This window comes from Thalassospira sp. ABD4_177 (genome assembly GCF_056160125.1).
On sequence record NZ_JBSWWO010000001.1, the window covers coordinates 1,182,778 to 1,644,150 of the forward strand.

Genomic DNA, 461,373 nt, shown 5'->3' on the forward strand with positions numbered 1-461,373 from the left:
CATCAAGCGCCTTTTGGATGTTGGCATAGCTGTTGGGAGCCTCGAGGCCTGCTGCATCAAACAGATCCTTGCGGTACAGAACCATCTGCGTCCAGCCATCTGACGGCACAGCAGCCACTTCGCCGTCAAAGTCGGCCATCGAAAGAGCTGCCGGTGCAAAGGTATCCTTGCCCAAATCCATAACAACTTCGTTGTTGGCTTCGGTATCAAGGATGCCTGCTTCGGACCAGGGCAGAACATATTGCAGGGTCAAATAGATGACGTCTGGCAAATCACCAGCGGCATAGGCGGCCGTGGCGCGCGTGCCCAATTCTGACTCTGTGACCGGGATGACTTCAACGGCGGTGCCTGTTTTGGCTTCGAACTGCTTGGCCATTTCTTCTTGTTTGGCCAGGCGTTCGGGTTGTTCTTCGGTGGTCCAGAAACGCAGTTGCGCACTGGCGATGCTGGTGGAAATCAGCAGTCCCGCGGCAGCAAGCGTTAAAGCATGCGTAAACCTTGTTTTCATGAGGTGCCTCCCTTGGCATTGGCGGCCAGCTTTAATGCTGGCGGGTTGGCTGACCCACGGACGGTCAGCGATGCTTCCCACAGAATTTGGGAAAATTCGGATGCAGGCGCGTTGGCCTGCGAAACAACGATCCGGCCTACTTCGCGGCCGATCTCATAGCTGGCCTGTGCCATTGTGGTCAGACCAGGGTGAATGGCCTCACCCATTGGCAAGCCATCAAAACCAATGACGGAAATATCACGCCCGACCGTGATCCCGGCATGGGCAAGTGCATGAATGGCACCAATTGCGACAGCGTCGGTGACACATAAAAGGGCCGTCGGGCGGTCGGGGTGTTTGAGAAGTTCGGTCACCGCATCGCGTGCGGCCATTTCATTGGTGATGCCGTCATGAAGGTAGCCTGGCAAAACAGGGCAGTCGTGTTTTCGGGCCGCAGCCAGATATGCCGCGCGGCGTTGCCAGGCATAGTTCAGTTCCGGATCGCCCCCAAGATAGGCAATCTTGCGATGCCCCAGACCAGCCAGATGATCCATCGCATCGGCAAATGCCTTTTCATTATCGATATCAAGCCAGGCGTAATCGTCGCAGTTTTCGGTGCGCCCCTGTACGACAAAGGGCAGGTTGGCTGATCTGAGGAAATCGACCCTTGGGTCCTTGCGCTTGGTGCGTGCGATCACGAAACCACCGACCTTTCCCGATCGGATCAATCTGTCCATGACTTCGACTTCGTCATGGCCTTCGGGAACGGCTGCGACCAGCAAATCCCAGTCAGAAAGCGCAAGTTCGGTCGCCAGACCATCAAGAATTTCAGCCAGAAACGGATCAATCTGATGGCCATCGCGGGCCGGTAAAACAAAACCGACGGTCTCGACGACACCGCGTGCCAAACGACGTGCTGTCGTAGACGGGCGATAGCCCAATTCATCCGCGGCCTTGCGGACCCGTTCGATGGTTTTCCGGGCAATGTCGGGATAATTGTTCAGGGCGCGTGAAACGGTTCCCTCTGACAAGCCAAGATGCTTTGCCAGTTTGGCAATAGACACAACCTCACGGCGTTGCTTAACCCGCGACACGGAACCTCCCTTATGCTTTTTCATCATCTTGTTGATGATGTTGGCTGTTTCCGAAACCGCTTTCGGAAACGTTCGAAACGCTATACGAAACCGCTTTCGGTTGTCAAATTGTTGATTTTGAATGATTTAATTTTGCACCGCGAGATGGGCCGGACGCCATTCCTAGGGATGGGATTATTCCAAGGGAAATCTTGATTGTTGCGCGGGTTAAGGGCGGTTATCAACCAAACGCATAGGCGATATTTGCTGTTTCCTGTTGCGACGCACACCTTCAACGAACAGGTGCCCAAAAGGCACGTTCTTGACCAGCAGGTCAGGACTCGGCACAAAAAATGGCGGGCCAAACTATGTATGGCCCGCCATTTTACGTATTATATCAGGATATACGCCGCTTAGCTGAAATCGAGTGCGTGGTCGCCATTTGCATCTTTGATGCGGGTCGGAAGGCCCATGCCGTTGAGCAAGTTCAGGAACGGTTTGGATGGCAGGTCTTCGACGTTTGCCATCTTTTTCACATCCCATTCGCCCGTGGCGATCAGCATGGCCGCCGCAACTGGCGGCACACCGGCGGTGTAGGAAATGCCCTGGCTGCCGACTTCGGTGTAGGCGTCTTTGTGGTCGGCCACGTTATAGATCAGGACTTCGGTTTCCTTGCCGTCCTTCGTACCCTTGACCAGATCACCGATGCAGGTCTTGCCGGTATAATCCGGTGCCAAGGAGCTTGGGTCCGGCAGGCAGGCCTTAACAACCTTAAGCGGCACGACTTCCTGACCTTCGGCGGTGGTGACCGGCTTTTCGGACAGCAGGCCGATATTGTTTAGGACCGTGAAGACATTGACGTAGTGATCGCCAAAGCCCATCCAGAAACGGACATTTGGTACGTCAAGGTTCTGGGACAGGGAATGGACTTCGTCATGGCCGGTCATGAAGGTCTGGCTTTCGCCGACAACCGGCATGTCCCAGATCTTTTTGATCTCGAACATCTTGTTGGCCTGCCACTTGCTGTCCTGCCAGGAATAAACCGTGCCGGTGAATTCGCGGAAGTTGATTTCCGGATCGAAGTTGGTCGCGAAGTATTTGCCGTGGCTGCCGGCATTGATGTCGATGATGTCAATCGAGTCAATCTTGTCGAAATAGTCTTCGACGGCCAGCTTGGCATAGGCGTTCACAACGCCCGGATCGAAACCGACGCCAAGGATCGCGGTCGTGCCAGCGGCTTCGCATTCTTCGCGGCGCTTCCATTCATAGTTGGCATACCATGGCGGATTTTCGCAGATTTTGTCCTGCTCTTCATGGATGGCGGTATCAAGATACGCCACACCGGTTTTGATGCAGGCCGACATGACCGGCATGTTGATGAAGGCCGACCCGACATTGATGACGATCTCGACGCCGGTTTTTTTGATCAGGGCGACGGTTGCGTCGATATCGGTGGCATCCAGTTCGTGACCTTCAAGAACGCCGGGGTTTTTGAGGTTTTTCTTTTTATGGATGCTGTCGATGATGGACTGGCACTTTGACGCTGTGCGTGATGCGATATGAATATCGCCAAGCACGTCGTTATGTTGTGCGCATTTATGTGCAACGACCTGGGCGACGCCACCTGCGCCGATAATCAGAACATTCTTTTTCATGTCGGGCCAAAAACTCCCCTGTTTTGAGAGGTGGAGCACGTCGTGCTCCGGTTCGCTATGAAAACTGCGCTTTCGTGTTTTTACGAAAGGCTCGAAACGTAGTCGTCAAAGGTGAACTCACGCACAACGCGCTCTGTTCCGTCGAGTTCCCGGATCACGATGGACGGCATGCCGACCCCGTTAAACCAGTTCTTTTTGACCATGGTGTAGCCAGCCGCATCTTCAATCGAGATACGGTCGCCCACCTTGATCTCGTTTTCGAAATCAAATTCGCCAAACACGTCACCGGCAAGGCAGGACTTGCCACAGATCATATAGGGGTGATCGCCGGTATTGGGCAGCACCTTGGCATTTTCGCGATAGATCAGAAGATCAAGCATGTGCGCTTCGATCGAGCTATCAACGATGGCAAGGTTCTTGCCGTTAAACAGGGTATCAAGCACGGTGACCTCAAGGGTCGTGCTTTTCGTGATCGATGCTTCGCCGGGCTCAAGATAAACCTGCACGCCGAATTTCTCGGAAAATGCCTTGAGCCGCGCGCAGAATTTATCAAGCGGGTAGTCATCGCCGGTGAAGTGAATGCCGCCGCCGAGGCTGACCCATTCAACGCGTGCGATCAGCGATCCGAACTTCTCTTCGATGTCGGTCAGCATGCGATCAAACAGATCGAAGTCTTCGTTTTCACAGTTATTGTGGATCATGAAGCCGGAGATTTGATCCATCACCGCTTCGACCTTGGCGACATCCCATTCACCGAGACGCGAGAAGGGCCGCGCCGGATCGGCGAGATCAAAGCTTGAAGTCGAGACCTGCGGGTTCAGGCGCAAACCGCGCACAATGCCGGATGCCTGATCGGCAAATCGGGTCAGCTGGCCGATCGAGTTGAAGATGATCTTGTCGGCATTGTCGATGACTTCGGAAATCTCGTCATCGGAATAGGCGACACTATAGGCGTGCGTTTCCTTGCCGAACTTTTTCCGGCCGAGTTTGACCTCATAGAGCGACGAGGAGGTCGTGCCATCCATGTAGTCCGACATGAAGTCGAATACCGACCAAGTCGCAAAGCATTTCAGCGCCAAAAGTGCTTTTGCGCCAGAATGTTGGCGCACATATGCGATCTTTTCCATGTTGCGCAGCAGCTTGGACTTGTCGATCAGGTAATAGGGCGTTGCGGGCATGGGCGGCTCTCTACAACTATGTCACGGGGAATGCGGATGAACTCGGAAAGCGCGATCAGGCTGTCATATTCCGGGTTTTGGCAAAATCACCATCAAGGTGGACGGCAAGCGGCTTCTAGTGATCCGCCTGACGGTGCGTCATCCAATAGACGGAGACAGATAAACTGTATTCATTCATCAGATGCCTCCATCTTTTAAGGTGTTGCCAAACTGTGCCTTGCCATCAACCGGCATGGGGCACAGGGATATATCTATTTGCCGCGTCCCAATAGCAGCGCGGGTGGGGGCGGTCAATACTCAATGTCCCCCAAGCATGTTGTGGTTTCATGACGCATTGATCAAGGGGGTAATCGCATTGATTTTGGGGTGCGATTATCCCATCTTTTGATCATGGGCAGCGGGCAATGTTTTGATGTCCTGCCCGAAAACATGAGCCGGATCGCGTAGTGTTTGGGGGCGCGTACGAAGCTGCCAAACCGTGCAGACATTGTTCCGGCGATCGGATGTTAAGGATCAAACCTGACGGAGGAGCCCCATGTCACCTGCACCTGTAAGTGTCGATCATCTTGCTTTTCCGACCCGCGACCTTGAGGCCACCGATCACTTTTATTCCAAGGTGGTCGGCGCAACACTGGTTCACGCGGAAAGTGGTTACAGCCCGTCTTGGAAAAGTGATTATTTGCTGATTACCTTTGCGCTGCCCGACGGGACGCGTTTGTCATTCTTTGACTGGCCTGCTGATACCGGTCCGTACCCAAATGATCCGGAAATGCCCGATGATGTGTTTCATATCGGATTACGGTGCGAGACGGCGCGCGATGTCATTGCGTGGCAGAACCACTTTTTCCAGCACAAGATCGTTTACCATAGCGAGGATGACGGCAAATCCCGGCGTTTGTTCGTGCGTGATCCCAACGGCATCCGGTTCGAGATCTTTGCATCCGAACAGGCCCGTTCGAGTGAAGATCACGAAGAAAAGGCACGTGAAGTCATGGGCGAATGGCAGAGGTGACGGGCCGCAAACACTGCGAACTCCGCCGCGATCATGTCACAAAGATCGTGCATTCAGCAAATGGTTGAATTACCAGAGATACACACCTTTCGCTGACAGGAGACCCCATGCCCAACTTCAAAAAAATAAACCGCCGCCTTCGTCTGGGTATGGTTGGCGGTGGGCAGGGGGCCTTCATTGGCGCTGTGCACCGGATCGCCGCCCGGTTGGATGATCGTTATGAGCTGGTGGCTGGTGCGCTGTCGTCAAAGCCCGATGTCGCTGCGGCATCCGCCGCCGAGCTGTTTATTGCCCCGGACCGCAGCTATGACAGCTTTGAAGACATGGCCAAACAGGAAGCCGCGCGCGAAGACGGCATTGATGTTTGTGCGATTGTCACCCCCAATCACCTGCATTTTCCGGCCGCAATGGCGATGCTTGATGCCGGTATTCATGTGATTTGCGACAAGCCGCTGTGCCTGACGGTAGAAGAGGCCGAACAGATCGAAGCCAAGATTTCTGAGACCGGTCTTCTGTTTGCGCTGACCCATAACTATACGGCCTATCCCATGGTACGCGAAGCGCGCCAGATGGTGGCGGACGGAAAACTTGGCAATATTCGCCTGGTTCAGGTCGAATATGCCCAAGGCTGGATGGCCACAAGGGTCGAGGACACCGATAACAAACAGGCCAGCTGGCGCGCCGATCCGGCAAAGGCCGGCATGGGTGGGGCGCTGGGCGATATCGGCACCCATGCCCATAACCTGGCGAATTTTGTCTCCGGGCTTGAGATCAGCGAGCTGTGTGCCGACGTCGATGCCATCGTCCCGGGCCGCAAACTTGATGACAATGTCCAAATCCTGTTGCGCTATGCCAATGGGGCTCGCGGGATGCTGTGGGCCAGCCAGGTTGCGGTTGGCCATGAAAATGGTCTGCGTCTGCGGATCTATGGCGATAAGGGCAGCATTGAATGGGGGCAGGAGCATCCCAACCAGCTGCTTTTCCGCAAGCTCGACGCGCGCCCGGAATTGATCACGCGCGGTGGACCGGGCAACGGTGCGGATGGACAGCGCAATATCCGCGTTCCGTCCGGACACCCGGAAGGCTACCTTGAAGGCTTCGCCAGCCTGTATACAGATTTTGCCGATCAACTGGTTGCGCATCTGAGTGGGGCAAAAATCGACCCGGCCAGCTGTCTTGTCCCGGGTGTCAAAGAGGGGCTCGATGGCATGAAATTCGTCGAGGCCGTCGTGCGATCCGGTCAGGATGGGGCGGTCTGGGTTAAAATGTGAGGGTTCCTCACAATCCCTGATGCGGATCATTCCGCCTTCTTGGGATTCAGGCAGGTTTTGAAATTCAATTTGGTTTTTGGCGTGGCCGCTGTCTTTTGATGGCGGCCATTTTGCTTTTCTGACGGGCCCGTCAAATCGCGGTTTTATGAATTAAAATCAATATACTAACAAACCAAATGCGCGTGTGATGGTGTTCACGTTTAATCATTGGTTTTCCACGAAGTGAAAAAGACTTGCGGCGTGGTTGATCGCCTATTGCTGGATTTTCCGTATAGGTGTTTCCTTAGGGTCAGTACCCATTACTTTGATTTGAATGGCAGACGTTATATTTGTGAAATCCAAGGAAAAGCTCGCAGGGCGGGCTGGGGCCCGGCCAAGGGGTTTGACGCCGAAGTTTGCAAATATAACGTCTGTCCTTCGGATTAACCGGATTTGCACGGGCTACTTTGTCGTAAAACCTTGAAAGATGCATATCTTCCTGCGGTTTTGCTCCGCGTATCCGCACAAATCCGGTCAACCGTTCAAACCAAAGTAATGGGTACTGACCCTAGACCATAAAAAATAAGACTACTTTCAGGGAATTTACCGGGAGCGTCCGCATGCCCGAGAAGCCAAAGCTTCTGATAACGCGACGATTGCGTGATGCCGTTCAGGCGCGCGCCGCGCGGGACTATCAGGTCTTGACCAATGACGAGGACCGCGTTTTTTCAAGCGCGGAACTGATCGAAAAATGTCAGCAGGTCGATGCTGTCCTGCCATGCCATTCCGAGCATTTCTCGGCCGATGTCATCGCGGAACTGCCCAAAAGTCTCAAGATCATTGCCAATCATTCGGTTGGAGTCGATCACGTTGACCTGGCTGCGGCCAAGGATGCCGGGATTGTCGTGACCAATACGCCCGATGTGCTGTCCGATGCCACGGCCGAAATCGCCATGCTGTGCATGCTGGGTGCTGCCCGGCGCGGGGCCGAGGGCGATGCGATGGTACGGGCTGGAAAGTGGGATTTCTGGTCACCGGCCTTCATGGTCGGTCGGCAGGTCTCTGGCAAAAGGTTTGGCGTTTTGGGCATGGGCCGTGTTGGTCAGGTTGCCGCCGAACGGGCGCGCGGATTTGGCATGGAAGTGCATTACCACAATCGCAAGCCATTGCCCGATCATCTCGCCAAGGGGGCGATTTTCCACGACACCATCGAAGATCTGTTTGCGCATTCTGACGTGTTGTCGCTGCATTGCCCGTCGACCCCGGAAACCAAGGGGATCATCAATGCCAAGACCATCGCAATGCTGCCCGACCGGGCCATTCTTGTGAATACGGCGCGCGGTAATCTGGTGGATGAAGATGCGCTGGTGGCGGCACTTGCAAGCGGAAAACTGTTTGCCGCAGGCCTTGATGTGTTTTGCACCGAACCGGGCGGAAATCCGCGCATCAGTGCCTTGGATAACGTCTTTTTGCTGCCCCATATCGGGTCTGCAACAGAAGAAACGCGCGATGCGATGGGCTTTCGCGCCCTCGATAACCTTGATGCATATTTTCAGGGAAAAGAACCCGGTGACCGGGTGGCATAACAGGCGGAAAACCGCCGGAATTCAGTTCGTTCAAGTCTTTAACAATAACAAAATGCGTGCCGTTTTTTGGGGTCCCGGAACGGGGCAAGCGCATCAAAAATGGTCTTGAAGATCAAGATCAGGGGCTTTTGAAGGCTGACAGTTACCGCGTGTTTACAGGCAATGGGTGTCTGCAGATTGCGGTAAATCTGGGAGGAAATATGGATATGAAAACCAAGTCTGAAGACGTGAAGTCCACGGAAGTATCCCGTCGTTCGTTCCTGACCAAAGGGGCGACAGGGGTGGTCGCAGGCGGTGCTGCGGCAGCAGGCGTTTTTGCGGCACCGGCTGTTCATGCACAACCGGCACCGATGGTGCTGAAAATGCAGACGTCCTGGTCATCATCCGACATCTGGATGACCTTTGCCCAGCAGTATGTTGATCGTGTTGAAGCGATGTCCGGTGGTCGTCTTAAAATCGACCTTCTGCCGGCAGGCGCAGTTGTTGCGGCATTCCAGGTTCTGGATGCGGTCAATGATGGCCTGATCGATATTGCCCATTCCGTGCCGGTTTACTGGTACGGCAAAAACAAGGCCGCATCGCTGTTTGGCACCGGTCCGGTGTTTGGCGGTTCTGCAACCACCATGCTGAGTTGGTTCTATGCCGGCGGCGGTGAAGAGTTCTACCGCGAACTGACCCAGGACGTGATGGGCCTTGATGTTGTTGGTCTTCTTGGCTTCCCGATGCCAGCACAGCCGTTTGGCTGGTTCAAGGGCCAGGTCAACACCGTTGCCGATATCGAAGGCTTCAAGTACCGCACCGTTGGTCTGGCAGCAGACCTTCTGCAGTCGATGGGCATGTCGGTCGCACAGCTTCCGGGCGGTGAGATCGTACCGGCCATGGAACGTGGCGTGATTGACGCGTTTGAATTCAACAACCCGTCTTCTGACATGCGCTTTGGCGCACAGGATGTTGCGAAGAACTACTATCTGTCTTCGTACCATCAGGCATCTGAAAGCTTCGAATTCCTGTTCAGCAGATCGATGCTTGAAGATCTTGAGCCGGACCTGCAGGCGATCCTGCGTCACGGTGTCGAGGCAGCGTCGACCTCGAACACGGCACTCGCCATGGATAACTATTCTGCCGACTTGCAGAAACTGCAGTCCGAAGGTGTTGAAGTCCACCGGACCTCGAAAGACATCCTCGCCGGTCAGCTTGATGCCTGGGACAAACTGATCCCGACCCTTGAGGAAGATCCGTTCATGAAGCGTGTTCTCGATAGCCAGCGCGCCTGGGTCGAGCGTGTGACCTATTATGAACTGATGAACTCGCCTGATTACGTGCTCGCATATGATCACTACTTCCCGGGCAAACTGAAACTCTGATCACCCGACCGGGTTTAGAGTTTTGATGATCCTGACTGCTCCGTTGGTTCACGCTTTTGGACTGGCGGAGCAGTCAATACGCGAACGGACAGGATTTCATGATCGGATTTATTGAATTCGCGGACAAACTGTCAGCCTGGTTTGGCAAGGCCTTTGGCTGGCTGATCATTCTTATGACGCTTGGCATGAGCTATGAGGTGATCTCGCGATACCTATTTAACGCACCAACCACCTGGTCACTTGATGTGTCCTTTATCATGTATGGCACGCTGTTCATGATGGGTGGGGCCTATACCCTGTCACGTGGCGGGCATGTTCGCGGCGATTTTCTTTATCGCCTGTGGAAGCCGACGACCCAGGCCAAGGTCGACCTGGTTTTATATATCTTCTTCTTCTTCCCCGGTGTGACCGCACTGATCCTGGCAGGCTGGAAATATGCCGCCCGGTCGTTTGGTTACGAGGAAGTCAGTGTGAACAGCCCGGCGGGTGTTCCGATCTTTCAATTCAAGGCGGTGATTGTCGCGGCCGGTATTCTTCTTTTCATCCAGGGCATCGCACAGGTGATGCGCTGCATTCTGTGTATCCGCGAAGGGTACTGGCGCAATGCGGATGACGATGTTGAAGAAACCGAAGAGCTGCTGATGAAGCAGCGCGTGACCACGGAAGACTGATCTTATGACAGTTCCTGGTACATACGCGAAACACGCCCCCGAACGGAGCAGCCAAAGTGATTGACGCACATGTCGCCCTGATGATGCTGGGCATCTTTATTTTACTGGTATTTCTCGGTTTCCCGGTTGCCTTTACCCTGATGGCGCTGGGGATCGGGTTTGGCTATTACGCCTATTTCGATGCAGGCCGCATGTGGCGGGCCTTTAACCGACTGGCTGAGGACAGCGATACTTTGACCTCGGCCTTAACCTGGTTCGAGGGGGCGTTTAACAACCGAATATTCGATCTGTTTATCAACCAGACATACACGGTGATGTCCAACGAGGTCCTGACAGCAGTGCCGCTGTTTCTGTTCATGGGCTATATCGTTGAACGTGCCAACATCGTGAACCGTCTGTTTTCGACCCTGAACATTGCTGCACGCAATATCCCCGGGTCGCTTGGTGTGGCTGCTCTGATTACCTGTGCGCTGTTTGCAACCGCGACCGGGATTGTCGGCGCGGTTGTGACCCTGATGGGGATGCTGGCGCTGCCCGCGATGTTGAAGGCACGCTATGACAAAAGCTTTGCGTCGGGCATCATTTGCGCCGGTGGTACGCTTGGTATTCTGATCCCGCCATCGATCATGCTGATCGTTTATGCGGCGGCATCGGGTGTTTCGATCGTGCGTCTTTATGCCGGTGCGCTTCTGCCGGGTCTGACGCTGGTCGGGTTGTATCTTCTTTATGTTATGGGCCGTGCGATGCTGCAGCCCAAAGCAGCCCCGCGCCCGACCGAGGACGAAGTACCGGAAGTACCGCTGCCCAAGGTTTTGTTGATGCTGGCGACTTCGTTCTTCCCGCTGGCCTTCCTGATCTTGGCAGTGCTGGGATCGATCCTGTTTGGTCTGGCCACCCCGACCGAGGCGGCATCAATCGGCGCGTTGGGCGGTATGATTCTGGCGGCTGCCTATCGGGCGCTGACCTTTGATCGCCTGCGGGAATCGGTTTATCTGACGGTGCGGACATCGGCGATGGTGTGCTGGCTGTTTGTCGGCTCTTATACCTTCTCGTCAGTGTTCTCCTATCTTGGGGGGGAGCATGTGATTGCCGAGTTTGTCGGTGGTCTTGACCTGACGCCACTTCAGTTCCTGTTGCTGGCACAGCTGATCATCTTCCTGCTGGGCTGGCCGCTGGAATGGTCGGAAATCATCATTATCTTTGTTCCGATCTTCCTGCCGCTTTTGCCGCTGTTTGATATTGATCCGCTGTTCTTTGGCATTCTGGTGGCATTGAACCTTCAGACGTCGTTCCTGACTCCGCCCATGGCCATGTCGGCCTATTACCTTAAGGGGGTGGCGCCAAACGGGATATTGTTGACCGATATCTTCAAGGGGATCATGCCGTTCCTGTTCATGGTGATTGTCAGCATGGTTTTGATGTACGCTTTCCCACAGATCGTGTTCCATCTGCCGGATCTGTTCTACGGCGCACGCTAAGGGGATTGCCTGAATGAGTACCATCAACCCGTTACTGACACTTGATGTCGTCGAATTGCGTGACCGCCTTGCAAGCGGGGCGGTGCGCGCGGTCGAATATGTCGAGGCCTGTCTGGAACGTATTGCCGAAGTCGAACCACAGGTTCAGGCATGGGCGTGGCTTGACAGCGATCATGCCATTGCCCAGGCCCGCGCCCTTGATGCAAGGCGTCAGGCCGGGGCACCGATTGGCCCGCTGCATGGCTTGCCGGTTGGTCTTAAAGACGTGATTGATACGGCCAATATTCCAACCGCCAATGGCACCGTTCTGGACGAGGGCCGGGTGCCAAGCGAAGACGCGGTGCTTGTGTCGCGTCTGAAGACGTCCGGTGCGATCATCATGGGCAAGACGGTTTCGACCGAGCTTGCCTTCATGCATCCGTCCAAAACACGCAATCCGCACAATCCGGATCATACGCCCGGTGGATCATCTGCCGGATCGGCCGCCGCCGTTGCCGCGGCCATGATCCCGCTTGCGGTCGGGACCCAGACCGGTGGGTCGGTGATCCGGCCCGCCTCGTTCTGTGGGGTGGTCGGTTTCAAGCCAAGCTTTGGCGCGATTGCCCGTACCGGTGTTCTTAGCCAAAGCCCGACCCTTGATACCATTGGCGTGTTCGCCAATTCGGTCGATGGGGCGGCGATGGTGGCCGAAAGCCTGTTTGGCTATGACGCAGGGGACCCGGCAACCACGCCAAGCCCGATGCCAAGGTTGCTTGATACCGCCAAGGCAACCCCGCGCGTCACGCCAACCTTGGCCTTTGTTCGCCCGCCGCAGTTTGATGAACTTGCCGACGAAGAAACCGTGATGGCATTTCGCGAGATCACCGACATGCTGGGCGATCAATGCTTTGAGGCGCCGTTGCCAAACGCGTTTGACGACGCGGCCGCATTGCGGGCCCGGATCAACTTTGCGGAAATGGCCAAGGATTACTATGGCTATGAAAAGCGCGGGCGGGATCAGTTGTCGCCTGAAATTTGTGAAGCCCTTGATAAGGGCAATGACGTCAAGGCGCGTGACTATCTGGCGGCTCTTGATTGGCGCAAGGTGCTTAATGCCGGACTGGAAGAGGTGTTCAAACGCTGTGATGCGATCATCACACCGGCGGCACCGGGGCCCGCACCGGCCAATCTTCAGACCACCGGTAATGCGATTTTTAATGGTCTTTGGACTTTCTGCGGTACGCCGGCGGTGACCATTCCGATGTTGTGGTCACAGGGCGGTATGCCGATGGGCATTCAGCTTGTCGGGCGGGTTGGCGATGATGCGCGGCTGATGCGCACGGCCAACTGGCTTAAAACATATCTTGGTAATCAGGAGGACGCGTGATGGAAAACGTTCTTTTAAATCGTGCGATGGCCTTGCTGGCCTTTGTCGTCCTCGCGGCATCTGTCGTAACGCTTGTGGTTTATGTCCCGCGTTGGGATCTGGCGATCATGGTGGGGTTCACCCTGCTTCTGGCAGGCTGGGACATGTGGCATGTCGCCATGGGCCACAAGGAAGACACACACTGATCCAACGAAGGGACCAACCCTTTGGGGATGCAAGCCGAACTTCGGGGCAGGAAGCGCTTCCTGCCCCGTTTTTTGTGCTTCATTTGCGTTCGGGCGGCGCCACAAGGTTTTCGATCGGCGGGATCGGTGTGGTTTTGACCTTTTTGGTGACGATATAGGTGAAATACCGATCGATGCCGATATTGGACACCAAAAGGCCGTCAATCATGCGCTGATAGGCGTCAACGTCATGACATAGCACCTTGATCATGTAATCCACCCCGCCGCCAAGCGCATAGCATTCGACGATTTCCGGGATGTCCTGAACGGCACGTTCGAAAATCTGGAAATCGTCATGCTGGTGATGACGCAGGGTAATTTCGGTCAGAACCAGGGTTGGTTTGACCAGCTTTTCCAGATTGAGATGGGCGTGATAGCCCGAGATGACGCCAAGGTCTTCGAGGCGTTTGAGTCGTTCCCAACACGGGCTTGGCGAAAGGTTCACCGCCTCGGCCAGTTTGACCTTGGTGATGCGCCCTTCGCGTTGCAGGGTTTTGAGGATTTTCAGATCCAGCTCGTCAAGCCTGATCATGATCAGAGCACCTCGGCAATCACAATCAGACAGTCGCCCGTTTTGATCAGGCCCTGGAAGTGGCGGCACGACACAATGCCCGCGCGTGGGGCATAATATTCACGCGGCGGGGTGCCGGTGCGCTCCACATCATAGATGCGCGCGATCAGATCGCCTTCCTTGACCATATCGCCCAGATCAACGCAGGGCTCATACAGGCCACTGGCTTCTGATGCGACAAAGCACCGGTCATCTGGCATATCGAGCATGGTCGTGCCGGTCGGGGACGGTTCAATTTCGCCCTTGAGAATGCCGGCATGAACAAGGATGTTGCGCACACCGCGATCGGCAATCGCCACACGTTCGGCGGTGGTCGATCCACCACCCCCCAGTTCGGTGGTGACAAAGGTTTTGCCAGCTTCCTCGACCACGGTGTCAAACATGCCAACCGCATCAAGTTCGAGCATCATCATCGAATAGGGCGCGCCAAATGCCTTCATGGCCGCAACACAGCGGGCTTCCTGTTCCTTGTCAGGCAGAACGTGGGCGGCCGAGAACGGAATGAAATCAAGCGTCTTGCCGCCGGAATGGATATCGAGGACGATATCGGCTTCTGGCACGAGATGGCGGAAAACGTAATCGGCGATCTTTTGCGTGACCGTGCCATCGGGCTTGCCCGGGAAGGAGCGGTTCATGTTGCCCGCATCAATCGGGGATGTCCGCGACGCATTGCGAAATGCCGGATAGTTCATGGCGGGCAGAATGATCACACGACCATTGATTTCACCAGCCGAGAGCGATTCAGCCAGTTTGAACAGCGACACCAGACCTTCATATTCATCGCCGTGGTTGCCGCCCGTCATAAGGGCGGTCGGGCCAATGCCATTGCGGATCACGGTGATCGGGATCATCACAGCGCCCCACGCGGAATCATCACGCGAATAGGGCAGCTTCAAAAAGCCGTGGTGAATGCCATCCTGGTCAAGCGGGATCGTCGGGCTGATGGGTGATGGTTTTGTCATGGTCGTATCCTTAAAAAGCCTGACTTCGCGACCGTCGTCGTCAGGCTGTGGCATCTGGTGCCGCACACCAGACCCGCGCAAAAGGCGCGATGTCATGGCGTGCGGTACGGTTTTTCGGGTCCGAACTCAGTTTTTGACAAACAGCTGTCGCGGATAGCTGGTCAGGGTTTTCGACCCGCTTTCGGTGATCATCATGCTTTCGGTGATCTCGATCCCCCAGTCATCGAACCACAGGCCCGGCATGAAGTGGAAGGTCATGCCCGGTTCGAGAACCGTGCGATCGCCCGGACGCAGGCTCATGGTGCGCTCGCCCCAGTCCGGCGGATAGGAAAGCCCGATCGGATAGCCGCAGCGGCTGTCTTTTTCGATGCCGTATTTCTGCAGAACACCAAAGAAGGCATTGGCGATGTCTTCGCATACATTGCCCGGTTTGGCCGCATCCAGACCCGCCTGAAGACCTTCGATCAGGGCACTTTCAGCATCGAGGAAACGCTGATCGGGATCACCAAGATAGATCGTGCGCGACAGCGGTGCGTGGTAACGACGGAAACAGCCAGCAATTTCAAAGAAAGTCCCGGCATCACCCGGAATGGGTTTTTCATCCCAGGTCAGATGCGGTGCGCTGGCGTCCTGGCCTGATGGCAGAAGCGGCACAATGGCCGGGTAATCGCCGCCAATCCCGTCGACACCTGCGATCCCGGTACGGAAGATTTCCGCAACCAGTTCGTTCTTTTTCATGCCCGGCTCGACGATTTCAAAAATGCGTTCATGCATGTTTTCGACGATGCGGGCCGCCTGACGCATATAGAAAATCTCGGTCTCGGATTTGACCGCGCGCTGCCAGTTCACAAGGGCGGTGGCATCGGAAAACTTGGCGTTGGGCAGATGTGTCTGAAGCTGCAGGAAGGCCTTGGCAGAGAAATAGTAGTTATCCATTTCCACGCCAATGCGCCGCGATGCCCAACCGCGATGTTCAATCACCTCGGCAAGGTAGTCCATCGGGTGATGCGTGGTCGATTGCACATAGTAGTCCGCATACGGGATGATGCGGTCATGGGGCATATAGACCGTACGTTTGGCGCCGTTGGCATCCTGCGAACGCCCGAACCAGATCGGGTCGTCTTCTATCGGTACCAGCACACATTGATGGACATAGAACGACCAGCCGTCATAGCCGGTCAGCCAGGCCATGTTTGACGGATCGGTCACGATCAAAAGATCAATGCCCTTTTCCACCATGGCTTTTTTGGTTTTCTCCAGGCGTTCGGCGTATTCCTCACGCGTGAAATTCAATTCTACCTGGCTCATCGCAGGCCTCCAGATAAAGGTGGGTCCAGACCCTGTTTCCCTTTGTTGTTAAGAAGTAATCTCGACCCCTGCACCGGCTGCGTCGCAGCGGTGACGGGCGAGGGTGGCGATAGCGGTGTCCTGAACACCGGTTCCGGTCAAATCACAGACCGTAATCTGACCCGCAGATGTTCTGCCGGTCAAGGATTTGGCGATGATCTGGCCGAGTTCGGGCAATGTCGCATCAGATGGGACAATCCCGGCATCGATGGCGTGATGAAGTTCGCCAAGAATGCGGGTTTGTGCCTGGCTGTCGCTGACATAGAGATCAGCCTGCCCGATCAGGGCAGGATCAATTTCGTTTTTGTGTTCGGCGTCCGATCCCATGGCGGTAACATGGGTGCCCGGTTTGACCCAATCGGTCTTCAGGACCGGTTCGCGTGCTGGCGTCGTGGTGACGATGATATCGGCCGTTGCGGCGGCGTCCTTGCCATCGGCGGTGGCCGTTACCGGAATGCCCAGTTCTAGCGATGCCTTTTTCGCGCACGCCTCGGCCTTGGCAACATCGCGCGCCCAGATGGTGGCCGAGGTGATATCACGCACCAGTGTCAGCGCCTTGAGCTGCAGGCGTGCCTGCACACCGGCACCATAGATCGCGGCGTGTTTGGCATCCGCGCGCGCCAGATGTTTGGCGGCAACGCCGCCGGCGGCGGCGGTGCGCACATCGGTCAGATAGCCATTATCAAGCAAGACGGCCTCAAGCAGGCCGGTCTTGGATGAAAACAGGTTCATCAAGCCATTAACCGACGGCAGGCCGAGCTTTGGGTTGTCAAAGAAGCCCGGGCTGATTTTGATTGCGAAGCTGTCGATGCCTGGCACATAGGCGGTTTTGACATCGACCTCGCCATTATACTCATCAATATCCAGACGCAGGATCGGCGGCATACGGACATCCTGGGTTGCCAGCGCCTTGAACGCGCCTTCGACGCAGTCAATGGCATCCATGTCCAGATCAATAACCTTGCGCAGGTCGGTTTCGGTCAGAATTCTGATCGTGGGCATGTGCTTTACTCCGCCATCAGGTCGACGTCTTCGCCGCCGACAATGCGTTTATGCAGATCCATGTCGATATTGCATCCGGTCGTCAGCACAACCGTGCGCCCCGGATTGTCGACCAGACCGGCGCGAAGGGCGGCAATGCCAACCGCGCCGGATCCTTCGATCACCTGTTGATCATCAAGATAGGCCGCCCGGATGCCATCGGCGATCTGGGCTTCGTTGACGAGTACGAAATCATCGGTTAGGTCACCGCACATATCAAAGGTGTACTGGTTGTTTTCACCAATGCCGCCGCCCAGACTGTCTGCCAGGGTGGGCAGTTCCTTGACGGCGGTCGGTTTGCCTTCCTGTAGGCTTGTGATCATGGCACAGCCGCGTTCCATGGTGATGCCGACCACCCGGATCATCGGATTGACCGATTTGGCCACCAGCGCCACACCGGCCAGCAAACCACCCCCGGATAACGGCACCAACAGGGTGTCGACATCGGGAAGGGCATCTATGATTTCAAGACCAAGCGTGCCTTGCCCGGCAATCACATCGGCATGATCAAAAGGCGGCAGCATGATCATGCCTTGCTCCTTCACGAGCCGGTCGACTTCATGCTGGGCTTCGTCCTGGGACTGGCCGATGATGCGGACTTCTGCCCCTTGGGCGCGGATGCCGTCCACCTTGTTCTGCGGCACCAGTTCCGACATGCAAATGACCGATCGGACACCGGCATTGCGCGCCGCATAGGCAAGTGCCCTGCCATAATTGCCCGTGGATACACCGACGACACCCTTGGCCTTGTCGGCGTCGCTCAGGCGCAGCACAGCATTGGCGGCACCGCGCAGCTTGAAGCTGCCGGTATATTGTTGCTGTTCGCATTTAAGCCAGACCGGGCTGCCAACACGGTCCGAGAGTGCGGCAGACGGGCGAAGCGGTGTGTGGATGATATGATCCGCAATGTTTTTACGGGCAGAAAGAACATCAGCAAATGTGATGGGGTCTTTCATGGGACCTCGACTTCGTTCGTTGGTTGCGGGGCCTGATCAAACAGGGTGCCAAACCCCGTGATCGGTTTTTTGTACTCAATCAGGTTCAAGGCATGCCAGACCAGTGCCTGATTGCTGGTGATGACAGGCTTCTTAAGCTGGCGTTCGGCCGCAGCGATGATTTCGGCAGACCGGATGGCGGTGCAGGAAATAAACACCGCATCGGCGTCCTCTGTATCGACCTTAAGCGCGCCTTCTAGAATGGCTTCGGGCGGCAAAGCGGTCATGTCAAAATCATTATCCAGACCAAAGCCCATGATATGGGTGGCTTCAAAGCCCTTGTCTGTGAAACCAGCGGCAACGGATTGGGTCACAGCCGGAAGATACGGGGTCAGGATGGCAATTTTTTGCGCACCAACCGCACGCAGCGCCAATTCACTGGCCAGAAGCGGGTTGGTGACCTTGGTGCCCGGCATGCCCTGATTGATCAGCTCGGCGATTTTGTCCGACCCGGTCACAGCCGTTCCCGATGTGCAGCCAAAAATGGCGACATCGACGCCATAGCCCGGCAGCAGGGTTTTGGCCGCGCGCGGCAGGTCGGCCGCCATTGATTGCAGGTTTTCAACCGTCACCGGATTGGCATTTTCGATCCGTGTGGTGAACAGACGCAGGTCACCTGGCAGGATGGTGCGCAGATCATCCTCGCTATTGAAATCGGTTGCCAGTGTGATGAGGCCGATCCGCCCTGCCGGTCCGACAGGGGCAGGCGAATACGGCACATCTACCGGCTCTGGCGTGACCGCACGGGATACGGACATGTCCTGAACTCCAGAGGCGGATCGTCCTGATAACCCTCAGGACGATCCCGTTTTTTTATTTTCAAATGTGCTTCCGGGCGAACCCGGAAATTGCGGGCCAGGACTTGCTTAGCGGAAGGCAAGCTCTGGCAGGAACAGGGCGATCTGCGGAACGAAGATCAAAATCACGGCTGCCAGCAGCAGCATGAAGATGAAGGGCGGTGTTCCACGGATGACCTCGGCATAGGGTCGCCTGAAGATTGCTATGGCCGTAAAGATGTCACACCCGAATGGGGGCGTGGCAGAGCCAATGGCAACCTGAAGCGTGACCAGCGTCCCGACAAGAACCGGGTCCAGACCGGCCGAATTGACGAGCGGCATGAAGATCGGCGTCAGTACCAGAATGACCACAATCGGGTCAACGAACATGCAGCCGACAAAGAAGGCAATGCAGATCGCAGCCAGAATGATGTACGGGTTCGCCCCTTCAAGCCCCAGCGCGCCAATCACATGTTGCGGGATCTGGGCAAAGGAAATCACGAACGAGAATGTCGTGCCGGCCCCCACCAGAATGAACACAACAGCCGTGATCAGGCCGGTCGAACGGGCAATCGACAGCAACTCAGACCATTTGACCGACTTGAAGACCAGAACTTCAAGAATGACGGCATAGACAACCGCAACTGCCGCGACCTCGGTCGGGCTGACCCAACCCAGATAGATGCCGCCCACGATCAGGACCGGGAACATGATGGCTGGGCCGGCATTGATCACGGCCTTGCCACGCTCCGCCCAGGTCATGCGCGGGATGGTCGGGATGTCGTTCTTTTTGGCGTAGTACATGCAATAGAGCGAGAACATCACCAAAATCAGGATGCCAGGACCGATCCCGGCCAGGAACAGTTCACCGATCGACACCTTGCCGACCACGCCAAACACGATCATGCCGATCGATGGCGGGATCAAAAACGCGATGTCGCTGGCATTGATGATCAGTGCCATGGCGAATTTGTCTTCATACCCCGCCTTGAGCATCTTGGGGCGCAGCGGGCCGCCCATGGCAACCACGGTGGCCTGTGTCGAGCCCGATACAGCGCCAAACATGGTGCAACCAAGGGCCGTGGTGACGGCAAGGCCGCCGCGCACATGGCCGACAAAGGTCATGGCAAGGTCAATCAGCCGGTTGGCCGTATGCCCCTTTGTCACGATATCGGCGGCAAAGATAAACATCGGCACCGCGATAAGCGCCACCGGTGAAATGCCCGTAACCATCTGCTGAATCAGGATGCGTTCGGGAATGGGCATATAAAACATGAAGGCAACGACGCTGGCCGTTGCAAGCGGCACCATCATGGGGAAGCCAAGGACCAGAAGGACCAGCATCACCAGAAGGATTGAAGTACCTAAATCCATTTTTCCATTCCCCCTTACAGATGATGCTCGTCGGCGTCGTCAAACGTATCCTCAACCTGATAGGACAGGTGCGTCCCGGGCTTGAGGATATTGGTCAGTGCGGCCAGAACAAACTGGATGCCGGTGACACACAGACCAAACGGCACGATCAGAACGGTCAGGTAATAAGGGATGCGCAAGGCCGGGGTCAGCCGGTTCGATGCGATCAGGGAGGACACATAATCAAGCGAATACCACGCCAGAAGGAACAGCAGGCTGGCGGTGCCGAGCGTGATGATGATCATCATGATCTTGCTGGCACGTGGGCCCAGCATATCGGTAAAGGCGGACATGCGGATGTGGCGGCCCATGCGGGCGGCCTCGCTGATGCCGACAAAGGTCACAAGAATGATCAGAAACTGATTGAGTTCTTCGGAAAAGAAGATGCTCGAATTGAAGCCCAGACGCATGATCACGTTGGCAACGGTATTCACCGCCATGATCACAATGCTCCATCCAAGAAGCTGTCGCTCGACAACGGACAAGCCGTGATCAAGTTTTCTCAGAATACCCAACGCCCCGCCACTCGGAGCGGGGGCCTCCCCGTTTGAACCTGACATAGAACCTCCTTGATGCGCGTGCGAGACATTATTGTGGAACGTTGTGTGTGGATGTTTGGTTCCCTCCCACACGGGCTGTCTTCCGCTTCACGCCGGTCCTGTCAGAATAAAAACGCTTTGTGGTGGTTCAATCAGATTTTTGTCATGACACAAAATCAATACATCACGTCGAAGGCATGAACGCCCGGCATCTGATCCATGGTGTGGCGAATTTGGATCAGCGCATGATGTGCGGTCGGTGTATCGGGCGCACCGCCAAGGCAGATGCGCATGGCATTCGGGCGCGGGACCTTGACCGTCATGAACGGATCGGAAATTGTCACCGCAACCCCGTTTTTCCGCAGTTCAGAGGCAAACCATTCTTCCTGCCAGTGCGTTGGAATACGCACCCAGGCACTGAGCGACGTCGGGTGATGGCGGACAACCGCATCGCCAAGAATATCGGCCACGAGTGCCTGACGTTCACGCATCAGGGCGCGCTGGACAGTCACGGCCTGATCGACCGATCCATCGGCAATCCAGCGTGCGCCGATCTCGGCCATCAGGGGTGTTCCCATCCAGCCGGTGACGCGTAAAACGCTGCTGGCGCGAATCGACAAGTGGGCGGGAACTGTCAAAAAGCCGGTGCGAAGCCCGGGCATAACCACCTTGGTCAGGCTTGATACATGGAAGCCAAGTTTGGGCAGGAAGCTTGTGATCGGTGGCAGGTTTTCTTCGAGAAGCGGGCGATAAACATCATCCTCGATGACGTAAACGCCATAATGTTCAGCGATTTCGGCGATGCGTTTGCGCCGTTCAAGCCCCATCAGGCAATTGGTCGGGTTGGTAAAGATCGGGGTGACGACAAGGGCGCGGACCTGACGGGTGCGGCATTCGCGCTCAAATGCATCGGGCAGGATGCCTTCGTCATCTGTGGGAAGGGCGCCGAGCTTGAAGCGCAGAATGCTGGCGGAGCCGATCACGCCATGATCGGTCAGGCTTTCGGTCAGGACGACATCGTCGGGCTGAATGACGGTGGACAGGGCGGTGAAGACGCCTTGTGCCGCGCCATTGGTAATCAGCAGGTTGGGCAGTTCAACATCAACCCCCATGCCCGCAAGCCAGGTGCGGCCGATTTCGCGGTGGTATTCGAACCCGGCCACGGGCCGGCAGCTTTCCATCCAGCTGTGATGGGGTTCTTCGGCCAGTTTGGCATGCATCTGACGCGACAGGTCATTGTGAAAATCGGTATAGGCCGCGCGCACGATCGAAAGGTCAATCAGATCGGGCTGGCGACTGTCGAGAATGAAGGACGATGCCCGGTCGGTCAGGCGGGCCTGCACAAAGGTGCCACGGCGGCGTTCGGATCTGAGATAGCCCTGTCGTTCGACTTCCTTGTAGGCCGCACTGACTGTTTGCACGCTGACCTTAAGGCGATAGGCCAGTTCACGGTGTGTTGGCATCCTGACACCATGTCGAAGTCTGCCTGCTTCGATATCGGTAATGATTGCTTCGACGAGTGCCTTGTATTTCGGACCTGTTTCGCCACTTAGGTCGATTTCAGGTAACCACATTTTTCTATTTCCACCCCTGATATTTTTGGCAGCCTAACATGAGGGGTGGGGTTCTGTGTAGGTCTCGATGTTAATTTGTCATGAGACAAAACTAGCATTGACCTGATGCAGGAACATTTCAACACTTTGCGCGTTCATGACAGTGATGTTCCAACCAAACGCCCCCGATTTCAGGCTGCATAGCCGGTCGTTGCGCGTGAAAACACGGGAGACTTCGATATGAGTTTGAACAAACTCCTTAAGGCGACCCTATCGGCTGCTGCGCTGTTTGCAGTTGCCGGGACCGCTGCCCACGCCGAGGAATGGAAATTCGCCCACGAAGAAAGCCCGGGTGATGTTCAGGACCTGTATGCGCAGGAATTCAAGCGCCTGGTTGAAGAAAAGACCGATGGCGATGTGAACGTGACCATCTACACCTATGGCCAGCTGGGCACCGAGAATGACATTACCGAGCTGACCGCAGCCGGTGCTGTTCAGTTCTCGAACGCATCCCCTGGTCACCTTGGGACCTTTGTTCCGGAAATTCAGGTCTTTGGCGTTCCCTACCTGCTGTCGCAGGATAACGAGGTGAACAAGAAGGTTCTTTCCTCCAGCCCGACGATTTACGACGGTCTGTCGAAGGATTTCGAGTCCAAGGGGCTCAAGCTTTATACCATGTACCCGGAAGGCGAAATGGTCTGGACCACCAAGAAACCGGTCGAAAAGCCGGCTGATTTCGATGGTGTGAAGTTCCGCGTGATGACCTCGCCGATCCTGATCGAGACCTATGAATCGTTCGGTTCCGATCCGGTGGCCCTGCCGTGGGGTGAAGTTTATTCCGGTCTTCAGACCAGCGTGATTGACGCACAGGTCAACCCGATCTTCTTCGTTGAAAGTGCAAAATTCTACGAAGTGACCGACTATCTGATCTATGCCGGTCAGCAGCAATACACCACCACCGTGGTGTCGAACGCGGCGTTCTATGACGGTCTGTCTGACGAGCGTAAAGAGATGCTGGCAGAGGTGAAGGCCGAACTGGACGACTTCATCTATGAAGCCCAGACCAAGGCCAATGAAGAAGCCCTGGCACGCATCAAGGAAGCCAAGCCGGAAATCGAAGTCATCCGTCTGAACGAAGAACAGCGTTCGGTGTTCAAGGAAGCTTCCAAAGGCATTGGCGCAAGCCTTGTTGACGAAGTTGGCGGCGACACCGAAGAAGTGCTGAAATCGCTTCGTGAAGAATTCGGTACCGCGATGTAATCGGAATTTCCCGACTAACACGGGAATTCACAAAACCCCCGCAGGCGATGCTTGCGGGGGTTTTTGTTTGTCCTGAAAGCTATGCACCCGGATCGTGGTGATACTCACAACATCAGGTTTTCCGCGTCTCATACCTGCCCTGTCCGAGGATCGGACTGTGGTGTTGAAACTGACGTGAAAGGATCTGGCTGTGAATATGTTCAACCTGCTTCAGGGGCTGCGCGACGCCCTTTTCCCGGCAATCATGTTTGCTTTGCTGTTGCTCGGCTCTGTTGTGACTTCGCCAAAAGCGGAAGTTTATCAGGGGGACGGGCGTGCCCCATCATCTTTGCTCAAGCAAACGGCTTCTGACGGCAAGGTCACCGTCATTGACGTGCTGAAAGGATCGGCAGATCAGGACGTGGTTAAAGGTGCAACGAACCCAGGAGGAGAGCAGGGCAACAGCTATGATCTTGTCCTTGCCAATGGCGACGCGTGGCAAAAAGACAGTGATGGTGAGTTTGTCGTCGTGCAGGTTAAGTATATGGGATCCGTACAGAAAACATGTTCTGTCTATGCCGTTAAGGACGGTAGTGCCTATAAAACGAAGTGTCAGTAAGCCTTGCTGTATTGGGGTGCAATGCAGCCGGGTGACACAATAAAACAGGGGCCGGCATGGGTCCGGCCCCTGTGGGCCGCCGCGTCGGGAAGAAGGTATGACGCGGCGGTTATTAGTGATGTTTGATTGGCTTATTTGCCAGCAGCGACTTCGTCGGCAACTGCATCAACAGCCTGTTTGGCGATGTCGATGACCTTGTCGACTTCGGCTTTGGTGATGCAAAGCGGCGGTGCGAAGCCAAGGATGTCACCGTGCGGCATGGCACGTGCAATCATGCCACGCTCAAGGCAGGCTGCCGAAACGCGCGGACCGATTTTCGCATTCGGATCGAAGCGTTCCTTCTTGGTTTTGTCTGCGACAAACTCAAGAGCTGCCATCAGGCCAACACCACGGGCTTCGCCAACCAGCGGATGGTTGTCAAAGGTTTCATGCATCCGCTGCTGGAAGTAGCCACCGGTCTCTGCTGAGTTACCGGTCAGGTTTTCACCATCAACGATATCGAGGTTGGCGTTGGCTGCTGCGGCGCAAACCGGGTGCGCGGAATAGGTCCAGCCATGGCCGATCGGGCCCATCTGATCGGAACCCTGTTCGAGAACTTTCCAGACGCGTTCGCCGATGATGACACCCGAAAGCGGCAGGTAGCCCGACGAGACGCCCTTGGCGATCGTGATCAGGTCCGGCTTGATGCCGTAGTGCTGGGAGCCGAAATAGGAGCCGGTACGGCCAAAGGCGGTCACGACTTCATCGGCAACCAGAAGAACATCATATTTGTTCAGAACGGCCTGGATGGCTTCCCAGTAGCCTTCTGGCGGGGTGATGATGCCGCCCGTGCCCATGACCGGCTCGCCAATAAAGGCAGCAACGGTTTCCGGACCTTCGCGCAGGATCATTTTTTCCAGATCATCCGCACAGCGTTTGGCGAATTCTGCTTCGGTTTCACCGGCCTCGGCATTCCAGTAGTGGTGCGGGCAGGTGGTGTGCAGAACCGGGCTGCGCGGCAGATCAAATGCGTTGTGGAAGGCAGCAAGGCCGGTCAGGCTACCGGTCATGATGCCCGAGCCGTGATAACCACGCCAACGCGAGATGATTTTCTTTTTCTGAGGCAGGCCGCGGATGTTGTTGTAGTACCAGATCAGCTTGATGTTGGTTTCGTTCGCATCCGAACCGGACATGCCATAATAGACGCGCTGCATGCCTTCGGGCGCGCTTTTGACGATACGATCCGACAGGCGAATGATCGCTTCGTTACTGTGACCAACATAGGTGTGGTAATAGGCCAGTTCCTTTGCCTGCGCATAGATCGCATCGGCAATTTCGGTGCGGCCATAGCCGATGTTTACACAGTACAGGCCTGCAAATGCATCGAGGCTTTCCTTGCCTTCGGTGTCATGGATATAGATGCCCTTGCCGCCATTGATGATGCGGTTCGGAGTTTCGCCGGCCGCGTGCTGACGCATATGGGTCGATGGGTGCATGAAATGCGCCCGGTCCATTTCCTGCAGGTCTGCAGTGGTGTTTTTGATGACATTCATTTTAATTCTCCCATGTGAATGCGGTTGATGCCTTTGCGCGCATTACGCTTTGTAAGCAGCGCAGACGTATTTCAGTTCGGTAAATTCTTCGAGGCCATGGCGCGATCCTTCGCGGCCGAGACCCGATTGTTTGACGCCGCCAAACGGGATCGGCGCGCCGGTGATTTTCACGCAGTTCAGTGCAACCATGCCGTATTCAAGCGCGTTCGAAACACGTGCGGCACGGTCGTAATCCTTGGTCATCAGATAGGCAGCCAGGCCATATTCGCTGTCATTGGCTTTGGCGACGACTTCGTCTTCGCTATCAAATGCCATGACCGGGGCAACCGGGCCGAAGGTTTCTTCGCGATAGATCTGCATGTCATCGGTGACATCAGCCAGCAGGGTCGGGGCATAGAACAGCCCGCCCATTTTCTTGCCGCCGGTCAGGACACGGGCACCCTTTGCGCGCGCGTCTGCGACATGGTCTTCGCATTTGGCAACCGCACGGTCATGCATCAGCGGACCGATTTCGACATATTCCTCGATGCCGTTGCCGACCCGCAATTCTGCGATGGCCTTGGCATATTTATCAAGGAAGTCGTCATAAATACCGCGCTGAACGAAGATGCGGTTGGCTGCCAGGCAATCCTGACCGCTGGTCGCGAACTTGGCGTTTACCGCGTGGGCAACGGCTTCGTCGAGATCGACATCATCAAAGACGATGAACGGTGCATGACCGCCCAGTTCCATCGCCATTTTCTTGATCGTCTGTGCGCCTTGCGACAGCAGAAGACGGCCAACTTCGGTTGAGCCGGTAAAGGAAAGTGCGCGGACTTCGGTGTTACCGCAAAGCTCGCCCACCACCGGGTTCGGATCACCGGTTACGATATTAAACACACCGGCCGGGATACCGGCACGTTCGGCCAGTTCGGCCAGTGCTGTGGCCGAGAACGGCGTTTCGGTGGCCGGGCGGACAATCATGGAGCAACCGGCTGCCAGTGCGGCGGCGGCCTTGCGCGTGATCATCGCGCACGGGAAGTTCCATGGTGTTACCGCGGCGGTGATGCCAATCGGTTCACGTTTGACCGTCATGTTGCGACCGGGCAGGTGGGAGGTGATGTTTTCAACATTCACCCGTTTGGCTTCTTCGGCGTAGAAGTCGATGAAGCTTGCGGCATAATCGATTTCACCGCGGGCTTCGTTGATCGGTTTGCCCTGTTCAAGGGTCATCAGAAGGGCCAGGTCTTCCTTGTTTTCGATCAGAAGATCATGCCAGCGGCGCAGTGCTGCACCACGTTCCTGCGGCAGAAGGGCCGCCCAGGCCGGGAAGGCTTCCTTGGCACTTGCGATCGCCTTGCGGGTTTCGGAGACACCCATGTTGGGCACCGTGCCGATGAAGCTGCCATCAAACGGGTTGGTGACTTCGATCACCTGAAGATTATCAGCCGAGCACCAGCGACCATCAATATAGGCATGTTCGCGCAGCAGACGCAGATCGGAAAGCTGGCTGAGCGATACGCAGCGTTGTTCCTTTGATTGTGCCGTCATGGGGACCTCCTTCCTTAAGCGCAGTGTGCGCGAAGCGTGTCATTGAACTGACAGGAAGGTAGCAACGCTTGGTCAGAGGAGGTGTCCGAACTCCGTGCCATTTAATGCGTTTTTTTTGGCGAGGAGCGGCAAAAAACGAATGTTTTTTCTGCCAGCGGCCAAAAAGCGCAGAAATTCAGTCTTCTGCGCGATCAAGATATTTTCGCATTTCACGTTTCTGACGGCGTTTTTCGATCACGGTGCGGATAATGATGACGGTAAAAAACAGCACCACGACGCTGGTGGTCATCGGAAAGGCGACCGGAATGCCAACCACAAAGACCAGCGCACCGACGATGCTGCCGCCCACCAGGGCAATAAAGCCGCCCAGCATGACAATGGCAAGCAGTCCGGCAAGCAGGATGGAGGCGATTTTGTTCATCGGGCGCAGTTCATAAAGTCAGTTCAAACACGGCGGGAATGACAAAGCGCGAAGCTTCGTCATTCTTTGTCATTATTGCGGTTGGTCAGCTGTTTGGTGGTTTGATCAAGGCGTTCGGCCAGAACACGGATCAGCTGGTTGGAGACCGCCTGGTCCTGTCGGACAAGACCAAGGAATTCGGCCTTGTCGAGTTTAAGGACTGTCATGTCCTCGACCGCGCGGATGGTGGCCGAACGCGGTGCATCGACCAGAAGGGCGATTTCACCAATGACTTCCTTGGGATGAACATCGCGCAGTTTCAGGGTCTGATGCTCATCGGTGGTCAGCCAGATTTCACCGCGCCCGGAAATGACGATAAAGGCCGCATCGCCCGGGTCGCCCTGTTTCACCAGAACCTCACCATGTTTGAAGGTCAGGCGCGGGCTGGTAAAGGCCAGCAGCTTGACAACACTGGGATCAAGCCCGGCAAAGAGCGGGATGGTGCGCAGCAACCGGACTTCCTGATCAATGTCGCCATTTGCCAGTGCGGCGGCATCGTCTTCGCCGTCATCGGTTGTTGTTTCGCTGTCATCGGCCATGCTGCGACGTTTGACCAGCTTGCCGTTCGACATGTGCAGCAGGGTGTCGAACTTCTCGCCGGCATGGTCATCATCATCGACCCAGACCAAACTGGTGTGGTCCGTTTCCCCGGTCAGGTAGTTGATGATGCTTTCGCGGGTTTCGCGATCAAGGGCTGACAGGCCTTCGTCAACAACCAGAAGGTCCGGGTTCTTGATCAGGGCGCGGACGAGGGCGATTTTTTGGCGCAAGGTCTGGGACATGCGACTGCCACCAACGCCGACCTGACTTTCAAGGCCCAGCGCAACCAACCCTTCATACAGGCCGCCTTCATGGGCGATTTCAAACAGGACTTCGCCCACGCGTTCCTCTGAATTTGCGCGGCCATAGGCAAAACGACCAAACAGCAGGTTATCAAGGATCGGGGCGGCCGGTGCGTAGCCATCGGCCTCGAAGAAGTCGATATATTTAGCCAGTTCTTCGGGCAGATTGGCGCGGACCTTGGGGCGGGCCTGCAAGACAAGTTCGCGGAACCCGTCATCAATCACACGCAAACGGTGACGGGCCGGGGTCAGATGCATGGCAACATCGAGAAGACGCAGCTGGTCTTCCTTGCGCATGTCATCAACGGCGACACCTTCGGTCCGGCGCAGGATGTTTTTGACCTCGGGAATTTCATCGGCCGAGACAAAGCTGTAACGGTCAAAGAATTCATGCCCGGGGGGCAGGCCAGTAAACAATTCGATCATCAGATCAAGCGTTTCACGCCCCATCTTGACCATCTTGTCGTACAGGCCGTTTTCACGCAGGCTTTTCTGAATATAGGGGTGCGACAGGAAGTCGAAACGTTTGAATTCCGTGCGCGACGGTGTGCCGAACATGATGTTCACACCGACCGGTGCGTTATCATTGTACTTTTCAAAGTCATAAGGTTCGACAAGGTCGGACAGTTGGCGTTCGGCCAGAATTTCCTTGAGCCGCGGGCGGACGGTCAGAACCGATTCAACAAGATCCGGGCGTTCTTCCGGACTGATCCGGCGCAACAGACCGATACGATAAATATCGCGATCCAGACCGACGACCTCAAGCAGGCGCATCAATTCCTTTTGCAGGTCTTCGCGCGATGAAAAGCCCGGACCGACATAGTCAATCCATTCGGCAGACGGATCATAGGGGATATTGCCCGACATATTGATCTCGTCATACATCTCGCGCGTGAGCTTCCACGGCAATTCGGTGGGATCAGACAGCTCGATCACATCGACGAATTTCGGATCCGGGAAGGGCTTTGCCTTTTCAGATGCGGCGTTGCTGGTGACAATAGCGGTTCCTGATGTGTCTTCTTTTGGATCGGGGTTGTCGTTGCCCTGTTCGAGAAGGACCGGTCGGTGTTTCAGGCCATAAAACAGGTTGTCCGAGATGCTGCCATTAAACAGATAGGCATCCGCCCCGACATAGGCCAAGCGTTGCCCGACCACGGCGGCCGGCAGTTTTGATGCATCAAGATCGGCAAATTGAATGCGCCCGCCACTGGGATCAAGAATACGCGCCAGAAGCCTTGCGAGTTGCGACTTGCCACTGTCGGATGATCCGGTCAGAAGCGCCTTGCCCGGAAGCGGCATGTTAAAGGACACGTTTTCGACCACGCGCGTGCCGTCATCATCGGTCCATGACAGCGCGCTGACATCCAGCGGACCGGTAAGTGGCTTGGATGTCTGGGCTTCAAGTTGATGTTCAGGACCAAGGTCGCTCAGCTCGAACTGTTCATGAAGCTGTTCGTATTTGATGCGGGCATCGGCAAGGCGCTGATAGTAGGCCAGCAACTCTTTCCACGGTGCGGACATGTCCTTATAGGCGGCAAGGGCCGCGACAAGCGCACCGAAGCTCAGATCACCGGTGATGACCAGATAGCCGCCGATCGAATAGAAGAAGAACGGCGTGATCTGGGCGATGAAGTTATTCAGGAACTTGATAAAGAACTTTCGATAATAGATTTCCTTGCGGATATCGAAAATCCGGCCCAGACGCTGGGTGAAATGGGTGAGTTCAAAACCTTGGGTCTCGTTGGCACGAATATCAGTCGCTCCGCCAACGGTTTCCCCGATATGTTCGGACATGCGTCGCACGTTCTGCACGCGTTGCTTGCCCAGCAGATTGACGCGTTTTTGCAGTTTGGGGATCAGATAGCCCTGCAGCGGATAAAACGCGATGGCCGCCAGCCCCATCAGGGGATCCTGGATAAAGATAAAGGCCGAAATCGTAATCAGGATACCGCCCTGATAGAGCGGCAATGAGATCGCCTCGCCAAAGAAACCGCCAAGCGGTTCGGCCTCGGCGGTGATCATGGAGACGATTTCGCCCTGACTGGTCTTGCGGAAATGCGGAACCGGGAAGCGCAAGACACGGTCAAACAACAGATAGCGCAGGCGCCGCAATAGCCGTTCGGCCATCACCCCGCGATAAACGTTGATGAAATATTTGAACCCGCCATTGACGAAAACGAGGGCCAGAAAAATACCTGAAAGTGCGAACAGATATTCGATCTGGGTCAGGTCAAAGCCCATGATGTCATAAGGCGCACCGGCACCACCGATGGCTTCGTTGACGATCTGTTTGGGCAGATCAAGCGAGTAATACAGGAACGGGAAAGAAGCCAGCGTGATCACCGTCAGAATGATCTGCTGCAGGCGGCTATGACGCCATATATAGGCAAAAACCGATTTTGGCATTCGCACGTCCCGTTTTGTGGATCTGGAACATTTTTGTTCCGTTTGCTCGTTTTATTGTTTGGGTAGTGTGCAGATTATGCGCCGAATGTCTGATCAACCAAGATCAAAACTTTGTTCCGGCTCAATGAATCCACAAAATCCGTCGGCCACGGCGTCGGGCTTGTCATATGCCTGATAGTGATACAGCCACATCTTTGCCTTTACGTCGTCGGGCAGGGTCACAAGTTGGTCGTAATGGGCATGTACCCCGGAATGGCGGGGGCCAAGTTCACAATCCTGAAAGATGATATCCGCCTTTTTATAGAACGGCATATGGTCTTCTGGATTGAAAATCGCATCTGTTGTCAGGAAAAAGGTTTTGTCCTTGCCATGCCCGAACAGGGCGTAGGAATACATCGTATTTTCCGGTGTCACGACATGGGCGACCGGGATGACATCGAAATGCATACCCTGCCAGTCAAAGCCGTCCTTGGTGGTCAGCGGCGCAACATCGAAATAGGATGACAGATTGGCGTTGCCATGGTCGCTGGTTTCAAGCCCGCCGCGCAGGGAGTGCTCCCACAGTGGGTCGAGCAGTTCCTTGACCGCGAACAGTTCCGTACGGTGCCCGTCAAAGACGAAGTAGTTGGCCAGCGCCATCCATTCCAGACCACCGATATGGTCCGAATGCAGATGGCTGATATAAACGCCATGAAAATCGTTTGGCATATAACCAAGATTGCGCAGCGAATGGCGCGCGTCTGAACCACAGTCAATCAGCAGACGTTGTGGCTGGTCATCGCCCGACGGGGTCGTTTCCAGAACCATGTTGCTCTGAAAATTGTCGGCGGCCATACAAAAGGCCGAGCCTGTCCCCGCAAACGTAAGTTTCATTCCCCGATCTCCCGATACTTTGTCGAAAGATTAGACGAGGTTCGGGGCGTTTAACCACCCCCTTTTATAAGGAAAGTTCCAATTTTTGCAGGCAAACCAATCCTGACAGGCGGGTCAGGGTGTTTGCGACGGTGTGTTTTGCTCGGGCGCAGTGTTCTTGGGCGGTTCGTTTTGCGCGTTGCTGAGTTTGCTCATTTCTGCCCGTAAGGCGCGCAATTCGGTCATGATTTCCTGATGATCAAGCTCGATCACACCCCGTGTCTGGGTTTCTTCAACATCGACATGGGTCGACATCGCATCGACCACAATGGCGATAAACAGGTTGAGCACGGCAAAGGTCGTGATCAGGATGAATGGCACGAAGAATAGCCATGCCAGTGGATAAGACTCCATGACGGGTCGCACAATGCCCATCGACCAGCTTTCCAGCGTCATGATCTGGAACAGGGAATAAAGCGACGCGCCAATTGTGCCAAACCAGTCGGGGAAACCCTGCCCGAACAGCTTGGTCGCCATCACGGCGGAAACATAAAATACCAGCGACAGCAGGGTCAGAACCGAAATCATGCCCGGAATGGCACGCATCAGGGCTTCGACCACCTTGCGCATCGAAGGCACGGTCGAAATCAGGCGGAAGGCACGCAGGATACGCAGTGCACGCAAGACCGAAACGCCCTGACCGGCGGGCATCAGGGTGATGGCAACAATGGTGAAATCAAAGATGTTCCAGGCGCGCTTAAAGAAGGCCAGCCGATAAACGGCAAGTTTCATCAGAAGTTCGACAACAAAGATCGCAACGGCCAACTGATCGAGCACATGCAGGACAGTGCCCGCGGCATTCATCACGGTCGGGGATGTTTCAAGCCCGAGAATGACGGCATTCAGCGCGATAACGGCGGTGATGAAATTCTGAAAACGGCTGGATTCAACAATCCGGCGAAGAACGTTCATGATGCCTCCCGACCAGGTCGGAAAAGGGCGCTTCATTGTGCCGGATGTCACCGACGGACAGACTGCGCCGGAAAATAACAAAAGGGCGCAGCATCACACGCGATGATCTGCGCCCTGAATGGAAAATCAGTTCAGGCCTTTGCGGCCCATTTCAAGGAACTTGTCGCGACGGCGGGCTTTGAGAACGCCACCTTCGACATCGTCCATGCTTTCAAGCGACTTGATGATGGCATTGCCAACCCGTTTGCAGGCTTCCTTGGCATCGCGCTGCGCACCGCCAAGCGGTTCGGGCACGATTTCATCAATGACGCCAAGCTGCAAAAGATCCTGTGCGGTCAGACGCAGCGCCTCGGCAGCCGTTTTGGCTTCTTCGCCAGAACGCCAAAGGATCGATGCGCAACCCTCAGGCGAAATCACCGAGTAAATCGAGTTTTCAAGCATCAGCACCGAGTTTGCGACGGCCAAGGCAATCGCGCCACCCGATCCGCCTTCACCGATGATCACGGAAACCAACGGCACTTTGATATCAAGGCAGGCTTCGATCGAACGCGCGATGGCTTCGGACTGGCCACGTGCTTCGGCATCGGCACCCGGGAAGGCACCGGCGGTATCAACAAGGGTGACAACCGGAATGTTGAACCGTTCAGCCATACGCATGAGGCGGATCGCCTTGCGATAACCTTCTGGACGGGCGGAGCCGAAATTGTGCTTTACACGGGTTTCGGTATCGCGGCCTTTTTCATGGCCGATGACCATCACCGTGCGGCCCTGCAAACGACCAAAGCCGCCGATGATTGCGGCGTCTTCGCCAAACTGGCGGTCACCGGACAGCGGGGTAAAATCGTCAAACAGGTTGGCGATATAGTCGGTGAAATGCGGACGATCCGGATGGCGCGCCACCTGGGTTTTCTGCCAGGGGGTCAGCTTGCCATAGGTGCCCTGCAAAAGCTTGGTCAGCTTTTCCTGCAGGCGCGACACCTCGTCTGCGATGTTGACTTCGTCATTGCCCGTCAGGTGACGGAGCTCTTCGATCTTGCCTTCAAGTTCGGCGATCGGCTTTTCAAAATCGAGGAAGTTATGCATCAGTGCATCATATCCGACTGGGAAACAATGGGGCGGAACATAGTATATCGACCCGCTACGTCAAGGGCGGAGCTAAGAGCAGTCCATATTTTCCGTTTACGTAAGGATTATGGCGTAGTGTTCACACATCACACCCGACAGTTTGCACGTGGAACCCCATGACGTCCAGTATCGAGATCACACTCATCGAAACCCCCGATGAAGTTTCGTTTGAGAGGCTTGTTGAAATCCTGCTTGCCGCTTTTGCCTTTCAGGACGGCATCGTTGATCCGCCAAGCTCGGCCAAATCGGTTTCGGTTTCCGAACTGCAATGGCGTTTCGCCCGCGACACGCTGTTTGTCGCCCGCGATGGCATGGGCAATGTCATCGGACAAATCTGGATCGAGGATGTCGGCAAGGATGCCTATCTTTACAAACTTTCGGTCGATCCGGGGCTCAAGGGATCGGGTGCGGGCAAGGCATTGGTCGAGGCAGCCTGCGCCTTTGCCCGAGATCGCGGCAAACAGAATATGCGCCTTCACGTGCGGGTTGAGCTTGAAGACAATATCGCGTTCTTTAAATCGCGCGGCTTTGAGATTGCCGGCGAAGGTGTTCATGAGGGATATGACAGAACGACTTTCTGGAAGATGGCGCGCGATCTTAGCGTAAGCTGATTATGTTGTTTCACTGTCAGGCATAGGGTGTTTGGACAGTGAATAATAAGGAACGTGGGTTTCGCCCCAATCCTTTAAGGCCAAAATGATGGCCCGTAGCGTTTCACCCTTCGGTGTAAGGCTGTATTCAACGCGCGGCGGAACCTCTGCGTAAACTTCACGATGGACAAGACCATCCGCCTCAAGTTCGCGGAGCTGACGGGTCAGCATGCGCTGGGTAACGCCAGGCATCAATCGGCGTAGTTCGTTAAAGCGTTTTTTGCCATCAAGCAGATGAAACATCACAACGCCTTTCCACTTGCCACCAATCAGATCAAGGGCGCCCTCAACCGGGCAGCCGGGGCTTCTGTTGGGTGGGCAGATATCCATCAGGTGTCTCCTTTGACGGCGTCGATATCGACGGGGAAGGCGCGATGCTGGTTCTTCTTTCGCAGAAAATCACATTAGTATACAAATTAATACTATATGCATAAATTGTGCGTACTTATCACAATCGTGATTATGGTCTATTTGTTTCACATTCACAATTCAAACCTTTGATGAAAAGGATGCAGAAATGAAAGCCATTGGTGTTTACACATCCGCGCCGGTCGAAACCCCGGACCTGTTCACCCAGATCGAAACAGATATTCCGGTGGCGGAGGGCCATGACATCCTCGTACGGGTAAAAGGTGTCGCGGTTAATCCGGTCGATTTCAAAGTCCGCCAGGGCAAGCAGGATGATGGTGAGTTCAAGGTGCTTGGCTGGGACGCAGCCGGTATCGTCGAGGCTGTTGGCGAAAATGTGACCCTGTTCAGTGCGGGTGATGAAGTTTGGTATGCTGGCGATGTGACCCGGTCGGGGTCAAACGCGCAGTTCCAACTGGTTGATGAGCGCATTGTGGCATCGAAACCAAAGTCGCTTGATTTTGCGGCCGCCGCAGCCCTGCCGTTGACGAGCATCACGGCATGGGAAGCAATGTTTGATCGTCTTCTGGTTGACCGCACCGCAATTGATGTCAACGCATCGAAATCGATCCTGATCATCGGTGGTGCCGGTGGCGTGGGGTCAATCGCCATTCAGTTGGCCAAGCTTGCGGGCCTTAAGGTGATTACGACCGCATCGCGGCCGGAAACCATTGACTGGGTTAAAAAGCTTGGTGCGGATATCGTCATCAACCATCGCAATCCGCTGGATGAAGAATTGGCAGCAATTGATATTGCCAATGTCGATTACATTTTCTGCACCTCGGAAACCGATCAGTATTTTGATGTGATGGCCGAAATCATCGCCCCGCAGGGCCGGATCGTGACAATTACCGAGGCCACGGAAAACCACAATGTGGATCTCTTGAAAGCCAAGTCTGCGAGCTTCTCGTATGAGTTCATGTTTACCCGTTCGATGTTCCAGACGGCTGACATGATTGAACAGCACAAGCTTCTGGCGACTGTGGCCCATTTGGTTGATGATGGAACGATCACCAACACCGCCAATGAAAGCTTTGGCCCGCTGTCACCGGAAAGTCTGCAAAAGGCGCATGCGTTGCTTGAAAGTGGCAAGGCAATCGGCAAAATCACCTTTGACGGTATTGCAGATTAAGTCAGCTTCTTTGTTGTTGGCGTACGGGAAAAGGGCCGGGGATGAAACCGCCGGCCCTTTCTGATTTGGTTCTCGTTGCGGACTTAGCCCGCGTCGCGTGCGGAAATGGCTTCGGCCTGACGAACCATGACTTCGGCCTGTTTGATCGAGGCAATGTCAATCAGGCGGCCATCAAGGGCGACGGCACCGGCCCCTTCGGCCTGGGCCTTTTCCATGGCTTCGAGGATGCGTTTGGCCTTGGTGACTTCTTCTTCCGACGGTGAATAAACCTCGTTCGATAGCGCGATCTGGCTTGGGTGGATGGCCCATTTGCCTTCGCAACCCAGTACCATGGCGCGGGCCGCTTGTGCGCGGTAACCATCGGGGTCGGAAAAATCACCGAATGGACCGTCAATCGGGCGCAGACCATTGGCACGTGCCGCGACCACCATCCGGGCAATGGCGTAATGCCACATATCGCCCCAGTGATAGTCACGCGGATTGTCGCCATCCTTGTCGGTCAGAACGCCGTAATGCGGGTTCGGACCGCCAATGCCGGTCGTCATCGCCTTGGTCGAGGCGGCGTAATCCGCAACACCGAAATGCAGGCTTTCATTGCGCGGCGAACCGGCGGCGATTTCGTGGATGTTTTGCATGCCAAGGGCGGTTTCAATGATCAGCTCGAACCCGATGCGTTTCTTGCGGCCCTTGGCCGTTTCGATCTGGGTTGCCATCATATCAAGGGCGTAAACATCCGCCGCGGTCCCGACCTTGGGGATCATGATCAGATCCAGTCGATCGCCGGCCTGTTCGAGAACGTCGACGACATCGCGATACATATAATGGGTATCAAGACCGTTGATACGAACCGACAGAATCTTGTCGCCCCAGTCGATATCATTGATGGCCGCTATGATGTTTTTGCGTGCCTGTTCTTTGTCGCTGGGCGCAACGGCGTCTTCCAGATCAAGGAAAATGGCATCGGCCTTGGATTTGGCGGCCTTTTCAAACAGTTCGATCCGGCTGCCGGGAACGGCAAGTTCGGACCGGTTCAGACGTGCCGGGGCCGGGGTCGGTGTGGTGAAGCTCATGGTAACGTTTCTCCAGAACCTGTCATTTCAATCAGTGCGTCGCAGGCGACGGATCAACAAGGGATCATCGCGCGAAGCATGTGGCGTATTCTTGCGTCCCGTTTTCGGGATCGTACCGTGGCCGCCGTGACAGTTATGTGGCCTGCGATCATTGTGCGTCGCAGTAATCCTGTGGTTAATCTATGGTGCGGATGCGAATGCTGGCAAGACCAAATACGCTTATCCTTCTAGTGCTTTCGACGCACAGGGTCGGTACTTCAGAAAAACTCGAGATAAGCCCGATAAAGCAATAGCCCCTTAACAAGACTGTCGTTAGATTACCGACAATATCGGGTTTGTGGCCAAAGGCGCGCCCGAAAGTCCCTATCAGCAGGTAGTATCAAACGACCCATGCGTCGCGCTTATTCCATCGTTGTTTCTGCCGGTCTGGCGCCTGCGCTTATTATGGGGGCGTGCCTTGTGCTGGCCGTATCCCCGGCGCTGGTGCCCGCAGAACTTGCCGGGCTTGTGCGATACGGGCCATTCTTGCTGGCGGTGCTGGGCGGGGCGATTGGCTGGTGGTTTAACCGCGGGCGTGCGGTTTTCGTCATGCTGTTGCTGCTGATTTGCTATTGGCTTCCGGTTGGCAACGGGGCGGGCATTTCGGCCGAGGGATTGGCGTTTCTTAGGGTTGCGACGCTTTATCTGATCCCGGTCAATCTGCTTTTGCTGGGCTTTACCGCAGAGCGCGGTGTTTTAAATCCGCGCGGCATTGCCCGAATGCTGATTTTGGGTTTGCAGATTTTTGTCATGCTGATGCTGGCCGGCCAACCCGATGTTGGATCGGCACTTCACCGTGTGCTTGATACGCGCTTTTTTGTCAGTAGCGGCATTCTGGGTGCCATGCCCCATCCGGCGATGATCATTTCAGTCATCGCAGTGGTGTTGCTTTTAATCCGCCACAAGCCACTTGAAACCAGCTTTGCGAGCGCAATCATTGCCATAGATGTTGCCACCGTGATGGGGGCAGGCGTTATTCAATATGGGTATCTGGCGGCAACCGGTGTCGTGCTGGCAGGATTGGCGCAAGAAGCCTGGCGAATGGCGTTTGTTGATGATCTGACCGGTTTGCCGGGGCGGCGTGCCCTTGGGCATGCGATGGCCGAACTTGGCAATCAATATGCGATTGCGATGCTCGATGTTGATCACTTCAAGAAGTTCAACGACACATATGGCCATGATGTTGGCGATATCGTCCTTAAAAAGGTCGCGCGTGAACTGGCCCGTGTTGGCGGCGGGGGCAAGGCATACCGTTATGGCGGCGAAGAATTTGCCGTCCTGTTCGCCGGACGCACAGCAGAACGCGCCGAAGAACCGCTTGATGCCCTGCGCCAACGTATTGCGGAGAACAAGATCACCCCGCCGGACAAAAACAAATCCGTTTCGGTCACCATTTCAGTTGGTGTGTGCGAACGTGACGAAGACACCACCGATCCGTGGGCGGTACTAAAAAGTGCCGACCAGAAGCTTTATCAGGCAAAGCAATCAGGCCGGAACCGGGTGGTGATCTGATTAAAGCTCGTCAAACTTGAAGACAAGGCGCATCGAGCCTGCCGTATTGGCAAGGGTTGCCAGGCAATTGGCCGAACGTTCCGGCGGAATGGCAACCGCAAAGCGCAGGGTATAGATCCGGGCATCCTTCTCGTCGGTGGCAGATGCGGCCAGGCGCACGATGTTGGCGTTGTATTCGATAAAGATTTCCGACAGGCGCGCGATCAGGCCCGGCTGATCAATCCCTGAACATTCAATAAGATGGGTGGCGCCCGGTGCGGTTGTCAGTTCCGGGGCAGCCGCGATGGCCTCAACCGTGATATCGGCATTTTCAAGTGCGAGTTCACGCAGGCCGGTTTCACATTCACTGATCGGGCAGTCTTCGGGCAGTTCGCAGCTGGTTTCGAACTTTGCCGTCGCGCCTTCTAGCGCAAACGAGGTCGGTCCAAGGTTGGCGCCGATATCAAAAAGCCGTCCGGTGATGTCAGACACCAGTCCAACGCGGTCATTGCAGGACACTGAGATGCGGGTATTGGCTTTCATCGCGGCACTCCTTGTATTTTCTCGGTGTTTCCTCGTGAGGCAGTTCTGGCAAACCTTATCATCCCGGTTTCGATGTTCCCATTTCTTTTGAGGGCACGGGACGGCAAGTCTTTTGTGTGGGGAGGGGGCTTAAATGCACAAAGGCCCGACGCGGTGACGTCGGGCCTTTGACTGGCGCGCCCGGGAAGATTCGAACTCCCGGCCTTCTGATTCGTAGTCAGATGCTCTATCCAGCTGAGCTACGGGCGCTTTTTGGCTTGTATAAAAGGCAAAGGCTCGACGCGCTAACGTCGAGCCTTTCAATGGCGCGCCCGGGAAGATTCGAACTCCCGGCCTTTTGATTCGTAGTCAAATGCTCTATCCAGCTGAGCTACGGGCGCTTTGCCTTGTTTTCCGGCGGTTTGCAAAGGACTGCTCCTCGTCGGCGGAGCGGAACTTATGCAAACGAGCTGGTCATTGCAAGTAGTAAATTTGAAATTTTGCCATTTTTTCGTAAGGCGCGGTTTGCCTGACTGCTACGGCCCTGTTTTGCCCGGCTTTGTCCGGTTTAAAGTGAATAAGGACAAGACTCGGCAAAAAAGGGGCAAATGCGTCTTGTTCCATAAGTGGTCGTAGACTAAGATGCTTTCAATCCCGGGGGAGCAGGGGCTTGTTTCACCTAGATAAAAAGGCAAGCCCAGGGAGATTCGCATATTTCTACTTAGGTAATAGATCGAAATGGCCGTTCGTAAAACCTACCTCGCCGTAATCGGCACCGCCCTGATGCTGGGGGGATGTTCTTTTTCTTCTGAGGCCCTTTGGCCGACACTTGCCGGAGAAGAGGAAACGACGCAGGAAAACGTCGTTGCTTCTCAGCCGGCTGGTGCTGACGCCACCACCACCAGCTATACCGCTGCTGCAAGCACGGAACCGCTGACCGGTGTGTCTCAGACCGGAACCTTTGTCGGTTCCAAAGTCGAGAACATGCAGCAGGAGCTCAACCGTCTGAAGGCGGCTCTGAACCAGCATAACAACGAATTGCAGCAGCTTCGTGCACAGACTGTATCGCATTCGCAGGCCTATCATGGCACTGTGGCTGCGATCAGCGCACGTCTGCAAGTCGGCACCACGCCGGGTAACCCGGTTCTGGTGCAGCAGTGGAACACTGCGCAGGGCGAACTTGATCGTGTAAACGACGATATCGCCGCGCTGAACTCGCTGGCCAACAAGGTTGCTGCCGACAGCACGCTGTCGACCTTCCTGCTTGAGTCGGTCCGTTCGGCCTATCAGGTTTCCGGTGCGATTGACGAAGACCACCGTCAGTTGGCGCTGCTTGAAGACGAAACTAACCGCACCACGGTGCTGATTGACCGTCTTCTTAATGAAATCAGCGAAAGCCTTGCCCGTCAGACGTCTTATGTAAGTACCGAGCGCGCAAACCTTAATGCGCTGGCTCTGGCTGTCAAAAACGGCGAAATCTTCGGGGATTCCCTTTCCAAGCGTGTTTTCCAGTCGCAGGCCGCACCGGCATCAAGCGGTCAGCGCATGGCATCCACGCCAAGTGACCGCCCGCTGGTTGTCATTCGCTTTGACACGGCAAGCGTGAAATACGAACAGGCGCTTTATAACGCGGTCAACCGCGTTCTGGAACGCCGCCCGCAGGCAAGCTTTGATGTGGTTGCGGTCACGCCGAATCGTGGTACCCCGGCGCAGGTTGCGCTGAACGCCAACAAATCCAAGCGCAACGCGCAGGCTGTTCTTCGGTCCCTGACCGATATGGGCATGCCGAGCTCGCGTGTGCGTGCTTCCGATGCGACCAGCGCATCTGTCTCGGCCAATGAGGTGCACGTCTTCGTGCGCTAAGTCCTGCCGGACACCAACGGATTTTAAGAACGGCTAACGGGTGCTTCGCGAAATCGAAGCACCCGTTTTTTATTTGCGGCTTTGCCCTGTTGGCAGGCTGAAACCCGGAAAGTGATATGGGCGATCTCGTCAATCTGCGTCAGGTGCGCAAACAAAAACAGCGTGATGAAAAGTCCCGCAAGGCCGATCAGAACCGGGCTTTGCATGGCCGAACCCGTGACGAGCGCAGTTTGACCGAGCAGGAACGCAAGAGTGCGGATAAAAAGCATGACGGGCACAAGCGTGTCCATGCTGGCAAGGATGAGCCTTTGCTTGAAACGTCTACAGGCGAGGACGCAGCGCCCACCGAAGATGCAGCGTTCACTGAGGGGGTTGAAAACAATGTTGTCTCGATCTTTTCCCCGGATCGTTCTTCTGACTGAGACCTGACCTCAGCGCTTTTCACGAACCATTATTAAGCCACACGGGGTCGCCATCGCATGCGTTGCGCTGCGCTGCGGACGTGCAGATGCGGTGATGGGGCCTTCGGCGGATTTTTCAGGAAATTGCGATCAGGGGGCAAAAAGCCGCTGCCCTTGTTTGGTGCGCAGTGACAATGGCGTGTTGCCATCGTTGCGGGTCAAACGGGCAGGCATGGGCCGTTACACAGGGCGGCACGGCAGTACCGGCATGGCCGGGTCTTCAAATCACAGCACCGATAAATCACGTTTGCGGTGCCGGTCGCATATCTTTGCTCGCATTGCCACTTCGATAATGGGCAGTGCAGAGATCAGTTCACCAGCGTTTCCGCTTCGCGTTTGGCCTGATCAAGCGCCTCGTCCCAGCCCATCAACCAGTCTTCAAAGTCACGGGAATCAGACGGATAGGGGTTTTCAGTCAGGCGGTGGGCATCGATACCTGCCGAGAAGCCCGAACCATAGGCCGAGTTCGGCAGATGGCGTTCCTGAACCACGGGGGCGTGGGTTTCATAGATGCTGTTGCGGAATGCCGGCAGGGAGCAGAGCACACCATCATCAATGCCCATCGGGTAGGCCATCATCATGGCAGAGCCAAGCGAGGTGATCGAAAGTTCGTCACCAGCCGTCATGCGGATCAGTCCAGCCAGTTTGAGGTGGGCAATGGCACTGTCGATACGGCGCTGCAGGTCAGGGCCGTCTTCGATGGCAACCTGATTGCCGTCATCATCAGTGCAAAAAAGGGATAAGACACGGCGTAGCAGCATGCTGCGATCAAGATTTGCCTCGGCGCTGCGAAGTACGGTCAGCATCAAGGCGGGATCGCCGGGCGCGAAATCCATAGAACTGGACATTCATGGGCCTCCGTTCGGGTCTAAACGAATTCCCTCCCAAGTCGGCAGCGTTTTTCTCTCTCGTGGGTTTATAAACCCGACCGCCTTATTGTTATTATAGTTTGCAGATATGTTTCCAACTTGTGAAGACAAGATTTCGCTTATGCGGAATTTTTTGTTCTTCGCAGTGAACAAAAACACTTTTCCCGGCTAATAAATTGAAATCCCCCACAGATTAAGGGTGCTGCGCTGCAGCGACAGTTGGTGAAAAATTTTCGCGATCTGCGTTCAGCTGCGGTCTGTGTGGAGGGTGGTGCGCCGATCAGGTCGCATCCTTGCCCGTTTTTGACGCCGTAGAGGCCGTCTTGCCATCCGGATTGCGCCAGACGCGCACGCGATTGCGCCCGCCTTCCTTGGCCGCATAAAGGGCCTTGTCGGCCTTTTCGATGATTTGCTCGGTCGTGCGGCTTTTGGTCATCGGGGCGGCCCCGATCGAGGCGGTGACGGGGAGAACCGTCTCATCGCTGATGGTGACCGGTGATGCCTCGATCACACGGCGCAGGCGTTCAAGCACACGTGCACATTGCTTCATATCGGCATTGGGCAGGCAGATCAGGAATTCCTCCCCGCCATAACGATAGACCTTATCGAACGGGCGGACATGCGATTGCAGGATGCCCGCCACCGATTGTAGGACAATGTCGCCTGCCTGGTGGCCATAGGTGTCATTGACCGATTTGAAGTGATCGAGATCGACCAATGCAATGGCGGTGGGGACTTGGGTCCGGATCGCGCGTTCCCGTTCGGAATTCAGATCACCCATCATGGTTTGCCGGTTATAGGTGCCCGTGAGAGGGTCAACATCCGAACGTGCGGTTCTGAAAGCGCGTTCAAGGCGACGTAACTGGGCAAAGAACGATTCTGCACGCAGTGCCATCATGTCGAATTCGGCCGAATCAACTTCGCCGTCAACTTCGCGCGCCGATAAAAGCCGCTTGGCCGAATCGTGCAATTGTTGATGGGTTGCCGCCAGCGCATGCATGGCGGGTTGGTCAATCAGCCGGTTATGGCGATTAAGCGCATACCAGGCCCCGAAATCGCAATCATGATCGTCATCGTCCGTATCGGCATCGGGACCGGTGGGCGAATCCGGCAGGGCGAGTTTGCGGTTCCAGCGCAGCAAAAGGGCCACATGTTCACCAAGCGCCTTGTCGAGTTCGGCCAGAATGTCGCGTTCGGCATCGGCCATCCCGCCATCAGCAACGCTTTCGGGCATCTTGTGGCCCCTGGACTTGCCGGTGGTTGGCTTTGCCTGGGCAGGGTCAGCCTTGGCCGGTTGCGACGTGTCACTCATACGAATGGCCCCGGATCCGTTTCAGGGATCGTGTTTACGAAAAGATTTCATCAAAGGTTTGTTTTAACAGGCGATCGAGCTGCGCCATAGGGATATCGACGCCAAGGTCCTTCAGGCTGGTGACACCATGATCGGAAATGCCACAGGGGACGATCCCACCAAAATGTGACAGGTCGGGGGCGACATTGATTGCAATGCCGTGGAAGGTCACCCAGCGGCGCACACGCACGCCAATGGCGGCGATCTTGTCTTCGCGACCATCATCGCGCACGACCCAGATACCGACACGGCCATCCCGACGTTCACCCGTGATGCCAAGCAGGGCCAGGGTGCGAATCACCCATTCTTCAAGGTTATGGACATAGGCGCGGACATCGCGTCCGCGATTCTTGAGGTCGAGCATCAGGTAAACCGTGCGCTGACCCGGTCCGTGATAGGTATATTGCCCACCACGGCCTGCATCATAGACCGGAAAGCGATCCGGGTCGACAAGGTCTTCGACATGTGCGCTGGTGCCCGCTGTATAAAGCGGGGGATGTTCAAGAAACCAAACAAGTTCATGGGCTTCGCCGGCATTTATCGCTTCGGCGCGGGCTTCCATTTCGGCAAGGGCTTCGGGGTAGGAAACCAACCCGGAGGTGGTGCGCCACTCGGGGTTTTGCGCGGTTGGGGCGTTGCTTTGCATTTTTCCTGTCAAATAAGTGAAATGAGCCCTTGATCAGGGGATACCAATTTGCTATCTCCCTTTCCGCGCCAAGGCAAGCCCGCTTCAATACCTCATGGGACTTGCTGACAAACATATGCGGTCGTGGCGGAATTGGTAGACGCGCAGCGTTGAGGTCGCTGTGGGCTAACCCCCGTGGAAGTTCGAGTCTTCTCGACCGCACCAAAAAGGCCTTTCCTTATTTTTAAGGGAGGGCCTTTTTGATTCCGGCATACATTTGCATCGCGTAAACTCAAACAGCACAAACTTTGTTTGTATTACTTATGGTTGTGGGTATTGTTGGAGATGTATTGGTGTACAACCGGTACTAAAGGAAGTCCCATACCCTTTCAGTCGGTGTCACCTAGCCACTTGCGGTTGCCCACGATAAGGCCATCGGGACAGCGAGGGCGATACGATGTCTATCAGAATAAAACTTGCCGAAACCGAACAAGAGCTTAGCGATGTTTATCGGTTGCGGTATCAGGTCTATTCCGAGTTGGGGCGGTTTGCCGAAGAATATGATGATGCAATCGTCGATATATTCGACGCTATACCTTCGGTTGCCAACATTATTGCCTATAACGATGGCGTTCCAATTGCGACGATCCGGGTCAATCTGGATACCGCACTTAAGCTGCCATCAGATCACACCTTTGATTTCACACCCTACCGGGAACGCATCGTCGCAGAGGAACAGGCTGCTGGCCGTGGCCGGCCGGTCTTTGCCAGTGCCGGGATGCTTGCGATTGCAGCAGAGTGGCGCAATCGTCGCAATGTGTTTGCGGGGCTTCTGCGGATGGCTGTTGATATCGGTCATAACTTGAGGGTTACCCATATCATTGCAACGGTGAACGATGAGACAGCGGGCATCTATGAACGATTGGGGTGGGAAAGGTTGTCCTCGCCGATGCCGATGGGGAACTTTGGGGTTAATATATCGCCCTTTGCAACGTCGATGGCGTCAATGTATCGCTGGGCATTTGGCATGTTCCGAGAGAAAAAAGACCTGCTGGAACAGTTCAGCGGGTGCTTTACCTGGTATTTGGTCGACAAGGGGAGCAAAATTTTTTCCCAGGGGGAGCCGGGCGATGAAGCCTATCTGATCACCACGGGCGGCGTTGATATTACCTGCTTTCATGAATCCGCGGACAAGACGCTCTATCTGGCGCGGCTGGGGTCAGGCGATATGTTCGGCGAGCTTTCACTGATTGACAGTTCCGAAAGATCTGCAACCGCTGTTGCAAGCCGTAATACCGAATTAGTTGTAATCAATCGCGATGTGTTCTGGGAAAAAAGCTACGAGGATCCAACGCGGCTAAAAGATCTGATGCAGGTTCTGTCTGCGCGTCTTCGGGACGCAAACAACCTGAGCATGATCTATGCCTACGCCTCTTTGGACGAGCGTTTGAGCTATTTCGTCGAAATGCTGCGCAGAACGGCGGTCGAAGATGTTCGGAACCCCGATATTTTGCGATCCAAAATGACCGTGCAGGAATTTGCCGATATGTCGCGCGCCTCATTGGAAGAGGCAGAGCGTTTCCTTGATAAGCTTCAGGCGGAAAACAAGCTGGAATATTCCAAACATCAGATCACCTTTTTTGAAGGCAGGGACTCTTGAAGGAAAACACCGCAAGCTCGACAGCCTATACGGTTTTGCAGGGGCTGATCTATATCGCGAAATGCACCGAACACCGGTATCTGGTGCCAGATGAAATGTATCGCCTGGGCGAACAGGTTCTGCTGGCGTCCGACGAAGGCCGCAAACGGTTGGCAGAGTTGGACAAGCCTGCAATCAGGATCAAAACAGCCATTCGCGAGTTCATCTTTCTGCCGGGCATCACGCTGCATTACATTTTGCGCAAGCGGTGCATCGAAGAAAAAACACGCGAAGCAATTGCCGCTGGGGTGACGCAGGTGATCAGCCTTGGTGCGGGATTTGACAGTCTGGCATATCGGTTGTCGCGCGAGTTTGCCGATGTGAATTTCATCGAAATCGACCATCCCGATACCCAGAAGTTCAAAGAAAATGCCTTTGATCAGGCGGATGCTGTTTCCACTGATCAGGCAAAACTGTCTTATCTGAGTGTCGATTTTACGCACCAGAACATCGAAAGCCGATTACAAGGTTTTGCCGCGTTTGACAGCAGCCGTCCGACCCTTTTCATCAGTGAGGGGGTGACCATGTATCTGACTGAGGACGAGATAACGCATATGTTTCAGTCCATACGCAATCTTACTGGTGTGGGGACCCAGTTTCTGTTTACGGCACTTGAGCCGCGTGAAAGCCCGCGCAACAATACGCGGCTTGCGTTGTTCCTGTATCTTAAACTGATTGGTGAGCCTATCAAATGGTCGATGGAGGCACCGCGCTTGGGGGCGTTTCTTGGAAAACAGGGATGTGCTTTGCATTCGATTGATGCGACAGAGGAATTTAAAAGTCGCTACCTACGATCAGGCCGTCAGCCGCGCTTGCATCATGGTGAATATGTTGCAATGGCCGAGTTTCAATAAGTTTAGCCAACCGGGTTTTTCGTTTTTGGTCCCACCCCATATGCCTTACAATGATCAACCAGCGAATGCCGAGATTGTATTGTCGGACCAGTACTGACTGTGTCCGGTGGGCGTCGTATTTGGTTTGTTGTGAAGTACGGCATTGAGAATTGTGCAATGCTGCCCACTGATTTGATGTGAACTGAATGCTTCAATCGCGACAAAAACTGAATTAGTCTGCCTGTCCCGCTAGAGTGAATTATCAGGATTTAACCGATTTACGGTTAATTTATGTAAATACCTGAAATCAAAGGTATTATAATGGCAAATAGAAATGACAAGCTGCGTGAAGCAGCTTTGGACTATCACCGGTATCCCACCCCGGGGAAATTGTCCGTAACGGCAACCACCACCCTTGCCAACCAGCGTGACCTTGCCCTGGCCTATTCGCCGGGCGTCGCGTTTGCCTGCGAGGAAATCGTCAAAGACCCCGATACCGCAGTCGATTATACCGCGCGCGGCAATCTGGTTGGTGTGATCTCCAATGGCACGGCGGTGCTGGGCCTGGGGCCGATTGGCCCGCTGGCCTCCAAGCCGGTGATGGAAGGCAAGGCGGTTCTGTTCAAGAAGTTCGCCAATATCGATGTTTTCGATCTGGAAGTGAACGAAACCGACCCGGAAAAATTCATCGATATCGTTGCAGCACTTGAGCCGACTTTCGGGGGTGTTAACCTCGAAGACATTAAGGCACCGGAATGCTTCATTATCGAGAAGGCATTGCGCGAACGCTGCAATATTCCGATTTTCCACGATGACCAGCATGGTACAGCGATTTGTGTGGCCGCTGCGGTCCTTAATGGTCTGCGCGTGACCGGCAAGGATATCAACAAGGTCCGCCTTGTTGCGTCGGGTGCGGGTGCCGCAGCCCTTGCCTGTTTGAACCTTCTGGTCTCCATGGGCTTACCCAAGCATAACATCACGGTCACCGACCGGTTTGGTGTGGTCTATAAGGGCCGGGCCGAGGAAATGGATCCGTGGAAGGCCGAATACGCCATTGAAACCAATGCCCGGACATTGAGTGACGTGATTGAGGGGGCTGATATCTTCCTGGGGCTTTCCGCGCCGAACGTGATGGGCGAGGATGAGCTGCGCAAGATGGGCGAAGGCCCGATCATCATGGCGCTGGCCAACCCGACCCCGGAAGTTTCCCCGGAACTGGTCAAGGAAATCCGCCCGGATGCGGTGATGGCGACCGGCCGGACGGACTACCCGAACCAGGTCAATAACGTCCTTTGTTTCCCGTTCCTGTTCCGCGGTGCGCTTGATGTCGGCGCGACCGAGATCAACGAGGAAATGAAAATCGCTGCGGTCGAGGCGATTGCCGATCTGGCGACCGCCGAAGTTTCCGACGTTGTGGCAACCGCCTATGGCGGAGAGGAGCTTAAATTCGGGCCAGAGTATCTGATCCCGAAGCCGTTTGACCCGCGCCTGATGCTGGAAATTCCGCCGCGTGTTGCCAAGGCAGCCATGGATAGCGGTGTGGCCAAACGCCCGATCGAGGATTTTGACGAATATCGTCAGCAGCTGGAAGGTTTCGTCTTCCGTTCCGGCCTTGTCATGAAGCCGGTCTTTGATGTGGCGCGGTCGCACAAGAAACGCGTGGTTTATCCCGAAGGCGAATCGCGTCGTGTGCTTCAGGCCTGTCAGGTGCTTGTCGATGATGGCATTTGCCATCCGGTCCTGATTGGCCGTCGTGAAGTCATCCTTGAACGGATTACCGAGCTTGGCCTGCGTCTGGTGCCGGATGAACAGATCGAAATCCATGATCCCGATGACAATCCGCATTTCGAACAGGATTGGCAGGACTTCCATAACATCATGGGCCGTCGCGGGATCAACCCGGAATATGCCCGTGCGATTGTCCGTACCCGTCCGACCGTGATTGCGGCCCTGATGCTGCGTCGTGGGGAAGTCGATGCGATGTTGTGCGGCTGTCAGGGCGGCTTCCTGCGTCATCTGCGCTATGTCCGCAATCTTGTGGGCCTGCGCAAGGGTGTCACCGACTTCTCGACCGTCAATATGATGATCATGAAGCAGGGCACGTTCTTCCTGACCGATACCTATGTGTCGGTGGATCCGACGCCGGAACATGTGGCAGAAACCGCCATCATGGCAGCAGACGTGGTCAAGCGTTTCGGCATTACGCCAAAGGCCGCGCTGATTTCGCATTCCAACTTCGGCAGCCACGAGAACAAGTCGGCGTGTAAGATGCGCGATGCGCTTCAGTTGATCAGAACGCAGGCACCCGATCTTGAGATCGAAGGGGAAATGCATGCGGATGCGGCGATTTCCCAGCCGATCCGTGACAGGATTTTCCCGCACTCGATGCTGAGCGGTTCGGCCAACCTTCTGGTCATGCCGACGCTTGATGCGGCCAACATCTCCTATAACATGGTCAAGATGTTGGGCGATGGGCTTCCGGTCGGGCCGATTTTGGTTGGTGCGGCCAAGTCTGCCCACGTTGTCAGCCCGTCGATTACCGTGCGTGGCATTGTCAATATGACGGCGATTGCCGTGGTTGATGCCGTGACGCGCAATCAGGAAGGCCAGTAAAACCTGATCCCGCCCATGTCCCGATTGCGGGGCGGCGTGGGGATCTGCCATCGGGCTCTTGACCGGGGCCATGGGATGGCGCAGAAACAGCCGTGTCGGGCATTGGAACCAAAAGCCTGGCACGGCGTTTGATATTTTGCAGGAAACAGCGGCAGCGCATTAATTCAGGGAGGGGCAGATGACAGGTCAAGTCGAAGAACTCGACCGTCCGGCGGATACGTCTTCCGGCGATGAATATGTCGACCTTACTCCCGAATATGCCCGCGAAGTTTTTGATGCCCTTGGCGAAGAAGAGGGTGGCAAGGCGGCCGATCTTCTGGCGGAACTGCACTTTGCCGATATCGCCGATTTGCTCGGTTGGGCCAGCTCCAATCAACGTGAACAGCTTGTCGATCTGATACGTCCGGATTTTGATCCGGAATTTCTGACCGAACTTGATGACGAACTGCGCGAAGAAGTCATCGGGCTTCTTGGCACCGAAGTCGTGGCCGAGGCGATCACCGAACTTGATTCGGATGACGTCGTCGAGGTCATTGAGGACTTTGACGAGGATGAGCAGCGCGAGCTTCTTGGCGCGCTTTCGGATATCGAACGCGCACGCGTTGAAGAGGCGCTGTCCTATCCGGAATATACCGCCGGTCGTATCATGCAGCGCGAACTGGTGGCGATCCCGGATTACTGGTCGGTCGGGCAAACGATTGATTTCCTGCGTTCGGCCAAAAGCCTGCCGGAAGATTTTTATGACATCATCGTTGTCGATCCGCGCTACAGCCCGGTCGGGATTGTGCCGCTGTCACGCGTCATCCGCACCAATCGCCCGGTGCTGATCCGCGACGTCATGGAATCGGAAGAAATGCGCACGGTCGTCGTGACCGAGGAACAGGAAAACGTCGCCCATCTGTTCCGTCAGCGCGACCTGATTTCTGCCCCGGTTGTCGATGACAATGGGCGTCTGGTCGGTGTGATCACGGTCGATGACGTTGTTGACGTTATTGACGAGGAATACGAAGAAGACATGATGCGCCTTGCCGGTGTCGGCGAGGAGGATGACCTTTCAAGTGCCATTCTGGCCACCACGCGATCACGCTTTACGTGGCTTCTGGTTAATCTTGGGACCGCGATTATGGCATCGCTTGTCATCGGGCTGTTTGAAGGCACGATTGAAAAACTGGTGGCGCTGGCGGTTTTGATGCCGATTGTGGCCTCTATGGGCGGCAATGCCGGGACACAGACCTTGACCGTTGCGGTGCGTGCCATTGCAACCCGTGAACTTTCCAGCACCAACGCATGGCGCGTCATCCGTAAGGAAGTTGCGGTGTGCGGCCTGAACGGATTGGCCTTTGCGGTCTTGTCCGGGGCTGTGACCTGGCTGTGGTTTGATGATGTGCTGCTTGGCGGTGTCATCGGGGTTGCGATGATCATTAACCTGCTGTTTGCCGGGCTGTTCGGGGCGCTGATCCCGCTTGGGCTGGAGCGGGCCGGGATCGACCCGGCGGTGTCATCGTCAGTGTTCCTGACGACCATTACCGATGTGGTTGGCTTCTTTGCCTTCCTTGGGTTGGCTGCGGCCTTCCTGTTGTAGCCACGAACCATGCATCATCTTTGAAAAACAAAACCCCGCAGCTTTGCAGGTGCGGGGTTTTGCTTTGCTCGGAATAATTGCTTATCCGGATTTCTTGTCGTCTGACGGCCCTGACGGGCTTTTCGAGGAGAGCTGGTTTGGTGTCTGCTTGATCAGGAGTTCGAGCGTGTCGACCGCATCGCGCGGCGCGGAGAGCAGGAAGCCCTGCATTTCGTCACATTCGGCCGCCTGCAGGGAGGCCATCTGTTCCTCTGTCTCGACACCGACAGCCACGACCTTGCGGTTCAGGCTTTTACACAGTCGGATTGCCGGTTGCAGAACGCTGTTTTCGGGTTGCTCATCAAGTGCGACATTAAACAGCGATTTTGACAGCTTGATACGCTGAACCGGGAAACGTTTGAGATAGCGAAGCGACGTATTCCCCGCCGCAAAGTGATCAAGCGTCAGACCAATACCGGCCTCGGCAAACCGATAGAACTGACCAAGGGCGCGTTCGGGATCGCGCATGGCGATTTCCTCAGAAACCTCGATCTCGATCATCGCCGGATCGATTTCATGTTCGGCGGTCAGATCGGTGATGTTCTTGATCAGATCGGCCTGAATGAACTGGCGGCTTGAAACGTTCAGCGCAATCGGTACCGGGACATAGCCCTGCTGACGCCAGTCGGCGACTTGCTTACAAACGGTTTCAATGATCCAGTGACCCAGCGGCGAAAGCAGACCGGTGCGGTCGGCAACCGCAATGAAATCAGGCGGCAGGCGGCGCTTGCCGCTGTCATCGATCCAGCGCAGCAGCGCCTCAAACCCGGTCAGGCTGCGATCCGATGTCCGGTAGCGCGGCTGATATTCAAGCACGAAGCGTTTTTCATCAACCGCACGCCGAAGCTGCGTTTCCATCGAAAGCCGCGCATGCATGACGTTGTTCATCGTCTCGACAAAGAAGCAATAAGACGATTCCGCCGATTTCTGCGCTCGATACATCGCGGCATCGGCGTTGGCCATCAGTTGCGACGGTGCACGCGCATCATTTGGATAAAGCGCGACACCAACACTGACATGCAGGCGGATTTCATCGCCGGTGGTGGTCAGGATCGGTTGCGACATGGCTTCGACCACGCGTTCAGCCACCAAGGCGGCCCCTTCGGCCTCCGACAGGTCGGTTGCGATGATGGCAAACATATCGCCGGAGAACCGTGCACAGGTGTCCTTTTCGCGCACTGTGGCGCGCAGGCGTCCCGAAATCGTGCGCAGCGTTTCATCGCCGACATCGGCACCGAACCGATCATTGATGGCGCGGAAGTTATCGATATCGACCACCAGAACCGACAGCAGCTTTTCATAGCGCTTAGCATGGGCAACCGCCTGATTAAGCCGGTCCTCGAACAGTGCGTGGTTTGGAAGGCCGGTCAGCGGATCATGGGTTGCCAGATAGCGCAGCCGGTTGACCGAGGCATTGGCAGCCGGATTGTGATGCAGGGTAATGTCGACGCAATCAGAATGGGTCGTGGACGGCTTTATGGCCAGGTTACAGACCACATGCACGCCTTCGGCACTGCGGACAATCCACTCGCCGCGCAATTCTTCGTCACCACGATTGATTGCGAGCAACATCTTTTCCTGTGATCGGCGCGATGCTGTGCCGTCCGACTGGAATTCCGGTGCCAGATTATAAAACCGGATAAAGCCGTAATCCTCTTCGCGCAGGTCAAAGAAATCGGCGGTTTCCGGTGACATTGATTTTAGATGACCGTCAAGCTTGGTAATCGAAAGCGACAGGTCATTGATGTCATCGCCGGCATTGATGTGATGCACTGTGCGGCGCAACGCGGTTTTCTGCCGGTTGGCCAGCAAGAAGACGACGACAGTGAACAACACCGTGGTAAAGGCCCCGAAAATCAGAACCAGTTCGGGGTTGATCGTGCTGTGTGCCAGTTTCGGATCGGCGATAACATCGACCTGCCACTGGCGCCCGACCACATCAAAGGCGACGGTGCGCTGCAGGGTTTCGTCATCCCCCTCGCCACGGATTTCAAACAGGACGGTGTCACCTTCGCGCACACGCACGCTGTAATCTTCGACCTGTTCGGTATTGATCACAGACGCCAGCAAGGAGCGAACGCGAAACGCCCCGTTAATAATGCCGATAATCTCGCCGTTTCGCCCCAAAACCGGGCTATAGGCCGTAAAACCCCGTCCGCCCTGCATCAGCTCAAGCGTCGGGGTGATCTGAGTGCGGCGCTGATCAAGTGCGATATCAAGCACCGGGCCAGCAACCGGGTGGCGTTTCAGGTCGGCCCCCATGGCCGGTACATTGCCCTTGATCGGGGCAACATAAAGAATGATGTAATTCGGCGTGATCCAGTTGATCGCCTGAAGGGCGGGGAAGCGGCTTTGCAGAGGGGTTGCGACCGAAAGATATTCGCGTTCGTCTTCTGGCGGGCCCCCTTGCCAATTGTCTGCAAAGCTTTCAAGCACGGCCAGATTGTTGTTCACAATCGCCTTGATCTGTTGGGCGACGGCATTTGCCGTGATCTGACCGGCAGATTGCAGGATCGCCCGCCGGTCATTCTGAACGGTTTGCCAGATAAAGAAAGTGACCGATACGAAGAAAGCAGCCGTCAGGAAACCAGCCGCCAAGGCCCGCTTTTTCAGGCGGGACGATTGCTTGGATGCGTTTTCCTCTGCGTGCTTTGTTTCTTCTTCCATCTCTCCCCCAACACAGCGACTTTGCCTGATCCTCCCCGATCAGGTTGTGTGCAAGTCTGCAATCGCCAGCAACCATCCGTTGATTGAACAATCTGGTGCAGATGCGTGAAGCGGCAACGACATTTTGCTGGCCAGAAACCGCTATCCTTATCTTATGGTAATATTCTTACACGACTTTAAGGGGTTGGTCGCCTTCATTTACGGAATAATTTTTGTCGGCAAGGCGCAAAAAGCATTTCGCGACAGGGTTTTGACGGCGGTTTGTCGATAATAAATCCGTCTTAGCCCCTGTTCTGAAAACGTGAAGTGGTGTATTTCAGGCGGAAATCCGGCACCCGCAGTCAAGGCCGGTGAAGATCATCCCCAGAGAGAGATCATGAAACACCATCACCGCAATCCCCGTGCCCGTGGGGGACGCAAGCGTCAGCCATCCCGGCGTGATCCACTGATCGGGTTTGAAGCCGACGTCACCGTCGAGCAGATCGGTGCGCGCGGCGACGGCATCGCCCATGTGACGGCACCGGATGGTAAATCGGTGCTGATCTATGTAGATTGCGTCTTGCCCGGCGATGAGGTGCGCGTTGCATTGCGCCAGAAGCGCGGCGATGGCTATGGCGCTGAAGTAGTTTCCGAAATCGCCCGCGCGAGTGGCTATAGCGCACCGCGCTGTGCACATTTCAAGGAATGCGGTGGCTGCGCGCTGCAGCACATGAATGATGATGATTACCGTATCTGGAAACGCGACAAGGCCAAGGTGGCCGTTCAGCGGGCCGGTATTGATCCGCAAGATGCCGATGAACTGATCGGCGATGTTGAAATCTCGCCGCCGGGAAGCCGCCGCCGTGCCGGTTTTTCGGTGCATGTCGGGGCGACCGGCGTCTTTGTCGGCTTCCACGGGCGGTTCAGCCATACAGTCCTCAATGTGCCGAACTGCGCCGTTTTGCGCCCGGAATTGATGGCGTTTCGCGAAGCCTTTGTGATGTTTCTTGAGGCAAGCACGCCGGAACAGGCGCGCGGTATCAAGGAAGTGTTCGTAACGGTGACCGATAGCGGACTGGATGTGCTCATCCAGGCGGCCAATGACCCCGATCTTGATATGCGCCAGGATCTGGCAGAGTTTGCCGATCACCAGAATATTGCACGGCTGAGCTGGAAGACAGGCGATCGCCCGGACGAACCCTTGGCCGCGCGTCATACCCCGATTGTTCATTTTGAAAAGATCGACGTCCCGATTGCGCCCGGTGGTTTTTTGCAGGCCACCCGCGAAGGGGAACAGGCGCTTGTGAACGTGATCAAGGCGGCGGTGACAGAGATCGCCCCGAAAAACGTCGCCGACCTTTTCTGCGGGGTGGGCAGTTTTACATTTTCGCTCGCACTTTCAGGCAAGCGGCGCTCGGTGACGGCGGTTGAAAGCGATCCGCGTGCGGTTGAATTGCTGCAATACGCGGTGGGGCAATCGGGTAGCCCGATCAAGGTTGTGCGGCGTGATCTGTTCCGCCAGCCGCTTGTGGGTGATGAGTTACGCAATTTTGATCTGGTGGTGTTTGATCCGCCGCGTGCCGGTGCCCTGGCCCAGTGCGAGGCCCTGGCGGCTGACGGGCCGGAATGGGTGCTTGCCGTATCGTGCAATCCGGCAACGTTTAGCCGCGATATGCGGGTGCTGCGCAACGCGGGTTACGAGATCGAAAAAGTCGTGCCGGTGGATCAGTTCTTGTGGTCGTCACATCTTGAATTGTTTGCGATCTTGCGGCGTGCAACCAATGGCTAAGGCCGGTTTTCGGACCGGTGTGCTTTGGGGCTTAATTTTTCTTCACTGATATACTATACTAGTAGCTGGTATTTCCGCCGGACACCAGGATGGTCAGGTTGGCAGGGGGCCGAGAAAACTCGATCCTTCTGCCCGTGCAGCACGTAGTTGTTTTGCCGGCTTGTTTGAGCGGAAAAACGATGGAACCACTGGCCAGTCAGCTGCCGATCTATACCAATACTGCGCGTGCAATTGCACCGCAGAACAGGTTGATTGCGTCTGACAGCAGCCAATTTTCCGCAGACAATCAGAACACAAACCGCAATGCCGACTCGCTTCAGGGGGCGGGCTACACCAGTTCGCAACTTAACAGTACGATCGGTGATGCCAGTTCACTGCTTGGTCAGGCATCCAGCGATTTATCCCGGATCGGTGACGCGCTTGACGAGATCGATGCGCTGGTCACGGTCGCCGAAGAAAACAGCGATCTTTCCGCCCAGCAGCGCGCACAACTCAATGCGCAGATCGAAGATTACCTGACCCAGATCGATGATATCGCTGCCAATAGCAGCTTTGAGGATCGCGATCTTCTGGCGTCTGATCAGACGATCACGCTTCAGGTCGGGACGGGGACATCATCGGACAACCGTATTGATGTCGAACTGTCCGCATCCAGTTCCGAGGATCTGGCGACGGGGCTTTCGAGTATTGATGTGTCCGACAGTGCGGGTGTTACGAATGCTCGAACACTGGTTGATGAGGCGCAAGAGGCCCTGCGAGATCGCGAAATTTCGCTGGCAGCCGATCAGGGCAGCCTGCAAACCGCGCAGGACCAAAACCGTGTTTCCCAGGTTGCGGGCGAAAACATCCTGCAGGCGCAGTTGGCTGCATCCGAAAGCACTGGCCGCGAAGATGCGCAAGCACGCATTTCCGAAAACCTGCAGGCGTATCTTGGGGATGTTTCAAGCCAGCTTGCCAGCCAGTCGGTTGCCGTGGGCGGCATAACCCTGCCAGAGCCGCGACAGGATCCTGTGCCGGAGCGTGAAGAAGACCCGATCTTTGATCCGAACGCAGAAGATGATGGCACATTGGCCGATCAGGACTTCCTTGAAAATGGCACTGACACAGCTCAGCCGTTTGGGGTGCCGGCCTTTGGCGGATATGACAGCGGCGGCAATGGCACCTTTGGCAGCAGCGGTGGCGTTGCTAGCACGGACCGCCCGGTCAATCGGGTTTCAGTCGACGCCTGATATTGATCTGAGATAGGGGCGGTGGCGAAGGGTTTTATCCTTTGCGCTCTATCCTTCGACTTTCTCGCCTTCATAGATGCCCCAGAATCCGTGGCGCGGGGCCCAACCTTCGAAATCACCAAATCGCAACTGACACCAGTCGACATTGGTCGGGCAATCTTCGATCCTGCCGATGACACTGGCCGAAACCAGCGCAATTTTGCGCGCGTTTTTATCTGCTGCGGAATACAGTGTTATGTTTTCATCTGTCACAATGACATGGCGCGACCCGATCAGAAGGCTTTGATGGACCCAGCCTTCGCTGCCTTCCCAGTCGCGGACCTTGCGCCAGGTGTCAAATTCCGAAACCACTTCCATCGGCATGTTGCGGCGATGATAAATCCAGACTTTTGGATATCGCAGGCCGGGACCGGCGCGCAGAAACACCTTGTCCGAGCGCAGTGCGACAAATCGCGGGATCGGCAGGCCCGATTCCTGTGCGCTGGCCACGATCGGTGTGGTCAGGCTGCCCAGAATCGCCAAAGCCATGAAGCGATACAGAAATTTGCGCAAAATCTGCGGCATCTCGTTGGTATTCCCTCGTTTATTTCATTTGCGCGGCTTTTGTAAAAATTCGCGATTGCGAAATAAAATTACAAAAAATGCGTCAAAATCCTTGCTTTTGTACCTTTTGGCATGGCATCACTGCAGTGCGGCAGGGCATGAAAATGCAACATGCCGCATATTGTCTGAAAAAGAGTTAAAAGACCGCATAGGATCGGCACATGACCAAGAAAAAACCGCTTGTCGTCGTGACCCGGAAGCTGCCGGAAGCGATTGAAACCCGCATGATGGAACTGTTTGACGCGCGTCTGAATATCGACGATGCGCCGATGAGCAAGCAGGAGCTGATCGAGGTGGTCAAGGAAGCCGATGTTCTGGTGCCGACCGTGACCGACAAGATCGATGCGGCGGTTCTGGCCCATGCCGGTCCAAACTTGCGTCTGATTGCCAATTTCGGCACCGGTGTCGATCACGTCGATCTGCAAACCGCACGGTCGCGCGGCATTACTGTCACCAATACGCCTGACGTCCTGACCGAAGATACCGCCGATATGACCATGGCGCTGATCCTTTCGGTTTCACGCCGCCTGGCAGAGGGCGAGCGCCTTATTCGCAAAGGTGAATGGGATGGCTGGGGCCCGACATTGATGCTTGGTCATCGTATCTGGGGCAAGCGCCTGGGTATTGTTGGTATGGGCCGTATCGGTCGCGCACTTGCGCGCCGGGCAAAGGGATTTGGCCTGTCAGTGCATTACCATAACCGCCGGCGTGTCCATCCGGATATTGAAGAGGAACTGGATGCGACCTATTGGGAAAGCCTTGATCAGATGTTGGCCCATGTCGATGTCATTTCGGTCAACTGCCCGCATACGCCAGCAACCTATCATCTGCTGTCTGCGCGTCGCCTGAAACTGATGCAGCCGCATGCCATTCTGGTCAATACCGCCCGTGGCGAAATCGTCGATGAACTGGCCCTAACGCGGATGCTGGCCGATGGCGAAATCGCTGGTGCAGGTCTTGACGTCTTTGAACACGAACCGGCGGTAAACCCGAAATTGCTGGAGTTGCAAAATGCGGTTCTGCTGCCGCATATGGGATCGGCCACGATTGAGGGCCGCGTTGATATGGGCGAGAAGGTCCTGATCAATATCAAGACCTTTGTTGACGGTCACACACCGCCAGACCGGGTGATCGAAGGATTACTGTAATCCGCAATTCATAGAGATTTCATAACGATTTAAAAGGGGTGATACCGGATGTATCACCCCTTTTGTTTGCACTCCCCATATGTGGATATCGCAGTAGGCGCGATATTGGCATTTTCCCGGCGTTCTCACCGAACGATCTCAACTTCGGGAAATGCACAAATGGTAAGACTGTCAAAGACGACTGCTGCTGATCACGTTCTGGCGACCCCGGCAAATGACGATGTCGCATCATGCCTTGCAACGCGCGAGTTGAGCCTGACGGGGCCATGCGTGGTGTCGGGCGTCCAGAGCCGTCATGCCGAAGAGATCGTTTTTGTGCGTTCCGGCAATGTCGAGGTTTCCGATGGTCATGGCCACGTGTTCGACGGCCATGATAGCTGCATTTCGATTGAGCAAGGGCAGCGTTATCACCTGCATGTCAATGCCGGGCAAACCACCAAGCTTCTGATCCTTGCGGTACCGCCCCTGCATGACCCGGAAAAATTCGCAGTCTTGCAGGCCGCAAAGGCCCGTGTGCGCGATATGATCCTGCGCGAAAAGCTGCATTGATCGCTTTTGGGGGCGACCCAAACCAATCGCGTTGCCCCTCCTGACAATTCCTGACAGTAGAAGCTGTTCTAATCGGATTGGTCGTTTCTTTCTGACCCGTGCTTGTTTATGACTGTTGCAAAGCTTGAATAAACAACATGGGGTCATCATGAGTTTGATCTTTGACGCACCTGCACCGACGACCATTCCGGTTCAGGGCACTGACGACGTTTTCCCGGTAAATCGCATTTTCTGCATCGGCAAGAACTATGCGGATCACGTTCGCGAAATGGGTTCCGACCCCTCTTACACCCCGCCTTGTGTGTTTATGAAGCCGACCGACTGCCTTGTCGTTGGGAATGGCGATCTGCCCTATCCGTCAGGTACCGAAGACCTGCATTATGAAGGTGAACTGGTTGCGGCCCTTTCCAAGGGTGGCAAGGACCTGGACCGGGCCGCTGTTGAAGATGCCATTTTCGGGTACGCCGCCGGTCTTGATATGACCCGACGTGATGTGCAGGCGGGGCTCAAGGAACGTCGCCTGCCTTGGGATATGGCGAAATCCTTTGATGGTTGTGCCGCCATTTCTGCCATCCAGCGCAAAGCAGATGCCGGTATGCCGCATGCGACCAATCTGAAATTGTCGGTGAATGGCGATGTCCGTCAGAACGACACCACGGCCAAAATGATCTGGCCGGTCGTCGATGCGTTGATGTATCTGTCGACCCTGATCGAGCTGAAACCGGGTGACCTTCTGTTTACCGGAACGCCAAAAGGCGTTGGTCAGGTCGTGCGCGGTGATCGCATGGATCTGGTGATTGCAGATATCGCGGAGCTGTCCGTCACCTTGAAATAGGACGCGCGGCGGATCGTGGGTCAGGAGCCCATGTCGAAAAGCCACTCCTTAAAAGTATGAAAACGGAGCCCGTTTTGAAAATCGTAAGCTGGAACATCAATTCCGTTCGTCTGCGTATCGAACAGGTCGTCAAGTTCCTTGAAGAACAGCAGCCTGACGCGCTTTGCCTGCAGGAATTGAAATGCCCGGATGAGCATTTCCCCCATGATGCCTTTGAAGCGGCGGGCTATGTGCATCGCCATAATCACGGCATGAAAAGCTATAACGGGGTTGCGATTGTATCGCGCCTGCCGTTCGTTGAAACCGATATCAAGAATTTCTGTGGCAAGGAAGATCGCCGTCACTGCATGGCGAAGTTTGAAAACGGTGTCGAACTTCATAACTTCTATATCCCGGCGGGCGGCGATGAACCGGACCCGGCAATCAATGAAAAGTTTGCCCACAAGCTGTCTTTCCTTGATGAAATGACCAGCTGGTGGCGTGAACGTCGCGCCGCCAACCCGGATCGAAAGGCGGTTCTGGTGGGCGACTTCAATATTGCCCCATCGGAAAATGACGTCTGGTCGCACAAGCAGCTTTTGCGCGTTGTCAGCCACACCCCGGTCGAGGTGGAAATTCTTGAGAAATTCCGCCAGTCAGGCGATTTCATCGACGCCGTACGCGAAGTGGTGCCGGAACCGGAAAAGCTGTTTAGCTGGTGGAGCTATCGTGCGCGCGACTGGCGCAAGAGCAACAAGGGACGTCGCCTGGATCATGTCTGGATGACGCCCAATATGGCCGGAAAAGTCCGCACGGCATCTGTCTATGATCCCGCCCGAGACTGGGAAAAACCGTCGGATCATGCCCCCGTTGTGGTTGAATTCAACCTCTGACAAAAGCGCGATCAAACCAAACGAAAACAGCGGATCAGGGAAACCTAATCCGCTGTTTTGTCATGTGAAATAACTTGATTGTCAGGCAGATCAGCGCAACTCTTCTGGTTGAACGAAACCAGATGCGTGCCCATTTGATTTCATAGGGATGAAACTCACGCAGTTTCGGTGGCTCACTACGCAGGATACGGGCAATGAAAAAGATACTGATTGGTCTGGCCGCGATCATCGTTTTGGTCGTTGGCGGGCTTGTATATGTATACGTCAATCTTGATGACATCGTGAAATCCACCATCGAAGAGGCTGGCACGCGTGTGACCTTGGCCGATGTCACGGTTGACGGGGTATCGATTGAAACAACGCAAAATACCGCTGCCATCAACGGGCTTGTGGTGGGGAACCCGGACGGGTTCAATAGCGATTATGCGTTCTCGCTTGGCAATATTTCGGTCCGGCTTGATGGCACGACCCTGACCAGCGATACCATCCGTATCATCGAGGTTGTTGTTGATTCACCCAGCGTAATTTACGAACTCGGCAATGGCAGTTCAAACATCGCCACCATCCAGCGCAATGTTGAAGCCTTTGTTCAGCGTGTCTCCGGCCCGACCGGTGCGGGCGGGGCAGACGGCGAAGCGTCCGGCGGTGGTGCCGCGGATGAAGGCGGGACCAAGATCATTATTGATGATGTCTATGTTCGCAATGGCGATGTCGGCGTATCGGCAGGCTTCCTGCAGGGCAAGAAACTTTCGACCAGCCTGCCTGAAATTCATCTGAGCGATGTTGGCAAGGACGATGGCGGCGCAACCCCGGCCGAAGTCGCGGGCAAGATCCTGACTGCGATCAACACATCTGTCTTCAAGGCAGTTTCCAGCCTGAATGTTGATGGTTTGATGCAGGGTGTCGGTGACCTTGGCAAAGGAGTGGTTGGTGCGATCGGTGGTGCCGCCAGTGGCGGTGGCGCTAAGCTGAAAGATGGTGCTGATGCGCTTGGTGGTGCAGTGAAGGGACTGTTTGGCGGCTCTTCGGACTAGCACCAATTGATCGTATTGATCTTATTTGATCTTCGGCCCGACGGATGAACATCATGCGTCGGGCCGTTGTTGTTCAGGGGTATCGGGCATCCGTCTTGACCACGTCGCAGGCGGGACATGATGTTGGCTGTTTTTGAATTTTCTCTATCCCACTGCTTTTTTCCATGAATTTGACTTCTATATATTTCTGGATAGGGATTAAGTATATCCACAATCTGTGTTGTCTTGGGGCGCTTGACCATGAGCTTGGGGCTGGTCGGCATTCGGGGTCAGGTCTTTGATCTGATTGATAACAAGAACGGCACGGAAACTGACGGGTCACAAGGCCCGCAACGATGGCCAGAAAAGACGTTGGGAACAAACGTCACCGGGCCTGAAAAATGGGAACGGGATCCCGATAGTCGGTAAGACCAAGGAGTAAAACCGATGAAAGCTAAACTGCTTGCCGTTGTATCCGCCGCTGCCTTTTTGAGCGCGTGCGCAAACATGAACATTCCAGGAGTACGCGAGATGGCCGACGAAGGGTCGGCTTTTGACGCGGCTCTTCACCAGAATTACGCTGATCTTGCCCAGGCCGAGTACGACGAAGCCGATTGGTCGGATGCGCGTTATTTCACCAACCGTTCCAAGACCGCGGCCATGGGCATGGATGCCGGTCCGCAGGAAATCGCCGAGCGTAACCTGCCCGAAGGCACCATGGCCGAGGTTGAGGTTGCCCGCGCGGATCTGATGTCTGCCCTTGAGGCTGGTGGTCGTGAAAAGGCGGCAAGTGCTGCTGCCCGTGCGCAGACCGGTTTTGACTGCTGGCTGCAGGAACTCGAAGAAAACATCCAGCAGGAAGACATCGATAATTGCCGTTCGGCCTTCTATCAGGCCCTGGCGATTGTTCAGGCCGAACTTGATACCGCACCTGCCCCGATGGCAGCGATGCCGATGCCGGTTCCGATGAATGTCTATTTCGGGTTCGACAGTGCCGAGGTCAGTGACAAGGCGATGTCTGTGGTTGATGGTATCGTTGAAGCCTATGGAAAATATGACCCGGCCATGATCACCCTGATTGCTTATGCTGACCGCGCTGGCGATGCAATGTATAACGACATTCTTGCCAAATCGCGTGTCGATGCGGTGGTCAAGGAATTGCGTGATGCCGGTATCCCGGCAAGCAAACTGATCATCAGCATCAGCGGTGAGTCCAATGTGCCGGTTACGACCGCTGATGGCGTTGCTGAACAGGGCAACCGCGTTGTGACGGTTACTTTCGAAGACGGCATGTAAGCACGTCGAACCAAAAAGGGGATTTCATCCATGCGTCTATTGATCGCACTACTTCTGCCCTGGTTGCTTTTCTTTACCATCGGGCGTCCGATTGCCGGCATCATCTGCCTGATCTTGCAGATCACGCTGGTGGGCTGGGTTCCGGCTGCAATCTGGGCCGTTTACTCGCTTAGCCAGTATAATACCGACAAGAAAATCAACAGCGCCATGGGTGGTGGTCAGGACTGACCCGCCCTGTCTGCCGAAAGGCAAACAGCTGAAAATCCAAAATCAGAAGGCAGGCTTTTGGCCTGCCTTTCTTTTTGCGCGGATCAGTCTTTATTGAAGCTTTCGGCGCACGCCACCGATGAAACGGCCAATCAGGCGCGAGATGACAAAACGCGTGACAAAAAAGGTCACTGCACTGGCAACGGATGGCCAATACCATGCCGCGATCTCTGGGCGCGTACTTTGTTCCACCAGCCCATAGATGATGGCTGCCAGCGCCCCGGCACCGAGGAATGCGGTGCGACGCCGGTATCGCGCGATGAAGCGACCAATCAACCACATAAGTTCGGCCCCTAGTGCTGTCCGCCGCCGATATCGCGGGCAAGGCGGGCGGCAAAATCATCGGTCATGCCCGAGACATAATCGAGAATGACCAGATACAGATCATAAAGCGCCGCCCCAACAGGCATGGCATCATTGCCGATCAGTTCGCGCACGCGCCCCGTTCGATAGGAAATATCGGCTTCTGACGTGGCGTGGTGGACATCAAGGGCGGTTTTGCAGAACGTTTCAAGCAGGGTTTCGAGATGGGCAAAGGCCCCGACTTCGATCTGGACCTTGCGACGGTTCAAAATGATCTGTTTTTCGGAGAATGACTTGGCCTGTGTGATCAGGTCGTTATAGGGGCCATCAGCACAGGCCAGAAGGTCGCCCTTCCATTCGCCGGCCAGAAGCGCCTCTTCGTTGGCAACAAACGCGTTTACCAACGCATCAATCAATCCCGTCATGATCTTGCCGCGCAGGAAGGAAATCTTGCGACTGGAATTGGGTTCCCGGGCGTATTCGGCGGGAAGTTCGTCAAAGATGCAAGGCAGGAGCATCTTTTCAAGAACATCAAACTCGACGAGTTCAAGTTCTACGCCATCCTCGATATCGATCAGGGCGTAGCAAATATCATCCGCCGCCTCGACCAGATATACCAGCGGGTGGCGACAGAATGATTGATCTCCGGTTCGAATCAGGCCGGTGGCATCGGCAACATCTTCGAGCAGGGCAAATTCCTTTTGAAAGGCGCCGAATTTCTTTTTGTGCGGGAAGGGGCTCCCGGCCGCCGACCAGGGATATTTCAGGAAACTGGCCAAAGTCGCGTAGGTCAGGCGCATACCACCGTCATACAGACCAGTCCGTTTGTTGGTCAAAAGGCGGAAGCCCTGCGCATTTCCTTCATAGGTCGTCAAATCGGCAAACTGTTCTTTGCTCAGGCTCTGGGTGTATTCCGGGGCCGCATCAACAAACCATTGGCGAATGGCATATTCGCCAGCATGGCCAAAGGGTGGGTTGCCGATATCATGGCACAGGGCGGCGGCCTGGACGATGGCGGCCATGTGGTCGGGCTCAATTGCGTCGGGCAGGCTGCCCTTTTCATGCAACTGATGTCCCACCATCAGGCCGAGTGAGCGTGCGATACAGGAGACCTCAAGGCTGTGGGTCAGGCGGGTATGGACATTGTCATTTTCCGGCAGGGGATGGACCTGTGTCTTGCGCTGCAGGCGGCGAAAGGACGCGGAAAAGATGATGCGGTCATAATCCTTGTGGAAATCTGACCGGCCAAACGGCCCGACACTGGAATGACGGGTGCCAAGGCGCGCCGGTGAAAGCAGTTTTTGCCAGTTCATCATCGCTGTCATCGTGTTTCGCGCCTTCCGGTCGGACTTGGGTTCTTCACTATCTGGGATGTTTATGCCGCTTGTTGGTAAATAAGCATTTTAAATTTCGCGATACACCAAAAGAAAACGGCGCATCAGATGACGCGCCGTTTTGCAAAGATCGGATTTTTGCGGTGATCAGGCACCGAGACCCTTTTCCATTACCAGATCAAGGCGACGGGCGAAGCTGACCGGATCAGGCAGGGCTTCGCCTTCAAGAATGCGGGCCTGATCCAGCAGCAGCAGGGCTGCGTCATTAAGGATCGGGGCCTTGGCATCCTTGGTGGCAATGTCAGACAGCTTTTTGATCAGGCTGTGCTTCGGATTGATTTCAAGGATACGCGGGCTGACTTCATCAACACGGTTGTGCTGTTTCATCAGACGTTCCATACGCAAATCCATGCCCATCTCATCGGCAATCAGACAGCAGGCCGAGCTGGTCAGACGATCAGATTCGCGAACATCCTTGATCCCGTCGCCAAGGGCGAGCTTGATGGCGGCAATCAGGGCAGATGCATCGCTTGCATCCTCGTCCTTCTTGTCGTCCTTGTCCGCATCCTTGTCATCGGACTTGATATCATTGAGGTCCGCACCGCCACGGGTGACCGATTTGAAGTCTTTTTCTTCAAACTGGCCAACAGACGGCATCCAGAACTCGTCAACCGGATCGGTCAGAAGCAGAACTTCGATCCCCTTGGCGGCAAAGCCTTCAAGCTGCGGGCTGCGTTTAAGGGCGTCGATATCCTCGCCGCTGATGTAATAGATCGCCTTCTGGCCGTCCTTCATGCGTTCGACATACTCATAAAGGGTGGTCCAGCCATCCCCGTTGGTCGAGCGGAACTTGGCGATCTTGAGGATACGGTCCTGATGGGACTGGTCTTCGTAAAGGCCTTCTTTGACGACCGCGCCAAAGTTCTCCCAGAAGGTCTCAAACCCTTCGGCGTCGTTTTTGGCAGCCTTTTCAAGTTCGGACAGGACCTTTTTGGTCAGGCCGTTCTTGATTTTGGTCAGCAGCGGATGGTCCTGGAGCATCTCGCGCGAGACGTTAAGCGGCAGGTCCTGACTGTCGACCACACCGGACACGAAACGCAGCCAAGGCGGCAGAAGCTCGTCCGCGCCTTCGGTGATGAAGACCTTGCGGACGTAAAGCTTCAGATGGCCTTTGCGCTGCGGATCATAGAGATCGAACGGGCGCATGGTGGGCAGATACAAAAGGCCGGTATATTCAATGGCACCCTCTGCCTGATAGTGGATGGTTTTCCACGGATCATCAAAGGCATGCGAGGTGTGTTTGTAGAATTCCTTGTACTGTTCTTCGGTGATTTCGCTTTTCGGGCGGGTCCAGAGTGCGGACGCCTCGTTCAGCGTTTCATCACCGTCGCCCTTCATCAGAACCACCGGAATGCCGATATGGTCGGAATAGGTTTTGACGATATGGCGCAGACGGTGTTCGTCTGTGAATTCCTTGTTGTCATCGCTCAGATGCAGGGTGATCTGGGTGCCGCGACCTTCCATGTCGGCATCAGTGATGGTGTACTCACCCTTGCCATCAGATGACCATTTCCATGCCTGATCTTCGCCCGCCTTGCGGCTGACGACTTCGACCTTGTTGGCAACCATGAAGGCGGAATAGAAACCGACACCGAACTGACCGATCAGATCGACATCCTTGGCATTCTCGGATTTGGAAACAGCATCAAGGAACTTGGCCGTGCCCGAATTGGCAATGGTGCCAAGGTTTTCGACGAGGTCTTCCTTGTTCATCCCGATCCCGTTATCGGCAATCGTCAGAACATTGCGGACATCGTCGGTAAGCAGGCGCACCTTGAAGTCGGCATCACCAGCGAGCAGATCCGGTTTCGCAATCGCTTCATAGCGCAGCTTGTCGCAGGCATCAGAAGCGTTGGAGATCAACTCGCGCAGGAAGATGTCCTTGTTGGAATAAAGCGAATGGACAACGATATCGAGCAGTCGGCTGACTTCCGCCTCGAACCGCATTTTTTCTTCCGTCATGACCTCTTTTTTCTCCTTTGTTTCAAGCGTCTGTCAGTCTCCTCCGATATTGGCAGAAGAACCGACACCTCAACGGCTTAAACTTTAAACCGAGCTTGATATGCGTCAACGCATCTTGCAGCGCAAGTCTTGTATCCTAAGTATAAAGAAAGACGGTTTTATTACAGGGACGCAGACAGAATTTTGGAAGCGTTCCTGAAAGTCCCCGAGCCGTTAAAAAACAGGCCGGGTTAATCGGCAGGGTGCAACGCCCTGTCTTGCGTCAAAGGCTTTAAACAGGAGGCCGTACCATGAAGGTTCCCGTTCAAATCACCTACCGTGATGTTGATCAGTCTGATGCGCTGGACGAGCGTATCCGTTACAAGGTGGAAAAACTTGAGGAGACCTTCGATCGCATGACCAGTTGTCATGTTGTGGTGGAACGCCCGCAAGCTTCTCATAACCATGGAAACCGCTTTGCCGTGCATTTCGGCATCCATGTGCCGGGCAAGGAAATCATGGTGAAACGCGACAGTGCGGATCACGCACATGAAGATGTCTATATCGCGCTGAAAAACAGTTTCCAGGCGGCACGTCGGCAGCTTAAGGAATATGCCGACAAGATGCGAAACCACTAAGGTTTCAGAACGTCTGAAAGACAAAGAAAACGGGGTGACCATCTGGTCACCCCGTTTCGCATAAAGGCCCCTTGATCGGGGGCAAAGGGTGGTGCATCAGCCCGTCCCTGCCAGGGGTGGGGGAGCTTTTCAAACAGGGGCGGACTGATGCGAGGCCGACGGGTGTGACGCCGGTCAGGACGCTATGGCATCAAGCAATTGCAGTTTGGCATGCGGATAGCGGGCTTCGCGAAGGGCACTGGCCCACCATTTCAGATCCGTCATCATGTGATGCAGGGCGGCATTTGTGCCTTCAAGGTCTTTTGGTTGCCCCGTTTCATCGAACTTGTCATGGGCATGGGCAAAGCTGATGACGTCGCGCATGGTTACGACATGCAGTTCGGCAAAAACCAGCCGCAGTTGTTCGACCGCACGCAATCCGCCCGACATCCCACCATAGGAGACAAAGGCAAGCGGTTTGCGTTTCCATTGCGGTTTGGCGGCATCAATCAGTAGCTTCAATTCGCCGGGAAAACTGTGATTGTATTCCGGGGTGACGACGACAAATGCATCGGCCTCCGCGAGTGAAGCTTGAAGTTCGGCAACACCGGGATGTTCCGCGCCGACATGGCGGGATGGCAGATCAAGCTTCGCCGGGTCGATGAGGTCGATTGATAATTCGTCATCGTGTTTAAGGGTTTCAACGACCCAATTGGCGACTGTTTCGCCAAAGCGCCCCTCGCGGGCGCTGCCAAGGATGACGGCGACATTGTATGTCTCTTTCACAACGCTCACTCCTGTTGTTTCCTGTTCAATGGTTCTTGTTCTAGAACCTCAACAAAGGTTAAGGTCAAGCGCGAAACTGCATGAATGTGAAATGTCGGTGAGGGCGAGGAAAATGGCGGAAAAGGGCGTGTTGCAGCGCTATTTGAGTGTTGGTGAAGTTGCAAGCCGCTGCGGCATTGCGGTTTCGGCCGTGCATTTTTATGAACGCAAGGGCCTGATCAGTTCGATCCGAACGGATGGCAATCAGCGCCGGTTCCATCGCGGTGTGTTGCGTAAACTCGCCATCATCAAGGTTGCACAGAAGACAGGCATCCCGCTTGCGGAAATTGGCGCTGCCTTTGAGGAACTGCCGCGCAATACGGTCCCCACAGCCAAAGACTGGGAACAGCTTTCATCGCAATGGCGCGATGATTTGAATGAACGGATCGACCAATTGACCCGTTTGCGCGATCAGTTGGGTCAATGCATCGGCTGTGGCTGTTTGTCGATTTCGGCCTGCCCGCTTTATAACCCGAATGACGCGCTGGGCGGTGATGGCCCCGGCGCCAGATTGCTTGAACTTGAGGACGAATAGGCACGTTTGCCAGCACCCCCGTGATCTGTGGATTTTGAAACGCTTTGAGCAGGGCCTGGTCGCGGGTAGAAAGCTTGACATCGCGCCGGATCGCGTGTTGAAAGGCCTCTTGATTGCGACGGCCCGGATCATTGGGCTGTCGATTGGAAAAGTTTGATGCAGATTTCAACCCGAACCGGTCCTCGTATCCTTGCCATATTGGGGCCGACCAACACCGGCAAGACCCATCTGGCCATGGAACGGATGTTGGCGCATACGACCGGGATGATCGGGTTCCCGCTCAGGCTTCTGGCACGCGAAAACTATGATCGCGCGGTCGCCAAGGTCGGCAAGGGCGCGGTGGCATTGATCACCGGCGAAGAACGTATCCTTCCCAAAACGGCGCGCTATTTCCTGTGCACGGTCGAAGCCATGCCGGTTGCCAAGCAGGTCGATTTTCTGGCGATTGATGAAATCCAGATGTGCGCCGATCCTGAGCGCGGCCATGTCTTTACCGATCGGCTTTTGCATGCGCGCGGTCGCCACGAAACCATGTTTATGGGGGCGGAAACCATCCGTCCGGTGATCCGCAAGCTGGTTGATAATGTCGAATTTGACCGCCGGGAACGGTTTTCGACCCTGAGCTATAACGGGGCGAAGAAAATCCAGCGCCTGCCAGCCCAGTCCGCCGTGGTGACATTCTCCGCACAGGAAGTGTATGCGGTTGCCGAACTGGTACGGCGCCAAAAGGGCGGGGCGGCCGTGGTACTTGGGGCGCTCAGCCCGCGCACGCGCAATGCCCAGGTCGAGATGTTCCAGAATGGCGAGGTCGAACACCTGATCGCGACCGATGCGATTGGCATGGGCTTGAACCTTGATCTCAACCATGTCGCCTTTGCGGCCATGAAGAAGTTTGACGGCAAGTTCAACCGCGGCCTGACGGCAGCCGAAACCGCCCAGATCGCAGGCCGTGCCGGTCGGCATATGAATGATGGCACCTTCGGGGTGACCGGGAACCTTTCGGGCATTGATCCCGATATCATCGAACAGATCGAAGATCACGAGTTTGAACCGCTTGCCAAGGTGTTCTGGCGTAATGCGCGGCTTGATTTCCGCACTGTCGGTGCGCTTCAGAAATCGCTGCGTCGGCGATCGGATGACCCGACCCTTATTCTGGCGCGCGAGCCGGTGGACGAGATCATGCTTGATCATCTGGCGCGCAATGAGGATGTCGCACGCATCGCGACTGCCCCCGACCGGGTGCAGTTATTGTGGGAAGTCTGCCAGATTCCCGACTTCAGAAATATCCATACCGATGCCCATCCAAGGCTGCTAACATCTATCTATCGCTATCTTGCGAAACCCGGAAGCAAACTGCCCATCGACTGGTTGGGCGAACAAATCTTGCGTCTGGATCGTTATGATGGTGATATTGATCAGTTGTCATCACGTTTGGCAGGTATTCGCGTCTGGACATATGTATCGCACAAGCATCACTGGCTCGAAGATGCCAACCATTGGCAAGAACGCACGCGGGCCATTGAGGACAAGCTCTCAGATGTGCTACATGAACGCCTGACCCAAAGGTTCGTTGACAGACGAACCTCGGTTTTATTGAAAAGTCTCAAGGACAAGTCTGAACTCATGTCTACCATCACTGCGAATGGTGAAGTACAGGTCGAAGGTGAATTTGTCGGCCGTCTTGACGGATTCCGTTTCATTGCTGATGAAACCGATGCTGCTTTTGAAGGCAAGGCAATCGCCAGTGCCGCACGTCGCGCGTTGACCGGCGAAATCGCCCAACGTGTTAAACAACTTGAAACTGACGAAGACGACAAGTTCGCAGTGAATGGCCAGCTTGAAGTGCTATGGAATGGTGCGCAGGTTGGTGTGCTGAAAAAAGGTGACACGGTTCTGTCACCCGAAGTTCATGTCATCGATAGCGAGTTCTTTGATGGTCCGACCCGCGAACGGGTCCGCACCCGTCTGCAGAATTTCATCAATGCCCATATCGAAGCGCGTCTGAAGATGCTGACCCGCCTGCGCGATTGTCAGTTGTCCGGACCGATTCGCGGTCTTCTGTTCCAGCTGAACGAAGGTCTGGGCTGTGTGCCGCGTTCGGAACTCGAAAGCCTGGTCAAGGACCTGTCTGACGAAGACCGCAAGGCACTTGCCAAACTTGGCGTGCGTCTTGGTGTTGAAACTGTCCATGTGCTTGATGCGCTCAAACCCGATCCGGTTGAGCTGCGCGGCATTCTTTGGGCGGTTGCGCGCGAACTGGAAGCTTTGCCGGAATTGCCGCCAGCGGGTCGTACGTCGGTCCCGAATGACCGTGCGAATTCCAAGGGGTTCTATCTTGCGGCTGGTTACATGCCGGTTGGCCCGCTTGCCGCACGCGTCGATATGTTGGAGCGCTTTGCTGCTCTTCTGCGTCAGAAGGCGCGCGAAAACGATGGCAAGGTGCGCCCGGATCCCGATCTGCTGTCGCTTCTGGGCTGCACGGTCGAGCAGGCCGAAGGTGTGTTCACCGCTCTCGGTTGGCGTGCCGAGGTGACCAAGGTCAAGAAATCCGAGCTTGAAGCCAAGGAAGCCGAGAAAAAGGCCGAGGAAGCTGCCAAGGCAGCCAAGCCTGAGGCGGAGAAGGCCGAAGGCGAAAAGGCAGAAGGTTCTGAAGCCGCTGCAACCGAATCCAAGGCAGACGCGCCGGCAGAGGAAGCTGCTCCAACTGAGGCAAAGGCAGAACCGACTGAAGCTGCTGCTGAAGCATCTGCGGCTTCGACCGAAGAAACAGCTGCTGAAGCCCCGGCGGTTGAAACCGATGCCGATGGTGACGAACTGGTCGAAGTCAAATACTTCGTCCGTGTTGATCGTCGCAAACGCGGTGGCGGTCAGAACCGTGGTCAACGTGGTGGCCCGCGTCAGGAAGCACGCGGTAAAGGCGGCCCGAAAGGCAAGGGCGGCAATCGTCCGAACCAGGGCGGCAAAGGTGGCCGCGGTGGCAAGCCGGGCGGCGGTCGCAACCAAGCGCCGGAAAAGGCCAACCAGATCAACGAAGATTCGCCATTTGCCAAGCTCAAGGAAATGCTTGAAGCCAAAGGCTGATCGTATCAGATATCATGCGTTGAACGGCGACCCTTGCGGGTCGCCGTTCTGCTTTCCAAGTGTATAATGTCCCGTTGATTGCAGGAAATCGGTGGCCGTGACGGAACAGGCAGAAAAGCTTCGGATTGATAAATGGCTTTGGCATGCGCGGTTCTATAAAACAAGATCGCTTGCCAGCAAGGCATGTCAGGCCGGCCATATTGTTCTGAACGGTCAATCGGTATCGAAGGCCAGCGTCACGGTGGTTGCCGGTGATCGCCTGCAATTCTTTCAGGGGCCGCATTTGCGCGTGGTCGAGGTTGTCGCCCTTGGCGAACGTCGCGGTCCAGCGCCCGAGGCGCAGACACTTTATAGCGATCATTCCCCACCGAGAGTTCCGAAAAAGGATGTCGCATCCGATATCCGCACCGCACCGGTTGCGAAGCGCGAAGCCGGGGCCGGACGCCCGACCAAGGCCGAACGTCGCGCACTCGACCGGTTGCGTGGCGAGGACAGCAATGCATAGCATGCGTTGGTATAGACAATCTTTATACCGCAACTGATCAAGACCCGCCAAGGCGGGGTAAGATGGTTCACATCAGGTTGTATTCTCGCCACGATCTTCTTGCGTTGAATGGGGCAATCGGGTATGTATCCTATCTCATTGTATATATCCCCCACTTTGGTGTGGTGGATTTTGTGAGGTTCGGGAGCTCGCCAGCCTGATGAGACGTCGGTCTCGATTGAATATCGGTACATTGTCGCACCTGCGGACAGGCCGCTTTGCGTTGTTGATCACGGCTTTGGTGATCAACCTGCTTACGCTTGCCTTGCCGATCACGCTTTTGCAGGTCTATGATCGGGTATTGCCACACAGTTCCATCCCGACCCTGACCCTGTTGATTTTCGGGGTGCTGGGTGCGCTTGTCCTTGAGGCGGTGCTGCGCCTGGGGCGCGCTTTTATCTCCTCGCTGTCGGCGGCGAAGTTCGAACATTACAGCGCGCAACAAGCGGTCAGGCACTTGCTTTCGACCAGTCTGACCGACTATGGCAAGACAGCACCCGGCTTGCATCTTCAGCGGCTTAACAGCCTTAATATGCTGCGTGACTTTTATTCCGGGCAGGCAATCGGGGCGGTGGTTGATCTGCCCTTCATCGTTTTGTTCCTGGCTCTGATAGCAGTGATTGGCGGGCATCTGGTATTTGTGCCGCTTGGCATTCTTCTGGCGTTCTTCCTGACGGCGATGTTTCTTGGCCGCGATCTTCGTGGTGCCCTTGATGATCGCAGCCAGTCCGATGAACGGCGATATAACTTCATTATTGAGACCCTGACCGGCATCCACACCATCAAATCGATGGCGATGGAAAACCTGATGATCCGTCGCCACGATCAGTTGCAGACGCAATGCGCCGGGGATGACATGCGCGCGGCACGGTCTGCCCATGCGGCGGTCAATGCCAGCGCGACCTTTTCGATGCTGACCATGGTGCTGGTGGCAGCGGTTGGCAGTGTGCTTGTGATTAACGGCGAACTGACGGTTGGTGGACTTGCCGCGTGTACGATGCTTTCGGGGCGTTCGATTCAGCCGCTTCAGCGCGCGATGACCTTGTGGACACAATTCCAGAATATTCGCGTTGCCCGTCAGCGGGTCAATGAGCTGTTTGAAATCGAAGAAGAAGATACGCTGGGCTCGGCCGACATGCCGTTGCTCGATGGCAAGATCGAGTTGCGCAATGTCGGGTTCTCGCATGCCGATGGCAAAAAGATCTTCGACGACCTTGATCTGGTCGTTGAACCCGGCGAATCCATCGCGATTACCGGCGATAACGGGACCGGCAAGACAACGCTTTTATGGTTGCTGATGGGGGCCTTGCGCCCGGATCGCGGTGAAGTGTTGCTTGATGGCAAGGACCCGGCAGACTACACCGCCGAATCCACCCGCCGCCAGATCGCCTATCTGCCCCAGCATGGTGTGATGTTCAAAGGTACGATCCTTGAAAACATTACCGGTTTTCGCAAGGAAATCGGTGTTGAACGCGTGATCGAAATTTCGCGTCGCCTGGGCCTTGATGACATTGTCATGCGCATGCCCGAAGGCTACGACACCGAAGTTGGTGGGCAGGCATCGGAGACCCTGCCGCGCGGGGTAAAACAACGTATTGCCGTGGCGCGTGCCCTGATTGATTATCCGCGTATTGTTCTGTTTGACGAAGCCAACAGCTCGCTTGATATCGCGGGTGACAACATCATGACCAGCCTGATGGTGGAGCTGAAAAAGCACTGCACGCTGGTGATGGTATCGCATCGCCCATCCCTGATTGCGATGGCGAACAAGCAGTACCGTCTGATCGACAAGCATCTGGTACCGGTTTTGCGACGCACGAACAAAACCACGGATGCGGCCAAGGATGCCGGGCGTCCGGCCTCAACCGGGACGGGGGCACGATGAAAAAGCTCGAAAACATGGACTTCGCGCTGAATTACCGGATGGGGCTTGCCAGCACCGATGCGCTTTCGGATTTCGATGCCTGTGTCTGGCCGTTGCTTCAGGCGCTGGGGTGGCGGGGGTTGCCGCGTCAGGTTGCCGAGGCCCTGCCGCATATGGACCAGGCGCTTGATCTGACCGATTTCCGAAACGTCATGGCGCATCTGAACTATCAATCGCGCGAAATTGACGCGACGCTTGATCAGATTGATGAACGCCTGATGCCTTGCCTGTTCGTCCCGGATGAAGGCACCGCGCTTGTCGTGATCCGCCCCGAAGAAAACGGTGTACGGGTCTTTGACAGCGGGACGGACCGCGAGTTCGTCATCAAGCTTTCGGCGTTACCTGGCAAGATTTACCAATTCTCGGCCGCGGATCGACGCGAACGCTATTTCGAGGACGACAAACGTGGCTGGTTTGGCGGCATTGCCGACCGGTTCTCGGGCCTTGGGTATCAATTGCTGGCGATGACGTTTGTTCTTAACATCATGGCGCTGGCGACCCCGATCTTCATCATGGGGATTTATGACCGGGTGATCGGCACGCGTTCGATCCCGATGCTGATCCAGTTTTCCATCGGGATCGGGATTATACTGATCCTTGGCTGGATTTTGCGCACGCTCCGCAGCCAGATCGTCAGCCATTTTGGCGCGCGGCTTGATACGCTGGTCAGTGGCGCCATTTTCGAACGGCTTTTGTCCCTGCCGCCGGCCTTTACCGAACGCGCACCTGTGGGCGTGCAGATTTCGCGTATCCGCGATTTTGAAAGCGTGCGTGAATTCTTTACCGGGCCGATGGCGCTGGTGATGATGGAAATGCCGTTTGTGCCGCTTTTCCTGATCGTCATGTTCTATCTTGGCGGCTGGCTTGCCCTGATCCCGATTGCACTGATCGGGGTGTTTGCCCTGATCGGGATTGTGGCGTTTCCGATTGTGGCGCGGCGTGTGTCCGAACTCGGCCGTCATGGCGCGAACCGTCAGGAGTTTCTGGTGGAAACCGTCGGCAAGATGTCGGCACTCAAATACACTGCATCTGAAAAGCGCTGGCTCGCACGCTTCCGCGATATATCAGCCGACACCGCCTATGCCGGTTATCGGGTGGCGATGGTCAATAACGTGATCAACACATCTGCTCAGGTTCTGATGATTACATCGGGCGCACTTGTTCTGGCCTTTGGCGCGCAGCGGGTGATGGACGCGCAGATGAGTGTCGGCGCGCTGGTAGCGTCAATGATGCTGGCCTGGCGGGTTCTAGGGCCGATCAATCAGGCGTTTCTCGGCATGCCGCGTCTGGCACAGCTGCGCGGCAGTGTGCGTCAGATCAACCGTCTGATGACGATTGCACCCGAAGGCGATCTTGTACCTCGCTCGGTCGAGCAACATCGTTTTGAAGGCGCTGTAACCTTCTCGCGTGTCAGTTTCCGCTACACCGCGGATTCCGATCCCGCCCTGATGGGGGTTAATTTCGAAATCAAGCCGGGGCAGGTGGTTGCCGTGGTTGGTGCCAATGGTGCGGGCAAGTCATCGCTGATCAAATTGATTGCCGGCATGTATCAGCCCCAGGCCGGTGCGGTCCTGATCGATGGTGCTGATATCCGTCAGATGGATCCGCAGACCCTGCGTCAGGCGATTTCATATGTGCCGCAGGATATCGAGTTTTTCCGGGGATCGATTGCACAGAACCTGCGGCTCGCCAATCCGGTGGCGTCCAGTGATGATTTACGCATGGCCTGTATGGCCGCGGGCATCCTTGATGAGGTCGAAGCCCTTCCGAATGGGTTCAAGACCCGCGTTGGCGATCAGCATTCATCGCGCTTCTCGGCCAGCTTCCTGCAGCGTTTGGCACTGACACGCGCGCTTGTGCGTGAAGCGCCGATTATTCTGTTTGATGAACCGACCAATGGTCTCGACCAGCGGGCAGACCGTGCCTTCCAAAGCACGATCAATCGCCTGCGCGGCGGCTCGACCATCTTTTTGATTACCCATCGGCCAAGTCATCTGGATTTGGCGGACCGCATTCTTGTTCTTGATGGCGGACAGTTGCGCGGGGATGGCCCGCCCGCCCGCATCAAGCAGCAAGTGATAGACGGAGGCTACCTATGAGTGACGCAGCAGTTCAGGATACCGCGATTGAGCGGTTCAAGCGCTCCCGGCGGATGGCGCGATATCTTTCGCATGCCGTGTTGCTCGAAGAGGGGGGCATTTCCGTCTTTGTGCGTTCTGCCATGGTGATGCTTTCGGTCGGTTTTTTGGCGCTGATTGCTTGGTCGGCCACGACCGAAATCAAGGAAACCGCCATCACGTTTGGTCAGGTCATGCCGACAAGTGCGGTCAACAAGATCCAGCATCTTGAAGGCGGCATCATCGAACAGATCATGGTGCGTGACGGTGATCTTGTCGAACAGGGGCAGGTGCTTGTCCGGCTCAAGGCCGATGGCGCCCAGGCAGAGCTTTCGCAAACCGAAACCCGTCTTGGCAATTTGCAGCTTGAAGCAGAACGTTTCCGCGCCCTTGCCGAGGGGCGCGAACCCGATTTCGCAAGCCTGTATGAACGGTATCCGGAACTCGCCCGCAATCAGGCGGAAATCTATCGCATTCAGACGGAACTCGACGCCAATCAAAGCGAAATCCTTCAGGTCCAGATCAAGGAACGCAACGCTGAACTGGCCCAGCTGAGCGAACAGGAAGCAACCCTTCGCAAGTCGGCTGATTTGCTGAGCCAGGAAGTGACCATGCGCCGTTCGCTCTATGAGCAGGGGCTGAATTCCAAGGTGCTGTTTCTCAATATCCAGCGCGAACTGAACGAAGCACAAGGCAATCTTTCTGGCGTGGTTGCCGAGCAGGCACGTGCACGCGAAACCATTGCCGAGGCAAATCTGCGCCTGAATGAACTGGAAAAAAGCCAGCGCGAAGAAGCCATTACCGAGCTTGGCCGTTTGGGTGGTGAAATCGCGCAGGCCCGTGAGGCGCTTCGTAAATTGCGTGATCGTGTTGCGCGGCTTGAAATCGTTGCGCCGACCCGTGGCTACATCAAGGGGCTTCAGTTCACCACCATCGGCGGGGTGATTGCCCCGGCACAGGTTGTGATGGAGCTGGTCCCGGTTGACGATGTTCTGATTGCGGAAACCCGGATATCGACCGAGGATATCGGCCATGTCCATCTTGGTCAGCCGGTCACTGTCAAGGTCAGTGCATTTGACTTCATCCGCTATGGCGGGATTGAGGGTGAATTGGTATCGATATCGGCCTCTACTTTTGTTGATGAAGATGGACGTCCGTATTATAAGGGCAAAGTTGCACTTAATGACGACTCTGTCGGCGAGGGTGCGACAGCTCAGAAGATCATACCCGGGATGACGGTTCAGGCCGATATTCAGACCGGGGAGCGTACGCTTCTTCAATATCTTTTGAAGCCGGTTTATGTCTCTCTTGATCAAGCGTTTAGCGAACGCTGAGCAATTTTCTGGTCCCGCTGGAAATGCAATCATTTCTACTGCCTGGCCGTACATTTCACTGGTGGTTACCAGTGTTTCTATACTACTGTATAGATGTGTGGGGTGGGCCTATCCTGTCTCGCGCTTTACGGAGAATGGGTTAGATGGCGGACGATCGCAGCGAAACTGAAACTTCACGTACTGATGAAGGTGGTCGGGGGGATCTTGACCATCAAGCCGCACCAGAAGATCTGGAGCGTTCGCTCAGTCAGGATGGTGAGAGTGACGAACTGGTCGAATTGCATGATGACCAGGACAGTTCCGCACGTCCGCAGGAGCAGGAATTGGGATCGGTGCATTACGGCACCCAGATCCGCAACCCCCAAGCCGAAGAACAGCAGGCCTTTCAGCGCCAGAATGCCGCTGCCCAGCGCCAGGAACGCACCCAGGCCGAAGAGGCAACCGAACAGCAGACCCTGTCGCTCACCGAAAATGCCGAGATTGAAAGCAATCTCGATACCGGTGCGGATACCTTCCAAAGCAATCTTGGTGCTATTGGCGCAGATGAAATTTCGCTGCAGTCTGATCCCAGTACGATAGACCTGCCCGACATTCCGCTGTCGACTAACGACACCAACGAACTGCGCGGGGATCGCGAAGATACCGGTCCGAATGTGGGCGAAGGCCTGCAGCCTGATTTCATTGCACCGGTCGAAGAAGCCCCGGCATCCGAAGCCGCAGTGGTCGAGGACGAGCTTGAAGAAGATGATGAACTGCTTCTTGAAGAGGAAATCGACACCGAAGACGAGATCGAGATTGAAGAACCCAAGGTCGCCGACGCGCCGACGCTCAGCGCCGATGATGTGACGGGCGCCGAAGACAGCGCGATCACGCTTGACCTCTCGGCGTCGCTCAATGATCAGGATGGCGGCAGTGAAACACTCTCGATCACGGTTTCCGGTGTGCCAGACGGGGCTGTCCTCTCGGCCGGTACGGATAATGGTGATGGCACATGGACGCTCACACCGGGTCAACTGAGTGGCTTGAACCTGACCCCACCGGAAGATTTCAGCGGCAGCATTGATCTTGATATCTCGGCGACCAGCCGCGAAGCCAATGGCGATACGGCAACAAGCAGCTCCAGCTTCACCATCGACGTCACCGGTGTTGCCGATGGCGCGACCCTCGACGTTTCCGATGCCAGTGGCCGCGAAGACAGCGCGATCGCGCTTGATATCGATACCGAACTTCTCGACGGCAGCGAAAACCTCGCCATCACCATCGAGGGCGTGCCTGATGGCGCAACGCTGTCTGCGGGCACCGACAATGGCGATGGCACCTGGACGCTCGATGTTGATCAGCTCGAAGGTTTGAGCATCACGCCTGCTGAAAACTTCAGCGGCGATATTGACCTCTCCGTTCTGGTCTCGACCACCGATGGCGATGACAGCGCCGTTGTCATGGAAAACCTGACGGTCGAGGTCGAAGGCGTCGCCGATGCGCCAATACTTGATGTAAGCGACGCAAGCGGCGGCGAGGGCAGCGCGATTGCGTTGGATGTCGACGCGGGTCTGACGGACAGCTCCGAAACTCTCACCGTAACGATCTCCGGTGTGCCGGATGGTGCGAGTTTGTCTGCAGGTACAGATAATGGCAACGGCACCTGGACACTTGGTTCGGATCAGCTTGAAGGTCTGACGATCACACCGGCTGAGGACTTCAGTGGTTCGTTTGATCTTGGTGTGACGGCAACGTCTGCGGATGGTGCTGATGTTGCAACTGCGACCGAAACCGTGACTGTCGATGTCACTGGTGTTGCCGATGCGCCGACCCTGGATGTGTCGGATGCAAGCGGCACTGAAGACAGTGCGATTGCGTTGGACATCGATGCAGGCCTCACAGATTCCAGCGAAACGCTGACGGTCACGATCTCCGGTGTGCTGGATGGTGCGACCTTGTCAGCGGGTACCGATAATGGAGACGGCACCTGGACGTTGGGCTCTGATCAGCTTGAAGGTCTGACGATCACGCCGGCTGAGGACTTCAGTGGATCGTTTGATCTTGGTGTAACGGCGACGTCGGCGGATGGCTCCGATGTTGCAACTGCAACCGATACCCTGACGGTCGATGTCTCGGGTGTGGCGGATGCTCCCACTCTGGACGTCTCTGATGCATCTGGTGCCGAAGACTCCGCTATTGCGTTGAATGTTGACGCTGGTCTGGCCGATTCCAGTGAGACTTTGACCATTACCATTGGCGGTGTGCCGGAGGGCGCTGTTCTGTCTGCGGGTACGGACAATGGTGATGGCACTTGGACATTGACCAGTGGAGACCTGGAAGGTCTGAGCGTTACGCCTCCGTCTGATTTCAGCGGCAGTTTTGATCTCGAGATCACCGCAAGCACTCAGGACGGCATTGATATCGCATCACTCACGGACACTGTGATGGTTGATGTGGCCGGTGTTGCAGATGCTCCGACGCTGGATGTCTCGGATGCCTCTGGTAATGAAGACAGTGCCATTGCGCTGGACATTGATGCTGGTCTGACGGATTCCAGCGAAACGCTGACGGTGACCATCTCCGGCGTCCCCGACGGTGCGACCCTCTCCGCCGGGACGGACAATGGCGACGGTACCTGGACACTGGGATCGGATCAGCTTGAAGGTCTGACGATCACGCCGGCTGAGGATTTCAGCGGGTCGTTTGATCTCGGTGTGACGGCAACGTCTGCCGATGGGGCTGATGTTGCGACGACTACGGACAGTATCACCGTTGATGTTGCTGGAGTGGCTGACACACCGACACTCGACGTCAGCGATGCCTCTGGTAACGAAGACAGCGCCATTGCACTCGATATTGATGCGGGTCTGACGGATTCCAGCGAAACGCTGACGGTGACCATCTCCGGCGTCCCCGACGGTGCGACCCTCTCCGCCGGGACGGACAATGGCGACGGTACCTGGACACTGGGATCGGATCAGCTTGAAGGTCTGACGATCACGCCGGCTGAAGACTTCAGCGGGTCGTTTGATCTTGGTGTGACGGCAACGTCGGCAGATGATTCGGATGTTGCGACGACGACAGACAGCATTACGGTTGATGTTGCCGGTGTCGCGGATGCTCCGACCCTGGATGTGTCTGACGCCTCGGGCAACGAAGACAGCGCTATCGCACTGGATATCGATGCAGGTCTGACAGATTCCAGCGAAACTCTGACGGTCACCATTTCTGGTGTTCCGGATGGGGCAACTTTGTCGGCTGGTACGGATAATGGTGATGGCACTTGGACGTTGGGTTCAGATCAGCTTGAAGGTTTGACGATTACGCCGGCTGATGACTTCAGCGGGTCGTTTGATCTTGGTGTGACGGCGACGTCGGCTGATGGTTCCGACGTAGCAACCACCACGGAGAGCCTCACGGTTGATGTGGCTGGTGTCGCCGATGCCCCGACGCTCGACGTATCCGATGCATCTGGCAACGAAGACATTGCGATTGCACTGGATATTGATGTGGGTCTGTCTGACAGCTCTGAAACGCTGACTTTGACGATCTCCGACGTTCCGGATGGCGCGACACTCTCGGCTGGCACCGACAACGGTGACGGCACCTGGACCTTGGGTTCGGATCAACTTGAAGGTCTGACGATTACACCGGCTGAAGACTTTAGCGGTTCGTTTGATCTTAGCGTGACCGCGACGTCGGTTGATGGTTCTGATGTTGCGACCACGACAGAAAGCATTACGGTTGATGTTGCCGGTGTCGCGGATGCTCCGACCCTGGATGTGTCTGATGCATCTGGCAATGAAGACAGCGCGATTGCGCTAGATATTGATGGAGGTCTGACGGATTCCAGCGAAACGCTCACTGTCACAATCAGTGGCGTTCCGGACGGCGCCATCCTGTCAGCAGGCACCGATAATGGTGACGGCACCTGGACGCTGGGATCGGATCAGCTTGACGGTCTGACGATTACGCCGGCCGAGGACTTCAGTGGGTCGTTTGATCTTGGTGTAACCGCGACCTCTGCCGATGGCTCTGATGTTGCAACTACCACGGACAGCCTCACGGTGGACGTTGCTGGTGTTACAGATACCCCGACCCTGGATGTTTCTGACGCCTCGGGCAACGAAGATAGTGCGATTCCGCTTGATATCGACGCGGGTCTTTCAGACAGTTCCGAAACGCTGACGGTCACGATCTCGGGTGTGCCTGATGGCGCGACTTTGTCGGCAGGAACCGACAATGGTGACGGCTCCTGGACCTTGGGTTCGGATCAGCTTGAAGGGCTGACAATCACGCCAGCGGAAGACTTCAGTGGGTCCTTCGATCTTGGCGTGACGGCGACGTCGGCTGATGGTTCAGACGTTGCAACCACGACCGGCAGCATCACGGTTGACGTGGCTGGTGTCGCGGATGCTCCGACGCTCGACGTCTCCAATGCAAGTGGCAACGAAGACAGCGCCATAGCACTCGACATTGATGCGGATCTCACCGACAGCTCCGAGACCCTCACGGTCACGATCTCCGGCGTTCCAGATGGTGCGACCTTGTCTGCCGGAACCGATAATGGTGATGGTACCTGGACCTTGGGCTCGGATCAGCTTGACGGTCTGACGATTACGCCAGCTGAAGACTTCAGCGGTTCGTTTGATCTTGGTGTAACCGCGACCTCTGCCGACGGTTCTGATGTTGCAACCACGACCGACAGCCTCACGGTTGATGTTGCTGGTGTGGCAGATGCGCCGACTTTGGATGTGAGCGACGCTTCGGGTGACGAAGACAGCGCTATCGCACTTGATATTGATACAGGTCTTACGGATTCCAGCGAGACGCTGACCATTACGATCAGTGGCGTTCCGGACGGAGCAACCTTGTCTGCCGGGACGGACAATGGTGATGGCACCTGGACGCTGGGGTCGGATCAGCTTGAAGGTCTGACGATCACGCCTGCCGAGGACTTCAGTGGCTCGTTTGATCTGGGCGTGACCGCGACGTCGGCTGATGGTTCCGACGTTGCAACGACGACTGATACCCTGACTGTCGATGTTTCGGGGGTAGCGGATGCGCCGACGCTGGACGTCAGTGATGCATCCGGTAACGAAGATAGTGCCATTGCACTCGACATTGATGCAGGCCTCACAGATTCCAGCGAAACCCTGACGGTGACCATCTCCGGCGTTCCGGATGGTGCGACCTTGTCTGCGGGGACGGATAATGGCGACGGCACTTGGACACTGGGTTCGGATCAGCTTGAAGGTCTGACGATTACGCCAGCGGAAGACTTCAGCGGCTCGTTTGATCTTGGCGTGACAGCGACGTCGTCGGATGGTTCTGATGTTGCGACCAAGACGGACAGCATTACGGTTGACGTGGCTGGTGTCGCGGATGCTCCGACCGTTGACGTATCCGATTCAAGCGGCAACGAAGACAGTTCAATTGCCCTCGATATCGATGCAGGTCTGACGGACAGCTCCGAAACTCTGACGGTCACGATCTCCGGTGTCCCGGATGGTGCGAGTTTGTCGGCGGGTACCGATAATGGTGACGGCACGTGGACGCTAGGCTCGGATCAGCTCGAAGGCCTAACCATCACGCCCGCGGAAGATTTCAGCGGATCGTTTGATTTGAGTGTTTCGGCAACTTCGGCAGACGGTGAAGATGTTGCCAGTGTGAGTGATACGATCACTGTTGATGTCGCGGGTGTTGCAGATACACCGACTTTGGATGTCAGCGATGCTCCGGGGTCGGAAGACAGCGACATTGCGCTTGATATCGAAGCAGGGCTTTCGGATGCGTCGGAAGTTCTGTCTGTGACGATTTCCGGTGTGCCGGATGGCGCGAGCCTGTCTGCTGGTACGGATAATGGTGATGGCACCTGGAGCCTGGCGCCAGATGACCTTGAGGGGCTTACCATTACTCCGGGGGATGACTATTCCGGTTCGTTTGATCTTTCGGTCAGTGTGACTTCAACCGATGGGGCGGATACGGCGACGATCAGTGATACCATCACCGTGGATGTTGGTGGGGTTGCCGATACGCCGACACTGGATGTGTCTGATATCGCGGGCGACGAAGATACAGACATCTCGTTGGGGATTGATGCGGGGCTGAGCGACAGTTCCGAAACCCTGACGATTACGGTTTCCGGTGTTCCGGATGGCGCAACCCTGTCGGAGGGGACCAACAACGGCGATGGCACCTGGACGCTGAGCCCGGATGATCTCGAAGGCCTGACAATCACACCCGCCGATGATTATTCCGGGTCGTTTGATCTTGATATCACGGTGACCTCTTCTGATGGCAGCGACACCAACAGTGTCAGTGACACCATCACGGTTGATGTGGCTGGTGTGGCGGATACGCCAACCCTTGAGGTCGAGGATGCAAGTGGTGACGAAGGAACAAGCGTCGCCCTTGATATTGATGCGGCGGTCACCGATTCCAGTGAAAAGCTGACCGTGACCATCAGTGGTGTGCCCGAAGGCGCAAGCCTGTCGGCCGGGACTGATAATGGTGATGGCACCTGGAGCCTGACACCAGCCCAGTTGTCGGGCCTGACCATTTCAGCGGCCAGCGATTATTCCGGCACGTTCGAGCTGACCGTTGCGGTGCAATCGCGCGATGGCGAGGATACGGCGACTACATCGGCCATTCTTGAAGTCACCTTTGACGAAGTTCAGGACGAAGATGAAGTCATCTGGGACCCGAACGATGACGGCGAGATCGAAACCGGTTCGGGCAATGACACGGTTGGTGGCAATAATGGCGATGACACCATCAGCACCAATGCTGGCGATGATACGATCTGGGCTGGCAATGGCGATGATGTCGTTTATGCGGGCAGCGGTGACGATACCATTCAAGGCGGTGAGGGCCGTAACACCATCGATGGCGGCACGGGCAATGACTACATCACCGGCGGCAGCAACCGTGACATCATTACATCCAGTGCCGGTGACAACATCGTTTATGCCGGTGAGGGCCGCAACTATGTCGAAACCGGCGCAGGTGACGATAGCCTGTATGCCGGAAGTTCGAATGACACCATTCTGGGCGGCGATGGCGACAACTATGTCAGTGCAGGTGAAGGCCGTAATGACATTACCACCGGCACCGGGGACGATAGCATCCAGGCCGGGAGCGGTAACGATACGGTAAGTGCCGGTGACGGCGACAATTACATCAATGTCGGCGAAGGCAAGAACACCATCACATCCGGAACCGGTGAAGACACCATCATGACCGGGTCGGGGAATGACGTAATCGATGCCGGTGACGGAGATAACACCGTCACAGCCGGGGAAGGGCGTAATAGCATCGATACCGGCAGCGGCGATGACACCATCACCACGGGAAGCGACAAGGACACGATTTCCGCAGGTGATGGCAATGACAGCATCGATGCTGGAGATGGCCGCAACACCGTCTGGGGCGGGGGTGGAGACGATTCGATCCACGGTGCCTGGGGCGATGACACCTTCTATGGTGGGGATGGTAACGATATCCTCAATGCCGATGGTGGTGATAACGAGTTTGACGGCGGTGCCGGTGACGACACCCTGACGGCCGGTTGGGGCGAAGACACGTTCTTTGGTGGTGCTGGCAACGATACGCTTGATGGTGGAGGCAGTGACGACACCCTTGATGGGGGTGTCGGCGATGACAGCCTTCTGGGTGGTGCCGGGGATGACGAGCTGATGGGCGGTGCTGGCAGCGACATTCTGCTGGGCGGCGAGGGTGATGACACCCTGATTGGCGGGATCGGCGATGACAGCCTGTATGGCGGCGGCGGATCGGATCTGTTCATCTTTAACATGGGCGATGGCAATGACCATGTAGATGGCGGTGCCAACGGCTGGACAACCGATACCATCGAATTGCACGGCGTCGGCGGCGGCGATATCGACTCGAGCGACTGGACCCTGGTCCTTGATGAGGGCGAGATCACCAAAAGCAAGGGAAGTGCCTTTGAACTCAGCACCGATTCGTCGGGAACAATCGTGTTTTCTGACGGTTCCGAGTTGACATTCTCCAATGTCGAACGTATCGAGTGGTGACGAATTCACATTTCGGATGCCGCCGGGACGAAATCCCGGCGGCATTGCCGGTTTTCTGGGGTAAATGCCCTGTCACGAGTTGACAGCTCTGGTGTGAAGCCCTATACAGCGGACCTCGAATTTTATCGGATTACCTTATTTAGAACGGAGTAAGTGCAGTGAAGCGCACCTACCAGCCAAGCAAACTCGTACGGAAACGCCGCCACGGCTTCCGTTCCCGCAGCGCGACCGTCGGTGGCCGCCGTGTGCTGACCGCACGCCGCGCCAAGGGCCGCAAGCGTCTGTCGGCCTAATGTTGTGACCGTTTCGGTGGAACGCCTTAAAAAGCGGGCGGAGTTTCTCCGCGTTGCGGGCACCCGCCGGAAATGGGTTACACAGGGATTGATCCTGCAGGGCGCACCGCGGCCGGGGATCAAACCGGACACAGAATACGCCGGTGAAGACCGACTCGCACGAGTCGGGTTTACCGTCACCAAAAAGGTGGGAAAGGCCGTCGTCCGCAATCGCGTTCGGCGGCGTTTGCGTGCTGTGGCAGAGCAATTGATGAGCGAACACGCATTGCCCGGTTGGGATTATGTCGTGATCGGTCGCGCCCAGACCATTGATCGGCCGTTCGACAAGCTGATTGATGATATGCGTTTTGCCCTGCGTCGGGTTCCTGATGCCAAGCCGTCTGCGCCTGATGCGCGCCGTCCCCGCAAGGGACGCGCCAACAGCAAGCCAGCCGGTACGACGAAGGCAGGAGGCCCGGGGAAATGACATTCATGCGTGCTCCCGGTTTTTTTGCCCGTCTTCTTCAAATCGCAGTTCGCGGTTATCAGCTGTTTTTATCGCCATATATCGGGTGGTCGTGCCGTTATCAGCCGACCTGTTCGGCGTTCATGCTCGGAGCATTAGCCCGTCATGGTGCATTAAAAGGTGGCTGGATGGGATTTAAACGGATAATGCGTTGCCATCCATGGGGTGGTCATGGTTATGATCCCGTGCCCGGATGTGGCTGCGAACAAAACAAAGCGTCGTCGGATGGTGAAAACCGGTCCCCGGCGCTTTCGTCATGTAAATAGAATATGCGGTCGGCGCGCGCTGGCTGAACAAAGCGGAAAGAGGCGATGAACGAACAACGTAACCTGTGGGTAGCAATTGCATCGGCAGTTGTGATTCTTATCGGGTGGCAATTCTTCTTTGCGCCCGAGCCTGATCCTCAGGTTCGTGAAGCGCAGGTTCGCGAACAGCTGAATGCGGACGGAACAAACACCCCGCAGGTCTCCAGCCCGGCCGTTCCAGGCGGACAGCCCGCCGTTCCGGCAGTCAAGCGCGAAGACGCGCTGGCTAAGTCGCCGCGTATCAAGATTGATACCCCGCGTGTCGAAGGTTCGATTCGTCTTGTTGGCGGTGTGATCGACGATATCCAGCTTCAAGATTATCGCGAGACCGAAGAAGATGACAGCCCGCTGATACACGTTCTGAACCCGACTGGCAGCAACGATGCCTATTTCGCGGAGTTCGGCTGGGTTGGTGCGAAAAGCGGTATGGCGCTGCCTGGCAGCGATACAGAATGGACCGCAAGCAGTCAATTGCTGACACCTGACAGCCCGGTCACCCTGTCCTGGGACAACGGTGAAGGCCTGACCTTCAAACGCGAAATCGCGATTGACGAGAACTATCTGTTCACCGTCAATCAGTCGGTCGTCAACAATACGGGCGGCGATGTCGTTCTGTATCCCTATGGCCTGATTTCGCGCAAGAACAAGCCGCAGACTGCCGGTTTCTATATTCTGCACGAAGGTCCGCTTGGCGTGATCGACGGCACCTTGACCGAGATCGACTATGACGATCTGGCAGATGATGGTGCGGTCGAGCAGAAAACCACTGGTGGCTGGCTGGGTATTACCGACAAATACTGGCTGGTGGCACTTGCCCCGTCCTCGGACGAGGAAATGACCACGCGCTTTAGCCACCATGTCGCGGACAATGCCGACAAGTATCAGACAGATTATCTTGGTGCGCCGCGCACCATTGCATCGGGATCTGAAGGCGGGGCCGAAACCCGTCTGTTCGCCGGTGCAAAGGAAGTCACCCTGCTTGATACCTATGCCGAGGATTACGGGATCACCAACTTCGATCTCGCGATTGACTTTGGCTGGTTCTACTTCCTGACCAAGCCGTTCTTCCTGTTCTTGCAGTATCTCTATCATCTGGTTGGCAACTTTGGTGTCTCGATCCTGATCATCACGGTCATCATCAAGGCGATCATGTTCCCGCTGGCCAACAAGTCTTACAAATCGATGAGTGCGATGAAAAAGCTGCAGCCGCAGATCACCGAGATGCGCGAGAAGTTCAAGGATGATCGTCAGCGTCAGCAGCAGGAAATGATGGCGCTCTATAAGCGTGAGAAGATCAACCCGGCGTCCGGCTGTTTGCCGATTATCGTTCAGATCCCGGTGTTCTTTGCGCTCTACAAGGTTCTGTTTGTCAGTATCGAGATGCGCCATGCGCCGTTCTTTGGCTGGATTCAGGATCTGTCGGCACCGGATCCGACGTCGCTGTTCAACCTGTTTGGTTTGATCCCGTGGGATCCGCCGCAAATGCTGATGATCGGTATCTGGCCGTTGATCATGGGTCTTACCATGTATCTGCAGCAGAAACTGAACCCGGCCCCGGCTGACCCGACCCAAGCGAAGATCATGATGTTCCTGCCGTTCATCTTTACCTTTATGCTGGCAAGCTTCCCGGCAGGCCTGGTGATTTACTGGGCATGGAACAACCTGCTGTCGATCGCACAGCAGCGCTACATCATGTACAAGATGGGGATTTAATCCCCATCTACCCCTTCACGGGTTGACCTTCCCTTCGGGGAGAATCCCCGATCCATCGGGGAAGGAAAGACGATGACACAAGAAAACCTGCCGTCGGCAACTGCCATTCCGACGCATGAAGACTCAGTGATCGAAGCCGGGCGGAAGCTTTTTAGCCGCCCGGTTAACTTCGTTCTTGGCGTGGCCCAGCTTGAACAGCTGCCGCCGGAGGACAAAACCGAGATCTGTTTTGCCGGTCGTTCGAACGTGGGCAAGTCCAGCCTGATCAATGCGATTACCGGGCGCAAGGACATTGCCCGCACGTCGAACACACCCGGTCGTACCCAGCAGCTGAACTATTTCGATCTGGATGGTGCATGCTATGTCGTGGATTTGCCTGGCTATGGCTTTGCCCAGGCCCCAAAGGATATCGTTGATACCTGGCATGCGCTGATCAAACAGTATCTGCGCGGGCGGGTAACGCTTCGCCGCGTGTTTGTTCTGATCGATTCCCGGCATGGCTTTAAAAAGGCCGATCAGGATATGATGAAGCTGCTTGATGAGGCCGCGGTGCCGTATCAGGTTGTGCTGACCAAGGCAGACAAGCTAAAAAAAGGGCAGCTTGAAAAACGCATAAAGGAAGTAGTCGACGGGTTGGTCAAGCACCCGGCTGCTCTGCCGCAGATTTTTGCGACTTCAAGCGAGAAAAATACCGGACTTGCCGAACTGCGCGCAGAGATTTCAACGCTGCTTTAGAACCGGCGCCCGCAAAGAGCGATAATATGGGGAAGTGACATGAACGAAGAAATCCGTTCTGAAGAAGACCAGTCGGAAGCCAGTGCATACCGCATGCTGGCACGTGCGAAAGTGCTTTCCGAGGCTCTTCCCTTTATGCGCCGATTTAACGGCCAGAAAATTGTCGTCAAATATGGCGGTCATGCGATGGGCGATCCGGAACTGGCGCGTTTGTTCGCCCAGGACATGGTGCTGCTCAAACAGGTTGGCATGAACCCGATTGTGGTGCATGGCGGCGGGCCGCAGATTGGTCAGATGCTCAAGCAGCTTAACATCCAGTCGGAATTCATCGACGGCCTGCGCGTGACCGATCAGCAGACCATCGACGTCGTCGAAATGGTGCTGGCGGGCAAGATCAACAAGGAAATCGTCTCAAACATCAATGCCGCTGGCGGCGTTGGTGTCGGTCTGTGTGGCAAGGATGCGCATCTGATTACAGCACGCAAGCTGACGCGTACCAAGCGTGATCCGGAAAGCAATATCGAGAAGGTTCTTGATCTCGGCTTTGTCGGTGAACCGGCAACCGTCAATCCGCATGTTCTCGATTGCTTTATTGATACCGACATCATTCCGGTGATCTCGCCAATCGGTGTGGGTGAAGACGGACAGACATATAATATCAACGCTGATACGGCCGCCGGCGCGATCGCCAAGGCCGTTGGGGCAAGTCGTCTTTACATGCTGACCGATGTAAAAGGGATCCTTGATCAGGATAAAAACCTTGTACGGGACGCTGACACCGCCCACATCAACGCTATGATTGCGGACGGAACCATTCAGGGCGGGATGATCCCGAAAACGGAAACCTGCATGGATGCCGTGGAAAACGGGGTCGAAGCCGCTGTGATCGTTGATGGGCGTGCACCGCATGCAGTTCTGCTTGAGCTGTTCACCGAACGCGGTGCCGGCACGATGATCCGGGGTGACTAAAGGTCTATAATCGTCCGACACTTTCGGTTAGTCCAATTCGACGTATATCTGGCTCCGCTGGGCAATTTGGGGTATGTTGAGGCCAATGGGTATGCGGTTGACGCGTAACATATTGACTTTGTTGGTAAAAACACGAGCCTAGAGCGCCCGTTGTGACCACAGCGGACGAACAGATATCCCGTCATTGGGATTATGCTGACGCAACTCTCAAGGCGCTGCGCGAACGTGGCCTGCCCCCGACACCCGAACTTTATCATGTCTGGTTTGTCTATTTTGCCGAAGAAAACCCGGAAATCCTTCGGGTCATCGATGCGGTGCGCGCAAGTGGCGAAGACCTGGCCGAAGACACCCTTTTGCAGCTTTATTACCGCTATATCTTTGATCGGCAAGCCGCAGACTTCCTGCAGCACGGAATGGAAGATTTCTCCGAGCTTGTCGAGGACAGCGACGAATGCCTGACCACAGCGCGCAGCGGTCTGCAGAACTATGGGGCATTGCTTGGGCGGTCGCTTGAGACGCTTAAGGACAACGAACAGGTCAGCCCGGTTCTGAGCGAAGTGATAGAACAGACCGATCAGATGCAGCAAACCGTTGAAGGATTGCATCAACGTCTTGATTGCTATCTTGGCAAGGTCGAATGGCTGCAGCGCGAACTCGAAGAAACCCGTGAGCGGTCCTATACCGATGGCCTGACGCGCGTTTCCAACCGCATGTATTTCGAAGAACAGTTCAATCAGCTTGTTGCCGAACATGATTCCAACATAAAGGCCGAGCCGTTCTGTGTGATGATTGTCGACCTTGACCAGTTCAAGGCGGTCAATGACCGGTTTGGTCATCGCATCGGCGATGAAATCCTTGTTCTGATGGCATCCATGCTCAAAGCCAACATCGAGGGGCGGGATGTTGTCGCCCGCTATGGTGGGGACGAGTTTGCCATCCTTTTGCCCCAGACGCCGCTGGCCGATGCCATGGTTCTGGCAACCGATATGAGCAAACGCATCGCCGCACGTGAAATCAAGTCAAAGCAGTCGGGCATTTCATTTGGCCAGATGACCGTTTCGGTCGGTGTTGCTGAATATGTTGCCAATGAAGGTGGGGCGAAATTGATAGACCGCGCGGACCGGGCGCTGTACCGGGCCAAGAAAGAAGGTCGTAACCGCAACTGCGCGGCGTAATCGACGATTTCCAACCTTTGATGCGCACGGCTTGCGGTGATTTGCGCGCCCGTTGCATGTGTGCCATGAAGGGCGCGGGCTTGCATTGCATAGTTCAAAAGCGTATGTAACCAGCGCCCTGCAAGGATAGATGTTCTTGTCGGGCGTTCCGCACTTGCAGCATCCTTTTTGATTTGCGCGGGCGGAAATATTCCCGAATTCGAACTTTGGATCGCAGAAGGCCAAGCATGAAAGAGCCGCGCGTCGTCACATTTGGTTGTCGCCTTAACACCTATGAATCCGAGGTGATGCGCGATCATGCCAAATCTGCCGGGCTTGATGATGCGATTATCATCAACACCTGTGCGGTCACGACCGAGGCCGAACGCCAGGCCCGCCAAAGCATTCGCCGTCTGCGGCGCGAAAACCCGGACGCGAAGATTTTCGTGACCGGCTGTGCGGTTCAGGTCAATCCCGACAAGTTCGCCAATATGGGCGAGATCGACCGTATCTTTGGCAACGATGCCAAGATGAAGGCCGAAACATTTGCCATGCCCGATCATGAACGTGTTGTCGTCAACGACATCATGTCGGTCGAGGAAACGGCAAGTCATCTTGTGTCCGGCTTTGAAGGTCGTGCACGCGCCTTTGTACAGGTCCAGAATGGCTGTGATCATCGTTGCACGTTCTGCATCATTCCGTTCGGCCGCGGCAACTCCCGCAGTGTCCCCATGGGCGAAATCGTAAGCCAGGTGCGTGAACTGGTCGCCAATGGCTATGGCGAGGTGGTTCTGACCGGTGTCGACATCACGTCCTATGGTCATGATCTGCCAGGCCAGCCGACGCTGGGCCAGATGTCGCGACGTCTTCTGGCACAGGTGCCCGAACTGCCGCGCCTGCGCATTTCATCCATTGATCCGGTCGAGGTCGACGAAGACCTGTTTCGTCTGATCGAAACAGAACCGCGTTTGATGCCGCATATGCATATCAGCCTGCAGGCCGGTGATGACATGGTGCTTAAACGCATGAAGCGTCGTCACCTGCGTCAGGACGTGGTCGATTTCTGCAAAAAGGTCCGTGACCTACGCCCGGATGTAACGTTTGGCGCCGATATCATTGCCGGTTTCCCGACCGAGACCGATGAAATGGCGGAAAACACCCTGCGTCTGGTCGATGAATGTGGCCTGATTTATCTGCACGTATTCCCGTATTCCTCGCGCCCGGGCACGCCGGCCGCCAAAATGCCGCAAGTGCCCAAGGATCTGCGCAAGGAACGTGCAAGTGCCCTTCGCGAAGCGGGGGATGTTCAGCTCAACAAGTTCCTGCAATCGCGGATCGGGATGGTCGAGAATGTGTTGGTCGAAAAGGAAAATACCGGCCATACGGAGCATTTTGCTCCCGTTCTGCTGGATCGCGTGATAGAAGCGGGCACAATAGCCAAGGCCAAGGTAACCGGCCTTGAAGATGGAAAACTGATTGCGGAGCTTGCGGGATGAGTGAAGAGGGGAAAAAAAGCTGGTTTAGCCGCCTGAAAGACGGGCTGAAACGGTCCTCCTCAAAACTGACAACCGGGATTTCCGATATCTTCACCAAGCGCCGTCTGGATGATGATGCGCTTGAGGAATTCGAAGATCTTCTGATTACGTCCGACCTTGGTGTCACGACCGCTGCGAAATTGAGCGCGGAACTGGCCAAGACCCGGTTTGACAAGGAAGTCGATTCCGCAGAAATCCAGGAATTCATTTCCGAAGAAGTCGCCAAAATCCTTGATCCGGTAGCCAAGCCGCTGGTGATTGATGCCAACAAGAAACCGCACATGGTGCTGGTTGTCGGTGTTAACGGATCAGGTAAAACCACAACGATCGGCAAGCTTGCCAAAACCTACAAAGATCAGGGCCTTAAGGTCATGATGGCGGCGGGCGATACGTTCCGTGCCGCCGCAGTGGAGCAGCTTATCGTCTGGGGTGAACGGACCGATTGCCCGGTGGTCGCGCGCGAAACCGGTGCAGATGCCGCAGGTCTGGCGTTTGACGCGATTGAGCAAGCCCAGCGCGAAAATTATGATCTTCTGCTGATTGATACGGCCGGGCGCCTTCAGAACAAGGCGCATCTGATGGATGAACTTAAAAAGATCGTCCGTGTGATCAAAAAGCGCGATGAAACGGCCCCGCATGACACCCTTCTGGTGCTTGATGCCACCACCGGTCAGAACGCCCATTCACAGGTCGAAACCTTTGGCGAGGCCACGGATGTTTCGGGCCTGATCGTGACCAAGCTTGATGGTACGGCAAAGGGCGGCGTCGTTGTCGCACTGGCCGAGAAGTTCGGAAAGCCCGTGCATGCGATTGGCGTCGGCGAAGCGGCCGAGGATTTGCGTCCGTTCGAAGCCAAATCCTTCGCGCGCAGTCTTGCCGGTCTGGAAGACTGATCAGGTCTGCCGACGAATAACCAAAATAAAAGACCGCCAGATGGCGGTCTTTTTTGTTTAAAGGCTTTTGATGATTTTACCGAGCGTGTCGGTAAAGGTGTCGATTTCGTCTGTCAGGGCGTTCAAGGCCTTGGTGACATCGGTCGGCTCGTCGTCGAGCGATATTGCCTCAATCTCACTCTTAAGCAGTTCAGCACGCTCTTTCAGGCCGTTTGACAGCCGTGTATCGGCATTGCCGAGCAACCAACCCATCACCTTGTCACGGAGTTCTTCAAGATTTTGAAGATCTGGGTCGGGCGAGGCTGCATTGATTCCATATGGGCGCAGGCCCAGTTCAAGCTGTCGCGCAATGCTGCGCAGATTGCCGGCACTGTCATGACACAGCGCCTTAAGCTCGCTGTTCTGGGCCACCGGATAGATCGCCTCAAGACGCACGGCAAAATCAACCGTGTCGCGCATGACGTCATTGATCTCGTCCTGCTGCGCCAAAGGTTTGCTTTCCGATCCGGCAGTGTCTTCAATCTGATCGACAAAGCTGTTGGGGGCAAAGACGGGCAGCACGCCGGCATGGATGGAAAGCAGGGCGGGCAGTTCACCGATGATTTCGCCATCGGCCAGAATTGGGGCACCTTCTTCGCCCTCGACCTTGATGGTGTCGCACTGCATGGTGGTGGCATAGCTGCTGTCATCGACAGAGCCGAATAAAAGTTCGGCCGCGATATCAAGACCGCTTAGCGTATCGACGCTGTCGCGGATCGCAAACATGTGCAAAAGACCATCTTCCGGGCTTTTGGTTTCACTGGGCCGCAAACCACCACCGAAATACCGGCCATTGGTGATCGTCACCTGACGCAGTTTCATTTTCTGCGGTGCTTCGTCGCCACAGGTAATCGTCAGCTCAAGCGGATCCATGTCATGCCAGCTTTGCCAATTCGCAACCGCATAGCTGATCGCGCCCAAGGTGCGTTTAAGATCGGGATTGATGCGTTTGCGCGCATCTGCTGGCACGCCGATGCTGGCCGCATTGACAAAGCTTTTGTTATTGACGCTGCCGATATCAAGCATGCGGATCTGGCCATGAATGGCGGCACGCGCCGCATCAATCAGGTCATCGGGCAGGGTCAATGTGCGGGCAAAATCGTTGGCGGTGCCAAGCGGGACGGGGATCAGAACCACCTTGTTGGCAATAACCGTATCAAGAACGGCGTTAATCGTGCCGTCACCACCGCCAACGGTAACAATGTCGCCGGGTGCGCATGCGCTTTTGATCTGGTCCTTGATGGCGTCGGGGTCGTCACACAGGGTCAGCTCGGTCTTGTAACCGGCATCCTCAAACACAGTGCGCAGGGGCTGTGCGCCGTTGCCGCGCCAGTCTTCAGGCAGCTTTGCCTTGGTCAGCAGCAGGTGAACCTTACCAGTCAGATCAGAGCTTTTCATGACGTTGCACCTTTGTTGTATAGGGCACAAAAAAGAACCGGTGCCCGCAGGCGCCGGTTTATCACATCATAGCTGGATGATCACGAGATCGTCGCACGCAACATCCAGGCTGCTTCTTCGTGGACACCGATCCGCTCGGTCAGCATGTCGGCGGTCTTGACGTCGTCAACATCTTCGGCGGCGGCAACGCCATCGCGAAGCAGACGGGCCATCTTCTCGTGATCTTCGACCAGTTCCTTGACCATGTCTTCGGTGGAAACAAGTTTCGTCTGATCAGAGATCACCGAGTTTTCCATCATTTCGCTGAGGCCGGTTGGTGCTGCAAAGCCAATTGCACGAATGCGTTCTGCCATATCGTCAATTGCCGTATTGAGATCTTCGTAATGCTCCTCGGTCATTTTATGGAGCGAATAGAAGGTCGGGCCAACCACGTTCCAGTGAACGCCACGAATTTTGGCATACAGTACATGCGATGATCCAACGATCTGCGTCAGCATTTTCGCCAGTTCGCGACGATCCTTGCGGTCCACGCCGGTCTCGACGGGAAATTCCTTCGCAACGGTCTGCATACTGCTATGTGCCATAACTAAAACTCCTTCTGTTTACTGCGCGCCCGTGAAATCGGCTTGCGCATCTTACTGCGCTGTACCCCGCTTCGTTGGTGGGCGCTTGGGGATGTAACGTCACGTTCTCAAAAAGGTTCCACGAAATAAAATCACCTTAATCGGAACATTCTTTCGAACCACCCGTTGTGATGGGTAAGCAGCGCGCAAGTAATTGTGCTGTGTTTGTTAAATAAGGAGGTTGTGATGTTGAACAAGAATATGCTGATGATCGGTACTGTACTTATGTCTGTTTCGGTAGCGGCTCCGGCCTATGCGGGGTCCGATGCATCAAACACGATGGCAACCGACGATGCGGTAGAGTCCGATGTCAACAAGCTGGGTAATGAAATTGCCGCCCAGTATGAAGAAGCCAAGGACTTTACGTTCGAACAGAAAGAAGATTTTCTTGCCTGGGTCGATAGCAAGTCAGAGCAGCTCGGCGAACAGTATGACGATGTTTCCGCAGAAGTCGAAAATGACAGCGAGGAAGCCGTCGAAGAACTGGCCGAAGCTTGGGACAGCGCAAGCGATGAGCTGAGCGACGCGCTTGAGGATGCCCAAGAGGCATCTGCGGATACCTGGGAAGATGTGAAGGCCAACACTGTAAGTGCGCTTGAAGATGCGCAGAAGGCCATCTCGGACAATCAGACCGCTGAATAAGACGTCACAACCTGAACTCGGCGCCTGACGTCCGAGGTTAGCAGCCCGCCCGGCTTCGGGCGGGCTGCTTTTTGTTTGGGATATCTAGGAACAGGCAATGTCGCGCGATCAAGAAAAATCAGAACAGCCGATGAAACGCGCAGTCGATTATGCGCAAACCCGACTTGCGAAACTCGCAGAAGGCCGCAAGGGACTGAGCGGGATCTCCGTCGCGTCATTCCTTGAAACCACCATTATCCCGATTCCGATCGAAGTCATTGTGGCCCCGATCATGGCGGCATCGCGCAAGCACGGCTTTATTGTTGCAACCGTGACATTGGCGGGCAGCGTGCTTGGCGCGCTCGCACTTTATGTTCTGGCCTGGGTTCTGTTTGATGAATTTGCCCAGCCCTTGATTGATATGGTCGGTGGTCAGCAGCAATTTGATGATCTTGAAGCCCAGTTCCAGGAAGGCGGCTTCTGGGTTGTCTTTGCAATCAGCATAACGCCTGTCCCGATGCAGATTGCAGCCCTGGCGGCCGGGGCGGCGTCCTATCCATTCTGGCTGTTTCTGATTGCGATTACCGCATCACGTGCGCTGCGATATTATGGATTGTGGGTGCTGGTTCTTGGCTTTGGGGCCGGAATCGCCAAGATATTCGAGGGCAAAAAGCCGGATCTGAACGGTAAAAACGCCTGAAACTGACCCAAATCATCGATGAAAAACAAAAAGGCCCAGCATTTTGCTGGGCCTTTTTGTTGGGGAAATCATTTTTTTATTCCGGCTCAACCCGGAAATCGCTGGTGCTTTTGCCATCGGTTTCGGGATCATCCATGTCCTCAGCGACCAAACCGCGACGAATTAGTTCGCGGATTGCGGCAGCGCGGGTCGGCATCCGGTGGTCAAATCGCCAGTCATCAATGACCTTAAGCTCGTCATCATCAAGCATGATCTGAAGCTTTTCTGTTCTTTTCGACGTCGGCACGTAGGGTTTCCTGTCAATTGCAGCGGTTCTCAGAACCGTCTGAAGCCATTGAAAATCAAAGCGTTCAAGAATTTTGGAGTAAGTTACGTTACCGCTGTTTGTTCCATAACACAACCATCTTGCTGAATATCTGTCAGTTCGATCGCTGATGTAAGTAATGTAAAGTAATCATAAGTGGTAATGCAGGTATAATGATGAAGTGAATTACATTGTGTAAAGTAAGTGTGTTCCTTGTGTTGTGTAGTGTATGTGTGTTCCTTGTGTTGCCTAAGTAGAGCATACGATTTTTCTTTTATTTTTATTTTGGTTTGTTACGGTCAGCTCATCCGAACAAGGAGGTTGTGATGTCTGAACAAGTGATGAACGAAATCGAAGATCATGTCCCTGCACTGCGCCGTCATGCGTATCGCCTGACCGGCAGCACCGATATGGCGCAGGACCTGGTCCAGGACACGCTGTTGAAAGCCATCAGCAAAAAGGACCAGTTCGAAGAAGGCACCAGCCTTAAAGCCTGGTTGCACCGTATTCTCTTCAACACGTTCATTTCCGGAAAACGTCGTGAAAAGACACGCGGCCCGCAGGTCGACTGGGATGACCTTGGCGATGTCTATGGTCATGGCAGCAATCAGATGGCGCGCTTGCAGCTTCGTGACGCGGATCGCGTTCTCGAAGAGCTGCCCGAACAGGAACGCGAAGCCATCATGATGACGGCTGTTGATGACGTGTCCTATCAGGATGCAGCTGACCAGATGTCGGTTGAAATCGGGACGGTCAAATCCCGCGTTGGCCGCGCACGCCGTAAATTGCGCGCTTCGGTTGGTCGAATCGAAGCCCGTGAACACGCATCACGTTATGTCTCGGAGGCTGCATGATATGAGCCCGGTTCTTGCGATATATGGCAAAGATCACATTCTTGGCTATGTACGCGGGACGCTTGAATACGACGAAGAAAAACAGGATATCGAAAGTCTGGTCGAGAGTGATCCACGTGCTGCGAAGATTGTGCTTGAGTTGGAGTCTGCCGAACTAGGTGACCCATGGGCACTTGATGAAGCTGTGCAACGAAGATTGAAAAAGTTGCAGGAGCTCGCGGACGAACACCGATATTCTGGTGTGATGCCATGGGGCGGTCGAATAGGCCATGCATCAAATTGAATTGACATAAATGACCAATGGTCATATAAAGATTGCACATCAGGGTTGATCGTCTTTTCCCTCAACGTCTAAGGCCCTTCCCTGAAATTGCCGAAACCGTCCCCCGGTTTCGGCATTTTTTTGTCTGCGTTTCCGAGCTGTGATGATTTCAGCGGGGCGTTGTGCTGAACAGGCGGTCGGTTATGACGCGCTCCGCAAAACTGTCATTTTGAATTTTTGAAAATAACTCCGACATATTGTGCATAAGCTTCTGAAACTTCCGGGAAAGGTTTGGTTTGATATCCTTTCGATTGTCTCAAACCCGGCGTTTTGACGTCAGGATTGAAAGAGATAACAAAGTTTTCGGTTGTCAGAAGACGGGCGGGCGGTGATAAATCTCTCGCTCCAAGGGCTTTTGTCATTGATCCGTCGCTGTTTTATGCTGCGTGATCTGTCAAAAGACCCAAACAACAATAACAAAAAGGAGCATCCAATATGGTTTCTGAAGTCCACGGATCGGTACGCGATCTGTTTGAATTTACCGACGCTGACAAGGCACTTGCGCGCATCAAGGATATTTATGCGACCGGTGCCAATGCCGTCCAGGAGGCCTTTAACCGTTTCGGTCAAGGCCAGCAATCTTCCCCGGTACGTGCCTATTACCCGTATCTCGGCATCGAAGTGCCGCCCGAAAAGCTGCATGTTGAAAGCACGCTGTCATTTGGCGCACCGCGCGATCCGGGTGTTTATGGCACGACCCTGACCCGACCGGACCTGTTTGAAGAATATTACCGCGAGCAGATCGAACTTCTGCTTAAAAACCATGACGTTCCGGTCGTGGTGGGTGTCTCGGACCGTCCGATCCCACTGCCGTTCATGGTTGAAACCGCAACCGACAGCATCGGGCCGAACGACATCCGTCCGATGCAGCTGATCTTTGACATGCCCGATCTGGCACGCACCGATGATGATATCGCCAATGGCGTTCATTACGGATCAAACGCCACGCCCGGGCCAAAGCCGCTGTCGCTGTTTTCGGGGGAACGTGTTGATTACTCGCTGGCGCGTTTGCGTCATTACACGGCAACCGCACCCGAACATTTCCAGAAGTTCGTCCTGTTCACCAACTATCAGCGTTATGTCGATGAATTCATCGAATTCGCCAAGGAACAGCTTGAAGACCCCAAAAGCCCCTATGTTGCCTTTGTCGAACCGGGGCCGAAGGTCAGCGTGCGCAAAAACGCGCCGAAGGGCTGGGTGGAAAGTGGCGAGGCGGTCAAGCAATTGCCGCAGATGCCGTCCTATCACCTGATCCGTGAAGACGGTCTTGGTGTGACGCTGGTCAATATCGGGGTTGGTCCGTCAAACGCCAAAACGGCGACGGATCATATCGCCGTGCTGCGCCCGCATTGCTGGTTAATGCTCGGCCACTGTGCCGGTCTGCGACGCAGCCAGTTGCTCGGTGATTATGTTCTGGCCCACGGTTATGTCCGTGATGACCATGTGCTTGATTCCGACCTGCCGCTGTGGATTCCGGTGCCGCCGATTGCCGAGGTGCAAGTTGCCCTTGCGGACTCGGTCACCAAGATCACCGGGCTTAAGGGCCGCGAAATGAAGGCCCGCATGCGTACCGGCACGGTGGCCACCACCGATAACCGAAACTGGGAATTGCGCTACAGCGAATTGTTTGTCCGCCTTAACCAGTCGCGCGCGATTGCAGTTGATATGGAAAGTGCGACCATTGCCGCCAATGGGTTCCGGTTCCGTGTGCCGTACGGCACGCTTTTGTGCGTGTCGGACAAACCGGTGCACGGCGAGTTGAAATTGCCGGGCATGGCCAACAATTTCTATCGCCAGCGCATTGGCCAGCATTTGCAGGTCGGGCTTGATACGATTGATACGCTCCGTCAGGACGTCAATCAGCTCCATTCCCGCAAACTGCGGTCGCTCGATGAGCCAGCCTTCCGCTAGGACGTTGTCTGGCGATACATCTGGACGTTACAAGCAAAACCCCACCTGTGGTAAAATGCCGCAGGCGGGGTTTTGTTATGAAAATGTGACGAATGCTTGCGGGGCCGCTTTTGGCTTTGCCGCCTTACAGTGATTGCGTATGGTCAGGCAAAATCAGGGTAGGGCAGGAAAAATACATGCCAAACGCGATGCCAGAAAACGATGCCGCAAACGGTCGAACTGACAATCGAACACCAAGCTTGCCGGATGGCGGGATTGGTCTTTGGCAGATTTTCCTGATTTTCCTGCGCCTTGGTCTGACCAGCTTTGGCGGGCCGGTGGCCCATATCGGCTATTTCCGTGAAGAATTTGTCGCACGCCGAAAATGGCTCAGCGATGGCCGCTATGCCGATCTGGTTGCCCTGTGCCAGTTTGCCCCGGGGCCGGCGAGCTCGCAGGTCGGGATGGGCATTGGCATGGCGCTGGGTGGATTGCGTGGATCCTTGATCGCGTGGCTCGGCTTTACCATGCCATCAGCCATTGTTCTGGCCATCCTTGGTATGGCGTTTGTCGGATTTGATCTTGGCAGTGTCGAGGGAATTATTCGCGGCCTCAAGCTTGTGGCGGTGGGTGTGGTCGTGCATGCGCTTTTGGGGATGGCGCGCAGCCTGTGTCCGGATATTCCGCGCGCAATCCTTGCGGTTCTGGCAGCTGCGATCATGATTGCCAGTGATACGGTGATGGCGCAATTCGCCGTCATCCTGGGCGGCATGGTTGCCGGATTGTTGTTGCTGAAAAACAAGGTCGCTGAAGACTCCGATCCCGGTCACGCGCCGCGCTCGGCCAAGGGGGCGGTCGTTGCCCTGACTGTGTTCTTTGCCCTGCTTGTGCTGTTGCCGGTTCTTGCCAGGCTTGATCCGACCGGTCTGTTTGCTGTCATCGATGGCTTTTATCGCAGTGGCGCGCTGGTGTTTGGCGGCGGGCATGTTGTTTTGCCCCTTCTGCAAAATGCGGTTGTGGCGCCCGGTTGGGTAGATCCCGAAACATTCCTGGCTGGTTACGGCGCAACACAGGCTGTACCCGGGCCGATCTTTACCTTTGCGGCCTATCTCGGGGCGGCCCTGCATACCGGGTCAAGTGGAACCGGGTTGGTGGTCAGTGCGCTGACGTCACTGGTGACGCTGGTCGCGATCTTTTTGCCGGCATGGCTGTTGGTGGTCGGGCTTTTGCCATTCTGGGATCGCGTGCGTCATATGGCATCGATGCGGGCCGGATTGATGGGGGTGAATGCCGCAGTTGTCGGGCTGTTGGCCGCGGTGCTTTATGATCCGATCTGGACCGGCGCCATTCTTGATGTGTTTGATATTGGCTGTGTGGTGCTGGTCTTTGCCATTTTACAATGGCGGATCGTGCCGGTTTGGGCCGTGGTTGGTGCCGGTGCGGTCATCGGTTATCTGGTCGGGGTTTTGTAACTCACGCGCGGCCTTGATCAGCCGTCAGTGGCCTCAATAGGCGCGTCCGCACTATCGGGTTCCGGAGCATCGGCCGGCATGTCGGCTTTGTCCGGGAATACGGCACTCAGCTCGCTGATGAACTGTCGCAGATCAAAGGCACTGCGTTTGCGTGTGACGCCAAACCGCACGACCACCAGATCACGCGACGGAATAACCGTCAGGGACTGTCCATCATGACCAAGCGAGAAAAAGGCATCCTCAGGCAGTTGGGTGATGTCATCGCGCGGCATGCCATCCTCATCCCGGCTGCCGGGCAGATCAAGCCACCAATGCGCTCCATACAGACCATGCGGGTCTTCTGCTGCCGGGCTGGTCGAATACCCTACCCAGCCTTCGGGGAGCAGGCGTTCATCATTCCATACGCCATCCTGCAGGAACAATTGCCCGATCTTGGCCCAGTCGCGCGCCGATGCATGCATGAAGCTTGAAGCGATAAAATACCCTTCCGGGTCGGTTTCAATGACCGCACTGCTCATGCCCAGCGGGCGGAACAGAAGTTCCGTCGGGCGGCTGAGATAGGTCGTCCGTGACCCGCTCAGATTGCGTATCGCAGCCGAAAGGATGTTACTGGCCCCGGAATTATAGGAAAATTCGCTGCCCGGCGTGTTTTCAAGCGGTTTGGAAACAGCAAATCCGGCGGCAGCGGGTTCGATAAACAGCATCTGCACCACATCCGATAACGGATTGGCATAGCTTTCATCAAATTCAAGGCCGCTTCGCATGCGAAGCAGGTCATCATAATTGATGGTCGCGCGCGGATCGTTTGGTTCTGCCTGCCATTCATTGATCAGAACCGGTTCCTGAATATCGGAAATCATGCCTTCTAGCCGCATGCGCCCCAGAATGACGTTAAAGACGCTTTTGGTCATCGACCAACCAGGCAGCGGCGTGTCAGCGGTAATCCCTTCGGCATAGCGTTCGGCGACCACCTTGCCATCATGCAGGATGACAACCGCGCGCGTACGACGTTCGGGATGCAGGCCAGGCTCATCCATGACATCAAACAGGATGTTGTTAAGCTCCCTGCGATCGACATTGGCCGGAAGGGACGCGGGCAGAAGCGGGCGCGCCTCAACCGGTTTCATGACCGGGGTCGCGTTGCGCAACTGTGCGATATGCTCGGCATCATCAGCCAGCGTGCAGCCAAGGTTGGGGCGATAAACCGCAAAGCGTTTGCGAAAGCCGAATGCGTGCGCGCTGATGGTCTGATTGCGCAAATCGACATTGGTGGTGATCAGCGATAACAGGGGATTATTGTCCGCAAGAATATCGACTTCACGTGCGCGCGTCGATGTCAGGCCATTTACGAAAATGGCGGAACACATGATCTTTGCGCTATAGGCCGCCCCGACGGGGGCCAGCCAGATGAAGAAAACAGCAAGAACAGACAGGCCGATCAATATCAGTCCGATAAAGATGGCCTTGATCCACTGCATTCCACTTCCCTAAATCTTTTTGAATTTGTTGGGGTCGGAAAGGGTCGCCTGCTTCGCGGGATAGGTCAAGCCATCGTATCGTATAGTTTGGTTACGATTTTTGTCTAATAAAGGCTTTGCTGGAATTCGAGTTCCTAGGGTCAGGACCTATTAATTTGATTTGAATGGCAGACGTTATATTTACGAAATCCAAGGAAAAGCCCGCCGGTCGGGTCGGCATCCCGGACAAGGGGTTTGACGCTGGAGTTTGCAAATATAACGTCTGTCCTCCGGATTAAACGGATTTGCACGGGCTACTTTGTCGTAAAACTTTGAAAGATAAATATCTTCCTGCAGTTTTACTCCGCGTATCCGCACAAATCTGTTTAACCATTCAAACCAAATTAATAGGTCCTGACCCTAATGGAAATCAGGAAACCGGCAAAATAGAACCCGCCCAGAACCGCCGCCGCCCCGGCCCAGCCATTGCGATCAATCATCGCCCCGGCAACGGGCGGCACGATAACGACGAAAATCTCGGCAAACTGGGCCAGCATCCCTTGCAGGGCGGGCATCGAAAGACCGTCCTTGGCTATTTTCGGCAACAGCGCAAAGCACGTCCCGGCCACAGCCCCCTGACACACGTTAAATATGATCAGCGCTGTGATACTCAGCGGGACCGAGGTGCTGACAAACAGGGTCGAGATCGCAACGGCCATGATCGGCAAAAACAGCATCAGGATTTTCCTGCCCGGAACGTCGCGACCCAAAACGGCGCCAGCAGCCACACTGCCGACAACGTTTCCGCCAATCGCCGTCGAGCCAATAATCCCGGCCGAAAGCGCAATGCCGATATCAAGATTATCGGCCAGCATGGCAGGCATAAAGGCAAGGGCCGCCGATGTTGCACCGGCAAAGGCGGAAAATGTCAGGGCAACCTGAAGGGCAGCGCGTGATTTCAAAACCCCGATCACCCCGACAGCAAGTGATCGTCGCCCACTGCCGGTTTCGGGTTTCTCCATCAGGGCCAGAAGCGGCAGCAAAATCAGAACCGGGACCGTGCAGGCCCCGACCGCCATCCGCCAGTCAAGCCAGGTGACCACGGCGGCACTGATCCAGTTGCCCAGCGCAATGCCAACCGGGATAAAGGTGCCCCAAATGCTCATGGCCATGGCGACCAGCTTCGGATTTTTGAATGCGGCCATCCAGCTTGGCGCCCCGACGACAATCAGAAGATAGCCAACACTGGTGACAAGCCGCCCGACATATAAAAGCGCGCTTGCGTTTGCGGTGGCAAAGACCAGTGCGCCCAAAATCATCATCACACCGCCAAGCACCAAGGATTTGCGCAATCCTGCGCGCGCGGCCCAGACCCCGGCGGGAATGGCACAAAGTGCGCCTGCGGCGGTAATTAGCGATGCGACCAACCCAAATTCCGCCTGACTAAGCCCGAACCCCGCGCGCAAATCCGGCGCAATCGGGCCAACCAGCCCGACCTGCATCGAGGCGGTCAGTCCAAGTCCGTAAAGAACAATAACGGCGGTGATGGGCGGCATCGGTCCATTCCATGGGGCATGCATCAGCGGGGCGAGCACCCTGATTACCCGATTTCGCCCACTGAATGCCACGTATGAAATATGCGCGGCCCGATCAGATCAAATGTGATCAGATCCGATATGATTTGGTTGCTGATCAAATCCGGTGGTCAGACGAACCGCCGTGCCGTCCGACAGAAAAAAACGCTCCCACAGGATATAGGTATCGACAATCCGCAGTGGATCGCCATCCCGGCGAGTGTTTTCAAAGGTCAGGTGATCAGTCTGATCTTCGTGCCAGCCAAGGTCATGCAGGCTTTTTTCCGCCAATGCGATTTCCGGGGTGGCAAACCGCCAAAGCGAGGTGCCCAGAAGTGGTGCGACTTCCCGTTGCCATTCGTTTTCACGCGGGCTGGACGCACAAAGCAACCGGTGTGATCGATCTTCGATCAGATGCACGCGTTGTGACGAATGCAGGACCAGCCGTTTGACGGCCTGATCCAGGCGGAAATTGCGTTTGTGCGTCATCATCTGGTGGATCAGGTCATATTGCAGCGGGGCCGGGCTTTGCGCCCCGCTTTCCCAGCGCGATACGGTTGCCTGTGTTACGCCGAGAATATCGGCCAGCCGCGATTGCTTGATATCGCTTGTGCGTCGCCATTGGCGCAAAAGGCGACCAAAATCCTTGTCTGGTGCAATGCTGTTGGACAGGCGTTTCATGACGATCAACCGGTTTTGGACAGAACCCAATCTATCACAGAATGCGGTGGCGAACAGCCGCGTCGCAATCAGGCGGCAAACCGACCGATATCAATCTGGCAACGGCCATATTTGCGGCTGTCGCACAGGTCAAACCCATCCAGCGCGATTTCCTGATCACGCGGATCACGTTCGGCCACAATCAGGGTATTGGCGTCAATCCAGCCTGCCTTGGCAAGGGCTGCGATGCTGGGTTCGATCAATTCCTTGCCATAGGGCGGGTCAAGAAACACCATGCTGGCCGGCTGGCTTGCGCGTGGTGGCTTGGTGGCGTCTGCGCGCTGGGCACGGGCCTGATCGGAAATACGAAGCGTGTCGATATTCTGCTCAATAATCGCAATCGCCTTGCGATCAGTATCAAAAAACACCGCCTGATCGGCCCCACGCGAAATAGCTTCAAGCCCCAGCGCGCCGGATCCGGCAAATGCATCGAGGATGATGCCGTCATAAAGCGGATTGAAGTCATCCTCATACCAGCGCGATGCGTGTGACAGGATGCTAAAAAGCGCCTCACGTACGCGATCCAGTGTCGGGCGCGTGTCGCGTCCTTCGGGTGCGTTCAAGGCCCGGCCACGATGGGTGCCACCAACAATCCGCATCGGGCTTAGTCCTTCTTGCCGCCGCGTGGTCGGTTGCCAGCAGGCTTGCGACCGGTCGGTTTGCCCGTCGGTTTACCTTGCGGCTTTCCGCGACCACCATCACGCCCGGCGTTGCGTCCGCCGTCACGACCGCCATCACGGCCACCGGTAGCCTTGCCGTCCGCACTGTAACGGCCGCGGCCCTTGTTGGTCGGGCGTGCGGATCCGCGTTCTTCGCGCATGTCACGTTCCTGCCGACCTGACCCGGATGCAGCTTTGCCACGGCCACCTGCGCGCGGTGCGGCACCGATGCGCGGACCCTTGCGAGCCGTTCCCGAACGTTCGCGGGTTTCGCGCTGCTCGGTGGCGTCATCGGCTTTTGCGTTGGCATCGGGACCGCCTTGCGGGCGTTTGCGCTGGGCCGGTTGGCCAAAGACGGTGCGGGGTGCCTTCGGGCGCGCGGTACCGCCACGGGCGACCGATTTCTTTTCGGAAACCTTGGAATAGTCCCCCTTGAAAAAGGCGGCGAGCTGTTCTTTCATCACCTTGCCGGTGACTTCCTCGCACTCGCCTGGGGCCAGATTGCCCAGCTGGAACGGGCCATAGGACACACGCATCAATCGCGTCACCGGCCAGCCAAGATGTTCCATGACACGGCGGATTTCACGGTTTTTGCCTTCGCGAAGTGTCACCGTCATCCAGGCATTGGTGCCTTTCTGAACGTCGACTTCGGCATGGATGGAGCCGTAATTAACCCCATCGACCGTGACACCGTCTTCAAGCTGCTTGAGCTTGGCTTCGTCAATCTGACCATGCACGCGCACACGATACCGGCGTGCCCAGCCGGTGGCGGGCAGTTCGAGATAACGGGCAAGCTCGCCATCATTGGTCAGCAACAGCAACCCTTCGGAGTTCAGGTCAAGTCGGCCGACCGAAATCACGCGCGGCACATAGCTTGGCAGATGCTCAAACACCGTATCGCGGCCTTGTTCGTCGCGGTGGCTGGTGACCAGACCGCGCTTTTTAAACAGGCGCCAAAGACGCGGCTTTTCCTTTTCGGGCAGCGGCTTGCCATCGACGATGATCTCGTCTTCGTCGGTCACGGTTACGGCCGGGGTATCAAGCTTCTTGCCATTCAGGCGCACAAGCCCCTCGGCGATCATGCGTTCGGCATCACGTCGGGAACAAACACCAGATCGCGCAATGCGCTTGGCAATGCGTTCGGGCTTGTTGTCATCCGGGGTGGTGTTTTTGTCGCTCATTTGCGGGCCTCGGAAATCAGGGCGTCGAAAATCTTCGCATCGCCCGAACTGATATGGAATTCGGGATGCCACTGGACCCCGAGACAATAACGATATTTCGGATGCTCAATCCCCTCGATCACGCCATCGGGCGCATAGGAATTGATGATCACATCCGGGCCAACCCCCTCAGCCGCCTGATGGTGGGCGGAATTGACCGACAGTGTTTTCACATCACCAACGATTTTGGCCAGAAGCGTATTCGGTTCAACCGTCACATCATGGCCCGGCTCGTTGCGCGGGTTTGGCTGTTCATGGGGCAGGCAGTTTTCAATGCTGTCGGGGATATGCTGGATCAGCGATCCGCCCAGAATAACATTCAAAAGCTGCTGACCACCGCAAATGCCCAGAACCGGCACGTCGCGTTCAAGCGCGCCTTCGGCCATCGCCCATTCAAATTTGGTGCGCCGATCCTTGGTGACAACCGTGTCATGGGTTTCCGTCGCGCCAAACAGGGTCGGGTCAACGTCAAACGCACCGCCTGTCACGACCAGCCCGTCAATCAGGTCCAGCAGATCAGGCACCAGCTCAACCTCATGGGGCAGGGGCATCGGAATGCCGCCGGCCTCGGTCACGGCACCGGCATAGTTTTCACGCAGCGCATACCACGGGAATTTGGAATATCCGCCCGGTTCTTCGGAATCGAGAGTGATACCAATGATCGGCTTGCGCGTGCTCATGATGAAAACAACCTTGGTGCTGGAGAATTAAAGTTAGCCGGAACCTACCTGTGTAACCCTTTAAGGGCAACGGCAATTCACGCCGATGGTCCATGCGTTCTGTGCAAACAGCCACTGGCTGTGTGCCACCCTGATATCGCTTGCTGGTGGCTTGACCGATGATCTGCTTGGTAGCACTTTGGACCTTAACGCCCTAAAATGAAGTAAAAGCAGGATCAGCCGCAAGGTGGCAGTATCCTGTCACAAGGCACAAGCGGGATGGAAAGATCATGAGTGCAGATAGCTATATGGATATGGCGCTTGAAGAAGCCCGTGCCGCTGCCCGGCGCGGCGAAGTGCCCGTCGGTGCCGTTCTGGTCGATGCCGATAGTGGCGAGGTGCTCGCACGGGCCGGCAACCTGACCGAGGAAATGAACGATCCGACCGCCCATGCCGAAATCCTCGTGATCCGGGCGGCCGCCGGGGCCAAGGGCGAACCGCGTCTGCCAAATTGCGATCTGTATGTCACGCTTGAACCCTGTCCGATGTGCGCAACTGCCATTTCATTTGCCCGCCTGCGCCGTGTCTATTTCGGGGCCTATGACCCCAAGGGCGGCGGGGTGGATCACGGACCGCGCGTGTTTGAAAGCACAAGCTGCCATCACCGCCCGGAAGTTTATGGCGGCATCGGCGAGGTCGAGGCCGCCAAGCTTCTGAAGGATTTCTTTGGGTCGCTGCGTTAACCCTGTTGCTGATTACCCAGTGCCGGCAAGTGCTGGAACATCCAGGTTTCGCTGAGTGGCGCGTCACCGCGCTTCAGATACATGCGCAGGTCAACCGGATCGGTGCCCGCCGCCTTAAGGTCAAAGGCCGCGCGCCAGATGCGGGTATCCATGATCGGTTCGATCTTGGTGCGGACAATCTCGCCGCGTGAGGATGTCGCAACCACTTCCGGGAACTCGCCATAGGCCAGGGTTCCAAGAACCTCGCCTTCGAACTCGACGGAAAACTTGATCTCGTCTTTCGGGCGATTGGTCCCGGGCTCCCCGCCGCGGCCCATGCGGGTGGCGGTGGCGCGTGCGAGTTCCTTGACCGGGAACGGGTTGTGGGCCTGCCAATGCAGGCGGTATTTGAACTGATAGCTGTTGCCCGCCTTGGCTTCGCCATTCGGGACCCAGAAGGCGGCGATGTTATCGTGGATTTCATCGTCGGTCGGAATTTCGATCAGCTGAACCGCGCCGTCATTCCATTCACCTTTCGGTTCGACCCACAGGCTGGGGCGGCGGTGATAGCGCACGCCATCCAGATAGTTTTTCACATCGCGATCACGCTGCATCAGGCCAAAGCCGCGCGGGTTCTGGTCGCCAAAGGCGGATGCACGAATGGTTTCCGGGTTATTCAGCTGTCGCCAGATGCGCTCGCCACCACCGGTCCAAAGTTCCAACCCGTCGCTGTCATGCACTTCCGGACGCCAATCAAATCGGAATGATTTATTCTGTTCGGAATACCAGAACATGCTGGTCAGCGGCGCGATGCCAAGCCGTTCGATGTCTTTTCGGACAAACAGATGCTTTTCAACATCCATGGTGACCCCTTCGCCGCGATAAAGCAGGAATTTATAAGCACCCGTGATGCTCGGCCCATCCAGCAGCGCATAGACCGTCACCGGGTCTTCGGGGTTTTTCGCCGGTTCGATAAAGAACTGTCGGAAATCGGGGAATTCTTCGGGGATGTTGGTTGCGGTATTGACCGCAATCCCGCGGGCAGACAGGCCATATTGGCCTTCATCACCAATGGCGCGGAAATACGAAGCGCCGAGGAATGCCGCCCAGTCCTGGGTTTTCCAGTCGTCGCGCGCCTGATTTTCATGCAGGCGGAAGCCGGCAAAGCCGCTATTGGCCGGCAGCTGGCGGGCAATGCTGTCTTCGGGCATGTCAAAGTAATCGGGCTTATAGATCACTTCGCGCGCCTGCCCGTTTTCCAGAAGATACATATGCACCGGCTTGGCGAAATACATACCCAGATGGAAGAAGGTTAGTGGATAGGTGCCCGATCCGTCGGAAAACGGCGAATGATCGCGTTTGTAATGCAGCTTGCCATGGGTATCGTAATCAATCTTGCCGACGATTTCCGGGTTCGGTGCAACGGGTGCTTCGTAGGGCTCGGTTGCCATTACCTTGGCGCGCTCAATCAGGCTCGCAAAATCAAAGCTTTGCGCATTGCCCAGATCAAGACCGGGGACCTCGGCCATCGCATGGCTATAAAGCGACATGCCCGGCAGGATCAGGCCAGCGGCGGCGATGGATTTCAAAAAGCGTCTGCGTTCCACGGAAGTCGTCATTTTCACCATGTTCCGATGATTACGTTAGCCAGCAAAGCATACCGGGCAGTGTGGAGGTAATCGGGACGAATGATGGCAAATTCAAGGTGACGATACGCTGGCCTGACACGGACGCGCGGCGCTTGACGAACAGTGTTATCTATGTGAAATCAATTTCTTGTCGGTATCCGAAATTCGGATAAAGGGAATTCGATGTGGTCTGGCCTTGCCAGATCATTGACCGAAGCTGCCCCCGCAACTGTAGGCGGTGAGCATTTTCTGATTTCGCCACTGGGTAATGCCCGGGAAGGCCAGAAAATGCAGTGACCCGTGAGCCAGGAGACCTGCCGACATGAACACGACGGACCGGGCGGGGTGCCCCGGAGGATGTCGGTACATGTCGCGTTATGCGCAGGTTGGAGCTCATTCCATCGGCGTTTAATCCCGAACATTTCCCGCCATTTTTCAGCACGCTAGCCAGTCCCTTGACGATAGTAACTTTGATGTTATGTTATAACATAACATTTAATGAGGCCGGTTGATTCCATTCCATAAAATGGATTCCGATCTGCCTCCGTGAAAGGACAATGACGTGATTACAATCAACAAACAGGGTCTGGCAGTCGGGGTGATTGCTGCTGGATTGGCATTCATGAGTGTGGGCGCCCAGGCAACCGATTATCCGCTTACAATCGAGAATTGCGGGCGCAGCGTGACTTTTGAAAAGGCGCCGGAGCGGGTTGTTTCGCTTGGTCAAAGCAATACCGAAATCCTGTATCGGTTGGGATTGGCGGACAAGGTTGTCGGAACGGCCGTGTGGTTCAATCCGGTGGCCGAGGAATATCGTGAAGCCAATGCCAAGGTGAAGCGCCTTGCCGATAATGATCCGAGCTTTGAAAGTGTTGTTGGCCAGAAACCCGATCTTGTGACCAACCAGTATCAGTGGCACGTCGGCCCGAACGGTGCGGTCGGCACGGTCACGCAGTTCAATGAGCTGTCCATTCCGGTCTATACCGCGCCGGCCGATTGTGTCGGCAAGGATAACAGCACCGGTGGCGATGGCACGCGCCTTGATGCGTTTTCGATGGATCTGATCTATCAGACGATCAGTGAAATGGCCCTGATCTTTGATGTTGAAGATCGTGGGGACAAGCTTGTTGCAGACCTGCGCGCGCGTGAACAGGCGGCGCGGGCAAGTGTCGAAAGCATCGATGGTAGCGGTATCAGCGCCCTTTTCTGGTTCTCAAGCGCCGAAATCGATGTTGATCCCTACGTCGCCGGGCAAAAGGGTGCGCCGGGTTATATTGCCAATATCCTGAATGTTCGAAATGTCATCGACAGCGACGATGAATGGCCGAAAGTCGGTTGGGAAACCATCGCACGCGCCAATCCGGACATCATCGCAATTGGCAAAATGGAACGTCGTCGCTTCCCGGCCGATGACTGGGAGCTGAAAATGAAGTTCCTCAAATCCGATCCGGTGACCAGCCAGATGGATGCGGTTCGCAATGACCGGATCGTGGTGATTGACGCAATGTCGATGAACCCGACCATCCGTACCATCGATGGTATTGAAATGATGGCCAAGGCGGTTGTCGATCTGCGCCAGAGCCAAATCAATTGACGGCCTTGCTTTCTTCAATCGTCGGACGTCGCACCGGCGCAGCTTTTGCTGCGCTGGTGTTGCTTGGCCTCGCGCTCGCCTTTGCGGCGTCGGTGGGGGAAACATCCATCCCGATCCGCACGGTGATCGATACCATCGCCAATCATGTGTGGGGTGCCGGTTACGCGATTGATCCGATTGATTCCGGTATTGTCTGGAACTATCGCCTGAGCCGGGCGGTGGTTGCTGCGTCCTGCGGCGCGGCATTGGCCTTGTCAGGCGCAGTCCTGCAGGCGCTTTTGCGCAATGCGCTTGCCGATCCCTATTTGCTTGGTATTTCCGCCGGGGCGTCCACGGGGGCGGTCAGTGTTGCCATCCTTGGTATCGGGGCGGGCATGTTTGGCATGTCGGTGGGCGCGTTTATCGGCTCTGTCGTGGCATTTTCCTTTGTCTCGCTGCTGGCGTTGCAGGCAGGACGCGGGACTGGCGCGATCATTTTGGCGGGTATTGCCGGTGCGCAGCTTTTTAACGCCCTGACATCGTTTATCGTTACAAAGTCTGCCAGTGCCGAGGAAGCCCGCGGGATTATGTTCTGGCTTTTGGGTAACCTCAGTGGTGTGCGCTGGCCTGATGCATCGCTTGCCCTGCCGATCGCCATTGTCGGATTGCTGGTCTGTCTTTGGCATGCGCGCGCACTTGATGCATTTACCTTCGGGCGGGATTCGGCGGCATCGCTTGGTGTGCCGGTGCGTCGTGTTTACGTCGTTCTGATTGGGGTTTCGGCCCTGATGACGGCGGTGATGGTAAGCATCGTCGGCTCCATCGGGTTTGTCGGGTTGGTTATTCCGCATGCGGCGCGTTTCTTTGTTGGCAATCGTCATGGGCTTTTGTTGCCCTTGTCCGCATTGATCGGCGCACTTTTCCTTGTTGGCGCAGATGTGATTTCCCGGGTGATTGTGCCCGGTCAGGTTCTGCCAATCGGGGTGATTACGGCCTTTGTCGGCGCACCGGCCTTCGCGCTTATTCTCTGTCACGGAAGGGTCTTGCGATGACCTTGGAGCTCCGCAATGTCGATTGGTCGGTCGGTTTCAAAAAGATCGTGCGGGATGTCAGCTTGCGCGTTGAGCCGGCCGAATTCCTTGGCGTCATCGGGCCAAATGGATCGGGTAAAACCAGCATGATGTCGGTGCTCGCAGGTATTCGCCCGCCATCTGATGGTCTGGCGCTGCTTGACGACCAACCAATGGGCAAGGTCGGGCGGCGTAATCTGGCGCGCCGGATCGGATTTGTCGAACAGCAGGCCGATACCATTGATCGCATCACCGTGCGCGAAGCCGTTTCACTTGGCCGGACACCCTATCTCAGTCTGCTCTCCCCATGGTCCGAAACCGATGATGATATCGTTGCCAACGCGCTTGAACGGGTTGCGATGGGCAATATGACCGACCGGATCTGGCACACATTGTCCGGCGGGGAAAAGCAACGGGTTCATATCGCCCGTGCATTGGCACAGCAACCTGATTACCTGCTTTTGGATGAGCCAACCAACCATCTTGATATCCGACATCAGCTTGGGCTTTTGGAACTTGTGCATGATTTGCCGGTGACGGTGGTGGCTGCCCTGCATGATCTGAACCACGCTGCACTGTTTTGTGACCGGATCGCGATGATGGATGGCGGGAAGCTGATCGCAATCGGAACGCCGCGCGAGATTTTGACCCAAAAGAATTTACGAGATGTGTTTGGTGTCGAGGCCGATATCGAAACCGAAAGTGATGGTCGCTGTCACATCCGGTATCGGGTGAGCCGTCAAATGGATGTGATAAACAAAAAAGACCGGGTTGCTTGACCCGGTCTTTTGATTTCGCTACTTGAAACGGGTTTAGCCCTGTTCGCGGGCAACCGCGCGCCAGCCAATATCGCGGCGGCAGAAACCACCTTGCCAGTCAATTGCATCAACCGCCTCATAGGCGCGCTTCTGGCTTTCGGTCACGGTCGCACCACGTGCAGTGACGCCAAGAACGCGTCCACCGGTCGCGACCAGCTTGTCGCCATCCATCTTGGTGCCGGCATGCAGGACCTTGACCTTGTCCATGGCATCAGCTGCCGGGACATTTTTGATTTCGGTGCCTTTTTCATAAGATCCCGGATAACCCTTGGCAGCCATGACGACGACCATCGCGGTTTCATTGTGCCATTCGGGTTTGACGTTATCGAGTGTGCCGGTCGCGGCACCGTCGAGGATATCAAGCACGTCGGATTTCAGACGGGTCATCAGGACCTGACATTCCGGGTCGCCGAAACGGATGTTGTATTCGATCAGTTTGGGATTGCCGGCATCATCGATCATCAGACCGGCAAACAGCACGCCCTTGAACGGGTGGCCTTCTGCGGCCATGCCCTTGACGGTCGGGATGATGATCTGATCCATGACCTTGGCTTCGACCGCATCGGTAAAGACAGGGGCCGGGGAATAGGCGCCCATGCCACCCGTATTGGGGCCGGTATCGCCTTCGCCAACGGCCTTGTGATCCTGGGCTGCGACCAGCGGAATGACATTTTCACCATCACAAACGGCAAAAAATGAGGCTTCCTCACCTTTGAGGAATTCCTCGATCACGATTTCCGCACCAGCATCGCCGAACTTGCCGCCCACCATGCATTCGTCAATGGCAGCAAAGGCTTCGTCATTTGTCATACAAATGGTCACACCCTTGCCGGCGGCCAGACCATCGGTTTTGACGACAATCGGTGCGCCCTGTTTTTCAACAAAGGCCTTGGCGTCCTTGGGTTCGGTAAAACGGCCATAGGCTGCGGTCGGGACACGGAACTTTGCCACCATATCCTTCATGAAGCCCTTGGAGCCTTCAAGCTGGGCTGCAGCCTTTGAGCAGCCAAAGGATTTGATACCCGCAGAGTCCAGTGCGTCAACAAGGCCAGCAACCAGCGGCGCTTCCGGACCGACAACGACCAGATCAACCGTGTTGTCCTTGGCAAATTTCACCAGACTATCAATGTCGCTATCGGAAATCGCAACGCATTCGGCCGAATCCGCAATGCCGGCATTGCCCGGTGCGCACCACAGTTTGGAGATGCGCGGGCTGCGCGCAATCGCCCAGCACAGTGCGTGTTCACGTCCGCCGCCGCCAACGACCAGAACCTTCATGACTTTATCCTTCGACTTGTCCGATTGCTTGATGGTCCAAGCGTGATGAACTAGGCTTGTTGCCAAGTACGCCACGCCCTGCATTTCATGCGGGCTTTTAGCATAAAGTACCCTTGATGACGCAAGATTTGTTCGACCCTTACGCCCCGGTTCCCGAAACGCCTGCAAAATCGGGAAATACGCCCGAATTTTCGGTTTCCGACCTGTCAAACGCGCTGAAACGCACAGTCGAGGATGCCTTTTCCTTTGTTCGGGTGCGCGGCGAAATTTCCGGGTTCAAGCGTGCTGCCAGCGGGCATCTTTATCTTGCGCTCAAGGATGACAAGGCGGTGCTTGATGGCGTGTGCTGGCGCGGGCAGGCCGGCAAGCTTGGTCTTGTGCCCGAAGACGGCATGGAAGTCATCGTCACCGGACGGCTGACGACATTTCCCGGCCGGTCGAAATACCAGATCGTCATCGAGACGATGGAAGTGGCGGGCGAAGGCGCGCTTTTAAAGCTTCTTGAAGAACGCAAAAAGAAACTCGCTGCCGAAGGCCTGTTTGAGCCTGAACGCAAAAAGCCGATCCCGTTCCTGCCCGATGTCATCGGTATTGTCACGTCGCCCACCGGGGCTGTCATCCGCGATATCATGCATCGCCTGCGTGATCGTTTTCCGCGCCGGGTTTTGCTGTGGCCGGTTCTTGTGCAGGGGCAGGGGGCGGCTGATCAGGTGGCTGAGGCCGTGCGGGGCTTTAATGATCTTTTGCCCTATGGCCAGATCCCGCGTCCCGATGTGCTGATTGTTGCGCGCGGCGGCGGGTCGCTTGAAGATCTGTGGTCGTTTAACGAGGAAGTTGTTGCCCGTGCGGTGGCCGAGTCCGACATTCCGGTGATTTCGGCCGTCGGGCATGAAACTGACACCACCCTGATTGATTTTGTTTCCGATCTGCGCGCGCCAACGCCCACCGGGGCGGCGGAAAAGGCCGTGCCTGTGCGTGGTGAGCTGATCGGTCAGGTCGAAGAGGATGGCGTTCGCCTGGCACAGGCCGTGCGGCGGTTGGGCGTTGAAAAGAAAACAGCGCTTGAAAGTCTGGCGCGTGGTTTGGGCGATCCTAAACGCATGCTCGAAGAACGCAGTCAGACCCTTGATAACTGGGCGGATCGTTTGCCACGCGCCGCTGTCAATGTAATGCAACAGTCACGCGCCCGGTTGAACGAGGCCAGTGCGCGACTGGTCAGTCCACGTGAACAGCTTTCGGAAAAGCGCGGACGCCTCGAAAATGCAGCCCTTCGTCTCGATGGGGCGATGAAATCGGCGTTGCAGATGCAGCAATCGCGCCTTGATCGGGCAACAGCCGGATTGCGCCCCAGTGATGCCAAACGCGATATCGCACGCGCCGATAAACAGATCATTGATCTTACCAGTCGCCTGCAGGGGGCGGTTCGCAATACCCTGACGCGTGAGGCCGAAGGACTGGCGCGCTATGACCGGCTTCTGGAAAGTTATTCCTATCGCAATGTGCTCAAACGCGGTTTTGCGGTGGTGCGTGATGGCGAAGGCAATCTGATTGGCAAGTCGGCCGATATCGTGGCCGGCGCGGGCTATGATCTTGAAATGAGCGATGGCACCACGCGGGTAACCGCGGGCGAGGGTGTTGATGTCAAACCCGCACCTGACACGGGTGGTGGCTCGCCAGAAGCGCGTAAAGAGACATCCGCCGAACCGGCAGCAGCGAATCCCGAAAAGCCCACCAAGCCAAAACCGGCAAAAAAGAAAAACCCGCGTCCGCAGGACGATGACAGGCAAGGGAGCCTTCTGTAATGCGTAAAACCATTTCCGGCATGCTGGCCATCGCTGGCTTTTTGGTGATTGGCGCGTCTGCCCAGGCGGCCGAGCCGACCTATCAGGGACAATTTGTTCAGGGCGGGATCGTGTTCGGGCAAACCGAAGCCGGGTCGAAGGTGCTGCTTGATGACGAGGCGATTGACACAATCGCACCCGATGGCCGGTTTGTTCTGGGCTTCCCGCGCGACTACGAAGGCCCGGCGCGGGTCAGTATCCAGCATGCCGATGGCAGCATCGAGGCGTTCAGTTACGAGATTGGTGATCGCGACTTTAACATTCAGCGGATCGATGGCCTGGCCCCCAAGATGGTCAATCCAGACCCGGGTGTGATCAGCCGCATTCAGGATGATTCACGACAGGCCCGCGAAGCCCGAACCGAACGCTTTTCCGAGGACTTCCTGCAAAGTGGTTTTATCTGGCCCGCCGTTGGTCCGATCAGTGGCATTTACGGATCACAACGCATCCTGAACGGGGAACCGCGCGCGCCGCATTGGGGCATTGATATTGCGGTTCCGGCTGGCACGCCCGTCATTGCACCGGCAGATGGTATTGTGACGCTGGCCCATCCCGATATGTATTTTTCCGGTGCGACATTGTTTATCGATCATGGTCTTGGTGTTGTGTCGGCCTTTTTGCACCTCTCAGAGATGGATGTTCAGGTCGGCGATGTCGTGCGTCAGGGCGATGTGATTGCCAAGGTGGGATCATCTGGGCGATCAACCGGCCCGCATCTGGATTGGCGGGTGAATGTTGGTGCTGCCAGAATTGATGCCCAATTGCTGGTGCCGCCGATGGAAGAAGCGCGCAAAACGGCAAATGCCAATAACTGAGCGGAACAAAGATCATGAAAACCCACGGGGCCGTTGCCGCAGGACATTCTGTTACCGCAAATGCGGCGGCCCGTGTACTGGAAGAAGGCGGTAATGCCTTTGATGCGGTGGTTGCCGCGATGTGGGCGGCCTGTGTGGCCGAACCGGTTCTGGCATCCCTGGGTGGCGGCGGGTTTGTTATGGCCAGGCCTGCCGGGGAAAAGCCGCGGCTTTATGATTTCTTTGTCGAAACCCCGCTTGAAAAACGATCCCGTGAAAACCTTGAATTTGAAAGCCGCCTTGCGACCTTTGCCGGTGGCGTAACCCAGGAATTTCACGGCGGCTATGGATCAGTCGCCACCCCCGGCGTGGTTGCAGGGCTTTTTGCCGTGCATGACGATCTTGTCAGACTGCCGATGGCACAACTGGCCGAACCGGCGATCGAGGCTGCAAAGGATGGCGTCAAACTTGATGCGTTTCAGCGCTATGTCATGGGTATTGTCGAGCCGCTTCTGGCCTTTTCTCCCGATAGCCGACAGGTGTTTGGCAAGGCGGGAAAAACCAACCCCGACAATTTCGAGTTGCTTGATGCCGGTGTAGCCCATCGCCAGCCTGATCTGGCCGACAGCATTGCCTATCTGGTCGAAAGCGGGGCGGAAGGGTTCTATGAGGGCGATCTGGGCTCCAAGCTCGCATCTGAATGTGCGGCGCATGGTGGCTACCTCACCGCGCAGGATTTGGCGCATTATCGGGTTCTGGTCCGTGATCCGCTGTTGGTGTCCGGGCGCAAGGGACGGTTTGTTCTTAACGCACCACCAGCGTCTGGCGGGGTTCTGGTCGGGTTTGGTTTGAAGCTGGCGCGTGAAATGGCGCTCGGTGGGTTTGGTTCGGAACGTCATCTTGAGGCGATGTCACGGATCATTCATGCCACAGGTCTTGCGCGTGGGGAGCATGGCGCAAGCCCCGTCATTCTTGGTGATGAGCTGTGTGAACGGTATCGTTCAATGATTGGCGAACGCCCGCTCAGTCAGCAGGGAACGACCCATATCTCGGTCGTGGATGCGGATGGCAATCTTGCGGCTGCGACGATTTCAAATGGCTCATCATCTGGCCGTGTCGTGCCCGGGACCGGGATCATGATGAACAACATGCTGGGCGAGGCCGATCTTTCACCCGACGGTTTTCATAACTGGCCGTGCGGGGTTCGGATGACCTCGATGATGACGCCAGCCCTTTATCTGGGCGAGGACGGAGCGTCGGTTGCGCTTGGGTCGGGCGGATCAAACCGCATCCGGTCGACCATGTTGCAGGTATTGCTCAATATCGATGCGTTTGACATGACCCTGCATGGGGCGATTTCCGCGCCACGCATGCATGTCGAAGATGATCTTTTATCAGTTGAACCCGGATTTGATGGTGCACTGCTGGATGGGTTGAGCCTTGCCAATCAGCATCGCTGGGAGTGCGAGGACATGTTCTTTGGTGGTGTGCATGCCGCCAAGGTCAGTGATGACGGGGATGTGCTTTCGGCGATTGGCGATGGTCGGCGCAATGGACATCAGGTGATTGTCGGTCAAACCGGGTAATCAATATGGCGGGGCTTAGCGGAACCGCTTAACAACTGCGAAAATCAACGAGAAGATCATGACCAGAATGATGGCAACGGTGGCGATCAAAAGCGCCTGCTTGGTGCGTAATTCGTAGGCTTGCTTGCGCTCGATATAGACAATGACATCGCGGCGCAGCTGATCCATCTCCGGGACGACATCAAGGCTGTTGAGATAAAGCGTGGCGCCCGCACGTGCCAGAAGATCGTTTGTCTGGTTCATCTCGCGGGTGAAGACGGCAAAGCGTTCCTCGGTATCGGCCAGATCATCAAGAAGGTCGGCGTCATCCTGCCCGGCAGCGGCGATTGTAATCGTGGTTCGGGTCAGATCGCGTCCATCATCCTCAATACAGTCCGAAAGAGATTTCCGCGGTTGGTCGGTTGTACATTCAACCTGTCGCTTGCCGAATTCTTCAAGGGCGCGGCGAAGATGTCCCTTGAGTTGCTGATCAAGTTCGGAAATCCGCAACCGGATATCGCGTGCCGTATTACGAATGGTCGCGTCATCCTGATCAAGCGCCATTGTTGGCCAGGCAACAAAGAGCGACCCTGCAAGGATAAGACACAAAATGATCAGCAAGCGGCGCAAGAAAGGTGGGCTCCGAAGACGCGTTCGACAAGAAGCGAAAACCCAGTCTGTGCCAACAGGGTTCCTATTCGGTTAATGCCACAATCAATTCGTTTGTGCCGGGTTTATTTCGGCCAGCGCCGATGAAGCCAAAGCCACTGTTCGGGGCGCTCGCGGATCCAGCTTTCCAATGTCGCGTTGACTTCGGTCATGATCGCCAGGGTGTCTTTGTGGCGGTCGCCCGTGCGCGGAACTGACAGGGCGGGATAGAAGGTCATGCGAAAATGTACGCCATTGAGGCGTTCGACCCGGACCGGAATAATTGGTGCATCATACTTGATGGCAAACTGGGCCAAGGCCGGGGCTGTCATCGCATCACGGCCAAAGAACGGGACGGCGATACCATCGGCCATTTTTTGGTCGACCAGCATACAGGCGTGGCCACCTTCTTTCATGAAGCGGGTCAGTTTGCGTGCGCCATCGGGGCCTTTTTTGACCAACTGACCCCGAAATGTTTTGCGCGCCCGCATAAACAGATTGTCGACCCACGGGTTGTCCGGTGCGCGATAGACACTCATCATGTCCATCTCAAGCACGGTGGCGATGCACATGCTGACTTCCCAGTTGCCGATATGACCGGTGAAGAACAGGCCGGGCTTGTCATCATCTTTTGTCGCGAGACCATGTTCGGCCCCGACGATTTCAATGTTCGGGCCCCCCGGTTTCAATTTGTGCAGGTGGGGGATTTCGCCAACAGACCGACCCAGATTTTCCCACATGCCGATGATGATCTTATCGATCTCTTCCGGGGATTTTTCGGGGAAAGCCGCGACCAGATTATTGCGCGCCTTCTTGGTCTGGCCGACCTTGGGGCCAAGTGTGCGCAACAGCCAGCCGCCAAAGGCCGATGCCGTTCCAATCGGCATTGCGGCAAACATCCAATAGGCCAAATACGCCCCGAACCCCTGTAGCGGGTGGGAGATGTATTTCTGGCGCATCTTGTAGAGCTGGCTGTTCTTATCCATCGGCGAGTACTGACGTCACGATCTTTGCAAGCTGATCTGGTGCCTCGAACACCAGACGAATATCGAGACTGCTTATGCCGTGCCGGCTTTGGCTTGGCAAGCGCATCAAGTCCTTCTGGGTGGTGACAAGCCGTGCATCAAGCCGTGTTGCGGCTGCGCGCAGGTCTGTCATCTCCTCAGACGTGAAGGGATGGTGATCCGGGAAGTCGCGGGTCTCGAGGATTTGCGCACCAGCCTGTTTGAGGCTGTCATAGAATTTGGACGGGCGGCCAATACCGGCAAAGGCGAGAACCCGGGCCTGATCAAACTCTGCCGCGTTGGTTGGCTCGACCGCCGCCCTTAAGACCGGAACGGAAGCCGGCAGGTGGGTGATGAATTCCGGCGTCTGATCGCCAATCAGAATGATCGCGCGCACCTTTTCCAAACCACTGATCAGGGTTTCCCGCATCGGTCCGGCCGGCATGACACGGCCATTGCCGATGCCATAAGTGCTGTCGATCACGGCAAAGCTGCAATCCTTGATCAGGGTCGGGTTTTGCAGTCCGTCATCGAGAATGATCGCATTGGCCCCGGCATCACAGGCCATTTCTGCACCCAAGGCACGGTTGCGTGAAATCCATGCCGGGCCGTGCTGGGCGAGTAAAAGCGGTTCGTCCCCGACCTTGTCTGCGGTATCAGCTTGCGGGTCCACCCGATGCGGACCTTCGATGGATCCGCCATAGCCGCGGCTGACAAAATGCGGGGTGCGGCCAAGCTTTGTCAGCAGCGCATAAAGCGCCACTGCGGTTGGGGTTTTACCGGCCCCGCCCACGGTGAAATTGCCAACGCAAAAAACCGGGCAGCCGGGATGACGTGGTGTCGTGGTCAGTTTGCGAAAACAGGCGCCGGCGCGCCAAGCCGCAGAAAGCGGACTGAGGAGCTTCGGGATGACACCGTCATGCTGCCAAAATTCCGGATCACGCATGATCCACCTCTTTGATGGCCTTTTGTGTCATCAAGGGACGCAGGGCATCCATGGTACGGTCGAGAACTTCGGCCTTGGAATTCGCATAATCCAGGGCAGCTTTGGCGATTTTTTCGGCACTGTCCGGATCGCGAAGCAGGGCGGTGACTTGGCGTGCCAGATCATCGGCATCGCTTGCCGGGCGGCAGGCGCCACTGGCCAGCATTTCGGAACTGATGGCTGCAAAGTTGCTCATATCCGGGCCATGCAGGATGGCGCAGTCAAGGCGTGCCGGTTCAAGAGGGTTTTGCCCCCCGCCGACACAAAGCGTCTTGCCCATAAAGACAATCGGCGCGATGCGGTAAAACAGGCCAAGTTCCCCCATGGTATCGGCAAGATAGACATCAGTGCCCGGCGTGATGTCATGTCCAAGGCTGCGACGTGATACCTGAAGCCCCTGGGCAATCAGATCGGATTCAATATCGTCGGCGCGATCCGGGTGACGCGGCACGATGATGGTCAAAACACCTGTATGGTCCTTGGCGAGTTTCTTGTGCACATCCCCGGCAATTTCTTCTTCGCCCTTGAACGTGCTTGAAGCCAGCCAGACCGGGCGGCTGCCGATTTGTTGCTGCAGCTTGGCGAGTGCCGTTTCATCTGCAGGCAGTGGCGGGGCTGCGAATTTCAGATTGCCGACAGTTTGAACAGAGCAAGCGCCGAGCTTTTCAAATCGTGCGGTTTCCTCGCTGCTTTGTGTCAGGATCACATCAAAGGCGGAAATCACCGGGCGGATAAAGGATGGATAGCGTGAATATCCCTTAAAGCTCTTTTCCGAAATACGCCCATTCAGCAGGGCCAGTTTGACGCCAGCCTTTTGCGCCTTGGTCAAAAGGTTGGGCCAGAAGTCGCTTTCAAGCCAAAGCGTGACATCAGGTTTCCAATGATGGAGGAACCTGGCAACACAGACTTGCCGGTCAATTGGTACGAACTGGTGAATGACACCCTTGGGCAGGCGGGCATACATCATGGTTGCCGAGGTGACCGTGCCGGTGGTGACCAGAATGGAGGCTTCCGGATATCGACGGCGGATTTCATCAATCACGGGCAGGGCCGATAGGGATTCACCAACACTGGCCCCATGTATCCAGACCAGATGGCCTTTGGGGCGTGCGGCACCTGGATGACCAAACCGCTCGCCAATGCGGCCGGCATCTTCCTTGCCACGGTTTTTACGCCGGTTGAGATACAGGTTAACCACCGGGCCGAGAAGGCGGGTCGCGGCGCGATAGGCGTAAAACAGGCTCATGACCCGGCATCCCCCGCAGCCATGGCAGATCGCTTTTGCTTGGGCAATTCATCGGGGCCTGCCGGCGGAATCACATCAAGGCCAAGCTTGCTGTCGGTTTCCTGCGTCAGGCGGGTGAGCGCGTCTTCAAGCTCAATGCGTTTGGCTTCCAGGCCGGCTTCATCAAGTTTGCGATCAACAAAAATCGGATCGCCCCAATGAAAGACCCCGCGTGAAAAAGGTAGCGGCAAAACAAAGCGATCCCAGCTGCCAAACACCTTTCGGTTCGAGGCCGAATAGGTTAGCGGAAAGACAGGAACCCCCGCCATACGGGCCGCCTGAATGACCCCGTCAGAGGCGCGCATGCGCGGACCGCGTGGGCCATCCGGGGTCATGCCGACCACTTCACCGGCTTTCAGTGCCTTGAGGATCTGGCGAAGTGCGGCGGCACCACCCTTACCCTTGCCGGTTGAGCCGGCGATAGTCTTGATATCGAACTGGGCAACCGTGCGTGAGATGATTTCCCCATCGCGGTGCGATGAAATCAGCATGTTAAACGGCCGGTCCCCGCCAACAGAGCGCCATGTATAAGGCATCATCAACAGACGTTGGTGCCAGAAAGCGACAATAAACGGCTTACCCTCTGTCAGGTAGTGGGCCGGATGATCGCCGCCTTCGGTGCGCCAGCGTCCGGTTGCGCGGATCAGGCGCACATATGCTGCCGCAAGCCAGCACAGTGTGCTGCGCATTGTGTCGCTTTTTATGATCCGTTTATGCCACTGCACGCCCGATTGTCCCGAAGTTGCCCGGATCAGTTTCCGTTTTCTTCCGAGAATTGCAAGTTATAGAGATGGGCGTAAGCCCCTCCTTGCTCCAGCAATTCATCGTGTTTGCCCTGTTCGGTCACGCGACCGTTGCTGATCACACAAATCTTGTCGGCATCAACGATGGTCGACAGACGGTGTGCAATCACAAGGGTGGTACGGCCCTTCATGAGCTCGGAAAGCGCGCCCTGAATATGGCGTTCGGATTCCGTATCAAGGGCGGAGGTCGCTTCATCAAGCAACAGGATCGGCGCGTTTTTGAGCATCGCACGCGCAATGGCGATACGTTGACGCTGCCCTCCGGAAAGCTTCACGCCGTGCTCGCCAACAATCGTGTCATAGCCATGTTCAAGCTGACCGATGAAGTCATGGGCGGCGGCCTGCCTTGCGGCTTCTTCGATCTCGGCATCGGATGCACCGGCCCGGCCATAGGCGATGTTGGCCCGCACCGTGTCATCAAACAGGGTGATTTCCTGACTGACGAGGGCGGTTGCCTTGCGCAGGCTTTCAAGCGTCACAGTGCGGATATCCTGCCCATCAATGGTAATCGCACCCTGATTGATGTCATAGAAACGCGGGATGAGGTTCAGAATGGTTGATTTGCCTGCTCCCGACGGGCCGACAAGGGCCACGGTTTCGCCCGCCTTGATATCCAGATCAATCTCGCGAAGAGCAGTGATTTCCGGGTTATAGGCAAAGGCAACGTTTTTGAAATTGATGTTGCCCCCCGAAACCACAAGATCCTTGGCATCCGGTGCGTCCTTGATTCCAGGTTCGATATCAAGAACCGTAAAGACGCGCTGGGATGCGGCAAGACCCTGTTGTAGGGTGATGTTGATATTCGCCAGACGTTTGACCGGCTCATAGGCCAGAAGAAGGGCGGTGATAAAGGCAAAGAAGCTGCCCGGGTCACTCGCCCCATCAATCACGCGGCTCCCACCATAAATGATGATTGCGGTGATGGCTGCACCACCAAGCGTTTCCATGATGGGGGACGACCGTGCGCTGACCGTCGATGCCTTGAAGCTCAGTTTGAAGACGGTTTCAACCAGCTTGCCCATGCGCGAACATTCATAGGGCTCCATGCCGTAGGCCTTCACATGGCGAATGCCCTGGAAGGTTTGTTCAAGCAGGGTAGCGAATTCGCCGATCTGTTGCTGGGTATTTGCGGAAACCTTGCGCATGCGTTTACCCAGTCGCGCAATCGGATAGATCGCAGCGGGGAATACGGTAAACGCGATGATCGCAAGCAGCCAGTCCTTGTAGAACATGACGCCAATCAGAACCACGGCCGTCAGCAGGTCCTTGCCAAACCCCGTGAGCGAGTTTGAAACAGCCGCACGCATCGCAGTGATATCATTGGTGAAACGCGTGATCAGCTTGCCGGTATTGGTGCTGTGGAAGAAGCCGATATCAAGGCGAATGACATGTTCATAAAGGCTGTTTTGCAGATCCGCCAGAATACGCCCGCCGACATAGCTCATCAGAACGGTTTGGCCATAGTTGGCAAAACCCTTGAGCGCGAAGGATCCAAGAACAGCTGCCCCGACCGGTACCAGCATGTTTTCCTGCTTGTTGATGAAAACATCATTGATGATCGGATCCATCAAAAGCGCATAGAGGCCAGTCGCACCGGCCATTGCCGCCATACACAGAAGCGCAAGAAGGATCTTGCCGAAATAGGGCGCAACAGCATCCTTAACGATGCGTTGGACCAGCGGCCATGTGCCCCAATGTTCTGCAGTATGGTCGAGGGAATTCTTGGGCAATAATCTGTTCCTGATCTTCGAAGCCATTTCCACGTTGTATCAACGTGATACTATCTCTATGGATATGGCTGCAAAATATGATTTAAGTGCACGCGCTGTTGCTATCATGCCGGGCCATAGGCGGCAAGCCGCAGCGCGCGTATTCGGGACACAAAATCGACTGAGCGAGCAATGACCGCGCAGCGACATATAAGACAAATAAATGAACGAGCAACTCCACGCACTTGTTGAACATACCCTTGCCCAGGGCGTGGGTGCACGCGTTTTCCCCCTGCGTTGGGAAAGTCGGCGCATCTGGGTCAAGCAATCAGTCCCGGCCAAGCACAAAGTCTGGCATCGCGTTCAACGCTTTGCCGCCAATATCACCGGTATTCCATTGCTGCGCCCGACAGTGTCACCGGGCGGGCAGCAGGGACTTGAAAGCGAGGCGGCAACCTTGCGCAAACTTGCGTCGGCAGGTGTGCTGGTTCCCGATCTGATTGATGTCGGGGAAAACTGGATTGCCATTGGTGATAATGGCCGCATCCTGCAAAGCTGCATCGATGATGATGTGCAAAAGGGCGATGATGACGCCATCCGCGCCCATGTTGTTAAGGCCGGTACTGCCTTGGCAGGTTTGCATGGTGAAGGCATGGCGCATGGTGCGCCGTTATTGCGGAACATGACCTTGCGCGATGATGGCCAGATCGGCTTTATTGATTTTGAAGAAGATCCGAACGCCCGCATGCCTTTGATTGATGCGCAGGCCCGTGACGTCTTGCTGTTTGTCTTCTCCATCCAGCGCGAATTTAAAAAACGCCCGGAACTGTTGCGTGCCGGATGGCAGGCCTATGTGCAGGCCGCTGGCGAAGATGCCCCGCAATTGGTGCCACTGCGCAAGGTAATCCGGCTCCTGCGTCCGGTTTATTTGTTGTTGCGTCCGTTCCGGCGTTGGCTGGGTACGGATGCATTGAACGGGCTTTGGGCCTATCGGACTTTGCGTAAAAGTCTTTATCGCTAGTTTCCGCCAAGGCCTATTGTGCAGGCTGGCCTATGGGGACTGTGCCCGCATTTGTGTCAGTTTCTCGTTCTTGGTCAGGTGCATCCGGTTTTGCTGTGCTGGCGTTTGCCACATCATCAAGCGATACCCGGATGGCCTCAATCCCATCAAACCCGCCGGAAAACGGTGCGAGATTGTGCAGGAACTGGTTGGCGGAGTTGCGCCAGCTATATTGTTCGGCCAGTGCGCGGGCATCCTCACCTTTTAGCTCAAGCGCCGCCAGGGCAGCTTCACGCAGATCGGCATCAATCGCCCCGGCCTTGGTACCACGCACGATGTCGGCCGGACCCTGCACCGGGAAGACGGCGACCGGGGTGCCCGATGCCAATGCCTCAAGGATGACAAGGCCGAACGTGTCGGTCTTGCTGGGGAAAACAAAGACATCGGCGGACGCAAAGGCGGTCGCCAGTTCTTCGCCGACCTTTTTACCCAGAAACTGCGCGTTGGGATATTTGCCTTTGAGCTCATTAAGCTGCGGGCCATCACCGACCACGAACTTCGTGCCGGGCAGGTCAAGATCAAGGAAATGGCCGATATTCTTTTCCACCGCCACACGGCCAACAAACAGCCAGTGCGGTTTCGGGAAGTCGCCAAAGCTGGCCTCTGGTCGGGGACGGAACAGATCAAGATCCACCCCGCGCGACCAGATATGAAGGTTGTTGAACCCCCAATCGGACAGTTCCTTGCGCAGGGTTTCGGTCGCCACCATGACGGATTGCGACTTGCCATGGAAATGCTTCATGCCGCGATACAGGATCGAGAGTGGCAGGCGCCAGCGGGCATGAATATATTCCGGGAAGCGCGTGTGATAGGCAGTTGAAAACGGAATGCCGTGTTTAAGGCAATAGGCCCGGGCTGCCTGACCCAGTGGTCCTTCGGTTGAGATATGAATGGCCACCGGATGCAGGGCCTCGATCATTTTGGCCATCTTGCGTTTGGCAAACAGGGCCAGCCGGATTTCCGGATAGGTCGGGCAGGGAATGGTCTTGAACTGATCGGGCGAGATGACATGAACGTCATGCCCCATCTCGCCCAGCTCGCCGCGTACGGTTTCAAGGGTACGGACAACACCGTTGACCTGTGGATACCAGGCATCGGTTACGATCAGTATTTTCATGCAGTCTTTCCAATCGGTGCATCATTGCCCTTTTTCGAAGAGCCCGATGCAGAGTTGCCCGCGCTGTGGGCGGTACGGAACATGGAAATCAGTTTGCCAAGGCCCAGTGACGGGGTACTGACAGCATCGCTGCCGGGGCTTGAGTGGCTCATCGCCATCTGGCGCATTTCAGCCCAGTGCAGCAATTCAAGCTTGCCATCTTTGTCTTCGACAAGGGCGGTGCAGCTTTCGACCCAGTCACCGTCATTGCAATACAGGACATCGCCGATTTCACGTTTTTCTGCATGATGGATATGCCCGCAGACCACGCCATCCACCTTGCGTTTGGCGGCTTCGTGGGCAACGGCATTTTCAAAGTTGCAGATGAACTGAACGGCGTTTTTGACCCGGTTCTTGAGATAGGCCGAAAGTGACCAGTACCCATATCCCAGTCGGCGGCGCACGCCGTTGAAATAACGATTGAGCGCGATGGCAAGGTTGTAGGCCGTGTCGCCCAGATAGGCGAGCCACTTGGCATATTTGACGACCCCGTCAAATTCATCGCCATGAATGACCAGCAGGCGCTTGCCATCGGCGGTGACGTGGATGTCGTTCATTTTGACGTCGACATGGCCAAAGGTCATGTCGACAAATTCACGGGCGAATTCATCATGGTTCCCGGGGACGAAGATGACTTTGGCGCCATTCTTTGCCTTTTCCATGATTGTCGTGATCACGGCATGATGACTTTCCGGCCAGTACCAGCTTTTCTTGAGCCGCCAGCCGTCAATGATGTCACCTACCAGATAATAGGTGTCTGCCGTTACTTCATTGAGGAAATCCAATAGAAGGTCTGCCTGACATCCACGTGTCCCCAGATGGACGTCTGAAATCCAGACCGTGCGGTAATGCGGTTGCAGCGTCATCGCTGTCATTGCCGCTCCTCCGTATCCTGCCAAAAGGATGGCTGGAATTCGACAAATTGTCTTGCCGAATACTGTCCCCAACCAGTATCCGTTTAAAACAAATCGTTCGATTATATAACCCGTTCACAGAAATTTCGCGGTTCTGTAAAGCAACTGTTACACGTTTTATTTCATATGGTAGGGTAAGTGATAAATTTATTTCATTTTTATTTCGGAAGTGGGTCCAAATGACCGAAGCGGATGTGACTGTCATCTTCAATCCACGTGCCGGGGGCAATAAACAGCGGTTTTTGTCCCAGATATTGCAACATGCCGGTATCAAGGTGGAATTGCTTCAGACCACCCATCCCGGTCACGCCCGCGAGTTGGCGCGCAAGGTGCGCGCCCATCAACGTCTGTTCGTGGCCGGCGGTGACGGGTCATTGAACGAGGCGCTCAACGGGTTGCTGGATGCCCAGATCGACGGTCACGAAGTCCCGCCACTGGGCATTATTCCGCTGGGTACCGCCAATGTGTTGGCGGTTGAGGTCGGGCTTGAAATCAAGGCACGCGCGATTGCGGAGTATATCAATAATCCCGGCATGGTCTGGGTCCGCCCTGGATTGGTGAATGGACGGGCATTCTTTTTGATGGTTGGTATGGGGGCCGATGCCGACACCGTCGCCAATGTGTCGCTGCGGCTTAAGCGCCTGATTGGCAAGGGCGCCTATGTTCTCGAAGGCCTTCGCAATATTTTCTTCCCGCATCATCGCGATTTTGAAGTCAATATCGGCCGGGAAAACTACCGCGTGGCGGGGGTCGTTGTGACCCATGCGCGCCACTATGGCGGCGCGTTCATTATTTCACCCGATGCCAGTTTGACCGCCAACAGTCTTGATGTGGTGATGATGCCCGGTAACGGGATCGGTGCCCTGTCACGCTATGGACTGGCGCTGACGCTGAATCGTTTGCATGCCCAAAGTGATGTGTCGGTGGTCCGCTCTGAACGCATCACGATCACCAGCCATTGCGGCCCGGCCCCGCTTCAGATTGACGGGGAAAGTGCCGGCAAGCTTCCCTGTGAAATCAGCTTGTCACCCTATCCGGTGCGGCTGATGGTTCCGCCGGCCTATGCCGATTTGGCATCGAGATCAGAAAGCCCGCCGCAGGAACTGCTTCGGATTGCAGCGGACTAGCGACGGGTGCTTCCTCGCGGTTGAACCATGCGAGTCCCCCTATTGAGACCACAATTTTTAATTAAACTTCATTTAAGAACGCAGTCCTGAACCGACAGGCGTTTTCGCGCCGGTTTCATCGCTGATCCGCAACGTTTCAGGGTTCATCATATTTTTATGATGATAAAGCAGTGACTCCTTGAAGTTGCATTTCTCTTTACCACTTTAATTTCAAGGTGTCACGGGCGCCTTGCCCCTCCTCATATGAGGATATTGGGGCTTGGAAAGTTCCGTTAGACCGAAGTGGCGAGCGTTGATGAACGTCATCGCCTTCCAAGGAGAATGACAATGGTTTCGGGGTCCTCTGCTTTGGTTCTTAACTCGGGGATGTTGGCTAATATGCGCATCAAATCAAAAATTCTGGCTGGTTTTGCTGTTGTTCTGGCAATTCTGATCGCGGCCCTTGCCTTTGCCTATGTCACCTTTGTCGCAGTCTCGCATGATGTTGATGAATATGCCCATTATGTTGAAGAAGCATCCCTGATCAGCGAGATCGAAACCCAATTTTTGCGCTTTAACAGCCACGCGCGGGAATTTGCCAATACGGCAGACCCGGCCGATGCCGAAGCAGTATTTACCTATGCCAAGCAGCTTGAGCTGATGCTTGATGATGCCCAGGGGCAGTTTGTCGGCCAAGAACACCGAAGCCGCATCCAGCATATCGGCGAGGAGCTTGACGCGTATCTTGCAAGTTTCGCCTCTGCCAAAAGCCTGAGCGACGAATATCATTCCCTGATCCTTGATCGCCTTGAACCGGACGGGATCAAGATTGTTGCAGATCTCGACAAGCTTGTTGCCCATGCCCAGGACACGGGCGATATGGAGCTTCTCAAACGCTCGGTCGCGGCACGCGAACATGCGCTTCTGGCGCGCCTCTATGCCAATATCCTGATTGGTCGTCAGGATGACAGCTTTGGCGCCAAGTCGGCGGATGAATTTGCCAAGCTTGAAACCGCATTGGGGCAAATTGGTAATCAACCGCTGACGGGTGATCTGAAAGCCGTGCTTGATGATGCCAAGGAACTGTTTGCCGATTATCGGCAGGTATTTGACAAGGTGCGCGCAGATGAGCTTGAAATTGTTGCCACGGTGCATGGCACCATGCGCGAGGCATCCGAGGGCATCATTGCCGATGCCGAGGCGTTAAAACATGACCTTGCGGTGGCAGAACAGAACATCTTTGAAAAGGTCGTTGCCGAAATCATTCTGGCCGAGACCGAAATCCTCATCGCATCCATCGGTGGGGCGGTTCTGGGCATGATCCTGGCCTGGGTGATGGGCGATCGTTTGTCACGTCCGATCATTGCCATTACCGCAATCATGCGCCGTCTTGCCGACCGTGATCTTTCCGTTGAAATTCCGGGACAAACCCGAAAGGACGAAATCGGTCAGATGGCGCAGGCGGTTCAAGTGTTCAAATCCAATGCCATCCGCAATGATGAGCTCGAAGCCGAGGCCCAGGCACAGGAAGAACGTGCCAAGGAACAGCATCGCCAGTTCATGAACCAGACGGCAGACAGCTTTACCAACAGTGTCGGAAGCATCATCGAAGCGGTGGCGGCGGCCGCTGTGGAATTGCAGGCAACCGCCACGGGCATGTCCCAGATCGCAAATACCGCCTCAGAGCAAACAACCGCTGTTGCCTCGGCAAGTGAGCAGGCCAGTGGCAATGTGGATTCTGTTGCGTCCGCGACCGAGGAACTCAATTCCTCGATCGAGGAGATCAACCGGCAGGTCGTATTTTCGACCGAGATCGCCAAAAAGGCCGTTGATCAGGCGCGCGAAACCATGCGCGGCATTCAGGAGCTGGTCGAGGCATCCAATAATATCGATCATGTTCTTAAACTGATTTCCGATATTTCCGATCAGACCAATATGCTCGCCCTGAACGCGACGATCGAGGCATCTCGTGCCGGCGATGCCGGCAAGGGCTTTGCCGTTGTCGCTAACGAGGTCAAAACCCTGTCAGCGCAGACCGCAAAGGCGACAGAAGAAATTCGCAAGCAGGTCGACAGTCTTCAGGGCCGTACCGGCTTTGCGGCCAGCCAGATTGATCTGATCAGCAAGACCATCACGGAAATGGACGGGGTTGTTGCGACGATTTCCTCGGCGGTGGAGGAACAGTCGGCTGCCACCCGCGAGATTGCCTTTAACATCGAACAAGCTGCAACCGGGACAACGGTTGTGAGCTCCAACATCGTTACGGTTTCTCAGGCCGTAACCGAGGCGGGCACAGCGTCGAGTGACGTTTTGACCGCAGTCAGCACCATGTCTGAGAACTTTACCACCCTGAAAGGTGCCACTGACAGCTTTGTCAGTACCATTCGGGCAGCTTAGGTCTCCACCCCGACCTGAGTACCCGAAACTCCCAAGTACCCAAGAAGTACCCAAACTGAAAACGCCCGGCCAAATGGTCCGGGCGTTCTTTTTTCGTCTTTCTGGCAACAAAGAGTTTTTTTACTGACCAGCCAATGTCATGCCATCAATACGAAGGGTCGGCGCGTTGGTGCCGTATTTAAACGTCAGGTCATTGGCCGGAACAACCGACTTGAACATGTCTTTCAGGTTCCCGGCCACGGTGATTTCCGACACCGGATAGGCCAGTTCACCATTTTCAATCCAGTAGCCCGACGCACCGCGTGAATAATCACCCGTGACGCCATTGACGCTGCTACCGATCATCTCGGTGATATAAAGCCCCGATTTGATATCCTTGATCATGTCTTCGGGCGAAATCGTGCCCGGTTCCATGTAAAGGTTGGTGGTTGATGGCCCCGGCAGGCTTCCGGCGCCGCGTGATGCGTTGCCGGTTGATTTCAGGCCCAGCTGACGGGCAGAGCGTAGATCCATGATCCAGGTTTTCAAAACACCGTTTTCGATCAGATGGCGTTTCTGGTTTGCTACCCCTTCGGCATCAAACGGTTTGGATCGAAGCCCACGTTTGCGATGCGGGTTATCAATGATGTTGATATGCGGGGCAAAGATTTCGCTATCCATCGCATCAAGCAGGAAGCTTGTGCCACGTGCAATGCCCGATCCATTGATCGCACCCGAAAGATGCCCAACAATAGACGCCGAAACACGCGGATCATAAATCACCGGCACCTGCGCACTTTTGACCTTGCGCGGGTTAAGGCGACGCAGGGTCTTTTCCGCTGCCTTTTTGCCGATATCAACCGGGTCGCGCAGATCGGTCGAAAAGACCGCGCTGTCATAATCGTAATCGCGCTCCATGCCCGTACCGGTTCCCGCCAGCACAGAAACCGAGATATGGCTGCCCGACCCGGCATAGGAATTGGCAAAACCGTTGGTCGCAGCCAGCGTGATCTGATGGCGCCCCCAGCCGGCTTCGGATCCTTCGGAGTTGGTGATGCCTTCGACCGAGCGGGCGGCTTCTTCACACGCGCTGGCCCATTCGATCAGCTTGTCCTGATCAACTTCGCCCGGTTCGCAAAGCTCAAGCGCCTCGACATCAAACGTTTCGGCAAGCTCGGAGGGATCGGCAATGCCGCAATAGGGATCTTCCGGCGCGTTTTTCGCCATGGCGACGGCACGCTCGACCAATTCGCCAAGGGCTGCGTCGCTGGTATCCGAAGACGATACCACCGCCTGCTTTTTACCGATCAGAACCCGAAGGCCAAGGTCAGCCCCCTCAGAACGTTCAAGCTTCTCCATCTTGCCCAGACGCTGGGCAACCGAAAGCGATGTGCCTTCGACATAAACGGCATCGGCGTCATCTGCACCGGCCTTTTTGGCCTGCGCGAGAAGATCATTGATGCGATCAAGTGTCATGTCGGTCTTGGGCATGGAGGCTCCCTTGTCTCGAAATGGGTCTCTGAATGAATTTCTTACGTTATAGGCGGCGAGATCGCATTCGCATAGGGGCGAAACACAAACCCTGTTTTCAAGTGTGATCAACCGCCTGTGACAAAGGTGGTTTTCGTTGCGCATGCGGGCAAGGGCGAAGGCGATGCTGTTTTCGCGAATGCTTCTGATATAGTGGGTGATAACACGCAAGATAGGCAGCAAAGAAGCTGTGGCACGGGGACCAAATGACGAAGCGATTTTTAAGACATGGCCTGATGACTGGCGCTGTTTCGATGATGTTGGCGGCCTGTAATCACACGCCAGCCAAACCGGTGACGGAACAGCCCGAAAATTCCGCAGATAGTGGTGTCTGGGAACTTAACGCTGATGGCCGCACCGACCCGGTCTCAAGCGCGCAGCTTTACAGCGAGATGCGCTGGCAGGGCGGGCAATATGCCCGCAATTATCGCCATCAGATGCTGACAGGTGATTTTACCTGTGATGACAAGGTCGACCGGATTGCTGGCTGGGTCGATCTTGATAGTCCCGAAGGGCCGCAATTTGCGCTGTTGTTTGTCACCAATCATGGTGGCGAGGCGCAAAGCGAAATCCGCTATATCCCGTTTGAACAATCCGAACAGTTTGCCCTGTGCGTCTATGATGAAACAGCCCCGCCGGTGCTGAGCTGGCAGGAAAACAGGCCCGAATATATGGCCGAAGTCATGGGGGATGCGGATATGTGCAATTTCGCCATCCGCATTGATGATTTCATGTGCGATGCACCGCAGTTCTTCTATTCGGAAAAGGCAGCCGAGAACGGTGATCACTGGTTGTTCTTCAGAAATTGACATTGTTTATTGTACGTACTACATATAATCATGATCAAAAGCTTTTCCAGCAAAGACACTGCGAACTTGTTCAATGGTGTCCGTGTCGCCAAGTGGCTGCGCCCGATTGAAAAGGCGTCTCTTCGAAAGCTTGATATGATTGATTATGCTGAGGCGATAGAGGATCTGCGTTCGCCGCCGGGAAACCGATTAGAGGTGCTACGCGGGCAAAGACAAGGCCAGCATAGCATTCGAATTAACGATCAGTGGCGCATCTGTTTTGTCTGGCGTGATGGCGGTGCAGAGGATGTTGAAATTGTTGATTACCATTGAAGGAGGTCGTTATGCGGATAAGAACTGCGCCAGGTGAAATCCTCAAAGAGGAATTTATGGTTCCTATGGGATTAAGCGGGAACGTTCTGGCAGACCGTATCAAAGTCCCTGCTAATCGGATCAACGATATCGTTCGTGGACGACGTATGATTACCGCTGACACAGCGTTGCGGTTGTCGCGTTATTTTGGCACGACCGCACAATTCTGGCTGAACGCGCAAACAGCCTATGATCTATCCGTTGCTTGCGCGACCGCGGGCGAGAAAATTGTAGCCGAAGTCGAACCGCATGCCGCATAAATGTGGTTCGATTGAAGGGTGTAATAATGGTTTGCTCGCGTAAGACAATGCGACCCCCCAACAACATAAGCCAAGAGACTGAACTGCTGAGTGAAACTGTTGCCAAAAAGCGTTCGGAACCATGGAGCCCACAAAACAAGGCTGCGCTGGATGCCAGTAACGATTATGTTGCTCGGCACGGTATTCCATTGGCGCCGCATCGAAAATTTTAACATCCACGCATGCGGGTTTTTTAGAATCTTGGTCTAGCTGTTCGCGATCAGTCCCGCCAGATTTTCTTGCCTGACCCGGGCAGGCCGTAGCGCTCCCATTTCTGATCGACACGGTCGATGATCTCATCTTCCATGTATATCTTTTCGCCCCATTCACGGTTGGTTTCGCCCGGTAACTTGTTGGTGGCATCAAGGCCAAGTTTGCCGCCAAGGCCCGAAACCGGGGATGCGAAATCAAGGTAATCAATCGGTGTGTCGGTCACGGTCGTGATATCACGCACCGGATCCATGCGGGTTGAAATCGCCCACATCACGTCCTTCCAGTCGCGCACATCGATATCGTCATCCACGACGATAACGAATTTGGTGTACATGAACTGACGCAGGAACGACCACACACCCATCATCACGCGCTTGGCATGACCGGCATAGGCCTTCTTCATCGATACAACCGCGATGCGATAGCTACATCCCTCTGGCGGCAGCCAGAAATCAACGATTTCCGGGAATTGCTGCTGCAGGAGCGGGACAAACACATCATTGAGCGCTTCGCCAAGAACCGAAGGCTCATCAGGCGGACGACCGGTGAAGGTCGAAAGATAGATCGGCTTTTTGCGCATGGTGATCGCGGTGACGGTAAAGACCGGGAAATCCTCGACCGAGTTATAATACCCGGTGTGATCGCCATACGGGCCTTCGGGGGCGTATTCATCAAGAGAGACGTAACCCTCCAGCACGATCTCGGCCGTGGCCGGGACCTTGAGCGGGACGGTCTTGCAATCGACCAGTTCGACCTTTTCGCCGCGCAGAAGACCGGCAAACTGATATTCTGACAGGGTATCAGGGACCGGAGTGACCGCCGCAAGAATGGTGCCCGGATCCGCGCCAAGGACGATGGCGGCCGGCAGCGGATCACGCTTTTCCTGTTTCCAGCGGGCATGGTGTTGTGCGCCACCACGATGTTTGAGCCAGCGCATGATCGTCTTATTCTTGCCAAGCACCTGCATGCGATAGATGCCAAGGTTAAAGACATCGCGCTTGTCGCCGCCTTTTTCTCCGGCACTCGGGCCTTGGGTCACGACCAGGGGCCAGGTGATCAGCGGGCCGGGTTCGCCGGGCCAGCAGGACTGCACCGGGATTTGCGACAGATCGACGTCATCGCCTTCAAGGACAATTTGCTGACATGGCGCCTTTGAAACCGTTTTGGGCTTCATTGCCATCACGGTTTTGGCAAGCGGCAGCATCGAAAAGGCTTCGCGGATGCTGGCCGGCGGTTCTGGCTGTTTGAGAAACGCCAGCGTTTCGCCAACTTCACGCAGTTCTTCGGGCTTGCGGTTCATGCCCGCCGCCACGCGATCAACCGTGCCAAACAGGTTTACCAGAACCGGCATGTCGTATTTTTTGCCGTCATCGCCCACGACATTTTCAAACAGAACGGCCGGGCCGCCTTCGGCCAGAAGGCGCGTCTGGATTTCTGTCATTTCAAGGTTGGGGGAGACCGGTTCGGTGACACGGACAAGGCGGCCGGACTTTTCTAGCGCATCCATGAAGTCACGAAGGGATTGATAGGGCATGGCACCTGTCATCTGCAAAGCTTTGAAACCTGATTGCCTTCATACGCCGCGGAGCGGGACGGGACAACCTTGCTGTTATCAAATACGTCATTTGTAACCGGCTTGATCCATCCCTACATGAAGGATCAATGCTGCGCCGCACGGGGATGCATAATTTTGCGGTTTTGGTCTGCGCATCATTTGGTTATACATGGGCAAGGAATTGAGTCGCGTGACCCACAGCACGCGACCTGGCAACTCACCAAAAGCATGAAGGACGCACAGATGGCCAAGTACTGGGTTATCGGGGGCACCTATCAGGATACCGGTTTCGAACAGCCGATTGGCGAAGAAACCAAGATTGGTCCGTTTGGCAGCTTCGAAGAAGCCGAACAGCAGTGGTCGAAAATGGCCTGGCAGTCGGTTGATGACGCGAATTCGCGTTACCGCATTGAACGCCTTGAAGAATACTGGGTTGTTGGTGGCGAATATGAAAGCACCGACTTTGAAAACCCGGTTGGCGGCGAAGAAGAGCGTCACGGTCCGTTCGCAACATTCGGCGATGCGGAAAAAGCATGGTCGAAACTGGCTTGGCAGCATGTTGATGACTGCAACTACCGCTATCGCGTCGTAGAAGGCTAAGCCGGACCAACAAGACATGTTTTCGTTATCTGATGCGCAATTCATCACGGACCCCGTGTTGCGCGAACAGATCGAACAGCATCCACGCGCGCAGGAACTCCTGCGCGCGTTTTTGTATCCCTATGCTGCCCCCGACCATGATTTCCTGTTTCGGGGTGGCGAAGTGATGCCGATTTCTCCGGACGATATTGCAGCACTTACCTTCGGGCGAACACCTGTTCTCGCCGTCGGATCAAACCGCGCACCCGTGCAGCTCAGCCGGAAATTCACCCATCAGAACCTATCGGATGAAATCCCGGTGACCCATGGTTGGCTTAAGCATCATGACATTGTCTATTCAACCCATCTGACGGGCTATGGATCGGTTCCGGCAACACTCGCCCCGTCACCGGGGACGCGCGTGCGTGTTTCGATCACCTGGCTAACACCCCGGCAACTTGCCCACATGCATGTGACGGAATCGGTGCCCGCCCATTACAGCTATCAGCAACTCCACGGCCGTGATCTTGATCTGGACTGTGGCGTGCGGCCGGATCATGTCGGGATGTATCAGTCGGTGCGCGGGCATCTTTTTGATCACGGCGTGGTTTTCGCACTGTCCGCAATCGCAGCCACCGAACGCCGGTTCAAGGCGATCAGCCAATGGGAAATGCTTGCGTACTTTGCCAAACATGCCGGGCAGGGGCTAAGCCCCGCATTCGTCCTGCGGGTGATTGATGATCTGGCGTTTCGCCGATCTGTTGTTGAAGCCGACTAATTCCTATCGGGCAAAAGCTGCCAGATGCGGGTGAACTTGCTGTCGGTGTCTTCGACTGCGACATCGACCGGCACGTCATAGGTTTCAAGTTCGTCGATATTGTGTGTCGGCGCGTATGTCCGGCCCGGATCGGCGAGAATGACCTTTGTGCCCAGGCGGGCCTCGGCCATCAGCCATTGCAAGACGGCATTTGCCATATCCTGCTGATAACAGACATCCCCGGCAAAAATCACATCCCAGCGCTTTTCCGGGGCCGAGGTGCCCACAAGGTTTTCGGTCGTGGTCGGGATTTCAACGCCGTTATGTTTGGCATTGAGCCGGGTGGCGGTAATCGCCACCGGATCGATGTCATTGGCAAGGATCACGGCCGCATCGGCCTGAACGCAGGCAATGGCTTGCATGCCGCCACCGCAGGCGAAATCAAGCACTCGCTTGCCGCGCACCAGTTCCGGGTGATCAAGGATATAGCGCGTGATAGCCTGTCCACCCGGCCAGGCAAAGGCCCAATAAGGCGGCGGGATATCGAGCACGCCCAAAATATCCTCGGTCGCCTGCCAAAGCGGGGTGATATGGGTTGCCAGATACATCTCGATTTCCGGTGCCAAGGGCACCCGGGCCGGTACTGTGAATGTCTCGATCAGATCGGCAAATTGCGGATCATCGACATCGGGTACCAGTGCATCGGCAAAGACATTGTCGCTCATTTGGCGGTTCACCTTGAAAAAGGGGTGTTTTGTTTAAGCGGCCGCAATCAGATGCGAAAGCACGATGGCAACAAGGACCAGCAATCCGTAATCGCGGTTGGACTTGAACCGCTTCAGGCAGTTGGCCGCGTCATCAAGTTTGACGGTGGCAACCTGCCAGCCAAGGTGAATACCAGCAAGCCCGAGCAACACGAAATAGGACCAGTGCAAATCAGCCAGCATGCCCGAAACGCCCAGCAGAAGGGTGGTCATGGTATAGAACCCCTTTGCCCATTTCGGGGTGGCATCGCCCAAGCGCAGTGCCAGTGATTTCAGGCCGATCTTGGCATCGTCATCCTTGTCCTGGTGGGCATAGATGGTGTCATAGCCAAGCGTCCAGAAAAAGCCCGCCGCATACAAGGCAATCGCGGCCGGTTCGACAGTGCCGGTCACCGCTGCCCAGCCAACCAGCGCCCCCCAGTTAAAGGCCAGACCAAGACAGGCCTGCGGCCAATAGGTGATCCGCTTCATGAACGGATAGGTGATGATGATCGGGATCGAACAGATGCCGACAATGATCGCCTCAATGCGGAACTGCACCAGAATGCCAAGCCCCAGCAACATCATGAAACCAAGGAACAGCAAGGCCTGCCAGACTTTGACCTGACCACTTGGCAGCGGGCGGGTGGTGGTGCGTTCGACCTGACCATCAAAATTGCGATCCGCCAGATCGTTGATCACGCAACCAGCGCCGCGCATGATCACGGCCCCAACCCCGAACAGGGCCATCATGATGACGATTTGCTTGGCGCTGATATCATCAGACAAGCCACCTGCCATGGCGGTGGACCACCAGCAGGGCAGCAACAAAAGCCAGGTGCCAATCGGGCGATCAAGGCGCAGCAGTTTCAGATAGGGCCGCACAGGTCCCGGCATGAAGCGATCAATCCAGCCATCCTGTGGCATATCGTTTTTGGACGTCTGTATTGGCTGGTTGACCTGTGTCATAATTGGCCTATCTGATAAAAAACTTTTTCAAGATGCCGTAAAACGGCTTTGGGGACTTTTATGACCGCTGATGCCACGCGTGCCCGCCAACGCCTTTTCGTTCGTGATCCTATCATGGCCGATAGCGAAATCGAACTTGCGCCTGAACAGTCTCATTACCTCGAACATGTCATGCGCCTCAAGCCCGGAACGCCGGTAAAAATTTTTAACGGCCTGGACGGGGAGTGGCTTGGCACGATCAGCGCGCTTCGCAGGAAGAAGGGCAGTGTCACTGCCGAGCGCCGATTGCGTGATCAGGGCACCGAGGTCGGGCCGACTCTTGTCTTTGCACCGATCAAAAAACAACGGCTTGATTTCCTGATTGAAAAATCGGTCGAGCTTGGGGTTGAAAGATTGCAGCCGGTCATCACCCAGCATGGCATCACCGACAAGGTCCGTCTTGATCGTTTGCAGTCACAGGTTATCGAGGCGGCCGAACAGTGCGAGCGCCTGACTGTGCCTGAGGTTTGCGAACCTGTGCGTCTTCTGGACTGGGTCGCAAATGTGCCGGAAAATCACCATCTGCTGTTTTGTGATGAAACCGGTTCCGGGTCACCAATTGGTGAAGTGCTAAGTCAACTATTGGCAAAGGGCTCTGGCTCGTTTATCGACAATATCAATGTTGTTAACCATGCAATCGTGATTGGACCCGAGGGCGGCTTTAGCGCCGACGAACTTGAACGTATCCGCAAACAGCCTTTTGCAACGCCTGTTAGTCTCGGTCCGCGTATCCTGCGTGCCGAAACGGCCGCAATCGCAGCTTTGACCGTATTTCAGGATCGTATCGGCGATTGGTCGCACCGACCCGTTGCGAGAGATTAGGGGAAGCCCTTATGACTGTCAGCGCCTCCACTGGTGACAGCCCGGTTATTGAAAGCCGGCGCCAGCTCGTCGAATGGTTTGAGTCCGGCTGTACGCCGAAAAAGGACTGGGCCATCGGCACCGAACACGAAAAATTCGCCTATACCCGCGATGATCTGCGCCCCATCCCCTATGAAGGGGAACGCGGGGTTAAAATGCTGCTCAATGCCCTTGCCAAACATTATGACTGGGAACCGGTCATCGAGAACGGCAATGTCATTGCGCTGACCAAGGACAAATGTTCCGTATCCCTCGAGCCCGGTGGGCAGATCGAGCTTTCCGGTGCGCCGCTTAAAAACATTCACCAGACATGTGGTGAAGTGCACACGCACCTGCACGAAGTGCGCGAGATTTGCGACGGTCTTGGTATTGATATGCTCGGCGTCGGTCACAATCCGAAATGGAAGCGTGAAGACATCCCGTGGATGCCCAAGGGGCGCTACAAGATCATGGGTGAATACATGCCCAAGGTCGGAAACCTTGGTCTGGACATGATGCTGCGGACCTCGACCATTCAGGTCAATCTCGACTTCAGTTCTGAGACCGACATGGTCAAGAAATTCAAAACCTCGCTGGCGCTTCAGCCGGTGGCGACCGCCCTGTTTGCGGCATCCCCGTTTGTTGATGGCAAGCCAAGCGGCTTCCTGTCGGCACGTTCGAACGTCTGGACCGATACCGATCCGGATCGCTGCGGCATGTTGCCGTTTGTGTTTGAAGACGGTTTTGGCTTTGAACGGTACGTTGACTACATGCTCGATGTGCCGATGTATTTCGTCTATCGCGACGGCAAGTATCTTGATGCGTCGGGCAAGTCGTTCCGTGATTTCATGGACGGCAAGCTTGATGTCGTGCCGGGCGAACGTCCAACCATGAATGACTGGTCCGATCACATGACCACCGCCTTCCCGGAAGTGCGTCTTAAGAAGTTCCTTGAAATGCGCGGGGCTGATGGTGGCCCGTGGAAGCGCATCTGTGCGCTGCCGGCCCTTTGGGTTGGTCTGCTTTATGATGACGCGGCCCTTGACGCCGCATGGGATCTGGTCAAGGACCTGTCGGTTGCTGAACGCGAAGCGCTGCGCAATGACGTTCCCCGCACGGCCCTTGCCACCCCGTTCAAGAACGGCACGGTTCAGGATCTTTCAAAGGAAGTTCTGGCAATTGCCCGGCAGGGCCTGAAAAACCGTGGCCGCATGGATGGCTATGGCGATGACGAAAGCCACTTCCTTGACAGCCTTGATGACGTCGCGCAAAGCGGCCGGACCCTGGCAGAGGAATTCCTTGATAAGTATGAAACCGAATGGAACGGATCGGTTGATCCGCTGTTCAAGGAATATGCCTATTAAGGTCGCATCAGAATTCGCACAAAAAGGGCAGTGAAATCACTGCCCTTTTTCATGTCTGCAGATCACATTTTTTGCGGTTTACTGTGCAGCCTGACCAAGCCGGGCTTGGGCGGCAAACCATTGGTCGATGGCTTCGACCTGATCAGGCTGCATCCCGATGCCAAGCTTGGTCCTGCGCCACAGAACATCTTCTGCGTTACACGCCCATTCATTGGCCATCAGGTAGTGGAGTTCAGCTTCATACAGGCTCGGGGTAACTTCTGCCCCCAACTCATCCAGTGATGCTGCGCTGCCGATGATTTCTGTAACCGCTGTGCCGTAGCTTCGCACAAGGCGATAGAGCAATGCGTCAGGCAACCAGCCATAGCGTGCCCTGGCCTTGGCAAGGAACGCCTCAAAGTCGCCGTCTGGCATATCGCCGCCGGGCAGAACCGCATTGGCTGTCCAGTCGTTTGCATCATTGCCCAGAACCGGGGCCAGCTTTTGCATCGCATGTTCGGCTAGCCTGCGATAGGTGGTGATCTTGCCGCCATAGATCGACAGGATCGCGGCAGTGTTGCCGGTATCGCCGGTATCAAGATCAAACACGTAGTCGCGGGTTACTGCCGACGCATTGGTGTTCTTGTCATCATAAAGCGGGCGGACACCGGAATAATCCCAAACCACGTCCTTGCGGCCAAGCGGCTTGTCCAGATAGCCATTCACCAGATCAAGCAGATAGTCGACTTCCTGATTGCTGATTTTGACCTGTGCCGGGTCGCCATTATAGGCAACATCGGTGGTCCCGATCAGGGTGTAATCCTGCTGATAGGGGATGGCAAAGGCAATGCGCCCATCGCCATTCTGGAAGATATAGCAATGATCATGGTCATGAATGCGCGGCACGACAATGTGGCTGCCCTTGACCAGTCGAAGACCGGCAGCCTTTTGGCCAAGTCCGGCATTTTCGACCATCTCGGTCACCCACGGCCCGGCAGCATTGACCACTGCTTTAGCCTGAACCGATTGGGGTGTGCCATCAGGGCCGATCAGTTCTGCATTCCAGTGATCATGATGACGCACCAGTGAGGCGCATTTGGTCCGGGTGCGGATTTCTGCACCACGTGCCTGTGCGTCTTGTGCGTTCAAAACCACAAGTCTGGCATCATCAACCCAGCAATCGGAATAGGAAAAACCGCCGGCAAAGTCGGATTTCAACGGTTCGCCTTCGGGCGTGCCCTTAAACGAAACCGCACGTGAGCCCGGCAGACGTTTGCGTTTTGCCAGATGGTCATACAGGAACAACCCGGCACGCAGCATCCATTTTGGACGCAGGCCCTTGTGATGGGGCAGAACAAACGTCAATGGCCAGATGATATGCGGGGCGGCAGTCAAAAGAACTTCGCGTTCCTGAAGGGCTTCACGCACCAGTCGGAACTCGTAATGTTCAAGATAGCGAAGACCGCCATGGATCAGTTTGGTCGAGGAGGAAGAGGTGGCCGAGGCAAGGTCGCGCTGTTCGACCAAAAGAACAGAAAGTCCGCGACCGGCGGCATCACGGGCAATACCAGCCCCGTTAATGCCGCCGCCAACGACCAGAAGGTCGTATGTTTTGGTCACGTCAGATCACCTTTTTACGCAGGTAAGCTGAGATGGCTTCGCCAATAATGACCAGGCCAATGATTGCCAGCAGGATCGTGGCAACCGTTTGCCAGGCAAAGGTATCAATCGCGCCTTGAAGGATGATGCCGATACCGCCAGCCCCGACCAGCCCCAGAACCGTACTTTCACGCAGGTTGATGTCCCAACGCAGAATGGATACGGCAAAGAAGGTCGGCATGACTTGCGGAATGACGCCATACACCAGAATCTTGAAGCGCGATGCGCCAACGGATTCCAGGGCCTCGATCGGTGCACGGTCGATTTCCTCAATCGCCTCGCCCAGCAATTTGCCAAGGAAGCCAAGCGATCGGAAAATAATCGCCAGAATACCGGCCAGAACACCCGGTCCGAACACAGCGACAAACAGCAGTGCCCAGATGATGGTATTGACCGAACGCGACGACACCAGAATGAACCGGCCAAGCCACAGCGTGAAACGGTTCGGGGTGGTGTTCTGTGCCGCGATCAAGGCAATCGGCAGAGACATGAATACCGCAAAGAAGGTCGCAATCGTCGCGATATTGACGGTTTCAAGCAACGTCCAGCCGATTTCCTGCCAACCTTCAAGCGATGGCGGGAACATGCGGGCAAACAGATCGCCCATTTGGGCCGGGGCATCCCAAAGCCATGGCCAGATGACATTGATCGTGGAAAGCGACCAGACAACGGCGAGTGCGACCAGTGCGGTCAGGCCGTAACGCCGCCAGCGCTCCTTGGTGGTGTAGCGGGACCATTCGCGATTGGCGATTGCTTCCGGTCCGGTAGGTTGGGTGGTGGCTACCATAGGTTCCTCCTGATCCGGCCGCTGATGGCCTCGCTGACAAGGATCACACCGATGATGCAAAGGGTGATCGCCAGCGCAAAGTCATAGTCGTAACGCCCGAAGGCATTAAGAAGGGTCGATCCGATACCGCCTGCACCAACGATGCCAACAATGGCAGACGCGCGCAGGTTGCTATCAAGCTGATAGATCGAAAGACCGATCTGACGGGGCATGATTTGCGGAATCACAGCATATAGAAGGGAGACAAATGTCGCCCCGCCGGCAGCCCGGATCGCCTCGACCTGACCCCAGTCGATTTCCTCGATCCGTTCGGCCAGCATTTTGGCAACGAACCCGATGGAATAGACCGTAAGCGTCAGGATGCCCGCCAGCGGGCCAAAGCCGACGGCTTTGACAAACAGGATGGCGACAATGACCGGATGGAAGGAACGCGCAACAATGATGACGCCACGCCCGATGGTATAAAGCCATTTGGGCGCGATGTTTGATGCGGACGCAAAGGCAATCGGAACGCTGAGCGCCAGACCAAGCAGGGTTGAGACGATGGCGATCTTGATGCTTTCCATAAAGCCGTCAAACAGCAACTCGCCGCGCAGGAAGCTTGGCGGGAAGGCGCCCTTGAAGATACGGATAGCACGCGGGACACCGTCCTGAATACGCTCCCAGTCGAATGGCAGGGACGTTAATGCCCACCATACATAGGCCGCAACCGCCACCAGAATGCCCCAGCGCAACACGGGGTTGGCAATAAAGGGGGGCTTCTTCCAGGTGCGGCTGCGGCCCGTTGATTGAACGGTGCTGCTCATCGTGCCGCGACCTCGCGCAGGTGATTGCTGCTTTCGGCACCACCGCGTTCTTCGGCCGGCACACCGGCATAGATTTCGTCCATCGCGTCATTGTTCAGGTCAACCGGCTCGCCATCGAAAATGATGCGGCCAAAGCGCATGCCAACGATACGCTGGGTATATTCCTTGGCTTCGTTGACGTTATGAATGTTGATCAGAACCGGCAGGTGCAGCTCGGATGCGAGCGCGCGCAGCAGTTCCATGATCTGACGGGATGTTTTCGGATCAAGCGATGCGGTCGGTTCATCGGCCAGCAAGATTTCAGGTTCCTGCATCAGGGCGCGGACAACACCAACACGCTGGCGTTCACCGCCAGACAGTTCATCAGCCCGTTTGTCGGCATAATGGGCGATGCCGACGCGTTCCATCAAATGGAAGGCGCGATCAATGTCTTCCTGCGGATATTTGCGCGTCACGGCGCGCCATGCCGGCAGATAGCCCAGACGACCGGACTGGACGTTTTCCATGACCGTCAGACGGTCAATCAGGTTAAAGCCCTGAAACACCATGCCGATACGGCGACGTGCCAGACGCAGCGCCTTGCCTTCAAGGCTGGTCAATTCAGTACCATTAAGTTCGATGGAGCCCGAAGACGGTTCTACAAGGCGGTTGATACAGCGCAGCAGGGTACTTTTACCCGCGCCTGACGCACCAATAATGGAAACAACACTCTCGCCCGGGACTTCAAGGTTCAGGTTCTTCAACACTGCCTTTTCGTCGCCATAGCGTTTTACAAGTTCTTTGATACGCAGCATTGCGTTACCCCGAATAATATGGGTGGCACAGGGCCTGCCAAGGCAGGCCCTGCAAAGTTCGGATCGATTGGAAAGTCAGGAATTACTTCAGGTTGTCCGGGGTGTATTTGACACCGTTGGCAGCCTGAATTTCGCGGATAACCGCCCAGTCATCCTGATAGGTGATCGGCAAAAACTTCGAGACACCTTTGAATTCTTCACCAAGGGCGGTGCCCTTCATGTCGAAGGTAAAGAAGGCTTCCTTGATCTTTTCGACCAGTTCCGGCGCAAGGTTGTGGGCATAGTTAAACGAAGTGGTCGGGAAAGGCTTGCTTTCGTAGATGATTTTAACTTCGTTCGGATCATAAAGATCGCGCTGGGCCATACGTTCGACAACTTCCGAGGCAACCGGGGCTGCGTCATAGTCACCGGCAACAACGCCTAGGATCGACTGGTCGTGCGAACCGGAATAGACAACTTCGTAATCCTGTTCCGGAACAACGCCCTGACCCGGAAGCAGTGCGCGCGGTGCCAGGTTGCCCGAGTTCGAGGTCGGCGAGGTATGCGCAACGCGTTTGCCTTTGAGGTCCTCGACCTTGTCGATGCCGCTGTCGGTACGGGTGTAAAGCTGAAGCGTATAGCCAAAACGACCATCATCGGCCCCCATCAGGGCAAACGGAACGGCGCCGGCAAGGTTCACGGCAAACGGGGTCGGGCCGGTCGAGAAGCCGGCAACGTGCAGGCGACCTGAACGCATGGCTTCGACTTCTGCCGAGTTAGACTGAACCGCAAAGAAGTGCACGTCTTTGCCGGTAACGTCTTCAAGATGCTGCAGGAACGGGTCCCAGATGTCGGCATACACGGCCGGGTCTTCGACCGGGGTATAAGCGAATACTAGGGTGTCGGGATCAACAAGCTGATCTGCGGCCGGGGCATCAGCAACAAGATCACCATCCATGTCGCAATAAATCGGATCAAGATCGCCGCGCGCGATGCAGTCATCTGTTGCGGCGGCCGGGGTGGATGCCATGCCGACCATGCCGATTGCGGCAAGGAGGGTGGTCAGTTTTAAACTGTCGGTTTTTTTCGGATGTGAAAACACTGGTTTTGAACCTTTCTTCCCTGTGACTGACGGTTTTCCGCCATTTTAAGTGTGGTTTTGTTGTTTTTATTGTTGCTTTAACCAACATTATGAATTTGAAAAAGTTGGAAAATCAACACAAAACTGTAACAAAACGTTTCGGTCAAGGTTGCTAAGATGGCTGTCTTCGGCACAAAACCGGCGATAATTGAGGGGGGATGTGGCTTTGCGTTTAGGAAAAAAAGAGCGTCAGCAACGTATTCTGCAAGAGTTACAAGTTCACCCCCATGTGAGAGTTGCCACACTTGCAGAACGATTCGACGTTGCAACCGAAACCATTCGCCGCGATCTTGATGCGCTGAGCAGCGATGGCCTGATCAAACGCGAGTTCGGTGGGGCATCGGCACGCCCCATGGGCCATCAGCCTGACTTGGCAGAACGCCAGCTTTCTGCCGTTGCCGGGTTTGAGCGGATTGGCATGCTGGCCGCCGATATGGTGCGGTCCGGCGATGTCGCGATGATCGATGCCGGATCAACCGTGGCCCAGATTGCGCCGTTTCTGGCAGCCCGCACGACAAAGCTGTCGCGCACCTTTCTGACCAACTGCTATGCGGTGGTGCATGGTATGGCCGAGCTTGCCGACCATGATGATGTCCTGATGTGTCCGGGGCAGTTTGATCGACGGGAAAACGCCGTCTATGGCAATGACACCATCGAATATCTGCGTCGTTTCCATGCCAATATCGCCTTTATCGGTGCATCGGGCATATCCCGACAGGGATTTAGCGACGTCAATCGCCGGGCGGTGGCCGTTAAGCGCGCCATGATGGAACGCTCCGATGAAACATGGCTGATGGTGGATCATACGAAGTTTGATCAACGCTATCTGGAAAACGTTGCGCCGCTCGAAGAACTTACCGGCATCATTACCGACCGCCAGCCGGAGCCGGAATTCGCATCCCAGCTTGAACGCGCGGGCATACGGCTTTTGGCATGGCGTGATGACCTTCAATAGGTTGCCTGCATCACCTGATCAACTTTGAAAATAAGATTTGTTCGCAATTGAGTTTGCGTTCCCCCGGATTTCAAACCATATTCCGTGCGCAACATATCAAAGTGTTGCATGCCGGGTTCCCGCCCCGGTCAGTTTGTTTCTGACACGGAGGATTTTGATCGTGACCAATTCAGTGACCACCCGTACCGAACAAGACACCATGGGCGAAATTGATGTGCCCGCCGATCGGTATTGGGGGGCGCAAACCCAGCGATCCAGACAGAATTTCCGCATTGGTGGTGAACGCATGCCCGATGCCCTGATCAAGGCGTTCGGTGTTCAGAAACTCGCAGCTGCGCGCGCCAATGCCGCCCTTGATAATCTTGATCCGGAACTGGCCAAGGCGATTGAAGCCGCCGCCACCGAGGTGGCCGAAGGCAAGCTTCTGGATCATTTCCCGTTGGTTGTCTGGCAAACCGGATCGGGCACCCAGACCAACATGAATACGAACGAAGTGATCGCCAACCGGGCGTGCGAGATCCTTGGCAAGCCGATGGGCAAGCGTGAACCGGTGCATCCCAACGATCACGTTAATCGCGGGCAGTCATCCAATGACAGCTTCCCGGCCGCGATGCATATCGCCGCCGTGGTCGAGATCGAAGAAAAGCTCAAACCCGCTCTTAAGCATCTGCGCATGACCCTTGATGCCAAGGTCGAAGCCTTTGACGACATCGTCAAAATTGGCCGTACCCACATGCAGGACGCGGTGCCCCTGACCCTTGGACAGGAATTTTCCGGTTATGCCGCGCAGATCGCGCTGGGGCTGGATCGGATCGAAGATGCGCTTAAGCGCCTTCGCAAACTGGCACAGGGCGGCACCGCCCTTGGCACCGGTTTGAATGCGCCGGATGGTTTTGACGTCGAATTTGCCAAACAGGTTTCAAAAATCACCGGGCTTGAGTTTGAGACGGCCGAAAACAAGTTCGAGGCGCTGGCTGCCCATGATGCCTGTGTTGAGATGTCGGGTGTTTTGAATGTGCTGGCGACGTCGCTGATGAAAATCGGGAATGATATTCGCCTGCTGGGGTCCGGTCCGCGCTGTGGTCTGGGGGAGCTTGTCCTGCCGGCCAATGAACCCGGATCATCCATCATGCCGGGCAAGGTCAACCCGACCCAGGCCGAGGCGCTTACCATGGTTTGCGCGCAGGTGATGGGCAATCATGTGGCGGTTACGGTTGGCGGATCAAACGGCCATCTCGACCTGAACGTGTTCAAGCCGGTGATCATTTATAATCTGCTGCAATCGGTGCGCCTGATTTCTGATGCGTCGGTCAGTTTTGCTGATAATTGCATTGCCGGTCTTGAGGCCGATCAGGAAAAGATTGATCACTATGTCGAACAAAGCCTGATGCTGGTGACCGCCCTGGCGCCGCATATTGGCTATGACAATGCCGCTGCGGTCGCCAAAAAGGCGCACAAGGACCGCAGCAGCCTTAAAGAAGCCTGCATCGCGCTTGGTTTCTTGGATGGTGATCGCTTTGACGAGCTGGTTCAGGCGCGCGACATGATTTGACCAAACTATAAGACGTTAGTCCAAAACAGAGTGCCCGCAATGATCAATGTCATTGCGGGTATTGTTTGAATCGGGCATATCCAACCCATGATCATGCACAAACACCATAACCGCCAAGTTGGTGGTCTGTCGCTCCGCCGTGTCGTTCAGACATGGCTGGTGGCGTTTATCGTTTTGTTTGCGGGTGTCACCCAGTCCGGTGTGATCCCGGCATTGCTCAGCGGCCAGGCCAGTGGCATTTCAGCGGCGTCAGCCGCGGAAATTGCGCCGGGTGGTGATTATCTTCTGATTTGTACGCCTGCGGGCATCAAGATGGTCTCGGTTGATAAGCTTGATGGTGTGGTGGCTTCTGACGCATCCGGGCAATCTGACGAGATGCCCGCCCACGCGTTTTGCCCGCTTTGTGCAAACCATCACGGGGCGATGGCGGCGATCGAACTGCCTTACAACGCACCGGTTGCTGTGACCCATGATGTCAGCTTTGCGACGGCGATCATATTGGCAGCGGGCAACGGTGTTCCGCGCATTCGCCATTCCCGCGCACCGCCGGTTTCCATCTGATTTCAAAGACCAATCAAAACACGATTACTGAAATCGCAGACCTGCACACAGGCTGCTTGAAGGATGGACCATCATGAAAAAGCTTTTTGCAATTGTTGCGACCCTGGCGTCGCTGTTCGTCGTCACCAACGCCTTTGCGGCCGATATCGAAATCAAGGATGCCTGGGCCAAGGCATCCAAGGGCATGGTACGCAATGGCGCGGCCTTCTTTGATGTCGTAAACCATGGCGGTATGGATCGTATTGTTGGTGTGCGCAGTGATCTTTCGGATCGCACCGAACTGCATACCCACATCATGGAAAACAACGTCATGAAAATGCGTGAAGTGCAGGGCGGTGTTGAAGTGCCGATGCACGGGACGGTTAATTTCAAACCGGGTGGCTATCACGTCATGTTCATTGGCCTGAACGAGGCGCTTGAAGAAGGTCAGAAAATCGACATCACGCTTGAGTTTGAAAAAGCTGGTGACGTGCCGGTGACCATTGATGTGCTCAACACCATGTCCATGGGCCCGAAAGGTGGCGCTGGCATGAACCATGGCAACATGAAACATGATGAGAGTGGACATGGTTCAGGCCACGGCGAAGGCAAGATGAAAATGAACAGCAACTAAGAGTTCGTTGTTCTGGAATATCAAAAAGGGGGATGGTTTGCGCCGTCCCCCTTTTTTCGTCATGATGGGCAAAACAAACGACGTGGTTACAGGGAGCCCATCATGTCAGACGAAATCACCATCGACGATTTGATCGCCAAGCTTGACCTGCAACCGCATCCAGAAGGCGGCTATTACGCCGAGACGTTCCGGGCGTTTGAAACCTGTAATCCCGGTAACCGGTATCTTGGTGTGCGCAGCACGGGGACCGCGATCTATTATCTCCTGACGCCTGATACCTTTTCGGGCATGCATATCCTGACCAGTGACGAGATTTTCCATCACTATCTCGGCGATGCGGTCGAGCAGCTTCAGCTGTTTGAAGATGGCACGCATCGGAAGGTGGAAATTGGCAAGGATCTGCTGGCGGGGCAAAAGCCACAAATGATCGTGCCCAAAAATGTTTGGCAGGGTGCGCGCCTTAAGCCGGGGGCCAAGTTTGCGCTTCTGGGCTGTACCGTTGCGCCGGGCTTTGATTTTGCCGATTTCTCGATGGGCAAACGCGCGGCGCTGAGCGCAAAATGGCCAGCGGCGTCTGAGATGATTACGGCATTGACGCGTGACTGATTCTCGGGCGATATCGTCCTGACACCAACCGAGAGTTGGCAGTGCCAATTCTTGCGCTACCCCGAAATACAGGATTTGCCCCATGCAGTTCGATACCTGGCTTCTGTTTGCCGGGGCGGCAATCGCATTGGCGATGGCGCCCGGCCCCAATAACCTTCTCGCAATCTTTAATGGTGCGCGTTATGGCGTGTCGTCTGCGGCCGTGGGTGGTATTGGCCGTGTTGTGGCGTTTATCCTGATGATCTCGATCACGGCTGCCGGGCTTGGTGTTGTGCTTGCCGCCAGTGAAACGGCCTTCTTTGTAATTAAATGGGGCGGGGCGGTTTATCTGGTATGGCTTGGTATCAAAAGCTGGTTTGCCAAGGTTAACGATGACGGGAACGTTGCAGGTCAGATGGCCCTGATGGAAAACCCGGGGCCCTTCAAGCTCGCCAAGACGGAGTTCCTCACTGCGGTGGGCAATCCGAAGGCGATCCTGATTTTTACCGCTTTCTTCCCGCAGTTCCTTGATCCGACTGAGGCCTATGGCCAGCAGTTCCTGGTCATGGGCGTGACCTTCATTACGATGGAAGTCAGCGTTTTGCTGGGCTACGGGCTGTTGGGCGGGCAGGTCAAAGGTTTGATCAAGTCAGCACGCCATATGCGTGTTCTTAATCGTGTATCAGGATCGCTTCTGGTCGGGGCTGGTGTCTTGCTGGCGCTGACCGACCGGTCACGGACGGCGGCCTAGTTTCAGAAACATTCATCCAGAAGTGCGCAGGGGCGCAGCTTTGTGAAAAGCGCGCCCCCTTGCTCCCTTGTCTACCTGGAAAACCTTTTAGGCCCTCCGGGCGATCGCCTGTTGTCAGGCGATTTCTTCGACCCGATGACACGCCACTTCGCGGCCCTCGAAATTGCGCAGTTCCGGGCGGACTTTTGCGCATTCCTCGGTTGCGAACGGGCAGCGTTTATGGAACGCACAGCCCGATGGCGGGTTGATCGGTGATGGCAGTTCGCCCGTCAGTGGCTCTGCCTTCACACGTTGTGTCGGATCGATCTTTGGTGCCGATGCCAGAAGCGCCCGCGTGTAAGGGTGCAGCGGCTTGGCAAAGATTTCGTCAGTCGGTCCCTTTTCAGCGACGCGACCGAGATACATTACCAAGACGTCATCTGCAATATGTCTGACGACAGAAAGATCATGCGAGATGAAAACATAGGCGACATTCATTTCTTCCTGCAGGTCCATCATCAGGTTGAGAACCTGTGCCTGCACCGAAACGTCAAGGGCTGAAACCGGCTCGTCAGCAACGATGACTTTCGGTTCAAGGATCAGGGCGCGCGCGATGGCGATACGCTGACGCTGGCCACCGGAAAACATATGCGGATAACGCTGATAGAATTCCGGGCGCAAACCAACTTTCGCCATGGTGGCACGCACGCGTTCTTCGCGCTCCTTGCGGCCCAGGCTATCCATGTTCAGAAGAACCGGCTCGGCCAGGATCTGCCCGACCTTTTTACGCGGGTTCAGCGACCCGTAGGGGTTCTGGAAGATCATCTGAACCGTACGGCGGAACTGCTTGGCTTCCTTGTCAGACAGGTCGCCGACTTCGTTGCCGTTGAGTTTGAGCGCGCCCGAGGTCGGCTTTTCAATCAGGGTCAGCTGACGGCCAAGCGTCGATTTCCCGCAGCCAGATTCACCGACAACCGCAAGGGTCTTTTGTGCTTCGAGTGTGAAGGACACGCCATCAAGTGCCTTGACGGCGGCATTGGGTTTGCCCAGGCCACGATTAACTTCGTAGTGGCGGACAAGATCATCGGATTCCAGAAGCGGAACACCGGGTTTGGCATCCAGAAAACTCATTACACAGTCTCCCCGGTGGTCATGCCAGTCGGCTGGCCCTGATCATTTAGCGGATAGAAGCAGCGCACATCGCGGCCCTTGAAGTCGGAAACTTCCGGGCGCGCCTTAACACAGCTTTCATTGGCATAACGGCAACGCGGTGCCAGCAGGCAACCTGCCGGGCGGTCATATTGACCGGGAACCACGCCGGGGATGGTCCGAAGCCTGTCATGGCCTTCGGAACGTTCCGGCAGGGCTTCGAGCAACGCCTGGGTATAGGGGTGGCGTGGTGCGGCGAAGATGCTGTCAGCCGGGCCACTTTCAAACAGCTGACCGGCATACATGACCTGAATACGGTTGGCGGCTTCCGACACCAGTGCCAGATCATGGGTGATCAGCAAAAGACCCATATCGCTGTCTTCCTGAAGCTTCAGCAACAGGTCGATGATCTGGGCCTGAATGGTGACATCCAGGGCCGTGGTCGGTTCATCGGCAATCAGAAGGCGCGGGTTGCACGCAATCGCCATGGCAATGACGATACGCTGGCTCATGCCGCCGGAAAGCTGATGCGGATAGGCCGTCATGCGCGACTTCGGGTCGGGAATGCCGACCTGATTAAGCAGATCAAGCGTGCGTTCACGGCGCTGCTTCTTGTTGCCGCCCTCATGGACCTTAAGGGCCTCCATGATCTGGGCTTCGACCGTGAAGCACGGGTTAAGGGCCGACATCGGATCCTGAAAGATCATGGCAATGTCTTTGCCCGTGATCTCGCGGCGACGTTTGGCCGGCATGTTCAGAAGATCCTGACCATCAAAGGTCAGGGCATCTGCACTCACGCGACCGGGAAAATCGATCAGACCCATGACAGCAAGCGATGACACCGACTTGCCCGAGCCCGATTCACCGACGATGCCAAGCACTTCACCGCGATCAACGGAATAGCTTACGGAATCAACAGCACGAAACGGCTTGTCTTCGGAGCCGAACTCGACTGTCAGGTTTTTTACTTCGAGAAGAGCCATGACTTACCGTTTCATCTTGGGATCAAGGGCATCGCGCAGGCCATCACCCATCAGGTTGAAGGCAAGCACGGTGACAAGGATGCAAAGGCCGGGGAAGGTTATCACCCACCAAGCCGAACCCACGAATTCACGGGCTTCGGACAGCATGGTGCCCCATTCCGGCAGCGGCGGCTGCGCACCAAGGCCAAGGAAGCCAAGGGCGGCAGCGTCAAGGATCGCACTCGAAATACCCAGCGTACCCTGAACGATCAGCGGGGCCATGCAGTTCGGCAGGATATTGACGAACATCTGGCGGATATGACCGGCACCGGCAATCTGCGATGCGATGACATATTCCTTGTTGAGTTCGGATACAACCGACGCACGGGTCAGACGCACATAGTGCGGCAACTGGACAATCGCGATCGCCAGCATGGCATTTTCAAGACCCGGGCCGAGGATGGCAACAATCGCAAGCGCCATGATCAGGCTGGGCAGGGCCAGCATGATGTCCATCAGGCGCATGACGCCGACTTCAACCCAGCCGCGGAAGTAACCGGCAACCATGCCAAGCACGATGCCCGAAATCATCGACAGGATGACAACCGCCACACCGATCGAAACCGACAACTGGGCGCCATGGATCAGGCGCGACAGGATGTCACGACCCACCGCATCGGTACCTAGAATGTAACGGGGATCGGCACCTTCCATCCAGATGGGCGGTTTCAGGAACGCGGTACGGTCCTGTGCGATCGGATCAAACGGTGCAATCCACTGGGCGGTCAGGGCCAGAAACAGAATGATCGCAATGACGATCAGACCGGCGAATGCGCCGCGGTTCTTTTTGAAATAGTCCCAGGTTTCGCGCAGCGGGCTCGGCGGTGCGCCGATTGGCTCAACGGCTGCTTCGGCAGTATTGGGTGCCGGGACTGCGGACGGGGTGGTATTCTCGCTCATCTTTCGCAGCTCCCTTAACGCTTATACCGGATACGGGGATTCACAATCCCGTACAGCAGATCAACGATCAGGTTCACAGCCATGACGAGGAAGGCAATCATCAGAATGCCGCCCTGAATGGTCGGATAGTCGCGCCGGTTCATGGCTTCGATGATCCATTTGCCAATGCCCGGCCACGAGAAAATCGTCTCGGTCAGGATGGCACCCGCCAGCAGCACACCGACCTGCAGGCCAATCACGGTGATCACCGGGATCAGGGCATTGCGCAGGGCATGCACCATAATGACGCGGATCGGGGCCAGACCTTTGGCGCGGGCAACGCGGATATATTCCTCGCCCAGCACTTCAAGCATTGAGGAGCGCGTCATACGGGCAATCACCGCCATCGGGATGGTGCCCAAGGCAATGGTGGGCAGGATCAGGTGGCTAACGGCGCTGGAAAAAGCTCCTTTTTCGCCACTTAACAGGCTGTCGATCAGCATGAAACCGGTGACCGGTTCAAAGAAATACATGACTGACAGGCGCCCGGAGACCGGCGTCCAGCCCAAGCTGGTCGAAAAGAACATGATCAAAAGAAGCGCCCACCAGAAGATCGGCATCGAATACCCGGTAAGGGAAATCGACATCGTCAGGTGATCAATCCATTTGCCACGGTTGATCGCGGCAAGAACGCCCAGTGGAATGCCGAGTATGACTGCAAACAGGATGCCCATCAGGGCCAACTCGACTGTTGCCGGGAAGAGCGTCAGGAATTCATCGATAACCGGTTTTTTGGTAACAAAGGATTTACCAAGATCGCCCTGGAAAACACCCATCAGGTAATCGAAATACTGGACAATTATCGGCTGGTCAAAGCCGTATTGTGCCTGAAGTTCTGCGTATCTTTCCGCATCGACACCGCGTTCACCGGCCAACATCAAAATTGGGTCGCCGGGAATAAGGCGGATCAGGAAAAATACCAGAAGGGTGACACCGAAGAAGGTCGGGATGATGTCCCCCAAACGGCGAAACAGGAATCCTAGCATGCCATCGGGCCTTTTTATCTCCGGGCGGTTGATCCGTCCGGATGTCTCTCTCTTTTACGAAACTGCAAAGAGGCCCGGAAAACCGGGCCTCTCTGACTAGATTTTGGTGCGCTTACTCAGCGAGATCTACACCATAGAAGATGTGACCACCGAACGGATCGATCTTGTAGTCAACAACTTCGTTGCGAACCGGCTCGAAAACGATCGAGTGTGCGATGGTTGCCCACGGTGCTTCACGTTTGAAGACGACCTGTGCTTCCTCGTACAGACGGGTACGCTCGAGAACGTCCGACGTGGTTTTTGCCTGCTGAATCAGGTTTTCAAACTCGTCATTGCACCACTGTGCACGGTTTGCCTGACCAACTGCATCACAACCCAGAAGGACTGCCAGGAAGTTGTCGGGGTCGCCGTTGTCACCGGTCCAGCCGAGCATGAAGGTACCCTGTTCACCTTTTTTGGTGCGCTCAAGGTATTCGCCCCACTCGTAGGAAACGATTTCGGCATTCACACCAATCGCTGCCCAGTCAGCCTGAACGAGTTCAGCCATACGGCGTGCGTTCGGGTTGTAAGGACGCTGAACCGGCATGGCCCAGATGTCGGTGGTGAAGCCGTCCGGATAACCAGCTTCTGCCAGCATGGCTTTGGCTGCTTCCGGATCATACGGATCGTCAACGGTGTCGTTGTTGTAAGACCAGATGGTCGGCGGAAGCGGGTTTTTCGCGGCAGAACCGGCACCCTGATAAACACCTTCGATGATGGCGTCCTTATTGATCGCCATGTTCAGTGCTTTACGAACCTTCGGATCGGTGAACGGTTCTTTCTGGGTGTTGTAACCCAGATAACCAACGTTCAGACCTTCCTGGCTCAGCAGGTTGATGTCGGCGTCTGCTTCCATTGCTTCCAGGTCAGCCGGGTTGGGGAATGGCATAACATGGCATTCGCCAGCTTTAAGCTTCTGGTAGCGAACGGTGCTGTCCGGGGTGATGGCAAAGATCAGGTTGTCAATCGGTGCTTCGCCCATCCAGTAGTCCGGATTTGCTTTGTAGCGAATAACCGCATCTTTCTGGTATGCCACCAGCTGGAACGGGCCAGTACCGACCGGGTTCAGGTCAACATTTTCCGGTGTGCCGGCTTCCATCATGGTGTCAGCGTATTCCGCCGACATGATCGACGCGAAGTCCATGGCCATGTTGGCAATGAATGGCGCTTCCGGACGGTTCAGAACAAATTTGACGGTGTAGTCGTCGACCTTGACAATGTCCTTGATCAGGCTCGGCATGGACATGGATTCAAAGTACGAATAGGAGCCACCCGAAACAGCGTGATAGGGGTGGTTTTCGTCCCACATACGTTTGAAGCTGAAGACCACGTCGTCTGCGTTGAAATCACGGGTCGGGGTGAAATCTTCGGTGTCGTGGTACTTAACGCCTTCACGCAGGTTGAAGGTATATTCCAAACCATCGGCGGAAACGTCCCAGCTGGTCGCAAGACCCGGAACGATCGTGGTCGTGCCGCGTTTGAACTCAACCAAGCGATTGAAGACGTTCTTCGATGACGCATCGAAGGTCGTGCCGGCGCTGTACAGCGCAGGGTTAAAGCCTTCCGGGCTTCCTTCCGAGCAATATACCAGGGTTTTTGCCGAAGCGGCAGTCGGAGCAGCAAGTGCGGTGGCTGCAAGCAGGCCTGCACCAAGTGCCACTTTGACGAAATTCGCTTTCATTAAATGCCTCCCTCAAGGCTGGTCCGAACAAATCAATGCTGTCTGCGTGACATTGATCCAGTCACGTTTGACAGTGCTTTTTGCATCGGACGAGGTTTACCCGATCCAACAGGTATGAATGTTGGCAATCGACGAGGGAAAGTAATCAGGGTTTCTACGTATCGTCAACGGTTCCTGCGGGATTTTACGTAGGCGGGGCAGGGGCCGAAATGATGAATTTAAGTCAAGTGTTTGTTATTTTTATGAAATTCACTATCCACTTTCGTCGGGGCAGCTGTGCATTTTTTTCAAAGCTCGGCGGGTGAAATCGGTAAATCACGTGTTTGAAATGTGCTTTCAAACGATTCATATCTTATTGAAACATAATGATTCGTTGGATTTCACCCTGGCTTTACAGGTGATTTTCTACCCTAAGGTGGTTTTGAGTTTGGTTATTTGCACGATATCCGTGTTCCAGGCGGCAACAAATCGATAAACATCCGCACCAAGCGATGGCCAGCCATGGAACATCAGGCCGGCATCGCGCAGATTGCCCGCCAGTTCCGGTGCCATTTTGACAAATAGCTCATTCCCCTCTGCCGCATGGGTCAGTTCTGCACCTTGCGAGATCAGAACGTCGGCAAGCGCTTTTGCGGCGTCGTTGGCATGGGCGGCATTTTTCAGCCAGACATCATCCTTGATATAGGCCAGAAGCTGGGTTGCCAGATAGCGATGCTTGGAATGCAAATGGCCGCTGCGTTTGCGGGCCTGCTCGACCCGGGCTTTCAGGCTGGTATCAAAAAGAACAATCGCATCGACCGCCATCGCCCCGTTTTTGGTCGCACCGAAACTGATGGCATCGACCCCGGCTTTCCAGGTGACATCCGCCGGATGGCATTTCAGATGGGCCATCGCATTGGCAAAGCGCGCACCATCCATAAACAGGCGCAGGTCATGCTTGCGACAGTCGTCGCCAATCGCCGCGACCTCATCGACGGAATAAACCGCCCCCAGCTCGGTTGCCTGCGTAATCGCCACACATTCCGGCGCGACAGAATGCACACCGCGATCAACAAGGCCGGAGATAAAGGCATCAAGATCGCCTGCCTCCAGCTTGGCTGCCGGACCATCCATCGGCAAAAGCTTTGCGCCGCCGGTAAAGAAGGCAACGCCCGTGCTTTCATCCTCATTGATGTGGGCCTCGTGATGGCATACGACCCCGCCATAGGGGGACACAAGGGCGGACAGGCTGATGCAGTTTGCCGCGGTGCCGGTTGCCACCGGGATAACGGCAACGTCCTTGCCAAACAGTTCGGAAAAGGCCGCATCGAGTTGCTGGCTGATATCGTCGCTGCCATAGGCCGGGGCGTTGGCAGACGCATCTTTTGTCAGGGCTTCAAGTACTTCCGGGCAAAAGGGCGATACGTTGTCCGAGGCAAAATTCATCTTAGAACTCGTCATTTTGGGTGGCATCAGGGGCGTGGGTATCACACGCAATCGATTGAGATGGCAAGCCCGTGTTATTGACCAATGGTGTCTGGCAGGGCTTTGATCATTTCAATCGGGCTGTTCCATGCGCAGACAAACCGATAGGCATCCGGGCCAAGCGATGGCCATGGGCGAAACACGATGCCTGCATCTCGCAGCTTTGCAGCCAGTCGATCTTCCATGTGAATAAACAGCTCATTGCCTTGCGGGGCAAAGGCCGGCGTTGCGCCCAAGCTTGATAGCGATTTGGCAAGGGCTTGTGCCGCCGCGTTGGCATGGCGGGCATTTCGCAGCCAAAGATCATCCTCAAGATACGCCAGAAGCTGTGCTGCGAGATAGCGGTGCTTGGAAAACAGATGACCGCCGCGTTTGCGGTTTTGTTCGGTTTTGCGCCGGAGTTCAGGATCAAACAGAATGATCGCATCTACCGCCAACGCGCCGTTCTTGGTGGCGCCAAAGCTTAAAGCGTCAACGCCGGCCTTCCATGTGATTTCGGAGGGATGGCAATTTAGCGCCGCAACGGCGTTGGCGAAGCGTGCCCCATCCATGAACAGTCGCATATCGTGTTTCTGGCAAACCGATCCAATCGCCTGAATTTCGTCCACGCTGTACACCGTTCCGAACTCGGTACTTTGCGTAATCGCAACACATTCGGGGTCAACCGAATGCATGCCGTTTCGAACATGGTTGTTCAAATAGGCATCAAGTGCGTCCGCCTCGATTTTTGCCGATGGGCCATCCATGCCCAGCAGTTTGGCCCCGTCGCCATAAAACGCGACGCCGGTTGATTCGGTAACATTGATATGGGCCTCGTGATGACAAACCACACCGCCAAATGGCGACACCAGTCCCGAAAGTCCGATCACATTGGCTGCCGTCCCGGTGGCAACTGGGACAACGCAAACATCTATCCCGAACAGTTTTGAAAAGGCGTCATCAAGCTGTTGGCTTTTGTTATCCGCGCCATAGGGAAGCGCACTGGCATCGCTTTCGGCCGCGATGGCGGCAAGGATTTCCGGACAGATTGGTGTGACATTGTCAGATGAAAAGTTCATTGGGGCCTCAACGGGATCGAGCAAAAGCCCTTTGCGATGCAAAATGGCGTGCTTGGTGGTTAGCCAAGAGTGTTTGGAATTTGCGCGCTTGGCAAGTCGGCTATTTGCTGGTGGCGATAAACACACCATCCCAATCGGCCGGGGGCGGGGTTTCTTTGAACAGTGCAATGCGTTCAGCGTACAGGTCATAGAGGCCTTCAAGTGATGCAAACTCGCGCGCAGAACTCCGGCATTGTTCGATCAACCCTTGTGCCTCTTCCCAATGTTGGCTGCGATAGGCCACAAGCATCGCTGCATGCAAGTCACCAAAGGTTTTGAATGCAGGTGTCGACGCCATGTTGGTATCGCCAAGCAGTGCAAAAATATGCACTGCTTCGCTTTTGCCTTTGACCGCAATCAGATCCAACTCAATGATCGCAAAATCGTCACTGACCCGTTTGGCGACATCCTCGCCCAGGACAACATCGACGCCGTAATTCTTTGACTGGCCTTCCAGGCGGGAGGCGAGATTGACCGCATCGCCCAGCACGGAATAATCAAACCGTTGATCCGATCCCATATTGCCAACAAGGCAATCGCCACAATTGATCCCGATACCGACATTCAGCGGCAGGAAACTCTCATTGGCCTGCTCGGCCTCAAGTCTTCGGGCATCGTTCAGTTGTTTCAGGGCGCTTCGCATGGCAAGGGCACTGTCACAGGCATGATGGGCATGGTTTTCAACATCAAGCGGCGCATTCCAGAACGCCATGATGCAGTCGCCCATATATTTATCAATCGTGCCTTCCCGATCGAGGATGCATTCGGTCAGCGGGGTCAGTAGCCGGTTGATCAGACGGGTCAAGCCTTGCGGATTGGATTTGAAACCTTCCGAGATCGCGGTAAATCCGCGAACATCGCAAAACATCAAGGTCAGATCGCGGGTTTCCCCGCCCAGTTTCAGTCGTTCCGGGTGCTCGGCCAGTTGCTCTACAAGGGCAGGGGAGAGATAGTTGGCAAAAGCCGCGCGCACCTGCCGGCGTTCGCCCTCTGTCCGCATGAAACCAAGGGAGCTGGTGGCAAGATACACGGCCGCCAACCCGACAATAGGATAAAGCGGATCAATCAGAACCAGTTGCTGCGTATAGGCCCACCAGGAAATACCAATTGCACTGGTCGCAAATGCAAACCCGATCACCGCCGGCCACACTGCCCCCAGACGTGGAACGGTCAGAACAAAGAAGATACCAACGATCAAAAGGACGAGCATCTCGATTTCGGCCGCCCAATAAGGGCGGGTCAGGAAATGCTCCAGCAGCATCTGTTCGAGCATCTCGGCATGGACTTCGACCCCGGGGATCACCCGATCAAGTGGCGTGGAGCGCAAATCAAGCAAACCCGCCGCACTGGTTCCCAGCAGAACCATTTTGTTCTGCAAGATTTCCGCGCCAACCGTCCCGTCCAAGATATCGGTTGCGGACAAGTACCGGTCTTTCTGGTGGCCGGTGAAATGGACCCACATACTGCCGGCATGATCGGTCGGGATGGTCACGGCACCAACGCGCACAGAGGCAATGCCTTCCGAGCTGGTCCAACGCGTGCTGCCACTGGCGCCCGACATGCGCACCAACATTGTCTTGGGCGCATTTTGCAAAACCCGCAGCATTTCAAGTGTCAGGGTCGGATAGACCGGCTTGCCAATGACAGGTTGCTCATGATCAATCGCTGCCAGCAAGGGCACCCGACGCACAATTCCATCCTGTCCGGGTGAAACATTGACCAACGCGTTGCCGGTTGCCGCACCCTCGATCACATCAAGGTTCTTGGCCGCACTTGGCAATACCGGGACGAAATCCGAAAGCTTCCGCCCGGCCTCGCCTGCCGCACTGAAATTGCCAACCTGACGGGGCAGGGTTTCAAACGTCCCGTTGCGCAGCTGAATGGCCGTGATCACATTGCCAGTACCCCGAATGAACTGGGCGAACAGTTGATCGTGATCTGGCAGAGCTTCGGCCATTTCCGCGATGCGATCATTCTCCGGGCCTGATGGCCAGTCTTTGATCACACGTGATGGCGATGTACGGTCCGGCTCGGCAAAAACCATGTCAAAGCCGACAACAGCCGCACCATTGGCGCGCAGTCGATAGAGCAACTCCGAGAGCTTCGTGCGCGGCCAAGGCCATTGGCCTTCGCTTGCCAAGCTGCGCTCATCAATATCAACGATACGCACACCGACATCGTCAAAATCTCGTGGGGAAATCTGCTGATAAAGATCGAAAACCGTAAGACGTAATTGATCGATGACTGGCACATTCTGCCAGCGCACAACGATGCAGGCGAACAGGATGGTCAGTGGAATAATGTATTGCAGACCGGCCAAAAGACTGGATTTTTTGAGGCGCATCACGTGGTGCATTCACCTTGTCCGCCAGAACTAGTTTAGCGTTGCGGTGCCATCGGTGCCGGAAGAGTAGCCACTGGTCGACATGTTGAACTCTACATTATAGGCGTCTGTAAACTTGGCCGTCCCACTACATCCCATTGACGTGCAGTTGGGATCATAGGTGAAGTCACCACTTGCAAACTCAACATTCCCCGACGTGCTTGAATAGTCGAAGGTTGTTGGATTGTAACTTCCGTCAAGGATCCCTGCGGAACCGATCAAACCTGCGTCATCGACCTGAACATTTGTAAACTGGATTGCAACTGTGCGGTTCGCGTAATCCACCGTTGAACTGAAACTGTAGTCAACGTTGGCACCGTCAATGTTGATGGTGCCTGTGGTTGCGCTACCACTTACTACGTCGCGAAGGCCATCGTAGGTAAACGGGCCTGATGAATTCCCGGAATTATTGGTGTTGTCGACCAGATTATTGTTCAGGATCGAAGTGGTTTCCGAGACGTTTGACGCACTGTTGATCGTTCCAATTTGCGCCATGGCGACATTGATCGCCTGCGCGCCGGATGATCCGGTCTGGGTTTGTGCTTGTCCGGTTTGCTGACGCGTAACAACCGGCTGTAGACCGCTGGACGATCCGGACGTTGATGCACCTGTGGTTCCAGAGCCTGAGGCGTCGCTGCCACGTGATGCGGTGCGTATAACACTGGTGGAAAAATCAAACGTTGCCGCGCCGGTTGGGAAACGGGTTGGTTGGGTGACGGTATTGCCCGAAACAAATACGCCAAAATTTTCGCCTGTGACACTTTGTGAGTCGCCATTCTGGTTAAAGGCGGCAAAGGCACCGGGGCGTGATGTTGTATCATTACGTGACAGGCCCGGCCCCTGATTGACCGCCATGAACACTGTTTGATCAGCAGCATTCGGGGTGGATGTATCAAAGCTGCCCGGCACGATCTGGTTTGCCTGTTCGGCCGTCATCGAACGGATCAGGCCGATGGTGCCGCGAATGCCGATTGAACCAACTGGCAGGTTCACATCCATGCTAGACGGATTGTTGAGCGGAATTTTACCGGTAACAAAGCGCATGACGCCCTTGGCCATGTCGGCAACAATCCGTCCGTCGCCAGTTTCTGGGTCATAAACGAATTCATCAATGGCTATGTCGCTGTTCGGGCCGATGGTAAAGACGGTCTCATCCAGCAGAAGAACTTGCATACCCGCACCGGCCGATGTCCTGATGCGATCACCCAGGTAAACCGGCATGCCGCTTTCAACTAGCACACCCACTTCGCCAGTCACTTTGGCGAGCGTAATTTCACCGGTTACAGCAGCCGAGACACCGGCCATTTCGGCCTGCACTTCTGCCTGCGCCGATTGCGGGGCGATCAGCGACGTGGCGGCTAGAAATGGCACGCACAGCAATGCTGTTGCCGTCAGTCGTCGGATCGATTTCATAGAAGTCAGGGGCGAAATTGTGGCCATCTGCATCACTAGAACTCCCAGCGGCGTGTCAGAAATATCTGTGCACGGGCGTTATGGTATTCATAGTTGGGAATATTTGAATTTGTGTTCAGATATTCGCCCGTAATCGACCAGTTGATTGGTGCGAGAAAGCCAAGTATCTGATTTGCCGTTGCGCTATCCCCAAACAAGTCGGTCGGCAATATCGTTGATAGCGGTGCACCATATGTCAGGCGTGTCCGTATCGTGCGATCCGTCCGGTGTTGTGGTGAATTCCCGGTCGTCAGGAAATCCGGATCGCGGTACTGGTCCACGCCATAGCGGATGCTGCCGCTAATATAACTTCCCCCACCAAACAGATAAGCATGGATCAGCTCGCCGCTCAAGCTATTGTAACTGTAATAGTTTCTGGCAGCATCCTTCATCCCGGCAGACAGGTTTACCGTCGTGCGGTTGTTTGGCGACCAGCTATAGTTTCCGCCAACCCGCGCCCCGTACCTTTGGCCGGAATGCAGGCGAAGCGCGCTTGATTCAGAGGTGTTCTGATAGCGTTCATCAGAATAGCTGACCGCACCATTTAGGTTAAAGAACGGGCGGAGGTTCCAGTCCAGGCGCAGGCGGCCAGTTCTGGCGGTCAGATATTTTTCGCGCGAAAGCGACTGGGCGGTCTGGCTGACTGTCGGGGTCAGCATCCAGTATCCGCCGCGAATGCGTGCACCGACATCAACCGAGAACGAGCCAAGATCAAGCGCGTCAAGTTGTACCTGATCACTGCCATAGCCGGTTACAGCAGCAAAGACTTCGTGGCCTTCCTGATAACCAAGGTCGTAACTGATGTCATAGCGAAGCGCCCCGATATAGGCGACGTCGTTATTGGGCTTGTCAGGGCTTGAGGTGATGGCAGTCGGGGTGCCGGTCAGAAGCTGGATCTTGTTATTCGGGGCAGAATTGCGGTTACTGTCAACCTGGCTTCCCAGCGTCAGGGTTACGCTTTGCGACAAACGCTTTCGGCGGCGCTCGATCGCGCTGACATATTGTTGAATGTTGCTTTCGACCTCTGGCGAGATATCCATCAGAAGCAGGCGCTCGAACTGGGTGCGGGCCTCATCAAGGCTATCGAGGCGATAGAGCACAATCGCGTAATAGAGGCGTACTGGTGCAAGATCAGGATCAAGCACCAGGATACGTTCAAGCGTTGCCGATGCACCGCGAACCTCACCGCGCGCCAATTGCGCCTTTGCCCAGCGGAAGTTCAGAACAATGTCGTCGGGATTTGCAAGGATATCGGCATAGGTGATGTCGCCGCCATCGTCTGTCCGCATCAGGAAATTAGCCCGTGCGGTAACGTCGGTCAGTCGTTCGAAATCTTCCGAGAACTGGCGCGCCTCATCGGTTCGCACATCAATACTTTGCTGTGCGCGGGCTTCGGCCATTCCGATTGCAAGCACCGTCACGCCCGTCATCACCGACGCCGTCACGTACTGCCATATGCCTGTCTTCAAACTGTTTTCCTACCATTGGCAGGTTATGGCAGTTGCCGTCTCGAAAGACTGTCACGGGCAAAGGTTGGTGACGAAACCCGATTGGCGACCATAACCTGTTTGGAACGTATCCAATCAGACTATGGTCTTTAAAATCCAAGGGATAGCCATTCGGCAGGCTGGTGTGTGCGACTGGCCGAGGATAGGTTTTTTAACCTTGAGAATAATAAAATTATCATAAGGTAGTATGTTTCCTATCCGTAGGGCACTCAGGGTTATACCACAGTGCCGCCAACTGTCAGACCATCAATGCGCAAGGTCGGTTGCCCGACGCCAACCGGAACGCCCTGGCCATCCTTACCGCAGGTCCCGATGCCGTTATCGAGTTCCATATCATTCCCCACCATCGAAACCTTGGTCAGGCTGTCCGGTCCATTGCCGATCAGGGTCGCGCCCTTGACCGGTGCGCCAAGCTTGCCGTCTTCGATGAGATAGGCTTCTGAGGCTGAGAACACGAACTTGCCCGACGTAATATCGACCTGCCCACCGCCGAAGTTGACGGCATAGATGCCGTTCTTGACGGATGCGAGAATTTCTTCCGGTTCCTTGTCCCCACCGAGCATATAGGTGTTGGTCATGCGTGGCATCGGGGCATGGGCATAGGACTGACGGCGTCCGTTGCCGGTGGATTTTACCCCGGTCAGACGGGCGTTGAGGCGATCCTGCATGAAGCCCTTGAGGATACCGTCCTCGATCAGGACAGTTTGCTGGGTCGGTGTGCCTTCGTCATCAATCGAAAGCGACCCACGGCGATCATGAATGGTGCCGTCATCGACAACCGTGACACCCGGCGATGCGATCCGCTGGCCCAGAAGCCCGGCAAAGGCAGACGTGCCCTTACGGTTAAAGTCGCCTTCAAGCCCGTGGCCAATAGCTTCGTGCAAAAGAATGCCGGGCCAGCCCGGACCAAGCACCACGGTCATTTCACCGGCGGGGGCGGCAACCGAATCAAGGTTCACAACCGCCTGACGAAGTGATTCATCAACCGCCTTCTTCCAGGTCTTTTCATCAAAGAACCCGTCATAACCGATACGGCCACCTTCGCCGTGCGAACCGGTTTCCATGCGATCGCCCTGTTTGACGACGACCGAAACATTGAAGCGTACAAGCGGGCGAATATCGCCAATGCGCTGTCCGCCGGAACGCCAGATCTGTACGGCCTGCCAATTGCCAGAAATCGATGCCGAAACCTGCACAACGCGTGGATCCCGTGACCGGGCATAGGCATCAATCTGAGCCAGCAGATCGACCTTGGCTTCAAAGGTTGCTTCACCCAACGGGTTCACATCGGAATAAAGCGACACATTGGTGCCAATTGATCCAAGATCGACCTTGCCCGAACGGCCCGATCCAACCGCTTTGACGGTTTCGGCCGCGCGCGCAACCGCGTCATTGGACAGTTCATTGGAATGTGAAAAGGCAGTGGCTTCATCGGCCACAGCACGCAGACCAAAGCCCTGTGCGGTGTCAAAGTTCGCGCTGCGCAGGCGGCCATCATCCCAGACAAGGCTTTCAGATTGGCGGTATTCAAGGAAAAGTTCGCCGTCTTCAGCCGTGCCAAGCGCATCATTGACCTGTGATTCAAGCCGGTCGCGATCAAGATCGCCCTTGGCGAAAAACAGATTGTCGGTGGTGCGAAGATCGGTCATGGAACCTCCTTGGGGCCGGGATTATTCGGCCAGAGAAAATGTCTTTCCCGGCATGACATAAAAGTTGAGGCAGTATTTTCCCTTACTCAATTTAGGGTTTCTGGTGCCGTCGACTTTCGCCTATACAGGTACTTGTTCGGGCACAGGGTACTGACCCCAGCCAAAGCAATCGCCCGAGTGGTTTATATAGACTGCAATAACCAATTATGAAAGCCCGTGGCAATGTTTGTCGAACATCCCCAACGCGTCGCCCTTCATAATGAAATTCACGCCCGACCGTTTGGTGGCGTGACCAGCCCGGCGCGATGTTCCTGCCTTGCCTTTCAAACGGGCGAGGATCTTGATCAGGATGTGCGCGATCATTTCACGGCATTTTGCAATCGTTATAGTCTGACACCGCCCGCCCCGGATCAGAAATATTTTGAAGCTGCTTGTGACGGCTTTTCGGTGATCTGGGAACGCCACGCCGAATTCACGGTCTATGTCTTCAAGCGGACTGAACCGTTTGAAAACCCGTTTGAAGACCCGGTGATCAATCTGGTGCCGCGTGACTGGCTTGATGCAACGCCGGGCCAATTGCTGGTTGGCTTGCACATTGTTGTCGACAAGTCTGAGTGCGGAGACGAGGAGCTTTCAAGGCTGTTTGACCATAATGGCCTGACCGGCAGCCGGATCCTCGGCGGCACCGCACAGGTCTGGACGGATTTTCGACTGCATGGCGACGGGTTTGGCCGGATCCTGATCAGGGATTGTGGTCTGGAACAGCTTCAGGCCGGGCGTCTGGTGCAGCGTCTCAAGGAAATTGAAGTCTATCGCATGATGGCGTTATTGGCCTTTCCGCTGGCGCACGATGCGACGCCAAAGGTCTCGGAAATCGATACGCGCCTGTCGGAAATTACCGCCGAGATGGCCAGCAAGAGCCAAACCAATGATGAAGAAACATTGGCAAAACTGACCGATCTGGCCGCCCAGACTGAGGAGATGGCGGCATCGCTTAATTACCGCTTCAGTGCGGCGCGGGCCTATTACCGGATCGTGCAGGCACGCCTGGGTGAGTTGCGCGAAGAACGGATTGAGGGCATGCAAACCATTGCCGAGTTTTTGGAGCGCCGCTTGGCGCCGGCCATGCGGACTTGCCAGAATATCGGGGACCGGTTGGAGGTTCTCTCGAAACGTGTCGCGCGGGCCAATAACCTGCTGCGAACCCGCGTTGATATCCTGCTTGAGGCACAAAACCGCGACCTGCTTGCCAGCATGGACCGCCGGGTGAAATTGCAGCTTCGCCTGCAACAAACCGTCGAGGGACTGTCGGTTGCCGCCATCACCTACTACGCGGTGGGGCTTCTGGGCTATCTGTTCAAGGCGATCAAGGATACTGGTGTTCCGATCAACGACCGGGTTGCCACGGGCGTTGCCGTGCCGCTCGTCCTCGGCGCGATCTGGTTCGCCATGCACCGCATCCGCAAGGCCCTGCACCGGGCAGAGGATTAGCAATTTTTGACGTAGATGAATGGCAACCGAACAATGAGAAATCAAAACAATCGGCGAGGTTCAGGCGAAAAAAGCGCTGAAAGTGAAGAGCTGCCGCCTTTGGATGCTGATGTTGCGTTGGGTTTGGCAAACAAGGTGGCGGGCATTGTTTCTGATGCATGTGAAGCGCATCCGGGAATGCTACCTTCAGCTGAAACCGCTGGTGAACTGCTGAAAAGAGTGTCGGAAAAAAAACGCTGCCAATAACTTTCGGACGCTTGATAAGTATTGGGTTGTGTTACTTGACGAAATTTCTCAGATAACTGATCGAATTTTAGCCTATCAATACATACCTCTCTATAGAAAGGTCCTGAAAGAATCGGGACAGCATTTAATTCAAGCTTGGGCAATGCATAGTCAAAGCTTGAGAACTGGTGAGCTATACATAGTTCAGGATCGGACGACAAAGCTCTTGAAGTTTCTTGCGCTTGTTGGAGCCGATTGTGGGTTCGAAGTCAAAGATCAAAGAAAGTCTTTTCAAAGAAGTTTCAAAAAAACATTTGCTAGAAGGCTACTAGAATGACACCGATTGGTGCATGCACATGAGTGCCCGTCACTTGAGTCGCGCATCATAGGTATTGGGAGTGCTACCAAATCATTGCCAGAAGAAGCAGTTCAAAAGTTATTACAGGATACAGTTGAAAGAGCGATGGCTGGTATTCAGGAAGCTTGTAAGGGCGAGGAAAGTAGCCCTATAAGTTTTCATGAAATAGAGCAAATACATGAGAGCGCAGCCGTCCGAGAAGCACGGCAGATGCTTGATTTGGTTGCCAAGGCACTGCTGGGCACTATTCAGTTCAGTGATTGCGACCAAGCATAGTTTGAGGCACTTGAGATTAGGGACGGCGACGAAGTTTGTAAGCCGAATAAGTCACCGACCCAACAAGGACTACCGCGCCCGCCTGATGCGCCACACCAAGCGGCAACCAGACAACACTCAGAAGCGTCGAAATGCCAAGGGCAACCTGCACGCAGGCCGCCGCCAGAACCAGATGGGTGGCAAAGCGTTGCTTGGCATCAAGGCCCCATTTGCCAGCAGACCACCAAAAGACCAGCACCATGACAAAGGTCAGTTTCGCGAGCCAGCGGTGATCCCACTGCACGGTCATGTGGTCTTCAAATGGCGCCAGCCACGTCGGATCAAAGACATAAAGCCCGTCCGGGATCAGTTGACCATCCATCAGGGGGAAGGTGTTGTAGACATGCCCGGCATTAAGACCGGCGACAAATCCACCCGACAGGGCTGTAAACACGATGAGGCCCAATAACTGCCATGCGCGTTTTGATGAGCCAGTTGATAGGCTGCGCGGGGTCAATTGCTGCAGGCCGACCCAAAGCAGGGCGATGAAAATCACCAGCGCCAGTCCGAAATGCGCGGTCAGACGATACTGGCTGACATCGGGGCGATCAACCAGACCGCTCATCACCATGTACCAGCCCATCAGGCCCTGTAGACCGCCGAGAATGAAAAGTCCCCAGAGCTTCCACTTGGTGGCGCGATCAATCGATTTCTTGACCAGGAACCAGACGAATGGCACGAAGAACACTACCCCAATCAAGCGTCCCCAAAGGCGGTGGATGAATTCCAGCCAGAAGATCGATTTGAAATCTTCGACTGACATCCAGGCATTGATTTTCTGAAATTCGGGATACTGGCTGTATTTGATGTAAAGCGCCTGCCAGTCCGCTTCATTCATCGGCGGGATGATGCCGGTGAAAGGCCGCCATTCCACAATCGAAAGCCCGGATTCCGTCAGGCGCGTCAGGCCCCCGATCACCACCATGATGAATACCATCGCCGTACAGGAAAACAACCAGATGGCGACATTTCTGTTGGCTTGTGGTTGCGAAAGGCTGACTTCGGACAGGGCGGGTGCGGCACTGCTGGACATCTGGACGCTCTCTTGACGGTATCTTCTGGCGGACGTGTTTTTGAAATTGGGCCCAATATAGGGTGATTTTGCAAAAATTGCAGGAAAAGCTTTACGGAAAATCCGGGGTGGATGGATCAACGCTGGGTGATTTAATAAATACTCATATTTAGTGTTGTTTGATTATAAAACACATAAAAAATGTATTGAATAATTTAATATCCACACTCATAGTGATGGGTAATAGAGAGAAACCCGCATTAGAGGATCGACGATGTTTCCCATCAATCTGGACCTGACGCGACTTTCGGTCGCTTTGGTCGGCAACGGTCAGGCCACCCTGAACCGTTTGCGCCAGTTTGACGGTGATGGGGCAAAATACGTCACCGTCTATTCAGAAGACCCGATACCCGAACTGGCCGAGCAGGCTGGTGACCGGTTGCAGCGTTATCTGCCGAATTCGGCTGATATTAACGCCGCCTCGATCATGTTTATCATCGACCTTGATATGAAAAAGGCCGCTGAGCTGGCATTAACGGCCAAGGCTGTCGGGACGATTTCCAACGTTGAGGACGTAAAGCAATATTGTGATTTTTCGTCGCCCGCGCGCATTCAGCGCGGCGATCTGATGATCACAGTATCGACCAACGGACATAGTCCGCGGCTTGCCGGTCGCATTCGTCGTGCGCTTGAAAAATGGTTGGTGCCAAGCTGGGACAAACGCTTGCAAGAGCTGTCCAAACAGCGGGAAAAATGGAAAGCCGACGGGGCTGACATGCAGACCCTGCTGCGCAAGACCGATGAATATATCGATCAGCGGAGGTGGCTGCCATGAATGTCATGCGTGAAGAAGACATCGTCACCGGCGGTTCCATGTCGGTTGAGGAAGCCACAGATCGTGCAGCCCGTTTACTCGATCAATATGGACACCTTCAGGGTGTGTCACTGATCGAGCCGATGGTGCATCAGGAATTCAACGGTCGCATTACCATGACCTCGTCCTTCGGGACAGAGGCCGCGGCACTTCTGGCACTGGTTGCGGAAGTGGACCCTAACCTGCCGATCATTTTCCTTGATACGCGCAAGTTGTTTGGTGAAACGCACACTTATCGCGAACAGCTGGTGGATCAACTGGGCCTGACCAATATCAAGATCATGCGCCCGGACGAGGAAAAGCTGAAAGCCGAAGACCCCAACGGGATGCTGTTCGCATCTGATGTGCCGAAATGTTGCTACCTGCGCAAGGTGGAGCCGCTTCAGCGCGCGCTTGAGGGCTATGACGCCTGGCTGACCGGACGCAAGCGCTTCCATGGTGGGGAGCGTGATGCTCTTCCGGTGGTCGAACCGGCAGGGTCGCGGATCAAGATCAATCCGCTGGCGGGCTACAAGCGCGAGGATATCGACGATATCTTTGAGCACCGTGCGCTGCCGCGTCATCCGCTGCAGGCCGAAGGTTTCCTGTCCATCGGGTGCATGCCCTGCACCGAACGTGTTGATCCCAACACGACCGATGTCCGTGCCGGGCGTTGGGCCGGACAGGACAAGACCGAGTGCGGCATTCACTACATCATCTAAGCCCGATCAGACTTTCACAAAAAAACCGGCCATCTGGCCGGGTTTTTTGTGCTTGTCACACGAAGCAAAAACTTAAGCTTTTAGTTTCCTGAGCATAAGCGACGAGCGTCATTGATAGCTTTTGTGGAGCCGACCAGTGAAAACTCGAAATATGCAGGGCTTTGGCCGTACCAATTGAGTTCTAAAAGAAGAGTCTGGCTGCCAGCGATCTTCGTTATCGCTGTTTTATCTTTGGAGAAATGCAAGAACTTGCTTCCCCATTCTTGCAACATGTCTACCTTTTCGACGGCTTGATCCCATCTGACTCTCGTCGAAAAAGTGCTATACCCACCGTTTCTCGGTCGGGTGTCAGTAAGGTTTGGTGCTTCTGTAAAGCCAATGTATGCCCATTCATCTTTCCCATCGCACCCAAACCCAAGCCAACCTTCGACGTTGTGGTATGGAAAGTCGAAGTCTTTTGTTGGCCCGACTCTGGAACTTGACGCGTAAGCCTGAGTTTTACCGGTCATTTGATCTTTTGACGAGCTTGTAGACCATTGATTTGCAAGTGCAGATGTCGAGAATATACATAGTGCTGCGGCAATTGTATGTACGATCTTAAATTGCATCATGAGTTTCGTAAGCCTCTTTTTCTTCGCCATTTAAGATAACGTTATATTACACATTTATCGAAGTATATTCTTTCTTAGATGGTAATCCCCTGAAGCTTCCTAAACAGGGTGACCGCATAGCGGTCCGTCATGCCGGAAATGTAATCCATCACCCGCATCAGGCGACTATAGAGGTCCGGGGCCGCCATCAGTTTGCCCGACAACAGCTTGTCGATCCGGTCGGCCTGCGGCGGCAGGCGTTTACCGTGATTTTTATGTTCGTCAATGTCGATGGCCGCCCGGACAAAGCTGTCCAGCAGGCCATTAATGACCTCAAATCCGGCCATTTCAATCGGCAACACATGCGGGGCGTTATAGATCTTTTGTACCGCCAGCTTTTTGCAGGCCTTGGCATGCGGACCAAGCGGTGTGTTGGCCAGAAGGTCACCTTCGATGGTGCCGGCAAGCAGCGCGTCTTCATGTTCAATGAAGGCATCAACAGCCGCCTTGACCAGATTGCCAATCGCCTTGCCACGCAGGAAGCCGATGCGGTCATTTTCCGATTTCTCGGCATACCAGCCCTCAGAACGCAGGTCGTTCCAGCGCTGCTCGGCATCGCCGTCATATTTTTCCGGGTGGCGGGCAATCGGGGCAAGCGCGCGTTCGACTTCCTCGAAACTGACACAGCCCAGTTCCCAGCCATCTTCCAGATCGACGACGGAATAACAAATGTCATCGGCCGCCTCGACCAGATAGACCAGCGGATGGCGCCGCCATGCCCCGTCAAAGCCTTCCAGCGGTGACAGGCCACAAACTCTGGCAATCGCGTGGGCAATATCGCGTTCCGCCTGATAATAACCGGGCTTTTTAAGGCCGGTATATTCCTTGCGACGCGCGTCGGGCACGGACGTGCTGCGCGGATATTTGATGAAGCTGCCAAGTGTGCCGTAAGTCAGGTTAAGACCCCCATCAAAGCGCTTCATTTCAAGCTGGCTGATGATGCGAAGCCCTTGCGCATTACCTTCGAAATGGCGCAAATCTTCAAGTTCCGGCCCGGAAAGACGTGAGGTCAACTCATCCTTGGCAAGGCGCGATGTGGTGAACCATTCATTGATGGCATCTTCGCCGGAATGCCCGAATGGCGGGTTGCCAATATCATGCGCAAGGCAGGCCGCCTGAACCATATAGCCGATATCGGCCACCGTGGTTTCCGAGCCCTTGGGCAGGTTTTTTACGATATGCGCACCCGCCATCAGGCCAAGTGACTGCCCGACCGAGCCGACCTCAATCGTGTGGGTCAGGCGGGTATGGACATGGTCATTGTCCGAAAGCGGATGAACCTGCGTCTTGTTTTGCAGGCGCCGGAAGGAGGATGAGAAAATCACCCGGTCGACATCGATCTGAAACGGGCTTCGGCCATCTGGCGTGGGATAGGGCGCGCCTTCGGGCAAGCGGACCTTGCCATCCTTGAATTCAAGCCGATGCGAAGAAAGAAGATCTTCCCAGCGCATTTTATCGCCAGACCCTTGTGCAGACGACGCCACTTTTTACCCCTGTCCGTATCGAATGTTCTTTTCAGATGTTGTTCTTTGGCAACTTTAACGGGCCGGGGAGTCCGGTGCAATCGGACAAAGGCATTTGCCGCCGATTGCACCGAATTTGTTGGCAATCAGCCAAAGAACCAGCTTTGCGGGTTATCAATCGGACGCCCATTCAGGGCACGCAACATGCCAATCACATTACGCCCGATAAACCACGCGGTGGTGTAAAGCCCCATCAGGCCGACAATCGCCCAGCCCAGAAGCGGGATCCAGCCAATCACGAAGGTGAAGAAGCCAAGAATGATCGCATAGAGGATGCTGATCCAGAATGTGCGGATTACAAACGTGTAGTGGCTGTTGGTCCAGTGATTGTCGTCTTCGCGCGCGACATAGGATACGATCAGCGCGATCAGCCCGGTGGCAAAGGCGGTAAACAGGGTTGCGATCATAAGCCCGTAACAGACAAGGGCCGTATTCCCGCCGCGCTCGTCGGTAAAGCGCGGTGCCGTGTCAAAAGACGCATCCTGACCGTGGATATGGTCGTTCATGGATAAAATCCTATCAAAGTTGTCGCAATCCCCATCGCGTCTTGCTCATCATATAACCTAAAAGTTTAAAAATGCTATTCCCCAGTTGCGGCCTTTTTTGCCAAAGCCGGTTTGGGGCGTGCGATTGTCTGCCATCACACAATTTTTACGCCTGATTTGCCGGGTTTTACCTCGACTCTTGGCAAATTCGCCCTACATTTGGCGCCATGTTGTCAATTGACCAAAAACAGGGATTTCCGCATGTCGGACTATGATTTTGATTTGTTTGTTGTCGGTGCCGGTTCGGGTGGCGTGCGCGCAGCCCGCGTGGCATCGGGATATGGCGCAAAGGTCGCCATCGCCGAAGAAAGCCAGGTCGGTGGCACCTGTGTGATCCGGGGCTGCGTTCCGAAAAAACTGCTGGTTTACGGCGCACATTTTGCCGAGGATTTCGAAGATGCCGCGTCCTACGGCTGGACCCTGCCCGAGGAGCCGAGCTTCAGCTGGAAGACGCTGATTGCCAACAAGGATGCCGAGATCGAGCGTCTGAATGGCATCTATAAAAAGCTTCTGGCCGGTTCAAACGTTGAATTGTTTGAAAGCCGCGCGGTGCTCAAAGATGCCCACACCCTTGATGTCGGCGGCAAGACGGTGACGGCCGAGCGCATCCTGATTTCAGTGGGCGGCACACCGGTCATGCCCGACATTCCGGGCATTGAACATGCGATTTCATCCAACCAGGCCTTTCATCTCGAAGGCCTGCCAGAACGCATCGCGGTTGTCGGTGGTGGCTATATCGCGGTCGAGTTCGCCGGTATTTTCGCTGGTCTTGGCGCCAATGTGACCCAGTTCTATCGCGGTGATCAGATCCTGCGCGGTTTTGATAACGATATCCGCAACCATCTGGCTGAAGAGATTGTGAAAAAGGGCATTGATCTGCGCCTGCACACCAATGTCACGGCGATTGCCAAGAACGATGACGGCTCGCTGACCCTGACCCTCACGGGCGGTGGTCATCAGGAAGTCGATGCCATCATGTTCGCCACGGGTCGTGAGCCGAAAACCCATGGTCTGGGTCTTGAACAGGCCGGTGTTGAACTGAATGACAAGGGCGCGATCCTGACCAATGCCGGTCTGCAAACCAGCGTCCCCAACATCTATGCGGTTGGCGATGTGCGTGATCACGTGCAGCTGACCCCGGTCGCGATCAAGGAGGGCATGTCATTCGCCGATACCGTCTATGGCGGTAAGCCATGGTCGATGGCCTATCAGGCCATCCCGACCGCCGTCTTCAGTCAGCCGCCGGTCGGTACCGTCGGCCTGACCGAGGAAGAGGCGCGCGACAAGGGCAAGGATATCGATATCTATAAATCGACCTTCAAGCCGATGCGCCACACCCTGTCGGGGCGTGATGAAAAAACGCTGATGAAGCTGATCGTCGATAAGACCACTGACGTGGTGCTGGGTGCCCACATGGTCGGCCCGGATGCCGCTGAAATCATTCAGGGCATCGGCATTGCAGTGCGTATGGGGGCGACCAAGGCCCAGTTCGACCAAACCGTCGCGGTCCATCCGTCGGCTGCCGAGGAGTTCGTAACCATGCGGACGCCGATTTCCGAGTAACTCCGATAGACGTGAAAAATTAAAACAGGCGGCGCCAATCAGCGCCGCCTTTTTGCGTTTTAGGTGTTTTGCGAAAAAGAAATTCAATTAAATGGACATGCAATAAGTGGTTCTGGTTAAATTACTTTAGTTTTTGGTGCAATCGAAGTGTGGTGGTTTCTCTTTTGACAGTAGCTTTTGATCCAGATGCATTTGCTCGCTTGAATGATCGTCTCGATAAACTTTGCGAGGATCGATTGGTTCCGGCCAAGAAGCTATCGTTGGTATTCCTGTTTCTCAGTCATAGATTTTATAAAGATCAGTCTGAGATTGAAGAGTCTTATACTGATGGTGGCAACGATTGTGGGATTGATGCAATTTATATTGATCGCCAGTCAGATCAGCCTGTCGTTCATTTATTTCAGTCAAAAGTTCACGATAGTGAAAGGAAGGCACGAAATGCCTTTAAAGTCTCTGCCGCTGAGAAGTCACTCAAGTTCTTTGAGGTTTTAAAGGACCGAAAAAGTGAACTAGATAAGCTAGTAAACCCGAAGCTAAAGCAAAAAATTTTAGAAATCAGGGATCTGCAGGACAAAGAATTTCCTGCGTTTAAGCTCTGGTTAGTAAGCAACGGTAAGCCTTGCGTGGATCATGAGTTGCGGCCAGTCGCTAGAAGTTTAGAAAGTCAAGATATTGGAATTGAGCAATTTCACATGGTGGAGTTCGTTGAATTCTGTATCGATGCACACAGTTCACGGACAAGTCACACATTCTTTGCCAGAGATGCAGGAGTTGTCGAATTCGGGAACTCCGAACTCCGCAGTTTTGTTGGGTATATATCTGCTCGTCAGCTTTATGACCTCATTCGAGATATTAGGGACGAGCGCAAAATCGACTATTCACTGTTCGATATGAATGTGAGGGGATTTTTGGGTTTCAACAATCCTGTGAACAAAGAGATTTTCAAAACTGCTGCATCCAGTGAAAAAAGACATTTTGCATCGTTCAACAACGGCATCACGATGGTTGGAACAACGTGCAAGGTGATGAAGGCGGCAATGGATACGCCGAAAGTCGGAGTGAAAAGGCTCTCCATTGTGAATGGAGCTCAAACTTGCTCCGCTATATTTGACGCAATGAAAGACTACTATCCAGATTTTGGAGAGTTTGATGAACTGTCGGTTTTGTTTCGTATTTTTGAGACAGACGATCCGGAGTTGATAAGTAAGATTGCAGTGTCGACTAACACTCAAAACCGCATCTTATCTCGAGATTTGAAAGTGAATGATGGAAGACAAATTAAGCTAGAAAGTGAGCTTGCTGAATATGGTGTTACGTACGTTCGTCGCCGAGGGCTGATTTCGAGGAAAATTGCAAAGACCGAAAGGGTCTTAGATGCTCTCAAGGCTGGCCAGCTCATTATGGCGTACAAGTTGCACGAACCGGCCAGGGCGAAGAGGGACTCAGATAGTATTTTTTCCGAGGCGTATGATCGAATATTTAATTCAGCGACTGCAGAAACAATCGTGGAAGCTTTGGACTGGTTTGACTTGATTGAAGACAAGAAACAGTTCATCGAGGATGAGATACGCATCCGTGGCAAGGCTCGGACCGAGGACACTTTTGTAACTTACGGGGCATTTCATATTCTGATGCTGTGCTCGTTACTTGGCCGAAACCGCCCTCCTAGCGAGAGAACAGCGGTAATTGAAGAAGCAATTCATATAATTTCTGTGCAGTTAAAAGAGGTTGGTGAGCCAGCTTACTATAGTTTCTTCCGAGACCCAAAGCAGGCCGATAACCTCCGTGATGCAGTAAAGCAGTATTCTTTGCTTTGATTGCTTTGGGTGAGTGTTTTTTGAGAGTAGGCCTCCTATTCTCTCTCAGATTTCCTACGTGAAACCGTAAATACCTTGCCCAGATCGGGATTGAGTTCGGTGCCTAGACCCGGTCCTTCGGGGATGGTGATCATTCCGTTTTTGACGGTCGGCAGGTTGGTCACCAGATCGCGATACCAGGTGTTGTAAAATGCCCGCACGCTTTCCTGCACCATCGCGTTGGGTGCGTTCAGCGACAGATGCGTCGAGGCGGTCAGGACAATCGGGCCGGTGCAATCATGTGGGGCGACGGGCAGGTGCCAGGCTTCTGCCATCGCGGCAATCTTGCGGGCTTCCGACAGGCCGCCGCACCAGCTGAGGTCCAGCATGACCACGCCGGCGGCATTGGTTTCGAGCAAATCACGGAATGCCCAGCGTGATCCGAGTGTTTCTGATGCACAGATCGGGGCGGGCGAGATCTCGGCATAGCGTTTCAGGCTTGAAAGACTGTCCATCTTGATCGGGTCTTCGTGCCAGAAGGTTTGGTAGGGTGCCAGTGCCTTGGCGATTTGCTGGGCGGGCAGAAGCTGCCACATCGAATGAAACTCGACCATGATGTCGATCTTGTCACCGACGGCCTTGCGGATTTTCTCAAACGGCTCCAGACAGGATTTAAGATCCGGCAGCGAGATATATTGCCCGCGGGTTTTCTCGGCGGCGATATCAAACGGCCAGATTTTCATCGCGGTGATGCCGTCCGCCAAAAGGGATTCGGCAAGTTCATCTGCGCGATAGAGGAAGCCGTTCAGGTCGTCATAATCCTTGGCCGATTTGGCATTCAGATCATAATTGGCCGTCGTCTGGCCGGTGGCCTTTTTGATGTATTCGGTTCCGGCACAGGTGTTGTAGGTGCGAATTTCAGATCGTGAAAATCCACCCAGAAGCTGGGTGATCGGAAGGTTGGTTGCCTTGCCGAAAATGTCCCAAAGCGCGATGTCAAAGGCGGAATTGCCGCGTACTTCTGCCCCGGATGAGCGAAACCCGACATAGCCCACCAGATCAGCCGAAAGCAGATCAATCTGTAACGGATCGCGCCCGATCACGCGCGGTGCGACATATTCATGCAAATAGGCCTCGACAGTTTCAGACATGAAGAATGTCTCGCCAAGACCTGTAATCCCCTCGTCGGTATGAACTTCGACCCACAGAAGGTTGGGGCGTTCGGCAATGCGCACGGTTTCAATTGCGGTGATTTTCATTTCAAACCTCAAAACGCAAAAGACGGAGCCGATTGGCTCCGTCCTGAACAATGTCGGTTGTTAGCGTCCGGTGATGCCCGGGAAGATGATCAACAGGGCAACGGCCAAAATCTGCAGGCAGATGAAGGGCAAGAGCGCCTTGAAGATATCACCCAGTGATATGTCCGGTGGTGCCACGGATTTCAGGTAAAACGCGGCGGGTCCGAAGGGTGGCGACAGGAAGCTGACCTGCATGTTCATGGCAAACAGCACCCCGAACCAGACCGGATCGAAGCCGAGCTCTTTTACGATCGGCACAAAGATCGGCATGGTCAGAAGGGCAATACCAACCCAATCAAGGAACATGCCGAGCACAAACAGGATCAGCATCATGAACAGGATGATGATGGTCGGATCATCGGAAATGCCGGTGATGAGCCCCGAGACAAACTTGATCCCGCCCATCAGGTTAAACACGCCAACCAGCGCGGATGCGCCGATGCCGATCCAGACAATCATGCCGCAGGTCGACAGCGTCTGAACAGCGGCGGCTTTGAGCATGGATAGCGAAAATTCACGGCGCAGGATGGTGGAGGCAATCACGCCCGCCACGCCAACGGCTGATGCCTCTGTCACCGAGGCAATCCCGCCATAGATCGATCCCAGAACACAGAACACGACCAAAATCGGCAGGAACAGACCTTTGAGCAGGCGCATCTTTTCCGCATGTGGGATTTTTTCGGTCTGCGGTGGCGGGGCAACGTTGTTGCCGGTGTAGGATCGAAACAGGATATAGGCCACGTAAAAACCGGCCAGCATGAAGCCCGGTAAAAAGGCCGAAGTAAACAGATCACCTATCGATACATTGGCCGTCAGGCCATAAATGATCAGAACGATCGAGGGCGGCACCATGGTGCCGAGCGACCCACCGGCACAAACCACCCCGATGGCCAGGTTCTTGTCATACCCCTGGCGCAGCATCTGGGGCAGGGCGATCAGGCCAAGCAGGACAATCTCGCCGCCGATAATGCCGCTCATGGCGGCCAGGATCACCGCGACAAAGATCGTTTGAACGGCGACACCGCCCCTAAGCCTGCCGCCAAAGAGCCGCATGGCATCAAACAGATCGCGCGCAATCCCGGATCGGTCGAGGATCGCCGCCATCAGGACGAACATCGGCACCGAGACAAAGACAAAGGATGAAACGAATGAATAGACGCGGCTTGTAATCAGCGGCACGGCCATCGGGCCAAACCAGCCCAGCGTGAAAATCAGTGCGATCAGCAGCGTGACAAATGCCAGCGGCATCCCGGTAATGAGAAAACCAAGCAGCATGACGAACATGGCAAGCGTGCCGTATTCAATGCCAAGGGACTGTAAATCAAACATCAAGCCGGTTCCTGAATGCGCATGTTCGCATGTCGAATTTCAAATAAGGACGGGATTGCTGCGTTACTCGGTGGCGTCTTTGCCGCCAAGTCCGCGCATGTAATTGATTGCCAAAATGATGAATTGCACGGTGAGCGCGATCATCACGATCAGCAAAAAGATCTTAAGCAGGGATGGAAATGGCGGGTTCCATGCCGATCCGCTGGTTTCCAGGCGAACCGAGCCATCCGGCGCAAAGGCCGCCCGCCCCACCATCAGCCATGCCGCCCAGGCAAAGAAGCCTGACGCCATCGCACAGATCAATGAGATCGCGATATCAAGGAAGCGGCGCAGTTTCGGGCCGGCAATGTCATAAATGATGACCACGCGGATATGCTTGTCACGCGATGCACAGAAAAGGCCACCAAACACAAAACCGATCCCGCACAGGAAGGTTGTGGTTTCATGGGCCCAGAGTGTCGGGCTGTCAAAGACATGCCGCATGACGATTTCAATGATCAGAACACTCATCGAGGCCAGAAAGCCGATGGCAAACACAGTGCCGGTTTTCTCGACCATTTTGCCAAAAAGGCCCGAGACCGCCGGGACGGTTGTCGTTTCCGGTTCTGGCAGGATCGGTGCGTTCTGTTCCGCGGGATGGGTCATCACAGATAATCCTTCGGGGGCGTAATACAAACAGCCTGCAATCTGGCAGCGGGGGAGGCCGCTTTCCAATCACGTCGTCTCAAAACGTGATGAGATGCCAGATTGCATCGGGGTGACAAATTCGAGTTCGCACAACCGTCATCCCCGCAGGCTGCTGTGATCCGGGCAAGGGATCAGGGTGTTCTTGCCCGGATCGGTGCTTTGGGTCTTAGATCATGCCCTGCGAGGTCAGATACTCCATCAGGGTATCATAAACCTTCTTGGCATTCTCGGAACGCGCAGCAGCCTTTTCCCACTGTTTGGTGGCAATGGCGCGGAACTTGTTGCGTTCTTCCTGCGACCAGTTGTGAATGGTGATGTCACCCTTCGCGCGGGCTTCGGCAACGGCCTTCATGTCCTTGGCAACCAGCTGGGAAACTTCATCCTGTGCAAGGTCGCGCACCGAAACCGTCAGGATTTCCTGAAGATCGGCCGGCATGCTGTCCCACTTGGTCTTGTTCATTGAAACTTCAACCAGCGGCATGGAGTGGAAGCCCGGATAGACCGGATGCTTGGCAATGTCGTGCAGGCCTTGGGCCTGGTTGGTCGAGAACACGGTATAGTCGGCAGCCTCAATCACTTTTTTATCGAGCGACGTAAAGACTTCCGAACCCGGAATGTTGACCGGGGTTGCACCGGCTGCGGCAAACACTTCGTTCACCATGCCTTCCGGCGCACGCATTTTAAGACCCTTAAGATCATCAACACCATCAAGCGGGACCGCGGAAACAAATGCTTCAAGACCAGGTGTGGTTGCGCCAATGAAGTGCAGGCCATACGGCTCGACCAGTGAATTCATCAGCTCCTTGCCGCCGCCATATTCCATGAAACGGAACATTTCCTGCGGATCGGACCAGGCGCCAACCGGGTTCGCGATCAGGCCAAATGCCGGGTCCTTGCCCGAGAAATAGCTGGTATCGGTGATGTGACCATCAAGAATGCCAGCGGCAATCGCATCCTGGGTTTCGTTATGTTCGACAACGGATCCCACCGGCAGCATCTCGATCGAAATGCGGCCACCGGTCAGGGTTCCAACACGTTCTGCCCATTCCTGCTGAATGATGAAGTTCGGGTTGCCGGCCGGATCGCTCGACTGGAATTTAAGGTCGTAATCCTGGGCATTTGCCGCAAAGGGTGCGGCGGTGGTCATGGTAATGGCAAGCGCTGCGCCAGCCAGTGTTTTCAAGGACGTTTTCATCTGTTTTCTCCCTGGGTTGATTATTTTACGTCAGTTTCGGGTGCCGGTCTGGCATCTGATGCTGCGTAACGCTGCTTCAAACCCGAAACAGCGGTTTGGACGATGTCTTCAAGCGGGCCTTCGATTGAGACAGCCAGCGGGTCTTCATCGGGGCCCGGCGGTTCAAGATCGTGAAGCTGACTGTCAAGAAGTTGCGAGGGCATGAAATGGCCGGCACGGCTGTTCATGCGCTCGAATATCAGGTTGCGGGGACCATTGAGGAAAACGAAGCTGACCGCCCCCAGACGCGTACGCAGATAATCGCGATAGCGACGCTTGAGCGCCGAGCAGGCGATAAAAACGGTTCCGGGAAACGGATTGCCGCGCGGGGTCGTCGGATCGGTGGATTGGCCAATATGTTCGGCTGCGGTGGAAACGGCATCCAGCCACGGCCAGCGCATTTCATCATTAAGCGGCAGCCCACGGCTCATATGATCAACATTGGCCTTGGGGTGATGGTCGTCCGCATCCAGCCACGCATTATCGGTGGCCGCAGCAAGGCGGCGTGCCGTTTCGGTTTTGCCGGATCCGCACACGCCCATGACGACAACATATCTGGTCTGCCGGTTCATAAGGTTCTTCGTTCTCACTGGTTTTCAGGGCTTGGTTTTACTCTTGGGCAGCCCTGTTGTGTTATGATGTTAGCGCTAACATAATGTTAGCGCTAACATCACGTCAACACCCTATTTCACAAGAAGGCACAAGGTGCTTGTCGCTGCGGAAAAGACGTAATAAATGTAAAGGTATGAGGAAACGCAAAGGGGCCGGGCGGCCAACCATTTCTGACGTTGCCGAAAAGGCCGGGGTCAGCACCATCACCGTTTCACGTGCCTTGCGTGATCCCTCAAAGGTGTCCGATCACCTGCGCCGCAAGATCGATAACGCGGTGAAAAAGCTTAATTATGTGCCGCATTCCCATGCCAGTGCGCTGGCATCGACTCGCTCCAACATCATTGGCGTGATCGTGCCGTCGCTCACCAACAACGTGTTTGCCGATACCCTGCGTGCGATTTATGACGCCTTTGATCAGGGCGCCTATCAGGTCCAACTGGGTAATTCGCGCTATGTCGCGAAGGAAGAAGAGCGTCTTGTGCGTACCTTCCTCGGTCAGGGGCCATCGGCCATGATCATTGCCGGTACCGATCAGACTGATGTCACGCGCGAGCTTCTTGAAAATGCGCCGTGCCCGGTGGTGCAGATCATGGAAGTCGGCGATGACCCGATCGACATGATGGTCGGCTTTTCGCATTTCGAAGGTGGTCGTGCTGCGGGCATTCATCTGGTGCAAAAGGGCTATAAGCGCATCGGGTTTTTGGGCGCGCGGATGGATCCGCGTTCGCACCGCCGCATGGAAGGCTTCAAGGAAGCCATGCGATCAGGTGGGCGGTATGACCCTGACCTGATCATGACAACCACCACATCGTCCAGTGTCACACTTGGTGCTGAGCTGATCGGGCAATTGCGCGCACGTCGCCCGGATCTTGATGCCGTGTTTTGTAACAACGATGACCTGGCCCTTGGCGCGCTGTTTGGCTGTCAGAAGGCGGGGATTTCTGTGCCCGATGAGATGGGGATTATCGGCTTTAACGATCTTGAGATGATGGCAGCAAGCTACCCGTCCCTGACCTCGATCCACACAGACCGCTATGCGATTGGTAAGCATGCGGTGGCGATGATCCAGGCTGCGCTTGATGGCGAAACGCCTGAACAGAAGATCATTGATGTCGGGTTTGAATTGCAGCAGCGCGAAAGCACGTCGCGCAAACGCTAGAACCTTATCCCGACTTAACCTTACTCAGTTTCAGGCAACGGAAACCGTTCTGCGAGCTCTGCCAGCTCAGTGCGGGGCCCGGCAATTTTGATGTGCGTGCCGTCCGTGTCAAACTGACGATCCAGAATGGTGATGCCATCCTGTGCACAGGCCTGTTCGAGTGTGCTAGCATCGGAAAATCCGGCAAAAAGTTCCGCTTCGCCCTGCGGGATATAGTCAATAATCTCGGCGACGTCACAGACGGCATTGGCCGCCCCGCTATAGGCACGCACCAGCCCGCCGGTGCCAAGCTTCGTGCCACCAAAATAGCGCGTCACGATGACAGCCACATTGATCAGGTCTCGCCCCTGAAGCACCTTGAGGCACGGAATGCCTGACGTGCCTGATGGTTCCCCGTCATCCTTGCCATGCTCGATCAGCTGGTCTTCGTCATTGAGATAGCGATATGCGTTTACATGATGATTGGCCTTGGGATGAAGGGCGCGCAGCTCATCAATCCGCTTGGCCAGGTCGTCATGAAAAACGAGTTCGGCCAGAAAACGCGATTTCTTTTCTTCGGTTTCAGCAAAGGCGGGGCGGGCGATGGTTTTCATGTTGGTTTGCTATCAGAAAGCCGTCAGGAGTGCCAGACGACATCTTTGGCCGCGACGGTCCGGGTCATCCTGCCGTAAACAGTTTACCGACCAGAATGACGCCAAAAATGATCAGCATGATCAGAACGACCTTGCGGAAGGTTTCCGCATCCATGCGGTCGCGCACCTGCGTCCCCAGTTTGGTGCCAAGATAGACCGGCACCAGTCCGGCCAGCGATATCCAGAGCGTATCAAGCGTGAACAAGCCAAGTCGCGCCAGACCAAGCGCCATTACAATGCTTGAAAGACTGAACGAGATATTGATGGCCGTCAGGAAGCGTTTGGGGTCAAGGCGCAAGGAAAGCAGGAAGGGCAGGACCGGCATGACCTGTGATCCGGTGATGCCGTTGATCAGGCCCGTGGCAAAGCCCGAAACGGGGGCGAGGACTTTGGCAAGCCTGTCAGACAGCGGCTTGCCATGACGAAACAGTGTGATCGCGCCGTAATTCATCAGGACCAGGCCAAGCGCTGCACCAGCGAGAATGCTGTCGACCAGTTCCAGCACGGCAAGCCCGATCAGGATGCCGGGAATGGTGGCAAGAAACATCGGCCAGAACCGGCTGACGGTTTCGCGAAAATGGCCGGCCTGGGCCATGATGATCGAATTGCTGACCAGTGACGGGATGATCACCAACGGCATCCCTGCCTTAAGGCCCAATCCAAGTGCAAGGATCGGCAAGGCAGATGTCGAAAACCCAAGACCCGTTGCCCCTTTGACGAAGGCCGCGACGAAATAGGCGCAGGCAATGATGGCAATCGTTTCAAGGGGCATGGAATGTCCATGTTAAAGTCGACGGGACGGCGAGTGTGGCGTTAAAGTCTTGAAGGTGCAAGAGAATGGCAATTGCAGATGCAAAAGTCGTCAATGCCTGATGATGTGTCGGAGGTCCGTGTGAGTCTGTCACCCCAAGATCAAGTGCCGTCGTTGACGGGTGGCTGTCAGTGCGGCGCGGTCAGATATGTGCTGTCAGAGCCACCTTCTCAGGTCTATGTCTGCCATTGCCGGGAATGTCAGATGCAATCAGCATCAGCCTTTGGAATTTCCGTCATCATCGTGCCGACCAGTATCGAGATCACTCAGGGGCAGGTTAAAACATGGTGCCGCCCCACATCGACAGGTGGGAAGATGCCATGTCATTTTTGTCCTGCGTGCGGAACGCGGCTTTTTCACGGTGACCTTGCGGGGAACGAGCCTGTCAGTATCAAGGGCGGGTCACTTGATGTGCCGCCTGATCTGAGCTCTGCCATGCATATTTGGGCCAAGCGCAAATTAAAGGGGGTGATTATTCCGGCGGGCGTTCCTGTTTTTGATGAGGAGCCGGAATTTTAAGGCTGCAAGGCCTGTCCAAATCCGGATTCGCACATATCTGTTTGCTATGAGCATTTGATTACGCAGGGTTCGCCGTCGATAAATCGCAGGTTTTGAGTGGAATTTTGCGCCAAATTTTGACGGTTTGGTAAAAAATTGCCGAAAAATACCGCCCGAATGTCGAGAAGGGGTGGAAATGCATTGGCAAAACCCGTATCAAGTCTGGCCCGGTTAAATGACCGGTCAAGCGGGCGGGATTCCGCCGCATAGCCAAATATATGATATAATGGCGGCATGATGATGAACATGCCGGATTGAGAGGAAGCAAATGAGCAAGAGCTGGAGCATTGATAGCTGGCGTAACCTGCCGATCAAGCAGGTGCCGACTTATCCGGATGCACAGGCCCTCAAGGGCGTAGAGCAAGAGCTCGGCAGCTATCCTCCTTTGGTGTTTGCTGGCGAGGCGCGTGCGCTTAAAGAGAAGCTTGGTGACGTCGCAGAAGGCAAGGCCTTCCTGCTGCAGGGCGGTGACTGTGCCGAAAGCTTCAAGGAATTTCACCCGAACAACATCCGCGACACCTTTAAGGTGATGCTGCAGATGGCGGTTGTGCTCACCTATGGTGCAGCATGCCCGGTGGTCAAGGTTGGGCGCATGGCCGGCCAGTTCGCCAAGCCGCGCTCATCTGATACCGAAACCATCAACGGTGTTGAACTGCCAAGCTATCGCGGTGATGTGGTCAACGGCATCGAGTTCACCGAAGAAGCCCGTATTCCGGACCCGCAGCGCCAGATCCGCGCCTATAACCAGTCGGCAGCGACGCTGAACCTGCTGCGAGCGTTCGCGCAGGGTGGTTTTGCCGATCTGACCAAGATCCATCGCTGGAACCTGTCCTTTGTGGATGGCAGCCCGGCGGCAGAACGTTATCGCAAGATGACCACCCAGATTGATGAGGCAGTCGCCTTCATGGAAGCCTGTGGCATCACCGCCGAAAGTGCACCGCAGCTGCGCGAGACGGATTTCTATACCTCGCACGAGGCGCTTTTGCTGGGCTATGAGCAGGCACTGACCCGTCAGGACAGCCTGACCGGCGAATGGTATGACTGTTCGTCGCATATGTTGTGGATTGGTGACCGTACCCGTCAGGCTGATCATGGCCATGTTGAATTCCTTCGTGGGGTTAACAACCCGATCGGCATGAAATGCGGCCCGACCATGGATGAGGATGATTTGATCCGTCTGATCGATATCCTCAACCCGGAAAACGAGGCCGGTCGCCTGACCCTGATCGCACGTATGGGGGCAGACAAGGTGTTTGATAACCTGCCGCGTCTGGTCAAGCGCGTTAAGGACGAAGGCCGCAAGGTCGTCTGGTCCTGTGATCCGATGCATGGCAACACGATCAAGGCATCGACGGGCTATAAAACCCGTCCGTTCGACGCGATCCTGTCTGAAGTTAAAAACTTCTTTGACGTGCACAAGGCCGAAGGCACCCACGCTGGCGGCGTTCACTTTGAGATGACCGGTACGGACGTTACCGAGTGCATCGGTGGTGCGCGCGAAGTCACCGAAGACGCGCTTTCGGATCGCTACCACACCCATTGTGACCCGCGCCTCAATGGTGGACAAGCGCTTGAGCTTGCCTTCCTGATGGCCGAAATGATCAAAAAGGAACGCGACAGCGTCCGCGCAGAGCAGATGGCTGCCTCTGCCTGATCGCAGGTCCAGAAACTTGATTGATCAAAGGTGCCCGGCAGTCCGTCGGGCACCTTTTCTTATGGGGGCAGATTTGCCAAAAGGCTTTCTAAATTAGCTTTTGGCGTATTTTGTTACATAATCAGTATGAATTCGTGAAAAAACATCTACCAATGACCACAAAATATTCTTAAGTATGAGTTATTGCAGGGTGTTCCTGACAAATCGAATAAGGGCGAGGGGTCTCAACGGGTATGATGGACGACGCTGAATTCAGCGCATGGCAAAAGAAGGTAGAGGGAACCAATATTTCCTCGACCACGCTTTTGGCGACCGATTATCTGAACCATTTCAACGAGATCGTCATGTTGCTCGAAATGGTGCCCGACATGCCTGACATGATCGAGGACTGCAAGGAATGGGCGCCAAAAAGCTATCAGGAGCATTTCCGCGATAGTGCCTTTTCCGACAAGGAACTGGCGATTGAGGCCTATGAACATGTGCCGCCCAAATTCCGCCGCCCCTTCGAAGAAACCATCGAACACCTGAATACCATCGTCGGCCATGCGGTTTCGCAACTTGAAACCATTATCGAGACCGGTGATGAGGATCTTTTGCGGGTGACAGCCAGTGCGGTGACCACCTCGCTTCAGAAATTCATGGATGTCGCCAGCGGCATTATCCACGGTTCGGCCAAAACCATGAGCCAGGATGAGATTGACGCGGCCCTTGCGCTTTAAGCACGGCGTCTGACGCACTTTTTACCGGAAATTCGCCCGCAAAGGGCTGCATTGCCCATTCGGCAATTGACAGCGCGCGGGGGCAATCCTATTCCAACATCATGACAAACACGCTTGCCATTGCGATTGCCCAGCTGAACCCGATTGTCGGTGATGTCACCGGAAACCGGGACAAGGTTGTGGCTGCCTGGGAAACTGCGGCCGAGAAGGGCGCAGAGATCGTTCTGTATTCCGAACTGGTTCTGTCGGGCTATCCGCCCGAGGATCTGGTGATGAAGCCAGCCTTCATGCGCCATCTGCATGATGCGGTTCAGTTTATCTGCGAACATACGGCAAAGCGCGACGGTGGTCCGGCCCTGCTTTTGACTACGCCGTGGGAAGTTGATGGCACGCGCCATAACGCGGTTTTGCTGATTGATCAGGGCAAGATCATTGATGTGCGCGTCAAGAATGATCTGCCGAACTATGGCGTGTTTGATGAAAAGCGCGTCTTTGCTGCGGGCCCGATGCCAACCCCTATTTCGTTCAAGGGGGTGAAGCTTGGGGTTCCGATCTGTGAGGATGTCTGGACGCCGCATGTGGTTGCCCATCTAGCCGATGCCGGAACGGAAATCTTCCTGGTGCCGAATGGCTCACCGTTTGAAGCCGATAAAAGTGGCCTGCGCCGCAAGCTGATCGAGGATCGCGTGCGTGAAAGCCACGTGCCGATGATCTATTGCAATGAGGTCGGCGGTCAGGATGAACTGGTGTTTGACGGTGGATCGTTCGGACTGAACGGCGATGGATCGCTTGCGGTGGCGCTTCCGGCCTTTGCCGAGGATGTGGTGGTGACCACCTGGCAGCAGGGCGAAAATGGCAAGTTGCGCTGTGCGGATGATGCGCCGAAGGTTACCTATCCCACCGGACTTGATGCGATTTATCAGGCGCTGGTTCTGGGCCTGCGCGATTATGTCAACAAGAACGGTTTTCCCGGTGTCGTGATTGGCATGTCGGGCGGGATCGACAGTGCGTTGTCGGCCGCCGTTGCCGTCGATGCGTTGGGGGCGAATCGTGTGCGTCTGGTGATGATGCCATCGCCTTATACCTCGGCCGAGAGCCTTGAGGATGCCGAGCTTTGCGCAGGGATGCTCAAGACCGGGATTGAAAGCATCAATATCGGCCCGGCCATGGCCGCGTTCGACGAAATGCTGGCCCCGGCCTTCGAGGGCCGGGATGCTGATATTACCGAAGAAAACATTCAGGCCCGTTCACGCGGGATTATCCTGATGGCGCTTTCAAACAAGTTTGGCCACATGGTGCTGACGACGGGCAACAAGTCCGAAATGTCGGTCGGCTATGCCACGCTTTATGGTGACATGTGTGGTGGCTATTCGGTTCTGAAAGACCTTTATAAAACGACCGTGTTCAATCTGTGCCATTGGCGCAACGAACACAATCCGGCCGGGGCGATGGGCCCGGATGGTATGGTGATCCCCGAGCGGATCATTACCAAGCCGCCATCAGCCGAACTCCGCCCGGATCAGAAAGACGAAGATAGTCTGCCGCCTTATGATGTTCTCGATGATATCCTCCATCAGATGATTGAGGGTGAGCGGTCTGTCCGTGATATCGTGGATAGCGGTCATGATGAAGCAACGGTGCGCCGGGTCTGGCGATTGCTGGATCGGGCGGAATATAAACGCCGTCAGGCCCCGCCAGGCGTCAAGATTACCCCGCGCGCCTTTGGCCGTGACCGTCGCTATCCGATTACCAATGGTTTCACGAACCTTGTTACGTGATTGAAAAGTTTGAAATGACAAAACCTGTTCTGCGATTTGCCCCCAGCCCGACCGGGCTTCTTCACGTCGGTAACGCCCGTGTGGCGCTGATGAACTGGCTTTATGCCCGGAAATCAGGCGGGAAATTCATCCTGCGCTTTGACGATACTGACCCGGCGCGCTCCAAGGACGAATATGTCGATGCGATCCGTGAAGATCTGACTTGGCTTGGCATCGACTGGGATCAGGAAGAACGCCAAAGCCTGCGTCTGGACAAATACGACGCAGCGATTGACGACCTTAAAAAGCGCGAACTGCTGTATCCGTGCTATGAAACCGAAGGCGAGCTGAACTGGAAACGCAAGGCCGCCCGCCAGCGCCATCAGCCGTTCATCTATGACCGCAAGGCATTGACCCTTAGCGATGAAGACATCGCAGCCCTTGAAGCGGAAGGCCGCAAGCCGCATTGGCGTTTCCTGCTGACAGATGGTCTGGTGGAATGGGATGACCTGACCCGTGGTGTTTGCTCGTTTGATACCGAACATGTGTCTGACCCGGTCCTGATCCGCGAAGATGGATCGCTGCTTTATATGCTGGGATCAGTCGTGGATGACCTTGAGATGGGCGTTACCCACATCATTCGCGGTGAAGACCATGTGACCAATACCGTGTCGCAAATCCTGCTGTATCTAGCCCTTGGCGGAAAGCCGGGCGCGCTTGAATTTGCTCATATGCCGCTTCTGGCGGGGCCGGGCGGATCACAGCTTTCCAAACGTCTGGGTAGCCTTTCGTTGCGTGAACTCCGCAATGACGGCTTTGAGGTCGAAGCGCTTGTGGGGCTTCTGACCGGGCTTGGCGCATCGGACAAGATCGAGCCGGCAAACCTGACCGAGGTTCTTGAGAAATTCGATCTGGATCATTATGGCCGCTCGACGCCGAAATTTGATCCGGCTGAACTCGCAAGCCTCAATGAAAAAGTCATTCACGACATGTCGTTTGAGGCGGCCAAGCCGAAGCTTGAAGCAGCTGGCATGACGGATGCCGGCGAGATGTTCTGGAATGCGGTGCGCGGCAATTGCTGGCGCGTGGCAGAGGCGCTGGAATGGTGGGATGTGATCCACAAAAACGTCATTCCGGAAATCGATGCAGAAGATGCCGAATTCCTCAAACAGGCCGCCGATATGTTGCCGGAAGGTGAGCTTGATGGCACCAGCTGGAAAACCTGGACCACAGCACTTAAGGAAGAAACAGGGCGTAAGGGCAAGCAGCTTTTCATGCCGCTGCGCAAGGCGCTGACCGCGCGTGAACATGGCCCGGAAATGTCGACGATGCTGGTTCTGATCGGGTCTGAAAAGGCGCGGGATCGGTTGTGTGGGAAGGCGGTCTAAGCATCTGCTTTGATCGCCGGAAAATGTACGCATTTGACCCGATAACACAGCCAAACGGACGTTTGAAATGACCAAGACCCTTCGTATTTTTGACACACTCACCCGCGAAAAGCAGGTCTTTGAGCCGATTGATCCCGATCACGTGCGCATTTATGTCTGCGGCCCGACGGTTTATGACTATGCCCATGTCGGTAATGCCCGCCCCGTGGTGGTGTTTGATACGCTGGTGCGTGTGTTGCGCCATATCTATCCCAAGGTGACCTACGTCCGGAACGTTACCGACGTGGATGACAAGATCAACGCACGCGCCAAGGAAAGTGGTGAGCCGATTTCGGAAATCACCAAACGCACCCATCAGGCCTATTTGGATGATATGGGGGCTCTTAATGCCATAAAACCCGATATCGAACCGCGCGCGACCGAACACATCGCCGATATGATCGCCATGTGCGAAAAGCTGATCGAACAAAGCTTTGCCTATGCCGCCGAGGGGCATGTTCTGTTTTCGGTCGAAAAGTTTGATGATTACGGCAAGCTGTCGCGTCGTGATCGCCGGGAAATGATCGCCGGCGCACGGGTTGAAGTTGCGCCCTATAAAAAAGATCCGGCGGATTTTGTTTTGTGGAAGCCGTCAAGCGATGACGATCCGGGTTGGGATAGCCCGTGGGGCCGTGGTCGACCGGGCTGGCATATTGAATGCTCTGCCATGTCGACACGCTATCTCGGTGAAAATTTCGACATTCACGGCGGTGGGTCGGATTTGGTCTTCCCGCATCATGAAAACGAACTGGCACAAAGCTGCTGCGCCAATAAGGGGTCCAGCTATGCCAAATACTGGATGCATAACGGCCACCTGATGGTCGAAGGCGAAAAAATGTCTAAGTCATTGGGCAATTTCGTCACCGTGCATGAATTGCTTGAAAAATGGCCGGGCGAGGCGATCCGCTTGGCGATGATGGGCACCCATTATCACCAGCCGATCAACTGGACCGAAGAAAACCTGCGTCAGGCCAAAGAGGCACTTGATCGGTTCTATACCGCCCTGCGTCAAAGTGCGGATGTGACACCGGAACCCATGCCGGTGCCTGCTGCGGTACTTGATGCCCTGTGCGATGATCTTAATACGCCACTGGCGATTGCGGAACTCCACAATCTGGTGACCCGCTTTAACAAGGCGGAAAAGAAATTCGAACGCGCCGAACTTAAGGGTGAAATTCTTGCCGCGGCCAAGCTTCTTGGCATTCTTGAATGCGATCCCGAAGCCTGGTTTACCGGATCGGCCGACGAAGATGAGACCGCCGAGATCGAAGGGCTTATTGTCCAGCGGGCCGATGCCAAGAAAAACAAGGATTTCGCGACAGCCGATAAAATCCGCGATGATCTTCTGGCACGCGGCATCATCCTTGAAGACTTCAAGGACGGGACAAGCTGGAAGCGTGTCTAACGCGCGTTGAAATCTTCTCGAAAAGGGACTGCAAGTCAAATGCTTGCAGTCCCTTTTTTTGTTTCGGATTGGCGTATTTGACGTATCGGCACCAAAAGTTGCAGATGGGCAGATTTTTGCCCAAATTTTGATGGATCATGCTGTGTGATTGGTCCGAAGCAACGAAAAGGTGCTGTAAGCCATGTCCGAATTTGACCGCCGCGGGTTTTTGAAAGCCTCCGCGTCACTGGCCGCAACCAGCTTGATGGCATCCGCTCTGCCAGCCTGGGCGCAGGGTGCCAAAGACGCAGCTGAGCCCGAAGTACTGCAAAAGCAGATCCCGTCAACCGGGGAAACCATCCCCGCTGTCGGGTTGGGAAGCTGGATCACGTTCAATGTCGGCAATCACATCGAGCTGCGTAATCAATGTGCGGATGTGATGTCGGCCTTTTTCAAGGCTGGTGGGCGCATGATTGACAGTTCTCCGATGTATGGATCGGCCCAGGATGTGATTGGCTATGGCCTGGATGCACTCGGCGCGCACGACAAGGTGTTTTCGACCGACAAGGTCTGGACATCCGGTGACGGTGCTGGGCAGATCGCGGAAACCTCAGATCGCTGGAAGGTCGCGCAGTTTGATCTTTTGCAGGTTCATAACCTGCTGGGCATCAATAAAAACTTGCCGCTTCTGTTTCGCATGAAGGATGCGGGCCAGTTGCGCTATGTCGGTGTCACGACGTCGCATGGGCGACGCACCGATGATCTGATGGCCGTGATGAAGAACGAGCGGCTTGATTTCGTGCAGGTGACCTACAACCCGGTTGATCGCAAGGTTGAGGAATATCTGCTGCCGCTGGCCTATGATCGCGGCATTGCCGTGATCGTCAATCGGCCGTTTCGCGGAGGCAGCCTGACCGAACGCCTCAAAGGGGAGCCGTTGCCGGAATTTGCCCGCGAACTTGAAGTCAAAAGCTGGGCGCAGCTGATTTTGAAGTATCTGATTGCCCATCCGGCGGTGACCTGTCCGATCCCGGCCACGACCAAGCCGGCCCATGCGGCAGAAAACATGGCGGCGGCCACCGGGCCGCTACCCGATGATAAAATGCGCAAACAGATCGCTGCTGTAATCGGTGTTCTGGTTTGAGCCGCGTAAGCAAAGGGCAGATGGCATGAGTGAATGGTGGGATTATGGACTGGCGGATTTGTTGCTGTTTTCGCCGCGGGTTTATTACCGGCTGTTTGAAACCATGAACAGCACCTGGGCGCTGGTGGTTGCCAGTGCCTTGATTGCGGGGCTTGTTGCGTCCGTCCTTGCCCTGCGGCACGGCTTTCGCGGCAACCGGGTTATCCTTGTGTTGTTGGCTTTGGTATGGGCCTGGTCTGGCTATGGCTTCCTTTGGCAATATTATCAGCCGATCAACTGGGCCATTCCCTATCTGTTGCCGGGTTTTGCCCTTCAGGTCGTTTTGTTTGCCATCTTTGCCGCACGCCCATTACCGCTTCGCTTTGGTTGGCGGGGCGATTTTTCAAGTTATGTCGGTTTGGTCTTGGTGGCCTTCGCGCTCATTGTCTATCCGTTTATCGGATTGATTGAGGGACGTGATCTTGCGCAGGCGGAGCTGTTTGGCAGTGCTGCCGATCCGACAGCGCTTGGTACTTTGGGCTTTGTTTTGTTGTCACGCGGAACATGGCGTTGGGCGTTGTTGCCGGTTCCATTGGCGTGGTGTGTGATATCGGCCGGCACGCTTTGGGTTATGGACCAGCAGGTTGCGACCGTGATGTTGGGCGCTGTCTGGATTACGGTTTTCTGCGGCTGGCTTGATCTTAAAAATGGTGTCACCAGCAAGCGTTTGACAGAGGCGGAAATCAAAGACCCCGCCACGTAAGGCAAAAAATTTCTCTCACGTTCAAAAAAATGTGGAAACCGAAGCTGATCAGTGGTTTCGTACATTTGCTGAAACAAGTCGTTTGTCTGAAATCCCCTGCATCAGACCAATGCGCGGTAAGCAAAGACAAAACGGTTGTTCGGTAATCCCCAAGCGTGAAAGGGCGATCCATGATCCAGGTTTTAACCAGTGTCTGGGCACTTCTTATTGGTATTGTCCTGATCATGCTGGGCAACGGCATGCATTTCACCCTGATCGGTGTGCGTGGGGGGATTGAAGGGTTTTCCTCGACCGAGCTTGCAATTGTGACATCGGGCTATTTTGCCGGTTTCCTTGCTGGCGCGCGCCTGACACCACGCATGATCAAGCGTGTTGGCCATGTTCGCGTCTTTGCCGCACTGGGCAGCTTTACCTCCGCTGGTCTGATCGCCTTGCCATTGATTGCGGAGCCCTGGGCTTGGACGTTGCTGCGCGTGCTTCTGGGCTTCTGCATGTCGGGTATTTACGTCACGGCGGAAAGCTGGCTGAATGATTCCTCGACCAACGAGACGCGCGGCAAGGTTCTGTCGGCATACATGATTGCCCAGACACTGGGCATTATCGGCGCACAGGGCCTCTTGACGCTTGGCGATGCGGCCAATTCGGCGCTGTTTATTGTCGCGTCCATTCTGGTTTCGATCTCTTTTGCCCCGATCCTGCTTTCAGCAAGCTCCGTACCGGTGACAGAAGCTGCCCGCCCGATGGGCCTTAAGGAGCTTTTCTCCGGATCACCGCTCAGTACCGTGGGCATCTTCCTTTTGGGCTGCGGCTATGCCATCCAAACCGGTATGGCGGCTGTTTTCGGAACCCAGATTGACATGACGACCGGTCAAATCGCGACATTTGTTGCGATGCTGTTTGCCGGTGCCCTGATCTTTCAATATCCGATTGGCTGGCTTTCGGACCGTATGGATCGCCGCAAGCTGATCTTTGGCGCCTCGATGGTGGCGATGGGGGCCTGTATTCTGGGCTGGGTATCTGGAAACCATCTTGTATTCATGATGTGCGCAGCCTTTGTTGCTGGTGGCATGACCACACCGCTCTACGCGTTGTTTCTGGCCTACACGAATGACTTCCTGCCGCTTGAAGATATGCCAGCCGCGTCAGGCGGCCTAGTATTGACCTTTGGGGTTGGTGCGATTTTGGGACCACTTCTGGCTGGTTGGTCGATGGAGCATCTTGGCGCGCAATCCTTCTGGCTGACAATGGCTATGACATTTGCAGTCATTTCGGTTTATGCGCTTTATCGCATGACCTGCCGCGAAGCCGTGCCGGTCGAAGATACCGAAAGTTACGTCAGCGTCCTTCCGACGGCATCACCCATGGCGGTTGAAACCGCCGGGGTCTGGGCCGCCGAACAGGCAGAAGCCGAGGCAGAGGCCGCCGCAGAAGAAGCCGCCGCAGAGGAGGCAGAGGCCAAGGCGGAAGCTGAAGCAAAGCCGGAAGATGACACCCCGAAGAGTGACACGCTCAAGTCTTAGGTTTGGACGGTCGCCTTAGCGGTTCATCAGCAATCTGATCCCGACAGCGGCAAAGAATACGCCGAGCAATCCATTGATCCAGCTTGCCGCCCGACGATAAATCGAAATGGCTGGCGCGGTGGAAAAGGCCGTTGCATATAGCAGATGTGTGCTGGTTGAAATCAGACCACAACCAATCACGATTGCCGCCCCGACCCAAAGTGGGGCGCCTTCCTGAAAACCGATGGAAATGATGGCAATCCAGGTCAGGATGGCCTTGGGGTTGGTCAGGTGCAGGCCCAGGCCACGGAAGTAATATCCCCGACCAGAGATTTGTGCAGCGTCAACGTCAAGCGCGTCGGCGGATGCGTGCGCACTTGGGGTTTTGCGAAAAGCGGTGCGAAACGCGCGATAGGACATCCACAGCAAATAAAGCCCGCCAAAAATCCGGATAGCGGTCATGGCATCGGCGTATGTTGCCAAAACGGCTGACAATCCTGTCAGGGTCAGAAGGCCGATCGAAAAAGACCCAGTTCCGATGCCCAAGGCAAAATGCTGTCCGGCACGGCGGCCCTGATCAAGCGAAACCCCCATCAAACCCAACAGGGCGGGACCGGGGCTAATCAGGCCGACAAGCAAGGCGGCATAGGACAGTAATATTCCGGGCAGATATTGCCCGATTTCGGCAAAACTGATCATGGGGCGTTTCCTTTGGTGGTGGCAAAGTCAGCCTAGATCAGTGGTTGAATTCTGTCGAGCGTAACGAAAAAGCCCGGTCCAATGACCGGGCTTTGATCGATTGTTCCTTGGGAACTGAAATCAGGCGTCGTTTTGCGCTTCGGCGAGGATTTCATCCCCCTGACGGGCGATTTCAGACAGGGCCTGTTCGAAGACTTCTGGCGGATGGCCACCGGAAATGGCGAATTTGCCATTCACGACATAGGTCGGTACCGAACTGATGCCGGCATCGCCAAATTCATCTTCCTCGGCGCGGACTTCCTTGGCGAATTCGTCGCTGGCAAGGATTTCGGCAGCACGGTCTGCCGGAAGTCCGACTTCCTCGACCGCACGTTTGAGAACGCCGTGATCTGAGGTGTTGTCACCGCCCTGGAAGTAGGCGGCAAACAGATTGAGTTTGAGGGCTGTCTGCTGACCATACTCACCTTCCTTGCCGGCCCAGTAAATCAGGCGGTGGGCGTCAAAGGTGTTGTAGATGCGCGAATCTGATCCGAAATGAATCGGGAAGCCGACATTTTCGCCCATCATGGTGATGCGCGCACGGTTATCGGCACTCTGATCGGCGGTCAGACCGTACTTTTCATTGATATGTTCGGAAAGGTCCTGACCTTCGGGCGGCATGTCACGGTTCAGTTCGAACGGGTGCCAGCGCAGGGTCACATCAATTTCACCGTCCAGACGGCTGATGGCATCTTCGAGGTTCTTGTAACCGATGATGCACCACGGGCAGACCACGTCCGAAACAATGTCGATCTGCATGGGGATGGCTTTGGTCATTGGAATAGAATTGCCTTGGTTTATGTAACGTTGTTGCTACCCCAACACATAATCGACATGGCGTCAAACGCAAGGAAAGACTGGCCTTGCGCGTTCTGAAGGGCCTTTTTATCAGTTTTTTGTGATTTTTCCGGGGCTTGCCCGGAATGATCGATCAGTTTGGTTGTCGCCGTGCGTTGTCGACCATGTATTCGGCAAAGGTTTCAAGGATCGGACAGGACCATTCCGCACGGGTCAATTCCCCGTCGCGTTCCCAATCACCATACCAGCGTTCGTCAATGTCGCGGAAAATGGTGTAACGGGCAAAGCGGTCTGATGCAGTCCAGCAATTGCGACCCGACCGTTCCCATGTCAGGCCGGCGAGCATCATGATGTCAACGCTGGCGGAGGCGTCATTTACCATTGTTATTGTCCTTGGACGTCGCGCGATCATTTTAAGTCTTGGTTGTGCAGGGCTTTGATCACGCAGCCTACAATATACAATAAAGTTAAGCATCGAGTGGTGGGGGTTACAATCATTCAAGGGGACAGGTCCGCTATCCTAAAGGTGGGTAATTTGTTGAAATAGAGTGGAAATTGTCTCTGAAATGCCAATGCGCGTAATGCTGTTGCGCTGATGGCTGTTTTGCGGCAATTTGCCAGACCCGCAAAAGACATGGAAACATGAGCCTTGCGGCCAGAACAGAGACGGCACACCAAACCGCCGTCACCGAGAGACTATCGATCAGTTGGAATGAAAATGTCAGACAAGCGCGTCTATCTCTATGACAGTACCCTGCGTGACGGGCAGCAGACCCAGGGCGTGGATTTTTCGGCCGCGGACAAAACCGCGATTGCCAAGGCGCTGGACGAATTGTCGATTGACTATATTGAAGGCGGCTGGCCCGGGGCAAACCCGACCGATGACGCATTTTTTGCCAATCCGCCGAAGCTCAAGAATTCCAAACTGACGGCCTTTGGCATGACGCGCCGTGCCGGGCGTTCGGCATCAAACGATCCGGGGCTTACCAGCCTGGCGCAGAATGCGCCGATCGTGTGCATGGTCGGCAAAAGCTGGGACTTTCAGGTGACCGAGGCGCTCGGAATCGAGCTTGATGAGAACCTTGCGATGGTTGCGGATTCCATTGCGCATCTGAAAACCAAGGTTTCCGAAGTCATGTTCGATGCCGAGCATTTCTTTGATGGCTACAAGGCCAATCGGGACTATGCGCTTTCGGCGATCAAGGCGGCCTATGATGCCGGTGCGCGCTGGGTTGTTTTGTGTGACACCAATGGCGGCACGTTGCCCGACGAGATTTTCGACATTGTTACCGATGTCTGCAGCCAGATCCCGGGTACCCATGTTGGTATTCATTGCCACAATGATACGGAAAACGCGGTCGCGAACTCCCTGGCTGCGGTCCGCGCTGGTGCACGTCAGGTGCAAGGCACATTGAATGGCCTTGGCGAGCGGTGTGGCAATGCCAATCTGATTTCGATCATCCCGACGCTGATGCTGAAGATGGGCTATGACGTTGGCATTTCCCATGACCAGCTGACCCATTTGCGCCGGATTTCGCATATTCTCGATGAGCGTCTTAACCGTGAACCGCTGCGTCAGGCAGCCTATGTCGGTGACAGCGCCTTTGCCCATAAGGGCGGGCTGCATGTTTCGGCGGTGGAAAAGAACCCGACCTGTTACGAGCATGTCGAACCGCATCTGGTTGGCAACCAGCGCCATATTCTGGTGTCTGATCAGGCGGGTCGGTCCAACATACTGGCACGCTTCCGCGAAATCGGTGTCGATGTTGATCCGAAATCAGAAGCCGTCGGCAAACTGGTTGAGACCGTCAAGCAACGCGAATTTGATGGTTATGCCTATGACGGGGCCGAGGCCAGCTTTGAACTGCTGGCACGCAAGGCGATGGGCGAGCTTGATCGCTATTTCCGTGTGACATCTTTCCGTGTGATTGACGAACGTCGCTGGGTAGACGATCAGGATGAGCAGGTCATCACCATGAGTGAGGCCACCGTCAAGGTCGTGGTTGGCGATGAACAGTTCATGTCGGTTGCCGAGGGGAATGGTCCGGTCAACGCCCTTGATGCCGCCCTTCGCAAAGTTCTTCTGACGGTGCCGGAATACCGTGAAGCGGTCGAGCAGATCGAACTGATCGATTATAAGGTCCGCATCATAACCCGCGGCGATGGCACGCGTGCGGTGACCCGCGTCATGATCGAAAGCCGCGACGCCGAAGGCAATAACTGGGCGACGGTGGGGGTTTCGACCAACATTATCGAGGCGTCCTATAACGCGCTGCGCGATTCCATCACCTATAAGTTGTTCAAGTCGGGTGTGCGCAGCCAGCACGCCTGATAACAGATCACGTTTCAGACACAGCCGGACCGGATCAAGGCCCGGCTGTTTTTCGTGGAGATAAGGAGGCTGGCGCGAACGGTTGGCTTTTGCTAAGTAAGCGCCAATATGGACGGGGATGCCCGATCAACCTTCCTTTGACGACCGGAGATTAGCGCGATGAGCGAGCCCATCGGCAGTGCCAAGCCTGAAACAGGCGGGATTGCCAATCCACCCGTGATCATTCTGATCGAACCGCAGCTTGGCGATAATATTGGCAAGGCTGCGCGTGCGATGCTGAATTGTGGTTTGGTGGATTTGCGTCTGGTACGTCCACGCGATGGCTGGCCCAATGAACGGGCAACCGCCAATGCATCGGGTGCCGACATCGTTATTGATAACACCAAGGTGTTCGAGCGCGAAGAAGACGCGCTGGCGGATCTCAATCGTGTTTATGTCACCACGGCCCGCACGCGTGACGCGATCAAACCGGTTTTCACGCCTAAGGGACTGGCGCCAGAAATGCGCAGCGTGATTTCGCGCGGCGAGAAGGTCGGGGTGATGTTTGGCCCGGAGCGCACCGGTGTGCGCAATGAACATGTCGCCATGGGTGATGCGGTGGTTACTGTGCCGCTTAATCCCGGTTTTACCTCGCTCAATCTGGCGCAGGCGGTTCTTTTGATCGGGTATGAATGGTGGCAGGCGGGCGTTGATGTGGCCGATTATCAATTGATGATGGCCGACACCTTCCCGGCGACCAAGGATGATATGGAACGTCTTTTCGTTCATCTTGAAAACGAACTTGATGCGTCGGGGTTCTTCCGGGTGCCTGAAAAGCGCCCCGGAATGGAACGCAATATCCGCAATATCTTTAACCGTGCAAACCTGACCCATCAGGAAGTCCAGACCCTGCGCGGCATGATCGTTGCGATGCGCGGCGGCAAGTACAAGCCTTAAGGCCGCACTGTTTGCCAAGAAACAAAGGGCTCCCCGACCAAGGTCGGGAGCCCTTTGTTGTTCGTGGTGTGGCGGTTGGCAAAGCGCCCAATCGTCAGGTGTTACGGCCGGTCCAGACGATAGATCTTGTCCGGGTTCGGTTTGCTTTGCCAGGGCAGGCCGTCATTCTGCCAGCCATTGAGCAGGCGCAGGCCTTTCTGCGGGCCTTCCTTGATCGCACTGCCCTGAAAACCGTGAACGACATAGTGGGCATTGGCAAAACCGTTTTCCTGCAGGAAGGCGGCACTTGGTTTGCCACGTTCGCTACCCGATCGGCACATGGTGATCACGGTGGCGTCCTTATCCATGCCGCGTGCTTTCAGGGCGGCTTCGATTTGGGCTGCGAAGTCCGGGTTGCGATAAAGCCGGAAGCGGCCCTTTTCGGCGTCCCACTGGGTGCGATCCACCATCAGATAGGGGATGTTGATGTCGACCGCGTCGGTAAAGCCGACAAACAGGATTTCCACCGGGTCACGAACATCAACAAACAGCACGTCGTCCTTTTGCGATGAAAGTTCGAGCGCCTTTGTAGTGGAAACTCCTAGGTCGTCAGCCTTGGCCGGAACCAGCAGGGCGGCGGAAACGGCGATGGCACAAAGCAAAGCCAGACCGGACAGGATGGGGCGAATTTTAAACATGTGCATCATCGGGGTCCTTGGGGCTTAGAACGAAAAGACGCGGGTGTCCTCATTAACCATCATCTTGGCCATGGCGGGTGGGGTTGCGACACCAATGCCATCGCGAAGCGCGCTTTGATCATGCGAACTGTTGGGCAGATAAAGTGCACAGACATTAACCGACGCACCGCCATTCATCAGCTTGACCAAAAGCTGTTCGGGGGTGACCTTCTTGGGTTCAAGAGCCGGGCTTTGCGTTGCGCTGAGTGCAAGGTCGCCTGCCGCGTCACATAACAGAACATCGATCTGCACACCTTGGGCCTGCATGGTGTTGCCAAGAACCATCGCCATGCCCTGGGTCTGCAGGGATGGACTGGTCAGGATGATCAGGGCCTTGTCGATTTTGTCATCCGCCTTGGCGATGGTGACATTCAAAACAAGAAGAACGGCCATCAGAAGGAACATGAATGCAAAACGGCCAGGCGTGATGGTGGATTTGTCCATGGGGGCGCTCCAAATTCTGGTTCATCAATTAATGGTAATGTTTTAATTTGAAAGTGGATTTAGGCGATATGACAATCGTCAATATGGTGTGAAAACAGGGCTAAGGCCTTGGAAAGCCCTCAGATAATGTGGGCTGATTTGAAAAAGCCTTGCTCTGGGATGCCAACCTCTGCAAAAACGGCAGGCAGTGCTTGCGTTCGCAGGTCATGGAAACGGCCATTTTCGTTTGACTCTCGGGCCGTGATCTCTATATTGCGGCTCACTTCCGAGAAAGTGGGTCGAAACAGGTGGTTTCGTCCCCGTTCCGCATGTCTGTCTCCAGGCGGTTGGAAACTATCGGGACAATAAGTGATCTTTAAAAAAAGAGAGTTACAAAATGTCGAAACGTATTGCTGCAAAGCATAAGATTGACCGCCGCCTTGGTGTGAACCTTTGGGGCCGTGCAAAATCGCCGCTGAACAAGCGCGAATATGCACCGGGCATGCATGGTGCCACCCGCCGTAAGAAGCCGACCGACTATGGTACCCAGCTGTTCGCTAAACAGCAGCTCAAAGGCTACTACGGCTCGATCTCTGAAAAACAGTTCCTGCGCTACTACAAAGAAGCGTCCCGTCGTCCGGGCGATACCTCCGAGCATCTGGTTGGTATTCTTGAGCAGCGCCTCGATGCGGTTATCTACCGCATGAAATTCGTTCCGACCGTGTTTGCTGCACGTCAGTTCGTTAACCACGGCCACATTCTTGTCAACGGCAAGAAAGTAACCATCCCGTCCTACCTTGTTAAAGAAGGTGACGTTGTCGAAGTGAAATCCGCTTCGCGCGAAATCCCGATGGTTATGGAAGCAGCCAACCTGAACGAACGTGACGTTCCGGAATATCTCGACGTTGACGCGAAGGCCTTCAAAGGTACCTTCGTTCGCGTTCCGAAATTCGCAGAAATTCCGTACCCGGTTCAGATGCAGCCGAACCTGGTTATCGAATTCTACTCGCGTTAATCCTTACGGGTTTCGCGACGAACCGATACGAAAACGCCCGCTGGAAACAGCGGGCGTTTTTGTTTATCCGGATTTTGCTTCACTCGGCGTGGGGATTCCATTGAACGCAATGATTTTGCGTTGCATTAAGTTGTGCGGATAATGCTAATATAGGCGTCTGTAACAATTTCGGCGACGCGAAGGACCTGAGATGCGTATCTTAATGGTCATACTGGGCATGTTATTATTAATAGCATGCGTGCGGATTCAAGCCACTGTACAAAGCTTTTCAGATTTACCTAATGATTACCCGGGCAAGACTTTAGCGGTGATTGGGTACCCTGATGAGCTAGCAGAGAGCCTCGAATGGAAAACATACAAACCAATTTTCGAAGCTAGATTTTTGGAAAAAGGGTTTGTTATTTCGTCGCCCAATGAGGCTGACTATTTAGCATTTGTGACTTATGGTATCGGTGACCCACAGACCTCTACAGAAATCGGGAGCGTACCCATTTACGGGCAAACCGGTGGAGGCACGACATATCACTCTGGAACAGTCTCTTCTTATGGTGGGGGGTACGGTAGTTACTCCGGGACGAGCTATACGGCTCCGACGTATGGCGTTGTGGGATCGTCAACCTACAGCTACGATGTGACCACTTACACCAGAACAGTTTTCATTGATCTGTTTGACGCCGAAACAGAGCAGAAATTATATGAGAGTTCTGCTGTTAGCTCGGGTTCGTGTGGAGTTATCTCGGAAGTTATAGACGAGATCACAGAAGCAATTTTTAGCAAGTTCCCGTCAGGTTCTGGTCGGGTCACCGTGCCTGCAAAAAGCGATTGTTAGTTAGGATATATATTTGGTTGTAAGAACCAAATATTGTTGGGGGATGAATGATCCAGCTGTCGCTGAACATTTCTACTCTCCTTTGAGACTTAAGTCTTGAGTGGTGTGATCTGCTGGGACGCCTGCTGGGCGGCTGCGGCAACGGCTTCCTGTTTTTGTTCCGGTGTTGCATCTGGCGGGACGTCGACCTTGACGTTGCGTGAGGCCATCTGGATGCCGTTTTCCTTGAACATGGCAAGAACCCGTTGATAGACGGTTTTGCGGATGGTGAATTGTTCGCCGGGCTTTGAGGTGTATTTCAGCCCGATCACCATGTTGAATTCTTCCATCCGCCGAACGCCTTGGGATTTCAGCGGTTCGACGAAGCTGTCGCCAATCAGCGGATCTTCAAGCAGTTCGGCAGCCAGCTTCTTGACCAGTTTCTTGATCTTGTTGACGTCGGTATCAAACGGCACACGGAATTCAAGTTTGACAATCACCCAGTCGCGGCTGTGGTTGACGATGGATTTGACCTCGCCAAACGGGATGGTCTGAAGCGGGCCGCGATGGTGACGCAACTGCATGGAGCGGATCGAGATGTTTTCGACCCGGCCACGTAGATTTTCGACCTCGATATATTCGCCAAGCCGGAACGCATCATCAAGCAGGAAGAACACTCCGGCCACAACATCACGTACCAGCGCCTGACTGCCAAAGCCAAGGGCAAGGCCGACAACCCCGGCACCGGCAATCAGCGGCCCGATATCAACGCCCAGCGATGACAGGGCAACCATCACCACCATGATGACAATCACGGTCAGCGCAAAGTTCTTGAGCAATGGCAGAAGTGTCTCGACCCGGGACAGACCTGATCCGCCGCCTTCGTCACCCGCGTTGCCCTGATTGGACGCATTCATCCGTTCATCAAGGAAGGTCTTGATCAGCGACCAGATCAGATCGGCGATCAGAAGGATCATGATGATTTCGGTCGAACTATCAATGATCCGGGCAAGGATCCCGGCGTCGTTGGCCTGGGCCAGACGGTCAAAGCCCCAGATGCGCCACCAGCTTGCCAACACAAATACCAGTGCAAGAAGCCGGACACCGCGTTTGAGAACCTTGGTAAAGACCGGCGCCTTGGGTTTGACAGGTTCGAACTCCTCGTCACTCTCAAGGGCGATGGCTTCTAAACGTGCGTTATGTTCGGCGGCTTCCTGCTCTGCCACCTGCAATTTCTTGCGATGCTGGCTTTCGATGATGTTGCGGAAGACGACATCAAACAGGCAGGCAATGCCAATGGCCAGAAGCGCCTTAAGGATGCGTTCCGCGCCAATGACGGCAACCCCACCCACCAGGATGAACCAGCCACAGACAATCACGGGCCAAAGGCGGGCCATGGATGTCGGCAGGGCCATTTTTTCAACATCACGGCTCGAAACGTGGCTGGCAAAGAAGCGCCCAAGCGACAGGGTAGCCGCGCAAAAGGCAATGACCGAAATCACCACGGCAACGTCAAACAGGATGATATCGCCCGCGACCATGGTGGGGGCCGCACTGAAGACCCCGGCAAGTGCAAAGGCAAACAACGAAATGCCCGCTGCCCAGGTCAGGCTTTTGGTCAGGGCCCGGGCCGCCAGCGGATCAACATTGATCATGCGCAGCCCTTCGGCCTTGGGCGCGAACAGGAATTGCAGGACAATGACCAGAACCCGCAGCGCAAAGAACGCCATCAGAAGCGACATGACCGCCGCCTTCATGATGCCTGGCCAGTCGAACATCATGAAGGTGCCAAGCGATCCGATGGCAAAAACAAACAGCGACAGCAGCGACAGGACACTAAGTGCCAGAATATGTTTGAGGCGTTCGGAGAATTTTTTGGGTGTGCGGGCTTCGAGATAGGCGCACATCGGTGCTGACAGCCTGCGATAGATCACCTCGGCCAGCATGCCGACACCCACAAACACGATGGTGAACAGCACAATCCGCATCAGACCACTTTGGCCAAAATCACTCGCCAGCAAATCCTGCGTGGCGGCGATTTCGCCCGGCAGCGCGTCAAGCCCACGGATCGTCTCGGCGATGCGCGCCTGTGTCCGGGCCACCCCTTCGTCGAGGAAGCCATAATAGCTGAAGGTTTCGGCAACCACGCCCTCATTGGGGGAAGGGGAGTTGTCGGTTGCGGGGGTATCCTCAGCGCCCCCCATTGCGGCAATGGCGGCCACCTGTGCCTGTGCGGGCATGACGGGTGCGATGAAAGACATCGCAAACAGCCAGATGGCAAAACACGCCATTGTTTTGATTGCTGATTTCATGCCGGTGACCTTCCCCTGTGGCGCAATGGACAGCATCGGTTAAAGATGGGGAAGGATCGCGAAACCATCAAGAAATAGTTTTGCAGCCGTCGACAAATGATCGCATTGGGAGTGTTTTTTTAGGCAGGCATAAACAAAAAACGCGCTGGCGGATACCCGCACAGCGCGTTTGAATGTCGGAATTTCGCAGCACTTTAAGCGGCAGCAACGCCCTTGTCTTTAAGGTGCTGGGACAGCTCACCGCTGGCAGCCATTTCACGTACGATATCGCAACCGCCAAGGAACTCGCCTTTGACGTAAAGCTGCGGAATGGTCGGCCAGTTCGAGAAGTCCTTGATGCCCTGACGGATGGCCGGATCGACCAGTACGTTGACATCCTTGAACGGAACGCCGATCTCGGCCAGAACCTGCACAACAGCAGCGGAGAAGCCGCACTGCGGGAACATCGCGGTCCCTTTCATGAACAGGACGACGTCATTGTCATCGACGTCTTTCTGGATGCGCTCGAATACCGGATTGTCGGTCATGATGATTGTCCTTGGCTTTGGGCGGTGATCTCTCGACCGCGAATTCGGGTTAAACTTTTATGGCCGAAGATATGGCTGGAACCTGCGGTTCTGTCAACTCTTGGCGCGATTTTGCCGCGCGGTGCGCAGGTTATCCCAGCTGTAAATGCCAAGTCCGAACCACACCAGGCCATATGTCACCATATGCGCGGCGGTGAAGGCTTCGCCAAATACCAGTACCGCAATAAGGAATTGCAATGTCGGATTAATGTATTGCATCAGGCCGAGGGCGGAAAATTTCATATTGCGCGCGGCAAAGGCAAACAGCACGAGCGGTATTGTTGTCAGGATCCCAAGACCGATCAACAGTGCGTCTTGCGCCATGCCGATATGGCCAAATGCCGCATCGCCCTGGCTTTCCAGCCAGAAAATATAGCCCAGTGTCACCGGTGAGAGCAGCGCACATTCCACAAAAAGACCGGCAATCGGATCGGCAGGGACAAATTTGCGGATCACGCCGTAAAAGGCAAACAGCGTAGACAGGCTAAGCGCAATCCATGGCAGATGGCCGTAAAACACCAACAGGTTCAAAACGCCGATGGTACAGATCGCGACCGAAACCAACTGAACGCGATTAAGCTTTTCGGCAAAGAAAACCCGGCCCAACAGAAGCATGACCAGCGGCATGATGTAATAGCCAAGGCTTGCCTCAAGTGCATTGCCACTATTGATCGCCCAAATGTAAATGACCCAGTTTCCAGCGACCAAAATACTGCTCAGAAACAGCAGGCCGATGGTGCGGGTCGATGAGATGAGCTCGAGAAGTTTCTTTCGACGACCCAGTGCAAGCACCAGAATCAGCGTCAAAACCGCCGACCATAAAATCCGGTGCGCCAGAATTTCAAAAGGCTCGGCAAAGCCAACCTGCTTGAAATACAGGCCGAAGGCACCCCAGATGGTAAACGCGCCAAGCCCGGCGAGGGGGCCCGGGCCGATCAGTGCCGGTTTTTCTTGAGAAGACATAACATTAAGCCGTGGTCAGTGAATGGGGCTGTGACCGGCCGCTACGTCTTTGGACCAGTTCAGGATGAGCTGAAAGTCAGCGAGGGCCGGAATGAAACGGCCCTCGAAAAGTCTGGCAAGGCGTCATGGTGGTGGCGAGGTGGCGCTGTGCCTTGCAGCTAAAAAGACTGGAAATCAGTCCGGTGCAGAGGTCTGCAGGGCCAGCGCATGCAGATCGCCGCCCATTTTACCCTTCAGCGCCGAATAGACCATCTGGTGCTGAACAACGCGGGTTTTGCCGCGAAACTGTTCGGATACGACAATTGCTGCGTAATGATCGCCATCGCCGCGCAAATCCTCGATGCGGACCTTTGCATCGGGCAGGGCTTCCTTGATCATGCTTTCGATTTCATAGGCTTCCATGGCCATGGCGCGTATTCCTCATGGTTGATCGGCGCAATATTCGGGACCGCCGATATGACTTCTTTTGACTGGTATATGTCGTTGTTAAGGGGGCTGTCAATTTTTGTGAAACGCCCGTTATCCGGTGATGACAGCCAACGCGTAGGCCTTGTGTTTACGCCGATATTGGGCTAACACGCATTCTTCTGGTTGCGCACACCTGCCGTCCGCAAGGTTTATGCCTTTGGTAAAGTGCGTTGAATGAATTTTTCGGACCCGTTTCCCGATCAGGGTACGGCCCGGCAATGCGGACCCCCGGCCTCCTGCGTGGAGACGAATAATGACTTCCAATACGCTTAATATCGGATCTACCGATCATCAGGCTGATACGACCGAGGCGCTCAAGGCACAGGCAAAACGTCTGCGCAAGGCTTTGGCTGCGCGTGACGTATCCATTTCGCATACCGGTTCACTGGAACTTCTCGCGCAAAGCCACGGTTACCGTGACTGGAACACCGCCATTGCCATGGCAAGGCGCAATATCCCGACCAGTGTGTCGGACCTTGGTATCGGTAAACGTTTTGCCGGGTCTTATCTCGGCCATGCGGTGACCGGGCTTATTCGCAGTATCACCGCCACCGCGACACCGGGCGTGTTTCGGGTTGAGGTGCATCTGGACGAGCCGGTGGATGTGGTCGCGTCAAAACGGTTTACCGGTTTTCGCCAACGCATTGGCGCGCGGATTAATGAACATTGCGAACCGGTCCTGACCAACGGCATGGCTGCTCCCGGTCTTTCGATTGATCTGCTGTTGAAAGAACCCGCCCGCGCGTGAGCATCTTTATCAAAGAGATAAATGACGAAACCCTCCGGCAGCTTCCAAAAGTTGCCGGAGCCTACGCTCTGGTCATCGAGCTTACTTCTGACCTGCCCCTGAAAAACAAACGCTTTGCCGGAACGACCCTGCCCAAAGGGACTTACCTTTATTGCGGCTCGGCCAACGGCCCCGGCGGCATTGCTGCGCGCGTCAAACGCCACTGCAAACCGGACAAGAAACCCCACGGGCATGTCGATGTGCTGACCTCAGCCGGGGCCGGAAAAGTGGTTTCAGTGCTGGTGGTACCGGGCGGGAATGAATGCCAACTGCGGGCTGCCTTGCAGGAACCAGATACGCAGGTTCCGGTTCCGGGATTTGGCAGCAGCGACTGTAGCGACTGCGCATCACATCTGATCAATGCATCGGGCGGGGAAATCCCAATGGCGACTGGGAGCATTGGATCTTGGCTCTAAGAGCTAAAGCCAAAAGTATTTAGCTATTTGCAACTCTTAAGAGTAGTGGTCCTTCTGTGCCTGTTTAAATAGGATATTGTACATCTACTTGTAATCCTCGGGGGGGCTATGGACGACAAAGCAAAAGCAGATTGGGTTTTTGACTTCAGTCAGAAGTGCCTCGCAGAGCATCCAGTGTTGGTGGTTGGTAGTGGTGCTTCGGCCGTACATAGCTTGCCAACGATGGGCGAACTAGCTGACTATTTGATCGAAAAAATCGAAGATCTTGGTGTCCCTGCAGATGCTCAAGATGTATGGGCCAGATTCAAAGAAGTAGTATTTGAACAAGGGCTTGAGCAGGCCATTGATGAGGCTCTGTTGTGGAGGCATGAGGAACTTTACAACACACTCAGATTGCTTACTTGGGAATGTGTAAAGGGTCCCGAGGAAATAGTACGAAGCCTCGCTATTGCCGACAAAACCCACATACCGCTGTGCAAGCTAATTACTTATTTATTTAGAAGTCATCACAGAAAAATATCTATAGTTACAACTAATTATGACAGAATACCGGAGTATGCAGTGGACTGTGTTGATGCCTGTGCATGGACAGGATTTCATGGTTCATACTTTGGGAAATGGTTGGGTTTTTCTCCGCCGTTGGAGTTCTGGAAGTCAAATAAAAGAGTGCAACAGAATACTGTTGAAATACTAAAAGTTCATGGATCTTTGGATTGGTTTATGAATTCTTCAAAGCAGCCTGTTAGGCTGATCGGAGTTGATAAAATTCCAGTAGACCATTCTGCCCTAATCGTCCCGCCTAGTTTGCGTAAGAGTGAGGAAGTTCTTATGGCTCCTCTTCGTGATATTTTAGCTCATACCGACTACACACTATCGAATGCCAATGGATTTTTTTGCGTGGGTTATGGCTTTAACGACGAACACATTCAGACAAAGCTACTAGAGCGAGCAAAGACGAAAAAAATACCCATAGTTCTTCTAACCAAGAAAATTACTGACAGGGTTCGCGAGATATTCCTGAAATCGGAGCATGAGATCCAGTTTCTAATACTCGAGGAAGGTACGGGAGTATCTACTCGCTGCTTCAGTCATATTGATCGTGCTGGCTTTGAAATTGAAGCACATAGTTTTTGGGATCTCCGTCATTTTATGAATGAAGTAGTTTAGGTGAGTTCAATGGCAGTATTTTCCTTTGATGACAGTGATGTCTTAGGGCGCGTCTTCTCGGTTGATACGACTACGGTTGTGATCGATGTCGAAAACGATCAAGCGCTAACAAGTATGCAAGTTAATAGGCTGGTCGCTTTGGAGAGCATTGCGGGACAGCACCTGGTGGGAATGATCCAGAAAATTACTCGCAAAGAGCTGGTCTCGGACGCAGTCGAAGATATCGAAGCGTCTCCAATCCAAAACTTAGTGAAAGTTGCCTTGATCGGAACTCTGTTCGATAAACGCAAACAACAGGAAAATGTCTTCACAAGATCCATTGAAGCGGTACCCCGAATACATGCTGCTTGTTATGCGATTGAAAACGAGGCCTTGACCCGTTTTATGCGCGTGCTTTCAAACACAGATGTTGATGAAAGCACGTCCCCGTTGAAAATTGGCGTCTACACCTTGGATGACGTCGCAGAGGCTTATCTGGATGGCGATCGCTTCTTTCAGAGACATGCGGTTGTAGTAGGAAGCACGGGTTCGGGAAAGTCATGGACTACTGCTCAGTTACTTGAGCAGGTTGCGGGTTTGAGCAACGGAAATGCTTTGGTTTTTGATATTCATGGCGAATATGGTTCTCTGAGAGAGAAAGGTTTCCGTCACCTTAAAGTGGCAGGACCAGGTGACCTCGGTGATGGTAAGGGCATCGAGGATGGTCTGATATATTTGCCATACTGGTTACTGTCATATGAAGCTATCGTGCCGATGTTTGTGGATCGTTCTGATTCGAACGCTCCAAACCAGACTGTCATGATGACTGAGTTGATACGTCAGTCCAAAGAGAGCTTTTTGAAGGATAGCGGGGATGAAGAAGTGCTTGCCAACTTCACGCTGGATAGTCCCGTTCCATTCGATGTGGAAAAAGTCCTAAAAGCGTTAAAGGAAAAAGATGTTGAGATGGTTGCTGGTTCTGCGGGGAAACCCAAGCAGGGACCATATTTCGGTAAGCTAACTCGACTCGTCGCAAGGTTTGAAAGCAAAATTAATGATCGAAGATTAGGCTTCTTGTTTAGAGGAGATAATTCATCCGACTACCTGAATAAGCTTGCGCTAGCACTTACCTCAAGTGCTGGTGAGCAAGAAGTCGAAGGTGGTGGGGTCAAAGTTATAGATTTCTCGGAAGTGCCATCAGACATCTTACCGCTAGTCATTAGTTTGGTTGCGCGGATGGTGTTTGCATTACAACAATGGACCCTGAGTGAAAATCGGCAGCCGATAGCCTTGTTTTGCGATGAGGCCCACAATTACATACCGGATAGATCTGTGGCCGATGCTGCTTCCGAAATCTCGATTGATATTTTTGAGAAAATTGCCAAAGAAGGCAGAAAATACGGTGTTGGGTTAGTTGTAATTAGTCAACGACCTTCAGAAGTGAACAGAACTGTTCTGAGCCAGTGTAATAACTTTGTAGCTATGCGACTTACTAACACCGAAGACCAGAATAGAATTAAAGCTTTGCTTCCGGAAAACTTAGGTGGCTACGCGGATATACTTCCTGCTCTCGATACGGGGGAGGCCCTTGTAGTTGGCGATGCCAGCCTTTTGCCAGCCCGAGTAAAAGTACACGAGCCTAGGTTAAAGCCAAACAGCGCTACTGTTCCATTTTGGGGGAAATGGAGCAGTGACGATAAACGTGAGGACCTAGCTCAGGCAGTTCGCAATTGGCAGCGACAAAGCACAAAGAAACTGGACAGTTAGCCTCCGGTCATACTCATATGCCGACCAACAGCCGGTTTCTGGCCTTTGCGGTCAATCACGAAGTCGTGGCCCTTGGGTTTGAGGTCCATGGCGGCATCAAGCATCTGATCAAGCGCACGCGGGTCGCCGGTTCGAAGAGCGGCGCGCAGGTCGACGTGGTCTTCCTGACCCAGGCACATGTAAAGGGTGCCGGTACAGGTCACACGCACGCGGTTGCAGCCTTCGCAGAAATTATGGGTGAGCGGCGTGATGAAGCCAAGGCGGCCGCCGGTTTCGGCCACGGTGGTATAGCGGGCCGGGCCCGGGGTGACGTGGTCGGACGGGATCAGGGTGTATTCCTGTTCCAGACGTTCACGCACAGCGGTCAGCGGCAGATATTGGTCGGTGCGATCGCCATCGATGTCGCCAAGCGGCATGGTTTCGATCAGGCACAGGTCAAAGCCTTCCTTGCCGCACCAGGCGACGAGGCGTGACATTTCATCTTCGTTGAAGTTGCGCAGCGCAACCGTATTGATCTTGATCGAAATCCCGGCCTGTTTGGCGGCTTCAAGCCCGTTCAGCACCTGTTCAAGGCGGCCACGGCGGGTGATTTCGGTGAATTTCTGGGAATCCAGACCATCAAGCGAGATGTTGAGGCGTTTCACGCCCAAGCGCGCCAGATCATCGGCATAGGTGGCAAGCTGGCTGCCATTGGTGGTCATGGTCAATTCATCAAGCGCGCCAGTTTCAAGATGGCGCGACAGATTGGAAATCAGATCCATGATGCCCCGGCGCACCAGCGGTTCGCCGCCGGTCAGGCGAAGTTTGCGCACGCCACGGGTAATGAAAGCCGTGCAAAGCTGATCGAGTTCTTCGAGCGAGAGAACTTCGGATTTCGGCAGGAAGGTCATGTTTTCCGCCATGCAATAGGTGCAGCGGAAATCACAGCGGTCGGTTACCGAAACGCGCAGGTAAGAGACATGTCTGCCGTATTTGTCGATCAGGGGCTTGGTCATGGTGGCGATTTAGACCGTACTCTCGGGTTTGCGGGGCTTTTATAATGGTTCTTGTTTTAACCTTTATAAGGCGACTGTCGCATAGCAGACGGGGGTTTGACCAGTCTGTTTCGATCTTGCGTGATCACCTTTCCGTCAGGTGAAAACGAACAAAGCCGCCCTGTGTTCCCTTGGAAACCGGGGGCGGCTTTGATTTTTGGGTTTTCGGTCTTTCGGTCTGGTCGATCAGGTCGAAAGGCGTGCGACATCCGCATCAATGCATTTGACGACTTCGCGCAGCGTTGCAACATCTTCGCTGCCCATCTTGGCAACCAGCTCGGCGGAATGTTCCGGCACGGCAAGTGTTTTGCGGACATCGGCAAACAGCGCGTCAAGCAGGCGAATGCAATGGGCTTCGGTGAATTCCCAACGTTCTTCGCCCTGGGTCATGTTGTCATTGACCAGCTGGATCAGCCATTTCTTGCGGTGTTCATAGTTGCTGAAATGAAGGGCCATACGCGCAAACACCAGATTGACGCGCGACCGTACTTCCGGCGCCTTGGCAAGGTGATCCCAATATTCAGCCGGATTGCGTAAATCATCATCTTCGTTAGCGTGGGCTTCGATGATTTCATGAATTTCGCGGTCGATTTCCTGAAGCATGTCCATGCCGACCATCATGCGAATGACCTTGAAGAAGGGCTGCAGGATGGTACGAGACAACGCGCCATGTTCGGTATCGCCCGCTTCGTTGCCTTCAAGCAGATGATCAAAGCGTGACACCAGCAAACGGCCAAACGGATCATGGCGGACTGCGGCATGTTCGCGGGCCTTGATCACTTCGAGATCGGCCTCGAACACCGCCCATGCATTATCAAACAGTTCTTCATTGTCGCGCAGACCATCAACGGCCTTGAGGATCTGTTCCTCGGTAATGGTGCCACCGTGGTTGCGGGCATGAAGCACAAGCCTGTGGGCAAATTGTTCCAGCACGGTAAAGGCAGCGGCATGGTGGCGCTGCTTGAAGCTGTCACGGGGTGGTTTGTTGACTGCGATCATGGGGTTCGAGACCTTCTTAAGACTGTTTTGCTCATGTCAGGTTCATCTATCCAGCGTTTGATAGAGTCCATCTTATATCGTGAATTCATTAACAATCTGAGCAATCTGTGTGCCAAGTGTCGGTCTTCCTGACCTGTCGTGATCGGGTGGCTTATTCGTAGCCGCCCGCCGCTTCGACGATTTCCAGCACCACGTATCTCGGGCGGATGATCTGGCGACCGGCTTCCTCGAAATTGACAGCGATTCGATCCCCGTCGACGGCCTGAATACGGCCCAATCCCCAGTCGGGTTGGTCGGGATGGCGCACGATGGCGCCCGGCGTCAGCAAGAAATCCATTTGGTACTCTGTATCTTGTGTTGCTGAGTTCAATATAGGTTGTTTGCGGTGTGCGTGCAATTTACGGCTGTTGCGTCGTGGAGCAAAAACGGCCGAGTTTGGCATGGGGAAAAATTTGCCGGGTCGGAAAGGCCTGATTTTCGAGCGTGCTAAATAAGCTCTTAATATATCGGGGGCAATCTTGTGGCTTCTGCAGACAGCTTGTCTGATGTGATCAGGCTGTTTGCGATGGGGCATCATGTTTTGGGGACATGATGCGATGAAGACATGCAAAGACCTTGGAGAGCCCGCGCTATGGTAGAGGATGCCACCCTTGAACTGACGCTGATTGAGTTGATCAGTTCGCGGATCTGTCATGATCTTGTTGGCCCGGTGGGCGCGGTCAATGCCGGGGCGGAATTGATGGGTGAAGACGGGGTTGGCGATGACGAGGCGCTAGCGCTTATGCGCAAAAGCGGACTTGAGGCCGCGCGTCGCTTGCAGCTTTTCCGATTGGCGTTTGGACGGGCGGGCAGCAGTGCCGATACGGGTGCGATGCGCGAAGCCGCAAGACTGACTTATGCCGCCGAGGGAAAGGTAACATTGGAATGGCCCGATCTTCCGATTGATCCATCGCATGGGCGAATCGTATTAAACATGGTTATGCTTGCCCGTGAGGCATTGCCTTTTGGTGGAACGCTGTCTGTTATGCGCGACTCCGACAGGGTAACGGTTCTGGGCGAGGGCAAAAGAGCAGCGTTGCGTCCTGAAATCATGAATGTTTTGGAAAAAGAAGTCTCTGCAGATGCACTCGATCCGCGCAATGTTCAGGCATTTTTCTTGCGAAAACTGGCTAAACTCGGCGGTGGCGTGCTTTCGGTCTTGCAACAGGACGGAAATATTGCATTGATCTATGGATAAAAATTTGACCTGCAGGTCTGGTAATAGCGTGTGATAGCTTCTACGTAAGATACCGATGTATAGTATGGTTCTAGTCTGTCGACGTTTTAATGGGAGTTCCAGTTCCGGCAAGCAATTGATTGTTGGAGTTTTGGAGGGGGTATATGGACGATCTTTTAAGTGAATTTCTGACCGAGACTTCGGAAAGTCTCTCGACGCTTGACGTCGAGCTGGTGAAGCTTGAACAGAACCCGAATGACCCGGACATCTTGTCCAACATTTTCCGCTTGGTTCACACCATTAAAGGGACGTGCGGCTTTCTTGGCCTGCCGCGCCTTGAGGCTGTTGCCCATGCTGGCGAGAACGTGCTCGGTAAAATCCGTGACGGCGAACTGGTCGTTACCGCAGATGCCGTGACACTGGTCCTTGAGTCGATTGACACGATTAAGTACCTGCTGGGCGAGCTCGAGCAGAACGAAGCCGAGCCGGACGGCAACGACGCCGAACTGATCGCCCGTCTGAACCACTTTGCAGATACCGGCGAAATTCCGGGCGCTGCGCCGGCCGCCGAAGCCGCGCCGGCGGCAGAGGAACCGGCGGCTGAAGAAGTCGAAATGACGGATGACGAAAAACTGCAGGCTGCTTTTGACGCCGCAGAATACGATCCGGACTTCGAAGTCCCTGACGAACCGGCTGCTGCAGCCGAACCGGAACCGGAAGCCCCGGCAAAACCGGCAGCACCGCCCGCAGCCGCGAAATCCCAGGAAGTCGCACCGGCCAAAAAGCCTGCCGAGAAGGCCAAGGCAGAAGCCCCGCGCGGCGAGACCAAGGAAAGCTCTGTTGCAGCCCAGACCATTCGCGTGAATGTCGAGCTGCTTGAAAACCTGATGACGCTGGTTTCCGAGCTTGTCCTGACCCGTAACCAGCTCCTGCAGATGGTTCGCGGCAAGGATGATAGTGAATTCACCGTGCCGCTGCAGCGCCTGTCGCACATCACCACCGACCTTCAGGAAGGTGTGATGAAGACCCGTATGCAGCCGATCGGCAACGCCTGGGCGAAGCTGCCGCGTATTGTTCGCGACCTTGCCCTTGAAATGAACAAGAAGATCGATCTGCAGATGATCGGTGCCGACACCGAACTGGATCGCCAGGTTCTTGAACTGATCAAGGATCCGCTGACCCACATGGTGCGTAACTCTGCCGACCATGGTCTGGAAGACATTCCGGGCCGTCGTGATGCCGGCAAGCCTGAAACCGGTACGGTTACGCTTAATGCGTATCACGAAGGTGGTCACATCATCATCGAGATTTCCGATGATGGTCGCGGTCTGAACCTTGAGCGCATCAAGGCCAAGGCGATTGCCAATGGCCTGACCACCGAGAGCGAACTGGAAGGCATGGCCGACCAGCAGATTCAGCAGTTCATCTTCAAGGCCGGTTTCTCGACGGCGGAAAAGGTGACCTCGGTCTCCGGTCGTGGTGTGGGTATGGACGTTGTGCGTACCAACATTGAAAAGATCGGCGGTACGGTTGAACTGAAATCGGTCGAAGGCCGTGGTTCGACCTTTATCATCAAGATCCCGCTGACCCTGGCCATCGTTTCGGCCCTGATCGTGGAAAGTGGCGGCGAACGCTTTGCCATTCCGCAGATCAGCGTTCTGGAACTTGTCCGTGCATCGAACAATTCCGAGCATTCCATCGAACGCATTCACGATACGCCAGTCCTGCGCCTGCGTAACCGTCTGCTGCCGCTGGTCACGCTTAAACGCATTCTTGGGCTTGATAACAGCGACGCCACCGATGATTCGCTTGATGAAGAAGCATTCATCGTCGTCGCACAGGTCGGCACCTACTCGTTTGGTATCATCGTTGACCGCGTCTTCGACACCGAGGAAATCGTTGTCAAGCCGGTGGCGCCGATCCTGCGCGATCTGTCGCTGTTCTCGGGCAACACCATCCTTGGCGATGGTAGCGTGATCATGATCCTTGATCCGAACGGCATTGCGACCCGCACCGGCGAAATCACAGTTGGTGGTTCGCAGGGTGTTGAAGGCAAGGCCAAGCAGGATGCATCGGATCGCGAAACAACCTCGATGCTGGTCTTCCGGGCCGGTGGCGATGAAGTGCGTGCGGTTCCGCTGGCACTGGTTGCCCGTCTTGAAGAGATCGATGTCGAGAATATCGAACATTCGAACGGCCGTCCGCTGGTCCAGTATCGCGGCAAGCTGATGCCTCTTGTCTTTATCGATGGCAGTTACCAGATGAAGGCAGAAGGACGTCAGCCGACGCTTGTGTTCCAGGATCGCGAACGCACCATGGGTCTGGTTGTTGACGAGATCGTCGATATTGTTGATGACGTGCTCAATGTTGAATTGACCGCCGATCAGGACGGTCTGGTTGGTTCGGCCGTGATTGATGGCAAGGCAACCGACCTTATTGATGCCGGTTACTATCTTGAACTGGCGTTTAGCGACTGGTTCGGCACAGAGGAAAGCGGCGGCGAGAAAAAACGTGTTCTGTTGATTGATGACAGCCCGTTCTTCCGTAACCTGCTGACCCCGATGCTTTCGGTTGCAGGCTTCAATGTCACGGCTGTTGAAAACGCCGAACAGGCCATGGAACTTAAAAACCGTGGTAACCAGTTTGACGCAATCATCAGTGACATCGAAATGCCGGGCATGAACGGCTTCGAATTCGCCGAGGCCTTGCAGGATGATGCAGAGTGGGGCGAAATTCCGATTATTGCCCTGTCTTCGCACACCAGCGAGGAAGATTTCGAACGCGGTCGCCAGGTCGGTTTCAGCGACTATGTGGCCAAATTTGATCGTGATGCGCTTGTCTCGACCCTGATCCAGACACTGAGCAGCATGTAAGCGGGAGATAAAGTCCTATGAGCGATAAAAACGCACTCGTCCCGAGCCAGGAAAAAGGCGGCGCCCTTGAACTTGGTGGTGACAGCCAGGATTTCGTTACCGCGAATATTGGCAAGCAGCTTTTCGGTATCCCGGTCCTGACGGTTCAGGATGTTCTGGGTCCGCAACGCATCACCCGTATTCCGCTGTCTCCGCCCGAAGTGGCCGGTTCTCTGAACCTGCGCGGGCGTATTGTGACGGCGATTGATGTCCGCAAACGTCTTGGTCTGCGTGACAAGGAAGATGACGAACCGGGGATGAGCATCGTTGTCGATGAAGGCGGCGAGCTTTACAGCCTGATGGTTGATCAGGTTGGCGAGGTTCTCAGCGTTCCGAAAAAGGCGTTCGAACAGAACCCGGCAACGCTTGATCCGCGTTGGCGCGAATTCTCGGACGGTATTTTCCGTCTCGATAAAAAGCTTCTGGTGATTCTTGATGTGACCCGCCTGCTTGACTTCACGTCGTCCGTCAAGCAAGCCGGTTAAACTGAATTTCCATGCCGGGCGCGCAAGGCGCCCGGTTCCTGCCATTGTGGCTTAACGATCTAAGTAAGCGAGAAGGAAGTCGATGAAGAGTTGTCTCGTCGTCGATGATTCGAAAGTCATCCGAATGGTAGCACGCCGCATCCTCGAAGAAATGGGATTTGCGGTTGTGGAGGCAGTGGACGGTCAGGAGGCCATTGATCGGTGCCTTGAGTCCATGCCCGAGGCGGTCCTGCTCGACTGGAACATGCCAGTCAAAAGCGGGATTGAATTCCTGCGTGAGCTTCGCGCATCCCCAGGTGGCGATGATCCTGTCGTCGTGTTCTGTACAACTGAAAACGACCTTGAACACATTCAGGAAGCCATTACCGCTGGCGCGAACGAATACATCATGAAGCCGTTCGATAGCGAGATCATTCAGGCCAAGTTTGAACAGGTCGGCCTGATCTAGGTCGACTGATCAACGCGAACCTGCACGCCTTTAATAACGGATCTCCTTAATCAAGCGGGGACGCTACTACGTGGAAGAGACGCCTATCCATTCGCCATACAAAGTCCTGATCGTGGATGATTCCGCCATCGTGCGCGGACTTGTGACACGTATGATGGCCGAAGACGCGGAAATTGACGTCGTCGGATCGGTCAATAATGGCGAAGAAGCACTGGCAGTGATGGAAGGCGGCGGCATCGAAGTCGTCGTGCTGGACATCGAAATGCCGGTCATGGATGGTCTGACGGCCTTGCCAAAACTGTTGGAAATCGATCCGACCGTCCGCGTGATCATGGCGTCTACCCTCACCAAACGAAATGCCGATATCAGTTTCCAGGCGATGACACTTGGCGCGGTGGATTACATCCCCAAGCCAAGCTCGTCAAAGGATCTGAATGTTGGTGAAGGGTTCCGCGAGGAGCTTCTTGATAAGGTAAAAGCCTGGGCTGAACAGCGTCGCAAGATGCTTGAAGTCGAAGAGGCTGCTGCCGCAGAGCGCGAACAAGCGCCAGAACCAGAATCGCCAGCAGAACCTGCTGCAAAACCGGCTTCGCCAGATGACGCGGCGGAAAGCTCCGAAGATGCGCCATCCGATGGCAAGGCCGCGACATTCCGTGCCCAGATGTCGGTCGAACACCAGCAGCTTCAAAAGCAGGGCCGCATTCAGCGCAAGCGATTTACCGCAGAACTGCGTCCGCGTCCGATGCAGCAACAGCGTCCTCAGCCGATGCAAATGCGTCAGACGCCTCATCCGCAGCAACCGGCACCACCTGCAAATCCGGCAGCGCCTGCGCCAGAAAGCGATGTGCCCGCCGCGAAAGCAGCCGCCGCACCGACGACCGCAAGCGGTCGGTCCGCGACGCCGTCACGCGATCCGGGGCGGTTGATCCGTGATGCCGCGATTGCCGCAGGTGGTCAGCCGAAAAATGCGCCGAAGATGGCAGTGCGCCCTGCGCCCGCCGCGCCCGTAGCGCGATCCGCACCGCCGCCCGAACGCCCGGCTGTACCCGCGCCGCAAAAAGGCGCACGTGCCCAGCAGGCCCGGTCAGGAAGTGCACCAGCCCCGGCAAAACGCCAGGCAGCGCCGCGTGGTGGTATTTCCTTGCTGCCGGAAAAACGCGTGAATGTCGAAGCAATTGCCATCGGAAGCTCGACCGGTGGTCCACAGGCGCTTTTTGAAGTGCTGCGTGGTCTCAATGGTGTGCGTCAGCCGATTTTCATCACCCAGCATATGCCAGCTACCTTTACCACCATTCTGGCCGAACATATTACGCGTTTGACCGGGCTGAAATGCCAGGAAGCACAAAACAATATGCCAATTGTCGGCGGACAGGTTTACCTTGCGCCCGGTGATTACCACATGACCGTAGAAGGGCGCGGCGGCAGTCGCCATGTGATGTTGAACCAGAATCCGCCAGAAAACTTCTGTCGTCCGTCGGTTGATCCGATGTTGCGTAGTCTGGTGGCGAGTTACGGAGGAAACATTCTGACTGCAATCCTTACCGGAATGGGGCAGGATGGTATGCTTGGCGGCCGTGATGTGGTCAATGCCGGGGGCATGGTTGTCGCGCAGGATGAGCAAAGCAGTGTTGTATGGGGGATGCCAGGTGCGGCAGCGCATGCCGGTATCTGTTCCGCGGTTCTGCCAGTTGGTGGCATTGCGGCCTATATCAAAAAATTTGCGGGGGGTCGTTAACCCACAATGATGAAGCCGGATGATTTCGAGTTCGTAAGCAGATTGATCAAGTCAAAGTCCGGGCTCGTTTTGAGCCAGGACAAGACTTATCTGCTCGAAAGCCGGCTGATGCCGATTGCGCGCAAGCGGGGTCTCAAGGACCTGACAGAGCTGATTGGAACGCTGCGCGGTGGCGACCGCAATCTGGTCGAAGAAGTCGTTGACGCAATGACGACCAATGAAAGCTTCTTCTTCCGCGATACCAAACCGTTTGATCAGTTCCGCCATGTGGTTCTGCCGCACATGATCAAGGCCCGTGCGCCGAAGAAACACCTGCGCATCTGGTGTGCGGCGGCCTCTTCCGGGCAGGAACCCTATTCGCTGGCGATGATCCTTGATGAGTTCAAATCCCAGCTTGCTGGCTGGCGGATTGACATTATCGGTACCGATATTTCGCGTGAAATCCTCAATAAGGCGCGTGTCGGTCTTTATTCCCAGTTTGAAGTCCAAAGGGGCCTTCCGATTGGGCTTCTGGTCAAATACTTCCAGAAGAAGGAAGACCAGTGGCAGATCTCGTCAGATATCCGCTCCAAGGTTCAATACAAGGAATTCAACCTTCTGGAAGATTTCCGCCCGCTGGGGCAGTTTGACGTCGTTTATTGCCGGAACGTGCTGATCTATTTCGATCAGCCGACCAAAAGCGATGTCCTGTCGCGTATTTCGGCCCTGATGCCAGATGACGGCTTCCTGTTCCTTGGCGGGGCCGAGACGGTTCTGGGTATTTCCGACAAATTCAAACCGCTTGCCCGCCAACGGGGCATCTATCAGCTGAACCGTCCGGGCGCACCGGATGTTGATCTGACAGCGCTTGAAAAGGTGCAGGCAGGGGCTGCTGCCGGTGGTGCAGCGGGAGGCGCTGCCGCAGGTGGTCTGGCCTTCCCGAAGCCCAAGCACATGCAAACCGGTGCCGCTGCCACGACCGGCACCACGGCCCGCCCGGCAACCGGAACAGCCGGCACAGCAACAACACGCCCTGGCAGTACGACAACCGGTACGCAGACGCCCCAACGGCCGCTGGGCGGCACGTCATCGACCACCCGCCCGACGACCGGTACCGGCACGACAGGCAGTGCGTTCAGCAGACCGTCAGGTTCGACCGGTACGGGTTCGACGACGCGTCCGGGGACCACTGGTACGACGGGAACCACCGGGTCGACTTATCGCCGTCCACTTGGCACCGGAACCGGTGCTGGCACGGGCGGTACGACACAGCGGCCTGGGACAGGCAGCAGCAATACAAGTGGCTCCAGCGGAACCACGCGCCCGTCCACGACCTTTGATCGGTCCCGTTTCGGAAAGCCGGACGACAAGAAGTAGCTGACAGTTGGTTCCTTGCCGACTGTTCTGTTGACCAGAAACTCGGGAAGGCCCAATGACCGCACATCCATCAAATTCCATTTCTGCACCGCGTCGCGAACTCAGCCGGGTTCAGCGTCGGCGCAAACTTGCCATTGCCGGTATTGCACTTGTGGTGCTGTGTGCGCTTCCACTTATGCAATCGCTTGGCCGGGTGGAAATGTTTACCCATGAAGGTGTCGAGATTGGCGGGATCGTCCTGATCCTGCTTGCCATATCCGGGCGGGCCTGGTGCACGCTTTACATTGGTGGGCGCAAGGCCCGTCAATTGACCGATATCGGGCCCTATTCGATCAGCCGAAACCCGCTTTACATGTTCAGCTTCATCGGGGCGACCGGCATCGGGGCGCAAACCGGCAGTTTTCTGGTTGCTGCCCTGTTCGGGGTGGGTACGCTGTGTATTTTCTTGCCAGTGATCCTGCGCGAAGAACGCGCTTTGGCGGAATTGTTCGGCGCTTCCTTCTTGGAATACAAGGCCCGCGTGCCGCGTTTCGGGCCACGATTTGGTGCCTGGCAGGATGCGGAAATTCTCGCGGTTCGCCCACAGCTTCTCGTGCGAACCTTGCGCGATGGGCTGGTCTTTTTGTTGGTGATCCCGATTTTTGAGCTGATTGATCACCTGCAGGTGATCGGTTTGATCGATCCGATGGTCTATTTGCCATAACCAGAAACGAAAAACGCCCCGGTGCAGTCCGGGGCGTTTTTCGTATAGCGGGCACTGAAGGAGCGGCGTCAGGCAGGCCTGAAACCGAAATCCCGAATGTCAGGCCGCAGCGCTGTTGGTGTCGGGATCGCGAAGCACATAGCCCCGACCCCAAACCGTATGGATATAGTTGTCGCCCTTGGTCGCAGACTGGATTTTCTTGCGCAGTTTGCAGACAAAGACGTCAATAATCTTGAGTTCCGGCTCGTCCATACCGCCATAAAGGTGGTTGAGGAACATTTCCTTGGTCAGTGTCGTGCCCTTGCGCAGCGACAGCAGTTCAAGGATGCCATATTCCTTGCCGGTCAGATGCAGCGGTTTGCCGTCAACATCGACGGTGCGTGCATCCAGGTTGACGTTAAGCTTGCCGGTCGAAATCATCGACTGGGCATGACCGCGCGAACGGCGAACGATTGCCTGTACGCGTGCCAGAAGCTCGGTCTTTTCGAAAGGCTTGGTCAGGTAGTCATCTGCGCCAAAGCCAAGGCCTTTGACCTTGTCTTCGGTTTCGGTCAGACCCGACAGGATCAGGACCGGTGTTTCAACGCGTGCGTCGCGCAAACGTCTCAAGACCTCATAGCCGTCAATGTCTGGCAGCATGAGATCCAGAAGAATGATGTCATAATCGTAAAGCTTGCCGATCTCGAGACCGTCTTCCCCAAGGTCGGTGGTGTCAATCACCATGCCTTCTGATTTCAGCATCAATTCGATGCTGTCAGCATAGGTGTTGTCATCCTCAACAAGCAGCACCCGCATGTTTCTGCTCCGTTACCGTGTTCCGCAATAAGTCCGTGTTGATCCGGTTAGTCGACAAGCGCCCCAACGATTGTCGCGTATTAGGAAATTTTTTCCCCATTCCGTTAACGATACGTTGCTTTGCGACTCGTGGCAAGCAGCCGAGTCGCAACTCGTTAACTTTTTTTCATCCAAAGAAGCGACTCGGGACCGGAACGCGAGTTTTCCCAACGGTTTGCGGCGTTAATCGCAAAAGCCTCATGCAACAAAAAAAATCGGGTTTTGTCGTCTACACGGCTTTTTAATACCGGTTATGACAATATATTTGGTACGACGCGGTGCGATTTGCCACCCCTTTGAGGGGGCGATGGGGTAAATTTCCGTGTCAAAAGAGTTGTTTCCACCGATTTTGCTGAAAAGAACCGCCCGTGTTTCAGATTGGCCGCAACATTGTCGCAGAACTCCGCCGCATTCCCGACTATCGCGTGGTCGGACGGGTGACGGCTGTTTTGGGGCTGCTGGTCGAGATTGGCGGGGTGGAAGGCGCGCTGTCGGTTGGCGACCGCTGCAAGGTCAAGCGTCGCGACGGCAAACCGGTGATTTGCGAAGTTGTCGGGTTCCGCAACGAACGCGCGCTTTTGATGCCGTTTGGCATTCTCGATGGTATCGGGATCGGCTGCGAAGTCGAGCTTGGCGATACCCAGCCACAGGTCTATCCCGATGAAAGTTGGCTCGGCCGTGTGGTCAATGCCTTTGGTGAGCCCGTCGATGGCAAAGGCCCGCTGACCGAAGGCAACCGTCCCTATCCGATCCGCAATATGCCGCCATCCGCGCACTCGCGCCAACGTGTTGCCGGCAAGATTGATCTTGGCATTCGCGCGATGAATACGTTTCTGACCTGTTGTCGCGGGCAACGTATGGGCATCTTTGCTGGGTCGGGTGTTGGTAAATCAAGTTTGCTGTCGATGATGACGCGCCATACGACTTCAGATGTCTCGGTCGTCGGTCTGATCGGCGAACGTGGCCGTGAAGCCCGCGAATTCATCGAGGATGATCTGGGCGAAGAAGGCCTGCGCCGGTCGGTTGTTGTCGTGGCCACCTCGGACGAGCCGCCATTGATGCGCCGTCAGGCGGCCTATATGACCATGGCGCTGTCGGAATATTTCCGTGATGTCGGGCGCGATGTGCTTTGCATGATGGATTCTGTGACCCGTTTTGCCATGGCACAGCGTGAAATCAGCCTTTCGGTCGGGGAACCGCCGGCATCCAAGGGGTATACGCCGACCGTCTTTGCCGAATTGCCGCGTCTTCTTGAGCGTGCCGGACCGGGTGGACCGGGGCAGGGATCGATCACCGGACTGTTTACGGTCCTGGTCGATGGCGATGACCACAACGAACCGATTTCTGATGCGGTGCGCGGTATTCTGGATGGCCACGTGGTGCTGGATCGCTCGATTGCCGAGCAGGGCCGTTATCCGGCGATCAATATCCTGCGCAGTGTGTCGCGTACGATGCCCGGCTGTAACAACGAGGAAGAAAACCAGATCGTTGCCCGCGCCAGGCAGTTGCTTGCGACCTATGACGACATGGCTGAGCTGATCCGTTTGGGGGCATACCGCAAGGGCACCGATCCGAAGGTCGATGAAGCCATTCATTACTTCCCGTTGATCGAGGAATTCCTTAAGCAGCGCAAGACGGAATGTACGCGCCTGAATGAAGGCTATATCGAACTGGCGCGCCGGCTTGATCTCCTTGCCGAGGAATCCCAGGAACAGCAGGCTCCGGCCCAAGGTAAGCAGGCGACACCTGCAGGACAGGCTGCTCAACAACCCGCAGCCGCGGCCAGTCCGCAACAAGCCGGGGCAGCAGCCGAAATGCCGGCTGCCCGTCCGGCGCCACCGCCCTCAATCGGGCCGAAGATCAATCGCGGCCCCAAGGTGCAGAGCCGGTCGAAACGCGAGAACGGCAAGGATTTGAACGAGGCCAAGCGGGCATTGCGTCCGGATGGCAATGATGCACCCGGCGGGGCATCAGAATGATTGCGGATCCTAGGGGGTAACCCATGGCCAAGGACTTCAAAACACTGGTGCGCATGCGCAAATGGGCGCTTGATGACAAGCAGCGCGAACTTGGCGAAATGCTGGGTGTTTTGGGCAATCTCGAAGCTGAAAAGGACGCGCTTGAGAAAGCGGTTCTGGCCGAACAAAAGGTTGCGGCCGAAAACCCGGAACTTGCCGGTTTCGCCTATGGCGGTTTTGCCAATGCCGTGATTGCCGAACGCGAAGCGATTGCGAAAATGATTGCCGAGCAGGAAGAAAAGATCGACGCCTTTCGCGAAGAAGTCGCCGATGCCTTCAAGGAACTCAAAACGGCCGAAATCGCCGAACATAACCGGGTTGAGGCAGAGCGCGCCGAAGAAGAAAAGAAAGAACAGGACGAGCTTGATGAAATCGGTGCCCGGTCAGCCACACGTGATGATGGGCTGGTCTGAGGCTCAGAGGCCTTAGGCAGAAATCGCCACACCTGTTTCAACGGTGGTCGCGTCGCGTAACTCATCTGGCGTTAGCGAGACAACCGTACTCGGCGTGCCAGCCGTCAGCCAGGCGGTTTTCTTGGTCAGCAATTTTTCATCAATCAGCGTTTCAACCGCGTGGGCATGACCAAAGGGTGGCACACCGCCAATGGCGTAACCCGTATGTTCGCGGACTTCGGTCGCATCAGCCTTGCGGATCGATAATCCCAACAGCGCACTTACCTTGTTGAGGTCGACCTGATCCGCACCGTTCATGATGATCAGGATCGGGCGGGCCGCTTCGGTCATGAAGACCAGCGACTTGCCGATATCACTGACGTCGCAGCCAATGGCGTTTGCCGCGTCCGATGCTGTGCGTGTGCCGGCGGGAAATTCGAACACCTCGACATGATCAAGCTTTTGCCTGGCAAAGGCATTTTGCAGGCGCTGCGGTGGTGAAACCTTTTTCATCAGCCATTCTCTTGTGCGCGACGTTTGAGTTTGCGTTTGCGGTTCAAAAGATTAAGCGTTTCGACCGACAGGCTAAAGGCCATTGCGAAATAGATGTAGCCTTTCGGAACATGGATTTCGACCCCGTCGAGCAACAGAACAAAGCCCACCAAAATCAAAAACGACAATGCCAGCATTTTGACAGAGGGGTTTCGTTCGACAAAGTCACCAATGGTTTTGGCAGCTGCCAGCATCACCAGAACCGAGGCAATCACCGCAATCACCATGATGGATATTTGATCAACGAGGCCCACCGCGGTGATCACGCTATCAAGCGAGAAGATGATATCAAGCAACATGATCTGTACGATGGTCATGGCGAAACCCGACATGATTTTGCCCGGTCCGTGTTCTTCGGGTTCGTCAATGGTGTGATGGATTTCCTTGGATGCTTTGGCAATCAGGAATAGCCCGCCAATGATCAGGATCAGATCACGTCCGCTGACTTCCTGCCCGAATGCTGAAAACAGCGGGGGGGTCAACTGCATGACCCATGCGATCCCGGCCAGAAGGGCCAGGCGCATCCCCATTGCGGCCAAAAGTCCGATGCAACGTGCCGAAGCTTGTTGTTCTTGCGGAAGTTTGGAGACGATCACCGACAGGAAAACGATGTTGTCGATACCCAAGACAATTTCCAATGCGGTCAGGGTCGCAAGCCCCATCCACATGTTCGGGTCACTCATCCATTCAAACATCGCAACCGTCCTTAACAGGCCAAAGGGGCAGTAAATGATTGCAGATAAAGTGTGTTTGATCCGGTTCTAACGCAAGCGTGAATTGATTTTATGCGCTGTCTGTTGAAAAACTGATGGGTATAAAATCAAACAAGCAGTTGTGGCTGAGATTCAGGCAAGGCTGTGGTCATCAGGTAAAAGGATTGTCCAAGATGCGGTCAGGATTGCGCACTTTCGTTTCTGGTTTGGCGTTGGCAACCGGTATTGCTGCGACATCACTGTCCGCCCCGGCAAAGGCCGATCCGGCCCCGGATGTCGGCAACTGGCAATCGGTTCTTGATCAGGCGCGGGGACAGACTGTGTATTGGCATGCCTGGGGCGGAGAACCGCGCATCAACGATTATATCGCCTGGGCGGGTGAACAGGTCCGCGAACGTTATGGCGTGGAAGTCGTGCAGGTCAAACTGACCGATACCGCCGATGCGGTTACCCGCGTTCTGTCGGAAAAGACTGCCGGTGTTGATGACGGCGGGGCGGTCGATGTGATCTGGATTAACGGCGAAAACTTTGCCGCGATGAAGCGCAATGACCTGTTGTTTGGTCCGTGGGCCGAACAGACACCGAATTTCGCCTATGTCGATGTCGAAGGCAAACCCACCGTGGTCAATGATTTCACCGTCCCGACCGACGGGCTTGAGGCCCCCTGGGGCATGGCCCAGGTCAGTTTCTATTACGATACGGCCAAGCTTGATGATGTCCCGAAATCAGCCCAGCAATTGCTGGAATGGTTGGTGAAACATCCGGGGCGCTTTACCTATCCGCAGCCACCCAATTACATGGGGTCGACCTTCCTTAAACAGATCCTGACCGAACTGGTGGAAGATCCAAGCGTTTTGCAACAGCCCGCTGATGAAACGGATGCCCAGGCCACCCTCGCACCGCTTTGGGGTTATCTGGAAGATTTGCAGCCGCTTCTGTGGCGTGATGGTCAGGCTTATCCGCAGAACGGGGCGTCTATGCGCACCCTTCTGGCTGATAACGAAGTCGATATCGCTTTTTCGTTCAGTTCTGGCGAGGTGTCATCTGCGATCGAGGCGTTCGAGCTTCCTGATACTGTGCGCTCCTACGTGTTTGAAAACGGCACGCTTGGCAATACCAACTTTGTCGCCATTCCCTATAACGCATCGGCCAAGGCCGGCGCGGTTGTGCTCGCCGATTTCCTGATGTCGCCTGAGGCCCAGCTGCGCAAGCAGGACCCGCAATATTGGGGTGCGGATACGGTTCTGGCGATGGATAAGTTGCCCCAGGATATGCAGGACGCCTTTGCCAATCTTGATCTTGGCATTGCATCGCTTGCGCCCTCTGAGCGCGGAACGGTTCTGCCCGAACCGCATCCAAGCTGGATGTCGCTGGTCGAAACCGAATGGCAAAAACGTTACGGCGTTGTGCAATAATCGCGCATGCTGCGATTTATCCCGATCCTGACGATTGTTCTGATGATCGGCCCGGTTTCTGCCGGGCTGATCGGAACGTTGTTGCCCGCATTCGGGATATTGCCAGCCCTTGGCGGGACCACGCCAAGCCTTGATCCGTGGCAGGCACTGCTTGCGCAGCCCGGCCTTGGCACATCCATTCGTCTGTCCTTCGTCAATGGTTTGATCGCAACCGCGATATCACTTGCGATTGTCATGCTGTTTTGCGCCGCCTGGCAGGGCACGCGCATCTTTCATGCCATGCAGCGAGTATTGTCACCGATCCTGTCGGTGCCGCATGCGACGGCGGCGTTTGGCTTGGCCTTTCTGATCGCGCCATCGGGCTGGATCGTCCGCGTGGTGGCACAGGTCGCCGGATGGGATCGGCCCCCCGATATCGCCATCATTCATGACCCGTGGGGCATGGCGCTGATTGCGGGCCTGGTGGCCAAGGAAATCCCGTTTCTTTTCCTCATGACGCTTTCCGCTCTGCCGCAGGCCGATACAGACCGCACCGCACAGGTCACGGCAACACTTGGCTATGGCAAGATTGCCGGATGGTTCAAGGCAACCTTGCCACGCATCTATCCGCAAATCCGTTTGCCGGTTCTGGCCGTGCTGGCCTATTCGACCTCGGTCGTTGATGTGGCGATCATTCTGGCCCCGACGACCCCGGCCCCGCTTGCCGTGCGTATTCTGGGGTGGCTGTCCGATCCTGATCTGGGCTTGCGGTTCATGGCATCGAGTGCCGCTGTTTTGCAGCTTTTGATCGTTGTGGCGGCAATGGGGATCTGGATTGGCGGCGAGCGGATCATTGCCGCCCTGGGGCGCTATTGGGCAGAGGACGGGCATCGCTTCAAGAAAGATGGTGCTTTGCGTGGGCTTGCTGCCACGATGGCGCTGGTCGCGGCCGGTGCGGTGGTGCTGGGGCTTATTGTGCTGCTGGTCTGGAGTGTGGCGGGGTTCTGGGCATTCCCCGATCTGTTGCCGCGCGGGTTTAGTTTGCGTCTTTGGGCGCGCGAGTTGGATGCGATTGGCGGCAGCCTGACGACGACACTTTTGATCGGTGTTCCGGCCGTTCTGGTTGCCGTGACACTGGTTCTGGCCTGTCTTGAAAACGAGGTTCGCACGGGCAAGGCAGCCGGGCGACGGGCGATGCTGTTAATCTACCTGCCGCTTTTGGTGCCGCAGATCAGTTTCATGTTTGGTTTGCAGGTGTTCTTTACCCTGCTGGGGTTGGAGCGCACGCTACTGTCGGTCGTGCTAGGGCATCTGGTGTTTGTTGCACCCTATGTATTTTTGTCCCTCTCGGAACCGTTTCACGCCCTTGATCCGCGTTATGGGCAAACCGCCCTTTGTCTTGGCGCGTCGCCAGCACGGGTCTTCTGGCACGTGCGCTTGCCGCTTTTGACCCGTGCGGTTCTGACGGCGGCGGCCGTCGGGCTTGCCGTGACAGTCGGACAATATTTGCCAACGCTGTTGATCGGAGCCGGGCGTTTTGCCACGGTCACGACAGAGGCCGTCGCACTGGCATCTGGTGGGGACCGGCGGATGATTGGCATTTATGGATTACTGCAGATGGTCCTGCCATTTGCGGGCTTTGCTGCTGCCTTGCTGATCCCGGCGGTATTATTCCGCCATCGGCGCGGCATGGGTGCACAGAACAAGGGATGATGAATGCCTGAGGCAGTTAAAAACGGTTTGGAACTGCGCGATGTGCATATTCGCCTGGATGGTCGCGAACTGGTCGCGATTGACCTTGCGATCGCGCCGGGTGAAATCGTCACCCTGATGGGGCCAAGCGGATCGGGCAAATCAAGTTTGCTCGGCCATATCTGTGGCACTTTGCCGGATGCCTTTGATGTTTCCGGGCAGGTGGTGCTAGATGGTCGGGCCCTTGATGATTTGTCACCACAGGATCGGCATGTCGGCATTCTGTTTCAGGATGATCTGTTGTTTCCGCATCTGTCGGTGGGCGGCAATCTGGCCTTTGCCCTGCCTGCAAACATCACGGGCCGGGCCAATCGCCGTGCACGGGTGCAGGCGGCGTTAAGCAGTGCCGAAATGAACGGGTTTTATGATCGCGATCCGGCAACACTTTCGGGCGGGCAGCGGGCCCGCGTGGCCTTGATGCGGGTTCTGTTGTCCGAACCCTGTGCGCTTTTGCTTGATGAACCCTTTTCAAAACTTGATAGCGGATTGAGGTCCCAAATCCGGTCTTTCGTGTTTGATCTTTGTCGCAAGAACAGCCTGCCGACCCTGATGGTGACCCATGATCCCGACGATGGCGAGGCCGCCGGCGGGCGGGTGATTGCGTTGGATTAAGCGCACGATAATGCAACGATGGCATGCAGCGAATTTTGTGGAATCACCCTTTGATTGGTCCTATAGCATCTTACCGCAAAGAATTGTCTTGGGTCTGAGACGTTAAATCAAAAGACCCGTGCGGCATGGAGGATGTCGTCAATGTTCCCTGAAGAAATGTTTGCAATTGTCCCGGATGCGCTGGATCCAGCCACCTGTGACCGTCTGATCGCTGGTTTCGCCCACGAGATGGATGAAGGCGGCCTGGTACAGGGGCAAACCGCGACCCACATCCGCCGATCAAAAATCACCTGGTTTAACGAAGAACAGGAACCGGTTGTGAGCCGCCAGATCATCGACCTTGTGGCCGATGTGAACCGCAATGTCTTTGACTTCTCGCTGACCGAGTTTGCCGAGGACGCCCAGATTGCCTGTTATGCCGGTGACTTGCGCGGGCATTATGACTGGCACAGTGACGTTGGCGCGTCTGACGTGGCGCGGCGGCGCAAACTGACGATGGTGATCCAGCTATCCGAGCCTGATCAGTATGAGGGCGGGCAGTTGCAGCTTAACCCGGCGGGGCATTTTATTGATGCGCCGATGGAACGCGGAACAGCGATCTTCTTTCCAAGCTTTGTCCTGCACCGCGTGGCCCCAACCACGGCGGGCGAACGGTATTCCCTGACCCAATGGGTGCACGGCAATCCGTTCCGTTGATCGGAAAAACGGATCAGTAACGTTCTAGACGATCAAGAAGTCGCGGGTTGCCCCATTTGGGCTGGCGGTCTTCAAGGGCGGTTTCGTGGTGGAAGACCTGATCATTGTCAGCGGTCTGTTTATCCAGACGCAGGCTTATCCAGCGCGGCACCAGTTCGTTGTTGAAATCATCCATCAACAGAACGGCGGCGGCTTCGAAATTCTCAAACTCGATATTGGCAATCTCGGCGTAATATTCGGCCAGACTGTTGGTTTTAAGGATCAGCCGATCGGGCACATAACGCAGTGTCAGGCGTGCGGGAAAGACATCCTTGGTACCGGTCAGATTGCTTTGCAGGGTGACGACGTAATCAATCCGCAGACCCGGGTTCGGTTCGGTCAGGATCAGATTACGGCGCTGATAAATCTCAAGCATGGCTTCCAACCGTTGTCATAAGTAAGGGATCAAGGATACGACCGCACCCCGAACAGGAAAAGCATTCATTTCAAGCTGATGGCGCTTGTTCGCACCTATGCTTCAATCCCGTGATGGGAATTTGGTCCGTCGGCATCGGCAACCGGGGTGATTTCGACAAAGCGTGATCCATCCTGAAACTGGATATGGCCTTTGTACCCGGAAATCTGAAGGGCCTCGCGGAAGATGCCGCGAATGTCATCGCGGTTATGGGATTGCAGCGGGTTTTCGGTGCGGATGATCAGATCAAACTTGCTGTCCTCGCCCTTGACCAAGCCGTCAAGCTGGGTGTGGCCAACCACACTGAAGGACAGATCCAGCAGGAAACGGGTGCCCTGATCTTCGGGTTTGTCGGGATCGTTTTCCTGATCCCCGTGACGCCAGCCCAATTGAAGCTGTTCGATCTTGTCGCCCATATTGAACGGCATGGTCATCACGCGCCATCCGTCCGGCCTGTCGTCAGCCGCGATACTGCGAAGTTGACCAAAGTCGCCTTCAAGTTTCTTGAGCCCGCCGCCATCCAGATCGCCAAGCGATGCCAGACTGTTTGCCGCACGATCCCCGATCCAGCCGCGTAAATTGCCGCCCTGACCCGTCATGGCCGCAAAGAAGAACATCATGGTCGTGGTCAGTTTCGGGCCAGCTTGCGGAATGTTGTTCAGCAGGCTAAGGGCCGCACCGGGATCATGTTGCTGAAGAGCGCTGACAGCCTTGTGCAGGCTATCCCAGTCATGGGTAAGGGCCGCAGTTTGACCGCGTGCGATCAATTGCGCCTCGGTCATGGGCGCAGATAAGGATGGCTTGGCGCTCCCGGATGGATCAACGTTAAAGGACAAGGTCGCACCGGTGGGTGCAGGCACCGGCAGTTTGATACCAACAATGCCGGCCGAGGTGCGAAGGGCGGTAAAGCCCTGCGGCAGCATGCGGGCTTCGGCACTATCAGGGGGCAGGACCGTACCGGTCAGCATCAATGTGCCAACTGGTGCCTGTCCGCCGGCAGTTTGCGCGGCGATGGTCGGGGCCATCCCGGCAGCCGAACCGCCAGCAACACCCGCAGCACCGGTTGCGCCAGCAGCCATTCCGGCCGCTGTGCTGGCATTGCTGACGGACGCCATGACGTTGGCGGCCTGTTGCGGGGTTACGGTGCCCTGGCCAAGGAAGATGACCTGTGTCTGGCTGCCAGCTGGCAGCTGGGTGCCATTGGGCATGTTCAGGATGGATGTGGTCACTGCACTGAATGTCTGGCCCGGTGTCAGTGTACTTGCGGCAATATTGCCACTGGCGACACCGCCCGTGACCCCGGATCCCCCGGGCGTCAGGGTTTGGGGCAGAAGTTGCAGGCGCATGCCTTCGGCCGGATTACCCGTATTTGCGGTTTGTCCGGCGGCACTATTGGTTGTGGGGATACGGGCCCATAAAAGATCACCCAAGTTCCCCGGAAGCGGGGTGGGGACCTTGACCGTGACCGATCCAAGGGCGGTGGCAAGGGTCAATTGATTGCCCGATTGCGATTGAACCGATGCCTGCATCAGGGTTTCGACCGGAAGCTTTGCCAGGGCTGCGGCGACCTGTTGGGACGTCGCGCCGGTAACGGTCGCGTTGATCTGTGCAGGAACGGAGCCCTGATTGGCTTGCCCGGCCGAGCTGCTCGCCGAAGCATGTCCACCGACGGCCGGGCCGGGCGATATTGCTTGTGGCGGGAGCGTCATGACAAACCTACTCCTCGAGAAGGGTTTGGGCGATTGCCTCTATGTCGTGGGCGGCATCGCAATTGGGATGACGGGTCAAAAGCGGCGTCTGATTACGGATGCATTCCGATACCTTGGAATCCGCCCGAATAACGCCAAGCAGCGGCGGCGAAATCTTCAAAAAGCCTTCGCAGGCCTTGAGAAGCTTGTTGTAGATCGCCTGACCTTCTTTCTTGTCCTTGGCCATATTGACCACCACCCGGATGTCGGTTTTCGGGCGGGCCAAATGGGTGACCTTGATAAAGGCATATGCATCGGTGAGCGAGGTCGGGTCGCCATTGGTGATGACAATCACCGTATTGGCAAGTCCGGTCATCTGACGCACGCCCTGATCCACACCAGCGCCAAGGTCGATCAATACCTTATCATATTCCTTGCCGGTCTGGAGCAAATCATCCGAAAGCGCCTGCAAACGGGTGGCCGGAAGGTTGGCAAGGCTGCCCGATCCACTGCGCCCGGCAATGATATCAAAATCGCCATCCGGGAAATGAGTAACCGCGTCTTTCAGGCTGATCCGCCCGGAAATCACGCCGCCCAGATCATATTTCGGCATCAGGCCAAGCTGAATATCAATGTTGGCAAGTCCAAGGTCGCCGTCAAACAGAAGGGTCTTGTGACCTTCCATAACCATGGCATGGGTCAGGGTGATGGAAAACCAGGTCTTGCCGACGCCGCCTTTGCCAGATGCGACAGCAAGAACATTGCGGCCTCTGGCCCGCGGGGCAGATTTGGGTGAAGAATCAGACTTGGTAGTCATTTCACGACCTCAGAGAAGCTCGGTTTCGCGGTTTCAGCGCGATGGGACGGTATCAGAAGTTTTGCCAAGGCAAGGGGACTAAGGGCAGTGAGCCCGTCCGCAACCTGGGCTGTCATACTGACATTGCAAAGGGAAAGGTTACCTGAGTCCGCACCATATAGCGCACCGCCAAGGCGGGCGGCAACATCAAGTCGCGAGATCATCACGCGCGTTGCGCCGCCATCGGCAAAGGCATTGGCAATATCAGCGGACTCGTAGGCATCAATTCCCGCAGGGTTTACCAGTACCGGTTCACTCGGTACTGCTTTCATGAATTCACAAAGCGTGCCAATCTCGGTTTCAAGATACGGGTTGCAGCTTGCCGTATCGATCAGGATGACATCGGCATCGCGGATTTCGCCAAACCGCGCCTTGAGATCATCGGGTGATTTGGCCTGCAGCAGATCGACCTTGAGAATTTTGGTGAACGCCTCAAGCTGGGCGATGCCACCTGCGCGTTTATAATCGGTTGAAAGAACAGCGACTTTGCGTTTCTTCATCACCGCCCGTGCGGCGGTTTTGGCAACGGCCAGTGTTTTGCCCGATCCCGGTGGCCCGACAAAGGCCAGTGCACGCGGTGTGTTCTTTTCGGGCAGGGGTGAGAAATCAAAAATTTCATCAAGCGCGCCTGCCAGCAATTGTTGCTCGGATGCGGCGGCTGTTTCGCGTGCCATCAGGTCACACAGGCGAATGCGCAACCGTTCCGGCAAATTATGCCGTGTGAGGGCGGCCTCAACCGCATCAAGCTGTTCCTGAAGGGCCGGGGCCGGGCCGCCGTCATCCTCGAAATCGGGATCACGATCAAGGGCGGCGGTCAGGCGGACACCACTGCCGGGGATATCCTGTGTCGAGACGATGATGGCATCGGTGCCCATATGCTCTTTTACGAGCGCCATCGCCTCGGTCATGGTGGGGGCGGTGAAGGTCTTAAGACGCATTCTGGTCCCCCCGGTTTGTTATATCCGCGATCAGGGCGGTCGGATTGATCATGCGCATCAGACCTGCCCCAGCGTTTTAAGCTGTGCCTTGGGGTGGATTTCGTTTTGCGACATCACCACCGTGCTCGGGCGGAAACGCTCAACGATGGAGCGCACATAGGGGCGAATGCCCGGGCTGGTCAGAAGAACCGGGCTTTCGCCCATCATGCCAAGGCGCTCAAACGTGGTTCTGACCTTGTTGATGAATTCCTGAAGCTGGCTTGGCGGAATGGAAAGCTGCTTTTCCTCGCCCTGACCAACAAGGCTTTCGGCAAAGACCTGTTCCCACTGGGGCGACATGGTCACCAGCGGAATGACACCATCCTGATTGGTATTCACATCCGACAACTGGCGTGCGAGACGGGACCGGACATGTTCGGTCATGAAGGTCGGGTTACGGGTAAAGGCTGTGGATTCCGCGATGCCTTCAAGAATGGTCGGCAAATCGCGGATGGATACACGTTCGGTCAGAAGGTTCTGAAGCACGCGCTGAACACCACCGACGGAAACCTGACCGGGGACGATGTCCTCGACCAGTTTTTTCTGGTCTTCATCAAGCTCATCAAGCAGCTTCTGCGTTTCGGCATAAGACAGCAGTTCGGGCATGTGATCCTTGATCACTTCGGTGATGTGCGTCGTGATCACGGTTTGCGGGTCAACAACCGTGTAGCCGCGGAACATGGCTTCTTCCTTCATGCCCTGCTCGATCCACATGGCCGGCAGGTTAAAGGTCGGCTCCATGGTTTTTTCGCCCGACAGGGTGATTTCCTCACCGCGCGGATCCATCACCAACAACATGTTCGGGCGCAGATCACCGCGGCCCGCTTCGATTTCCTTGACGCGCAGAACGTATGTATTGGCCGGAAGCTGCATGTTGTCCTGAATACGCACCGACGGCATGACAAAGCCCATGTCACCGGCAAGCTGACGACGCAGTGCCTTGATCTGATCGGTCAGTTTCTGACCCCGTTCGGTACTGATCAGCGACAGCAAGCCATAACCCAGTTCAAGCCGGACATAGTCCATTCGCAACGCATTGGCGATGGGTTCCTCGGGCGGTGGGGCGGCGGCCTCGGCAGCGGCCTGGGTTTCCTTCATCTGTTCTTCGACGACGGCTGCTTTCTGGCGCTTGCCCATGTAATAGGCGAGATAGCCAAGACCCGCTGCCAGGCCAAGGAACCACACCATCGGAATGCCGGGCAAAAGCGACATGCCCGCCATCAGGGCGGCGGCAACGCCAAGGGCAGCCGGGTAGTTACTGACCTGTCCGAAGACGGCCTTTTCGGTCGCACCATCAAGGCCACCCTTGGTGACCAGAAGGCCGGCCGCGGTCGAAACGATCAGGGCCGGGATCTGGGACACCAGACCGTCACCAACCGTCAGGATCGTATAGGTTTCGGTTGCCTGGCCCAGGGACAGTCCCATCTGGGCCGTGCCAATGATGATGCCGCCAACCACGTTGATGAAGGTAATCAGGATACCGGCAACCGCGTCACCACGAACAAATTTGGATGCACCATCCATGGACCCGAAGAAGGAACTTTCATCTTCAAGTTCCTTACGGCGGGCCTTGGCTTGTTCTTCGTTGATCAGGCCCGAAGACAGATCGGCGTCAATCGCCATCTGCTTGCCGGGCATGGCATCAAGGGTAAAACGTGCCGCGACTTCGGCGATACGGCCAGAACCCTTGGTGATCACGACGAAGTTAATAATCACAAGGATGGCAAAAACGATAATCCCGATGACGAAATTGCCTGAAATCAGGAAACTGCCAAATGCCTCAATAACCGCACCGGCGGCATGCGTGCCTTCGTGACCGTGGCCCAGGATCAGGCGGGTTGTCGCAATGTTTAGCGCCAGTCGAAGTGACGTCGCCACCAGCAGGATCGTCGGGAAGGAGTTGAATTCGAGTGGCTTTTGAATAAACAGCGAGGTCATCAGGATCAGCACAGAGAAACTGATCGAAAGGGCCAGCATGAAATCAAGCAGCCATGGCGGCATCGGGAACATCATGACCACAAGGATCATGATAAAGCCAAGCGCCATGGCGATATCGCCGCGCTTCATGGCCGAAGAGACACGCGACTGCAAAGCGCCGAGATTTAGCCCACCCGGCGCACCGCCACCGGGGCCTTCGGAGCCACCGGAACCAGTCGGTGTGATGTCTTGACCTTCGGCCATTGTCTTTGCTTGTTATCCTGTTGCGTGCTCGAAGTCCGTTGCGCTTCTGCCTGCCTTGAAGATGGGGATAGCGCCGGTGATTTTCATGTTCAGTCGTGACCATCGCCAGGGGCGGGGACGGCAAGCCCTTCGTCGCTATACTGGCGCAGCTTGTTGCGCAGTGTGCGAATGGAAATGCCCAGAATATTGGCCGCATGGGTCCGGTTGCCAAAGCAATGCTTCAGCGTATCAATGATCAGATCGCGTTCAACGTCCGCCACCGTGCGCCCGACCAGCGCGGAGGTCACAGATCCGTTTCCAGCCCCTTCGTCTGATGTGCTTTCAGCATCAGCATCGTGATCCGAAGCCGGCGGTTCTTCTGCCGGGGCAGAGGGGGCAGGTGCGGGTGTTGGCGTCGGTGCGCTTGGCTGGTAGGCCGATGACGCCGCACCATAGGCCGCATTTGCGTTGGCATAGGCCGAACTTGCGCGGGCGGGTGCCGCAGGGGCCGCTGGTGCGGGTGTTGGTGCCTGTGGTGCCGGTGCAGCCGGGGCCGGTTCACTGCTGCCCGATCCGGACAGCATGATGGCCTCTGGCCCGATTTCATCTGGGCCTGCGATCAGTACGGCGCGATGCATTGTGTTTTCCAGCTCACGCACGTTGCCGCGCCAGTGATGGGACAGCAGGCGTTGGATCGCAAGCGTGCTGATCGGGCGGATCGGAACGTCATTGGCCTCGGAATACTTTTTGACAAAGAACTCGGCCAGAACCGGAATGTCATCCGGGCGTTCGCGCAGCGACGGAATATCGAGATTGACGACATTCAGGCGGAAATACAAATCCTCGCGGAAGTTACCTGCATTGACTTCTGCCTCAAGATTGCGGTTCGAGGTCGCGAGAATGCGGACATCAACCTTCACGGGGCTTTTGCCGCCAAGCCGATCGATTTCCTTTTCCTGAATGGCGCGCAGAAGCTTTGCCTGCAGGCGGACGTCCATTTCGCTGATTTCATCAAGCAAAAGCGTGCCGCCATTGGCTTCTTCAAATTTACCGATGCGTCGCGCCTGGGCGCCGGTGAAGGCGCCTTTTTCATGACCGAACAGTTCGGATTCAAGAAGGTTATCGGGGATTGCTGCGCAGTTGACGGCGACAAACGGCTTGTCCGCACGATTGGATTTGCGGTGCACATAGCGCGAAATGATTTCCTTGCCGGTGCCGCTTTCACCCGTGATCAGGATGGATGCCGAACTGTTGGCGACCTGACCGGCCAGACGCAGGGTTTCGGCCATGCGGGCATCCCGATGGATCAGGGCATGGCTTTCTTCGGTGACGGCCTCAAAGATGGCGGCAATCAGATCAGCTTCGGGCGGCAGGGGAATGAATTCCTGTGCACCGGCCTTGATGGCGTTAACCGCGCCGTTGACGTCATTGCCGATACCACACGCCACAACCGGCACGGTGATGCGTTCAGCACCCATGGCGTCAATCAGGGCGGCGACATCAAGGGTGATGTCGGCCATGACCAGATCAATCCGGTTACCCGTTCGCAGGATGTTAAGCGCCGTCGTCACGCTTTCGGCCAGCTGAACCGAAGCGCCGCGCGCCATTGCGATCTTGCTGGCTGCGCCTATCTGTCCGCCCAGTCCACCAACGATCAGTACCTGCATCGTCTCATCTCTTTCCGATCAGTTTCGGGGACCCTGCGCATCATCCAGATGTCGATGCGCAGAGCCGTATTCACACGTGTGATCAATCGAAGTAGCTGACGCGTTTTGACGGCGGCAGGATCGAGTTGATCAGCATTTCCAGACGGCGGGGGTTTTCCTGCCGACCGATGGAAACAGCACCAACCATATAGACCGAATTCAAAAGTTCTTCGTCGTTGGAGTTACGTTCAAGCTTACCGGCAAGCGGCATAAAGACCATGTTGGCCAGAACCGCGCCATAGAAGGTGGTCAAAAGCGCAACCGCCATGGACGGACCAATGGATGACGGGTCATCAAGGTTACCAAGCATCTGCACCAGACCGATCAGCGTCCCGATCAGGCCCATCGCCGGTGCAACGTCACCGGCCTTTTTCATGATGTTGGCACCTTTCTGGTGCCGGCCGATGGTGGCATTCATGTCCTTGCGCATGATGGCTTCGACTTCCTCGGGCGGGGTGCCGTCCACGACCAGCGACAGACCTTTCCAGAGGTATTCCTCGCTTTGCAGGCTATCAAGGTGGCCCTGCAGCGACAGCACTCCGCCCTTGCGGGCGATTTCGGCAAGCTGAAGGATCTGAAGGGCGGCATCCGCCGGATTGCGCGATTTGTGGAAAATCGTGCGCATCAGGATTTTGCCGGAGCCGAGAAACTCGCCCAACGCAAAGCTGACAGCCGTAATGGCCGCTGTACCGCCGATAACAATCAGGACAGAGGGGATATCGATAAAGGCGCCCGGCGATCCACCAAAGATGATGGCTGCAATCACCAACGCAAAGCCAATGGCCAGTCCCCCGACTGTCGCAATGTCAAACGACGTTTTAGTCCCCCCTTCGGCCATAGTCGGATATCCTCTCTTACCTTAGCTTTTCTCTGATTTGATGATTTCCGTCATGGTCACGCCAAGCCGGTCTTCAACCACCACCACCTCGCCGCGTGCGACCAGACGGTTGTTCACATAGATATCAATAGCTTCACCAACCTTGCGGTCAAGCTCTACGACAGCACCACGACCAAGTTTCAGCAATTGACTGACCTGCATGGTTGCTTTTCCCAGGACTGCCGAAACCTGAACGGGAATATCGTACACGGCTTCGAGATCCTTGGAAGTCTTCATCTGCTCGCTGCCGGCTTCGGCTGCGGCGAGAAGTTCGGTACCTTCGCCCTCGAGTTCAATGTGATCGTCGTCGAGTTCCGAGAGTTCGAGATCGTCATCATCAGCCATTTTCGTCTCCTGCGTCTTTGGTCGGTTGCTTCACAGCAGCCATCTCGTCGGCTGTGGTGGTCGGGTTTTCCTGCATGCGCGGCTGCCCGGTTTCGGGGGCTGCGTTGTCTGGCTGTGCAGGGCCTTGCGCGGTTGCCGTCGTCTGGTCTGTGGTTGCCTCAGGCTTGTTTTCCGCCTGCTGTTCGATGGTCGGTTCCGGTGTCTGCTGTTGTTGCGCATTCACGCCCGGTTCCGGGCTTTGCGGTGCGCCAGCCGGTGGCGTCGGATGAGCCATCGTATCTTCTTGCGATGTTTGCATATTCCGCGCTTCGGTGCCATCGCCTTCTTGCGTTCCCGGACCTTCTGCTTCCGGGCTTGCAGGGGATGGCGCGTCCGGTGTGACCTGTGTCACCGGTTCCGCCCCGCCACCTTGGGTCAATCCCGCAAGATTGTCGTGCGGTTGAGGCGCGCTTTGTGACGTTTCCGGTGCCGGAGCCTCGGTGGTTGGGCTTGGCATTTCTGCGGGTTGTTCAGGCTCAGAATCCATCTGAGGTGCTGCGTCTTGGCTTGCATCCGGCTGTTCCGTTATCTCTGCCGGTTGGGCAGGGGGATCATCCGCCGTGGATGGGGTTTGTGCAGCTGGTGTTTCCGCAGTTGGCATCCGGCTTTCCTGAATGTCGGGATCGCCCATGTTACTTTTGGCCAGATCATGGTCGTTGGCATGAAGGGCCAGCGCATTGTCGATGATGGCGTTGATTTCAGACCAGATGCGCGCGCTGTCGCGCACCGCCGTGCCGTCCCCCCAGGAAACCTGGCAGTCGCCACTTGCGACGTCGGGTTCGCCAACGACAACGATCTTGCCCGAAAAACCACGTGATTGGGCAATGCGGTTGGCAGCTGCTCCGACGTCCTTTTCAAGGTCGGGATGAACCTTGATCATGACTTTCGGTGCTTCAAACAGGTTGGCTAGACATTGGCGTACAATGTCTTCGATTTCGGTCAGTTCATATTGCTTGGACCAGGCCGGGGCCAGCTTGCGGATGATGCCAAGGGCAACATGGATTGCATCCTCGTTGATCTTGGCATTGGCGCGTTTTTGCTGCTCGTCGATCTGACCCAGCTTTTCAGCGATTTCGGATTCAACATCGCCGACGGCCTTTTCAAGCGAGGCCATGATTTTCTGATGGGCCTCATCAAAGCCCTGCTTGTGGCCTTCGGCAAAGCCCTGTTCGTGGCCGCGCTTTTCGGCGTCGGCCACCATCTGGGCGCCTTGTTCCTCGGTATAGACCGGGGGTGGGGGCGGCGGGGCTTCTTCTTCTTTCTTTTTCTTCTTTCTCTTGCCCAGTTCGTAATGCTCATCCTCTTCGCCTGCCGAACGGATTACGTTGTCGGCATCGTCGAAACTTAGCGAGAATGTGAACTTTTCAATGGCCGTCATATCGAACTGCTAAAACGCCTTGAGCAACAGAAGGAAGGCAGCCCTGCGGCTGCCAGTGAGCCGATAACTGTCAGGAACATCAGTTTTCCTGATACAGCCAGTTGCGAATGATCGACAGAGCTTCTTCCGGGTGTTTCTCCACGATCTCGCCAATTTTCTTGACCGAGGATGCTTTCACGCGGCCTTCAACCTGCGACAGGTTGATAAGCTCTTCGCCTTCGTCCGCGCCACCCGGTGCCATCGGCACAGGGGCCGGACCTTCAAGGGCGGGCGTGCCCTCTGCGGTCATGTCTTCGGAAAGCAACTGGCGCTGCGCCATGTCTGCCGCACTTGGCAGCGTTTCGAACGCACGCGTCAGGAGCGGGCGGACCACCAGCAGGATGACAAGGATGGCAACGATGGCCAAGACCAGCATCTCGGCGATACGGAAGATCTCGGCTTTGTCGAGGCCAAGGAAGGTCTCGATTTCTTCATCCGGGAACAGATCATCGGTATCAGCAAATTGCATGTTGATGACTTCGACCTGATCGCTGCGCTGCGGGTCATAGCCAATGGCGCTGCGCACAAGGGCGGCAATCTTTTCAAGATCTTCCGGTGCGCGTTCCTGATACAGACGCTCGCCGTTTTCATCGGTGGTGTAGGTGCCATCAACGAGGACAGCCACTGTCACACGTGAAATCTCGCCGATTTCCTTGACCTGGGTGGTGGTGGTTTTGGAAATCTCGTAATTGACGGTTTCTTCCGTTCGGCTTTCCTGACTTTGCGTACCCGCACCTTCGCCCCCGCCGAAGTTGGCATCGGGCAGGTTGTTCTGAAGGGTTACCGGGTCAGTGCCTTCGGTTTCGGAATTGGTCGCGTTTTCTTCGATCGTCTGGCTTGACCGGATTACCCGCTCATCGGGGTTAAAGCGCTCATCCGCAGTCGTGATCTTGTTGAAATCCATCTCGACCGAGACTTCGGCACGCACCTCACCATAACCAAGGGAGCGCGAAAGAAGATCCTCGATGGTGTTGCGCAGGCGGCTTTCGGTGCGAATGCGCATTTCATCGGCGGTTTGCGTCAGGAAGGTCGAAGATTGCTGTTCGCCATCGCCGCGTGCGAGCAAACGGCCGCGTTCATCAATGATCGAAACCTTGCCCGGATCAAGCTGGGGGACAGCGGCCGCAACAAGATGCTGGATGGCCACAACCTGTTCGGGCTTCAGCTCGCCGCCAGCCATTTTGACTGCGATAGAAGCACTGGCTTCCTGGGTTTCGCGCGAAAACATCTGACGTTTGGGCAGGACCAGATGGACACGTGCCTGCTGGATCGACTGGATCGCGGCAATCGTTCTAGCCAGCTCGCCCTCAAGGGCGCGGACATGGTTGATGTTCTGTTCGAAACTGGTTGCGCCAAAACCGTCAGAATTATCAAAGACCTCGTAGCCAACAGAACCGCCGGTCGGCAGGCCGCTCTCGGCCATGTTCAGGCGCATGCGGTTGACCTGATCGGCCGGAACTAGAATTTCGGTCCCGCTATTGAGCAGCTGATACTGGACCTGTTGATCTTCCAGGCGATTGACGATCTGGCTGGCGTCGGCCGGGTCAAGATCGCGATAGAGCAGTTCCATATTCGGGGCAGAAACGCGCATGATCAAAAATGCAAAGAAGACAAGCAGCAACACACCCACGCCGCTGATTGCCATCAGGCGCGTTGGTCCCAGACTTTTGAGTGTTTGCAACAAGCCGTCCACGATCGACTGCTCCGAACCGAAATTTTACCACTTTCCCTATGCGGATCGATCCATGCGGATTACGACCAGCATCAACAACGAATAGTTCTCCATGCTGAAGAACAGGTTAACAACCGGCAATTTTTGCCCAGTCGCCGGATTCAAATTCATCAGTGATTTGAATCGTTTGGATATTTAATGACCGCTTTGGTCTGCCCTTAATGTAGTGAGTCAATTGACCAAAAAGAAGCCCGGCACATTGGCCGGGCGAGTCTTGATTGGTGCAATATGTTTCAGGGCGGCCTAAAGCCCTGAAACAGATGTCAATTACCGTTTGATGCGGATCAGCTCGTCGAGCATTTCGTCGGTCGTGGTGATTGTCTTGGTGTTTGCCGAGTAGGCGCGCTGGGTGACAATCATGTTGGTGAATTCCTCACCAAGGTCGACGTTCGAGCCTTCCAGGGCCGAGGCTACAACGTTACCAGCACCGTTCAGGCCCGGTTCACGCAACAGGTAATCACCTGACTCACGTGTCTGACGGTAAACGTTACCAGTGTGGTTTTCCATTTCATCAGGTGCCTCGAAGGTGGCAATCGCCAGTTTGTAAACCGGGCGTTTGACACCGTTGGCGAATTCCACCTGAAGGAAGCCTTCTTCGGTGAAGGCGTAGTTCACCATGGTACCTGCCTGCGCGCCATTCTGGTTGATGAAGTGGGTAGTGTATTCGACAAGGTTGCCATTGGCATCCGAGCCTGCGGCAAACTGCGTGATACCGTTACCAAGACCGATGGTACCGAAATCAAGCGTGAATTCGCTGGTGTCAGAACCATTGCTCCATTCAGCCGAGATGTCAGTGTCGACCAAGTTGCCGTTCACGCCAACGTTCACCGCGCCGATCGTTGCTTGCACACCGGTAAAGCTTTGAAGGTTACCGGAACCATCAAAGGTGATCGTACCAGCCTGGATCAGGCCGTTCGGGTGATCGGTGACGTCAAGCTCGCCGCTCGTTGTGTTGCCGGTAAGTTCAAAGCCCCACCGGTTCTGACCTAGTTTGACAACCTGCAGGTTGACGGTATGGGCGGAACCAAGGGAGTCATAAATGGTCACCGGCATGGAGTTGTCTTCATCGACAGTTCCGGTTGCGAGGTCACCTGCAGTGTAGGTTGCCGACAGGGTTCCCGGAACGCCGGCGAAGTTAATCCCGGTGGCGCTCAGTGGGGTACCTGTTACGTTGGCGATTACAACATCCTGATCTGCAAATGCACCAGTCAAGGTCAGGGTATCGTTGGTGCCAGTTGTAGTGGTCGTGGCATCAATGCCGGTTACAGCACTGATCGCGGCAGCCAGATCTTCCAGCGTATCACCGGTGTTGATCGTAATGTTGGTCGTAGTGCCATCATGGGTGATGCTGAACTGGTCACCGTTATTGATGCCGGCGAGCGTGGTCAGATCAGTTGTATCATAATCGAGACCCGTGGTGGTTGATGTTGCAGTGCCACCGGTGACAGCAGTTTCATCCGAGTTCAGGTTTGCTCCGAATTCGATATTTGTCGTCGAAGCAGCCGCTGTAAGGATCGAGTTGATGTCAAGTACCTGAAGGTCGGTAACGGCCGAGCTGTTTGATGTGGTGGTATTGCCACTCGCATCAAGAAGTGTTCCTTCACGGTCAGTTGCCCAGCCCTGCACATAATAACCCGCGGTGTTTTTCAGGTAGCCATCATCATCAGGCTTGAAGTCACCAGCACGGGTGAAGAACAGCTCGTCATTGGTTCCTGGCGATGGGGTGCCGCGAACGATGAAGAAGCCATCGCCCGAAATTGCAGCCGCCGTGGTCGACGAGGTTGCTTGCAGCAAGCCCTGCTTGCTGATGAGTGCAGTCGGATGGAACCGCACGCCACCTGGTGTATAGCGGGTATCTGTTGCGGCCTCAGTCACCAGGGTCGAAAAGCGACCAATGGTTCCCTTGTAGCCGATCGTATTAAGGTTCGAGATGTTGTCCGAGATGACGCCCAGGTTCTGAGACTGCGCATTCAGGCCGGAAACACCGGAAATCATTGCACCAAAAAGGCTCATTTTTCTTCTCCTGTTTCTACAGGGTGTTGATCAAATCCGGATGAATGCCCTAGGCGGCTTCTTCCTGCTCTTCTTCAGTCCCGGAGTTATCTCCGGTGTCGGTATTATCGTTGGTGGTATCGGTGCTGTTCGCACCCAGTTTCACATTGGTCAGGGTCGAGAACGGTACAGAAACGTCGCCCATACGCAGGTAAATGTCGCTGTCATCGATATCGACACTGTCAACCGTACCGACGATACCGATCGCAACAGATGCCGGATCGCCGTCTTCATCAAGGAAGTTGTCCCCATTTGCAGCCATCGGGCTGACGACCAGGGTGTAGGCACCGGGATCCTGTTCCACACCGTTGTTGTTCTTGCCATCCCAGGTAAAGGTCTGGAGGCCGGAAACATCGGTAAGCTCTTCTGAGTAGATGGTTGCACCGCTCTGATCCTGGATCTGCAACTGCAGACGCGGAACTTCCGGGGCAACGTTGTATTTGTACGACAGGCTCTCGCCTTCTTCGCGCCAGTTGGTGTCACCAACGGCCTCGATCTCTGCACCGACATAGGATAGCGCTGAAAGCTGACGTTGCTGGCCTTGCATTGCCAGCAGGTCTTCGAGGTTTTTGTTGCTCTGAATGCCTTGCTCAACCTGGGCGAACTGGCTTAGCTGGTCGGTGAACTTGTCACTTTCCATTGGCGAGGTCGGATCCTGGTTCTTGAGCTGCGTGGTCAGCAGGGTCAGGAACGTATCAAAGTTTTGTGCCAGCTGGTTTGCCGAACTGGTCGATGATGCGTTCGTATCTGTGGTCGAGAGACCAACGTTTGTCAGGGAAGAAACGGTCATTTGAGAGCCCTCTTATCTTTCCTAGATCCGGATATCGACAAGGCCGTTGGGATTGATCCCATAGCCAATGGCGACATGTTCGGCGAGTTCGGTTCCACTCATGACATCGCCATCATCGGGGCTGCTGCCCTGATCGGCGGTCATACGAGATTGGCCGTTGCCATCCTGACTTTGGCCACCTTCATTTCGATGCTCGAAGGTGAAGCTTTGACTGTCTGCATTCAGGCCGGCGTCTTTAAGTGCCTGCTGCAGAGCGCGCGAGTCCTGACGCAACATGTCGAGGGTTTCGCGGGTATCTGCCTGAATAACGCCCTGGATGCGGCCATCCTGACCGATTTCCATTTTGACATCGACGCGACCCAGATGTTCGGGGCGAAGCTGAACGGAAATTTTGTCTACACCTTCACTGGCGGCATTGCGGATCGAAACGGCAACCTGTTGCTGAACCTGTTGGGAGGGCGCCTGACGCGCGGTTTGCGCGGTCTGCCCACCGGTATTGGTCTGATGCAGGGTGTTGGTGCTGCCCGGCTGTCCGTTTGCTGTTGCCGTGGCTTCCGTGCCACCGGTGGCTGTTACAGAACTCGTGGCAGCCGCAGCTTGCTGAGGCGTTGGGTTATTTGGCGCGTTCTGGGCGTTGGCGGCTGCGGCCATGGCTTGTTGCGCCGTCTGGGCAGTTTGTGCCGGGTTGGTTGCTCTGGCCTGCTGGGTGCCATTCGTCGTCTGACCGGTTGTGGCAGCATTCACGGTGCCATTGGCGTCCACTTTACCCTTGCCATCTCCGCTCATGGATTCAACGACACGTGACAAGAACTTGTCAGAAGACAGTTCGTCACCAGTGGCGGCATCTGCGCCATTCATTGCCATTTTGGCCGATGATGCGGCAGCAGGCTGCGACAGGGCGGTTGAGTTCATCAAGCCGTCTGTCGTGGTGTCAGCGGTTGCAGTGGCGTTCGCATTGGCTGCACCATTCTGGGCATTCGCCAATGCTGCGTTCTGACCTGTGGCCGCACTACCAGTGGCATTTGCCTTCGTTTCGGCAGCTTTGGCTTTGGCCAGTTCAATGGCCTCTGGCGAACCTGGAAGCGGGACAGTCTGCGCCGGCTGGTTCGGATCGACCATGCCAGGGGTGGCTACAACGTTTTCGGAGCCATCGCTATCAGTGCCGGTCTCGTCCTCTGCAGCGGCAGATTTTGGGTCTTCAGACGATTGGCTTTCGCCTTGATCAGACGCATCACCGTCGTCAGTGCTGCTATCAGAATTTTCTGCGCTTTGCATGTCATCCGGAGCATTATCGTCTTCCGGACGGTTGGCGTCGGCGTCCCGCGGTTCATCGGCCTTCGGGTCATCAACTTTTGCATGGTCTTCGTGATCGTCATGATCATCGCGCGCTGCACGGGCGGGTTCATCGTCCCGACGGTCTTCGGTGCGCGCTTCTTCGATCGTGTGTTCATCACGTGCTGATCTGCGTGCATCCATTTCCGCACGACGTTCATCGGCATTGTTCTGGGCAGATTTTGCCGCGTCATATTTGGCCTGCTGATTGTGCTCAGACCAGTTGTCGGTGACCGATGCCATGATATCACTAAAGCCCGATCCCTTGCTTTCGCTGGGGTTCGCGCCCGGTACGGCGACAGTTGGCATCACGCTGTTTGTAATCGCAGAGCTGTTCATGACCTTGGTCCTTATGGAAGCAGTGTCAAAACATGTGCAAGGGACGGGCCAGTTTTGTCAGTTAACGTTTCTTACATATTTTCAGGGCGTTACCGGGTGTTGTAAAGGTGCGGCACAATTTGCCGCGGGGCTATGGCAGTGGATGGCGGGCAAAAATGATCCGGTGGCTGCCAGAGTGGTTACCAAGGCGCGCTTGAAAACAAAAAGACCTCCGAACAGGTCGGAGGCCTTTGAGTTTGGTCTGAAAACTTCCGGAAGCTTGGCTTAGGCAGAAATCGACAAGCCAGATTTGGCAGGTGCCGGAGATTCAGTCTCTTCCGGATTGCTTGCCGGTGCCTGAGCCGCTTCGTTGGTCAGTGCCGGGCGGTCCTGCTGGGCCGTCACAACGGCCTGACGCAATTCGCCTTCACTTTTCTCGGAAAGCTCTGCCCAGGAATCCCGAAGCGGGGTGAGCAGTTTGATTACCTCAGCGGCCGCATTCGGATCGTTTTTGCGGTCAACATCCATCAGGCGGAGCATGCAGTGGGTGTAAAGGCGCTCGAGGTTTGCGGCGATTTCGCCACCTTGCTCCAAATCCAGAGTGTTCGCCAGATGGGCGATCAGCTCCTGCGCGCTACAGTTTGCATTGCAGCGGCCTTGGATATCATTTCGCTCGATCGCGTTTTGCGCCTCCTGCAAGCGCGACAAGGTCTTCTCAAACAGCATGAACACCATCTTGGCGGGTGTCGCTGTGTTGACCTGCTGTTGCTTGTATGTATGGGCGGCGTGTTCGTTCATGCGACACTCCTTGAAATGCTAAGCGTGTGTTCAGTGTGCATGTTTAACAGAGAAAAGTTAACTATTATCTTTTCTCGCGGCCTTTAACTATCACTTCCCGCGGCCATCAGTTCGTCGAGAGAACTTTGAATGTTCTTCATGCGGGCAAGGGCCGATTCCATCGCAATAAACTGATCCATAAGAACTTCTCGCTGTCGAGCAAGGCGTTCATCGATACGGTCAATTTTCTCTTCGTGCGATGTGCTTTGCGTTTCCAGTTCGGAAATCGCCTGGGTCAGGCTGCCTTCTTCTTCGTCCAGAATAGAATCCAGTTCGAAGTAGAACTGCGCACCGATGCCAATGCTTGTGGTTACGCTTGCTGTATCATTTGCGTTTCCGTCACCGCTATAGAAAAGGCGCAAGCCATCTGGTGTTCGGATGGAGTTACCGCTTACCACTGCATTTTTGTTGGAAGCAATCAGGTTATCGTCCGCATCGTAAAGATCATACTGAACGCTGGTAATCGCACCACCTGATGCCTGTATGTCGAAGTCGTATCTCGCAGCTTGGGTGTTGCTGTCAAAACCGGTCATGGTCACGTCGGAATTGTCCGACTTCCCACGGAACAGGAATAGCTCCATGACTTCGTCCGGCTCGTTGAGCAGGGCTTCATTCAATGCCGCTTCGTCAAGCTCAATGGTTTTGCTTGTTAACGGATCTTCGTTCGAACCATATGCGACAAAACCCAGGCCAATCTCGGCCAAGACCGAATAGTCGTCCTGATCCGGGCGATCCGTCACGCCTTCCGCAAAGGAGCCTGCAATCTGCTGCAGCGCTGATTCAATGCCTTTGACAGATGTGTTGCCAAGCAGAACGGCATCTTCGGATGCTTCCCCGGTGGTCGGATCAACAAAGGTCTTTTCGTTGATGAACGTCTGAACAGCATTATAGGCGTCGACAAAATCAAGAATTGCCGTTTTCGCCTGATTAAGGTCCTGTTCTATTTCGATCGTAATCTGCGTGCCAGGCTCGGCATCATACAGATTGATGTTCAAGCCATCGATCAGATCAGAAAATTCGTTGGATCCACGGGTGACGGTGATTCCGTCGAGCTCGATCTCGGCATTATTGCCAACATCAATAACATTGGTTGCGTTAATCGTGGTTGGATCTGTCAGAACACCGAGACTTTGCAAAACGTTACCAGTGTCGTCACTAAAGGACATACGATTGTCCTCACCTTCTTCGGTCGAGGTGAGGATCAGCGTACTTTCACTGTCAGAAACCTTGACCACCGATGCTTGAACGCCGGTCGACTCCGAGATGTTGTTGATCTTGTCGCGGATATCCTGAAGCGTATCACCTGCTGCGACAGTAACAGTTGAACTGCCAGCTCCGCCGGTTACCGTAAAGGTGCCAGTTCCTGTCAGTCCGGTGACGTCAGCACCTGCATCGACGGCCTGGGTGTCACTTGAAAGCTTGTGCCTGCTGGCGACCTGGTTGATTTCAAACGTATAGCTGCCTGTTTCAGCAGCGTTGCTTGCGGTGACACCGATCAGGCTCCCGGCTTCGCTGCCATCAGAGGACGCAAAAATCTGTTTGGATTCGAAGATGTTGCGCGAGTTGTCGAAGCTGGTCGCGCCATAAAGGTTGGACATCGAGTCCTTGAGCGTACCAACGAGCGTCTGCAGCTCTTTCAGCGCAGCAATTTTCTCGTCGTTTTCCTCAACCCGTGTTTCAAGGTTGTCTGCAGGAATACGACGCGCAGCAATCATCTGGTCGACGGTGTCGACGAAATCAATGTTGGACGAGCCGCCAGACAACTGGACGCGACCGTTATCGCCAACATAGATGTTATTTAAATTCAAGCCGCTCATTGGTTTAGCTCCTTGGGTGCGCCCGGCTGATTTTGCCTGCAACCGACATGATCTGTCAAATTAGCTTGCAATAACCGTGCCTTTTTGTGCCCACTCGCTGTATTAAATCTCTTCGTCGACAAAACTGCCGAGATATTCGCGCATCTGTGAGAATAGCTGCTGCAGTTCTTTGGACGGCAGTTCGCGCAAGACATCGCCGCTAACGCGGTCCGTGACCTTCGCAACAACACGACCGGTGTCCTGATTAAAGTTCAGTTCAACGCGTGCAGTACCGTCCGCGAGATCCGGCAGATCCATATTTGCAAGCGCTTCCTGCATCTTTTGCGGAACTGCAGAAGATTTTGCTTCCGGTTTTTCTGCTGCCGAGCCCACATCCGCTCTCGCTGTCGGGGCTGCTGGTGCTGCTGGTGCTGGTGCTGCCGATGCAGTGTGGGCTTTGCTGCCCTGACTGCTTGGCGCACTAATGTTTTGTACGACTTCCATTTTTCAGCTCCTTAAAGCCGCCATCCTGTAACAGCAGGATGAAACTTGAAAACGACGAGTACCGACCATCAGTACTCTGAAACAAATTCTAGGTTACTGCAACAAACGCAGCAGGTTCTGCGGCATCTGGTTCGCTTGGGCGAGCATTGCGACACCCGACTGAACCAGGATTTGCTTTGAAGTGAAAGCAGTCATTTCAGCCGCAACATCAAGGTCCAGCAGGGTAGAACGTGCGGATTCAGTGTTTTCCTGCGTCGTCGCAAGGTTCTGACCAGCGAAGTCAAGACGGTTCTGGGATGTACCAACTGCCGCACGGGCGCGCTGCAGGTCGTCAATTGCACGGGTGACCACTTCTACGGCAGTCTGCGCGCTTGCGGCGTTACTGATCGCATTCGCACCCAGTGATTCCAGAGAATCTTGTGTTCCCAGCGCGCCTGCGCCAAGGGTTCCAGAGTCAACCGAATTCAGGGTAATATCCAGACGGTCATTTGCCGTGTTGCCCGCGCCAACCTGAAACTCGATCGAGTTTTGCAGGGCCTGCCCGTTGTCGGCGGCCATGGTAACTGTATTGTTGGTAGTATCAACACTGTTTGCTGCGCCGAAGGCGGTATCACTACCAAAGTCTTGGCTGCCGTTGGTTCCGGCACCAACTTCGGTAACAGTCGCTGAGAAGTTAGTGTTGACTGTGAAGGAAAGGCCAAGCTCATCAAAGTTCAGGGTTGCGTTTTCACCAGCAGCAATCGCGGTGGTCCCGCCGGATGCGTAATCTGAAACGTCAATAGACTGGGAACGGTCAGTAGCACCATCAATGGTGCTCGAAACGGTCATAATGATCTGACCGCTGGCGAGCTCGTTGATGTCGACCGTAAAACTGTTATCGGTAACGGTGTTGCTATTGGCGTCCGTCGCCCAATAATTGTTGTCGGTAATAGCAAAGCCATCAAAACCGGTTGCTGGCACAAGAGCGTCACCGCCAGCACCAGCAGCAAGATCGCCGAACTCAAGGGCAACGTCACCACCATCGCCCAGCAGCTGAATGCCGTTGAAGTTGGTTGAGGACGCAATGCGGTCAATTTCATCACGCAGTTGAACAAATTCGTCATTCAGGAAGCCGCGCTCCGTATCCGACAAGTTGCCAGACGATGCCTGAACCGAAAGGGTTTTCATCCGGACAAGAATGTTGTCAATCGTCGCCATACCGCCATCAGCGATCTGGAGCATCGAGTTTGCCTGTCCAACGTTTACGGAAGCTGTTTTGAGGGCCTCGGTCGTCGCGTTAAGGCGTGCACCGATTGCCATGGAAGCTGCGTCATCGCGCGCAGAAACAACGCGCGTACCAGAAGACAGCTTCGACAGCGAGCGGGTCGCCATTTCGTCTGAAGCCGACAGGTTACGGTGCGCGACGTTCGCAGCATAGTTCGAAATAATATTCAGAGCCATGACGCATCTCCTACATGGATAGCTCAAGACAACATCTTGTTGTCCGTGATCCGGCACACTTGCCAGAGAATTTTCAACCCAATGGTGAGGATGAAAAAGGTAATATAGGTAAGATGAAATATACTTTTAGGTTAGATTTATGTCCAGCGAAAAAAAGGTTTCCTAATTTGTGCATTAAAAACAAACGATTATCAATCAAGAGAAAGCCGGGTGTTGTCGTCTTTCTTAATGTTTTGTAAACGAATCCGACTCCGTTGAGAGGGGCTTTAATAGTAAGGGCAATTATCCTGGCGTATAAATTAGGTGTTTGGCTTGGATTTTTTTTGAGCCGTTCGTTCGATTGTGATGGATGTGGGGGCAAGGCATCGTCGGAAGTGCGTAAAGCAGAAAGGGGCGACCCGAAGGTCGCCCCTTTAAAACCGTAGCGTTTAATCCCCAGATTACTGGAGGAGACGCAGGAGGTTCTGCGGCATCTGGTTTGCCTGTGCGAGCATGGCAACACCAGACTGAACCAGGATCTGCTTGGAGGTGAAGGCGGTCATTTCGGCCGCAACATCCAAGTCAAGCAGGGTGGAGCGGGCTGATTCAGTGTTTTCCTGCGTGGAGGCAAGGTTCTGACCCGCGAAGTCCAAGCGGTTCTGAGAGGTACCAACCGCAGCGCGGGCACGCTGCAAGTCATCAATGGCACGGGTAACAACTTCAACAGCATTCTGAGCGCCTGCCGCTGTGTCAATGGCATTGGCGCCAAGATCCTCAAGTGAGCTTTCTGTGCCGGAGGTCCCTGTTCCAAGCGTATCAGCATCAACAGAGGTCAGATCAATTGACAGACGATCATTTGCGGTATTGCCGCCGCCAACCTGGAACTCGATGCTGTTTGCCAACTGCTGTCCACTGTTGGCAGCCATATCGACCGTGTTGTTGGTGGTATCAATGTCGTTTGCAGCACCGAAGGCCGTGTCACTACCAAAGTCCTGACTGCCGTTAGTGCCTGCACCAACTTCGGTAACCGTGGCCGAGAAATTCGTGTTGACCGTAAAGGAAAGGCCAAGTTCATCGAAGTTCAGGGTTGCATTTTCACCTGCGCTGAGTTCAGTGGTGCCGCCGGATGCGTAATCTGTCACGTCAATCGACTGTGCACGGTCATTTACGCCGCCACCATCAATTGTGGCGGAAACGGTCATAATGATCTGACCACCGGCAAGTTCATTAATTTCGACGGTAAAGCTGTTATCGGTGACGGTGTTGCTGTTTACATCCGTGGCCCAATAGTTGTTGTCGGTGATGGCAAAGCCATCAAAACCGGTTGCCGGAACCAATGCATCCCCGCCAGCACCCGACGCAAGATCGTCAAAGTTCAATGAAACGTCGCCGCCATCGCCCAACAATTGAATGCCGTTGAAGTTGGTGGAAGACGCAATACGATCAACCTCGTCACGCAGTTCGGTGAATTCGTCATTAAGGAAGCCGCGTTCGGTATCCGAAAGGTTGCCCGAGGATGCCTGAACAGCCAGAGTCTTCATGCGAACGAGAATGTCATCAATGGTCGCCATGCCACCATCTGCAATCTGCAGCATCGAGTTGGCCTGACCAACGTTGACAGTTGCAGTTTTGAGGGCTTGGGTGGTTGCGTTCAAGCGCGCACCGATTGCCATGGAAGCGGCATCGTCACGTGCAGAAACAACACGGGTACCAGAAGACAGTTTTGAAAGGGAACGGGTCGCCATCTCATCCGATGCCGACAAGTTACGGTGTGCCACGTTTGCGGCGTAGTTGGAAATAATATTGAGAGCCATTTTTCATCTTCCTACTTGGAATGAACATCAGGCACCATGCCTTGATGTGAGTGGGCTTGTCCTCTGAAGTTCTTCATGAACAACATATGTATTGAGGCCACTTACTTTCTTTTGCATTTTATTGCTGGAAGAGTCCAGAAAAAAATGAAGCAGAAAGTTATTTTTTTATCGGTATTAAAATCAATTACTTAGATCGTGTCCGTACTTAGGGAGGTGAGTGGCGTTGTCGTTGACCGGTTAGGTTGAAGCGAATCCGTGTGCTTTGAATCTGTAAATGGATAAGCCTGAAATGGTGTGTCTGCGTCAGCGTGTGAATCATCAGATGATAGGCAAGCCTTAACGGCAAAGAAAATCGATCAAGACCTAAGACAAAAAGGGGCGACCCGAAGGTCGCCCCTTTAAAACCGTAGCGTTTAATCCCCAGATTACTGGAGGAGACGCAGGAGGTTCTGCGGCATCTGGTTTGCCTGTGCGAGCATGGCAACACCAGACTGAACCAGGATCTGCTTGGAGGTGAAGGCGGTCATTTCGGCCGCAACATCCAAGTCAAGCAGGGTGGAGCGGGCTGATTCAGTGTTTTCCTGCGTGGAGGCAAGGTTCTGACCCGCGAAGTCCAAGCGGTTCTGAGAGGTACCAACCGCAGCGCGGGCACGCTGCAAGTCATCAATGGCACGGGTAACAACTTCAACAGCATTCTGAGCGCCTGCCGCTGTGTCAATGGCATTGGCGCCAAGATCCTCAAGTGAGCTTTCTGTGCCGGAGGTCCCTGTTCCAAGCGTATCAGAATCAACAGAGGTTAGGCTAATCGAAAGGCGATCATTTGCGGTATTGCCGCCGCCAACCTGGAACTCGATGCTGTTTGCCAACTGCTGTCCACTGTTGGCAGCCATATCGACCGTGTTGTTGGTGGTATCAATGTCGTTTGCAGCACCGAAGGCCGTGTCACTACCAAAGTCCTGACTGCCGTTAGTACCTGCACCAACTTCGGTAACCGTGGTCGAGAAATTCGTGTTGACCGTAAAGGAAAGGCCAAGTTCATCGAAGTTCAGGGTTGCGTTATCGCCAGCAGCAATTTCGGTGGTGCCACCGGATGCGTAATCTGTCACGTCAATCGACTGTGCACGGTCATTTACGCCGCCACCATCAATTGTGGCGGAAACGGTCATAATGATCTGACCACCGGCAAGTTCATTGATTTCGACGGTAAAGCTGTTATCGGTGACGGTGTTGCTGTTTACATCCGTGGCCCAATAGTTGTTGTCGGTGATGGCAAAGCCATCAAAACCGGTTGCCGGAACCAATGCATCCCCGCCAGCACCCGACGCAAGATCGTCAAAGTTCAATGAAACGTCGCCGCCATCGCCCAACAATTGAATGCCGTTGAAGTTGGTGGAAGACGCAATACGATCAACCTCGTCACGCAGTTCGGTGAATTCGTCATTAAGGAAGCCGCGTTCGGTATCCGAAAGGTTGCCCGAGGATGCCTGAACAGCCAGAGTCTTCATGCGAACGAGAATGTCATCAATGGTCGCCATGCCACCATCTGCAATCTGCAGCATCGAGTTGGCCTGACCAACGTTGACAGTTGCAGTTTTGAGGGCTTGGGTGGTTGCGTTCAAGCGCGCACCGATTGCCATGGAAGCGGCATCGTCACGTGCAGAAACAACACGGGTACCAGAAGACAGTTTTGAAAGGGAACGGGTCGCCATCTCATCCGATGCCGACAAGTTACGGTGTGCCACGTTTGCGGCGTAGTTGGAAATAATATTAAGAGCCATTTTGTATCTCCTACTTGGATAGCTCAAGGTGGCAAAGCCACTCAAGAAATTCCGGCTCATGCCGGAAACGAGTTTTGAAGATCATCCTGAAACTCAAAACCCACGCCAAGGTAGAAATATACGTAAGTATGGCATGCCTGTCCATAAGATTTTTGTATCTACGTCATTTATTAATAAACAATAAGTTAACCATCTTCCTCTGGTGGTGTTGTAGAATAAATACATGCACTAGTAGTATTCTGACGGCTCGGAATATGCCGATTATGTCTTCATTGGCGGTGGGAGTCGCGATCAACAAGGCGACCTTCTGAACGCCTTTTTCGATGAAGTAGGTTTGTCCGGATTGCTGGAGCAGACGCAGGAGGTTCTGCGGCATCTGGTATGCCTGTCTTCCTAGCTTTGAAATAAGGTTACGAAGCAAAAGAGAACAGGTGCTTTACTCTGCACGATGGCTCGTTTGAGCGCCAGTAACATTGTGTCGCATGATGCAGAGAAAACAAAAACGGCGGCAATGCCAGTTTGCCGCCGTTTAGGATAAAGCTTGTAAACTTTCCTGGCTGTCAATTTAGCCTTGAAGCAGGCGCAGGAGGTTCTGCGGCATCTGGTTTGCCTGTGCCAGCATGGCGACACCCGACTGCACCAGGATCTGCTTCGATGTGAAGTTGGTCATTTCGGCTGCAACATCGAGGTCAAGCAGCGTGGAACGGGCAGATTCAGTGTTTTCCTGCGTGGAAGCCAGGTTCTGAGCTGCGAAGTCCAAACGGTTTTGATAGGTGCCAATATTTGCACGCGAACGCTGAAGGTCGTCAATCGCACGAGTGACAACTTCAACAGCAGCCTGAGCATTCGCTGCGGTGTCAATTGCATTGGCACCAAGGTCTGCAATAGAGTCTTCAGTACCAGCCGAACCAGTCCCCAACGTTTGGGAATCAACAGCTGTGAATTCAATCGCTAAGCGATCATTGGCCGTGTTTCCAGCCCCAACTTGGAAGTCAACTGATTGCTGTAATTGCTGTCCATTGTCGGCAGCCATATCGACCGTGTTGTTGGTGGTATCAATGTCGTTTGCAGCACCGAAGGCCGTGTCACTACCAAAGTCCTGACTGCCGTTAGTGCCTGCACCAACTTCGGTAACCGTGGCCGAGAAATTCGTGTTGACCGTAAAGGAAAGGCCAAGTTCATCGAAGTTCAGGGTTGCGTTATCGCCAGCAGCAATTTCGGTGGTGCCACCGGATGCGTAATCTGTCACGTCAATCGACTGTGCACGGTCATTTACGCCGCCACCATCAATTGTGGCGGAAACGGTCATAATGATCTGACCACCGGCAAGTTCATTGATTTCGACGGTAAAGCTGTTATCGGTGACGGTGTTGCTGTTTACATCCGTGGCCCAATAGTTGTTGTCGGTGATGGCAAAGCCATCAAAACCGGTTGCCGGAACCAATGCATCCCCGCCAGCACCCGAGGCAAGATCGTCAAAGTTCAATGAAACGTCGCCGCCATCACCCAGCAATTGAATGCCGTTGAAGTTGGTCGATGATGAAATACGGTCAATTTCGTCGCGTAACTGAACGAATTCGTCATTAAGGAAGCCGCGTTCAGTATCGGACAGGTTGCCCGAGGATGCCTGAACAGCCAGCGTCTTCATGCGAACGAGAATATCATCAATGGTAGCCATGCCGCCATCTGCAATCTGCAGCATAGAGTTGGCTTGGTTAACGTTAACCGTTGCGGTCTTAAGGGATTCCGTCGTTGCGTTCAGACGTGCACCGATGGCCATGGAAGCGGCATCGTCACGTGCAGAAACAACACGGGTACCCGAAGAAAGTTTTGCAAGCGAGCGCGTCGCCATCGTGTCCGAAGCAGTCAGGTTTCGATGGGCGACGTTCGCTGCATAGTTGGAAATAATATTGAGAGCCATTTTATTCCTCCTACACGGATAAGAAAGAATGGCTCAGGCCATTCATTCCTTCGGCGACATTGCCTTGCGGAATATCAAAGCAACGTGCGTGCCAAGCTACTAGGCAAAAATTACAGGTCATGCTGCACAGAGTATTTTTCATTCGGCAAAATATGCTGCCAGGCGACCTGGCGTGCCGTATCGACAAGAATGGGAGCCCGAAGATTGGTCGACATTGTAATGCCTTGACCGCCTGGCGCGCTCCGAATGGTGACAACCATCAGGATCGCCATATCTGCGCTTTCAATCGCTAGGCTCTTCTGGGCCGTCATCAGATCTTTTTCCGCATAAACGCCGCTTTCCATATTATATGGGGCGACGATAAAGGACAGGCCTGCATCGGTCAGGCTTTGATAAAGCTTGAACTGATCAAGCGAGGTGTTGGGAATATTTGCCAGTCCGAAGACATGATGCTCAGGAAAGCCGAGAAGGCCGACCGGCATATAAATGCCTTTGTCCCAGCTGAACTCAATGTCGCCGAAGCGTGTTTCCACGACAACGGATTCAGGTGTTTCATTCTCGGCGACGTTTTCGGTTTCCATTCCCGCAATTCTCCGACGGTCGAAAGTTTCTGTCATTGATACTACTTAAAGTATCATTCTGACAAAACAGTTAATGACGCAATACTATCTATATCACAATCAACGCAAATAGTTAGCCAAAGATAAATCTGCGGCGCGCGAAATGGAAATAAAGCTTGCCTGCAAGGCAGTCTCATATTGGGTCAGTTCCGCAAGTGTCAGCGGCACGTCAACGGTTTCAATATCGGTGATGGCCTGGGATGCGAAAACCTTGAAGTCCTGATGGCGTTCTTCAAAGCGCTCGACATTGGCGATATCCAAACCAATTTGCCCTTGAACATTCGGGAGGTCATTAATCGCGTCATTGATAAAGCCAAGCGCCGTCGTCAGTGCCGTTTCGTCTTCCGTGCTGGCCGCAATGCCAAGGCCCTGGACCAGCTTCTGGAAGGCCGGGTTGTCACCCAGGATGCCGTAGGACAAGTTATATTCTGCGTCGACGCGCAACTCCATGATCTGATGATCACCGTTGTAATAGTCGGCATCAGGGCGCGGATTGCCGATTTTTTCCATGCCAAGCGTGGAGAGCAAATCTCCGGCGCCAGTTTCAGTAATCGTGATCGACCCATTGCCGACATTTTCAATATTGAGAAGCGGTGAGCCCTCGCCACCAAGGCCGCGCAGTGATGCGATGGCACGGTTAGTGGTATTGCTATTGATCGCGTCCATGATATCGCCAATGTCATCGGTGGTCGCGTTGTAGTTGATCGTCGAGGTAGAACTGTTACCGTCGATATCAGTGCTGACAATCTGAAGCTGCCCGGACGTCACGCCAAGAGAGGTTAGCGTGGTGGTTGAGGTAACAGATGTGCCAAGCTCACTGAGATAGTTGTCCGGTGCGCCGATCTTTTCGATATCAACAGCCGGTTCTTCCGAGCGTCCGCCAGCGAACAGGTAGCGCCCGTCAAGATTGGTGTTGAGCAAATTGGCGATCTGTTGCAACGCCTGATCAGCTTCATCACGGATATTGACGTCGTCGGCCTGTTGTGCAGAGCTGGCCTGGATCAGCAGCGATTTCATCTCGGTCGCAATGGTCAGCATGCTGTCCACAGCTGTTTCCATGCTTTGCAGGCGCAGTTTTCCCTGCGTGGTGTTGCGAAGATATTGTTCAGTGCGGCTGTATTCGCCCTCAAGATTGAGAAGACGCTGCGCACTGTCAGCAATACCTGCATAGTTCCGCGACTTGTAGCCGCTTGATGCCTGATTCTGTAGATCGGTTACACGCGCTGCGTTCCGGAGTGCCAAGTCCGAAAGCAGCGAGTGGTTCGTATATGTTGCGACACGCGTTACCATGACAACCTCACTTTACAAGCATGCAGTTTAAACCGCATTGAGCAATGCATCAAACATTTCATCAACGGTGGAAATGACCTGTGCGGTTGCGGTGTAGGCACGCTGAAAAACAACCAGGTCAGACATTTCCTCATCAAGGTTCACACCGGCCTCATTCTGAATGCGGGTGCTGAGATCAACGACCAGACCATCCTGGAACTCAAACGAGCTTTCGGCAACGCGCGCCTTGGTTGCGGCAGTCGCAACGATACCAGCAGCATAATCCGTCAGTGACGTGCGCTCGCCTGACAACCCGTCGGTGGCTTCGAAATCGATGTCTGTACGCTCAAACGCATTACTGATCGAGTTCGCAGCACTGTTATCACCTTCGTGAACACCGAAATTGATGCCAAGGCCGACAACGGTCGTCAGCGCATCCGCATTTGGCAGACCGTCGTCAGAGAAATAGAACGGGTCACCATCTGCATCGATCACGTGCAGTTTGTAGCCACCAAGCTGACTGTCGAATTTGACGTCGGCGGTAATGTTGTTGTCAGTCAGCGTCGCGCTGTTGTTGATTGCATCGGCAATGTCTTGCAGCGACGTGGTGCTGTCATAATCGATATCAACGTCGGTGAAATCACCACTGACGGTCAGCGTATAGTTGGTCGGAGGCGGAACAAGCGGGCCCAAATTGGGGATCGCTGCATCCGGATCCACAACCGCGGTCGATGTGTTGTAGGTATCAGCGTTGAGCTGGCCGCGTACAATGCGTGACGGGTCATTCTTGATTGATGCGGCAACATCCATATTGCCTGACAAATTTGGCTGGTCTTCGGTGAAGCCGATCTTCGACGACATGGTGCCGGAATCATTGATCGTCAGGTTGGCGTTATATTCAATTACCAGACGATAGCGATCGCCATCCTCAACAAGGAAAGCAGCTTCTTCAGAAGCGGCAACAGTCATGCCGGCACCCTGAAGGGCTGTGCGGATGCTGTCCCGCACGTCTTCAAGGGAGTCAGTTGCCGTGTAGTTGACCGTGATACCAGCCCCGGCAAGTACGCCAGTGCCCGCGCTGATGGTAAAGGAACTCGCCGTAACGCCAAGGGCATCGGTGGAGCTGCTTTGCGGCGCAGACGTCATGACGTCTGAGCGTTTGGTCGTCGCGACAAAATCATTCAAGCCAAAATAGTGTGATGCGCCTTGTTGGCGGCCATCGCTCAGGGTGATCTGACTGTCCATCTCGTTGATGGCAACCCGGTTGCCATCCTGACCTTCAATCACCAGTCGATTATCAACCAGCGATGCGGTCAGATAAGAGCTGGCGTCTGAGGCGTTAATAGCATCCACGATGCCTTGGACCGTTGCCGGGGTCGTGGGCAGCGAGATATCGGCCCAGCTATCACTGGCAATAAGGTCGCCATTCTGATCAAGGGCAGCAACACGGAATGCGCCGGTTGCTGTCAGCGGGTCACTGCCCGCGACTGTGCGTGTCCCTGACAGGTTGGCAGGCGGTGGGAAGGAGGTGCCTTTGTTATGCTCCGCATTGATCGCATCACGCAGTTCACCTGCCAGTTCGTTGATCTGGTCATTTAATGCCGGAATTTCGGAATCGCGCATCTCAAACAGGCCCTTGAGCGTGCCTGTGCGCAGCGTATCGGTGATGTCTTCATCATCAAGCGTAATGCCAGATCCGCCGGTGCCCGGTTCAAAGCCGGCCGTCTGGGTGAAGGTCAGTGAATTGGGCGAACGATCCAGAAGCGTGTTCGCACCCTGTGCCGAGTAGACAACGATTGACCCGTCACTGCGGCTAAACGTCGTAATATCAATGATCTTGGCAAGTTCGTTCAGTTTCTGATCGCGCTGGTCTTCAAGCTCGGTGGTTGGCTGCTCAAGGTTTTTCAGGCGAATAATGCCGGTATTGAGCTCGGAGACCTGGGTCAGCAGGGTATTGGCAGAATTCACCTCGTCCGTGATCTGGTCATCAATGTCATCGCGCAGATCCTGAAGCTGGCTTGAGAGCTTCTCAAACGATTCCATAACCTGAATCGCGCTTTCGATCGCTTCGATGCGCGGGGAGTTCTGGTCCGGGGTGACGCCAAGCTGCTCAAAGGCATCGGCCATATCGTTGATGCGCTGACTGATCGCAGCATCCGACTGGGTGGTGCCAAACAGGGTCTGAATACGCATAAAGAAGTCATAACGTGCTTCTTCGCGACCGGCTTTACCCAGTTCGCCGCGCATTTCACGTACAAGGCCCTCGTTGACGTTGCGATAGATATCGGCAACCTGCGAGCCGGCACCGATACCATCGAGCGTCAGGGTTTCCTGACCGGCGATCTTTTTGGAATAGCCCTCTGTGTTCACGTTCGAAATGTTCGAGGACGTGATCGCAATGCGGGCCTGTGCCGTGTTGAGGCCGGAAATCGCAGTATTGAGTGCCTGAGTAAGTGACATGGTCCTTGCCTCTAGCCTTAAAGCGTTTCATTGACGCTATAGGCGCCACCGGATTTATTGATCGTGCGACCATACCCGCCAAGCGATGCCTTGCTGGTCGTGGCAGAGCGGTTATAGGTGGTGCATTCTTCTTTCGACTTTTCATTGACTGCACGCACGATGGCCTGGACTACACGTTCGTTGGTTTCCTTGGCGGACTGAAGCGTGATCATGTTGCGGCGCGCGGTTTCCTGAAATTCGGCCTGCAGTTCACGCAGTTCTTCGCGTTCCTCTTCTGACAGGGCACGAAGTTCCTCACCACGGCTGCGCAGTTTGACAACCAGTTGCTCGTACTGCATCGACAGGGCAGATTTTTCCGACAGGAACTGCTCATATTCGGCCGATGACAGGGTGCGCAGTTCATTGGACTCACGTTCCAACAGGGACATAAGGTCATAAGTGACGCTTTTAAGCTCGGTAACCAGCTCTTCGGTGGTCATTTTCATCCCTCCTGGACTTTGAGGATTTCGCGTGTAACGGCATCTGCAATTCCGATGCCACCTGCACGGGTCATTTCTTTGGCGTATTCGTCAACCAGCATGGAACGCATCATCGTTTCGCCATGCCCGCCGCCAAACATTTCGTTGGTTTCAATCCCGGCAAACATGTGGCTGAGCATCTGGCCAAGGAACATCGATTCAAATTCCTCGCCGGCCTTGCGTGCCTGTTCTTCGGTTTTGATGTGCCCGTCGGTGAGTGAGTCCATCCGGGCGGCCATATTGTTCTGTTTGCCGTACTGTGCGCTGGCCTGTGCCTGCGCCATCAGGGCGGCGGTCCCGTCGGTCATCATCACATCACCTCGATTTCAGCCTGCAGCGCACCAGACGTCTTGATGGCCTGAAGGATCGTGATCATGTCGCGCGGTCCAACACCCAGGCTGTTCAAGCCATTCACCAGTTCCTGAAGGCTTACACCGCCATCCATGATGCCAAGCTGGTTGTCTTCGCCTTCATCAACCTCGACATTGGTGCGGTCGACAACTTCGGTCGTGCCAGCCTGCGCAAAGGGTGAGGGTTGGGATACCTGCGGGGTTTCCGTCACACGGATCGTCAGGTTACCCTGGGCAATTGCCACACGGTTGATGCGGACATTCTCGCCCATGACAATCGTGCCGGTGTTTTCGTCAATCACGACGCGCGCAATCTGATCGGGTTCAACACGAAGCTGCTCAATATCGGTCAGAAGTGCCACGATATTTTGGTTGTAGCGTTCCGGAATGTTGAGGCGAACCGTGCCCGGGTCACTGGCGCGGGCGGCAACTTCGCCGAGATAGGCATTAATTGCATCTGATACGCGCCGTGCCGTGGTGAAGTCCGGGTTACGCAGAACAACAGACATGTCCTGCATGGAATTCAGGTTAAAGTCGATTTCGCGTTCAACGATGCCGCCATTGGCAATACGTGCCGAGGTCGGAACACCTTTGACGATGGTTTCCGCATTGCCACCGGCCGAGAAACCGCCAACTGCCAGATTGCCCTGGGCAACCGCATAAACTTCGCCGTCTGCACCGACCATCGGGGTGACCAGCAGGGTGCCGCCCTGCAGGCTTTCGGCGGTGCCGATCGCGCTGATATTGACATCAATGCGTGACCCCTGGCGCGAAAACGGCGGCAGGGTCGCGGTTGCCATGACAGCTGCGATATTATCTGATTCAAGGTCTTCGATCTGATCGCGGACGTTAATGCCCAGACGTTCAAGCATCGCGACCATGCTCTGACGGGTAAATTCTGCATCGCCCAGATCATCGCCGGTGCCATTCAAGCCGACCACAAGACCATAACCGACCAGCATGTTGTCACGTACGCCTTCGAAATCGGCGATATCCTTGATACGTGATTGTGCATGGGCCGGGGTAAGCTGCGTCAGGGCAAGCATTCCCAGCGCGAACGTTGCGAGCGCATTGCGTGCTATTTTGCCAAGACCTGTGATCATACTCTTAATTCCGCTTTTACGTGGGATGCGTGGCATCCGGCAAATGAGGCGATTGATCGGTTAAACCGCGTTTGCAAACCTATTTGCGAAAACCGTGCCAACTCAGGCTTTCTGCTGGCGTTAAGGTCCAGGAACGCGAATTGCGCGGAAAACCGATCTTTTTTCGGGGTTTTGCTTTGGTCCCCGCGTTAGAGTCGCGACAACCCGGCATTTTTTTCCCGTTGCGCACCCGGCGCGATTAAGGGAGAATCCCGTGTGCAGGTCACCTTGATGGTGTTCCATCACGGCCTGCCGGGCCTGATACCCGAATGAACCATGTGCACTGCATATGTTCATTTGACGCGTCGACAACAACTGAGCGGATACGGATCATGAAGGTTAGCGGTTCCAAGGCTGCCGGTGCGGGGGCAACTTCGCGCAAAAAATCATCCGGTGCATCCGGCGGAAGCGGTTTTGCCGATGCCATGCGTTCGCTCGACTCTTCTGGTGATGCGAGCGGGGCGGCTGGTGTTCACAGTAGCGGTTCTGTCAGTGCGCTTGATGCGTTGTTGGCGCTTCAGCAAAGTGGTGATGCACTGGATTCGCCCAAAAAGGCTGCGATGCTGCGTGCCAAAAGCATGCTTGAGCAGCTTGAGGCTGTCCGGGACGGTCTGCTCAGCGGGCAGTTGTCGCCCGCGCGCCTGCAGCAACTGGTCGGTTTGCTCGATCAACAGCGCGAAATAATCGATGATCCGGAGCTTTCAGCCGTTCTCGATGAGATCGATCTGCGGGCCCGTGTGGAACTTGCGAAACTGGAAGTTTCCGGTCTAATTTGATTGTTAAATTCAAGGTGAATTCCACTTAGAAATCGCAGAATTCTGCGCATCAGAGGGCTAATTGGCATTTATTTGTTCAATCGGCTTGCACCCTTGGCGCGTGGCCTCTATATTGCCGCGCGATCAAGGAGTCCTGTATAGAGGGCGCAGATGACTATTACCTTACCACCAGACTATCGTCCTGCTGAGGACGAAGAGTTCATGAACCCGCGTCAGCGGGAATATTTCCGCCAGAAACTTCTGACCTGGCGGGCAGAACTTTTGCACGAATCTTCGGAAACATTAGCGAACCTGCAGGATGGCGGGCTTCAGGAGCCGGACCTGACCGACCGCGCGTCGGCCGAAACGGATCGGGCGCTTGAACTCCGTACTCGTGACAGGGCGCGCAAGCTTATTTCAAAAATTGATGCTGCTTTGCGTCGAATTGAAGACGGATCATATGGTTACTGCGAAGAAACCGACGAGCCGATCAGCTTGAAGAGACTTGAAGCCCGTCCGATTGCGACCCTGAGCATTGAAGCCCAGGAACGCCATGAACGGATGGAGCGCACACGTCGCGACGATTGATCGCGCCGGGTGTAAAAAAAGATAAAAGGATCCGGCTCAGCCGATCCCCGTCATGCAACGACATGACACCGTGGGAGATTACTGGTTAGGGATAACCAAAATCAAAAAGCCCGGCCTTCTGGCCGGGCTTTTCCTTTGTGCGGTATGTTCTGCACAACAAAGGCCACCCGAAGGTAGCCTTTGACTGTCGCCTGATGTGGTCAATCGGAACCCGGAAAACGGGATTGAACCACATGTGGTCTTGGGTTTTAGAACGGCAGAATGATGTCAAGAACTTCACTGCCGTAGCGCGGCTGCTGAACATCGGAAATGGTTCCGCGACCCCCATAGGAAATCCGGGCTTCGGCAATCTTGTCATAGTTGACTTCATTGGCCGAGCTGATGTCGGCGGCGCGAATGACGCCGGCAATCTGGACTTCGCGGATTTCACTGTTCACGCGAATTTCCTGACGCCCGTGAATGACATAATTGCCGTTCGGCAGAACCTGAATGACAATGGCGGCAACGCGCAGATCGATCGCTTCGTTACGATCAAGGGTCCCCGAACCGGCATTCGACGTGTTGCTGTCGAAATCAAGCATCGACGTCGGATCAATGGTTTCTGGCAGCACCTTGGTCATTTCCGCTTCAAGCCCGAACAGGTTCGGGACAGCAAGGTCTTCGGTGTTGGTGCGCGACCGTGCGGTGCTGTTGGCCAGGGCTGCACTGTCTTGCATTTCAACCACCACTGTCAGGATGTCCCCCACCTGATTGGCGCGCTGATCCTTGAAGAAGGACCGTGCACCCGCACGCCACAGAGAGTTCGGGTTGCGTTCGGCAACCTGTGGGGCCGGCATCGGCAAGCTCACTGGCCGATAGGCTTCTGATTGGGTCGGGTTGTCAATGGATGACAATTTTGGCGGCTCGCCGACTTCGGAAAGTCGTTTCATTGCGTTACAGCCTGACAGCAGTGCGGTGGCACCGATCAGGGTACTGACAAGGGCGAAACGCCGCCATGATATCTGTACATTTTTACCGGGCATGAATTCCTCCTGGGTTCCTGCAATTGTTAACGCAAGTACCGTGCCAGTTATGTCGCATCATAAGAGGAAAAGCTTGCCGGGTAGAGCGGTGCCAAAAACTGCGGATTACTGCGACATTGCGGGCAGGGCGCGGACTTCGTTTTCCGCAACGACTTCAACCTGAATGTTCTTGTTGCTTGATTGATTGACCACGCGAATTACATCGCCAAGTGATCCGTCTTCCATCGCCTTGCCGCGTGCAGTCAGTGACATGTTGGCCGTGACCAGACGAATAATCACAAGCGAGCCGCGCCGCACCAGAATGGGGTTGCTCAGATCGCGGAACATCAAAGGTTCGTTGGGGTTGCTTGGCCGTGTGACTTCCTTGCCGATCACATCATTGATGTCGCGGATGGCGCCATTTGGCACCCGTTCGGAGCGAAAATCGCGATATTCAACCTGATCTGCCCGAATGACAGAACCTCGCGATACCGGTTCGACCAAGACCGGCACACTGGTCAGCGGGTAATATTTGCCGCTGATCCGATAGGTGCGTTGTTGGGCGGTCTGTGCGGCAGTGGTCACGCTGGCGACAAAGCGTTGGGTGCGTGAATTGATTTCAAGCCCGGTGACATCAACATTGTTTCTCGCATCAACCGGCAGGTGGATTTGAAAATTGTCGCTTGAAAGGTCGACCGTGAAGGGACGCTGAATACCCTGATCAACCAAGGCAACTTCCACCGCATCGCGGATTTCATCAATGGTGATGACCTGACTGGCGCGGGTGATCAGGATCTGATCAGCGGTGGTGCGCGGTCGCCATTCAATATTGTGGCGCTGCGCAATGCCATACAGCCAGCGATAATCAAGAATGGTCTGTCGGCCGGGCTGGGGCGCATGCGCCACGGCAATGTCTTGTTGTTGGGGATCAATACCGGAAAACAGGTCGCCCAAGGTCACATACTGGCCTTCGACCAAAGCATCCGGTTTGAGGAAGATAGAAGACGTCGTCTGCTGATTGTCGCGCAGGCTGTTGCCTTGGGAAGATTGCGCAAACGCGCTCTCTGACAAAATCGACAGAGATGCAAGTGCAGGCAAGATCGCGAGAGCGAGGATTATGTTCTTTATCTTCATCCAACTACTATACCACGGAACGGTATACATCGCGTAAAGACAGTTTGCGCAAGCTTGCTTGTCAGCTGACCGAAACTTGCGCAAACCAAAATCCGTTTTATTTAGCTGGATTAACGCAGGTTGCTGACCGCGCTCATCATTTCATCGGTGGTCGAGATGGATTTGGAATTCATCTCATAGGCACGCTGTGCCTTGATCAGGTTGGTAATTTCCTGAACCACGTTGACGTTCGAGGATTCAAGGTACCCTTGCTGAACCGTGCCAAAACCAACATCACCCGGGGATCCGACACTTGCCGTACCCGATGCTTCGGTTTCAAGGAACAGGTTATCGCCAAGCGCATTCAGGCCCGGTGGGTTGATAAAGGTTGCCAGCTGGATCTGGCCAAGGTTCTGAAGGGCGACCTGACCATCAATCTCGGCAAAAACTTCACCGTTGGAGTTGATCGTGACAGAGCGCGCATTGTCCGGAACCGTGATGCCCGGCTGAACCGCAAAACCGTCCTTGGTGACAAGTGCACCATCAGCATCAAGTTTCAGCGTACCATCACGGCTATAGGCGGTTTCGCCGCTCGGCAGGTCAATCTGAAGATAACCACGGCCCTGAATGGCGATATCAAGTTCGTTCTCGGTCATGGTAAGCGAACCCTGACCCATGTAACGACCGATTGCCGCGGTTTTCACACCAAGACCAACCTGCACACCGGTCGGCACAATGGTGCCGGTATCGGATGACGGCGAACCGGCACGGCGCAGATCCTGATACAGCAGATCCTGGAACTCGGCGCGCTGACGCTTGTAGCCGGTTGTGGTCATGTTGGCGATGTTGTGCGAAGTCACGTCCACGTTGGTGGACTGTGCCTGCATGCCCAAAGCGCCGATATCAAGTGACCGCATCTGTCTTCTCCTTCGATTGCGCGTATGTCGCGCTAAAATTCTCTGTTATCCGGGCCGCTGCTGTTTAAGCGCGGACATCACCAAGTTTGTTGATCATGTTGCGCTGACGCTCGTTCTCGCTTTCCATGGAACGGGTCACCGATTGGTAGGTGCGCAGAACGTCAATCATCTGCGTCATGGAGCTGATCGGATTGACGTTGGATTTTTCAAGCGCACCCTGGACAATGCCCGGGTTTTCAACCAGTTCGACCAGGTCCTGGTTGTTGTCGTCTTCCGGGGCCTGATACAGGGTGTTGCCGGTAACGGTCATTTCCTGAACGTTGTCGACGGTGACAACCTGCAATTTGCCAATCTGACCGATATCTGTGGAGATGGTGCCGTCACCCTTGATCTCGATCCGGCCATCGGCCTCGTTAAAGAACATCGGCTGACCGGCATCACTGAGCACGGGGTAGCCATCGTTGGTGATCAGCTGCCCGCCCGGATCGAGCGAAAAGTTGCCCGAACGGGTATATTGAATGCCAGACGGGGTTTCGATGGCAAAGAACATGTCGGGCTGGCTGAGCGCCACGTCCAGCGGACGGTCCGTATGCTCGATCGTTCCAACCGTGGTGTTGCGATACTGGGAGATGTCCTGAACCAGGGAAATTTCACGTTCGCCACGGAACGGAGCATCCTTGTTCTTCGCAATCCAGTCGGTGAACATCATGCGCTGTTCTTTATAACCGGTCGTGTTCATGTTTGCCATGTTCTGCGACAGGTTGCTCATCATGCTGCGCAGCGTCTTCTGACGGGACAGTGCAATATATGAAACGTTTTCCATGGTCGAATTTCCCTTTCAGGACCGAAACTTGATCATCAGGAATGCGATCTGCGTGCCAGTTTTGTTAAATTATTGATTTAATTGAATTAAAGTCGAATTCGGCATTTGTTGCCGGGCCTGTTTTGCGGTGGTTTGGCAGAAACTGCCGCAAAACACCCAAGTCACCAGCAAAGGATTGCCTGGGTGACGATACAGGACGGAACTATCAGGCAATTTCTTCCGGTGGGGACGCGATGCGCTGTTGTTTTGGTACTGGTCCTTAAACAAGCAGCGCATATGTGCGAAAATTCCGGTTTGGCCAAATCGCCAGTGGACGGAAACGCAACAGATTTTTAACGTGATAGCGTTATGGCTTTTAATCCGGCACAGTGTTTGCTGGATCAGGAAGACAGAACTTCTAACGCAGGAATTCGCGAAGCGATGGGTGACGACGTCGACGAAATAGAAATGGACGAAGGTGGCGGTGGCGGCGGTCGCAGCAAGAAAATGCTGATCGTGGTCATCCTGCTTGTGCTGCTTTTGCTGGGCGGTGCGGCGGCGGCGTATTTTACCGGGCTGCTTCAGCCGGTGATTGACATGCTGACTGGTGGCGGCGGAGAGCAGACCGAAGAAGTCATCACCGAAGATTCCATCGAAGAAGCCCCGGGGGTTCCGGAAAATGTCGGCTTCGTGGATCTGCCGGAAATTCTGGTCAATCTGAATACAGGTGGTGGCAAGCAGAGCTATCTTAAAATCCGGGTCAGTCTGGAAGTTGCCGATCAGGGAATGCTGCCGCAGGTCGAACAGATGATGCCGCGCATTGTTGACAACTTTCAGGTCTACCTTCGCGAACTGCGTCCCGAAGACCTTTCCGGGTCCGAGGGGATGTTCAGATTGCGTGAGGAGCTTTTGATCCGGGTGAGTGCTGCGGCCAAGCCTGCGAAAATAAACGACGTTTTGTTCAAGGAAATGCTGGTACAATAAGCTTGTAGCAGCCCGAATGCCAAATTCAGGAAGCAATCGCTGATGGCTGATGAAGAAGATGATGATGCTCTCGCCGCTGAATGGGAAGCCATGGCAGGCGGCGATGACGAGGGTGGAGACGACGGCGGCGAGGATATGGCCGCCGAATGGGAATCCATGCTCGGCGATGATGATGGCGACGAGAATGGTGATGGCGGCGATGATATGGCCGAAGCCATGGGCGGCGGCACATCTGCGCGCGTTCTGAACCAGGACGAGATTGACAGTCTTCTTGGCTTTGATGACGGTTCGGGGGCTGGTGATCAGTCCGGTATTCAGGCGATCATCAACTCGTCGATGGTGGCCTATGAACGACTTCCGATGCTTGAAGTCGTGTTTGACCGCCTTGTGCGTATGATGTCGACGTCGCTGCGTAACTTCACATCCGATAACGTTGAAGTCTCGCTTGATAACATCCTGTCTTTGCGTTTTGGCGATTACCTGAACTCGATCCCGTTGCCGGCAATGCTGGGTGTGTTCAAGGCAGAGGAATGGGATAACTACGGGCTGCTGACCGTTGACTCAGCGCTGATTTATTCCATCGTGGACGTTCTTTTGGGCGGGCGTCGTGGTACGGCGGCCATGCGTATTGAAGGCCGACCATACACCACGATTGAACGTAACCTTGTTGAACGTATGATCCATGTGGTTCTGGGCGATCTGTCAGCGGCGTTTGATCCGCTGAGCCCGGTAACCTTCCGGTTTGAACGCCTTGAAACCAACCCGCGTTTTGCCACCATCGCCCGTCATGCCAACGCTGCCATCGTGGCGAAGCTTCGGATCGACATGGAAGACCGCGGTGGTCGACTTGAACTGCTGATCCCTTATGCGACCCTGGAACCTGTTCGTGAACTTCTGCTTCAGATGTTCATGGGGGAAAAATTCGGTCGTGACTCCATTTGGGAAAACCACCTCGCAAATGAGCTTTGGCAGACCCATGTTAATCTATTGGCTGTTCTTGATGAACAGGTGATGGCGCTTGGGGATGTGATCAACCTTGAAGTTGGCAACCGACTGGTTCTTAATACCAGTCCGACCTCCCCGGTCGAGGTGCGTTGCGGGGATGTTCCCCTGTTCAAGGGATTGATGGGCCGCAAAGGTGACAGGATCGCCATTCAGGTGCGTGATCGTGCGCGCATAACCGAGGAAGATAGCTGATGGACTTCGCGTTCTATCTGGATCTTGTAATGATCGTCTTGCTGGTGGCGACGATCATTTATGCGATCATTCTGAACCGCAAGCTGGCGGCCTTTCGGCGCAGCCGCGAGGACATGCAAAACTTCCTGACCGCTTTCAACGCGGCCAATGAGCGCGCGGAAACCTCGATCACCGCCCTTAAGGAAATGGCCGAGCAGTCCGGTGAAAAACTGCGCGAGGATATCGAAAAGGCAGAAGCGCTGAACGAAGATCTGAGCTTTATGGTCGATCGCGGTGAAAGCATTGCCAACCGTCTTGAAAAAGCTGCGCGTGATGTCAACTCTGTGCGCCGGGCGACTGGTGGCGCGGGCGAGGGCGTACAAGCGGCATCTTCTTCCGGTGAAGCGTCAAAACCCTCTGGCGGTGCTGGTGGCGGTCTTGGACGTATGATGGGTGCTAAGAACCGCGACGACATCATTGATGATCGTGACCGTGTCGGTATTGAAACCCGGGCCGAAGAATTGGCCGCCAGAATGGTTGGCGAAATTGAACGTGGCGCCAGCGGGCCGGTTGATGACGGATATGACCGCGATGAGCCTGCCCACAGCAGTGGCGCGCAGGGCAGCCGTGCAGATGTTTCTGATCCTTATGATCAGGATGAAGATGCCGGTCGCTCGGAAGCGGAACGTGAATTGCTGGCCGCGCTTCGGTCAGTACGATAAGAAGCCTGAGACGGTGCGTTTTGCGTTGCTTTTGGCCTTGAAATTATGAGTTTTCTTTTTACCTAAAGGGCAGGACACCGTTCCGTCAGAATGGAAAGAAATCATTAGAGAAGGAGCATGGGCACTTTGTGCCGACATGCTTGGGTGTGTGAATGTCAGGTGTGCGTATTCTGCCGTTGGTCGTTCTGGTCGGCGTGATGGTGCTGTCGATGCGGGTGGTCAACCTGTTTTCCCATGATTCCGAGACATCGGAATCAGTGGAGAAAACGGGTGTGAGCATGGTGCAGATGGCGCAAGCGCAGGCACCGGAACCTGCTGCCGAGCCGGCAGCGGAACAGGCAGCCACACCTGAAAACGGCGATCCCGGCCTTGATAGCCCGGAAGGGCTGACCATGGAAGGTGAGCCGATTGACGGCGTTACCGGCGATGCCGATGTGCCGCCGATGCTGGGTGGTGATCCCACCCTGTTTACCCAGGAAGAAATTGACCTGCTGCAGAACCTGTCGATCCGTCGCGGCGAGCTTGACCGCAAGGAACAGCGCCTTGACGAGCGCGAAAGCCTGATTGCCGCGGCCGAAGCGCGCATTGATGCCAAGATCGAGGAAATGAAATCCCTGAAATCGGCAATCGAAGGACTGGTCGAAACGAAGGAAGCGCAGGAAGACGACCGCATCAAGAAGCTGATCAGCGTCTATGAAAAAATGAAACCGAAAGATGCTGCACGCATCTGGAACGATCTTGATATGGATATCCTTCTGCAGGTTGCCCTTGGCATGCGCGAAGCCAACACCGCAGCGGTTCTGTCGGAAATGACACCGGACCGTGCGCGCGCTCTCACCTCGGAGCTGGCCTACAAGCAGGATATCAATATGTTGCCGTTGCAATAACGGCGATGTTGCAAAGGATTGACCACACGGGCTGAATGAGAAAGAGTGGCCTGTGGGGAGAATTTTGAGAGAAGACAGCGTGATGGCGTATTTAGTCGCTGGTTAAACATCTTGATTAACCAAACTTAAATATGTACATCACGATTATTAGGGGCCTTGTCACTATGCGGAAGTATGGTCGGCAAGGGTGGGAGATCAGATAGCTGATGGAGTTGTGAATGGCCGTCGATCCGAATATGCCGATCCTGATTGTGGATGATTACAAAACCATGTTGCGTATCATCCGTAACCTTCTGCGGCAGCTCAACTTTACGAATATCGAAGAAGCGACCGATGGTAGCATGGCGCTTCGCAAACTGCGTGAGGCGCCTTTCAGTCTAGTGATTTCTGACTGGAACATGGAACCGATGACCGGTCTTCAGCTTCTGAAAGAAGTCCGCGCAGATGCAAAACTGAAGGACATGCCCTTCATTATGATCACCGCAGAAGCCAAGACCGAAAACGTTGTCATGGCGAAAAAGGCAGGCGTTTCCAACTACATCGTCAAGCCGTTCAACGCAGAGACGTTGAAAGGCAAGATGAAGACTGTCATTGGTGATTTCTGATCAGGAGCGCGGGGCATTCGTCCCGCGATACCGCTATGTCTAAGGCGTCCAAGGACGAACTCCGGCAATTGTTGAATGATCTTCGGGCCCGCCTGGATGGCGACGACCTGAAGGTAGAACAATTGTCCGAGCTGATGGACCAGTTGTCGCGCTTCATGGGCGACAAGCCATCCGAGGATCAGCAAAGGCTGTTTGGCGAACTTGATGAACTTTCCGGCATCATCCGCAAGATGAAATCGGAAATCGCTTCGCTCCGTCCGGACGATATCAAGGCCGAATATATTCCCAACGCCACCGACGAGCTCGACGCGATTGTCGATGCGACGGCCGGTGCGACCCACGAAATCCTTGATGCCATGGATGCGCTTGAGGAATTCGCAACCACCTTGCCGCCCGAGCAGGCTGAAATCGTAACCAGCGCAACCATGCGCGTTTACGAAGCCTGTAACTTCCAGGATATCACTGGCCAGCGCACCACCAAGGTGATCAAGGCCCTGAAATCCATCGAAGAACGTGTCGAAGGGCTGGTGACCGCATTTGGCGAAGAAATTGCCAAATACGCTGCCGCCAACCCGCGGCAGAAAAAGGAAGCCGAAGGCGAGGATGCCTTGCTGAACGGCCCGCAGCTTGAAGGAAAAGGCGTAACGCAGGCCGACATCGACGCGATGTTTAACTAAGTGGCGTTATCATGGCGGAGATAGAGGACGACGGACCCACACCACCATCCCCCCCTGCGAACGGGGCGGTGGCGTTGTTTCTGGCACTCTATCTTCTGCTGCTTGCCTTCTTTATTCTGCTCAATACCATTTCGACCTTTGAAGAGGTCAAAACCCGCGAAGTGCAGGAAAGCCTTTCCTCGGCCTTTGCGGCCATTCTCCCGCCGACGACCAGTCTGCAGACCGTGACCTCGATCGAGGGGCCGACGGTGTCTGCCCAGGAAACCCAGGACAAGCTGGGACATCTTTTTGAAACCGCCATCAAGGTGGTCCGGGTCGAAGTCATTCAGCCAGGCAAGCTGATGGAAGTCATCATGCATGTCGATCAGCTGTTTGATACCAACTCCATTCTGATCCGTGAACGTCAGGCCGACTTCATGCGTCAGCTTGCCGAAGTGCTTGCTGATGAAGAAGGCTATGCCTCCTACGAGATGGAAATGGTCATGGGCAGCCAGGTCGAGGACAAGGGCACGATCCAGGTTGAAAACAACCTTCAGATCGCCCAGGCCGGATCTTTTGCCCGTGAACTGCTTGATGCCGGTGCGCCCGAAGACCATTTCTTTGTCGGGATTGATCCGGGGGCCGACCCGTTCATTGTGACATTCCGCTTCTTCTGGAATTTCGGGCCCAAGGAACCGCCACAGCCGATTGAACGCAACGGCGAAACGCCAGATGCGACGCCAACCGCGACCCCGCCGGCCTCAGATGGCAATGGTGCGACAGGATCCGGCCAGACCGGTGCCGTGGCACCCCAGCAGTTCATGATCCCGCCGGCCGCAGGAACCGGACAGCCGGCCGTTTCCCAGCCGATCCCGCTTGGACCGCAAGCATCGGGAGGTGGCTGATGAGCGACGACGCACCACGCAAGGAAGAACACAAAGGGCCACCGCCCTGGATGCTCAGTCTGGCGGACTTGATTTCGCTGCTGCTGACCTTCTTCGTAATGCTGTTTGCCATGTCCAAGGTCAAAATTGACCGTTGGGACGAGGTCGTTGATTCCCTGTCGCAATCCATCAAGCCCTCGCCGGTCGAAGATACCGACGAGCCGATGGCCAACATGAATATTCCGCGTGTCTATCGCAAGCCGGCGATGAACCTTGATTATCTCAGTGCGGTCATTGATGACGCGATCGATGACAACCCCGTTCTCGGCGATGCGCGCATGTCGCGTGACGCGGACAAGCTGGTGATTTCGCTACCGGGCGACATTCTTTTTGTTGCGGGCAGTTCGGACATGACCAGTCAGGCACAGCAGGCACTTTTCGTCCTGGGTGGGGTGTTGCGCAATATCGGTAACCGAATTGGCGTGCAGGGCCATACCGATCCGCGTCCGCTCAGCGGTCGCGGGCAATATGCGTCCAACTGGGAACTTTCGCTGGCACGTTCCGCGGCGGTTGCCAACGAGCTAAAACAATCCGGTTACACAGATTACATAAATATTTACGGATTTGCGGCATCAAGATACGACCAGCTTCCCGAATTGTTGGATGAGGAGGCGCGATTTGCGATGGCGCGCCGGGTCGACATTGTAATCGAGCCTCATGGGGGAAGCGGGATCGGAGGCACGTAAGTATGGCGAAACTTGCCGTGCGCATCCTGCTGGCGGTCGTTATTGCGACCACCACGGCAATGTTTTTGCCCATCAGCGGTATGCGCCCTGCAATAGCTCAGGTGGCGGACCCTGTTATCATTCGCTCCGGGCTTCATAACGGTTATGGACGAATTGTTCTGCAATGGAACGAGCCGGTCGACTACACCGCCGAAATCATCGGCGATCAGTTGGTCGTGCGTTTTGACCAGCCGTTGGTTGCGTCCCTGCGTGGCGTCCTGTCGCCTGTTTCACGCTATGTTTCCGATGCCTTCTTTGACCCGGATGGGCGCACTGTCGCCTTTGTGCTGAGCGACGACTTTGAAGTGCGTGCCTTTAATGTCGGCAGCAACGTCGTTCTTGATATCCTCGACAAACCCGAAGCCGAAGCAACGCCAGATCCGGTGCCGACACCGCCAGTGCGCCCGGCGCAAAATGATCAGGACCCCACGATAACACCGGCCCCGACCACCCCGGTGGAGACGGTAGCGGATAGCGATGCGGCCCCGGCCGAGCTTGATGTGCGGGTCGGGCGTCATCCGACTTTCTATCGTCTGGTGTTTGATTGGCCCAATCGTACCGACTATGCACTTGAAGGCGCGCAAGGATCGCAAACCATCGCCTTTGGCGCGCCTGCACGGATCAATGCCACGGATATCTCGCGGCGCCTGCCGCAAGGGGTGCGTGTGCGCCAGGACGGAACCAATCCGCTTGATGTGGTTGTTGAAACCACACCGGCGCGACAGTTGCGCCACTTCCGCTCTGGCAACAAGGTCGTGGTCGACATCATGGGCGTCCAACGGACGCCAGCAACCACGACAGCGCAGAACCGCCCGACAGAAACCTCTGATCCCGAAACGGCTGCTCCGGCACCGCCTGCGCCCGTTGCCCCGGCGGCACCGGCAGCAGAAACCGCAGAGCAACCCGATGGCACGCCTGAAAATGGTGCGGCAACTGATGCTGATGGCGAAGCCCTTGATCCAAACTCGCCAGAGGCGCTGGCAGCCGCCACCCAGAATGGTGAAAGCGAAAGCACCGTTCGCACCAACGGACAGGCCCCTGTCGAACGTGAAAGCATTGGCGACCTTGTCGTCACTGTCGATCAGACCGCAACCGAGCTTTCACTTGGTTTCCCGTTCGGGCAACCGGGTGGGGCAGCCGTATGGTCACGTGCCGGATTCTTGTGGCTGGCGTTTGATGTGCGCGCCAACCTCAACCTTGATACCGTGCGTCAGCAAGCTGCCCAGATCGTTGGCGTGATCGAACAGGTCGAAAGCCCCTATGCGACGATTGTGCGCATGACCATCCCCGAAGGGATCGGCCTTTACACGACCCAAAGCGAGGCGGGCGATTGGCGCATCACCATGCAGCAGGGCATCATGCAGCCGGTTGAAAAGCTGGGGCCGTCGATTGAACTTGATGAACAGACCCGTGCGCGCCTGATTGTGCCGCTTGAAGATGTCGGGCCGATCATTCCGATTGATGACCCTGAAGTTGGCGATACCTTGCGCGTGACCACCACAACCCAGAACGGCTATGGGATCGAGGTTGCGCTGCGCTATCCGGAATTTGAAGTTGTGCCCTCTATACAGGGCGTGGTCGTGGCCCCGATGAATGACAGTGTTCAGGTCGCGGGTCGCGATGATGGCCGTGCTGTGATCGTGACGGCCGAAGATGGGCTGAATATTTCCCCCGAAGGGGCGCGTTTGCTGGCCTCTGCCACCGGGGTGCGTGATCGTACCGGCGATGGCCGCGAAGGCCTGATCTTCGAGCTGGATGACTGGCGCCGTGGTGGTCTGGATAACTACAACAATGTCATTCGCGGATTGCGCCGCAAGGTCGCCGAAAGCGGCGACGAGCATCGCAACAATGCCCGTCTTGATCTGGCACAGTATTATCTGGCCAATGGCCTGGGACCAGAGGCCGATGCGGTTGTTTCCGCCATGGAACATGATGATCCGCTGATTGCCCAGCGCCTGCAGTTCCGCGCACTGAAGGCCGCGGTCAAGTTCCTGAACCGTGATTTCGAGGAAGCCGAACGTCTGCTTGAAGATGATCGTTTGCGCGAAATTCCGGAAATGCAGCTGTGGCGTGCCGTGACGCTTGCTGCACGTGGGCGCCCGAACGAAGGGGCGCGCGATCTTCTGGAAAGCGTTCACATCCTTGATTACTACCCGCCGGAACTGTTGTCGCGTATCGTGCCGATTGCGACCGAACAGGCATTGATTGTCGGTAATCCCGAAGCGGGCATGGACATGATCGAAAAGATGCTGGTCACCCCGGGGCTTCCGGAAAGCAAGGTCATGGATGTCCAGTATCTCAAGGGCATCTTCGAGGAAGAGGCCGGCGAGCTTGAGCAGGCGGTCGCGACCTGGGATCAGGTGGCCGAGGGCGATAACCGCAAGGCCCGCGCGCATGCGATCTTTGACCGCACAGAGCTTTTGATGCGTCTTGAGCGCCTGACCGTTGAAGATGCGATTGAACAGCTTCAGAAGCTGCGCTTTGCCTGGCGTGGCGATGCGTTCGAGATGGCGTTGCTCAAACGCATTGGCGAGCTTCAGATCGAAAACAAGGATTTCCGCGACGGGCTCAATACCCTGCGTCAGGTGGCGATCTTCTTCCCGAACATGCCGGTCGCGACAGAGGCCACCGACATGATGCATAAAACCTTCGAGAACCTGTATCTGGGTGACGATATCAACGAAATCTCGGCGATCAAGGCGGTTGCGCTTTATGACGAATTCCGCGAACTGACCCCGGCAGGTGAGAAGGGCGATGAGCTTATTCGCCGTCTGGCGGACCGGATGGTCGATGTCGAACTGTTTGAACGTGCGGCACAACTTCTCGAACACCAGGTCGAATTCCGACTGGCAGGTGTTGAGAAGGCCCGCGTCGGGGCGCGACTGGCGCTGGTTTACCTGCTGGATGGCAAGCCCGAAGAAACCATCCGCATCATCGAGGAAACCGATGCCCCGGGCCTGTCGGATGAGCTGGCGATGCAGCGTCGACATCTGCGTGCGCGTGCCTTGCTTGATACTGATCGTGGTGTCGAGGCGGTGGCATCCCTTGAAGGCGATTATTCCCGCAATGCCGAATTGCTCCGGATTGATCATTACCGCACGACACGTGATTACATGTCGGCCGCCGAGACGTTCCAGCGTCTGGTCGGCGAAGAGCCGTTTGATATGGATGGGATTTCTGACGAGCGTGGGCGTTACATGCTGAACTGGGCGGTCAATTTGGCGATGGCCGGTCAGGAGCGCACCCTTAACATGCTCAAACGTCGCTACGGCGAGATCATGGCGCAAAGCCCCTATGCCGAGGCGTTCAGCCTGATTACATCATCGCCGACCCAAGGGTTGATCGATTATCGCACCCTTGCAGACAGGGTCGACGAAGTAGAAGAATTCCAAGGTTTCCTTGCAACGTATCGAGACCAGTTGGAAAAGTCTCAGCTTAGTGCTATAAATTAACGTTCGATAAATATATCGTGGCACTGAATTCGCCCAAAGCGGGTGGGAGTGCTATGATTCTGTTGGCTTTTTTGAAACGGTGATGAGTGTAGTGCTGTGATGGATCGTGCACTTAAAATGGTCTATTACGATGAGGCGAATGTCGAAAAGGACATTTTCGCCCAGCTTTCGCTTGCCCAAAAGCATTATCAGGGCGACGGGATGCCGCGTGACGAGTCCGCGACCCGCCGCATTCTCGACCAGATTCACCGCCAAAGCCGCGCGTTTGCCGCTGTTTGCTATGGTTACATGCGCAGCAAGGGACTCGGCGTTGCCGAGGATCTTGGCGAAGGCCAGCAATGGTATCGCGAAGCGGCCTACTGGTTTAACGAAGAAGCCACCTCTGGCGGTCCGGTATCGGCCAACAACCTTGGTTATCTCTATGCCAAGGGCCTTGGCGTTCAGGAAAATGCCGAAACCGCTGCCCACTGGTTTGAAGAAGCGATCGAGTATGGCTCCGTCGCGGCTCTTTATAACCTTGGTGTGTGCTATTTGAACGGCTGGGGTGTGCCGCAGGACGACGAAAAGGCGGTGGCCTATTTCGAACGTGCCAGCGAACTGAATGACCCGTCAGCCGCCAGTGTTTTGGCCTATCTTTATCTCGAAGGGCGCGGTGTTCGTCGCGATCCGTCGAAATCGTTCGAGTTCAACATGCGTGCCGCGCGTGCTGGCAGTGTCGAAGCGGCATCTGCACTTGGCTATGCGCTTGGTGTCGGGCTTGGCGCCGAACGCAATATTGCCGAAAGCATCAGCTGGTTTGAGTTGGCCGCGAGCGAGGGCGATGCCTATGCGCAGGCCAACCTTGCGATGTATTTCTGCCATTCGTCTGATCTGAAACTGTTTAACCGCGGCTGGAAAATGCTGAGCCATGCGGTCGATCAGGGCGATGCATCTGCGAAATATCAGATGACCCAGATCCAGATTTTCGGTGTGCCGCACCGCGAACCCGATTATGCCAATGCGCTTGATCTTGCCATGGATCTGGCTGAGCTTGGCCATCCGGGCGGCTACCACCTGATTGGTGTGATGTATGAACATGGTCTTGGCGTGCCGGTCGATATGGTGCGCTCGGCCACGTGGTATGAACGTGCCGCCCGCAAAGGATCGGCGAACGGTCAGGCAGCACTTGGACGCCTCTATGCCATCGGCAGTGGCGTTGAGCAGGACAATATCCTTGCCTATTACTGGCTGAGAATGTCTGCACCGACCGAAGGCAGCCAAGCGCAGCGTGAAATGGGGGCGATCCATGCCCGCATGAGCGAAAACGAACGTCAGGTGGCAGAGAAATATGTCGCCGACAATCCCGGTCCGCGCCGTGGCAGCTTTGGCCTCAAGCCGCTTGAAAAGGATGTTTTCAAATCCGGCCGCCAAAAGAGCTAGGACCGGATACCGTTGGGCGCCAAAGCCCAAGTCTAGGGAAGACCAAAAAGCCGTTCTGCACAGCAGACGGCTTTTTTATTTGTCTTGTTGGCATTCATTTCCGGAAATTTTCGAAACCGGGGCGTATCAGTTCAAAGGAATGTATTGATATAAAGATCATTTGAGCTAAGGTCTTAAAATCAATTCGTTAACTCCCCGCATTTTCAATCTAGCGCCCCAAGCCCAAGCCACCGAGGTCCATATGAATAGTGATCTGTCATCGCTCTGGGAAGCGACCGCCAGTGATGCCCCCGAAACCGTAACGCCCGAAGGCGAATATAAATGTGATGTCATGATTATTGGCGGTGGGTTCACCGGCATGTCATGTGCGCTGCAACTGGCCAAGGGCGGGGCATCGGTTATTTTGGTTGATGCAGTGCGGCCGGGCTATGGGGCATCAGGCCGCAACGGTGGCCAGGTCATTCCAGGGCTTAAACATGATCCGGACAAGATCGATAAGCTTTACGACGAATACTCGACCGAGTTCGCGGGCAAAACCGCCGAGACGACTTTTAATCTGATCAAGGAACACGGCATCGACTGTGATCCCACGCCCAGTGGCTGGATACAGGGATCGGTTAAACGTGATCATCTTGGCTGGCTTGAAGCCCGCATGCGCGAATGGCAATCGCGTGGGGCGGATGTCAAAATGCTCGACACCGCAGAAGTTCAGGCCATGACCGGCAGTGAACGGCTTGTTGGCGGATGGCTTGACAATCGGGCAGGGCAGCTTCATCCGTTAAAATACATTCGCGGGCTGACCCGTGCGGCGCAGGCCGCGGGGTGTCAAGTCTTTGCACCCGCGCCGGTACAGCGCTTAAACAGCATTGCCGGGAAATGGCAGGCCGAGGTTGCTGATGGCGCGGCATCGATCAAAAGCGACCATCTGGTGGTTGCGACCAATGGCTATTCCGGCGATCTGTTCCCGAAATTGCGCAAAAGCCTGATCCCGGTCAACAGCTTCCAGGTGGCAACAGCCCCGCTTGGCGAAGACCAGTTGGCCGCGGTACTGCCAACCAAAACACCGGTTTCCGACAGCCGCCGTATTGGTAACTATTTCCGGATCGGACCGGGCGGGCGGCTGATGTTGGGCGGACGCGGCACTTTTGGCGATCCCACAGACCGGTCGGGGTTCGAGGAAACCGTATCAGAGCTTTATGCCTATTACCCATGGGTAAAATCGGTGCCGCTGGAGTTTTATTGGTCGGGCAGGCTTGCCATGACCTATGACCATTTCCCGCATCTGCATCGACCGGTCGCGAATATGACAATGGCGGTTGGCTATAACGGGCGCGGGGTGGCGCTATCCACATCTCTTGGCAAGGCAATCGCCGATAACCTTCTGGCACCCGATACGCCATTGCCGTTGCGGTTCCGTGATATCAGCCCGCTGATTGCGCACGACATGCATCGCGCCTATGCGACGATTGCGATCTGGTATTATCGACTGCGCGATCATCTTGAAAGCTAGGCTCAGGACCTATTAATTTTCGCTCCACCTTTTTGGTAGAAAGTGGTTTCTCTGATTGGTGAGGAGCACTTTATGAGTGATCTATTCTGGCTTTCCCGTTCTCAGTTGCAGCGTATTGAGCCCTGTTTCCCACAGGCTCACGGGGTTCCTCGTGTTGATGATCAGCGCGTTGTTTCCGGGATCATCCATGTCATTCGCAACGGTCTTCGCTGGCGTGATGCCCCAAGGGAATACGGGCCGCACAAGACGCTCTATAACCGCTTTGTACGCTGGAGCCGATTGGGTGTCTTTGATCGTATATTCTCTGCGATTGCAGCCGAGAACGGCGAGCCTGAACAGTTGATGATCGACGCCACACACCTGAAGGCACATCGCACGGCGGCCAGCCTGCTTAAAAAGGGGATGTCCCCGCCGTATCGGGCGAACGAAAGGTGGCCTGAATTCCAAGCTGCATGCCGTCGTCAATGAGTACGGCAAGCCACTTGTCCTGCTGCTAACCGAAGGTCAGATGAGCGATCATCTTGGCGCAAAGCTTATGTATGAAAGCCTGCCAACCTCGGCATCTCACCTGATTGGTGATAAGGGCTATGACAGCGACGAGTTCCGGGCGGCGCTCAACGCCAAGGGTATCAAGCCCTGCATACCGCCCCGCAAAAACAGAAACACACACATATCATACTGCCGAAAGCTCTATAAAACCCGGCACAAAGTCGAGAACATGTTCGGAAAGCTCAAAGACTGGCGCAGGGTGGCGACCCGATATGACCGATGCGCACACACCTTCTTTTCAGCGATCTGTATCGCTGCTACCGTCATATTTTACCTCAATTAATGAGTCCTGAGCCTAGGACAAGTCTTCTTCTGTGCGATAGGTCTGCGCTTTTGGCCCGCCGGCACAGAGCCTTTCCCCTCTCGGTTTCTTGATTTTGCCGGAGAACTTTTTCTGTCCAGTTAGGAAAGGATCGCAGAACGTAGCGGTGCTACGCTCGAGATCGTTGACGCGGCTGGGCAGAAAAAGCTCTCGGCCCTTCGGGTTTCTGTTTGGCGACGTTTCGCTGCGTTACACCGCTTGGACGATGCGCCGCATCGTCCAAGCGGTGTGCCTTGCCAAACGCTTCGCCAAACAAAAACAAAATCTGAGAAACCGAGAGGGGATAGGCTCTAACCGCCGAAGCTTTCCACGAGCGAGCCGGCAATCAGATACCAGCCATCCACCATCACAAAGAAGATGAGCTTGAATGGCAGGGAAATAATCACCGGTGGCAGCATCATCATGCCCATCGACATCAGGATACTGGCGACCACCATGTCGATGATCAGGAACGGGATAAACAGCAGGAAGCCGATTTCAAACGCGCGGCGCAGTTCGCTGATCATGAAGGCCGGGATCAGGGAGCGCAGCGGGATATCCTCGGGCGAGGTGACTTCGTCAATGCCAGCGAGATTGACGAAAAGCTGAAGATCGCGTTCGCGCACCTGGGTCATCATGAAATCATGCACCGGCTGGACGGACCGCTCAAAACCTTCGAACTCGTCAATATTGCCGTTGATCATCGGCTGCAGGCCTTCGTCCCAGACCCGCTCAAGCGTTGGCATCATGATAAACAGGGTCAGGAACATCGCCAGACTGATCAGGACCTGGTTTGGTGGCGATTGCTGAATGCCCAGTGCCGTTCGCAGCAGACTGAGCACCACGATGATACGCGTAAAGGATGTCACCATCATCAGGATGGCAGGCGCGATGCTCAGAACCGTGATCAGGCCAATAAGCTGAATAAGGCGGCCCGATGAGGTCACCCCCGGTCCGTCGCCAAGATCAAAATTGAATGTCTGTGCCTGAACCGTATCTCCGCCTGCCATGATGGCAATCAGCGGAAACAGCGACCAGACCGCAGACCGCGTCAACCAGCGCGGTGCGCGCCATCCGGCCTTTGCTGGTTTGTCATCTTTGGTGCGGGTTGATGGGATATCACGGTTCATGCAGGCGCATTCCTGTCAGTCGTCGCGGCGTCTTTTGTGGCCTCAATCGCAATCTCGGTGCCTTCTGGCGACAGGGTATCGTCTGCCGCGCCTTGATCGCCAAGGATTTCGCTGAAATGGGTGCCGATATTGCGTTCGACGACCATGTCGCCATTCGGGCCCAGCATGACAAGATGTTCGGTGTCATCACGCTTGATCAAAACCAGACGGCGCTTGGTGTCGACCGGGACGACTTCTACGACGGAAAGGCGTCTTTTGGTGCCGCGCCGATTGATGTTGCGCGCACCGGGAACAAACCGCCGGGCCAGAAGGGCAAAGACGCCAATGATCCCCAGCACAAAAAGCAGGGCTGCGACAAACCGGAAATAGGCGCTTAGTTCCATCAGGCAGTTTTCCCCGTCTACAACCCGTGACGCATCGTTGGCAGGTGTATCACCATTGTGATCACCGATCTTGTGTTTCTGTTTACCGCGCCATCCAAGGTCAGGCAAGGCGGCATACTGACCGTGGTCGCAAAGGCCCGTTTCACATCAGTGTCTTGGGCGGTTTCCTATTTGGTGCGGGCGGCCTGTGCATAGGCATTTGTTGCCTGTGCGGTGTTGCTGATGCCGCGCAATTGGCGCTGGATGTCGCTATATTCCTGCTGCATCTGGCTTTCGAACTGTCCGAGTTCTTCCATCAGCGAGGCCAGCAGCGGGGCGACTTCCTGACGTTGCGCAGGGGCAAGCGTCTTGGCCTGTTCGCACAGATCGGCAATGCGGCTTTCAAGGGCTGCCAGCTCAACCACCTTGCCGTCTTCCAGATATCGCTGCCCGGTTCGGATCAGGGACAGGACGCGTTTCAGGTCGCTTTTGAACTGATCCGGCTTGTACTGTTCTGGGCTCATGATAGGCCTTCCCCGTTTACGTCATCTTTTGGTGTGGCCAGGATCTGATCTTCGGGATCGGACTGGCTGCGCGACGGACCGCCATAAATGCGATTGATCCGGTATATATAGTTCAAAATCTCGGCGACGGCTGCAAAGGCTTCAAGCGGGATTTCACTTTCGACATCCACAGCCATTAGAATTTCGGCAAGATCGCTATCCTTGCGGACCTTGATGCCGTTGGCAAAGGCCACTTGCAATATCTGTTCCGCAACGCCGCCTTCGCCCTTCGCGCTCAGCGTTGGGGCATTGTCCCGCCCATGCTTGTACCGCAGCGCGACCGCCTTTTGGTCATGCGCACCCGGCGCGGCAAGATCTTCCGTCCTGCTCGCCGGTTTGTCGGTAATGTCATAGGTGGGCTTTTTCCCGTTCATACGGTCCTTCAATTCAGGACGGTTTGCCTTGTCTGTCAGCGGCATGCGCCCCAGACAGGGTCGACCATAGACCCAAGATGGTCAACAAATCGTTGTCGACGCGAAGGTGAGGGTGATGATAACGGAAAAGCAGCAGATGGCAGGCATGCCAACGGCCCGGCAGGCCCGGCATGGGGGATCTTTAAAATGTTTACGAAGGGTGCCTGTGCGTGATCGGCACAGATGGACTAGTCGTCGCCAGACTCGTCTTTACTATCGGCATCGGCCTTTTTGTCGGAAGCAGCCTTGTCCGACGGGCTGACAGTGCCGAGGTGGCGAATAAGGTCTTCGCTGACGGCTGCCGAACGGTTTTCTTCCTGAATGCGATCATAGAGTTCGCGGCGCAGGACCTGCACGTCTTCGGGGAAGGTAAAGCCAAGCTTCACGGTCTTGCCACGGACCTCAACGACAGTGACTTCAATATTGTCATCAATGACAACGGAGTCGCCGACTTTTCGTGTGAGATAGAGCATGCAAGTTCCCGGTTTTGATAGATTGATGACAAATATTCATCAGACGCGCCCAATATGCCCGGTTTCATTGGCGGGGTCTAGTGCCCGCAGTGATTAGACGGAATTACCGGCAATTTCAACGCTGTTTTTATGTTTGGCACGGCACGTGCATTTAAGTTGGCAGGATTTATCGGGGCGGCAAAAACAGCCCTTCGGAAAATCCGGACCCGATCAGGGCGCAACGTTAACTTCGGCTTTACCCGCGCACTCAATACTCGTCATTGCGCAGACAAGGAGCAGGAAATGGATATCGGCAAACTTGGCATGTTCGCCAATCTCAAGGAGAAGATGGACTGGCTGACACAGCGTCAGGAAGTCATCGCGCAGAATATCGCCAACTCCGATACGCCAAACTACCGCGCCAACGATCTCAAGGAATTCGACCCGAAAAACATCGGCCGCGACCGCCAGTTCATCCTTGCGATGCAGGCGACCACGCCGGGTCACAGTCAGGGTCTGAACAAACCGCAGAACTTCAAGGACGAGGAAGTGCGCAAGAACTATGAAGTCGCGCCGGGCAAAAACGCCGTCATCCTTGAAGAACAGATGGTCAAGATGAACGAAAACCAGGTCGATTATCAGACCATGACCCGTCTGTATGCCAAGCAGAAAACAATGTTCATTTCGGCCCTCGGCCGCTAATCGCTAGCAAGAGAGTAAGAAACCATGGAACTCTACAAGGCTTTTAAAATCTCTGCTGCTGGCATGCGTGCACAGGGTACCCGTCTTCGGATTGCGGCAGAAAACGTTGCCAACGCAGACAGCCTGCCGACTGCACCGGGTCAGGATCCGTATCGTCGCAAGCTTCTGACCTTCAAGAACGTCATGGACCGCGAAGTCGGTGCCGAGATGGTCAAGGTCAATAAGGTGATGCCGGATCGCTCTGATTTTGGTATGAAATACGAACCAAGCCATCCGGCGGCCAACGATCAGGGTTATGTTCAGACCCCGAATGTTGAAACGCTGGTTGAGATGATGGATATGCGCGAAGCACAGCGTTCCTATGAGGCCAACCTCAATGTGATCCAGTCTTCGCGCAGCATGTTGCTCAAGACCCTTGATATCCTGCAATAAGCAGCCGATATATCCGGGCAAGAACACGTTTAAGGATTGAGACCCATGGTCGGAAGCTTCAACGATGCCATTTCTGCCTACCGCAATGCGGCGGCAGGCAAGACCAACACCGTTACGGAAACCGTGACCGGTACGGGACAGTCCGTAAACCCGGGGGAAAGTTTTGCCGACATGGTCAAGGGGGCGGCATATGATGCCCGCGACACCATGGCAATGAGCGAAGAAATGACCCAGAAGGCTGTCACTGGTGATGCGGAACTCCATGAAGTCGTCACGGCCGTTTCTGCCGCCGAGGTTACCTTGCGTACCGTGGTTTCAGTCCGTGACAAGGCGGTTGAGGCTTATCAGAGCATCCTGAATATGCCGGTCTGATCGACAGTTAGAGACGTCCTTTTAAAACCGCGCGATCCTTCGTGCGGTTTTTGTGTGTCCGGGCAATGCGCAACGAAGCGTTTGAAACGAAGCATTTGATAAGTCAGGAAATCATGGCAAACCCCATGATAAATCCTGTATGAAGGATAAGGGCGCCAAGCGGCCCACAAGACAAGACGGCGAAACAGGAAGACCCGATGGATCAAGCTGAAATCATGGACGTGGCCTATGACGCGGTGTGGACACTGCTCAAAGTCACCACGCCGCTGATGCTGATTGCGCTTGGGGTCGGTCTGATCATCGCCCTGTTTCAGGCCCTGACACAGATTCAGGAAATGACCCTGACCTTCGTGCCCAAAATTTTGGTGATCTTCATTGCCCTTCTGGTCTTGCTGCCATGGATGATGACCGAGATGATCGAATTCATGGGGCGGATGGTTGACCACTTTATCGGGTTGCCCAATTAGCGTTAACTCCGGCGCACGCCAGTGTGGATTTGCCAGCGTGATTTTGTAAGGCAGTCGAAGACGACATGGATCTTCAAGAACTTCTTACGCTGAATGTTTACGTCGTCCTGATGACTTTCGCCAGGGTGGGGGCGGCCTTTGCCTTTATGCCTGGTATTGGGGCACGTGCTGTGCCGGCACGCGCACGGCTTTTGTTTGCCTTTTGGGTGGCTGTTGTGATCTCGCCCTTGGCTGGCCCACTTTTCCCGCCGCAGCCGGCCGACGCGCCGTCGCTTTTGGTCGGGATTGGATATGAAATCACGGTTGGCCTGTTTTTCGCCCTGTTTGCCCAGGTCATGTTGGCGGGCATACAGACGGCCGGGTCGATTATTGCCTATCTGTCCTCGATGGCGAACGCCTTTACCGCCGACCCATTGTCAGGGGCGCAAAGTGCGGTGACGGGCAACTTGTTGATGCAAATCGCGCTTGTGCTTTTGTTCGCGACCGGGATGGATCACTTGATGATTCAGGCGGTTTTTGAAAGCTATACATTGTTTCCGCCCGGCGGTGTTTTGCCTGTCGGGGATATGAGCGAATTTTTTGCCACCGCGATCAATGACAGTTTCGTCATCGCCATGCAGATGTCTGCACCGTTTTTGGTGGTGGCGATCTGTTTTCAAATCGCGCTGGGTTTGCTTAACAAGCTGATGCCGCAATTGCCCGTGTTCTTTGTCGCAATGCCGGTTCAAATTGCGATTGCATTGCTTTTGTTGACCTTGGCTCTGCCATCCATGATGATGGTTTATCTTGCATATTTCGAGACCGGGCTTGAGGCGTTTCTCAGTCCATAATACCAAGGAGTAGAAATATTCACCTATAGAGACACCTTATCGGGTTCTCTGGTTGGGAGAGGCTCGCGCGGCGATGCGGAGCATCGGAAGTGAGCTACGACGCGATCCGGAGGGCGTGATAAGGTGCCGTCCCGGTCGCGCAAACAAACTACCGGCCGGCGTCAGATCAGCTTGACGATGCTCCGCATCGCCTGCACTGTTCTTCCTAGCCAATAGCTCGTTTGCACGATCTCTATTGATGAGTATTTCTGCTCCTTGGTATAAGGCCGTGACGGGCGGTGTTTTGCCCCGTTTTGCCAAGCATGGGTGTGCCAATGGCAGAAGAAGACGACAGCCAAAAGACAGAAGACCCCACAAGTAAAAAGCTTGAGGACGCGCGAAAAAAAGGTCAGGTCGCAGTTTCCAAGGAAGTCGGGAACTTCATGATCCTGTTTGGCGGCGGTCTTGTCATGACCATGCTCGGCCCAACCATGGCGGCGGGTGTGCGCGATCTTGCTGTCGGCTTTATCGAACACCCGCATGCGATTGATGTGACCCAGGCGGGGGTCCCCGGTCTGTTTGAAGACGTCATTCTCGGCATGCTGTGGGTGTTGGGCATTCCGTTCGTGCTTTTGATATTCTTTGCCGCAGCCGGGCATATCATTCAGAACGGGATCGTTGTCGCGGTTGACCGTATCGAGCCCAAACCCGAAAAGCTTAATCCGCTCAAGGGGCTCAAGAACCTATTTTCAATGAAAAGCTTGGTCGAGTTTGCCAAGAATGTCAGCAAGATCATTCTGGTCGGGGTGGTTCTTGCGCTGGTGATTATGCCCGAACTGGTTGATGTTGAGCTGTATCCCCAGCTGTCCCTCGGTCTGACGCTTGAACGCCTTTATGACATGATCATCATCCTGTTGATCGCGACGGTTTCATTGACGGCTGTGATTGCCGGGCTCGACTTTGCCTATCAGAAGTACGAGTTCAATCAGCAGATGAAAATGTCCAAGCAGGAAATCAAGGACGAATTCAAACAGACCGAAGGTAGCCCCGAGATCAAGGCAAAGGTCCGTCAGATCAGGATGGAGCGTGCCCAGCAACGTATGATGTCAAACGTGCCGAAAGCCGACGTGGTCATCACCAACCCGACGCACTTTGCTGTCGCCCTGCAATATGACATCGACACGATGGGCGCGCCGATGTGCATCGCCAAGGGGCAGGACAATGTCGCGCTTAAGATCCGTGAAGTCGCCGAAGAACATGACATCACAATCATGGAAAACCCGCCGGTTGCCCGTGCCTTGTTTGCGACCGTTGAAATCGATCAGGAAATCCCGCCCGAACATTATAAGGCGGTTGCCGAGATTATCTCGTTTGTGTTCCGCCAGCGCGGCAAGAAGCTGGGTTAGCACAGGGTGTTGGTAACTTTATCTGATTGAAAACTTGTCGGTAGCCAGTCGGGTCATAAGCAGCTAAAAGTGTAGACTATTTTGTTAAGTTATTGTCGTTAAAGGCGGTCGCGTGCTGTTTCGGGGGCTTATCCTTGCTGTAAGTGTCGCATTTGTTGCGTTTGTCTTCGTCCTGATGGACGTGCTGGCAAAGGCAGGCCTCGACGCGCGTCTGATGTGGATTATCGGTGCGATGGTCACCGGTGTGGCGGTGGTTGCCGTTGCCTCACTTTCACTGTCGGCAAAACTCCGCAATGGCGGGCATGATGGGCTTGGTCCCCTGATTTCGGGCTTTGCCAAATCCGATATCGGTGTTGCGCTGATTGATGCCTATGGCAAGACGATCTACGCCAACCCGGCCTTTTCCTCCAAACTCGGCATTGATGCCGGTTCGGACATGCTTTCCGCACTTGAAGCGCGCCTGTCCTTCCTCGGTATTGGCAGTGATGAACTGGCAGAGTTGCGCACCCGCGCCATGCGCGGCGAGGGCGGGCAGATGTTTGTCGATCTGTCGCGCTCAGAAAAACTTGCCGCAGATGACAGTGCCACCGACGAAGAAGGTTCTGACAAAACCGATGACAGCGACGCGGATGAAAGCACTTCTGCGGCAAAAGCATCGGGCAGCGGAGCCTGCCTGCGCATATCTGTAACTGCGGCGAATGCGCGTGCGGGTCAGATGCTCTGGACTGTTGACGGTGTTGATGCGTCGGTTATGGCCGATCGGGATGCGTCCATGCTGCTCCCGTCGGCGGAACCACAACAAAGCTTTGCCTTGTCTGCACCCGAGGCATCTGAAATGGCCGCCAACCTTCCGGTTTCTGCGGCCCAGGGTGGCTTTGAACATGCCGATCAGATGATCGAACGCCTGCCGGTCGGGGTTTGCGGCCTCGACGAGGAAGGGCGCATTCTTTATCTCAACCGGCGTCTGGCAAGCTGGCTGGGCGGGGAGCCGGAAGACTTCAATAACGGCACGGTCGAACTGGCGGATCTCATCGTTGGCGACGGGATCAATGGCGAGGTCAAATTCAAGGTGGCCGGTGGTGAGCCTATTCGTTGTTTTGTGACCCATTCGATCAATGCGCCGGGTACGGGGCCAGTGCGCAGTCAGGCTGTGATCTTCCCCGATCCGATGCCGGCCCACGAATGGGAGCATGCGCTGGCCGAAACCGAGCGCCGGGTGCGCTGGTTCTTTGATGAAAGCCCGCTTTCAATCGTTCTGGCCGATATGTCGGGCACGGTCACCGATGCCAACCGCGCCTTTATCGTCACGGCCGGTCAGACCCATGACAAAGTTGTCGGGCGTTCGATCCTTGAGCTGATCCTGCCCGAAGATCGCGACGAAGTGGCGCGCTATCTGTCCAAGGCCGTGATGGGCATGGGCAAGGGTGGGCAGATTGAGGCCCGCCTTGCCGGTGCGCGCGGTGTTGCGGCCCAGATTTATCTGCAACGTGTTGCGGGCCGTTCGGGCGAAGCCGGTGCATTGCTTCTGAACTTCCTGGATACGACCGAGCAGAAGAACCTTGAGGAACAATTTGCCCAGTCCCAGAAAATGCAGGCTGTTGGTCAGCTTGCCGGTGGGGTGGCGCATGACTTCAATAACCTTCTGACTGCGATGATCGGGTTTTGCGATCTTCTGTTGTCGCGCCACGGGCCGGGTGATCCGAGCTTCGCCGACATCATGCAGATCAAACAGAATGCCAACCGCGCGGCCAATCTTGTCCGCCAGCTCTTGGCGTTCTCACGCCGTCAGACTTTGCAGCCGAAAATCATCAATATCACCGATGCACTGGCGGAAATGTCCAATCTTCTGCGCCGCCTGATTGGCGAGAAGATTGACCTTAAAGTCAGTCATGGTCGCGATATCGGTTTGGTCAAGGTTGACCCGGGCCAGCTTGACCAGGTGATTATCAACCTTGTCGTCAACGCACGTGATGCCATGGCCGGCGAGGGCGGCACGCTTACGGTTCAGACCAGCACCGAAATCATTGACGAGCCGACTGCAACCGGTACCGAGGTGATCCCGCCGGGCGACTATATCGGCATCAAGGTGACCGATACCGGTATTGGCATTCCCAAGGAAAACCTGACCCGCATTTTTGAGCCTTTCTTCTCGACCAAGCAGCGCGGCGAGGGTACGGGGCTGGGGCTTTCGACGGTTTATGGCATCGTCAAGCAAACCGGCGGCTTTATCGCGGTTGATAGCGAAGAGGGCAAAGGTACGACCTTTACCATTTATTTGCCGCGCTATGACGCATCCGAAGAAGAAATTGCCGAAACCCAGGCCGTGATCGAGGAAACCCCGTCACGCGATCTGACCGGTACCGGTGCGATCCTCCTGGTCGAGGATGAAGACGCGGTGCGCACATTCGGCGCCCGTGCATTGCGCAGCAAGGGCTATGACGTGCTTGAAGCCAACAATGGCGATAACGCGCTTGAGGTGCTCAATAACACCGAAAAGACGATTGATCTGGTGATCTCGGACGTCGTCATGCCGGGCATTGATGGCCCGACCCTTGTTCGCATGCTGCGTGAACAAAAGCCGGAGCTTAAAGTCATCTTTATCTCGGGCTATGCCGAAGATACCTATCGCGATGAGCTCGATGAAGAAAACGGCGTGCACTTCCTGCCCAAGCCGTTCTCGCTCAAAGACCTTGCGACCAAGGTCAAAGAAGTGCTCTAGGGCCTGACCCTGGCTTTCCAAAAGCTCGGATCAGCCGGCAAGATAGAAGGCAGATGCCCCATAAAGGGCCAGCATCGCCACACTTTCCCAGCCGATATTGCCAATGCCGCGGCGTTCGCGGTTTAGCATGCCAAGCAACAACACGCCGCTCATCAGGATGACGAGTGCGATGGTGAAAAGGTGCTGGTCGCTAAAGGCGGCATAAATGGATCCTTCGCGATAGGCGAAATCCGATGCAGCGAGAAACAGCACGTCAAAGGCATTGCCGCCAATGATGTCCCCAACTGCCAGATTGACTGCCCCCATGCGCACCGCGGCAATGGCCGATACAAATTCCGGGAAGGATGTGGATATCGCGGTCAGGAACGTGCCAACGGCGGTTTCACTGATGCCGGTGATCTCGACAATCGCAAGGCCGGATTGGCCGATTATATGTCCGGCAATCGCGGTGAGCAGGGCAAAGGCAAGGAACTCCCCCCATAGGCGGGCATTGCTTTCGGGGTTTTTGTCGGCCTCTTCATGTTTGGCGTCTTCTTCGGTCAGATCGGTTTTCTCGGGATGCCACATCGGTTCTTGTCGGATTTCCGACAGAAGCTTCAGCCCAAATGCATAAATGACAAACAGCAGGATCGATGCCGGGTGAATGTGGAAAACCGTCCATTCCGGCCCGGCATATGCCAGGATCGGCACTGAAAGCATGCTGACCAGCAAAGTGGTTTGCGCAAGGCCGGTTGCACTGGCCGCGGCATGTTCGAGATTGCCCTTGCGATAAAACAGATCGGCAATCGCCAGAAACGTTGTCTGGGCGGCAATCCCGCCAAGGGCGTTACCGATGGCAAGGTCGGTGTGGCCTTGCCAGGCCGTGGTTACCGAAAGAACACTGCCCGGCAGGCTGGTCGACATGCCAACAAACAATGCACCAGCGATGATTTGCCCCATACCCGTCCGCTCGGCCAGTTTGACGGCCACCCCGGCAAGTCGGGTTCCGGCAAATCCGATGATCAATGTGCAAACAGCAAAGGTTGCAACAATAAAACCAAGTGATTGTTGGCCAAGGTCAAAGGGCATGCACTGTTTCCGTGATCAAAAAAGACAAAGGGGCAAAGCCTTACATGGCGCCGAGCCGCATAGAACGTGGATATGAGCGGTCTTTTTCGTTCATCACCCCGTCGGGTTGGGCCTCTTGTGTAACATCTTACATTGATGCTTGTTCCGCCGATATCATGTTTTACGGGCGGTGCGGGTACAGGCCGAACCATCAAAACAGTCCAGCTTAGGTTACTGTATTCGTTGCCATGCATCTGGCAGATACGGCCTGTGACCTATACGTTTGAATTGCAAGAACGGGCAGCAGGCGCTTGTCGGGGCTTTGCGATTGCGCTTATAGTTTCGCCCAACGGCAAAAGCCGAAATAAGAACCAATAAAATGACCCGACTGCAGTCAATGACAGCGGGCATTCAGACAGGTTGGCAACATGTCCCGAAATCAACCGGGAACATGATTGTTTTGGGGGTGATTGAATGGCGGTCCGCAAGCCAAATGCGATCGTAAAGTCGTGTCTATTTGCTGTCATTTTCCTGGCAGCACTTTTCCTGTCTTTTGAATTGCTGCCATCGGCAAAGGCAGAAGAGAAAATCTGTCTTAAAATAGCGTTGCCCGAAATGGCCGATAACGCGCGTTCTGCCGAACGTTATCGGGCGGCAATGGCCGAGGCCGGGTTGTGCGTGCAGCCGGTCTGGTTGCCCAATAAACGAATGGCGGTTTCGTTGAAACTTGGCGAAATTGACGGTGTCTTTTCGAGTTGCGACTCCATTCAAAAATCGGCCGGCGTGCCACTTGTTGCCGGCGGTGTAGTTGTTGGTCGCCCCAAAAGTTTTTTGATTACACCCGATAAAAACGTCAAGACGCTGGGTGACCTCAAGGGCAAGGAAATCGGTGTTTGGCTTGGTGATGAGCGCGTTAAACAGGAATTGCTTGGCATTGCCAATGTTGTCAATGTGCCACGTGGTGCAGGCATGATGCTGCGCATGTTACATCACGGGCGTTTGGACGGTGCGCTGATCGATGGATTTTCGCTTAGCCAGACCGACGGGGTGCCGAAAGACTACAGTAAGATCGAGGTGGATACGTCAACGACCTATAGCTGGCTCCGTAAGGAACATGAAGCGCTTTTGCCACAATTCAATCACGGGACCTATATCTTTCGCGGAATTTCGAACTGACGGGGATAACAGACGCCCTTGGAACCCTGTTACCATGGCCGCGCCCGCTGAATGTTGCGTGATCCCGATGAAATCAATTGCAAATGCCCGAAAATTTGTACTCATGACAGATAGGGTTCCGCCACCATGACCCTGCCCATAACCGGTTTAACCGAACAAATAACAATTTTCGGAAACGTGCCCCATGGTTCCCTTTTTGGGCGAGGCCGCCGCCTTTACTGCTGCGCTCTGCTGGGCGAGCTCCAGCATGATTTTCTCCAATGTCGGCGGCAAGGCAGGCGCGCAGACTGTCAATCGCGGGCGTCTGGCCTGCTCGATCTTTTGCCTGACACTCCTGCATTGGATCCTTGAAGGACAGCCTTGGCCCAATTCGGTGACGTGGGAGCAGCTTGGCTGGCTCTCTCTTTCCTCGGTGTTGGGGTTGGTGATTGGCGATGCCCTGTTGTTTCAGGCCTTTGTGATCATTGGAGCGCGCTTATCAATGCTTCTGATGTCAACCGTACCGATCATGGGCACGGTGTTGGCCTGGCTGTTGTTTGACGAAACCCTTCGTCCGGTCGAGATTGCCGGTATTGCCTGTGGTGTTGGCGGGATCCTGATCGTCATTCTGGGCAAAAAGGGACGCCCGGTCGGGCTGGTGGGGCGCGATTACCTGATGGGCATTCTGTTTGGTCTTGGTGGGGCGATTGGACAGGTGGCCAATCTGATTGCCGCCAAATATGCCCTGATTGACGGATATTCGGCGCTGTCGGCCAGCTGGATCAGAACACTGGTTGCGGTTATCGCGATGTGGGGGCTTGCCGTCATCATGGGGTGCGTGCGGCGCACGGTCACGGCCTGCATTGCGCCAGATGTTGGCAAGTGGCTCCTGCTTGGCGCGTTTATCGGACCTGCGGTGGGCGTGTGGCTTTCAATGCTGGCCGTTCAGAATGCCAATGTCGGTATTGCCTCGACCCTGATGGCGTTGCCGCCGGTTTTGCTGATTGTCTATGAAGGTCTGATCATGCGCAGACCGGTCGGCTTGCAGGCGGTGGCGGGGACCTGTCTTGCCTTTGGCGGGGTGGCCTTGCTGTTTTTGAACTAGCTCTCATGCGCTCTGCCCTTTTGACTTTTTCCTCAATCGGTTAGACTTCGGGCAATAGCACACCAGAAGATCAGGATAACGCCATGACCCGTGTAACAGTTTCCATCGAAGACGACCTGATGGAGGCCTTTGACGCCTTTCTCGATCGGCGTGGTTATACCAACCGGTCCGAGGGGTTCCGCGACCTGATCCGCGAAAAGCTTCAGAACACCAAGCTTGAAGAAATTGCCGACGGGGTCGGGATTGCGGTACTGAACTATGTTTATGATCACGAGGAACGCATGCTGGCATCACGCCTGATGAGCACCCAGCACGAGCATCATAACCTGACGATCTCAACGGTGCATTTCCACATTGATCACGATACCTGCCTTGAAAGTGTGACCTTGCGCGGACGACTGTCCGAAATCCGGGCGTTCGCGGATAAGGTGCTGGCCCAGCCCGGCGTACGCCACGGGCAGCTCTATTCCGTCCCCGGTGAGTTGCATGTCGAAACCCACCATCACGGCGATGAACATCATGGGCATGCGCACAAGCACGAACATCTGAAAATCACCACCTGACAGCCCTGTTGACTGGGGCTGGCGGCAAGGCAACGGCTGGACGATCTGGTTGGGGATAAAATGTCGGGAGGGAGCCGCCCCGAGATACCCTGCGATGGCTCTTAAAATCGCAAGGCATTTGACAGCTTCCCCTCCCATCCCCTGAGGGATACGCGTTGGGACGCGATGACGAAATCATATCGCCTGCTTGCTGAAATACAATGTGCCGAGCGTCCAAATTAATGTGCAAGGCGTCCAGATACCTCTGACGCACATTTTTCGGTTTGCTGTTTCGGAGGCTGTTCTGTGGCGCATTGCTATCCCCATGATAGGGCAGGCCGGTTGCGCAATGGCTGCTCGCCCAATTTTTAACCTTCCATAATCAACCATCATCTTGGGGCGGCGGTTGGAACGCCTTTCTTTGGGGAGGCATAAAAATGAGAACAAACTTGCAACATCTGAAATTTTGTGAGAATGTTCGCATTATGTTCTCAAGTGTTTTGTCGAGGAGAACGCAGTGGCAGGCTGCGGCAACAGACAAGACAGTCTAGCGGTGGCGTTCCGCATCGAGGGTCACGACCTGTTAATTTGATTGGAATGGCAGTTTTTATGTTTGTGAAATCCAAGGAAAACCCCGCAGGGCGGGTTGGTATCCGGCACAAGGGTTTTGACGCAGGAGTTTGCGAACATAAAAGCTGTCCTTCGGATCGCTCAGATTTGCACGGGCTACTTTGTCGCAAAACTTTGAAAGATAGATATCTTCCTGTGGTTTTGCTCCGCGTATCCGCACAAATCTGAGCGACCATTCGAACCAAATTAACAGGTCGTGACCCTGGGTCCGGGGAACCGCCTGCGTTGCATCAAACCCGGCCCTGTGGAATAAGAGAGTTCGAGCAATGATTCAGACCGCGCTGCATTTGGTGGATAAGGATACTATGGATAAGCAGAAGGCACTCGAAGCCGCCCTTGGGCAAATCGAACGGGCATTTGGCAAGGGCTCGATCATGAAGCTGGGCCAGCGCGAAAATGCCGTTGATATTTCAGCAATTTCGACCGGTTCGCTGGGCCTTGATATCGGCCTTGGCATTGGCGGTCTTCCGCGTGGCCGTATCATCGAAATCTATGGTCCGGAAAGTTCGGGTAAAACCACACTTGCGCTCCATACCGTTGCCGAAGCGCAGAAAGCCGGTGGTACCTGCGCCTTTGTCGATGCCGAGCACGCTCTTGATCCGAGCTACGCCCGCAAACTGGGGGTAAACACCGACGAGCTGCTGATTTCCCAGCCTGACGCTGGGGAGCAGGCGCTTGAAATCGCCGACACGCTGGTGCGTTCCGGTGCGATTGATGTTCTGGTTGTCGATTCGGTTGCGGCCCTTGTGCCGCGTGCGGAACTCGAAGGTGAAATGGGCGATACCCATGTTGGTCTTCAGGCCCGCCTGATGAGCCAGGCGCTGCGTAAACTGACAAGCTCCGTTGCGCGGTCGAACTGCATGGTCATCTTCATCAACCAGATCCGTATGAAGATCGGTGTGATGTTTGGCAGCCCGGAAACCACCACCGGTGGTAACGCGCTGAAATTCTATGCCTCTGTCCGTCTTGATATCCGCCGTATCGGTCAGATCAAGGATCGTGACGAGGTCGTGGGTAACCAGACGCGCGTCAAGGTCGTCAAAAACAAGATGGCACCGCCCTTCAAGCAGGTCGAATTTGACATCATGTATGGCGAAGGTGTCTCCAAGATGGGCGAAATCCTTGATCTTGGCGTCAAGGCCGGCATCGTCGAGAAATCCGGTTCCTGGTTCTCCTATAACTCGACTCGTATCGGTCAGGGGCGTGAGAACGCCAAGAACTTCCTGCGCGAGAATCCGGAAATGACCCAGGAGATCGAAAACAGCATTCGCGAGAGTGCCGGTCTGATCGCCGAAGCCATGACCAATATGAGTGAAGACAATCCGGTCAATGACGATTGATCTAATTGATCTTGCAAAATGATCTCAAAAGGCGGGATGCTGAAACATCCCGCCTTTTTTTGTTCGCGATCCTTATGACGGAGTTCTTATCGTGGTTACGTGCTATCTGAAATACATCATCGACAGTCACAAGGTTCCTGAATTTGAGGCTTATGCCAAACGCTGGATCCCGATCGTTAACCGCATGGGCGGAACCCATCATGGTTACTTTCTACCCCATGAAGGGGCGAGCAACGTCGCATACGCGTTGTTCAGTTTCCCGAGCCTTGCCGACTACGAGGATTATCGCAACCGTATGGCAGGCGACACAGAATGCCAGGAGGTTTTCGAGATGGAAGTGCGCAATCGCAGCATCATCTCTTATGAGCGCAGCTTCATGCGCCCGGTTCTGGACTGATCGGTCTTTGCAGGGTTCCTGACATCAATGCTCGGTGCCTTTTTGCTGCTGCCACTGGCTGGGAGTTTTGCCGGTAATGCGCAGGAATTCCCGATTAAAATTCGATTTGGTGTTAAAGCCGCTGGTCAGCATGGTGTTGGTGACATTCTCGCCGGCATCAAGCGCCTGACAGGCATGATCAATCCGGTATTTGTTGATATAGCGTGACACGTTCTCACCCGTCGCCGCATTGATTGCTGTTGAAACCTGTTTGAGCGGATAACCCAGCCGCCGCGCGATGCGCGCCAGCGTCAAATCCGGATCAAGATAGAGCTTCTCGCGATCTATCAACCTTTCGAGTTGCGCCATGATTTCCGCCACCGGAATGTCGGGAGTGGACTTTGTGTCTTGGGTAGCGAGGCTTGTGTCCTGTGTTGCATCGTCGTCTTCGCGCGCAACGTCAATGGCGGGGGACAGTGCCAACAAACCGATGGCAAGCAGGGCGACAGATGAAAACACACTCAGGATAATACCCGGTGCTTTGTCGGCCCCTAGTTGCAAGGCAACGGAAATCAATGCGTCACTGATGGCCGAGATGATCAGGGCAATCGCAATCACCCGCCAGATCAAGGCCGGCACCGAACCCGATGCCAGACGCGTATGGGCCAAATCATTGCCTTGCCGATGCAGTGCGAGAAGAATGACAAGCCCGTAGCCCACGAATAATCCGCCAAGCAGCGCATCAATCAGCATCGGCGCAAACAGCAAAATACCCGTCATGAGTGCCGGGGCGGCAATATGCCAGATGTCGCTGGCTTGAAGACGCGGCCTAACACCGCCTTCGAGGAAGGCGATCCAGGCCAGGGCCGGAATCACGGACGCGGTGATTGGCTGAATAAGACGCAGGTCCAAAAAGCCATAGTAATGCACCAGCGACACCGTGATGCTTTGAACCGCACAGGCGAGCAAAAGTGCGCCCAATAGCGGCGATGTCTTTTCAAACAGCACGGCTCGTACAAACAAAAAAGCCAGCAGCAGGGCAACAATCAACGGAACAGGCAAAGCGATCATGGCGGCAGCGTTATCCAGACAGAAATGTCCCAAAACCGGTTTTGCACGTCCTTAAACCGGTTTGAGGACGCGAGAACCCGCAAGGCAGATGCAAATTGATACCCGTGAAACTTAGAACACGGATTGAAATCATGAAACACGTAACTTCTGCACTTGCGATTGCTGTTGGCCTTGTCCTTGGTCTGTCATCCAACCCTGTTCATGCGGGCAAGGACCTTGCCGGATATGATCGATTTGATGTTGATGCGGCCCATCGTTCACGCCCGATCGCCGCATCAATCTGGTATCCCGCCGATACGGTTATCTATCGCGCCCCGGTCAATCAAAGCGCGCTTTGGAAAAGCACGAATGCCTATATCGGGGCGGCGGTGGAACCGGGCAAGCATCCGTTGATTTTGTTGTCACATGGATCGGGCGGGAATATGGATGCGATTGGTTGGTTTTCCTCCGAACTGGCCCTGCGTGGGGCGATGGTTCTTGCGGTCAACCATCCCGGCAGCACATCAGGCGATTCATCACCGCGCCGCCTGGCAGAGCTTGGTCAGCGCGCCAAGGACCTGCATGCCGCCCTTGATCAGCTTCTCTCACACCCGGAATTCGAACCCTATATCGATACCGATCGGATTGCTGCGGCGGGTTTTTCACTGGGCGGGGCGACGGCGCTTAACCTTGCGGGTTTGCGGTTTGATCGTGATGCCTATCGCAATTATTGCCAGCAGTTTGGCACGACGGGTCAGGATTGCGCCTTTTTGCAACAGGGCGGCGTGCATCTTGATCACCTGCCCGCCGATTTTGAGGCCGGGTCGAAGGATACCCGCATTTCAAAGTTCATTGCGATTGAGCCCGGCATGACCTTCGCGGTGAATGACGCCAGCCTTTCTGAAGCCGATCCGGATTTGCTGTTTATCCGCCTGGGGCGTGAACATGGCTGGAAGGCGGCCGACGTCACGCAAACCGGAAGCAACCTTTTGGGTAAACTCGATAACCCATCCTATGCGGTCTTTGCACCGGCCAATCATCTGACCTTCCTTGGTGAATGCAATCCGGGGGCGGCCGAGCTTTTGGCAGAAATGGATGATGATCCGATCTGTTCGGACCCCGAAGGCACCGACCGTGCCGCGATCCATCAGCAGATCATTGAGGAAATCAGTCGCTATCTCGCGCTCCACCCAAAGGCGTCGTGAAGGGAGCCTATAACACCGATAAAGGTGCCGGGGATCGGGAACGATCCCCCGCATTTGCACGTGCCCCAAAATGATCATGATTGGGAAAAGGCCCCGGAAAACTGCGCCTTTCCAAAGGGTTGTCGTGATAAAAATCGCACATTGAAAGGAATGTGTTGGAACAATTCCCGGTTGTCGTCGTTTGAAACCCTGTGAGCATCGACAAGAGCAAACAGGAGAAACATCATGTCGAACACGATGAAGAAACTTTTCGCGATCCTGATGATTTCGGGCATGGGTCTTGGCCTTGCTGCCTGTGAGACCGCCGAAGGCTTTGGCGAAGACGTCGAAGATGCCGGTGAAGCCATTCAGGACGAAGCTGATTGATAAGTTTGTCCTTACTTGTGGCGCTGACAGACCATTTGGCTGCGCCTGAATAACTCGCGCCGATGGTGTGTCAGCGCACACCGAAAAAAGGAGATAATAACATGTTAGGTTGGGCTGTATTTTGTTTGATCCTGGCACTGATCGCCGCCGTTCTTGGCTTTGGCGGACTTGCCGGGGCGTTCGTTGGCTTTGCAAAGATCTTGTTCTTTGTCTTTATCGCGCTGTTTGTGATTTCCCTTGTGTTCAACGCAATTCGCGGTCGTCGTCCGCCGGTCTGATATAGAATCTAAAAATCCGCGACACGAGCAATGCATGAGAAAGGACGCCGTTTTGGCGTCCTTTCTTGCGTTCGGGCTCAAACAACGCGTCGCGATAACAGTTGCGCGCATGTCGCGGGCACGCCAGAATATTGCGATAAACAACAAGATGGGCGCGACGCCCGTTATTCGGACTTGAATGGAGCATCCTGCAAAGATGGAAACGATCACAAAGCGTCTTCTCGCCGTTCTGATGGTTCTTGGTTTTGGTCTTGCCCTTGGTGCCTGCGAAACCGCCGAAGGCTTCGGGCGTGATATGGAAAACCTCGGCAAGACGATTCAGGACAGTGCAAACGACTAGTCCGAAAACGGCCCGTCTTAGTAGGGCCAGCCTGAGCACCGAACGGCTAGAGCTTTCGTCCGCGCGGCTCGCTGATATTCCCGATCTTTATGTCTTCCTTGGCGATCGTGATGCGATGCGCTTCACCCAGTGTGATGAAAGTCTTGCAGCCTGTCGCAAGCGCGTGCTGGTCCATGAATGGTTCCGGCGCCGCGACGGTTTTGCGCCGTGGATTGTTAGGCTGCGTGAAACCGGCGCTGTCGTTGGCTGGGGTGGACTTTACACCGATCCGTTCGATCCCGGCTGGGGACCGGAACTTGGCTATTACTTCGCGCCGAACGCGTGGGGGCAGGGCTTTGGGCGGGAGCTGGCCAATGCAGCCCTGATCTATGGCCGTAACAACACATCACTCACCCACCTGACCGCCTTTGCCCATCCTGAAAATATCGGATCACGCAAATTACTGTTGGGTCTTGGGTTTGAACCGGCCGGTTTTGTCGAGGCAATGAACCGGGATCGATTCACATTTTTGCTTTAATGTCGCTAAGTTGTGATCGCTGAAATGCGGTTTAGAAGATTGTTATTATGATGCGTTTGGCTTGATCACGAAGGCGGGATGCTAAGGAAATTTAGCACTTACATATTGCTAACTTGTTTTGACTTCTAGGCGAGGAACCACAATGTTTTTAAAGTGGGAAGAATATCGTGAATTCGAGCTTGAGGTTAGCCGAAAGCGGCGGTTTGTTTACACCGATAAAACGAGAAATTTTCTAGACAATGTAAAAGATACGGCGCGAAGCAGAGCTCGTCGAATTCGCCAAGGGGCCTTACTATGGCGGGCTCAGGGAGGGCATCGAGAATACGATGTTGAAGGCGGTGATTATAATACTTACCCGCACAAACCGAAGAGAATGAAGCCGCTTACATATTGTGCGGCAGATGGAAGAGCAAATTCTCGCGGGATACCTTGCCTTTACCTCGCAACAAAACAAAGTATCGCCATTTCCGAAATTCGACCGTGGATTGGCTCATATGTTTCAGTCGGTGCATTCGAAGTGCAAAGAGATTTGAATGTTGTGGATTGCAGTCTTGCAGAGTTCAATTTTTTAGATGTGCTGGAAGAGAACTTAGATAGCGATGTTGAGCAACAAGTGTGGGGACAGATAAACAATGCTTTCTCCCAGCCAGTTACCGTTCGCGATAATATGGCTGATTATATCCCGACACAGATTCTATGCGAGTTGTTCAAGAGTTGCGGGTTTGATGGCGTTGCTTATAAAAGTCAGTTTTCTAAAGGCGATGATGAGCCAAGTCACAATATTGCACTCTTTGATCTTGATGCCGCGAAGATCCGGGCTTGCAACTTGCACAAAGTCAAAAGTCTGAAGGTGGAGACATCAGATGTAGGAGGTTCCTACACTTGTTAGTAAGAACGTAAAGTTCTTTGTTGGCAATCAGTCACGGTCACGCTGGACAGGGCAGGGCCGAGCCGCTAAATAGGGCAGTCCGTTCGCCAGCATGGCGGGCGAAGTTTTTCCGCGTTTTCCGGGTTGGAGAGATATGCAGACCGTTAACGATATCCGCACCACGTTTCTGGAGTTCTTCCGCAAGAACGGCCACGAAGTCGTTTCCTCCAGCCCGCTGGTGCCGCGCAATGACCCTACCCTGATGTTCACCAATGCCGGGATGGTTCAGTTCAAGAACGTTTTCACCGGCCAGGAACACCGCGATTATTCGCGTGCCGCGACCTCGCAGAAATGCGTGCGCGCCGGGGGCAAGCATAACGACCTTGAGAATGTCGGTCATACCGCGCGCCATCACACCTTCTTTGAAATGCTCGGCAACTTCTCGTTTGGCGACTACTTCAAGGAAAACGCGATTGAATTCGCCTGGAACCTGATCACCAAGGAATACGGTCTTCCGGCCGACAAGCTTCTGGTCACGGTCTATCACACCGATGACGAGGCGCATGGTCTGTGGAAAAAAATCGCCGGTCTGACCGATGATCGCATCATCCGTATCCCGACCTCGGATAACTTCTGGTCGATGGGCGATACTGGTCCGTGCGGTCCGTGCTCGGAAATCTTCTTTGACCATGGCGATCACATCTGGGGTGGCCCTCCGGGCAGCGCGGATGAAGACGGCGACCGTTTCATTGAAATCTGGAACCTCGTCTTCATGCAGTACGAGCAGATGGCAAATGGCGAACGCGTTGATCTGCCAAAACCGTCCATCGATACCGGCATGGGCCTGGAACGTATTGCCGCTGTTCTGCAGGGCAAGCACGACAACTATGACATCGATTTGATGCGCGCGCTGATCGAAGCATCGGCTGACGCCACCAATACCGATCCGGATGGCCCGCATAATGTGTCGCACCGTGTGGTGGCCGACCATTTGCGTTCGACCAGCTTCCTGATTGCGGATGGCGTTCTGCCGTCCAATGCCGGTCGCGGTAACGTTCTGCGCCGTATCATGCGCCGCGCGATGCGCCATCTGCACATGATCGGAACCCAGGATCCGGTGATGTATGAGCTGGTCCCGTCGCTGGTGCGCAAGATGGGCAATGCTTTCCCGGAACTGGTCCGCGCACAGGCATTGATCGAAGAAACCCTCAAGCTTGAAGAGCAGGGCTTTAAAACCATGCTTGATCGCGGTCTCAAGATGCTTGATGACGCGACCGATGGCATGGACGAAGGAGCGATCCTTTCGGGTGATGTTGCGTTCAAACTTTATGACACCTATGGCTTCCCGCTTGATCTGACTGCCGATGCGCTTAAGGAACGTAAAATCGGCATCGACGAAGACGGTTTCACCTCTGCCATGGAAGAACAGAAAGCCAAGGCACGTGCAGCTTGGTCCGGTTCCGGCGAAGCTGCGACCGAGGAAGTCTGGTTTGACATCAATGACCGTGATGGCGCGACCGAATTCTTGGGCTATGAAACCGAAACGGCTGAGGGTGTGGTAACCGCCCTGATCAAGGACGGCGCTGAAGTCAAAACCGCATCCAAGGATGACGAGGTTGCCCTGATTGCCAACCAGACGACCTTCTTTGGCGAGTCTGGTGGTCAGCAGGGCGATGCCGGTGTGATCAAGACCGAAAACGGTGCGATCATTGAAATCACCGACACCCAGAAAAAGCTGGGCGCTTTGCATGTGCATCTTGGCAAGGTGACCGAAGGTGAGGTCAAGGTTGGCGATGCTGCGGAATTCCGCGTCGATCACACCCGTCGTTCATCCTTGCGTGCCAACCACTCGGCCACCCACCTGTTGCATGCGGTTCTGCGCAAGCATCTTGGTGATCACGTGACCCAGAAGGGTTCGCTTGTGGCAGCTGATCGTCTGCGCTTTGACATCTCGCACCCCAAAGCCGTCACGGCCGAGGAAGCTGCGGTGATCGAAGCTGACGTGAACAGCCTGATCCGCGAAAACAGCGAAGTCACCACTCGTCTGATGACCCCGGACGAGGCGATTGAACTTGGCGCAATGGCGCTCTTTGGCGAGAAATACGGCGATGAAGTCCGCGTTGTTTCGATGGGCCAGCCGGTTGCCAACGAACATGCCTATTCGCTTGAACTTTGCGGTGGTACGCATGTCAAACGCACCGGTGATATCGGCATGTTCAAGATCGTTTCCGAAGGTGCTGTTTCAAGCGGTGTGCGCCGTATCGAGGCACTGACCGGTGCCGATGCTGCCAACTACGTCTCAGCACGCGAAAACGTTCTGACCTCTGTTGCCGCAGACCTGAAATCCGTTCCCGAAGACGTCCCGGCACGTGTCAAGGCGCTGCAGGAAGAACGTCGTCGTCTGGAACGCGAAGTTTCCGACCTGCGCAAGAAGCTGGCGACGGCCGGCTCCGGTGCGTCATCGGGCGGCGATGCGTTCAAGGACGTCAACGGCGTCAAAATGGCGCTGCGTTCGCTGGAAGGCATTCCGGCCAAGGAGCTCAAAGGCATGGTCGACGAGCTCCGCGAACAGATGGGCTCCGGCATTGTCGCACTTGTGTCGGGTGACGGAGGCAAGGCATCCATCGTTGTCGGTCTGACCGAAGACCTCAAAGACACATACAGCGCCGTTGATCTTGTGCGCATCGGTGTTGAAAAACTCGGCGGCAAGGGTGGCGGTGGCCGTCCGGACATGGCGCAGGGTGGCGGTTCTGATCCGTCACAAGCCGACGCCGCACTGGCCGCGATCGAGGCACATATCGCTGGCTAAGCGATCCCGACGATCAAAAGTCTGATGAATAGAAAGGGCCCCAATAGGGGCCCTTTTCTTTTGTCTGAGGATTGTCGTCAGGCCAGCGGCAACAGGATATCCGTGATGGCTTCATGCTCGGCAACGTCTGGATAAAACGCGATCCGTTGGAAAATCAGCGGGAAGTCACTTGGTGTTTCGCCGCTGTGCGGCAGCCAGTCGCGATAGAGTGCCAGCGCGCTGTCGCCCAATGTCTGGTCGCTGCCGCTATGGCGCAGTTTGGCATAGCGACCAGCGGGCAGGGTTTGCGCATAGAGCCCTTTCTGTGTGTCTTCCTCTGACAATTCCTGATCGGTCGCGACGGCAAGGCCCATGCGGAATGCCTCGGCTGGGGTGTCTTCAGGATTGCACCAGACGATATTGAAAGTCGCGTGTTTTGACGGATGCAGATGGTGGATCTTGCGCCAGGCAATAAATCGCTGGATGGTTTCGCCGATCCGCTCGGGCGGGCCGATATGGTCCATGCAGGCGGTTCGGGTTTCCGGGAAATTGATGATGGTGACGGTTTCTGATGCCGTGGTGGTCATGGTGTCCCTCCGAACCTGTTGGAGTTTTCCATAGGGGGCTTGCCAGGTGTCCCAATCGGGATGGTTGCGAAAGTCTGACGGGCTTTGATCATGGAGCTTGCGAAAGGCGCGTGAAAAGGATTCTGCATTTTCGAACCCCGCATCAAACGCAATATCCGTGATCGAAGTACTTTTACGAAACAATAGGCTGTGCGCAGCACGACGCATGCGGACCAGCCGGACATATTTTGTGGCCGTAATGTCGAACAGGGCGGCGAACTGGCGATGGAAGTGAAATCGAGAGTAGGCCGCAACCCCGGCCAGTTCCGCCAAATCCAAATGGCGATCCGCATTGTCATCGATGTGGGCGATGACGCGGGCAAACCGGTTTTGTAATTGAACTTGCGGACTGTCGGTCATCGGATCGCTTTTCAACGGCGTTGTTGCGGACGTGATGGCATCAGTCTGCCCCGAATTGAAAAGGACTGCCTGACCATTCTTGCGATTCAGGCGTCTTTATCGCCACCCCGATCTTTCGCCGGTTCCTGATGATGCAGGACCCGTGTTGCAGCCCGAAGCACAGCCTTGCGGTCATTTTCTTCCGGCACGTTGCGCTCGGCCGCACTGGCAATCATGCGGGCATGGGTGCGCAGGATATCGCGCTGTTGATCGGTGTGGGCGAGCCGCATCAGGCTTTCCAGAACTTCGGCCATCGGCAGCAGGACATCGGGTTTTCTGTTTGCTGACTGCCGGATCTGATCATAAGCAGCGCCGAGCATCCCGTCGAAGTCAGACAGCAGGGCTTTAAGGCGGACCTCATCGCGATCATCGATCCAGATGCCGACCGGATAGCGGAACTGCATGGCATGGGGCAGGGCCCGGCCAAGGCGATAAACCGCGGCAATGGCGGTAAACGGATCATTGATGCCCGGCGACAGGGCACGCAGGGCGACCTCGACCAATTGGCGCAGGGCAAATTCGACATCAAGCATCGCGGTCCGGTGTGTGCCAATCATGATGGCGTCCAATATGTCGGCGTGGCATTGGTCGATATTCTTGTCTGATTGGGCGTCTTTTGCGGGATCAATCTGCCCGACGATATCGCCTGCCAGGACATGTTGCCCGGCCCGGATGACCAGCGAAATTCGGGTATCGGTTTCCTTGGCGATCTCGCAGACTTTTTCATAATCAATGCCCTGCACATAGCCCGAGGACGCGATGCAAATGGCTTGATCGCGTGCGATATCCTGCGGGTCGGGCAGGGATGCTTCGGCCTTTTCCGCCGCCTTGATCGGATCAGAAAGGGTGGAGCAGGCCGATTGAATGGTTTCTTCAAGGTTCTTGCCGACACGCTGAATGACTTCATCGGCAACGATGGATCGGCCGAGATGATGGACAAACAGGATCAGGACAAAAACACTGATGACAAACAGCGCAATCCCGACCGTCGCGGCAAGATGCGGGACGGGGCCGCCATCCGGATTGCTTCCCGTCAGCACGAGGGAGGTAATCAGAAACAGGATGCTGCCAACAAAAATGCCAAGCGCATTCTGGGTTTTGCTATCGCCCATAAAGTTACGGATCATGCGCGGACCAAGCGACCCGGCGGCAAGCGTCAGCACCACCATCGTGATCGACAGGGCAAAGGTTGTCATGGTGACAAGGGTGGCCAACAAGGTTTCAAGCAGGCTGCGGACCGTGTCGATTTCGCCAAAGCCTGGTAACAGCTCAGGCAATATGTCGCGCAACCAGTCCTGCGGCAGCGCCATGACGCCGACCGCCATCGCCGCCCCGCCAATTGCAAACAGCAAGGGTGACACCCACAGGCTATAGGCCAGAAATTCCCATACGCGGATCAGGCGTTGAACCATGATGCAAGGATCCCTTTTCGAACCAAAGGCAGATCAGACAGTGTCACGTGATCCGGATCAGGGAAAACGCAAACGACATCATATGATTAAACGCCGGTTATGGCATGCAGTTCCCGCACGGGCTTTTCCCGGCGGGAATACTGATGGAAGGTGGTCGGAAAAGCGCGCGGAAAGGCACGCTTTTCAGATCAAATATCGATGTCTTCAAGGGCGACCAAGCTGATCAGGGTGTCGGCCTCTGGCGTGCCCTTGCGGGCATTGTCGGGAAGCATTGCCAATTGATCGGCAGCCTTGCGGATTTCGTCGAGATCATCAATCCCGTCGCAGACCTCCATCACCCGGTTCCAGATCGCATCATGATCCATGCCGCCCATGACGGTCAGGGCAATGGCACGGTTCAATGTTGCTTGCGGATGATCGGCATCTTGCGACAGGATTTGTTCAAACGCTTCAAAGGCTGCGATCAGATGACCTTCGCGCAGATTGATGACGCCAAGATCGTTCGATGCACTGAGCGATGCCGGATTGATGCGCAGCAACTGCTCGACCGCACGGCGTTCGCTTTCGAAATCCGCGTTGGCGCGATGGCATTTGGCGATCAGGCGATGAATGGTTTCCGAGCCGGGGCTGTGGTGGCCTGCGGACTGCAGCGCTGACAGGGCCGCGTCATAGCGTTCAAGTGCGATCAATGCCTGCCCGCGCAGGGTCAGCAATTCCGGGTCGGTCGGTTTGCCACGCAAAACGATATCGACATGGTTCAAGGCACCGCGCGCATCGCCATTTTGCAGCAGAGCGCGTGCAATGTGATGCAGGCAGTCTTCATGACCCCCATCAGATTGCAGCACCGTGCGGTACTCGCCGATTGCTTCGATGATCGAACCTTTTTCATGAAGGGCGCGCGCCAGGCCAAAGCGGGCCGCAAGATTGTCCATGTCTTCGCCAAGCGCCTGACGCAGCATATTAATTGCGGCGTCAAACTGTTGCCGTTTCAAGGCCGCAAGCCCCATATCAGAAAAGGACATTGCATTCATAGGTGGTCTCCCAATCCAGGCGAGATCCGTTGTCCGGACCCCTAAACTTATCGATTAACGATGGGATTATAGTCCCCAAACCGATCATTACCAGCCCTATGTCATAACGAATTCATGACGCTGATCCGATCACGGTGATGAGGCCCAAAAACAAAAGGCCCCGGAACATATGCCGGGGCCTTTGCGTGATCATGATGCCAGTGCCTTAAAGCTTATGGATCATCTTGATTTCCATGAAGTCTTCGAGGCCGAACAGGCCGCCTTCGCGTCCATTGCCTGATTGTTTGTAGCCGCCAAACGGGCTGCCTGCCATCGGGGAGGAGCCATTGAGCAACACCATGCCGGCACGCAGTTTGCGCGCGACGCGGTCGGCTTTTTCGGCGTCCGGGGTCTGGACATAGGCGGCAAGGCCATAGGGTGTGTCATTGGCGATCTCGATGGCTTCCTCTTCGGTGTCGAACGGGATCATCGAGACGACCGGGCCAAAGATTTCCTCGCGTGCGATGCGCATCGTGTTGTTCACATCCGAGAAGATCGTCGGCTTGGTGAAGTAGCCTTCATTGGTGTCATCGGGCTTGCCCGCACCACCAACAAGAAGGGTCGCACCTTCGTCAATGCCGGCCTGGATCAGGGTCTGAACGCGGTCAAACTGGATGTGGCTGACCAGCGGGCCGATGTGATCGCCTTCCTTGGTCGGATCGCCGACTGATGCTTCTTCGCCCACGCGTTTGGCGACCTTGACCGCCTCGTCATAGATCGAACGCTGCACAAGCATGCGGGTCGGGGCGTCACAGGTCTGGCCGGAGTTGTTGAAAACGGCATTCACACTCCAGGCGATGCGGTCTTCGATATCGACATCGTCAAACACGATGTTGGGCGACTTGCCGCCAAGTTCGAGGGTGACGCGCTTTATGTTTTCCGAGGCATCCTTGGTGATCGCCTTGCCCGCCCGGGTCGATCCGGTAAAGGACATCATGGTGATGTCGGGATGACGTGACAGGGTCGCACCGGCAATCGGGCCAGCCCCCTGAACCATGTTGAATGCACCTTCCGGGAAGCCGGCCTCATGGATCATTTCGGCATAGAGCATGGCATTAAGCGGGGTGAATTCGGACGGCTTGAGCACGCAGGTGCAGCCAACGGCCAAGGCCGGGACGACCTTGAGCACGATCTGGTTGATCGGCCAGTTCCACGGGGTGATCAGGCCACAAACACCGATGGGTTCGCGCAAAAGATGCTCCCCGTTATAAAGGGTTTCCTCGGTCTTGAGCTTTTTAAGGGCTACGATGAAATCTTCAAGATGGGCTGTGCCTGCTGCTGCCTGTTGTTCGTGCGACATGCTGGTCGGCGCGCCGAGTTCCCTGGTGATGGTATCGGCGACTTCGCCATAGCGGCGCTTATAGATCGCAAGCAGGTTTTCAAGCCAGCCGAGGCGTTGCTCGACCGTGGTCTGGCTATAGCTTTCAAAGGCGCGCTTGGCCGCGGCGACCGCAAGGTCGACATCTTCTTCGCTGGCCAGGGTGATTTGGGTGATGACTTCTTCGGTGGCCGGATTGATCACGTCCATCGTCTCCGATGAAATCGGATCAACCCACTTGCCGTTGATATAAAATTTGCCTGGGTTATCCATTGGAAGCCTTCCTGATCGTTTTGTGGTGTCAGTGCCTGGCATTGATGCCCGACACGGGTGACGTTCGGGGCGCGGTTTTCAGGTTCGTTTCCTCAGCCAGCTTTTTATGATGTCGCGATGGCGTTCGCCGCCGTAACTGGCAAAATGCCCACCATGCACCACCCGGACCGGCAAATCATAAAGCCGTTCCATTGATCGCACATAGTCAGCTGCATTTGCATGATAAGTGTCTTCGATCAAAGGTCCATCATAAACAATGTCCCCTGAAAACAGGATGCCGGTTGCCTTTTCCCAAAGGGCAATGCCACCGGGCGAATGGCCCGGTGTGTGAATGACCTCAAAATGGCGGTCGCCCAGATCAATCACATCTCCGTCTTCAACAATACGCGTGGCCGGTGCCGCCTTGACCGCATAGGTGGTCGAGGAATAGGGAAGCGGCGGGAGTTTGGTGAAAATCTCGTCAGTCACATAGGGATCGGCGAGTGTATTCTTGCGCGTCGGCGCAGCCAAAAGGTCGGCCTCGCAGCGATGACACACCCGATTTTCAAATTCATGGTGGCAGCCGATATGATCAAAATGGGTGTGGCTGGCAACTGCCTGAACGGAGCGTTCGGTGACAAGCGGCACCCATTCGGTCAGCGACACAACCCCCATGCCACTATCAACCAGCATGTCGCCATCGCGCCCGCGCACATGCCAGATGTTGCAGCGGTAAAATTCCTCGATAAACGGCTCCCCGATATAGGTCACGTCATCGCCAACGGTTTTCAGGCTGTACCAGTCTTCGGGTTTGGCGCGGTCCATATTTGTCTGGCTCATGACGCGGTACTTTCTTGTATCGGGTGGGGCGGGTGGCCGGGCAGCAGCACGACCGAGGTTGGATCAAGGGTCAGTTCAACCCACGCACCGGGCTCAATAATCGCTGATTGCGGCATGTGGGCGGTAATCGTCATGTTGGGGCAATCAACCGGGGTTAAATGTGCGCGATGATGGGTGCCAAAGAACGATCCGTCCTCAACCTTGGCCTTGCCCAGTGTGACGCGCGGTCCGGTCCCGGTGCTGGCACGGAAATGTTCCGGGCGAATGGCAAGGGTGACCGGTGCCTCGGGCGTAAATCCTGTGCACTCAAACTCGGGCAGTTCAACCGTGCCAAGCGGGGTCTTGACGGAAATGGTGCTATCAGTTGCGCTTTCAAAGGTGCCGGGAATGAAATTGACTTCACCCATGAAGCTTGCCGAAAACAGCGTTTTGGGCTGCATGTAAATGGTTTCTGGGCTGCCGACATCTTCGATCTTGCCGGCATTCATCACCACGATCCGGTCGGCAATCGCCATGGCTTCTTCCTGATCGTGGGTGACATGCACGAACGTGGTGCCAACCCGTTTCTGAATGGCTTTGAGCTCATCCTGCATCTGACGTCGAAGCTTGAGGTCAAGCGCGCCGAGTGGCTCATCGAGCAACAGAACATCGGGTTCGACGGCAAGTGCGCGGGCAAGGGCAACGCGCTGGCGCTGGCCGCCGGAAAGTTCGTGGGGTTTCTTGTTGGCCGATGCCTTGAGCCCGACCATATCAAGCAGTTCTTCGGCCTTGGCATGGCGTTCGGCCTTGCCGACCTTGCGCATCTTAAGGCCAAAGGCGACGTTGTCGCGCAGGCTCATATGCGGGAACAGGGCGTAGTCCTGAAACATCGTGGTGGTCGGACGCTTGGCGGGCGCAACATCGCCCATATCCGTGCCATCGATTTCAATCGTGCCACTGGTCGGGGACAGGAAACCGCCCAGAAGCGATAACAAGGTGGTTTTGCCACAGCCCGACGGGCCCAGAAGGACAATGAATTCGCCAGCCGCGATTTCAAGGCTGACATCATCAAGGGCGGTAAAATCGCCAAAGGTCTTGGTGGCGTTGCGAATGGAGACAGGGGCGGTCATTTCTTTGCCGTCCTTCTAAAGACAATCAATTCAAGAATAAGCAGCAGCGCAACCGATACAAGGAAGACAACGCTTCCGACCGCGTTGGTTTTCGGGTTCAGGCCCGAACGCAGCATGCTCCAGATTTCAACCGGCAGGGTGACGTCAAAGCGCGACAGCAAAAATGCGATGATGAATTCATCCCAGCTAAACGTCACCGACAGGAAAAAGGCCGCGAGGATCGATGGCATCAACATCGGGGCGGAGACCTGCGTCATGACCTGCCATTCGGCAGCACCAAGATCGCGGGCCGCACGTTCGATGTTTTTCTGATGATCCCCCATCGAGGCATAAATGATCGCAAAACACAGCGGCAGATTGATCACCACATGACCGATCCCCACCGTCCAAAGCGACAGCGATACAGCGACCCAGTTAAAGGTCGTCAGCAAGCCCAGCGCAATGATCAGGTAGCTGACCGTCATCGGTGCAATCAGAAGGCCGCGCTGCAAACGTGATGCCGGCAGGACAAAACGCGCCAACCCATAAGCCGCGCAGAAACCCAGCACACAGGCAACCGTGGCCGAGCCAAGGGCAACCATCAGCGAATTGCCAAGGGCCGACATCAGACGGCTGTCAGAAAATACCTCGCCATACCATTTAAGGGTCGCGCCATTAAAGGGTGGTACCGGCAGGCGGCCGTCCTGAAAGGAAAACAGGACCAGGACCGCGACAGGCAAAAAGATAAAGCCATAAAGTGCCGCCAGATAGGACCAGGACAGCAGTTTGGAAAAGCGTGAAGAGATCATGCTACGTCCTCTCCATCTTGAGCCAGCGGGCACAGGCAATATAGGCCATCGTGACAACCACCATCAGAATGATCGAAAGGGTGGCGGCCATCGGGAAATCGGCCCGTCGGCCCAATTGCAGCATGATGACTTGCGGCAGGGCGAGCTCGTTATTGCCGCCAAGGATCTGCGGGGTGATGTAATCGCCAATGCACAGCACAAAGGTCAGGAACGCACCGACCATGATCCCGGGCAATGTTAGCGGTAACACAACATGCCAGAACACCTGAAAGCCGTTGGCCCCAAGGTCGGCGGCGGCGCGGCGATAGTTGGGCGGCATCTGCACCAGATTGGCATAGATCGTCAGGGTCAAAAGCATGACAAAGAAATGCACGAAGCCGATGACGGTCGCACTGCGCGTGCTGGCCAGTTCAAGCGGCTCGGAAATCACGCCAAGATACATCAGGGTATTGTTGATCACCCCGTTTTGCGCCAGCACCAGAAGCCATGAGTAGGAGCGCACTACATAACTTGTCCAGAAGGGCAGGATCGCCATGATCAGCGCCATACGCTGCCATTTCTGCGGCACACGTTCGGCAATGATCCAGGCCAGCGGATAGGCCAAAATCACTGAAATCAGGGTGACGGTAAAAGTAATCTCAAGCGAAACAAAAAGCCCCTTAAGCAGATGGGCCTTTTCAAAGAATTCGATGTAATTGTCAAAATTCCACGCCATTACAATTTCGCGGCCCTTGCGGGTCGCAAGGCTGATCGCGGCCATGATGATAAAGGGAATAACAAAAAACGCGACCGTCCAAAGCAGGGCCGGGGTGACAAATCCCCAGGCGCGGCGATTTTCGCGTGTTTCAAGGCTGGCAGTGGCCATAACGGTATCCTTTTCGCAACCGGCTCAAGGGGGTGGTTGCTTGTAACTCGCTTGGGATGATGGGCGCCGTTTGGCTGAGTTTATCGCAGTTTGGAACCGATGCCCCGCAAAAAGCGGGACATCGGCAGGTGGCAGTAGACAAGGGATTGCTTACTGCTGGAGCATTTCGACCCAGGCATCCTGCATCTCGGCATCGAGATCAGCATCCGGGACCGGGTAAAGCTGTGCGTTTTTCAGATAACCCGACTGATCATTCCAGCGCAGTGCTGCTTTCTGGGCATCGGTCAGGTTCTCACCTGCCTTGGCGTTGGCCGGCATTCCCCAATAGCACGACGAGGTCGCAAGGCGAGCCTGGCCTTCGGGGCTGAGGATGTACTGAACGAATTTCAGGGCCAGATCAGGTTTTTCAGAGTCTTTCATGACCCCGATCGACTGCGCCCAAAGAAGACCGCCCTGCTCGGGGATTACCCAGTCAAGGTTCGGTTTGTCTTCGGAAAGCACGGCCGTGATCCATTCACCGCCGCCGACAAGGATGTCGACTTCGCCGGTCGCAAGTGCGGTCTGGGAGGACACAACCTCACCGACCTGCTTGGAGACCTTTTTCATCGCGAACAGCTTTTCCTTGATCGCGTCCATATCGTCCGCATCAAGATCAGCTGTATCAATGCCAAGGCCAAGACCGACAAGGCCGATCACCGGCAGGTAATAGTCATAAATCGCAATGCGTCCGGCATATTTGTCCGACCAGATGATCGACATGTCTTCCATGTCCTTGGGATCAACCTTGGTTTTGTCGAACGAAATGGTGTTGTAGCCGAACTTCTCGGTGACGGCATAGGTCTTGCCATCGACAACATTGTTGTCCGCCATCAGAACTTCGGGGAAAATGTCGGATGTCGGCAGGGCGTCAGCTGGAATTTCACCCAGAACACCCATTTCAACCACGCGCGGCACATCAACGCCATCGACGACAAATACATCCCAGTCGCCCGGACGGGATTGTTCGATGATCGACAGGCCCGCACCGGTGCCTTCATATTCCTTGAGATTGACTTTGACGTCGTATTTTTCTTCGAACGGCTCAACCAGGGCCGGATCGGAATGGTCGCACCAGACAAGCGCATTGAGCTCTTCGGTGGCCTGGGCGCTCTGCGCCATGGCAACCGCGCCCAGAATAAAGGTCGCAGCGCCGCTAAGAAACTTATTGCGGGTCTTCCCCGTAGAGACGTGACGAGACATAGGCTCTCCCTGATTTCATAATTGAGGCCTCCCTTGTATTGGGTTCTTCGGTGCTCATTTCGGCACCGTTGAAAAAATATTGAACGTGTTCATTTTTTGAGTCAATGTAAATTTTGAACCCGTTCAGTTTTTCCGGAGTGACGATGTCAGGACTGCGCGCCCAAAAGAAAGCCGACAAAAACCGCCGCATTCTCGAGGCGGCGACGACGCTGTTTCGCAAGGTCGGATATGACAGTGCGCGCATCGAAGACATTGCCGAAATGGCCGGTGTCTCGGTCGGGACGTTTTATAACTACTTCAAAAACAAGGGCGATATGCTGATGGCCACGGTCTCGATGGAGGTCGAGGAAGTCCTTGCCGCAGGGGATGCCATCATCGCGCGCGATCATGACGAAGTTGCACCGGCCTTATCGGAACTGATCGGGAAATATTACGATCACTCGCTGACCTATCTTTCCAAGGAGATGTGGCGCACGGCAATGTCGCTGTCGATTGCACAGCCCGAAACGCCGTTTTCAAAACGCTACACCGCCCTTGATCACCGCCTGTCCAAACAGGTCTGCGATCTGATTCGCGCCCTTCAGAAACGCGGGATCGTGCGACGCGAGGTTGATTGTGATGCGGTCGGCGAGCTTCTGTTTAACAATGTCAATATGATGTTCATCGAGTTTGTTAAGGATGAGGACATGGATGTGGATGGCCTCAAGGCTGAAGTTGCCCGGCAAAATGCGCCGGTGGCGCAATTGATGTGTCTGGCCTCTGACTGATCCTGCGTGTTCAAGAGGTTTGCGTGCTCGATCGCGCACCGGTCGTGCGCTTCGTCACAGACAACATATTGATATTGTGATCATTATGGTAGAAGAACGCTGGTCATCTTTGTCGATGGGCCAGAATAAGCCACCAAAAATAATGAAACGAGCAGATCATGCAGGAGACCGGGCAAAACGCGGATGATGCGTTTGGCAGGCTTTCGGATGAAACCAACGAAGCCAGTATTGGCGAGCTCAGGCTCGCCGATGGTGACCTGTTTGAGCTTCCCGGTGTGCAGGGCCGTGTTGAACGGCTTGATTTCGGCAATGGCATGCTTTTGCATCGCGCCGAACTCAGGGTGCGCGAAAATGCCCTGTTTGATGTGCGTAACTCCTTGCCGCCGGGATGGCTTGGCGGATCGGCCACCGTCATGGGCAAACTTGAAATCGAATGTCCGCATGGCAAGCGTTATGAGATGACGCCCGATGTCGGCATGATCAAGCGGATCGATCCGTTCGGGACACGTTATTTTTTGCCGGAAGATCAACTGATCCGTCATGTTGGTGTGGCGATACCCCTTGCGCCGTTGAAACAGCGTTTCGGGGATGATTTTCCCGAAAGCCTGTCACCGTTTTTGTCCGATCGTCAGGATGTGGTGGATATACGTCCAGTCGCAATCAGCAACCGTATTCGCAGCATCGTCAGTGCCATGTTCTCCGGCCATGTCAGCGGGCCGGGGCGGCTTTTGAAGCTTGATGGTTTGGCGAGCCTGTTTTTGGGTGAGTTTATTGACCTTCACGCTCAAAAAACGCAGGAATTCAGCGCGCCTTTGGCGCTGACAGAGCTTGAAAAATCCGTTGTCGATACAGTGATCGCGACGGTGTCAAACGACCCGGGAGCAGCAATCTCTGTCGAGCAGTTGGCGGCTGACAACCAGATGACGTCACACCGGCTGAACAGCCTGTTTCGCCAGACAACCGGTAAAAGTTGTTCGGAGTTCATCCGTCGCGTACGTATGAGATACGCACGCGAATTGCTGCACCAGGGCGAGATGAGTATCAAACAGGTCGCCGCCGCCGTCGGCTTTGCCCATGTCAGCAACTTTTCACGCTCGTACCGCGACTGGTACGGTGAAAGTCCTGCTGCTGCCCTGCGCCGGGCCTAGAACGAAAATCTTCTTGTGGCATCTGCCTTGCGATGAGCCGTGCAACATTCTAGGTTAACGCAAACGTCAACTTGTGTTGCAGGGCAAAAATGAAGTTTCAGGGTACGGAAAATTACGTCGCAACCGAAGATCTGATGGTGGCGGTCAATGCTGCGATCACGTTGCAGCGTCCACTTCTGGTCAAGGGCGAGCCGGGCACCGGCAAGACCGTTTTGGCCGAAGAAATTGCCAAATCGCTTGGCAAGAAACTGATTACCTGGTCGATCAAATCGACCACGCGTGCCCAGCAGGGACTTTATGAATATGATGCGGTGTCGCGTCTGCGTGACAGTCAGCTGGGCGATGAGCGCGTTCATGACATCGGCAACTACATCGTCAAGGGCAAGCTGTGGGAAGCCTTTGAGGCAAAGGGCGAAGCACCGGTTCTTCTGATTGACGAGATCGACAAGGCCGATATCGAGTTCCCCAATGACTTGCTGCAGGAACTCGATCGCATGGAGTTCTTTGTCTATGAGACTCAGCAAACCGTGAAGGCGACCAACCGCCCGATCGTGATCATCACATCCAATAATGAAAAGGAACTGCCAGACGCGTTCCTGCGTCGCTGTTTCTTCCACTATATCCGCTTCCCGGATGCGGACACCATGGCCGAGATCATCGAGGTGCATTACCCGGGCATCCAGAAACGTCTGGTGGGTGAGGCACTCAACCTTTTCTATGACATGCGCGAGGTCTCGGGGCTCAAGAAAAAGCCTTCAACCTCCGAGCTGCTTGATTGGCTGAAGCTTCTGATGGCCGAAGACCTGCCGCCCGAAGCGCTTCGCGCCAAGGATGCCAAGACCGCCGTGCCACCGATGCACGGGGCGTTGCTGAAAAACGAGCAGGACGTGCATCTGTTCGAACGGCTTGCCTTCATGGCGCGGCGCGAAGGGCGTTAATTCGGACGTCAATAGGCGGGGAAGGTGGCCTTCATGGCGGTTTCCTCAGCCCGGATGCGGCGCCAGAGGATGGCGGCATAGATCGGCAAGCCGACGATCAATGTACCCCACGCCTGAAGGGCAAGACCAAAGCCCAGCAATTCAGGGGCGATGTTCAGGAAGTAATTGGGATGCTTGCAGATTTTATAAAGGATGCTGGTTCGGATTTCGTGATGGGGCGCGATGATCAGTTTGATCGTCCACAGATCACGCAAAGTCGCAATCACGCCGGCAAGCATGACAATCGACACACCCCACAAACCGATCCCGACATAGGTCACGGTATCAACAGGGGCCGCGCGATAGAAACCTTCGACGCAGCAGGCAATGTAAAAGCCGATATGGGCAATGGTCAGAAGTCGGGTTGTTCCGGTGTCATGTTCGGTCGCACCGGCTGCCCGCAGGCGCGCTTCATTGCGTTTGGAAATGCCAAGCGTCACAAAGCGGGTGACGATGGCGATGATCACAAAGCCATAGAGAAAATCAGTCATCAAAAATCTGCTCGCGAATTTATTGTTGTTACGCCGGGGCAGGATCGCCCGGCAATTGCGCGCGCAACCTGCCCGAAGGATGCGTCTTTGTCCACTATGCGGTTGTATGGAAATCCGTCAAATACCGTAAAGGTTTTGTCTGTGGCTTCGGGGCGCGCACTTGGAACGGGAAGGTTCTGATGTTTATTGGCTTTTTCTATAAGCTGAAAGATGCGCGCGTGCCGGTCAGTCTGCGCGAATATTTGACCTTGCTTGAGGCCGTTGAAAAGGGGCTGGCAGGCTATTCGGTCGAGGATTTCTATTATCTGGCCCGGTCGGCCCTGGTGAAGGACGAACGCCATCTCGACAAATTTGATCGCGTATTTTCCGAGCATTTCAAGGGCGTCATTGACCTGGCTGAGGGCATGGACGAGGTCGAAAAGACCGAAATCCCCGAGGAATGGCTTAAAAAGCTTGCCGAGAAATTCCTGAGCGACGCGGAAAAGGCCGAAATCGAAGCCCTCGGCGGTTGGGAAAAACTGATGGAGACGCTTAAACAGCGTCTTGAAGAACAAAAGGGCCGCCATCAGGGCGGCAACAAATGGATCGGAACGGCCGGGACGTCACCGTTCGGCGCCTATGGCTATAACCCCGAAGGGGTGCGCATCGGACAGGATAAATCCCGTCATCGCCGGGCGGTCAAAGTCTGGGACAAGCGGGAATTCAAGAACCTTGATGACAGTGTTGAAATCGGTACACGCAACATCAAGGTGGCCCTGCGCCGTTTGCGCAAATGGGCGCGAACCGGGGCGGCGGACGAGCTTGATCTGCCTGGCACCATTACATCCACTGCGCGTCAGGGATGGCTTGATGTGCAAATGCGTCCGGAACGCCATAACGCGGTCAAGGTTTTGATGCTGTTTGATATTGGTGGATCAATGGATGATCACATCAAGGTCTGCGAAGAACTGTTTTCAGCGGTCAAAACCGAATTCAAGCATCTTGAATATTACTACTTCCACAACTGCCCCTATGAAGGACTGTGGAAGGATAATGCGCGCCGCTGGAACGAACAGGTTTCGACATGGGATGTGATCAACACCTATGGCGCGGACTACAAACTGGTGATTGTTGGCGACGCCACCATGAGCCCCTATGAAATCACCTATCCCGGGGGTGCTGTGGAATACTGGAATGCCGAAGCAGGTGCGGTGTGGATGCAGCGCTTGCTCGAGCATTTCGAACATGCCGCCTGGATCAATCCGCAACCGGAAAACTGGTGGCGGCATCATCAATCCATCCAGATCATGCACAAGCTGATGGAAGGACGCATGTTCCCGCTGACCCTTGAAGGACTGGATCGCATGACCGGGGAACTTAACCGGTAGGCGGGCGTTCATTTCCTACGTAACAGTTTGATGAAGATTGCGTGCAAGACGTGGTGACGCGTTTCTGTGCTGGCAATCCGCGCCTATAGTCCTTTGCTCAAAAGGACACTGGATAAGGATACCCGGGATGCAGATAAGCAAATTGATCAAGTCCACGCTGCTGGCATTTGGCGGGTTTGCCGCCGTGAGTTTGATGCCGGTGACTGGTTCTATGCACTCTGCCAATGCGCAGGCGCTTGATCAGGAAATGGTGGTGATTGCCCATCGCGGGGCATCTGGTTATCTGCCGGAACATACTCTTGCGGCCAAGGCATTGGCCTATGGCATGGGAGCGGATTACATCGAACAGGATGTGATTCTGTCCAAGGACGGCGTGCCGGTGATCCTGCATGACATCCATATTGATACCACCACCGACGTTGCCCAAAAATTCCCGGATCGCAAACGTGAAGACGGGCGTTATTACGCGATTGATTTCACGTTGGCGGAGCTCAAAACGCTGAACGTGACCGAACGGTTCAAGGCCGATACCGGCAAGCAGGTTTATGCTGATCGTTTCCCGGGGGACTTCGGGATGTTCAAAATCCCGACGCTGGAAGAAGAAATCAAACTCATTCAGGGCCTGAACCATTCCACCGGACGGGATGTCGGGATTTATCCGGAAATCAAGGATCCGGCCTTCCACCACGAAGAAGGACAGGATATCGCGAAAACCGTCATCACGGTGATGGAGCAGTGGGGCTATAACAACCCGGACTCAAATGCCTTTGTGCAGTGCTTTGACTGGACGGAAACCAAACGGATCCGCAAAGAGCTCAATTATCAGGGCAAGCTGGTACAGCTTCTCGGTGAAAACCGTTGGGGCCCGCCGGAAGGCACGGATTATGACTATTTGAAATCCGATGAAGGCGTGGTCGAAATGGCGCGTGTCGTCGATGGTATCGGCCCGTGGTTGCCGCAAGTGATCGAAGGGCTGAGCGAGAATGGCACGGCGATCATGACGCCAACGCTGATTGCCGCCCAGCGCGCGCAATTGAAAGTCCATCCTTATACCCTGCGGGCGGATCAATTGCCGAAATGGGCGGGCGATATGCAGATCGCGCTCAAGGCGATTTTCGATGATGCCGGGATCGATGGCATCTTTACCGACTTCCCCGATCAGGTTGTGCAGTATCTCGCGCGTAATCCGGATGCCTGATCTTTTTGATAATCGCGTTTCGTCCTGATCACGAACAGTTTGTTTCCAAGCTGGCCGTTTTCAGACGGACAATCTGACGCCATCATGTGGCGGAAATTGATTCACCAAGGAGGCCAACGTGGCAAAAGTACTGGTTCTTTACTATTCGATGTATGGACATATCGAAACGATGGCAAACGCGGTGGCAGAAGGCGCACGCGGCGTTGCTGGCACGCATGTTGACGTAAAACGCGTTCCGGAAATCATGCCCGAAGACGTTGCAAAGTCCGCTGGTGCCAAGCTTGATCAGGCCGCCCCGGAAGCAACCCCGGCAGAACTGGCCGATTATGATGCGATCATCTTTGGTGTGCCGACCCGCTTTGGTAACATGGCGTCCCAGATGCGTAACTTCCTCGATCAGACCGGCGGTCTGTGGGCCGAAGGCAAACTGATCGGCAAGGTCGGTTCTGTTTTCGCATCCACCGCGACCCAGCATGGCGGTCAGGAAACCACCATCACCTCGACCCACATCACCCTGATGCATCATGGCATGGTGATTGCCGGTGTCCCCTATAGCTGCCCGGAACTGAGCAACATGGACGAAATCACCGGCGGTACGCCTTATGGTGCGACCACCCTTGCCGGTGGCGACGGTTCCCGTCAGCCGTCTGCTAACGAACTGGCCATCGCCAAGTTCCAGGGCAAGCATGTTGCTGAACTTGCTGCCAAGCTTGCCAGCTAAGGTCAAGCGATCCTCAAGATATATCAAGGCAGCGCAGGTTTCCTGCGCTGCTTTTTTTGTTGCCATTTGATAAACAATCAGGTGCCTGATTGGGCCTTGGTTGGCGACAGTTTTGTGCGACCATGCCTGTCATGAAAATTTGTCCGGCAGAATAGCCGACAGGCACAGGAGATTTTGAAATGTCTGAGACCGTTGGTAACGCACGGGGTGTTGAGCGGATCTTGCGCGCGATGGATACGTCTGATGGTGCGGGCGTATCGCTGCGCCGGTCCATCGGAACGCCGCAGCTTGATATGCTTGATCCGTTCCTGATGCTGGACTCGCTTTCGACCGATAACCCGGATGAATATATCGCAGGCTTCCCCGAACATCCCCATCGCGGGTTTGAAACCGTGACCTATATGGTCGAAGGTGCCATGCGCCACAAGGACAGCATGGGCAATGAGGGTGTCTTGCGTTCGGGGGGCGGTCAATGGATGACGGCCGGAAGCGGGATCGTGCATTCAGAGACCCCGGAACAGGAAAACGGTCTTTTGCAGGGTTTCCAGCTTTGGATCAATCTGCCGGCCAAGGACAAAATGATCGATCCGCGCTACCAGAATATGGAGCCCGATGAACTGCCGGAAGTTTCCCCGGTCGATGGTGCCAAACTGCGTCTGCTGGCGGGGTCAATGCATGGAGCAACCGGCCCGATCAACGGCATTTCCACCGACCCGGTTTTTGTCGATGCCAAACTTGATGCCGGGGCCGAAGTAACGGTTCCGCTGCCCGAGGGGCACACAGCCGTGGTTTATGTCTTTGTCGGTGATGCGGTTGTTGCCGGGACGGATGTTCCGACCCATCATCTGGCGATCCTGAAGGACGGTGATGGTGTCACGCTGAAAGGCGGTGCTGAGGGTGGTCGGATGCTGGTGATTGCGGCACGTCCGATCCACGAGCAGGTTGTGCGCTATGGCCCGTTCGTGATGAGCAGCAAGCAGGAACTGATGCAGGCCTTTGACGATTTCCAGCGCGGCACATTTGTCCACAAGGCCGCATCCTGATCGATAAAACAATTTCTCAATCGTCCAAGACGCCCCGATTTTTGCCGGTCGGGGCGTTTTTGTGTTCGGGGGATGTTGTCATGTCTCAATGACAAGGTCGCAATGACGGTGACAAACTCCTATCTGCACTATACCAGTGTATGAATAGGGAGGTGGCCGCCAGAATGATGAATGCCCTGCAGCGTTTTGTGACCCGGATGCCGGTTTTGCTGGTGATGGTTGTGTCGTTTGCTGTTCATGCGACCGAGAACCGCGACATTCGCCTTGTGACAGGGGGACTCTTTCCCGCCATTCTCTGATCGCGCATTTGAGGGCGGCGGCATTATCACGCAAGTCGTGCGCCAAAGCTTTGAGATGGCGGGATATGAGAATGTCGAGGTCATCTGGCGTTCCTGGCCCAAGGGGTTTGAGATGACGTCCGAGGGGCAGGTCGCGGGATCTTTCCCCTATGCCTTTACCCGTGCACGTGTTTTATTTCGGATGATTGGTTGTATGGTGATGGCGTAGTGAGAGGTATGACTTATCTCAAGGAGCGGGCTGTATCATGGACTTAAAGCTGCATGCTAATGCCACCACAACACCGCGGACACGAGCCTATATTCAAGCAAGCAGTGCTTCCATTGCTGAGCTGGCCCTGGAACTTGGCGTAAGCGAGACCACCGTCCGGCGATGGAAAGGACGTGCCGATGTTCATGACCTCTCGCATCGGCCAAAGCGCATCCAGACACACTTCACCGCCTGCGAGGAAGAAATCGCTGTTGAATTACGGTCCCTGATAGGCCTCTCCATCGACGATATTCTGGAGGTCATGCGTCGCTGTGTGCGGGCCGATATCTCACGTTCGTCTCTGCATCGCTGCCTTAAGCGCCATGGTATCTCTGGCAAGCCTGCTGTCCCTAAACAGGCTTCTCAGATTTTCGAGCCTGTGGCATTCGGCTATGTTCATGTCGACCTCAAGCATCTCACCCGGATCGGCGGAAAAACAGCCTACGTTTTTGTTGCCATCGAGAGGGTGACAAGTTTTGTTCATGTAGAGATCGTTCAGAAACGAAATGCTGAAACCATTGCTGTCTGCTTCGAGCATTTTCTGGAAGCCTTTAGCTATCCTGTTCACACCGTATTGACCGATAACGGTTCGGAATTCACCGACAGGTTTGGTGGTGCCTACTGGACAACCCGCACCAAAGGAACCGGGCAGCATGCTTTCGACAAAGTCTGTGCCGCACACGGCATCAAGCACAAGCTGACGCGGCCCTATCGACCACAAACAAATGGCAAAGTCGAGCGCTTCAACCGTCGCCTCGGCGAAGCCCTCTCAAACGCTCCTGCAAACGGAAAAAATGCAGGACGAAATCGTTTCGAAACTCACGCCGAGCGCAACGACTTTATAAAAACCTTCATCGACAATTATAACAGAACAAGATTGCGATCCCTTGGGTACAAGGCACCTCTTGAGGCACTTGCCAATCTCTCGGGACACAACATGCACGCGGGAAATCGGTCTTGTTTTCCGATCCGATCATGAACCTGACGGCCTATGGCTGGTACGCCAAGAAATATGAATGGTTCGAGGATAACCTTGATCTTGTCGGCAAGACCTTGTGTTTGCCGCTGGGGTATGCCGAGCTTGGTAATACCGGGCGCATGTTCTCAACCGGGCAGGCCATCCGTCTTTCGGCACCGGATATGAAAACCTGCTTCAAGCTGCTGGCGGCCGGGCGTGTGGACAGTGTCGTCTCCCCCATTCCGGAAGCGCTGGCCTCTATTGCCGCGGCAGAGCTTCCTGTCGAGGATTTCGATCATGTTGAGGAGGGGCTGTCGGATATGCCACTTCACTTCATCGTTGGCAAAAACCACCCTCAAGCCAAGGAAATTCTGGCAGAGTTCAATAATGGCCTTGCTCTGATGCGACAAGATGGGGCTCTGGCCGAAATTCTTGCACAAGTTGAATACTGAAAGATTTGCCCGACATCCCCGTAAAGTAAGAAAACCCCTGCCAGTTTCCCCGCAGGGGTTTCTTTGTTGGCAAACTGCCGCGTGATCAGATTGATCAGGCCATTGCAGCTTTCAGACCTTCGTCCAGTTTGTCGAGGAACTGGTTGGTGGTCAGCCATTTCTGGTTCGGGCCGATCAGCAGTGCCAGATCCTTGGTCATGAAGCCGGCTTCGACGGTGTCGACGCAGACTTTTTCAAGGGTTTCAGCAAACTTGACGACTTCCGGGGTACCATCGAATTCACCACGGTATTTAAGACCCTGCGACCAGGCAAAGATCGACGCAATCGGGTTGGTCGAGGTTTCTTTGCCCTGCTGGTGCTGACGATAGTGACGGGTCACGGTGCCGTGGGCTGCTTCTGCTTCGACGGTCTGCCCATCCGGGGTCATCAGAACAGAGGTCATCAGACCAAGCGAGCCGAAGCCTTGCGCAACGGTGTCGGACTGAACGTCGCCGTCATAGTTCTTACAAGCCCAAACGAAACCACCGTTCCATTTCATCGCACATGCAACCATGTCATCGATCAGGCGGTGTTCGTAGGTGATGCCAGCTGCTTCGAACTTGTCTTTGAATTCTTCCTGGAAGACTTCTTCGAACAAGTCTTTGAAGCGGCCGTCATAGGCTTTCATGATGGTGTTCTTGGTCGACAGGTAGACCGGCCAACCGAGCGACAGACCATAGTTCATGCAAGCCCGTGCGAAGCCCTTGATGGAGTCATCAAGGTTGTACATCGACATCGCAACGCCCGAGGACGGGAAGTCGAAGACTTCGTGTTCGATGGCTTCGCCACCGTCTGCCGGCTGGAACTTGATGGTCAGTTTACCTGCGCCCGGAACCTTGAAGTCAGTCGCGCGGTACTGGTCACCGAATGCGTGACGGCCGATAACGATCGGCTGGGTCCAACCCGGAACCAGACGCGGAACGTTCGAGCAGATGATCGGCTGACGGAAAACGGTACCGCCAATGATGTTACGGATGGTGCCGTTCGGCGACTTCCACATCTTTTTCAGATCAAATTCTTCAACGCGCTGCTCATCCGGGGTGATGGTTGCGCATTTGACACCAACGCGGTGTTCCTTGATGGCGTTTGCCGCATCAATGGTGATCTGGTCGTCGGTCTCGTCACGTTTCTGGACCGAAAGATCGTAGTATTTCAGGTCAACGTCGAGATACGGCAGAATCAGTTTGTTTTTGATGAAGTCCCAGATGATCCGGGTCATCTCATCGCCGTCAAGTTCGACGATCGGATTCTTAACTTGAATCTTGCTCATAGAATACTCCCTTGCTGGCCGCGGCCGATATACAGCGCGGCTGCCATTCAAGATGGTTAAATCTCTGTCTTCCGGCGCGCGAGGGAGCGCCCTGGCCGCGTCGGGAGTGCGCAACATACAGTAAGCCACCCAAAAATCAAAGAGGGCTGGGATACAACAATGTGATGAGGGGCACGAAACCCGGAAATCCGCGCCTTCCCATCCCCTGTTCGGGCGATTTTTGTTGCCAAAAAGATCAATAATCCTGATCGTTTAGACAAATTCGACGAAAAGTTCGAAAGAACGTCCTACTGGCTTTACGGGGTTGATTTTTCTGATCCGGATCAATGACCGGATGGTCAGTTAACCGATAACGTGATGCTATTGCCGGTGCGCAGGGGGAGACTCCGGTCACCGGAACTCCATCAAAGGGGAACTGTCATGGACATGACGACGACTGAAAACATCGCTGTTCTGGTGATCTGTGTGATTGGTTTTTGCCTGCTTGGGTTTGGCTTTACCAATCGTGATCGCAACTGGGGCGTGGTGATGATGTGGATCGGCATTCTGACCATGCTTGGTCCGATTGCCTGGCGGTTGCTGACCCTGTTTGATTAATGGGTCTGGCAGTGGCACGGAAACGGGGTCGGGGGACCATGTTTTGTGCCGATATTTGCCCGCGATTTACAGGAACATCAGGACGTCATCGTTGCGGGATCAAACCCGTAACCCCGTAAAAACATATCGACAGCCGCAATAACATGTTCATGCAGGTCATTGGCCTGCGGTTCCCAGCCAACATAGGTCATCTGACGAAAATCGTAATCGGCCTTAAGCAGGCTTGTGAAAAATACCGCTGCCTGGGCGGCATTGCCCTTGGGGAAATTTCCCAACGCCATCTGGTTTTCGAAATAGTCGGTAATGATCCGCCGCCCGGTCATCAGGCCACTTTCATAAAAGACTTTCCCCAGATGCGGGAAACGCGGCACTTCCGAAAGATACAGACGCAAATAGCGGATGGTTTCGGACGTCGTCAGCATCGTCATCAGCGTTTCGCCAAACTCGATCAACGCATCGCGCAGGGGCTTTTGCGCCAGATCGAGATCGGCCAGCATCGATGTGACTCGGCCCGTGCAATCGCGAATGACGGCCTCAAACACCCCATCCTTGTTGCCAAACAGTTCGTAAATCGTGCGGCGTGATCCGCCGGCCTCGGCCGTGATCATTTCCAGTGTCGTACCCGCAAGCCCATGTTCGCAAAACAATTCGCGCGCCGCTTCGATCATGGCTTCGCGACGTTTCAGGGTTCTGGGATCAATCTTTTTGCTGTCTGGCACAGGGGTTTTCCGATTCCGGACTTGACGTTTGGTACTGGTTAGTACCATAAATTCCGAAATGGTACTGATCAATACCAAAAGGAAAAATCAGGCAATGAGTGTGAAGAAGATCATCCTGCCCCTGATCGCAGCGGCGATTATCGGTGGCGGTGGATATTACGGGTACTACTGGATGACCGAAGGTCAGTACCATGAAAGTACCGATAACGCCTATCTGCAGGCCGATGAGGTTGCCGTATCGCCCAAGGTATCAGGCTATGTCGGGGATTTGCGGGTGGCGGAAAACCAGCCGGTGCGCAAGGGTGATTTGCTTTTGACCATCAAGGATGCGGATTTCCGCCTTGAACTGGCTGAGGCCAATGCCGCCCTTGAGGCGCGCCGGTCTGCGGTTCGCACCATGGAAGAACAAATTGCCCTTCAGGATGCTGCGATCCAACAGGCGGCTGCCAATGTCGATATTGCGCGGGTCGAACTGGAACGCACCAGCGATGACTTCAATCGGTATGACGATCTGGTCAAAAAGGGTGCGGCCAGCCGTCAGAGATTTGATTACGCCAAGGCAGATCGCGAAAGCGCACAGGCACAGGTGGCTGCGGCCAATGCTACTTTGGCGGTTGAGAAAGGTCGCCTTGGGGTGTTGCAGGCCCAGAAAATAGAGGCGGAGCGCGCCGTAAGACAGGCCGAAGCCGCACGCGATCTTGCCCAGCAGGCGCTTGATGACACCCGCATTTACGCGCCGTTTGATGGCGTGGTTGGCAACCGGTCGGTCCAGACCGGGGCCTTGGTTCAGCCGGGCGAGCAGCTTCTGGTGCTGGTGCCGTTGCCCGGCACCTATATCGTTGCCAATTTCAAGGAAACCCAGATCAGCCACATGGCACCGGGCCAGAAGGTCGCGGTTGAGGTCGATGCCTTCCCCGATGCCGAAATCATCGGCCATATCGCAAGCTTTGCACCGGCCACAGGGGCGCTGTTCAGCCTGTTGCCGCCGGAAAATGCCACCGGGAACTTCACCAAAATCACCCAGCGTGTCCCGGTTCGGATCGAGCTTGATGACAGCAAATGGGCCAAGGCATTGCGACCGGGCCTGTCGGTGGTGGTCAATGTCGATACCCGTAATGCCAATGGCGAGGAAGAAACCGCCGGCGTTGGTCTTGCGCAGGGTGTGGTTCCGACGGCGGAACTTTCGGAGCTTAACTGATGGCAACCGCCAGCCCGGCAGCGACCGGCCAATCTGAAACACGTCCGATGGAAACCGCCCAGTTTGTCGGCTGGGTCGCGATGGTTGTCGGCATGTTTCTGGCGATCCTTGATATTCAGATCGTCGCCAGTTCGCTTGAAAACATTCAGGCGGGCCTGTCGGCAAGCCCCGATGAAATCGGCTGGGTCCAGACGAGCTATCTGATTGCCGAAGTGGTGATGATCCCGCTTTCGGGCTTTTTGTCGCGGCTGATGTCAACGCGCTGGTTGTTCGTGATTTCCGCCCTTGGCTTTACGGTGATGTCGGTGGCATCGGCCTTTGCCTGGTCGATCGAAAGCATGATCTGGTTCCGCGCGCTGCAGGGTTTTCTGGGCGGGGCGATGATCCCGACCGTGTTTGCCACGACCTATAGCATTTTCCCGCCGGAAAAGCGTAATGCCGCCTCGGTCATGACGGGTCTGATTGCCACCATGGCCCCGACCATTGGTCCGACCCTTGGCGGGTTTTTGACCCAGTCGCTTTCGTGGCACTGGCTGTTTCTGATCAATGTCATTCCCGGCCTGATGATTGCGGCCGTGGTCGCCATGACATTGCGCGTGGACCGTGGTGATATCGGCTTGCTCAAGGGGTTTGATCTGCGCGGGCTTTTATCGATGGCGGTGTTTCTCGGCAGTCTGGAATATGTCCTGGATGAAGGGCCCAAGGATGACTGGTTTGATGAAACCGCCATCATCTATGGCACAATTACCTGCGTCCTTGCCGGGATCTATTTCTTCTGGCGGATGTTTACCTATGACAAGCCGATTGTGGATCTGAAATCCTTTGCCGATCGCAACTTCACCATGGGCTGCGTGTTCAGCTTTACGCTTGGTGTCGGGCTGTATGGTAGTGTCTATGTCATGCCGCTGATGCTCGGACGTGTGCGGGGCTATGACAGTCTTGAGATCGGCGTGATCATGGCCGTGACCGGGATTACCCAGTTCCTGTCGGCACCGATTGCCGGGAAGATGACCGCGAAATATCCGCCGCGTGTGGTGCTGGGCATCGGGCTTGCGCTGTTTGCTGCCGGCCTTGCCATGCATGGTTTCAATACCAGCGAGGTGTCCTTTAACGAGCTGATTTGGCCGCAGGTCGTGCGTGGGGCGGCTTTGATGTTCTGTATGTTGCCGGTGACCAACCTGGCGCTTGGCACATTGCCACCCGAAAAGATCAAAAACGCCAGCGGGCTTTATAACCTGATGCGTAATCTGGGTGGGGCGATTGGCATGGCTGCGATCAACACGCTGCTGGACAAGCGGATCGATTATCACTTCTCGATCCTGTCTGATCACATCAACCCGGCCAGCACGGCGTTCAAGGATTATCTGGCGACCATCACGGCGCGCTATAGCGAGATGGGCCTGCCTGACCCGCATGCGGCGGCGATGAAATTCATTGTGGGTATCGTCAATCGGGAGGCATCCATCATTTCATTTAATGACGTGTATCTGGCGATGGCGGCAGCCTTCCTGATTGCGTTTCTGTTGCTGCCCTTTGCCAAACCGCCCCGTGCCACGGCAGGCGGCGGAGGCGGTCACTAGGCGAATTTGGATTTTTTGAGTTGGTCGCACATAGTTTCCCCGACCCCGGCAAGCTTATGCTTGCGTGCGACCCTACCGGTCCCTGCTCTGCAGGGGCCGGTTTTTCTTTGTGGTCTATTGCCAAAAGAAAAACCCCGCCATCTTTGTCTGGCGGGGTTTCGCAGGTTCCGCTTTGCTATGATCAGTTGGCAATCATGGCTTCGGGTTTTGGCGTATCCGCGGAACTGACCGGCAGGATCGGATAGGTGACCTGCGGTTCCTGACCTGTCAGGGTCTGAAGGAAGGCGGTGATTGCCTTGACTTCGTCATCCGACAGTTCGGCACCCAGCTGGGAGCTGCTCATGATCGCGACCGCCTGTTCCAGATTCCAGACTTTGCCGGAATGGAAATACGGTGCGGTGAGTGCGATGTTACGCAGCGGACCTGCGCGGAAGACATAGTCATCCGTTGCCGTCTGGGTGACAGCAAAGCGGCCCTTGTCATCTGGCGGCAGGACTTCGGAGCCCGGCTGTTCGACAACACCGAACGGATAGTAACCGGTACCGCCAACGTTCACGCCGTTGTGGCAGGATGCGCAGCCGGTATCGATGAACAGTTCAAGACCGGTCATCTCGGTTTCGGTCATGATGGTGTCGTTGCCTTCAAGGAACTGGTCAAACCGGGATGCCGGGGTGATCAGGGTTGCCTCGAAGGCCTCGATGGCCCGTGCCATATTGTCAAAGGTGACCGGATCGTCTTCGCCCGGGAATGCCGTTTTGAAATGTTCGACATACTCCGGAATGGATTTCAGAACCGTCACTACACGCTCAGGCGTGCTGGCCATTTCAACGCCGGCCTGAACCGGGCCTTTGGCCTGCGCCTTGAGATCTTCGGCGCGGCCATCCCAGAACTGGGCTTCGTTGAAGACAGCGTTCAGAACCGTCGGAGCGTTACGCGGGCCTTTCTGCCAGCCATGCCCGATGGAGGTTTCCAGGTTGTCATCCCCACCCATACCAAGGTTGTGGCACGTGTTGCATGAAATGATCGCACTGGAAGACAGACGCGGTTCGAAGAACAGCATCTTGCCCAGCTCAACCTTTTCACGGGTGACGGCATTGCCTTCGATGGCGGGAACCATCGACGGAATGACTTCAAAATAGTCCAGCGCGCTCTCACGAAGTTCGGCTGGTTCTGCCGCGATTGCCGCACCGCCAAGGGCACATGCCGCAACGGTGGACAGAAGGGCTTTGGTAAGTAAACGACGGGATTTCATTTTGTCTCTCCCATTTTGGTGGTCCGGCTACTAGACCAAAAACGGGGCTGTGAAACCCTTACTTTCATCAACCCATTAATAAAATAGTATTGCAAATCAATAGAGTAGTTTTAATTTCAATAATGAAGATTCGCAATATACGGTGTTAATAAGACACCGGAGCCAAAAGAAAACGCCCGGGTGGGAGGCCCGGGCGTTGATGCCTTTCGGGGGATGATGCCGAAAGGCGCAAGATGTTGCAGCCACACTGCGAACGGGGGGAGATCGCATGGCCCTCCGCGTGTGGTGTCACGGAGATACATCCTGCAGGGGTCAGTTGCACAGACCACTCTGGTGCAATGATGCCCTGAAGGAAAGAGATCGAGAACACACCCCTGTTGGTTGGCGATTGGCCACTGGCCAGACGCGCCGAAAGACCGGTCAGCTCGGAATGTATTCTGCACTCCAGGATTCACTGAGATCCCCGGATTTCAGCATTGCTTCAATCGCCTGATCGGCATAGCCAAGATCCTTAAGGATATCGCGTGTTGAGGCGCCAAATTTCTCCGACGGGGCCAGGGCAATAACCTTTGAACGGGTTGTCCGGACTGCATACGGGTCAAGCTGAATGACTTCATGGCCGCTGGGGTGGTCGGGATAGACCGAGAAGGAATAGCTGCCCCTGTCCGTTCCCGGTGTGCCATCGGTCTCACGGGTGTTTTCAGCGCGCAAGGCATCAATATTGTCGCAGATGGCAGCGCCGATATCGGCCGCATGCAGGCGTTCGATCCATTCGGCGGCGGGCATGGTCTGAAAGGCGGTGGCAAGATAGACCGCGCGTTCTTCGACCGGTACATCTGGCAAGTCTTCAAGCCCTTCGACTGCACGAAATCTTGGAACATCGTCTTCATAGGCGCTGAGCAGCACATAGATGCCCGATGCGGTGCTATAGAAGCGGTTCAGGTCATCATTGCCGTTCATTTCAGGGCCGGATGGTTCATCAAACAACCCGCGCCCGCGATAATCATAGGCAAAGGGTATCTGCAAAAGACCGCTATTGGCCGTAAGCGACGTTCTGCCACGCCCGATCCGCCCGAAGCGGTATTTCTGATACAGGGCGGCTGCAACGGCAAGTGCCCCGCCAAAGCCGCACATGACATCAATCGTGCCAACGTGGGCATGTTCTTCGGGGCGGTCCATCGCACCGCCAAAGCGCAGCATGATCCCGGTTGCGGCCTGCACCAGATCGTCATAACCGATATAGTCGGTCCGCACGCCGCGATTGACGCCGCTAAAGCAATCGAGTTTGCAGAAGATGGCATTGGGGTTGAGCTTGCGCAGGTTTTCGGCATCCAACCCCACACGCTTGATCTGGCTATCCGGGGCATTCCAGATGATGACATCAACCGATTTCACCAGATCCTCAAAGACCTTGCGGCCATGTTCGGACTTGATGTCAGCCAGGATCGATTTTTTGCCACGCATCTGTGACAGGCCATAAATGACAGTATTCCAGCTATCATACATCGGCACAGACGGTTCCAGCTTGATAACCTCGGCCCCGAAGCGAGCCAGATAACAGGCAGCATGCGGCCCGGCAATGACATTGCAGAGATCAAGGATCTTGACCCCTGAAAGCCAGCCTTCCTGCTCAATTGCGTCCTCCGGGTCGGGAATCTCGGTGCGATGTTTTTTGAGGATTTTGAGTGCTTCGTTGAAATCGACCCAACGACGCGGTTCGGGCTTAAGGGCCTCTTCGCCGCTTTCCTCCATCCAGACGACGGGACCGGGCGTTGTCATTTCGCCGTATTCAGGATCCCACGTATCGATCATCAAACCGGATCCTTCGGCATATTCATCGTGGATCCATTCCTGAAGCCAGCGTTGCGGGGCGCCGGGAATGCCGCCGCGACCAAACATCTTTTTCCATTCATGCGACGTCCGGGTCATGAAGACTTCTTTCATGCGCGCAGCAGTCTTGTCCGCCCAGTCTTTTGGCATCGGATAAACGCCAAGCGACGTTTCGGATGTCCATTCGCATTGCGGTTTATAGGTGTCTTCTTCGGATGTCAGGCCATCGGCGACGAGTTCGTCATAAAGACCAAGTACTTCAAGACAACGTTTGGCGTGATATTTGTGGCTTGGGCAGACCACATAGAACATGCGGCCATCCTTGCACATGTAGCTTCTGAAGAACGGATCAAGAAGTTCCTGCAGTTCATCGTAGCTGACATTCATCGGCAGACCTTCAATACGCCTGCGTTCGATTTCGAGTTCGCGCTGGGTCAGATAGCGTTTGGGAATGTCCGATATCTTGATCGAGTTATAGCAAAGCCCCTCCATGATGGCGGCGGCCAGCGGCACTTCGATCTGATCGCCCAATCCGGTGATCTGACGCGATTGCATGGCCAGAACCACTGAAGACGCCGCAATTTGCGCCGCATAGGCCGATGACAGTGGCAAGGGCGAAAATGACGGGTTCAGGCCCATAAGTACACGGTTAAGCCCCATATCGGTGAAAACGCCAGAGCTTGCAGCAACGATGCTTTCAAATGCGCGCTGTTCGCGGCGTTCTTCATCGTTGGATGCAAATCCCGGGACAGACAGGGTGATCAGCTCCGGGCGGTCCTTGCGCATCTTGGCAAAATCAAACCCAAGCTTGGCGAATTTTCCGGGGCGGAAGTTTTCGATGATGATGTCGGCCTCGGCGCAAAGGGCATGCGCCTGTTCACGGCCCTCGTCGGACTTCAGGTCCAGATTGAGGATCACCTTGTTGCGATTAAGCGTCGCATTTGCCGGACTGTCCCACATCGGGCCACCGGGCGGGTCGATATGAACGACCGTCGCACCAAGATCACCAAGCAACATCGCCACAGCCGGGCCTGCGATATACTGGCCGAAATCGATAACCTTGACCCCTGTCAGAGGGAGTTGGGAAAACCGGGTATACATTTAACCTCCGAAGTCTGCGTATGGTGGGGCAGGGGGAGCTGCAGATAACGGTTACTGACCGGACAAAATCCAGCCAGCGGCCTTTTCGGCAATCATCAGGGTCGGTGAATTGGTGTTGCCGCTGGTGATTTCGGGCATCACGGACGCGTCGACAACCCGCAGGCCACCGATCCCTTTGAGGCGAAGATGCGGGTCAAGCACGGCAGACGGATCATCCGCATGCCCCATCTTGACCGTGCCGACCGGGTGGAAGATCGTTGTGGCGATGTCACCGGCCAGTTTGGCCAGTTCTTCATCGCTTTGATATTGCACGCCGGGTTTGAATTCGTCGGGCTGATACTTTGCCATGGCCGGTTTTGACATGATGTCACGAACCTGTCGCAGGCTGTCGGCGGCGACTTTGCGGTCTTCGTCGGTATCAAGGTAATTGGGCGCGATTTGCGGTGGGGTGCGGTAATCGCCGGACTTGATCTGGATGGTGCCGCGGCTGGTTGGGTTCAGGTTGCAGACCGAAACCGTGACCGCGGGAAAATCATGAAGATCGCCGCCAAACGCCTCAAGGCTGAGCGGCTGAACATGATATTCAAGATTTGAATATTGCCGATCGGGATCGGAGCGGGTGAAGGCACCAAGCTGGCTGGGTGCCATGCTCATCGGGCCCGAACGGTTCAGAAGATATTCCAGGCCGATCTTTGCCTTGCCGACCAGACTGTTGGCGAGCGTGTTAAGCGTTTTGGCACCCTGTACCTTGTACACCGCACGGATTTGCAAGTGATCCTGCAAGTTCTGACCGACGCCGGGAACATCGGCGACCACATCAATGCCATGCTGTTTTAAAAGGTCCGCCGGGCCGACGCCCGAAATCTGCAAAATCTGTGGCGAGTTGACCGCACCTGCGCACAGAAGTGTTTCCTTGGCAGCCGTCACGGTTTGCTCGATGCCAGCCCGATTGATGACCGCCCCGGTACAGATTTTCTGACCATTAGCATCCTTTCCAAAGGTCAGTTTTTCGACCTGGGATTCCGTCCAGACCGTCAGGTTGCTGCGCGACTTGATCGGACGAATGAAGGCCTTCGAAGTGTTCCAGCGCCAGCCAGAACGCTGATTGACTTCAAAATAGCCAATGCCGGTATTGTCGCCGTCATTGAAATCATCGGTCGGCTCGATGCCGTTTTGACCCGCGGCCTCGATAAAGCTGTCCAAGACATCCCAGCGCAGGCGCTGTTTTTCAACGCGCCATTCGCCACCATTTCCGTGAATGTCCGAAAACGGCTTGCCATTGCTGGCCTTCGGGGTGGCGCCGCCATCAAGTTTGTAGTGGTTTTCGTGGCGTTTGAAATCGGTCAGGACATTCTGCCAGTTCCAGGCGTCGTCACCGGTCAGCTTGGCCCAGTTATCGTAATCACGGGCCTGACCGCGCATATAGATCATGCCATTGATCGATGAACAGCCGCCCAGCGCCTTGCCACGCGGATAACGCAAGACACGCCCGTTAAGCCCCTTGTCGGGTTCGGTTTCATACATCCAGTCGGTGCGCGGATTGCCAATGCAATAGAGATAACCCACCGGAATATGGATCCATGGGTAGTTATCGGCTTTGCCAGCTTCGAGCAGCAGCACATTGTTTTTGGGATCCGCACTTAGCCGGTTTGCCAGCAAACTGCCGGCTGTTCCCGCCCCGATAACGATGTAATCGAACGTTGGAATGGTTGCGGTCATAACAATGTGCCTCCCGGTCGGCGCTTTTATGGGCCGGGCTGTCCGCACGAAGAAGCCGTCAAACGCGCGTCAAACGCAAAGTCCGAAAAGGCTGTCTTGATTGTCGCCTGACCTGTTTGGTGTCAATCGGTTCCCGGTGATTCTAGAAATCGACCAGAACCCGAAATTCAATTAAGGCGCGAAGCGATGCACAAATCTAATGACAAAATACGAATAGCAATATTACTATTTTTTATATGACCCGCTTTTCGAACATCAACATGTTGCTGGCTTTTGTCACCGTCGCACGCGAGGGCAGTGTTTCGCGCGCGGCATCGGTGCTTAATCTGACGCAGCCCGCCATCAGTCATCAGATCAAACGTCTTGGCGAGGAAACAGGAATTACCCTGTTCAAGCGCACCTCGACCGGATTGCAGATCACGGCCGATGGTCAAGCCATGCTGACAAAGGCCGAACAGGTCATTGACGCCATGGACGAGTTTCGCCGCAGCGCCCGCCAACGTGCTGGCCGTATCAGCGGGAAATTGCGGCTTGGCACCATTGTCGATCCGGAATTCATCCGCCTCGGCCGGATGTTAAGCCAGCTGCGGACCGACTTTCCAGATATCGAGACCGAACTGGCGCACGGGGTCAGTGGCGATATGCTGTCCGGCGTGCTGCGCAATCAGATCGATGCCGGGTTTTATCTGAGCGGGCCGGACGTGGCCGGTGATATCGCCGCCGAGACGTCAGAAGCCATTCACGCGATAAAACTGGCCGATTTCAATTACCGCGTCATCGCCCCGGTGGGGTGGGAAAGCCGGGTCGAAAATGCCGACTGGGCATCTTTGTTAAAGCTGCCCTGGATCGGCACCACCCATGCCTCGGTGCATTCGCGCTTGCTCAGGCGGATATTTGACGAGTTTGAATGCACGCAAAACTCGGTTGCGCTGGTCGATCAGGAGGCATCCATGCTTGAGATGGTCCGATCCGGCGTGGGGCTTAGTTTGTGCCGCGATTCCATCGCCCTGCATGAAAAGCAGACCTTTGGTCTTGCGGTGTGCAATTCGGTGTCCATCCCGGCCTGTCTTAGCCTGGTCACGACCGAGCGAAAGCGCGAAACGCCAACAATCGCTGCCCTGTTCGAAGTGCTTGATACCACCTGGTGATCAGTCGGGTTTGTGGCGTTTCTAGCGAATGCCAGCGCGCAGGAACGCCTGAATGAATTGGCGCTGGAAAATCAGGAATGCGATCAAAAGCGGGGCGATGGTCATGATGGTTGCGGCACTGATCACCGAGATATCCACCCCGGTTTCTGGCGCGCCAAACAGTGACAATCCCACTGTCAGAGGCCTGGTTTCCGGTGAGTTGGTCACAATCAAGGGCCACAGGAAATTGTTCCAGTGCGTGGCAATCGAGACCAGCGCATAGGCGAGATAAACCGGCTTGGCCGCAGGCACATAGACCTTCCACACAACCCCCATCCAACCGCAGCCCTCAATCCGTGCGGCTTCTTCAAGCTCGACCGGGACCGATTTGAACGCCTGCCTTAACAGGAAAATACCAAACGCGCTGGCCATATAAGGCAGGCCGATGCCAAGGGCCGTGTCAAACAGGCCAAGCTTGGAAACGATGGCGTAGTTTTCGACAATCAGGACTTCGGGCAGGATAAACAGCTGTAGCAGAACAAGGATAAAGATCGTATCGCGGCCCTTGAATTCAAATCGTGCAAAGGCGAACCCGGCAAGGGTACACAGCACCAGCTGACCGGCGAGGATCAGGGTCACGAGGATCACGGTATTGGCAAAATATCCGCCCCACGGCACCGCCCCCCAGACATAGGTGAAGTTATCAAAGGTCAGCGGGTTGGAAAAATCCAGACCAAGGGCGGTGCCCGATGGTTGCAACGCGGCCCAGGCGGCAAACAGCAATGGTGAAATCCAGACAATCGCCAGAACCCATGCGCCAAGCGTATCAAGCAGCTTGTCAAAATCGGGCAGGGTGAGTTTGGTGTTTGCAATCGCGGTGTCTGTTTTCATCGGTAGTGGGTCCGTTTTTCAACCAGTCGGAACTGCGCGACGGCAACAAGGCCAAGCGCCAGCAACACAAGAATGGTCATGGCGGCGGCATGCGGGCTGTCGAAATAGGCAAATGCCATTTCCCAGATCCAATACAGGATCAGTTTGGACGCGTTGTTTGGCCCACCCTTGGTCAGGATGAACAGGTGGTCGATCAGTTTGACCGAATTGATCATCGCATTGACGAACACAAAGATCGTGGTCGGCATCAAAAGCGGCAGCAACACCCGCCTTGTATAGGTCCAACGCCCAGCCCCCTCGATCCGGGCGGCTTCACGAAGGTCCGGCGGGATGGTCTGAAGGGCGGCGAGGTAAAAGATCATGAAGAAGCCGGCTTCTTTCCAGATCGTCACGATGATGACGGATGCCAGTGCGGTTTCCGGCTGCCCCAGCCAGTTGGTCGGGGATGCGCCGAAAAAGCCGGTAATCTGATCAATGACGCCAAGATCAGGCGTATAGAAAAACAGCCACAGATTGGCCGCGGCAATCATCGGCAAAATGGTCGGGGTGAAATAGGCACTGCGCACAAACGACCGGGCGGGGATATGGGCATTGGCCCAAAGCGCCATGATCAGCGCAAATATGATCGAAACCGGGATGGTGACCCCGGCATAAATCAGATTGTTGCTCGCAACCGTCCAGAAGGTCGGATCGGCAAACAGGTCGCCATAATTTTCAAACCCGGCAAAGACAGACGGGCGGCGTGATGTGCCCCGGCTAAACAGGCTGTGCCAGAAGGTCGCAATGGCCGGGTAAAAGGCAAACAGGCTCATCAGGGCCAATGCCGGTGCGGCCAGCATCCAGCCATAAAGCGCAAGCCTGCGTTTTTGAAGTCGGGCCATTTCGTTCATGGTCGGCACGTCCTGCAATACAAAGAAATCAATTAATCAAAATCATCAAACAAAGGTGCCGAAGCGGGGTGTTCCCGCTTCGGCGTGCAGATCGGGAGTTCTTAGTGGAAGGCCCGCAGAAGACGTTCTGCTTCGGACTGGGCATCGCCAAGGGCTTCTTCCGGGGTTTTCTCGCCGGTCAGGGCCGCCTGGATGGCGTTGTTCAGACCTTCGCGGACGCGCGCGGTGTCATAGGTCGAGAATTCAGCAACCGAAACTTCGAGCTGATCACGGGCAACCAGTGCTGGCGGGAAGTCCGCGACATAGGATTTCAGTGCATCGGTTTCATAGGCTGCCGGGGTAACACCGACATAACCGGTGGCAATCGACCACTCAGCCGCACGTTCAGGCGAGGTCATGTATTTGATCAGCGCCAGCGATGCTTCTTTCTGCTCGTCAGTGGAGTCCTTGAACAGATAGAAGTTGCCGCCACCCGTGGGCGAGCCCGGCTGTTTGTGTTTCGGCAGCATGGCAACGCCGAAATCAAACTGTGCTTCGCGTTTGACCGCCGACAGGTTGCCGGTCGAATGCCACATCATGGCCGTCTGACCCTGAACGAAGGCCTGACGCAGGGTTCCCCATTCAATGGTGCCTTCGGGCATGATTTTTTCTTCGGTTGCAAGGTCACGCCAGAACTGAAGCGCCTCAACAACGGCCGGATCATCGAAATAGGTTTCGGTACCATCACCGCTCATCAGTTCCTTGCCGTTCTGGATGGCAAAGCACTGGAACATCCAGTACGGATACCCGGTTGACGGAACCATCAGGCCCCATTTGCCGTCTTTGGAAAGCGCCTTGCCGGTGGAAACCAGTTCTTCCCAGGTTTGCGGCGGCATTTCCGGATCAAGACCGGCTTCGCGGAACATGTCCTTGTTGTAGTACATGACAATGGTCGAACGCTGGAACGGGATGCCCCAGGTTTTGCCATCGACATCACCGTTGGCCATCAGTGCCGGATAGAAGCCGTTCAGCCATTCCTTGTCTTCTGCGGTTTTGACAACGTCATCAAACGGAACAATCAGGTCCTGTTCGATCAGGTCATAAACGTCGATCGAGAACATGACCGAAAGCTGTGCCGGATCGCCGCTTTTGATGGCGGAAACCGCACGCAGACGGGTGTCGTCATAGTTGCCGGCATAGATGGCGTTGACTTTGACATCCGGGTTTTCGGACTCAAAACCTTCGATCATGCCGTCAATGACGTTGGTCAGCGGGCCGCCAACAGCGATCGGGTAATACATGGTCAACTCGGTTGTGGCAAAGGCCGGGCTTGCCGCCGTTGCCATCAATCCGGCTGCGATTGCAGCACTGGTTACGATGTTACGCATGGACAAAAGTTCCCTGTTAAAGTGTCGAAGTTGCAGTGTCAGGTTGAGAGGTGATCTTGGTATCGTGCGCTGATGTGCCCGGTACCGTCGGTGTCAGACGATGACCGCCTTCGCCATCAAACCAGTGGGCCGCAGCGCCAGCCCAGCTGAGCGAGACTTCTGTCCCGGGCGAAATTTCAACGCGACCGGGCAGGCGGGCGGTCGCCCCTTCGGTGCCCGGGATCGCAACAAAAACGAATGTCTCCGCACCCAGAAATTCACTGCCGGTCACGGTCGCAGGAATGCCCCAGGGTGCGGTTGTAAGGTCGGTGGTCAGGACCAGGTCCTCGGGCCGGATGCCAAAGGTGAGGTTGCTGGCATTAAAGTCCTTGGGAATGACCGACGCCGGAAGGGCGCCTGCCGGTAAAAGCGTCATGGGCGGGCTTCCGACAAAACCGGCGGCGAAGGCGGTGGCGGGTTTGAGGTAAAGGTCGGCTGGATCACCGACCTGCTCGATCCGGCCATCCTTCATCAGAATGACGATATCGGCCATGCTCATGGCTTCTGTCTGATCGTGGGTGACATAAACCACCGTAATGCCAAGGCGCTGTTGCAGATCGCGGATATCCTTGCGCACCGCATGGCGCAGTTTGGCATCAAGGTTTGAAAGAGGCTCATCCATCAGGCACAGCGGATGACCGGCGACAATCGCACGCGCTAGTGCGACGCGCTGGCGCTGGCCACCGGAAAGCTGGGCGGGTTTGCGGTCCTCATACCCTTTAAGGCCGGTCACACGCAGGGCATCTTCAAGACGGGTCCTGATCTCGTCCTTTTTGGCTTTGCGCACCTTCAGGCCAAAGACGATGTTTTCAGCCACACTCAGGTGCGGGAACAGGGCGTAGGATTGAAACACCATCGACAGGCCGCGCTTTGATGGCGGGGTGCTGGTGACATCCTTGCCATCAATCGTGATGGTGCCGTGATCAGCGGTTTCCAGCCCGGCAATCAGGCGCAGCGTTGTCGATTTGCCGCAGCCCGACGGGCCCAACAGAACCACAAAGCTTCCGCGCGGAATGTCGAGCGACAGGTCATGCACGCCATTGCCGCCGTCAAACACGCGCGACACGGAAGTGATGCGAATAAAGGGGTGTTGGTCAGTCATTCGTAACTTTCGCTTTTGGCAATTTGCAGACGTGCGCGAACGTCTTCGCGGTCAAACAACGGATCGAAAATGCCGCCGGGAACACCATCGACGACGATCAGGTCGGGGTCGGTGATGTGGCCGCCCTTGGCCGGGGCCGGGCGGCCGAATTTCGATTGATCGGCAACAAGGATGGAATTGCGGCAATTGCTGGCAATCGCCTGACGCAGCGAAACCTCGCGATGGTCGAAATCGGTCAGGGTGCCGTCGGGCTCAATCCCGCCAACGCCAAACAGACCGAAATCGACCTTGTATTTGTTAAACATCACCTCGGCCTCGGGGCTGATGACGTCGCGGTCGGGCAGGCGCAGCGTGCCGCCGGGAATGACAATCCGGTTGCCGGTATTGTTGCCCAGCGCCATGGCGGCATTCATGTTGTTGGTAATCACCGTCAGGTGGCGATGGTCGGCCAGATTGAGCGCGACCAGTTCCAGCGTGCTGCCAATCCCGATCAGGATCGACGCCCCGTCTGGGATCAGGCTTGCGACATGCAGGGATATGGCATGTTTGGCGGCGATATTGGTGACCTGGCGGCTGTCATAGGACAGGTTCATGCCCGGCTCACCGGCATATTCGACGCCGCCATGGCGACGGCGCACCAGATTGGCGTCACTTAACATATTGACGTCGCGCCGCACGGTTTGCGGCGTAACGTCAAAATGCTCGGCCAGCTTGTCGATGGAGACAAAGCTGTCACGGCGCAGGATATCGATGATGTCGCGTTGTCGCGCAGAAATATTCATTTGATCGTTCAATTTGTTGTTTTGAACATTGAAGCGATCATACGCGGCTTCGTTGTCACTAAGATTTCAGAAGCATGACATTCATATGAATATTCCGACGGCGGCGAACGGCCCGGAAAACAAAGGATTTTTACGTGATGCTCAAACGAACATCGAACGCAACCCTATCCGTGCAGGACGGGGCTGTAACAAAAAACGCCGCCCGATCTTGATCGGACGGCGTCTTGAAAGGTGAGTATCGCGTCAGGCGTTGATCAGAACAGTTTTTCACGCGGATCAAAGCGCGGGGCGGGCTCGGCCGCAAGCTGTTCGAACACTTCATCAAGGGTATCGGCGACCGTATACAGGTTCTTGTGGCTTGGGCGGGCAAAGCCGTCCTCGATGATGCCATCAATCATGTCAAAGCACTTGTCCCAATAGCCCAGCGCATTGAGGAACACCATCGGCTTGTCATGAATGCCAAGCTGGCGCAGGGTCATGGCCTCAAATGCCTCATCGAGACTGCCCAGGCCACCGGCAAGGGTGACGAAGGCATCGGATCGTTTGAACATCTCGACCTTGCGTTCATGCATGGATTTGCAAACGATCAGTTCGGACAAGCCGGTATGGCCGACTTCGATATCATCGAGATGGGCCGGAATGATGCCAACCACCGTTCCGCCATTTTGCATGACGCCATCTGCCACGGCCCCCATCAGACCGATGCGCCCCCCGCCATAGACCAGCGTGATATCGCGTTCGGCCATCATCTTGCCAAAGGCGATGGCATTTTCCATGTGTCGCGGATCCTTGCCGTCTGAAGCACCGCAAAAGACACAGATTGATTTTACTTTTGTCATGGCGACCTGCCTTGTGTTTCTTGTTTCGCAGGTAGCGGGACGGCGCAAGTGGCTTGCGCATCATCCCGTACGGAAAGCGACCATAACCGATCAAATCGCATCTGTGGCAGTAATTTCCGCATGGCAGCATCTGAAATTTAAGTGACATGCCCGTGCCCTGATTTGCCGGTGCCCTGATTTGATCGTCTTTGGCCGTAATCTTGCCAACAGGTCATGGCAAAGATGATCAAGGCTTGGAAACCCGCAGATCGCGCGCTTTTTGTCGCAGGGTTAACAAGTTCTGAACCTGATTGTGGGATGGGTAGATCTCGCACTGTATTCAGCGTAACCATAAAAAGAAGGCAGGACCGCCCAACGTGTTTGTCGACAGTCCATTCATTCTCGCCATTGTGATATCGGGCATTATTGCCGCCGTTCTGATGCTGGCCTTGTGGCTGGGGCTGGAACGCGCGATTGCGCGCCGTCTTGTCTTGGGCGCCGTCATTCCGGCGGTTGCCGTGGCGGTGCCAGCGGCCATCGGATTGCCCGAAACCGCACGCGGCGGTGTGGGGGCAGCACTTTTGATGCTTGTGCTTGGGGGTGTTTGCGGCGCGATTATGGATTTTTCGCGCCTGTCAGAACGCATATCGCTGGGCGTTGCCGGGGTGATCTTGTTGCTGGGCGCCTGGCTGGTGCTGGCAGCCCCGATCAGTGGGCTTTCATACCATCCCGGTGCGATCCAGATCATCGCCTGGCTGGCGTTTTTGAGTGTTGGTGGCTGCTTCCTGTGGGTAACGCGCCCGGATTTCTCCGAAGATGACGATGACACCGCCAAACCAACCAAGGGCAAAAAGACCAAAACCGCCAAGGCCAAAGCAAGCAAGGCGGATGCGGCCGTGGATATTGTTGCCTTGGCCAAGCCGGGGCCGGTGGCGGTTCTGATGACCTTGGCCCTGGGGCAGGGGATTATCGTTTATCAGTTCGGGTTAACTGATTTTGTTGTCTTGCAGGCCGCCCTGACGGTGGCGTTGATCGTGGCCCTGATTTCGGAAAAGGCTGCACCACAATACCGTGTGGCGGTCTGGCTTGGCGTGGTCGGGGCGCTGATGGCAGGGGCTGCCAGTGCGATGATCATTGTGCCAGCATCCTGCCTTGCCTTTGCGGTGTTGCTGCTGGTGGTGTCGGGGCGTCAGGCATCGGTTCGTCTGGCTGCGCATTTGCCGGGGGATAATCCAGCGCAGGCGGTGCTGTTGGGCAGTGTGATCAAGGTCGGTGTGCTTGCTTTGCCGCTGATCATGGCCGCCCTTGTTGCCTATGTCGGGGCCGAAATGGCGGCCAGAGCCGTTTGAGGCGAAGGTTGACTTGGGGCGAGTAGACTGATTCTCTTCATCTTTGCCTAACGGTTGCGCGGTATCGTTTGTTCGTTACGTTATGGAAACTGCGCGCTGAAAGTAGTACAAGTTTCTAATTAACGTGCTCGGACGGGTTGTTTGAGGGGAATATGGCAAACAATTTCAATGTCTTGAGTGGAAGTCGAATAACCATAAACATCGTTCAAGGATATTTCCGGTGAAGCGACCCTATATCCTCGTCATAGTCGGCGTTGTACTGATCATTGCAGCAATTGCGCTGAATTACATGCTGACCAAAAGTGCGGACGAAGAAACCGCACCGGCAGTAACCCAGGCGCCTGCAGTTACCACTGAAACGACGCCAAGCGAACCGGCATCCGAGCCGGACACCGCAGCGCCCGAAATTTCCAATCCAAGCTTTGATGTCGTGCGCATCGGTCCGGACGGCAATGCCGTTATCGCCGGTCGTGCCGAACCGAACAGCACGGTTCGTATCCGCGAAGGCGATGAGGTGATTGGCGAAGCCACAGCCGACGAACGCGGCGAATGGGTCGTTCTGCCAAGCAAGCCACTGGCAAGCGGTGATCGCGAATTGTCGCTTGAGGCCGAAGACGAAACCGGCAATGTCGCCAAGGCCGAAGACAAGATCGTTGTTCTGATCCCCGAGGAAGAAGCACCGGCCGCCGCGACGGAAACGGAAGCCGCAACCACGGATGCGCCGACCGAAACCGCCGAGGCAGACCAAGGCGAAGCCGCACCGTCTGACGAACCGGCAGAAGAAGAGCAGCCGATCATCGCGCTTAAGGTCCCGGCCGAAGGCGAAGGTGCGGCAACCGTCATGCAGGGCCCGGCACCAGAGGCTGCATCTGCCACGGAAAAAACCGAAACACCGGATGCAAATCTGCCACGTCTGTCGATTGATATCGTCGATTACGACACCGAAGGCCGCGTTGCGATGTCGGGCAAAGCGGATCTTGATCACACGGTTCGGATCTATCTTGATAATAAGCATGTCGGCACCGCACCGGCCGATGAAAACGGCAATTGGGCGCTGACCATTGGTGAGCCGATTGAGCCGGGCAATTACACCATGCGCGCCGATCAGCTTGATAGTTCAGGGAACGTGACCGCACGTGTTGAAATTCCGTTTGAGCGGGCACGACCAGAACAAATTCTGGAGCCGGGGTCACGCTATGTCGTTCAGCCGGGCAACAGCCTGTGGCGCATTGCGCGCCGCACCTATGGCGAGGGCCTGAAATACTGGGTGATCTATCATCAGAATCGCAACCAGATCCGTGATCCTGATCTGATTTATCCGGGGCAGATTTTTGCACTGCCGAACGAAGAAATTCAGCAATAAGCATCACTTTTCTTTGCGAGGGGCAAAGCACATGGTAAGTGTGTTTTGCTCCTTTTACGTATGAAACCAAGTTTGGGGCCAAACAGTTTGACGCGGGTTGCGTTGCCCTTTGTCATCACTAGATGCTAGGTAAGCGCCCGCACGGTACCAAGGGTACCGAATTGATATGCCCAACCATGGCAACCAGGGAATTAAGACTTTGAAATCCGTTCTTGTGCCGATCAATCCGGAAGGCTGGAAATTCGTTGCAATCTTCGCAGCGATCACTGTGGGCTTGTTCCTGATTGCGGAACCGCTGGGCTGGATCGGCGTGATCCTGACACTTTGGTGCGCGTATTTCTTCCGCGACCCGGATCGTATTACGCCCACCGATGAAAATCTGGTGATTTCCCCGGCAGACGGCCGTGTTTGCATGATTTCGCAGGCGCCGCTGCCCAAGGAACTCGAACTTGATGACAAGACCCCGCGCACGCGTGTGTCGATCTTCATGAATGTGTTCAACGTCCATGTGAACCGCTGCCCGGTCAATGGCGAGATCATTGGCGAGGCCTATGTGCCTGGCAAGTTCGTCAATGCCGAACTCGACAAGGCATCGGAAAACAACGAACGCCAGATCCTTCTGGTGCGTGACAAGGAAGGCCGTGAGTTTGGTGTTGTCCAGATCGCCGGTCTGGTTGCGCGCCGTATCCTGTGTGATGTCGGCACCGGCTCGATCCTTAAGGCGGGCGAGCGTTTTGGTCTGATCCGCTTTGGCTCGCGCGTGGATGTCTATCTGCCCGAAGGTGTCTCGCCCAACGTGATTGTCGGGCAAACGACGATTGCCGGTGAAACCGTTCTTGCTGATGTCTCAGTCAAGGATAAGGACGCCGCAGTCGGGGAGATCCGATAATGGCAGGCGGCATCGAACCCGTTCGTCGTCCCCGTCGCTTCAAGGCGCTGTCGCTGACCCGGCTGGTGCCGAACGTTGCGACGATCATGGGGATGTGTGCTGGTCTGACCTCGATCCGCTTTGCGATGCAGGATCGTTGGGAAGCCGCCGTTGCCGCCATTCTGATTGCAGGGATTATTGATGGCCTTGATGGTCGCCTTGCCCGCATGCTCAATGCATCCAGCCGCTTTGGCGGCGAACTCGACAGCCTGTCGGACTTTGTCTGCTTTGGCGTTGCCCCGGCGATGATGCTGTATTTCTGGTCGCTGCATGAGTTCGGTGGCATTGGCTGGGCCTTGTCGCTTCTGTTTGCGGTCTGCATGATGCTGCGTCTTGCACGCTTCAATACCCAGATGCTGGGCGAGCCTGAACTGCCGACATGGGCCTACCGGTTCTTTACCGGGGTTCCGGCACCGGCGGCTGCCGCCCTTGCCATGTGGCCGATTGTTCTGACCTTCCAGTTTGGCGAAGGCATTTTTGACAGCCCGTATATCGTTGCACCCTATGGTGTGATTATCGCGTGCCTGATGGTGTCGCGTCTGCCGACCTTTAGCTTCAAGAAGGTCAAGGTACCGCGCGCCTGGGTCTTGCCCCTGATGCTGGCATTTGGGGCGTCGGTGGCGTTTCTGGTGTCCTCGCCGTGGCTGACCCTTTCGGCCATTGCCGCGATCTATTTTATCACCATGCCGCTGTCATATCGGTCGTATCGCCGTATGGGGGTCGAAAACCAGCAGCGTCAGGACAAGGAAGATGAAGAAGATGATGATGGTGAACCCGATGACGATCCCGACGAGGGACTAAATCGCGTCCATCAGAACTGATCATCAGATCACATTAAAAGCCGGCAGAGTTGCCGGCTTTTTTTGTGTTCATTGTGCCGCGGACGGGCTGTATTCCAGCCGGGTTTCGAAATGTTCGGAATGGATAAATTGGTCGCGCGCAGCGTTGAACCATTCACGGTCATTGGGGCTGAGCCACTGGGCATAATACTCTGTCCAGGGCATGGTGGGGTTTTGATCTATGATGGCATTGATCTCGGCAACGGCCTTTTTGCCAAGCGACGTTTTCGCACAGCCAATCGTGGCTTCCAGCAGGGTTGTGTTTCCGGCGATCGGCAGCGCCTTGATCTCCAGATCAGGTGTTTTCTGCCGGCGGTAATATTCGGCTTCTGACGGGAAATACAGTGTCCAGTCGATCCGGTCGAGTGCAAGCATGCGCAGGAACTTGGTGTCATCAGCAACCTGCATGACCTGCTTTGCATTCCGGTAGCGGTTCAGGTGCTCATCGACATGAGTGCCATAGGCGCGACCAAGGCGGACAGCTGTCGAAAGTTTTTCGTCTGCCAGAAGCGCATCAAGCTCAACATGGCCTTCCGCATTAAGGTACGGGGCAAAGCGGTCTTCGTCAGACGCCTGAATGACTACCGAAATTGGCAGATGCAGCAGAACTGTCTTGGCAAAGGTGATGTAGTTGCGCCGCTCAGGGGTGGGGATCAGTGTTGTCGAACACCGCAGGGCGCCTTCGCCGTTTTTCATTTCGGCCAGAAGGCGGGCAAGCGGCACATGAAGGACGCTGTGATCATATTGCGGCAACTGGGCGGCGAACCAGTTCTGGGTATCCGCCGCATAGCCACTAAGTGTTTCACCCTCGGTGATGAAAGCGGGGGCAAAGGCCGGAACCGTCCAGATAAAGGATTGATCTTCTTTAGTGTTCTGAGCCGTTGCATATTCGGGCGTCAGCAACGCGAGCGCGCTTATGGCGCAGGCAATTGCAAATGCCTTTGATCGTGCCTTATGCCAATAAGCCCTTGCCATGCATAACCTTTGCTTGCGCCAGAAAACAGTTCCCAAGAATGCGTTTAAGATACTTCCAGAATTCTTAGGAAAGAGTGTATTTCAGGCCGTTTTCACGCGATCGTCGAATTTTAAATGCATATAGTTATAATGTTTGAATGTGCAACGCGCCGCCAATCTTGACGGCCTGAAATATGGTTGGGAATGGGCCTAAAAAGGAACCGGCCCCCGGGGAAGGGGGCCGGTGTAACCGCGCGGCGGGGTCGGGGGAAAAGGTCGCGCGGCTATGGGGTTAGCTGGTCTGATCGTGCCCGGTTTTTGACAGGGGCGATCCAAACGTCTTTGCGATCCGTGGTTTGACCTTTTGCATCAGCCCGCCCAGCTTGTGGCGCGCCATCAGCGCACAGGGTGTAAAGACCAGGGTCAGAACCGTCGCAAAGGCCAGACCAAAAGCGATGGAGGTTGAAAGCTGTACCCACCATTGGGTGGAGGGTGCCCCAACCGAAACATCACGCGCGGCAAAGTCGATATTGACCTGCAAGACCATCGGCACCAGACCCAGAATGGTCGTCACCGTGGTCAGCATCACCGGGCGCAAGCGTTGTGCGCCGGTTTGCAGAATGGCCGATTCAATACTGCTTGCCGTGTGTTTGAGCCGGTCAAACGTATCGATCAGAACGATGTTGTTGTTCACGACAATCCCGGCCAGTGCGACGATCCCGATGCCGTTCATGACAATCGAAAACGCCTGCCCGGTCAGCATCAGACCCAGGAACACACCCGCCGTCGACATGATGATGGCGATCATGATCAGAAGTGAGCTTGAGATGCTGTTAAACTGGGTGACCAGAATGATGAACATGATGAAGAGTGCGACCGAAAAGGCGTTTTGCAGGAATTCGGCTGACTTTTTCTGTTCTTCGTCCTGGCCCTTGAATTCGACCGAAACGCGCGGATCGATCTCAAGGCGGCTCATCCAGTTTTTGACCTCACCAAGTTTGGTGTCTACCAGCACGCCTTCCTGCACATCGGCCTTTACCGTCAGGGCGCGACGGCTGTCAACGCGGCTGAGTGTACCGGTTTTGGGTTTCGGGGTGCGCTTGATGAAGTTCGCAAGCGGGACCAACCCCTTGTCGGTAACGATCTTGAGGTTTTGCAGCTCCTCGAGCGAACGATAGGTGGCCGGATAGCGGCCGACAATATCGATCTCCTCGGTCGAATCATCCGGGCGATAGGTCGAGAAATTGATGCCGTTGGTCACCAGTTTGACGACATTGCCAATCTGGGTGATGTCGGCCCCGAATTTCAGCGCCTGCGCACGGTCCACGCTATATTCCCAATCAATGCCCGGGGGCGATTTGCCGTCTTCGAAGTTGTAAAGACCGCCCATTTCCTGCAAACCGGTCATCAACATGGTTGCCGTTTCATCCAGCAATTCCGGATAGAAGGACCGCAACTGGATCTGGATATCCTTGCCCTGCGGCGGGCCGGCTTCCTGGGCGCGCACTTCGACCTGAATACCTGCAAGATCTGCGGTTTCCGCCAGAATGCGTTTTTCGATCTCGCTTGCTGTCGGACGGGACTGCCAATCGGCATATTCAAGCTGAACCACGCCAATCACGTCTTCGGGGGCCTCGTTGCCGCCGGCACCATCGCCGGACCGGGCATAGACGGTATCAAACCAGTTCTCGCCTTCGTGATGGGTATCAAGGGCAAGAATTCGGTTCTCAACTTCGCGGAGCAGCGTGTCCTGCTGATAATAGGACATGTTGCCACGTGCACGGACCTGAACCACGGCGACTTCCGGTTCAACCGACGGGAAGAATTCAACACCCTTGCCCAGTTGCCCGAACGCCGCCCAGACCGAAATCAGCACGACAAAGGCCATTGGCACGATCAGCCAATAGAACCGCAAGCAGCCCTTAAGCATCCGGACATAAACCCCGGTACCACCTTTGACCTTTTCGATGTCATCGCCATGATCGGCGGCAATGGCCTCCAAGCTTTCGTTGTTCTGGCTGCCCGGTTTGCCAAACCATGCGCCGACGGTCGGGACAAAGATCAACGCCATGGCAAGCGACGCGGTCAGGGTAAACAGCACCGTGATCGGCAGGAACTTCATGAACTCGCCAACCACATCGGGCCAGAAGGCCAGCGGCAGGAAGGCGGCAAGTGTTGTTGCGGTAGAGGCAATGATCGGAAGCGCCATGCGCTTGGCCGCCAGTGGATAGGCCTTTTTGCGGTGCAGGCCTTCGATCATTTTGCGGTCGGCATATTCGGTCACCACAATCGCGCCATCAACCAGCATCCCGACTGCGAGAATAAGGCTAAACAAGACGACGATATTGACCGTCATCCCCAATCCCCAAAGTACAAGGATTGCGGTCAGGAACGATCCTGGAATGGCAAGACCGACCAAAAGGCCCGAGCGCCAACCCAGTGACCAGATCACCACAACCATTACCAGCAGGATCGCCAGGATCACGCTGTTTTGCAGATCGGTCAGCATGGTGCGGATGTCAGATGACTTGTCCTGCGAATAGCTGATGGTCAGGTTGGGCGGGAAGGCTTTTTGGGCTTCTGCCGTGGTGGCCTTGATGGCATCGATGACTTCGATGATGTTTTCGCCGACACGTTTGGAAACCTCGATCGCAATGGCGGGTTCACCATTCAGGCGGGCAAAGCTTTCAGCATCCTTGAAGGTCCGGCGGACATCACCGATATCGCGGAACCGGATGACGGAATCCCCATCGACCAGAAGCGGCATATCAAGAATGTCATTCACGCTTTCAAAAAGGCCGGGCACCTTGATGTTGAAGCGGCCACTGCCGGTATCAACCGCACCAGCGGCCACCAGCGCGTTGGAACTGCGCACCAGGTTGACGATATCAACACCATTAAGGCGATAGGCCTCGATTTTCATCGGATCAATGATGAATTCGACCAGTTCTTCACGTTCGCCGGCCAGATTGGCTTCCAAAACTGCCGGCAGGCCTTCAATCGCATCTTTCAGGTCACGCGCCATGCGCAGCAATGCGCGTTCGGGCACATCGCCCGACAGGGTGACGACCAGAACCGGAAACAGCGACAGATTGACCTCGTGAACTTCGGGGTCATCGGTATCATCTGGCAGTTCGGACTTGGCGATATCAACCCGTTCGCGGACATCGGCCAGCGCTTCGTCAATCTCGACATCGGAATAGAATTCAAGGGTAACCGACGCCCCGTCCTGATAGGCTTGGGACGTCATTTCCTTGACGCCCTCGATCGAACGGAGTTCCTGTTCCATCGGGCGCAAAAGAAGACGTTCGGCATCTTCGGGCGAGACGCCGTCATGATGCATGGTGACATAAAGAACCGGGATCTGGACATCCGGGTCGGCTTCCTTGGGGATGGTGTTATACCCAACCCAACCCGTCGCCAGCAGCAAAATCAGAACCAGAATGACGGTGCGCGAACGATTAAGCGCGTGATCAATCAGGGACATTTTTCATCTCCTCATGATACGCGCTATTGCGCGGTTTTTTCCGAAAGGGTGGTGGCGCTGTCTTCCGCTTCGGGAACAGCACCCGGGACATCACCATCATCCATGATCGGCAGGCCGTCCTTGTCTGTGTCAAGGTGAACGACCTTTACAGTAGCTCCTTCCTTGACCCAGTCATGGCCAACCACGATCAACTCAAATTCTTCGGGCAGGCCGCCGATCCAGATGCGCTCACGATTGCCGCCCTGAAGTTCGACGGGCAGGAAGTCGACCTTGTTGTCATCAACGACCGCACGCACCCCAAGCTCGCCCTCGTCATTCAGGGTGAGAACCGAGGACGTCACTTTATGAGCCCGTTTGGTGCCAATCGGAATTTCAAGCTCTGCCGTCATGCCATCGGGAATGCGCAGATCGGCATTATCAATCTCGACCTCGACCCGGAAGGTGCGGGTATCGTTATCGGAAACGCGCGCGGTATAGCGCACAATGCCGTCATGGGTGCTGCCATCAAACAATTTCACACTGGCAAGCTGGCCAAGATCAATCGCGCGAATGGAATGTTCGGGGACCTGCGCCACGACCAGCATCGGATCGCCCTGGATAAGCGTTGCGACCGGATCGCCGATGGATAAAAGGTCACCGATCTCGGCCGGGCGTTCTTCAACAATGCCGTCAAACGGGGCGCGGATTTCGGTATTGCCCAGTTCGGTGCGCGCAATGGTCAGGTTGGCGCGCGCCTCTTCAAGCAGGGCAAGCGCCTCGGCAACGCCGGTTTTGGAGCGGTAATTCTTTTCAGCAAGGCTTTCGGCGGCTGTATGTTCCAGTTCGCGCTGCGCAACAAGGGCGCGCGCCTTGGCAACACTGGCCTGACGGTCACCGACGTCAAGGCGGGCGATCAGATCGCCTTTCTGGATCGGCTGGCCTTTTACCGCGCCGATTTCAATGACGCGGGCTTCGGTTTCCGCACGGATATCAACAGAAATGACGGCTTCGGTACGTCCGGTGATGCGCAAGTGATCGACATGGTCAACCGCGTGACTGGTAATCGTACGCACGCTGGCCAATGGTTTGGGCGCATTGCTTTCGGCAGTCGCGCTGTCAGACGCGGTCTGATCGGTCGTTTCATCGGCCGTCAAATAGGAGCTGCCGATCCATATAACGGTCCCAACGACCAGTAGAATGGCGATCAGGCGTGAAGCGTTCATTGTTCTGTTCCCTCAAATATTCCGTTGCCGGAATGCGTCAGTGGCTCTCTGTTGGGCACGTCGGACGTTTTATGGTTCCAGGCGTTGCAGTCTTGTGTACTGCTTATGGTAAGCAGGCTCAGGTCTTGTTGGCCTTGCGATTTCGTAATTCATCGAGCAGGCCCTGCTTGTTTTCGCGAATAAACTTCAAGGTCGCATTGCACATTGCCTGCCCCAGTCCGGCAACAAAGCAGCATCCCGGTTTGGGCGTGCCGTCCTCGTCCCGGTCGTGGGAAGTTTGCGGGGCCGGTTTGTCGGTGTTTTCAGGATCGATCTGCTGGCTCATCAATTGATGGCGGGCGGCAAATTCATCGATCAGGGCCTCGGTCAGCTCAATCGGCATTTCCTCGGCAAAGGTCAGCATGAACAGAATGTCGGACCGGTAGCGATCTTCACCCGGACGCGTCTGCAAAAGGGTGCGCAGGAATGAACGGCGGCCTTCTTGCGTCAGTTGATAGATCTTCTTGTCCGGTTTGTTTTCCTGTTCATGTTCAACAAACGTGACCAACCCATCCTGGGTCAGCTTGGTCAGCGCCGGATAGATCGAACCAAGGGACGCGATCTGAAAATGGCTGAAGGTGCCATCTTCAAACATCTTGCGGATTTCATATCCTGTTGCCTCGCCGCCCATCAGGGCCCCCAGACATAATGTACGTACGTCCATCTTCTGATCTGTATCCTTGTTGCTTCCCCCGGATCGAATGTACCCTGGCGGGGGAAGGTGCCACGGTGACTGTATCAATCCGATATATATCGGACTATCATATATCAATTCGATATAGTCAAGCGACTATGATGGAACTTTTTATGACAGCCTTTCAATCTGGACGACCGACACATGGATGGTGTTACATCGTGGTCAATGATTTTGATCCGGTGCCGGACAGTCGATGGTCAGATTGGCAAACTGGACCGTTTGCGGCGTCCGCCTGTGCATAATCGGACGCCGATAGTGTCCGATTGTGTCTATTGAAACGATATAGTTGGTTTGACCCGGACAGGGTGTGGCCGACATAAAAGGATCGACAAATTCAGGAGCATGCCGGAATGACCGGTTGGACGGATTATGTAAGTACGGTGGTGGCGGCTGTCGGGTTGGTGCAGGCGGTGTTTTTATGTCTGATCTTGCGATCAGAAGGTGCGCGCGCCTTTGGGGCCAACCGTTGGATGATGCTGTTTATTGCTGCCGTCGCGCTCAATCTGATTGAAGATGTCGCCGAACAGTTGATGGCAGCCGATATGGGCGGGTTCCTTAATCTGTTCTTCGGGCCGGTCAATTTTGTCATCGCACCGGCGATCTATCTTTATTTCCGCGAGATTTCCGGCAACCCGTCCCGCCGCCCATGGGGGCATTTTATTTTGCCGCTGGTGGTGCTTAACCTGATTGCCTGGGTTGTCACCCATAATGGCGGTGCGACTGTGTGGGCGGGGCAATATACGACCGGGGAACTGGTTGATGCCTTTTGTTGGATCGCGATCTTTATCCGGATCTCGATCTACCTTGTTCTGTTGTGGCGGGTGGCGTGCCGGTATTTGCACAAAACCCAGGAACAGCTCGGCGCCGACCGCAAGGCCATGCAACGCTGGATCGCGGTGGTTCTGGGTGGTCTGACCTTTGTGTTTATTACGGTCGCGGTTGGCAAAATCGTCGGGCTTTATCTGCCCGAGAACACCGAAATGTTTGGCACCGAGGTCGCCTTTGCGCTGGTGCTGTTTGCCATGAGTTATGAAATTGCCACCCAACCGGCTTTGTTCGTCATGGCCGACTGGCCATCAGATGATGCGTCGGATGATGGAGATGATCGCAGCAGCGGTGAGACCCTTGAGGTATCCGAGCAACCGGCGACAGTATCCGTCGCGAGTGCGTCGGAAAAAGCACCGATCATAACTGATGTCTCAAATGATGGAAGCGCACCGCGCCCCTTGCTTGATCAGGATGGCGTGACGCGGGCCTTGGCCCGGTTGGACGATATTCAGGCGCGTGGGGATATCCTGCTAGACCCGCTTGTCTCCTTGCCAAAGCTAGCGCGTGCAGTCGGCATTACCGCCAATCAGCTATCCTATGTGCTCAACCACCATGTCGGCAAAAGCTTCTTTGATTTCGTCAATGCCGCGCGGGTGGCGGAAGCACGGTCTGTGCTGGTGTTGGAGCCCGATCGCACCATCCTTGATATTGCGCTCAGTGTTGGTTTTAACTCCAAATCGACCTTTAACTTGGCGTTTAAGAAAATCACCGGCGAAACGCCAAGTGCCGTCCGTGACGCCGCGCGGCAGGCGGTTGCCAAACCCGAAACCCTGTCCGAGGCCGCAACACAAAGTCCGGATCAACAGCATTGGACGCCAAAGGCCGGGTGATTACCCATCATGAGGCCCTCTTAACCCGAGGGGGCCTCCATGCATCACGATCAGCCGTTTTCGACCGACCCGACCCAAGACATCGCAAGTACCAGCCCGTCAGCAGATGATTTACAGATCATCCAGCGCCGTCGCAAACGCACGCTTCGCATTGGGGGTGTTGTGCTGCTGGCATTGGTGTGTTTTGCCCGTGCGGGGTTTGATCGCAGTTCTGCATGGCATGACAGCATCGAGGCCATCGGGATCCTTGCGATCATGCTGTGTATCTTCGGGCGGGGGTGGTGCGCGCTTTATATTGGCGGACGCAAAAAGACGTCGCTGGTCACACTTGGCCCATATTCCATCAGTCGCAATCCGCTGTATGTCTTTAGCTTCATTGGCGCTTTCGGGGTCGGGGCGCAGACGGGCAGTCTGGTGATTGCGGGGCTGTTTGCCCTTGGTTGCTGGTTGGTGTTTCGCGGCGTGGTGGCCCATGAAGAAGCCATGCTGACTGAGCGGTTTCAGGCGTCCTTTGCAGACTATTGCCAATCCGTTCCGCGATTTGGTCCCAACCTGATGAAATGGCAAGATACGGAAACCATCATGGTTAAGCCCGATCTGTTCCTTGTAACCTTACGCGATGCTTGCTGGTTTCTGATTGCCGCCCCGGTGTTTGAGGGCATCAAGATATTGCAGGAACAGGGATGGCTGATCCCCCTGATCTGGTTGCCATAAGGCGCAGATGGCATGGCGTCAGGCAGCATCAGGCAGCGTCATTGGTTGGCGTACCGCCCAGCGATTTGATCATCCGTTCGCGTTCTTCTTCGCGCAGCGGATCGGAATCAAGTGCCAGTGCGGCTTCAAGGACCTGTGGGTCCACTTTCAGGATATCATTCCCGTCTGTTTGATCCTCCTTCGCCCATAAATGGATATGGCATTCCAGCTTTATGTAGCTGCGGGTCGCCGCATCAGGATCAAGCTTTTCATGGGTGTCGACTTCATATTCGCCAGGCGACAGCAATCCCGGATGACTGGGCAGGTGGAACGGATGAAAGAACGTCACCGTACGATGGGTTGTGCGGGTTATGCTCATGATCATGGCTCCTTCGAGCATCCGGAAGATGACCGCCGACGGTGCTGATCTGGTTTTTGTTGTGAATATGCACCTATCGGGGGCGAGATCGGGCGGAAACATCCGGCCTGATTTCTTCCGGCAGGTTAATTTGGCGCTTTTCCCAGTGGGTATGCTCAGTCCCAAGAGAGCCGTTTACGGCAATGTCCCAAAGCGCCATCTGGCCCGACACCAGGAAAACAGGTGCCGGTTACGTATATTTTATATGGTGTTAGAAATCAAAAAGCGCAACTTTTCAGCATGTTTCAGCGCTTTTCGGATCGCTCAGACCCCGCGCAGATTGCCCCAGACATGGACATGCCATTGCGGTAAAACGCGGACATCAAACCATTTGCGCCGGGCGACTTCATCGACCAGCCAGCGATAGCGTTCCGTCAGGCCATCGGTATCCACCCCGTCTGCGCCATCCGGGTGGGGCTCCGCAGGGGTTGTATTGACCGGCTGTAAACAGACCGGAATGCCAATGTGAAGGTTCCTCACATAATCGGCAAACAGCAGGTCTGCTTCGTCACGGACCGGGAATTTCAGGGTGATTGCCGGGCCGTTCAGCATACCATTGGCTTGCGCGGCATGAATACAGGCCGCAAGCGCGTCCTTATCAAAGCTGGTCGAGGCGCTTGGCGGTTTGGGGCTGATCGTCAGGAAATTGAGATCGGCAAACCAGTCCTTGGCGATGCTGCCCTGGGTTTCAATCGCGAATGTGAATCCTTCTGCCTTGCCCAAGGCAATTAGCTCACCCAATGGCTGGATTGCCGGATTGCCGCCCGAAAGCGTGATCAGGATCGGCTTGCCGCCAGACAGCTTTTTGACCGCGTCCAACACCTCGGTCGCAGACATCGGTTTCCAGTCGGTACGAAAGGCCGGATCAACGGCATAAAGCGTGTCGCACCACGAACAGCGGAAATCACAGCCGCCCGTGCGGACAAACACGGTGGGCATGCCGATCAGCGCCCCTTCGCCCTGAACGGTCGGACCAAAGATTTCCGAAATGCGGATTTTACCGCGCGTCTCGGAAAGCTCTGCGAGGTTGGGGTCGTGCACTGTCATGGACGATATTCCGCCCAGGTTTTCGGCGTTTCGGAAACCCGCACGGCTGAGACTTCCGGCCAGCGATCATGCGCCCAGTCATAGAAAAACAGGGCCAGACGTTCTGCCGTCGGATGGTCGTGACCGAGAACCTCATTCAAGTGCCGGTGATCAAATTCGTCATCGATCAGACGTTTGAGCGGGCCAAGTTCGCGGTAATCCCGCACAAAGCCGCGTTCATCAAGGTTGGCACCCTTAAGCTCCACCTCGACGATATAGTTATGGCCATGCAGGCGGGCGCACGGGTGGTCTTCAACAAGGCCACTCAGCTGGTGGCTGGCGGAAAAGGCGAATTGTTTGGTGATGGTGAACATCTGTTTTCTTTCGGTGTCGTCCATTTGTCGGCCATGCGTATGCGGATCGAGGTCCCCGTACCTGCCTTCGTGTTTTATTTCGGATGATTGGTTGTATGGTGATGGCGTAGTGAGAGGTATGACTTATCTCAAGGAGCGGGCTGTATCATGGACTTAAAGCTGCATGCTAATGCCACCACAACACCGCGGACACGAGCCTATATTCAAGCAAGCAGTGCTTCCATTGCTGAGCTGGCCCTGGAACTTGGCGTAAGCGAGACCACCGTCCGGCGATGGAAAGGACGTGCCGATGTTCATGACCTCTCGCATCGGCCAAAGCGCATCCAGACACACTTCACCGCCTGCGAGGAAGAAATCGCTGTTGAATTACGGTCCCTGATAGGCCTCTCCATCGACGATATTCTGGAGGTCATGCGTCGCTGTGTGCGGGCCGATATCTCACGTTCGTCTCTGCATCGCTGCCTTAAGCGCCATGGTATCTCTGGCAAGCCTGCTGTCCCTAAACAGGCTTCTCAGATTTTCGAGCCTGTGGCATTCGGCTATGTTCATGTCGACCTCAAGCATCTCACCCGGATCGGCGGAAAAACAGCCTACGTTTTTGTTGCCATCGAGAGGGTGACAAGTTTTGTTCATGTAGAGATCGTTCAGAAACGAAATGCTGAAACCATTGCTGTCTGCTTCGAGCATTTTCTGGAAGCCTTTAGCTATCCTGTTCACACCGTATTGACCGATAACGGTTCGGAATTCACCGACAGGTTTGGTGGTGCCTACTGGACAACCCGCACCAAAGGAACCGGGCAGCATGCTTTCGACAAAGTCTGTGCCGCACACGGCATCAAGCACAAGCTGACGCGGCCCTATCGACCACAAACAAATGGCAAAGTCGAGCGCTTCAACCGTCGCCTCGGCGAAGCCCTCTCAAACGCTCCTGCAAACGGAAAAAATGCAGGACGAAATCGTTTCGAAACTCACGCCGAGCGCAACGACTTTATAAAAACCTTCATCGACAATTATAACAGAACAAGATTGCGATCCCTTGGGTACAAGGCACCTCTTGAGGCACTTGCCAATCTCTCGGGACACAACACCTTCGCGGGCACAGGCTCTTCGCGGGGATGGCGCAGCCAAATCATGCGGTCTTGCCGCCGACCCCTCATGCCCGCGCAGGCGGGCATCCATGGTGCAGAAAATGGAAAGTGTTACTCCGCGGCGCTGGTGGCGCTTGTTTCGTGATCGGCAAGCTGGCGCGCGCGATGATCTGCACGGGCCTGTTTCCAGTAATCACGATCCTGATAAACCGTCGGGTCCTTGACCCGGGCGAGTTCAAGTGCCTCGCGCCGTTCAACGCAGGTACCACAGCGCCCACAATGGGTGTCTTCGCCTTTGTAACAGGACCAGGTCAGGTCAACCGGCACACCAAGACGCCCGGCTTCAAGCGCGATGTCGGCCTTGGAGATATTGACAAACGGCGTATAGAGTTTGACGTCCTTGACCCCTTCAAGCGCGTGGTCCTGCATCGCCTGAAAGGCGTTGATGAAATCGGGACGGCAATCGGGATAGATGAAATGATCCCCGCCATGCACAGCGGCGGCCACCGCATCGGCCCCGGCACTGGCCGCCGCGCCAAAGGCAACAGCGAGCATGATGGCATTGCGGTTGGGCACCACGGTAATGCGCATGGTTTCTTCGGCGTAATGGCCATCGGGCACATCGATATCATCACTGGTCAGCGACGATCCGCCCAGAAGGGCGCCCACCGGGGTCAGATCCACGATGTGATGTTTCACACCAAGATCGCGCGCGGTGCGGGCGGCGAAATCGAGTTCCTTTTTATGGCGCTGGCCATAATCAAACGAAATCAGGGAATGCAGGTTGTGCTCGGCCGCGACCTTATAGGCCAGCGTGACGGAATCCAGCCCGCCAGAGCAGACGACAATCGTCTTCATAATGATATGTCTTTCGTGTTTTTAACCTGGTGCTACGACAGGGGAAGGAACATCCTTCCAAGGGGGCGCGGTGTGCCATGATGCGGCGCCAAGCGCAAGCAAAAATGCACGCATGCGGCCATGCGTGGGGCGCAGGAATGCTGGGGTTCTTGCGTCAGGTCGCTACTTGGAGGCGCGCTTGATCAGGTGCGCGTTCCGCTAAGTACATGAAAACAAATCGGGACCTGAAAATGGCTGTCTTCGATGTAAGGCGCGAGGGTTTCAAACATCGCCGCATTGATCGCGCCAACTTCCATATCCGATGAATTGCGCAGGACATTGCCAAACAGCATGTCCATTTGCGGCTTCCAGAACGGGGCGGTTTCGGGAATACGACCCGCCGGGCTGTGGCTGGTATCGGTCACATCGCCAAAGCCGGCTTTTTGCAGGCGGGCGGTGGCATTTTCGACATCGCCAAAGCAAAACGGATCCAGCCCGGCCGCATCAAACCCGATGCCAAGGATATTGCCCAGAACCGCATCCATCGCAGCAAAAAGCGGATTATCAACCAAGGGCGCCCAGACCATGAAAACGGCCTTGCCGCCCGGGCGCAGAACCCGGAATGCCTCGCAAAGCGCCTTGTCGGGATCATCGCAGAACATCACGCCAAAGCGGCACGACACCACGTCAAAAGATTGATCCTCAAAAGGCAGCTTTTCCATATCGGTGGGCGTCGCCGTGATGTTGGAAATTTCTTCTTCCGCTGCGCGCTCCATCAGGGCGTCGCACATATCGGGCACAATATCGGTGGCGATGACATGCCCCGAAATTCCGGGGATGTTAGCGCTATCATGACTCCCGCCACCACCTAGGGCGCGGGCAAAGGAAAAGGCTGGTTCGCCAACCCCGGATGCCAGATCAAGGATCTCAAGCGGGGCGCCATCACGCTTGGCTGACAGGCCCTTGAGGTCAGCCGCCTCGATCATGTGGCGATTGATTTTCTCGGCCGCTGGCGCCAGGCGTTCCGCCCAGGTGATCCAGTCAGTGGAAAGATTTTGCCAAGTCTCGGATGTCGGGGTGGTGGTCATGGTCGGTCCGTTTCCCTTTGGGTTAGGGCATGACCATAGACGTAAACAGTGACCTGTTTAAAGCATGTTTTGCAGCGCAATGCCGGTGAGAAGCCCCGCGCACCATGGCGCGGGACTTCTCAGGGTCCAAACTCATTCAAATGATCGATCCGGCAATTGATATGAGAGAAAAAGGAAGGAAAAGCCCGCAAATTGGGGTGATCCCCAATCAAGGGATTTGACGCAGAGGCTTTCTTTCATATCAATTGTCCTCCGGATCACCCGGATTTGCACGGGCTATTTTGTCGCAAAATATTGAAAGATATCGATCTTCCTGCAATTTTGCTTCGCATATCCGCACAAATCCGGGAGACCGGAACGGTCATTTGAATGAGTTTGGACCCTGCACACCGGAAGGGGGCTCTTCAACCTTCCAGCAAGCGTAAAAGGTTCTGGCGTATTTCGCTGATGCGCGCGAGCACCGTGACACTCGATTGGACCAGAAGCTGGTTGGAGGCAAAGTCGGTCAGTTCTGCCGCAACATCGAGATCAAGCAGGCTGGAGCGTGCCTCCTCAACATTTTCAAGGGTTGCGGAAAGGTTCTGACTTGCGACATCCAGACGGTTCTGGTTGGTGCCGATATTTGTGCGGGCGCGTTGAAGGTCATCAATCGCCCGTGTGACGGTTTCGATGGCCGCGCGGGCCTTGGCGGATGTGGCAATGGCATTGCTGCCAAGATCATCAAGGCTTTGTTCGGTGCCGTTCTTGCCGCTGCCAAGGTTGGCACCATCAACCGCGGTCATCGCAATCGACACCTGATCTGCGGCGGTCCCGCCGCTTCCGACCTGCAAGTAAACCCGATCAGAGAGTTCCTTGCCCTGATCTTCAAGCACCGAGAATGTCGGGTTGGAACCAAAAAGCTGTACGCTTGTGGATCCGTCGGCCCCGGCACCGTCTGAGCCCTGTGACAGGGCAGTTGCGATCGTTGCCCCGATATTGAAGTTCAGATCAACCTTCACCCCGACGTCATCAAATTCAAGGCTCAGCTTGTCGGCAAGGGTAAGGGCCTTGCTGCCGCCGGTGGCGTAATCGGTGACATCAATGCTGTGGCTTCGATCATTCGAATTGCCATCAATATCGGCAATGGCATTAAGGAAAACCCGGTCGCCACTTTTTGTCAGATCAAGCCGAAGCCGGGTATCACCAAGCCCGTCATCGCCGTCATCGCTCGCCCAATAATTGTCATGGGTAATGGCAACATTGGAAAAACCGTTGGCATGTGACAGGGCGCGCGCGCTGCCCCCGGTCTTGAGGTCCGAATAATCAAGCGACACATCGCTGCTGTCGCCCAACAGCTGGATGCCGTTGAAGTTGCTTGAGGATGCAATTCGATTGATCTCGTCACGCAACCCGATGAATTCATCATTGAGAAACCCGCGCTCGGCTTCTGACAGGTTTCCCGATGCGGCCTGGGCGGCCAATGTCTTCATGCGGATCAGTGCATCACTGATGGTTGCCATGCCCCCATCTGCGATTTGCAGCATGGAATTGCCCTGACCGATATTGACAATCCCCGACGTGATGGCCGTGGCAGTCGAATTCAGTCGTGTGCCGATGGCCATGGAAGTGGCATCATCGCGCGCAGATAAAACACGCTGTCCCGATGCCAATTTGGCAAGCGACCTGGTTGTCGCTTCCTCGGCGCGTAGCAGATTGCGGTGAGCAAGGCTCGCCGCATGGTTGGATATGATATTTGACGCCATGTCGCAGTTCCTACCTGAACAAGCAAAACGAAGGGTGGCGGCGTTTGTGGTCTTTGGTCATGTGACCTCTACATGAGGTCGACTGCGCAAAAGATTAATTAGATAAAACTGAAATTGCAACAGATAATATTAGGGTTTTGTCATCCATAAGTATCTGAAAAACATAAATAATATAACACCCTACACCAAAGAGGGGGAAGTTGGAGGTGCGTGTTTCTCGCCGATCAGAAGCCCTTTTCGCGGCGGGGCGTGCCAAAAAAGAAGGCCTTGCGTGAAACACAAGGCCTTCAATAAGTGAACAGTTTTGGCACGCTAGGCGTGTTGCAACAGGTACCCGGAGTGCCGGGGACATGACCTTGGCTTACGGCTTCGCGCGGAGAGCAAAGCCGACCCGATCAGGTTTTGTTTGTGAAGTGTGTTTTGCGCGTGCAAAGCAACGTCGCGCAGGGAAAGCGCGCCTATCGTTTCACGCCACAGTGCGCAGACGCATGACATTGCCGACCCGGAAACGGGGTACCGCCAACGCAGGGCCGCAAATGCAGCGCAGACAAAATCGATATTCAGAGCCATGTCAAAGTTCCTACCTGAACAAGCAAGGCGTTGATTGCACGATACAGATCTCTCTACATGAAAGACTGTATATTAGATTTATATATAGTGTGATGAATTTTGCAAGCCATTCATTTTCGGGGTTATCCCGAATGGTGCCTTGTAAATGAAAAAATCGTTCAAGCACTCTAGATGAACTGAACGCTTTCGTTTTTATGTCTCCTCATGCCCCTCACAGGTATTCGAGTTACGCGTCGATAAATAGAAAAACGTGATATAAGGCGCAACATGAACCGGGACATAAAAGAAGGTTTCAAGATCTCCAGTGTTGCCGGGGTAATATTCCTGATTGCGCTGACAATCGCACTTTATTTGGGGTTTGCTGTTACCCTTTTTGCTGGGTTTACCGCGGATATTCAGCGTGAATTGTTGAGCCGTGAACTGAGTAATTCATCGCCGGGAAGCCTGGAACGTATTGTTTTACAGGCCTATCACGAAGTTGAGCTTCGCGAAGATCTCGCTAGTCTGGGTGATGATCTACGTGAATTGGATACACAGGTCCTCCAGATGACTCTCGAGACCCGGGTTGTAAGAAGAGAAACCATGTCAGCATGGTGGAAGGCTTTTGACCGATTTTCCGAATTAGGTCGCACTATCATTAATAATAGGGCGGCGTTTGATACCGGATTTGCTCAGGTCTTTTTACAGAGTGTGAATAGGATCTCCAAAGAGAACGAGACGGGTGTCGACAGTCAGAGCAATTTGCATACCTCGCACCGGAGTTCAGATGAATTACCGCAGTTGAGCTTGCAAGAGGCGATACCATCTATAAAGCGTCTTTATCGGTTGCTTGATAGGCCGAACTTCGTTGTCAGTTCCAATGGATATCTCATCAAAGAGGTCAAAGAGCAAACGGATGCCATTCGCATCGCAATGATCGCGTTTGACAAAAATTTAGCGCATATGGAGCTCGAATTGGCCAACACTCGATCCGTTCGGCTACAAGTCAGTCAATTGCGCGATAGCCTTCAAAGGCAAGTTAGCGATCTAAAGGACGAAATCGAGCGCATTGGGCTGGAGGGAGATTATGAGGCCTCGTCAATACTAGCGTTGTTTGAGCATCCGGTAGGCTATGCCCTTTCCTACCTAATTCAGTTGCCTACGATCATGCTGACTTTGTTGGTGACGGTTGCTGCAGGTGGGCTTGGTGCTGTCGTCGCCTTTACCCGTCAAAGATTCGAACCGGAAAAGGGTACCAGTTCACGCAAAGATGAGGTGGCACCAGAGAAGATTGAGCAATCTTCAAAGTCAGAGCGACATGCCTTGGCGCCAATCGACGAAAGCCTTGAGTCATCTGCTCGTCTACTGGTGATGAGCGGTGAGGGCGTTGCGGCCGCAATTGCGATCTTTTTGTGTGCCGAGGCCGGGATGCTGATGGTTAGCCAAGGGGGCACAGATGCGTCCGGGCAAATCGATATTAGCCCTTTTTTGATCGCCTTCATGGCCTTTGTCTCAGGCTTTATGGCGGAAGATGCTTTTAATCGTATTCAGATTGCTGGGAAAAAGCTCTTTCGGGTTGAGGCCAAAGACTAGGGGAAGGAAAAAGCCCGCGAGCGAACAAAAGAAAAACCGGCCCCAATGGAGCCGGTTTTAATCTGCGCGAACGAGATGTTTGGAAGATCAGCCGTTGGTGCCGTAGCGCGGGGTGTTGCGCTGGGCATTGCTGCCAGCTTCGGCGTAGGCTTGGCTGGCCTGTGCGGTCTGGGTGATCTGCGACTGCAGGACCTGTTCATCGCGTTCCGGCGTTGCGGCTTCGGCCGCTTCTTCTGACGCGTCGCTGTTATAGAGCTCGGTCAGGCGCTGCTCGATGCTTTGCAGGCCTTCGTTCAGGCGTTCTTCGGTTTCGTTGATATTGCCATTGATTTCATCATTGAGCGCGCCAAGACCATCAAGGACGGCGCGGGCGTCTTCGAGACCGGCCTGAATGCCTTCGCTGGCCTGATCGAAAATCTCGCGGGCCTCGGTCTCGGAGCTCGCGTTTGAGGCAATCAGATCGCCAACGCGCGCAAGGATGCGATCGGCAACGGCTTCGGGCGTGAAATCATCGGGATCAACACCCTGGATCGACAGACCGGTCGATTGCAGGCTTTCATTGATCGCGGCAACGATATTGTCGGCTGATAAGCGGGTGGCTGATTCCGAAGACAGCGAAACAGACGTCGCAGCCGCAAAGGCGGACGTGCCGTTATTGCCGGTTTTTTCAGAATCGCTCTGGCCCGGCAAATAGGATTGTGCCGAGCGCGCAGATGCGCCGGATTGTTGGGATGACAGACCACCAATGGTGATATCCATATTCGTCCTCCCTGGACGGAGAGCTTTGAGAGCCGTGCTGACAACCAGCACTTTTCCAAGCAATTCCACGCCTCGATTTCTCGTACGGTTGCTTGCTTGGCAGAATTCAAACTTCAATATGGCATGGAAAGGCGTAAAAATCCAGTCCTGATGTGCAAGTCCGGGTTGATGTGCGCGCTGGGCGGCTTTGCCGTTTCCGCTTTGGATCGGGATGTTGGTGATTGGGGGTAGAAGTTTCTCGAAAACGACGGGTTTTCGCCAGAAATCTCGTTATCTGATGTTGCACGTCGATCAAAGCGCGCTTATGAACACAGGTTCAGATTTATACGTAGCCCAATTTGATATGGCAGGCGCGCCGTTTGGGCAGCGCCGGGTCTATGATCAGGGTTTGACAGGCAGGAGTTGATTGAGCGTGGCGAACTATCAGGAAAGTGCGCGGGAATTTGAAAAGCGCTGGCAGGCATATTGGCGCGAAAACGATACCTATCGTACGCCAAATCCCGGCGATGCCGATTTCGACGCAAGCAAGAAAAAAAGCGTCATCCTGGACATGTTCCCCTATCCAAGCGGGGTTGGCCTGCATATCGGTCACCCGCTGGGTTATATCGCGACAGACGTCAAGGCGCGGTTCGAGCGCATGCGTGGCAAAAATGTTCTGCATTCCATGGGCTTTGATGCCTTTGGCCTGCCGGCTGAGCAGTTCGCCATCCAGACGGGTCAGCACCCGCGCATCACGACCGAAGCCAATATCGAAAACATGCTGCGCCAGCTTGAGGTCATCGGCCTTGGCCATGACCCGCATCGTCGTTTCGCCACGACCGATATCGACTATTACAAGTGGACTCAGTGGATCTTCCTGCAGCTGTTTAACAGCTTCTATGACCCGACCGTCGAATGGAAAAGCCCGCAGGGGCAGGTGATTACTGGCCGTGCGCGCCCGATTGCCGAGCTGCGCCCGATGCTTGAGTCCGGTGAATGGCTTCTTGATGAAGACGGCGTGCCGCAGCCGAAATCGGTGATTGGTGAAGGCACCAAAGCCGAAGGCAAGGAAATCGACCGCGCGATTGATCGCGGGCGTCTGGCCTATGTCGATGAAGTGCCGGTCAACTGGTGCCCGATGCTGGGCACGGTTCTGTCGAACGAGGAAGTCACCAACGAAGGCAAGTCCGAACGTGGTGATTACCCGGTCTATAAACGTCCGCTAAAACAGTGGATGTTGCGCATTACCGATTATGCCGATCGTCTGGTGGCGGACCTTGAAGGGCTTGATTGGCCAAATGGCGTGGTCGAGATGCAGAAGGGCTGGATTGGTCGTTCTGTTGGCGCACGCGTGAACTTCCCGGTCAAGACCGTTGATGGTGCGGATGAAAAGATCGCGGTCTATACCACCCGCCCGGACACGATCTTTGGGGCGACCTATATGGTTTTGGCCCCTGAGCATCCGCTGGTCGATAAGCTGACCGTGGCGGACAAGAAGGCTGATGTTGCGGCCTATCGCGCAGAGGCGTCGGAGCTTAAGGCCGTATCGGCCAAGGACGATGCCGAGCGCGAAAAGACCGGTGTGTTTATTGGCGCGCATGCGACCAACCCGGTGACCGGCGAAGAAATCCCGGTCTGGATCGCAGACTATGTCCTGATGGGCTATGGCACGGGTGCGATCATGGCGGTTCCGGCCGGCGATCAGCGCGACTTTGAATTTGCCCATAAATTCGATCTGCCGATCAAGGCAACCACCAAGCCGTCCGAAGCTTGGCTTAAGGAAAACGCCCCGGCGGACGCGGCGGATGCAGATACGGCAACCCTTCTGGCACGTTATGAGGCCGAGCCTGGGGCTTTCAAGCTGGCCCAGACCGAAGTTGGCGAGACGATCAATTCCGCCAATGACGAGGTTTCGATCAACGGTCTTTCGACCCCGGATGCCAAGGCCAAGATCATTGAATGGATGGAAGGCAAGGGCATTGGGCGCGGTCGCGTGCAGTACAAGCTGCGCGACTGGCTGTTCTCGCGTCAGCGTTATTGGGGGGAGCCGTTCCCGGTCCTGTTCGACACCGAAACCGATCAGGTTCATGGCATTGCCGAGGCGGCCCTTCCGGTCGTTCTGCCGGAAATGACCGATTTCAAACCGAAATCGAACGAAGACCCGAATTCCGAGCCGGAGCCGCCGCTTGCGCGTGCCAAGGACTGGATGGAAGTTACCGGCATTGTCCTTGCCGATGGTTCGGTTTTGCCGGTTGAAGCGGCGGTTGGCACCAAGCACAGCTATGAGGGCGCTGAATACGAAGTGCGCGCGTTCAAGCGCGATGCCAACTCCATGCCGAACTGGGCGGGGTCGTGCTGGTATTATCTGCGCTATTTCGATGCCAAGAATGATGCGAAATTCGCATCAGACGATGCGGCGGCCTATTGGGCGAACAGCACCGATCAGGATGGCAAGGCGCTTCCAGGCGCGGTTGACCTTTATGTCGGCGGGGCGGAGCATGCGGTGCTTCACCTGTTGTATTCGCGCTTCTGGCACAAGGTCCTGTTTGACCTTGGCTATGTCGCAACGCCCGAGCCGTTCCAGAAGCTGTTTAACCAGGGCATGATTACAGCGGATGCCTATACCGATGCGCGCGGTGTTTACGTTGATATCCATGACGTTGAAATGCGCGATGTCGATGGTAAGAAGGTGCCGTTTAACGCCAAGACCGATGAGCAGCTGACGACCGTGCCGGGCAAGATGGGCAAGCGGTACAAAAACGGTATTCCGCCCGAAGAAGTCTGTGATCAATACACCATCGACACCTTCCGGACCTATGAGATGTATATGGGGCCGCTTGATAGCTCCAAACCGTGGCAGTATGACGCGATTGTCGGCATGATGCGGTTCCTCTCCAACGTCTGGAAAGTCACGACCCAGATGGAGCGGACCGATCACGTTGATGGCAAGATCGAAACGCTTTTGCACAAGACGATTGCCAAGGTGACCAAGGACGTGGCCGACCTTCGCCATAACACCGCGATTGCAGCCTTGATTGAGCTCACCAATGCGCTGACCAAGCAGAATGCCGTGCATGATGATCATGCCAAGGCCTTGGCATTGATGGTGGCGCCGTTTGCCCCGCATCTGGGGGAGGAGCTGATGAGCCGCATGGCGGCCGACGAGTTCGCTGCGAAGAAATCTGTCATCAAGTTCGACTGGCCGGTATTCGATGCCGAAAAGGCCAAGGATGACGAGTTTGAAGTCCCGGTTCAGGTCAATGGCAAGAAGCGTGGATCGGTGATGGTGGCGGCCGATGCTGATCAGGCCACGGTCGAAGCACTCGCCAAGGCGGACGAGAACGTTGCCCGCCATCTGGAGGGCAAGGAGATCGTCAAGGTGATCTATGTCGCCAAGCCGACCCCGAAACTGGTCAATATCGTGGTGAAGGGCTAAGCCCAATCGACGAGAATGAGTTTATGAGAAGGGCATGTTGCTGTGGCAGCGTGCCCTTTTTGTTTTGGGGCTTAGTCTCGCAGGAGGGCGGCATCGGGATTGCAGCCCGCAATGATGGCAGAGGCGGGGAGTTCGCGCTCGATGATCATTTGATCGGGCAGCAGACTTGCACGGCCATAAAGTTTGCCCAAGGTGCCATCGCACAGCATTTCATAGATGGCCTTGTTGAAAGCTTTGCGGTTTTCAATCCCGGCAAGATCGGCCTTGAACAGGGCCAGGACATTTTCAGTTGTGACCGGCTCATCCGTCACCGAGATGGCGTTTTCCAGACCAAGGGTCTTGCGGACATGCAGGCCAGAAAAGCGTTCGATGATGGCGGCATCTAGGCGATCACTTGCGATCATGCGCAGCAGGAATGTGTCACTTGGCACACGCTCAAGGCTGAGTTGCTTGCGATCTGTGATGTAAGACGGATATTCATAGGCCGAAAGCCCGACGCGCGTTCCATCAAGGTCTGAGAGCTCTTCGACTTTGCGTATGTCCAGCAGGTCCGTGCGATAAAAGATCAGGTTTTCGCGGCGATAAAACGGAACCGACGCCAGTGAGACAGGAATTTCGGCAAGCGAGGGATAGGTTCCGACAGCATCGTATTTGCCGCTATTGAATTCCTGCATTGCACGTCGCACTGGCAGGATTTCGATTGTAACTTCCTTGCCGGACCGGGCGGCGATTTCTTCAAACATCTTGATGAAAATGCCGTGCTCAGCGGTTTCAGCCATCAACGGAATATAGGGCATCACCACCCGCATTTTCGTCGTTGATTGGGTCGCCAGCAGGGGGCTGGTGAGCATAAGAAGGCAAGCAAGGGCGAGGGAAAAGGGGCGCATAAATTGTGGTGTCGCGTGTTGCAGGGCGGGAAGCAAAACTAGATCATGATCGAGACAGCAACACAAGGGCGGTGTTTTGTATGGGGGCGACCAAGCAGAGGAGTGGGCGCTAGTAGCTGCTTCTGAAAAAAGTGTCGTGAACGATCCTCTCGATGACCTAAGCAATTGACGGGGCAGTGGAGGCTGGCTACAAATCGGCAACCAAGGTGTTTACAAGGTTTTATCGATGAGTCACGGGCGCAAGATTTCAGTTGTTGGTTTGGGTTATGTTGGTTTGCCTGTCGCGGTGGCATTTGGCACCTCAATTGGCCGCACCGTTGCCTTCGATATCAATCAGGCGCGCATAGATCAGCTGAAGGCCGGCCACGATGCAACCGGTGAAGTCGATGATGATGAGTTGGCGGCGGCTGATCTGTTGTTGACGGCGGATGCCAAGGATCTGGCCCAGGCTGATTTCCACATTGTGACGGTCCCAACGCCAATTGACAGCTCAAACCGCCCGGATTTGTCGCCACTGCGCTCGGCCTCGAAAACCGTTGGTGCCATCCTCAAAAATGGCGATATCGTTGTTTATGAGAGCACGGTCTATCCCGGTGCGACGGAAGAAGAATGCGTTCCGATCCTTGAGGAGCTGTCTGGTCTGAAAGCCGGAACTGATTTCACCGTGGGTTATTCACCGGAACGCATCAACCCGGGGGATCGCGAGCATCGTTTCACCACGATTACCAAGGTTGTTTCCGGTCAGGACCAGGCTACGCTTGATATTGTGGCGGATGTTTACGGAAGTGTTGTGACGGCGGGCATCCACAAGGCCCCGACCATCAAGGCGGCCGAGGCAGCCAAGGTGATTGAAAACACCCAGCGCGATCTCAATATCGCGCTGATGAACGAGCTGTCGCTGATCTTTGATCGGGCCGGAATTGATACCCGTGACGTGCTAGAAGCGGCGGGAACAAAGTGGAACTTCCTGAAATTCACGCCGGGTCTGGTGGGTGGTCACTGCATCGGTGTTGACCCCTATTACCTGACGCATAAATCCGAAGAACTCGGCTATTACCCGCAGGTGGTTCTGGCCGGTCGTCGGGTGAATGATGGCATGGGAGATGTGGTTGCCAACAAGGTGATCCGTGCGCTGCTGCGCGAAGGGGCAACCAAGAACCCGACCGTCACTGTGCTGGGTCTGACCTTCAAGGAAGATGTGCCTGACATCCGCAATACACGTGTGATCGACATCGTGCGTTCACTCGAAGAAGCCGGTGTCAATGTGCAGGTCCATGATGTTCATGCCGACAAGGAAGAAGTCGCGCACGAATTTGATGGCCTGAATCTATGCTCTGACAGTTGTTTGGAGCCGGCAGATGCGCTGGTTCTGGCCGTGTCGCACAAGGAATATGTTGCCAAGGGCTGGCCGTTGATCAGCAGTCTGCTTAAGGATGGCAAGGGCTTTGTTGCCGATGTCCGTGCGGTTCTGCCGCGTGATGCTGTGCCATCCGGTATCGATCTCTGGCGTCTCTAAGCGACCCGAACTATTCGTCTTGATAAAGATTTAGCTCGCGCTGCAACTTCTTCGTCAAACCCTTGGCGACAATGCGGTGCGAGCTTTTTAAATGGTCCCTGAGATCAGCGTCGCTGAGGCCAGGCGCATCATAGTGCTGTATCCACTTCATGCCACGCGACGCGAGGTAAGGAGCAGGCCGCAGGCCCGGCATCTCTTTCAAGACTTCATAGCCGATTTCGGATGTCTTGAATGTGATGCCAAGTGTCTCATTTTGGGTCCAGCCGCCAATCGCAAACACCTTGCCGCCGACCTTCCAGACATCCGCACCTCCCCACTGCACCACGTGTGTGGTGTGTGGCAACGATTTGCAAAAGGCGTTAAATGCATCCCGATCCATCTGGCCTATCCCGTAATTGCAGCCTGAGCAAAATGTCAGTTTTGTTCGACAATGCTGGAAATCAACCAGGTAAGTCTATTGGCAAATTCCACGTTGCTGAAATCCTCCTGACACATCTGATAAGCCGCATCGCGCAGTTTGGTTGTCTCCGTTGGTGAGGTGATTGCGGCTATGATTGTATTTGCGAGCTCTGCTGGATCGTTGGGTGGACACAGTCGCCCGGTTTCACCATCGCGCACAAATTCCGGCAGGGTTGCGATGTTGCTCGTAATCACAGGCACATTGGCAGCCATGGCTTCAAGCACGACAAGCGGTTGTGCTTCGTTGGCGTAGTGACTGGGGAAGATGAAGAGGTCTGCATCTGCGAAGGCGGCGTGTTTTTGTGTTTCAGAAACAGGCCCCAAACAGGTTGTTGCTGTGGTTATTTGATAGTGCTCTAGCAAGCGATCCAGATTCGCAACACTTAGGTCGCCGGCGGCCCCTGCAATCGTCAGCGTAAAGGCGATATCCCGTTCCTGCAGAATAGCGCAGGCGGCAAGCAGAGTTTCGATGCCTTTGGCATGAAACAGGTTGGACAGCCACATGAGCCTGACAGGATCGTGCGCTGTCCAAGGCTTGGTGGGTGGGGTGCGAAAGGCTTCGTCGTTCAGGCAGTTGCGGATAATGGCAGACTTACAGTTCAGAGAATCAACTTCAGAGCGCAAGCTTTCGCCGAGCAGGATGACGGTTTGATCTTTGAATACCAGTTTTTGAAAAAGCGCCGCCCATCTTGATCGTCGCATGTTCGGCAAACCACGACCGTGCAGGTGCAGAATGGCAGGGACACGAAGCATCCTTGCCAGCAGCACATACAGGCAATCCCGGTAATAGGCGAAGCCACATGGGGCGAAGCAGATATAAAGGGCGTTGGCCTGCGGCAGAGCCCGGATCAAACGCATCACTAGCCAAAGGGCCAAGCCGATCTTGCGCAGGGAAAACCGGTTCACATCGGATAGTGTTTGGGCGAAGCGCATTTCAATGACATGCAAATCAAAATCTTTCGCCAAGGCCTCGATTGCGAACTGGTTCATTTTGGCCGCGCCATGCATGGGGGGCGGCATCTGCACCATGGCGATGATTTTCGCGCGGTTGGTCATCGAATATCTCTTCTAGCAAACAATTCAACATCCCGGAGCTTGGCGATGACCATCCAGATGGTTGGGGGAAGTTGAGAGCGATACTGCGAGAGAACGGCGGCACGGGTCTGGCGATAAAGTGCGTCTGGAATGCGGGCGAAGTGGCGGGTGTCGGGGCGAAAGTTCCGTTTAATCAAGCTCGTGTTGAGCCGATGTATGGTAGCCTTTGCCAAGCAACAGCCGCGTAGATAGAAATCAAGATCGATGCAGCAAGGAAGGGTGGTTGCATAGCTGCCAGCGCGGGCCCAGGCGGAGCGGTGCATGGCAAGGGAGGAGTGATGAAGCGGGTTGCCGACATAGAGGCGCGATGGTGAAAAACGTTGCACCTTGCCCAGAGCTGGTCTCCATGGATCGGACACAGCACGGGTGAAGACAAGTTGATTGGGGTTGCGCGCTAGGATATCGACTTGCCGGTCAAGCCGACCAGGCAGGGAGAGGTCATCGATATCCTGAACCGCAAGCAACTCATTCGGGCTGTTTTCAATGGCGAGATTGAGTGCAGCCCCGCGTCCAATCTTGCCGGGATGAAGGAGTGTTAGTCGCGCGTCGTCTTGCCAATCCTTCGGGCAGGTAAGGGGCTTGGTTGAGCCATCATCAACAAGAACGGCATGATCCTGGGGCCCAAGGGTCTCGTGCAGATTGTCGAAATAACGATCCAGAAACGTATCCCCGTCCCGCACTGTCGTTATGATGGTGATCGGATCACGCATCGCTGTCTCTCCATGAAAAGGTCAAGGTGGCGCTGGTCCCGAGCTTTGGCCTGACACTGATCCGCGTTGCGGACCCGGCGGCGCTGAATGCGGCGTTTGGGGTGATTTGAAGAGGCGCGTCTGCAGTGATGTTGAGCCCGAGTTGTCGGCAGATGAGCGTGTCCGGACCAGACTGTTTGAGGTCGATTTTGCCATCCATCAAAACTCGGAAGAGATCGACCTCACCCGATGGGTGATTGGGAACATGGTCGGTGATGATGACGCTCGTTTTTTGGAACGCGATCTGTCTGAGGCCGATGATACCGGCAAGATCAAACTTCACTTCAACCCGGTTGTTGTCGATCTGACGGGCATGCAGGAAGCGGGCAAAACTGCTTTCATCAAACGCGGGAAGCGGGGTTGAACCCGGTCCATAAGGGCTTTGGGTGTCCTGTTCGCCGCCGGTTGGCGGTAAAAGGATACGGGCTGATTTTCCTCGGCCGGAAATAATCACCGGTGCTCCGGAAACATCAAAACCTCGCTTACCGCAAAGCGTCATTTGGGCGTGATAGTTCGGCGATGAAAACTGCGCGAAAAATGCGGAACTCTTGATTGCTGGTTCTGGCGATTGGCGCGTTTGCACGCTCGGAAGCTGTGCGGCTTTGAACAGCCAATAGCCTGCAAAGGCCAGATAATCGTCATGGTGGTTATAGCTGTACCATCCCGGTGTTTGCGGATTGTCGGGGCCGGGGTGTCTGGGCAGCGGTCTTGGTACCAGAAGATTGAGCGGGAGTTGCCCCGCCTTGCGGTGGGCGGCTTCCATGCGATGAAGGATCGCGTTTGCCGCGTCGAGATATTCGGCTTTCAGCAATGTATAGAGCGCGCAGGTCGCGCCAAAACTCTGTCCCGCGCCACGGCCGAGCAGGTTTGCATAACCATGTGTGCCGGCAAACTCAGCGAGCGCTGCCGTTGCCCGATCCGCGATGGGTTGATATCGCGGGTTTTCGCTATCGGATAAAAGGGCAACGCAAAAGGCGTGGTATTGCGCTGAGAAGCATTTTGGTCGATCAAGGAAAAACGGGGTGCGCCAGTAGCGCTGCTTGATAAGCGCGAAATGGGCAAGGTTGATGAGTTTTGAAACAAGCCCGTTTTGCCGTTTGTAGCGATTGATCAGGCCGAGCAGTTGCCAGTTGGCAACATCCGGGCATTGCTGTTTGGCGTCACGCAGGATTTCACGGATTGTCTTGGGGGCAAGCTCCGGCGTATCGCACAGCGCATATTCGATGAATTCGCGGTGATAGGTCTTGTCCTTTGGTTCTGATTTCATTGCCGTCAGCGCGCATTCGATATTTGGTGCAAACCGGTCTGGATCGACCCGGCTCCATAGATTGATGGCAAAGGCCTTGGCGTAGAAATCCGGTTGTTCGAACTGCCCGTTCGGGCGTTGACGCGTTGCCAGATCCCCAGCGATCTGGTAGGCCAGATTTTGGCAGCGGTGGCGGACATTTTCATCTGTCAGTGGAAGTGACATGTCACCTCCAGGCCAAGTGATTGACCCGCCTTGAGCCGATTAAACGGTACCGCCTGTATCTCCGGGCAATGTCGGCCCATACGTTCGCGCAAGCGCCACAGCAGCTTTTGGGTTGGTGGCATGCGCCAGAGAAAACGCGAAATCCTGTTTGGCGCAGAAAGCGAGAAAAAGCGGTTTGCCCAGCGCAACCAGACCTGATCAACCGGATCGCGGGGCAACAGGCGGGCATGAATGATCCAGTGATCATCGCTGTCGCGCAGATACATGTATGGATCAAAACGGCCCGCACCGCTCGCCTCGTCAAGGCGGACGGTGATGGTCGCGCCATTCTTTCCAACCAACTGCGCCTGTTTGGTCGGATAAAGCCGGTATTTGTCGCTGTTGCTGTGGGTAAATGTCTTATCAGCAATGATGCCGTGTTTTATCGCGCTTTTGTCAAACACCAGCCGGATCACTGCATCTTGCAGCAGAATGTCATCAAGTGCCTGAACCGAGAGGCGAAGCCGGACTGTGTTCGCAGATGTTTGCTCGGTTGCATATGCGATCTGCAACCGGCCACCTGACAGGTGCCAAATGTTATCTTGTAAAATGACATTTCTGGGCTGATCCGTGATCGTGACGAAGGAATGCCGGTCCGAGCATTCCAGGCCCCATGACCCGAAACAAATGTCTCCATATTGGCCGCGGATCAGTTTGTTGTTCGAAATCTCGGTTGTGAGGTGTTTCATGCCAAGATCCGCCGTTTTGTCAGGACTTTTTGACAAGCAAACAGGATCACAGCCAGACACGCCATCCGAAATACGATCAGCGCCATGATGTCAGTTGAGGTCTCAAAGGTTGGTATACTGATTGCGGAAATTGCCATCACGGCAAGGCAGATCCACCCCACCCATTTGACCTGAGATACCTCCTGCAGGATCAGGGTTTGGCGGGTCAGAACTGCAAGCAATGTAGGCCAGATTGCGCCCGCCTGAAGGATGTTGACCAGATCACGCGACGGAGCGTGATAGACAAGGTTGGCGACTGTATCTGGAAATAAGAATAAGAACCCGGAGACCGTTGCCATCGGTGCCAAAAGCCAGATGTCACGCAATCTCCCTGTTTGTTGTTTGGCAAACAAGGTTGCGGCAATGGCGACGATCAAACCGGCGCAGAACAGGAAAATCCGTTGCGCCATAAACAATGCGTCATTTCCCGTGCCCAACAGCACGAAGTCGAGGTTTGGCAAGAAGCCCGCCAATAGCGTGAAACCGACAAGGCCAAATCGGCTGCCATGACCAATCTGGACGGATGCATCGGGCCGGGTTGGGAGGCGCTCAAAGGCGAATGCTGTTGAAAAGGCCAAGCTTGCCAGTGAAATCGCCGGTGCAACCAGATAAAGCACCGAAAGCGAATGGGTGAGCGCAGCCCAAAGCGCAACGACAATCCCGACGGCCTGCCCGGCGACAGTAATCGCACCAAGTCGTGAAAAGCGGGTTTTGGCGGCCACAACCCAGTCGGGGGAAAGGGCGGCTGCCAGCGGAATAAGGATGAGCGGCCAATAAAGCCCGAGCGCCATATTGGTCGTCGTGACGACCAGCGCAGATGCAATCACGGCAATTACCAGACGCAGCACCACAACAAGTGCCGCTGATCGAAAGGCGCGGGTTTGTGCCAGTCTTACCAGCAGCGGGCCGCTGCCAGCTTGTGTCGCCGTGACGGCGAGACCGATCATGGCGAGTACGCGGAAATAGCTGCCAATATCGCTTTGAGAAAAGGTCTGACCGATCAGGATAAGGGTCAGCATGCCACCCAGTCGCGCGATCATGTTCGCCGCGATCAGCCACAGCGGATAAAGCCCGGATCTTATGGCAGCTAATCCTCTATCCATGGCGCGACAGGATGGTTTCATAGGCCTGATCAACACGGGTGCCATAGGCATGTTCGAACTCTCGTGCGATTTGATCGCGGGCGGTTTGGGCGATGTTTTGGCGCATGACCGGTTGGGTGATCAGGGTGCTTGTGGCCGTCGCCAGTGCTGCGGCGTCGCGCGGAGGGATGATCAGGCCGCTTTGATGGTTGATGACAGGGCTTCCGGCATCAAATGTGGTGATCACCGCGCAACCTGCTGCCATGGCCTCCATCGTGGCAAGGCTGCTGCCCTCTGTCAGGCTGGGGAAAACGAAGATGTCGGCTGAGAGCATGTGTTCTGCGACATGATCATGGGGTAACGGGCCAAGCCATTTAACGCCATCGGGCAGGTTGGAAAGTAGTCCCCTCGCGCACGGTTGTGCCGCGCCAATCAGGATCAGCTCAACGCGTGAGCGGAATTGACGGCGAATGGTTTTCCAGGCCGCAAGAAGATGGGCAGTGCCCTTGGCAAGTGACAGGTTGCCAACATAAAGCAGTCGAATGATGGTGTCCTCACGTTCGGGGCGTTGTCGCGCGAGCAGCGCCTGACAATGCCGCGACATGAAGGGGATCAGGTATATCTTGTCTTGGGCAATGCCAGCGCGTTCCAAGCCAGTTGCAACCGCATCGGACGGGGCAAAAACGGCGTCGGCATAATGGGCCTCTGCCGTGCGCCGTCTGGCAAGGAACGCTGATATTTCGCGATATCGCCTGCCGTGGGCGGCATATTCGTCGGCGACTTGTGCGTAACGGGTTTCTGCCAACTGGCCGGTCACGTCCGAGATCGTGATCATATTGCGGGCCTTGGCCCGGCGCATAGCAGGCAGGCTGAAATTGCCCTGACCATGCAGAATTCTGACCTTTGGCGGATTTGAGGCCGCAAGTAGTGACAGCGCAATGTCGGAATAAAGATTACGGGCAGGCAAACGAAGCGTTTGAGCCGCTTTGCCAAGCAGATCGGGCAGAAGATGACGCCCCGGGACGCTCGATAGCGCTGTGTCAAGGTGGCGGGCGCGAGGTCGCACAAGTCCGGAGCCGTCATGGCGCCAGAAGCTGTCCCAGCGGACCAGTCTTTTCTGCGCTGCTAGATGATGGGCGAGAATGCTGGCCTGATCAACGCGGCTGATCAGCCAGACCGACGGGCCAGAACAGGTTTTGGGTAGTGGCTTGATTATCCCCATTGCCGCGCGTCCGATTTGTCGCGTGCTGCGTCATTGATGGCGTTCCACATTGTCTCGCCATGATGGGCGGAATTGTTGTGGATAATCGCCTTGGCTTGGTGCTGGCGCGTGGTTTCGAGAAGGGCGGTGTTGCCCAGAAGCTGTTCGCAGGTGTTGATCCATCGGCCGGTTTCATAAATGGGCAGGATTTCGGGGGGACGCAAAATATCGGGGGCACATCCCGTCAACGGACTTGCCAGGGCAACCGTGCCACATGTGATCGCATCAATGACTGCAACGCCATAGGCGTCATTGCGACTTGGAAAAAGCGCGAGCTTGCTGTTGCTCAGAATGGTTGGGAGTTGTTCGGGGGGGAGTTGTCTGAAAACGTCTGTCTGATCACTGATGCCCGATGCTTTCAAGGTCCCGATTGTTTTTGCGATATCCGTACTACCGACAATGGCAATCTGTCGGGCAATGCCGGCCTTGAATAGTGCGTTGGCGATGATGATAAAGAGATCAAAGCCTTTGGATGATGTCGTGCGACCACACCAGACTAGGTCATAGTGTCGTGCCGCCATTGGTTTGTTGGCTTTGGCGTCCGGCACCGCAAATGACGATGGAATGGGGGCGATCCAGATACGCTCTTGCGCAACGCCATGGCTTTCAAACCATGCCGCCCCACGTGAACTGGCGGCGATATAACTGCTGGCACGTGCAATCATCATTTTGCGTAAATTTCGCCGAACGGGATTTGTGTAGGCGGCATCTGAACCCGACCAGCCATCAAACTGCAAAATGGTTGGGATGCCCCGTTTCAGCGCCCAGTTTTGCGCCTGCCATTGGGCCATGCTGAAGCCAGCCAATATCAAGGTATCGGTCGGACGGGCTGAAAGCGTGCGTGTGACGCCAAACGGAACAGTGAAGGTGCGGTTTTCCCCCAGCGGAATTTGCACACCGGGTAATGTCAGGTGTTCGAATTCTGGTTTGGTGATTGACCAATTGCGCTGCGGTTCATGGTCTTGGGTACACAGAACGCGCAAGTCGCCACCTGCTGACATGGCGCGGTGATGAAGCGCGTCATAGGCCGCTGATCGGTAGGGTGGCACAAGGTTTGTTAGTAAAGTCACCCTCACCGCGATGGTCACCTTGAGATGCTAATATTGTTTGTCGTTCAATTATAAGTTACCATTATCTTCAACCAATTAGCCATAACCTTAAAGTGTAGATGGCTGTTTTCGCCGGCCTGCAGCTGTGTCGGGCGGGGTGACAGGGGTGATGCATGCGCGACGAGATTTCAGGGCAAAAATCGACCTTTTTCGGCTTGCCGCTTGATACGCGACGACGCGCTCAACTCTGTGCGGATATCAGTCAGACGCTTGGCAAGGGTGCCGGGGCAGAGAGCCGCGCCTGTTTTCGCCATCACAGCCTGAATGCGAGCAAGCTGCCCGCTGCCTTGCGTGATGACAGGCTATTTGCCGCCCTGTACCGAGCTGATTGCCTTTCGGCCGACGGCATGGGGATTGTGTGGGCGGCTCGCCTTATGGGGATCAGGGTGTCTGAGCGGGTGACGGGTATTGATCTTATGACCGATCTTCTGGTGCAGTTCGCGCAGGACGGAACGCGGGTCTTTCTGTTGGGGGCGCGCCAAGAGGTTCTGGATCGGTTGAAAGTGACATTGCCAACCCGGTATCCCGGGCTGATCATTGCGGGCGCTCATCACGGCTATGAGATGGATGATGACAAACTGGCCGAGTGCGTGGCAATGGCCAAGCCGGACGCCCTTTTTGTGGCCCTGCCATCACCGCGCAAGGAATTGTTTGTCGATCACTATGCGCCCCAAACCGGATGCCGTTTTGCGATGGGGGTTGGCGGAGCGTTTGATGTATTGGCCGGTAAAGTCCGTCGCGCCCCGATGATCTGGCAAAAGGTTGGTCTGGAGTTCCTTTGGCGCATTCTGTGTCAGCCCCGTTATATGATCCCGCGATATGCTCGGGGTCTTGGTGCCTTTGCTAAGCTTGTCCTGCCCCGGATCGCAGGTTTCCAATTCAAACGTTTTCGCCGTGCCGCGCGCAGAGCAATGATTGCTGTTGCGGCGCTCGTGTTGCTGGCGACACTGTTTCCTGTTTCGCAACTGCAGGCACAGCCGGTGACGAGTTTGAGCTTTGATCCGGATAACCGGCAGGGCGCAATAAGTTGGATTGAAGCCGAGATTGCCAAGGTCAAGGATCAAGAGGATGTCACACTGCTGATAGATGCGCTTCTCAATGGTGTGTTGTCAGCGGATAGTCATCCAGAGCAGCCTGTTATTGACTGGGAGTCAACAGAAAACAGCCTCCAACTATTACTCGGCCTGTTTGATGCCGTCGTTGGGGGCGGAACCAGTCGATTTCTGTTCGAGACCATTCTGGGCGGGGTGGTGCTGCGTTTGATGGAATTGCATCCCGAGCCTGAACGGATTGTGGGTGTGGTGCACAATGATGCCACAGGCTTGGCAGAGCGACTGTTTGAGCGCCGGTCAAACCAGCCGATAGCCGATGGCGAAGCACAACCTGCATTCAGTGCAAATATCGAAGGTGGTGCGCCATCGCGTTCCGTGGGGGTGGCGGTCGGGGTCGAAGCCCGAAAAGAGCGGCGCTACGCCAGCCTTTTTGCCGGTGGTGTTCGGAACCCGCGGGCCAGCCGCCTTTGGGGGGTACGGGATTACGAGGATTCAACCGGGATTACAGAGCTTGAGGATGGCAGCCCGCGATGACAGAGCGTCCGAGCCCTCCCGGCATTTTGGCAATCACCAATAACGAACGGTTTGATCCGTCCTTGCGGGATTTGTTGCGTATTCTCTGGCAACGGCGCGGCGTGGCGGCACTTGCCTTTGTCTTTGTTCTGATTGTGCTTTTGACAGCGATTGCCAACTGGCAGGGCGCTTATCGGTCTGTCGCGGAGGTCGGCTTTTCACAAGACAGGCAGGTCGCAGAACGGCTTTCGGCCGATACCCCTGGCACCGATCAACGCACCGTCACCGCGCAGGAAATCGAAACCGCGATTGCCGAGATCAGAGGCGAGGAAACGCTGTCAGCTGCACTGTCGGTTTTGCGTGGAGAGGGTACTTCGCTGAGCAGCGGACAGGCGAACGCACCCGTTTCGGGTGATTCGGAAACAGTTGCGACCCTTCATCTGCGAAACGGACTTGAAGCCGCGCGCGTTGGTAATGCCGCGGTGATTGAGGTTGCCTTCAGCGCAAAGCGGCCCGAAACAGCACAACAGGTTTTATCCACGATTATCGAGAGTTATCTTTGGCAACGTGAAGACCGGCAAAAGGCCACCATTCGCAGGCAGCTGGCCGAGGCAGAGCTGCAATTTGAAACCGCGCAAGATGAGTTGGCACGCCTTGAGAACGATCTTGCCACCTTGCAAAGCGGGGCCGGTATTCTTGATGCCGATGAAAGTGCAAGAATGCTTGATCGTATCTATGCGCTTGATGAGCAGGCCGAAAAACTGGGGCAGGAGGTTGCCAGCCTTCGGCTGGCGCGTGAAAGCCGGATCGCGGCGGCCGGTCTTGAGGATATTCTGGCCATTTCCGATGTCGCGAGCCATCCACTGGTAAGCCAGATCTCGACACGGCTTGAGATGCGAAAGCAGGAATTCGTTACCCTTGATCAACGCTATGGCCCTAAACATCCGATCATGCAGGGTAAGCAGCGTGAACTGGATGATCTGCGAAGCGAGCTTGCGGCGGCGGCAAGCAGTGTTGCTGATCAGATGGATATTGCCCTTGACGGGGCAGAAGAAAAGCTTCGACTGATCACAGCCCAACGCAATCGTTGGGAAAATCGGATGGCGCTTCGCAATACAAGCGTTACGGGCCAGGCGGCCCTGAACCGGTCGGTCGCAATGGCACGCACGAACCTTCAGGAACTGGGCCAGCAGGTGCAGTCACTTCGCCGAGAAATGGCGGCCTTTCATGGCGATGCGGAAATCTTGCGTGCGCCGACATTACCGTTGGCAACCGAATTCCCAACTAGGCGCGATCTGGCGATGCTGGCCATCATGATGGCTATGTTTGCGGCTGTGGTTGCTGCCTTGCTGCGGCATTATTTTGATCAAAGCGTTGATGATGAGTTCGATCCGCAAACCGGACTGGGCATCCCGCTTTTTGCCCGCATTCCGGACCAAACCGGTTCAGGCACCCCGGCTACCGCGCATGACGAAGCTGCCGGCCATTTGGCTGTTCTGATGCGGATCATGGCGCAGGGGCGCTATGCTGAAACACCAAGCCACACGGACGGGCAGGTGATTGCATTGGGTTCCGCACTATCTGGTGATGGCAAAAGCCATATTGCCCATGCACTGGCCGAAAAGCTGGCAGGCCTTGGTGCATCGGTGATCGTTCTGGATGCAGATTTGCATGATCCGGCACCGCCAAACCGGACGCACTTTGGTGTCGAAAATAATGCCGATCTACCCGATATCATGTCGGGCACTGTGGAACTTGATGACGCGCTTGCCGGGCAGCAAGATGATGAAGGGTATCGCTATCTCGGGGCGCGCATGCCGGTGCCGGGAAGCCTTGCGACGGGCATGATTGAGGGGCAGTTGCCAGATTTGATCAAGCGCCTGCGCACCCGGTTCGATCATGTGATTGTCGATACCCCGCCGATCCTGTCGGTGGCGGATGGGGTGATCGCGCTGGGCCTGGCGGATGTCAGGTTGTTTACGCTGCGCTGTGGTCACAGCAAACGTCGCGATATCACCCAGGCTCTGGCGCAATTGCGGGCGGCCAATATCATGCCCGAGGGCGTTGTCCTGAATGGCGTCCAACCCCGTGCGGCCTATGGCAAGGCGCAACCAGAGAAGACGCCAAAGGGGCAGATGACATGAAGCTTGCCTTGATGGCGATAGGGCTCCTCTTGCTCGGTTCTGGCGGCGCTGTCTTGGTGTCGGAGGGCAGGGCGCTGTCGCAGCTTGGAGACAAGAGCACTGGATTTGCCAATGGGAGCGGATTCGTTGCTGAGCAGGAGGCGCAAGAGCTTCTGTCTGTGCTTGCATCAAACGACGATGAACGGCTTTGGACAGTGGTCGAAACGCGACTGGCGGAAAGGCCGTTTGATCCGTTTTTGCTGGGGCTGAAGGCAGACATGCTGGTGGAGCAGGATCTGTTGGCTAGCGCAAAACTCCTTGATCAGGCAGTGGCGATTGCACCGCGTGATCCGCGGGTGCAGGCGGTGCGCTATCGCCTACAAGCGCATCTGCAAAGCCTGCCATCCCCAGCATCACCATTGGCAGAATAAGGCCCGGCATGATCATCACCCAGTCGCCGATACTGCCAATCAGTCCCACCAAAATGAAGGCGATCAGAAGGGCGCGGGTGTCCGTCTGTTGGGCATTGGTGATCGCTGTCTTGGCGGTGATGACGAGTGCGGCAAACAGGATCAACATGACCGGAGTGCCAAACATGATCGCCCCGTCGAGCCAGAGGTTATGGCTGCTAAACCAGTTTGCATGGGTGTTCAGATCCGGGGTGGCGAAATGAGCAATAACAAGTGCAATGCTGTCAGCACCCCAGCCGGTGATGGGGCGTTCCAAAATGGCCCGCAGGGCCGCGGCCCAAAGATCATCACGCTGGATCAGATCGCTGCGGCCAAGATCAGTGAAGCGGCCCACCAGTTCTGGCGATGCGACAGCGGTTACGGCGGTGATTGCGATGCAGCCCAAAGCAATTCCAGGCAATCGATGGAATCTGCTGGTGTGCGTGCGGGGTGTCAGAATGACAAACAGCGCCCCGCCAACCAGCGCCATGATGAAAGCCAGCCGAGAATGGCTTTGGACAAGAGCAGCGGCGAAGATCAGCGCCAGTGCCAGCCAACCGCCCGCACGATCAAGCTGTTTGGTGAAACTGACCGCACGGGTCTTCTGATAGAGAAACAGACAGGCGACAATGCCGAGCCCCATCAAACTGCCAAAGGCATTGCGATTGGCAAAGCTGCCAGTCCAGTCGCCCAGATGGGCCTGTTTGGCAAACCAGAACGTGGTTTGCCATCCCATCAGCGCGGCACTTGCCGCCAGAACCACCTGAAGGACGCATGCAAATACGACGGTGCGGGCAATGACGCTGGGCAGGCGGGGCTGCAACCGCACAACCAGTGCAGTGAGGGTGATTACGCCGCCAAGCCAGATCAGATAAGCGGCCATGCTCAGCCAGCCATAAGGTGCGAGTGCAATGTGCGGCGCATTAAACGGATATGGCTGAACCGGCCAGACGGACAAGCTTTGCAGGATCGACCAGCCTGTCAATGCAGCGATTGCCAGCCAGAGATAGTGCAGGTGTTTGCCGACCAGAACCGGGCCCGGGCGCAGGCAGATCGCGAGAATGCCAATGCCGGTCAAAACGGTCAGAATGGCAAGCGCCCATGGTCGCAATCCGCCCAACATCAGCGGGGCGAGAATGATCTGCGCCATCAAACAGGTTTGCGCCAGCCACAGCATCAAGGTCTGCCAATCTGCTTTCAATCCCAAGCCGTTAGCCTAGCTGAATTTGCGCAGCCTGTCGCGCTGCTTGCGCCTGGTGCCGAGCCATGATGGGAAACGTTTCCACGGTCCCAATGCAAGGCAGGCAAAGGCTGGATACTGCCGACCAGGGACTGTCTGTACCGCTTTGGCTGGTGCTGTTGGGCAATCTCGCGATGGGGGCGTCGCTCTGGTTGATTGCGGCTGGCGGGATGGCTGCGAAGCTCATTCTGTTGGGGTTCTATATTGCTGTTTTGTGCAGCTACGCCCATCGGCGCCGTATCGGGAGCGGTTTTCTGGCGGGGGCGCTGATCCTTGTGGCAATGATCGGCGTGATCGCGACAGGAAGTGGTGCAAACCTTGAAAAGCTGCGCCTGACCGGCAACCTTTTGATGCTGCCTGTCGGGCTGCTGGTTGGTTTCGTGATCGGGCGGAGCAGTTTGCGGCTGATGATGCCGGTGCTTGTGCTTTATCTGTTGCTCTCAAGTTCGTTTCAACTGACGCATGAGGGCTTGCGTCTTAATCAGCCGTTTCTGTTTCTGGGCCTGTTTGCGCTCTGTTCGGTTGCCCGGTGGCGGCATGGGGTGCTCGCGGCGGCAAGCGGTATTGCCATCCTGCTCAGCCAGACGCGGATCGCGGTTTTGGCGATGCTGGTCAATCTGATCGGGATGATCCGGTTTTCCCGCGCCATGACGTGGCTTGTTGGGGGCATCGTGCTCGCCGGTACCGGCTGGATTGCGGCACTCTATCTGCCACGGCTGTTTCTTACCCATGGCAGTGGTCGTTTGGCCTTCTGGCAGGATTTCTGGGGGCTGTGGCAAGGCGGATCAAGCGGGCAAAGATGGCTTGGTTTCGGGGCCGGGGCGGTGGAAGAAATCCTGTCAGGTTATCAGTCTTTTGCCTCCTTTGGGGCGCTACATAACGATCATTTCCGCATCCTGTTTGAAACCGGTTTTCTGGGGGCTGGGCTTTGGCTTGCGGGATGGGGGCTGATGCTTTGGACTGTGCGTCACGCGCGTCTTGCGATCTGTATCCTGCTGTCGGTGATGCTGACAATGGTGACAGACAATACGTTGAATTACGGGCATTATCTGATCTGTTGCGGCATGGCTGCCGGGATTGCCGCGCGTGAGGGGCCTAAGCATGGGTAGGGATGATCTGATTGACGTCCGGGATCGCGTACTTGCGCGCATGATTGCGGCTGATTTTGCCGGCGCCGATCCGTTTGACGGGCTTGAAAGTCCGGTGTTTCGGGCAAGTGGGCTTGGGCGGTTTCGCTTTGCGCGCTTGGCGTGGCTGCAGGCGATCAAGCGAGGACCGGATACCTTGCGAAAGGCCGTGCTAATTCCGCCGATGGTCAATCCCAAGACGCTGGCATTGCTGGGCGGGGCGGCTCAGGGCGTGGTGGTTTGCGATGTGCGCGATCAGTTGTTGGGCATGCAAAACCCCGATGGTGGCTGGGGATACCCGTTTGAATGGCAGGCGCGGGCCTTTCACGCCAAACGCCATCAAAGCAATGCGATTGTTACGAGCTTCGTTGTGGATGCCCTGATCGAAGGCGGACTTGCAACGGATCATCCCGCCCTCCAACAGGCGGCAGGGTTGATTGAAAACAAGCTCTGGCGGGATGGCTATTTCGCCTATTTTGATCACACCAATGTTGAAATCCATAATGCCAGCCTTTGGGCCGCCTTTGCGTTGTATCGGATCACTGGGCCGAATGACAAAACAGCGCAGGCGGTGGCGCGGGTTATCGCCGCGCAAAAGGCCGATGGCAGTTGGGCCTACGGTACGCGATCCCACCACCAGTTCGTGGACGGGTTTCACACCGGCTATGTCCTTGATCTGCTTGATCGCCTGCAGGCGTCGGGTATGGACGGGCTCGAGGATGCCATTGCCCGTGGATGGCAGTTTTATCAAGAGCAGTGCTTTGATCATGATGGCGTACCGCGCAGCTTTGCTGGGCGGGATGGGGTTCTTGATGCCCATACGGTGGCGCAGGCGATGGGGAGCCTGATCCGGTTTGGGGATGCCGATGGCGCGATGCGGATAGCGAGCTGGGCAGCGGAAAAGCTTTTTGACCCGTCGCGCGATCTGTTTTTTGCCGGGGTCGGCAAAGACGATCGCCCGGATCGACGCACATATATCCGCTGGACACAGGCGTGGATGGTCTGGGGGCTGTCGATCGTGATAGAAAAAACGGAGCCTAACCAACCAGATCAGGCCATGCCAAATTTTGACCCAACCAAGCCGCTTTCCTTTGATCACCCCGATCCGAACCGCACGGAAAAAGAGGCAGCCTTGCGCGCATTGCCCGAACCGGCATTTCGCCAGCTTTATGACATCACCCGTGCGGCGGCATCACACGCCAAAGCCGAAGCGGCCATGGAAACGCTGTATGGACTAACGCGCGGGATGAAGACCCCGCAGCGCATCGCGGCCGAGCAGGACATCATCCTGACGGTCAGGCGCGGTGGCTGAGCGTTGCCCTAGCGTTGGCGCAGCTCGTCTGCGGTGAGCTGACCATCACCATTCTGATCAAGATAGTTGAACATCCGGGTGTGTACGGCCTGAAACTCTTCAAGGCTCAGTTGGCCGTCACCGTTGGTGTCCATCATCACGACCATCATGTCCGGGCCATGCATGCGGCCCATCATGCCGCCGGTCATGCCCCCCATCGCGCCGGGGCACATGGTGCCATTGTGAAAGCGCATCATGTTGCCTGCGCCATAGCCCATGCCCTGACCCGGGCATCCCTGACCTTGGCCCTGGCCCCACATCATGCCCTGACCTTGCCCCGGACCCTGGCCCTGCATCATGCCTTGGCCGGTCTGGTTCATCATTTGCGGGCCCTGTTGGGCCTGGGCGATGCCAGCTGCGCCAGCAAGCATCAGGCCGATTGCGGTGAGTGCGAGAAATCTTTTCATGGTAAGTCTCCCATGCCAGAGGGATAAGGCTGCTGCGCGCAGATCGCTCGCCATGTGTTGTCAAAAGACGGCGGGAACCTGCCCAAAACAATGCAATCAGTCTATCATCATCGCTGTTTCGCGCATTGAGGCCCATCAATCAGATGCAATTTTCATTGCCCCGGACAAGCGCGCAGGGATATTGCTTGGCAATGTCCGGATCCCGAAACGGTTTGCCGTGCCAAACTGAGCATTGAAAGAACATATGACTTCCCGATTTGCTGCCCTGCCCATTGATGCCGTTCTGCCGGAGCTGGTTTCCGCGCTGGAAAACGGCACCAACGCCGTGCTGCAGGCCCCACCGGGGGCGGGCAAGACGACCAAGGTGCCGTTGGCGTTGCTTGAGTGTGCATGGCGCGGCGATCAGAAGATCATCATGCTCGAACCCCGGCGTCTGGCCGCACGCGCCAGTGCGCGCAGGATGGCGCAGTTGCTGGGCGAGGCGGTTGGGGCGCGTGTGGGCTATCGCGTGCGGTTTGACAGCAAGGTTTCAAAGGATACGAAGATCGAGGTCGTGACCGAGGGGATTCTGGTCCGCATGATTCAGGATGACCCGGAGCTTTCTGGGGTTGCCGCCATCCTGTTTGATGAATTTCACGAACGATCATTGGATGCCGATCTGGGCCTAGCGCTGGCGTTCGAAACACAAGGGGCGCTTCGCGACGATCTGCGGATTGTGGTGATGTCCGCAACCCTTGATGCCGGGCCGATTGCCGATTTGATGGGTGATTGTCCGGTCATCACATCCGAGGGGCGGGCCTATCCGGTTGAAACGAAATATATCCCGACAAAGCTCGATAAATCGGGCAATACCCGCATTGACGCGGAAATGACATCCGCGATCAAAACCGCGCTTCGCGAGGAAAGCGGATCGATCCTGGCCTTCCTGCCGGGGCAGGGCGAAATCACCCGGGTGGAAAGTGCGCTTAAGGATGCGGTGGGCGGTGACGTCATCATCGCCCCGCTTTATGGCGCGATGGATGCCAAGGCGCAGGATATCGCGATCCAGCCCGCCCCCGAGGGCAAGCGCAAGGTGGTGCTGGCCACCGCCATTGCCGAAACGTCGCTGACCATTGATGGTATCCGGGTGGTGGTTGATAGCGGCCTGCAACGCTTGCCGCGCTTTGATCCGGCATCGGGCATGACGCGGCTGGTGACGGTCAAGTCATCGCAAGCCAGTGCCGAGCAACGCCGTGGCCGTGCCGGGCGAATGGAACCCGGTGTGTGTTATCGCCTGTGGCCGGAAAATGAACAGCGGGCCCGGGCACCGTTTACTGCGCCGGAAATCGCGGCGGCCGATCTGGCCCCCCTGACGCTTGAGCTGGTGCGCTGGGGTGTTACGGACCCCAAAACCCTGCCGTGGCTTGATGTGCCGGACGCTGCCAAGATCGATCAGGCGCGTGATGTGCTGCGCGGCCTTGAAGCGCTTGATGGCGAGCATCGCATTACGCTGATGGGCACTGCCATGGCCGGGTTGCCGGTCCATCCCAGATTGGCGCATATGATGTTGCGTGGTGCGCAGCTTGGCCTTGATGAGGTGGCTTGTGCATTGGTGGCGTTGCTGTCTGATCGCGATTTCATGCGTGGGCGCGGCGCGGATTTGCGCATCCGGGTGGAGGCCATCCAAAGGGGCCGTGCACCGAAAATGATCACCGAGGCTGCTAAACAACTTGCGCGCCGGTTACGCGATGCCGCCAAGAAGGCCGGGCTTGATAAAGCGGTTGGTGCAAAGGTTGATCACGCTGATGAAGTCGGCTTGCTGCTGGCCTTTGCCTATCCCGACCGGATCGGCGAACGGCGCAAGGGGGCGAATGCGCGTTATCGATTATCCGGCGGGCGCGGCGGTGTTTTGCCCAATGAAGACAGCCTCGCGACTGAGCCCTATATCGCCGTTGCCGAACTGGATGGGCAGGTGCGGGAAGCCAAGATTTACCTTGCAGCACCCGTGGCACGCGCCACCCTTGAAACGCATTTTGCCGACCAGATTACCGATGGCACCGAGGTCTTCTGGGACGCGCAAAGCGATGCGGTGGCGGCCCGCTGGCAACGCCGGATTGGTGCGCTGGTCTTGGAAGAAAAAGCCACCCACGACGAAGCCGATTCCGAGGCGATTGTTGCGGCCATGATCGAGGGCATCTGCAAGCTCGGCCTGCATTGCCTGCCATGGGACAAGGCATCAGAAGGCTTGCGCGAAAGGCTGGCGTTTCTTCATCGGGTGGATGGCAATACTTGGCCGGATGTTTCCGATGACGGCTTGCTGGGATCGCTTGAAGACTGGTTGGCACCCTATCTGACAGGCATCAGCAAACGCGGCCAGCTTAAACAAATCAACCTGTCCGAGGCATTGCTTGCCGGGCTCGACTGGAACCAGCGACAGGAAATGGATCGCCTGGCCCCGACCCATTGGCAAGTGCCTACCGGGTCAAACATCCGCATTAATTATAGCGGTGAAACACCCGCTTTGCCGGTGCGTATGCAGGAAATGTTTGGTGCCACCGAAACCCCAAAGGTCGCGAATGGTAAGGTTGCGGTGACGCTGCATCTACTAAGCCCGGCGCAACGGCCCATTCAGGTCACCAGTGATCTGATCGGGTTCTGGAACGGATCCTATGCCCAGGTTAAGGCCGAGATGAAGGGGCGCTACCCCAAGCATTATTGGCCCGACAATCCCCTGATCGCCGAGCCAACGCGTCGGGTCAAAAGCCGGATGTAGGGTGCGGCTCAGGCCGCCTCAAGGATGCAGAGCTTGCAGGTATAGCCTTCTTTTTGGTGATACGGCGCCTCGCGGATTTCGCGAATTTTGGCAATGCCGTCTTCTTCCATCTGTTCAAGATGATCGGCATAGCCGTCCTTGTCCCAGACCTTTTCATGCACGGTAATCACCGCCGGGGCGCCCGGCTTGATCACCCGAACCAGTTCATTCATCGCACTCGGGCCGACATGGCCGGATGTAAACACGCCAACACTGATGACGCCGTCATAGGCATCATCTTCGACATCGAGTTTCTTGGTCAGATCAGCGGTTTCAAGCGCATCATAAACGCCCTTCTGGCGTGCCTGTTTGAGCATGTCGTCGCTCAGATCCACGCCATCAATGGTTGGTTCACACTGTTCGTGCAATTCCTTGCCAACCAGTCCGGTGCCACATCCGGCATCAAGAACCCGATCTGATCCGCTTATTTCCGATGCTAGGGTTTCGGCGGCAATCGCCGGGGCCACATAGCCCATGCCAACCAGTGTGTCATCGTCATAGCTTTCGGCCCAATCGGCATATACAGCGCGAATGTCATCGCGGTCGCCAGCCAGGGCATAGGCGCGTGTCAAAAGTGGATTTTCGGTCCCCATATGCTTGCTCTCCATGTGTCCTGAAGGCGCCAAGCGTACATGATATCAACATGTTATTCAAATTGGCCCCGGATTTGGCCGTTTTGCATGTCGATCAGAGCAATCAGCCGGGGTAGCTGATCTCAAGGATTTCGAGCTCATCCTCGCCGGCCGGGGTGCGGACGTTCACGACATCGCCGACACCCGATTTCATCAGGGCGCGGGCCACAGGCGAAATCCAGCTGATCTTGCCATTGAGGCTGTCTGCCTCGTCCTCGCCGACAATGCGGATGGTTTTTTCCTCGTCACGCGCATTGACATAGGTGACCTGGGCGCCAAAGAAGACATGGGTATGATCGGGTTGTTCTTCGGCGCGGACAACATGGGCATCTTCGATCCGCTTGCGCAGATAGCGCACGCGGCGATCAATTTCGCGCAGGCGCTTTTTGCCATAGATGTAATCCCCGTTTTCCGACCGGTCGCCATTGCCGGCCGCCCAATGGACAACAGCCACGACTTCGGGCCGTTCCTTTTTCCAAAGGTGGTCGAGTTCGGATTTAAGGGCGCTGAGCCCTTCGGGGGTGATGTAAATCGGTCTGTCCATGGCTTGCGTTTTAACGCAAAGCCGATGGTTGGAAAAGAGGTCAAAAAAAGCAGCGCCCGCTTGGTAACGGACGCTGCTTTATGATGGTAAGGTAGGTGTGTGCTATGCCTTGGCTGTCGTGCGCAGTTCCTTGTCATCAATGGGCATATGAACAAGGGCGGCAAAGATGCCAAGCGCGACCGAGACCCACCAGACAGCATCGAAATTACCGGTCATGTCATAAACAATCCCGCCCATCCAGGCGCCACAGAAGGCCCCGATCTGATGGGACAGCATCACAATGCCAAACAGGGTGGCCATGTAACGCGGCCCGAAGACCTGCGCAATCAGGCCACTGGTCAGCGGCACGGTCGACAGCCATAATGCCCCCATTGATGCCGAAAACAGCAAGATGGTTTCAGATGTTTTGGGTGCAAATATAAAGATCACGATGACCAGCGCACGCATGCCGTAAATAAACGACAGGCCGTATTTCTTGCGCCATTTGCCGCCGGCCCAACCCGACGTAAGGGTGCCGATGATGTTAAACAGGCCGATCAAGGCCAGACCTTCGGCGGCAACCGAACGCGGCAGGCCGCAAAGCTCGGTAAAGGTCGGCAAGTGGGTGGCAATCACCGCAATATGGAAACCGCAGACAAAGAACCCGGCATTGAGCAACACAAAGCCGCGATGTTTTCGGGCCTCGTGAAAGGCTGCCATCAGGCCTTGCGGACCAAGGTCCGGGGTGGCGGTCGGGCTGTGGCCTTCGGCCTTGCCGGTCATGGCAAAGGCGGCTGGGACGATCAGCATCGAAATACCCGCAAGGATCACCAGTGCCGCGACATAGCCAAGCGAACTGTTGAGCGCCTGTGTGGTTGGTGCCATGACCAACTGCCCAACCGATCCCCCGGCAGATGCAAGACCCAGTGCAAAGCTTCGTTTCTCCGCGCTGAATACCCGGCTGATGGCGGCCAGAACAATAGGAAAGCTTGTTGCGCCGACCCCGGTGCCGATCAGGAAGCCCGCGGTGAAATGTAATTCGCCGGGCGATTGCGACGTGCCCATCATATAAAGGCCAAGCCCATACAGAACCGCGCCACCAATCAGGGTGCGGGTGGTGCCAAAACGGTCGGCAAGCGCGCCGGCAATCGGCGCGGAAATGCCCCACATCAGGTTCTGAATGGCAAAGGCCAGACCAAAGGTGGCCGCGTTCCAGCCGGTATCATTGAGCATATCGGGGATAAACAGACCAAGCGACTGTCGCACCCCAAGATTGAGTGACAGGACAAGGCAACCTGAAAGCAGGACCAGCCACGGGAACCATTTGGTGGCGCGTAACAGTGCCATGCGGGCAGGGCTTTGAGTGGGGCTCATGATGACGTTTCTCCGGCAGGGTATTTGTTTTATTACTGGCGATATTGAACGCGTTGGCGGCATGCGTCCAATTCATTCGCTTTAAGATGCTAATAGCATTTCTGCATGATCGATGGTGGAAATTTTACCCGCCGCAATGACAAACGCGCGGTTGCCATGAGGCAATCCTGATCATCGGTCTTTCGACAATGGATGCATTCTATGCATTGACGGTGGCTTGTGCGCTTTTTCGTTTTGCCTTGAACGCCGTTGCCGCCGCCGTATAGCCCCCTTCACCGCCATCGAGAAAATGGAAATGGGCATCGCTTGTGATGGAGGGCACGATACAGGTCATGATGGCACTGCGCTGGCGATGGGTGCCGAAATGAACCGCACCGTCCAGTTCTGCTGCGTGCAGATGGGCTTCGACTTCTTCGGCGCGTGCCTTGCTGCAATTCACCGTCATCCATAAGCCGTCGCCGAATTTGCGAAAGTCGGTGTTATAGCCGGTGTAATCGCGGTAGCGCCTTGGATCAAACGCCCTCAGTTTCCAGCCGGTTTTCATCAGGATGGCCGCAATCAGCGCGATATAAAGCGCCTTGAGCCAGGCCTTGATATAGCCGCCTTCGTTATGTTTGGTCGCCTCGGCCTCAAGATGCAGACCGGGTGGCGGGAAGGCGACACCGGGTCCGCTTGCCGGGATCGGGCTGCTTTTGCGCGGGCTGTCATCAAGAATGACAAACAGGGTACGCACCGTTTCATCAAACCGGTCTTGGTTATCGCGCGGGGCGACAATGAGTGACAATATAACATCGGAGTCCTCGGCACGGATCGGGGACCAGCGGCAAGACAATCCGGTTAAATCGGGGCGGGTGCCCGGTGGTGCCGGTGTAATCAGATTATGGCCCTGTTTCATCTGGTCTTCGGCCCATTGAAGGCCTCGTCCGTTGAACATGGCATAGGAAACCGGCTTGGAAACCGCATAGCGGGCAACGCGCACATTGCGACCGGTGGCACGGATATCGCCAATCCGAACCAGCCCAACCCGCAATTCAAGATCCAGTGTTTCACGGGCCCATGTGGCTGTGGCGGCCATGGCATCGCGCACGGCATCAATCCGGTCTGGTGCGCAGGCAAAGCTTGCCCCGTCGCCGCCAAACAGAAACGGATAATCTGAATGGCCAAGCACATTGCTGACTGCACAAATCACCGACGCCCCGACCATATTGACGTCCTTGTAGCGGCCGGCCTCAACCGCCTTGGTCGATCCGATGACATCAGACGTGCCCACCCACCAATCATCGGGCAGGCCATGATAGACGCTGCCGTCAAGGACGTTGCCGAAATCGTCAAAGGTGGGAATGTCGAGATAAAAGTTGGTCACATCGGTCTCGCAATTGCGCGGAATGGCGGCGGAAAACGACAGACCCGGTGCGCCATCATTTGCGCCATCAATAATGCGGCGGCGGTGCGTCGTCTTCCGGTGCTGTACGCAGGAAATCGATCATGCGTTTAATATCAGACGTCATTAATTTGTTCTGACGTTCAAGCACATCAATGCGATCCCACTGGGATTTGACCATGTCAGACAGGTCGCTGACGATGGTTTCCATATGGGCAAGCTGTGTTTCAAGCTCGGTAACGCGGTTGTCGATTTCTTCGTGGCTCATGACTTCGATCTTCTGCAAGTGAATTCGGTTGGGTGCTTGTAGCGTGACTTGCGGTATATGCAAGCCTGTGGCACGACTGCCCGGTGGTCATGTTAATGCGGTGTGACCCTAACATATCTGGATGGCTGATGACTGATTTATCCGTACTGGCCCTTGTCGGAATTATTCTAGCGTTGATTGCGATTTACGCAGTCCATCTGCGTGCGGTGCCGATGCCCTCGTCAGCCAATGCGGCGGACGAAATCATCGCCTATATCCCGAGCGACACCAAAGTGGTCACGGATTTCGGGTCGGGGTGGGGCGATCTTGCGCTGGCGATTGCGCGTGCAAGGCCGGATGTCAAAGTTACCGGTATTGAGCTGTCCCCGATCCCCTATGCCATCAGCCGCATGCGCAGCGTTCTGGCGGCCAAACCCAATCTGGATTTCATCCGGGCGGACTTTCGCACCCTGTATCGTGATCCTGGCGATGTCGTGGTCTGTTTCCTGGATCCGCGGGTGATGAGTGATGTTGGCGATGTCCTGGCCGAGCGGATGGCAAATGGCGGTATCGTGATTTCACGCGCCTTTGCCATTCCGGGCTGGCAGGCCTTTGGCGAGGTGCCGATGAAAACTGGGCCCGACCGCCTGTATATGTATCGGATCGGCAGTCACAAGCCCGGTTGATCAGCGACTAATCAAAGGCAATCAGTCTTCTTCATAGACCTTAATAAGGGCGGAGTGATCAAGATTGCCATCTCCCATTTCGATCAGTTCGTCATAAAGCTCCATCGCAAGGCGGGTGATCGGAAGTTCGACACCAAGCTCGCTTTCGGAAAATTCAAGCGCCTGGAACAGGTCCTTGCGCTGGGTCACGACCTTGCCGCCCGGGACGAAATTGCGGTCGATCATGCGTTCGCCGTGCTTTTGCAAGATGGCGGAATCGGCAAAACCACCCGTGAGCGCCGAACGCAGCTTTTCAAGATCAACATTGGCTTCATCAGCCATGGAGAAAGCTTCGGCAACCGCGCCGATGGTGATGCCGACAATCATCTGATTAGCGGCCTTGGCAATCTGACCCGAACTGACATCGCCAACATGGGTGACGCGTGCCCCCAGCACATCAAAGATGCGGTGAACACGCTCAAAGTCTTCCTGATTCGCCCCGACCATGATCGACAGGGTGCCGGTTTCTGCTCCGTGCGTGCCGCCGGAAACCGGGGCGTCAATCCATGTGCCGCCCGCCTCATCAACCGCATCGGCAAAACGACGGGTCGCCTCGACCGAGGTGGTGCCCATGTCAATCACAATCGTGCCTTCTTCCATGCCATCAATGATGCCGTCTTCGCCCAGAAGCACGTTTTCAAGGGCGACAGTATTGGCGACACAGATGATGACGATATCGGCCTCGGCCGCGGCGTCGGCCGGGGTGCCGGCGGTGGCGATGCCAAGGTCTTCAAAAGCATTGAGCGTTTCGGGATTGCGGGTGTTGACGGTCAGAACCGCACCGGCCTTTTCAAGATTAAGCGCCATCGGACGCCCCATCAAACCAAGTCCGATAAAGGCAATATTTTCCCCGGAAAGAGCGGTCATGACAGCAGTCCCTTTGTTTGGCGGTATCAAAATCTTGGTCGGCGACGCAAAACCGGCCCGCACAGGATTGTGCGCAACCGGCAAAATTTCGTGGCTAGGCCATATCACATTGTGAAGGTCCTGAAAGCAGCGATTTCAGGGCGTAACGCCCACCATGCGCTTTGGGTTCCACAATTTCGATTAAACAGGCCGAACAACTGTCGGAATGCTGAGTAAAGTCCGTATCGTCAAACAGGTGCCGCAATCAAGGCGCCCCGTCATATCCAAAAATCAGAAATCCCCGGGCCGGACATAGCGTGCCGCCATGGCGCGTTCGATCGCTGATCCAACCAGCCGGTCAAGATCAAGCCGGTGGCGCAGCAATTCGAGAATGCGGAGTTCTTCCTGACTGATTTCGCTGTCGGAAAGGACAATTTCACAGGCAAAAACATAGGCGGTTTCACGCAATTTGCGCGGCAGGGCATCGCGGATCAGATCCAGCGCGCGGTCCATGCCATCTTCTTCGCCAAGCAGCTTTGCACAATCGCGGGCAACGCTGGTCACGCCATCATTGTCAAATCCGGCAAAAATCGGGAGATAACGGACCCGGCGGCCCATTGCGGAAAGTTCGGCGTCGGTAATATCGTTATCAGCGGCCGATACCATAACCATTGTGTAGATCAAGGCGTCCTGATGCGAAATCACGTTGGTTACTCCTTATCGAGAATGGTTCCCTGAACGCTGTTTATCCAGACATTTGACGATCTTGTCCGGGCAGTGTGAAAACCACCGAGCAAGAGGATGGTATGCTGATAACCATTCATGGGCAACAGTTAAGCGATGAAATTTCAGGGTTTTCATGGCGATTTTAAGGAATACGTAGTGAAATCGTTGGCATTCTGTTGTCATCGGTCGTGCGGGGTATATAAACCGCGAAAAACGCGGGGTGCGCGATCGTCAGAACAAAAATGAAGCCGCGATAAGAATACAAGCGAAATGATTGGGGTTATTGGCTCTGGTCAGGGAAAATTTGGCTTTGCACTGCATGGGGTAGCAGTTATGGTCGCGCAGCGACAACAAACATGACGAATAAAGCCGCTATGGGAGACATCAACGCAATCAATTCCGTCGGTACGTTGACGGCGTTGATAAGCCACCTGTGTTTGCCGTCTGGAGCGTATGATCCAGACGAAGGGCGTTTACTGGTAAATGCGGCCTTACGCGATGCGTGCAATGGTGAAATCCCGGCTGAAGAATGGATTGCGCTTGATCAGGCAGGTCCGCTTGCCGAACCAATCACAGAACTCACCCAATATTTTGCGGAAAATGGCGGCTATCAGCATGTTGCTTGCGGCTATCAAGACAAGCCGCAGGTCATGTTTGGCTGGAAACTGAAGATCGGTCATCGGTCCTATATCCGTTTCTCAGCCGTTCCGGCGAATGTTTCTTCGGGGATCGGGTCGCTGATATCGCCGCAACCGGTGTTGCTGGTGGAGCCGAATGGCCAACTGCGCGCGGCCAACTGTGCGGCCGAGCAGCTTACCATTGAAATGGGGCTTTCATCGCCCCTTGATCTGGCCCATCCCAGTGATCAGCGCGCACTGGTCAGTGAAAATGGCCCGCAATTTGATACCGACCATACCCGTACCGTGCATTACGGGCAGCGCTTCTTCCAGTGGCAGTTTATCTCGCTTGATATCGCTGGTTGTCTGGTGTTGTTCGGCCAAGAACGCACGCGCGAGGAAAGCTATCGCCGCGCCCTTGAACATGCCGTTCATGGTATTATCGAGCTGAGTTCCGACGGCAATATCACCAGTGTGAACGCAGAAACGGCATCGTTGTTCAATTACGATTCCGTGCGCGAACTGACCCAGGCCTATTTCCGCCATCCCGAAACGTTTTATGCCAATGACAGTGATCGCGTTCAGCTCAGGCGTGATCTTGCATCGGGCAAGGGCGTGCATGCGCGCGATATCGAGATGCGCCGGGCCGATGGCAGTCAGCTTTGGGGGCGGGTCAATGCCACCGAAATCCGGGGCGAGGGCGGTGGATTGCTGGGCTACAGCGTCACCATCACCGACATCACCAAGAACCGCCAGGCCGAGTATGACCTGCGCCGCCGTCAGGAACGCTATCGTGCGCTGGTGCAAACGGCTGGCAGCGTGATCATGTTCCTCGATGCCGAGGGACGCATTCTTGAATATAACCGCGAATGCGAATGGACGTTTGGCTATTCCTGGATGGAAGCAGCCGGGCAGAACTTCTTTGATTTTCTTCTGGTCGAGGATGACCGTGCACGGGTGCGCATGGCAGTGCGTCGCCTGCTGTCTGGTGAAATCATCAAGGACGAGGTGTTTTCGTTCAAGCGCCGCGACGGGGAAGTGCGCCTGTTGCAATGGAATGCGCGCGCGCATTTCGGCGAGGATGGCGATGTTGCCGGTGTGATCTGTATCGGTCAGGACGTGACCGAAAAGCTGTCGGTCGAACGCGCGCTGCGCCATGCCGAAGAAAAATTCCGCGGTATTTTCGAAAACTCGGCCGAGGGACTTTATCAGAGCCTGCCACTGGGCCCGATGCTGTCGGCCAACCCGGCTTATGTCTCGATCCTTGGATATGACGCGGTTGATGACCTGTTTGCGCAGGAACAGGATGCGACCTTGCATTATCTGAACCCGGTCAGCCGGTATCGCATTACTGGGCGGCTGTTGCGTGATGGTTCGGTGCACGGGTTTGAAACCGAAATGCGCCGTGTCGATGGCAAGATCATCTGGGTTGAGGAAAATGCCCGCCTGATCCGCGATGATCAGGGACGCCCGTCCCTGATCGAGGGATCGATCACAGACATTACCGACCGCAAACGTAGCGAAGCCCGCATTCAGTTCCTGGCCCATCATGACGGGCTGACGGGGCTTCCCAACCGAACCCTGTTCCAGGAACGGCTTGCGGCAGCGGTTGAACGCAGCAAGCGCGAACGCTGCCATTTCGTTTTGATGATGTTTGATCTTGATAACTTCAAGGACATCAATGACACGCTCGGGCATCCGATTGGCGACCTACTCTTACAGGGTGTGGGTGAACGCATGCGCGTCTGTCTGCGCAACGAGGATGTGGTCGCACGTCTGGGCGGGGATGAATTCGCCGTTCTGATCCATGAGCCGGGCTCGATCGAGGAAGTGACCTTTGTTGCCCAGCGATTGATCGAACGCGTATCAGAACGTTTCATGCTTGATGGCAATGAAGTCCAGGCATCGACGTCTGTGGGTATTTGCATGTATCCGCAGGATGGTCGCGATGAAAAGGATCTGCTGCGCAATGCCGACCTAGCGCTTTATTGCTCGAAGGCCGAGGGACGCAATCGCTATCACTTTTTTGAACCGAAGCTGCAGGTCGAGGTCCAGGAACGCAAGGCGATGGAACGCGACCTCAGCCATGCGATTGAAAATGATGAGCTGGAGCTGTTCTATCAGCCGATCATTGATATTGGCGGGCATCGCATCATCGGCATGGAAGCCCTGGTGCGCTGGTTCAATCCGTCGCGCGGGCAGGTCAGCCCGGTTGATTTCATACCGGTGGCCGAACGCATGGGCATCATTGCCGATATCGGCAAATGGGTTTTAAACCGTGCCTGCGAACAGACCAAGGCATGGCGCGATGCCGGTTACGGCGCGCTGACCATTTCGGTCAATCTGTCGCCGCTTGAACTTGCCCGTCATGAGGACCTGATTGAAAGTGTCGGCGAAACCCTGTCGCGGACCGAGCTTGATCCCCATCAGCTGCAGTTCGAAGTTACCGAGGGTGCGGTGATGGATAATCCGCGTGAAGCGGCCATCACGCTGGGCATCCTGCGGAATCAGGGCATCCGGATTGCGATTGATGATTTTGGTACGGGCTATTCATCGCTCGCCTATCTCAAACGTTTCCCGGTCGACAAGATCAAGATCGACCGATCATTTATCATTGATATCGACAGTTCCGATGGCAATGCCGCCATCGTGCGGGCGGTGGTGTTCCTGGCGCGTTCATTTGGCATGGCGGTCAATGTCGAAGGCATCGAAACCGAAACCCAGCTTGAACATATCGCATCCGAAGGGGTGGACGAGGTCCAGGGCTTCTATTTCAGTCAACCGATCAGCGCGACGGATATGGAAAACCTGTTGAAAGCCAATCTGAGCTCACCGGCCCGTTTTCCCGTCGCCCAGCCGTGAGCCCGAGCTGATCTGATCCGGCGGGAAACGCGGCCCAACAAAAAACGCACCGGAACATTGCCCGGTGCGTTTTGTCGTTTCATGGGGTTTGCGGTTTTCAGGCCGCGGATTGCTGCTGCGGGTCGCCTGCGACCTTGCACAGTTTGTTGCGGTCAATACGCATGGTTGATGGCATGCGCGGATTGCGTTCAATCGCGCCTTCACGCTTGAGGTTGGCGATCATGCGACTGGCCGTTTCGGTCGTTGTGGCCACGATATTGCCAAGCTTTTCGCGGTTGGGCAGTGACACCAGATCGTTATGGGCCGACCACAACAGGAACCGGCAAATCCGCCGCATCGCCGAGCCGGTACCAAAACTGATCTTGAGCTGCTGACCATCCATGACCTCGCTTGCCAGAAGCGACATCACCGCGGCTTGCGCGCGGGCATCGTTTTGCTGGGCAAGGCGGACCCGCTGGATCGGGATGCGCTTGATGACCGAAGGCGCGATGGTTTCAATCACCAGCGTCGGGTCGGTCACGGCCAGCATTTCAAGGCCGATCGCATCACCCGGGCGATAAACACGACAGACCTGTCTTTCGCCCTGTTCGGTGTATTTGCAGCGTAAAGCCAGCCCGGATTGCACAATGTAAACATATGTGTGGTCCTCGGCGTGGTGGCCGATGCTGGCATCTGATGGCAATGTCAAAACGCAGGGTTCGGCAAGTTTTTCCAAGAGGTGCAAGGCGTCGTCTTTGTTCATGGGGATCTCCCATTGGCAAATTTACGGATACGCGGCAAAGCCGTCGCGTATCGACACCAGTCTGTGAACCGGGGAATACCCGGAATATGCCGGTTTTCGGCGGGAAAAAGGTTTCAGATCGGGGGAATGCCGCCGTCTGCAGATACAGTTGTGGCGTTAAAGGGCCATCAAGCCCGTAATGATCTGCGAAGGGCCGCGATCAAAACCCGATCAGATGGCAACGGGCGGGGCACGTGGTGACGCTGCAATCGGGCAGAAGTCATGCAGACGTGCAGTGATATGAAGGGCTGTGACCTTGTTCGATAGCCGCACGCGATGAACCAGTGGCAATTCCGGTTCGACCGGCATGCCGGCCGCATGGTTGCCAAGACCGCAACTCGCACACTGGAAACCGTCAAAGGCATCCGAGCTGTGCGGATTGGCGGTGCGATCTTCGGCAAGGTCGGCTGGCACCGAAATGGTTTTGATGCCATTTGCGGTACAGATAATCAGCGGGACATAGGTCTGGGAAACTTGCGCGTCGGCCGTCGGCACTGCTTCAAGGGCGACAGGCGCATGCATGAAGCCGAAAAACAGCGCGTTGACCAGCAACAACCACGCCACACAAAGTGACAGCGTGCGTCTGGCAGCCAGGCAGTTTAACGGCGTGAAATACACGTGTTTCCATCCCGATTGGAAAGCTTGTGAATTGGAATAAACCCTTGAAAGCGCCCTGTCAAAGCCTGCGATAGTGAACCAGTTATCACCATTTTTTTATAATCGTTGCAGAAAACCTGTGGGGCGCCTGTGCAGAGGCCATTTGGGGAACTTGTTCTATTCTCAAAGCGTTGGGTCTATACTTCGCTGTAATTTCAAATTGATATTGTGGCGCCCCACAGAAGTCAGGAGCACCTTACCATGACCTTGATCGTAAATGACGGAACGCCGGAAATGCGTGGCCTTTTGGAAAAGGGGCGCAAACGGTTGCGCACGGTCGGTGTGGTGATGCTGATACTCGGCATTTTGGCGGTGGCCTTTCCCTTTGTGACAACGATTGCGTTCAAGACCGTGATTGGCTGGCTGTTTCTGATCGGGGCGCTTGGCCATTTTTATGGCGCCTGGAATGCCGATACGCCCACACGCCGCAGTCTTGATGTCATTCAGGGGGCTGTCTTTGCGCTGATTGGCGGCTGGCTTGCCTTCATGCCGACTGGCGGCATTGTGACGCTGACCGTTCTGTTGGCGATTGCCTTTGTCCTGCATGGGCTTTTTGAAACCATGATGGCACTTTGGCTTAAACAGTTTCCCGGCTGGAAATGGATGGTGGTTTCTGGCGGGATTTCGGTTCTGGCCGGTATTCTGATCTTCGCCGAATTGCCAAGTTCGGCGACATGGGCAATCGGTTTGTTGCTTGGCATCAACCTGCTATCATCGGGGTTCAGTTACCTGATGGTGTCCATGGCGATGGGCAAGGTCGCGCGCCCTTAAGAGATAGGTGATGAGTAACGAGAGCTGGCAAACGGTACTTCTGATTCTATTCGGAATGTTGCTAGGTGTGATAGGGGGGCTACTGTGCGCACCTTATCTGCTGCCCATCGTTGTAGGTGACGGTTGGTGGACTGTTGTTGGTGCTTTTATTGGTGTGCTGGGTGCATTCTTCGCTGCTTGGGCAAATTTTGTTTGGCAAGAAGCTGCAAAAAAGAAGGAAACTTGGCGGCCGTTTTCGGAACGCTATGACTATGCACTGATGAACCTTCGAAGAGCTCGCGCCTTAGTTAATGAAAACAAGGTTGGCTTGTTTGAACTTGGTGAGCAAGCTTCTATAACGTTTTCAGTAAGGCCCAACCTTGAGCCACGAATTAAGGTTGCTAGGTTGCGTGCTGCTGGAACCAGTGAAGATGAAAACATTCTTGGCCCAACCAGCGTCGAAGCTCGTGCTGAAAAAGAACGGTTTAAAGCTGAGTTTGAGAAGCTCGAACTGCTTAAAGACGATGTGAGGGTCGCCGACCTGGAGCAGGCGCAGAAGTGTCTAGCCGAAGCGCGTGGTGCACTTAGCTGGGTTCGAGAAAAGATGCAGCTGACTCTAAAGCCTGCGCAGATAAGTGGGTTAGACGGAGCGATTGAATGGTTTGGTCAATTGCATGGTTGCATTGAATTTGCTGTCAACGCGATTTCGCGCGATGAAAATTGGAGCAAAGGGCGAAATTTCCGTGGTGATATCATCAACAAAGCGTTAGTGGAGAGCTTCTCAGAGTTCGGTCCAACGATTGATATGGTAATTGCCAACTTGGAGCGGCTTCCAAAGCAGTGAATGCCCGTGTTAACTGAAAAAAATAGCTGTTGGCTAAACTTGGGGCTCAAAAATGGGAAGAGAGGCATCTGGAGGTTTACTTGCTCTGGCAGACGATGCCCTGTCGTCCCCGGCCCTTAACCGTTCCATTCTGATTATCACCCTGCTGGCCATGGCGGCCCATTTCGTTCTGATGTTTGCCGGGCCAGAGATGCTTTTGGGCCAGCGGACCGCCGACCTGCCGCTTTTCATCCTGTTTGTGTTCGGGGGGCTGCCCATTCTTGGGCAGCTTGCAATCAAGCTTCTGCGTCGGGAAATGGGGGCGGATTTTCTCGCCGCCATTTCGTTTGTTACCGGTGTGGTGTTGGCGGAATATCTGGCTGCCAGCCTGATCATTCTGATGCTGACGGGTGGGCAGGTTTTGGAAAGCTTTGCCATGCGCAAGGCGTCCTCGGCGCTCAATGCCCTGGCCAGCCGCATGCCCAGTGTCGCGCATCGCAAATCGGCGGATGGCGAAGTAACCGACATCGCCCTTGATGAAGTCGAAATTGGCGATCTGATTGCCGTCTTTCCCCATGAAACCGCCCCGGTCGATGGCACGGTCGTTGACGGTCATGGCAGCATGGATGAAAGCTACCTGACAGGGGAGCCCTATGTGGTCGCCAAGGCACCGGGCACGAATGTGCTGTCGGGGGCGATCAATGGCGAGGCGGTGCTGATCATTCGCGCGGAAAAACGCGCACGCGATTCCCGCTATGCCCAGATCATGGATGTCATGGCCGAGGCCGAACAAAAACGCCCGCGCATCCGCCGTCTTGGCGATCAGATCGGGGCGTGGTTCGCTCCGGCGGCCCTATTGTTTGCGATATTGGTGGGCTATCTCAGCGGCGATTCATCACGCTTTCTCGCTGTGCTGGTGGTGGCAACACCCTGTCCGCTTCTGATTGCCATTCCGATCACGGTGATGAGTGCGATTTCCATTGCCGCGCGACGTGGCATTGTTGTGCGCGATCCGACCGTGCTGGAACGTTTGCCGACCTGTCAGACGGCGATTTTCGATAAGACCGGGACGCTCACCTATGGCCGTCCGGAACTGGTCGATGTTCTGCCCGGACCGGATTTTAGTGGTGATCTTGTCTTGCGGCTGGCGGCCAGCTTGGAGCGCTATTCCAAGCATCCGCTGGCCTCGGCGGTGTTGGCAGCCGCACGCGCGAAAAAACTGCCGCTTGATGAGGTCAATCATGCCTCGGAAAAGCCGGGGCAGGGGCTAAGCGGGCAGGCCGATGGTCATGAAGTGGCTGTTACCCATCGCAACAAGCTGATGAAATCCGATCCCGAGATCGCACGGCTTTTGCCCGAAACCGCAGCCGGGCTTGAATGCGTTGTGCTGGTAGATGGCAAATATGGTGCGACCTTCCGCTTTCGCGATACCCCGCGCGCCGAAGGCGAAAGCTTCGTCGGACATCTCGGCGAAATCCATCATTTCAACAAGGTGATGTTGCTCTCGGGCGACCGCGAAAGCGAGGTCAGCTACCTTTCCGAATTGCTCGGCATTTCCGAAAGTCTGGCATCGCAAAGCCCGGAACAGAAAGTCGCAATCGTGCGGGCCGAAACCGCCAAGGCCCCAACCCTTTTCATGGGGGATGGCATCAATGATGCCCCGGCACTGGCCGTTGCCACGGTTGGTATCGCCTTTGGCAAGGAAAGTGCGGTGACCGCGGATGCTGCCGGTGTGGTGATCCCGGAGGCATCCTTGGTGACGGTGGATGAGCTGCTGCATATCAGCATGGCGATGCGACGTATCCTTCTGCAAAGTGTGATTGGCGGCATGGTGCTGTCCATACTTGCTATGGGTTTTGCCGCCGCAGGCTATATCACGCCGGTCGCAGGCGCGCTTTTGCAGGAGGGCATTGATGTGATTGCGATTCTCAATGCGCTGAGGTTGGCACTTCAGCATGATATTGGTGCGGACATGAGTGTTAATCAGCTTGATGAAAGCTAGCTAGTTCATGCCAAATATTGGATGTACTTCACTTCAAGAAAACGTTATTATTCAACCCTAGGTTGGTCTTGGTTTGGTTGCAGGAGGCGCGATGACGGTTGAGTTTAAGCGCATTAGGTCGACTTCTCTTTGGCGGCTAGTGATTGTTGCGTTGTCTCTTTTGGCTTGGGTTGCCGGCGTTTCAGTCTTGGTGTCAAGATTGAGTCCTCTCCATGAGCTCGTAAATGCGTCGCCGATTGAGGATGATGAAAAGGTAAAAAGTAGTCTCGAGGCAGTCGCTAAGTTGAACCGGCAAATAATTGAAGCCAACCGAATTCTTTATCATGCTGAAGATGTTTCAAAAAAACTCGAGGAGCGTAGTAATGAAATCCTAACTATTATCGATGGTGGCAGACTTGAGAGCGCTTTTGGTTGGCTGTATTTCATTTTGAATAATTCTGATGTCAATGAAATATCACTTCCAGGAGACTCCTACCGCTTAATGAATATTGTAGATGTTAGGCTTGTTTCTCACGACGGTGGTACGAGTTTACCGTTTACAAAAATGTTAACGAAAATGTCTATTGAGGTATGCAGCCCGAACCTTTCGGTTGATCCTGTAGATAACTCTGAGGAAGAGAAAATAAATAATTCTCTTGACCCTATTAGCTTCCTTTATCTGGGGTTAAAGGCAGATAAACAAAAATATGATCTTTTATGTGATTCGGTCTCCGAATTTCCAATTTCTCTATCGCCTCAAGATTTTCAGAAATACAAAGAAATTAGGGGAAAGCGACTAGCATCCTTTATTGTTAATAATGACATTTTAGATCGTAAATCTGTAGTGGACATGGAATTTAGCATTCGAGAACAGTTTGAAATGCGAAACTCTGATTTATTGGTTTTGGTGGAGAAATATATTGCACGCCAATCTAGTGTGTTTAAAGGCACTTTAACCAGTATAACTAAACTTCGAAATGAGTTTGTCGAGCGAAGGCGAGTACTGGAAAGTCGTTTAAATAGTTCATCAGCGCTGTTCGCAGTAGCTACTTTTAGAACAACATTGATTACAGCAATTGTCGTGTCGATAGGGTTTGTGCTTTTGCGGTCTTTCTCTGCAGAAATCTATCATGCGCGAAGGCTCTCCGAAATGGAGGTTGCTCACATGCTCGCAGAAAGCCTTGATCTTGAGAAACTCTCACACGTTCCTGAACTCGCAAAGGCCATTTCTGGGCGACACACCAAAGCTGCAGCCTCTGTGCCCGAAGACGTAATTAACGCGGCTGGCAAGTTGGGTGAGGCCGTATCGCGCTTTAATTCCAAAAGTTCAGGCAAAGTTTAGCTAAGTTGAGCAAGAAACAGGCGCGTCTGCTCAATTGCCTCGCGCAACCCGACACGCTGGACTTCGACGTCTTCGGGGAAGGCGCCCAGAAGCCTTGATGGCATGCGGTTATCAAGCAACACAAACACGCCGCGATCTTCTGCGCGGCGGACAAGGCGGCCAAAGGCCTGCTTCATGCGTAGCCTTGTGAGCATGTCGTCATAGCGTGCGCCGTGGAAGGCAGATTTGCGCGCGCGGTGCAGGATATCGGGCCGGGGCCAGGGCACGCGGTCAAAGACGATCAGACGCAGGCTATCGCCTGGCACATCCACCCCGTCACGCACCGCATCGGTGCCGAGCAAACAGGCATCGCGTTCGACCCGGAAAATGTCGATGAGCGTTGAGACATCCATGCCATCGATATGCTGGGCGAGAAGCTGCAGGCCGGCCTCATCCATCGGGCCGGTCAGGCGCTCGTAAATCGCCCGCAGACGTGTGATGGCGGTAAACAGGCCAAGCGCGCCACCGCCGGACGCCAGAAACAGCTCGCGATAGGCCGCCGCAACATGGTCCGGGTTGTCGCGGCCAAGGTCATTGACGATGAAAACGCGGGTCTGTTTGGCATAGTTATACGGGCTTTTCATCGCGGCCCGGATCGCGGGCAGCGGCATGTGCGCAGCACCCGTGCGGTCCTCTGCCACGGCCCAGTCGAAATCTTCGTCCCCCGTACCATCGCGGAGGGTGGCGGATGTTACCACCATCCCATGTGCGGTGGGGGCAAGGGATGTGGTCAGCGGGATGGTCGGGTCAAGGTAATGGCGATGCATGCCGACATCGAAGTCGCGGCCAAACTGGCGTTCAATCGCAAACCAGTCGACAAAGGTTTTGGGTGTTTCCTCAACCAATGATGCCAGCATTTCCCGCCATGCGCCGACCTGCATGATCGCCCGACGCTCAAGCGAGCGAATGGCGGCATCAAGGCGCTGGCGTTCGGCAGAATCAAGCTCGTCGGCCTTTTCATCGAGCATATGGGCGATGATCTTGATCAGCGATTTGGCCGGTTTTTCCATGGCCTCCAGCGCGCGGTCCAGATCAGCGGCACTGGCCAGCACTTCATTGATCGCCGGTTTGCAATCGGTCTCGATCGAGTATCCTCGGTCGCCATCGCTTGAGCGCGCCATCACCTGCGCACGGACATGGGCAAGGAAGGTTTCCGCCGGGCCCTTGGCATGTTGGGAGCCGTCATGAATGCGCGACAGCCAGCCCTGTTCGGGCAGGCATTGGGCGGCGACAATCACCGCATTGACCGCATCGCGCAGTTCATCACGATCCAGAATAAGCGTTTCAAGCCGTTGCTTGAGACCGCGCGCACGCGATGATCCTTTTTGCTCGGCACCGAGCAACCAACGACGGAGTTCCTGCCCCTCCATCCCGGTCAGGTGCGACGAAAAAGCCTTGTCGGCGGCATCAAAAAGATGGTGGCCCTCGTCAAACACATAACGTGTCGGCATGGAGGCATCATCAAGCCCGCCAAGGGCGGCCTGCACCATGACCAGCGCATGGTTGGCGACCACGATCTCGGCCGAACGCGCACGGCGCACCGTCTTTTCGACAAAGCATTTGGAATAATGCGGGCAGGCGGCATAGATGCATTCGCCGCGCTGATCGGCAAGCGCCCCGGTAAAGCGGTTGCCGAGCAATTCGGTCAGCCAGGCGGGGAAATCGCCCCCAACCATATCGCCATCGCGGGTATGCGATGCCCACCGCGCAATCAGGCCCAGCGGGGTAGCCTGATGCGGTTGTTGGGCAAGCGGCCTCTGGGCTTCTTCGAAATTCAGCAGGCAGAAATAGTTTTCCCGGCCCTTGCGCACGACGGCCTTCAGGCGCTTGTCCTTGGGATCGTCATAGAGGCGATCAAGTTCCTGATCGATCTGGCGTTGCAGGTTGCGGGTATAGGTCGAAATCCACACTGCCCCGTCATTCTTCTGCGCCCAAAGCGAAGCCGGGGCGACATAGCCCAATGTCTTGCCGGTCCCCGTTCCGGCCTCGGCCAGGACGATATTGGGCGCACCGTCATGCAGGCGCGGGCCAAAGGCCGAACAGACCGAGGACGCATAATCGGCCTGTTGCGGGCGTTCTTCCGCCCCTTCGCCGAGAAGTTCTTTGAGGCGCTTGCGCGCATCCTTGGGATCAACCGGATGGTTGGCCGGTGGCGGTGGCGGGGCGTGTTCGGCCCATTCGCCAAGCTTTTTCCAGACTTTGAGCCCTTCATACACCGCATAGCGATGCGGGCCATCGCCATCCGCCCCAAGGGCAGCCAGAACCGAAACACCCCACGGCCAATGTCCGCGCGCCATCGGCCACGCAATCGACAGGGCCGGGCCGCGTTTGTTGCGATGAAGTGTGGCCAGTTCCTGCAAAAGGCGCTTCATGGCTTCTGCCAATGCCTCTGCCTGACCAATCAGGTCATCTGCCGGCTTCTGACCCGTCGCAAGCGCGATGCCGCGCGGGGTCGGCACACAAAATTGCGCCGGGCGGACAAAGGCAAACAGTTCCAGCAGGTCATGGGCCGGAAACGGATCGGATTTCAGACGCCGGGCACAGGCCGGAGTATGCACCAGGATGGGGCGTGATGATCGGGCGCGCTTGGCAGCAGCGCCGTGCGGGAGTTCCTCGATCTCGCCATCGGGCGACAAAAACACGGCATGACGCAATCCAACGACCATGACAGGGGCGTTGGGCGGCATGAAACGCGGTTGGGACTCTTCGGAACGATCATCGAACATTTGGGGCACTATAAGCAGACAGCGACAGTGGCGCCACCGGGGAAATTGACCTATCTTGGAATTTGTAAGGCAAACATCCGATGACAAGGCGACGGACCGCAATGGCAGCCCCCAATACCCGCAATCAGCATTTCTGGCGCGATGACGCGATGCCGTTTGTCGAGCTCAGGCGCGTGGCGGACGGGCATTCGGTTTGTTACGAGCGCCACAGCCACGATACCTTTTCGATTGGTACGGTGAAGAGTGGCTTCAGCACCTATTGGAACCGGGGCAAGACCCATGAAACCCAGGAAGGGTCGGTTGTGATCCTCAATCCCGAGGACGTGCATGGCTGCAACCCGGTCAAGAGCGCGGACTGGGTTTATGACATGCTGTTTGTTGACCCGGACTGGCTGCTTGATCTTCAGATTGAACTCGATGCCGATGTGGCCGGGAAGTTCGCGATGTTTTCCGATACACTGAGCCACGATCCGCACCTTTATGGCGGGTTGCTGGATCTGGCTGATACGCTTGCCAATCCCGATGTGGATATCCTTGGCAAGGAAGCGGCGATGGTGTCGTTCTTTGGCGATCTGCATGTGAAGCTTGATCGGCGCGGGGTGCTGGATCGCGCGGCCAACGTTGGTGGGGCGCTCCATGATCGCAAGATGGCGCGTGTTGGCGACTATATTCGGGCCCATTATGCCGAGACTATCGGGCTTGATGAGCTGGCCGGATTGGTTGGTTATTCGCGGTCACATCTGGTGCGTGCGTTCAAAAAGGCCTTTGGCATGACGCCTTATGCCTATCTGATCAATTGCCGGGTGCAACGCGCCCGTCATGCGCTGCGGCAGGGTGAAAAGATCGTCGATGTCGCCCTTGAAACAGGCTTTGCCGATCAGGCGCATTTCCAGCGTATTTTCAAACGCCTGATGGCAACCACCCCACGGCAATATGCCCGCGCGCAGGCCGCGTGATTTCGGCAAAAAAGAAGGCGGTTGCCATGGGTTCAGACCCTAGGGTCAGGACCTATTAATTTGATTTGAATGGCAGACGTTATATTTACGAAATCCAAGGAAAAGCCCGCCGGTCGGGTCGGTATCCCGGACAAGGGATTTGACGCTGGAGTTTGCAAATATAACGTCTGTCCTCCGGATTAAACGGATTTGCACAGGCTACTTTGTCGTAAAACTCTGAAAGATAAATATCTTCCTGCAGTTTTACTCCGCGTATCCGCACAAATCTGTTTAACCATTCAAACCAAATTAATAGGTCCTGACCCTAGACCCGCCCGGAGTCTCCACAAGCCCACTATGGGAACGGGGTGCGGGGAATGGCATGTGGGGAATTATTCCAAAACGAGATAAGCCGCACTGGCCGCCAGCAACAAGGCCATTGCCCGGTTGAAGGCGCGAATGCGTGACGGTTCGCCAAGGAAGCGTGATAAAAACGCGCCGGTATAGGCCCAGCACGCGACCGAGGCGAAGCAGACCACAAAATAGATTGCGGTAAATTCCCAGATCAGTGCGGGCGCACCAGATGCGGCATAGGCCCCCATCCCGGCAATCGATGCCAGCCAAGCCTTGGGATTGACCCATTGCATGACGGCCCCGGTGATCGCCTTGGGCCCGGATGCGGCATCGCCTTTGCCCAGCTCGCCGCTGGACGTTGCCAGCTTCCATGCCATGAACAGCAAAAACGCCACCCCGGCCCACTGAATGACGGTGGTCATTTGCGGGAAGGCCTCAAGCATTTCATGCAGGCCCAGCCCGATCAGAAGCAACAACAGGCAAAAGCCCGCCGTCGCGCCAAACACAAGGCGAAGGGACGGGCGAAAGCCATATTGCACGCCCGAACTCAGCACCAGAATATTGACCGGCCCCGGCGTGATGGAGGCGGCCAAGGCAAAGGCCGCCATCGAAAAATAAAGACTGAGTGTGGCGCTGAGCATGCGTTTCGTTTCCTCATTGATCGACACCCCGTTGGGAAGGTGCCGTGTTTGTTATCAAGGAGGATGACAGATGCGCGCCGGGAATTATTGAAGGATATTGCTCTGGCGGTCTTAAAGGCCGAATGCTTTGGCCAGTGCCGATGCGCCCCCGGCAATCATGGCATAGCGCGCCGCCTTGCCAATCGTGACCAGAATGATGAAGGGCAGAAAGCGCACCCGCATCACCCCGGCAAACAGGGTCAATGGATCGCCGATGATCGGAAGCCAGGCCAGCAACAGCGACCAAAGGCCATATTTGCCAAACCAGTGTGAGGCACGCGAAAGCGCCGTGGCCGAGACGGGAAACCAGCGCTTGTCCTTGAAATGCTCAACATAAAGGCCAAGCCACCAGTTGATCACTGAACCCAGAACATTCCCCGCTGTCGCCACCACAACCAATAGCCACAACGCATGATCGCCAGACGCAATCAGGGCCGCCAACGCCGCCTCGGACGTGCCGGGCAAGATGGTCGCCGATGTCAGGGCCGAGAAGAACAGCCCGATAAGAAGCGTGAATGCTGTGGTCATGGGGTTTCGATAGACCGGAATGACGGGGGCGTCCAGCACAAGTATTTCACGTCGCTGGCTTTGGTGCGTCATTCAAACAATCAGAATGAAATTCAGATGAAGGATGAGACATGCAGGTCACGCGAGCGGGCACTAATGGTGCTGATTTCCTGTTGGATGGAGATGCCTATTTTGAGCGGCTTCACCAGACACTGGAATCCATCCGTCTAACGGGTGGTGGCGGGAACCAGTTTGTCCGGATGGCCTTTTGGCAGTTTTCGCCCGATACATTCTTGCCAGCATGCACATCCCTTGCCGGTGTCGCCATGCAAGGGCGCTATTTGTGCGACATGCTTGAAGACATTGCCACGCTTGGCATCCCGGTGCAGTTGATTGCTTGGTACGGCACGACAGCGGTGAATACTTTTAATCCGGAAATGTCGTCAAACTGGGCGATGAACCGATGGGTTCAGAACGCTAATCAGCGCAATGGCGCGGTTGTCGGATATCGCCCGATCCAGATGTACATGGAGAGTTATGGCGGGCGTCGACATATCGGGATGAGTACGCATCAGAAAATCGTCATCGCCTGTACAGGGCCTCTCAAAGAAGCATTTGTTGGCGGGATGAATCTGGCACAGAAATATCTTTCATCTGATCAACATGACCCGGTCAATCACTGGCATGACACGGCGCTTCGTGTCACAGGCGCGATCGTCGACGATATTGAGGCCGAGTGGCTGCGGCGTTGGAATAAACAAAACCCGGCACCGGCCCCCAATGGTGTCATCATCCCGGCTGCCCCAGTGATGGGGGGCATGACCATGTCCATGTTTACCACCAACATCGAAGCCAACCCGCCTGAGACCGATATTCGTACACATATGTTGGCCCGGATCGCCGGGGCGGGGCAGTTCGCCTATCTGGAAAACTATGCGCTAACCGATCCGCAGCTGGTCAGTGCCTTGGCTGCCCGCCGGGCGCCGGGCGCCGGCCAAATTCCGGTTATTCCGATGGTCAATCATCCGCGCAACCGGACTCAGGAAGGTTTCGAGATCTTTTCCTATATGATGTTTTACACGTTTGTTGAGCTCGGCCTTGCCGATTTCGTGAGCTTTGATGCCGTCGATACATGGTCTGCGTGGTTGCGGAGTGCCCCGATTACCTATCCAACAGCGGGTGTCATCGGACCGGTCGTCCAGAAACTTGGTTTCCAGCCCGGCCAAACAGCGGTTTTCAATCCGGTCAACGGATTCCGATTGCAATATACCGATGCCACAGGCGCGCAGAGACGCGTCTGGTTTCGCGATATCTGGAATCTGACACCCACTGGGTCCGTAATGTATGCGCCGCAGAATAATCATGCGCGGGTATCAGATCACTGGACCTATCTCCATTCCAAGTTGGCCCTGTTTGATGACCGGTACGTTCTGGTTGGCACCAGCAACTGGACATATCGCAGCATGCAATATGACGGTGAAATAACGCTTGAAGTCGATGATCCGACAAATGTGTTTCCACAAGCGGTTCGTGCGCAGCTTTTCAATCACTGGCAGATGCCAACGGCAGCGGCCGCTGCCACGGCAGGTGTCGGTGCGGCGTGGACCGGCGATGCTGCGGCTAACCCTGCCAATCTGGGAACGAATGGGCTCGCGCGTGCCGTACCGCTGCAGATGGATGATTTTATCAACCCGACGTCGGTTCAGGCATGGCGCAGCCTTGCGACCAACGGAACGATGGTTTCGGCCTACATGTAGGCCGTGCCGGGTCGCAGGTGCAAAGTTGAAAAGAGGATATCATGAGTAGCAATGTTTATCAGACCCTGTCACAGCAGGCGTGGAAGCAATACCAAACGGTTACCGGACGTCCCGAGAAGGAAGTCAAACAGATGCAGGCTGCTTATGGCACCTTTGAAGAGGCCGCGAAGAAGCTTGATGCAGCGGTGGTGTTTTCATCTCCCCCGACGAAGGAGCAGCTTGCCACGGCAAGCAATGCGGTTACTGTTCTTGAAAGCGCGTTTAACGGTGTGGACGCTATTGTCGCAAAACTCGTGCAGACTGATAGTGATGCGGTCAAGAACACCGGCACTGTGTCACAAGGTCAGAAAGCCGATAGCGTCAAGCGCGAGCAAGAACATGACAACAATTTTGAGCAAGCACTTGGAAACGTGCTTTATCAAGGACAGTTGCAGGTCGCATCTGCGCTTGCCAGTGCACCAAAATAAAAGAAAAAGGCCCGGTGCGGGGTAACACCGGGCCTGAAATTGCCGGTCAGCAGTTTGGGGGGAGCTGACCATGCTTCACGCGATTACGGACGAAACATCGACATTGCCGCGCGTTGCATTGGAGTACGGGCAAATCTTGTGGGCTTCCTCGACGAGTTTTTCCGCCTCGGCCTTATCAAGGCCCGGAAGCGACACATTCAGTGTCACGGCAAGGCCAAAACCGCCAGCGTCGCGCGGGCCAATCCCGACTTCGGCCGTGACCGAAACATCATCGGAAACCTTCGGGCCGCCCTGGGATGAGACGAATTTCATCGCACCGATAAAGCAGGCCGAATAGCCCATGGCAAACAGCTGTTCGGGGTTGTTGCCCTCGCCGCCAGCGCCGCCAAGTTCCTTGGGCGTCGTCAGCTTGACATCAAGCGATCCGTCTTCGGTTTTCGCCCGGCCATCACGACCGCCGGTGGCAGAAGCGCTAGCGGTATATTTTACATCAACAGACATGGTTTCATCCTTTGTTTGAACGTTGGTTCAGGTGGAAAGAACCCGGCTGTGAACGGAGGATCAGGACCCAACAATATGATTGTAATGGTTGACCGGATTTGTGCGGATACGCGGAGCGAAACTGCAGAAAGATGGTAATCTTTCAATGTTTTGCGACAAAGTAGGCCGTGCTAATCCGGTCAATCCGATGGACAGTCGTCCGTTTTGCGAATTCCTGCGTCAAAGCCCTCGGACGGGCCCCAGCCCGACCTTCGGACTCTTCCTAGTACTTCGTAAAACGGATGACTGCCATTCCAGTCATATTGTTGGGTCCTGATCCTTCATATGTCGCCGGGGCCGGACAGCTGCAAGAGCACTTGCCCGAAAGAGGGTGAAAGTTTTGTGACCTTTCTGACTAAAGGGCAGCAGGGCCTGCGTGCTGATATTAATATCGCACAATAATAAATCGTGCGCGATATAAAATAAGACAATGCCGTCATGCAAATAAATCGCTTGTTAATTTATCGCGAACGACTTAAATTAATTGGCTTTGATTTTTCATTTGTATTTTGCGGTGGCTTGCGCGGCCGTGGGCTGGCAGGCAGTATCGGTGGTGCAGGTCAGCAACTTGATCCGGGCCGTGCCCGATTGTGCTCAGAGGATGTGATGGATGACCAAGGCTGACAAAGACGATCTTCTCGATTTGGAAAAGTTTTTGTGCTTTTCGATCTATTCTGCGGGGCACGCCTTTAACCGGGTTTACAAACCGCTGCTTGATCGGCTTGGCCTGACCTATCCGCAATATCTGGTCATGGTTGCCCTGTGGCAGGAAGACAATCAGTCGGTGCGCAGCATCGGTGCGAAGATGTATCTTGAATCAAGTACCCTGACACCGTTGCTGAAACGCCTTGAGCTCAATGGTCTGCTGACCCGTACACGTGATCCGAAGGATGAGCGGTCGGTGCGTATCACCTTGACCGAAGCCGGAAAGGCCCTTCGCGAACAGGCAGAAGACGTCCCGGCCTGCATTCTTGAAGCCACCGGCCTTGATATTGAAACGGCCAAACGGCTGAACAGTGACTTGCGCGTGTTGCGTGACCAGATGAAAACACCACGCTGTTGAAAGCTCACACCTAGAGCAGTTTCAGTTTAGATTGAAACTGCTCTAAAGACCATGCCGTCATTTTCCACAAACCAAAACGGGGCAACCGAATGTTGCCCCGTTTTGCCGTTACTGCCGTCGGATAACTATGCAGCACGTTTGTTTTGTCCGATAAGTTTGTCAATATATCCGCGCATCACAGCAAGATGTTCACCATCAAGCGGGAATTGCAGGACGCTGTGACCATTTTCATGGCGGGCGACGCGAGCATTGATCGGGCGGGTGATGCCATCAATCATCAGTTCGACAACTTCGCCCGGAGACAGGTCTGGCGACGGTGAAATCCGGACATGGGCGCAAGAAATTTCGGACAGTTTGATATTCATCGCTTGCCCGTTAAAGGTAATCTTGCCGTTAACATCGATATCATAGCAGCTGTAGGTATCGTCGTGGATGTCCGAATTCTGAACCGCAGCAAGGAAGATATCGACCTCACGGCTGAGCAGGGATGCTTCTTCGGCAGTGGTTTGTGCTACTGCGTGGACTTCGGATGCATTGCCACTCACATCTTCGACCTGGCCACGGATGTTACTCATATTACCGGCAACCCGTGTTGAGCTTTCAGAGACAAAGGTCACGTTGCGTGAAATCTCTTGGGTTGCGGCATTTTGTTGTTCAATGGCACCAGCAATGCCAGTGACATATTCGTCAATGCTGTCGATCACCGCCGCAACATCGCCGATGGCACGTGCAGAACGATCTGCGACTTCCTGGATGCGATTGATGCGTTGTGCGATTTCATCGGTTGCATTTGATGTTTGCTTGGCAAGGGATTTAACCTCGCCGGCGACGACGGCAAAGCCTTTGCCGGATTCACCAGCCCGCGCAGCTTCGATGGTCGCATTGAGCGACAGCATGCTGGTCTGTTGGGCGATTGATGTGATCAGGCTGACCACTTCACCGATTTCGCTTGCAACTTCCTGAAGGTTTTTCATCTCTTCGCGCGACACTTCAGAATGACGGACAGCATCGCGCGAAACGTCGGTAAAGTTCGAAACATGGTTCGAGATTTCACTGATCGATGCCACCATCTCCTCTACCGCAGAGCCAAGCGAGCTTGCACTTCCAGAAGATTGCTCTGCTTCGGATGCTACAGACAACGCCAGATCGTAGGTTTGACCGGAATTGTCACGCACGCCGCTTGCGCGGTCTACCATGCTTTCGGAACTGTCAAGGATACGGCCGAAAACAGCACCGATTGATGATCCAAATACACTTACCAGATTGTTGCGTTCTTCCTGGCGAAGAACTTGCAATGCATCGAGTTTCTTCTGTTTTTCTTCGAGTTCGCGGGCGCGGATCATATTGGCCTGGAACACTTTCATCGCATCGCTGATATCGGCGACCTCGTCACGAAACTTGCTATTGGGGATCGGGGTATCAAGCTTGCCATCTGCCAGGGACCCCAGTGCAGAGGTCAGGTTTTTCATCGGATGCGAAATGCTGCGTCCAAGCAGAACCGACAACAGAACACCAAGAAGCGTCGCGACGCTTGAGATAATGGCAATCATCGTCTGGCCGCGAATTTCATCTTGCAGGGCAATTTCCATCGAGGCGCGGGTAAAGGTAGATACTTGAGAAAGAAGGGCCTCAACCTCATGATCAAGGACGTCTTGTTCTTTCTCGACCTTGATGACAGCTTCTTCCAAAACGGCGGCATCGTAGTTTCCGGCTGCAACCTGATTGAAGATGTCCTCAATATGATGTTCGTAATCGAGATGTTCCTGTTCGATTCTCTCAAGCGCGACCTGAACCTTTTCAAATTCCGTGCGCGCTGCGCTGCTAAGATCGGCAGCCAGGAACTCGTCAACCATCTTACGTGCCATTGCGATTTCTTCGTCGGTCAGGTGCGCGACTTCCATGAAATGCGCTCGAACTGACTCAAAGGTTTCGCTTTTGTCACGGGCGGTAATACTGGAAATTCGCAATGCCTTTTCCATCAGGATAGCTTGTTCAAGCTGATGCTGGGTGATTTTTTCCAGAATACCGTTCAACGGCAGGTCACGATGAGCGACTTCTTCGAGTTCATGTCCGATAACAGACATGGTGTACACACCTACCGCACCCAGAATGCCGATAAAAACAACCAACACGCCAACAAGGCTGTATAGTCTGTGCGAAATTCGTAAGTTACTGAAAAAAGATGTCATTGGTCTTGATCCCCGGTACGGATTTGCCTGCATGAGATTAAGTTAATAACCAAACGTATATAACCCGTTGGTATAGTCACATATCCCCAAATAGGGAGGGGGTCAATCTTTCGTACATGGAGATGTGTTAGAATCCCGCAGAACGCGAGTGTCTCTGCGGTTTTGCATGTTGATGATTCAGGAAGCTTTTTAAATTCTGGAGGAATTCTATACTGCTCTGGCGCGTTTCCTGCGGTCCAGATGGTAGGTAAGCGCCCAGCCAAGGGCGGTTTTGAGCGCCGGTTCGGGCAGGGGGCGGTCAAGCGGCAGGAGGATCGCACGGTTGCCTTCGGTGGCAAGATCGTCGGAAAGCAGACTGCGCGTGCGATCAATCAGGTCGGTTTTGCAATCAAAGAAAATCATCACCTGATCGGGTGTTTTGGGTTTCCAGTCGGCGCGGATGGTAATGCCCGATCCCGATTTCGGGCGCCAGGCCGGTTCCCCCCATTTAAGGCTTTCTATCACCGGACCGACCCCGTCGATTTCGCCAGCCAGTTCAAAGATCCAGTCGCGGATCGACATCAAGGCCCGCCGGGCCGCAGCCGGGCAGGCATTGAATTTTGCTGCAACCTCAGAGCTGGCGAAATCCCCTGATACCATCACATACCGGCAGAACTCAGGTTGCCAAAGGACTGGATCAGCAGCCAGACACCACAAATTGCCAGCGTGATGTGCTGCATGACCATGGCCGGTGCGATGATCCGTTTGGAACGTGTGAGCGTGCCAATCGCATGCAAAAGCCGGCTTGCGATCAGAATGGCCGCAACAATCCAGATGATGTCAGACGTTGCCAAGATCGCCTCGATGGCGAGGATCAGAAGAACACAAAGCGGGGCATTCTCGACAAAATTGCCATGCGCCCGAATACGCCGACGCAGGGTGCTGTCATCGCCATCGCCACTGAGGGTATTGAGCTGAAAGCGCCGGACGGAAACCATGAGGCTGAGCACGGTCAGCATCAGAACGAAGACGGCAGTTATGCAGATTGTTACAGGAAGTGGCAGCATCGGCATCATCCTGAAAAGGTTGGTAACATGCACACATCACGCACGGATATGACGGGGCCAATACAACCACCGAATAGATCAGGCTGCAACAAATGAAGATTGTCCAAACAGTGCTGTTGCGTCAGAGTTGTCAGATCAGGAGAAATTCGATTTACCAATTGCAGGCGCAAAGACCTCGTTGGCCGGGATTGGTTTACCTAGCAAGAATCCCTGCAATTCGATGCCGGGCACTTCGCGCAGGAATTCATACTGCTTTTTGGTTTCGACCCCTTCGGCCGTGACCTGCAGGCCCAGCGCATCAGCCATTGCCAGCATCGCGGTGATCAGGGCGACATCATCGCCGTTATCGGGCAGGTCTTTGACAAAGGCGCGGTCGATCTTGAGGCGGCTGATCGGAAGACTTTTGATCGATCGCAGGCAAGAATAGCCCGTGCCGAAATCATCAATCGCGAGCGACACCCCAACCGCACGCAGGTCATGCAGGGTCTGGATCATGCTGACTTCGTCCTGGATCATGCTTTCGGTGACTTCGATTTCCAGGTCATCGGCCGGAAGGCCTGCCATCGCAAGTTCATGGGCAACGGTATCGACAAAGCCTGGCTGTTGCATCTGGCGCACCGAGACATTGACCGACATGCGGATTTTCTCGCCAAACTCATCCTGCCACTGACGGGCCTGTTTGCAGGCTTCGCGGATGACCCAGCTGCCGATTTCAAGAATAAGGCCGCTTTTCTCGGCAATCGGAATGATTTCATGCGGGCCGACAAGCCCCTGTGTCGGATGGTGCCAGCGCAAAAGCGCCTCGACTCCGACCATATCGCCACTCGCCCCGTCAACTTGCGGCTGGTAATGCAAAACCAGCTCATCGTTTTCAAGCCCGCGCCGCAATTCAAGCGAGCGGGTCATGTAATGGGCGGCATTGGCTGTCATTTCCGGCTCATACAGCGCAGAGGTCCGCCGACCGCGATCCTTGGCGGCATACATTGCCGTATCGGCAAGGCGGATCAGATCGTGCGATGAATGGCCATGCAGCGGATATAATGAAATGCCCACACTGGCTGAAATGTTCATTTCATGACCGCTGATATAGAACGGGCGTTGCAGTTCCTGAATGATCTTTTGCGCCAGATTGGTGGCGGCCGTTTCATTGGGAATGTTTTCGCGAATGATCAGGAATTCATCGCCGCCCAGCCTTGAAATCGTATCGGTGCGTTCGGTAATGTCCTTGATCCGGGTGGCGGCAATCAGAATGACCTGATCGCCCGCCGCATGGCCCAGCGTGTCATTGATCGTTTTGAAGTTATCAATATCCAGAAACAGACAGGCAACCATGGTGCCGCTGGGTTCACAGCGTTCGATCGCACGGTTTAGTCGGTCCGTCGCAAGCAGACGGTTGGGCAGGCTGGTCAGCCCGTCATACTGGGCCAGATAGTGCAATTCCTGTTCGGCCTGGCGGATGGCGGTGCGGTCCGAGACGATCATGACAAAGTGGGTCAGTTCGTTGTCTTCGTTTTCAACCGCGATAACCTGCAAGGCAAGCGAGATCGGATTGCCCTTGGTATTGCACGTATCCAGATCGCGGTGCCAGTGGCGGCGCGCGCCGATGCCGGCAAACAGTTCCTGAAAGAACTCGGCGGGATGTTCGCCCGGCGAGAAGAAATAGGGCGGCTTTTCCAGAGTGTTTTCTTCGCTGTCGCCGGTAATGCGGTAATAGGCGGCATTGGCATTGGTGACATTCAGGTCGGGATCAAGGATCAGAATGCCATCCTGGGTGGTTTCAAACACCGCCATAGCTTCGCGCAGTTTGTCCTTGGTCATGCGCTGATCGGTGATGTCCTGCATCATACCGATGATGCGTTGCGATCCCTTGCGTTCGTCACCAAATGACTTGCCGCGTGCCCGAAACCAACGATAGTTCCCGTCACAATCAAGCCTGCGAAAGACAACGTCGTAAAATTCACCGTGGGCAACCGCATAGGCAAAGGCGTTGCGCACCATGTCGCGGTCTTCGGTTGCGACGCGTTCCAGAAACGCATCCCAGCTTTCCGTGACGGTTTCGGTATTCTGATTAAGCTCGAAATTGCCAAGACCGGTGCTGTGCATCTGCCGGGTGCCGACATCAATTTCCCAGCAGCTCATCTGGGCTGCGTTCATGGCAAGCGACAGGCGATGCTGACTTTCCGAAAGAGCAAGTTCCGCCGCGCGGCGTTCAAGTGCCATCTGGATGGTGGCGTGCAATTCACGATCAGAGAACGGCTTGATCAAAAAACCATAGGGGCGGGTTTTCTGTGCGCGGGCCAGTGTCGCATCTTCGGAGTGGGCCGAAACATAAATCACCGGGATCATCAGGTTGGGCGGGATGCCGGCCGCGGTTTCAATACCATCAATATCGCCATCAATGCGGATATCCATCAGGATGATGTCCGGCGGGTCACGTTCGATGGCCTCAAGCGCGTCTGCGCCGCGTGTATGGGCGCTTGTGCGCCTATAGCCGAGCTTTTCAAGCTGCTTGCGCAGATGCAGAGCGATGATCCGCTCATCCTCGACAATCATGACATGGACCGGATGTTCCATCCCGATCACTTCCCTAATGTGAATGTAATGACAAAGGTGGTTTCACCTTCGGTAACAACATCAAGTGTGCCGCCAATCTGAGCGGCCAGAAGTTCGATCAACTGCAGGCCAAGGCCATCGCTTTGTCCCGGGTCAAAGCCACCGGGCATGCCGCGCCCATTGTCGGACACGCGTAATGTGACAACATCGCCGTCGCTGATACGGGTCGATACGTCGATTTGCCCGGAGCTGCCGTCCGGGAAGCCATGCTTGAGCGCGTTGGTGATCAGTTCATTGGCAATCAGGCCGCACGGGACCGCCTGATCAATGGCCAGTTCAACCTGGGCGAGGTCGCTTTCGACCCGAACCCGGGTAATGTCGGTGTTGAAGGTTGCCAGCAGGGATGAAATCAGCCCTTCGCAGAAATTGGCGAAATCGACCTTGGCGATGTCTTCGCTTTGATAGAGCGACTGGTGAATTTGCGCCATCGAGCGCACGCGGTTGCAACTGTCAATCAGGGCTTCGCGGGCCTGAATGTCAATCACCGAGGATGTCTGCATATCGAGAAGACTGTGGATGATCTGCAGATTGTTTTTTACCCGGTGGTGAACCTCGGACAGCAGGGTTTCCTTTTCACGCAGCGAGCGGGCGATTTGCTCTTCGCGGTGCTTGCGTTCGGAAATGTCGGAGATCGCCGCAAGGATTTGCTGGTTTTCCCCATCCGAAATCGGATTGAGGCCGATCTCGACGGGGAATTCGCTGCCATCCTTGCGCAGGGCATAAAGATCCCGACCGGCCCCCATCGGGCGCGGGTTCGGATGATTTGTATAGGAGCCCCGTAACGTGGGGTGACCGGCGCGAAAGCGCTCGGGAACAAGCATCTCGATCGGTTGGCCGAGCAATTCACTGCGCGCATAGCCGAAAATGATTTCGGTCTGGGCATTGACCATTTCCATGGTCCCGTCAGTGCCGATCAGGATCATGGCATTTGGCGCGTATTCAACAACGCGTTCAAACCGTTGATCCGGACTTCCCGTCGGAAAGGCGTTGGCGGTGATGTGTTCACCAGTCTTTCCAAACGACATCAACACACTCCAGTCTTCGTGCTTGGTTCGTCGGTCGGGTTTGCCTTCGCTTAGAAATTGATCACAGGTATTAACTTATAATAATTCCGCACTGTTGTTCAACCATATGTATTTCGTAGGAAATATTTATGCGATTTAAGCGTGGGGTCCCTTGGAGGGATATTTGAATACAAATGGTGGAATTCAACTACACTTAGGTGTAGCCGTCTACCGGGTGTTTCAAGCAAGAAGCCCGCAATAAAGTCCGGTGATTTCCCCACCAATTCCGCGATTATTTGGCTGCCATGCGCAACAGGTGCTTGATCTTGGCCCGAAGTGGGGTATAGCTTCGCGCAAACATGCGATGAGAGTGATCGCGTGTGAGGGTTCTGGCCCAACGCATATTTCCCGAGAATTAAACGATACAACTGACAAACAAGGTTTCAAAAATGACAGCCGATCTTCGAGATGCCGCACTTAACAGCAACGTCTGGGCCTTTCAGGAAGCCAGCAAGCTGGTCAAGCGGTATAAACAGAAGGCGCCTGAAAAGGGCTATGTCCTTTTTGAAACCGGTTATGGTCCGTCGGGTCTGCCACACATTGGTACCTTTGGCGAAGTGGCGCGTACGACCTATGTCCGTCGTGCGTTTGAAACCATGTGCGATATCCCGACCAAGCTGTTCTGCTTCTCCGATGACATGGATGGCCTGCGCAAGGTCCCGGACAACATTCCGAACAAGGACATGGTCGCCGAACATCTTGGCAAGGCGCTGACCAGCGTTCCCGATCCGTTTGGCACGCATGAAAGCTTTGCGCATCACAACAATGCCAAGCTGCGCGAATTCCTGGACGGTTTCGGGTTTGAGTATGAATTCAAATCATCGACCGATTGCTACAAGTCGGGCATGTTTGACGCTGCACTCTTGCGATTGCTCGAGCGCTATGACGCGATCCAGAAAATCATGCTGCCGACCCTTGGTGAAGAACGCCGCGCGACCTATAGCCCGTTCATGCCGGTTGAGCCGGGCACCAACAAGGTTCTGATGGCCAAGGTGACCGAGCTTAAGCCGGAAAGCGGCAGCATCGTTTATGAACATCCGGAAACCGGTGATCTTGTTGAAACGCTCGTCACGGGTGGCGCTTGCAAACTGCAGTGGAAGCCGGACTGGGCGATGCGCTGGTATGCGCTGGGCGTTGATTATGAAATGGCCGGCAAGGACCTTATTCCGTCGGTCGAACTTGGCAACAAGATCGTCAAGGCACTTGGCGGCACCCCGCCGGAAGGCTTCAACTACGAGCTGTTCCTTGATGAGAACGCCCAGAAGATTTCCAAATCCAAGGGCAATGGTCTTTCGATGGAAGACTGGCTGAAATATGCGCCGGAAGACAGCCTGTCGCTGTTCATGTTCCAGAAGCCGAAAACCGCAAAGCGTCTGTATTTCGATGTCATCCCGAAAACCGTGGATGAATATCTGACCTTTGCCGAAAAGCTTAAAACCGAAACCGATCCGACCAAAATCCTGCAGAACCCGGCTTGGCACATTCATGCCGGGACCGCACCGGATCGTGACATTCCGTTGTCGTTCGGGATTTTGCTGAACCTGGTTTCGGTGTGTAACACCGATGATCGTGACCTGCTGTGGAAGTTCATTTCGCGCTATGCCACGGGTGCAACGCCGGAAACAGCGCCGTATCTTGATAAGCTGGTCGGCTATGCCATCAACTATTACCGCGACTTCGTCAAACCGACGAAGAAATACCGTGCCCCGACCGAGGCAGAGCAGGCCGCGCTTAAAGACCTGCGCGATGCGCTGTCGAAAGTTGCCCCGGGCACCGAGCCGGCCGACATCCAGACCGAAGTTTTCACTGTGGGCAAAAACCACAATTACGAAAACCTGCGCGACTGGTTCAAGGCGCTGTATGAAGTGCTGCTGGGTCAGGAACAGGGGCCGCGCATGGGCTCCTTCATAGCACTCTACGGTCTTGATGAAAGCGTTGTGCTGATCGATCGTGCGCTGGCGGGTGAAGACCTTTCGGTGTAGGCACGTGATCAGATAAAAGTTAGCAAACGGCTCGCCAATTGGCGGGCCGTTTTGCGTTTTGGGTCATATCATTCAATAATTCGCCAACCAGATCGGTTATGGCGGGGCTTTGCGTCACCAGCAGGGAATTGAATGAGATGGGCTTTTGGCAGAAATCAATGATTGCGGTCGCGTGTTCCAAACCGCTGCGCGCGGTGGGCGAGGCGGTGGGTCGCAAGACAGGACTGGCGGCACAGTTCGTCAGTGCCAATGATGGTGCGGGGCATGTTGCACGGGCCAAGGTGCTGTCAGAAAACGGGATCGGGATTTCCAGTTTTTATCTTGGCGAGTATGTCACGGATATCGCGCAGGTGCGTGAAACCGTCGATCAGTTGTGTGCAGTGATGCCAAGCCTGCATCAGGCGGGGCTTGATGTGCATGTTTCGATTGATCCATCCCAGCTGGGCTATATGCAGGATGCAGCGGTGCTGGCCAAACATGTTGATGAGATCGCCGGTCAGATCCGCGATATCGCCACAAAGGCCGCCTCATCGCAAACCGTCCGGCTGATGATCGATATGGAAGATTTCGACATGGTCGATGATACGCTGGCGCTGCATCATCGGTTAAGCGACGCCGGTGTTCCGGTTGCCCAAACCCTGCAAGCCCGCCTGCATCGGACAAAGGCCGACATGACGGACATGATCGAACGCGGTGCGATGGTGCGACTGGTCAAGGGGGCGATGGCCCCGCCGGCAAGTGTCGCCTTCACAGAGCGGCCTGAAATTGATGCCAATTACCTCATGCTTGCCGGGATGATGTTATCGGACACGGCAAAGCAAAGCGGGTTTTTCCCGGTGTTTGGCAGTCATCATCGTGAACTGGTGCTTAAGATCGCCAAGCTTGCCGATCAAAACGGCTGGGCGCGTGATCGGTTCGAGTTCGAGATGCTTTATGGCGTCAATCAGCCGTTGCAACGCGAACTGGTTGCGCAGGGGTATCGTCTGCGGCTGTATGCGCCGTTTGGCAAGGATTGGTGGGCCTATGCCTGGCGCAGGGTGGGGGAAACCCGCGCAACCTGTCGCTTTTGCTGAAGTCGGGATTGAATCGCTAGGATGAACGAAAAAGGCCAGCAATTTGTGCTGGCCTTGTTGTATCAGATCAGCTTGGCGGCAGGTAACGCCGCAGCGGATGGTTTTCAAACGGGGCCAGAAGCACGTGGCGTGCGCGTTGCCAGCCAACACCAAACGCCATTACCAATCCGCCGACAATGAAGCAGACCAGAACGATGGTCATGGACGGATCAATCGCCGCCCCCTCGAACCCGGATTGCAGCAGATAGCCAACATAGATCAGGCCGCTGATGATCGGGGATCTGCGATCCAGGATGAGGGACAGCAACATGGCAATGATGATCACCGGGATCATGGCAAGCGGGGCGGCCTCAAAGGTCGCGGCGATCGAATGAATGGTCAGCGGCGCGCCAAAGACATAGAGCCAGAACGCACATTCCGCCCAGCCATTGACCCGGTTGGGATCGCGGCTGTCGATAAAGATCGCAAGGGCGAGCAACAAGATACCCGTGGCGGTGATCAGATAGGGGATATAGGGCTCTGCCGCCGGGCCGAAGGTCGCCAAAAGCGCTGTCCAAAAGACACCGACGATGCCCGCAGCAATCAGCGCGAAGGACACTGGCAGGCGATAGCGCAGGAAAAAGCCCAGCTGGAAGGCAAAGCCGATCACCGCAACAAAGACCAGTACATTCATCGAGCGCTGGCCGAAATCAATGACCGTATCAAGATCCGATAACTGCCCCGCCGGTCCGGCAAAGGACATGTAAATCGCAATCGCATAGATCATCAATGTCGCACCAAGGGCGGCCATGATGGCGATCGAGGGTAGGGATGCCTTGAGCTTGCCTGCGATATATTCCGCCATTGCAACATAGGCGATCATGGCAAGCGGCGGGGCGATCCAGAAGGCCGGACCGTTGGCAAGCAGCCCCCACAGCACAAACCAGCCGATGGTGAGTGCCGCGATGCCCAGCGCAATGAAGATGTCATTCATGCCACGAAACAGGGTGAATTTTTCTGTTTCGGGTGAGCCCTGGCTTTGCTCGGTCAAGTAGCCTTCCAGTCGTGCAAAGGCCTCTTCGCTCAGCACGCCGGCCGATACCGCATTTCGGATATCGGCAAGGGTGAATTGATTGTTTTTCACGGTGGCTCCGTTTTTGGTCTTGTGCCGTTGTGGCGCGTGTCCGATCTGCTTAGTGATACACGCCAAATGACGGGCTTTCAAACGCCGCGATAGGCATAATCGGGAAATAAGACCGTGAAAAGGCGATTGACAGGATGCTGCAATGAGTATTAAGTGAGTTAACTTACTTAATTGATGGTGATGGCCATGGCCGAAAAGCTCAAACCCGAAGAAAAGCGGCAAAAGCTTGCCCGTGCGGCAATGAATGTGATCTGGCGCGATGGTTACCATGCCGCCACCATTCAATCGGTTGCGAACGAGGCCGGGCTGCCTGCCGGTGGGGTGTTTTACCGTTTTCCCAAAAAGCATGATCTGGCGCAGGCCGCCCTTGAAACCATGCAGGGCGAGTTCATCCCGCTTTTGGACAGCATCAAGTCCAAGGGGGCAGTCGCGGATCGGTTATCGGTATTCTTTGATTATCTTGATGCCATGACGCCGCGCCGTGTCAGCCATGGCTGCCCGCTTGCGCGTTTGATGCTTGATATGCCTGGCGATGCGGATTTTGAACCGGCGCGCAAAATCGGCCAGGGGGTGTTTGATGCCCTGATCGACTGGGTGGCAGATCAGCTTCGCGACGGCGGGCTGGATTTGGACCGGGCCAAGATGGAAGGCCGCCGGATTGTGCTGCGCTGGCAAGGGGCAATTGTGCTGGCCCATTCGATGAATGACCGCGCCATCCTTGATGACGAGATCAATGACCTGCGCCAGACGGCAGATGGGTTGATCAGCGGGAACTAAGCCGCCCCTTCCCGCATCGGCCACCTGTTTCCCTACATCATGAAAGTGCCACCATGCCCCGCGCGCTGACCAAAACCCTTGGGCGTGATCCCAAGGCTGCTTTGATTTTCAATTTTGCCCGGCTTGGCATTCGCGACAAGTTCTATGCCCTGCGACAATCGATCGGCGTGGGTCGCCCCGATCGGGCTGTGCTCGATCATCTGGGCGTGCCCGATAGCGCCATGGCGCAAAAGGTGACGGCCTGGGCGGCCTCGCTTCAGCCGGAATTTGTGCAGTATCACGGGCTGCGCAGCTTTGCCTTTGGTGTGGCGCTGGCCGATTATCACGATGTGCGGTTCGATCGGGAAATGCTTTATATCGCAAGCATCCTGCATGACATTTCACTGGCATCCCCTGCCTGTGACGGGCCCGGTTCGTTTGAGGTCGAGGCCGCCGGATGCGCCCATCATTGGCTGGGTGAACAGGGCTATGATCCCGAAAAGGCTGATATCATCCACGAAGCCATGGCCCTGCATTCGGCCGTCTGCCACACCGGCCCGCGCGACCCGGAAGGGTTGCTTTTGCATCTTGGTGCCGGGGTCGATGTGGTTGGCATGCAGGTGATGAATATTCACCGCGATGTTCGTGCGCAAATCCTGCGTGATTATCCCCGTACCGGCTTTGTCCGCTATTTCGGGAAACTGGTGGCCGATCAGGCCAATCGTAAACCGCAATGCCATATTGCCGGATTGGTCGGGGTCGGGTTTGCCAAGGCGTTGGCAAGCAACCCGCTGGAACGTGCCTGATCACAAACCTGATCCCACCGTTTTTGCAGCTTTTGGTTGTCTTGCCATGATCAGTTCATTTTCTGATGATGAAATCAATGCCATGAAACGTCATACTATTATCAAAGCCGCAGCCCAAAGGACTGCGCCAAACGATAAAGGACACGGGCAATGATCGGACTGAGAACAGTAAAATTTGCACTGGTCGGGGCGATGGCACTGGCATTGTCGGCCTGTGCCAGTGGGCCGCGCGTCTATACCGATGCCGATCCGGCGGCCGATTTCGCGCAGTTCCGCACATTCGCCTTTGTTGAAAGTGCCGGCAAGGATGCCGAGGCCGAATACAAAACCCTGTCTGGCCAGCGGATCGAAGATGCGATCAATCTGGCGATGGTGTCACGCGGCTATCAGCTTGATATCCATAACCCGGATATTCTGATCAACTTCCATCTCAAGACCCAGGAAAAGACCCGCTCGTCCCCGCCGGTTTATATGGGTGGCTATTACGGGTATCGCAGCGGGATGTATGTTGGCTGGCCGGGTTATGTCGAGCCGGGCTATGTCGATACCTATACCGAGGGGACGCTGAATATCGATCTGGTCGACCGGCGCACTCGTCAGATGGTCTGGGAAGGCACGGCTGTTGCCCGTGTGACCAGTGCGGTGCGCGAAGCGCCAAATGAAACGGTCCGGAATGCAGTGGCATCGATCTTTGCCAAATATCCCTATCGTGCCGGCAGCAACGTGATGGTGCCATTGCCTGAATAAGGGCACTCAGAGCATAAAAAAACGGGCCGGAATTCCGGCCCGTTTTCATGTGCGGTGATGTTTGATGATCCGCGCGATCAGTCTGCGCTGGCGTCAACAAAGCGCATATAAAGGTCCTGGGCGCGGCGTGTGATCGGGCCGGGCTGCAGGTTGCGGTCATCAAGTTTGACGCACGGGGCGACCTTGTAATAGTTGCCGGTGCCAAAGATTTCGTCAGCCGCTTCGAGTTCTTCGTATTTGCAGGTCTTTTCCACGACATCGACGCCGTCTTCGCGCAGCAGTTTGATCACGCGCTGACGGGTCAGGCCGTTTAAGAACGTGCCATTGATCGCCGGGGTATAGACCGTGCCGTCCTTGGCAAAGAACAGGTTGGCATAGGAGAACTCGGCCACATTGCCAATCGGGTCGAGCATCACGCCGGTATCAAAGCCCGATGCGGTTGCCTCTGTCACGGCACGACCGACATTGGGATAGAGGCAGGATGCCTTTGCCTCGGTCGGGGCGCTTTCCGGCGACGGGCGGCGGAAGGTTGATTTGCGCGCGCTAAAGCCGGTCTGAACGGCTTCGGGCATTTCAGTCACGGAAATGCACAGAACAAACTGCGCGCTTTCGGGCGTCGGAGCGATGAAGCCTTCGCCGCCAAAGACGATCGGCTTGATATACAGGGCCAGTTCCGGGTCGAATTTCTGAACACCTTCCTTGACCAGGGCGACGATTTCATCAACCGTAATGGCCGGTTTCATGCCCATCAGTTCGGCCGAGCGGATCACACGGGCACAGTGCGGATACAGATCCGGCATTTTGCCATTCATGCGGCGCGCACCGTCAAAGACGGTCGAGGCCATCCAGACACCATGGGTTTGCGGGCCCATAATGTTGGGATTGCCTTCGTGCCATTGACCCTGATGCCAGGTCCAGGTGGTGACGGTGCTATCAGTGGCGGCGTGACCCATTTTTATGCTCCTGATTTTATGCCTGTGGGGCGGCTTTTAAAACGGCGCATAGCATAGGGTTTTTGCCCAAGGATGGTCAAAGAAAACATCTCTCTTGGTGATGCCTTTGAAATGTCATGAAAGCTTGCAAGCAGTTATGCGATAGGTTTTTCTGTAGAAGATTGATTTCGAGACGTTTTCTGCCACCATGGCGGGATGCTGACCGTCACATTGAAAGGAACACACGATGGGTGATGACATCAAACTTGATCTCGACGCACGGTTTGAACATGCCCGTGATGTGATCCGCCATGCCGGAAAGCGGGCAATGGAATATTTCGATGGCACGGCTGGCGATCTTGAGGTCGAGGCCAAGGACAACCCGCTCGATATGGTCAGCATCGCCGACAAAAACGTCGAGGCGATCATTCGTGACCAGATCGGGGATAGCTTCCCCGAGGACGGTTTCCTCGGCGAGGAAATGGGCATTGAAAAAGGCGATAATGAGTGCCTGTGGGTGATTGACCCGATTGATGGCACGGCCTGCTTTGTCAATCAGATGCCAAGCTGGTGCATTTCCATTGCCCTTGTCGTCAAAGGCAAGATCGAACTCGCGCTGATTTATCAGCCATGCGGCAAGGAATTGTTCACCGCAAAGCGCGGCGAGGGCGCGTTTGTCAATGGTGAGCCGATCAAGGCCAGCGATGCCAAAACCGTTGGCGATGGCGTGATGGGGCTTGGCATGTCACATCGCACCAGAAGTGACGCGATCACGCCCTTTATCACAGCACTTCTGGACAGCGAGGGCATCTTTATGCGCAACGGGTCGGGCGCGCTTTCGATGGCCTATGCGGCCGCCGGGCGGTTGATCGGCTATTACGAGCCGCACATCAATCCGTGGGATTGCCTGGCCGGTATCCTTCTGATGCAGGAATCCGGTGGGTGGGCAAATGATTATCTTGCTGTGCCCAATGCGCTGGAAGACGGCGCGCCGATCCTGACCGCGGGCCCGAATGTGGCAGAAGAGCTGCGCAAGATGACGGGCGTTTCCCACTAAGTTACGGCGGTGCTTGGGGCCGGGTCTTAGGGGCAGGACCTATTAATTTGGTTTGATTGGTTAAACAGATTTGTGCGGATACGCGGAGTAAAACTGCAGGAAGATATTTATCTTTCAAAGTTTTACGACAAAGTAGCCCGTGCAAATCCGATTAATCCGGAGGACAGACGTTATATTTGCAAACTCCAGCGTCAAATCCCTTGTCCGGGATGCCGACCCGACCGGCGGGCTTTTCCTTGGATTTCGCAAATATAACGTCTGCCATTCAAATCAAATTAATAGGTCCTGACCCTAGGTTTCTGGCGTATCGTTCTCGGCCTTGCGGTTTTCCAGCTTGCGATGGGTCAGACGCGCCAGTTCCGAGCTGATCATGTCGATATCAAGCGGCTTGGTGCAATAGGCGTCAAAGCCGGTTTCGTGGAATGTTTCAAGATTGTCGTTTGAAATATCGGCGGTCAGGGCCAGGACCGGAATGGTTGCCTTGATCGGATCTTCGAAATTGCGGATATGCCGGGTGGCTTCGATACCATCGAGAACCGGCATGTGCAAATCCATCAGAACTGCATCGAAATCGGTACCGGCGAGGATATCGAGCGCAATCTGGCCATCTGCGGCGGTGGTGATGGTGTGGCCCTGCGCTTCAAGCAGTTTCTGGGCAAGGATGCGGTTGATTTCGATATCCTCGACCAGAAGCAGGTTCCAGCTGCCCGGATCGGAGGGTTTGGTTGTTTCTGCGGGGGCGCTATCGGCGGCCTGTGCCTGACCGTCATGTTCGGCCAATGCGGCTTCGCTGCTGCGCGGCAGGGTCAGGTCGAACCAGAACAGACTGCCGCTGCCTTCCTGACTTTCGACCTTGATCGTGCCGCCCATGGCCTGAACCATGCGCTGACAGATCGTCAGGCCAAGACCGGTGCCGCCATACCGGCGCGTGGTGGTGGTGTCGACTTGGGTAAAGGCCTCAAAGATCGATTCAAGCTTGTTGCGCGGAATGCCGATCCCTTCATCCTGTACGGAAATGCGGAACGAAACCGTGTCTTCGCCAAGTTCAAGCGGGACTGCCGACACCTGTACCTTGCCGTATTTGGTGAACTTGATGGCGTTCGAGACAAGGTTGGTCAGCACCTGTTTAAGGCGTACCGGATCGCCAATGACATGGTGGGGCAAAGCCGGGTCGATCGTCAGTTCAAGTGTGTTTTCCTGCGCGCGCGCCGGGACGACCATCATCGAGACCACTTCTTCGCACAGTTGGTGCAAATCAACCGGGGCTTCTTCGAGGACGAGTTTGCCAGCCTCGATCTTGGAGATATCAAGAATATCACCTATCAGCGACAGAACATGGCGCCCGGCCCCGCGAATGGTCGACAGGTAATTGCGCAATGTCTCGGTCGAGGCGTTCTTGTCCAGACTGTCGGCGGCAAGTTGCGCATAGCCCAGAATGGATGTCATCGGGGAGCGGAATTCGTGGCTCATATGGGCGATGAATTCAGATTTGGCGCGGTCAGCCTGCTGGGCCTGGTTCATTGCGCTTTCGGCAGCCGTTCGAGCATCTTCAAGTTCGCTTGTGCGCGTCGCCACCAGATCGACAATGTGCTTCTCGGTGCGGTTGAGCGAAAGCAGATAGATCAGAAGCAGGACACTGATCGTGCTGCCAAAGACGAAAATCGCCCATGGTTGCCAGTACACCAGGGAATTGAAGCCTTCCACGCGCTGATGCAAGACAATCGTCCAGTCGCGATACCCGAAGGTGAAGTTGGAAATATTCGGATTGAACGGGATCGCAAGTTCTTCGGCGATATGATCAACCGCGTATTGTGCGTCGCGGGTGGAATATAAAAGCCCCGTCTTGCCCGGTGTTTTGGCGTCCGCCAGATGCAGTTCGTAATCAAGGGGAATACGCGCAACCCGGGCCGCACGCATGATCATGTCGGTAATGCGCAAAACGCCAATCGCGATGCCAAGCGGCGGTCCCCCGGGATCACGCCGGTTTTCAACGGCGAGAAACGCCAACGAGGAGACAAGCGATGCGTTTGATTGAATGGAATTAAGCGGTTCGGTCAGGGTGACACTGTTGGTCTTAAGGGCGGTTTCCAGGGCGCGTTTGCGCGATGGTTCGCTAGCAAGGTCAAAGCCGACCCGCTTTTCATTTCCCGAGCGCGGAAAGATATAAAAAATCGGGAAGTAACTGTCGCGCTGTGCTGCGCGTTGGAGGCTGCCATCGGCCATTTCGCGGATCGCGAAATTGCTGACGCCGCGCAGTTCTGCTGTTTCCTCAATCAGGGGGCGCGCACGTTTTTCAACAAAGGGCGCCCATTCCAGGGCGGCAACACCGGGCCTGCGATTGACCCAAGGGGCAAGCATCGCATCAAAGGTGCTGGACGACACACTGCCGTGAACGTCAAACAATGTCCGCACGGCAACCAATGCGTCGGTTGCACGGCCCAGTTCTTCGCGCAGGGACGCCTCGAACGACAGTCGGTATTGTTCGGTCGCGAGGCGGTCGGAGTCTTGGAGCTGGTTATAGGTATACCAGGACGCAACGCCCGATACACCGAACCCGACAACGGCGATAAAAACAGCAAGGGCGTGTCTTAGACGATGCGTATCGCGCGAAACGCGCCCGTCTTCGGCGTGTTTAGCAATACGGCCGAATTTTTCGGCCCCGAAGCCCAGAAAAAGCGTAATCAGCGACACAACAAACACATAGCTGTGAATGTCGCGGACACCGGCAGTGCTATTGAGCTGTATGAAACTTCCGCTTCCGGTCGCGGAAAAGACAACGATGGTGACTGTGATCAGGGCATTGACCAGTGTCGCGCCCAGCATGCCAAAACGCGCAGCCGACCAGATCAGAAATGGCAAAGACGCAAAGATAAACAGGTATTCCGGGCGCGAGGTAATGGCCGATGAATTGATCGTGAAGCTGACGGTGATGGCGGAGATGGCAATAAAGGCAAGTTCAAGATAATAGCCGACGGCCCTGCTCTTCCAATCATGTTTGCACGCTTGAAGGATCAGCGGGACTGTAACCAGAACGCCGACCATGCCCGATAGGGCCCAGCTTAGCCAAAGCTCGGTGAAATCAGTTGCTTCGGGCAGGCCGTTGATCGCGGCCATTGTTGTGCCCAAAAACGCAGAGAAGCCGGGCAAGGACACAACGCCGATCACCAGAAAACAGAGCAATCCCCGGGAACTTGAAAGCAGATCATAGCGGAAAGAACGGCGCAAAATGATTGTGGAAATGGTGATCGAAAAAGCCGATGTGACACCGATCAGAAGCGCAGCCAATACAGGAATGCCCGCCGAAATTGTCGTCAGGATCGAGCCCAGAAACAAAGCCGGAAAATACTGCCATCCCCAAAGTATCAGCAGCCCAAGCCCGATCCCCGGGGGGAGCCAGACCATCGATTGGCTGGTGCCGTGATATTGGAGCTGAAGCCCGACAAACCCGGTTATGAAATAGGCTGCTAAAATCACCAGGAAACGGCGTATATGATAACGTTCTAGCTGCAAGCAGGTCTCCCGAACCGTCGTCACGTTGTCGTATAACTGTCTTATATAATAGTTACTAATTCCGTATAGGAATATTGCGCCAAGGTTTCGATATGTTTTCAGTTTGGTGCGAGTTTTCGTGTTTTTTGGTGTCGTTGTTCACAGCAGGAAGTGTTTTGAGCCAAGACCCGATGCCGATAACCGCCAGCGGTTATTGGCTGCACCATAAAATACGGGCAACCCAGTCAATCTGATCAGCAGGAACAAAGCGGTCTTCGAATTCCGGATTGAAGGATTTCAGCTCCACACCCAGCGCGCCGCGTCTTACCAGTTCCTTGGCCATGACTTCGCCATCAATGGTTTTAACCACGACGCGGTCCTTGGGGCGGATGTTCGATGCCGGGCTGACAATGATCAGATCCCCATCGCGAAACACCGGCGCCATCGACTCCCCCGAAATGCGCAGACCATAGGCAGTCGGGTCGTGCAGGGCGGGAAAAGTGATGTCTTCCCAGGATCCCCCGACCGGATATCCGGCATCATCGAAAAAGCCGCGATTGCCAGCCTGGGCAAAGCCGATGACGGGAATGCGTCCGGCGCCATTGCCATCGACCAGTTCAGAAAATTCACGGAAACTGACATCGGTGACGGAAAGCACCTTGGAAATGCTTTCGGTCGAGGGCCAGCGTGCCTTGCCCTGGGCCGTGGTGCGCTTGGACCGGTTGAATGTGGTGGGGTCCAGTTGCGCCAACCGTGCCAGTCCCGACGGTGTCAAACCGTGGTCTTTGGCAATCTGGTCAAGGGCGGCCCAAATTTGTTGATGTCGGATCATGGCGCATCCTAGCAGGACGCAAGACGATTACGAAAGAAGGAATTAATTCCTTGATCGCTGTATCAGGATTTGGTGGTAACAGGCAGGGCAGCGATATTGTCAAACAGGGGCGGTTTGCCCATCTGCCCGCCCTTTAAAAGCATCGGCATGCCATCAAGCTTGGGATGCGTTGAATGGGCGCAAATGATCGGCGCACCGGCATCAAAGTCCGCGGCAAAGGACAGGCTGTCGATGCCCAATTTCTGAACCGCAAGGCTTGAGGTATCGCCACCGGCAATCAGTAGAAAGCCAAGGGCGATTTCGGTGCTGATATGGCTGATGAAGTCGGCACTGGCGCTTGCCAGATCGTGGCTTGCGATATCAGGGTCGCGCTCATCAGAAAGCGCGACCATAAGGTTCTTGTTTGAGGCAAGGATTGATACGCATTCATCGCGTAACTTCTCGCTAGTTTTGGGGTCAAGAAGATCGGTCGGGCGGACAGTCCGTTTTTCATAGGCCTTGGCTTGCCCCACCTGATCGGCGGTCAACGAGGATCGGCTGCCGGCAAAGGCAAAAACCGGGCCTTCGCGCCGGCCTGGTTTGGGTTTGGGATCATTGGCCGTCTCAAAGGACGGGAACATCGCCTGTGCGACGCTGCTGGCCCCGACACAGAGAACCGGCATGTCTGCGGTAATTTCGCGCAGTGCTTCGCCAATGGTCAGAAGATCGGTTTCCTCGGCCACGTCAAACAGTGTTTCGGTTTCGCCGTCGGCAATGCGACGGCGGATTTCATTGACCAGGGCCGCGCGCCCCTTACGGATGATGGTGAAATCGATCAGGCCGACATTGCCCCAGCCCTGCTTGGCAAGGTGGCGGCACAGGTCAGCCTCATCCATCGGTGTTACCGGGTGCTGGGCCATGACCGGGTGGCGATCAATGCGATAAATTCTGCCATCACCCGCCCCGGCAAACAGGTTGCCCAGCAGGCAAAAACGCCTAAGGGATGGTTGCCCGCCAATGACGGCTTTCCACGGCGCGCCAACCGCCTTGGCATAGCGATCGGTAATGGCGGCGATATTGCCGGTGGTGGGCGAACTGTCAAAGGTCGAGCAGACCTTGAAATGATACAGGTTGCAGTCGGGCGATTTGATGTGTTCGGCCAGCGGAGAAATGGTTACAACGCCGTCTTCGACCCCCAAAGCGCGAAGGGACGTTGCAACCCCAAAGGCGTCGAGACTTTGGGACCCGTGACCAGTGTCATTTTCTGTGGCCTCGGATTGCGGGGCGTTCAGATACAGCCGTGCAGACAGCCCGGAACGGGCCACTGTCGCAAGGGTATCGGATGCCCCGGTGAAATCATCGGCACAGAAAATGAATTTGGTCATCGTCAGCCTCGCGCCCCGTAAAATGACAGCGCCTCGGCCAGGGCTTTGTTGTCCTTGGCATGTTTTTCAAGGCTGATGCCGGCTTCGCAGGCTTCCCATGCCTGACGCAGGCTGGTGATGCCAGCTGCGGGCCCGGACGGATGGGCAAGGATGCCGCCGCCGGCAAGGAACATGAAATCAGCCGATCCGACGGCCTCATGGGTGGCCGGAACCGTGCCCGCCCACTGACCCGACGAGAAGACCGGCAGAACGCGGTCTTCATCGCCATTGCCCTCAGCCAGCGGTTTGGCACACAGCTCGGCGGAGGCGGCGACTTCGCTGTCCTCGTCACAGAATTTGCCGCCCATGCCATGCACATGCATGTGATCCATCCCGGTCAGACGATAAAGCGTCTGATAAGCCGGGAAGCTCATCCCGATCAGCGGATGACGTGACAGCGCACCAAATCCGTTGCGATGCCCATGCAGGACAAGGTCTGTTGATTTGCGCAAGGTCTGAAGGGCGGAAAGACCGGCCCAGTTCATGCTGACCATGGCGCACGATCCGCCTTCCTTTTCGATCAGATCGGCATGGCGGCGCATGGCATCGGTTTCATCGGTGATGTTAAAGGCAATCATCACATCGCGACCGGTCTTGTCGCGATAACGGCGCACCCGGTCCATGACGGCGGGAATGCGTTCTGCCAATGGCGCAGATTCCGGGTTGGCGCAAATTTCGTCATCCTTGATGAAATCGACACCCGCCTCGCACAACTGATCGACCAGATCGGCGATCTCGTGGCTGCGTAAGCCCACGTTCGGTTTGATGATGGTGCCAAAGAACGGGCGGCCATGGACATTCATGCGATCGCGTGTGCCCTTGGTGCCGGCCACCGGATAATCATAAAGATCGCGATAGGCCTTTGGCACAGTGACATCAATCAGCTTAAGGCCGGTGATCTCGCCCAGATCATAAAGATTGCCCGAAACCGTGGAGGCCAGTGTCGCCAGATTGCGCCCGATATTGCCCGTCGGGAAGCCGATGCGGATTTCAGCCCGGCGATAGGGGCCCTTAACCCCGCGCGCTTCGAGATAGGCACTCGTAAGGCTTGGGTGGCTGGCCGGGGGCAGTTCGCGAATGCCCAGAATGCGGGCCGCACAACGTTCGCGCAGCTCGTCGGTTTCCCCGGCAACGCGGACAAACGTGCCGCTGCTTTGTTCACCGGCCATGATGCCAGCGATCTTTTCCGGGTCCATCGGCGTTTCGATCAGGTAACGGGCTTCGATCAGGTCCATGGCTCAGATTTCCGAAAGCGACGGGAATGGACGGATCGGATCACGGCCATCCCAGTCGATAGACGCTTCATAGATGGATTTGAACAGGCGGCCTTTCGGACCGACAACTTCGGAAAGCTCGATCACGGTGCCCGGATGGTCTTCCTTGTCGAAATAGACAAAGCGCCCATTGTCACCGACCTTGCCGCTCATCTTGACGTTAAAGCCCTTGCTTTCCATCAGCGCCAGGTCGTCATCGAACTTTTCGGTCCAATAGGCGACATGTTGCAGGCCGGTATTACCGGCTTGCTGGAAGTCGCGATACATCGACGGCGCATCGTTGCGCGTCTGGATCAGTTCGACCTGGACATAGCCGGAATTGGCAAGGGCCACGGAGTTATGGACCTCATAGGATTGGCCGTCATAGCGGTAATCCTCGATCGGAACTTTCGGGTTGTAGTACCAGGGGCCGACACCCATCGTTTCCGACCAATATTCCATGCCGGCCTCGATATCGGGCACGACGTAACCCAGCTGGCGAATTTCACCAAGAAATCTGCTCATAGTTCCTCACTTAATCCAGAATGTTGGGCAACCAGACAGAGATTGCCGGTATGCAGGTCACTGCGAGCAGCGACAAAAACAGCGGTAACAGGAAGGGAAGCGCACCACGGATCACCCGGTGCAGCGGCATCTTGGCGATGATGCTGACCATATAAAGGCTCATGCCAACCGGCGGTGTCAGAAGACCGATCATCAGGTTAAGCACAAAGACAATGCCAAGCTGCAGCGGATCAACACCAGCCGCCGTCATCGCGGGCGTAATGATCGGTGCAATGATCAGGATGGCGGCGATAGATTCCAGGAACATGCCCACCACCAGCAACAGCACATTGACGATCAGAAGCAGCACCAGCGGTTCGCTTGAAAGCCCCAGCAAGAACTCACTTGCCGTTGCGGGCAGGCGATCCATGGTCAGGACCCAGGCAAACAGGGCCGCGGTCGCGACGATAAACAGCACATTCCCCGTGGCATCGACACTGTCGCGCGCCGCCGTCAGGACGCGTTTGACATCAAGCTGGCGATAGACAAATTTGCCGATAAAAAGGGCATAGGCGACCGTGACACCGGCCACTTCCGTCGGGCCGAAATAGCCCGATACCAGACCGCCAATCAGAATGACCGGGGCAGCAAGGGCTGGCAGGGAAATCAAGAATTTGCGGGCAAAGGCGGCGATGTTGAATTTCACTTCGTCGCGCGGCAGCTTATAGATGCGTGCCATGACGCCGACCTGCAGCATCAAAAGGGCCGTGATCAGAACCGCTGGCACAATACCGGCAATCAGAAGTTTGACTGCGGACACATTGGCGACAGAGGCGAAAATAATGATCGGAATGCTGGGCGGAAAGATTGGACCAATGGTGGCAGCCGCCATGGTAATGCCCGATGCAAATTCGGCCGAATAGCCCTGCTTGCGCATCATCTTGATCTGAACCGCCCCAAGGGCGCCGATATCAGCAAGGGCCGCCCCCGACACGCCCGAAAAGATCAGGCTGACCAGAACGCTGACCTGTGCGGTGCCACCCCGGATCCAGCCGACCATCATGCGGACAAGCTCGAACAGATGGTTGGTGACACCCGACAGGCTCAAAAGGTTGGCGGCAAAAATAAACAGCGGCACCGCCAAAAGCGGGGTGGAATCCAGCGCATTGACCGTGCGCTGGGCCAGAACCGTCATCGGCAGGTTAAACAGGATCATGACAATCGCCGATGACAGGCCAAGACAGACCGCAATCGGCAGGCGGATGATCATCAAACTCAGAAACAGGATAAGGAGGGTCGCGCTCATCATTTGCGGGAATCCTCCGGGCGCTGGCTTTGTGCCATTTCTTGTTCAATTGCGTCGGCAATCGCATTGCCGCCGTCATCAGAGTCATATTCCGTGGCGGTCTCGGTGCGCGAAATCAGGCGATAAAGCGCAACGGCCAGCAACAATACGATGGCGATCACCACCGGCGCATAGACCGCATAATTGGGCATGGAAAGCGAAGGCGTGGTGAATTTGCCCGCACGCATCAAAAATTTATAAAGACCAAACAGGAAGATCGCGGAAAAGACGGTAATCAGCGCGTAATTGGCAAAACGCAGGATCGCTTTGCCCCGCGTGCCCAGCGCACTGAACAGCAAATCAATCGCGATGTGGCGGTTATGAAGCATAAGTGCCGGGACCGCGAAAAACACCAGCGCGATATTGGCAATGCGCGACAGCTCATCCGCCCAGGGCAGGCCAAGATCAAAGAAATTGCGCAAGATCACCTGACCAACCACCAGGACTGACATCAAAGCCAGCATCACCATGGAAAAGGCGGTCAGAACCCGGCATATCCGGTCAAGCCCCTTATATATCGGGGAGTTCCTGTACGGCATCACGATACCTGAAAACAAAGGCTTGGAAAAAACGGGCGGCATCCCTGAACGTGTCGTTCCCTGATGCCGCCCGAAAACGATTGATCCTGCTTATTTTACAGCAGAGATCTGCTCGTAATATTTGCCATATTTGTCGTCGAAGCGCTCATGCACGAGCTTTTCAACGCCTGCGCGGAAGGCCGCAACATCAAGGCCGTCATCCGGGCCAATGATGGTCATGCCGGCTTCTTTGAGCTTGGCAAGATCGCCTGCCTCTTTATCAAGGATCGTCTGGGACGCTTTCATGCGCACCGTTTCGGCCGCCTTGGTGATGCCGTCCTTGATGTCATCAGGGAAGCTCTGCCACAGGTCTTCGTTGATCACGACGATTTCGGCGGCTGAAATATGGCCGGTCAGCATCATGTGCGACTGAACGTCATAAAGTTTGTGGTCGACGGCGACGTTGACCGGGTTTTCCTGGCCCTGAACGATGCCGGTGGCGAGCGCCGTTGGCACTTCCGACCAGTCAACCGGAACCGGGGCGGCACCAAGGCCTTCGACCGCGGTCAGGTAAACCGGGGACGGGATGGCGCGGATTTTAACGCCGGAAAGATCAGCCGGGGTTTTGACCGCCATGTTTGCGGTCAGCTGACGGGTGCCGAAATAAAACGCATAGAGCACGCGCATGCCGGTATTTTCAATCAGGCCCTGATTGAGTTCGGCCATGACGGGCGAGTCGATATCAACCACATTCATCAGGTGATCATAGTCGCGATACAGATACGGGGTATCAAGCACGCCGAAATCTTCATAAAGCGAGCTCAGCGCACCGGCCGTGTTGTGCGACAGGGCAATGGACCCCATGGAAACGCCTTCGGCGAGTTCCTGAATCTTGCCAAGCTGGGAAGACGGATAGACGTCGATCTTGACCGCACCATCGGTGTTTTTGGCGATTTCCTCGGCCAGCCAGTCGGCCTGCATGCCGACAACAGAAGTCGGCGAATTCATGTGACCGTAGCTCAGTTCATATTCCTGTGCACTAGCGGCATGCGCCACAACAGAAAGCGATGCAGCAGCGACGAGTGTGCTCGCCAGATGGCGAAACTTGCTCTGGATGACCATTGGTTTCCTCCCGTGATGGTCTGTGTGTTTTATTCTATATCGGGCGTTGGTTGTTGTTCTTTTCCCTTGAATGATCCCAGAGTACGTGAAACATATTGCCTCATCAAACATCATAAAATGATGTTTTTTGATGTTTTTGAGGGTGCGATGCCAAAGACGAGCGGACCAATCATCAAGGATATTGCCGACCTTTCCGGGGTGTCTCCGGCAACGGTCGACCGGGTGCTCAACAAACGCCCCGGTGTGCGTGAACGCACGGCAAAACGCGTGCTTCAGGCCGCAAGCGAACTTGGCTATCTGCCCGAAACCGATACCCATGAAGTCTTCCGGCCCAAACCGATGCGCGTGGTGTTTTTGCTGCCATCGGGCACCAACCCGTATCTCAAATTGCTGGGTGATCGCATCAAAACCGCGGCGGAGGCGACAACGGGCTATAACATCCGCGCCCGCGTCTACTTCATCGACAGTTTCAATCCGCAACTGCTCTCAGAAGCGCTCCGTCAACACGGCGAAAAGGCCGATGGCATTGCCTTTATGGCGATTGATCATCCTCTCGTGCGTGAAACCGTGGCCGATCTTCAGGATGCCGGCAAACACATCATTACCGTGGTGTCGGACATTTCCGGTGTGCCGCATGCGGCCTATGTCGGGCTGGATAACCGCGCAGTTGGGCGGACAGCTGGCTATTTGCTCGGCCGGTTCATGGGGCCTGCTCGCGGTCGGGTGGCGATGATTGCCGCAAGCCGCACCTATCGCGCCCATGAAGAACGCGAAATGGGATTCCTGTCGCTGATGGCGGAAGATTTTCCTGGTATCCGCGTGGTGGCAGCCCGAGAAGGCCATGATGATCGCAGTGAAAACTATCTGCACACCAAATCGCTTCTCGAAGAATATCCCGATCTGGTCGGGATTTATAACGTTGGCGGTTCGTCAGACGGGGTGGCGCGTGCGCTGCGTGAAAGTGGCCGGGGACGTGACATCATCTTTATCGGCCATGGCCTGACCCCGGATACGCGCCGCTTTTTGCTTGAAGACATCATGGATGTCGTCATCACCCAAAGCCCGGGTGTGATTGTGCAAAACGTGCTGCGGATTTTTGAAAACCTCCGCAATGGGCAGGATGCCGACGACGACGTTGCCAAGCTCACCATGCAAGTCGTGGTGAAGGAGAACCTGCCATAAGCAATTGTCGGTTAAGTCCGACTGCAAAATGATCTTGAGTTACGGTCGCTTGGCGGCTGCAGGTAGCTTCGAGAATAGGAAAATAATCCCCCATTGTCTCTGTGGCTATCAAATAACATCGACGAAATAGAGCAATTTCAACTGCTAAAGTCGCGTTTGGATGTTCCGATTCGAAATCAGAAAACTTTCTCGAATTGCGTTAAATTTAATGAGGAAAAAACCTTCGTTGCTGAGCGCAAGTGGGTTAAAATGCAAGGGCTGCCCCGGATTTGGCGATCGGAGGGCAGCCCTAAACGCAATTGCAATGTCATTACAGAAAGGTATCGGAATGACAGCACATAAGATTCTAACTGGGGCCTCGGGCCAATACTACAAGTTTTTTTTGTTTGCTCCTGACACCCAATGGGTGAACAAACCGGCAATCTACGTTCTGGCGGATAAGAATTTACGTCCATTATACGTAGGAGAAACGGGTGACTTATCATCCAGGCAACCAGGTATAAGGCATCCAAGGTGGAAGGATGCGGCTTGGCACGGAGCTTGTGCTGTGTTGGTAAAGCTCGCCAGTTACAGCGAGATCGCGAGACGTAACGAAGAGCGTGATTTGGTGCAGGCGTATGGCCCAGTATGTAACTCTCAATACAGGCCAACTTCACCACTTACTCGACCCTTCTCTGGTCTCTAAATATCTTTGAAGCAGTCGGCACCTTCAACGCGATTTGAGGGTGCCGAACTCACCTTGAAAGTCTTGGCAGAGAAAACCCGCCATAAGGCGGGGCGCAAAGGCCATAAAATCAAACTGTTATCGGATCTGGATCGCCGCGCGGGACCATGCAGGCAGGATCGCCTCATCTTTTGAGTAGGAAATTAATCCTTTACAATGAGAACAAAAAGGGATTATAGCTTGCATATCAACACCGGAATTGCATCTGGAAGTAAGTCGGGCCGGATTAAGGTTGGCTGACAAGGCGGCGGTCAAAGCTGCTGATAGGCGCGGGCGGAAAACGCCCTTGGGGACATCACAAACCATTCATCGCACCGGCGTGCATTGCAAAATGCGCGGGCGGGATTGCTGTATCCATTTTCTGGATTTGGCGCGGTGATGGCGCGCTAAAGGTGCGGTTGCAGGCCCGGTGGATTGAGCTGGCATTACCTAGCAGGAGGGCGACGTGACCGAACAACGACTTTTTCCCAAACCACTCTCTGCGCGCGACATCACCCCTTTTTCCAGTGCCCGGCAGGCATGGTTCTGGTTCGTGCGCTGTCAGACGGCCCGGATCGAAGGTGCGCGCGTGGTGGCCGACGCGGGCGAGGTGGTCCGACCGTGTGACCCCGATGATGTTTATAACGCGGTGATGCGCCTTAAAAAGGGCGGTATTCTAGGCGATCGGCATTTGCAGGTTCTGGAATATTTCGGCCTCGTCGAACGTGAGCCCGATCCCCGCGATCCGCGCGAAAAGGGCAAGGGAGATTTGTGGCGTCACGCCATGGAGGCCCTTGAAAACGTGCTGGTCACACGCGGCATCGTCAAACGCGGGCGTGATGAAAGCTTTCATCATGATGATGTTGCCGTGGAACTGGGTGGGGATTTGTCGCCATGCGGGATGTAACAAACCTGATCAAAGCCGCCCCGATTGCCGGGGAAACGCGGCAAAATGTCGCCGATCCGTGGATGGATCATTGGACCAACCAGTCCTCGACCGGGCGTGAGGTTTCAGTACTTGTGGTGTTTGCCGATGCGCCGGAAAAGCGCCTGCTGCGGGTTCTCAAACCGGGGTTTCGCCATTGCTTTGTACTGGTATCCGGGGTGCGGGCGGGGGAATGGATCTGCCTTGATCCGCAAAGCCATCGGGTGCGCTGTGAAAGCTGGTGTTACTCGCCGATCTTTGATCCGGCAGCCTATTATCGCGGGCTTGGCTATCACTGTATCTGGGCATCCTATCCGGCCACCATCACCCGCAAGGTGCGGTTTGGCCCGATGAGCTGTGTCGAGCTGGTCAAGCGATTGCTGGGCATTTCGGCTTTCTGGATCATTACCCCCTGGCAGCTTTATCGCCATCTGCAACAGGGGATCGAGCGTGATCAAATCGGGGATGTGTTTTTTTCTGAAAAATGTTCTTGATTTGTTCTATTTAATGTGGCATAAGAGACAAATCAACGCCACAGATGCGCCCGCAGGGTTTTACCCCTTGCGGGCGTTTTTGCGTTTGGGGTGGGCGTGGTTCAGGCCACAACATCCTCGCGGTCAAGATAGTCGCGCAAGGCGTCGGTCACGACATTATTAAGCTTCACCCCGCGCCGTGTTGCCAAAAGGATGGCGCGCCGGTGTAGCTCATGACCGGGACGGATATTGAAACTGCCTTTAAGTGGCGTGTCAGGGACGCGGCCTTCTTCTGTGCAAAGTTCAAGATAATCGTCAACCGCTTCGTGAAAGGCTGCTTTCAGGCTTTTGGCATCCGTACCCTCATAGGTCACAAGATCGCGGATGAATTCCAGTTTGCCATGAAACACTTCGTCCGCCTCGCTGAAATCGACCGACCCGAGGTATCCTTTGTATTCTAGCATCTTGCTCATATCAGTTTCTCTTCGATCAGCGTTTCAAGCACATAATCAATCACATAGGATTTCACGATGTTACCAGGATGGGGTTTATGAAGGGCAATGGTCGGTGCGCTGTCGTGTACGAACTTGCGTCGCGAGCCGCCGCTTTTTCCAGTCTTAATCTCGCGATATCCAAGCGAGGTCAAAAGCCGGACAAGCTCATCCCAGCTAAAATCCTTGGGCCTGCTTTTGAAGCGGGCAATCAGTTTGTCGACCCGTCCCATTTTCGCTCTGGCCCTCTGATGCTGGGTTCAGTATAGGCGCAGCGCTGGGAATTGCAACTGTTTTTAGTTGCTATGTGCGGATACGGGAACTCCGAACCGCAAGCTCAAAAACACATTGATCTTCACAAACCGGAGGCCCCGATGGGAAGTCTGTTTTCCACGCCGAAACCGGCACGTGTTGCGCCGCCGGTTTCAACGCCCGCGGCCACCAAACCCGATGACGAAACCAGTGCCGAAGATGCTGCACGCACGGCCCGGACCGAGGCACTTGAACGTCGCCGTTATGGCCGCGCCAGCCTGATTAGCACCAGTCATCGGGGGCTGTTGAGTGATCGCATCGCCAGGGCGGGCGGCGGCAAGAACCTGTTGGGGGAATAGGCATGGCGAAATCGCAAAAGGCGGTACCTGCGGACAAGGCAACCGATGGTGCAGACATCACCCAGCTTCGCGCCCGTTTTCAAAAGGCGATGGAACGCCGGCGCAATTGGCTCTCGCATTGGCAGGATTGCTATGAATTTGCCCTGCCACAGCGCAATGCGGCGGCAAGTCATCAGACAAACGGGGGCAAGCGCCTGGACCGGGTGTTTGACGCGACCGCGTCTGATGCAGTCGAACAGCTTGCTGCCAGCCTGATGGCCGAAATCACCCCGCCGGGTGGTGGCTGGTTTGAGTTGGAGCCGGGCGGCAATGTCGCCAATGCGGATCGGCAAGTTTTGACCGAGCAACTTGGTCGGGCCGTTCGGATTTTGCAGGGGCATTTTGATCGCTCCAACTTTGCGGTCGAAATGCATCAGGCGTTTTTGGATCTGGTGACGGCCGGGACTGCGTGCTTGCGCCTGGAGAAGGCCGATTTGCACAGCCCGTCTGCCTTGCGTTTTACCGCCGTGCCGTTACGCGATCTGGCGTTTGAAGAACGATCGGATGGGAAGATGGATGCGGTGTTTCGCAAACTGGCCCTGACCCGTGACGAAATCACCGCGACCTGGCCCGGTGCCAAAGCGATGGCGACCGATGATACGGGGGAGACGGACGCGCCCAAACGCATCACCGTAATCGAGGCCGTGCTTCCGGCAACCGATGGCAAGAGCGGTTATGAGCTGTGTGTCTTTCGCGAAGACGGCGATGCCAGTACAAATGATCTGATCTATCGCGACCGCTTTGATGTGTCGCCCTATATCGCCTTTCGCTGGATGAAGGCGCCGGGCGAGATTTATGGCAGATCACCGGTGATGAAGGCGCTGCCCGATATCAAGACCGCCAACAAGGTGGTCGAACTGGTTCTGAAAAACGCGTCGATTGCTGTCACGGGGATTTGGCAGGCCGATGACGATGGCGTGCTGAACCCTGCGACCATCCGGCTTGTGCCGGGCAGCATCATTCCGAAGGCGGTGGGATCGGCCGGGCTCAAGCCGCTTGAGGCGCCCGGTCGGTTTGATGTGTCGGATTTGGTGCTCTCAGACCTGCGCGATCGCATTCGGCGGTGCTTGCTGGCTGATCGGTTGGGCCAGACCGATCAACCGGGCATGACCGCGACTGAGGTGCTTGAACGTGCGTCCGAAAACGCACGGCTTCTTGGCGCAACCTATGGCCGGTTGCAGGCGGAATTGCTGTACCCGCTGATCCGGCGTGCACTTTATATCCTGACCCAAACGGGCGAGCTTCCCGACATCCCGTTGGACGGCGATGTTGTCGTGCTGCGTCATGCGGCCCCCTTGGCGCAGTTGCCCAAACGGGTGCAGGCGGGGCAGGCGCTTGATTGGCTCTCACGCATCGCCGCCCTTGGCCCCGAAGCATTGGCAGAGGTCGATCTGCCCGTGATGGTCCGCTGGCTTGCCGATCAGTTCGGCGTGCCCGACCATCTGTTGCGGCCAAGCCTGCCGCCTGAAGTCGCGGAGGTGGTGTGATGGTTGAGAACGGATGGGAATGGTTTGACGCTGAAAATGAGGCCTTGAGCGAGGACGGCATCGATCGCTGGCAGGCCTGCTTTGACAGTGACGCCGGGGTGCAGGTTTTGGCCGATCTTGAGCGCCATTTCCTGCACACCGCGCTTGGCCCGGAGGCCAGCGATGCAGCGATCTGGATGCGCGAAGGGCAGCGTGCGTTGGTGCTTCAGATCAAGCGGCTGGCGGCTGGCCCGAATACAGAGTGAGCGTGCGGCGCGAGGTTCCCGCCTGCGTGTTGTGTCCCGAGAGATTGGCAAGTGCCTCAAGAGGTGCCTTGTACCCAAGGGATCGCAATCTTGTTCTGTTATAATTGTCGATGAAGGTTTTTATAAAGTCGTTGCGCTCGGCGTGAGTTTCGAAACGATTTCGTCCTGCATTTTTTCCGTTTGCAGGAGCGTTTGAGAGGGCTTCGCCGAGGCGACGGTTGAAGCGCTCGACTTTGCCATTTGTTTGTGGTCGATAGGGCCGCGTCAGCTTGTGCTTGATGCCGTGTGCGGCACAGACTTTGTCGAAAGCATGCTGCCCGGTTCCTTTGGTGCGGGTTGTCCAGTAGGCACCACCAAACCTGTCGGTGAATTCCGAACCGTTATCGGTCAATACGGTGTGAACAGGATAGCTAAAGGCTTCCAGAAAATGCTCGAAGCAGACAGCAATGGTTTCAGCATTTCGTTTCTGAACGATCTCTACATGAACAAAACTTGTCACCCTCTCGATGGCAACAAAAACGTAGGCTGTTTTTCCGCCGATCCGGGTGAGATGCTTGAGGTCGACATGAACATAGCCGAATGCCACAGGCTCGAAAATCTGAGAAGCCTGTTTAGGGACAGCAGGCTTGCCAGAGATACCATGGCGCTTAAGGCAGCGATGCAGAGACGAACGTGAGATATCGGCCCGCACACAGCGACGCATGACCTCCAGAATATCGTCGATGGAGAGGCCTATCAGGGACCGTAATTCAACAGCGATTTCTTCCTCGCAGGCGGTGAAGTGTGTCTGGATGCGCTTTGGCCGATGCGAGAGGTCATGAACATCGGCACGTCCTTTCCATCGCCGGACGGTGGTCTCGCTTACGCCAAGTTCCAGGGCCAGCTCAGCAATGGAAGCACTGCTTGCTTGAATATAGGCTCGTGTCCGCGGTGTTGTGGTGGCATTAGCATGCAGCTTTAAGTCCATGATACAGCCCGCTCCTTGAGATAAGTCATACCTCTCACTACGCCATCACCATACAACCAATCATCCGAAATAAAACACCTGCGCGGGAATGACGTTCGTTCCATGAGATGTTTTTCGCACCGTCATCCCCGCGCAGGCGGGGAACCCGAGCCACATACTCCAAACAAAGTTTAACCCACTTAGCGGAGTGTTCGCATGACCACCGAACCCGATCTTCTTCCGCCGGAAGTCGCGGCATCTGACGTGCTGGAAACGGCTGAACCGTCGGAGGCCGAAGATACCGGCAACGAGACCCCGGAGAGCACACTTGATCCGGCTGCCCTTGCCGAACGGGTGCCCGAAACGCCCGATGCCTACGCAATCATGTTGACCGAAGGCATGGGCGAGATTGACGCTGATCTGAACCAGCGCCTGCATGAAGCCGGCTTCAGCAACGCCCAGGCACAGTTGGTCTATGATCTGGCGGGTGAGGTCCTGTCACCGCTTCTCGGTGATCTTGACCAGGCAGCACAGCGCGCCACGGACCGCGCGGCACTTGCGGCCGAGTTTGGCGGGGCGGAAAGCTGGAAAAAGCTCGCGCCGAAAATTGAAAGCTGGGGCAAGGCAAACCTGCCCGAGACGGCCTTTGAAACGCTCTGTCAAAGTGCCGATGGCGTGCGGGCCATGCATCGCATGATGGCGCAGAGCAATGAGGCAGCCCTTGGCAAGGCGGATGGCGGGGCAGGGGACACCAGTCTTCGGTCCGAAATCCGGCGCAAGATGAATGATCCGCGCTATTGGCGTGATCGGGATCCGACACTAGTAGCCGAGGTGCAGGCGGATTTTGCCCGCCTGTCCGGGGAATAGCCTGACCTAAAACAGTTGATCCGCACGGTCCATGACCGCGTGGACATAATCGGGGATCGGGGTCAGCGGCAAAAGGAAATAGCCCGCAACTCCCAGCCCGATCAGGCTGAAAACAAGCAAAACCGACTTCTTCACGGCAGACACTCTTTTTCTTGTTTGTAACGCACAGGCAAGCCCGTCGGGTGCAACAGGTCGGGGCAAATCCAGCGTGTGTCCCAACATGAGACGCGTTTCTTTAACCACGGAACAATGACCGGAAAATGACCGGGTTTGGGGCAATTGTGGCAAATGCTGCAATTGAACCCCGGCGGCTGCCTGCATGCAGGAAAATTCATATCTGAAACAAGGGGATAAAAAGCGATGACAACCACGATTGATCAAAGCTTCATCGACCATTTTCAGGCCGATGTGCATCAGGCCTATCAACGCATGGGATCAAAGCTTCGCAACACCGTGCGGGTGAAAAACGCGATCAAGGGCGCGACCACGGTGTTCCAGAAGGTCGGCAAGGGGACGGCGACCACCAAGGCGCGCCATGGCAAGGTGCCGGTGATGAATGTCGATCACGAGGCGGTGCGCTGTGATCTGCGCGATTACTATGCCGGGGACTGGGTTGATGCGCTCGATGAGCTCAAGATCAACCATGATGAAAAAATGGTTCTGGCCAATGCCGGGGCCTATGCGCTCGGCCGCAAAACCGACGAGCTGATCATTAATGCCCTGGTCGGGGCCGATGATGTCGTGCCCGATAATACCGAGGGCATGACGCTTGATAAGGTCATGATGGCGTTCGAAGGCCTTGGCGATCGCGATGTGCCCGATGACGGACAGCGTTACGCGATTGTCGGCTGGAAACAGTGGTCGGAGCTACTTCTGATCGATGAATTTTCACGATCTGATTATATCGGCGATGAGGATCTGCCGTGGAAGGGAACGCAAGCCAAACGCTGGCTCGGCACCCTTTGGATGCCTCATTCGGGCCTTCCGGTGGCAAGCGGCATTCGGTCTTGCTTCTGGTATCACCGTACTGCGATTGGCCATGCCATCGGCTCCGAGGTGCAGTCCGACATCACCTGGCATGGCGATCACGCCGCGCACTTTGTCAATAACTCCATGAGCCAGGGCGCAACGCTTATTGATGGCGATGGTGTGGTGTGCCTGCAAGCGCAGGAGTAGCGCCTAGAAACGATCGACCCTTGGCCCGAGGTCCCCGCGCAGGCGGGGATCCCGACCCAAACGCTCAAAACAAAACAGGAGCCCGAAATGGTAGAAGGTTTCAAAGCCAGAAACCTCAGTGTTCTGGCCTATGCCAACGGCTTTACGCTGTGGCACTACATCACCCCGGACGTTGCTGCTGACGTCGATACCACCGACTATTTCTCTGATGCCCGCGACATGCTGCGCGTCGGCGATTTCATCATCGCCAACACCAACCGCGACGCCACCATGTCGGGTGGCTTGTTCGTTGTTGCAAGCGCAGGTGCAGGCGGCGTCGATGTCCGCGACATGACGGCGATTGGCACCTCAAACACCGACTGATCCAACCCTTTTCATCCTCCCTCAACCTCGCCCCGGTGACATGCGTTGCCGGGGTTTCTTTTTACCCAACCAAGGAGACTGCTATGCAGGGTTCAACCCCGGTGGAATGTGAAGTTCTGAACGTTATTCAGGGTGCCGGCATCTGGCCCGATTGCGATGACAAGACCCAGTTGCTGCAGGCAATTCAGGTTTTGGCCAATGCTCAGGGCATGAATGGTATTGCCGCCTCCGCGGGCTACTTTTCGATGATGGGCAAGATGTCTGCTTCTGGTGCGACGTCGCTCAATATCCCGGAAGGGTCGGTCAACATTGGTGGCAACGGGAAAGGCTTCGTCATTGTGGGGCATGCTGAGTTCGATGTATCGGACGCTGCTAACCATGACGGATCTTTTACCAATCTGGCACTTGGTGATGACATCTACATCTATGCCGCTGACGACGGCCAGGCAGAAGCAAAACTGATTGCCAGCAAAAACGCCGATTTTCCTGACGGCTATACGAGCGCAACCAGCCGTAAGATTGGTGGCTTCCACTATGGGCGCGTGCGTCCGGTTGCCAATCGCTATGACACGGCATTTGTGCCGACTGTTCAGATCGTCCCGAACAGTGTCTGGGATCTGAACCATCGTCCAACCTGCGATCCGACGGGTATGGTTGAAATCGTCCCGGGTGGCTTCTGGGCTGACATCTACCTCAACTCCGAAAGTGGCGGAACTTGGCCGGAAAACGTCCCGGTCAGCCGGTATGGGCAGACCTTGATCCGGAACGACGTATATGCTCGGTCCGATTTCCATCTCCTGCTCCGGAATGCTGGAAAAAGGCTTCCGATGGTAGAAGAGTTTCTGACCTATGCAGAAGGTTCGCCAGCTGGTCAGAATGGCAATAATGATACTGCTTGGACGGCAAATTCAAACAGTGGTCCGGCCCCGTCCGGTGCAGTCGCGAAAGCAGTGTCGATGTTCAACGTTGTTGATGTTGTCGGCAACATTTGGGACTACCTCGGGGATCACTCGGACTGGGGTGATACACTCCGAAAGGATGCGACTGTCGTTAATGTCGGCAAAGACGCAAGTATTCCGCGCGGTATGGTCGACCATGCCGAATGGAGGAATTTCACTGGTGGTGGTGTTTGGAACTATGGCGAAGAGGCAGGTTCTCGTTGCCTGCACTCCGGATCGAAGCCGTGGTTTACCAACGGTATTGTCGGTTTTCGTGGTGTTTGTGACGCCCTGTAAAGGTGCTTAAGATTCCCCCCTTCTGTTAAGCCCGGCAACGTATGTTGCCGGGTTTTCTCTTTTGGACGCAAGGAGATTACATATGCAATGTTTGAACCCGGTTGAAAGCGAAGTCCTCAATGTCGTTCTGGCGGCAGATATCCAACCTGATCGGCTAGATGACACACAGTTGTTGCAGGCCATCGAAACGCTGATTTCAGGTGGTGGCACTGGCGGCGGTGGTGTCGTTTCCGGTAGCGAAATCGGTGCGGTTTCCGCCTTTGCCATGCCAACCCCGCCGACCGGCTGGCTGATTTGTGATGGCTCGGCCATTTCGCGCACCGAATATGCCGATCTCTTTGCGACCATCGGAACGCTTTGGGGGCATGGTGATCAGGTATCGACCTTTAACCTGCCGGACCTTCGTGGCGAGTTCGTGCGCGGCTTTGATGATGGTCGTGGTGTTGATGGCGGGCGTGTGTTTGGCTCTGCACAGGGCACGGCCACGAACCGTCTTGCTCAGGTTGAAACCCACAATGATGGCGCAGAGACACCCTTGATCACGATCCCGCAGGATGGCTCTTGGTCTGAGCGGACCGAGAACATTGATGATCTCTCAGGCGGTAACAACAGGGCTCTTCGCTTCCGTCTTACTGGCGACGAAACTCGCCCACGCAACATCGCGATGACCTATGCGATCAAGGCGTTCTATCCGTCGGCATCGTAAGGCTGGCGGTTGACTTTAATTGGCGGGGCCCGGGTTTCCGGGTCCCGCTTTTGTTTTGGGGGCAAAATTGATGGCGTTAAGCGATGTGGCGCTGTGTGCGCGGGCTTTGGTGATGGTTGGGGCGGCGCCGATTTCGTCCTTTGAGGAAGATGTCGCCGAGGCCGAAATTGCGCGGATGTTATATGCAAGTGTGCGGGACGGGATGCTGGCGGGCTATCCGTGGCGGTTTGCCGGACGTGGGGCCTGGTTGTCGCGTCTGGCAGACGGGGATGGGGCAACCTCGCCCAAGGATGGCAGCAAGCTGTTTGCCTTGCCGCGCGATTTTATCCGGTTGCTGTCGCTTGAAAATGACGGTGGCAAGATCGCCGCGTTTGAATTGCGTGATCAGGCGATCAGGGTTTCGGGTGACAGTACTTATCTTGCCTATGTTGCACGACTGCCCGAGGGCAGCTTTCCGGCCTGGTTTGACTTGGCATTGATGGCGCGGTTGGCGGCGGAGTTCTGCCTGCCGCTGACCGAAAGCAGCACGCGGGCGGAGTATTTATTCAAGCGGGCCGAGGATCAGTTGCGCGAAGCACGGCTTGCCGATGCGCAGCAATCCACCCCGCAAGCGATTGATGATTTTTCGCTGATTTCTGCAAGGAACTGAGCCCATGGCACGCCGTGTTCTGGAGAAAAATACCTTTTCGATCGGTGAACTGGCGCCTGAATTGTGGGGGCGCTCAGACCTGAGTGCTTATGCCAACGGGGCGGCGCGGTTGCGCAATGTGTTTATCGAACCCTCGGGCGGGGTGCGTCGGCGTCCCGGTATTCGGTTGATTGATGAATTGCCGGGTGCAGCCCGCCTGATCCAGTTCGAGTTCAATACCGAGCAGACCTATTTGCTGGCCTTTGGCGAGAAACGGGCGCTGGTGTTTGAGGACGGGGTTGAGACGATCTGGTTTGAAACCACGTTTGGCGTCGAGCAGCTTGATCTTCTGAACTGGACGCAAAGTGCCGATACGCTTCTGGTCGTGCATCCCGATGCCCAGCCGGTCAGGATTACACGCACAAGCGATGGCACCTGGCAAACTACCCTTTGGGCCTGGCGCGAGACCAATTTCAAAACCAGCCAGCCCTATTACAAATTCGTTGATCCAGCAGCAACCCTGACCCCGTCGGGCACCAGCGGGACGGTGCAGATCAGTGCCAGTATGGATGTGTTTGTTGCGGGGCATGTCGGCACGCTGTGGCGCATTCAGGGGATTGAGGGCGAAATCACCACCGTGACCGATGCCCGTACTGCGACCATCACACTCAAACAGACCTTGCCGAATACAAATGCCACCGTGGATTTTGTCGAGCAGGCCTTTTCGGATGTGCGCGGCTGGCCGCGCAGTGTGACGTTTCATCAGGACCGGCTGATCATCGGCGGATCGCGTGATCTACCCAACCGGTTGTGGATGTCAAAATCCGGTGATCTGTTTAATTTCGAGCTCGGCGAAGGGCTTGATGACGAGGCGATTGAATTTGCCCTGCTGGCCGATCAGGTCAATGCGATCACCGGCATTTTCGCTGGCCGTCATTTGCAGGTCTTTACCAGTGGATCGGAATGGATGGTGACGGGTGATCCGCTGACACCTGCGAATGTGCAGGTTACGCGTCAGACCCGGATTGGCAGCCAAAGTGATCGCACGGTGCCACTGGTCAATGTCGACGGCGCAACGCTTTTTGCCGGGCGGAGCGGGCGCGAAATCCGTGAATTCCTGTTTACCGATGTCGAGCAGGCCTATGGATCGGCCGATCTGGCCTTGCTGTCACGCCATTTGATCCATGATCCGATTGATCAGGCCTTTGATCCCGATCGACGCCTGTTGCATGTGGTGATGAAGGACGGATCGCTTGCGACCCTGACACTGTATCGCAGTGAAGCCATCACGGCCTGGTCGGCGCAGTCGGTTGAGGGCTGTGCCTTTAGATCCGTTTCGGTGCCGGGCGGGGAGGTTTACGCGGTGCTGGAGCGTGACGGCCGCTATTTCCTCGGCGTGTTTGACCCGACATGTGGCTTTGATTTGTACCGTCGTCAGACGGTGGCCGAGGGGGAGCCGCCGCGCAAACATTGGGGTAATCTTGATCCGCTGGATGGGCTTGATGTCAGTGTCTGGGGCGATGGCGTTCTTGCCGAAGACGTGCCCGTTGCCGGCGGCACCATAACGGTGCCTGATCACATCGGGGCGGTGTCGGAAATCGAGGTCGGGCTGCCCTTTACCCATGAAATTTATGCCCTGCCGCCGGCCGCATCGGATGGCAGTCGCCCGCATGGCGGCAATGCCGTGCGGCTGGTCTCGGTGACCTTGCGTTTGCAGGAAACCGGGCAGCTGCGCGTTGATACCGGACGGGGATGGCGCGATGTCGCGTTGCCGGTATCGGCGTCTTCTGGTGAAGAAGATGCGCGCTATAGCGGGGAAATCACCCTGCGTGCGCTTGGCTGGCGGCGGGGCAGTGGCGGGACGGTCAAAAGCGGATTGTGGCGCATCGCCGGGGCATTGCCCCGGCCTTTTTTATTGCTCGGCGCGGCCAGTGAAATGGGGGTGAATGACTGATGGGTGGATTTACATCAATCGTGCCGATGGCGGCATCGGTGCTGCAAACCGGACAACGGATCGCCGCCAATCAAAGCAACGCGCAAAGCCGGATTGATCAGGGCGAAGCCGCTCGCCAGGCCGAACTGGCCGAGATCACCGCACGCGAGCGTGAAGACGCCGCCAAACGCGAAGAAGACCTTCGACGCAGGCAGGCAGCCGCCCGTGCCCGGCAGGGGGCATCGGGCCTGATGGCCGGTGGATCGGGGTCGGCCAGTGCGGTGCTGGCCGGGTTTGAAAAGGCTGCCCGGCAGGATGCTGATCTGGACGCGGGTGCGGCCAATCGCAGACGAAGCCGCATCAATCAACAGGCCGCCTGGCGCGAAAAGTCGCTGTTGCGATCCGCCGAGGATGACACGGTCGCGCGGCTGAATGCGTGGTTTTCCAAACGCGATGGCTGGGGCTGAGAGTCCGGCGTTGAAGTTTTTAGGGGGAAGA

Annotated in this window: 416 protein-coding genes, 3 tRNA genes, 1 pseudogene and 1 riboswitch (1 of these 421 only partly in view); of the genes and pseudogenes, 208 read left to right on the forward strand and 212 right to left on the reverse strand. The window is 55.4% G+C overall.

Going from position 1 to position 461,373, the window contains the following annotated elements; genetic code table 11:
* The 4 genes from ACXAF0_RS05420 to nspC all read right to left on the reverse strand — a co-directional run.
* Nucleotides 1-508, reverse strand: the 5' portion of a protein-coding gene (locus ACXAF0_RS05420; protein WP_475344554.1) for an ABC transporter substrate-binding protein. The gene continues 839 nt to the left of window position 1, outside the view; only the first 508 of its 1,347 coding nucleotides appear in the window; the start codon lies at nucleotides 506-508; the stop codon falls past the left edge of the window.
* Nucleotides 505-1,581 (reverse strand): substrate-binding domain-containing protein, encoded by a 1,077-nt coding sequence (locus tag ACXAF0_RS05425; protein ID WP_475344555.1) that lies wholly within the window; start codon nucleotides 1,579-1,581, stop codon nucleotides 505-507. The genes ACXAF0_RS05420 and ACXAF0_RS05425 overlap by 4 nt, the downstream gene beginning before the upstream one ends.
* A gap of 392 nt (nucleotides 1,582-1,973) precedes the next feature.
* Nucleotides 1,974-3,215 carry a saccharopine dehydrogenase family protein gene (locus tag ACXAF0_RS05430; protein WP_475344557.1) on the reverse strand — a complete coding sequence of 414 codons (1,242 nt, stop codon included), beginning with the start codon at nucleotides 3,213-3,215 and terminating at the stop codon, nucleotides 1,974-1,976.
* 80 nt (nucleotides 3,216-3,295) lie between these two features.
* A complete protein-coding gene (gene nspC / locus ACXAF0_RS05435) occupies nucleotides 3,296-4,393 on the reverse strand; it encodes a carboxynorspermidine decarboxylase (RefSeq protein WP_475344560.1) in 1,098 nt (365 codons plus the stop codon).
* A 535-nt stretch (nucleotides 4,394-4,928) separates the two neighbouring features.
* On the opposite strand from nspC, the gene ACXAF0_RS05440 reads away from it, so the two are divergent.
* The 8 genes from ACXAF0_RS05440 to ACXAF0_RS05475 all read left to right on the forward strand — a co-directional run bounded on the left by ACXAF0_RS05440 (nucleotide 4,929) and on the right by ACXAF0_RS05475 (nucleotide 13,305).
* Complete coding sequence (locus ACXAF0_RS05440; RefSeq protein WP_475344561.1) at nucleotides 4,929-5,405, forward strand: VOC family protein; 477 nt, start codon at nucleotides 4,929-4,931, stop codon at nucleotides 5,403-5,405.
* Between the two features lie 107 nt (nucleotides 5,406-5,512).
* Complete coding sequence (locus tag ACXAF0_RS05445; protein WP_475344563.1) at nucleotides 5,513-6,676, forward strand: Gfo/Idh/MocA family protein; 1,164 nt, start codon at nucleotides 5,513-5,515, stop codon at nucleotides 6,674-6,676.
* Nucleotides 6,677-7,275: 599 nt separating this feature from the next.
* Complete coding sequence (locus ACXAF0_RS05450; protein ID WP_475344564.1) at nucleotides 7,276-8,241, forward strand: 2-hydroxyacid dehydrogenase; 966 nt, start codon at nucleotides 7,276-7,278, stop codon at nucleotides 8,239-8,241.
* 206 nt (nucleotides 8,242-8,447) lie between these two features.
* Complete coding sequence (locus ACXAF0_RS05455; protein ID WP_475344568.1) at nucleotides 8,448-9,605, forward strand: TRAP transporter substrate-binding protein; 1,158 nt, start codon at nucleotides 8,448-8,450, stop codon at nucleotides 9,603-9,605.
* Between the two features lie 98 nt (nucleotides 9,606-9,703).
* On the forward strand, nucleotides 9,704-10,276 hold the full coding sequence (locus ACXAF0_RS05460; RefSeq protein WP_475344572.1) for a TRAP transporter small permease subunit: 573 nt from the start codon (nucleotides 9,704-9,706) through the stop codon (nucleotides 10,274-10,276).
* A gap of 56 nt (nucleotides 10,277-10,332) precedes the next feature.
* Nucleotides 10,333-11,754, forward strand: a complete 1,422-nt coding sequence (locus ACXAF0_RS05465; protein WP_475344575.1) for a TRAP transporter large permease — start codon at nucleotides 10,333-10,335, stop codon at nucleotides 11,752-11,754.
* Between the two features lie 13 nt (nucleotides 11,755-11,767).
* Nucleotides 11,768-13,120 (forward strand): amidase, encoded by a 1,353-nt coding sequence (locus ACXAF0_RS05470; protein WP_475344578.1) that lies wholly within the window; start codon nucleotides 11,768-11,770, stop codon nucleotides 13,118-13,120.
* The gene (locus tag ACXAF0_RS05475) at nucleotides 13,120-13,305 is read left to right on the forward strand and encodes a hypothetical protein (protein WP_475344580.1); all 186 of its coding nucleotides are present in this window, start codon (nucleotides 13,120-13,122) and stop codon (nucleotides 13,303-13,305) included. The genes ACXAF0_RS05470 and ACXAF0_RS05475 overlap by 1 nt, the downstream gene beginning before the upstream one ends.
* Nucleotides 13,306-13,384: 79 nt before the next feature.
* Here the strand turns inward: ACXAF0_RS05475 and ACXAF0_RS05480 are convergent, their stop codons facing one another.
* The 9 genes from ACXAF0_RS05480 to ehuR all read right to left on the reverse strand — a co-directional run bounded on the left by ACXAF0_RS05480 (nucleotide 13,385) and on the right by ehuR (nucleotide 22,562).
* Nucleotides 13,385-13,876 (reverse strand): Lrp/AsnC family transcriptional regulator, encoded by a 492-nt coding sequence (locus tag ACXAF0_RS05480; protein WP_475344582.1) that lies wholly within the window; start codon nucleotides 13,874-13,876, stop codon nucleotides 13,385-13,387.
* A gap of 2 nt (nucleotides 13,877-13,878) precedes the next feature.
* Nucleotides 13,879-14,877: a N(2)-acetyl-L-2,4-diaminobutanoate deacetylase DoeB gene (doeB, locus tag ACXAF0_RS05485; RefSeq protein ID WP_475344584.1), complete on the reverse strand. Its 999-nt coding sequence runs from the start codon at nucleotides 14,875-14,877 to the stop codon at nucleotides 13,879-13,881.
* 126 nt (nucleotides 14,878-15,003) lie between these two features.
* On the reverse strand, nucleotides 15,004-16,185 hold the full coding sequence (gene doeA, locus ACXAF0_RS05490) for an ectoine hydrolase DoeA (protein ID WP_475344586.1): 1,182 nt from the start codon (nucleotides 16,183-16,185) through the stop codon (nucleotides 15,004-15,006).
* Nucleotides 16,186-16,233: 48 nt separating this feature from the next.
* The gene (gene eutC, locus ACXAF0_RS05495; RefSeq protein WP_475344589.1) at nucleotides 16,234-17,226 is read right to left on the reverse strand and encodes an ectoine utilization protein EutC; all 993 of its coding nucleotides are present in this window, start codon (nucleotides 17,224-17,226) and stop codon (nucleotides 16,234-16,236) included.
* Between the two features lie 5 nt (nucleotides 17,227-17,231).
* Complete coding sequence (gene eutB / locus ACXAF0_RS05500) at nucleotides 17,232-18,221, reverse strand: hydroxyectoine utilization dehydratase EutB (RefSeq protein ID WP_475344590.1); 990 nt, start codon at nucleotides 18,219-18,221, stop codon at nucleotides 17,232-17,234.
* Nucleotides 18,218-19,018 carry a maleate cis-trans isomerase family protein gene (locus ACXAF0_RS05505; RefSeq protein ID WP_475344591.1) on the reverse strand — a complete coding sequence of 267 codons (801 nt, stop codon included), beginning with the start codon at nucleotides 19,016-19,018 and terminating at the stop codon, nucleotides 18,218-18,220. The genes eutB and ACXAF0_RS05505 overlap by 4 nt, the downstream gene beginning before the upstream one ends.
* Nucleotides 19,019-19,126: 108 nt before the next feature.
* Nucleotides 19,127-20,410 (reverse strand): TRAP transporter large permease, encoded by a 1,284-nt coding sequence (locus ACXAF0_RS05510; protein WP_475344595.1) that lies wholly within the window; start codon nucleotides 20,408-20,410, stop codon nucleotides 19,127-19,129.
* Nucleotides 20,411-20,424: 14 nt separating this feature from the next.
* Entirely contained in the window at nucleotides 20,425-21,009 is a 585-nt protein-coding gene (locus ACXAF0_RS05515) for a TRAP transporter small permease (RefSeq protein ID WP_475344598.1), read from the reverse strand.
* Nucleotides 21,010-21,164: 155 nt separating this feature from the next.
* Nucleotides 21,165-22,562: a MocR-like ectoine utilization transcription factor EhuR gene (ehuR, locus tag ACXAF0_RS05520; protein WP_475344601.1), complete on the reverse strand. Its 1,398-nt coding sequence runs from the start codon at nucleotides 22,560-22,562 to the stop codon at nucleotides 21,165-21,167.
* 219 nt (nucleotides 22,563-22,781) lie between these two features.
* On the opposite strand from ehuR, the gene ACXAF0_RS05525 reads away from it, so the two are divergent.
* Nucleotides 22,782-23,801: a TRAP transporter substrate-binding protein gene (locus tag ACXAF0_RS05525; protein ID WP_475344603.1), complete on the forward strand. Its 1,020-nt coding sequence runs from the start codon at nucleotides 22,782-22,784 to the stop codon at nucleotides 23,799-23,801.
* A 196-nt stretch (nucleotides 23,802-23,997) separates the two neighbouring features.
* Nucleotides 23,998-24,399 carry a hypothetical protein gene (locus tag ACXAF0_RS05530; RefSeq protein ID WP_475344604.1) on the forward strand — a complete coding sequence of 134 codons (402 nt, stop codon included), beginning with the start codon at nucleotides 23,998-24,000 and terminating at the stop codon, nucleotides 24,397-24,399.
* 131 nt (nucleotides 24,400-24,530) lie between these two features.
* Here the strand turns inward: ACXAF0_RS05530 and ACXAF0_RS05535 are convergent, their stop codons facing one another.
* From ACXAF0_RS05535 to ACXAF0_RS05565, 7 genes are all read right to left on the reverse strand, one after another.
* Nucleotides 24,531-25,931: an aminotransferase gene (locus ACXAF0_RS05535; protein ID WP_475344606.1), complete on the reverse strand. Its 1,401-nt coding sequence runs from the start codon at nucleotides 25,929-25,931 to the stop codon at nucleotides 24,531-24,533.
* 42 nt (nucleotides 25,932-25,973) lie between these two features.
* On the reverse strand, nucleotides 25,974-27,461 hold the full coding sequence (locus ACXAF0_RS05540; RefSeq protein ID WP_475344607.1) for an NAD-dependent succinate-semialdehyde dehydrogenase: 1,488 nt from the start codon (nucleotides 27,459-27,461) through the stop codon (nucleotides 25,974-25,976).
* A gap of 175 nt (nucleotides 27,462-27,636) precedes the next feature.
* Nucleotides 27,637-27,882, reverse strand: coding sequence for a hypothetical protein (locus ACXAF0_RS05545; protein WP_475344612.1), 246 nt, complete (start codon nucleotides 27,880-27,882; stop codon nucleotides 27,637-27,639).
* A gap of 59 nt (nucleotides 27,883-27,941) precedes the next feature.
* On the reverse strand, nucleotides 27,942-31,169 hold the full coding sequence (locus ACXAF0_RS05550; protein WP_475344614.1) for an ABC transporter transmembrane domain-containing protein: 3,228 nt from the start codon (nucleotides 31,167-31,169) through the stop codon (nucleotides 27,942-27,944).
* 93 nt (nucleotides 31,170-31,262) lie between these two features.
* A complete protein-coding gene (locus ACXAF0_RS05555) occupies nucleotides 31,263-32,042 on the reverse strand; it encodes an MBL fold metallo-hydrolase (protein ID WP_475344617.1) in 780 nt (259 codons plus the stop codon).
* A gap of 114 nt (nucleotides 32,043-32,156) precedes the next feature.
* Nucleotides 32,157-32,993, reverse strand: coding sequence for an ion transporter (locus ACXAF0_RS05560; protein ID WP_475344619.1), 837 nt, complete (start codon nucleotides 32,991-32,993; stop codon nucleotides 32,157-32,159).
* Between the two features lie 126 nt (nucleotides 32,994-33,119).
* Entirely contained in the window at nucleotides 33,120-34,076 is a 957-nt protein-coding gene (locus tag ACXAF0_RS05565) for an acetyl-CoA carboxylase carboxyltransferase subunit alpha (protein WP_475344620.1), read from the reverse strand.
* 158 nt (nucleotides 34,077-34,234) lie between these two features.
* On the opposite strand from ACXAF0_RS05565, the gene ACXAF0_RS05570 reads away from it, so the two are divergent.
* Nucleotides 34,235-34,729 carry a GNAT family N-acetyltransferase gene (locus tag ACXAF0_RS05570; protein ID WP_475344621.1) on the forward strand — a complete coding sequence of 165 codons (495 nt, stop codon included), beginning with the start codon at nucleotides 34,235-34,237 and terminating at the stop codon, nucleotides 34,727-34,729.
* Here the strand turns inward: ACXAF0_RS05570 and ACXAF0_RS05575 are convergent, their stop codons facing one another.
* Complete coding sequence (locus ACXAF0_RS05575; RefSeq protein WP_475344624.1) at nucleotides 34,730-35,098, reverse strand: winged helix-turn-helix transcriptional regulator; 369 nt, start codon at nucleotides 35,096-35,098, stop codon at nucleotides 34,730-34,732.
* Nucleotides 35,099-35,285: 187 nt separating this feature from the next.
* Here ACXAF0_RS05575 and ACXAF0_RS05580 point away from each other — a divergent pair, with 187 nt between their 5' ends.
* Complete coding sequence (locus tag ACXAF0_RS05580) at nucleotides 35,286-36,308, forward strand: zinc-binding alcohol dehydrogenase family protein (RefSeq protein ID WP_475344627.1); 1,023 nt, start codon at nucleotides 35,286-35,288, stop codon at nucleotides 36,306-36,308.
* Between the two features lie 83 nt (nucleotides 36,309-36,391).
* On the opposite strand, the gene ACXAF0_RS05585 is transcribed toward ACXAF0_RS05580, so the two are convergent.
* The gene (locus ACXAF0_RS05585) at nucleotides 36,392-37,378 is read right to left on the reverse strand and encodes an HpcH/HpaI aldolase/citrate lyase family protein (protein ID WP_475344631.1); all 987 of its coding nucleotides are present in this window, start codon (nucleotides 37,376-37,378) and stop codon (nucleotides 36,392-36,394) included.
* A gap of 390 nt (nucleotides 37,379-37,768) precedes the next feature.
* On the opposite strand from ACXAF0_RS05585, the gene ACXAF0_RS05590 reads away from it, so the two are divergent.
* Nucleotides 37,769-38,929: a GGDEF domain-containing protein gene (locus tag ACXAF0_RS05590; protein WP_475344633.1), complete on the forward strand. Its 1,161-nt coding sequence runs from the start codon at nucleotides 37,769-37,771 to the stop codon at nucleotides 38,927-38,929.
* Here the strand turns inward: ACXAF0_RS05590 and ACXAF0_RS05595 are convergent, their stop codons facing one another.
* From ACXAF0_RS05595 to ACXAF0_RS05605, 3 genes are all read right to left on the reverse strand, one after another.
* Nucleotides 38,930-39,451 carry a glycine cleavage system transcriptional repressor gene (locus tag ACXAF0_RS05595; RefSeq protein ID WP_475344635.1) on the reverse strand — a complete coding sequence of 174 codons (522 nt, stop codon included), beginning with the start codon at nucleotides 39,449-39,451 and terminating at the stop codon, nucleotides 38,930-38,932. It abuts the gene before it with no gap.
* A 172-nt stretch (nucleotides 39,452-39,623) separates the two neighbouring features.
* Nucleotides 39,624-39,700 (reverse strand) — tRNA-Arg (locus tag ACXAF0_RS05600).
* 54 nt (nucleotides 39,701-39,754) lie between these two features.
* Nucleotides 39,755-39,831 (reverse strand) — tRNA-Arg (locus ACXAF0_RS05605).
* A gap of 337 nt (nucleotides 39,832-40,168) precedes the next feature.
* Here ACXAF0_RS05605 and ACXAF0_RS05610 point away from each other — a divergent pair.
* Nucleotides 40,169-41,293: an OmpA family protein gene (locus ACXAF0_RS05610; RefSeq protein ID WP_475344638.1), complete on the forward strand. Its 1,125-nt coding sequence runs from the start codon at nucleotides 40,169-40,171 to the stop codon at nucleotides 41,291-41,293.
* A gap of 116 nt (nucleotides 41,294-41,409) precedes the next feature.
* Nucleotides 41,410-41,715 (forward strand): DUF4169 family protein, encoded by a 306-nt coding sequence (locus tag ACXAF0_RS05615; RefSeq protein ID WP_475344641.1) that lies wholly within the window; start codon nucleotides 41,410-41,412, stop codon nucleotides 41,713-41,715.
* A gap of 347 nt (nucleotides 41,716-42,062) precedes the next feature.
* On the opposite strand, the gene ACXAF0_RS05620 is transcribed toward ACXAF0_RS05615, so the two are convergent.
* From ACXAF0_RS05620 to lipB, 3 genes are all read right to left on the reverse strand, one after another.
* Entirely contained in the window at nucleotides 42,063-42,602 is a 540-nt protein-coding gene (locus ACXAF0_RS05620) for a hypothetical protein (protein ID WP_475344644.1), read from the reverse strand.
* Nucleotides 42,603-42,903: 301 nt separating this feature from the next.
* Nucleotides 42,904-43,935 carry a diguanylate cyclase gene (locus tag ACXAF0_RS05625; protein ID WP_475344646.1) on the reverse strand — a complete coding sequence of 344 codons (1,032 nt, stop codon included), beginning with the start codon at nucleotides 43,933-43,935 and terminating at the stop codon, nucleotides 42,904-42,906.
* Between the two features lie 34 nt (nucleotides 43,936-43,969).
* A complete protein-coding gene (lipB, locus tag ACXAF0_RS05630) occupies nucleotides 43,970-44,620 on the reverse strand; it encodes a lipoyl(octanoyl) transferase LipB (RefSeq protein WP_475344649.1) in 651 nt (216 codons plus the stop codon).
* A gap of 117 nt (nucleotides 44,621-44,737) precedes the next feature.
* Here lipB and ACXAF0_RS05635 point away from each other — a divergent pair.
* From ACXAF0_RS05635 to mgtE, 5 genes are all read left to right on the forward strand, one after another.
* Nucleotides 44,738-44,824: transfer RNA gene (locus ACXAF0_RS05635), tRNA-Leu, on the forward strand.
* Between the two features lie 232 nt (nucleotides 44,825-45,056).
* Nucleotides 45,057-46,259, forward strand: coding sequence for an N-acyl amino acid synthase FeeM domain-containing protein (locus tag ACXAF0_RS05640; RefSeq protein ID WP_475344651.1), 1,203 nt, complete (start codon nucleotides 45,057-45,059; stop codon nucleotides 46,257-46,259).
* Nucleotides 46,256-47,152, forward strand: a complete 897-nt coding sequence (locus tag ACXAF0_RS05645) for a class I SAM-dependent methyltransferase (RefSeq protein ID WP_475344653.1) — start codon at nucleotides 46,256-46,258, stop codon at nucleotides 47,150-47,152. Before ACXAF0_RS05640 ends, ACXAF0_RS05645 begins: the two co-directional genes overlap by 4 nt.
* A gap of 300 nt (nucleotides 47,153-47,452) precedes the next feature.
* The gene (locus ACXAF0_RS05650) at nucleotides 47,453-49,744 is read left to right on the forward strand and encodes an NADP-dependent malic enzyme (RefSeq protein ID WP_475344655.1); all 2,292 of its coding nucleotides are present in this window, start codon (nucleotides 47,453-47,455) and stop codon (nucleotides 49,742-49,744) included.
* Nucleotides 49,745-49,922: 178 nt separating this feature from the next.
* Nucleotides 49,923-51,326: a magnesium transporter gene (gene mgtE / locus ACXAF0_RS05655; protein ID WP_475344658.1), complete on the forward strand. Its 1,404-nt coding sequence runs from the start codon at nucleotides 49,923-49,925 to the stop codon at nucleotides 51,324-51,326.
* Nucleotides 51,327-51,407: 81 nt separating this feature from the next.
* On the opposite strand, the gene ACXAF0_RS05660 is transcribed toward mgtE, so the two are convergent.
* Nucleotides 51,408-54,032, reverse strand: a complete 2,625-nt coding sequence (locus ACXAF0_RS05660; RefSeq protein WP_475344661.1) for a bifunctional diguanylate cyclase/phosphodiesterase — start codon at nucleotides 54,030-54,032, stop codon at nucleotides 51,408-51,410.
* A 376-nt stretch (nucleotides 54,033-54,408) separates the two neighbouring features.
* Here ACXAF0_RS05660 and ACXAF0_RS05665 point away from each other — a divergent pair, with 376 nt between their 5' ends.
* Entirely contained in the window at nucleotides 54,409-55,800 is a 1,392-nt protein-coding gene (locus ACXAF0_RS05665) for a class I SAM-dependent RNA methyltransferase (protein ID WP_475344663.1), read from the forward strand.
* 179 nt (nucleotides 55,801-55,979) lie between these two features.
* Nucleotides 55,980-57,029 carry a flagellin N-terminal helical domain-containing protein gene (locus ACXAF0_RS05670; protein WP_475344665.1) on the forward strand — a complete coding sequence of 350 codons (1,050 nt, stop codon included), beginning with the start codon at nucleotides 55,980-55,982 and terminating at the stop codon, nucleotides 57,027-57,029.
* Nucleotides 57,030-57,077: 48 nt separating this feature from the next.
* Here the strand turns inward: ACXAF0_RS05670 and ACXAF0_RS05675 are convergent, their stop codons facing one another.
* Nucleotides 57,078-57,593, reverse strand: coding sequence for an SH3 domain-containing protein (locus tag ACXAF0_RS05675; protein WP_475344667.1), 516 nt, complete (start codon nucleotides 57,591-57,593; stop codon nucleotides 57,078-57,080).
* Between the two features lie 200 nt (nucleotides 57,594-57,793).
* On the opposite strand from ACXAF0_RS05675, the gene ACXAF0_RS05680 reads away from it, so the two are divergent.
* The 7 genes from ACXAF0_RS05680 (at nucleotide 57,794) to ACXAF0_RS05710 (ending at nucleotide 63,573) form a co-directional block, all read left to right on the forward strand.
* Nucleotides 57,794-58,780, forward strand: a complete 987-nt coding sequence (locus ACXAF0_RS05680; RefSeq protein ID WP_475344668.1) for a 2-hydroxyacid dehydrogenase — start codon at nucleotides 57,794-57,796, stop codon at nucleotides 58,778-58,780.
* Nucleotides 58,781-58,939: 159 nt separating this feature from the next.
* On the forward strand, nucleotides 58,940-59,329 hold the full coding sequence (locus ACXAF0_RS05685; RefSeq protein ID WP_475344671.1) for a hypothetical protein: 390 nt from the start codon (nucleotides 58,940-58,942) through the stop codon (nucleotides 59,327-59,329).
* Between the two features lie 148 nt (nucleotides 59,330-59,477).
* On the forward strand, nucleotides 59,478-60,164 hold the full coding sequence (locus ACXAF0_RS05690; RefSeq protein ID WP_475344674.1) for a fumarylacetoacetate hydrolase family protein: 687 nt from the start codon (nucleotides 59,478-59,480) through the stop codon (nucleotides 60,162-60,164).
* Nucleotides 60,165-60,238: 74 nt separating this feature from the next.
* Complete coding sequence (xth, locus tag ACXAF0_RS05695) at nucleotides 60,239-61,036, forward strand: exodeoxyribonuclease III (RefSeq protein ID WP_475344678.1); 798 nt, start codon at nucleotides 60,239-60,241, stop codon at nucleotides 61,034-61,036.
* A gap of 194 nt (nucleotides 61,037-61,230) precedes the next feature.
* Entirely contained in the window at nucleotides 61,231-62,070 is an 840-nt protein-coding gene (locus ACXAF0_RS05700; RefSeq protein ID WP_475344680.1) for an AsmA family protein, read from the forward strand.
* Nucleotides 62,071-62,496: 426 nt separating this feature from the next.
* Nucleotides 62,497-63,345 carry an OmpA family protein gene (locus ACXAF0_RS05705; protein WP_475344683.1) on the forward strand — a complete coding sequence of 283 codons (849 nt, stop codon included), beginning with the start codon at nucleotides 62,497-62,499 and terminating at the stop codon, nucleotides 63,343-63,345.
* Nucleotides 63,346-63,375: 30 nt separating this feature from the next.
* Entirely contained in the window at nucleotides 63,376-63,573 is a 198-nt protein-coding gene (locus ACXAF0_RS05710) for a YqaE/Pmp3 family membrane protein (protein ID WP_167722486.1), read from the forward strand.
* A gap of 90 nt (nucleotides 63,574-63,663) precedes the next feature.
* On the opposite strand, the gene ACXAF0_RS05715 is transcribed toward ACXAF0_RS05710, so the two are convergent.
* The 3 genes from ACXAF0_RS05715 to htpG all read right to left on the reverse strand — a co-directional run bounded on the left by ACXAF0_RS05715 (nucleotide 63,664) and on the right by htpG (nucleotide 67,271).
* Nucleotides 63,664-63,894, reverse strand: coding sequence for a hypothetical protein (locus ACXAF0_RS05715; protein WP_475344690.1), 231 nt, complete (start codon nucleotides 63,892-63,894; stop codon nucleotides 63,664-63,666).
* 11 nt (nucleotides 63,895-63,905) lie between these two features.
* A complete protein-coding gene (locus ACXAF0_RS05720) occupies nucleotides 63,906-65,240 on the reverse strand; it encodes a deoxyguanosinetriphosphate triphosphohydrolase (protein WP_475344694.1) in 1,335 nt (444 codons plus the stop codon).
* Between the two features lie 156 nt (nucleotides 65,241-65,396).
* Nucleotides 65,397-67,271 (reverse strand): molecular chaperone HtpG, encoded by a 1,875-nt coding sequence (gene htpG / locus ACXAF0_RS05725; protein WP_475344699.1) that lies wholly within the window; start codon nucleotides 67,269-67,271, stop codon nucleotides 65,397-65,399.
* A gap of 290 nt (nucleotides 67,272-67,561) precedes the next feature.
* Here htpG and ACXAF0_RS05730 point away from each other — a divergent pair, with 290 nt between their 5' ends.
* Nucleotides 67,562-67,888 (forward strand): HPF/RaiA family ribosome-associated protein, encoded by a 327-nt coding sequence (locus tag ACXAF0_RS05730; RefSeq protein WP_475344701.1) that lies wholly within the window; start codon nucleotides 67,562-67,564, stop codon nucleotides 67,886-67,888.
* A gap of 174 nt (nucleotides 67,889-68,062) precedes the next feature.
* On the opposite strand, the gene ACXAF0_RS05735 is transcribed toward ACXAF0_RS05730, so the two are convergent.
* A complete protein-coding gene (locus tag ACXAF0_RS05735) occupies nucleotides 68,063-68,653 on the reverse strand; it encodes an NADPH-dependent FMN reductase (RefSeq protein ID WP_475344703.1) in 591 nt (196 codons plus the stop codon).
* Between the two features lie 112 nt (nucleotides 68,654-68,765).
* Between ACXAF0_RS05735 and soxR the strand changes: the two genes are divergently transcribed.
* The 16 genes from soxR to ftsY all read left to right on the forward strand — a co-directional run bounded on the left by soxR (nucleotide 68,766) and on the right by ftsY (nucleotide 94,365).
* Entirely contained in the window at nucleotides 68,766-69,227 is a 462-nt protein-coding gene (gene soxR, locus ACXAF0_RS05740) for a redox-sensitive transcriptional activator SoxR (RefSeq protein WP_475344704.1), read from the forward strand.
* A gap of 156 nt (nucleotides 69,228-69,383) precedes the next feature.
* Complete coding sequence (locus tag ACXAF0_RS05745) at nucleotides 69,384-72,308, forward strand: helicase-related protein (RefSeq protein ID WP_475344706.1); 2,925 nt, start codon at nucleotides 69,384-69,386, stop codon at nucleotides 72,306-72,308.
* Nucleotides 72,309-72,405: 97 nt separating this feature from the next.
* Entirely contained in the window at nucleotides 72,406-72,813 is a 408-nt protein-coding gene (locus tag ACXAF0_RS05750; protein ID WP_475344709.1) for an RNA-binding S4 domain-containing protein, read from the forward strand.
* Nucleotides 72,814-73,012: 199 nt separating this feature from the next.
* Nucleotides 73,013-74,737 carry a peptidase domain-containing ABC transporter gene (locus ACXAF0_RS05755; protein ID WP_475344712.1) on the forward strand — a complete coding sequence of 575 codons (1,725 nt, stop codon included), beginning with the start codon at nucleotides 73,013-73,015 and terminating at the stop codon, nucleotides 74,735-74,737.
* Nucleotides 74,734-76,875 carry a peptidase domain-containing ABC transporter gene (locus ACXAF0_RS05760; RefSeq protein ID WP_475344713.1) on the forward strand — a complete coding sequence of 714 codons (2,142 nt, stop codon included), beginning with the start codon at nucleotides 74,734-74,736 and terminating at the stop codon, nucleotides 76,873-76,875. Before ACXAF0_RS05755 ends, ACXAF0_RS05760 begins: the two co-directional genes overlap by 4 nt.
* On the forward strand, nucleotides 76,872-78,227 hold the full coding sequence (locus tag ACXAF0_RS05765) for an HlyD family type I secretion periplasmic adaptor subunit (protein WP_475344714.1): 1,356 nt from the start codon (nucleotides 76,872-76,874) through the stop codon (nucleotides 78,225-78,227). Before ACXAF0_RS05760 ends, ACXAF0_RS05765 begins: the two co-directional genes overlap by 4 nt.
* Before the next feature lie 143 nt (nucleotides 78,228-78,370).
* Entirely contained in the window at nucleotides 78,371-86,263 is a 7,893-nt protein-coding gene (locus ACXAF0_RS05770) for a hypothetical protein (protein WP_475344716.1), read from the forward strand.
* 158 nt (nucleotides 86,264-86,421) lie between these two features.
* Entirely contained in the window at nucleotides 86,422-86,556 is a 135-nt protein-coding gene (gene rpmH, locus ACXAF0_RS05775) for a 50S ribosomal protein L34 (RefSeq protein WP_007091264.1), read from the forward strand.
* 16 nt (nucleotides 86,557-86,572) lie between these two features.
* Nucleotides 86,573-87,022, forward strand: coding sequence for a ribonuclease P protein component (gene rnpA / locus ACXAF0_RS05780; RefSeq protein WP_475346225.1), 450 nt, complete (start codon nucleotides 86,573-86,575; stop codon nucleotides 87,020-87,022).
* Between the two features lie 5 nt (nucleotides 87,023-87,027).
* Nucleotides 87,028-87,327: a membrane protein insertion efficiency factor YidD gene (yidD, locus tag ACXAF0_RS05785; protein WP_475346226.1), complete on the forward strand. Its 300-nt coding sequence runs from the start codon at nucleotides 87,028-87,030 to the stop codon at nucleotides 87,325-87,327.
* A 45-nt stretch (nucleotides 87,328-87,372) separates the two neighbouring features.
* Entirely contained in the window at nucleotides 87,373-89,079 is a 1,707-nt protein-coding gene (yidC, locus tag ACXAF0_RS05790) for a membrane protein insertase YidC (protein WP_475344719.1), read from the forward strand.
* 72 nt (nucleotides 89,080-89,151) lie between these two features.
* Nucleotides 89,152-89,814: a ribosome biogenesis GTP-binding protein YihA/YsxC gene (yihA, locus tag ACXAF0_RS05795; RefSeq protein ID WP_475344721.1), complete on the forward strand. Its 663-nt coding sequence runs from the start codon at nucleotides 89,152-89,154 to the stop codon at nucleotides 89,812-89,814.
* 39 nt (nucleotides 89,815-89,853) lie between these two features.
* Complete coding sequence (gene argB, locus ACXAF0_RS05800) at nucleotides 89,854-90,783, forward strand: acetylglutamate kinase (RefSeq protein ID WP_475344723.1); 930 nt, start codon at nucleotides 89,854-89,856, stop codon at nucleotides 90,781-90,783.
* Nucleotides 90,784-90,935: 152 nt separating this feature from the next.
* Entirely contained in the window at nucleotides 90,936-91,958 is a 1,023-nt protein-coding gene (locus tag ACXAF0_RS05805; protein ID WP_475344725.1) for a GGDEF domain-containing protein, read from the forward strand.
* 227 nt (nucleotides 91,959-92,185) lie between these two features.
* On the forward strand, nucleotides 92,186-93,433 hold the full coding sequence (gene mtaB, locus ACXAF0_RS05810; protein ID WP_475344727.1) for a tRNA (N(6)-L-threonylcarbamoyladenosine(37)-C(2))-methylthiotransferase MtaB: 1,248 nt from the start codon (nucleotides 92,186-92,188) through the stop codon (nucleotides 93,431-93,433).
* Nucleotides 93,430-94,365 (forward strand): signal recognition particle-docking protein FtsY, encoded by a 936-nt coding sequence (gene ftsY / locus ACXAF0_RS05815; protein ID WP_475344731.1) that lies wholly within the window; start codon nucleotides 93,430-93,432, stop codon nucleotides 94,363-94,365. The genes mtaB and ftsY overlap by 4 nt, the downstream gene beginning before the upstream one ends.
* 57 nt (nucleotides 94,366-94,422) lie before the next feature.
* Here the strand turns inward: ftsY and ACXAF0_RS05820 are convergent, their stop codons facing one another.
* Complete coding sequence (locus ACXAF0_RS05820) at nucleotides 94,423-95,802, reverse strand: diacylglycerol/lipid kinase family protein (protein ID WP_475344733.1); 1,380 nt, start codon at nucleotides 95,800-95,802, stop codon at nucleotides 94,423-94,425.
* 80 nt (nucleotides 95,803-95,882) lie between these two features.
* Nucleotides 95,883-96,386, reverse strand: coding sequence for a Dps family protein (locus ACXAF0_RS05825; protein WP_475344734.1), 504 nt, complete (start codon nucleotides 96,384-96,386; stop codon nucleotides 95,883-95,885).
* A gap of 225 nt (nucleotides 96,387-96,611) precedes the next feature.
* On the opposite strand from ACXAF0_RS05825, the gene ACXAF0_RS05830 reads away from it, so the two are divergent.
* Together ACXAF0_RS05830 and ACXAF0_RS05835 are read left to right on the forward strand one after the other, a co-directional pair.
* Entirely contained in the window at nucleotides 96,612-97,067 is a 456-nt protein-coding gene (locus ACXAF0_RS05830) for a hypothetical protein (RefSeq protein ID WP_475344735.1), read from the forward strand.
* 97 nt (nucleotides 97,068-97,164) lie between these two features.
* Nucleotides 97,165-97,746, forward strand: coding sequence for a YqaA family protein (locus ACXAF0_RS05835; RefSeq protein WP_475344737.1), 582 nt, complete (start codon nucleotides 97,165-97,167; stop codon nucleotides 97,744-97,746).
* 76 nt (nucleotides 97,747-97,822) lie between these two features.
* Here the strand turns inward: ACXAF0_RS05835 and ACXAF0_RS05840 are convergent, their stop codons facing one another.
* Nucleotides 97,823-98,032 carry a hypothetical protein gene (locus ACXAF0_RS05840; RefSeq protein WP_475344738.1) on the reverse strand — a complete coding sequence of 70 codons (210 nt, stop codon included), beginning with the start codon at nucleotides 98,030-98,032 and terminating at the stop codon, nucleotides 97,823-97,825.
* A 344-nt stretch (nucleotides 98,033-98,376) separates the two neighbouring features.
* On the opposite strand from ACXAF0_RS05840, the gene ACXAF0_RS05845 reads away from it, so the two are divergent.
* Entirely contained in the window at nucleotides 98,377-98,904 is a 528-nt protein-coding gene (locus tag ACXAF0_RS05845) for a sigma-70 family RNA polymerase sigma factor (protein WP_475344740.1), read from the forward strand.
* 1 nt (nucleotide 98,905) lies between these two features.
* On the forward strand, nucleotides 98,906-99,187 hold the full coding sequence (locus tag ACXAF0_RS05850; protein ID WP_475344744.1) for a hypothetical protein: 282 nt from the start codon (nucleotides 98,906-98,908) through the stop codon (nucleotides 99,185-99,187).
* A 203-nt stretch (nucleotides 99,188-99,390) separates the two neighbouring features.
* Here the strand turns inward: ACXAF0_RS05850 and ACXAF0_RS05855 are convergent, their stop codons facing one another.
* The gene (locus ACXAF0_RS05855) at nucleotides 99,391-99,588 is read right to left on the reverse strand and encodes a hypothetical protein (protein ID WP_475344748.1); all 198 of its coding nucleotides are present in this window, start codon (nucleotides 99,586-99,588) and stop codon (nucleotides 99,391-99,393) included.
* A 73-nt stretch (nucleotides 99,589-99,661) separates the two neighbouring features.
* On the opposite strand from ACXAF0_RS05855, the gene ACXAF0_RS05860 reads away from it, so the two are divergent.
* Together ACXAF0_RS05860 and chrA are read left to right on the forward strand one after the other, a co-directional pair.
* Nucleotides 99,662-101,137, forward strand: coding sequence for an AMP nucleosidase (locus tag ACXAF0_RS05860; RefSeq protein ID WP_475344750.1), 1,476 nt, complete (start codon nucleotides 99,662-99,664; stop codon nucleotides 101,135-101,137).
* Between the two features lie 176 nt (nucleotides 101,138-101,313).
* The gene (chrA, locus tag ACXAF0_RS05865; RefSeq protein ID WP_475344751.1) at nucleotides 101,314-102,588 is read left to right on the forward strand and encodes a chromate efflux transporter; all 1,275 of its coding nucleotides are present in this window, start codon (nucleotides 101,314-101,316) and stop codon (nucleotides 102,586-102,588) included.
* Between the two features lie 17 nt (nucleotides 102,589-102,605).
* On the opposite strand, the gene ACXAF0_RS05870 is transcribed toward chrA, so the two are convergent.
* From ACXAF0_RS05870 to ACXAF0_RS05895, 6 genes are all read right to left on the reverse strand, one after another.
* Nucleotides 102,606-104,066 (reverse strand): serine hydrolase domain-containing protein, encoded by a 1,461-nt coding sequence (locus tag ACXAF0_RS05870; RefSeq protein WP_475344752.1) that lies wholly within the window; start codon nucleotides 104,064-104,066, stop codon nucleotides 102,606-102,608.
* Nucleotides 104,067-104,449: 383 nt separating this feature from the next.
* Nucleotides 104,450-105,601, reverse strand: coding sequence for an MFS transporter (locus ACXAF0_RS05875; RefSeq protein WP_475344753.1), 1,152 nt, complete (start codon nucleotides 105,599-105,601; stop codon nucleotides 104,450-104,452).
* 99 nt (nucleotides 105,602-105,700) lie between these two features.
* On the reverse strand, nucleotides 105,701-106,300 hold the full coding sequence (locus ACXAF0_RS05880) for a helix-turn-helix domain-containing protein (protein WP_475344755.1): 600 nt from the start codon (nucleotides 106,298-106,300) through the stop codon (nucleotides 105,701-105,703).
* A 68-nt stretch (nucleotides 106,301-106,368) separates the two neighbouring features.
* A complete protein-coding gene (rsmD, locus tag ACXAF0_RS05885) occupies nucleotides 106,369-106,938 on the reverse strand; it encodes a 16S rRNA (guanine(966)-N(2))-methyltransferase RsmD (protein ID WP_475344756.1) in 570 nt (189 codons plus the stop codon).
* A gap of 5 nt (nucleotides 106,939-106,943) precedes the next feature.
* The gene (locus tag ACXAF0_RS05890) at nucleotides 106,944-108,179 is read right to left on the reverse strand and encodes a pseudouridine synthase (protein ID WP_475344757.1); all 1,236 of its coding nucleotides are present in this window, start codon (nucleotides 108,177-108,179) and stop codon (nucleotides 106,944-106,946) included.
* Nucleotides 108,176-108,898, reverse strand: a complete 723-nt coding sequence (locus ACXAF0_RS05895; protein ID WP_475344758.1) for a gamma-glutamyl-gamma-aminobutyrate hydrolase family protein — start codon at nucleotides 108,896-108,898, stop codon at nucleotides 108,176-108,178. The genes ACXAF0_RS05890 and ACXAF0_RS05895 overlap by 4 nt, the downstream gene beginning before the upstream one ends.
* A 269-nt stretch (nucleotides 108,899-109,167) precedes the next feature.
* Between ACXAF0_RS05895 and ACXAF0_RS05900 the strand changes: the two genes are divergently transcribed.
* Complete coding sequence (locus tag ACXAF0_RS05900) at nucleotides 109,168-109,620, forward strand: nucleoside deaminase (RefSeq protein WP_044826992.1); 453 nt, start codon at nucleotides 109,168-109,170, stop codon at nucleotides 109,618-109,620.
* On the opposite strand, the gene ACXAF0_RS05905 is transcribed toward ACXAF0_RS05900, so the two are convergent.
* Nucleotides 109,617-111,218: an OpgD/OpgG family glucan biosynthesis protein gene (locus ACXAF0_RS05905; RefSeq protein WP_475344762.1), complete on the reverse strand. Its 1,602-nt coding sequence runs from the start codon at nucleotides 111,216-111,218 to the stop codon at nucleotides 109,617-109,619. The two genes, ACXAF0_RS05900 and ACXAF0_RS05905, sit on opposite strands and share 4 nt — an antisense overlap.
* A gap of 144 nt (nucleotides 111,219-111,362) precedes the next feature.
* A riboswitch (cobalamin riboswitch) is annotated at nucleotides 111,363-111,563 on the forward strand.
* 226 nt (nucleotides 111,564-111,789) lie between these two features.
* Between ACXAF0_RS05905 and ACXAF0_RS05910 the strand changes: the two genes are divergently transcribed.
* Genes ACXAF0_RS05910 through ACXAF0_RS05920 form a run of 3 tightly spaced genes read left to right on the forward strand, consistent with a single transcriptional unit; the run spans nucleotide 111,790 to nucleotide 114,649 of the window.
* Complete coding sequence (locus tag ACXAF0_RS05910) at nucleotides 111,790-112,821, forward strand: ABC transporter substrate-binding protein (RefSeq protein WP_475344764.1); 1,032 nt, start codon at nucleotides 111,790-111,792, stop codon at nucleotides 112,819-112,821.
* Nucleotides 112,818-113,852: a FecCD family ABC transporter permease gene (locus ACXAF0_RS05915; RefSeq protein WP_475344766.1), complete on the forward strand. Its 1,035-nt coding sequence runs from the start codon at nucleotides 112,818-112,820 to the stop codon at nucleotides 113,850-113,852. Before ACXAF0_RS05910 ends, ACXAF0_RS05915 begins: the two co-directional genes overlap by 4 nt.
* Nucleotides 113,849-114,649, forward strand: coding sequence for an ABC transporter ATP-binding protein (locus tag ACXAF0_RS05920; RefSeq protein WP_475344768.1), 801 nt, complete (start codon nucleotides 113,849-113,851; stop codon nucleotides 114,647-114,649). The genes ACXAF0_RS05915 and ACXAF0_RS05920 overlap by 4 nt, the downstream gene beginning before the upstream one ends.
* 33 nt (nucleotides 114,650-114,682) lie before the next feature.
* Here the strand turns inward: ACXAF0_RS05920 and purD are convergent, their stop codons facing one another.
* On the reverse strand, nucleotides 114,683-115,966 hold the full coding sequence (gene purD, locus ACXAF0_RS05925) for a phosphoribosylamine--glycine ligase (RefSeq protein ID WP_475344771.1): 1,284 nt from the start codon (nucleotides 115,964-115,966) through the stop codon (nucleotides 114,683-114,685).
* 116 nt (nucleotides 115,967-116,082) lie between these two features.
* On the opposite strand from purD, the gene xseA reads away from it, so the two are divergent.
* The 3 genes from xseA to ACXAF0_RS05940 are packed head-to-tail and all read left to right on the forward strand — an operon-like array spanning nucleotide 116,083 to nucleotide 120,187.
* Nucleotides 116,083-117,768, forward strand: a complete 1,686-nt coding sequence (xseA, locus tag ACXAF0_RS05930; RefSeq protein WP_475344773.1) for an exodeoxyribonuclease VII large subunit — start codon at nucleotides 116,083-116,085, stop codon at nucleotides 117,766-117,768.
* Nucleotides 117,768-118,622: a M23 family metallopeptidase gene (locus tag ACXAF0_RS05935; protein WP_475344775.1), complete on the forward strand. Its 855-nt coding sequence runs from the start codon at nucleotides 117,768-117,770 to the stop codon at nucleotides 118,620-118,622. The genes xseA and ACXAF0_RS05935 overlap by 1 nt, the downstream gene beginning before the upstream one ends.
* 14 nt (nucleotides 118,623-118,636) lie before the next feature.
* Nucleotides 118,637-120,187, forward strand: coding sequence for a gamma-glutamyltransferase family protein (locus tag ACXAF0_RS05940; protein ID WP_475344776.1), 1,551 nt, complete (start codon nucleotides 118,637-118,639; stop codon nucleotides 120,185-120,187).
* A 15-nt stretch (nucleotides 120,188-120,202) separates the two neighbouring features.
* On the opposite strand, the gene ACXAF0_RS05945 is transcribed toward ACXAF0_RS05940, so the two are convergent.
* The 6 genes from ACXAF0_RS05945 to ACXAF0_RS05970 all read right to left on the reverse strand — a co-directional run bounded on the left by ACXAF0_RS05945 (nucleotide 120,203) and on the right by ACXAF0_RS05970 (nucleotide 126,648).
* Complete coding sequence (locus ACXAF0_RS05945) at nucleotides 120,203-120,796, reverse strand: hypothetical protein (protein ID WP_475344777.1); 594 nt, start codon at nucleotides 120,794-120,796, stop codon at nucleotides 120,203-120,205.
* 104 nt (nucleotides 120,797-120,900) lie between these two features.
* On the reverse strand, nucleotides 120,901-121,800 hold the full coding sequence (locus ACXAF0_RS05950) for an LpxL/LpxP family acyltransferase (protein WP_475344781.1): 900 nt from the start codon (nucleotides 121,798-121,800) through the stop codon (nucleotides 120,901-120,903).
* Nucleotides 121,793-122,764, reverse strand: coding sequence for a tetraacyldisaccharide 4'-kinase (gene lpxK, locus ACXAF0_RS05955; protein ID WP_475344783.1), 972 nt, complete (start codon nucleotides 122,762-122,764; stop codon nucleotides 121,793-121,795). The genes ACXAF0_RS05950 and lpxK overlap by 8 nt, the downstream gene beginning before the upstream one ends.
* Nucleotides 122,757-124,049 carry a 3-deoxy-D-manno-octulosonic acid transferase gene (locus ACXAF0_RS05960; RefSeq protein ID WP_475344787.1) on the reverse strand — a complete coding sequence of 431 codons (1,293 nt, stop codon included), beginning with the start codon at nucleotides 124,047-124,049 and terminating at the stop codon, nucleotides 122,757-122,759. The genes lpxK and ACXAF0_RS05960 overlap by 8 nt, the downstream gene beginning before the upstream one ends.
* The gene (locus tag ACXAF0_RS05965) at nucleotides 124,046-124,777 is read right to left on the reverse strand and encodes a lysophospholipid acyltransferase family protein (protein WP_475344789.1); all 732 of its coding nucleotides are present in this window, start codon (nucleotides 124,775-124,777) and stop codon (nucleotides 124,046-124,048) included. Before ACXAF0_RS05965 ends, ACXAF0_RS05960 begins: the two co-directional genes overlap by 4 nt.
* Before the next feature lie 62 nt (nucleotides 124,778-124,839).
* Nucleotides 124,840-126,648 carry an ABC transporter ATP-binding protein gene (locus ACXAF0_RS05970; protein ID WP_475344790.1) on the reverse strand — a complete coding sequence of 603 codons (1,809 nt, stop codon included), beginning with the start codon at nucleotides 126,646-126,648 and terminating at the stop codon, nucleotides 124,840-124,842.
* Nucleotides 126,649-126,823: 175 nt separating this feature from the next.
* On the opposite strand from ACXAF0_RS05970, the gene ACXAF0_RS05975 reads away from it, so the two are divergent.
* Nucleotides 126,824-127,621, forward strand: a complete 798-nt coding sequence (locus ACXAF0_RS05975) for a hypothetical protein (protein WP_475344793.1) — start codon at nucleotides 126,824-126,826, stop codon at nucleotides 127,619-127,621.
* Nucleotides 127,622-127,634: 13 nt separating this feature from the next.
* On the opposite strand, the gene ACXAF0_RS05980 is transcribed toward ACXAF0_RS05975, so the two are convergent.
* Both ACXAF0_RS05980 and ACXAF0_RS05985 read right to left on the reverse strand, forming a co-directional pair.
* Complete coding sequence (locus tag ACXAF0_RS05980) at nucleotides 127,635-128,777, reverse strand: glycosyltransferase family 4 protein (RefSeq protein ID WP_475344794.1); 1,143 nt, start codon at nucleotides 128,775-128,777, stop codon at nucleotides 127,635-127,637.
* Nucleotides 128,774-129,691, reverse strand: a complete 918-nt coding sequence (locus ACXAF0_RS05985) for a UDP-2,3-diacylglucosamine diphosphatase (RefSeq protein WP_475344796.1) — start codon at nucleotides 129,689-129,691, stop codon at nucleotides 128,774-128,776. Before ACXAF0_RS05985 ends, ACXAF0_RS05980 begins: the two co-directional genes overlap by 4 nt.
* 218 nt (nucleotides 129,692-129,909) lie before the next feature.
* On the opposite strand from ACXAF0_RS05985, the gene ACXAF0_RS05990 reads away from it, so the two are divergent.
* Together ACXAF0_RS05990 and ACXAF0_RS05995 are read left to right on the forward strand one after the other, a co-directional pair.
* The gene (locus ACXAF0_RS05990) at nucleotides 129,910-130,857 is read left to right on the forward strand and encodes a diacylglycerol/lipid kinase family protein (RefSeq protein ID WP_475344798.1); all 948 of its coding nucleotides are present in this window, start codon (nucleotides 129,910-129,912) and stop codon (nucleotides 130,855-130,857) included.
* 378 nt (nucleotides 130,858-131,235) lie between these two features.
* Complete coding sequence (locus ACXAF0_RS05995) at nucleotides 131,236-133,233, forward strand: methyl-accepting chemotaxis protein (RefSeq protein ID WP_475344800.1); 1,998 nt, start codon at nucleotides 131,236-131,238, stop codon at nucleotides 133,231-133,233.
* Nucleotides 133,234-133,353: 120 nt separating this feature from the next.
* Here ACXAF0_RS05995 and ACXAF0_RS06000 read toward each other — a convergent pair whose 3' ends face one another.
* Complete coding sequence (locus ACXAF0_RS06000; RefSeq protein WP_475344803.1) at nucleotides 133,354-134,703, reverse strand: TldD/PmbA family protein; 1,350 nt, start codon at nucleotides 134,701-134,703, stop codon at nucleotides 133,354-133,356.
* A gap of 275 nt (nucleotides 134,704-134,978) precedes the next feature.
* Between ACXAF0_RS06000 and ACXAF0_RS06005 the strand changes: the two genes are divergently transcribed.
* From ACXAF0_RS06005 to ACXAF0_RS06020, 4 genes are read left to right on the forward strand one after another with little or no spacing between them, the layout of a single operon-like run.
* Nucleotides 134,979-135,551, forward strand: a complete 573-nt coding sequence (locus tag ACXAF0_RS06005; protein WP_475344807.1) for a hypothetical protein — start codon at nucleotides 134,979-134,981, stop codon at nucleotides 135,549-135,551.
* A gap of 30 nt (nucleotides 135,552-135,581) precedes the next feature.
* Complete coding sequence (locus tag ACXAF0_RS06010) at nucleotides 135,582-135,863, forward strand: type II toxin-antitoxin system RelE/ParE family toxin (RefSeq protein ID WP_417830250.1); 282 nt, start codon at nucleotides 135,582-135,584, stop codon at nucleotides 135,861-135,863.
* Between the two features lie 11 nt (nucleotides 135,864-135,874).
* Complete coding sequence (locus ACXAF0_RS06015) at nucleotides 135,875-136,162, forward strand: HigA family addiction module antitoxin (protein WP_475344810.1); 288 nt, start codon at nucleotides 135,875-135,877, stop codon at nucleotides 136,160-136,162.
* 47 nt (nucleotides 136,163-136,209) lie between these two features.
* Nucleotides 136,210-136,374 carry a type II toxin-antitoxin system CcdA family antitoxin gene (locus tag ACXAF0_RS06020; RefSeq protein ID WP_475346227.1) on the forward strand — a complete coding sequence of 55 codons (165 nt, stop codon included), beginning with the start codon at nucleotides 136,210-136,212 and terminating at the stop codon, nucleotides 136,372-136,374.
* A gap of 47 nt (nucleotides 136,375-136,421) precedes the next feature.
* Here the strand turns inward: ACXAF0_RS06020 and ACXAF0_RS06025 are convergent, their stop codons facing one another.
* On the reverse strand, nucleotides 136,422-137,948 hold the full coding sequence (locus ACXAF0_RS06025; RefSeq protein WP_475344813.1) for a UbiD family decarboxylase: 1,527 nt from the start codon (nucleotides 137,946-137,948) through the stop codon (nucleotides 136,422-136,424).
* 264 nt (nucleotides 137,949-138,212) lie between these two features.
* Between ACXAF0_RS06025 and ACXAF0_RS06030 the strand changes: the two genes are divergently transcribed.
* Nucleotides 138,213-138,569 carry a DUF4170 domain-containing protein gene (locus ACXAF0_RS06030; protein WP_475344817.1) on the forward strand — a complete coding sequence of 119 codons (357 nt, stop codon included), beginning with the start codon at nucleotides 138,213-138,215 and terminating at the stop codon, nucleotides 138,567-138,569.
* A 16-nt stretch (nucleotides 138,570-138,585) separates the two neighbouring features.
* A complete protein-coding gene (locus ACXAF0_RS06035) occupies nucleotides 138,586-139,326 on the forward strand; it encodes a hypothetical protein (protein WP_475344819.1) in 741 nt (246 codons plus the stop codon).
* Here the strand turns inward: ACXAF0_RS06035 and ACXAF0_RS06040 are convergent.
* Entirely contained in the window at nucleotides 139,323-140,030 is a 708-nt protein-coding gene (locus ACXAF0_RS06040) for a class I SAM-dependent methyltransferase (protein ID WP_475344821.1), read from the reverse strand. The two genes, ACXAF0_RS06035 and ACXAF0_RS06040, sit on opposite strands and share 4 nt — an antisense overlap.
* A 33-nt stretch (nucleotides 140,031-140,063) precedes the next feature.
* Entirely contained in the window at nucleotides 140,064-141,017 is a 954-nt protein-coding gene (gene ubiA / locus ACXAF0_RS06045) for a 4-hydroxybenzoate octaprenyltransferase (RefSeq protein WP_475344825.1), read from the reverse strand.
* Nucleotides 141,018-141,077: 60 nt separating this feature from the next.
* On the opposite strand from ubiA, the gene ACXAF0_RS06050 reads away from it, so the two are divergent.
* Nucleotides 141,078-141,878 carry a 16S rRNA (uracil(1498)-N(3))-methyltransferase gene (locus ACXAF0_RS06050; protein ID WP_475344827.1) on the forward strand — a complete coding sequence of 267 codons (801 nt, stop codon included), beginning with the start codon at nucleotides 141,078-141,080 and terminating at the stop codon, nucleotides 141,876-141,878.
* 11 nt (nucleotides 141,879-141,889) lie between these two features.
* Complete coding sequence (locus ACXAF0_RS06055) at nucleotides 141,890-143,260, forward strand: glutamate--cysteine ligase (protein ID WP_475344830.1); 1,371 nt, start codon at nucleotides 141,890-141,892, stop codon at nucleotides 143,258-143,260.
* Between the two features lie 78 nt (nucleotides 143,261-143,338).
* Here the strand turns inward: ACXAF0_RS06055 and glpD are convergent, their stop codons facing one another.
* From glpD to phnD, 5 genes are all read right to left on the reverse strand, one after another.
* Nucleotides 143,339-144,859: a glycerol-3-phosphate dehydrogenase gene (gene glpD / locus ACXAF0_RS06060; protein ID WP_475344833.1), complete on the reverse strand. Its 1,521-nt coding sequence runs from the start codon at nucleotides 144,857-144,859 to the stop codon at nucleotides 143,339-143,341.
* Between the two features lies 1 nt (nucleotide 144,860).
* Nucleotides 144,861-145,685, reverse strand: a complete 825-nt coding sequence (gene phnE, locus ACXAF0_RS06065) for a phosphonate ABC transporter, permease protein PhnE (protein WP_475344835.1) — start codon at nucleotides 145,683-145,685, stop codon at nucleotides 144,861-144,863.
* On the reverse strand, nucleotides 145,679-146,491 hold the full coding sequence (gene phnE, locus ACXAF0_RS06070; protein WP_475344836.1) for a phosphonate ABC transporter, permease protein PhnE: 813 nt from the start codon (nucleotides 146,489-146,491) through the stop codon (nucleotides 145,679-145,681). The genes phnE (ACXAF0_RS06065) and phnE (ACXAF0_RS06070) overlap by 7 nt, the downstream gene beginning before the upstream one ends.
* On the reverse strand, nucleotides 146,488-147,285 hold the full coding sequence (gene phnC / locus ACXAF0_RS06075) for a phosphonate ABC transporter ATP-binding protein (RefSeq protein WP_475344838.1): 798 nt from the start codon (nucleotides 147,283-147,285) through the stop codon (nucleotides 146,488-146,490). The genes phnE (ACXAF0_RS06070) and phnC overlap by 4 nt, the downstream gene beginning before the upstream one ends.
* Nucleotides 147,286-147,367: 82 nt before the next feature.
* Complete coding sequence (gene phnD, locus ACXAF0_RS06080; RefSeq protein ID WP_475344840.1) at nucleotides 147,368-148,366, reverse strand: phosphate/phosphite/phosphonate ABC transporter substrate-binding protein; 999 nt, start codon at nucleotides 148,364-148,366, stop codon at nucleotides 147,368-147,370.
* A 199-nt stretch (nucleotides 148,367-148,565) separates the two neighbouring features.
* Here phnD and ACXAF0_RS06085 point away from each other — a divergent pair, with 199 nt between their 5' ends.
* The 6 genes from ACXAF0_RS06085 (at nucleotide 148,566) to ACXAF0_RS06110 (ending at nucleotide 153,422) form a co-directional block, all read left to right on the forward strand.
* Nucleotides 148,566-149,360 carry a DeoR/GlpR family DNA-binding transcription regulator gene (locus ACXAF0_RS06085; RefSeq protein ID WP_475344842.1) on the forward strand — a complete coding sequence of 265 codons (795 nt, stop codon included), beginning with the start codon at nucleotides 148,566-148,568 and terminating at the stop codon, nucleotides 149,358-149,360.
* Nucleotides 149,361-149,520: 160 nt separating this feature from the next.
* On the forward strand, nucleotides 149,521-150,912 hold the full coding sequence (gene fumC / locus ACXAF0_RS06090) for a class II fumarate hydratase (RefSeq protein WP_475344843.1): 1,392 nt from the start codon (nucleotides 149,521-149,523) through the stop codon (nucleotides 150,910-150,912).
* Nucleotides 150,913-150,999: 87 nt separating this feature from the next.
* Nucleotides 151,000-151,473, forward strand: a complete 474-nt coding sequence (locus ACXAF0_RS06095; protein WP_475344844.1) for a DUF2946 family protein — start codon at nucleotides 151,000-151,002, stop codon at nucleotides 151,471-151,473.
* Between the two features lie 73 nt (nucleotides 151,474-151,546).
* The gene (locus tag ACXAF0_RS06100; RefSeq protein ID WP_475344846.1) at nucleotides 151,547-152,086 is read left to right on the forward strand and encodes a copper chaperone PCu(A)C; all 540 of its coding nucleotides are present in this window, start codon (nucleotides 151,547-151,549) and stop codon (nucleotides 152,084-152,086) included.
* A gap of 102 nt (nucleotides 152,087-152,188) precedes the next feature.
* Entirely contained in the window at nucleotides 152,189-152,692 is a 504-nt protein-coding gene (locus ACXAF0_RS06105; RefSeq protein WP_475344847.1) for a cupin domain-containing protein, read from the forward strand.
* Between the two features lie 82 nt (nucleotides 152,693-152,774).
* Complete coding sequence (locus ACXAF0_RS06110; protein ID WP_475344849.1) at nucleotides 152,775-153,422, forward strand: LysE family translocator; 648 nt, start codon at nucleotides 152,775-152,777, stop codon at nucleotides 153,420-153,422.
* Between the two features lie 114 nt (nucleotides 153,423-153,536).
* Here ACXAF0_RS06110 and ACXAF0_RS06115 read toward each other — a convergent pair whose 3' ends face one another.
* From ACXAF0_RS06115 to tldD, 11 genes are all read right to left on the reverse strand, one after another.
* Complete coding sequence (locus tag ACXAF0_RS06115; protein ID WP_475344851.1) at nucleotides 153,537-154,532, reverse strand: peptide ABC transporter ATP-binding protein; 996 nt, start codon at nucleotides 154,530-154,532, stop codon at nucleotides 153,537-153,539.
* The gene (gene dppD / locus ACXAF0_RS06120) at nucleotides 154,532-155,533 is read right to left on the reverse strand and encodes a dipeptide ABC transporter ATP-binding protein (protein WP_475344855.1); all 1,002 of its coding nucleotides are present in this window, start codon (nucleotides 155,531-155,533) and stop codon (nucleotides 154,532-154,534) included. The genes ACXAF0_RS06115 and dppD overlap by 1 nt, the downstream gene beginning before the upstream one ends.
* 3 nt (nucleotides 155,534-155,536) lie before the next feature.
* Nucleotides 155,537-156,472: an ABC transporter permease subunit gene (locus tag ACXAF0_RS06125; RefSeq protein WP_475344858.1), complete on the reverse strand. Its 936-nt coding sequence runs from the start codon at nucleotides 156,470-156,472 to the stop codon at nucleotides 155,537-155,539.
* Between the two features lie 14 nt (nucleotides 156,473-156,486).
* Nucleotides 156,487-157,497: an ABC transporter permease subunit gene (locus tag ACXAF0_RS06130; protein ID WP_475344860.1), complete on the reverse strand. Its 1,011-nt coding sequence runs from the start codon at nucleotides 157,495-157,497 to the stop codon at nucleotides 156,487-156,489.
* A 112-nt stretch (nucleotides 157,498-157,609) separates the two neighbouring features.
* Nucleotides 157,610-159,217 (reverse strand): ABC transporter substrate-binding protein, encoded by a 1,608-nt coding sequence (locus ACXAF0_RS06135; RefSeq protein ID WP_475344863.1) that lies wholly within the window; start codon nucleotides 159,215-159,217, stop codon nucleotides 157,610-157,612.
* Between the two features lie 405 nt (nucleotides 159,218-159,622).
* Nucleotides 159,623-160,657, reverse strand: coding sequence for a threonine aldolase family protein (locus ACXAF0_RS06140; RefSeq protein ID WP_475344866.1), 1,035 nt, complete (start codon nucleotides 160,655-160,657; stop codon nucleotides 159,623-159,625).
* A gap of 59 nt (nucleotides 160,658-160,716) precedes the next feature.
* The gene (locus ACXAF0_RS06145; RefSeq protein WP_475344868.1) at nucleotides 160,717-161,739 is read right to left on the reverse strand and encodes a threonine aldolase family protein; all 1,023 of its coding nucleotides are present in this window, start codon (nucleotides 161,737-161,739) and stop codon (nucleotides 160,717-160,719) included.
* Between the two features lie 100 nt (nucleotides 161,740-161,839).
* Nucleotides 161,840-164,122, reverse strand: a complete 2,283-nt coding sequence (locus ACXAF0_RS06150) for a CHASE2 domain-containing protein (protein ID WP_475346228.1) — start codon at nucleotides 164,120-164,122, stop codon at nucleotides 161,840-161,842.
* Between the two features lie 30 nt (nucleotides 164,123-164,152).
* Complete coding sequence (locus tag ACXAF0_RS06155; RefSeq protein WP_475344871.1) at nucleotides 164,153-165,607, reverse strand: FecR family protein; 1,455 nt, start codon at nucleotides 165,605-165,607, stop codon at nucleotides 164,153-164,155.
* A gap of 2 nt (nucleotides 165,608-165,609) precedes the next feature.
* Nucleotides 165,610-167,082: a hypothetical protein gene (locus tag ACXAF0_RS06160; RefSeq protein WP_475344874.1), complete on the reverse strand. Its 1,473-nt coding sequence runs from the start codon at nucleotides 167,080-167,082 to the stop codon at nucleotides 165,610-165,612.
* A gap of 254 nt (nucleotides 167,083-167,336) precedes the next feature.
* The gene (gene tldD, locus ACXAF0_RS06165; protein ID WP_475344877.1) at nucleotides 167,337-168,770 is read right to left on the reverse strand and encodes a metalloprotease TldD; all 1,434 of its coding nucleotides are present in this window, start codon (nucleotides 168,768-168,770) and stop codon (nucleotides 167,337-167,339) included.
* Nucleotides 168,771-168,992: 222 nt separating this feature from the next.
* On the opposite strand from tldD, the gene ACXAF0_RS06170 reads away from it, so the two are divergent.
* The 3 genes from ACXAF0_RS06170 (at nucleotide 168,993) to ACXAF0_RS06180 (ending at nucleotide 171,120) form a co-directional block, all read left to right on the forward strand.
* Nucleotides 168,993-170,261, forward strand: coding sequence for a DUF3422 family protein (locus ACXAF0_RS06170; protein WP_475346229.1), 1,269 nt, complete (start codon nucleotides 168,993-168,995; stop codon nucleotides 170,259-170,261).
* 33 nt (nucleotides 170,262-170,294) lie between these two features.
* The gene (locus ACXAF0_RS06175; protein ID WP_475344880.1) at nucleotides 170,295-170,507 is read left to right on the forward strand and encodes a hypothetical protein; all 213 of its coding nucleotides are present in this window, start codon (nucleotides 170,295-170,297) and stop codon (nucleotides 170,505-170,507) included.
* Nucleotides 170,508-170,898: 391 nt separating this feature from the next.
* Nucleotides 170,899-171,120 (forward strand): hypothetical protein, encoded by a 222-nt coding sequence (locus tag ACXAF0_RS06180; RefSeq protein WP_475344883.1) that lies wholly within the window; start codon nucleotides 170,899-170,901, stop codon nucleotides 171,118-171,120.
* Nucleotides 171,121-171,136: 16 nt separating this feature from the next.
* On the opposite strand, the gene ACXAF0_RS06185 is transcribed toward ACXAF0_RS06180, so the two are convergent.
* Nucleotides 171,137-172,192, reverse strand: coding sequence for a COX15/CtaA family protein (locus tag ACXAF0_RS06185; protein WP_475344886.1), 1,056 nt, complete (start codon nucleotides 172,190-172,192; stop codon nucleotides 171,137-171,139).
* A gap of 253 nt (nucleotides 172,193-172,445) precedes the next feature.
* Here ACXAF0_RS06185 and ACXAF0_RS06190 point away from each other — a divergent pair, with 253 nt between their 5' ends.
* Together ACXAF0_RS06190 and ACXAF0_RS06195 are read left to right on the forward strand one after the other, a co-directional pair.
* Nucleotides 172,446-173,006, forward strand: coding sequence for a precorrin-2 dehydrogenase/sirohydrochlorin ferrochelatase family protein (locus ACXAF0_RS06190; protein ID WP_475344887.1), 561 nt, complete (start codon nucleotides 172,446-172,448; stop codon nucleotides 173,004-173,006).
* Nucleotides 173,003-173,746: a phosphoadenylyl-sulfate reductase gene (locus ACXAF0_RS06195; RefSeq protein WP_475344888.1), complete on the forward strand. Its 744-nt coding sequence runs from the start codon at nucleotides 173,003-173,005 to the stop codon at nucleotides 173,744-173,746. Before ACXAF0_RS06190 ends, ACXAF0_RS06195 begins: the two co-directional genes overlap by 4 nt.
* Nucleotides 173,747-173,826: 80 nt before the next feature.
* Here ACXAF0_RS06195 and ACXAF0_RS06200 read toward each other — a convergent pair whose 3' ends face one another.
* The 3 genes from ACXAF0_RS06200 to ACXAF0_RS06210 form a co-directional block, all read right to left on the reverse strand.
* Nucleotides 173,827-174,387 carry a hypothetical protein gene (locus ACXAF0_RS06200; protein ID WP_475344889.1) on the reverse strand — a complete coding sequence of 187 codons (561 nt, stop codon included), beginning with the start codon at nucleotides 174,385-174,387 and terminating at the stop codon, nucleotides 173,827-173,829.
* A 44-nt stretch (nucleotides 174,388-174,431) separates the two neighbouring features.
* Nucleotides 174,432-175,880 carry a deoxyguanosinetriphosphate triphosphohydrolase gene (locus ACXAF0_RS06205; RefSeq protein ID WP_475344890.1) on the reverse strand — a complete coding sequence of 483 codons (1,449 nt, stop codon included), beginning with the start codon at nucleotides 175,878-175,880 and terminating at the stop codon, nucleotides 174,432-174,434.
* Nucleotides 175,881-176,005: 125 nt separating this feature from the next.
* The gene (locus ACXAF0_RS06210; protein ID WP_475344891.1) at nucleotides 176,006-176,425 is read right to left on the reverse strand and encodes a DUF4870 family protein; all 420 of its coding nucleotides are present in this window, start codon (nucleotides 176,423-176,425) and stop codon (nucleotides 176,006-176,008) included.
* Between the two features lie 240 nt (nucleotides 176,426-176,665).
* On the opposite strand from ACXAF0_RS06210, the gene gor reads away from it, so the two are divergent.
* Both gor and ACXAF0_RS06220 read left to right on the forward strand, forming a co-directional pair.
* The gene (gene gor, locus ACXAF0_RS06215) at nucleotides 176,666-178,027 is read left to right on the forward strand and encodes a glutathione-disulfide reductase (protein WP_475344893.1); all 1,362 of its coding nucleotides are present in this window, start codon (nucleotides 176,666-176,668) and stop codon (nucleotides 178,025-178,027) included.
* A 149-nt stretch (nucleotides 178,028-178,176) separates the two neighbouring features.
* Nucleotides 178,177-179,844, forward strand: coding sequence for an AIPR family protein (locus ACXAF0_RS06220; protein ID WP_475344894.1), 1,668 nt, complete (start codon nucleotides 178,177-178,179; stop codon nucleotides 179,842-179,844).
* 35 nt (nucleotides 179,845-179,879) lie between these two features.
* On the opposite strand, the gene ACXAF0_RS06225 is transcribed toward ACXAF0_RS06220, so the two are convergent.
* The 5 genes from ACXAF0_RS06225 to ACXAF0_RS06245 all read right to left on the reverse strand — a co-directional run bounded on the left by ACXAF0_RS06225 (nucleotide 179,880) and on the right by ACXAF0_RS06245 (nucleotide 184,943).
* A complete protein-coding gene (locus tag ACXAF0_RS06225; protein WP_475344896.1) occupies nucleotides 179,880-181,082 on the reverse strand; it encodes a mandelate racemase/muconate lactonizing enzyme family protein in 1,203 nt (400 codons plus the stop codon).
* A 60-nt stretch (nucleotides 181,083-181,142) separates the two neighbouring features.
* Nucleotides 181,143-182,450 (reverse strand): TRAP transporter large permease, encoded by a 1,308-nt coding sequence (locus ACXAF0_RS06230; protein ID WP_475344898.1) that lies wholly within the window; start codon nucleotides 182,448-182,450, stop codon nucleotides 181,143-181,145.
* Between the two features lie 63 nt (nucleotides 182,451-182,513).
* On the reverse strand, nucleotides 182,514-183,095 hold the full coding sequence (locus tag ACXAF0_RS06235; protein ID WP_475344900.1) for a TRAP transporter small permease subunit: 582 nt from the start codon (nucleotides 183,093-183,095) through the stop codon (nucleotides 182,514-182,516).
* A gap of 208 nt (nucleotides 183,096-183,303) precedes the next feature.
* Nucleotides 183,304-184,332, reverse strand: a complete 1,029-nt coding sequence (locus tag ACXAF0_RS06240; protein ID WP_475344902.1) for a TRAP transporter substrate-binding protein — start codon at nucleotides 184,330-184,332, stop codon at nucleotides 183,304-183,306.
* A gap of 20 nt (nucleotides 184,333-184,352) precedes the next feature.
* The gene (locus ACXAF0_RS06245; protein ID WP_475344903.1) at nucleotides 184,353-184,943 is read right to left on the reverse strand and encodes a gluconokinase; all 591 of its coding nucleotides are present in this window, start codon (nucleotides 184,941-184,943) and stop codon (nucleotides 184,353-184,355) included.
* A gap of 173 nt (nucleotides 184,944-185,116) precedes the next feature.
* Between ACXAF0_RS06245 and gntR the strand changes: the two genes are divergently transcribed.
* Entirely contained in the window at nucleotides 185,117-186,142 is a 1,026-nt protein-coding gene (gene gntR, locus ACXAF0_RS06250) for an HTH-type transcriptional regulator GntR (RefSeq protein WP_475344905.1), read from the forward strand.
* 20 nt (nucleotides 186,143-186,162) lie between these two features.
* Here the strand turns inward: gntR and ACXAF0_RS06255 are convergent, their stop codons facing one another.
* Together ACXAF0_RS06255 and ACXAF0_RS06260 are read right to left on the reverse strand one after the other, a co-directional pair.
* Entirely contained in the window at nucleotides 186,163-186,735 is a 573-nt protein-coding gene (locus tag ACXAF0_RS06255; protein WP_475344906.1) for an IMPACT family protein, read from the reverse strand.
* 64 nt (nucleotides 186,736-186,799) lie between these two features.
* Nucleotides 186,800-187,546 (reverse strand): sulfite exporter TauE/SafE family protein, encoded by a 747-nt coding sequence (locus ACXAF0_RS06260; protein WP_475344907.1) that lies wholly within the window; start codon nucleotides 187,544-187,546, stop codon nucleotides 186,800-186,802.
* Nucleotides 187,547-187,639: 93 nt separating this feature from the next.
* On the opposite strand from ACXAF0_RS06260, the gene ACXAF0_RS06265 reads away from it, so the two are divergent.
* The 9 genes from ACXAF0_RS06265 to ACXAF0_RS06305 all read left to right on the forward strand — a co-directional run bounded on the left by ACXAF0_RS06265 (nucleotide 187,640) and on the right by ACXAF0_RS06305 (nucleotide 198,490).
* Nucleotides 187,640-188,104, forward strand: a complete 465-nt coding sequence (locus ACXAF0_RS06265) for a GFA family protein (protein WP_475344908.1) — start codon at nucleotides 187,640-187,642, stop codon at nucleotides 188,102-188,104.
* Nucleotides 188,105-188,411: 307 nt separating this feature from the next.
* A complete protein-coding gene (locus ACXAF0_RS06270) occupies nucleotides 188,412-189,797 on the forward strand; it encodes a class II 3-deoxy-7-phosphoheptulonate synthase (RefSeq protein ID WP_475344910.1) in 1,386 nt (461 codons plus the stop codon).
* A gap of 233 nt (nucleotides 189,798-190,030) precedes the next feature.
* Complete coding sequence (locus ACXAF0_RS06275) at nucleotides 190,031-190,516, forward strand: hypothetical protein (protein ID WP_475344911.1); 486 nt, start codon at nucleotides 190,031-190,033, stop codon at nucleotides 190,514-190,516.
* 101 nt (nucleotides 190,517-190,617) lie between these two features.
* Complete coding sequence (locus ACXAF0_RS06280) at nucleotides 190,618-192,294, forward strand: NAD+ synthase (protein WP_475344912.1); 1,677 nt, start codon at nucleotides 190,618-190,620, stop codon at nucleotides 192,292-192,294.
* Between the two features lie 14 nt (nucleotides 192,295-192,308).
* Nucleotides 192,309-193,661: a glutamate--tRNA ligase gene (gene gltX / locus ACXAF0_RS06285; RefSeq protein WP_475344914.1), complete on the forward strand. Its 1,353-nt coding sequence runs from the start codon at nucleotides 192,309-192,311 to the stop codon at nucleotides 193,659-193,661.
* 67 nt (nucleotides 193,662-193,728) lie between these two features.
* A complete protein-coding gene (gene cysS / locus ACXAF0_RS06290; RefSeq protein ID WP_475344915.1) occupies nucleotides 193,729-195,105 on the forward strand; it encodes a cysteine--tRNA ligase in 1,377 nt (458 codons plus the stop codon).
* 181 nt (nucleotides 195,106-195,286) lie between these two features.
* On the forward strand, nucleotides 195,287-196,228 hold the full coding sequence (locus tag ACXAF0_RS06295; protein ID WP_475344917.1) for an aldo/keto reductase: 942 nt from the start codon (nucleotides 195,287-195,289) through the stop codon (nucleotides 196,226-196,228).
* A 25-nt stretch (nucleotides 196,229-196,253) separates the two neighbouring features.
* Entirely contained in the window at nucleotides 196,254-196,970 is a 717-nt protein-coding gene (locus ACXAF0_RS06300) for a DUF6064 family protein (protein WP_475344920.1), read from the forward strand.
* Nucleotides 196,971-197,140: 170 nt separating this feature from the next.
* Nucleotides 197,141-198,490: an MFS transporter gene (locus ACXAF0_RS06305; RefSeq protein ID WP_475344922.1), complete on the forward strand. Its 1,350-nt coding sequence runs from the start codon at nucleotides 197,141-197,143 to the stop codon at nucleotides 198,488-198,490.
* A gap of 15 nt (nucleotides 198,491-198,505) precedes the next feature.
* Here the strand turns inward: ACXAF0_RS06305 and ACXAF0_RS06310 are convergent, their stop codons facing one another.
* The 3 genes from ACXAF0_RS06310 to ACXAF0_RS06320 form a co-directional block, all read right to left on the reverse strand.
* A complete protein-coding gene (locus ACXAF0_RS06310; protein WP_475344924.1) occupies nucleotides 198,506-199,168 on the reverse strand; it encodes a LysE family translocator in 663 nt (220 codons plus the stop codon).
* Between the two features lie 120 nt (nucleotides 199,169-199,288).
* Nucleotides 199,289-199,984: a DsbA family oxidoreductase gene (locus ACXAF0_RS06315; protein WP_475344925.1), complete on the reverse strand. Its 696-nt coding sequence runs from the start codon at nucleotides 199,982-199,984 to the stop codon at nucleotides 199,289-199,291.
* Nucleotides 199,985-200,138: 154 nt separating this feature from the next.
* The gene (locus tag ACXAF0_RS06320) at nucleotides 200,139-200,387 is read right to left on the reverse strand and encodes a hypothetical protein (protein ID WP_475344928.1); all 249 of its coding nucleotides are present in this window, start codon (nucleotides 200,385-200,387) and stop codon (nucleotides 200,139-200,141) included.
* 336 nt (nucleotides 200,388-200,723) lie between these two features.
* On the opposite strand from ACXAF0_RS06320, the gene cimA reads away from it, so the two are divergent.
* The gene (cimA, locus tag ACXAF0_RS06325) at nucleotides 200,724-202,337 is read left to right on the forward strand and encodes a citramalate synthase (protein WP_475344931.1); all 1,614 of its coding nucleotides are present in this window, start codon (nucleotides 200,724-200,726) and stop codon (nucleotides 202,335-202,337) included.
* 159 nt (nucleotides 202,338-202,496) lie between these two features.
* Entirely contained in the window at nucleotides 202,497-203,273 is a 777-nt protein-coding gene (locus ACXAF0_RS06330) for an RNA methyltransferase (RefSeq protein ID WP_475344933.1), read from the forward strand.
* A gap of 101 nt (nucleotides 203,274-203,374) precedes the next feature.
* Here ACXAF0_RS06330 and ACXAF0_RS06335 read toward each other — a convergent pair whose 3' ends face one another.
* A complete protein-coding gene (locus ACXAF0_RS06335) occupies nucleotides 203,375-203,950 on the reverse strand; it encodes a rhodanese-like domain-containing protein (RefSeq protein WP_475344934.1) in 576 nt (191 codons plus the stop codon).
* Nucleotides 203,951-203,974: 24 nt separating this feature from the next.
* Nucleotides 203,975-204,433: a DsrE family protein gene (locus tag ACXAF0_RS06340; protein ID WP_475344935.1), complete on the reverse strand. Its 459-nt coding sequence runs from the start codon at nucleotides 204,431-204,433 to the stop codon at nucleotides 203,975-203,977.
* A gap of 376 nt (nucleotides 204,434-204,809) precedes the next feature.
* Between ACXAF0_RS06340 and rpsD the strand changes: the two genes are divergently transcribed.
* Nucleotides 204,810-205,427, forward strand: coding sequence for a 30S ribosomal protein S4 (gene rpsD / locus ACXAF0_RS06345; RefSeq protein WP_008891604.1), 618 nt, complete (start codon nucleotides 204,810-204,812; stop codon nucleotides 205,425-205,427).
* A gap of 190 nt (nucleotides 205,428-205,617) precedes the next feature.
* Nucleotides 205,618-206,256: a DUF4136 domain-containing protein gene (locus tag ACXAF0_RS06350; RefSeq protein WP_475344936.1), complete on the forward strand. Its 639-nt coding sequence runs from the start codon at nucleotides 205,618-205,620 to the stop codon at nucleotides 206,254-206,256.
* 89 nt (nucleotides 206,257-206,345) lie between these two features.
* Here ACXAF0_RS06350 and ACXAF0_RS06355 read toward each other — a convergent pair whose 3' ends face one another.
* From ACXAF0_RS06355 to ACXAF0_RS06370, 4 genes are all read right to left on the reverse strand, one after another.
* Nucleotides 206,346-208,547 (reverse strand): mechanosensitive ion channel family protein, encoded by a 2,202-nt coding sequence (locus ACXAF0_RS06355; protein WP_475344937.1) that lies wholly within the window; start codon nucleotides 208,545-208,547, stop codon nucleotides 206,346-206,348.
* 194 nt (nucleotides 208,548-208,741) lie between these two features.
* Nucleotides 208,742-209,074, reverse strand: coding sequence for a Grx4 family monothiol glutaredoxin (gene grxD, locus ACXAF0_RS06360; RefSeq protein WP_008891607.1), 333 nt, complete (start codon nucleotides 209,072-209,074; stop codon nucleotides 208,742-208,744).
* A gap of 93 nt (nucleotides 209,075-209,167) precedes the next feature.
* A complete protein-coding gene (gene rarD / locus ACXAF0_RS06365; RefSeq protein ID WP_475344940.1) occupies nucleotides 209,168-210,076 on the reverse strand; it encodes an EamA family transporter RarD in 909 nt (302 codons plus the stop codon).
* Nucleotides 210,077-210,250: 174 nt separating this feature from the next.
* A complete protein-coding gene (locus ACXAF0_RS06370; RefSeq protein WP_475344942.1) occupies nucleotides 210,251-210,484 on the reverse strand; it encodes a BolA family protein in 234 nt (77 codons plus the stop codon).
* Nucleotides 210,485-210,797: 313 nt separating this feature from the next.
* On the opposite strand from ACXAF0_RS06370, the gene ACXAF0_RS06375 reads away from it, so the two are divergent.
* The 4 genes from ACXAF0_RS06375 to ACXAF0_RS06390 all read left to right on the forward strand — a co-directional run bounded on the left by ACXAF0_RS06375 (nucleotide 210,798) and on the right by ACXAF0_RS06390 (nucleotide 214,660).
* Nucleotides 210,798-211,292 (forward strand): glyoxalase superfamily protein, encoded by a 495-nt coding sequence (locus tag ACXAF0_RS06375; protein WP_475344944.1) that lies wholly within the window; start codon nucleotides 210,798-210,800, stop codon nucleotides 211,290-211,292.
* On the forward strand, nucleotides 211,289-211,747 hold the full coding sequence (locus ACXAF0_RS06380) for a GIY-YIG nuclease family protein (protein ID WP_475344948.1): 459 nt from the start codon (nucleotides 211,289-211,291) through the stop codon (nucleotides 211,745-211,747). Before ACXAF0_RS06375 ends, ACXAF0_RS06380 begins: the two co-directional genes overlap by 4 nt.
* 108 nt (nucleotides 211,748-211,855) lie before the next feature.
* Nucleotides 211,856-212,914, forward strand: coding sequence for an SIR2 family protein (locus ACXAF0_RS06385; RefSeq protein WP_475344951.1), 1,059 nt, complete (start codon nucleotides 211,856-211,858; stop codon nucleotides 212,912-212,914).
* Nucleotides 212,915-212,923: 9 nt separating this feature from the next.
* Entirely contained in the window at nucleotides 212,924-214,660 is a 1,737-nt protein-coding gene (locus tag ACXAF0_RS06390; RefSeq protein WP_475344955.1) for an ATP-binding protein, read from the forward strand.
* Here ACXAF0_RS06390 and moaA read toward each other — a convergent pair.
* The 3 genes from moaA to ACXAF0_RS06405 all read right to left on the reverse strand — a co-directional run bounded on the left by moaA (nucleotide 214,657) and on the right by ACXAF0_RS06405 (nucleotide 217,030).
* Nucleotides 214,657-215,655: a GTP 3',8-cyclase MoaA gene (moaA, locus tag ACXAF0_RS06395; RefSeq protein WP_475344956.1), complete on the reverse strand. Its 999-nt coding sequence runs from the start codon at nucleotides 215,653-215,655 to the stop codon at nucleotides 214,657-214,659. The genes ACXAF0_RS06390 and moaA overlap by 4 nt on opposite strands.
* Nucleotides 215,656-215,880: 225 nt before the next feature.
* Nucleotides 215,881-216,693 carry a hypothetical protein gene (locus ACXAF0_RS06400; RefSeq protein WP_475344958.1) on the reverse strand — a complete coding sequence of 271 codons (813 nt, stop codon included), beginning with the start codon at nucleotides 216,691-216,693 and terminating at the stop codon, nucleotides 215,881-215,883.
* Between the two features lie 151 nt (nucleotides 216,694-216,844).
* Nucleotides 216,845-217,030 (reverse strand): DUF3553 domain-containing protein, encoded by a 186-nt coding sequence (locus tag ACXAF0_RS06405; protein ID WP_475344960.1) that lies wholly within the window; start codon nucleotides 217,028-217,030, stop codon nucleotides 216,845-216,847.
* Between the two features lie 294 nt (nucleotides 217,031-217,324).
* Between ACXAF0_RS06405 and ACXAF0_RS06410 the strand changes: the two genes are divergently transcribed.
* From ACXAF0_RS06410 to ACXAF0_RS06440, 7 genes and pseudogenes are all read left to right on the forward strand, one after another.
* The gene (locus ACXAF0_RS06410; RefSeq protein ID WP_475344961.1) at nucleotides 217,325-217,930 is read left to right on the forward strand and encodes a histidine phosphotransferase family protein; all 606 of its coding nucleotides are present in this window, start codon (nucleotides 217,325-217,327) and stop codon (nucleotides 217,928-217,930) included.
* A gap of 143 nt (nucleotides 217,931-218,073) precedes the next feature.
* Entirely contained in the window at nucleotides 218,074-220,782 is a 2,709-nt protein-coding gene (locus tag ACXAF0_RS06415) for a hybrid sensor histidine kinase/response regulator (protein ID WP_475344963.1), read from the forward strand.
* A 17-nt stretch (nucleotides 220,783-220,799) separates the two neighbouring features.
* Nucleotides 220,800-221,306: a chemotaxis protein CheW gene (locus ACXAF0_RS06420; RefSeq protein WP_475344965.1), complete on the forward strand. Its 507-nt coding sequence runs from the start codon at nucleotides 220,800-220,802 to the stop codon at nucleotides 221,304-221,306.
* Nucleotides 221,307-221,388: 82 nt separating this feature from the next.
* Entirely contained in the window at nucleotides 221,389-221,754 is a 366-nt protein-coding gene (locus ACXAF0_RS06425) for a response regulator (RefSeq protein ID WP_167724902.1), read from the forward strand.
* 70 nt (nucleotides 221,755-221,824) lie between these two features.
* Complete coding sequence (locus ACXAF0_RS06430) at nucleotides 221,825-223,489, forward strand: chemotaxis protein CheB (RefSeq protein ID WP_475344967.1); 1,665 nt, start codon at nucleotides 221,825-221,827, stop codon at nucleotides 223,487-223,489.
* A 9-nt stretch (nucleotides 223,490-223,498) separates the two neighbouring features.
* A pseudogene (locus ACXAF0_RS06435) lies at nucleotides 223,499-224,308 on the forward strand (CheR family methyltransferase); the annotation flags it as partial.
* 592 nt (nucleotides 224,309-224,900) lie between these two features.
* The gene (locus tag ACXAF0_RS06440) at nucleotides 224,901-225,548 is read left to right on the forward strand and encodes a methyltransferase family protein (protein ID WP_475344968.1); all 648 of its coding nucleotides are present in this window, start codon (nucleotides 224,901-224,903) and stop codon (nucleotides 225,546-225,548) included.
* 99 nt (nucleotides 225,549-225,647) lie between these two features.
* On the opposite strand, the gene ctrA is transcribed toward ACXAF0_RS06440, so the two are convergent.
* Complete coding sequence (ctrA, locus tag ACXAF0_RS06445) at nucleotides 225,648-226,343, reverse strand: response regulator transcription factor CtrA (protein WP_008891622.1); 696 nt, start codon at nucleotides 226,341-226,343, stop codon at nucleotides 225,648-225,650.
* Nucleotides 226,344-226,750: 407 nt separating this feature from the next.
* On the opposite strand from ctrA, the gene fliI reads away from it, so the two are divergent.
* Together fliI and ACXAF0_RS06455 are read left to right on the forward strand one after the other, a co-directional pair.
* The gene (gene fliI, locus ACXAF0_RS06450) at nucleotides 226,751-228,361 is read left to right on the forward strand and encodes a flagellar protein export ATPase FliI (protein WP_475344971.1); all 1,611 of its coding nucleotides are present in this window, start codon (nucleotides 226,751-226,753) and stop codon (nucleotides 228,359-228,361) included.
* Between the two features lie 23 nt (nucleotides 228,362-228,384).
* Entirely contained in the window at nucleotides 228,385-228,813 is a 429-nt protein-coding gene (locus ACXAF0_RS06455; RefSeq protein ID WP_475344974.1) for a hypothetical protein, read from the forward strand.
* A 12-nt stretch (nucleotides 228,814-228,825) separates the two neighbouring features.
* Here ACXAF0_RS06455 and ACXAF0_RS06460 read toward each other — a convergent pair whose 3' ends face one another.
* Both ACXAF0_RS06460 and ACXAF0_RS06465 read right to left on the reverse strand, forming a co-directional pair.
* On the reverse strand, nucleotides 228,826-229,305 hold the full coding sequence (locus ACXAF0_RS06460) for a YbaK/EbsC family protein (RefSeq protein ID WP_475344978.1): 480 nt from the start codon (nucleotides 229,303-229,305) through the stop codon (nucleotides 228,826-228,828).
* Nucleotides 229,305-230,039, reverse strand: a complete 735-nt coding sequence (locus ACXAF0_RS06465) for a TerC family protein (protein WP_475344982.1) — start codon at nucleotides 230,037-230,039, stop codon at nucleotides 229,305-229,307. The genes ACXAF0_RS06460 and ACXAF0_RS06465 overlap by 1 nt, the downstream gene beginning before the upstream one ends.
* A 191-nt stretch (nucleotides 230,040-230,230) precedes the next feature.
* On the opposite strand from ACXAF0_RS06465, the gene ACXAF0_RS06470 reads away from it, so the two are divergent.
* From ACXAF0_RS06470 to ACXAF0_RS06485, 4 genes are all read left to right on the forward strand, one after another.
* Nucleotides 230,231-231,472 carry an ABC transporter substrate-binding protein gene (locus ACXAF0_RS06470; RefSeq protein ID WP_475344986.1) on the forward strand — a complete coding sequence of 414 codons (1,242 nt, stop codon included), beginning with the start codon at nucleotides 230,231-230,233 and terminating at the stop codon, nucleotides 231,470-231,472.
* Between the two features lie 6 nt (nucleotides 231,473-231,478).
* Nucleotides 231,479-233,164, forward strand: coding sequence for an ABC transporter permease (locus tag ACXAF0_RS06475; protein ID WP_475344990.1), 1,686 nt, complete (start codon nucleotides 231,479-231,481; stop codon nucleotides 233,162-233,164).
* 3 nt (nucleotides 233,165-233,167) lie between these two features.
* Nucleotides 233,168-233,815, forward strand: a complete 648-nt coding sequence (locus ACXAF0_RS06480) for an ATP-binding cassette domain-containing protein (protein ID WP_475344995.1) — start codon at nucleotides 233,168-233,170, stop codon at nucleotides 233,813-233,815.
* Between the two features lie 141 nt (nucleotides 233,816-233,956).
* Complete coding sequence (locus tag ACXAF0_RS06485; protein ID WP_475344998.1) at nucleotides 233,957-234,511, forward strand: prolyl hydroxylase family protein; 555 nt, start codon at nucleotides 233,957-233,959, stop codon at nucleotides 234,509-234,511.
* 13 nt (nucleotides 234,512-234,524) lie between these two features.
* Here the strand turns inward: ACXAF0_RS06485 and ACXAF0_RS06490 are convergent, their stop codons facing one another.
* The 26 genes from ACXAF0_RS06490 to ACXAF0_RS06615 all read right to left on the reverse strand — a co-directional run bounded on the left by ACXAF0_RS06490 (nucleotide 234,525) and on the right by ACXAF0_RS06615 (nucleotide 267,643).
* Nucleotides 234,525-234,926 (reverse strand): hypothetical protein, encoded by a 402-nt coding sequence (locus ACXAF0_RS06490; protein ID WP_475345003.1) that lies wholly within the window; start codon nucleotides 234,924-234,926, stop codon nucleotides 234,525-234,527.
* Nucleotides 234,927-235,021: 95 nt separating this feature from the next.
* Nucleotides 235,022-236,674: a hypothetical protein gene (locus ACXAF0_RS06495; RefSeq protein ID WP_475345005.1), complete on the reverse strand. Its 1,653-nt coding sequence runs from the start codon at nucleotides 236,672-236,674 to the stop codon at nucleotides 235,022-235,024.
* A gap of 7 nt (nucleotides 236,675-236,681) precedes the next feature.
* A complete protein-coding gene (locus ACXAF0_RS06500) occupies nucleotides 236,682-237,470 on the reverse strand; it encodes a MinD/ParA family protein (protein WP_475345008.1) in 789 nt (262 codons plus the stop codon).
* Complete coding sequence (locus ACXAF0_RS06505; RefSeq protein WP_475345009.1) at nucleotides 237,467-238,447, reverse strand: flagellar biosynthesis protein FlhF; 981 nt, start codon at nucleotides 238,445-238,447, stop codon at nucleotides 237,467-237,469. Before ACXAF0_RS06505 ends, ACXAF0_RS06500 begins: the two co-directional genes overlap by 4 nt.
* 57 nt (nucleotides 238,448-238,504) lie before the next feature.
* Nucleotides 238,505-240,667 carry a flagellar biosynthesis protein FlhA gene (gene flhA / locus ACXAF0_RS06510; RefSeq protein ID WP_475345011.1) on the reverse strand — a complete coding sequence of 721 codons (2,163 nt, stop codon included), beginning with the start codon at nucleotides 240,665-240,667 and terminating at the stop codon, nucleotides 238,505-238,507.
* Nucleotides 240,668-240,756: 89 nt separating this feature from the next.
* Nucleotides 240,757-242,313, reverse strand: coding sequence for a sigma-54-dependent transcriptional regulator (locus tag ACXAF0_RS06515; RefSeq protein ID WP_475345013.1), 1,557 nt, complete (start codon nucleotides 242,311-242,313; stop codon nucleotides 240,757-240,759).
* A gap of 82 nt (nucleotides 242,314-242,395) precedes the next feature.
* Nucleotides 242,396-243,190, reverse strand: coding sequence for a motility protein A (locus tag ACXAF0_RS06520; protein ID WP_475345014.1), 795 nt, complete (start codon nucleotides 243,188-243,190; stop codon nucleotides 242,396-242,398).
* 21 nt (nucleotides 243,191-243,211) lie between these two features.
* Nucleotides 243,212-243,574 (reverse strand): flagellar motor switch protein FliN, encoded by a 363-nt coding sequence (fliN, locus tag ACXAF0_RS06525; protein WP_044827611.1) that lies wholly within the window; start codon nucleotides 243,572-243,574, stop codon nucleotides 243,212-243,214.
* Nucleotides 243,567-244,991: a FliH/SctL family protein gene (locus ACXAF0_RS06530; protein WP_475345018.1), complete on the reverse strand. Its 1,425-nt coding sequence runs from the start codon at nucleotides 244,989-244,991 to the stop codon at nucleotides 243,567-243,569. The genes fliN and ACXAF0_RS06530 overlap by 8 nt, the downstream gene beginning before the upstream one ends.
* Before the next feature lie 79 nt (nucleotides 244,992-245,070).
* Entirely contained in the window at nucleotides 245,071-246,675 is a 1,605-nt protein-coding gene (gene fliF, locus ACXAF0_RS06535; protein WP_475345022.1) for a flagellar basal-body MS-ring/collar protein FliF, read from the reverse strand.
* A 354-nt stretch (nucleotides 246,676-247,029) separates the two neighbouring features.
* On the reverse strand, nucleotides 247,030-248,775 hold the full coding sequence (locus tag ACXAF0_RS06540) for a flagellar hook protein FlgE (protein ID WP_475345026.1): 1,746 nt from the start codon (nucleotides 248,773-248,775) through the stop codon (nucleotides 247,030-247,032).
* Between the two features lie 49 nt (nucleotides 248,776-248,824).
* Complete coding sequence (locus ACXAF0_RS06545; RefSeq protein WP_475345030.1) at nucleotides 248,825-249,604, reverse strand: flagellar hook assembly protein FlgD; 780 nt, start codon at nucleotides 249,602-249,604, stop codon at nucleotides 248,825-248,827.
* A gap of 21 nt (nucleotides 249,605-249,625) precedes the next feature.
* On the reverse strand, nucleotides 249,626-251,275 hold the full coding sequence (locus tag ACXAF0_RS06550) for a flagellar hook-length control protein FliK (RefSeq protein WP_475345034.1): 1,650 nt from the start codon (nucleotides 251,273-251,275) through the stop codon (nucleotides 249,626-249,628).
* Between the two features lie 264 nt (nucleotides 251,276-251,539).
* Entirely contained in the window at nucleotides 251,540-252,052 is a 513-nt protein-coding gene (gene fliS, locus ACXAF0_RS06555) for a flagellar export chaperone FliS (protein ID WP_475345037.1), read from the reverse strand.
* Nucleotides 252,053-252,135: 83 nt separating this feature from the next.
* Nucleotides 252,136-253,908: a flagellar filament capping protein FliD gene (gene fliD / locus ACXAF0_RS06560; RefSeq protein WP_475345039.1), complete on the reverse strand. Its 1,773-nt coding sequence runs from the start codon at nucleotides 253,906-253,908 to the stop codon at nucleotides 252,136-252,138.
* A gap of 102 nt (nucleotides 253,909-254,010) precedes the next feature.
* Nucleotides 254,011-254,391 (reverse strand): flagellar protein FlaG, encoded by a 381-nt coding sequence (locus ACXAF0_RS06565; protein WP_475345044.1) that lies wholly within the window; start codon nucleotides 254,389-254,391, stop codon nucleotides 254,011-254,013.
* A 93-nt stretch (nucleotides 254,392-254,484) separates the two neighbouring features.
* Nucleotides 254,485-255,831, reverse strand: coding sequence for a flagellin N-terminal helical domain-containing protein (locus ACXAF0_RS06570; protein WP_475345049.1), 1,347 nt, complete (start codon nucleotides 255,829-255,831; stop codon nucleotides 254,485-254,487).
* A 440-nt stretch (nucleotides 255,832-256,271) separates the two neighbouring features.
* Nucleotides 256,272-257,624, reverse strand: a complete 1,353-nt coding sequence (locus tag ACXAF0_RS06575) for a flagellin N-terminal helical domain-containing protein (protein ID WP_475345053.1) — start codon at nucleotides 257,622-257,624, stop codon at nucleotides 256,272-256,274.
* Between the two features lie 425 nt (nucleotides 257,625-258,049).
* Nucleotides 258,050-259,402, reverse strand: coding sequence for a flagellin N-terminal helical domain-containing protein (locus ACXAF0_RS06580; protein WP_475345055.1), 1,353 nt, complete (start codon nucleotides 259,400-259,402; stop codon nucleotides 258,050-258,052).
* Between the two features lie 565 nt (nucleotides 259,403-259,967).
* Entirely contained in the window at nucleotides 259,968-261,323 is a 1,356-nt protein-coding gene (locus ACXAF0_RS06585; RefSeq protein WP_475345059.1) for a flagellin N-terminal helical domain-containing protein, read from the reverse strand.
* Nucleotides 261,324-261,433: 110 nt separating this feature from the next.
* Nucleotides 261,434-261,904: a flagellar assembly protein FliW gene (gene fliW / locus ACXAF0_RS06590; RefSeq protein WP_475345063.1), complete on the reverse strand. Its 471-nt coding sequence runs from the start codon at nucleotides 261,902-261,904 to the stop codon at nucleotides 261,434-261,436.
* A 99-nt stretch (nucleotides 261,905-262,003) separates the two neighbouring features.
* Complete coding sequence (locus ACXAF0_RS06595) at nucleotides 262,004-263,233, reverse strand: flagellin N-terminal helical domain-containing protein (protein ID WP_475345067.1); 1,230 nt, start codon at nucleotides 263,231-263,233, stop codon at nucleotides 262,004-262,006.
* Nucleotides 263,234-263,260: 27 nt separating this feature from the next.
* Nucleotides 263,261-265,672: a flagellar hook-associated protein FlgK gene (gene flgK / locus ACXAF0_RS06600; protein WP_475345071.1), complete on the reverse strand. Its 2,412-nt coding sequence runs from the start codon at nucleotides 265,670-265,672 to the stop codon at nucleotides 263,261-263,263.
* Between the two features lie 17 nt (nucleotides 265,673-265,689).
* Nucleotides 265,690-266,151: a hypothetical protein gene (locus ACXAF0_RS06605; protein WP_475345074.1), complete on the reverse strand. Its 462-nt coding sequence runs from the start codon at nucleotides 266,149-266,151 to the stop codon at nucleotides 265,690-265,692.
* A 2-nt stretch (nucleotides 266,152-266,153) separates the two neighbouring features.
* Entirely contained in the window at nucleotides 266,154-266,501 is a 348-nt protein-coding gene (locus ACXAF0_RS06610; RefSeq protein ID WP_475345079.1) for a rod-binding protein, read from the reverse strand.
* Nucleotides 266,501-267,643, reverse strand: coding sequence for a flagellar basal body P-ring protein FlgI (locus ACXAF0_RS06615; RefSeq protein WP_475345083.1), 1,143 nt, complete (start codon nucleotides 267,641-267,643; stop codon nucleotides 266,501-266,503). The genes ACXAF0_RS06610 and ACXAF0_RS06615 overlap by 1 nt, the downstream gene beginning before the upstream one ends.
* A 371-nt stretch (nucleotides 267,644-268,014) precedes the next feature.
* Here ACXAF0_RS06615 and ACXAF0_RS06620 point away from each other — a divergent pair, with 371 nt between their 5' ends.
* Nucleotides 268,015-268,458, forward strand: coding sequence for a flagellar assembly protein FliX (locus ACXAF0_RS06620; protein WP_475345088.1), 444 nt, complete (start codon nucleotides 268,015-268,017; stop codon nucleotides 268,456-268,458).
* A 150-nt stretch (nucleotides 268,459-268,608) separates the two neighbouring features.
* A complete protein-coding gene (gene dksA, locus ACXAF0_RS06625; RefSeq protein ID WP_008890403.1) occupies nucleotides 268,609-269,025 on the forward strand; it encodes an RNA polymerase-binding protein DksA in 417 nt (138 codons plus the stop codon).
* 248 nt (nucleotides 269,026-269,273) lie between these two features.
* Here dksA and flgH read toward each other — a convergent pair whose 3' ends face one another.
* From flgH to ACXAF0_RS06645, 4 genes are all read right to left on the reverse strand, one after another.
* Nucleotides 269,274-270,047, reverse strand: coding sequence for a flagellar basal body L-ring protein FlgH (gene flgH, locus ACXAF0_RS06630; protein ID WP_475345095.1), 774 nt, complete (start codon nucleotides 270,045-270,047; stop codon nucleotides 269,274-269,276).
* Nucleotides 270,048-270,152: 105 nt separating this feature from the next.
* Nucleotides 270,153-271,097, reverse strand: a complete 945-nt coding sequence (flgA, locus tag ACXAF0_RS06635; protein ID WP_475345099.1) for a flagellar basal body P-ring formation chaperone FlgA — start codon at nucleotides 271,095-271,097, stop codon at nucleotides 270,153-270,155.
* 173 nt (nucleotides 271,098-271,270) lie between these two features.
* Nucleotides 271,271-272,056 (reverse strand): flagellar basal-body rod protein FlgG, encoded by a 786-nt coding sequence (flgG, locus tag ACXAF0_RS06640; RefSeq protein ID WP_475345102.1) that lies wholly within the window; start codon nucleotides 272,054-272,056, stop codon nucleotides 271,271-271,273.
* A 64-nt stretch (nucleotides 272,057-272,120) separates the two neighbouring features.
* Entirely contained in the window at nucleotides 272,121-272,879 is a 759-nt protein-coding gene (locus tag ACXAF0_RS06645) for a flagellar hook-basal body complex protein (protein WP_475345103.1), read from the reverse strand.
* A 420-nt stretch (nucleotides 272,880-273,299) separates the two neighbouring features.
* Between ACXAF0_RS06645 and ACXAF0_RS06650 the strand changes: the two genes are divergently transcribed.
* The 12 genes from ACXAF0_RS06650 (at nucleotide 273,300) to ACXAF0_RS06705 (ending at nucleotide 286,770) form a co-directional block, all read left to right on the forward strand.
* Nucleotides 273,300-273,842 (forward strand): flagellar basal body-associated FliL family protein, encoded by a 543-nt coding sequence (locus tag ACXAF0_RS06650; protein ID WP_475345104.1) that lies wholly within the window; start codon nucleotides 273,300-273,302, stop codon nucleotides 273,840-273,842.
* Nucleotides 273,843-273,884: 42 nt separating this feature from the next.
* Complete coding sequence (gene fliM, locus ACXAF0_RS06655; RefSeq protein WP_475345105.1) at nucleotides 273,885-275,039, forward strand: flagellar motor switch protein FliM; 1,155 nt, start codon at nucleotides 273,885-273,887, stop codon at nucleotides 275,037-275,039.
* Nucleotides 275,039-275,740 carry a DUF6468 domain-containing protein gene (locus ACXAF0_RS06660; protein WP_475345106.1) on the forward strand — a complete coding sequence of 234 codons (702 nt, stop codon included), beginning with the start codon at nucleotides 275,039-275,041 and terminating at the stop codon, nucleotides 275,738-275,740. Before fliM ends, ACXAF0_RS06660 begins: the two co-directional genes overlap by 1 nt.
* A gap of 152 nt (nucleotides 275,741-275,892) precedes the next feature.
* A complete protein-coding gene (locus tag ACXAF0_RS06665) occupies nucleotides 275,893-276,627 on the forward strand; it encodes a MotE family protein (RefSeq protein WP_475345107.1) in 735 nt (244 codons plus the stop codon).
* Between the two features lie 218 nt (nucleotides 276,628-276,845).
* The gene (locus tag ACXAF0_RS06670) at nucleotides 276,846-277,232 is read left to right on the forward strand and encodes a response regulator (protein ID WP_008890394.1); all 387 of its coding nucleotides are present in this window, start codon (nucleotides 276,846-276,848) and stop codon (nucleotides 277,230-277,232) included.
* A gap of 35 nt (nucleotides 277,233-277,267) precedes the next feature.
* On the forward strand, nucleotides 277,268-277,909 hold the full coding sequence (locus tag ACXAF0_RS06675; RefSeq protein WP_475345108.1) for a protein phosphatase CheZ: 642 nt from the start codon (nucleotides 277,268-277,270) through the stop codon (nucleotides 277,907-277,909).
* Between the two features lie 11 nt (nucleotides 277,910-277,920).
* Entirely contained in the window at nucleotides 277,921-278,793 is an 873-nt protein-coding gene (locus ACXAF0_RS06680) for a hypothetical protein (protein WP_475345109.1), read from the forward strand.
* Complete coding sequence (locus ACXAF0_RS06685; RefSeq protein WP_475345110.1) at nucleotides 278,793-279,518, forward strand: OmpA/MotB family protein; 726 nt, start codon at nucleotides 278,793-278,795, stop codon at nucleotides 279,516-279,518. The genes ACXAF0_RS06680 and ACXAF0_RS06685 overlap by 1 nt, the downstream gene beginning before the upstream one ends.
* Before the next feature lie 2 nt (nucleotides 279,519-279,520).
* Complete coding sequence (locus tag ACXAF0_RS06690; protein ID WP_475345111.1) at nucleotides 279,521-283,009, forward strand: tetratricopeptide repeat protein; 3,489 nt, start codon at nucleotides 279,521-279,523, stop codon at nucleotides 283,007-283,009.
* Nucleotides 283,010-283,108: 99 nt separating this feature from the next.
* A complete protein-coding gene (locus ACXAF0_RS06695) occupies nucleotides 283,109-284,428 on the forward strand; it encodes an SEL1-like repeat protein (protein WP_475346230.1) in 1,320 nt (439 codons plus the stop codon).
* 241 nt (nucleotides 284,429-284,669) lie between these two features.
* Entirely contained in the window at nucleotides 284,670-285,938 is a 1,269-nt protein-coding gene (locus ACXAF0_RS06700) for an NAD(P)/FAD-dependent oxidoreductase (protein WP_475345112.1), read from the forward strand.
* A gap of 72 nt (nucleotides 285,939-286,010) precedes the next feature.
* Nucleotides 286,011-286,770, forward strand: a protein-coding gene (locus tag ACXAF0_RS06705) for an IS5 family transposase (protein WP_475345113.1) whose coding sequence is annotated in 2 segments (ribosomal slippage) — nucleotides 286,011-286,348 and nucleotides 286,347-286,770 — 762 coding nt in all. Because the reading frame shifts where the segments join, the coding sequence is not laid out codon by codon here.
* A 329-nt stretch (nucleotides 286,771-287,099) separates the two neighbouring features.
* Here the strand turns inward: ACXAF0_RS06705 and fliP are convergent.
* From fliP to csrA, 5 genes are all read right to left on the reverse strand, one after another.
* Complete coding sequence (fliP, locus tag ACXAF0_RS06710; RefSeq protein WP_475345114.1) at nucleotides 287,100-287,918, reverse strand: flagellar type III secretion system pore protein FliP; 819 nt, start codon at nucleotides 287,916-287,918, stop codon at nucleotides 287,100-287,102.
* Nucleotides 287,915-288,409 (reverse strand): FliO/MopB family protein, encoded by a 495-nt coding sequence (locus ACXAF0_RS06715; RefSeq protein ID WP_475345115.1) that lies wholly within the window; start codon nucleotides 288,407-288,409, stop codon nucleotides 287,915-287,917. Before ACXAF0_RS06715 ends, fliP begins: the two co-directional genes overlap by 4 nt.
* Nucleotides 288,410-288,468: 59 nt before the next feature.
* Nucleotides 288,469-288,804 carry a flagellar protein FliT gene (fliT, locus tag ACXAF0_RS06720; protein WP_475345116.1) on the reverse strand — a complete coding sequence of 112 codons (336 nt, stop codon included), beginning with the start codon at nucleotides 288,802-288,804 and terminating at the stop codon, nucleotides 288,469-288,471.
* The gene (locus ACXAF0_RS06725; protein WP_475345117.1) at nucleotides 288,801-289,217 is read right to left on the reverse strand and encodes an EscU/YscU/HrcU family type III secretion system export apparatus switch protein; all 417 of its coding nucleotides are present in this window, start codon (nucleotides 289,215-289,217) and stop codon (nucleotides 288,801-288,803) included. Before ACXAF0_RS06725 ends, fliT begins: the two co-directional genes overlap by 4 nt.
* 227 nt (nucleotides 289,218-289,444) lie before the next feature.
* Nucleotides 289,445-289,729, reverse strand: coding sequence for a carbon storage regulator CsrA (csrA, locus tag ACXAF0_RS06730; RefSeq protein WP_475345118.1), 285 nt, complete (start codon nucleotides 289,727-289,729; stop codon nucleotides 289,445-289,447).
* Nucleotides 289,730-290,011: 282 nt separating this feature from the next.
* On the opposite strand from csrA, the gene flgB reads away from it, so the two are divergent.
* The 7 genes from flgB to ACXAF0_RS06765 all read left to right on the forward strand — a co-directional run bounded on the left by flgB (nucleotide 290,012) and on the right by ACXAF0_RS06765 (nucleotide 296,615).
* Nucleotides 290,012-290,410, forward strand: a complete 399-nt coding sequence (gene flgB / locus ACXAF0_RS06735; protein WP_044829526.1) for a flagellar basal body rod protein FlgB — start codon at nucleotides 290,012-290,014, stop codon at nucleotides 290,408-290,410.
* A 24-nt stretch (nucleotides 290,411-290,434) separates the two neighbouring features.
* On the forward strand, nucleotides 290,435-290,842 hold the full coding sequence (gene flgC, locus ACXAF0_RS06740) for a flagellar basal body rod protein FlgC (protein ID WP_475345119.1): 408 nt from the start codon (nucleotides 290,435-290,437) through the stop codon (nucleotides 290,840-290,842).
* 45 nt (nucleotides 290,843-290,887) lie between these two features.
* Nucleotides 290,888-291,214: a flagellar hook-basal body complex protein FliE gene (gene fliE, locus ACXAF0_RS06745; protein WP_167723370.1), complete on the forward strand. Its 327-nt coding sequence runs from the start codon at nucleotides 290,888-290,890 to the stop codon at nucleotides 291,212-291,214.
* 197 nt (nucleotides 291,215-291,411) lie between these two features.
* Entirely contained in the window at nucleotides 291,412-291,681 is a 270-nt protein-coding gene (fliQ, locus tag ACXAF0_RS06750) for a flagellar biosynthesis protein FliQ (protein WP_033068899.1), read from the forward strand.
* Nucleotides 291,682-291,746: 65 nt separating this feature from the next.
* On the forward strand, nucleotides 291,747-292,511 hold the full coding sequence (fliR, locus tag ACXAF0_RS06755; protein ID WP_475345120.1) for a flagellar biosynthetic protein FliR: 765 nt from the start codon (nucleotides 291,747-291,749) through the stop codon (nucleotides 292,509-292,511).
* Between the two features lie 314 nt (nucleotides 292,512-292,825).
* Nucleotides 292,826-293,896, forward strand: a complete 1,071-nt coding sequence (flhB, locus tag ACXAF0_RS06760) for a flagellar biosynthesis protein FlhB (protein WP_475345121.1) — start codon at nucleotides 292,826-292,828, stop codon at nucleotides 293,894-293,896.
* A gap of 112 nt (nucleotides 293,897-294,008) precedes the next feature.
* Entirely contained in the window at nucleotides 294,009-296,615 is a 2,607-nt protein-coding gene (locus ACXAF0_RS06765) for a hybrid sensor histidine kinase/response regulator (RefSeq protein WP_475345122.1), read from the forward strand.
* 30 nt (nucleotides 296,616-296,645) lie between these two features.
* Here ACXAF0_RS06765 and ACXAF0_RS06770 read toward each other — a convergent pair whose 3' ends face one another.
* The gene (locus ACXAF0_RS06770) at nucleotides 296,646-297,683 is read right to left on the reverse strand and encodes a sodium:calcium antiporter (protein WP_475345123.1); all 1,038 of its coding nucleotides are present in this window, start codon (nucleotides 297,681-297,683) and stop codon (nucleotides 296,646-296,648) included.
* Nucleotides 297,684-298,136: 453 nt separating this feature from the next.
* On the opposite strand from ACXAF0_RS06770, the gene ACXAF0_RS06775 reads away from it, so the two are divergent.
* The 5 genes from ACXAF0_RS06775 to ACXAF0_RS06795 all read left to right on the forward strand — a co-directional run bounded on the left by ACXAF0_RS06775 (nucleotide 298,137) and on the right by ACXAF0_RS06795 (nucleotide 302,831).
* Nucleotides 298,137-298,838: an ABC transporter substrate-binding protein gene (locus ACXAF0_RS06775; RefSeq protein ID WP_475345124.1), complete on the forward strand. Its 702-nt coding sequence runs from the start codon at nucleotides 298,137-298,139 to the stop codon at nucleotides 298,836-298,838.
* Nucleotides 298,839-299,022: 184 nt separating this feature from the next.
* On the forward strand, nucleotides 299,023-299,922 hold the full coding sequence (locus tag ACXAF0_RS06780; RefSeq protein WP_475345125.1) for a DMT family transporter: 900 nt from the start codon (nucleotides 299,023-299,025) through the stop codon (nucleotides 299,920-299,922).
* 83 nt (nucleotides 299,923-300,005) lie between these two features.
* Entirely contained in the window at nucleotides 300,006-300,485 is a 480-nt protein-coding gene (nikR, locus tag ACXAF0_RS06785) for a nickel-responsive transcriptional regulator NikR (protein WP_475345126.1), read from the forward strand.
* Between the two features lie 875 nt (nucleotides 300,486-301,360).
* The gene (gene recA / locus ACXAF0_RS06790; protein WP_475345127.1) at nucleotides 301,361-302,434 is read left to right on the forward strand and encodes a recombinase RecA; all 1,074 of its coding nucleotides are present in this window, start codon (nucleotides 301,361-301,363) and stop codon (nucleotides 302,432-302,434) included.
* A 91-nt stretch (nucleotides 302,435-302,525) separates the two neighbouring features.
* Entirely contained in the window at nucleotides 302,526-302,831 is a 306-nt protein-coding gene (locus ACXAF0_RS06795; RefSeq protein ID WP_475345128.1) for an NIPSNAP family protein, read from the forward strand.
* A 24-nt stretch (nucleotides 302,832-302,855) separates the two neighbouring features.
* On the opposite strand, the gene ACXAF0_RS06800 is transcribed toward ACXAF0_RS06795, so the two are convergent.
* Nucleotides 302,856-303,881 carry a helix-turn-helix domain-containing protein gene (locus tag ACXAF0_RS06800; RefSeq protein ID WP_475345129.1) on the reverse strand — a complete coding sequence of 342 codons (1,026 nt, stop codon included), beginning with the start codon at nucleotides 303,879-303,881 and terminating at the stop codon, nucleotides 302,856-302,858.
* 131 nt (nucleotides 303,882-304,012) lie between these two features.
* On the opposite strand from ACXAF0_RS06800, the gene ACXAF0_RS06805 reads away from it, so the two are divergent.
* From ACXAF0_RS06805 to alaS, 7 genes are all read left to right on the forward strand, one after another.
* Nucleotides 304,013-305,065 (forward strand): alpha/beta hydrolase family protein, encoded by a 1,053-nt coding sequence (locus ACXAF0_RS06805; protein ID WP_475345130.1) that lies wholly within the window; start codon nucleotides 304,013-304,015, stop codon nucleotides 305,063-305,065.
* A gap of 225 nt (nucleotides 305,066-305,290) precedes the next feature.
* Nucleotides 305,291-305,431, forward strand: a complete 141-nt coding sequence (locus tag ACXAF0_RS06810; protein ID WP_167723408.1) for an entericidin A/B family lipoprotein — start codon at nucleotides 305,291-305,293, stop codon at nucleotides 305,429-305,431.
* A 101-nt stretch (nucleotides 305,432-305,532) separates the two neighbouring features.
* Nucleotides 305,533-305,709 carry a DUF1328 domain-containing protein gene (locus ACXAF0_RS06815; protein WP_475345131.1) on the forward strand — a complete coding sequence of 59 codons (177 nt, stop codon included), beginning with the start codon at nucleotides 305,533-305,535 and terminating at the stop codon, nucleotides 305,707-305,709.
* Nucleotides 305,710-305,905: 196 nt separating this feature from the next.
* Entirely contained in the window at nucleotides 305,906-306,049 is a 144-nt protein-coding gene (locus ACXAF0_RS06820) for an entericidin A/B family lipoprotein (RefSeq protein WP_297024223.1), read from the forward strand.
* Nucleotides 306,036-306,566, forward strand: a complete 531-nt coding sequence (locus ACXAF0_RS06825; protein WP_475345132.1) for a GNAT family N-acetyltransferase — start codon at nucleotides 306,036-306,038, stop codon at nucleotides 306,564-306,566. The genes ACXAF0_RS06820 and ACXAF0_RS06825 overlap by 14 nt, the downstream gene beginning before the upstream one ends.
* A gap of 142 nt (nucleotides 306,567-306,708) precedes the next feature.
* Nucleotides 306,709-307,455, forward strand: coding sequence for an RES family NAD+ phosphorylase (locus ACXAF0_RS06830; RefSeq protein WP_475345133.1), 747 nt, complete (start codon nucleotides 306,709-306,711; stop codon nucleotides 307,453-307,455).
* 133 nt (nucleotides 307,456-307,588) lie between these two features.
* Nucleotides 307,589-310,243, forward strand: coding sequence for an alanine--tRNA ligase (gene alaS, locus ACXAF0_RS06835; protein WP_475345134.1), 2,655 nt, complete (start codon nucleotides 307,589-307,591; stop codon nucleotides 310,241-310,243).
* Between the two features lie 77 nt (nucleotides 310,244-310,320).
* On the opposite strand, the gene ACXAF0_RS06840 is transcribed toward alaS, so the two are convergent.
* From ACXAF0_RS06840 to ACXAF0_RS06880, 9 genes are all read right to left on the reverse strand, one after another.
* Complete coding sequence (locus ACXAF0_RS06840) at nucleotides 310,321-311,208, reverse strand: AraC family transcriptional regulator (RefSeq protein WP_475345135.1); 888 nt, start codon at nucleotides 311,206-311,208, stop codon at nucleotides 310,321-310,323.
* 86 nt (nucleotides 311,209-311,294) lie between these two features.
* Nucleotides 311,295-312,659, reverse strand: a complete 1,365-nt coding sequence (locus tag ACXAF0_RS06845) for a DUF2254 domain-containing protein (RefSeq protein WP_475345136.1) — start codon at nucleotides 312,657-312,659, stop codon at nucleotides 311,295-311,297.
* A 188-nt stretch (nucleotides 312,660-312,847) separates the two neighbouring features.
* On the reverse strand, nucleotides 312,848-313,690 hold the full coding sequence (locus ACXAF0_RS06850) for a tetratricopeptide repeat protein (protein WP_475345137.1): 843 nt from the start codon (nucleotides 313,688-313,690) through the stop codon (nucleotides 312,848-312,850).
* Between the two features lie 205 nt (nucleotides 313,691-313,895).
* On the reverse strand, nucleotides 313,896-315,320 hold the full coding sequence (locus tag ACXAF0_RS06855; RefSeq protein ID WP_475345138.1) for an aldehyde dehydrogenase family protein: 1,425 nt from the start codon (nucleotides 315,318-315,320) through the stop codon (nucleotides 313,896-313,898).
* Nucleotides 315,321-315,398: 78 nt separating this feature from the next.
* The gene (locus ACXAF0_RS06860) at nucleotides 315,399-316,139 is read right to left on the reverse strand and encodes an MBL fold metallo-hydrolase (protein ID WP_475345139.1); all 741 of its coding nucleotides are present in this window, start codon (nucleotides 316,137-316,139) and stop codon (nucleotides 315,399-315,401) included.
* On the reverse strand, nucleotides 316,136-317,248 hold the full coding sequence (locus tag ACXAF0_RS06865; protein WP_475345140.1) for an ABC transporter ATP-binding protein: 1,113 nt from the start codon (nucleotides 317,246-317,248) through the stop codon (nucleotides 316,136-316,138). The genes ACXAF0_RS06860 and ACXAF0_RS06865 overlap by 4 nt, the downstream gene beginning before the upstream one ends.
* Nucleotides 317,245-318,036, reverse strand: coding sequence for an ABC transporter permease (locus ACXAF0_RS06870; protein WP_475345141.1), 792 nt, complete (start codon nucleotides 318,034-318,036; stop codon nucleotides 317,245-317,247). The genes ACXAF0_RS06865 and ACXAF0_RS06870 overlap by 4 nt, the downstream gene beginning before the upstream one ends.
* A 1-nt stretch (nucleotide 318,037) precedes the next feature.
* Nucleotides 318,038-318,901, reverse strand: a complete 864-nt coding sequence (locus ACXAF0_RS06875; RefSeq protein WP_475345142.1) for an ABC transporter permease — start codon at nucleotides 318,899-318,901, stop codon at nucleotides 318,038-318,040.
* A 150-nt stretch (nucleotides 318,902-319,051) separates the two neighbouring features.
* Nucleotides 319,052-320,140, reverse strand: a complete 1,089-nt coding sequence (locus tag ACXAF0_RS06880) for an ABC transporter substrate-binding protein (RefSeq protein ID WP_475345143.1) — start codon at nucleotides 320,138-320,140, stop codon at nucleotides 319,052-319,054.
* 143 nt (nucleotides 320,141-320,283) lie between these two features.
* Here ACXAF0_RS06880 and ACXAF0_RS06885 point away from each other — a divergent pair, with 143 nt between their 5' ends.
* The 3 genes from ACXAF0_RS06885 (at nucleotide 320,284) to ACXAF0_RS06895 (ending at nucleotide 322,993) form a co-directional block, all read left to right on the forward strand.
* The gene (locus tag ACXAF0_RS06885; RefSeq protein WP_475345144.1) at nucleotides 320,284-320,907 is read left to right on the forward strand and encodes a TetR/AcrR family transcriptional regulator; all 624 of its coding nucleotides are present in this window, start codon (nucleotides 320,284-320,286) and stop codon (nucleotides 320,905-320,907) included.
* Between the two features lie 158 nt (nucleotides 320,908-321,065).
* Nucleotides 321,066-322,055 carry a helix-turn-helix domain-containing protein gene (locus ACXAF0_RS06890; protein ID WP_475345145.1) on the forward strand — a complete coding sequence of 330 codons (990 nt, stop codon included), beginning with the start codon at nucleotides 321,066-321,068 and terminating at the stop codon, nucleotides 322,053-322,055.
* Between the two features lie 89 nt (nucleotides 322,056-322,144).
* Nucleotides 322,145-322,993 carry an AAA family ATPase gene (locus ACXAF0_RS06895; protein ID WP_475345146.1) on the forward strand — a complete coding sequence of 283 codons (849 nt, stop codon included), beginning with the start codon at nucleotides 322,145-322,147 and terminating at the stop codon, nucleotides 322,991-322,993.
* An 8-nt stretch (nucleotides 322,994-323,001) separates the two neighbouring features.
* Here the strand turns inward: ACXAF0_RS06895 and ACXAF0_RS06900 are convergent, their stop codons facing one another.
* Nucleotides 323,002-323,523, reverse strand: coding sequence for an isoprenylcysteine carboxyl methyltransferase family protein (locus ACXAF0_RS06900; RefSeq protein ID WP_475345147.1), 522 nt, complete (start codon nucleotides 323,521-323,523; stop codon nucleotides 323,002-323,004).
* Between the two features lie 179 nt (nucleotides 323,524-323,702).
* Here ACXAF0_RS06900 and ACXAF0_RS06905 point away from each other — a divergent pair, with 179 nt between their 5' ends.
* From ACXAF0_RS06905 to ACXAF0_RS06935, 7 genes are all read left to right on the forward strand, one after another.
* Nucleotides 323,703-324,890, forward strand: coding sequence for a vWA domain-containing protein (locus ACXAF0_RS06905; protein ID WP_475345148.1), 1,188 nt, complete (start codon nucleotides 323,703-323,705; stop codon nucleotides 324,888-324,890).
* A 127-nt stretch (nucleotides 324,891-325,017) separates the two neighbouring features.
* Nucleotides 325,018-326,088: a glycerophosphodiester phosphodiesterase gene (gene glpQ / locus ACXAF0_RS06910; RefSeq protein ID WP_475345149.1), complete on the forward strand. Its 1,071-nt coding sequence runs from the start codon at nucleotides 325,018-325,020 to the stop codon at nucleotides 326,086-326,088.
* 118 nt (nucleotides 326,089-326,206) lie between these two features.
* Entirely contained in the window at nucleotides 326,207-326,809 is a 603-nt protein-coding gene (gene wrbA, locus ACXAF0_RS06915; protein WP_475345150.1) for an NAD(P)H:quinone oxidoreductase, read from the forward strand.
* 179 nt (nucleotides 326,810-326,988) lie between these two features.
* A complete protein-coding gene (locus ACXAF0_RS06920) occupies nucleotides 326,989-327,852 on the forward strand; it encodes a pirin family protein (protein ID WP_475345151.1) in 864 nt (287 codons plus the stop codon).
* Nucleotides 327,853-328,016: 164 nt separating this feature from the next.
* Nucleotides 328,017-328,151: a hypothetical protein gene (locus tag ACXAF0_RS06925; RefSeq protein ID WP_475345152.1), complete on the forward strand. Its 135-nt coding sequence runs from the start codon at nucleotides 328,017-328,019 to the stop codon at nucleotides 328,149-328,151.
* A 245-nt stretch (nucleotides 328,152-328,396) separates the two neighbouring features.
* Nucleotides 328,397-329,377, forward strand: coding sequence for a DDE-type integrase/transposase/recombinase (locus tag ACXAF0_RS06930; RefSeq protein ID WP_475345153.1), 981 nt, complete (start codon nucleotides 328,397-328,399; stop codon nucleotides 329,375-329,377).
* Nucleotides 329,356-329,808 (forward strand): substrate-binding periplasmic protein, encoded by a 453-nt coding sequence (locus ACXAF0_RS06935; RefSeq protein WP_475345154.1) that lies wholly within the window; start codon nucleotides 329,356-329,358, stop codon nucleotides 329,806-329,808. The genes ACXAF0_RS06930 and ACXAF0_RS06935 overlap by 22 nt, the downstream gene beginning before the upstream one ends.
* 94 nt (nucleotides 329,809-329,902) lie before the next feature.
* On the opposite strand, the gene ACXAF0_RS06940 is transcribed toward ACXAF0_RS06935, so the two are convergent.
* On the reverse strand, nucleotides 329,903-331,117 hold the full coding sequence (locus ACXAF0_RS06940; protein ID WP_475345155.1) for an NADP-dependent isocitrate dehydrogenase: 1,215 nt from the start codon (nucleotides 331,115-331,117) through the stop codon (nucleotides 329,903-329,905).
* A gap of 426 nt (nucleotides 331,118-331,543) precedes the next feature.
* Between ACXAF0_RS06940 and ACXAF0_RS06945 the strand changes: the two genes are divergently transcribed.
* Nucleotides 331,544-331,714 (forward strand): hypothetical protein, encoded by a 171-nt coding sequence (locus ACXAF0_RS06945; RefSeq protein ID WP_475345156.1) that lies wholly within the window; start codon nucleotides 331,544-331,546, stop codon nucleotides 331,712-331,714.
* 77 nt (nucleotides 331,715-331,791) lie between these two features.
* Here the strand turns inward: ACXAF0_RS06945 and ACXAF0_RS06950 are convergent, their stop codons facing one another.
* Complete coding sequence (locus tag ACXAF0_RS06950) at nucleotides 331,792-332,433, reverse strand: TetR/AcrR family transcriptional regulator (protein WP_475345157.1); 642 nt, start codon at nucleotides 332,431-332,433, stop codon at nucleotides 331,792-331,794.
* Between the two features lie 94 nt (nucleotides 332,434-332,527).
* Between ACXAF0_RS06950 and ACXAF0_RS06955 the strand changes: the two genes are divergently transcribed.
* Both ACXAF0_RS06955 and ACXAF0_RS06960 read left to right on the forward strand, forming a co-directional pair.
* Nucleotides 332,528-333,631 carry an HlyD family secretion protein gene (locus ACXAF0_RS06955; RefSeq protein WP_475345158.1) on the forward strand — a complete coding sequence of 368 codons (1,104 nt, stop codon included), beginning with the start codon at nucleotides 332,528-332,530 and terminating at the stop codon, nucleotides 333,629-333,631.
* Nucleotides 333,631-335,211: a DHA2 family efflux MFS transporter permease subunit gene (locus ACXAF0_RS06960; protein WP_475345159.1), complete on the forward strand. Its 1,581-nt coding sequence runs from the start codon at nucleotides 333,631-333,633 to the stop codon at nucleotides 335,209-335,211. The genes ACXAF0_RS06955 and ACXAF0_RS06960 overlap by 1 nt, the downstream gene beginning before the upstream one ends.
* A 181-nt stretch (nucleotides 335,212-335,392) precedes the next feature.
* Here ACXAF0_RS06960 and ACXAF0_RS06965 read toward each other — a convergent pair whose 3' ends face one another.
* The 3 genes from ACXAF0_RS06965 to ACXAF0_RS06975 all read right to left on the reverse strand — a co-directional run bounded on the left by ACXAF0_RS06965 (nucleotide 335,393) and on the right by ACXAF0_RS06975 (nucleotide 341,113).
* The gene (locus ACXAF0_RS06965; protein WP_475345160.1) at nucleotides 335,393-336,463 is read right to left on the reverse strand and encodes a cytochrome-c peroxidase; all 1,071 of its coding nucleotides are present in this window, start codon (nucleotides 336,461-336,463) and stop codon (nucleotides 335,393-335,395) included.
* A gap of 420 nt (nucleotides 336,464-336,883) precedes the next feature.
* Entirely contained in the window at nucleotides 336,884-339,394 is a 2,511-nt protein-coding gene (locus ACXAF0_RS06970; protein ID WP_475345161.1) for a CoA transferase, read from the reverse strand.
* 51 nt (nucleotides 339,395-339,445) lie between these two features.
* On the reverse strand, nucleotides 339,446-341,113 hold the full coding sequence (locus ACXAF0_RS06975; RefSeq protein ID WP_475345162.1) for a GMC family oxidoreductase: 1,668 nt from the start codon (nucleotides 341,111-341,113) through the stop codon (nucleotides 339,446-339,448).
* Between the two features lie 236 nt (nucleotides 341,114-341,349).
* Here ACXAF0_RS06975 and ACXAF0_RS06980 point away from each other — a divergent pair, with 236 nt between their 5' ends.
* Nucleotides 341,350-342,261 (forward strand): LysR family transcriptional regulator, encoded by a 912-nt coding sequence (locus ACXAF0_RS06980; RefSeq protein WP_475345163.1) that lies wholly within the window; start codon nucleotides 341,350-341,352, stop codon nucleotides 342,259-342,261.
* A gap of 21 nt (nucleotides 342,262-342,282) precedes the next feature.
* On the opposite strand, the gene ACXAF0_RS06985 is transcribed toward ACXAF0_RS06980, so the two are convergent.
* The 5 genes from ACXAF0_RS06985 to ACXAF0_RS07005 form a co-directional block, all read right to left on the reverse strand.
* Nucleotides 342,283-343,131, reverse strand: a complete 849-nt coding sequence (locus ACXAF0_RS06985; protein ID WP_475345164.1) for a carbohydrate ABC transporter permease — start codon at nucleotides 343,129-343,131, stop codon at nucleotides 342,283-342,285.
* Nucleotides 343,128-344,021, reverse strand: a complete 894-nt coding sequence (locus tag ACXAF0_RS06990; RefSeq protein WP_475345165.1) for a carbohydrate ABC transporter permease — start codon at nucleotides 344,019-344,021, stop codon at nucleotides 343,128-343,130. Before ACXAF0_RS06990 ends, ACXAF0_RS06985 begins: the two co-directional genes overlap by 4 nt.
* A 101-nt stretch (nucleotides 344,022-344,122) precedes the next feature.
* A complete protein-coding gene (locus ACXAF0_RS06995; protein ID WP_475345166.1) occupies nucleotides 344,123-345,388 on the reverse strand; it encodes an ABC transporter substrate-binding protein in 1,266 nt (421 codons plus the stop codon).
* 16 nt (nucleotides 345,389-345,404) lie between these two features.
* Nucleotides 345,405-346,529: an ABC transporter ATP-binding protein gene (locus ACXAF0_RS07000; protein WP_475345167.1), complete on the reverse strand. Its 1,125-nt coding sequence runs from the start codon at nucleotides 346,527-346,529 to the stop codon at nucleotides 345,405-345,407.
* Entirely contained in the window at nucleotides 346,526-347,311 is a 786-nt protein-coding gene (locus ACXAF0_RS07005; protein WP_475345168.1) for a DeoR/GlpR family DNA-binding transcription regulator, read from the reverse strand. The genes ACXAF0_RS07000 and ACXAF0_RS07005 overlap by 4 nt, the downstream gene beginning before the upstream one ends.
* A gap of 85 nt (nucleotides 347,312-347,396) precedes the next feature.
* Between ACXAF0_RS07005 and ACXAF0_RS07010 the strand changes: the two genes are divergently transcribed.
* Complete coding sequence (locus ACXAF0_RS07010) at nucleotides 347,397-347,546, forward strand: hypothetical protein (RefSeq protein WP_475345169.1); 150 nt, start codon at nucleotides 347,397-347,399, stop codon at nucleotides 347,544-347,546.
* Between the two features lie 19 nt (nucleotides 347,547-347,565).
* Here ACXAF0_RS07010 and ACXAF0_RS07015 read toward each other — a convergent pair whose 3' ends face one another.
* Complete coding sequence (locus ACXAF0_RS07015) at nucleotides 347,566-348,150, reverse strand: LOG family protein (RefSeq protein ID WP_475345170.1); 585 nt, start codon at nucleotides 348,148-348,150, stop codon at nucleotides 347,566-347,568.
* Between the two features lie 356 nt (nucleotides 348,151-348,506).
* On the opposite strand from ACXAF0_RS07015, the gene ACXAF0_RS07020 reads away from it, so the two are divergent.
* The 4 genes from ACXAF0_RS07020 (at nucleotide 348,507) to pssA (ending at nucleotide 352,590) form a co-directional block, all read left to right on the forward strand.
* Nucleotides 348,507-349,478: a hypothetical protein gene (locus ACXAF0_RS07020; protein ID WP_475345171.1), complete on the forward strand. Its 972-nt coding sequence runs from the start codon at nucleotides 348,507-348,509 to the stop codon at nucleotides 349,476-349,478.
* A gap of 220 nt (nucleotides 349,479-349,698) precedes the next feature.
* A complete protein-coding gene (locus tag ACXAF0_RS07025; protein WP_475345172.1) occupies nucleotides 349,699-350,841 on the forward strand; it encodes an Ig-like domain-containing protein in 1,143 nt (380 codons plus the stop codon).
* 166 nt (nucleotides 350,842-351,007) lie between these two features.
* Entirely contained in the window at nucleotides 351,008-351,730 is a 723-nt protein-coding gene (locus tag ACXAF0_RS07030) for a phosphatidylserine decarboxylase (RefSeq protein ID WP_475345173.1), read from the forward strand.
* The gene (pssA, locus tag ACXAF0_RS07035) at nucleotides 351,730-352,590 is read left to right on the forward strand and encodes a CDP-diacylglycerol--serine O-phosphatidyltransferase (RefSeq protein WP_475345174.1); all 861 of its coding nucleotides are present in this window, start codon (nucleotides 351,730-351,732) and stop codon (nucleotides 352,588-352,590) included. Before ACXAF0_RS07030 ends, pssA begins: the two co-directional genes overlap by 1 nt.
* 48 nt (nucleotides 352,591-352,638) lie before the next feature.
* Here pssA and ACXAF0_RS07040 read toward each other — a convergent pair whose 3' ends face one another.
* The 4 genes from ACXAF0_RS07040 to ACXAF0_RS07055 form a co-directional block, all read right to left on the reverse strand.
* The gene (locus tag ACXAF0_RS07040; RefSeq protein ID WP_475345175.1) at nucleotides 352,639-353,583 is read right to left on the reverse strand and encodes a TIGR02285 family protein; all 945 of its coding nucleotides are present in this window, start codon (nucleotides 353,581-353,583) and stop codon (nucleotides 352,639-352,641) included.
* A 271-nt stretch (nucleotides 353,584-353,854) separates the two neighbouring features.
* Nucleotides 353,855-357,049 carry an efflux RND transporter permease subunit gene (locus tag ACXAF0_RS07045; RefSeq protein ID WP_475345176.1) on the reverse strand — a complete coding sequence of 1,065 codons (3,195 nt, stop codon included), beginning with the start codon at nucleotides 357,047-357,049 and terminating at the stop codon, nucleotides 353,855-353,857.
* A gap of 23 nt (nucleotides 357,050-357,072) precedes the next feature.
* Nucleotides 357,073-358,251 (reverse strand): efflux RND transporter periplasmic adaptor subunit, encoded by a 1,179-nt coding sequence (locus ACXAF0_RS07050; RefSeq protein ID WP_475345177.1) that lies wholly within the window; start codon nucleotides 358,249-358,251, stop codon nucleotides 357,073-357,075.
* A gap of 118 nt (nucleotides 358,252-358,369) precedes the next feature.
* The gene (locus tag ACXAF0_RS07055; RefSeq protein ID WP_475345178.1) at nucleotides 358,370-358,954 is read right to left on the reverse strand and encodes a PadR family transcriptional regulator; all 585 of its coding nucleotides are present in this window, start codon (nucleotides 358,952-358,954) and stop codon (nucleotides 358,370-358,372) included.
* A 383-nt stretch (nucleotides 358,955-359,337) separates the two neighbouring features.
* Here ACXAF0_RS07055 and ACXAF0_RS07060 point away from each other — a divergent pair, with 383 nt between their 5' ends.
* Together ACXAF0_RS07060 and ACXAF0_RS07065 are read left to right on the forward strand one after the other, a co-directional pair.
* Nucleotides 359,338-360,645, forward strand: coding sequence for a helix-turn-helix domain-containing protein (locus ACXAF0_RS07060; RefSeq protein WP_475345179.1), 1,308 nt, complete (start codon nucleotides 359,338-359,340; stop codon nucleotides 360,643-360,645).
* Nucleotides 360,646-360,684: 39 nt separating this feature from the next.
* On the forward strand, nucleotides 360,685-361,359 hold the full coding sequence (locus ACXAF0_RS07065; RefSeq protein ID WP_475345180.1) for a methyltransferase family protein: 675 nt from the start codon (nucleotides 360,685-360,687) through the stop codon (nucleotides 361,357-361,359).
* A 28-nt stretch (nucleotides 361,360-361,387) separates the two neighbouring features.
* Here the strand turns inward: ACXAF0_RS07065 and ACXAF0_RS07070 are convergent, their stop codons facing one another.
* The 3 genes from ACXAF0_RS07070 to queD all read right to left on the reverse strand — a co-directional run bounded on the left by ACXAF0_RS07070 (nucleotide 361,388) and on the right by queD (nucleotide 363,156).
* Nucleotides 361,388-361,717, reverse strand: a complete 330-nt coding sequence (locus tag ACXAF0_RS07070; RefSeq protein WP_475345181.1) for a hypothetical protein — start codon at nucleotides 361,715-361,717, stop codon at nucleotides 361,388-361,390.
* Between the two features lie 303 nt (nucleotides 361,718-362,020).
* Nucleotides 362,021-362,803 carry a 7-carboxy-7-deazaguanine synthase QueE gene (gene queE / locus ACXAF0_RS07075; RefSeq protein WP_475345182.1) on the reverse strand — a complete coding sequence of 261 codons (783 nt, stop codon included), beginning with the start codon at nucleotides 362,801-362,803 and terminating at the stop codon, nucleotides 362,021-362,023.
* Nucleotides 362,800-363,156, reverse strand: a complete 357-nt coding sequence (gene queD, locus ACXAF0_RS07080; RefSeq protein ID WP_475345183.1) for a 6-carboxytetrahydropterin synthase QueD — start codon at nucleotides 363,154-363,156, stop codon at nucleotides 362,800-362,802. Before queD ends, queE begins: the two co-directional genes overlap by 4 nt.
* A 147-nt stretch (nucleotides 363,157-363,303) precedes the next feature.
* Here queD and ACXAF0_RS07085 point away from each other — a divergent pair, with 147 nt between their 5' ends.
* On the forward strand, nucleotides 363,304-364,389 hold the full coding sequence (locus tag ACXAF0_RS07085) for a DDE-type integrase/transposase/recombinase (protein WP_475345184.1): 1,086 nt from the start codon (nucleotides 363,304-363,306) through the stop codon (nucleotides 364,387-364,389).
* On the opposite strand, the gene queC is transcribed toward ACXAF0_RS07085, so the two are convergent.
* The 3 genes from queC to ACXAF0_RS07100 all read right to left on the reverse strand — a co-directional run bounded on the left by queC (nucleotide 364,356) and on the right by ACXAF0_RS07100 (nucleotide 367,911).
* Nucleotides 364,356-365,102: a 7-cyano-7-deazaguanine synthase QueC gene (gene queC, locus ACXAF0_RS07090; protein ID WP_475345185.1), complete on the reverse strand. Its 747-nt coding sequence runs from the start codon at nucleotides 365,100-365,102 to the stop codon at nucleotides 364,356-364,358. The two genes, ACXAF0_RS07085 and queC, sit on opposite strands and share 34 nt — an antisense overlap.
* A gap of 182 nt (nucleotides 365,103-365,284) precedes the next feature.
* Nucleotides 365,285-366,169, reverse strand: coding sequence for a class I SAM-dependent methyltransferase (locus ACXAF0_RS07095; RefSeq protein ID WP_475345186.1), 885 nt, complete (start codon nucleotides 366,167-366,169; stop codon nucleotides 365,285-365,287).
* A gap of 404 nt (nucleotides 366,170-366,573) precedes the next feature.
* Nucleotides 366,574-367,911 (reverse strand): flagellin N-terminal helical domain-containing protein, encoded by a 1,338-nt coding sequence (locus ACXAF0_RS07100; RefSeq protein WP_475345187.1) that lies wholly within the window; start codon nucleotides 367,909-367,911, stop codon nucleotides 366,574-366,576.
* 837 nt (nucleotides 367,912-368,748) lie between these two features.
* Here ACXAF0_RS07100 and ACXAF0_RS07105 point away from each other — a divergent pair.
* Nucleotides 368,749-370,053, forward strand: a complete 1,305-nt coding sequence (locus ACXAF0_RS07105; RefSeq protein ID WP_475345188.1) for a hypothetical protein — start codon at nucleotides 368,749-368,751, stop codon at nucleotides 370,051-370,053.
* Between the two features lie 87 nt (nucleotides 370,054-370,140).
* On the opposite strand, the gene ACXAF0_RS07110 is transcribed toward ACXAF0_RS07105, so the two are convergent.
* The gene (locus ACXAF0_RS07110; RefSeq protein WP_475345189.1) at nucleotides 370,141-370,812 is read right to left on the reverse strand and encodes a DUF5610 domain-containing protein; all 672 of its coding nucleotides are present in this window, start codon (nucleotides 370,810-370,812) and stop codon (nucleotides 370,141-370,143) included.
* Between the two features lie 412 nt (nucleotides 370,813-371,224).
* Between ACXAF0_RS07110 and ACXAF0_RS07115 the strand changes: the two genes are divergently transcribed.
* Entirely contained in the window at nucleotides 371,225-374,227 is a 3,003-nt protein-coding gene (locus ACXAF0_RS07115) for a leucine--tRNA ligase (RefSeq protein ID WP_475345190.1), read from the forward strand.
* 71 nt (nucleotides 374,228-374,298) lie between these two features.
* On the opposite strand, the gene ACXAF0_RS07120 is transcribed toward ACXAF0_RS07115, so the two are convergent.
* Nucleotides 374,299-375,078 carry a substrate-binding periplasmic protein gene (locus ACXAF0_RS07120; protein ID WP_475345191.1) on the reverse strand — a complete coding sequence of 260 codons (780 nt, stop codon included), beginning with the start codon at nucleotides 375,076-375,078 and terminating at the stop codon, nucleotides 374,299-374,301.
* A gap of 262 nt (nucleotides 375,079-375,340) precedes the next feature.
* Between ACXAF0_RS07120 and ACXAF0_RS07125 the strand changes: the two genes are divergently transcribed.
* Nucleotides 375,341-376,630 carry a nucleotide sugar dehydrogenase gene (locus tag ACXAF0_RS07125; RefSeq protein ID WP_475345192.1) on the forward strand — a complete coding sequence of 430 codons (1,290 nt, stop codon included), beginning with the start codon at nucleotides 375,341-375,343 and terminating at the stop codon, nucleotides 376,628-376,630.
* Between the two features lie 10 nt (nucleotides 376,631-376,640).
* Here the strand turns inward: ACXAF0_RS07125 and ACXAF0_RS07130 are convergent, their stop codons facing one another.
* Genes ACXAF0_RS07130 through ACXAF0_RS07165 form a run of 8 tightly spaced genes read right to left on the reverse strand, consistent with a single transcriptional unit; the run spans nucleotide 376,641 to nucleotide 384,584 of the window.
* The gene (locus ACXAF0_RS07130) at nucleotides 376,641-377,009 is read right to left on the reverse strand and encodes an MmcQ/YjbR family DNA-binding protein (protein WP_475345193.1); all 369 of its coding nucleotides are present in this window, start codon (nucleotides 377,007-377,009) and stop codon (nucleotides 376,641-376,643) included.
* Between the two features lie 35 nt (nucleotides 377,010-377,044).
* Nucleotides 377,045-378,145, reverse strand: a complete 1,101-nt coding sequence (locus tag ACXAF0_RS07135; protein WP_475345194.1) for a glycosyltransferase family 4 protein — start codon at nucleotides 378,143-378,145, stop codon at nucleotides 377,045-377,047.
* Complete coding sequence (locus ACXAF0_RS07140; RefSeq protein ID WP_475345195.1) at nucleotides 378,142-378,894, reverse strand: glycosyltransferase family 2 protein; 753 nt, start codon at nucleotides 378,892-378,894, stop codon at nucleotides 378,142-378,144. The genes ACXAF0_RS07135 and ACXAF0_RS07140 overlap by 4 nt, the downstream gene beginning before the upstream one ends.
* Nucleotides 378,887-380,404, reverse strand: a complete 1,518-nt coding sequence (locus ACXAF0_RS07145) for a hypothetical protein (RefSeq protein ID WP_475345196.1) — start codon at nucleotides 380,402-380,404, stop codon at nucleotides 378,887-378,889. The genes ACXAF0_RS07140 and ACXAF0_RS07145 overlap by 8 nt, the downstream gene beginning before the upstream one ends.
* A complete protein-coding gene (locus ACXAF0_RS07150; protein ID WP_475345197.1) occupies nucleotides 380,389-381,132 on the reverse strand; it encodes a hypothetical protein in 744 nt (247 codons plus the stop codon). Before ACXAF0_RS07150 ends, ACXAF0_RS07145 begins: the two co-directional genes overlap by 16 nt.
* On the reverse strand, nucleotides 381,129-382,274 hold the full coding sequence (locus tag ACXAF0_RS07155; protein WP_475345198.1) for a hypothetical protein: 1,146 nt from the start codon (nucleotides 382,272-382,274) through the stop codon (nucleotides 381,129-381,131). The genes ACXAF0_RS07150 and ACXAF0_RS07155 overlap by 4 nt, the downstream gene beginning before the upstream one ends.
* Nucleotides 382,267-383,475 carry a glycosyltransferase family 4 protein gene (locus ACXAF0_RS07160; protein ID WP_475345199.1) on the reverse strand — a complete coding sequence of 403 codons (1,209 nt, stop codon included), beginning with the start codon at nucleotides 383,473-383,475 and terminating at the stop codon, nucleotides 382,267-382,269. The genes ACXAF0_RS07155 and ACXAF0_RS07160 overlap by 8 nt, the downstream gene beginning before the upstream one ends.
* Nucleotides 383,466-384,584, reverse strand: a complete 1,119-nt coding sequence (locus tag ACXAF0_RS07165) for a glycosyltransferase (RefSeq protein WP_475345200.1) — start codon at nucleotides 384,582-384,584, stop codon at nucleotides 383,466-383,468. The genes ACXAF0_RS07160 and ACXAF0_RS07165 overlap by 10 nt, the downstream gene beginning before the upstream one ends.
* A gap of 152 nt (nucleotides 384,585-384,736) precedes the next feature.
* On the opposite strand from ACXAF0_RS07165, the gene ACXAF0_RS07170 reads away from it, so the two are divergent.
* The gene (locus ACXAF0_RS07170) at nucleotides 384,737-386,209 is read left to right on the forward strand and encodes a WecB/TagA/CpsF family glycosyltransferase (protein WP_475345201.1); all 1,473 of its coding nucleotides are present in this window, start codon (nucleotides 384,737-384,739) and stop codon (nucleotides 386,207-386,209) included.
* A complete protein-coding gene (locus tag ACXAF0_RS07175) occupies nucleotides 386,206-388,332 on the forward strand; it encodes a GumC family protein (RefSeq protein WP_475345202.1) in 2,127 nt (708 codons plus the stop codon). The genes ACXAF0_RS07170 and ACXAF0_RS07175 overlap by 4 nt, the downstream gene beginning before the upstream one ends.
* Nucleotides 388,333-388,614: 282 nt before the next feature.
* On the opposite strand, the gene ACXAF0_RS07180 is transcribed toward ACXAF0_RS07175, so the two are convergent.
* Entirely contained in the window at nucleotides 388,615-389,967 is a 1,353-nt protein-coding gene (locus tag ACXAF0_RS07180) for an O-antigen ligase family protein (protein ID WP_475345203.1), read from the reverse strand.
* A gap of 59 nt (nucleotides 389,968-390,026) precedes the next feature.
* On the opposite strand from ACXAF0_RS07180, the gene ACXAF0_RS07185 reads away from it, so the two are divergent.
* Nucleotides 390,027-391,109, forward strand: a complete 1,083-nt coding sequence (locus ACXAF0_RS07185; protein WP_475345204.1) for an O-antigen ligase family protein — start codon at nucleotides 390,027-390,029, stop codon at nucleotides 391,107-391,109.
* Nucleotides 391,102-392,439 carry a prenyltransferase/squalene oxidase repeat-containing protein gene (locus ACXAF0_RS07190; RefSeq protein WP_475345205.1) on the forward strand — a complete coding sequence of 446 codons (1,338 nt, stop codon included), beginning with the start codon at nucleotides 391,102-391,104 and terminating at the stop codon, nucleotides 392,437-392,439. The genes ACXAF0_RS07185 and ACXAF0_RS07190 overlap by 8 nt, the downstream gene beginning before the upstream one ends.
* 8 nt (nucleotides 392,440-392,447) lie before the next feature.
* Here the strand turns inward: ACXAF0_RS07190 and ACXAF0_RS07195 are convergent, their stop codons facing one another.
* Entirely contained in the window at nucleotides 392,448-392,885 is a 438-nt protein-coding gene (locus ACXAF0_RS07195) for a hypothetical protein (RefSeq protein WP_475345206.1), read from the reverse strand.
* A gap of 244 nt (nucleotides 392,886-393,129) precedes the next feature.
* Here ACXAF0_RS07195 and hrpB point away from each other — a divergent pair, with 244 nt between their 5' ends.
* Nucleotides 393,130-395,637, forward strand: coding sequence for an ATP-dependent helicase HrpB (gene hrpB, locus ACXAF0_RS07200; RefSeq protein WP_475345207.1), 2,508 nt, complete (start codon nucleotides 393,130-393,132; stop codon nucleotides 395,635-395,637).
* Between the two features lie 8 nt (nucleotides 395,638-395,645).
* Here the strand turns inward: hrpB and ACXAF0_RS07205 are convergent, their stop codons facing one another.
* The 5 genes from ACXAF0_RS07205 to ACXAF0_RS07225 all read right to left on the reverse strand — a co-directional run bounded on the left by ACXAF0_RS07205 (nucleotide 395,646) and on the right by ACXAF0_RS07225 (nucleotide 399,854).
* Nucleotides 395,646-396,269 carry a class I SAM-dependent DNA methyltransferase gene (locus tag ACXAF0_RS07205; protein WP_475345208.1) on the reverse strand — a complete coding sequence of 208 codons (624 nt, stop codon included), beginning with the start codon at nucleotides 396,267-396,269 and terminating at the stop codon, nucleotides 395,646-395,648.
* A 103-nt stretch (nucleotides 396,270-396,372) separates the two neighbouring features.
* A complete protein-coding gene (greB, locus tag ACXAF0_RS07210) occupies nucleotides 396,373-396,852 on the reverse strand; it encodes a transcription elongation factor GreB (protein WP_475345209.1) in 480 nt (159 codons plus the stop codon).
* A gap of 102 nt (nucleotides 396,853-396,954) precedes the next feature.
* Nucleotides 396,955-398,205 carry an MFS transporter gene (locus ACXAF0_RS07215; RefSeq protein WP_475345210.1) on the reverse strand — a complete coding sequence of 417 codons (1,251 nt, stop codon included), beginning with the start codon at nucleotides 398,203-398,205 and terminating at the stop codon, nucleotides 396,955-396,957.
* A gap of 199 nt (nucleotides 398,206-398,404) precedes the next feature.
* Nucleotides 398,405-399,568 (reverse strand): DUF3095 domain-containing protein, encoded by a 1,164-nt coding sequence (locus tag ACXAF0_RS07220; RefSeq protein ID WP_475345211.1) that lies wholly within the window; start codon nucleotides 399,566-399,568, stop codon nucleotides 398,405-398,407.
* Between the two features lie 67 nt (nucleotides 399,569-399,635).
* The gene (locus tag ACXAF0_RS07225) at nucleotides 399,636-399,854 is read right to left on the reverse strand and encodes a SlyX family protein (protein ID WP_475345212.1); all 219 of its coding nucleotides are present in this window, start codon (nucleotides 399,852-399,854) and stop codon (nucleotides 399,636-399,638) included.
* A 128-nt stretch (nucleotides 399,855-399,982) separates the two neighbouring features.
* Here ACXAF0_RS07225 and ACXAF0_RS07230 point away from each other — a divergent pair, with 128 nt between their 5' ends.
* Complete coding sequence (locus ACXAF0_RS07230; RefSeq protein ID WP_475345213.1) at nucleotides 399,983-400,519, forward strand: class I SAM-dependent methyltransferase; 537 nt, start codon at nucleotides 399,983-399,985, stop codon at nucleotides 400,517-400,519.
* 21 nt (nucleotides 400,520-400,540) lie between these two features.
* On the opposite strand, the gene ACXAF0_RS07235 is transcribed toward ACXAF0_RS07230, so the two are convergent.
* Together ACXAF0_RS07235 and ACXAF0_RS07240 are read right to left on the reverse strand one after the other, a co-directional pair.
* The gene (locus ACXAF0_RS07235) at nucleotides 400,541-401,425 is read right to left on the reverse strand and encodes an NAD(P)-dependent oxidoreductase (RefSeq protein ID WP_475345214.1); all 885 of its coding nucleotides are present in this window, start codon (nucleotides 401,423-401,425) and stop codon (nucleotides 400,541-400,543) included.
* A 270-nt stretch (nucleotides 401,426-401,695) separates the two neighbouring features.
* The gene (locus ACXAF0_RS07240) at nucleotides 401,696-402,109 is read right to left on the reverse strand and encodes a tellurite resistance TerB family protein (RefSeq protein WP_475345215.1); all 414 of its coding nucleotides are present in this window, start codon (nucleotides 402,107-402,109) and stop codon (nucleotides 401,696-401,698) included.
* 377 nt (nucleotides 402,110-402,486) lie between these two features.
* Between ACXAF0_RS07240 and ACXAF0_RS07245 the strand changes: the two genes are divergently transcribed.
* Entirely contained in the window at nucleotides 402,487-405,609 is a 3,123-nt protein-coding gene (locus ACXAF0_RS07245; protein ID WP_475345216.1) for a sensor domain-containing protein, read from the forward strand.
* 97 nt (nucleotides 405,610-405,706) lie between these two features.
* Here the strand turns inward: ACXAF0_RS07245 and ACXAF0_RS07250 are convergent, their stop codons facing one another.
* Nucleotides 405,707-406,351: a Crp/Fnr family transcriptional regulator gene (locus ACXAF0_RS07250; protein ID WP_475345217.1), complete on the reverse strand. Its 645-nt coding sequence runs from the start codon at nucleotides 406,349-406,351 to the stop codon at nucleotides 405,707-405,709.
* A gap of 210 nt (nucleotides 406,352-406,561) precedes the next feature.
* Nucleotides 406,562-407,008 (reverse strand): DUF2946 family protein, encoded by a 447-nt coding sequence (locus ACXAF0_RS07255; protein WP_475345218.1) that lies wholly within the window; start codon nucleotides 407,006-407,008, stop codon nucleotides 406,562-406,564.
* 240 nt (nucleotides 407,009-407,248) lie between these two features.
* Here ACXAF0_RS07255 and ACXAF0_RS07260 point away from each other — a divergent pair, with 240 nt between their 5' ends.
* From ACXAF0_RS07260 to ACXAF0_RS07275, 4 genes are all read left to right on the forward strand, one after another.
* A complete protein-coding gene (locus tag ACXAF0_RS07260; protein WP_475345219.1) occupies nucleotides 407,249-407,818 on the forward strand; it encodes an HdeD family acid-resistance protein in 570 nt (189 codons plus the stop codon).
* 10 nt (nucleotides 407,819-407,828) lie between these two features.
* Nucleotides 407,829-408,641 carry a hypothetical protein gene (locus ACXAF0_RS07265; RefSeq protein ID WP_475345220.1) on the forward strand — a complete coding sequence of 271 codons (813 nt, stop codon included), beginning with the start codon at nucleotides 407,829-407,831 and terminating at the stop codon, nucleotides 408,639-408,641.
* Between the two features lie 52 nt (nucleotides 408,642-408,693).
* Nucleotides 408,694-410,622, forward strand: a complete 1,929-nt coding sequence (locus ACXAF0_RS07270) for a heavy metal translocating P-type ATPase (RefSeq protein ID WP_475345221.1) — start codon at nucleotides 408,694-408,696, stop codon at nucleotides 410,620-410,622.
* A 91-nt stretch (nucleotides 410,623-410,713) separates the two neighbouring features.
* Nucleotides 410,714-411,943 (forward strand): hypothetical protein, encoded by a 1,230-nt coding sequence (locus ACXAF0_RS07275; protein WP_475345222.1) that lies wholly within the window; start codon nucleotides 410,714-410,716, stop codon nucleotides 411,941-411,943.
* Here the strand turns inward: ACXAF0_RS07275 and ACXAF0_RS07280 are convergent.
* Nucleotides 411,940-414,708: an ATP-dependent DNA helicase gene (locus ACXAF0_RS07280; protein WP_475345223.1), complete on the reverse strand. Its 2,769-nt coding sequence runs from the start codon at nucleotides 414,706-414,708 to the stop codon at nucleotides 411,940-411,942. The genes ACXAF0_RS07275 and ACXAF0_RS07280 overlap by 4 nt on opposite strands.
* A 101-nt stretch (nucleotides 414,709-414,809) precedes the next feature.
* Here ACXAF0_RS07280 and ACXAF0_RS07285 point away from each other — a divergent pair, with 101 nt between their 5' ends.
* Entirely contained in the window at nucleotides 414,810-415,664 is an 855-nt protein-coding gene (locus ACXAF0_RS07285) for an AraC family transcriptional regulator (protein ID WP_475345224.1), read from the forward strand.
* Between the two features lie 371 nt (nucleotides 415,665-416,035).
* Here the strand turns inward: ACXAF0_RS07285 and ACXAF0_RS07290 are convergent, their stop codons facing one another.
* A complete protein-coding gene (locus ACXAF0_RS07290; protein ID WP_475345225.1) occupies nucleotides 416,036-416,638 on the reverse strand; it encodes a LysE family translocator in 603 nt (200 codons plus the stop codon).
* A 111-nt stretch (nucleotides 416,639-416,749) separates the two neighbouring features.
* Complete coding sequence (locus tag ACXAF0_RS07295) at nucleotides 416,750-417,205, reverse strand: YqaA family protein (protein ID WP_475345226.1); 456 nt, start codon at nucleotides 417,203-417,205, stop codon at nucleotides 416,750-416,752.
* A gap of 110 nt (nucleotides 417,206-417,315) precedes the next feature.
* On the opposite strand from ACXAF0_RS07295, the gene ACXAF0_RS07300 reads away from it, so the two are divergent.
* Nucleotides 417,316-418,941, forward strand: coding sequence for a phospholipase D-like domain-containing protein (locus ACXAF0_RS07300; protein WP_475345227.1), 1,626 nt, complete (start codon nucleotides 417,316-417,318; stop codon nucleotides 418,939-418,941).
* 41 nt (nucleotides 418,942-418,982) lie between these two features.
* Nucleotides 418,983-419,408: a hypothetical protein gene (locus ACXAF0_RS07305; RefSeq protein ID WP_475345228.1), complete on the forward strand. Its 426-nt coding sequence runs from the start codon at nucleotides 418,983-418,985 to the stop codon at nucleotides 419,406-419,408.
* 75 nt (nucleotides 419,409-419,483) lie between these two features.
* On the opposite strand, the gene ACXAF0_RS07310 is transcribed toward ACXAF0_RS07305, so the two are convergent.
* Nucleotides 419,484-419,909 (reverse strand): organic hydroperoxide resistance protein, encoded by a 426-nt coding sequence (locus ACXAF0_RS07310; RefSeq protein WP_475345229.1) that lies wholly within the window; start codon nucleotides 419,907-419,909, stop codon nucleotides 419,484-419,486.
* Nucleotides 419,910-420,386: 477 nt separating this feature from the next.
* Between ACXAF0_RS07310 and ACXAF0_RS07315 the strand changes: the two genes are divergently transcribed.
* Nucleotides 420,387-420,572 (forward strand): hypothetical protein, encoded by a 186-nt coding sequence (locus ACXAF0_RS07315; RefSeq protein ID WP_475345230.1) that lies wholly within the window; start codon nucleotides 420,387-420,389, stop codon nucleotides 420,570-420,572.
* Nucleotides 420,559-421,011 carry a MarR family winged helix-turn-helix transcriptional regulator gene (locus ACXAF0_RS07320; RefSeq protein WP_475345231.1) on the forward strand — a complete coding sequence of 151 codons (453 nt, stop codon included), beginning with the start codon at nucleotides 420,559-420,561 and terminating at the stop codon, nucleotides 421,009-421,011. The genes ACXAF0_RS07315 and ACXAF0_RS07320 overlap by 14 nt, the downstream gene beginning before the upstream one ends.
* A 125-nt stretch (nucleotides 421,012-421,136) precedes the next feature.
* Here ACXAF0_RS07320 and ACXAF0_RS07325 read toward each other — a convergent pair whose 3' ends face one another.
* The 5 genes from ACXAF0_RS07325 to ACXAF0_RS07345 form a co-directional block, all read right to left on the reverse strand.
* Complete coding sequence (locus tag ACXAF0_RS07325) at nucleotides 421,137-423,233, reverse strand: methyl-accepting chemotaxis protein (protein ID WP_475345232.1); 2,097 nt, start codon at nucleotides 423,231-423,233, stop codon at nucleotides 421,137-421,139.
* A gap of 174 nt (nucleotides 423,234-423,407) precedes the next feature.
* Entirely contained in the window at nucleotides 423,408-423,839 is a 432-nt protein-coding gene (locus ACXAF0_RS07330; RefSeq protein WP_475346231.1) for a DUF1801 domain-containing protein, read from the reverse strand.
* Nucleotides 423,839-424,246, reverse strand: coding sequence for an MAPEG family protein (locus tag ACXAF0_RS07335; RefSeq protein ID WP_475345233.1), 408 nt, complete (start codon nucleotides 424,244-424,246; stop codon nucleotides 423,839-423,841). Before ACXAF0_RS07335 ends, ACXAF0_RS07330 begins: the two co-directional genes overlap by 1 nt.
* 135 nt (nucleotides 424,247-424,381) lie before the next feature.
* Entirely contained in the window at nucleotides 424,382-426,820 is a 2,439-nt protein-coding gene (locus tag ACXAF0_RS07340) for a two-component system response regulator (RefSeq protein ID WP_475345234.1), read from the reverse strand.
* Nucleotides 426,821-426,825: 5 nt separating this feature from the next.
* Complete coding sequence (locus tag ACXAF0_RS07345; RefSeq protein WP_475345235.1) at nucleotides 426,826-427,884, reverse strand: sensor histidine kinase; 1,059 nt, start codon at nucleotides 427,882-427,884, stop codon at nucleotides 426,826-426,828.
* Between the two features lie 428 nt (nucleotides 427,885-428,312).
* Between ACXAF0_RS07345 and ACXAF0_RS07350 the strand changes: the two genes are divergently transcribed.
* Nucleotides 428,313-429,905, forward strand: coding sequence for a lysine--tRNA ligase (locus ACXAF0_RS07350; protein ID WP_475345236.1), 1,593 nt, complete (start codon nucleotides 428,313-428,315; stop codon nucleotides 429,903-429,905).
* A gap of 137 nt (nucleotides 429,906-430,042) precedes the next feature.
* Nucleotides 430,043-430,978, forward strand: a complete 936-nt coding sequence (locus tag ACXAF0_RS07355) for a proline dehydrogenase family protein (RefSeq protein WP_475345237.1) — start codon at nucleotides 430,043-430,045, stop codon at nucleotides 430,976-430,978.
* Between the two features lie 67 nt (nucleotides 430,979-431,045).
* On the opposite strand, the gene ACXAF0_RS07360 is transcribed toward ACXAF0_RS07355, so the two are convergent.
* Nucleotides 431,046-432,101, reverse strand: coding sequence for a hypothetical protein (locus tag ACXAF0_RS07360; RefSeq protein WP_475345238.1), 1,056 nt, complete (start codon nucleotides 432,099-432,101; stop codon nucleotides 431,046-431,048).
* 186 nt (nucleotides 432,102-432,287) lie between these two features.
* Here ACXAF0_RS07360 and ACXAF0_RS07365 point away from each other — a divergent pair, with 186 nt between their 5' ends.
* From ACXAF0_RS07365 to ACXAF0_RS07375, 3 genes are all read left to right on the forward strand, one after another.
* Nucleotides 432,288-432,878, forward strand: coding sequence for a TetR/AcrR family transcriptional regulator (locus ACXAF0_RS07365; protein ID WP_475345239.1), 591 nt, complete (start codon nucleotides 432,288-432,290; stop codon nucleotides 432,876-432,878).
* A 53-nt stretch (nucleotides 432,879-432,931) separates the two neighbouring features.
* Complete coding sequence (locus ACXAF0_RS07370; RefSeq protein WP_475345240.1) at nucleotides 432,932-433,663, forward strand: HD domain-containing protein; 732 nt, start codon at nucleotides 432,932-432,934, stop codon at nucleotides 433,661-433,663.
* Nucleotides 433,664-433,813: 150 nt separating this feature from the next.
* Entirely contained in the window at nucleotides 433,814-434,410 is a 597-nt protein-coding gene (locus tag ACXAF0_RS07375; protein WP_475345241.1) for a DUF4136 domain-containing protein, read from the forward strand.
* Nucleotides 434,411-434,487: 77 nt separating this feature from the next.
* Here the strand turns inward: ACXAF0_RS07375 and ACXAF0_RS07380 are convergent, their stop codons facing one another.
* Nucleotides 434,488-435,363 carry a branched-chain amino acid aminotransferase gene (locus tag ACXAF0_RS07380; RefSeq protein ID WP_475345242.1) on the reverse strand — a complete coding sequence of 292 codons (876 nt, stop codon included), beginning with the start codon at nucleotides 435,361-435,363 and terminating at the stop codon, nucleotides 434,488-434,490.
* Nucleotides 435,364-435,589: 226 nt separating this feature from the next.
* On the opposite strand from ACXAF0_RS07380, the gene ACXAF0_RS07385 reads away from it, so the two are divergent.
* A complete protein-coding gene (locus ACXAF0_RS07385) occupies nucleotides 435,590-436,399 on the forward strand; it encodes an inositol monophosphatase family protein (RefSeq protein ID WP_475345243.1) in 810 nt (269 codons plus the stop codon).
* Nucleotides 436,400-436,690: 291 nt separating this feature from the next.
* Here the strand turns inward: ACXAF0_RS07385 and ACXAF0_RS07390 are convergent, their stop codons facing one another.
* The 8 genes from ACXAF0_RS07390 to ACXAF0_RS07425 form a co-directional block, all read right to left on the reverse strand.
* The gene (locus ACXAF0_RS07390) at nucleotides 436,691-439,909 is read right to left on the reverse strand and encodes an ATP-binding protein (protein WP_475345244.1); all 3,219 of its coding nucleotides are present in this window, start codon (nucleotides 439,907-439,909) and stop codon (nucleotides 436,691-436,693) included.
* Between the two features lie 190 nt (nucleotides 439,910-440,099).
* Nucleotides 440,100-440,720, reverse strand: a complete 621-nt coding sequence (locus ACXAF0_RS07395; protein ID WP_475345245.1) for a LexA family transcriptional regulator — start codon at nucleotides 440,718-440,720, stop codon at nucleotides 440,100-440,102.
* Nucleotides 440,721-440,782: 62 nt separating this feature from the next.
* Complete coding sequence (locus ACXAF0_RS07400; RefSeq protein ID WP_475345246.1) at nucleotides 440,783-442,084, reverse strand: four-carbon acid sugar kinase family protein; 1,302 nt, start codon at nucleotides 442,082-442,084, stop codon at nucleotides 440,783-440,785.
* Between the two features lie 2 nt (nucleotides 442,085-442,086).
* Complete coding sequence (locus tag ACXAF0_RS07405) at nucleotides 442,087-443,358, reverse strand: ribulose-bisphosphate carboxylase large subunit family protein (protein ID WP_475345247.1); 1,272 nt, start codon at nucleotides 443,356-443,358, stop codon at nucleotides 442,087-442,089.
* A gap of 3 nt (nucleotides 443,359-443,361) precedes the next feature.
* Complete coding sequence (locus ACXAF0_RS07410; protein WP_475345248.1) at nucleotides 443,362-443,901, reverse strand: VOC family protein; 540 nt, start codon at nucleotides 443,899-443,901, stop codon at nucleotides 443,362-443,364.
* 10 nt (nucleotides 443,902-443,911) lie between these two features.
* Complete coding sequence (locus ACXAF0_RS07415; protein ID WP_475345249.1) at nucleotides 443,912-445,189, reverse strand: TRAP transporter large permease; 1,278 nt, start codon at nucleotides 445,187-445,189, stop codon at nucleotides 443,912-443,914.
* Nucleotides 445,186-445,764: a TRAP transporter small permease gene (locus ACXAF0_RS07420; RefSeq protein WP_475345250.1), complete on the reverse strand. Its 579-nt coding sequence runs from the start codon at nucleotides 445,762-445,764 to the stop codon at nucleotides 445,186-445,188. Before ACXAF0_RS07420 ends, ACXAF0_RS07415 begins: the two co-directional genes overlap by 4 nt.
* 90 nt (nucleotides 445,765-445,854) lie before the next feature.
* Nucleotides 445,855-446,865 (reverse strand): TRAP transporter substrate-binding protein, encoded by a 1,011-nt coding sequence (locus tag ACXAF0_RS07425; protein ID WP_475345251.1) that lies wholly within the window; start codon nucleotides 446,863-446,865, stop codon nucleotides 445,855-445,857.
* A 147-nt stretch (nucleotides 446,866-447,012) separates the two neighbouring features.
* On the opposite strand from ACXAF0_RS07425, the gene ACXAF0_RS07430 reads away from it, so the two are divergent.
* The 3 genes from ACXAF0_RS07430 to ACXAF0_RS07440 all read left to right on the forward strand — a co-directional run bounded on the left by ACXAF0_RS07430 (nucleotide 447,013) and on the right by ACXAF0_RS07440 (nucleotide 450,169).
* The gene (locus tag ACXAF0_RS07430; protein WP_475345252.1) at nucleotides 447,013-448,047 is read left to right on the forward strand and encodes a LacI family DNA-binding transcriptional regulator; all 1,035 of its coding nucleotides are present in this window, start codon (nucleotides 447,013-447,015) and stop codon (nucleotides 448,045-448,047) included.
* Between the two features lie 1,169 nt (nucleotides 448,048-449,216).
* Nucleotides 449,217-449,657: a hypothetical protein gene (locus tag ACXAF0_RS07435; RefSeq protein ID WP_475345253.1), complete on the forward strand. Its 441-nt coding sequence runs from the start codon at nucleotides 449,217-449,219 to the stop codon at nucleotides 449,655-449,657.
* Nucleotides 449,645-450,169: a hypothetical protein gene (locus tag ACXAF0_RS07440; RefSeq protein WP_475345254.1), complete on the forward strand. Its 525-nt coding sequence runs from the start codon at nucleotides 449,645-449,647 to the stop codon at nucleotides 450,167-450,169. The genes ACXAF0_RS07435 and ACXAF0_RS07440 overlap by 13 nt, the downstream gene beginning before the upstream one ends.
* Before the next feature lie 101 nt (nucleotides 450,170-450,270).
* Here the strand turns inward: ACXAF0_RS07440 and ACXAF0_RS07445 are convergent, their stop codons facing one another.
* Together ACXAF0_RS07445 and ACXAF0_RS07450 are read right to left on the reverse strand one after the other, a co-directional pair.
* The gene (locus ACXAF0_RS07445; RefSeq protein WP_475345255.1) at nucleotides 450,271-450,621 is read right to left on the reverse strand and encodes a type II toxin-antitoxin system HicB family antitoxin; all 351 of its coding nucleotides are present in this window, start codon (nucleotides 450,619-450,621) and stop codon (nucleotides 450,271-450,273) included.
* Entirely contained in the window at nucleotides 450,618-450,872 is a 255-nt protein-coding gene (locus ACXAF0_RS07450) for a type II toxin-antitoxin system HicA family toxin (protein WP_475345256.1), read from the reverse strand. Before ACXAF0_RS07450 ends, ACXAF0_RS07445 begins: the two co-directional genes overlap by 4 nt.
* A 141-nt stretch (nucleotides 450,873-451,013) precedes the next feature.
* Between ACXAF0_RS07450 and ACXAF0_RS07455 the strand changes: the two genes are divergently transcribed.
* The 3 genes from ACXAF0_RS07455 to ACXAF0_RS07465 are packed head-to-tail and all read left to right on the forward strand — an operon-like array spanning nucleotide 451,014 to nucleotide 453,021.
* Nucleotides 451,014-451,250 (forward strand): hypothetical protein, encoded by a 237-nt coding sequence (locus tag ACXAF0_RS07455; RefSeq protein WP_475345257.1) that lies wholly within the window; start codon nucleotides 451,014-451,016, stop codon nucleotides 451,248-451,250.
* A 2-nt stretch (nucleotides 451,251-451,252) separates the two neighbouring features.
* The gene (locus tag ACXAF0_RS07460) at nucleotides 451,253-452,776 is read left to right on the forward strand and encodes a portal protein (RefSeq protein ID WP_475345258.1); all 1,524 of its coding nucleotides are present in this window, start codon (nucleotides 451,253-451,255) and stop codon (nucleotides 452,774-452,776) included.
* Nucleotides 452,776-453,021 (forward strand): Bbp19 family protein, encoded by a 246-nt coding sequence (locus ACXAF0_RS07465; RefSeq protein WP_475345259.1) that lies wholly within the window; start codon nucleotides 452,776-452,778, stop codon nucleotides 453,019-453,021. The genes ACXAF0_RS07460 and ACXAF0_RS07465 overlap by 1 nt, the downstream gene beginning before the upstream one ends.
* On the opposite strand, the gene ACXAF0_RS07470 is transcribed toward ACXAF0_RS07465, so the two are convergent.
* Nucleotides 452,987-453,988, reverse strand: a complete 1,002-nt coding sequence (locus tag ACXAF0_RS07470) for a DDE-type integrase/transposase/recombinase (protein WP_475345260.1) — start codon at nucleotides 453,986-453,988, stop codon at nucleotides 452,987-452,989. The genes ACXAF0_RS07465 and ACXAF0_RS07470 overlap by 35 nt on opposite strands.
* Before the next feature lie 195 nt (nucleotides 453,989-454,183).
* On the opposite strand from ACXAF0_RS07470, the gene ACXAF0_RS07475 reads away from it, so the two are divergent.
* A complete protein-coding gene (locus ACXAF0_RS07475; protein ID WP_475345261.1) occupies nucleotides 454,184-454,834 on the forward strand; it encodes a capsid assembly protein in 651 nt (216 codons plus the stop codon).
* Between the two features lie 6 nt (nucleotides 454,835-454,840).
* Here ACXAF0_RS07475 and ACXAF0_RS07480 read toward each other — a convergent pair whose 3' ends face one another.
* Nucleotides 454,841-455,155, reverse strand: a complete 315-nt coding sequence (locus tag ACXAF0_RS07480; RefSeq protein WP_475345262.1) for a hypothetical protein — start codon at nucleotides 455,153-455,155, stop codon at nucleotides 454,841-454,843.
* Between the two features lie 39 nt (nucleotides 455,156-455,194).
* On the opposite strand from ACXAF0_RS07480, the gene ACXAF0_RS07485 reads away from it, so the two are divergent.
* The 7 genes from ACXAF0_RS07485 (at nucleotide 455,195) to ACXAF0_RS07515 (ending at nucleotide 461,342) form a co-directional block, all read left to right on the forward strand.
* Nucleotides 455,195-456,010: a phage capsid protein gene (locus ACXAF0_RS07485; protein ID WP_475345263.1), complete on the forward strand. Its 816-nt coding sequence runs from the start codon at nucleotides 455,195-455,197 to the stop codon at nucleotides 456,008-456,010.
* An 87-nt stretch (nucleotides 456,011-456,097) separates the two neighbouring features.
* Complete coding sequence (locus ACXAF0_RS07490; RefSeq protein ID WP_475345264.1) at nucleotides 456,098-456,373, forward strand: hypothetical protein; 276 nt, start codon at nucleotides 456,098-456,100, stop codon at nucleotides 456,371-456,373.
* Between the two features lie 83 nt (nucleotides 456,374-456,456).
* Nucleotides 456,457-457,608 carry a phage major tropism determinant gene (locus ACXAF0_RS07495; RefSeq protein ID WP_475345265.1) on the forward strand — a complete coding sequence of 384 codons (1,152 nt, stop codon included), beginning with the start codon at nucleotides 456,457-456,459 and terminating at the stop codon, nucleotides 457,606-457,608.
* Between the two features lie 82 nt (nucleotides 457,609-457,690).
* The gene (locus tag ACXAF0_RS07500; RefSeq protein ID WP_475345266.1) at nucleotides 457,691-458,314 is read left to right on the forward strand and encodes a tail fiber protein; all 624 of its coding nucleotides are present in this window, start codon (nucleotides 457,691-457,693) and stop codon (nucleotides 458,312-458,314) included.
* Between the two features lie 70 nt (nucleotides 458,315-458,384).
* A complete protein-coding gene (locus ACXAF0_RS07505; RefSeq protein ID WP_475345267.1) occupies nucleotides 458,385-458,963 on the forward strand; it encodes a phage connector family protein in 579 nt (192 codons plus the stop codon).
* A gap of 4 nt (nucleotides 458,964-458,967) precedes the next feature.
* A complete protein-coding gene (locus ACXAF0_RS07510; RefSeq protein WP_475345268.1) occupies nucleotides 458,968-460,896 on the forward strand; it encodes a phage tail protein in 1,929 nt (642 codons plus the stop codon).
* Entirely contained in the window at nucleotides 460,896-461,342 is a 447-nt protein-coding gene (locus ACXAF0_RS07515; protein ID WP_475345269.1) for a hypothetical protein, read from the forward strand. The genes ACXAF0_RS07510 and ACXAF0_RS07515 overlap by 1 nt, the downstream gene beginning before the upstream one ends.
* Nucleotides 461,343-461,373 lie beyond the last annotated feature (31 nt).

Bases quoted from the DNA above. Each gene is read 5' to 3' on its own strand.
- ACXAF0_RS05430 (WP_475344557.1), bottom strand. From the start codon at position 3,215: ATGAAAAAGAATGTTCTGATTATCGGCGCAGGTGGCGTCGCCCAGGTC.
- nspC (WP_475344560.1), bottom strand. From the start codon at position 4,393: ATGCCCGCAACGCCCTATTACCTGATCGACAAGTCCAAGCTGCTGCGC.
- ACXAF0_RS05440 (WP_475344561.1), top strand. From the start codon at position 4,929: ATGTCACCTGCACCTGTAAGTGTCGATCATCTTGCTTTTCCGACCCGC.
- ACXAF0_RS05445 (WP_475344563.1), top strand. From the start codon at position 5,513: ATGCCCAACTTCAAAAAAATAAACCGCCGCCTTCGTCTGGGTATGGTT.
- ACXAF0_RS05450 (WP_475344564.1), top strand. From the start codon at position 7,276: ATGCCCGAGAAGCCAAAGCTTCTGATAACGCGACGATTGCGTGATGCC.
- ACXAF0_RS05455 (WP_475344568.1), top strand. From the start codon at position 8,448: ATGAAAACCAAGTCTGAAGACGTGAAGTCCACGGAAGTATCCCGTCGT.
- ACXAF0_RS05460 (WP_475344572.1), top strand. From the start codon at position 9,704: ATGATCGGATTTATTGAATTCGCGGACAAACTGTCAGCCTGGTTTGGC.
- ACXAF0_RS05470 (WP_475344578.1), top strand. From the start codon at position 11,768: ATGAGTACCATCAACCCGTTACTGACACTTGATGTCGTCGAATTGCGT.
- ACXAF0_RS05475 (WP_475344580.1), top strand. From the start codon at position 13,120: ATGGAAAACGTTCTTTTAAATCGTGCGATGGCCTTGCTGGCCTTTGTC.
- ACXAF0_RS05480 (WP_475344582.1), bottom strand. From the start codon at position 13,876: ATGATCAGGCTTGACGAGCTGGATCTGAAAATCCTCAAAACCCTGCAA.
- doeB (WP_475344584.1), bottom strand. From the start codon at position 14,877: ATGACAAAACCATCACCCATCAGCCCGACGATCCCGCTTGACCAGGAT.
- doeA (WP_475344586.1), bottom strand. From the start codon at position 16,185: ATGAGCCAGGTAGAATTGAATTTCACGCGTGAGGAATACGCCGAACGC.
- eutC (WP_475344589.1), bottom strand. From the start codon at position 17,226: ATGCCCACGATCAGAATTCTGACCGAAACCGACCTGCGCAAGGTTATT.
- eutB (WP_475344590.1), bottom strand. From the start codon at position 18,221: ATGAAAGACCCCATCACATTTGCTGATGTTCTTTCTGCCCGTAAAAAC.
- ACXAF0_RS05505 (WP_475344591.1), bottom strand. From the start codon at position 19,018: ATGTCCGTATCCCGTGCGGTCACGCCAGAGCCGGTAGATGTGCCGTAT.
- ACXAF0_RS05510 (WP_475344595.1), bottom strand. From the start codon at position 20,410: ATGGATTTAGGTACTTCAATCCTTCTGGTGATGCTGGTCCTTCTGGTC.
- ACXAF0_RS05515 (WP_475344598.1), bottom strand. From the start codon at position 21,009: ATGTCAGGTTCAAACGGGGAGGCCCCCGCTCCGAGTGGCGGGGCGTTG.
- ehuR (WP_475344601.1), bottom strand. From the start codon at position 22,562: ATGTGGTTACCTGAAATCGACCTAAGTGGCGAAACAGGTCCGAAATAC.
- ACXAF0_RS05525 (WP_475344603.1), top strand. From the start codon at position 22,782: ATGAGTTTGAACAAACTCCTTAAGGCGACCCTATCGGCTGCTGCGCTG.
- ACXAF0_RS05530 (WP_475344604.1), top strand. From the start codon at position 23,998: ATGTTCAACCTGCTTCAGGGGCTGCGCGACGCCCTTTTCCCGGCAATC.
- ACXAF0_RS05535 (WP_475344606.1), bottom strand. From the start codon at position 25,931: ATGAATGTCATCAAAAACACCACTGCAGACCTGCAGGAAATGGACCGG.
- ACXAF0_RS05540 (WP_475344607.1), bottom strand. From the start codon at position 27,461: ATGACGGCACAATCAAAGGAACAACGCTGCGTATCGCTCAGCCAGCTT.
- ACXAF0_RS05545 (WP_475344612.1), bottom strand. From the start codon at position 27,882: ATGAACAAAATCGCCTCCATCCTGCTTGCCGGACTGCTTGCCATTGTC.
- ACXAF0_RS05550 (WP_475344614.1), bottom strand. From the start codon at position 31,169: ATGCCAAAATCGGTTTTTGCCTATATATGGCGTCATAGCCGCCTGCAG.
- ACXAF0_RS05555 (WP_475344617.1), bottom strand. From the start codon at position 32,042: ATGAAACTTACGTTTGCGGGGACAGGCTCGGCCTTTTGTATGGCCGCC.
- ACXAF0_RS05560 (WP_475344619.1), bottom strand. From the start codon at position 32,993: ATGAACGTTCTTCGCCGGATTGTTGAATCCAGCCGTTTTCAGAATTTC.
- ACXAF0_RS05565 (WP_475344620.1), bottom strand. From the start codon at position 34,076: ATGCATAACTTCCTCGATTTTGAAAAGCCGATCGCCGAACTTGAAGGC.
- ACXAF0_RS05570 (WP_475344621.1), top strand. From the start codon at position 34,235: ATGACGTCCAGTATCGAGATCACACTCATCGAAACCCCCGATGAAGTT.
- ACXAF0_RS05575 (WP_475344624.1), bottom strand. From the start codon at position 35,098: ATGGATATCTGCCCACCCAACAGAAGCCCCGGCTGCCCGGTTGAGGGC.
- ACXAF0_RS05580 (WP_475344627.1), top strand. From the start codon at position 35,286: ATGAAAGCCATTGGTGTTTACACATCCGCGCCGGTCGAAACCCCGGAC.
- ACXAF0_RS05585 (WP_475344631.1), bottom strand. From the start codon at position 37,378: ATGAGCTTCACCACACCGACCCCGGCCCCGGCACGTCTGAACCGGTCC.
- ACXAF0_RS05590 (WP_475344633.1), top strand. From the start codon at position 37,769: ATGCGTCGCGCTTATTCCATCGTTGTTTCTGCCGGTCTGGCGCCTGCG.
- ACXAF0_RS05595 (WP_475344635.1), bottom strand. From the start codon at position 39,451: ATGAAAGCCAATACCCGCATCTCAGTGTCCTGCAATGACCGCGTTGGA.
- ACXAF0_RS05610 (WP_475344638.1), top strand. From the start codon at position 40,169: ATGGCCGTTCGTAAAACCTACCTCGCCGTAATCGGCACCGCCCTGATG.
- ACXAF0_RS05615 (WP_475344641.1), top strand. From the start codon at position 41,410: ATGGGCGATCTCGTCAATCTGCGTCAGGTGCGCAAACAAAAACAGCGT.
- ACXAF0_RS05620 (WP_475344644.1), bottom strand. From the start codon at position 42,602: ATGTCCAGTTCTATGGATTTCGCGCCCGGCGATCCCGCCTTGATGCTG.
- ACXAF0_RS05625 (WP_475344646.1), bottom strand. From the start codon at position 43,935: ATGAGTGACACGTCGCAACCGGCCAAGGCTGACCCTGCCCAGGCAAAG.
- lipB (WP_475344649.1), bottom strand. From the start codon at position 44,620: ATGCAAAGCAACGCCCCAACCGCGCAAAACCCCGAGTGGCGCACCACC.
- ACXAF0_RS05640 (WP_475344651.1), top strand. From the start codon at position 45,057: ATGTCTATCAGAATAAAACTTGCCGAAACCGAACAAGAGCTTAGCGAT.
- ACXAF0_RS05650 (WP_475344655.1), top strand. From the start codon at position 47,453: ATGGCAAATAGAAATGACAAGCTGCGTGAAGCAGCTTTGGACTATCAC.
- mgtE (WP_475344658.1), top strand. From the start codon at position 49,923: ATGACAGGTCAAGTCGAAGAACTCGACCGTCCGGCGGATACGTCTTCC.
- ACXAF0_RS05660 (WP_475344661.1), bottom strand. From the start codon at position 54,032: ATGGAAGAAGAAACAAAGCACGCAGAGGAAAACGCATCCAAGCAATCG.
- ACXAF0_RS05665 (WP_475344663.1), top strand. From the start codon at position 54,409: ATGAAACACCATCACCGCAATCCCCGTGCCCGTGGGGGACGCAAGCGT.
- ACXAF0_RS05670 (WP_475344665.1), top strand. From the start codon at position 55,980: ATGGAACCACTGGCCAGTCAGCTGCCGATCTATACCAATACTGCGCGT.
- ACXAF0_RS05675 (WP_475344667.1), bottom strand. From the start codon at position 57,593: ATGCCGCAGATTTTGCGCAAATTTCTGTATCGCTTCATGGCTTTGGCG.
- ACXAF0_RS05680 (WP_475344668.1), top strand. From the start codon at position 57,794: ATGACCAAGAAAAAACCGCTTGTCGTCGTGACCCGGAAGCTGCCGGAA.
- ACXAF0_RS05685 (WP_475344671.1), top strand. From the start codon at position 58,940: ATGGTAAGACTGTCAAAGACGACTGCTGCTGATCACGTTCTGGCGACC.
- ACXAF0_RS05690 (WP_475344674.1), top strand. From the start codon at position 59,478: ATGAGTTTGATCTTTGACGCACCTGCACCGACGACCATTCCGGTTCAG.
- ACXAF0_RS05700 (WP_475344680.1), top strand. From the start codon at position 61,231: ATGAAAAAGATACTGATTGGTCTGGCCGCGATCATCGTTTTGGTCGTT.
- ACXAF0_RS05705 (WP_475344683.1), top strand. From the start codon at position 62,497: ATGAAAGCTAAACTGCTTGCCGTTGTATCCGCCGCTGCCTTTTTGAGC.
- ACXAF0_RS05710 (WP_167722486.1), top strand. From the start codon at position 63,376: ATGCGTCTATTGATCGCACTACTTCTGCCCTGGTTGCTTTTCTTTACC.
- ACXAF0_RS05715 (WP_475344690.1), bottom strand. From the start codon at position 63,894: ATGTGGTTGATTGGTCGCTTCATCGCGCGATACCGGCGTCGCACCGCA.
- ACXAF0_RS05720 (WP_475344694.1), bottom strand. From the start codon at position 65,240: ATGACAGCGATGATGAACTGGCAAAAACTGCTTTCACCGGCGCGCCTT.
- htpG (WP_475344699.1), bottom strand. From the start codon at position 67,271: ATGACGGAAGAAAAAATGCGGTTCGAGGCGGAAGTCAGCCGACTGCTC.
- ACXAF0_RS05730 (WP_475344701.1), top strand. From the start codon at position 67,562: ATGAAGGTTCCCGTTCAAATCACCTACCGTGATGTTGATCAGTCTGAT.
- soxR (WP_475344704.1), top strand. From the start codon at position 68,766: ATGGCGGAAAAGGGCGTGTTGCAGCGCTATTTGAGTGTTGGTGAAGTT.
- ACXAF0_RS05745 (WP_475344706.1), top strand. From the start codon at position 69,384: ATGCAGATTTCAACCCGAACCGGTCCTCGTATCCTTGCCATATTGGGG.
- ACXAF0_RS05755 (WP_475344712.1), top strand. From the start codon at position 73,013: ATGAGACGTCGGTCTCGATTGAATATCGGTACATTGTCGCACCTGCGG.
- ACXAF0_RS05760 (WP_475344713.1), top strand. From the start codon at position 74,734: ATGAAAAAGCTCGAAAACATGGACTTCGCGCTGAATTACCGGATGGGG.
- ACXAF0_RS05765 (WP_475344714.1), top strand. From the start codon at position 76,872: ATGAGTGACGCAGCAGTTCAGGATACCGCGATTGAGCGGTTCAAGCGC.
- ACXAF0_RS05770 (WP_475344716.1), top strand. From the start codon at position 78,371: ATGGCGGACGATCGCAGCGAAACTGAAACTTCACGTACTGATGAAGGT.
- yidD (WP_475346226.1), top strand. From the start codon at position 87,028: ATGCGTGCTCCCGGTTTTTTTGCCCGTCTTCTTCAAATCGCAGTTCGC.
- yidC (WP_475344719.1), top strand. From the start codon at position 87,373: ATGAACGAACAACGTAACCTGTGGGTAGCAATTGCATCGGCAGTTGTG.
- yihA (WP_475344721.1), top strand. From the start codon at position 89,152: ATGACACAAGAAAACCTGCCGTCGGCAACTGCCATTCCGACGCATGAA.
- argB (WP_475344723.1), top strand. From the start codon at position 89,854: ATGAACGAAGAAATCCGTTCTGAAGAAGACCAGTCGGAAGCCAGTGCA.
- mtaB (WP_475344727.1), top strand. From the start codon at position 92,186: ATGAAAGAGCCGCGCGTCGTCACATTTGGTTGTCGCCTTAACACCTAT.
- ftsY (WP_475344731.1), top strand. From the start codon at position 93,430: ATGAGTGAAGAGGGGAAAAAAAGCTGGTTTAGCCGCCTGAAAGACGGG.
- ACXAF0_RS05820 (WP_475344733.1), bottom strand. From the start codon at position 95,802: ATGAAAAGCTCTGATCTGACTGGTAAGGTTCACCTGCTGCTGACCAAG.
- ACXAF0_RS05825 (WP_475344734.1), bottom strand. From the start codon at position 96,386: ATGGCACATAGCAGTATGCAGACCGTTGCGAAGGAATTTCCCGTCGAG.
- ACXAF0_RS05830 (WP_475344735.1), top strand. From the start codon at position 96,612: ATGTTGAACAAGAATATGCTGATGATCGGTACTGTACTTATGTCTGTT.
- ACXAF0_RS05835 (WP_475344737.1), top strand. From the start codon at position 97,165: ATGTCGCGCGATCAAGAAAAATCAGAACAGCCGATGAAACGCGCAGTC.
- ACXAF0_RS05845 (WP_475344740.1), top strand. From the start codon at position 98,377: ATGTCTGAACAAGTGATGAACGAAATCGAAGATCATGTCCCTGCACTG.
- ACXAF0_RS05850 (WP_475344744.1), top strand. From the start codon at position 98,906: ATGAGCCCGGTTCTTGCGATATATGGCAAAGATCACATTCTTGGCTAT.
- ACXAF0_RS05855 (WP_475344748.1), bottom strand. From the start codon at position 99,588: ATGACAAAAGCCCTTGGAGCGAGAGATTTATCACCGCCCGCCCGTCTT.
- ACXAF0_RS05860 (WP_475344750.1), top strand. From the start codon at position 99,662: ATGGTTTCTGAAGTCCACGGATCGGTACGCGATCTGTTTGAATTTACC.
- chrA (WP_475344751.1), top strand. From the start codon at position 101,314: ATGCCAAACGCGATGCCAGAAAACGATGCCGCAAACGGTCGAACTGAC.
- ACXAF0_RS05870 (WP_475344752.1), bottom strand. From the start codon at position 104,066: ATGCAGTGGATCAAGGCCATCTTTATCGGACTGATATTGATCGGCCTG.
- ACXAF0_RS05875 (WP_475344753.1), bottom strand. From the start codon at position 105,601: ATGCCGCCCATCACCGCCGTTATTGTTCTTTACGGACTTGGACTGACC.
- ACXAF0_RS05880 (WP_475344755.1), bottom strand. From the start codon at position 106,300: ATGAAACGCCTGTCCAACAGCATTGCACCAGACAAGGATTTTGGTCGC.
- rsmD (WP_475344756.1), bottom strand. From the start codon at position 106,938: ATGCGGATTGTTGGTGGCACCCATCGTGGCCGGGCCTTGAACGCACCC.
- ACXAF0_RS05890 (WP_475344757.1), bottom strand. From the start codon at position 108,179: ATGAGCGACAAAAACACCACCCCGGATGACAACAAGCCCGAACGCATT.
- ACXAF0_RS05895 (WP_475344758.1), bottom strand. From the start codon at position 108,898: ATGAGCACGCGCAAGCCGATCATTGGTATCACTCTCGATTCCGAAGAA.
- ACXAF0_RS05900 (WP_044826992.1), top strand. From the start codon at position 109,168: ATGAGTGCAGATAGCTATATGGATATGGCGCTTGAAGAAGCCCGTGCC.
- ACXAF0_RS05905 (WP_475344762.1), bottom strand. From the start codon at position 111,218: ATGACGACTTCCGTGGAACGCAGACGCTTTTTGAAATCCATCGCCGCC.
- ACXAF0_RS05920 (WP_475344768.1), top strand. From the start codon at position 113,849: ATGACCTTGGAGCTCCGCAATGTCGATTGGTCGGTCGGTTTCAAAAAG.
- purD (WP_475344771.1), bottom strand. From the start codon at position 115,966: ATGAAGGTTCTGGTCGTTGGCGGCGGCGGACGTGAACACGCACTGTGC.
- xseA (WP_475344773.1), top strand. From the start codon at position 116,083: ATGACGCAAGATTTGTTCGACCCTTACGCCCCGGTTCCCGAAACGCCT.
- ACXAF0_RS05935 (WP_475344775.1), top strand. From the start codon at position 117,768: ATGCGTAAAACCATTTCCGGCATGCTGGCCATCGCTGGCTTTTTGGTG.
- ACXAF0_RS05940 (WP_475344776.1), top strand. From the start codon at position 118,637: ATGAAAACCCACGGGGCCGTTGCCGCAGGACATTCTGTTACCGCAAAT.
- ACXAF0_RS05950 (WP_475344781.1), bottom strand. From the start codon at position 121,800: ATGGATAAGAACAGCCAGCTCTACAAGATGCGCCAGAAATACATCTCC.
- lpxK (WP_475344783.1), bottom strand. From the start codon at position 122,764: ATGCGTGATCCGGAATTTTGGCAGCATGACGGTGTCATCCCGAAGCTC.
- ACXAF0_RS05960 (WP_475344787.1), bottom strand. From the start codon at position 124,049: ATGAGCCTGTTTTACGCCTATCGCGCCGCGACCCGCCTTCTCGGCCCG.
- ACXAF0_RS05965 (WP_475344789.1), bottom strand. From the start codon at position 124,777: ATGCGCAGCACACTGTGCTGGCTTGCGGCAGCATATGTGCGCCTGATC.
- ACXAF0_RS05970 (WP_475344790.1), bottom strand. From the start codon at position 126,648: ATGGCTTCGAAGATCAGGAACAGATTATTGCCCAAGAATTCCCTCGAC.
- ACXAF0_RS05975 (WP_475344793.1), top strand. From the start codon at position 126,824: ATGAACGAGCAACTCCACGCACTTGTTGAACATACCCTTGCCCAGGGC.
- ACXAF0_RS05980 (WP_475344794.1), bottom strand. From the start codon at position 128,777: ATGAAAATACTGATCGTAACCGATGCCTGGTATCCACAGGTCAACGGT.
- ACXAF0_RS05985 (WP_475344796.1), bottom strand. From the start codon at position 129,691: ATGACAGCGATGACGCTGCAACCGCATTACCGCACGGTCTGGATTTCA.
- ACXAF0_RS05990 (WP_475344798.1), top strand. From the start codon at position 129,910: ATGACCGAAGCGGATGTGACTGTCATCTTCAATCCACGTGCCGGGGGC.
- ACXAF0_RS05995 (WP_475344800.1), top strand. From the start codon at position 131,236: ATGCGCATCAAATCAAAAATTCTGGCTGGTTTTGCTGTTGTTCTGGCA.
- ACXAF0_RS06000 (WP_475344803.1), bottom strand. From the start codon at position 134,703: ATGCCCAAGACCGACATGACACTTGATCGCATCAATGATCTTCTCGCG.
- ACXAF0_RS06005 (WP_475344807.1), top strand. From the start codon at position 134,979: ATGACTGGCGCTGTTTCGATGATGTTGGCGGCCTGTAATCACACGCCA.
- ACXAF0_RS06010 (WP_417830250.1), top strand. From the start codon at position 135,582: ATGATCAAAAGCTTTTCCAGCAAAGACACTGCGAACTTGTTCAATGGT.
- ACXAF0_RS06015 (WP_475344810.1), top strand. From the start codon at position 135,875: ATGCGGATAAGAACTGCGCCAGGTGAAATCCTCAAAGAGGAATTTATG.
- ACXAF0_RS06020 (WP_475346227.1), top strand. From the start codon at position 136,210: ATGCGACCCCCCAACAACATAAGCCAAGAGACTGAACTGCTGAGTGAA.
- ACXAF0_RS06025 (WP_475344813.1), bottom strand. From the start codon at position 137,948: ATGCCCTATCAATCCCTTCGTGACTTCATGGATGCGCTAGAAAAGTCC.
- ACXAF0_RS06030 (WP_475344817.1), top strand. From the start codon at position 138,213: ATGGCCAAGTACTGGGTTATCGGGGGCACCTATCAGGATACCGGTTTC.
- ACXAF0_RS06035 (WP_475344819.1), top strand. From the start codon at position 138,586: ATGTTTTCGTTATCTGATGCGCAATTCATCACGGACCCCGTGTTGCGC.
- ACXAF0_RS06040 (WP_475344821.1), bottom strand. From the start codon at position 140,030: ATGAGCGACAATGTCTTTGCCGATGCACTGGTACCCGATGTCGATGAT.
- ubiA (WP_475344825.1), bottom strand. From the start codon at position 141,017: ATGACACAGGTCAACCAGCCAATACAGACGTCCAAAAACGATATGCCA.
- ACXAF0_RS06050 (WP_475344827.1), top strand. From the start codon at position 141,078: ATGACCGCTGATGCCACGCGTGCCCGCCAACGCCTTTTCGTTCGTGAT.
- ACXAF0_RS06055 (WP_475344830.1), top strand. From the start codon at position 141,890: ATGACTGTCAGCGCCTCCACTGGTGACAGCCCGGTTATTGAAAGCCGG.
- phnE (WP_475344835.1), bottom strand. From the start codon at position 145,685: ATGGTAGCCACCACCCAACCTACCGGACCGGAAGCAATCGCCAATCGC.
- phnE (WP_475344836.1), bottom strand. From the start codon at position 146,491: ATGAGCAGCACCGTTCAATCAACGGGCCGCAGCCGCACCTGGAAGAAG.
- phnC (WP_475344838.1), bottom strand. From the start codon at position 147,285: ATGCTGCGTATCAAAGAACTTGTAAAACGCTATGGCGACGAAAAGGCA.
- ACXAF0_RS06095 (WP_475344844.1), top strand. From the start codon at position 151,000: ATGATCATGCACAAACACCATAACCGCCAAGTTGGTGGTCTGTCGCTC.
- ACXAF0_RS06100 (WP_475344846.1), top strand. From the start codon at position 151,547: ATGAAAAAGCTTTTTGCAATTGTTGCGACCCTGGCGTCGCTGTTCGTC.
- ACXAF0_RS06105 (WP_475344847.1), top strand. From the start codon at position 152,189: ATGTCAGACGAAATCACCATCGACGATTTGATCGCCAAGCTTGACCTG.
- ACXAF0_RS06110 (WP_475344849.1), top strand. From the start codon at position 152,775: ATGCAGTTCGATACCTGGCTTCTGTTTGCCGGGGCGGCAATCGCATTG.
- ACXAF0_RS06115 (WP_475344851.1), bottom strand. From the start codon at position 154,532: ATGAGTTTTCTGGATGCCAAACCCGGTGTTCCGCTTCTGGAATCCGAT.
- dppD (WP_475344855.1), bottom strand. From the start codon at position 155,533: ATGGCTCTTCTCGAAGTAAAAAACCTGACAGTCGAGTTCGGCTCCGAA.
- ACXAF0_RS06125 (WP_475344858.1), bottom strand. From the start codon at position 156,472: ATGAGCGAGAATACCACCCCGTCCGCAGTCCCGGCACCCAATACTGCC.
- ACXAF0_RS06130 (WP_475344860.1), bottom strand. From the start codon at position 157,497: ATGCTAGGATTCCTGTTTCGCCGTTTGGGGGACATCATCCCGACCTTC.
- ACXAF0_RS06135 (WP_475344863.1), bottom strand. From the start codon at position 159,217: ATGAAAGCGAATTTCGTCAAAGTGGCACTTGGTGCAGGCCTGCTTGCA.
- ACXAF0_RS06140 (WP_475344866.1), bottom strand. From the start codon at position 160,657: ATGACGAGTTCTAAGATGAATTTTGCCTCGGACAACGTATCGCCCTTT.
- ACXAF0_RS06145 (WP_475344868.1), bottom strand. From the start codon at position 161,739: ATGAACTTTTCATCTGACAATGTCACACCAATCTGTCCGGAAATCCTT.
- ACXAF0_RS06150 (WP_475346228.1), bottom strand. From the start codon at position 164,122: ATGCGCCTCAAAAAATCCAGTCTTTTGGCCGGTCTGCAATACATTATT.
- ACXAF0_RS06155 (WP_475344871.1), bottom strand. From the start codon at position 165,607: ATGCAGATGGCCACAATTTCGCCCCTGACTTCTATGAAATCGATCCGA.
- tldD (WP_475344877.1), bottom strand. From the start codon at position 168,770: ATGACCGATCTTCGCACCACCGACAATCTGTTTTTCGCCAAGGGCGAT.
- ACXAF0_RS06170 (WP_475346229.1), top strand. From the start codon at position 168,993: ATGTTTGTCGAACATCCCCAACGCGTCGCCCTTCATAATGAAATTCAC.
- ACXAF0_RS06175 (WP_475344880.1), top strand. From the start codon at position 170,295: ATGAGAAATCAAAACAATCGGCGAGGTTCAGGCGAAAAAAGCGCTGAA.
- ACXAF0_RS06185 (WP_475344886.1), bottom strand. From the start codon at position 172,192: ATGTCCAGCAGTGCCGCACCCGCCCTGTCCGAAGTCAGCCTTTCGCAA.
- ACXAF0_RS06190 (WP_475344887.1), top strand. From the start codon at position 172,446: ATGTTTCCCATCAATCTGGACCTGACGCGACTTTCGGTCGCTTTGGTC.
- ACXAF0_RS06195 (WP_475344888.1), top strand. From the start codon at position 173,003: ATGAATGTCATGCGTGAAGAAGACATCGTCACCGGCGGTTCCATGTCG.
- ACXAF0_RS06200 (WP_475344889.1), bottom strand. From the start codon at position 174,387: ATGGCGAAGAAAAAGAGGCTTACGAAACTCATGATGCAATTTAAGATC.
- ACXAF0_RS06210 (WP_475344891.1), bottom strand. From the start codon at position 176,425: ATGAACGACCATATCCACGGTCAGGATGCGTCTTTTGACACGGCACCG.
- gor (WP_475344893.1), top strand. From the start codon at position 176,666: ATGTCGGACTATGATTTTGATTTGTTTGTTGTCGGTGCCGGTTCGGGT.
- ACXAF0_RS06225 (WP_475344896.1), bottom strand. From the start codon at position 181,082: ATGAAAATCACCGCAATTGAAACCGTGCGCATTGCCGAACGCCCCAAC.
- ACXAF0_RS06230 (WP_475344898.1), bottom strand. From the start codon at position 182,450: ATGTTTGATTTACAGTCCCTTGGCATTGAATACGGCACGCTTGCCATG.
- ACXAF0_RS06235 (WP_475344900.1), bottom strand. From the start codon at position 183,095: ATGACCCATCCCGCGGAACAGAACGCACCGATCCTGCCAGAACCGGAA.
- ACXAF0_RS06240 (WP_475344902.1), bottom strand. From the start codon at position 184,332: ATGAAAACGTCCTTGAAAACACTGGCTGGCGCAGCGCTTGCCATTACC.
- ACXAF0_RS06245 (WP_475344903.1), bottom strand. From the start codon at position 184,943: ATGAACCGGCAGACCAGATATGTTGTCGTCATGGGCGTGTGCGGATCC.
- gntR (WP_475344905.1), top strand. From the start codon at position 185,117: ATGAGGAAACGCAAAGGGGCCGGGCGGCCAACCATTTCTGACGTTGCC.
- ACXAF0_RS06255 (WP_475344906.1), bottom strand. From the start codon at position 186,735: ATGAAAACCATCGCCCGCCCCGCCTTTGCTGAAACCGAAGAAAAGAAA.
- ACXAF0_RS06260 (WP_475344907.1), bottom strand. From the start codon at position 187,546: ATGCCCCTTGAAACGATTGCCATCATTGCCTGCGCCTATTTCGTCGCG.
- ACXAF0_RS06265 (WP_475344908.1), top strand. From the start codon at position 187,640: ATGCCTGATGATGTGTCGGAGGTCCGTGTGAGTCTGTCACCCCAAGAT.
- ACXAF0_RS06270 (WP_475344910.1), top strand. From the start codon at position 188,412: ATGAGCAAGAGCTGGAGCATTGATAGCTGGCGTAACCTGCCGATCAAG.
- ACXAF0_RS06275 (WP_475344911.1), top strand. From the start codon at position 190,031: ATGATGGACGACGCTGAATTCAGCGCATGGCAAAAGAAGGTAGAGGGA.
- ACXAF0_RS06280 (WP_475344912.1), top strand. From the start codon at position 190,618: ATGACAAACACGCTTGCCATTGCGATTGCCCAGCTGAACCCGATTGTC.
- gltX (WP_475344914.1), top strand. From the start codon at position 192,309: ATGACAAAACCTGTTCTGCGATTTGCCCCCAGCCCGACCGGGCTTCTT.
- cysS (WP_475344915.1), top strand. From the start codon at position 193,729: ATGACCAAGACCCTTCGTATTTTTGACACACTCACCCGCGAAAAGCAG.
- ACXAF0_RS06295 (WP_475344917.1), top strand. From the start codon at position 195,287: ATGTCCGAATTTGACCGCCGCGGGTTTTTGAAAGCCTCCGCGTCACTG.
- ACXAF0_RS06300 (WP_475344920.1), top strand. From the start codon at position 196,254: ATGAGTGAATGGTGGGATTATGGACTGGCGGATTTGTTGCTGTTTTCG.
- ACXAF0_RS06305 (WP_475344922.1), top strand. From the start codon at position 197,141: ATGATCCAGGTTTTAACCAGTGTCTGGGCACTTCTTATTGGTATTGTC.
- ACXAF0_RS06310 (WP_475344924.1), bottom strand. From the start codon at position 199,168: ATGATCAGTTTTGCCGAAATCGGGCAATATCTGCCCGGAATATTACTG.
- ACXAF0_RS06315 (WP_475344925.1), bottom strand. From the start codon at position 199,984: ATGACCAAAGCCATCCCCATGCAGATCGACATTGTTTCGGACGTGGTC.
- ACXAF0_RS06320 (WP_475344928.1), bottom strand. From the start codon at position 200,387: ATGGTAAATGACGCCTCCGCCAGCGTTGACATCATGATGCTCGCCGGC.
- cimA (WP_475344931.1), top strand. From the start codon at position 200,724: ATGTCAGACAAGCGCGTCTATCTCTATGACAGTACCCTGCGTGACGGG.
- ACXAF0_RS06330 (WP_475344933.1), top strand. From the start codon at position 202,497: ATGAGCGAGCCCATCGGCAGTGCCAAGCCTGAAACAGGCGGGATTGCC.
- ACXAF0_RS06335 (WP_475344934.1), bottom strand. From the start codon at position 203,950: ATGTTTAAAATTCGCCCCATCCTGTCCGGTCTGGCTTTGCTTTGTGCC.
- ACXAF0_RS06340 (WP_475344935.1), bottom strand. From the start codon at position 204,433: ATGGACAAATCCACCATCACGCCTGGCCGTTTTGCATTCATGTTCCTT.
- rpsD (WP_008891604.1), top strand. From the start codon at position 204,810: ATGTCGAAACGTATTGCTGCAAAGCATAAGATTGACCGCCGCCTTGGT.
- ACXAF0_RS06350 (WP_475344936.1), top strand. From the start codon at position 205,618: ATGCGTATCTTAATGGTCATACTGGGCATGTTATTATTAATAGCATGC.
- ACXAF0_RS06355 (WP_475344937.1), bottom strand. From the start codon at position 208,547: ATGAAATCAGCAATCAAAACAATGGCGTGTTTTGCCATCTGGCTGTTT.
- grxD (WP_008891607.1), bottom strand. From the start codon at position 209,074: ATGACCGACAATCCGGTATTCGAGCGCATCCAGAAAGACGTCGATGAC.
- rarD (WP_475344940.1), bottom strand. From the start codon at position 210,076: ATGTCTTCTCAAGAAAAACCGGCACTGATCGGCCCGGGCCCCCTCGCC.
- ACXAF0_RS06370 (WP_475344942.1), bottom strand. From the start codon at position 210,484: ATGGCCATGGAAGCCTATGAAATCGAAAGCATGATCAAGGAAGCCCTG.
- ACXAF0_RS06375 (WP_475344944.1), top strand. From the start codon at position 210,798: ATGACTTCCAATACGCTTAATATCGGATCTACCGATCATCAGGCTGAT.
- ACXAF0_RS06385 (WP_475344951.1), top strand. From the start codon at position 211,856: ATGGACGACAAAGCAAAAGCAGATTGGGTTTTTGACTTCAGTCAGAAG.
- ACXAF0_RS06390 (WP_475344955.1), top strand. From the start codon at position 212,924: ATGGCAGTATTTTCCTTTGATGACAGTGATGTCTTAGGGCGCGTCTTC.
- moaA (WP_475344956.1), bottom strand. From the start codon at position 215,655: ATGACCAAGCCCCTGATCGACAAATACGGCAGACATGTCTCTTACCTG.
- ACXAF0_RS06400 (WP_475344958.1), bottom strand. From the start codon at position 216,693: ATGATCGCAGTCAACAAACCACCCCGTGACAGCTTCAAGCAGCGCCAC.
- ACXAF0_RS06405 (WP_475344960.1), bottom strand. From the start codon at position 217,030: ATGGATTTCTTGCTGACGCCGGGCGCCATCGTGCGCCATCCCGACCAA.
- ACXAF0_RS06410 (WP_475344961.1), top strand. From the start codon at position 217,325: ATGGTAGAGGATGCCACCCTTGAACTGACGCTGATTGAGTTGATCAGT.
- ACXAF0_RS06415 (WP_475344963.1), top strand. From the start codon at position 218,074: ATGGACGATCTTTTAAGTGAATTTCTGACCGAGACTTCGGAAAGTCTC.
- ACXAF0_RS06420 (WP_475344965.1), top strand. From the start codon at position 220,800: ATGAGCGATAAAAACGCACTCGTCCCGAGCCAGGAAAAAGGCGGCGCC.
- ACXAF0_RS06425 (WP_167724902.1), top strand. From the start codon at position 221,389: ATGAAGAGTTGTCTCGTCGTCGATGATTCGAAAGTCATCCGAATGGTA.
- ACXAF0_RS06440 (WP_475344968.1), top strand. From the start codon at position 224,901: ATGACCGCACATCCATCAAATTCCATTTCTGCACCGCGTCGCGAACTC.
- ctrA (WP_008891622.1), bottom strand. From the start codon at position 226,343: ATGCGGGTGCTGCTTGTTGAGGATGACAACACCTATGCTGACAGCATC.
- ACXAF0_RS06455 (WP_475344974.1), top strand. From the start codon at position 228,385: ATGGCCAAGGACTTCAAAACACTGGTGCGCATGCGCAAATGGGCGCTT.
- ACXAF0_RS06460 (WP_475344978.1), bottom strand. From the start codon at position 229,305: ATGAAAAAGGTTTCACCACCGCAGCGCCTGCAAAATGCCTTTGCCAGG.
- ACXAF0_RS06465 (WP_475344982.1), bottom strand. From the start codon at position 230,039: ATGTTTGAATGGATGAGTGACCCGAACATGTGGATGGGGCTTGCGACC.
- ACXAF0_RS06470 (WP_475344986.1), top strand. From the start codon at position 230,231: ATGCGGTCAGGATTGCGCACTTTCGTTTCTGGTTTGGCGTTGGCAACC.
- ACXAF0_RS06475 (WP_475344990.1), top strand. From the start codon at position 231,479: ATGCTGCGATTTATCCCGATCCTGACGATTGTTCTGATGATCGGCCCG.
- ACXAF0_RS06480 (WP_475344995.1), top strand. From the start codon at position 233,168: ATGCCTGAGGCAGTTAAAAACGGTTTGGAACTGCGCGATGTGCATATT.
- ACXAF0_RS06485 (WP_475344998.1), top strand. From the start codon at position 233,957: ATGTTCCCTGAAGAAATGTTTGCAATTGTCCCGGATGCGCTGGATCCA.
- ACXAF0_RS06490 (WP_475345003.1), bottom strand. From the start codon at position 234,926: ATGCTTGAGATTTATCAGCGCCGTAATCTGATCCTGACCGAACCGAAC.
- ACXAF0_RS06495 (WP_475345005.1), bottom strand. From the start codon at position 236,674: ATGACGCTCCCGCCACAAGCAATATCGCCCGGCCCGGCCGTCGGTGGA.
- ACXAF0_RS06500 (WP_475345008.1), bottom strand. From the start codon at position 237,470: ATGACTACCAAGTCTGATTCTTCACCCAAATCTGCCCCGCGGGCCAGA.
- ACXAF0_RS06505 (WP_475345009.1), bottom strand. From the start codon at position 238,447: ATGCGTCTTAAGACCTTCACCGCCCCCACCATGACCGAGGCGATGGCG.
- flhA (WP_475345011.1), bottom strand. From the start codon at position 240,667: ATGGCCGAAGGTCAAGACATCACACCGACTGGTTCCGGTGGCTCCGAA.
- ACXAF0_RS06515 (WP_475345013.1), bottom strand. From the start codon at position 242,313: ATGCAGGTACTGATCGTTGGTGGACTGGGCGGACAGATAGGCGCAGCC.
- ACXAF0_RS06520 (WP_475345014.1), bottom strand. From the start codon at position 243,190: ATGGCCGAAGGGGGGACTAAAACGTCGTTTGACATTGCGACAGTCGGG.
- fliN (WP_044827611.1), bottom strand. From the start codon at position 243,574: ATGGCTGATGATGACGATCTCGAACTCTCGGAACTCGACGACGATCAC.
- ACXAF0_RS06530 (WP_475345018.1), bottom strand. From the start codon at position 244,991: ATGACGGCCATTGAAAAGTTCACATTCTCGCTAAGTTTCGACGATGCC.
- fliF (WP_475345022.1), bottom strand. From the start codon at position 246,675: ATGGCAATCAGCGGCGTGGGTGTGTTGCTGCTTGTCTTCTTTGCATTT.
- ACXAF0_RS06540 (WP_475345026.1), bottom strand. From the start codon at position 248,775: ATGAGCCTTTTTGGTGCAATGATTTCCGGTGTTTCCGGCCTGAATGCG.
- ACXAF0_RS06545 (WP_475345030.1), bottom strand. From the start codon at position 249,604: ATGACCGTTTCTTCCCTGACAAACGTTGGTCTCTCGACCACAGATACG.
- ACXAF0_RS06550 (WP_475345034.1), bottom strand. From the start codon at position 251,275: ATGAACAGCTCTGCGATTACAAACAGCGTGATGCCAACTGTCGCCGTA.
- fliS (WP_475345037.1), bottom strand. From the start codon at position 252,052: ATGAACGAACACGCCGCCCATACATACAAGCAACAGCAGGTCAACACA.
- fliD (WP_475345039.1), bottom strand. From the start codon at position 253,908: ATGAGCGGCTTGAATTTAAATAACATCTATGTTGGCGATAACGGTCGC.
- ACXAF0_RS06565 (WP_475345044.1), bottom strand. From the start codon at position 254,391: ATGGAAGTCGTACAAAACATTAGTGCGCCAAGCAGTCAGGGCAGCAAA.
- ACXAF0_RS06570 (WP_475345049.1), bottom strand. From the start codon at position 255,831: ATGGCTCTGAATATTATTTCGAACTATGCTGCGAACGTCGCGCACCGT.
- ACXAF0_RS06575 (WP_475345053.1), bottom strand. From the start codon at position 257,624: ATGGCTCTCAATATTATTTCCAACTACGCCGCAAACGTGGCACACCGT.
- ACXAF0_RS06580 (WP_475345055.1), bottom strand. From the start codon at position 259,402: ATGGCTCTTAATATTATTTCCAACTACGCCGCAAACGTGGCACACCGT.
- ACXAF0_RS06585 (WP_475345059.1), bottom strand. From the start codon at position 261,323: ATGGCTCTCAATATTATTTCCAACTATGCAGCGAACGTCGCCCATCGA.
- fliW (WP_475345063.1), bottom strand. From the start codon at position 261,904: ATGGAAACCGAAAACGTCGCCGAGAATGAAACACCTGAATCCGTTGTC.
- ACXAF0_RS06595 (WP_475345067.1), bottom strand. From the start codon at position 263,233: ATGGTAACGCGTGTCGCAACATATACGAACCACTCGCTGCTTTCGGAC.
- flgK (WP_475345071.1), bottom strand. From the start codon at position 265,672: ATGTCACTTACTCAGGCACTCAATACTGCGATTTCCGGCCTCAACACG.
- ACXAF0_RS06605 (WP_475345074.1), bottom strand. From the start codon at position 266,151: ATGACCACCGAAGAGCTGGTTACCGAGCTTAAAAGCGTCACTTATGAC.
- ACXAF0_RS06610 (WP_475345079.1), bottom strand. From the start codon at position 266,501: ATGATGACCGACGGGACCGCCGCCCTGATGGCGCAGGCACAGGCCAGC.
- ACXAF0_RS06615 (WP_475345083.1), bottom strand. From the start codon at position 267,643: ATGATCACAGGTCTTGGCAAAATAGCACGCAATGCGCTCGCAACGTTC.
- ACXAF0_RS06620 (WP_475345088.1), top strand. From the start codon at position 268,015: ATGAAGGTTAGCGGTTCCAAGGCTGCCGGTGCGGGGGCAACTTCGCGC.
- dksA (WP_008890403.1), top strand. From the start codon at position 268,609: ATGACTATTACCTTACCACCAGACTATCGTCCTGCTGAGGACGAAGAG.
- flgH (WP_475345095.1), bottom strand. From the start codon at position 270,047: ATGCCCGGTAAAAATGTACAGATATCATGGCGGCGTTTCGCCCTTGTC.
- flgG (WP_475345102.1), bottom strand. From the start codon at position 272,056: ATGCGGTCACTTGATATCGGCGCTTTGGGCATGCAGGCACAGTCCACC.
- ACXAF0_RS06645 (WP_475345103.1), bottom strand. From the start codon at position 272,879: ATGGAAAACGTTTCATATATTGCACTGTCCCGTCAGAAGACGCTGCGC.
- ACXAF0_RS06650 (WP_475345104.1), top strand. From the start codon at position 273,300: ATGGGTGACGACGTCGACGAAATAGAAATGGACGAAGGTGGCGGTGGC.
- fliM (WP_475345105.1), top strand. From the start codon at position 273,885: ATGGCTGATGAAGAAGATGATGATGCTCTCGCCGCTGAATGGGAAGCC.
- ACXAF0_RS06660 (WP_475345106.1), top strand. From the start codon at position 275,039: ATGGACTTCGCGTTCTATCTGGATCTTGTAATGATCGTCTTGCTGGTG.
- ACXAF0_RS06665 (WP_475345107.1), top strand. From the start codon at position 275,893: ATGTCAGGTGTGCGTATTCTGCCGTTGGTCGTTCTGGTCGGCGTGATG.
- ACXAF0_RS06670 (WP_008890394.1), top strand. From the start codon at position 276,846: ATGGCCGTCGATCCGAATATGCCGATCCTGATTGTGGATGATTACAAA.
- ACXAF0_RS06675 (WP_475345108.1), top strand. From the start codon at position 277,268: ATGTCTAAGGCGTCCAAGGACGAACTCCGGCAATTGTTGAATGATCTT.
- ACXAF0_RS06680 (WP_475345109.1), top strand. From the start codon at position 277,921: ATGGCGGAGATAGAGGACGACGGACCCACACCACCATCCCCCCCTGCG.
- ACXAF0_RS06685 (WP_475345110.1), top strand. From the start codon at position 278,793: ATGAGCGACGACGCACCACGCAAGGAAGAACACAAAGGGCCACCGCCC.
- ACXAF0_RS06690 (WP_475345111.1), top strand. From the start codon at position 279,521: ATGGCGAAACTTGCCGTGCGCATCCTGCTGGCGGTCGTTATTGCGACC.
- ACXAF0_RS06695 (WP_475346230.1), top strand. From the start codon at position 283,109: ATGGATCGTGCACTTAAAATGGTCTATTACGATGAGGCGAATGTCGAA.
- ACXAF0_RS06700 (WP_475345112.1), top strand. From the start codon at position 284,670: ATGAATAGTGATCTGTCATCGCTCTGGGAAGCGACCGCCAGTGATGCC.
- fliP (WP_475345114.1), bottom strand. From the start codon at position 287,918: ATGAACCGTGATATCCCATCAACCCGCACCAAAGATGACAAACCAGCA.
- fliT (WP_475345116.1), bottom strand. From the start codon at position 288,804: ATGAGCCCAGAACAGTACAAGCCGGATCAGTTCAAAAGCGACCTGAAA.
- ACXAF0_RS06725 (WP_475345117.1), bottom strand. From the start codon at position 289,217: ATGAACGGGAAAAAGCCCACCTATGACATTACCGACAAACCGGCGAGC.
- csrA (WP_475345118.1), bottom strand. From the start codon at position 289,729: ATGCTCTATCTCACACGAAAAGTCGGCGACTCCGTTGTCATTGATGAC.
- flgB (WP_044829526.1), top strand. From the start codon at position 290,012: ATGGATATCGGCAAACTTGGCATGTTCGCCAATCTCAAGGAGAAGATG.
- flgC (WP_475345119.1), top strand. From the start codon at position 290,435: ATGGAACTCTACAAGGCTTTTAAAATCTCTGCTGCTGGCATGCGTGCA.
- fliE (WP_167723370.1), top strand. From the start codon at position 290,888: ATGGTCGGAAGCTTCAACGATGCCATTTCTGCCTACCGCAATGCGGCG.
- fliQ (WP_033068899.1), top strand. From the start codon at position 291,412: ATGGATCAAGCTGAAATCATGGACGTGGCCTATGACGCGGTGTGGACA.
- fliR (WP_475345120.1), top strand. From the start codon at position 291,747: ATGGATCTTCAAGAACTTCTTACGCTGAATGTTTACGTCGTCCTGATG.
- flhB (WP_475345121.1), top strand. From the start codon at position 292,826: ATGGCAGAAGAAGACGACAGCCAAAAGACAGAAGACCCCACAAGTAAA.
- ACXAF0_RS06770 (WP_475345123.1), bottom strand. From the start codon at position 297,683: ATGCCCTTTGACCTTGGCCAACAATCACTTGGTTTTATTGTTGCAACC.
- ACXAF0_RS06775 (WP_475345124.1), top strand. From the start codon at position 298,137: ATGGCGGTCCGCAAGCCAAATGCGATCGTAAAGTCGTGTCTATTTGCT.
- ACXAF0_RS06780 (WP_475345125.1), top strand. From the start codon at position 299,023: ATGGTTCCCTTTTTGGGCGAGGCCGCCGCCTTTACTGCTGCGCTCTGC.
- nikR (WP_475345126.1), top strand. From the start codon at position 300,006: ATGACCCGTGTAACAGTTTCCATCGAAGACGACCTGATGGAGGCCTTT.
- recA (WP_475345127.1), top strand. From the start codon at position 301,361: ATGATTCAGACCGCGCTGCATTTGGTGGATAAGGATACTATGGATAAG.
- ACXAF0_RS06800 (WP_475345129.1), bottom strand. From the start codon at position 303,881: ATGATCGCTTTGCCTGTTCCGTTGATTGTTGCCCTGCTGCTGGCTTTT.
- ACXAF0_RS06805 (WP_475345130.1), top strand. From the start codon at position 304,013: ATGAAACACGTAACTTCTGCACTTGCGATTGCTGTTGGCCTTGTCCTT.
- ACXAF0_RS06810 (WP_167723408.1), top strand. From the start codon at position 305,291: ATGTCGAACACGATGAAGAAACTTTTCGCGATCCTGATGATTTCGGGC.
- ACXAF0_RS06815 (WP_475345131.1), top strand. From the start codon at position 305,533: ATGTTAGGTTGGGCTGTATTTTGTTTGATCCTGGCACTGATCGCCGCC.
- ACXAF0_RS06820 (WP_297024223.1), top strand. From the start codon at position 305,906: ATGGAAACGATCACAAAGCGTCTTCTCGCCGTTCTGATGGTTCTTGGT.
- ACXAF0_RS06830 (WP_475345133.1), top strand. From the start codon at position 306,709: ATGTTTTTAAAGTGGGAAGAATATCGTGAATTCGAGCTTGAGGTTAGC.
- alaS (WP_475345134.1), top strand. From the start codon at position 307,589: ATGCAGACCGTTAACGATATCCGCACCACGTTTCTGGAGTTCTTCCGC.
- ACXAF0_RS06840 (WP_475345135.1), bottom strand. From the start codon at position 311,208: ATGACCGACAGTCCGCAAGTTCAATTACAAAACCGGTTTGCCCGCGTC.
- ACXAF0_RS06845 (WP_475345136.1), bottom strand. From the start codon at position 312,659: ATGGTTCAACGCCTGATCCGCGTATGGGAATTTCTGGCCTATAGCCTG.
- ACXAF0_RS06850 (WP_475345137.1), bottom strand. From the start codon at position 313,690: ATGAATGCAATGTCCTTTTCTGATATGGGGCTTGCGGCCTTGAAACGG.
- ACXAF0_RS06855 (WP_475345138.1), bottom strand. From the start codon at position 315,320: ATGGATAACCCAGGCAAATTTTATATCAACGGCAAGTGGGTTGATCCG.
- ACXAF0_RS06860 (WP_475345139.1), bottom strand. From the start codon at position 316,139: ATGAGCCAGACAAATATGGACCGCGCCAAACCCGAAGACTGGTACAGC.
- ACXAF0_RS06865 (WP_475345140.1), bottom strand. From the start codon at position 317,248: ATGACCGCCCCTGTCTCCATTCGCAACGCCACCAAGACCTTTGGCGAT.
- ACXAF0_RS06870 (WP_475345141.1), bottom strand. From the start codon at position 318,036: ATGATCTCTTCACGCTTTTCCAAACTGCTGTCCTGGTCCTATCTGGCG.
- ACXAF0_RS06875 (WP_475345142.1), bottom strand. From the start codon at position 318,901: ATGGCCACTGCCAGCCTTGAAACACGCGAAAATCGCCGCGCCTGGGGA.
- ACXAF0_RS06880 (WP_475345143.1), bottom strand. From the start codon at position 320,140: ATGTCTCGTCACGTCTCTACGGGGAAGACCCGCAATAAGTTTCTTAGC.
- ACXAF0_RS06885 (WP_475345144.1), top strand. From the start codon at position 320,284: ATGTCAGGACTGCGCGCCCAAAAGAAAGCCGACAAAAACCGCCGCATT.
- ACXAF0_RS06890 (WP_475345145.1), top strand. From the start codon at position 321,066: ATGCAGGAGACCGGGCAAAACGCGGATGATGCGTTTGGCAGGCTTTCG.
- ACXAF0_RS06895 (WP_475345146.1), top strand. From the start codon at position 322,145: ATGAAGTTTCAGGGTACGGAAAATTACGTCGCAACCGAAGATCTGATG.
- ACXAF0_RS06900 (WP_475345147.1), bottom strand. From the start codon at position 323,523: ATGACTGATTTTCTCTATGGCTTTGTGATCATCGCCATCGTCACCCGC.
- ACXAF0_RS06905 (WP_475345148.1), top strand. From the start codon at position 323,703: ATGTTTATTGGCTTTTTCTATAAGCTGAAAGATGCGCGCGTGCCGGTC.
- glpQ (WP_475345149.1), top strand. From the start codon at position 325,018: ATGCAGATAAGCAAATTGATCAAGTCCACGCTGCTGGCATTTGGCGGG.
- ACXAF0_RS06920 (WP_475345151.1), top strand. From the start codon at position 326,989: ATGTCTGAGACCGTTGGTAACGCACGGGGTGTTGAGCGGATCTTGCGC.
- ACXAF0_RS06925 (WP_475345152.1), top strand. From the start codon at position 328,017: ATGATGAATGCCCTGCAGCGTTTTGTGACCCGGATGCCGGTTTTGCTG.
- ACXAF0_RS06930 (WP_475345153.1), top strand. From the start codon at position 328,397: ATGGACTTAAAGCTGCATGCTAATGCCACCACAACACCGCGGACACGA.
- ACXAF0_RS06940 (WP_475345155.1), bottom strand. From the start codon at position 331,117: ATGAGCAAGATTCAAGTTAAGAATCCGATCGTCGAACTTGACGGCGAT.
- ACXAF0_RS06945 (WP_475345156.1), top strand. From the start codon at position 331,544: ATGACGACGACTGAAAACATCGCTGTTCTGGTGATCTGTGTGATTGGT.
- ACXAF0_RS06955 (WP_475345158.1), top strand. From the start codon at position 332,528: ATGAGTGTGAAGAAGATCATCCTGCCCCTGATCGCAGCGGCGATTATC.
- ACXAF0_RS06960 (WP_475345159.1), top strand. From the start codon at position 333,631: ATGGCAACCGCCAGCCCGGCAGCGACCGGCCAATCTGAAACACGTCCG.
- ACXAF0_RS06965 (WP_475345160.1), bottom strand. From the start codon at position 336,463: ATGAAATCCCGTCGTTTACTTACCAAAGCCCTTCTGTCCACCGTTGCG.
- ACXAF0_RS06970 (WP_475345161.1), bottom strand. From the start codon at position 339,394: ATGTATACCCGGTTTTCCCAACTCCCTCTGACAGGGGTCAAGGTTATC.
- ACXAF0_RS06975 (WP_475345162.1), bottom strand. From the start codon at position 341,113: ATGACCGCAACCATTCCAACGTTCGATTACATCGTTATCGGGGCGGGA.
- ACXAF0_RS06980 (WP_475345163.1), top strand. From the start codon at position 341,350: ATGACCCGCTTTTCGAACATCAACATGTTGCTGGCTTTTGTCACCGTC.
- ACXAF0_RS06985 (WP_475345164.1), bottom strand. From the start codon at position 343,131: ATGAAAACAGACACCGCGATTGCAAACACCAAACTCACCCTGCCCGAT.
- ACXAF0_RS06990 (WP_475345165.1), bottom strand. From the start codon at position 344,021: ATGAACGAAATGGCCCGACTTCAAAAACGCAGGCTTGCGCTTTATGGC.
- ACXAF0_RS06995 (WP_475345166.1), bottom strand. From the start codon at position 345,388: ATGCGTAACATCGTAACCAGTGCTGCAATCGCAGCCGGATTGATGGCA.
- ACXAF0_RS07000 (WP_475345167.1), bottom strand. From the start codon at position 346,529: ATGACTGACCAACACCCCTTTATTCGCATCACTTCCGTGTCGCGCGTG.
- ACXAF0_RS07005 (WP_475345168.1), bottom strand. From the start codon at position 347,311: ATGAATATTTCTGCGCGACAACGCGACATCATCGATATCCTGCGCCGT.
- ACXAF0_RS07010 (WP_475345169.1), top strand. From the start codon at position 347,397: ATGAATATTCCGACGGCGGCGAACGGCCCGGAAAACAAAGGATTTTTA.
- ACXAF0_RS07015 (WP_475345170.1), bottom strand. From the start codon at position 348,150: ATGACAAAAGTAAAATCAATCTGTGTCTTTTGCGGTGCTTCAGACGGC.
- ACXAF0_RS07030 (WP_475345173.1), top strand. From the start codon at position 351,008: ATGCCCAACCATGGCAACCAGGGAATTAAGACTTTGAAATCCGTTCTT.
- pssA (WP_475345174.1), top strand. From the start codon at position 351,730: ATGGCAGGCGGCATCGAACCCGTTCGTCGTCCCCGTCGCTTCAAGGCG.
- ACXAF0_RS07040 (WP_475345175.1), bottom strand. From the start codon at position 353,583: ATGGCAAGGGCTTATTGGCATAAGGCACGATCAAAGGCATTTGCAATT.
- ACXAF0_RS07045 (WP_475345176.1), bottom strand. From the start codon at position 357,049: ATGTCCCTGATTGATCACGCGCTTAATCGTTCGCGCACCGTCATTCTG.
- ACXAF0_RS07050 (WP_475345177.1), bottom strand. From the start codon at position 358,251: ATGAACGCTTCACGCCTGATCGCCATTCTACTGGTCGTTGGGACCGTT.
- ACXAF0_RS07055 (WP_475345178.1), bottom strand. From the start codon at position 358,954: ATGGACGTACGTACATTATGTCTGGGGGCCCTGATGGGCGGCGAGGCA.
- ACXAF0_RS07060 (WP_475345179.1), top strand. From the start codon at position 359,338: ATGACCGGTTGGACGGATTATGTAAGTACGGTGGTGGCGGCTGTCGGG.
- ACXAF0_RS07065 (WP_475345180.1), top strand. From the start codon at position 360,685: ATGCATCACGATCAGCCGTTTTCGACCGACCCGACCCAAGACATCGCA.
- ACXAF0_RS07070 (WP_475345181.1), bottom strand. From the start codon at position 361,717: ATGAGCATAACCCGCACAACCCATCGTACGGTGACGTTCTTTCATCCG.
- queE (WP_475345182.1), bottom strand. From the start codon at position 362,803: ATGACAGTGCACGACCCCAACCTCGCAGAGCTTTCCGAGACGCGCGGT.
- queD (WP_475345183.1), bottom strand. From the start codon at position 363,156: ATGTTCACCATCACCAAACAATTCGCCTTTTCCGCCAGCCACCAGCTG.
- ACXAF0_RS07085 (WP_475345184.1), top strand. From the start codon at position 363,304: ATGGACTTAAAGCTGCATGCTAATGCCACCACAACACCGCGGACACGA.
- queC (WP_475345185.1), bottom strand. From the start codon at position 365,102: ATGAAGACGATTGTCGTCTGCTCTGGCGGGCTGGATTCCGTCACGCTG.
- ACXAF0_RS07095 (WP_475345186.1), bottom strand. From the start codon at position 366,169: ATGACCACCACCCCGACATCCGAGACTTGGCAAAATCTTTCCACTGAC.
- ACXAF0_RS07100 (WP_475345187.1), bottom strand. From the start codon at position 367,911: ATGGCGTCAAATATCATATCCAACCATGCGGCGAGCCTTGCTCACCGC.
- ACXAF0_RS07105 (WP_475345188.1), top strand. From the start codon at position 368,749: ATGAACCGGGACATAAAAGAAGGTTTCAAGATCTCCAGTGTTGCCGGG.
- ACXAF0_RS07110 (WP_475345189.1), bottom strand. From the start codon at position 370,812: ATGGATATCACCATTGGTGGTCTGTCATCCCAACAATCCGGCGCATCT.
- ACXAF0_RS07120 (WP_475345191.1), bottom strand. From the start codon at position 375,078: ATGCTCACCAGCCCCCTGCTGGCGACCCAATCAACGACGAAAATGCGG.
- ACXAF0_RS07125 (WP_475345192.1), top strand. From the start codon at position 375,341: ATGAGTCACGGGCGCAAGATTTCAGTTGTTGGTTTGGGTTATGTTGGT.
- ACXAF0_RS07130 (WP_475345193.1), bottom strand. From the start codon at position 377,009: ATGGATCGGGATGCATTTAACGCCTTTTGCAAATCGTTGCCACACACC.
- ACXAF0_RS07135 (WP_475345194.1), bottom strand. From the start codon at position 378,145: ATGACCAACCGCGCGAAAATCATCGCCATGGTGCAGATGCCGCCCCCC.
- ACXAF0_RS07140 (WP_475345195.1), bottom strand. From the start codon at position 378,894: ATGCGTGATCCGATCACCATCATAACGACAGTGCGGGACGGGGATACG.
- ACXAF0_RS07145 (WP_475345196.1), bottom strand. From the start codon at position 380,404: ATGTCACTTCCACTGACAGATGAAAATGTCCGCCACCGCTGCCAAAAT.
- ACXAF0_RS07150 (WP_475345197.1), bottom strand. From the start codon at position 381,132: ATGAAACACCTCACAACCGAGATTTCGAACAACAAACTGATCCGCGGC.
- ACXAF0_RS07155 (WP_475345198.1), bottom strand. From the start codon at position 382,274: ATGGATAGAGGATTAGCTGCCATAAGATCCGGGCTTTATCCGCTGTGG.
- ACXAF0_RS07160 (WP_475345199.1), bottom strand. From the start codon at position 383,475: ATGGGGATAATCAAGCCACTACCCAAAACCTGTTCTGGCCCGTCGGTC.
- ACXAF0_RS07170 (WP_475345201.1), top strand. From the start codon at position 384,737: ATGCGCGACGAGATTTCAGGGCAAAAATCGACCTTTTTCGGCTTGCCG.
- ACXAF0_RS07175 (WP_475345202.1), top strand. From the start codon at position 386,206: ATGACAGAGCGTCCGAGCCCTCCCGGCATTTTGGCAATCACCAATAAC.
- ACXAF0_RS07185 (WP_475345204.1), top strand. From the start codon at position 390,027: ATGATGGGAAACGTTTCCACGGTCCCAATGCAAGGCAGGCAAAGGCTG.
- ACXAF0_RS07190 (WP_475345205.1), top strand. From the start codon at position 391,102: ATGGGTAGGGATGATCTGATTGACGTCCGGGATCGCGTACTTGCGCGC.
- ACXAF0_RS07195 (WP_475345206.1), bottom strand. From the start codon at position 392,885: ATGAAAAGATTTCTCGCACTCACCGCAATCGGCCTGATGCTTGCTGGC.
- hrpB (WP_475345207.1), top strand. From the start codon at position 393,130: ATGACTTCCCGATTTGCTGCCCTGCCCATTGATGCCGTTCTGCCGGAG.
- ACXAF0_RS07205 (WP_475345208.1), bottom strand. From the start codon at position 396,269: ATGGGGACCGAAAATCCACTTTTGACACGCGCCTATGCCCTGGCTGGC.
- greB (WP_475345209.1), bottom strand. From the start codon at position 396,852: ATGGACAGACCGATTTACATCACCCCCGAAGGGCTCAGCGCCCTTAAA.
- ACXAF0_RS07215 (WP_475345210.1), bottom strand. From the start codon at position 398,205: ATGAGCCCCACTCAAAGCCCTGCCCGCATGGCACTGTTACGCGCCACC.
- ACXAF0_RS07225 (WP_475345212.1), bottom strand. From the start codon at position 399,854: ATGAGCCACGAAGAAATCGACAACCGCGTTACCGAGCTTGAAACACAG.
- ACXAF0_RS07230 (WP_475345213.1), top strand. From the start codon at position 399,983: ATGACTGATTTATCCGTACTGGCCCTTGTCGGAATTATTCTAGCGTTG.
- ACXAF0_RS07235 (WP_475345214.1), bottom strand. From the start codon at position 401,425: ATGACCGCTCTTTCCGGGGAAAATATTGCCTTTATCGGACTTGGTTTG.
- ACXAF0_RS07245 (WP_475345216.1), top strand. From the start codon at position 402,487: ATGACGAATAAAGCCGCTATGGGAGACATCAACGCAATCAATTCCGTC.
- ACXAF0_RS07250 (WP_475345217.1), bottom strand. From the start codon at position 406,351: ATGAACAAAGACGACGCCTTGCACCTCTTGGAAAAACTTGCCGAACCC.
- ACXAF0_RS07260 (WP_475345219.1), top strand. From the start codon at position 407,249: ATGACCTTGATCGTAAATGACGGAACGCCGGAAATGCGTGGCCTTTTG.
- ACXAF0_RS07265 (WP_475345220.1), top strand. From the start codon at position 407,829: ATGAGTAACGAGAGCTGGCAAACGGTACTTCTGATTCTATTCGGAATG.
- ACXAF0_RS07270 (WP_475345221.1), top strand. From the start codon at position 408,694: ATGGGAAGAGAGGCATCTGGAGGTTTACTTGCTCTGGCAGACGATGCC.
- ACXAF0_RS07275 (WP_475345222.1), top strand. From the start codon at position 410,714: ATGACGGTTGAGTTTAAGCGCATTAGGTCGACTTCTCTTTGGCGGCTA.
- ACXAF0_RS07280 (WP_475345223.1), bottom strand. From the start codon at position 414,708: ATGTTCGATGATCGTTCCGAAGAGTCCCAACCGCGTTTCATGCCGCCC.
- ACXAF0_RS07285 (WP_475345224.1), top strand. From the start codon at position 414,810: ATGGCAGCCCCCAATACCCGCAATCAGCATTTCTGGCGCGATGACGCG.
- ACXAF0_RS07290 (WP_475345225.1), bottom strand. From the start codon at position 416,638: ATGCTCAGCGCCACACTCAGTCTTTATTTTTCGATGGCGGCCTTTGCC.
- ACXAF0_RS07295 (WP_475345226.1), bottom strand. From the start codon at position 417,205: ATGACCACAGCATTCACGCTTCTTATCGGGCTGTTCTTCTCGGCCCTG.
- ACXAF0_RS07300 (WP_475345227.1), top strand. From the start codon at position 417,316: ATGCAGGTCACGCGAGCGGGCACTAATGGTGCTGATTTCCTGTTGGAT.
- ACXAF0_RS07305 (WP_475345228.1), top strand. From the start codon at position 418,983: ATGAGTAGCAATGTTTATCAGACCCTGTCACAGCAGGCGTGGAAGCAA.
- ACXAF0_RS07310 (WP_475345229.1), bottom strand. From the start codon at position 419,909: ATGTCTGTTGATGTAAAATATACCGCTAGCGCTTCTGCCACCGGCGGT.
- ACXAF0_RS07315 (WP_475345230.1), top strand. From the start codon at position 420,387: ATGCAAATAAATCGCTTGTTAATTTATCGCGAACGACTTAAATTAATT.
- ACXAF0_RS07320 (WP_475345231.1), top strand. From the start codon at position 420,559: ATGACCAAGGCTGACAAAGACGATCTTCTCGATTTGGAAAAGTTTTTG.
- ACXAF0_RS07325 (WP_475345232.1), bottom strand. From the start codon at position 423,233: ATGCAGGCAAATCCGTACCGGGGATCAAGACCAATGACATCTTTTTTC.
- ACXAF0_RS07330 (WP_475346231.1), bottom strand. From the start codon at position 423,839: ATGGTATCAGGGGATTTCGCCAGCTCTGAGGTTGCAGCAAAATTCAAT.
- ACXAF0_RS07335 (WP_475345233.1), bottom strand. From the start codon at position 424,246: ATGCTGCCACTTCCTGTAACAATCTGCATAACTGCCGTCTTCGTTCTG.
- ACXAF0_RS07340 (WP_475345234.1), bottom strand. From the start codon at position 426,820: ATGGAACATCCGGTCCATGTCATGATTGTCGAGGATGAGCGGATCATC.
- ACXAF0_RS07345 (WP_475345235.1), bottom strand. From the start codon at position 427,884: ATGTCGTTTGGAAAGACTGGTGAACACATCACCGCCAACGCCTTTCCG.
- ACXAF0_RS07350 (WP_475345236.1), top strand. From the start codon at position 428,313: ATGACAGCCGATCTTCGAGATGCCGCACTTAACAGCAACGTCTGGGCC.
- ACXAF0_RS07355 (WP_475345237.1), top strand. From the start codon at position 430,043: ATGGGCTTTTGGCAGAAATCAATGATTGCGGTCGCGTGTTCCAAACCG.
- ACXAF0_RS07365 (WP_475345239.1), top strand. From the start codon at position 432,288: ATGGCCGAAAAGCTCAAACCCGAAGAAAAGCGGCAAAAGCTTGCCCGT.
- ACXAF0_RS07370 (WP_475345240.1), top strand. From the start codon at position 432,932: ATGCCCCGCGCGCTGACCAAAACCCTTGGGCGTGATCCCAAGGCTGCT.
- ACXAF0_RS07375 (WP_475345241.1), top strand. From the start codon at position 433,814: ATGATCGGACTGAGAACAGTAAAATTTGCACTGGTCGGGGCGATGGCA.
- ACXAF0_RS07380 (WP_475345242.1), bottom strand. From the start codon at position 435,363: ATGGGTCACGCCGCCACTGATAGCACCGTCACCACCTGGACCTGGCAT.
- ACXAF0_RS07385 (WP_475345243.1), top strand. From the start codon at position 435,590: ATGGGTGATGACATCAAACTTGATCTCGACGCACGGTTTGAACATGCC.
- ACXAF0_RS07395 (WP_475345245.1), bottom strand. From the start codon at position 440,720: ATGATCCGACATCAACAAATTTGGGCCGCCCTTGACCAGATTGCCAAA.
- ACXAF0_RS07400 (WP_475345246.1), bottom strand. From the start codon at position 442,084: ATGACCAAATTCATTTTCTGTGCCGATGATTTCACCGGGGCATCCGAT.
- ACXAF0_RS07405 (WP_475345247.1), bottom strand. From the start codon at position 443,358: ATGGACCTGATCGAAGCCCGTTACCTGATCGAAACGCCGATGGACCCG.
- ACXAF0_RS07410 (WP_475345248.1), bottom strand. From the start codon at position 443,901: ATGAGCAGATTTCTTGGTGAAATTCGCCAGCTGGGTTACGTCGTGCCC.
- ACXAF0_RS07415 (WP_475345249.1), bottom strand. From the start codon at position 445,189: ATGATGAGCGCGACCCTCCTTATCCTGTTTCTGAGTTTGATGATCATC.
- ACXAF0_RS07420 (WP_475345250.1), bottom strand. From the start codon at position 445,764: ATGCCGTACAGGAACTCCCCGATATATAAGGGGCTTGACCGGATATGC.
- ACXAF0_RS07425 (WP_475345251.1), bottom strand. From the start codon at position 446,865: ATGGTCATCCAGAGCAAGTTTCGCCATCTGGCGAGCACACTCGTCGCT.
- ACXAF0_RS07430 (WP_475345252.1), top strand. From the start codon at position 447,013: ATGCCAAAGACGAGCGGACCAATCATCAAGGATATTGCCGACCTTTCC.
- ACXAF0_RS07440 (WP_475345254.1), top strand. From the start codon at position 449,645: ATGCGGGATGTAACAAACCTGATCAAAGCCGCCCCGATTGCCGGGGAA.
- ACXAF0_RS07445 (WP_475345255.1), bottom strand. From the start codon at position 450,621: ATGAGCAAGATGCTAGAATACAAAGGATACCTCGGGTCGGTCGATTTC.
- ACXAF0_RS07450 (WP_475345256.1), bottom strand. From the start codon at position 450,872: ATGGGACGGGTCGACAAACTGATTGCCCGCTTCAAAAGCAGGCCCAAG.
- ACXAF0_RS07455 (WP_475345257.1), top strand. From the start codon at position 451,014: ATGGGAAGTCTGTTTTCCACGCCGAAACCGGCACGTGTTGCGCCGCCG.
- ACXAF0_RS07460 (WP_475345258.1), top strand. From the start codon at position 451,253: ATGGCGAAATCGCAAAAGGCGGTACCTGCGGACAAGGCAACCGATGGT.
- ACXAF0_RS07465 (WP_475345259.1), top strand. From the start codon at position 452,776: ATGGTTGAGAACGGATGGGAATGGTTTGACGCTGAAAATGAGGCCTTG.
- ACXAF0_RS07470 (WP_475345260.1), bottom strand. From the start codon at position 453,988: ATGGACTTAAAGCTGCATGCTAATGCCACCACAACACCGCGGACACGA.
- ACXAF0_RS07475 (WP_475345261.1), top strand. From the start codon at position 454,184: ATGACCACCGAACCCGATCTTCTTCCGCCGGAAGTCGCGGCATCTGAC.
- ACXAF0_RS07480 (WP_475345262.1), bottom strand. From the start codon at position 455,155: ATGCAGGCAGCCGCCGGGGTTCAATTGCAGCATTTGCCACAATTGCCC.
- ACXAF0_RS07485 (WP_475345263.1), top strand. From the start codon at position 455,195: ATGACAACCACGATTGATCAAAGCTTCATCGACCATTTTCAGGCCGAT.
- ACXAF0_RS07490 (WP_475345264.1), top strand. From the start codon at position 456,098: ATGGTAGAAGGTTTCAAAGCCAGAAACCTCAGTGTTCTGGCCTATGCC.
- ACXAF0_RS07495 (WP_475345265.1), top strand. From the start codon at position 456,457: ATGCAGGGTTCAACCCCGGTGGAATGTGAAGTTCTGAACGTTATTCAG.
- ACXAF0_RS07500 (WP_475345266.1), top strand. From the start codon at position 457,691: ATGCAATGTTTGAACCCGGTTGAAAGCGAAGTCCTCAATGTCGTTCTG.
- ACXAF0_RS07505 (WP_475345267.1), top strand. From the start codon at position 458,385: ATGGCGTTAAGCGATGTGGCGCTGTGTGCGCGGGCTTTGGTGATGGTT.
- ACXAF0_RS07510 (WP_475345268.1), top strand. From the start codon at position 458,968: ATGGCACGCCGTGTTCTGGAGAAAAATACCTTTTCGATCGGTGAACTG.
- ACXAF0_RS07515 (WP_475345269.1), top strand. From the start codon at position 460,896: ATGGGTGGATTTACATCAATCGTGCCGATGGCGGCATCGGTGCTGCAA.